Origin of the sequence: Pseudomonas sp. MYb327, from assembly GCF_040438925.1 — a bacterium.
Taxonomy (GTDB): domain Bacteria; phylum Pseudomonadota; class Gammaproteobacteria; order Pseudomonadales; family Pseudomonadaceae; genus Aquipseudomonas.
Map to the genome: position 1 here is coordinate 792,876 of NZ_CP159258.1, position 461,373 is coordinate 1,254,248.

The window sequence follows — 461,373 nt, forward strand, 5'->3', positions numbered from 1 at the left end:
CCGGGTGTGCCGAAGATAATCGACTTTTCCCTTGATTACCTGCGCGCCGGGCAGTATCGCGATACCTGGGCCCGATGCCAGGTGTGCCGCCAGGGACGCCGCGTCGCTAACGTGGCGATTACAGCCTGGCAAGGTACCGAAGCGGAACCCACCGCCACGGCTCGGGCGCATTTCAAACTCGATGAGCCCTTGAAATCCTGAACACAGCCCCCAACTCTGATCACAACCCGCCGCCGACCCTCAAGGTCGCGGCTTATGCCATCTGATTGGAGTTTGATGACCATGAGTGTGGAAACTCAAAAGGAAACCCTGGGCTTCCAGACCGAGGTGAAGCAACTGCTGCACCTCATGATCCATTCGCTGTATTCCAACAAGGAAATTTTCCTTCGCGAATTGATCTCGAACGCCTCTGACGCTGTAGACAAATTACGTTTCGAAGCGCTGTCTAAACCAGAATTGCTGGAAGGTGGCGCCGAACTGAAAATCCGCGTGAGCTTCGACAAAGACGCCAAAACCGTCACCCTCGAAGACAACGGTATCGGCATGAGCCGTGAAGATGCGATCACACACCTCGGCACCATCGCCAAGTCCGGCACCGCTGACTTCATGAAGCACCTGACCGGTGACCAGAAGAAGGACTCGCACCTGATCGGTCAGTTCGGTGTTGGTTTTTACTCCGCCTTCATCGTCGCCGACAAAGTCGACGTGTTCAGCCGTCGTGCCGGCAGTGCTGCCAGCGAAGGCGTGCACTGGTCGTCCAAGGGCGAAGGCGATTTCGAAGTAGCGACCATCGAAAAAGCCGAACGCGGTACCCGCATTGTTTTGCACCTGAAGTCCGGTGAAGACGAGTTCGCTGACGGCTGGCGCCTGCGCAACATCATCAAGAAGTACTCCGACCACATCGCTTTGCCGATCGAGTTGCCGAAAGAAGTGGCAGCCGCTGAAGGCGAAGAGAAGCCGGCCGTTGAATGGGAAACCGTTAACCGCGCCAGCGCCCTGTGGACCCGCCCGCGTACCGAAATCAAGGACGAGGAGTACCAGGAGTTCTACAAGCACATTGCTCACGACTTCGAAAACCCGCTGAGCTGGAGCCACAACAAGGTCGAAGGCAAGCTCGAATACAGCTCGCTGCTATACGTGCCGGCCCGTGCTCCGTTCGACCTGTACCAGCGTGAAGCGCCGAAAGGCCTGAAGCTGTACGTGCAGCGCGTGTTCGTCATGGATCAGGCCGAATCGTTCCTGCCGCTGTACCTGCGCTTCATTAAGGGCGTGGTCGATTCCAACGACCTGTCGCTGAACGTGTCGCGGGAAATCCTGCAGAAAGACCCGATCATCGACTCCATGAAGTCGGCGCTGACCAAGCGCGTTCTGGACATGCTGGAGAAACTGGCGAAGAACGATCCGGAGCAATACAAAGGCTTCTGGAAAAACTTCGGTCAGGTCATGAAAGAAGGCCCGGCAGAAGACTTCGCCAACAAAGAGAAAATCGCCGGCCTGCTGCGCTTCGCATCGACCAACGGTGATGACGGCGATCAGGTTGTCGGTTTGACCGAGTATCTGGCTCGTGCCAAGGAAGGTCAGGACAAGATTTACTACCTGACTGGCGAAACCTACGCACAAGTCAAAAACAGCCCGCACCTGGAAGTCTTCCGCAAGAAAGGCATCGAAGTGCTGCTGCTGACCGACCGCATCGACGAGTGGCTGATGAGCTACCTCAGCGACTTCGACGGCAAGAGCTTTGTCGACGTGGCGCGCGGTGACCTTGACCTTGGCAACCTGGATTCGGAAGAAGACAAGAAGGCTGCGGAAGAAGTCGCCAAGTCCAAAGAAGGTCTGGTTGAGCGTCTGAAAACTGCACTGGGCGAGTCCGTTGCTGAAGTTCGGGTTTCCCATCGCCTGACCGATTCTCCGGCGATCCTGGCCATCGGAGAGCAGGACCTGGGCCTGCAGATGCGTCAGATCCTCGAAGCCAGTGGTCAGAAGGTTCCGGATTCGAAGCCGATCTTCGAATTCAACCCGGCTCACCCGCTGATCGAGAAGCTCGACAACGAACAGAGCGACGAGCGCTTTGGCGACCTGTCGCACATCCTCTTCGATCAGGCAGCCCTGGCGGCCGGCGACAGCTTGAAGGATCCGGCGGCGTATGTGCGTCGTCTGAACAAGCTATTGGTTGAGCTGTCGGCTTAACTGCGTTGTATAAAAACCCGCTTCGGCGGGTTTTTTCATTCTGGTGTTTAAAAATCAGGAGTCAGAAATGAGCCAAATCACTGTACGTTCCGTGTCCTACCAGATTGACGGGCAGACCTACGAAAGCCGTCTGGCCTTTGATGCCGACCACAAAGGCCCGCGTCCGGGTTTGCTGATGGCGCCGAACTGGATGGGTGTCAGCGCCGGAGCCGAAGAAATCGCCAAGTCGGTGGCGGCCAAGGGCTACGTGGTGTTGATCGCGGATATCTACGGTCAATCGATTCGTCCACAGAACAATGACGAGGCGGGCGCGGCGATGATGCCGCTGAAGAATGATCGTCCATTGCTGCGCAAGCGCATGCAGGTGGCGTTCGAGCAGCTGCAAAGCCAGGGTGAAGTGGCTGTTGATACATCTAAGCTGGCGACCTTCGGTTTCTGCTTTGGCGGCTGCTGTGCGCTGGAGTTCGCCCGCACCGGTGCTCCGGTGAAGGCGGCAGTGTCATTCCATGGCACGCTTGATACACCAGACGTCAACGACGCGAAAAACATCAAGGGATCGGTACTGGTGCTGCACGGTGCTTCCGATCCATTGGTGCCGAAAGAGCAATTGCCAGCGTTCGAAGATGAAATGAATGCGGCGGGTGTGGATTGGCAGTTACTGAGCTACGGCGGTGCGTTCCACTCGTTCACCGATCCGCATGCGAATGTGCCGGGGATGATGATGTATGACGCCAAGGTGGCGGCCCGGGCGTTTACTTCGATGCATAATTTGCTGGATGAAGTGTTCAAGGGCTGAGAAAGCGCTGAACGCCGAAATCTGTAGGAGTCGGCTTGCTGGCGATAGCGTTCTCATGATCGCCATCGCTGGCAAGCCAGCTCCTACGGGGATGTGCTGTGCGCTATTTTGCGAACGAACCGGCCGACTGTGGGGGCTGGCTTGCCAGCGATGCGGCAATTTCAGGCGCTGCACACATCAAGGCAATTCGATCCGCTCAACTTCCCCAGGCACCGTCGGCCAATCCCCGGCCGCCCAGCGCCGACGTGCTTCATCGATAGCCGCAGGATCGCTCGCCACGAAATTCCAGTTGATCCGTCGCGGTCCATCCAGCGGCGCGCCGCCAAACAACACCGCATGACAGTCGCTCTCGGCGAACAGTGTCATCTCTTCCCCAGCCGGTAACACCACCAGTGAATGCGGTTCTATCGCCTCGCCATCCAGTTGCACGTTGCCGCTCAACACATACAGCGCGCGCTCTTCATGCTCGGTGGGAATCAGCAGCGTCGTCGCCGTCTGCAGGTTTACCTCCGCGTAGAGCGTAGGAGAAAGCACCGGCACTGGTGATTCAAGGCAGAAGCCCGAGCCGGCAATCATGCGGATTTTCACCCCGAGGTTCTCGCTGACCGGCAGCGTGGCAGCGGGATGGTGGCTGTAATGCCCCGGTCCTTGCTCTTGGTCTTTTGGGGAGGCAAGCCAGATCTGCAAGCCGTGCATCGTAAATCCGCGTCCCTTGAGCGCTTCGGGTGTTCGTTCGACATGGGCAATCGCGCTGCCGGCAGTCATCCAGCTGACATCGCCGGCGTTGACGACCTGATCCGAGCCGAGGCTGTCCTTGTGCTGCAACTGGCCTTCAAAGAGGTAGGTGAGTGTGGAGAGACCGATGTGCGGATGCTGACGAATGTTCATGCCTTCTCCCGCGGCGTAGCGGGTTTGCAGCATGTGGTCGAAAAACACGAAAGGCCCGATGTTTCGGCATTTGGCCGAAGGCAGTGGACGAAGAATTGGCTGGCCTTCGACATCTTCGGCGCGGGGGCGAATCACGAGCAGAGGGTTCATGGTGCGTTCCAGGCTGAGCGGGTGATGCGTTCGAGCATAACCCGCCTGCGCAACCTGTGCCGCTATTGGCTGAACGCACCTTCGGACAGGCGGGTTTCGATGCTGACTTCACTGGTGGTCATCAGCTTGTGAATCGGGCAACGGTCGGCCACACGGTGTAACTCATCGCGCTGGGCGTCGGTGAGCACTCCCTTGAGGGTCAGTTTCACCTGCAACAGGTACTTTCCTTTCTGCTCTTCACTGTTGTCGCGCTTGACCTCCACGCCAACGCCGGTCAGCGGAATGTCTTTTTTCTTCGCGTACATCTTCAAGGTCAGGGCCTTGCATGCGCCCAAGGCGGCATCGAAATAATCGTGGGGCTCTGGTGCTGAGCCTTCGCCGCCAGCGGACTGCGGGACATCGGCAAAGAGTTCGTGGTCATCGATCTGGACGGTATGGCGAAAGCCTTCGGCGGAAACGGTATTGACGGTGACGGTCATGGGAAACCTCGCGAGCGGCAGGAAAAGTCATTCGATCAAAAAAGACCTTGAAGGTATAGAGCATCGCACCTGCTGCGCGTTCCTTTTTAAGATCGCAGCCTTCGGCAGCTCCTACAGGAGAACGCACTTTCTTGTAGGAGCCGCCGAAGGCTGCGATCTATTGATGTTCAAAAAAAAAGGTTCTTCACGGATTACCGGGAAAGACGCTCTTGATCTTCATGAAAAAGAACTCGCTATCCCGGTAACCGTACGCCATCCGTTTAATGACTTTTATTCGATTGTTTATTCCTTCCAACTGACCGGTGTGCATCGGCCAGCGCACTCGGCTCACGATGCCCCGCCAGTAGCCCTTTAGCCGTTTGGCAAACTGGATCAGAGCTGGTATTTCGCTTTCATGAGCATGGCGCAGCCATTGCTTCCAGGCCGATCTCCAGGCCCAAGCAGCACTCGGCGTCCAGAGCGTTTTGAGCTCAGCTTTCATCAAATAAACCGTCATCAGCGATTGGTTGGCCGCCAACAAATCCTGCAAGTGAACCTGTTGTTCCGGCCTTTTCAGGTTCTCTGGATTGCGCAGCAACAGCCACCGCGCTTGCTTGATGACCTTGCGAGCCGGCTTGTCGTGGCGCAGTCGGTTAGCCTCGTCGACGCGGACCCGATCAATCACCTCTCGGCCATATTTGGCCACCACATGAAAGAGGTCGTAGACCACTCGCGCTTTCGGGCAGTGCTGACGAACCTCCAGGTCAAAAGCGGTGTTCATGTCCATCGCCACCGCTTCGATTCGAGCACACCCCTCTGGCCCCAGCTCCTCGAAAAAGGGCCGAACCGCCGCCCGGCTGCGGCCTTCACCGATCCATAGCACTCGTCGCGTATCGGCATCCAACACCACGCTGGCGTAGCGATGCCCTTTGAACAGCGCGAATTCATCCATCACCAGGCGTCGTGGTTGCGCCTTTGGCAGCGTGCTCAACGCCGCCTGTAAGGCTCGACGCTCCAGCAACCGAACGGTGTCCCAATGCAGCCCAAACATCTGGGCCACGTGCAGGGTGGGAAGGCGCTAGCAGGTCTGAATGACCGCATCGGCTAAGCGGCGCGTCATGCGGGCATAGCGATCCAGCCAACTGACGGCCTCCATGCGCTTGCCACAGTCGCGGCAGCCAACCCGCCTGAGCAAAACGCTGAGGCGTACCGCGCGACCGAGAATGGGAAGATCACGAACAGTTCGCTCGCAATACTCATGAGTGGTTGAACACGGTTTTTGGCAGCCGCCGCAGGAAGGGAATCGGGTGGCATGGGGAATCAGATCGATCTGTAGGGCGTCACCATCGGGCTTGATGGTGACGACAGAAAAGCCCTCCCAAAAAGGAAGGAAAGTATTAATATCACGCATAAGAACGCCGGTTTTTTAGATGTGTTTGCTCGCACGAACATCATCAATCAAATCGGCGTTCTTGTTTCTGTCTTTCCCGGGATTCCGTGAAGAACCAAAAAAAAGCCCCGCATTTGCGGGGCTTCTTCATATCCGTGCGGATCAACTGCCTTTGACAGTCTTGCCGTTGACCTTGCCGTCCAGGAGCATGATGTTGTACTCCTTGCCGTCGGTTTCGACCTGTTGCAGGCGGACCAGCAGGTAATCCCAGTCCTTGGCGAACCACAGCACAGTGATGCGCTTGCTTTGCGTCGGGTCGCGCACGCGCTCGACCTTGATCGCATCGATCTGGCCAGCCTTGGTGTCGACTTTTTCCGAGCCCAGCACGCGGAAGTCATAAGTATCGACTTCGCCATCATCCACGACCTGATAGCTCATGCTTTTCTTGCCAGCGGCCACGTCATGCTGCAGCGCCAGTTGATAGGTGGATTTGTCGAGCATGCCGCGGTTCAGCGGGATATTGACCGCGTCGCCACGATCGGTGCCGGTGACTTTTTTGGCGGTCCAGTCGAAGTCCAGATCGGCCTTCTTGGCTTTGCCCAGGCCACCGCGTTCAAAGTGGTAGGACTGTGGCAGCAGGGTGTCCTTATCGACGGTCAGGGTGCTTTCTTCGGCCAGGCTGGCGATCATCATCGACGCCTTGAAGTTGAGCTTCCAGACGCCGTTGGCTTCCTTGGTCAGGCTGCGTTCAGCGGTGCCGCTCATGGGCAACTGCTTCCAGTCGGCGGTGTAGCTGGCGGAGAAAGGTTGAAGGTCTGCAGCCTGCGCAAAGGGCAAGGCAAGCAGAGCGCAAGCGAAGAGCAGGGCGCGACGCATAAAATCTCCTAGGTTCGAATCAAGTGGCCGCTGGCCGCGAGTAGCTGTCCATCCAGTAAAGCACCTTGATCGTTGAGCGATAACCGCCCTTCGGCAAACCAGCGTACGGCCATCGGGTAGATCAGGTGTTCCTGAGCGTGGACCCGCTGCGCCAGGCTTTGCGGCGAGTCATGCAACTCTACCGGTATTACTGCCTGTACGACCAGTGGTCCGCCATCGAGTTCCTCGGTGACGAAGTGCACGGAGCAGCCGTGTTCGGTATCGCCGGCCTCCAGCGCGCGCTGATGAGTGTGTAACCCTTTGTATTTGGGCAGCAGCGAAGGATGGATATTGAGCAGGCGACCCTGGTAGTGACGGACGAAGTCGGCGCTGAGGATGCGCATGAAGCCGGCCAATACCACGAGTTTGGGGTTGAAGGCGTCGATCAGTTCGATCAGCGCGGCATCGAAGGCCTCGCGGCCATCGAAAGCCTTGTGATCCAGCGAGCGGGTGGCGATACCCGCATCACTGGCGCGCTGCAGGCCGTAGGCGTCAGCGCGGTTGGAAATCACCGCAGCGATGCGGACCGGGCTGTCGCCGGTCCGCGTGCTGTCGATCAAGGCCTGCAAGTTACTGCCGGTACCGGACAACAGCACCACCACATCACAGGCCTGGGACATCCGCTCTTGCATCAGTGTGCCTTGAGGTTCTTCAGTTCAACCGAAGCCGCGCCTTCGGCAGCGGTGGAGATCTGGCCAATGACCCAAGGCTGCTCGCCGGCTTCACGCAGAACGTTCAGCGCGGTTTCAACGTGCTCTTGAGCGACGCAGATCACCATGCCAACGCCGCAGTTCAGCACGCGGTGCATTTCGTTTTCGTCGACGTTGCCTTTCTCTTGCAGCCAGTCGAACACCGCCGGGCGGGTCCAGCTCGCCACGTCGACCACGGCTTGCGCGCCTTTTGGCAGGACGCGAGGGATGTTGTCCAGCAGGCCGCCACCGGTGATGTGGGCCATGGCTTTGACGGCGCCGGTTTCCTTGATCAGCTTGAGCAGCGGCTTCACGTAGATGCGGGTCGGGGCCATCAGCAGGTCGGTCAGCGGCTTGCCGTCGAGCTGGGTGTTTTCGATGTCGGCGCCGGACACTTCGATGATCTTGCGGATCAGCGAGTAGCCGTTGGAGTGCGGGCCGGAAGACGGCAGGGCGAGCAGGGCATCGCCGGCAGCGACTTTGGAACCGTCGATGATTTCGGATTTTTCCACAACGCCGACGCAGAAGCCGGCCAGGTCGTAGTCTTCGCCTTCGTACATGCCAGGCATTTCAGCGGTTTCGCCGCCGACCAGGGAGCAGCCGGACAGCTCGCAGCCTGCACCGATGCCGGTCACCACTTGGGCGGCGGTGTCGACGTTCAGTTTGCCGGTGGCGTAGTAGTCGAGAAAGAACAGTGGCTCGGCGCCACACACCACCAGGTCGTTGACGCACATGGCGACCAGGTCGATGCCGATGCTGTCGTGCTTGTTCAGGTTCAGTGCCAGGCGCAGCTTGGTGCCGACGCCGTCAGTACCGGAAACCAGCACAGGCTGCTTGTAGCCGGCCGGGATTTCGCAGAGGGCGCCAAAACCGCCCAGGCCGCCCATGACTTCCGGGCGCGCAGTGCGCTTGGCGACGCTCTTGATGCGTTCGACCAATGCTTCACCGGCGTCGATGTCTACACCGGCGTCCTTGTAGCTCAGGGAGGGTTGCTTGCTCATGATCCAGGCCTTTAGGGGGGATTCAGGGGTAACGACCGAGTTCAGCGGGGCCGCCGAAATCGACGAGGGCGATTGCCTCACGCGAATTTCGAGGGTGCCCGGCTGTTGCCGGTCTGCGAAGGCGCGCGATTTTATCAGGCTTGAGAGGCAGCGGCCATCCTCACGCCGACAGCAGGGGCATATCCGCCTAAAAAAAACGTAATTGCCCCCGTCTCAGTAGCATCCTGCTCGCTCGCGCAGGGTATCGTCATTAACCGTCTATCGTTATGGCAGTGCGAAAACTTACCCGGGACGTGTGAATGTTTTGCGTCGAGCGATGGTCACAGCCTTGCTCGATCGTCTTCATGCGGTCTGTTCCACCCGCCCTTGTCGTCAGGAATCTTCCATGCGTTTTTGTAAATTCTTGTTTGCAGGTTGTTTGTCATTGGTCAGCCTGGTCAGTCAGGCCGAAACGGTGAAAGGCCTTTATCTAGTGCGCGAGCCTGTCAGCAGCCAGACGCAGGAAGAGCGCGATCAAGCGACACAGCGTGCGTTGGATACGCTGGTGCTGCGCCTGACCGGCGATCCGAAGGCGGCGCAAAATCCGGGCTTGGCGGCGATTCGCAAAGATCCGCAACAAATTATCAGCCAATACGGTTTTGAGGCGGGGCCACCGGAAGTGCTGAAAGTCGATTTCGATCCGGCGACCACCGAACAGGCCTTGCGCCGCGCCGGACTGGCCATGTGGGGAGCGAATCGGCCATCGATCCTCGGTTGGTGGGTGAACGAGTCCACGGAGGGTGCGAGCCTGGTCGGCGATGGCCAGGCGAATGCCGCTCCACTGCGTCGGGCCGCGCAGCACCGAGGCTTGCCACTGCGTCTGCCGCTGGCGGATTTGGGTGAGCAGGGTGTTGCCACGGCACCGAATCTGGAAAGTGCTGACCCGGCACCGCTGCGCGCGGCATCGGAACGTTACAATGCCGACGCTGTGTTGGCGGTGCATGCCCGTGAAGAGGGTGGTCAGTGGCAAGCCAAGTGGCGTCTGTGGCTGGGTGACCAGAAAGAGGCGGGTAGCGTTCAGGGTGCAGATCAGGCCGCCGTGGCGGATGCGGTTATGTTGGCGGTCAACGAACGTCTGGCGCCGCGATTCGTCGCCAAGCCTGGGGCTTCGTCGCAACAGTTGCTGGAAGTGCAGGGCATGAACCTGGAGCGTTATGCGACGCTGGGGCGTTTGCTGGAGCCTTTTGGCGGGCGTCCGCAAAGTGTTGATGGCGATCGGATTCTTTATCGGGTCAATGGCAGTGCCGATCAATTGCGGGCGCAGTTGTCGCTGGCGAAGTTGCAAGAGGTTGCTTTGGAACCCGCACCGGCCCCCGCCCCCGTTACACCTGTTCAACCAGTCGCTGGTGGCGCTGCTCCTGCTGTTACGCCAACCCCGGCACCGACACCGCAGTTGCGTTTCCGCTGGTAGATTTTCTTTCTTTATATAGAAGCAATGGAGTGGTTCATGGCCGATACGCGGCGCTGGTTCTGGTTGGGTGCAGTCGTTCTGTTCTGCGCGTTTATCTGGTTGTTGCATCCGATTCTGACGCCGTTTCTGGTGGCGTTGTTGTTGGCCTATCTGTTTGACCCGTTGGTGGATCGGCTGGAAAACGCCGGGCTGTCGCGCACGTGGGGCGTGATCGCGGTGTTCGCGCTGTTCACCCTGATTTTCACCACGCTGCTGTTGGTGTTGGTGCCGATGCTCGCCAAACAGTTGTTTCGTTTATATGAGCTGGCGCCGCAGATGCTCGACTGGTTGCAGCACACTGCACTGCCGTGGGCGCAATCGAAGTTCGGTTTGTCGGAGGGGTTCTGGAAGTTCGACAAGCTCAAGGCTGCTATCAGCGAGCACATGGGGCAGACCACCGATATTGTCGGTGTCGTGCTGAGCCAGGCGACCGCGTCTGGCCTGGCGCTGATTGGCTGGCTGGCGAATCTGGTGTTAATTCCGGTGGTGAGTTTCTATCTGCTGCGGGATTGGGACCTGATGATGGCCAAGATCCGCGGCTTGCTGCCCCGTGATCGTGAAGAGCAGGCAGTGTCCCTGGCCGGTGAATGCCATGAAGTGCTGGGGGCGTTTGTCCGCGGGCAATTGCTGGTGATGGTGGCGTTGGGTGTGATCTACGCGGCGGGCCTCATGTTGGTAGGGTTGGAGTTGGGGTTGTTGATCGGCCTGATTGCAGGCCTCGCGGCGATTGTGCCGTACATGGGCTTCGTCATCGGTATTGGCGCAGCGTTGATTGCTGGTCTGTTTCAGTTCGGAGGCGATCTGTATCCCATGATCGGCATCGTGGCTGTGTTCATGGTCGGGCAGGCGCTGGAAGGCATGGTGCTGACGCCATTGCTGGTGGGTGACCGGATTGGTCTGCACCCGGTAGCGGTGATCTTTGCGATCCTGGCCGGTGGCGAGCTGTTTGGCTTTACTGGCGTTCTGCTGGCGTTGCCGGTGGCGGCGGTGATCATGGTGCTCGTGCGCCATATGCATGATTTGTATAAAGATTCGAATATGTACAGTGGCGTCGACGATCCTGAGCTTTAAAGCTTGAAATGAGCGAGACGCCGATGACCTGGTTAAGGCCAGGTCGGAACGATGGGTTCGTCTGGCGGTCGGATTGACCGCCAAAGAATCTGTCATAAAACCGGGGCACAAACGCAAACCTTTGATTTTGCTTGTGGTCTGTCGCATTGTGCGGTCGGCTTCACGGGTATAAACTTCGCAAACTTTACACAGAGGCCACTAACGGTTCCTTTGGAACTGTTCAGTCAGCATGAAACCGATTCAGCTGCCCCTAGGTGTGCGTCTGCGTGATGACGCCACTTTTATCAACTACTACCCAGGCGCCAATGCCGCTGCACTCGGCTATGTCGAGCGGCTGTGCGAAGCCGACGCCGGGTGGACCGAAAGCCTGATTTACCTCTGGGGCAAGCACGGGGTAGGGCGCACGCATCTGTTGCAGGCTGCCTGTTTGCGATTCGAGCAGATGGGCGAGCCGGCGGTTTACCTTCCGTTGGCTGAGTTGCTTGATCGCGGCATTGAAATCCTCGACAACCTCGAACAATACGAACTGGTTTGCCTGGATGATCTACAGGCGGTTGCCGGCAAGGCGGATTGGGAAGAGGCGCTGTTTCATCTGTTCAATCGTCTGCGTGACAGTGGTCGGCGTCTGTTGATTGCCGCTTCGACTTCCCCACGTGAGTTGCCGGTAAAGCTTGCAGACCTTAAATCCCGCCTGACCCTGGCACTGATTTTTCAGATGCGACCGCTTTCCGATGAAGACAAACTGCGCGCCTTGCAACTGCGCGCATCCCGTCGCGGATTGCACCTGACGGATGAAGTCGGGCACTTCATTTTGACTCGCGGTACTCGGAGCATGAGTGCGCTTTTCGAGCTGCTCGAGCGTCTTGACCAGGCTTCTCTTCAAGCCCAGCGCAAACTGACTATTCCCTTCTTGAAAGAAACGCTGGGCTGGTAAAAGCTCCGATTTCTCTCGGTTTTTGGCATATTTCAGGCGCCAGAAAACGCACTTTCCTACACGCGTAGGCAGCGCAAGCGTCTAAATGGGGCTTAAGCGCTTAGATGTTTACGAGAAACCGAGAAGTCACAAAAAGTTCGATTGAATTTGCAAATGAGGATGATAGCGGGCATAGTCTCGGCTTCTTTACAACTATCAGCCACGGTCGTGCCCATGCTAAATCGCTTTGCACCCCTCGTGCCTCTCGCACTCGTTACCCTGTTGTTCGGTTGCGCTGCTCACTCTCCAGTGTCCCAGCAAGAGCAACAACAGCAGGTTAAAAACTCTGTTACCGCCCAATCTTCCGCTCGTTATCAGGAAGATCTTTTTCAAGAAGAGGCGGCTACCGAAAAAGAACTCGCAGCTTTCGCCGATGGCAAGTCGTACAAACTTCCAGTCCTGGCTGACAGCATTCTCGAACGCGGCATGTCCCTGATCGGTACCCGTTACCGTTTTGGCGGCACCTCTGAAGCCGGTTTCGATTGCAGTGGTTTCATTGGCTATCTGTTCCGTGAAGAAGCCGGGATGAACCTGCCTCGCTCCACTCGTGAAATGATCAACGTTGACGCTCCGCTGGTCTCCCGCAGTAAGCTGGAGCCGGGCGATTTGCTGTTCTTCGCCACGAATGGTCGTCGCGGTCGCGTCAGTCACGCCGGGATCTACCTGGGCGACAACCAGTTCATTCATTCCAGCAGCCGCCGCAGCGGTGGTGTGCGAATCGATAGCCTGGGCGACAGCTACTGGAGCAAGACCTTCATCGAAGCCAAGCGCGCTCTCGCGATGGCACCCGGGGCGTCTCCAATCGTCACCGCTCGCAAGTAAGCGGACAATTTGTAAGGTGAACTTAAAGTCTTACTTGAAGTTTGCCGCGTAGCAGCTAGAATCTTGATCTATTAATGATGGCAAACCGCCTGCGTCACGCGCAGGCGGTTTTCTTTTCTGCGCTCCCCGCAGAAAAAGCCGCAGCCAGATCAGGATGTTCTGCTTATGACGATGTCGGCCCGCCTCACACTCATGCTCTTCGCCGCGCTGCTCAGCGCTTGCGCCAGTCGCACACCGCCTCCTGCGCCGGTGGTTCGCGCGCCTATCGTGTTCGGTCCTTCCCAAGCCTTTTCGCCTGAAGCGGAAGACGTACTTTTCCGTGCGTTGGGCCTGGTGGGTACGCCTTATCGCTGGGGTGGAAACACACCGGATTCCGGGTTCGATTGCAGTGGCCTGATCGGTTACGTCTACCGAGATGTCGCCGGTATTTCCTTGCCGCGCACCACGCGCGAGATGATCACCATGCAAGCCGCCAGCGTCGGCAAGGAAGGCCTGCAAACCGGCGACCTGATCTTCTTCGCCACCAATGGCGGCTCCCAGGTCAGTCATGCCGGCATCTACGTGGGTGAAGGGCGTTTCGTCCATGCTCCGGCCACCGGTGGCACGGTCAAGCTCGACAGCTTGTCCAAGGCGTATTGGCAGAAAGCCTACCTGAGCGCCAAGCGGGTCCTGCAACCGGAGCACCTGGCGCGTAATCCGTAAGAGCCAGAGGTTGTCGTCATGACCGCTCGCACGCTCAATCTCGACGATTCGCTCTATCACTACCTGCTTGATGTGTCCTTGCGCGAAACGCCGCTGCTCAAGCGATTGCGTGACGAAACCCAGGCGCTGCCCATGGCGCGTTGGCAAGTAGCGCCGGAGCAAGGGCAATTTCTCGAATTACTGGTAAAGCTCATTGGCGCCAGGCGTGTGCTGGAAATCGGCACCTTCACTGGCTACAGCGCCCTTTGTATGGCGGCGGCATTGCCTGAAAGTGGTTCACTGATCTGCTGTGACATCCCTGGTGACTACAACGCAACGGCGCTTCGTTATTGGCAGGAGGCCGGTCTGGCCGAGCGAATCGATCTGCGTCTGGCGCCCGCGCTGGAAACGCTCGCCGAGATTGAACAGCAAGGGCAGGGCGGACAATTCGACTTGGTGTTCATCGACGCGGATAAGGCTAATTACCCGACCTATCTTGAGCATGCGCTGCGCTTGTTGCGCGTGGGTGGCCTGGCGGTATTCGATAACACCCTGTGGAGTGGTCGGGTGCTTGAGGAAAATCCCGAGAGCGCCGATACCCGCGCGATCCAGGCACTCAATCGTGCCTTGAAGGATGATGTGCGGGTGGATCTGTCGCTGTTGCCGTTGGGGGATGGGTTAACACTTTGCCGCAAGCGCTAAAGATCGCATCCTTCGGCAGCTCCTACAGGGATTGCATGCATCCTGCAGGAGCGCCGAAGGCTGCGATCTTTTGACGTTTACTTAACCGCTGACACGCGCCACACCTTGTTCCCCACATCATCTGCCACCAACAAATCTCCCTGCTGATCAATTACCACGCCCACCGGCCGGCCCATGGCTTTTTCCTCGTCATTAAGGAAACCGGTAAGCACATCAACCGGCTGCCCGGTCGGTTTGCCGGCACTGAACGGTACGAAAATCACTTTGTAGCCACTGTGCGGTTTGCGATTCCAGGAACCGTGCTGGCCGATGAAGGCGCCTTCCTTGAATTGCGTCGGCAGTTTATTGCCTTCGGCAAACGTCAGCCCCAATGAGGCGGTGTGCGGGCCGACGGCATAGTCCGGGGCAATCGCCTTGGCCACCATCTCCGGTTGTTGCGGTTCGACACGAACGTCGACGTGCTGGCCGTAGTAACTGAAAGGCCAGCCGTAAAATCCGCCGTCCTTCACTGAGGTGATGTAGTCGGGCACCAGGTCACTGCCGATTTCGTCCCGCTCATTCACGGCTGTCCACAACGCGCCGCTGGAGGGCTCCCACGCCAAGCCGTTCGGATTGCGAATCCCGGAAGCGAAGATCCGGTGGTTGCCCGTGGCGCGATCCACTTCCCAGATCGCCGCGCGACCTTCTTCCTGGTCCAGGCCGTTTTCTCCGACGTTACTGTTGGAGCCTACCGTGACATAGAGCTTGCTACCGTCCTTGCTGGCAATAACGTTTTTGGTCCAGTGGTGATTCAGCGTTCCACCCGGCAAGTCGACCACTTTGATGGGCTGCGACTTGATCGCCGTGTCACCGTCTTCATAGTGGAAGCGCAACAGGCGATCGGTATCGGCAACGTACAGGTCATTGCCCACGAGGGTCATGCCGAAGGGCGAGTTGAGGTTTTCCAAGAACACCGTGCGAGTTTCCGCGATGCCGTCGTGATCCTTGTCTCGCAGCAGCGTAATGCGATTCGGGCTGGGAACAGCCGCGCCGGCGCGCCCCATGACTTTCTTCATGACCCAGCCCTTGATGCCTTTGCCGTCATCGGGTTTGGGCGGGGCGTTGGTTTCGGCCACCAGCACATCACCGTTGGGCAGTACATAGAGCCAGCGCGGGTGATCAAGGCCGTCGGCAAACGCTGCCACTTGCGTGCCGGCAGCGGCGACGGGTTTTGCGCCCTCCGGCCAGCCGATGGCCGCGGCGATGTTCACTGTCGGGACCAGTGTCTTGTTCGGTTCTGGCAACTTGGGCGACGGGCCGGTGCCGTCGGAGACTTGCAGGCTGGAGGTTTCACCGCAAGCGGCGAGCCCTCCGGCGAGCGCGATAACGAGAACGAGCTGGGGCTTGCGCATACTGATCTTCCCTATGAATGCTGTGACCTAATCAATAGAGAAGCGAGGATGCGCGATGGTTCAACCGTCAGCCGCGAGCTTCCTTGAACAGTACGGCAATGCCGGGGTGGTAGTTGCCACCTTCGTTGCGCAATTTGCGGTAGGCGTAGGGGAAATACCAGGCCACGGCGCAGGTGTGCTCCTTTTGCAGGTCATCGACCATGTCTTGAAGTTCTTCCGGGGTGGCGCCGTGCTGGGTTTTTTGCGGGGCAACGAACAGGCAGCCGAGTTTCAGGTCGCTGGCGTAGCTGATCTTCCTGGCGTCGCTGGTGACATCGAGCAACGCCTGGGTCAGGTTCAAGCTGTTGACCCGTGGCCAGCGTTGCGTGGTTTGAAGCCAGGCCTTGGCGTCGGGTGTGGCGATGAATAGATCGGCGCGGCCGTTGCGTTCGCCTTCTTCGATCTGTTTGCGGGTGGGCGATTGTTGCAGGGTGATCATCTCTGCCGCCCACGCGGCAGCGGAGAGCAGGCCGAGGTTGGCTTTTTCATCCATCCAGTAAGGCGTTTCATTGTCGCCGCGCACGGCGTTGTAGCGGTCGATACAGTCAAACCAGCGTTCCAGCGCAGGGCGCAGGAATTCCAGCTTCGGATTGCTGATGATCATGCCTTGCATGGGGCTTACTCTTGTTATTATGTTTAAGGTTATGGCTCTTTGATATCACTGCTTCGAGTGTGGCACAAGATTGCCGTCAGTTTGTTGATCAACGGCAGTTATTCGCTCTCGAGTCCCGTCTTCAATTGACGCTCCACCCCCAACCCTCTAACCTTCGCGGCTTGTTTCAGGTGCTCTGTGGCTTGGGTCGACAGAGTGAAACAGGGAAGCCGGTGAGTGAGCGTTTTCAATCGATGAAACTCATGATCCCGGCGCTGCCCCCGCAACGGTAAATGAGTGAAAGGCTGCGCCTTGAGCCACTGTGTCGACTGACATGGGAAGGCGCGCAGCCAGGCCAACGCCGCTCATGAGCCCGGAGACCGGCCTGATCCATCCAAGCGGCATCACGGTGGGCGATGCCAGGCTTCTTGCCGTCTTTTCTTGTGCCTGCCCGCCGTTATCCAGCCTCAACGGAGAGCTCCCCCATGACTGATACCCCTGATCGTGACGAACGTCACCTGGCGCGCATGCTGCGCAAAAAAGCCGTGATCGACGAACGCATCGCCAACTCTCCGAATGAATGCGGCCTGTTGTTGGTGCTGACCGGCAACGGCAAAGGCAAGAGCAGTTCGGCGTTCGGCATGCTCGCCCGCGCAATGGGCCATGGCATGCACTGCGGCGTGGTGCAGTTCATCAAGGGGCGCAACAGTACGGGCGAAGAGTTGTTCTTCCGACGTTTTCCAGAACAAGTGCGTTTTCATGTGATGGGCGAGGGCTTCACTTGGGAAACCCAGGATCGCCAGCGCGACATCGCCGCCGCCGAAGCGGCGTGGGCGGTATCACAGCAATTGCTGCGCGATCCGTCCATCGGCCTGGTGGTACTGGACGAATTGAACATCGCCCTCAAGCACGGCTATCTGGATCTGGACCAAGTGCTCAGCGATTTGCAGGCGCGACCGCCGATGCAGCACGTGGTGGTCACCGGTCGTGGCGCCAAGCCGGAAATGATCGAATTGGCCGACACCGTCACTGAAATGGGCATGATCAAGCACGCTTTTCAGGCCGGGATCAAAGCGCAAAAAGGCGTGGAGCTGTGAATCAACCTCGTCATTGCCCGGCGGTATTGATCGCCGCGCCGGCGTCTGGTCAGGGCAAGACTACGGTCACCGCCGCACTGGCCCGTTTGCATCGCAATCAGGGGCGCAAGGTTCGCGTGTTCAAGTGCGGCCCGGACTTTCTCGACCCGATGATTCTCGAGCGCGCCAGCGGAGCGCCGGTGTATCAACTGGACATGTGGATGGTCGGCGAGCAGGAAAGTCGCCGACTGTTGTGGGAAGCCGCCGCTGAAGCTGACTTGATTCTGATCGAAGGCGTCATGGGTCTGTTCGACGGCACGCCGTCCAGCGCTGACCTGGCGCGGCACTTTGGCGTGCCGGTGCTCGGTGTGATCGACGGCACCGCCATGGCACAGACCTTTGGTGCGCTGGCCCTGGGCCTGGCGCGCTATCAGTCCGACTTGCCGTTTGCCGGCGTGTTGGCCAACCGCGTGGGCACCGTGCGTCACGCGCAATTGCTCGAAGGCAGTCTGACCGAAGGACTGCGCTGGTACGGCGCGTTGTCCCGGGAAACCGGAATCGAATTGCCCAGCCGCCATCTCGGACTGGTTCAGGCCAGCGAGTTGAATGATCTCGACGTGCGTCTCGATGCAGCGGCCGAAGCGTTGGCCAGCAGTTGCGAGGTTGCGCTGCCGCCTGCGGTGGAATTCGGCGCGCCGGATGTGATCGACGTCGAACCTCTACTGAGCGGTGTGCGCATTGCCGTGGCCCGTGACGAAGCGTTTGCCTTCACCTATGGCGCCAGCCTGGATTTGCTGCGGGAGATGGGCGCCGAACTGTCGTTCTTCTCGCCGATCCGCGACGCTGGTTTGCCGGAGGCCGACAGCTTGTATCTGCCGGGCGGCTATCCGGAATTGCACCATGTCGCGCTGTCGCAAAACACGGCGATGCTTGAGGCGATCCGCGCGCACCATGCTGCCGGCAAGCCGTTGCTGGCCGAGTGTGGCGGCATGCTTTATTTGCTCGATTCGTTGACCGATGTTGAAGGTACGCGTGCGGAACTGGTCGGTTTGCTGGCCGGTGATGCGGTGATGCAGAAGCGTCTGGCTGCATTGGCGCTGCAAGCGGTGGAACTGCCGGAAGGTTCGTTGCGCGGGCACACCTATCATCATTCGCTGACTACGACCGAGCTCGTGCCGATTGCTCGGGGCTTGAGTCCTAACGGCGGGCGTGGGGCGGAGGCGGTTTATCGTGAGGGGCGGATGACGGCTTCGTACGTGCACTTCTATTTTCCGTCCAATCCGTCTGCGGTTGCCGCGCTTTTTGCACCTGATCTGGAAACCGCTATCGCTGGCAAGCCAGCTCCCGCAGTGGGCGGTGTAATACCTGAAGAAATGCAATCCCTTGTGGGAGCTGGCTTGCCAGCGAACGGGCCATGACCGACAACGCCTTTTCCGAAGCCGAGCGCGCAGCGGTTTATCGCGCCATCGGTGAACGCCGCGACATGCGCCACTTCAGCGGCGGCACGGTCGAGCCCGAACTGTTGCGCCGCCTGCTCGAAGCCGCGCATCAGGCCCCCAGCGTTGGCCTGATGCAGCCCTGGCGCTTCATCCGCATCAGCGACCGCACCCTGCGCGGCGAGATTCAGGCGCTGGTGGAAGAAGAGCGCATCCGCACCGCCGAAGCCCTCGGCGAGCGCACCGACGAATTCATGCAGCTCAAGGTCGAGGGCATCAATGACTGCGCCGAAGTGCTGGTCGCTGCGCTGATGGAGGATCGCGAACAGCATATTTTCGGCCGTCGAACCTTGCCCGAAATGGACTTGGCGTCGTTGTCCTGCGCGATCCAGAACCTCTGGCTGGCGTCCCGTGCCGAAGGGTTGGGGATGGGCTGGGTTTCGCTGTTCGAACCGCAAGCGCTGGCCGATTTGCTCGGGTTGCCCGCCGGCGCCAAACCGTTGGCCGTTCTGTGCCTGGGGCCAGTGACAGAGTTTTATCCAGCACCAATGTTGGTACTTGAAGGCTGGGCGCAGGCGCGTCCGCTTAGTGAGTTGTTGTATGAAAATTATTGGGGAGTGCGTCCATGAGTGTGGCGTTGTTGAGTGTCGCCGCCGTGGCGCTGGATGCGCTGCTGGGTGAACCCAAGCGCTGGCATCCGCTGGTGGCGTTCGGCCGATTTGCCGAGCGCATCGAGCAACGATTCAACGGGGGAGGGCGCGGCTGGCGCAGTCACGGGGTCACCGCGTGGGTGATGGCGGTGGTGCCGCTGACCTTGCTGGCCACGGCCTTTTCCTGGACGCCATACGTGGGCTGGGTCGTCGAAATTCTCGCGCTCTATTGCGCCCTCGGCATGCGCAGCCTCGGCGAGCACGTCGAACCCGTGGCCAAGGCCTTGCGCAGTGATGATCTGGACGAAGCGCGTACCCGCGTCGGTTACCTGGTCAGTCGCCAGACCAGCGAACTGGATAAAACCGAAGTCGCCCGGGCCGCCACTGAGTCGGTACTGGAAAACGGCAGCGACGCCGTGTTCGCCGCGCTGTTCTGGTTCGCCGTGGCTGGCGCGCCTGGCGTGGTGCTCTACCGTTTGAGCAACACCCTGGACGCGATGTGGGGTTATCGGAATGAACGCTTCGAGCGTTTCGGCTGGGCGGCGGCGAAGATCGACGACGTACTCAATTACATCCCTGCGCGGCTAGTGGCGTTGACTTACGCGCTACTGGGAAAAACCCGCCTGGCGCTCAAATGCTGGCGTAGTCAGGGACCGACCTGGGACAGCCCGAATGCGGGGCCGGTGATGGCGGCGGGGGCCGGTGCACTGGGCGTCGAGTTGGGTGGGCCGGCGATTTATCACGGTGAATTGCATGTACGTCCACAACTCGGTGAAGGCGTGCCAGCGGACGCCGATTCCATTGACCGTGGCTGGCAATTGGTCCAGCGCGGCGTATGGTTATGGCTGCTGATTCTCTGCGTGGGGGCTGAATTTTATGCTTGAGCACGGCGGACGGTTGCGCAAGGCCGCGCTCGAATACGGCATCGAGGAAGCCGATTGGCTTGACCTGTCCAGCGGCCTCGCGCCCTGGCCATTTCCGGTTCCGGATATTCCGTTGCGGGCCTGGGCGCGTTTGCCGGAAACCGATGACGGTCTGGAACAGGTCGCCTGCGATTACTACGGCACATTGCAGGCGCTGCCGGTGGCTGGTTCGCAAATGGCCATCCAGTTGCTGCCGCGTTTGCGTCGGGCGGGCAAGGTTGGGGTGCTGTCGCCCTGTTACGCCGAACATGCCGAAGCCTGGCGCCGCAATGGCTACATCGTGCGCGAAGTGCTGGAGCAGGAGGTCGACTTTTATATCGACAGCTTCGATGTGCTGGTGGTGGTCAACCCGAACAATCCCACCGGCCTGAATCTGCCCCCGGCGCGGTTGCTTGAATGGCATGCGCGGCTGGCCCAGCGCGGAGGCTGGCTGGTGGTCGACGAAGCCTTCATGGACAACACGCCGCAACTCAGCGTGGCGCCGTTTGCCCATCAGGTCGGATTGATCGTGCTGCGTTCGTTTGGCAAGTTCTTCGGCCTGGCCGGGGTTCGCCTCGGTTTTGTACTGGCTGAGCGCAAGTTGCTCAAGTTGCTCGCTGAGCAAGTAGGACCATGGGCGGTCAGCGGCCCGACCCGGGTTCTGGGGCAAGCTTGCCTGCGCGATACCGAAGGGCAGGCGCAGCAACGCGTGCGCACCGAAGAAGCCAGCGAGCGACTGGCGTCGTTGCTGGAACAATACGGTTTCAAACCCCAAGGCGGTTGCGCCTTGTTCCAGTGGCTGATCACCGAGCGCGCCGAGGCGTTGCACGAATTCATGGCCCGGCGCGGCATCCTGCTGCGGTTGTTCACGCAGAACAGCAGCCTGCGTTTCGGCTTGCCTGGCGATGAGGCTGATTGGACTCGCCTGACCGCCGCACTTGAAGCCTTCAGCAAGGAAAACCCATGACCACGTTGATGGTGCAGGGCACCACCTCCGACGCCGGTAAAAGTACGCTGGTGACGGCGCTGTGCCGTTGGGTCACGCGCCAGGGCGTCAGTGTGGTGCCGTTCAAACCGCAGAACATGGCGCTCAACAGTGCGGTGACGGCCGATGGCGGCGAGATCGGACGTGCGCAAGCCGTGCAGGCCCAGGCCGCTTTCCTTGAACCGCATACCGACATGAACCCGGTGCTGCTCAAACCCAACAGCGATACCGGCGCCCAGGTGATCATCCATGGCCGTGCCGTCACGACCATGAACGCCGTCGCTTATCACGACTACAAAACCATCGCCATGCAAGCGGTACTGGCCTCCCACGAACGGTTGAGTGCAGCGTATCCGGTGGTGATGGTGGAAGGGGCGGGCTCGCCCGCGGAGATCAATCTGCGCGCTGGCGACATCGCCAACATGGGCTTTGCCGAAGCGGTGGATTGCCCGGTGGTGCTAATCGCCGATATCAATCGCGGCGGGGTGTTCGCACATCTGGTGGGTACTTTGGAGCTGCTGTCGCCGAGCGAGCAGGCGCGGGTCAAGGGTTTCATCATCAACCGTTTTCGCGGCGATATCGCCTTGCTGCAACCCGGTCTCGATTGGTTGGAGGACCGCACCGGCAAACCGGTGATCGGCGTGTTGCCGTATGTGATGGATCTGCATCTGGAGGCTGAGGACGGCATTGATCAGCGCCAGACTGACAAGGCCGATCAAGTGCTTAAAGTGGTGGTGCCGGTGCTGCCGCGCATCAGCAACCACACCGATTTCGATCCGCTGCGTTTGCATCCACAAGTGGACCTGCAATTTGTCGGCCCCGGCCAGGCGATTCCACCGGCCGACCTGATCATTCTTCCCGGCTCGAAAAGCGTGCGCAGTGATCTCGCGTATCTGCGGGCCAACGGCTGGGATACCGCGATCTCCCGGCATTTGCGCTACGGCGGAAAAGTGCTCGGCATCTGCGGCGGCCTGCAAATGCTCGGCGAACACGTGCACGATCCGCTGGGGCTTGAAGGAGCGCCAGGTTCGAGCGCGGGGTTGGGGTTGTTGGCGTTTGCAACGCAACTGGAAGAAGAGAAGCAACTGCGCAACGTGCGCGGACGTCTGGCGCTGGAGAATGCTGAAGTCAGTGGCTATGAAATCCATGCCGGCGTCACCACCGGACCGGCATTGGAAAACGCTGCCGTGCAGCTGGATGACGGTCGCTGCGACGGTGCGCAGAGTGTTGATGGACAGATTTTCGGTACTTACCTGCATGGCCTATTTGAATCCCCGGCAGCATGCAGTGCGCTGTTGCGCTGGGCGGGTTTGCGGGATGTGCAGGACGTCGATTACCACGGGTTGCGCGAGCGCGATATCGAGCGGTTGGCGGATCTGGTGGAGACGCATCTGGATACCTCACTACTGCGTGAGCTCTGTGGGTTTTAGGCTGGTTTTGTTGGCCTCACCGCACATTTAAAGGAATGAACCATGCTCCAACTGATCCTCGGCGGCGCCCGCTCCGGCAAAAGTCGCCTGGCTGAAAAGCTGGCTTTGGACAGTCAACACCAAGTGATCTACATCGCCACCAGCCAGCCCCTGGACGGCGAAATGAACGACCGGGTCGCCCATCACCGCGCCCGCCGTCCCGCCGAATGGGCATTGATCGAAGAACCGCTTGAGCTGGCCCGGGTCCTGCGCGAGAACGCCAGCGCCGATCGCTGCCTGTTGGTGGATTGCCTGACCCTCTGGCTGACCAATCTGCTGATGCTCGACGATACAGAGCGCCTGGTCGCCGAACGCGAGGCGTTGCTGGAGTGCCTGGCGTCGTTGCCGGGTGAAATTATTTTTGTCAGCAACGAAACCGGAATGGGTGTCGTGCCGCTGGGCGAATTGACTCGCCGTTATGTCGATGAAGCCGGTTGGCTGCATCAAGCTCTTGCCGAGCGCTGTCAGCGAGTCGTCCTGACCGTCGCCGGCCTGCCTCTGACTTTGAAAGGAACTGCGTTATGAGCCAATCCTGGTGGCTGAACCCGTGCAAGCCGATCAATGCCCAAGCCGTCGAACAGGCCGAAGCCCGCCAACAGCAACTGACCAAACCGGCTGGCTCCCTCGGTCGTCTTGAATCGGTAGCGGTGCAGTTGGCGGGATTGCAGGGACGGGTCAAGCCGAGCCTTGATCAGGTGTGGATCGCGATTTTTGCCGGTGACCACGGTGTGGTCGCTGAAGGGGTGTCGGCGTTTCCCCAGGAAGTCACCGGGCAAATGCTGCTCAACTTCGTCAACGGCGGTGCGGCGATCAGTGTTCTGGCGCGGCAGTTGGGAGCCTCCCTTGAAGTGGTTGATCTCGGTACCGTTACGCCGTCGTTGAACCTGCCGGGCGTGCGGCATCTGAATGTCGGACCCGGCACGGCAAACTTTGTGAACGGTCCGGCCATGACGGCTGCTCAAGGTGAGAGGGCGCTACAGGCTGGCCGCGACAGCGCACAACGCGCAATCGTAGCGGGTGCGCAGTTGTTCATCGGTGGCGAAATGGGCATCGGCAACACCACGGCGGCCAGCGCTCTGGCCTGTGCTTTGCTGGATTGTCCGGTGATGCATTTGACCGGACCGGGCACCGGGCTGAATGCCGCGGGTGTCAGTCATAAGGCGCTGGTGATCGAACGTGGATTGGCTTTGCACGGCGCTCAGCGTGGCGATGCTTTGCAGACTTTGTTCAACCTTGGTGGTTTTGAAATCGCGGCGTTGGTCGGTGCTTACCTGGCCTGCGCCCAGGAAGGTGTCGCGGTATTGGTCGACGGCTTCATTTGCAGCGTCGCGGCGCTGGTGGCGGTGCGCTTGAATCCTGAGTGCCGGCAGTGGTTGCTGTTCGGCCATCGCGGTGCTGAACCCGGTCATCGTCATGTACTGGAAACCTTGAACGCCGAACCTTTGCTCGACCTCGGCTTGCGCCTGGGCGAGGGTAGCGGTGCTGCGTTGGCCGTGCCATTGCTGCGTCTGGCCTGTGATCTGCACGGGCAGATGGCGACGTTCGCCGAAGCGGCGGTGGCGGATCGTCCGGCATGACCTTGCGCCTGGATCTGCTGCGCCACGGCGAAACCGAGCTCGGGGGAGGTCTGCGCGGCAGCCTCGACGATGCATTGACCGACATCGGTTGGCAGCAGATGCGTGCGGCAGTGGCGGAGCAGGGGCCGTGGGATCGGCTGGTCAGCTCGCCATTGCAGCGCTGTGCAAGATTCGCTGAAGAACTTGCCGAGAAACTGGGCCTGCCGGTGGAGTTGAATAAAGACCTGCAAGAGCTGCATTTCGGCGCGTGGGAAGGGCAGAGTACGGCCAAGTTAATGGAAACGGATGCCGAAGCCTTGGGTTTATTTTGGGCTGATCCCTATTCATTTACGCCACCTCAGGGCGAGCCCGTCACTGCATTTTCCGCACGGGTATTGGCAGCGGTGACGCGTTTGCAGGCGGCCTATGCGGGCGAGCGGGTGCTGCTGATCAGCCATGGCGGGGTCATGCGTTTGTTGCTGGCACAAGCGCGCGGGTTGCCACGTGAGCAATTGCTCAACGTTGAGGTGCGGCATGGTGCGCTGTTCTCGTTGTCGGTCGAGCCCGGCGGTTTGCTTAAGGAAGCGTTCTGATCATGTTGCCGTTCTGGATCGCCCTGCAATTCCTGAGCAGCCTGCCGATTCGTCTGCCAGGCATGCCAGCGCCGAAGGAGTTGGGGCGGTCGCTGTTGTTTTATCCGCTGGTGGGTTTGTTGTTCGGCGGGATTTTGTGGGCGCTGAACTGGCTGCTGATGGGTACGCCATTGATGTTGCACGCGGCGCTGTTGTTGACGGTTTGGGTGTTGCTCAGCGGCGCGTTGCACCTGGATGGCCTGGCCGACAGCGCTGATGCGTGGCTGGGTGGATTCGGTGATCGTGAACGCACCTTGACCATCATGAAAGACCCTCGCAGCGGGCCGATCGCGGTGGTTACGCTGGTGCTGGTGTTGCTGCTCAAGTTCGCTGCATTGCTGGCCTTGATCGAACAGCAATACGCCGTGGCGCTGATCATCGTGCCATTGCTCGGTCGCAGTGCGTTGCTGGGGTTGTTCCTGACCACGCCCTATGTGCGTGCCGGTGGTTTGGGGCAGGCGCTGGCCGATCATTTGCCGCGATTGGCGGGCAAGCAGGTACTGGTCGGCAGTGCGGTGATTTGTGTGTTGATCGCCGGTTTTGGTGGCGTGTTGGCGCTGGTGCTGGCGACGGTAGTGTTTGTCTGGTTGCGCCAGGTCATGCTTCGGCGGCTGGGCGGGACGACAGGTGATACGGCGGGGGCGTTGCTGGAATTGCTGGAGATGGCGGTGCTGGTGGGTTTGGCGATCTTTTGATTTTTCTGCGATCCTGTAACTTGATTTAACACACTCGCGGGTATATACACGCACCATGCTCGATTCCCAATGTTTATGCATCAACCTGCGTCGCGCCGCTCGCGGCGTCAGCAGACATTACGACGGCGCTCTCGACGGCTTCGGGATCAACGTTGCGCAGTATTCTTTGCTGTGCAATTTACAGCGCCTGGATCAGCCGAGCATTTCCACCCTGGCCGAAGCGATGGGGCTGGATCGAAGCACTCTGGGACGCAATTTACGCGTACTGGAGGGCGAAGGTCTGGTGATGCTGGTCGAGGGCGAAGACATGCGCAATCGCATCGTGCGGCTGACGAATGCCGGTGCCGAGCGCCTGAAAGCAGCCTTGCCGGCATGGGAAGCGGCGCAGCAGCGATTGGTTGATCGCCTGGGCGCCGAAAAACGTGAAACGTTGTTGAAGTTGCTGGACGAACTGGCTTGATGCCGGTTTGTTCGATCTTAAGCGGGTATATACCCGCGCCGGGAGAATAAGAATGACATCGATGTGGCGTACGTGCGGCTGGGTTTTGTTGGGGAGTGCGCTGATCCTTGCGTTGTCTCTGGGTGTGCGGCATGGCTTCGGCCTGTTCCTGGCGCCGATGAGTGCCGAGTTTGGCTGGGGGCGGGAAGTGTTTGCCTTCGCCATCGCCTTGCAGAACCTGATCTGGGGTCTGGCGCAGCCGTTCACTGGAGCGCTGGCCGACCGCTTCGGCGCGGCGAAAGTGGTGCTGATCGGTGGCGTCCTATACGCCCTGGGCCTGGTGTTCATGGGCTTGTCCGATTCGGCGGTGACCCTGTCACTGAGCGCCGGGCTGTTGATCGGTATCGGCCTGTCCGGTACATCGTTTTCGGTGATCCTCGGCGTAGTCGGGCGCGCAGTGCCGCCGGAAAAACGCAGCATGGGCATGGGCATTGCCAGCGCTGCCGGTTCGTTCGGCCAGTTCGCCATGTTACCCGGTACGCTAGGGTTGATCGGCTGGCTCGGTTGGTCGGCGGCATTGCTCGCCCTGGGGCTGCTGGTGGCGCTGATCGTGCCGCTGGTAAGCATGCTCAAGGACAAGCCGCTGCCGGTGCTTGGTCATGAGCAAACGCTGTCCGAAGCACTGCGCGAGGCCTGCTCCCATTCGGGATTCTGGCTGTTGGCGTTCGGCTTTTTTGTCTGCGGTTTCCAGGTGGTGTTTATCGGCGTGCATTTGCCTGCGTACCTGGTGGATCAACATTTGCCGGCGACGGTGGGTACGACGGTGCTGGCGCTGATCGGCTTGTTCAATATCTTCGGGACCTACACCGCAGGCTGGCTCGGCGGACGCATGTCGAAGCCGCGGTTGCTCACCGGTTTATACCTGCTGCGGGCGGTGGTGATCGGCCTGTTTCTGTGGGCGCCGGTAACCACGACTACGGCGTACCTGTTCGGGATGGCCATGGGTTTCCTGTGGCTGTCGACAGTGCCCTTGACCAACGGCACGGTGGCAACCTTGTTCGGGGTGCGAAACCTGTCCATGCTCGGTGGAATTGTTTTCCTGTTCCACCAGCTCGGCTCGTTCCTTGGCGGCTGGTTGGGCGGGGTGGTGTACGACCGCACCGGGAGCTATGACTTGATTTGGCAGGTAGCGATTCTCTTGAGCCTGATGGCCGCCGCATTGAACTGGCCGGTGCGTGAAACGCCGGTGGCACGCCTGCAAAACCAAATGAGCGCGATATGAACAGTCTCTGGCCGCGAATCACCGTTTTGGCCGTCTGTGCCTTGCTCCTTGTGCTGGCCTGGTGGGGGTGGCACCAGGGCGGGTTGGCGCTGATGCAATTGGGCATGGGTGCTTGCTAGCAGGATGTTAGGGCGAGTAACGTGGATTTCACACGATGATCCAAGGAAGCACCGACATGCTGATACGCTGGCTGGCAGTTCCCGCGTTACTGGTAGCGTTGACCGGATTGGCTCAAGCGGCGGAATGCCCGGCGCTGTTACAAGGCTCGTTGCCCAAGTTGCGCGCCAATGAATCCATCGACTTGTGCCAGCGCTTCATCGGCAAGCCGTTGGTGGTGGTCAATACCGCCAGCTTCTGTGGCTTTGCACCGCAGTTCAAAAGCCTTGAGGCGCTGAATCAGCGTTACAAGGGGCAGGGGCTGGAGGTGATCGGTGTGCCGTCCAACGACTTCAAGCAGGAGTCCAGGGACGGTGCCGAGACAGCCAAGGTCTGTTACGTGAACTACGGCGTAACGTTCACCATGATCGAGCCGCAGAAAGTCCGTGGCGATGATGCGACCCATCTGTTCAAGGTGCTCGCCGAGCAAAGCGCCGCGCCGAAGTGGAATTTCTACAAGTACGTGGTCGACCGTCAAGGCAAGGTGATCGCCAGTTTTTCCAGCCTGACCAAGCCTGATGATCCGGACTTCATTGCGGCGGTGGAAAAGGCCCTAGCTTCACCACCATTGGCCGCAGCGCCCTGATCGAGGCCCACAAAGAAGCCCCGCCTCTGTGCAAGAGAGCGGGGCTTTTTTTTGATTCAGATGGCAAGTGGTTCAGGCTCGCCATGAATCATCAGAAGCGGTAGGTCGCACCGATACCGAAACCGTTCGCCCAGTTTTCATACTTGGCGCTGTAATTCTGACGGTCATTGTCGTCGTTGACCTTGACCGACTCTTCACGCAGGTACGAGTACGCCACGTCGATGGTCAGGTCGTCGGTCGGGCTCCAGCCGGCGCCCAGGCTGAAAATCTTGCGATCGCCAGTCGGGATGCGTGGGGAGCGGTTTTCGTTGTTGGTTGGCGACTGGTCAACCGACAGGCCTGTACGCAGCACCCACTGCTTGTTCAGTTGGTACGAAGCACCGATAGCGTGAGCCCAGGTGTCATGCCAGTTCTGCTCTTCAGTGATGGTGCCGAAGCCGCGTGCGGCCAGAAGGGCAGGAACGCCTTCGTTTTCGACGGAAATTTCTTTCAGGCGGCTCCAGCGAGTCCAGGTGCTGCCTGCATAGAGGGTCCACTGGTCGTCCAGCTGATGAGTAACCGAGAAATCCACGGACTCAGGGGTGGTAATGTCCAGCGAAGCGTCAAACTTCTGTTGACCCAGGGGGCCGAGCAGGCTGTAGTCGAGCTTGGTGTCACCGTCAAGCTTGTACTTCACTTTCGAGTGATAGGTCAGGCCGACGCGAGTGGAATCGGTGGTTTGAACCAGGATGCCGATGTTGTAGCCCAGCGCAGTGTCGTCACCCTTGATTTTGACTTCACCGTCCGGTGCGGCCGGGTTCGGGCTCAGCGACAGGTTCGATTCCAGCTTGCCGTCGATACGGTTAATGGTCGGGCCGAAACCGATCGACACCTTGTCGTTGAAGGCATAGCTGACGGTTGGCTGGAAGGTGATGATTTTGACTTCGCTCTTGCTGCCGAAGTAACGGCCAGCAAAGCCGTTTTCATAATCGGTTACCAGGCCGAACGGTGCATAGACGCCGAAACCGACCGCCCATTGGTCATCGATTGGCTTGACGTAATAGCCCATCGGCACGCCCATGAAAGGGACCATGTCACCTTTGTTGGTGCCGCCATTCCGGGCGCTGACATCGCTGATGTCGGTGTGTGCGTCGATAAATGCAACACCGCCGGTAACTTGTTCGCGCTTGAGGCGAGACATACCGGCAGGGTTGCCAGCAATAGTGGATGCGTCGTCGGCAGATGAAGATCGCCCGGCAAAACCTGTCCCCATCCCGCTGATGCTTTGTTCGTTGAGGGCAAAGCCACTTGCGAAGATCTGGGTGGATGCCATGGCAACGGCGAGGCTAATGGTGGTTTTGAGCATTACTTTTTTCATTATTAGAACTCCTGGTGATCACCGGGGCGAAAATTACCAACATTTTCGTCCCAGCGCCATAGGCTGTATCGCTTGGTTTAGAGCGGTTTTGTAGGACAATCCGACTAAATTCGCAGCCTATTGCGCGATGATTGGATCCGAGAAGTTCAGCAGGCGACCTGATTCAGCGGTGAAACACATGTTTGCCATGCACAGGCGAAGTCTCTCAAGCGCCCTTGGGGATGGAAGGTCTGGCGCCAGATGCGGGCCATCCCCAGTAAATCGTCTGATTCGGGGAGGGGCGTATTCTGTTCTTCGACCAGCAGCCAGGCGATGGCTGTGGCGTAACGCAGGTTGACGGTCAGTTCGAGGTGCGGGCCGCTGAGAAATGCATGCTGGCTGGCCAGGCCACGGACCAGGCTTGCGCGTTCGGGATCGAGAGCCAGGTAGTGGTCCCAGAGTGCCTGGTGGCGGGGTTCGGCGATTCGGTAAAGGCCGTGTCCACGTCGATCATGGAGGGCGGAGCCAAGGGCTGACTGGCTGGCGGCGATGCCCAGCAGCAGGGATTCGGCAGTTGCGCTATGGCGTCCCAGGTAAATCAACGTCGGACGGATCACATAACGACACAGTTCGCTGGCAGCGATACCCATAAAACCCTCGAAACCTGAAATGGTCGGCGAAACCTGAAAGGCTTTGGCAGCGGTGGATCGACTCAGGCTCGCCGGAAGCGGATCAAGCCGCTTGAGTTGAAGTGTAGTGTCATATTCGTACCGTAAAGGCCTGTTTTTAAAATATTTGTGGCGGGCAGTTATAACCGTTATATCGCTTTGTGCTTAGCCGCCCAGGCTGCGTAGGGAAACTTCAGGCAATAAAAAGCCCCGCTTTTTGAGCGGGGCTTTTGATGTTCAGCGTTGCTGGCGTCTCAGGCAACCAGTGCCTGACGGGTACGCTCGATCACAGCCTGCAGCGGTTCGGCGCTGGAGTATTGATCGGGATACAGGCGTTCGCTGTGACGAGCGATGCCGTGTTCGTTGACCAGGGTAAAGCTGAAGCAGCCTTTGCGAGCGGCCATGATCAAGCAGTTCATTGGAGCAAAAGCATTAGTAAGGGTGCGGATGGCATCCTGGGTGTGGATTTGAGTAGACATAGTCATTGGGTGTTCCTACAAGCGACACGGATAAGAACCGTGCAAAATTAAAACGTTCCAGTGACGACGACCACCGTTGGTCGAACGAAGAACCCGACTGGAACAAAGCAGCCAGTTGAAGCGCTATTAATTGGCGCGCTTGGGCTGGCAGGTAGGTACTTAGGAGGGCAGGCAACACATCAAGGGCAAAGGTTCTGGGCCCGGGGTGAAGATCCTGATCAATTTGCAGGCTGGTTCGGTCTGAGTAAGTGAGCCTGGCAACACCCTTTGCTTTTGATTCAAAGGTTGTGTTGACGCAAGATTTACCTGGAAACCATCGAGGTGGTCGATCCCGCTTGTTCGGTGAAGGCTTCCTTTGGGAAGGCTGTCCGGGGGGATTTGTTCGACCAGAATTGACTTTCAGCTTGGTACTAACGCCGCGGATACTAACGGATTGAAAGGTCAATGGGAAGTGTGTTAGCGAAAAAGAGCATTGGCGTGGCAGTCATTTGCCTTGGATGTGCGCTGATCGAAAGTCTTTCCCCTGTCAGATGCGCTCCTTAATCGCGCAGAATCCGACGGGTGGTCGCATCGATCTTCAGAGTCACGAGCCGCCTGGATCACGGGTTTGCCAAGGTTTATCCCCAGATCAGGTAGCAAAGTGCGCCGAAAAAGCGCACCGATATAACCGTCATGGAGGTACTTGTGCACATATGTTGCGAGGCCTGTCACCTCACTGTCATCTAGCTTTCAAGCGCAGTGGGTGCCTGTAACCAAAATTTAAGTCAATGAAAAACATCGCTTTTTTTTACTGGTGAAAAAATCGTCAGTTTGACTGCAGGCCCCATTACACAGGGCTTTGCGCGAGTTCAAAGGCGGTTGTCCACTGAGTTATCCACAGCTTCTGTGGATTGTCCCGAGCGCTTGCTCTAGCACGGGCGTGCCGCGTTTTTTTCGGCTTTACCTGTAAGAAAAAAAGAGTAGAGTGGCGCGCCTTCCGATCTGCCCCACAGTGCTTTATGAAGTTTCGTTCACCATCAGATTCCAACACTGCCAAACCTTCCGCCGTTACATCGCCCAAGCGTTTTTCGATGCGCGTGGCTGAGTGGCTGCTGGACAGTCCGCGCCTGGGCGAAAACCCGAACGTCAAACACATTGCTGGTCGTTTGCTCAAGCAACCGGCTCGTGAAGGCGTCGTGGCGGCGCAAAGTCGTCTCGGCCAGTTGATGTGCCGGGAATGCGGAAATGCCCGGGATCGTCGAATCGGCCAGGATCTTTTGCGTCAAGCCGCCCGCGCAGGGGATCGGCGCGCGCAACAAGAACTTGGCCTGCTCGAAGACTGAGCTGTCCAAGACCTGACGCCTTGGTTAACCTTCAAGCTTTATTTCAATGGCAGGAATGGCTATGGCTATGGACTTGACCAGCGCATTGCTCGGTCTGGCGGGCGCTGCTCTGCCGTTACTGGTATTGGCCTGGCAACTCCAGCGTCGGGCGAGCACCGCGCAGGCAGAGATCGCGCTAATGGAAGAGCGTTTGGCCACGGCAAATATGGCCCAGGGTGGGGTTAACGCCCAGCTCGAAGCCTGTCGCGATGAGATCGCCGATCTGGGCCAGGCCAACGCCGCCAAACAAGCCGATCTGGCTGCCCTTCGCCGTGAAGTCGAGTTGCTGCAAATCGAGCGTGACGATGCTCGGGACGCCGCCCACGCGTGGAATATCGAGCGCGCCGGCAAAGAGGCCGAGCTGCGTCGCCTGGACGCCCAGGCAGCCTCGCTCAACGCTGAGTTGCGTGAGCAACAGGAAAGCCATCAGCAGCGCCTCAATGATCTCCAGGGCTCGCGAGATGAACTGCGTGCGCAGTTTGCCGAGCTGGCTGGGAAGATCTTCGACGAGCGTGAGCAAAGATTTGCCGAAACCAGTCAGCAGCGCTTGGGACAACTGCTCGATCCGTTGAAGGAGCGCATCCAGTCTTTTGAAAAGCGGGTCGAGGAAAGCTATCAGGCCGAAGCCCGGGAACGCTTCTCGCTGGCCAAGGAATTGGAGCGTTTGCAACAACTCAATTTGCGCCTGAGCGACGAAGCCACCAACCTGACTCGCGCGTTGAAAGGGCAGAAAACCCAAGGTAACTGGGGCGAGTTGATCCTTGAGCGCGTGCTTGAACATGCCGGGCTGGAGAAGGGCCGCGAGTACCAGACTCAGGTCAACCTCAAAGGTCCGGATGGTGAGCGATTCCAGCCGGACGTGATCATTTATCTGCCCGGCGATAAACAGGTGGTGGTCGACTCCAAAGTCAGTCTGACGGCCTATCAGCAATACGTTGCGGCGGAAGACGAGGCCATCGGCCAGATCGCCATCAAGCAGCACGTGCTGTCCCTGCGCAATCACGTCAAAGGCTTGGCCGGCAAAGACTACAAGCGTCTCGACGGCTTGCACAGCCTGGATTTCGTCCTGCTTTTCGTACCGATTGAAGCGGCGTTTTCCGCCGCGCTGCAGGCTGAGCCGACGCTGTTTCAAGAGGCATTCGACCGCAACATCGTGATCGTCAGCCCGACGACGTTGCTGGCCACTCTGCGCGTCATCGACAGCCTGTGGAAACAGGAGCGCCAAAGTCAGAACGCCCGGGAAATCGCCGAACGGGCTGGATGGCTGTACGACAAGTTTGTGTTGTTCATTCAGGATCTGGATGAAGTCGGCAATCGCTTGCAGCAACTGGACAAGGCCTACAGCTCGGCGCGCAACAAGCTGACAGAAGGGCGCGGCAACCTTGTGAGTCGCAGCGAACAACTGAAGTTGTTGGGCGCGCGGGCGAGCAAAAGCCTGCCGGCGGATTTGCTGGAGAGGGCGATGACTGATGTGGATGGGTTGGTCGAGTTGCCAGAGTAATCGCTGGCGCTGATGATATTTGTGGCGAGGGAGCAAGCTCTCACGCCACAGGTTTGCTCTGGCTCAACGATGTCGCTACAACGGCAAATGACGACTCAACAACGCCCGCAACGCCGCCGGCTTCACTGGCTTGGCCAGATAATCCAGCCCTGCCGCATGCACCTGGGCCATTGTCTCCGGTCGTCCATCGGCGCTGATCACCACACCGGGAATCGGCTCGCCCAGACGGGTTCGCAACCAGGCCATCAGCTCGGTTCCGGTTTCGCCGTTATCGAGGTGGTAATCCACCAGCGCCAATTGCGGCCGCACCCCATCGCCCAGCAGCACCGCGCATTCATCGCGATTACGCGCGGTCCAGACCTGGCAACCCCAGCGGGTCAGCAAGCTGTTCATGCCAATCAGAATGCTGTCTTCATTGTCGATGCACAGCACCTGCGCGCCGCTGAGCAGTTTTCCATTGAGTTCGGTGGTCTTCGCGGGCAATGCGGATTGCGCGCGGGCCAGCGGTACGCTGACGCTAAAGACGCTGCCACGCCCCGGCCACGAGCGCACGCGCAACGTATGCCCCAGCACTCGGCACAAGCCGTCGGCAATCGCCAGGCCCAGCCCAAGTCCCTTCTCGGCACGGGTCTGATGACTGTCCAGGCGTTTGAATTCCTCGAAAATCACCTGCTGTTTATCCACTGGAATACCCGGCCCCCGGTCCCAGACCTCCAGGCACAATTCACCCTGACGTCTACGAACTCCGAGCAGCACCGGGCCTTTGGCGTAGCGAAACGCGTTGGTGAGGAAATTCTGCAAAATCCGGCGCAACAGTTTGATGTCACTGTCGACGCGCAGTTTGCTGCCCCTTACACGGAATTTCAGGCCCTGATCCCGCGCCAGAGCCTTGAATTCCGCGCCTAGCGTGTCGAACAACTCGTTGAGTGGGAACGGCTTGGGGGCCGGATTGATCTTGCCGTTTTCCAGGCGGGAGATGTCGAGCAAATCGCTGATCAGGTCTTCGGCCGAGCGCAGTGAACTGTCGAGGTGCTGGACCAGTTTTTGCGTCTCGGCGGACAACCCATCCTCCTGATGATTCAGCGCCGCAGAGAACAGTCGCGCAGCGTTCAACGGCTGCATCAAGTCGTGGCTGACGGCTGCCAGGAAACGGGTTTTCGACTGGTTCGCCGCCTCGGCAGTGCCCTTGGCTTCGGTCAGGGCCACGTTGAGTTGTGACAGTTCGTGGGTGCGCTCGGCAACCCGTTGCTCCAGGCCTTCATTGGCCTCGGTCAGTGCCTGCGCGGCTTCGCGAAACGGGGTGATGTCGGTGAAGCTCATGACAAAACCGCCGCCAGGCATCGGGTTGCCGATCAGTTCGATCACCCGGCCATTGGGGAACATCCGCTCAGAAGTGTGCGCACGCCCCTGACGCATCCAGTGCAGCCGGCGGGCGACATGCACTTCGGCTTCGCCGGGTCCACACAATCCGCGCTCGGCGTTGTAGCGAATGATGTCGGCAATTGGGCGGCCAATACTGATCAGGCCATCCGGGTAATTGAACAGCTCAAGATAGCGACGGTTCCACGCCACGAGTTTCAGCGACTGGTCGACCACACTGATGCCCTGGGTGATGTTTTCGATCGCGCCTTGCAGCAATGCTCGATTGAATTGCAGAACTTCCGAAGCTTCGTCGGCGATCCGAACGACGTCCTCCAGCTGCATCTCCCGACCTTCGATGGCGGCTTTTACCACCGCGCGTGTCGATGAAGCGCCGAGCACACCGGCCAGCAAGCGTTCGGTGTGGGCGATCCATTCCCCATCGGCATTCTGGTTCGGGTTGAAGCCTTTGCCCTGGCGGTAGGCAAATCGAATGAAGCTCTGGCGGGCGCGTTCCTCACCAACGAAGCGTGCTGCCAGTTGCAGCAGATCTTCGATCTGCACCGCCAGCATCGAGCGTGCGCTGGGTCGGGCGCTGATTTCCTGGCCAATGAAACGCCCGGCCTGCCAGTGTTCCGACACCCGCGTTCGCGACAGCACGGAGACCCAGGCGAACAGCGTGAAGTTGCCGGCCAGCGACAACACCACACCTTGGGTCAGCGGGGTGATCGGCAGGTTCAACGGATTGCTGTGCAGCCAGGCCAGGCCCGGGAAACTGTGCAAAGACATTCCCAGACTGTGGGCGGCAATCGGCAGAACCAGCGTGTAGAACCAGAGGAATGTCCCCGCAGCGAGTCCGGCGAAAACGCCTCGGCGGTTGGCCTGTTTCCAGTACAGCGCACCGAGCATGGCCGGTGCCAGTTGCGTGACGGCGGCGAAGGCGATTTGGCCGATGGTCGCCAGGCTCGCAGTCGAACCCAGCAGTCGATAGCTGACGTAGGCCAGCAACAAAATGACCACGATGGTCACGCGGCGCACCGACAACATCCACTGGCGGAACACTTCGAACGGGCGCTCGGCGTTGTTGCGGCGCAGCAGCCACGGCAGCAACATGTCGTTGGAAACCATGGTCGACAGTGCCACGCTGGCCACGATCACCATGCCGGTGGCGGCCGAAGCTCCGCCGATAAACGCCAGCAACGCCAATGCCGGGTGTGCCTGGGCCAATGGCAGGCTGATCACGAAAGAGTCGGGCAGCACTGAGCTCGGCAGCAGCATCTGGCCCGCCAGCGCAATCGGTACGACGAATAATGCCGCCAGGGCGAGGTAAGCCGGGAACACCCATTTGGCCAGGCGCAAATCTTGTGGGTCGATGTTCTCGACCACGGTCACGTGGAACTGTCGCGGCAGGCAAATGATCGCCATCATCGCCACCCCGGTCTGCACTACCATCGATGGCCAGTTGATGGTTTCCTTCCAGTATTCTTCGAGGCGCGGGGCGAGCATGGCTTGATCGAACAGGTCGTCGAAACCGTCGTAGAGCCCAAAAGTCACGTACGCGCCGACCGCCAGAAACGCGAACAGCTTGACGAGCGATTCGAACGCAATCGCCAGCACCATGCCGCGGTGGTGTTCGGTTGCATCAAGGTTACGAGTACCGAAGACGATGGTGAACAGCGCCAGCACCAGCGATACGATCAGCGCGGTGTCCTGCGCGCGAACGCCCATGGCATCGGCACCGGCGCCGATCAACAGGTTCACGCCAAGGACGATGCCCTTGAGTTGCAAGGCAATGTAGGGCAGCACGCCGACCAGACAGATCAGCGCCACCACCACCGCCAACGATTGGGATTTGCCGTAACGTGCGGCAATGAAGTCGGCAATCGAGGTGATGTTTTCCTGCTTGCTGATCATCACCATTTTTTGCAGTACCCACGGTGCCCCGATCAACAACAGGATCGGCCCGAGGTAAATCGGCAGGAACGACCAGAGCTGTTCGGCCGCCTGACCCACTGCGCCGAAGAACGTCCAACTGGTGCAGTAGACCGCTAGCGAAAGGCTGTACACCCAGGCGCGCACCCGGGGCGGCAATGGCGCGCTGCGGCGGTCACCGTAAAAGGCGATGGCGAACATGATGGCCATATAGGCCAGGGCGACGGCGGCGATCAGCCCGCTGGACAGCGACATGGGAACTCCCGGAAACAAAGACTCCCGGGCCTCCCGCCCGGACGCACAGTCTCGCACGATGGCCGGGGTTAGTCAGTGTCGACCAAGGTCGTGGGGTGGCGGGGTGTCGCAGAGGAGAGGGCTGTCAGATCGCCTGCGTTTTTGCGGGCCTCTTCGTGAGCAACTCGCTCCTACAAAAGATCGCGTTTTGTCTGAAGGAACGCGGCCCAATGTGTGCGAGCCTGCTCGCGATGGCGGTCTCACTGACTCAAGGCAATCTTGACCAACCGATGCAGTTCTTCAACCTCTAGCGGCGCCTCGGAAAACAGGATTCGAAACACGATAGGCGCCGCGACCATATTGATCAGCCGATCGACACTCGGCTTTTGCTCCTCCGGATAGCGATCCAGAATCGTCTGCAACTGCCCGCCAATGATCGTCGCGCAATAGCTCGGTTTGAGGCTCGACTGCACGTCGCGCAGCATGTTGCGACCGGGGGCGGAGCTCATCTCGTCCAGATACTGCTCCGCCCAGGCCCGCACATCGCCTTGCAGGCTACCGGTTTTGGCCGATTCAGTTTCCGGTTGCAGGCGGGCGAGGGCGACGTCCGCCAGCAGCGCCGACAAATCGCCCCAGCGTCGATAAATCGTCGAAGGCGTAACGCCCGCGCGCGCGGCGATTTGCGGCACGGTGATGGTGACGCGGTCTTGCTCTTCGAGGAGTTCGCGCACGGCCGAATGAATCGATTCTTGCACCCGGGCGCTGCGGCCACCGGGACGTAAAGTGGGAGCTGTCATCATGTGTTTCCTGTTTCGCGCCGGGGTTTGTACACGCACAGCCCCAGTCGTTAAAGCCACGCATCGGACCTTAACACAAAGAATTTGCTTTAAGCGCAAGTCAGTAGCACACTCCGCAAAAGCAAAAAATTAGCTTTTGCGGAGTGTGCCATGTCAAGTTCTCATCCAAACCGTGCCAGCCTGTGGTTTCTGGCGATCACCTTGCTCAGCTTCCTGGCGGCTTCCACCGCGCCAACGCCTTTGTATCACTTGTATCAGGAGCAGTTGCAGTTCTCGGCTGCCGTGCTGACAGTGATTTTCGGCGTTTACGCACTGAGTCTGCTGGCCGCGCTGCTGACGGTCGGATCACTCTCGGATTACCTGGGGCGTAAACCGGTGATCTTCACGTCGGTGGTGCTAAATATCCTGGCGATGCTGTTGTTCATCTACGCCGATAGTGTGGCCTGGCTGATCGCCGCGCGTGTGCTGCAAGGTTTTGCCACCGGCATGGCCACCGCTGTTTTGAGTGCCACGCTGCTGGACACTGACCGCCAGCAAGGGCCGCTGATCAACAGTGTTGCACCGTTGCTCGGCATGGCGCTGGGCGGGATGGGCTGCGGTTTGTTGGCTGAGTTTGCGCCGGCGCCGTTGCATTTGACCTATTGGCTGTTGCTGGCGCTATTCGGGGGGCAGGCCGTGTATGTGTGGCGTTTGCCGGAAAGCGTCACGCCACAGGCAGGCGCATGGGCGTCGTTGCGACCGACCCTGCATGTGCCGGTCCAGGCGCGCGCCACCTTGTGGCGGGTATTGCCGCTGAACACCGCGACCTGGGCGCTCGGCGGGTTCTTCGCGTCGTTGGCGCCGTCCTTGGTGCGCACGGCCACGGGATCGACGTCGAATCTGATCGGTGGGGCGACGGTAGCGGCATTGACGCTCACCGGTGCCTTGATGATTTTCACCCTTCGCAATCGGCCGGCCACCCGGGCACTGCAATTGGGGGCCAGTTTGCTGCCGACAGGCATCATCCTGTTTTTGCTGGGCGTGCACAGTGCCAGTCTGCCGCTGTTTTTCCTCGGCACGCTGGTCGCCGGGTGTGGTTTCGGCGCCGGTTTCCTCGGCGCGGTCCGCAGCCTGGTCCCGCTGGCCTTACCCCATGAACGGGCTGGGCTTATTTCGGCGTTTTATGTGCTCAGTTATCTGGCGTTTTGCCTGCCATCGTTGCTGGCCGGAAGTCTCACCCGCTCATTCGGTCTGGTTGCGACTACCGATGGTTACGGTGCGGCGTTGATCATCCTCGCGCTGAGTGCATTGTTCGCCTTGATGCGGCAGAGGGCGGTCACTGCTTGTAGCGCGATTCGGTAAATCTGTTTTTATTTATAAAACCGATAATAGTTAGAGATATTACCCGTTATATAGATATTCGATCGGGATCTATCATGGGTTCCTACCTCACCAGAGGACAGGAGTTCGCCATGACATGCCCTAACATCGCCAAGCCCGGTTTCAAGCCGTTCAGCCATTTGCAGCACCCGCGTGAGGTCATCCGCCAATTCACGCCCAACTGGTTCGCCGCCACCATGGGAACTGGAGTGCTGGCGTTGGCGCTGGCTCAATTGCCCGTCGCCAATCCCTTGCTGCACTGGATCGCCGAAGCGCTTTGGCTATTCAATATCTTTCTATTTCTGTTGTTCACGGTGCTGTACGCAGCGCGGTGGGCAATGTTTTTTGACGAGGCGCGGCGAATTTTCGGACACTCCACGGTTTCGATGTTCTTCGGCACGATCCCCATGGGCCTGGCGACCATCATCAACGGTTTTCTGCTGTTCGGACTGCCGCGTTGGGGCGAAGGCGTGATTCAACTAGTCGAGGTGTTGTGGTGGCTGGATGTGGCGATGTCGCTGGCGTGCGGGGTGCTGATTCCTTACATGATGTTCACCCGCCAGGAGCACAGCATCGACCAAATGACAGCGGTTTGGCTGTTGCCGGTGGTGGCGGCAGAAGTGGCGGCCGCCAGTGGTGGCCTGCTGGCGCCGCATCTCGGCGATGCTCATTCGCAACTGGTGGTGCTGGTGACCAGCTACGTGCTCTGGGCATTTTCCCTACCGGTAGCGTTCAGCATTCTGACGATCCTGCTGCTGCGCATGGCGCTGCATAAACTGCCTCACGAAAACATGGCTGCTTCGAGTTGGCTGGCACTTGGCCCGATTGGTACCGGCGCATTGGGCATGCTGCTGTTGGGCGCCGATGCGCCAGCGATTTTCGCTGCCAATGATTTGCCGGGTGTGGGTGAAATTGCTGCCGGGTTGGGATTGGTCGCGGGGATCACGTTATGGGGCTTTGGTTTGTGGTGGATGCTGATGGCCGTGCTGATCACGTTGCGTTATTTGCGCGCCGGCATTCCGTTCAATCTCGGCTGGTGGGGTTTCACCTTCCCGCTGGGTGTCTATTCTCTGGCAACGTTGAAGCTGGCCAGCACCTTGCACCTCACATTTTTCGATGTCTTTGGCTGTGTGCTGGTGAGTTTGCTGGCCATGATGTGGCTGATTGTCGGCAAGCGTACGGTGCGGGGCGCCTGGCGCGGTGAGCTGTTTGTCTCGCCGTGCATTGCAGGATTAAAGAAATAAGCGGTAAAGATTAGGTAAGGTGTGGCCTGGATCGACGTGCGACATTCCAATCGCTGTATCCACGCCACTCACTGCCTAAATCAGGAACATGGAAGATGAGTCACCCCTCACAGTTCACCTTGCTGCGCACCCGGCGCTTCTTGCCGTTCTTCGTGACACAGTCCCTCGGCGCGTTCAACGACAACATCTTCAAGCAGTCGTTGATCCTTGCCATCTTGTACAAGTTGACCCTCGACGGTGACCGTTCGATCTGGGTCAACCTCTGCGCTCTTCTGTTTATCCTGCCGTTTTTTCTGTTCTCGGCGCTTGCCGGGCAGTTCGGGGAGAAATTCGCCAAGGACGCGCTGATTCGTCTGATCAAGCTCGGGGAAATCGCCATCATGGCGGTCGGCGCGGTCGGTTTCATGTTTTATCACCTGTCGCTGATGCTGGTGGCGCTGTTCGCTATGGGCACGCACTCGGCGCTGTTCGGGCCGGTGAAATACTCGATCCTGCCCCAAGCCTTGCGCGAAGAGGAGTTGGTGGGTGGCAACGGATTGGTGGAGATGGGCACTTTCCTGGCGATTCTGGCCGGGACCATCGGCGCCGGGATCATGATGTCGTCCGGTCACTACGCGCCCATCGTTTCCACGGCGATTATCGGGATTGCGGTGCTCGGTTACCTCGCCAGCCGCAGCATCCCACGGGCGGCGGCGTCTTCGCCGGACATGCGCTTGAACTGGAACATTTTCAGCCAGTCCTGGGCCACCTTGAAGCTGGGCCTGGGGCAAACTCCGGCGGTGTCGCGCTCGATTGTCGGCAACTCATGGTTCTGGTTTGTCGGGGCGATTTATCTGACGCAGATCCCGGCTTACGCCAAGGAATGGATGCACGGTGACGAGACCGTTGTGACGCTGATTCTGACCGTGTTCTCGGTCGGCATCGCTGCAGGCTCGATGCTTTGCGAGAAGCTCTCCGGGCGCAAAGTCGAGATCGGCCTGGTGCCGTTCGGTTCATTCGGTCTGACCGTGTTTGGCTTGTTGCTATGGTGGCATTCCGGCGGAATTCCAGACAGCGTCGAGGGCCATGGCTGGATCGAAATCCTCGGTTTTGGCCACACCTGGATGGTGTTGATTGACATCCTTGGCCTGGGCGTTTTCGGTGGTTTCTACATCGTGCCGCTGTACGCGCTGATCCAGTCACGCACCGCCGAAAACGAACGCGCGCGGGTGATCGCCGCCAACAATATTCTCAATGCGCTGTTCATGGTGGTCTCGGCGATTGTCTCGATCATCCTGCTCAGCCTCGCCAAGCTGTCGATCCCGCAGTTGTTCCTGGTGGTGTCGCTGCTGAACATCGGTGTCAACGCTTACATCTTCAAGATCGTCCCCGAATTCACCATGCGTTTCATGATCTGGCTGCTCAGCCACTCCATGTACCGCGTGGAGCATCGCAACCTGGAATTGATCCCCGACGAAGGCGCGGCGTTGCTGGTGTGCAACCACGTGTCGTTCGTCGATGCCCTGCTGATTGGCGGCGCGGTGCGTAGGCCGATTCGCTTCGTGATGTACTACAAAATCTACAACCTGCCGGTGTTGAACTTTATCTTTCGCACGGCCGGGACGATTCCGATCGCGGGGCGCCATGAAGACATCCAGATCTACGAAAAAGCCTTCACGCGCATTGCCCGTTATCTGAAGGATGGCGAGTTGGTGTGCATCTTCCCCGAGGGAAAATTGACGGCTGACGGCGAGATCAACGAGTTCAAGGGCGGCCTGACGCGGATAATCGAAGAGACGCCGGTACCAGTGATTCCGCTGGCTTTGCAGGGATTGTGGGGGAGCTTCTTCAGCCGTGATCCGGGCAAGGGGCTGTTTCGCCGATTGTGGTCGCGGGTGACGTTGGTGGCGGGGCCGGCGGTGGCGGTTGAGGAGGCGGAGCCGGCGAAGTTACAGGAGATGGTTGGGGAGTTGCGTGGGACAGTCAGATAATAGTTGTCTGTGACGACTCATCGCTAGCAGGCTAGCCTGCTAGCGATGGCGTCGGAGGCCTAAGCGCTGATCTTTAGCCCAATCAAGCCGGCAATAATCAACGCTACACTGGCCAGCCGAAACAGCGCCATTGATTCACCAAACAGAATGATGCCGGCGATCACCGTGCCGACGGCACCCACGCCGGTCCAGATCGCATAGGCCGTGCCCAGCGGCAATTCCTTCATGGCAAGGCCCAACAAACCGAGGCTGATTGCCATGGCGGCGACCGTCAAAGCAGTCGGGAGAGGGCGGCTGAAACCGTCGGTGTACTTCAGGCCGACGGCCCAGCCCACTTCGAAAAGACCGGCGAAAAACAGAAGGATCCAGGACATCAAAGACCTCATCGATTGACGGGGTCGTCCCCAGATTAATGACTCGATCGAGTCGCGAGGTCGTCCTCGCGTTGCGCAATATAGTGCCCAGCATTAATCCGGGGATCAAGTTCGTGGATCAGTCCGCCGCTTGCTGAGCAGCGATTTTCCGGTCTTCTTTTTCGCTCATGCGACGGAAATAGGTCGACAGTAAGGCCCCGGAAATGTTGTGCCAAACGCTGAACAACGCACTCGGCACCGCCGCCAGTGGCGAGAAGTGCGCACTGGCCAGGGCCGCGCCTAATCCGGAGTTCTGCATGCCGACTTCCAGCGCCAGAGACTTGCGTTGGGCCAATGGCAGCTTGAACAGGCGCCCGGTGAAATAGCCCAGCAGATAACCAAAGCTGTTGTGCAGCATGACCACGGCCATGATCAGCAGGCCGGACTCGGCAATCTTCGCCTGGCTGGCGGCAACCACCGCCGTGACAATGATTACGATGCTCACCACTGACACCAGCGGTAATACATCCACCGCATGGCGCACCCGATCACCTAGCAGACGTTGCGCCACTACACCCAGCACGATTGGCAGCAGCACCACTTGCAGGATCGACCAGAACAACTCCATGAAGGACACAGGCAACCAGGCAGACGCCAATAGCCAGATCAGTGCTGGTGTCAGCAGCGGGGCGAGGAGGGTGGTGACGGCGGCGATGGCCACCGACAACGCCAGATCGCCGCGTGCCAGCCAGGTCATTACGTTTGACGAGGTGCCGCTTGGGCAGCAGCCGACGAGGATGACGCCGACAGCGATTTCCGGCGGCAAATGAAACGCCTGGCAGAGCAACCACGCCACGCCGGGCATGATCACGAAATGTGCAACCACACCGAGGGCCACGCGCCACGGATGGCGAGCGACTTCGGCGAAGTCTTCGAGCTTGAGGGTCAGACCCATGCCGAACATCACCAGTCCCAGCAGCGGCACGATCGCGCCTTTCAGGCCGATGAACCACGCCGGTTGCAGAAACGCCACGACGGCGAAAATCAGTACCCAGTAAGCGAAAGTGTTGCCGACGAAACGACTCAATGCAGCCAGTGCGCGCATGGCTTGATCCTTATTATTAAGTAGCATCACAAAATCAATGTGGGAGCGAGCCTACTCGCGAAGGCTTCGTTACAGGCAACATCTATGTCGACTGGCACACCGCTTTCGCGAGCAGGCTCGCTCCCACAATTTGAAATCACAAGGCGTTATATCCCTTGTGGCATCTCTTCTCCACCCAACGCTTCAACCAACGCCGGCAGGAAGTCGCCGAAAGTCAGCATCATCAGGGTGAAGCTGGCATCCAGTTGGCCCAGGGCTTCGTCGCCGCCATCCTGTTCCGCCTGGTCTTGCAGCAAGTCTTCGAACTTCAGGCGCTTGACCACCATTTTGTCGTCGAGGACGAACGACAGTTTGTCTTGCCATGCCAGAGACAGCTGCGTGACGACTTTGCCTGTGCTCAGATGCAGCTGGATTTCTTCGCTGGTCAGGTCCTGACGCTTGCAGCGCACGATGCCGCCATCTTCGTGGGTGTCGCGCAGTTCGCACTCGTCCAGTACGAAGAAATCGTCCGCCGCTTTCTGAGTGGTGACCCACTCGGTCATGGTTGCGGTCGGGGACATCTTCACGGTCAGCGGACGCACCGGCAGAGTGCCGATCACTTCACGCAGGGTCGACAGCAGGTCTTCGGCGCGTTTCGGACTGGCCGAGTTGACCAGGATCAGGCCCTGTTTCGGCGCGATGGCGGCGAAGGTCGACGAACGACGGATGAAGGCGCGGGGCAGGAACGCCTGGATGATTTCATCCTTGATCTGGTCGCGTTCCTTCTTATAGACCTTGCGCATTTGCTCGGTTTCGATCTCTTCGACCTTTTCCTTCACCGCATCACGCACGACGCTACCCGGCAGAATGCGTTCTTCCTTGCGCGCGCTGATCAACAGGAAGTCGCCGCTAACGTGCACCAGCGGCGCATCTTCGCCCTTGCCGAACGGCGCAACGAAACCGTAGGTGGTCAACTCCTGGCTTGCACATGGGCGCGCCAGTTTGGTGGCCAGTGCAGTTTCCAACGCCTCGGCATCAACAGGCAGATCTTGGGTCAGGCGATAGATAAGCAGGTTTTTGAACCACATGGGGTGAGTCTCTCCTTTATACAAAGGCGGGCATTATTGTCCTCCGTGTGCCATAGGCCAACCCTTCTCTAAGCCTTTGGAAGGCATGAAAAAATTAATTTAAAAAGTGCTTGCCAGAGGTAGGGTCGCTCCGTAGAATGCGCGCCACACCGAAGCGAAGGGTGATTAGCTCAGCTGGGAGAGCGTCTGCCTTACAAGCAGAATGTCGGCGGTTCGATCCCGTCATCACCCACCATTCGTTTCAAGTGTTACGCGCAGCGGTAGTTCAGTCGGTTAGAATACCGGCCTGTCACGCCGGGGGTCGCGGGTTCGAGTCCCGTCCGCTGCGCCATATTCGGTAACCTGGAACACTGAACGCCAGGTCGCCACGGAAAAACCCGCTAAAGCGGGTTTTTTTCTGTCTCAAGTTTGTACGTTGTACCCGCGGGATGTGTCGTTTCACCGGTTTTCGGATTTATTTGGAAAAAAACTTCAATTAAATCAACACATTACGAAAACTTGTGGCATAATGCGCCCCGTAACGAAGCGAAGGGTGATTAGCTCAGCTGGGAGAGCGTCTGCCTTACAAGCAGAATGTCGGCGGTTCGATCCCGTCATCACCCACCATTCGTTTCAAGCGTTTCGCGCAGCGGTAGTTCAGTCGGTTAGAATACCGGCCTGTCACGCCGGGGGTCGCGGGTTCGAGTCCCGTCCGCTGCGCCATATTCGGAAGCCTGGAACACTGAACGCCAGGTCCCACAAAAAGCCCGCTAAATGCGGGCTTTTTGCTGTCTGGGGATTGGCCAGGCCTCAAAAAGCGATCTTATGATCGCTTTTTTTGTTTCTGTCGATCGCGCTTGCATGAGAGTTGTGGGGCACATGACTGCCCCCATAAGAGTCAGATGACAGAAGTTTCATCGTCTACACTCCGAAAAGCGTTTAAACACCTGAACTTATCCAAAATCTCTGGCTCTCATGCCGGTAGCCATTGGTCGTGGCCGCCTGATAAGCTCGCGGCTTTACTCGATTGCCCTTTAGGCGCATGAACAAGGAAATAGCATGAAACAGCATCGGTTGGCGGCGGCGGTGGCCCTGGTAAGCCTGGTACTCGCGGGTTGCGACTCGCAAACCAGCGTAGAGCTGAAAACCCCGGCGCAAAAAGCTTCCTACGGCATTGGCCTGAACATGGGCAAGAGCCTGGCTCAGGAAGGCATGGATGACCTGGATTCCAAAGCTGTAGCTCAGGGCATCGAAGATGCCGTCGGCAAGAAAGAACAGAAGCTCAAAGACGAAGAGTTGGTTGAAGCCTTCGCAGCACTGCAAAAGCGTGCCGAAGAGCGCATGGCCAAGATGAGCGAAGAGTCGGCAGCCGCCGGCAAGAAATTCCTCGAAGAAAACGCCAAGAAAGCTGGCGTAGTCACCACCGCTTCGGGCTTGCAGTATGAAGTGGAAAAGAAAGCCGATGGTCCTCAGCCTAAGCCGACTGACGTAGTGACCGTTCACTACACCGGCAAACTGACCAATGGCACCGTATTCGACAGCTCCGTCGAGCGCGGGAGCCCGATCGATCTGCCGGTCAGTGGTGTAATCCCGGGTTGGGTCGAAGGCCTGCAACTGATGCACGTTGGCGAGAAGTACAAGCTCTACATTCCAAGCGAACTGGCTTACGGCGCACAAAGCCCAAGCCCGGCGATCCCGGCCAATTCGGTGCTGGTATTCGACCTGGAGCTGCTGGCAATCAAAGATCCAGCAAAAGAAGAAGCCGCCAAGTAATCGGCCTCTGTCCTAAAACAACGCCTCGCTTATGCGGGGCGTTGTTGCATCTGGCGTCCGACGCGGGTAAACAAAGCGAACCGATGCTGTAGCCCGGAGTCATAGCCAATGTAGGACCTGTGCTAACCGCGGGGGCGCGCCAAGTCAATGAAATATTGGGTTTTTTTAGATGAGTAAAAAACGCCCGATCTGAGCGCAGCCCTTGTGCGACGGGGCTTTCAGCTGTGAAAAGTAGCTCTGTTCACAAGGTTATCCACAATTTGTGTGGATAACATTTACGTGGGAGGAATTATGAAGGCACCCTGGAATTTTGCTCGTTTCCTACCCGTGGCCGGTCGTCTGCTCGCACGTGGACGCTTGCCGACCCTGCTCTTCGCCGTGGCCAGTAAAGGTGCCATGCAAGGCAACCGATTGGGTAAACTCAAGGATGATCTTCGTCTGTTGCAAGCACTTTGCCTGGCTTACTGGCGCGGCGAGTATCGGGCCATCAGCCCTAAAGCTCTGGTTTCGGTCGTTGCAGGTCTGATGTATTTCCTCAGTCCTCTGGATGCGATTCCGGATTTCCTGCCGATGTTCGGCATGCTCGATGACATCGCGGTGCTGGCCTGGCTGATGAAAGTACTCGACGACGAACTCAACGCTTTCCGAGCCTGGCGCAAACGTCAGCTGCCAGAGAAGCTCGCCGTAGTCGAACGCCTGCCAGATACCCTGGCGCAACTTCATCTTCAGGGACCAAAAAAGCGCTGAACCAAATCAGTCTCAATGATAGATAGATACCCCCCGCGACCTTGGCCGCTGTTAGGATTACACTTCTAGGGAAAAGTGCTGACTCGCTAAGTGTTGTTGTCCTACGGGGTAGTCATGGATATTCAGATAATTACACGCGAAGGCGAGCCCGAATATGCGGTTCTGCCATGGGCTCAGTATCAGGCTCTACTGAAAGCAGCAGGCATCAACGAATCACCGTCTCGCCCGGCCCCAGCGCCGCTCGCGGCAACCCAGGACCAGATTCTTCCAGGTCTTGATCAACTACGCAGTTTGCGCGAAGGGAAGGGCATCGCCATTGAGGCGCTAGCCCGCACGGTAGGCATCAGCCCGTCTTATCTGGCCATGATCGAAAGTGGCGAGCGTCAACCCGACGCTGCGATTCGCCGAAGCCTGGCCTGGGAATTGACGGTGCCAGGGTGGAGGGATGAATCGTGAGCGTACGCATCAGTCGGCAACATTGGGACGGATTGCTGGGCGAACTGGATCAGGCGCGTCGTCAGCGCCATCTCCTGACTTATCGAGCACTACTGGAGCGACTGCAACTTCCTACGCCCGCCATGCAAACGTTGACTGCCGCGCTTGAGCACTTAGCGGCGCTGGATGCCAAAGCGGAACAACCGCTGCGCAGTTCGCTAGTGATCAGCCAGGGGGCCAGTCGCCTGCCACGCACCGGTTTCTTTGAATGTGTCGAACGTCTCGGGCGATTCTCCGGGCCTTCCGATGGCGTCGCCGCCGCGTCCTGGCATGCCTCGGAAGTGGTACGCGTGTTTGAGTACGAGTACCCCGAGTCGGCGGAAGCCTGAATGTTTTTTCGACTCAAGGCGCAGGTCGGTTACTGGCTGGCGCGTAGGCTTTTTCACTGGCAATGGTTTGTGCGCCAACCTCGTGGCTGGAGCTGGCTCGAAGGTCAGTTCGCCCGTATGGCAAACCTGGGTGATGTCGGCGCCCAGAGTTTCTATGGCCACATCCTGACCTTTCGCGGGGTAGGTCTGGGGGCTCGCGAAGAAGGTGTTCGCTTGCTGCGCCTTGCGGCCTTGGCCGGTGATGGCAAAGCGGCCTATCAAATAGGCGTGATCAGCCTCGCGGGCACACCGAGCAAAGCGCCAGATCCGGCTGAAGCGGCGCGGTTCTGGAGCATTGCGGCGAAGGCCGGGCATCCATTGGCGCCAATAAAGCTGCAAGAGTTGGCATCCCGCAGTCCTGAATAAAACACTGATATTTCTTACAGACAGCGCGGCGTAGGGGCAACTCCTACGCCGCGTTTTGGTTTTAGCGAATTGCCCTACATCAACATCATCCTTCCCTGACTTCTTTCCTCGCTGATCCCCCGCAAAGTTCCTCGCGCCTAATTTTCTGTGCGAGGGATTGCTCATGTTCGACCCGGTTTTTCACGTGGCTGCTGATCTTTCGGTGGGCTGATGGATCACATCGCCCGCATCGAGCAGGAGCTCGACAGCTTTCCGGACACCCTGACGCTTTACCGCCAACAGCTCAAACACTGGTTCAGCCAGGCTGCCGACAAGGTCAGCCGCGCCACGGACATGCCTTCGCTGATGGACATGGAGCGGGTGATCAAACTGGGCTCCACCCGCACCATCGTCAGCGGCAGTGACGACGACTTCATCTCCACGGTGGCGCAGTGTCCGCAAGGCGGGATTCTGCAGATCGAGAGCAAGTTCGAGTCGGTGTATGACGTTCCGCTGGGCAACATTCAGGTTGATGTGATTGCGCTGGAGGGGGGCGACTCGACGCCGGTCACCCTCGATGAAAACGGCAAGGGAGAGTTCAAGGGCGAGGCGGGCAAGTTCTACCGCGTGCACGTGCAAAGCGAGGTGACGCCGAAGCAGATTGATGAGCTTTTTCAATCTTACAACGGCCTCGCCGCAGAGCTGGATAAGTGGCTGCGCAATGAGTGGGAAGGGTTCAAGCCGCAGTGGTCGCAGTCGACTTCGATCGCGGTGGGCAACGGCATGTTGGCCGGCAGTTGGGCGGCGATCGAGGGGGTGTGGGACGGGATCAACCTGCTCTCGGACATTCTGAAAAACCCCGGGGAGTTTGTTGAGCGACTGGGCAGCAGTGCGGATCAACTGGTCGAGCTGGCGAAAAAATCGCCGGAGGTGATGAGCAAGATCCAGCTGCTGGCCAGCGACGAGGCGGCGCTGTGCCTATTGTTGCGCACCGCCAGCCTCTGGCTGGAAATGCTTCCGCCCAGTCTGATGGCCGGCGAAACCGCCAAGGCGATATCGGCGTTGGTGGTGGAACTGCTGATCGACATTTTGATTGCCGTTGTCCTGACCTTCGCTACGGCAGGAGGCGGCGTTGCTTACCTGACGATGCGTCTGGCGCGACGCGGCGCGCAGTTGATCAATGCGGTTACGCGCCTCGTTGGCGCGCTGTTCACCATCATCAGTACCTTCATCGGCTACATCGACCGCTATAAAAAAGTCGCCGCACGCGGTGTCGCGGCCGGCCTGAAAAAAGGCCGCATGCAGTTGCGCTGGAAAGGGCGCAACAACACCTCGCTGAAAAAAGACGAACCCCACGACGACGCCCCGGTTCAGGCGAAAAACCCCAACGGCGACAGCGCCGATTGTGCCGCGCTGACGTGTACCAACGGCTGCCCGGTGTCGATGGTCACCGGCGAAGAGCTGCTGACCCTCAACGACGCTGTTCTCGACGGGGTTTTGCCCTTCGAATTTACCCGGCTCTATCGCACCAGTGCCGTAGAACTCGACAGCGGCCTGGGTTTTGGCTGGAGTCATTCGCTGGCCCATCGCCTGGAGCTTTCTGGCGACACGGTCACCTGGGTCGACCACGAGAATCGCCGTACGCCATTTCCGTTGCCGAGCCTGACCCGCCCGGTCATCCACAACAGCCTGTCGCGGGCGGCGATCTACCTCGGTGATCAGCCGGAAGAGCTGATCGTGGCGCTGGCCGGTGAGTCGGCGCGGTTTTTTCACTTTCTCGATGGGCGTCTGAGCGCGATCAGCGATGCCTATGGCAATCGTCTGACGCTGCAGCGCGATCTCTCCGACCGCGTGCTGCGCCTCGACAACGGCGCAGGTCGTTCCCTGTTGTTGCGTTATGAGCGGCAGCATTTGATCGCCGTCGACTACCAGCGCTTTCACCTCGCCGACGAGCAGGTGCCGGCCTGGCGCACCGAGCAGACGCTGGTCACCTATGGCTATGACGCGCGCGGACGGCTGATCGCCGCAACCAACGCTGCGAATGAAAGTGAGCGCTACGACTACGACGAACAGCACGTCATCTTGCAGCGGCAACTGGCCGGTGGCGCGAGTTTCTATTGGGAGTGGGAACGCTCCGGCAAGGCGGCGCGCTGCATCCGTCACTGGGCGTCGTTTGCGCAGATGGACACGCGCTACAGCTGGGACGACACCGGCGGCGTGCGACTCAAACACGCCGACGGCAGCGAAGAAGTCTACGTCCACGACCAACAGGCACGGTTGGTGCACCGGGTCGAGGCCGACGGGGGCGAACGGCGCAAGGCCTATGACGCCGAGGGGCGGCTGATCGCCGAGCAGGACCCGCTCGGCGCGGTGACCGAATACCGCTACGACGAAGTCGGACGGCTGATCGCGCTGATTCCGCCGGAAGATGAGCCGACGTCCTACGAGTACCGCAACGGTTTCCTGCATGCCCGCTATCGCGGCCAGGCCAAGTGGACCTACCGGCGCAATGCCCAGGGCGACGTCACCTGGCTGATCGACCCGGACGGCCAGAGCACCTACCACGACTACGACGCGCAAGGGCGGCTGCGGGCGATCCGCTATCCGGATCACAGTCAGCATCTGTTGAAGTGGAACAGTCTCGGGCAACTGCTTGAAGAAACCCTGCCCGACGGTGGGCGCCGGCAGTTTGCCTACGATGCGCTGGGGCGGCGAACTACGGCGCAGGACGAATTCGGCGATGTTACCCATTACCAGTGGGACGCGGTGGGTCGGCTGTTGCAAACCACGTTGCCGAACGGCGCCAGCCGCTGCTTCAGCTACAACGCCTATGGCCGGATCACCGCCGAGCGCGACGAACTGGACCGCGTCACCCGCTATGAATACGCCGACGACCTGCACCTGGTCAGTCGACGGATCAACCCCGACGGCAGCGAGCTGAAGTACCGCTACGAGCATGCGCAGTTGTTGCTCACCGAGATTGAAAACGAAGCCGGTGACACCTATCACCTGGACTACACGCCCGGTGGTTTGATCCGACAGGAAACCGGCTTCGACGGTCGCCGCACGGCGTATGCCTATGACCTCAACGGCCAGTTGTTGGATAAAACCGAGTTTGGCGATGACGGCTCGCAACTCGTCACCGGTTACCAACGCGACAGCGCCGGACGCCTGCTGGTCAAGACCTTGCCCGACGGCAGCCAGGTCGACTACCGCTACGACAGCCTCGGTCGTTTGGTCAGCGTCGACGACGGCCAGGACCATCCGCTGGAGTTCGAATACGACTTTCACGACCGCCTGATCAGCGAACATCAGGGCTGGGGCACGTTGCGCTACGGCTATGACGTCAGTGGTCAACTCCAGCACCTGCGCCTGCCGGACAACAGCCGCCTGCACTACCATCGCGCCGAGGGCGGGGCGCTGACCGCCATCGACCTCAACGGTTCGCGCCTGACCACGCACAGCTTCGTCGGTGGTCGCGAACAAACCCGTCAACAAGGTTTGTTGCTGAGCGACTACGCCTACGACGAACAGGGCCGTTTGCAGGCCCACGCCGTCAGCCAAAACCAGCGTCCGCTGTATCGCCGCGACTATGCCTACGGCGCCAACGGCAACCTCCTGCAAATCAGCGACACCCGCCACGGCCAACGCCGCTACCAGTACGACCCACTCGACCGCCTGACCGACGTGCGCCACGCCCGTGACCAGGACCCGGAGCACTTCAGCCACGACCCGGCCGGCAACCTGCTGATCCACGACCGCCCCGGCCCCTGGCACCTCAAGGGCAACCGCCTGCGACGCCACGGCGACCGCCATTACGACTACGACGCCTACGGCAACTTGCTCCGCGAACGCCGCGGCCAACACGTCACCGAGTACCGCTACGACAGCCAGCACCGCCTCATCGGCATCAACCTGCCGGACGGTCGCGAAACGTCCTACCGCTACGACGCCTTCGGCCGACGCATCGACAAGACCGTCGACGGCCAAACCACCAGCTTCTTCTGGCAAGGCGACCAGCTCGTCGCCGAAAGCAGCCCGACGCACTACCGCAGCTACCTCTACGAACCCGGCAGCTTCCGCCCGCTGGCCCTGCTCGACGGCAAAGGCCCGAAAAAAGCCTGCCCGTTCTACTACCAACTCGACCACCTCGGCACGCCGCAGGAACTCACCGACTACAGCGGCGAGATCGTCTGGTCAGCCAAATACACCGCCTACGGCAAGCTCAGCCACCTAAGCCATGGCGGCGGCGAAGAGTTAGAACAACCGCTGCGCTTTCAGGGCCAGTACTTCGATGCGGAAAGCGGCCTGCACTACAACCGGCATCGGTATTACCAACCGGACAGCGGACGTTATCTGACGCCGGATCCGGTGAAGCTGGCCGGCGGACTCAACCCGTATCGCTACACGCCAAATCCGACGGGGTGGGTGGATCCGTTGGGGTTGAGCGGGAATTGTCCGGGGGCGAATAAGCCGGGGTGTTCGGTACCGGATGGGGTTGATGGGGCTAAGGTTGATGAGGGGGACCCGACGCTGCCGAGAATGACTACCGCGCAGCGACGGGCGAGAATTGATGAGCTGGCGGAGGAGAATGCTTACCGGCGTTTGGACGAGATGGAGCGCGCCACTCCAGGGGGACATTTCTTAGAAAAACATGGAGCGCAGACTTCTTTGCAATCCCAACTTGAGCGGGTACAGACGGGGAAAAACCCCACAACAGGAGAAATAGAAATTTATGAAAAAGGAAAGAAAAAAGGTGAGCCTGTCATACCCTCCGCAGCAACACACTTTCTTAGCCACCGCGATCAACTGAGCGCTATACAGCGCGTACAATTGATTTTTAAGCAGAGCGGTCTAGATGCCTCACGACAACCAATTGGAATGGGTAAAAAAGTAGGAGAAGGATTCAGGCGAAAAGACTTGAAATTTGGTGAGCAGACAAGGGCTGTGGTCATACTTGATAAAAATGGCCTTCCTATAACCGCATTTACGGATTTTGACTGATGAAAGATTCCTACACGCTTTGGAGTATTCGTGGTTTGCTTTTTGTTTTTGATATAGAGAATGCTCGCGACTTAAATAGGGAAGAAGTTATAGTTTCAAAAAATGTAAATGACGCAGAAGAACTTTCTGAGTTATTTGACATTTTGATACGTCCTGAATTTTTTATTTACACTGAAATGGAACGGCAGCGTTTAATTGATACGCTGGTTTACTTTTTGGATCGCAGAGATACTTTTGATGAGATTTTTACTAAAATGGATACGTATTTCGAAGATGAGGTCTCAGATCGCCGCCAATTTATGATTGTGCTACTCGGTCGATTAAAGTCTTATCAATCTGAAGATGTAAATGGAGTGAATTAATGCCGGAAACTATTGATGAAAGGTGGTCTTTTGATGATTTCAGACGGTGGACGCGATGGAAATCAGACGCTGAGTTATTTTATGACGATTACGCTGAGGCTCCAGATTCCGTTGATTTGAACATTTTAGGTGGGTGCGGTGATGCAGGGATTTTAGAACTGATTTCAGATAGGGATGTAGAGAATGGACTTATTTTGCGGAGTTACTTGCTCTTGGTTTTTGTAATATTTTCGGACTGGAGGCGATTTGCCATTTCACTTCTCCCGATTTCTAGGGGTTATATCTTTTGAAGAATACAGGAAGGAAATTGTCGAGGAGACGGAGCGTGTTTATAAAAAAATGTTTGGTCATAGATAGTATGAAATATGTTGCCGATCCAGCTATTCAATGGCTATAAGCAAATTATGGATTTTAGGCATGATCGAGTATCTTGTGTGAGCGAGCTTTACCTCAGTTGTTGGAAAAGTACAGATTTAAGTTTGTTTCATGCAGAGATTAAATAGTAAATATGTCCTCTCACGAAAATCGTGATTTTTTCAGAATGTCTTGATAACTTTTATTTGATTTCTCTATCTTCATGACTGGTGTTTCGCTTGCTCCATCAATACACAGAATAAGCAGTGCAGGCTCTAAGAGCCGTTGAAACAGGAAGAGACGTTGATCTGATTTGCGGCTGGACGCTGGTTCGCAAGTGGACCCGGATCGTTATCTCTAATGGAAAATCAGTACCTAGTACGACGAAAGTGCATTTACATGCCTTACTACAGCGCGGCTCGCATTTGATCACCGCTGCCCCAACATCCACGCACCCTCCGGCTCCGGCACCGTCAAACTATCAATCAAATACACGCTGTACCCCTGCACATTCTTCGCGTGATGTTTAGCCTGCGAAGCCATTTCCGCCAACTGACTGGCATCAAGTTGTCCACAAACTTGTGGATGCAAATGCACTACACCAATGGAAAGTGACAACAACGGAAACTCCTGCCGCACACCCTGGCGATTCGGGGCGATGAAGCAGCCGGCTTCGAGGTGTTCGGTGCGGTAGAAGCGGCGGCATTGGCTCTGGAAGTCGTCTAGGAGTTGGTTCAGGCGTTTGCGCCAGTCTTCCGGGCCGATTACGAGCAGGAAGTCGTCGCCGCCGATATGGCCGACGAAGTCGCGGGACGGGTCGACGCGGTCGTTCAGACATTGCGCCAGGCACAGTAGGACTTCGTCTCCGCGGCCGTAGCCGTAGATGTCGTTGAAGGGTTTGAAGCTGTCGATGTCGACGTAGCAGATCACCGATTCTCGTTGCTGCTGTAGCAACCGTGTCAGGCATTGCTGGATCGGTACGTTTCCCGGTAGCAGGGTCAGCGGGTTGGCATAGCGGGCTTGCTGGATCTTCAACTCGGTAATCAGCTTCAGCACATCGATCACCCGGCCCAAGCCCAGGTAGCTGCCGTTGAGGGTGATAATGAAGTCTTCTTCGATGCGTTGCCGGGCGCGGCTGGTAATCAGGCGGCTGACCTGTTGCAGGGACTGGCTCATCTCAACGGCCAGGAAATCATCGTTCATCAGGCGGCTGATGGGTTTGCGGGCGAACAGGTCGGTGGCAAACGGCTTGAGCAGGACATCGGAGAGTGAATGCCGATGAACGATGCCGCACGGCTGGCCATGCTCATCCAGCACCGCCAGTGAGTTAAGGTTGGCCTGGCGGCGGAAGGCTTCGAGCACCGTGGCGGTCGGGGTGTGGCGGCCCACAGCGGGTTGGTCGTTGAGCAATGCGCTGAGGTCGCTGCCTTCGTCGTTCAGCGCCACCGCGGCGCTGTCGTGCCGTGGCATCAGGGTGCGAGCGTCGCGGGGCGGATGCTCTTGTGGCCGACAAAGCAAATAGCCCTGTACCAGATCCACTCCCATCTCGGTCAACACGGCGAGCTCTTCTGGCAGTTCGATGCCTTCGGCGATCACTTGCGCCCGGGATGCTTTGGCAATTTGCAGAATTGAGCCGACGAATTCGCGCTTCAGGGCATCCTGATGAATACCGTCGATAAAGTGCCGGTCGATCTTTACATAGTCCGGCCGCAGTTCGGACCACAGACGCAAACTCGAATAGCCTGCACCCAAGTCATCCAAGGCAATGGAAAAACCCATCGCCCGATAGTGATGCAGGGCGGTTTGCAGCAGTTCAAAGTCGTCGGTCGGAGTCTGTTCAGTGAGTTCGATAACAACCTGGCTCGGAGGAATGCCGAAGTCCTGCAGCAGCTGTAGAGTACGACCGGGTTGATGTGCAGCTTCGAGCAGGGATTCCGGCGAGACGTTGAGGAACAGCTTGCCGGGCAATTGTTGTTCGTTGAAACGTCGGCAAGCGTTCTGCCGGCAGGCGATTTCCAGTTCGCTCAAGCGGCCAGCCTGGAGGGCAACGGCGAACAGGGCGACAGGGGAGTGCAGCGGGCTGTTTGAGGGGCCGCGGCTGAGGGCTTCGTAGCCGAGAATCCGTCGTTCAGAGAGGCGAATGATCGGTTGGAACAGGCTGTGTAAACCGCTTTGAGTCAGGATTGAACTCAAGGCACTCAGCTGCTCGGTTGTGGTCATGGCGATCTCTGGCGATAAAAAAAGGACTGGGAGCCTAAGCTCCCAGCCCTCTATTTCACGACAGAATGATGACCATATGATGACGCTCCGGGGAGCGTCAGCATTAAATCGCCATCACTTGCCAGTAAAAGCTCAGTGCTTGGCCACTGCGGTGTTGAGTTTCAGGTAGTCCAACAGAATGCGCCCAGTCTCGCTCAGGTAGGCGTCGTCTTCCGGTTTGGTCTTGTCTGGCTCGGCCGCAATGGCGTCTTCGTCTTCTTTCTTCAGCTCTTTGAGCGGCTCTTCGCCCTTGGCCTTGCGACGGATATTTTCCATCGCCAGTTGCTTGGCTTCGATGTCGGCGTGTTGAGCGCGACGTTCGGCTTCATTGAGACTGACGGTTTTTTCATTCATCAACTTCTGCGCCAACGCCAGTTTGTCGCGGATGAACACGAACTCCGCATCCTTCGCTGTACGCACGTCATGCTCGGACTTGAGCTGAGTGATGTACGGCTTGAACGGGTCGACTGCAGGCTTGATCGCCGCCTTGATGGTGTCCCACGGCATGGCTTCCGGCAGGGCGCTTTCGCCGATTTCCTTGGTGTCGATGATCGACGGGTAATCGATGTCCGGCAGTACACCCTGATGCTGGGTGCTCTGACCGGAAACCCGGTAGAACTTGGCCAGGGTCAGTTTCAGCTCGCCATGGTTCAGCGGCTGAATGGTCTGCACGGTGCCTTTGCCGAAGGTCTGGCCACCGATGATCAGAGCGCGGTGGTAGTCCTGCATGGCGCCGGCGAAAATCTCCGAAGCCGAGGCGGACAAGCGGTTGACCAGCAACGCCATCGGGCCTTTGTAGAACGCGCCCGGGTTCTCATCTTCCAGGACATCGACGCGGCCATCGGCGTTACGCACGAGAACGGTCGGCCCTTTGTCGATGAACAGGCTGGTCAGCTCGGTGGCTTCCTGCAAGGAGCCGCCGCCATTGTTGCGCAGGTCGATGACAACGCCATCGACTTTGTCTTTCTGCAACTCGGTCAGCAGTTTCTTGACGTCTCGGGTGGTGCTCTTGTAATCCGGGTCGCCCGCACGAAAGGCCTTGAAGTCCAGGTAGAACGCCGGGATCTCAATGACGCCGAGTTTGTAGTCCTTGCCGTCCTGTTTCAGGTTCAGTACAGATTTTTTCACCGCCTGGTCTTCCAGCTTCACCGCTTCTCGGGTGATTGGCACGATCTTGCTGGTCTGGTCGTTCGGCGCATTGCTGGCCGGGATCACTTCCAGGCGCACCACGGTGCCTTTCGGGCCGCGGATCAGCTTGACCACTTCGTCCAGGCGCCAGCCGACCACGTCGACCATTTCCTTGTTGCCTTGGGCCACGCCGATGATCTTGTCGGCCGGTGCTACCAGCTTGGTCTTGTCGGCAGGGCCTGCCGGTACCAGACGCACAACTTTCACCTGGTCGTTGTCGCTCTGCAACACGGCGCCGATGCCCTCGAGGGACAGGCTCATGTTGATGTCGAAGTTTTCCGCGTTATCCGGCGACAGATAGTTGGTGTGCGGGTCGTAGGACATGGCGAAGGTGTTGATGTACGCCTGGAAGATGTCTTCTGCGCGGGTCTGGTCCAGACGCGCCAACTGGTTCTTGTAGCGCTTGGTCAGGGTTTCCTGGATCTGCTTGGAATCCTTGCCGGCGATCTTCTGGCGCAGGACCTCGTCCTTGACACGCTTGCGCCACAGGTCGTCGAGTTCTGCGTTGGACTTAAGCCACGGAGCGTCCTTACGATCGATCAGCAGGGTTTCTTTGGTATTGAAATCGATCTTGTCGACGCCTTTGTTCAACTCGGCAAGAGCGAAGTCCAGACGCGCCTTGACGCGGTCCAGGTAGCGCTTGTAGATGGTGAACCCGGCATTGAGGTCGCCGCTTTTGAGGAAGTCGTCGAACTGGGTCTTCCACTTGTCGAATTCGGCGATGTCGCTGGCCATGAAGTAGCTGCGCGACGGATCCAGCAGCTTGAGGTAGCTGTCGTAGATGATCACCGAGCGCGCATCGTCGAGCGGCGGCTTGCTGTAGTGGTGGCGCTTGAGCAACTCAACGACGTTCAGACTGGCGATGACTTCGTCACGATCGGGTTGGAGCTTGTCCCAGCTATTGGCTGCGAAAGAACTGCTCGACATCGGCAACAGGCCGATACCGATGATTAGGGCGAGGGCGGTGCTGGGGAACAAACGCTTCATGTTGATTCGACGCGGGGACAATTGATAACGCATATTAGGCCGTCTTTGAAGTCGCCGGTTCCACAAGGGCCGGTCGCATAATGCAAAAAGCCCGGCGCTATAGCTTCGGGCTCAGTCCAGACTCACTATGGAGGCACTGTGAAAGCATTGCAAGGCGTTGACGGTCAAGTGGAGTGGGTTGAAGAGCCCAGTCCTACATGTGATGTAGGGCAAGTTCGCATTCGTGTGGCGGCAGCGGGTCTCAATCGCGCCGATTTGTTACAGAAGGCAGGCCTATATCCGCCACCGCCGGGGGCCAGTCAGGTGCTGGGTCTTGAGTGTTCCGGGGTGATCAGCGAGGTCGGCGCGGGTTCGTCCTGGCAGGTGGGTGATCGGGTTTGCGCCTTACTGGCCGGGGGCGGGATGGCTGAAGAGGTGGTTGTCGACGGACGGCACGTGCTACCGGTTCCCGACGAAATGTCGTTGGCAGAAGCGGCAGCCTTGCCGGAAGTGTACGCAACCGTCTGGTTGAACTTGTTTCAACTTGCGGCGCTTAAACCGGGTGAGAAAGTTCTGCTGCACGCCGGAGCAAGTGGGATCGGTTCAGCTGCCATTCAGCTGTGCAAGGCGTTTGGCAACCCGTGCTGGGTCAGCGTCGGATCCGCCGAACGGTTGGCCTATTGCGAAAAGCTCGGCGCCCAGGGTGGTGTGGTGCGTACTGACGACCTGGATAGCCTGCGCGACCTTGGGCCGTTCGACGTCATCCTCGACCCGGTGGGCGGCAATTACGCGACGTTGAACCTGAAGCTGCTGGCCGGCGATGGCCGTTGGGTGCTGATCGGCCTGATGGGCGGCCGCGAGGCCAAGCTGGATCTGGCGCAAGTACTGGCCAAGCGTGTGCAGCTGCTGGGTTCGACCCTGCGTAGTCGTGACGATCAGTTCAAGGCAGATCTCTTCAGCGACTTGAGCCAGCATGTCTGGCCATTGTTTGCCGAAGGACGCTTGAGTCCGCAGTTGGCCAAGACCTTTCCGATCAAGGATGCCGAGGCGGCGTTTGCGGAGTTGGCGAGCAACACAGTGGCGGGGAAGTTGGTGTTGGTGATTGACGAAAGCCTCCTCTGACACCACCGAACCTGTGATTCCCTTTGTGGCGAGGGAGTTTGCTCCCTCACCACAGGGGATCCGGGTTACTTCCAGAGATGGATCGGCCAGCCGGCTTTTTCGGCATGCTCTAGTAGTACCGGGTCCGGATTCACCACATGCGGGAAATCGACCTTCAGCAACAACGGCAGGTCATTGCGTGAGTCGGAATAGAAACTCGCGCCTTCGAGGTTTTCCTCTTCAGCATCCAGCCATTCCAGCAACCGAGTGATCTTGCCCTCGCGGTAAGTCAGGGTGCCCACGGTGTTACCGGTATAAACTCCATGCGCCACCTCCAGCTCGATTCCGAGAATTTCGTCGATGCCCAGGCGCTCTGCAATCGGTCTGACCAGGTGTGTGCCTGAAGCGGAGATCACCAGGATTCGGTCGCCAGCCTTGCGGTGGGCGGCGATGGCTTGGGTGGCGTCGCTGAAGATGATCGGTTCGATGAAGTCTTCCACCCACGGGCCGACCAGATGATCGACCTCTTCCGGCGTGCGGCCGATCATCGGTTCCAGGCTGAAGTCCATATACTCTTCCATGCGCAATTTGCCATGGCTGTAGGCGTCCATCAGCTCGTTGTTCTTGCGCATGAACGACTCGGGGTCGACCCAGCCCAGGCGGCCCATTTGCTCGCTCCAGAGGGTGGCGCAATCGCCGTGGATCAGAGTTTCGTCCAGATCAAAAATTGCCAGGGCCATCAGTGCAGTTCTCTCTTCAACATCAGCAAAGGCATCAGGCTACCTCACACAGGGCGGTCGGATCGATGGAAAGCGCCAGGCGCTGACCATCGGGATGCAGGTCGGTCGCCGAGCGATTAAGCACATCCACCACCAATTCCACGCCCCGGGCTTCGACCCGGTAGCGGATCACGTTGCCCAACAGGCTGTGGCTGCGCACTTGCGCATCCAGTTCGCCGCTCAGGCTCAGTTCAATGGCCTCCGGGCGGATCGCGATACGGTGTGTGATAGGGCGTTGCAACAGTTTGGTCGCGCTGTCGGCGTCCAGCAGGTTGTAATTGCCGATGAAGCCCGCCGCGAACACATCCACAGGCGCGGTGTACAGGGTTTCTGCGTCGCCGCTTTGTACGATTTTTCCCTGATTCATCAGGAAAATCCGGTCAGACATGGTCAGGGCTTCTTCCTGATCGTGTGTGACGAAGATCGTGGTCAAGCCCAGTTCTCGCTGGATCTGCCGGATCTGTTCGCGCAAATGCTTGCGAATCCGTGCATCAAGGGCCGACAGCGGTTCATCCAGGAGCAACAAACGCGGCCGAGTCACCAAGGAGCGGGCGAGGGCGACGCGCTGACATTGGCCGCCGGACAGCTGATGCGGGTAACGGGCGGCAAATTCGTTGAGCTCGACCAGTTTCAGCACTTCGGCAACGCGCTTTTGGCTGTCGTCGGCGTTGACCTTCTGCATGCGCAAACCGAAAGCGACGTTCTGCTCCACGGTCATGTTGGGGAACAGTGCGTAACTCTGGAACACCATGCCGATCCCGCGTTTTTGCGGGCTCAGTGGCACGATATCAACACCATCGAGAAGGATCTTGCCACCATCCACTGAGGTCAGTCCGGCGATGCAGCGCAGCAGGGTGGATTTGCCGCACCCGGACGGGCCGAGCAGGGTGACGAATTCGCCTTTCTGGATTTCGCAATTGATGTCGCTGAACACCGTGGTGCCCGCGTAGTTTTTCTGAAGATGTTGGACGCTGACATAGCTCATTCGCTTTTGTCCCTGTTCAAGATGTTGGCAATCCAGGTCAAGACCAGCACAAAGAAGAAGTAGGAGATCACCAGCGCACTGGTGAAATGGCCGCTGCTGTTGCGCATGTTGTTGAGGTAGACCTGCAGGGTTTCGTAGCGGGTGCCAACGAGGATGTTGGCGAAGACAAACTCACCGAACAGGAACGAGAACGACAGCAGCAACGCCACCATCAAGCCCTTGCGCAGGTTCGGCAGGACCACCAGGAACGCAGCCTGAAAGGTGCTGGCGCCGAGTAGTTGCGCAGCGTCCATCAGGTCACGCAGGTTGATCGCTTGCAGGTTGTTGGTGATCGCCCGGTACATGAACGGCAGCGCCACGGTGAAGTAGCAACCGATCAGGATCCACGGCGTACCGACCATCGCGAACGGCCCGGAACCGTAGAGCTGCAACAGTCCCACCGACGACACCACGGGCGGTACGGCGAAGGGCAGCAGGATCAGGATGTTCATCAGCGCATCGAGTTTCGGAAAGTGGTAATGCACCACGAACAGCAGCGGCAGAATCAGCACCACCGACAGGATCAATGCGCCAACACACACCAACAACGATTGGCCGAAAGCGTTCAGGAAGCGCGGGTCGCTCCACAGCTGTGCGTACCATTTGATGCTGAAACCGCTGGGCAGAATGGTTGCCGACCAGCTGCTGGAAATCGAGTAGATAAAGGTGCCGAGCAGCGGCAGCAACATAATGGCAAACAGCAGGTAAACCACCACGCGATGGTAGATGCCGGCGGGCCCCAATTCAGCGCGAGACATGGTAGCTCCTCTTCAACAGCAGTTGATGGACGATGGTCACCAGGGTCATCAACGCCACCAGTACCACAGCCAGGGCACTGGCCAGATTCGGGTCCAGGGAAATGTCGCCCGAGACCATTGCTGCAATCCGGATCGTCAGCACGTTGAAGTTGCCGGTGGTCAGGGCGTACACCGTGGCGTAGGCACCGAGGGCGTTGGCCAGCAGGATCACGAAGGTGCCGAGCAGTGCCGGGGTCAGCACCGGCAGGCCGATGTGCCGCCAGTACTGCCAGCCGTTGGCGCCGAGCAGCGCGGCGGACTCGCGCCAGTCTTCGCGCAGGGCGTCGAAGGCCGGGTAGAGCAGCAGCACACCCAGGGGAATCTGGAAGTAGGTGTAGAGAATGATCAGCCCGGTTTTCGAGTACAGGTTGAAGTCCTGGATGATCCCGGCCTGCTTGAGCAGGATGGTGAAGCTGCCGTTGAAACCCAGCAAAATGATGAAGGCAAAGGCCAAAGGAACGCCGGAAAAGTTGCTGGTCATGTTGGCGAAAGCGTTGACGAAGTTACGCAGTTTCGAATCGACCCGGCGCAGGGAGTAGGCGCCGAGCACAGCAATGATGATCCCGAAAACGCTGGACCAGAAACTGATCTCGAGGCTGTACTGGATCGCTTGCAGGTAAAACTTCGAGCTGAAGATCTTGGTGAAGTTGGCCAGGCCCCAGCCGAACTCTTCCGATTCGAGACTGTTGATCATGACCCACACCAACGGGGCAATTTCAAACACGATAAAGAACAGTGCGAACGGCACCAGGCACAACGCCGCCAGCCATTTGCCACGGGTGATGGAACTCACTTGAGCAACTCCCGGCACACGGGTTTGTCGTGGGGCACGCCCAGCAGTTCACAAACGGTGCCGCAAATTTCCGTCTGCTTTGGTGCGGCATTGGTGTTGAAACTGAAGCCATCGCCGAGGACGTACAGCGGCACTTCGCGTTCTTCGGGCAGCAAGCCGTTGTGGGAGCGGTCGTTGTTCATTCCGTGGTCGGCGGTCACCAGCACTTGATAACCGGCATTGAGCCAACCTTGCAGATAGTCAGCGAGGAAGATGTCGGCGAAGCGGGCGCTGTTGCGGTATTGCGGGGTGTCGAGACCGTGTTTGTGGCCGGCGTCGTCGATGTTCATGGGGTGAACCAGCAGGAAATTCGGCGAATGGCGCAGGCGCAGGTTTTCGGCGTCGGCGAACAAGTGCGAGTCCGGGTAGTGATCGCTCCAGTAGAAATGCCCGTGCTGGATCGGCAGGTCGGGGTTGTCGGTATGACGATCCCGGGCCTCGACGAAGGGCGAACGGTTATACAACTCACTGACCCAGTGATACGCCGCCGCGGCGGTTTTCAGGCCGGCATCAGTGGCGTAGTGATAGATGCTGCGCTGATTGGACAGGCGCGAGACGTTGTTGTGGACGATGCCGCTGTCGATCGGCGTGACACCGGTCAGGATGCACTCGTAGAGAGGACGGGACAGGGCCGGCAATTCGCATTCCAGCTTATAAAGCGCTGCGCGTCCTGCGCCGACGTAAGCCTGCAAGTGCCCCATGGCGTGGCGGGCGACTTCGTAGTTGAGGCCGTCGAGAACGACAAGGATGACGTTGTGTTTCATGGTGGAGAAACTCCGTGGGTTCTCTCAAATCTGTAGGAGCCGGCTTGCTGGCGATTGATCACCAGGGTGCCCAGTGGGACCGAGGTGTCTGGGACCGCCAGCAAGCCGGCTCCTACAGATGAAGCATTACTTCATTTCGACAATAACTTCTTCGTTCCACTTCTGCGGCAGGGCCTTGGAAGTCTTCTCCCACGCATCCGCGTCCTTGATCGGCGTAACCTTTTTGTACTGCTCGTTCGGCAGCAGCTTGGCTTTCACGTCATCCGGCAGTGTGATGTGCTCGGCGCGGATCGGACGGGCGTTGCCTTTTGCCAAGTTGATCTGGCCGGCGTCGCTGAAGATGTACTCGCGGGTCAGCTTGGCGGCGTTCGGGTTCTTGGCGTATTTGTTGATGATGGTGGTGTAGCCGGAAATTACCGAACCGTCGGACGGGATCAGCACCACGTAATCATCCGGATTGGCCATCTTGGCCTTGTAGCTCAGGCCGTTGAAGTCCCAGACCACGCCGACTTCGATTTCGCCTTTCTCCATGGCACCAATGACCGGGTTGGACATCGACAGGCGACCCTGCTTGGCGATGTCGGCAAACAGCAACAGCGCAGGTTGCAGGTTTTTCTCGTCGCCACCGTTAGCCAGTGCCGCAGCCAGAACGCCGTTCGCCGCCTGGGCAGCGGTGCTTACGTCACCGATGGAAACCTTGTACTTGCCGGTCTTGAGGTCAGACCATTTGGTCGGCACTTCGGAACCGTGCAGCAGCTTTTTGTTGACGATGAAGGCGATGGTACCGGTGTAGGCCAGCGCCCAGTTGCCGTCTTTGTCCTTGGCCCAGTCTGGAATCTGATCCCAGGTGGAAGGTTTGTACGGTTGCACCACGCCTTGCTTGACCGCGATCGGGCCGAAGGCGGCACCGACGTCGCCGATGTCGGCGCTGGCGTTGTCTTTTTCAGCGGCGAACTTGGCGATTTCCTGCGCCGAGCTCATGTCGGTGTCGATGTGTTTCAGGCCGTATTTCTTGGCTAGGTCTTCCCAGGTGCCTTTCCAGTTGGCCCAGTCATCGGGCATGCCGACGCTGTTGACTGCGCCTTCCGCTTTCGCAGCGGCTTCCAGGGTTTTCAGATCATCAGCCGCCATGGCGGCGGTGCACATGGCAATGGTCGAGCCTAACAGTGATGCCAGGAAAAACTGTTTCATTCCGAAGCTCCTTGGGTCGTGTTCAACGCTGCGATTGCGGTTTGTGTTGGTCTAGGTCAGCAATACCTGAGCCAATTTAAGGGGGCTCGATGACACTTTAATGTCGCTCGGCGCCCGGCAGGACTGTTGTTTGCCCGGTATTGGCGTGCTCCCGGTAAGCGTAGACCATGGGCAATCGCCCGCTACACGCGGCTTCTGGCCGATGTATTGCAGGTTTTTAAATCAGGGCTGAAATGACCGTTCGGTGGTTTGTCATCTCTCAGTCATCTGCAATGCCTACGCTTGCAGGATGCTGAAAGAGCCGATTTGGAGTGCGGTTCTGCCCCGAAACAGTGCTGGTCTAGTCCAGATAGGTAACGTTGATGCGTGATGAGGCTACAAAAGCGGTGACAGCCATCGGCCAAGTGCTTCAGGAGCAACTGGATCACGGGTTGCTGGCGGCCGGCAGCAAGTTACCGGCCGAGCGCAAGCTCAGTGAGTTGTTCGGGACAACGCGGATCACTGTGCGTGAAGCGTTGTTGCAATTGGAGGCCCAAGGGCAGATTTATCGCGAAGAGCGTCGCGGCTGGTTCGTTTCGCCACCGCGCCTGGCGTACAACTTGATGCAACGCAGTCACTTCCACGCCATGGTCAGCGCCCAGGGGCGGGTGCCGTCCACCGAAGTGATTTCGGCGCGATTGCTGCCAGCGTCGGCGGCGGTTTGTGCCTGGTTGCAGCTGCCGGCGCTGTCGAGCGTGATTCAGATCTGTCGCTCGCGGCGTATTGACGGACGGTTGGTGCTGTACGTGGAGCACTACCTGAATCCGCAGTATTTTCCGGGGATTCTGGAGTTCGATTTGAATCAGTCGATCACCGAGTTGTACGCGCGGCATTACGATTTGCACTACGGCCGCGTGCGTTTCGAGATTGTGCCGACGGCGTTGTCGGTGGATGCAGCAGCGGCTTTGCGTGTGTCAGTGGGGAGCCCGGGATTACGCATTGCCCGGGTCAATTATGATCAGCATGAGCGGTTGATCGACTGTGATCTGGAGTTCTGGCGGCATGATGCGATTCATGTCGGGGTGGATGTAGTTTGATGCCTACTCCTTCTGCGGGCCGCCACCGGCGGTGATGACCTGCACACTCATCCGCGGCGTCGCCAGATCCATCCCGGCTTCATCCAGATGCCGTTTAAGCGAAAGGTTGAACGCCCGCGAAACTTCCCACTGCTTGATCGGCGCTGTCTTGAAACGGGCGCGAAGAATCGCATTGCCCGACTCGAAACTTTCTACCCCCTGAATCTCCAGTGGCGACCAGATATTGCGTCGTTGCAGCGGGTCGGTGCGCATTTTCTGGCCGACTTCGCGCATCAATTTGATCGCGTTGTCGATGTCCATGCTGGCCGGCACTGCGACCCGGAAAATCGCGTAGCCGAATTCCCGGGAGTAGTTCTTGATGCTTTTGATTTCACTGAACGGAATGGTGTGGACGATGCCGTCGATGTCCCGCAGGCGTACGGTGCGGATCGTCAGGCCTTCGACAGTCCCCAGGTGCCCGCCCACGTCCACGTAGTCGTCGATGGCCAGTGAGTCTTCGATGATGATGAACAGACCGGTGATCAGGTCGGCCACCAGCGATTGTGCGCCGAAACCGATCGCCAGGCCGATCACACCGGCACCGGCCAATAGTGGCGTGACGTTCATGCCCATATTCGCCAGGGCAACGATCAGCGCGACGATGAAAATGGCCACGAACAGCACGTTGCGGATCAACGGCATCATCGTCTGCGCGCGGGCGTTGGCCAGGCCTTTGCGCGAGCGGGTGAGAGCGTGGTGTACGGCGGTGTCGCTGAGGATCCAGATCAGCCACGCAAAGATCAGCGTGCCGGCAAGGCTGAACAGCTTGACGCTGACTTCATGGCCTTCACCCTCGGTAAACGTGATCAGCGACATACCCCAGACCCGCAGGCCGAGTTCGATGAATGCCAGCCACACCAATAGGTGGGCGAGGGTATAGAAGAAGTTTTTCAGGCGTTCTGAATACAGTGCGTGACGCTTCACGCCGCGTTGCGGTTTCAGGGCATGACGTCGTACCAGCCCGTTGATCACCATGCACAACACCAGCAAAACCGTGCAGATCAACGACTGGCGCAGCGCGGTGCTGGTATCGCCGGCGGAAACGAACGTGGCGAACAATGAAATCCCCACCAGTACCAGCGCTGGCACGTACCAGAAGGTGCCGAGAATATCGATGGTATCGCTGAGGGCGCGGCGGGTCAGGCGCCGGGACAGTGGCTGGTTGCGGATCAAGTGGGCAATCGGCCTGCGGAAACGCAGGATGAACAATCCGGTGGACAGCGCCGCCAATACGTTGGCCACTGTCGCGGCGGTATGCGCCAGATGGACGCCAAGGCTGTCGACCAAACGTGGATCGTTCAGGGCTTCGCCGAACGCGGCGAAACTGCCGATCAGCCACAGCGGTCGGAAGGCCTGATGCCGCAGGATGTACAAGGCGCGATGGCGGTGCGGACCGTCGAGCAAGGAAAAAGCGATCACGCAGATTGCGGAAAAACAGGTGCCAACCACCAGCGCATAAGCCAGAACCATCGCCAGGCTTTTGCCCAGGGAAGAAGGCAGCACATAGCTCAGGTAAACAGTGATGACCAAGGCAATCAGCCACGGCCCCAGTTTGCGCAGGGCGAAGCGCAACATGTCCAGGGCTCTGGGGTGTTGCGGCAGTTCTTCGGTCAGGCCGAAGCGCATGCGCACCCGATGGCTGACCCAAATCAGCGCCGCCGCCAACAGGCTCCAGACCATCAGGATCATGGCGAAAGCGAAGATGATCGGCAGCCATTCGTTGGCCGGCAACACCAGCGCCGCCAGTTCAGCTTTGGCCAGGTCGAACTCGCTGGACCAGCGAGTGAGCGGACTGTCAGCTCCGGTAAATTGCTTTTCGAAACTGGCCAGTGTCCCGCCAATCAAACCCAACACGCCCTCTTCGGTGGCCGGTTGGGCTTTTTTCGTGGCGTCGCGCAGCTTCTTCAAATCCGCGAGCAGTTTGGTGCGCTGCTGATCGTTCTCCAGCGACTTGATCACTTCGTCCAGGGATTGCCCGAGCGGTTCCTGCGCCTCGGGCTGGGCCTTCGCCGAGCTGTTGAGCAAGCCTGGCAAACCGACCGCCTGGGCAGGCGCCATCGGCAGCAGCGTCATGAGGCAGACAAGGAAAAAACACGGCAAGGCGAAAAGACGAGCGAGCACTAGGCGGTCAACCTCGGAGTGAGCGGGTCGCCCGAGTGTACGAGCCCGTCAAAATCAATGCGAGTCAGCGTGAGGATTTATTCGTTGAGTTTGGTGAGGATCTTGATCACGACAGTGGCAAAGATCGTCAGCATGCCGATCCACATAGAGAACACGCCAAGGTTCTTGTCGCGAAAATTGAAGCCGATTGCCAGCAGGAGCATCCCGGCAAGAATCGGGACCAGCATGGCGTGGAAGGTGGACATCGAGATCATGGCGACTGCCTTGTCGGAAGGGATGATTGAAGTTTAGTGCGCTTTTAGTGCGACCGGTGGCGAGGTGCGTAACCCTTGTAGGAGCCGGCTTGCTGGCGATTGCATTACCGCGGTGCTCAGTAAGGCCGCGGTGCATGGATCGCCAGCAAGCCGGCTCCTACAGGTTTTATGGTAATTCGCGGCAGGCGTAAAAGGCGCTCAACACTTTCACCAGATGTGCCAGGTCATGGTTCCCGCACAACTCTCGGATCGAGTGCATGGCGAACGTCGGCAGGCCGATATCCACGGTGCGCACGCCCAGGTGGCTGGCGGTGATCGGGCCGATGGTCGAGCCGCAACCCATGTCGCTGCGTACCACGAAGCTTTGCACCGGCACTTCTTCGGCCATGCACAAGTGGCGGAAGAACCCGGCGGTTTCGCTGTTGGTGGCGTAGCGCTGGTTGCTGTTGACCTTGATCACCGGGCCGGCGTTGAGCTTAGGGCCATGGTTGGCGTCGTGCTTGTCGGCGTAGTTCGGGTGTACGCCGTGGGCATTGTCGGCTGAGACCAGCAGGGATTTCTGAATGGTGCGTACGAATTCATCACCTTCAGGCAGCAGGCGTCGCAAGGTTTGCTCAAGCATCGGGCCATCAGCCCCGCAAGCCGAGCAGGAGCCGACTTCTTCATGGTCGTTGCAGACCAGCACGCAGGTTTCGTCGGTGTCGGCGGTGAGCAGTGCTTGCAGGCCGGCGTAGCACGACAGCAGGTTATCCAGGCGCGCGCCGGCGATGAAGTCGCCATGCAGGCCGATGACGGCAGCGCTTTGGGTGTCGTAGAAACTCAGTTCGTAATCCAGCACGACGTCGGCGTTCAGTCCGTGTTCGCGAGCGAGTTGGTCAGTAAGCACCGCGCGGAAATCCACGCGCTCGTCACCGGCAAATTGCGCCAGCACCGGAGGCAATTCGGTCTGGGCGTTGATCGCCCAGCCCATGTTGGCTTCACGATTAAGGTGAATGGCCAGGTTCGGGATGATCGCGATCGGTGCCTTGAAGTCGATCAACTGGCTCTCGACCTTACCGTCGCGGCGGAAGGTCACGCGGCCGGCCAGGGACAGGTCGCGGTCAAACCACGGTGCCAGCAGTGCACCGCCGTAGACTTCGACGCCCAGTTGCCAGAAACCCTGGCGTTGCAGTTCCGGCTGCGGCTTGACGCGCAGGCACGGACTGTCAGTGTGGGCACCAACCAGGCGAATACCGCCGTGCAGTGGCGAATGGCGGCCCATTTTGACGGCGACGATCGAAGAATCGTTACGGGTGACGTAGTAACGGCCGTTGGCTTCGGTGTGCCATGGCTCGCGCTCGTCGAGGCGTTGGTAGCCCGCCGCTTCCAGGCGCTGAACGAGGCTGGCGGTGGCATGGAACGGGGTAGGGGAGGCCTTGAGAAAGTCGATCAGGCCTTGGTTCAACTCTTCGCGCATAAGAAACTCCAGACAGCAATGGCGCCAGTTTAACGTATTGGCCCGGCGCATTGGGCAAGTGCTTTCATCGCCGGGCAACGAGCTGCTGATCGGCCGTCAATGCGCCATCCGTTCGCCCAGGTATTTGATGAAGGTCTGTCCGTCGGCGGACTTTGCAGGCTTGGGCTGATGTTTTGGCCAGCTCGGGCGTTGCGGGCGCACTGCTGTACGGTGTTCTTTTGCACCTGTGAATGGCGTATTGCTTTAGCCAGTAATCAACTTGCCGCTGAGGAATACTTCGCGCCGCTGCTTGCGACCGACATATTCATGTTTGCTCGCGTGGTACACCTCATCGAATTTTTCCCGCGATATGCCAGGAACTAATCGGACGTAGTCATCAACCAGGCGATCGTAGTCAGCTTCGGTGATCAGTTTGTAGATGTCGCGGCGGTAGAAGAATCCAAGCTGGAAACCCAGGGTTTCGCTCAGGTGAGCGGTCTGGGTGGCGAAGCAGTTTTCAAAGTCGATGGCTTTAAGCGGTTTACCCGTCGTTTCGGGAATCATGATGTTGCCCAGCCAGAAATCCATGTGGGTGATGTTCTTGCGGGACAGGGAACCAAGCAACTCGAAAGCGTCAAGAATGAAGGTTTTGACCTTTTCTGGGTTGCGTTTAAGCCATTGCACACCGTCAATATGATCATCGAGCAGGCGCGTGAGAATGAAATACTCCTGGGTCAGGCCCAAGCGGTCCTTGGTATAGCCAAAGCCTTGCAGCGGCGGCATTTGGACACCGCGACGCTGTGCTTCGAGGGTGTTCGCCAGCTCTTCCAATGGCCAGTCGAAACGGCCATTGCGCTGTGGTTTGCCCAGGGTCACCCGGACTTTCGCCTTGAGCGTATCCAGCGGTTGAACCTTGGCAAACAGAGGTGTTTCCCCAGAAGCCAATGGCGCGCTGGCACGGGTGAGTTTTTTGGCGCTGCGTTTCTTTATGAGTTTCTCGAGAGCCTGTCGCGCTTCGCCGCTAGGCTGTTCATTCAGATGCAGAGTGGTGTTGCCGAAGGTAAAGGTGACGGGGTAATCGTATTGAAGCTTTTTACTACTGAGCACGGGTAGGGCTTCCTGCCTGCTATCGAATTGCCACAATTTTACGTTTCTTTACAAAATTATGACAATCTTTTAACGCCATTTTCACGTCGTTCAATTTGTAACTACAAATGAAAACGCCCTTCACTGGAAGGGCGTTTTCTGGTTAGGCCGTGAGTTGCTCAAAACGGCGCGGGACACTCGAAGCGCAAGCGATCGCCAGTTTCGGGATGGGTGAAGCTGAGCATGCTGGCGTGCAGGCAAAGGCGCGGCCAGGCGGCGAGCGCCTGCTCATGGGCATAGAGCCCGTCGCCCAGCAGCGGATGACCAATCGATAGCATGTGCACGCGCAACTGGTGCGAGCGCCCCGTGATGGGTGTCAGCTCCACACGACACCAGTCGCCGCAACGTTCCAGTACGCGCCAGAAGGTCAATGCATGTTTGCCGAATTCATGGTCGACCACATGGCGCGGCTTGGTAGGCGGATCGTAGCGCAGCGGTAAATCGATGCTGCCGCTGTCGAGTTCAGGCTGACCCCAGCACAGTGCTGTGTAGGCTTTTTCGGTTTCGCGGTCGTGAAATTGCCGAGACAGTTCACGGTGCGTATCGGGATCGCGGGCCAACAGGATGATGCCGGAGGTTTCCCAATCCAGTCGGTGGACGATTCGCGCTTCCGGATAGCCGTTTTCTTGCAGGCGGGTAATCAGGCAATCCTTGTTGTCATCGGCCCGGCCAGGGACGGAGAGCAACAAAGTCGGTTTGTTCACCACCAGTACGGCGGCATCCTGATGGATGATGTGGACGTTGGACAACGGCATTAAAACAGCCTCGTAACAAACGCCAACGGCGGTTCAGCCCCCCCGCAGCCGCGCGTGGGACCTGAACCGCCGTGGCTCCCGCCGAATCGACTAGCGATCTGGCAGGGTGATATTGAGTTCCAGAATCGAGCAGCTGCCCTGGCTTTCCAGTGCGACGTGCACGTCATCGGACCCGATATTGACGTACTTGCGAATCACCTCAACCAGTTCCTTCTGCAAGGCTGGCAGGTAGTCCGGGGTGCTGCGTTGGCCGCGTTCGTGCGCCACGATGATCTGTAGACGCTCTTTCGCTACCGACGCGGTGCTTTGCTTTTTGTTGGCACGAAAGAAGTCAAAAAGGTTCATTGCTTAGTTGCCTCCAAACAGGCGCTCGAAGAATCCCTTCTTCTGTACATCGAGGAAACGATGTTCCACGGTTTTGCCCAACAGGCGGTCTACGGTATCGCTGTAGGCCTGGCCGGCATCGCTCTGGTCGTCAAGAATCACCGGAACGCCCTGGTTGGATGCCTTGAGCACCGCCTGGGATTCAGGGATCACACCGAGCAGGGCCACCGAGAGGATTTCCTTAACGTCTTCCACGCCGAGCATTTCGCCTTTGCTCACACGTTCAGGGTGGTAGCGGGTAATCAGCAAATGTTCCTTGATCGGATCTTCGCCGCGTTCGGCGCGACGGGACTTGCTGGCCAGCAGGCCGAGCATGCGGTCCGAGTCACGCACCGAGGAGACTTCCGGGTTGGTCACGACGATCGCTTCATCGGCGAAGTACATGGCCAGGTGGGCGCCTTTCTCGATGCCGGCCGGGGAGTCGCAGACCACGAACTCGAAGTCTTCCTTGAGTTGCATCATGACTTTTTCCACGCCTTCGACGGTCAGCGCGTCTTTGTCGCGGGTCTGGCTCGCAGCCAGTACGTAGAGGTTTTCCAGGCGTTTGTCTTTGATCAGGGCCTGTTGCAGGTTGGCTTCGCCGTTCACCACGTTGACGAAGTCATACACCACGCGACGCTCGCAACCCATGATCAGGTCGAGGTTACGCAAACCGACGTCGAAGTCGACGATCACTGTTTTGTGGCCGCGCAGAGCGAGGCCGGTACCGATAGCGGCGCTGGTGGTGGTCTTACCCACACCACCCTTGCCGGATGTAACCACGAGAATCTTGGCCAAGGTGTTTCACCCCTAAGGAAAAAGGACTTTTAGCCCCTGAAAAACATCTCTTGAAAACTACTGCAGTCGGACAGCCTTGGCTGGAAACCGGTCCTGAGCGGCGCTTACCTCCGGTAAACACTGCTAATGGCCTTTTTCCTACTTCGTTTGAGCCGTTTTCGCTACGTTTTAGAGATGTTTGGAAAATGCGGCAGTATCCGTTAAAGCCGAATGATGTTCAACACGTCGCCTGACAGGCTGACCTGCACGCCCGAACCCCATAAAGGATCGCGGCGCAGATCTTCGGAAACCTTGTAATGCCCGGCGATAGAGATCAGTTCAGCGCTCATTTGCTGACAGAAAATCCTGGCTTTCGTGTCGCCTTTGACCCCGGCCAACACACGACCACGCATCGGGCCGTATACATGGATGTTGCCATCGGCGAGAAGTTCCGCCCCCGGGCTGACCGAGGAAATCACCACCAGATCGCTTCCTTGTGCATAAATCTGCTGGCCACCACGTACTGGCGACGTGATGATTTTGGTCGGTTTGATCGTCGGCTCCGGTGGTTTTTCCGGTTTTTTCGCCACGACGCCTTCGTTCAGGTCCAGCGGGCGCTCACGGGCGCCGGACGGCGGCAGCACCGGCAGATCGACCGCGATGGCGGCGGCGATGTCTTCGATGCGGCTGGCTCGGATCGCCAGAGTGCGCAGGCCATGTTGGCGGCACACACGCATCAGGCCCGGCAGGTCGACGGCACCTTCATTGGCAGGGAGTTTGTCCAGGGCGAGGACCAGCGGCGCATTGCTGAAAAAACCAGGCGCCTGGGCGACTTTGGCGGCCAGTTGCCGGTCGAGGCTTTCGAGGTCGTTACGGGCCAGTTCCAGCACCGTAATGGCGAGCATGCTGCCCTTCAGCTGGAACACGGGATCTTGGTCTAGCGGTTCGGTTTGGCTCATGGTCGGCATACAACGACTTGTCACTAAAAGTGCCGAGACTTATAACGAGAACGCCCGCAGGCCGCAAGCCGGGTCGAACGATGTAGAATGCGCGGCCATTGTCTTTACGGAACTGTTAATGGATCGCCCGCGTTTTCGAACAGCATTTCTCTCTCCACGTTTCTGGCCGCTGTGGTGTGGCTTGGGGCTGTTGTGGCTGATCGTGCAGTTGCCGTACCCGGCATTGCTGTGGATCGGCCGTGCTCTGGGCGCCTTGATGTATCGAGCGGCCGGCGACCGACGGCGCATTGCCAAGCGCAATCTGGAACTGTGTTTCCCAGAAAAGTCCGCTGCCGAGCGCAAGCGCCTGCTCAAGGAAAACTTCGCCTCTACCGGCATCGCCTTCTTCGAAATGGCGATGAGCTGGTGGTGGTCCCGTGAGCGCCTGGCGAAGCTGGCCCATATCGAAGGGCTGGAGTATTTGCAGCAGGCGCAGCGCGAAGGCAAGGGTGTGATCCTGATGGCCGTGCATTTCACCACGCTGGAAATCGGCGCGGCCTTGCTCGGCCAACAACACACCATCGACGGTATGTACCGCGAGCACAAGAATCCGTTGTTTGACTACGTCCAGCGTCGCGGCCGCGAGCGCCACAACCTCGATTCGCTGGCGGTGGAGCGTGAAGACGTGCGCGGCATGCTCAAGTTGCTGCGGGCGGGCCGGGCGATCTGGTACGCACCGGACCAGGACTACGGCGCCAAGCAAAGCATCTTCGTGCCGCTGTTCGGTATTCAGGCCGCGACCGTCACCGCCACCAGCAAGTTTGCACGGCTGGGCAAGGCACTGGTGGTGCCGTTCACCCAGGAACGACTGGCCGACGGCAGTGGCTATCGCCTGGTGATCCACGCGCCGCTCGAAGGTTTCCCCGGCGAAACCGAAGAAGCCGACTGCCTGCGCATCAACCAATGGATCGAAGGTGTCTTGCGCGACTGTCCGGAGCAATACCTTTGGGCACATCGGCGCTTCAAGAGCCGTCCACCCGGCGAGCCGAAGTTATACGCAAAACGCGGTTGATCGATCGAAGCCCAATAAGCACCACGGAGTGTTGCGATGAGTCCTGCTGAACCGGTTACAGGGTTGATTCTTTCCGGCGGCGGGGCTCGGGCGGCTTATCAAGTCGGCGTACTGGCGGCAATCGCTGAGCTGCTGCCGCTGGGCGCTGACAATCCTTTTCCGGTAATAGTCGGCACCTCCGCCGGGGCGATCAATGCAGTCAGCCTGGCCAGCGGCGCCACGGACTTTCGCGCGGCGATCGAGCGACTGACAGCGTTCTGGCAGGGCTTTCGCAGTCATCTGGTGCTGCGCAGCGACTGGCCGGGCGTGATCAGCCAAGCTACGCGGTTTGTCAGTCATAGCCTGTTGGGCCTTGGCACGCAGGTTCCGGTGGCGCTGCTTAACAGCTCACCCTTGCGCGACTTGCTCGACGACAAGTTACAGATGAACGGCATCGCCGAAGCCATCGCGCAAAAGCAGCTGCACGCGGTTGCCGTCACGGCCTTCGGCTATGAGTCCGGCCAGGCCGTCACCTTCTATCAGGGTGGCGGCACCATCGACGCCTGGTTGCGCCATCGCCGCATTGGCATACCTACTCAATTGTCCGTCGACCATTTGCTCGCCAGTTCGGCCATTCCGTTGTTGTTCGCGCCGGTGAAAATCGGCGAAGAGTATTTTGGCGACGGCGCGGTGCGCCAGTCGGCACCGATCAGCCCGGCGTTGCACCTGGGCGCCAGTCGAGTGCTGGTGGTGGGCGTCAGCGGCAACCCGCGCGGCGTCGACCCCGAGCAGCCGCTGCAACGCGCTTACACCGGACAGCAACCGACACTGGCGCAGATCGGCGGGCACATGCTCAACAGTACGTTCATTGACAGCCTGGAAAGTGACATCGAGCTGTTGCAGCGCCTGAACCAGTTCAGTCACCTGATGCCCGATGGCACGCCAACCCGCGCGCTCGGCGTGGCGCCGGTAGAGGTGCTGGTGATTTCTCCGAGTCAACCGATCGACGAGATTGCCGCGCGTCATCGACAGGAATTACCGGCGGCGCTGCGTCTGTTTTTGCGTGGGCCGGGGGCGACCAAGACCAGTGGGGCAGGGGTGTTGAGTTATTTACTGTTCGAGGCGGGATATTGCAGCGAATTGATTGATCTGGGGCGGCGCGATGCGTTGGCCAAGCGGGGGGAGTTATGCCGTTTCCTGGGGCTCCCGGTGGCTGAAAGGGTTTGAACTGTCAGTTGTGACAGTAGACGCTTCGTTGCCTCTCCGATCAGATTGAAGCCCTCAAGCAGAGGGTTGGAAAATGGCGGATCCGCGATGGATTGATGCTCGCACGCCGACGCTAACGGTGGTGGATTCGCGCGGCTTGGCTGTGCGAAATGTCGCCTATTATCGTCATCCATTGAACGCGGCTTCTCAGACCCGTATCACTCGCAACCACTTCGATACGGCCGGAAGGCACATCGCGTCCTGGGACCCGCGATTGTGGGGGACTGCGCCTAAACCGAACATCGCGACCACGTATGACCTTCAGGCTCAGCTTCTATTGGTGGACAGCGCTGATGCCGGTTGGCAGCTGAGTTTGCTGGATCAGTCCGACTTGGCGTGTTCGTTTTGGGACGGTCGTGGGAGTCAGCGTCACACTGAGTTCGATGAGCTTCAGCGTCCGACGACCGTGACAGAGCAGATGAAGGATGCGTCGCCCCGCGTCGCCGAGAGATTTGCTTATGGTTGGGGCACTGATGAGTTTGCAATTCATAACCAGTGTGGCCAACTGATCCGTCATGACCATCCGGCTGGCTCGCGCAGGTTTTGCGAATACGGTGTCAGTGGTTTGCTGCTCTCGGAGCAGACCCGTTTTTTGCGTGATCTGGAGCCAGCGGATTGGTCGTCCGAATTCGCCGATGCCTGGCTGGAGGACGAAGTTTTCCAGACGACGCAGCAGTGCGGTCCTTTGGGGGAGATGCGCGGTCAGACTGACGCCATGGATAACGTCAGATCATTCGCTCACGACCGGGCTGGCCAGCTATGTGAAAGCCGCTTGAAACTGGCGGATTCTTCAGGTGAGCCCCGGTTGTTGGTCAGTGAGATTGTCTACGACGCGTTCGGCAGAATCGTGAGCGAACGGTCTGGAAACGGGGTCACTACCACTGTCCTGTACGCACCTGAAGATGGGCGTCTGATGCAATTGCTTTCCTGCAATGGCTCGCCACTTCAGAACCTCAGGTATTCCTACGATCCGGTGGGGAATATCTGCAGCATCGAAGACAAGGCCGAGGGGACGCGCTATTTCAATAGCCAGCGCATCGATCCCATCAATCACTATTTCTACGACAGCCTTTATCAACTGGTGAGGGCCACCGGCCGGGAAGTAAGCCAGCCAAGTTACGGCCCCGCTTTACCTCCTTGGCAAACCATACCGCTGGACCCCAATCGGTTGCGCAATTACACCCAGACGTTCAACTACGACGCTGCCGGTAATTTGCTAACCCGCTTCCACAGCGGTGCAGCGAATTTCGAAATGTTCACTTCCCCCTATTGCAATCGCAGTGTCGTGGACAGGGAAAGTCTGGCCGACGGATTTGATGCCAATGGCAACCAGCAGGAGTTGCAGCGCGGTCAGCGGATGAGCTGGGACAGTCGAAATCAGTTAAGCAGAGTCACGTTGGTCAGGCGCGAAGACGGGCCTGACGATACTGAGTGTTATTTCTACGACAGCCCCGGGCATCGGTTGCGGAAGGTTCGACTGACCGAGACTGCTCGTCGCACGCTGCACACGGACGTTCGCTACTTGCCAGGGTTGGAAGTCCACCGGAATGACGCCATCGGTGAAGAGCGACATGTCATCACTGTCGAGGCAGGGCACAGCCATGTACGCGGTTTGCACTGGGTTACAAAAATGCCGGCGGGTGTACATAACGATCAACTGCGCTATTGCCTGACTGACCATTTGAACTCCTGCACGCTGGAACTGGATGAACTTGGCGCTTTGCTAAATCGAGAAGTGTATTACCCGTTTGGTGGGACGGCTTTGTGGGCGGGCTCCAGTGAGACGGAAGTGAAATACAAGACAATTCGTTATTCCGGAAAAGAGCGGGATGCGACGGGGCTTTATTATTATGGGTATCGGTACTATGCGCCGTGGTTGCAGCGTTGGGTGAGTCCGGATCCGGCTGGGGATATTGATGGCGTTAATTTATTTATTTTTGTTGGGAATGAGCCGTGTGGCCATATAGATCTAGAAGGCTTAGTGCGCGGTGGCATAAATGAATTTCTTACAAGGGATGGAGACTGGAATAGCATGAAGCTTGATGCGGGGCGTCAAGCTATGTTGCGTCAAGAGTCTGTTTATAAGGGTTTTGATGTTAAACCCAGTAGGATGCGCAGAAATTATCTTATGGCCTTTACCAATGATTCAAATGTATTGGTGAATGATTACTTAAGGCACGGCAGAAAACACGGAGTGCTTTCCGGACGATTTTATTCTGTGGTTTTTGTTGCGTCAGAAGATTCCGATCGAGTCAGTGCTTTGACTAAAGTTGTTAGTGAACTCCCTCATACCGGTAATATCCCTCTTTATCGTGGTGGTTCCGGGGAGAGGGGGACGTCGGGGGAGTTCTTCAGGGATGGACGACTTGGCCCTGGTTCAATATTGGTCAATTCAGACTTTACTTCGTTTACTGAAAATCCATATGTGGCGGCGGAATTCGCAGCGCTTAATCAGCGTACACTTGCATTTGACAATTCCTCGGTGATTTTCGAGGTGGTTGATCATTTCAGTCCAAAACCAATTGCCCCGGACTCATTGCGTTTTGAAAACCGTGTCGATGAGGTCGAGTCACTGGTAATGCCCGCAGCGGCGTTTGAAGTTCTCTCTGTGGATTTAGTGGATATCGTACTCAAAGGTGTGGATCAAAATTATGTGCATGTGTCGATAAAGGAACTGGAGCCCCCCAAAGTAACCTCGGACTCATCTTCAGTTAGCACATTGCCGGGCAACGTTCATGATTTACGTACTGGCGAACTTTTAAATTTTGATCAGCTAAAAAAGAGATTGGGAAACTCAGCGAATCAACTATTGAAAGGTTATTACTCTTAAGCAAGTGATGGTCTACCACTTGGCGTTTTTACTCCGCCAAGTGGCAGACAGCCCCTGGTTTGCTGTCAGAAATGAACCTTAACCAGGAAACTCGTCACACTTTGATCCGTCTTGAAGCCCTGGCTGTCTTCAATCCCGTACTTGTTTTTCCAGTAGTCGTACTCGACACCGACGTACAACTGCTTGGCGCCCAGGTTCAGCGCCTTGCCCAGGTCGTATTTGACCTGTGGGTTGAAGTGCAGGTTGGCGTGGTATTCGCCTTTGTTGTTCACGTCATTGTCGACTACCCAGTCCATGAAGCCGTCGATCAGCACGTCCGAATCGCCCACCGGAATGGTGTAGGACCAAACCGGTGAGACCTGCCAGATGTTGTCACCTGGGCGGTCGCCTTCGGTGTGGCGGTTGTAGAAGTTCAGCTGGAAGTAGTCGAAACCTGGAATGGCCAGGTCGAAACCCGGACCGATCAGGTAGGACTCGGTATCGTCTTCGCCGAACTCGTACGTCATGGCCAGCAGCACGTCCTTGATCGGGCCGAATTCCAGCTTCTGATCGAAGATCTTGTTGAACGACAGACGCGGGCTGACTTCACCGTAGTAGGTGTTTTCGCCCGCGAAAGAGTCTTCCTTGCCGTTGTAGAAGATCTTGTCGATGAAGAAGAAGTTGTCGCCGTATTTCCAGCCATCTGCGTGTTCGAAGGTCACCGTCTGCTGAATGCGCGGGTTCACCTGGAAGTCCTTGCCGTAGAGGTAGGTCAGGCTGTTGTTTTGCCATTGCAGCAAGTCACCGGCCATGGCCTGACCCCCCGCCAGCATTGATCCCGCCAGCATCAGGCTAGTGCACGTACGTTTCATTCGGTTGCTCCCAAAAAGTAGTGGTTTCACGTTATTTTTTTAAGGTCGGCGCTCTGGTGTGGCGCCTTTTTCTGTAGCTGTAAAAATTCATCCATTCGGTCAGCTTTCATGCTGTTAGCAAGAGCTGCGCCAAGGCATGCGAAAAACAAAAAACTCCCACTCGGCTGCTCAAAAACAGTCGATTGAGAGTGGTTTGGGGATGCCTTGGTACCGTCCAGAGCCGGGATAAGTTGGCTTTCTGGTCAGGAATTAAATCCGGGCTTTTTTTTAAAGCGGATTCAGGCGGCCGCGGAGAATACTGACTCCTTGGCCAGGTCTCAAGTGCCCCGCAACAGCGCACCGACGACAGGTTTGGGGCACGGTTGCGGGTCATCTTAGAAATGCACCTTCACCAGCAGGCTGGTGGTATTTTCATTGGTGTCGAGGTTGCCGTTGTTTTCGATGCCGTATTTGTCTTTCCAGTAGCTGTACTCGGCGCCGACATACACTTGTTTTTCGCGCCAGCCGAGGGCTTTGCCCAGGTCGTACTTGATCTGCGGGTTGAAGTGCAGGTTGGCGTGATAGGTGCCGTGGGAGTTCTGGTCGTTGTCCACGACCCAGTCGATGTAGCCGTCGATCAACAGGCTCGAATTGCCCAATGGCACGGTGTAGGACCAGGCCGGCGTGATCTGCCAGACGTCGTCGCCGGGGCGCGAGCCTTCGGTCTGGCGGTTATAGAAATTCAAGGTGAAATAGTTGAAGCCCGGTACTGCGAGGTCGAAACCGGGGCCGATCAGGTAGGCCTCGGTGTCGTCTTCGCCGTTCTCATAGGTCATGGCCAGCAACACGTCCTTGATCGGACCGAATTCGAAGCGGCGGTCGAGGATCTTGCCCAAGGAGAGGCGCGGGCTGAACTCGCCGTAATAGGCATGCACGCCTTTGTTGCGGTCTTTCTCGCCGTTGTAGTAAGTGCTGTCGATGAACATGAAGTTGTCACCGTACTTCCAGCGATCGGCGTGTTCGAAAGTCACCGTCTGCTGAATCGACGGGTTGACCGCGAAATCCTTGCCGTACAGATAGCTCAGGCTGTTGGTTTGCCACAGCAGTAGATCGCCGGCCATGGCTTGAGTGGCGGTCAGGAGACCGCCCGCCAACAACAGGTTTGTCTGGGTACGAATCATCTGTTGCTCCCTCTTGTTTTTATTTTCAAGGCACAGGAAACCCATGCCCTGTGGGAGCTGGCTTGCCAGCGAAGAGGCCAGATGATCCAACATCAATCGAGTCTGACACTCCGCTTCGCCAGCAAGCCGGCTCCTACAGGGGGCGTGTGTTTCCGGGTTAATGGGTGTGGGCTTGGCAGTCGTTGATGGCCGCGCGTTCGGCGCCACCGAGGATGTTGAACAGCAGGTTCAAGGTCAGCGCACTGAGCGTGGCCATGGCGATGCCGCTGTGGGTAATCGGGCTCATCCACACAGGCAGGTGGGCGAAAAATTCCGGGCGTACCACTGGAATCAGGCCCATGCCGATGCTCACCGCCACCAGCAACTGGTTGCGACGGTCACCGATGTCGGCTTCCTGGAGAATTTTGATCCCGGTGGCGGCGACCATGCCGAACATCGCAATCGCCGCGCCGCCCAAGACCGCCGGTGGAATCGACGCCACCAAAAACGCGGCTTTCGGCAGCAGGCTCAGGACGATCAGCAAACCACCGGCGACGATGGTTACCGAGCGGCAGCGCACACCCGTCATCTGTACCAGGCCGATGTTCTGGGCGAAGGAGGAGTGGGTGAAGGTGTTGAAGAAGCCGGCGAAGAACGACGCGCCGGCATCACACAGCAAGCCGCGACGCAGCATGCGCGGGCAGACTTCCTGTCCGGTGATCTTGCCCAGCGCCAGGAACATCCCGGTGGATTCGACGAAGATTATCACCACCACCAGGCACATCGACAGGATCGGTGCGAGTTCGAATTTCGGCATGCCGAAGTGCAGCGGCGTGACGAATTGCAGCCATGGCGCCTGGGCCATGCCGCTGAGATCAACCATGCCCAGCACGCCGCACAGCATGTAGCCCAGGCACATGCCAATCAGCACGGAAATGTTGACCCAGAAACCACGCATGAATCGATGCACCAACAGGATGGTGCCCAGCACTAATGCGGCAATCGTCAGGTAAATCGGTGAGCCGAACTGAGCAGCTTGAGCGCCGCCACCCGCCCAGTTCACGGCAACGGGGAACAGCGATAAACCGATCGAGGTGATGACCGTGCCGGTCACCAGAGGTGGGAAGAAGCGAACAACTTTGGACATGAACGGGGCGATGATCATGCCGAAGAACCCGGCGGCGATGGTCGCGCCGAAGATCCCTTGCAGACCGATGCCGGGCATTCCGGCCATGGCGACCATGCTGCCGACGGCGGCGAAACTGGCACCCATCATCACTGGCATGCGGATGCCCATGGGGCCGATACCGAGGGACTGAACGATGGTGGCGATGCCGGCGACCAACAGGTCGGCGTTGATCAAAAAGGCGATTTCTTCACGACTCAGGCCAGCGGCCTGTCCGATGATCAGCGGCACCGCGATGGCTCCGCCGTACATCAGCAGAACGTGTTGCAGGCCAACCAGGATCAGTTGCAAGAGGGGCAAACGCTGAATGGCGGGTGCGTCGGGGATGCGCGCTTTGGAGAGCTCGGACATGCAACACCTCGGATCTTTTTTATTCTTGTGATTTTGTGCATCAGGCAACCGCTGTGCGGTTGATCGCCAGCAAGCCGGCTCCTACAGGTTTTGGGTCGGTCGCAGCACGTGTGGACGACATAAATCCGTAGGAGCCGGCTTGCTGGCGATGCTTTTCAAACGATCAGTTGGTCTGGGCTCCCTGCACAATCCAGGCGCCGATCAGGTCACGTTCCTGCTGGGTCATCTGAGTGATGTTGCCCAGTGGCATGATCTGGCTGGCGACGGCTTGAGCCTGGATCCGCGCAGCGTTCTGGCGGATTTGCTCGGGAGTGTCGAACATCACACCGGCAGGGGCCGCACTGAACAGCGGGCTGGTCGGTTTGGCCGAGTGGCAAACCGCGCATCGTTCCTGAATCACACTGTGCACCTTGTCGAAGCCTGGGCCGGCGTTGGACGCTTGCGCCGGTGCAGCGGCAGGGGCTTCTGCAGGTTTGGCTTCAGCCGGTTTCAAACCACCACCCTGTGCCGTTTCCGGCAGTGGCTGGTATTCGATCGCTGCCGGTGTCTTGGCCACTTCTGGAGCGCTGGACATCGGTTTCGGACCGGAAACGTAGGCCAGGCAAATCATGCCCACCGCTGCCACCGGCAGGGTCCAGGCAAACTTGTGGCTGTCGTGACGGGTGTTGAAGTAGTGACGCACCAACACCGCCAGTACCGCGATCCCGGCCAGGATCAACCAGTTGTACTGGCTGCCGTAGGTGCTCGGGAAGTGGTTGCTGATCATGATGAACAGCACCGGCAAGGTGAAGTAGTTGTTGTGACGCGAACGAAGCAAGCCTTTGGCTGGCAGCGCCGGATCCGGTGTGCGGTTCTCGGCAATCGCCGCCACCAGTGCACGTTGCGCCGGCATGATGATGCGGAACACGTTACCGACCATGATCGTGCCGATGATCGCGCCGACGTGCAGGTACGCACCACGACCGCTGAACACTTTGCTGAAGCCGTAGGCCGCGCCGATGATCAGGACGAACAGGATGAAACCGAGCAGGGCAGGGCGTTTGCCCAAGGCCGAGTCACAGAGGAAGGAGTAGACGAACCAGCCGATGAACAGCGAGCCGATACCGATGGCCACGCCTTCAGGGCCGCTCAGGGTGCTGCCCGGAGCCAGCAGGTAGAGCGTCGGGTTGGAGTAGAACACCACGCACAGCAGCGCAATACCCGACATCCAGGTGAAGTAGGCTTCCCATTTGAACCAGTGCAGGTTGTCCGGCATGGTCGGTGGAGCCAGTTTGTATTTTTCCAGGTGGTAGATACCGCCGCCGTGGATCGCCCACAAATCACCGGCCAGACCACTTTTCGGGTTGACCCGATTGAGGTTGTTTTCCAGCCAGACGAAGTAGAACGATGCGCCGATCCAGGCCACGCCAGTAATCATGTGAACCCAGCGCACGCTCAGGTTCAGCCATTCCAACAGATGTGCTTCCACAGTCTTTACCTCTCGCCTGTCACTCTGTTGTCGAGTGATCAGACCTTCTCTTATTGGTGGGGGGCGAGGATCAAACGCTCATCCTCTTTGAAAAAATGCTCATCGCAGTTATTGCCTGTACCACTGCGATCAACCACCAGGAAGTCATCCCGCTTTTCGATCGTCAGCACCGGGTGGTGCCAGACGCCGCGATGGTAATTAATGCCCTGCCTGCCGTTGGTGACGAAGGCGCGGACCAAGCCTGATACAGGTTCATCGCCAAGTGGCGCGACCACGATCAGAAAGGGGTTGCCGAGCAGCGGAATGAAAGCCTGGCTGCCCAGCGGATGACGCTCCAGCATGCTCACGGTCAGCGGCATGTCCTGCGCGTCGGCGCGGAAGATGCTGATGATCGCGTTGTCCTCCGGCGTAGCGGTTTCGACCGTCGCCAGTTTATGGAAGCGCATGGTCGAACCGTTGTTGATCATGAAGTGATCGCTGCCGTCGGTTTCGATCACGTCACCGAAAGGGGCAAAGGCTTCTTTGGTCAGCGGTTCAATCGTCAGTGTGCGCATGCTGTTCTTATCCGAATTCTGTGTTGTTAGAACTATCGCCATCGCGGGCAAGCCCGCTCCCACAGTGAACTGTGGCGTTCACAAAACCTGTGGGAGCTGGCTTGCCAGCGATTGGGTTCAACCTTATTTAGCGACCTTGCCCAAAACGCGCAGGCGGCTTACGCCACCGTCCGGGAACACGTTCAGGCGAATGTGGGTGATTGGGCCCAGGGCTTTGATCTGCTCGGCGAACGTGTGTTCGGCGTGCATTTCCAGCTTCTGGCTCGGCAGCAGTTCGCGCCAGAACAGCGACTGGGTTTCGATCTGGCTGTCGGTGCCGCCCTTCACGAACGCGCCCTGGATCGAGCAGCTGTCCGGGTAGTTGCCTTTGAAGTGCAGGGTGTCGACGATGATTTTCTCGATCTCGCCCGGGTGGCCCAGTGCGACGATCACCCAGTCATTGCCCGGCGTGCGACGACGCGCGGTTTCCCAGCCGTCGCCCATGTTGATGCCACGGCCCGGGTTGAGGATGTTGCTCATGCGACCGAAGTGTTCGTCGGAGCAGGCGAGGGCGCGGCCACCGTTGAGGGCTGCAGCCAGGTCGACTTGCTCGTTGTCGCCAACAGCCGACCAGTCGCGGTGCGGCACGCCGTACACGCGCAGACGGGCAACACCGCCGTCCGGGTAGATGTTGAAGCGCAGGTGGCTGAACGCCTGGTCGTTGCTGATTTCGTGGTAGTGGTGGCTGTTGCCTTGCAGCTCGACGGCCGACAGCACTTCAGTCCACTGGGTGTTTTCATTCGGTTCGCCTTCGGCCAGGAAGCAGGCTTCCAGGGAGGCCGACGGCGGGAAGTTGCCGGTGAAGAATGAAGTGTCGATGTCGACGCCTTTGATCGAACCCGGTACGCCCAGGCGGATCACTGCGCTGTCATAGCCTTCGAAGCGCTTGCGGCGCGATTCCCAGCCGTCCATCCACTTGCCGTTGTCATCGAACACGCCTTCTTTCCACACAGCCGGGGTGGGCTGGAACAGGCGGTTGGCATCAGCGAACCAGTCATCGGTGACCGAGATGATTTTGGTGCCCAGGCGGGCGTCGGCCAGGTTGACGAACTTCTCGAAAGGTACGGCGTAAGCTTTCATTCTTCTTGTCTGCCTTTAATAAGTTGGCTTGGGATGCTTGCAGGGCCCTGGGAAACGCAAGCGTTCATGAGGTTTCTCGGGCCAGGCTCGCTATAGGGTCAGTAAACGGAACAGGGCGATCTTGTTGATCTCTGCCAGCGCGCATTTGAATTCGGTGTCTGCCGAGTTGTGGATGCGCGTTTCGAACGCTGCGAGGATCTGATGCCGGTTGCTGCCTTTTACCGCCATGATGAAGGGAAACTTGAACTTGGCTTTGTAGGCGTCGTTCAGCTCGGTGAAGCGCTGGAACTCTTCGGCCGTGCATTGGTGAATTCCCGCGCCAGACTGTTCTTCAGTACTGGCCGCGGTAAGCTGGCCCTGGACGGCGGCTTTGCCGGCCAGGTCCGGGTGAGCGTTGATCAAGGCCAGTTGGCTTTCATGATCGGCGCTCAACAGGATGTCGCTCATGCGCTGGTGCAAGGTTTCGATCTGGTCGATCGAAGCGTCCTGGCCCAAGTCGAAGGCCTTCTCGGCCACCCATGGCGAATGTTCGTAGATGTCGGCGAACGCAGCGACGAATGCATCGCGGTTCAGGCTCGACGGTTTCAGGGTTTGAAAGGTGCTCATTTGGCAGCCCCTTGGTACGGGTGGGTTTCGTGCCAGTGGCGAGCGATGTCGACGCGACGGCTGAACCACACCTGTTCATGGCTTTTAGCGTATTCGATAAAGCGCTTGAGCGACGCCAGACGCGCCGGACGGCCGATCAGGCGGCAGTGCAGGCCGATCGACAGCATCTTCGGTGCTTCGGCACCTTCGGCGTACAGCACATCGAACGCATCTTTCAGGTATTCGAAGAAATCGTCGCCCTTGTTGAAACCCTGGACCTGGGTGAAGCGCATATCGTTGGTGTCTAGCGTGTACGGGATCACCAGGTGCGGCTTGCCGGTCGGGTTGTTCGGTTCCCAGTAGGGCAGGTCGTCGTCGTAGGTGTCGCTGTCATAGAGGAAACCACCTTCTTCCATCACCAGCTTGCGAGTGTTCGGGCCGGTGCGGCCGGTGTACCAGCCCAGCGGGCGTTCACCGGTGATTTCGGTGAGGATGCGGATCGCTTCGAGCATGTGCTCGCGCTCCTGGGCTTCGTCCATGTACTGATAGTCGATCCAGCGGTAGCCGTGGCTGCAAATCTCGTGACCGGCATCGACCATCGCGCGAATCACATCCGGGTGGCGTTGGGCGGCCATGGCCACGGCGAAGATGGTCAGCGGAATGTCGAATTCCTTGAACAGTTTCAAAATCCGCCAGACGCCGGTACGGCTGCCATACTCGTAAAGGGATTCCATGCTCATGTTGCGCGCGCCTTGCAGCGGCTGCGCCGAGACCATTTCGGACAGGAAGGCTTCGGATTCTTTATCGCCATGCAGGATGTTGCGCTCGCCACCTTCTTCGTAATTGAGTACGAAGGACAAGGCGATGCGGGCATTGCCCGGCCAGTGTGGGTGCGGAGGGTTACTGCCGTAACCGATCAGGTCGCGAGGGTAGTCAGCGCTCACTGCAGTCTTCCTTCTTATTCGTGATGACAGATTGTGTGATTCGCCTGGTCTGGCGTCACAGCGATGGGCTGATTGTATACAACTTTATGTTCTATTTGTAAGCCTGATTTTTTGCATTTTTCATCAACGGTCATCTTCAACTGCTATTTTCACAACCTTGCAAGAATTCTGCCTGACTGGTCAGCTAATGAAACTGAGCTTCAGCCGGTGTGGGCTTCAGCGGTAAATCGTCGAGAAATACCCGGATGGCGGGGATGGCGGGAAAAATGTCGTTTTTATTGTGTACAATTTTTTTGAAAAGTGTCTTAATCAATCACTCGCCGCAGCTTTTCGTGCTCCGAATCGGTGCGGTCTCCTTTTCACCTGACTTCGGGAGGCGCGAAGTCTGACTGCTCCACGCAGGCAGGCGCGCAGAATCAATGGGACGTTTGACTACACACGTTTTGGACGCTGCACACGGTTGCCCGGGCAGCTCGATCAAGGTCGAGTTGTACCGCGTTGAAGGTTCGCAGCTGGAATTGGTCGCCACTGCGCTCACCAACAGCGATGGCCGGGTCGATGCGCCGCTGCTGCAAGGCGATGACTACCGGTCCGGGGTCTATCAGGTTCAGTTTCATGCGGGCGATTACTACCGCGCCCGTGGTGTTCAGCTGCCGGAACCGGCGTTCCTGGATGTGGTGGTGCTGCGCTTTGGCATCTCTGCGGAGCAGGATCACTACCACGTTCCCTTGCTGATTTCGCCTTATAGCTACTCCACGTATCGCGGCAGCTGATCCCCCAAGCAGTTGCCGCACCCTGGAAGCGACTGCGCATATAGCTTCTTTGGTCTTTCGCCCGCTCACACTGCGGGCTTTTTTTCGCCTGGATTAAAGTGGCGTCTGGTCTGGCGCCATCGCTGGCAAGCCAACTCCTAAAGGTTGTGCACTTCCTTGTAGGATCTGGCTTGCCAGCGATGGTTTTAGCGGCTCAACAATGAAGCCGCACCCGCACCACTGAACAACCCCGCGCTGATCCGGTTAAACCAACTCTGCCCCTTGCCACTGCGCAGATACCGCGCCGCACCATGGGCACCCAGCCCGTAGGCCAATTTGCACAACAAATCCAGCACCGTCCAGGTTGCGATCATCACCAGCAGTTGCGGCAGGAACGGCTGTTCGGCGCTCAAGAACTGTGGCAGAAACGCGGCGAAAAACAGGATGTCTTTCGGGTTGCTGGCGCCCAGCATGAACGCGCGCCCGAACAGTGCGCGGAAACGTGGCACCGGCGCAGCTTGAGGCACTTCGGCGCCGTGGGAAGGCTGGCGCGATTGCTGCCAGCTCTGCCAGGCGAGGTAGAACAGATACAGCGCACCAACGATTTTCAACGTGCTGAACAACTGTTCCGATGCCAGTAGCAGGGCGCCCAGACCCAGCGCCGAAGCACTCAGCAGACAGATCGAAGCAATCACGCCGCCGAGAAACGCCGGGTAGGAACGGACCAAACCGTAATTCAGACTGTTGCTGATCATCAGCAAAGACAGTGGCCCCGGGATCAGGATTACCACTAGCGCAGCGCCGCTGAACAGCAGCCAGGTTTCCAGACTCATCACTTTCCTCCATTTGCACAAAAGCCCCACCCGACGGGGTGAGGCTGGTTTCGAGCGCGTTTCGCGTAAGACTTACAAGAAGATGAACTTGGCGATGAAGATCGCGCAGAGCACCCACAGGCTGACGGAAATTTCCTTGTACTTGCCGGTACCGGCCTTCAGCGCCACATAGGTGATGAAGCCTAGCGCGATACCGTCGGCAACCGAAAAGGTCAACGGCATCATGATCGCGGTGACGATCGCCGGAATGCTGTCGGTCGCTTCGTCCCATTCGATGTGCGCCATGCCGCCCATCATCAACATCGCTACATAAATCAATGCACCAGCGGTGGCATAGGCGGGAATCATGCCGGCCAGAGGTGCGAAGAACATGGCTGCAATAAATAGCACACCTACGGTCACTGCGGTAAGACCAGTCCGACCACCAGCGGCGACGCCCGCGGCACTTTCCACATAACTGGTGACCGGCGGAACACCGACCACAGCACCAAATACACTCGAAGCGCTGTCGGCCTTCATGGCGCGGGAAAGGTTTTCGATACGGCCGTCAGCGCCCACCAGGTTGGCGCGCTGGGCAACGCCCATCAAAGTGCCGGCGGTGTCGAACATGTGCACGAAGAGGAACGCCAGGACCACGCTGATCATGCTGACGTTGAACACACCGGCGACGTTCATGGCCATCCAGGTCGGGGCCAGGCTGGGCGGTGCCGACATGATCCCTTCGTAATGCACCAGGCCCAGTCCCCAACCGGCGAGGGTCACGGTGATGATGCTGATGAGGATCGCGCCGAACACTCTGTGGTAGCTGAGGATGGCGATCATCAGGAAGCAAACGGCGGCCAGCAATGGGCCAGGTTCGCGCAGGGAGCCCAGCTTGATCAGGGTGGCCGGGCTATCGACCACAATGCCCGCGGTTTTCAAGCCGATCAGCCCCAGGAACAGTCCCACGCCGGCACCCATGGCGAAGCGCAAGCTGACCGGAATGCTATTGAGCAACCATTCGCGGATGCGCGAGAAGGTCAGGATCATGAACAACACACCGGAGACGAACACTGCGCCAAGGGCGGTTTCCCAGTTGTAGCCCATGGTGCCGACCACGGTGTAAGTGAAGAAGGCGTTCAGGCCCATGCCGGGTGCCAGGCCGACCGGCCAGTTGGCGTACAGACCCATCAACAGGCAACCCAGCGCGGCGGCGATGCAGGTGGCGACGAACGCGGCACCATGATCGATCCCGGCGTCGGCCATGATGTTGGGGTTAACGAAAATGATGTAGGCCATGGTGATGAAGGTTGTCAGACCGGCAATCAGCTCGGTCTTCACCGTGGTGCCATGCAAGCTGAGTTTGAAAATGCGCTCCAGCCAGCCATTGCGTAGAGGCGGCGAGAGATCCAGCGTCGATGCTTCGGATTTGCGGCTTTCCACAGCGAGTACTCCTCAAGAGTTTTATTGTTATTTCCAGGGCCGGACCTGAGAGGGTGGCAGCGGCCCTTTGAGGCACTTGCGAATTTGTTGACCGCATGGTCAGGAACTCGCATGAAGTGGATTATGCTTTTGTGTACAAATAAAGCAAATATTGTTTTTGATTTTGTTTACGAAAGGTCAGGCGATAGTGATATATCGCCTTCGAGGGCCTCATCGCCAGCGGGCTGGATCCCCCAGTTTTTCTGTGCACTGCAAATCATTGTGGGAGCCACGCCTGCTGGCGATGGGGACCGAACAGTCAATCAATACTTGTCTGACTTTTCCCAAGAGCCAGATTTACCGCCAACCACCCATTCACCGCCGCCTCCCCAGCCTCGGCAAACACCCGTTCCAGCAATTTCACCTGCTCACGGCGCAATGACTGCTCAAACCGAGCACCGTCGTCAGTCAGCTCCAGCAGCCGTTTACGCTTGTCGGTTTGGGACGCAACGCTGTTCACCAAATGCATTTCCATCAACTGACGCAGGGGAATGTTCAGCGCCTGCTTGCTCACATCGAGCAATGCCAGCAACTCCTTCACGCTCAGACTCGGATAACGGGCGATGAAAAACACGATGCGTTGATGCACCCGGCTCAAGCCGCGACGCTCAAGCATTTCATCGGCCTTGGCGGTGAAAGCCTGGTAACCAAAGAAAAACGCCTCCATGGCTTGTTGCTGTGAAATCGGGTTTTTAAGGTCAATCATGTTGACGTATCCGTTCGTGCTGTCGTAATTTCGGTCAACAAGTTTGACTCATTTTCCTCTGGCCTCGCTACCGGTGATCTCCATGGCTTTTTCCGAACGTGTCTCGCGCCTTAAAAGTTCTCTGATCCGTGAAATCCTCGCCGCCGCCCAGCGCCCGCAAGTGATGTCGTTCGCCGGGGGCTTGCCGGCAGAAGCCATGTTGCCGAAAGTCGAATGGGCCGACATGCCGGTGTCCATGGGCCAATACGGCATGAGCGAAGGTGAGCCGGCCTTGCGTGAGGTGCTGGCGGCAGAGGCCCGGGCGCTGGGTGTGCCATGTGAGGCGAGCCAGGTGCTGGTGGTCAGCGGTTCTCAACAAACCCTCGATCTGGCTGCCAAGCTGTACATCGACAAAGGCACCGAGATCCTGCTTGAGGCGCCGACTTATCTGGCGGCCCTGCAAATCTTCCAGTTGTTCGGCGCAGACTGCATCACTGTTCCGCTGGAGGCCGATGGCCCGGACTTGGCGCAACTGCGGGCGCGCCTGGAAAAGCATCGTCCGGCGTTCATCTACCTGATCCCGACGTTCCAGAACCCCTCCGCCGTGCGTTACAGCGAAGCCAAGCGTGACGCGGTGGCGGCCCTGCTCGATGAATTCGGCGTAACCCTGATTGAAGACGAGCCATACCGCGAACTGACTTTCGATAGCGGCAGTGCCACACCGATTGTCAGCCGCCTGAAAAAGGCCAGTTGGATCTACACCAGTACGGTGTCGAAAACCCTGCTGCCGGGATTGCGTGTTGGCTATTTGATCGCAAGTCCGGACCTGTTTCCGCACCTGCTGAAGCTCAAGCAGTCCGCGGACTTGCACACCAATCGGGTCGGCCAATGGCAGGCGCTGCAATGGATGGGCACTGAAAAATTCCAGCAGCATCTGAGTGAATTGCGCGACTTCTACCGAGTGCGTCGGGATGCGTTTCAGTCGGCGCTGGACACCCACTTTTCGGATTTGGCGGACTGGAATGTGCCGCAGGGCGGGCTGTTTTTCTGGTTGAGGCTCAAGCAGCCGCTGGATACTCGAACGCTGCTCAACACGGCGTTGGCCAACGATGTGGCGTTCATGCCGGGGGAACCGTTCTTTCCTGAGCCGGACAACAACCACGGATATTTGCGGTTGAATTTCAGCCATATCGATCCGGCGCGATTGGATGAAGGTTTGAAGCGATTGGCGGCGGTGGTGCGGCAGGCGCAGGCAGCGCAAGCGGCCTGAAAACAAATAAACCGGCGCGAGGGCCGGTTTATTTTTGTCTGGAATTTTTGGCGCTTGTACCGGCCCTATCGCAAGCCTGCTGGCGATAGGGCCATCAATCACACCACAAATACATCAGGCTGCAGCAAAGCGCTTATCCAGGTAATCAATAATCACCTTGGACTCATACATCCACGTGGTTTGACCATTCTCTTCGATGCGCAGGCACGGCACCTTGATTTTGCCGCCATGCTCCAACAGGGTCTGGCGATCCTGTTCGTTATTCTTGGCATCACGCAACGCCACCGGCACGTTCAGGCGACGCAGGGTACGGCGGGTTTTAACGCAGAACGGGCAGGCGTGAAATTGATACAGGGTCAGGTCCTTGGCAGCGGCTTCGACCTGGGCCTGGGCAGCGGCGGGGCGCTTTTTCTTGCCTGGGCGGGTGAGGAAGTCGATGAAGATGATCAGTTGGCCAAGGCCGACACGAAGCGCTTTTACGAACACGTTGAAAGCCTCACGGTGCTAATAGAGAAAGGCGCGCAGCTTACCTGATTTTTTGCGGACGAAAAAAAACCGGCGATGAATGCCGGTTTTCTTCGCGACAGGAATTACTTGATGAGGCTGAGGAATTCGCTGCGGGTTGCGGCGTTCTCACGGAACTCACCGAGCATCACCGAGGTGATCATCGACGAATTCTGCTTTTCCACACCGCGCATCATCATGCACATATGCTTGGCCTCGATCACCACTGCAACGCCCAGGGCGCCGGTGACTTGCTGGACCGCATCGGCGATCTGGCGGCTGAGGTTTTCCTGGATCTGCAGGCGGCGAGCGTACATATCGACAATCCGCGCGACTTTCGACAGGCCTAAAACCTTGCCGCTCGGGATGTAGGCGACGTGGGCCTTGCCGATGAACGGCAGCAAATGGTGTTCGCACAACGAGTAAAGCTCGATGTCCTTGACCAGCACCATTTCGCTGTTGTCGGAGCTGAACAAGGCACCGTTGGTGACTTCTTCCAGTGTTTGTTCATAGCCGCGGCAAAGGTACTGCATGGCTTTGGCGGCACGTTTTGGCGTGTCGAGCAGGCCCTCGCGGGAGACGTCCTCGCCCAATTGGCCGAGAATCGCGGTGTAATTCTGTTCCAGGGACATGAAACTACCTGTGGGATTTTTACGCAAAGGGCAAGGGTACGGTGGCTAACACGACGCTGCAAGCTTGACGCGTCAGCTTTACTCGTCGCGGCCTTCCATCATGGTTCGTTTGAGCATCACATAAACAGCGCCGGCGCCGCCGTGTCTGGCCTGACACGAGGTGAAGCCGAGGACCTGCGAATGCTGGCGTAACCACGTGTTGACGTGGCTTTTGATCATCGGTCGCTTGCCGTCAAGACGCACGGCTTTTCCGTGGGTGACGCGTACGCAACGGATTTCGAATTTGGTCGCTTCAGCGAGAAAAGCCCAGAGAGTTTCCCTGGCCTTTTCCACGCTCATGCCATGCAGGTCGAGGCTGCCCTCGAACGGAATCTGTCCGATCTTGAGCTTGCGCATCTGGCTTTCCTGCACACCGTCGCGTGCCCACATCAACTCGTCTTCCGGGCCGACGTCGATCACGAACTGATCAGACAGCCCGTCAACGGTCGTGGCATCGGTGCGAATGGTGGCGGCTTGACGCAGCTTGGCGATCTGCGCGCGGTCAGCCTTGGGTTTGCCGGTTTCGGCGCGATCGTGCTTGATCGGCTTGACGCCTTGGATCGCGCTTTTGAACAGGGAAAAATCGTCGTCTTGCATGTCAGCCTCCGCGAAGGGCGGCCAGTTTACCCAACTCGACGCGAATGGGCGCGCGACAAAACGCGCGGTGTCCGGATCAGTCGTGTTTTTTCATCAAATGCGGGGACATGTTCAACTCCCGCGATTGCCGCGAACGGCGCCGGCAACGACGCCATAGCCAGACGCCGATGTACAGCACGAACAGGCCAATCACCAGAATCACCGCTGCACCGCCCCGGTTGGTATTCAACTCTCCCAGGGCCGGCATGTGACCGAACAGGGCGGCGGCACCGGCCATGGCGAGCAACACACCGGACATCGCCAGCAGCGCCGCAATGGCTGCGCCGATTCGAAAACGCCAATTGCTTTGGCCTTTGGGCCGCAAGCGGCGAGCGTCAAATCCATCGGATAACTTCATTCCGACCTTCCTCTATGGGTATCGGCCCTTCGACCGGGAGTTGACCGGGATGTTCCTGAGGCTAAGACAATTACGGCTGTTGAGCGGCTTTTGCGGATGAGCGGTGGTTTGGACCGCTCATGGAGGTGTTTTCAAACCAGTTCGTTGGTCATTGCGAGGGCGGCAAAGTTGTCGGCCATGATCGCCATTTCGGTCTGCTGCACATGCTCGGCGCTCAGGACGACGCCTTTGTACGGCAGATCGCGGGTGGCGCAGGCGTCTTCAACGAGGGTGCAACGGAAGCCGAGGTTTTTCGCCGCACGCACGGTGGTGCTGACACTGGAATGGCTCATGAAGCCGCATACCACCAGATCCACCGAGCCCAGTTCTTCCAGGCGTTTTTTCAGATCCGTGCCGTGGAAAGCACTCGGCAGGATTTTTTCGATCTTGATTTCGCCGTCCAGCGGCTCCAGCCCGGGAATGAATTGCCCGCGTTCGCCGCGTGGGTCGAAGAGCCCGCCAACGGTGCCGAGATGACTGACATGAACAATCGGTCGGCCGGCGGCGCGGGCAGCAGTGACCAATTGTTTGATGTTCGCGACGGCAGCATCCATGCCGCTCAGGGCCAGCGGACCACTGAGATATTCTTTCTGGGCATCGATGATGATGAGGGTCGCGTGGCTCAGTTTGGCTGCTGCGTAACCGCGGCCGCTGAGTTGAAACATCGTTTGTGGAACGGACATTCTGGGGCTCCTCGGAGTGGGGCTTTTGCGCCATTGTCCTCTGGCTGAGCGCTTCTGTGAATCGCTACCATCGTAGGCACCGTCGTTACTGGCGTGCAGCGTTGTCAAGTGATCCGTTTTGTTCAATACCCGGCTGAAAAAAGAGAATAGTCCTACATTTGCTCCGGTGTTTTTCCTGCGTCGTCGTGACGTCGTTTGGCTGATAGAATCGCCCGTCGATTTTTCTGGAGTTTGCCGTCGTGATCACTTCCCGCCTTCGCACCCTGCGTGACCATATCCGTTGGGCCGTCAGCCGCTTCCATGGGGAGGATCTGTTTTTCGGCCATGGCACCGACAACGCCTGGGACGAAGCCCGTCAACTGGTGTTGGGTGCGCTGCACCTGCCGTGGGAAATCGCCGACAGCTACCTCGACTGCAATCTGGAAGAAGACGAACTCGTCCACCTGCAGCATTTGCTCAAGCGTCGTATCGAAAAACGTGTGCCGACGGCTTATCTGTTGGGTGAAGCCTGGTTCTGTGGCATGTCGTTCATCGTCGACGAGCGCGTGTTGATCCCGCGTTCGCCGATTGGCGAATTGATCGAAAACCGTTTTACACCGTGGCTGGGCACCGAACCTGCAAGGATTCTCGACCTGTGCACCGGCTCCGGTTGCATCGGTATTGCCTGCGCTTACGAGTTCCAGAGCGCCGAAGTGGTGTTGGCCGATCTGTCGTTCGAAGCGCTGGAAGTGGCCAACCAGAACATCGAGCGCCACGGCGTCGATGAGCGGGTCTACACCGTGCAGGGCGATGGTTTCGATGGTTTGCCGGGGCAGCGTTTCGACCTGATCGTGTCGAACCCGCCTTACGTCGATGCCGAAGATTTCGCCGACATGCCGGACGAATACCAGCACGAACCGGAACTGGGCCTGGCGTGCGGCGATGATGGCTTGAACCTGGTGCGGCGCATGCTCGCCGAAGCGGCGGATCACCTGACCGAGAAGGGCTTGTTGATTGTCGAGGTGGGTAACAGCCAGGTTCACGTCGAGGCGTTGTACCCCGAAGTCGACTTCGCCTGGCTAGAGTTCGAGCGCGGTGGGCATGGGGTGTTCATGTTGACCGCCGAACAGTGCCGCGATCATCAGGCGTTGTTCGCTTCCCGTGTATGACTTCAATGATTGTGGCGAGGGAGCTTGCTCCCGCTCGGCTGCGTAGCAGCCGCACGGCGCCGGTCGTTGAAACCCTATCGCTGGCAAGCAAGCTCCTGCAGGTCGTGCCCAAGTCAGTGGCAAACACCAAACTTGTGGGAGCTGGCTTGCCAGCGATGGCACGCCGCCGGTTACCGGTGCGTCGCAATCCAGATCAACAACCCCGCCTGAAACACCGCAAACGACACCAGGCAAGTAATGGTGAAACGCAACCCGGCGTCTTCGCGCTTGTACTTGCTGACCTTCTCTTCGTGTTTCTTCAGTTTGACTTCCTGCTCCGCCAGATTCTGTTCGGCCTGCTGAAGCATCTGCGCTGCCTCGATAATTTCCACGATCTGCAGTTTTTCAGTGTTCCAGTCGCCGGTCAGGTCGCCGACCTGCACCGCTTTGACGCTGCCCTTCAAATGCTGGGCGTCAGCGTAAACAACATCGAAACCATGCACCCGCAGAAAGTGATCGCGACGCAGGCGGGTGTCTTCGTTTAGCGCGTCCTTGTTGTTCAGGTCGGTGCCGTCGACCGTGTAACCGGGCCATCTCTTCTTCGCCCAAGTAATGCCTTGCGCCGCCATGAAGCGGCCGATGCCGCGGTTCAGCGGTTCGATCTGCAGGCCGCTGTCCGGCCCGAAATGCACGCGTTTGTCGGCATGATCGACCCACACGTCCAGGTGATTCTGTTCCTTGCGCACGCGTTGGCCGGGCAGGGTGATTCTCATGCGCATCAGGCTGCGCTGTTTGTCATTGCGTTCGGCGTAACCGAATTCGACAAAGCGCAGGGGCCGCCCACCGGTGTGGCGGTCGGTCTGCAACGGCGCCAGACGGAGCATCTTGTGGTGCTCGACGTGGACGTCCGCCCAGGGTAGCTCGACCGCTGGCGGTGCGTCTTTTTCCGCGGTGGTATCAGGTGAAGTCTGGGTATCAGTCATAACGGCGAGATCCTGTCCAAGCTCTGCTTGCCGCCAGCCAGTGCGCTGGCGACAAAGGCTTATCGGCCGTTTTTTTCAGGACTGGAGGGCAAACAGCGCTTAACTGGTGCGAAGTCCGTCAATAAACCCAAGGATTCGCGCACCCAGCTCGGCCGCCAGGGGCAATTGCGGATCTTTATAGGAAGCCAATTGCCGTTTTACGTCGTTGGGCACGATGCGCATGACGTGGTTCATGCCTTCAATCAGTGCCAGTTCGGCGTCAGGTTTGGCGGCTTTGAGCAGTTTGGCGTCGTTGATGCCGACCTGAATGTCGTTGCTGCCCTGGATGATCAGCGCCGGCATTTTCAGTTTGGCGAACGCCGCCGCCGGGTCCTGGCGGAACAGCGAAATCAGGTACGGCTGCACACTTGGGCGGAAAATCACCTGCAATTGCGGCGGTACGTTGTTGTCGGTTTTTCCGGCCTTGAGGCTGTCGAGCAATTCATTGCTGCGCAGCATTAGCGGTGGTGGCAGGCGATTGCCCAGTTGCTCGCGCAAGACTTGATCGATCGGCCGGGCGCTGCCGGACATGGAAATCACCGCCGCCGCATCGACGCTCGGCGCCGCGAGGCTGGCGATCAACGCACCTTCACTGTGGCCCAACAGAATCAGCTGGCTGAAGCGCGGATCGGTTTTAAGTTTTCGGCTCCAGGCTTCGGCGTCGGCGACATAGGCCTCTACCGTCAGATTACGCTCGTCCGGTGTGGCCGCCAGGCTCGCGGCCACGCCGCGCTTGTCGTAGCGCACGCTGGCGATGTTGTGTTTGGCCAGCACCCAGGCCAGTCGTTTCAGGCTGTCGTTACGCCCGCCCTCGGGGTTGTTTCCGTCGCGATCCGTAGGACCGGAGCCGGAAATAATCAGGACAACCGGCACCGGTGTGTCGGATTTTGGCAACAGCAATGAGCCGAAAAGCTCACCGGTGCCGGTGTCCAACGTGATCGGCCTTTGCAGGACAGTGGCCTGGGCGAAGCCGGAAATCAGGGTAAGGCTCAAGGCTAGAACTCGCAGCATCATCACGCCATCATTAACAAGATGCCGGTTGGACTCACCGGCACCCATAAGGTTCGAGGATGAACTACTTGGGTAGCCTGCGTATACTGGCGCGCATTACGTATTCAGGTTCGATTTCACGGAGCGTCCCGCATGTCCGGCAATACCTACGGCAAGCTGTTCACTGTCACCACCGCTGGCGAAAGCCATGGTCCGGCGTTGGTCGCCATTGTCGATGGCTGCCCGCCGGGCCTGGAGATTTCCCTTGAGGATCTGCAGCGCGACCTGGACCGCCGCAAGCCTGGCACCAGCCGCCACACCACCCAACGCCAGGAAGCCGACGAAGTCGAAATCCTCTCCGGCGTGTTCGAAGGTCGTACCACCGGTTGTGCCATTGGCCTGTTGATTCGCAACACCGACCAGAAGTCCAAGGACTACTCGGCGATCAAGGATCTGTTCCGCCCGGCCCACGCCGACTACACCTATCACCACAAATACGGCGAGCGCGATTACCGTGGCGGCGGCCGCAGTTCGGCCCGCGAAACCGCGATGCGTGTGGCCGCTGGTGCGATTGCTAAAAAGTACCTGGCCAGTCAGGGCATCGTCATTCGCGGCTATATGAGCCAACTCGGCCCGATCGAAATTCCTTTCAAGACCTGGGAATCGGTCGAACAAAACGCCTTCTTCAGTCCTGATCCGGACAAAGTGCCGGAACTGGAAGCCTATATGGACCAGTTGCGTCGCGACCAGGATTCGGTCGGCGCGAAGATCACCGTGGTGGCTGAAGGCGTAATGCCGGGTCTGGGCGAACCGATTTTCGACCGCCTCGACGCCGAACTGGCCCACGCGCTGATGAGCATCAACGCAGTGAAGGGCGTGGAAATCGGCGCCGGTTTTGCCAGTGTCGCCCAGCGCGGCACCGAGCACCGCGATGAAATGACCCCGGAAGGTTTCCTCAGCAACAACGCTGGCGGCATCCTCGGCGGCATTTCTTCCGGTCAGCCGATCGTCGCGCACCTGGCGCTGAAACCGACGTCCAGCATCACCACGCCAGGCCGTTCCATCGACATCAACGGCAATCCGGTGGACGTGATCACTAAGGGGCGCCACGACCCGTGCGTCGGCATCCGCGCCACGCCGATTGCCGAAGCAATGATGGCCATCGTGCTGATGGATCACCTGCTGCGTCACCGCGGGCAGAACGCCGATGTGCGCGTGAGCACGCCGGTGCTGGGTCAGCTTTAATGGCCGACCTCACGGCCGCCAGGGTCTGACGACGTTGGCGGCGCTCCCGTACTGGCGGCTTTCCAGTTTCTATCTGTTTTATTTCGCCTTGCTCGGTTCGACAGCGCCGTTCCTGGCGCTGTACTTCGATCATCTCGGATTTTCCGCGGCGCGCATCGGCGAGTTGGTGGCGATCCCGATGTTGATGCGCTGCGTTGCACCGAACATCTGGGGCTGGCTCGGTGACTACACTGGCCGGCGCCTGGCCATCGTGCGCTTCGGCGCGGTCTGCACGCTGCTGACGTTTTCGCTGATTTTCGTCAGCAAGACTTACGCCTGGCTGGCGATGGTCATGGCCTTGCACGCGTTCTTCTGGCACGCGGTATTGCCGCAATTCGAAGTCATCACCCTGGCGCACCTGAACGGGCAGACCTCGCGCTACAGCCAGATTCGCCTGTGGGGCTCCATTGGTTTCATCATCACCGTGGTCGCGCTCGGGCGCTTGTTCGAATGGCTTAGCCTCGACATTTACCCAGCGGCGCTGGTGCTGATCATGGCCGGTATCGTGCTCAGCAGTCTGTGGGTGCCGAACGCTCAACCGATCCAGGGTGAACGCTTGACGGGGGACGGGTTCCTCGCCCAATTGCGCAGCCCCGGCGTCTTGGCGTTCTATGGTTGCGTGGCGCTGATGCAGATGAGCCACGGGCCGTATTACACGTTTTTGACCTTGCACCTTGAACGTCTGGGTTACAGCCGTGGCGTGATCGGCATGCTCTGGGCCGTCGGCGTCGTGGCCGAGGTTTTGATGTTTATGTTCATGAGCAAGATTCTTGCGCGCTTCTCAATCCGCCGGGTGCTGCTGGCGAGTTTTCTATTGGCGGCGTTGCGCTGGATATTGCTCGGGTCATTGGCCGAGTTTCTCTGGGTATTGTTGTTTGCCCAAGTGCTGCACGCGGCGACGTTCGGCAGCTTTCACGCCGCTGCCATTTCATTCGTGCAACGTAGCTTCGGCGCGCGCCAGCAAGGGCAGGGCCAGGCGTTGTACGCCGCATTGGCCGGCACCGGCGGCGCACTGGGCGCGTTGTATTCCGGTTATAGCTGGAACGCACTCGGCGCGGCATGGACCTTTAGTATTGCCAGTCTCGCAGCCCTCGCGGCTGCCGTTATCATTGCCACACGTATGCAAGAGGACAGGCCATGAGCCTTACCCGTGAACACCTCGCCCAGGAAATCATCGACGCCGGGCGTTTTCTTTATGGCCGTGGCTGGTCTCCGGCCACCAGCAGCAATTATTCAAACCGTTTGTCGGCGACCGAAGCCTTGCTGACGGTGTCCGGCAAACATAAAGGCCAGTTGGGCCTCGACGATGTGCTGGCCACCGACCTGTCGGGCAACAGCCTGGAACCGGGGAAGAAACCGTCCGCCGAAACGTTGCTGCACACGCAACTTTACAACTGGCGCGCGGAAATCGGCGCGGTGCTGCACACCCATTCGGTGAATGCGACGGTGCTGTCGCGGCTGACGCGAGAGGATTTCATCGAGTTCGAAGACTACGAGCTGCAAAAAGCCTTCAGCGGTGTTTCGACCCACGAATCCCGTGTGCGGGTGCCGATTTTCGACAACGATCAGGACATTGCGCGCCTCGCCGCCAAGGTTCAGCCTTGGCTCGAAGCCCACCCCGATTGCGTGGGTTATCTGATTCGCGGCCATGGCCTCTACACCTGGGGCGCGCGCATGAGCGACGCCCTGCGGCAGATCGAGGCCTTTGAATTTTTGTTCGAGTGCGAGTTGAAGATGCTCTCGCTCTCTAACCGTAAAGCATGAACCGTTAAGGAGTTGCCCTGATGAGCAGCCTGTCCGTTTACCACGTCTCCAGCCCTGAAATTCCCAACAAGGTGCTGACCCATCTCGAAGATATTCAGTCGACCCTGGCTGAGCAAGGCGTGCGTTTCGACCGTTGGCAAGCCGCGGCGAAGATCCAGCCCGGCGCCGGCCAGGAGGAAGTGATCGCCGCCTATCAGGAGCAGATCGACAAGTTGATGACCGAGCGCGGTTACATCACCGTCGATGTCATCAGCCTCAACAGCGATCACCCGCAAAAAGCCGAGCTGCGCGCCAAGTTCCTCGACGAACATCGTCATGGCGAAGACGAAGTACGCTTTTTCGTCGCCGGTCGTGGGCTGTTTACCTTGCACATCGACGACTACGTCTACGCCGTACTTTGCGAGAAAAATGACCTGATCTCGGTGCCGGCCGGCACCCCGCACTGGTTCGACATGGGCGAGCATCCGCATTTTGTCGCGATCCGCCTGTTCAACAACCCGGAAGGCTGGGTGGCCAATTTCACCGGCGAAGACATCGCCAGCCGTTTCCCGCGTCTTGAGGACTGAGTCGATGCCGATCAAAGCGATTCTTACCGACATCGAAGGCACCACCAGCGCGGTGAGTTTTGTGTTCGACGTGCTGTTTCCTTACGCCGCCAAACACCTGCCGGAATTCGTCCGCCAGAACGCCGAGCGCTCAGATGTGGCCGAACAATTGGCCGCCGTACGCCTCGACAGCAACGAGCCGAATGCCGACGTCGAGCGGGTCATCGAGATATTGCTGGGCTGGATTGCCGAAGACCGTAAGGCCACGCCGCTCAAGGCTTTGCAAGGGATGGTCTGGGAGCAGGGCTATCAGGCCGGACACTTGAAAGGTCACGTGTATCCGGATGCGGTCGAAGCGCTCAAGCGCTGGCATCAGGCAGGCTATCAACTGTTCGTTTATTCCTCGGGCTCGATCCAGGCACAGCGCCTGGTCTTCGGCTGCTCGGAGGCGGGGGATTTGACGCCGTTGTTCAGCGGCTATTTCGACACCACGTCGGGGCCCAAGCGAGAACCGCAGTCCTACGCCAACATCACGAAGGCTATTGGCCTGGAAGCGGCGCAGATTTTGTTCCTGTCGGACATCGTCGAAGAGCTCGATGCGGCGCGTGCAGCGGGGATGGCGACTTGCGGACTGGCCCGCGAGGGCGGTGAGCTGGCAGGGCACGTGACTGTGGACAGTTTTGCGCGAATCGATCCTTTGGTGTTTTAAAGTAAAAACCCAACTCAAAAGATCGCAGCCTTCGGCAGCTCCTACACGGCTTTATGTAGGAGTAGCCGAAGGCTGCGATCTTTTAATCTTTCCCGCTTGAACATTTACAGCGAGTGATAAGTCGGCAGGGCAAACCGTTGCTGACTCTGCAGCATGGAGATTTGCGGCAGTTCACTCGCTTGTTCAGCCAGATCACGGCGAATCGCACTGATGACCCACGACAATTGGTCGCCGTTGTGCAATTGCTGATAGGAAATCGAGCGTTTGAACACTCTGTCTTCTGCGCCGCCGCGCAGCGTCAGCAGAATCCCGCCGTCAGGTCGTGCCTGGGTGGAGACTTCGAAGTTGGAGAACAAGGATGCAAATTTTTCCTGGATCAGGCTCATGTCTTTCAGCTCCGTAAGTACTTGAATGGCAAGCATGCGGAGAGAGCTGCAGCGATTGTGCCAGTATTTGAAATTGATAAAAATCGTTATAAAACAATAACTTATATTTTTTGTGGATTTTTTGTTTCGTGCAATCTGCATGAAGGGCCATCGTGCATCCTGCATTTTGCGAGATCGTCGGCGATTGAATGGAACCATTCGGCATCCCGGTGCTCACCATTTTTCGCATCGCTTCGCGGATACAAAACATTTCAAAAACTGCGTGTACAGCGCCAGAACCGTTGACGTATTTTCGGACTCAATCTACGCCGCCCGATAATAAGAAGATCGAACGGGAGCAACCATGAGCCGCACGCCAAGCGCCAAGATTACCTGGAGCATGATGCTCCGCAAGCTGCCTTCGATTGCCAAAGCCATTCCTCGGGTGGTCAAGGGAATGAAGGTTGCCAACGTCAAGGATCCGACCCAATCGTGTGGCCTGGGCTGGAGTTTCGAGCAAGCGACCTTGCGAAATCCCGATGGCCCGGCCTTGTTGCATGGCGAAGTGACGCTGAGTTATGCACAGGTCAACGAGTGGGCCAATCGCATCGCCCATCACCTGACTACCCAGGGCATCGGCAAGGGCGATGTGGTCGCAGTCTTCATCGAGAATCGTCCGGAACTGCTGGTAACGATTCTGGCGGTGGCCAAAGTCGGTGCCATCAGTGCCTTGCTCAATACCTCACAGACCCGGGATGCCCTCGCGCACAGCCTGATCCTGGTAGCGCCGGTGGCGATCGTGGTTGGCGAAGAATTGCTTCCGGCATTTCAGGCGGTGCGCGAACGGGTGCCGATCGCGGCGGTGCGTACCTGGTTTGTCGCCGATCAGGACACTTACAGCCATCCAGGCATTGCGCCCGAGGGCTTCATCAACCTGATGACAGCCAGCATCGACACCTGCGGCGATAACCCGGCGAGCAGCCAGCAGATTTTTTTCGACGATCCTTGCTTCTACATCTACACCTCGGGCACCACGGGATTGCCCAAGGCTGGGGTGTTCAAGCATGGCCGCTGGATGCGCAGCTCGGCGAGCTTCGGCATGATCGCCCTGGATATGCGCCCGGACGACATCGTCTATTGCACCTTGCCGCTCTATCACGCCACCGGGCTTTGTGTGTGCTGGGGCTCGGCTATCAGCGGGGCCTCGGGTTTTGCCATTCGCCGCAAATTCAGCGCCAGTCAGTTTTGGAGTGACGTGCGCAAGTACCGGGCGACCACCCTCGGTTACGTCGGCGAGTTGTGCCGGTATCTGATTGATCAGCCGCCCAGCGCAGAAGACAACCAGCACCACGTGAACAAGATGATCGGCAATGGCTTGCGCCCTGGCGCCTGGAGCGAGTTCAAGACGCGTTTTGGCGTCAATCACATCTGCGAACTGTATGCGGCTAGCGACGGCAACATCGGTTTCACCAACATTCTGAATTTTGACAACACCGTCGGTTTTTCCCTGATGTCCTGGGAGTTGGCCGCGTACGATCACGACAGCGGCGCGCCTCTTCGCCAGGCCAATGGCTTCATGCGCAAGGTCGGCAAAGGCGAGCAAGGGTTACTGTTAGCGAAAATCGACGACAAGGCGCCACTGGACGGCTACACCGATCCAGAGAAAACCGCGAAAGTCGTCCTGCATGACGTATTCGTCAACGGCGATCGTTACTTCAATACCGGCGACCTGTTGCGCAACATCGGTTTTGGTCACGCGCAGTTCGTCGATCGCTTAGGTGACACCTATCGCTGGAAGGGCGAAAACGTCTCGACCACCGAAGTCGAAAACATCCTCCTGCAACACCCGCACATTTCCGAAGCCGTGGCTTATGGCGTGGAAATCCGCAACACCAACGGCCGCGCGGGAATGGCCGCGATTACCCCGGCCGAATCCCTGGCGACCCTGGATTTCAGCGAACTACTGGCCTTCGCCCGGCAACACATGCCGGCCTACGCGGTGCCATTGTTCTTGCGGGTGAAAGTGAAAATGGAGACCACCGGCACCTTCAAATACCAGAAAACCCGGCTCAAGGACGAAGGCTTCGACCCGGACAGAACCGGCGATGATCCGATCTACGCGTGGTTGCCAGGAAGCGAAACCTACGTGCAAGTCACCGATCAAGTGTTGATCGACATTCGCAGTGGGAAATACCGCTATTGAATGTGGCTATGAGCCCGCACCACAAAAAAGAAGTGACAGTGTCCAGGCTGCTCGGGAAACTGTCGGTTTTCCGAATGACAGAAAGTGGAGTGTCCAATGTCAGACCAAAGCCGCCAAATGACCCCCGAAGAAGCTGCGGAGTTTGCCGAACAGGTATTCAACAAGGCACGCGAGGGCGATGCGGCCATGATGGCTGCGCTGCTGACCAAGGGCCTGCCGCCGAACCTGCGCAACCACAAGGGCGACACCTTGCTGATGCTGGCCGCTTACCATGGCCATGTGGAAACCGTAAAAGTCCTGCTCGAACACAAGGCCGACCCGGAGATCCGCAACGACAACGGTCAAAGCCCGATCGCCGGTGCGGCCTTCAAGGGTGACCTGGCCGTGGTCACGGCGCTGGTCGAAGGTGGCGCGCAGGTTGAAGGTTCGTCCTTCGACGGCCGTACCGCGTTGATGATGGCTGCGATGTTCAACCGCGTGGCGATCGTTGACTACCTGATCAGCAAAGGCGCCGATCCCAAAGCCAAGGACGCCAATGGCGTCACCGCACTGGACGCCGCCAAGACGCTGGGCGCTACCGATACCATCGCGCAGCTGGAAAAATTGCTGGGCTGATACTGCGCAATACCTCTGTGGCGAGGGAGCTTGCTCCCCGCTCGGCTGCGAAGTAGTCGCAAATGGTCAATTTGGGGGCGCTCCTCACCCCAGCGGGAGCAAGCTCCCTCGCCACAATGTCATTGAGAATGCGGTATCCTTCGCGCCCTCAAAATTCCCTCGCTACAGGATCCACCCCATGAAAGTCGCACTCGTCGAACTCATCAGCAAAATCAGCTCCGGGTGCATGGGCGATGACGAAATCCTCAAGGTCGCTGACGAAGCGGCCCAGGCCTATGCTGATGCAGAGGGTTTTCTGACGGCCAATCCGGATATCAACTACGACGACACTTTCCCGATTCCGCTGGGCGAATGGGTGGTCGTCGGCAGCTTGCCGGAAACAGTGCTGTTCCAGGCCGATACCTACATGGATCTGTTCGCCCAAATCGTTGACTCGTTTGGCCCGGGTGTCGATTTCAATATCAAACCCAAGCAACTGGCCAAGACCGAGGCCTTGACCGCGCTCAACCGCATTCAGGTGCAGATGAGCAGCCTGAACAAGGAAAATGGCGGTTACGTGCTGATGAATTTCAGCCAGTTGCTCGACGACGAGCTGCAAGTCGTACTGGTTTTCGGCAACGACGTGCCACGGGTTCTGGAATTGTGTGCCGAAGTCGGCATCGCGGCCGCGCCTTCCCTGGAAGCCTTGAAAGTCGCTATCCACGTCTGAAACGTCAAAGCTGTCAATAAAAACGGAACCCTCGCAATGCCCGGCTATCCTAAGAGGGCAAATCACTCTTCGGGAGCGTTACCATGGGTTCCACGTTCAATAGCCTGGTAGGCCTGATCATTCTTGCCTTGGACATCTGGGCAATTATCAACGTACTGAAAAGTGGCGCCGACACTGGGATGAAAGTCCTCTGGGTGCTGTTGATCCTGTTGCTGCCGGTTTTGGGCCTGATCATCTGGGCCATTGCCGGGCCGCGGGGGAATGTCAGAATCTGAACGCTCAAAACTGTAGAAGCTGGCTTGCCGGCGATGCAGGCGACGCGGTCGTTAAAGTGCACTGCGCAGATCTTATCGCTGGCAAGCCAGCTCCCACAGGGATTGTGTGAATCAGAAGGTTCGACCTGTCATGTTCCGCGACGTAGAATGCGCGCCTTTCCCGGGCAATCGAGCCGATCGATTGGCCATCATGGGCGGGTAACCGTCCGTTGCCACCGCATTCATCGGAGCACTTCCCATGAGCAACATCCCAGCCAGCGACTACCTGGAAACCCTCTACGAAGGCTACGGCCAGCGTTTTCGCATGGAAAAACTGCTGCACGAAGTGCGCACCGAGCACCAGCACCTGGTTATCTTCGAAAACCCGCGCATGGGCCGGGTGATGGCGCTGGATGGCGTGATCCAGACCACCGAAGCCGACGAATTCATCTACCACGAAATGCTCACCCATGTGCCGATCCTGGCCCACGGCGATGCCAAGCGCGTGCTGATCATCGGCGGCGGCGACGGCGGCATGCTGCGTGAAGTCGCCAAGCACGGCAACGTTGAACACATCACCATGGTCGAGATCGACGGCACCGTGGTCGACATGTGCAAGGAGTTCCTGCCGAACCACTCCAACGGTGCGTTCGATGATCCACGCCTGAACCTGGTGATCGACGACGGCATGCGATTCGTCGCCACCACCACTGAAAAGTTCGACGTGATCATTTCCGACTCCACCGACCCGATCGGTCCGGGCGAAGTGCTGTTTTCGGAAAATTTCTACCAGGCCTGCCACCGTTGCCTGAACGAAGGCGGCATCCTCGTGACCCAGAACGGCACGCCTTTCATGCAGATCGAAGAAGTCAAAACCACCGCCGGTCGCCTGCGCAGCCTGTTCCCCGACTGGCATTTCTATCAAGCCGCGGTGCCGACTTACATCGGCGGCTCGATGACCTTCGCCTGGGGTGCGACCAATACCGCTTATCGAAAATTGTCCCGCGAAACCCTGCAACAGCGTTTCGCCGACAGCGGTATTAACACCCGCTACTACAATCCGGAAATCCACATCGGTGCGTTCGCGTTGCCGCAATACGTGCTGCAAGCAGTGAACAAGCCAAGCAACGACTGAAGAAATACTTGATGCCCTTGTAGAAGCTGGCTTGCCAGCGATGAATACGCTGCGGTCCGTCAAACACGCCGCAGTGAACCAATCGCGGGCAAGCCAGCTACCACAGGTTGTATGTTTTTATTCCAGACGCATGATCCATTTGAACGATCAGAAAGAGCAAAAGTCCAGATAGATGTAAGCCCAATTGCGGGTTTTATCGAGGAGGCACTGATGCAAAAGTGGAAAATCACTTTCGTGGATGATCACGGTGAAACTGTCGACGAAGTCTTTGAGTGCGACGAGTGCCCGGATAACGAACACGCCGCCAAACTCATCAAGGCCCGGCTCCTTCCCGTCGCTGCCGAACTGGATCTGAACGATCTGGAAGGGCGAACCACTGACGCGACTGTCAAAAGTCTCAAGTCCCAGAACAGCATTCAAATCCTCGGCATCACGCCAATCTGAACCGCACCTGTCACATTCTCAACCAGGCCTTGGCAGAGGCTCTATCTTGGGGCTAATCTGCAAGCAAGATCAGCGAATGAATCGCTAAGGTCTGGTCTTGTCAGCTACATGCTTGTTTCCCGTTGGCGCATTGGTTGCCGTCGCTCGCACAGATTGGTGGCGAGCGCTGGGAGTACGGAAAGTCTATCCATCAGTTGAGGAGGACGTTTCATGAGCACAGCCTATCAAGAAGACATCAGCAGCAGCGTGCTGCGCCGCATGAAAGAAGGCGGTTTCGACTTTTCACGGTTCCATCCCATCGAGTTTTACGCCATTTTCCCGGACGAGGAGCGGGCACGCAGGGCGGCGGGTCATTACCGTGGTGAATCCTTGAATGCGCAGATCAGTGTGCGTGACGACGGCGCCTGGGCGTTGGAGTTGAGCAAGGTCATGTACGCCACTTACGATGACATTGGCGACTTCGAGCAGGGGTTCGAAGCGGTGGTCGAGCCACTGGGCGGCATCATTGAAGGCTGGGGTGTCAAACAGGAGGTACGAGGGCGACTCGCATAACTTTATGAACAGTGACACTCGGCAACAGCGGCTAACCCATGGGTTAGCCGTTTTCGTTTCTGTATCTTCGATCACCCGAATCGATAAATGTCCATGCCCAACGCACCCATGGTGAATCCTTGATGGGCAATGCTGAAATCTCCACCGGCACTGCGGGCAAAGTACAGCGGCAGCAAATGTTCATCGCTGGGATGGTTACGCACGGCATTCGGTGCTTGCCGGCGATAATCGTGAAGGGCAGCCTCGTCGTTGGCCGCGAGTTTTTCGATCATCCAGTCACGGAACGCTTGCGCCCATGGCTCGACGCTCTCTGGGCCGGCATGCCAGTCCAGCTCGCGCAAGTTGTGGGTGATGCTGCCGGAGCCGATCAGTAGCACACCCTGTTCACGCAGGCTGGCCAGGGCATGACCGACCCGGGTTTGCAGCGCGGGGCTGCCACGAGTCGGGAGCGAAACCTGGACAATCGGGATATCCGCCTGCGGGTACATCAAAGACAAGGGCACCCAAACGCCGTGGTCGAACGGCCGTTTGCTGTCGATACGAGCGGGGAGATCACCGGCCTTCAGCAGTTCGATAACCTCTACTGCCAGTTGCGGATCACCGGGTGCGGGGTATTGCACTTCGAACAATGCCCTGGGAAATCCACCGAAGTCATGCCAGGTGTCCGGCCGGGGATTTCCGCTGACCAACAGTTCATCGCTTTCCCAGTGCGCGGAAACAATTACGATGGCGCGGGGCTTTGGCATCTCTGCCGCCAGGCGCGCCAAGGCCGGTCCGCTGGCGCCGGGTTCCAGGGCCAGCATGGGGGAACCATGGGATATGTAGAGACTGGGGAACATGAATGAGCTCCTGAGCGTAAGATGGTGCCATCTTCAGTCAGATCATTGATCTAAATCTAATATAAGTTTTAGGGTGTTTTGATCGAATTTTGGGGTTACTTATGCAGCCGGAGTTTTGGCACAAGAAGTGGGCGTCGAATCAGATCGGCTTTCACTTGCCGCAAGTGAATCCTTTTCTGCAAAGGTTTTGGCCGCAATTAGGCGTGGACGATGGCGCACGTGTGCTGGTGCCGTTGTGTGGGAAGAGTCTGGATTTGTTGTGGCTCGCACGCGAAGGCCACGAGGTGTTGGGAATCGAGCTATCGGAAAAGGCCATTCAAGATTTTTTCAATGAGCATCAGTTCGACCCCGACGTCACTGAGCAGGGGCCTTTCAAGGTCTATCGGGCCGGTTCGATCGAGCTTTGGTGCGGTGATTTTTTCGCGCTGACGGCTGGAGATGTCGCCGATTGCGCCGCACTTTACGACCGCGCCGCGCTGATTGCGCTGCCACCGTCAATGCGTGAGCAATACGCGGCTCATCTGATACGGATTCTGCCGAAGGATGCGCTTGGGTTGTTGATTACGCTGGATTACGACCAGGCCCAAATGCCCGGTCCGCCGTTTGCCGTGCTGGATGAAGAAGTTCAGCGGTTGTTAGGGGCCTCGTGGGCGCTGAAGATCCTGGAAGATCAGGATGTGCTGAGCGAGAGCGGGAAGTTTCTGGAAGCGGGCATCACGCGGCTGGAGGAACGGGTTTATCGGCTGACGGGCCGTTAAAAGCAAAAGATCGCAGCCTGCAGCAGCTCCAGTAGGAGACGCTGCAGGCTGCGATCTTTCTTCAGGGAAAAAAAACGGGGCGATCTGATCGCCCCGTTTTTTGTCACCGTGGGATTATCAGCCCCGACGACGAGCCAGCGCATCGATACGCTCTTCCAGCGGCGGGTGGCTCATAAACATGCGGGCGAACCCTTGTTTGATGCCACCATTGATGCCAAAGGCATTCAGCGTGTCAGGCATGTGCACCGGCAGGCCTTGTTCGGCACGCAGGCGTTGCAGCGCACCAATCATCGCGGCAGTACCGGCCAGGTTTGCACCGGCTTCGTCGGCACGGAATTCGCGTTTGCGCGAGAACCACATGACGATGGCGCTTGCCAGGATACCCAGGACCAGTTCGGCGAAGATGGTCGCAATGTAGTAGGCAATGCCTTGTCCTTCTTCGTTTTTGAAGATCACCTTGTCGACAAAGTTGCCGATGATCCGTGCAAAGAACATTACGAAGGTGTTCACCACGCCCTGAATCAGCGCCAGGGTAACCATGTCGCCATTGGCTACGTGGCCGATTTCGTGGGCCAGAACGGCTTTCACTTCATCTGGCGAGAAACGCTCGAGCAAACCCTGGCTAACCGCGACCAATGCGTCGTTCTTGTTCCAGCCGGTGGCGAAGGCGTTTGCCTCGTAGGCCGGGAAAATCCCGACTTCCGGCATCTTGATCCCGGCTTCACGGGACAGTTGCTCGACAGTTTGCAACAGCCATTGCTCGTGACGCGTGCGTGGCTGGGTGATGATCTGGGTGCTGGTGCTCATCTTCGCCATCCACTTGGAGATGAACAGCGAGAACAGAGAACCGGCAAAACCAAAGACCGCACAGAAAATCAGCAGCTGATTGAGGTTGAGATCAACCCCGTTGGCCGCCATGAACCCGTTGAAGCCGAAAAGGCTCAGGGTGATGCTGGCAATCAGCACGACCGCCAGGTTAGTGGCCAAAAACAGCAGGATGCGCATCATGGTTGTAGAAATCTCCTTATGCTAAAGATGTAGCGTACTGCGGGGTATATAAGGTGCTGCTTCTGGGTATTCAACCGGGTGACTATTTCAAACTGTGTCCTACAGCAAGAGCTTAGCTGCTTGAAGGGCATTTCCGATGTTGAATAAGGAAGCTTTTGTAGGCCAATTGACGTCCAGGCCCCCGAGATTGTTATACGCAACCAGGTGGGGAGTTGCCCGTCAGGGATTCAGGTGTCAGTGATTGGTAGGGCGCAAACATGTGTTGCTGAATGAATCACCGTGCGACGGGTTCCGGCATCGCACGGTGAACGACCACTTACTGGCGATAGGACTTGAGGAAGTTGCCGATGCGGCCGATCGCCATGTCCAGGTCATCGACACGCGGCAGGGTCACGACGCGGAAGTGATCCGGCCATGGCCAGTTGAAAGCCGTGCCTTGCACGACCAGCAACTTCTCGGAGAGCAGCAGGTCGAGGACGAATTTTTCGTCGTTGTGGATCGGGCAGACTTTCGGGTCGATGCGCGGGAACGCGTACAGTGCGCCCATAGGCTTGACGCAGCTCACGCCCGGAATGTCGTTGAGCAATTCCCAGGTGCGATTGCGCTGTTCCAGCAGGCGCCCTGGCGGCAGCACCAGGTCGTTGATGCTCTGGTAGCCACCCAATGCGGTCTGGATCGCGTGCTGGCTCGGCACGTTGGCACACAGGCGCATGTTGGCCAGCATGTCGATGCCTTCGATGTAGCTCTGGGCGTGGTGTTTCGGGCCGGAGATGGCGATCCAGCCGGAGCGGAAACCCGCCACGCGATAGGACTTGGACAGGCCGTTGAACGTCAGGCACAGCAAATCTGGCGCCAGGGAAGCGGTGCAGATGTGCACAGCGTCGTCGTACAGGATCTTGTCGTAGATCTCGTCGGAGAACACCACCAGATTGTGCTGGCGCGCCAGTTCCAGCATGCCCAGCAGCACTTCCTTCGAATACACCGCGCCGGTCGGGTTGTTCGGGTTGATGATCACCAGGGCCTTGGTGTTAGGCGTGATTTTGGCCTTAATGTCGGCTAGGTCCGGCCACCAGTTGGCCTGCTCGTCGCACAGATAGTGCACCGGGTTGCCGCCCGACAGGCTCACCGCAGCGGTCCACAGTGGGTAGTCAGGGGCCGGCACCAACACTTCGTCGCCGTTGTTGAGCAGGGCCTGCATCGACATCACGATCAGCTCGGAAACGCCGTTGCCCAGGTAGATGTCTTCAATGCCGACACCTTCCACCTGCTTTTGCTGGTAATACTGCATGACGGCCTTGCGCGCGCTGAACAGGCCTTTGGAGTCGCTGTAGCCCTGGGCGGTCGGCAGGTTACGGATCACATCCTGGAGGATTTCGTCCGGCGCTTCGAAACCAAAGGGCGCCGGGTTGCCGATGTTCAGCTTGAGGATGCGATGGCCTTCCTCTTCCAGTCGTTTGGCGTGCTTGAGCACCGGGCCGCGAATGTCGTAGCAGACGTTGGCGAGCTTGTTCGATTTGCTGACCTGCATGGCGATGTGTTCCCGAAAATGAACGATCCAGGCGGCGTATGAACAACCGTACTGGGAATCCTGCGTAGTTACACAGGCCTGACGCCCTGAAATGCAGCACCCATAAATCCGTTTGAATGCGCGTGGTCTGGCTGCCAGACTGGCGTTTGACGAGGCGCAATCATACGTGCCGCCCGATCCGTGGAAAAGGTACAGATCGGGCTTTTTCAGCCGCTGAGGTGTGACGATGGAAAAGTTGGAAAAAACCCTGGAAGAATGGAAAGCCATGCTCGATCCGGAGCAGTACAACGTTTGTCGGCTCAAGGGCACTGAGCGCCCGTTCTCCGGCAAGTACAACGGCACCAAGACTGACGGTATTTACCACTGCATCTGCTGCAATGAGCCGTTGTTCGATTCCAAGACCAAGTTCGATTCCGGCTGCGGGTGGCCGAGCTTCTATGCGCCGATCGGCGATAGCGCCATGACCGAGATTCGTGATGTCAGCCACGGCATGATCCGCACCGAAGTGGTCTGCGCCAAGTGCGATGCGCACCTTGGGCATGTGTTTCCCGACGGTCCGCCGCCAACCGGTTTGCGTTATTGCATCAATTCGGTGTGCCTGGATCTTGTTCCCCGCGAGTAATCGGACAGGGTGATCCCACGGGAATGACCGGCATCTGGTGTTCCCTGTAGAGGCTGGCTCGCCATCGATAGCCCCTCAAGTGCAACACAGGTTTCGAGGGCCTCATCGCTGGCAAGCCAGCTCCCACACACAAGTTCGGTGTTACATCGCAAAAGTGGGCTCGATCAATTAATTAAATTGCACACAATTCAATTGCTCGCTATTTTTAGCCTTTCTTCCTCAATTCGGAAACCGCGCCATGAGCGAAAATCTGCTGAGCATCCCTTGCACCACCATCAAGGGCGAGCAAAAGACCCTGGCGGATTTCGCCGGTAAAGCGGTGCTGGTGGTCAACACCGCCAGCAAATGCGGTTTCACCCCGCAATACAAAGGCCTCGAAGAACTATGGCAGACCTACAAGGATCAAGGACTCGTGGTGCTGGGTTTTCCCTGCAATCAGTTCGGCAAGCAGGAGCCGGGCAACGAAGGGGCGATCAGTGAGTTTTGCGAGCTGAACTACGGGGTCAGTTTTCCGCTGTTCAAAAAGATCGAAGTCAACGGCGCCGACGCCCATCCGTTGTTCGTCCAGCTGAAAAAGCGTGCACCGGGTGTGCTCGGTTCCCAGGGCATCAAATGGAACTTTACCAAGTTCCTGATCGGCAAGGACGGTCAATTGGTCAAGCGCTTCGCGCCGGCGACCAAGCCCCAGGACTTGAGCCGCGAGATTGAAGCTCTGCTCAAATGAACACGTTGTCCGTCGATTCCCTGAACCTCGACAGCCAGCTCTGCTTCAAGCTCTACGCCGCCTCCCGGGCGGTGATCCGGGCCTATAAGCCGATGCTTGATCAGTTGGGCCTGACCTACCCGCAATACCTGGCGATGCTGGTGTTGTGGGAATGGCAGGAGAGCGCTCCCGAGCAACCGACCGTCAAGGCTTTGGGCGAACGTCTGGCGCTGGATTCCGGCACGCTGACGCCGTTGCTCAAGCGTCTTGAGCAACTGCAACTGGTTCAGCGCCAGCGCTCGGCACGGGATGAGCGGGAGGTGCACTTGAGCTTGTCGCCAGCCGGCCAGGCCTTGCGCGATCAGGTCGCGCCGTTGAAAGCTCGACTGTTATGTGACAGCGGCGTGGATCTGAATCACCTGAATGACCTGCGCGATGGCCTCGACCAACTGTTGGGGCAAATCAAGGCATTGTCGTAACGGGAATCCACACATCCAGTAGCGCGGCCAGTTCTTCCCGGCGAAAGGGTTTCGCCAGATAGTCGCTCATGCCTGCGGCACGGCAGCGTTCGCGTTCTTCGGACATGGCGTTGGCGGTCAGAGCCACGATCGGCAGCTGCGGCCAGCGCCCGCTGCGACGGATTTGCCGACTGGCTTCATAGCCATCCATCACCGGCATATTGCAGTCCATCAACACCAGATCGAATTCGCGGTTTTCCAGCTGATCCAGTGCCTCGGCGCCGTGCGCAGCAACAATCACGTCGCAACCAAGTTTGCCGAGCATGCCTTTGGCCACCAGTTGATTGACCGGATTGTCCTCAACCAACAGCACGCGGCCGCGTCGTTGTGGGGAGTGGCTGTCGATCTGGATGCTGTCGATGGCGTTGGTTTCCGGCATCAGGATTCGCCGCAAGGTCTGGTATAGCGCATTGCGTGCCAACGGACGGGCCTGTTGCTGCAAAGGTGCAAGGGCATTGATCTCCTCGCTGGGCATGAAGCTGCCGTAAGCGGTTACCAGCAGTATTGGCGCAGTGATCGTCGGGCGCAGGTTAAACAGGCATTCAGGGCAATCGGTAATCAGCACGTTGGGCGTGAGGCCGATCATCGGATCATCGATGGAGCGCTGCTCATAATCCAGCCCCCAACCCGGTAACAGGCTGCTCAGCAGTTCCGACAGACCGCTACTGGCAGCAGTTATGGCGATGACTTTGCCTTGCAAGGGAGAAGGGGAAAGCGCCCGAGTGTGGCGGGGCAGCGGCAGTTGCGCGCAGAACTGGCTGCCGAAACCCGCTTCCGAGCTGATGGTGAGGCGCCCTTGCATGGCTTCGCAGAGGTTGTAGGTCAGGGCCAGTCCCAACCCGGTGCCGCCAAATTGCCGGGTAATGCCGGCGCCGGCCTGAGTGAAGGGTTGGAAGATTTTGACTTGGGCATCCTGTGGGATGCCGATGCCGGTGTCACAGACCTCGATTCTGACGCTGTCGCCGAATGTCGACAGGCGCACATCGACACGACCGAAACGGGTGAATTTAAGGGCATTGGACAGCAGGTTGCTGACGATCTGCCGGACCCGGGTCGGATCGCCTAGTACCAACGCCGGAAAGTCCGGAGCAATCAGGCAGGTCAGTTCGACACTCGGTGCGGCGTTTTGTGACAGCAGGTTGGCGGTGTCTTCCACCAGCGAGCCGAGGTCGAACGGGATGTGTTCGAGTTCGAGTTGGCCGGCATCGAATTTCGACAAATCGAGAATATCGTTGAGCAACTCCACCAGTACCTTGCCCGAGTCATGGGCGATGGACAACTGTTGCTGCTGCTCGGCAGTCATGGGGCCGTCCAGGGACAAGGCAATCATCCCCAGCAAGCCGTTAAGGGGGGTACGAATTTCGTGGCTCATGTTGGCGAGGAACGTCGAGCGTGCTTCGGCCATGTCCAGCGCGGTGCTGCGCGCAACTTCCAGTTCCTGGTTGGATTGGCTGAGCCGCGCGTTGATCGCCTTGAGTTCCGCGGTGCGTGCCGAGACGATGTTTTCCAGTTGGCTGAGGTAATCGGTCAGACGGTTTTCGGCATTGCGGCGCTGTTGGATTTCAGTCGCGACATTCTCGAATTGCTGGTTAGCCACTTTCACCAGCACGCCGATTTCATCGTTGGCGTGTCCCGCCGGGCACTCCAGTGACGTCGGCTCCATGCTGCGCGAGTCGCGGCTGCTGAGTTCGCGGATGAGGCGCACCAAGGGTTTGGTCAACATCACATAAAACAGTGCGAGCAAAATCCCGGTCAGGATCAGGCTGCGGGCAAAGCCATTGAGCAGGGTCACTTCGGCCCGACGCAGGAACCGGTAGCCGAAAGAGTAAGTGTCAACGTCGAGTTGCAACGTGCCGAGGGATTCGTTGGGCGAGTGGTTCAGATAGAGGCGATCTTCGAACTGCCGGTGGGCGCCGAACAGGAAGTCGCTGAGCACCCGATAGCCGCTTTGCAGACCCGGACGCTTGACGTTAGCCAGCACGTTATCGTTGTTGTCGGTAAGTTTTGCACCGATGATCGCCGGTGAGCGCAGCAGGCCGAGGGTCAGCTCCTGGGCCAGTTCGGCATCGATGTTGTAGGCGATCCGTGAGGCGGGGTTGTGACTGATTTCCAGCAAAGACTGTATTTCGCGGTTGATGGAGGCGTCTTCACTGGCATAATCGATGCCTATTTGCAGCAAGCTGAGAAGCAGGCCCAGAACGAAACCGACCAGCACGGTAAGCCGCGCTTGTTTGTAGGACAGCCGGTTGGTGAACTTGATGTCCATGGGGTGTTGAACCACTTCCTTTTCCCTTCGCTGCTCAAGCATAGTCGATCATGCATCGAACCCGATGTTCTCGCGAGCCCCGCTGTCAGGGGTTAACCGTTCATCGAACGGTGTTTTTCATCACTGTAGCGCCATCATTACTGTGGACGTGTCCGAGGAGAAGACGTGGATTCCCGATTGAATGCTTTTCTTGAACGCGCCGATGCGGTCCTGGCCCGTATCGAACCGCTGTTGCCCACCCCTCGGCAAGCCATCGACTGGACCCACAGCCTGGCTGCGCGCTGGCAGCGCGAGGGCCGCAGTGGTTTTCTGCTGCCGCTGGAAGTCAGCCTCGACATGCGTCTGTCCGACCTGATCGGCGTTGATCGGCAAGTGGAGCAACTGGGGCGCAATACGCAACAGTTCCTAGACGGCATGCCGGCCAACCACGCCTTGCTCTGGGGGTCGCGCGGCACCGGCAAGTCATCGTTGGTCCGTGCCTTGCTGGCCGAGCATGCGGATGCCGGGTTGCGTCTGATTGAGATCGAGCGTGACCATTTGGCAGACCTGCCTCGGGTGGTCGAACAGATTGCCAAGCTGCCCCAGCGATTCGTGTTGTTCTGCGATGACCTGTCGTTCGAATCGGGCGAGGGCGACTATCGCGTGCTCAAGAGCGTACTCGACGGTTCGCTGGAGCAGGCGCCGGACAACGTTTTGCTGTACGCCACTTCCAACCGTCGCCATCTGGTGCCGGAAAAGGAAAGCGATAACGAAAACTGGAAACGCGTCGACGGCGAACTGCACCCCAGCGAAGCGGTGGAAGACAAGATCGCCCTGTCGGACCGTTTCGGCCTGTGGCTATCGTTCTACCCGTTTACCCAGGAACACTTTCTCAATGTCGTCGAGCACTGGATCGGTCAACTGGCCGACAAGGCTGGCCTCAAGTGGCAGCGCGACGAGGAGCTGGACATCCTGGCAGTGCGCTGGGCCACGGGCCGGGGCAATCGCAACGGGCGTTGCGCGTATCAATTTGCCCGCTATTGGGTGGGGCTGAAACTGTTGGAGCACAAGGCATGATTGATTTACAAAAGAGCGGCCAGGGCCTCGAAGGCTACGGCATGCTGCACGCGCAGCTGGAATCTTTACTGGCGGACGAGCGCGATTTCATCGCCAACGCCGCGCAATTTTCCGCCTTCCTGTTCAATCAGCTCGATGATCTGAACTGGGCCGGTTTTTACCTCAATCGCAATGAAGAACTGGTGCTTGGCCCGTTCCAGGGGCAGATCGCTTGCGTGCGGATTCCGTTCGGTCGGGGCGTGTGCGGTGCGGCGGCGGCGAGCTTACAGACTCAACGGGTCGAAGACGTGCACGCGTTCCCTGGCCATATTGCCTGTGACAGTGCGTCCAATAGCGAACTGGTCGTGCCGTTGGTCAAGGATGGCCGGTTGATCGGCGTGCTCGACCTCGACAGCCCGAAACTGGCGCGTTTCACCGCACAGGATCAGGCCGGTATCGAGCAACTGGCGGCGATTTTCCTGCGCCTTACCGATTGCTGATCAAACTTTCAGGCCAGCCTTGATCAGCAGGCCTGAATGATCCACCGCATCGATCTGCTGCGGGTCGAGGAAACGTTCGGCGTACTTCAGATAGATGTGCGCGTTGATGAACAGCCCGAACAGCTCGGGGTCAATGTGGGCGTCCCGGCACATGAAGGCCATGATGCCCAGCGCTTCGCTCAACGACTTGGCTTTCTTGTAAGGTCGATCAGCGGCGGTCAGCGCTTCGAAAATATCGGCAATCGCCATCATCCGCGCCGGCAGGCTCATCTCTTCGCGCTTCAAGCGTTTGGGGTAACCGCTGCCGTCCATTTTTTCGTGATGGCCGCCGGCGATTTCCGGGACGTTGCGCAGGTGGCCGGGAAAGGGCAGGTGGCTGAGCATCAGGATCGTCTGCACCATGTGGTGATTGATGATGTAACGCTCTTCGCTCGTTAAAGTGCCCCGGGTAATGCTCAGGTTGTAGAGTTCGCCGCGGTTGTACTTGTAACGCGGTACATCGAGCTTGAAGCCCCAAGGATTGTCCGGCGCAATCAGTTCGGCGTCCGGCCGTTCGAACAAATGCTCGGGTTTGTCCGCCAACAGCGTCTCAGTGACCGGCAGAGTCGGTGCTGGGGTGCGGGCCTGACGCCGGTTCTCTTCCCAGGAAACCCCCAGCCGATCATCCAGGGTTCGCGCCCAGGTGCGCTGGCCGATGCTGCGCAGGCGGTGCAGGTCGGCTTCGGCCATGGCCTCGCCGCCGAGGTTGCAGCGTGCAATAAAGGCAAATTCATCGTCGAGTTCCGCCAGCGTGGCGTCGCGTAGTGGCGTCAGGTGCTGCTCGTCGCCACCGAGCGCCATGGCCTGCCAGTAACTGATCCAGGCGTCGCGCTTGAGCACTTCGAAGCGGGTGCGGATTTCGTGGATGCGGTCGTTCAGGGTTTCCAGCTTCGTGGCTTTATCGACGACGTATTCCGGTGTGGTGACCTTGCCGCAATCGTGCAGCCAGGCCGCGATGTGCAACGCCTCCCATTCATCTTCGGTGGGTTGATAACCGCGGAAGGCTGGCTCCTGGCTGGCCGCGGCAGCTTGAGCCAGCATCAACGTCAGCTCAGGAACGCGCTGACAGTGTCCGCCGGTGTAAGGGCTTTTGGCGTCAATCGCGCCCGCCAGCAGTTTGATGAAGGCGTCCAACAGTTGTTTTTGCCGGGATTGCAGGCGTTGGCTCTCGATACTCACCGCGGCCGCGCCGGACACGGCCTGGAGAAATGCAATGCGGTCCGGTCGGAGTTTTTCCTGGTCGCTCTGGTTGCCGCTATCGGCCAACAGAAACACCAGCAGGCCAACGGTTTCGTTGTGCCGATTGTGCAAGCGAATGCCAATCAGATGAGCGCGAGGGAAGGTCAGTTCGAGCAATACTTTCTGCAAATCCCCCGCCTGCTCGAAACCCAGATGAGTGACCACATTGTCGGCGGACGCTAATTGGCGAAGCCAGTCAGGGCTTTGCGGATCGTGCAGCGCGTGCCCGTGGACGCCGAATGACGACAAGGGTTGAGCCGTGTCGTTGATCACCAGTCCTTGGGGCTCCATGCGGTCGCCGTCACCTTCGCGAAGGTAGAGAAGACCAGCCTGGGCCTGGCCGATCTTTACCGTTTCAAACAGCACCCGTTCAAGCAAAGGCGCAAATCGGGTCTCGGCGCTCAAGCTTTCGGTGATTTGGAAGAAACTCGCAAGCGTATCCTTCATGCGCGTCATCGACAGGCTAAGTTGGTCGATTTCGAGTACCGGCGAACGACGGGAGACCGGAAAATTGAAGTCGAAACTGCGAATCGCATCGGCTTCCTGCACCAGAGCACGCAAGGGTTTGACCAGGATGCGCGATGTCAGCCAGCCCAGTGGTACACACAACAGCAGAATGGCCAGGGTGATCAGGGCACCTCGCCAGCGCATGCGGTAGGCGTCGGCGAGCAGTTCATCTTCGGGTACCGACAGCGCCAGTTGAAGTCCCTGGGGGCCGCCTTCCTGCATGCTGCTGCGGGCCACGATCCATTGACGCCCGGCAGCTTCAAGGCGATTACCTACCGGCGGGGTGTTGAGCAAGACACCCAGGCTAGGGCTCAAGTCGGCGGCTTTGATCAGACGAGCCGACTGGTCGTCGATGATCAGTCGGCTGCTGTCGGGATAGGCAATGGCATTACCCTGGGCGTCGAACAATACGATCTCGGTAGCGGGCGTCACTACATGCTTGGCCAGGGTGGCGCTGAGTTCTTCCAGGGTGAGGTCGGCACCCATGACGGCGCCATCGCCACTGCGCCGTGCCAGAGTGGTACCGACATTGTGGGTGGAGAAAAAGACGTAGGGTTCGGTAGTGATCTGATCGTTGTCGCGCTTGGCGCTGGAAAACCACGCGCGGTTTCGTGGATCGTAGCTGTCGTCCGGGTTGTCCTGGCGACTGATGAGCGCCAGGTCCTGATCGAAAAACAGGGATTGGGAATGAGTCTGGCCGCTATCGTTGCGCTCGATACTCCACACCTGATAAGCCGCTGAGTCAGGGGCTTTGAGCAGTGTTTTCAGATTGGCAGTTCGCAGCGGGCGAACCATGAAAAAATCACCGGTGGCGTAGCCAATGTACAGCGATGCCAGGTCGGGGTTGTCTTTGAGCGATTGGGTGAAGGGTTTGAGCAGTGCCAGACGTTGCTCCAGGTCCGGACCCTGGGCTGCGGGGTTATGCACCAGGAGGCTGAGCAGGTGACGAATCGGTTCGTAGGTAGCCTGCAGGTCCAGGCGGACATCCTGCTCGATGCGGTTAAACAGCTTTTCACTGCTGGACAGAATGATCTGCGTGGTTTGCCGATAGTTGAAAATGCCCAGCACCACACCGGTCAGCAACAGCAGCATGGTGAACATGGCACTGATGTGCACGTGCAGGGGAAACCGCCGTTGTTCCAGGCGCAGTGGGTTGGGCATGCAGGTCACTCCATGATGGTTAACGCACTGCTCAGCGTCCAAGCATAGTTAAGGCTCTATCATTCTGCTTTCGTCGTTTTCTGTGATTTTCTGCAGCAATGCCTGATCCAGTTCAAGCAGCGCGCGCTCCAGGTTCTTGCAGCATTCAAGCACTGTGTCGGGTTGGAGTTTGTTGTTGCAGGCGGCTTCGAGCGCCTCGCAGGAATCGATCAGCCGCGAAGCCTGGACGATTCGGGCGGCACCTTTGATCTTGTGGGCAATGTCGAGAAATGATTGCCGATCCGGGGAACCGGACAGCGCCAACAAATCTTGCCGGTCCAGACGGTTGCTGTTCAGCAATTCAGTCAACAATCGTCGATTCAATAGCGGATTGCCCCCCGTCATCAACTCAAATCCTTCCAGGCTGAAGGCGGGGGTCCGAGTGGAGACCTCTATGCCCGCAACCCACTGGCTCAAAGCGGTCAGGGTCAGGGGTTTGAACAAACAGTCGTCCATTCCGGCTTGCTTGCACCGTTGAACCTCCTCCGGCTGCGCGTTAGCGGTAAAGCCCAGTACGGTGCAAGGGGGTTGTTGTGTCTCTTTTTCCTCTCGGCGAATGGCTTGGGCAAGTTCGTAGCCGTTCATGACCGGCATGTTGCAATCGGCGATCACCAGATCGTAAACGCCGGTTTTCCACGCCTCGAATCCTGCCTGACCATCGGCCGCCGTGCTGAAGCGATGGCCCAGAAACTCCAGTTGTTGACACATCAGCAGGCGATTGGCAGCGTGATCATCGACCACTAATACGTTCAACGACGCTGTTGTAGCAGGGATTAATGTTTCAGCTATTTCCGCTGCGGGTTCAGGTGCAAGTTTGGCCAGTTGCAGTGACATTTCGACTTGCGTACCGACCCCCGGCTTGCTGCTCAACTGCAAGCTGCCACCCATTCCCTCGCACAAACTTCGGCTGATCACCAGGCCAAGCCCGGTACCGCGTCTGGCTGACGGCCCGGCGCTATCGGCCTGAGCAAAAGGCTCGAACAGGCGCTGCTGATCCTGTTCACTGATGCCTATGCCGCTGTCCTGAACCTGCAACTGCATGTGCACCTGCTCGGGCTCGGTGCCAGGGCTCAGGGTGACGATAATCCTGATCTGGCCCTGCTCGGTAAACTTGATGGCGTTGCTGACCAGATTGGACAGCACTTGCTTGAAGCGCAGCGGATCCAGCAAGACGTCGTATGCCTGCTCGTCCGGAGTGAATTCCAGCAGCAGGTCGAGCTTTTTCTGCCGGGCCAGTCCGTCGAAGATTCGCACTACAGAGGCGACGATTTCACCCAGGTTGGTGCGTTGCGGGCTCAGGCTCAAGTGGCCGGATTCGATGCGTGCAATGTCGAGAATATCCCCGATCAGTTCCAGCAAATCCTTGGCCGAGTGGTACGCCACATCGATGGCGGGACGATCCGGGTGATCCTGTTCGATACGCTTGAGCGTCAGTTCAAGCATGCCGATGACCGCATTCATCGGGGTGCGGATCTCATGACTCATGGTTGCCAGGAACGTGCTTTTGGCACGATTGGCTTCATCGGCTCGTTCCTTGGCGCAACGCAGGTCATCCAACAGTTGCCGCCGTTCGCTGATGTCAACCCAGCCACCGATGATGCCTTGCACTTCACCGCTTGAGTCACGGTAGGGAAGGATCCAGTGATAGATCGTCAATTGGCGGCCGCCAATGTGCAGCGGGCGGTCAACTATCAGCGGCTTTCCCTCGGCGACGACGCGTTGATAGTCAGCGTGATACTCATGCGCTTCAAACGCGTTGCTCAGGACGCCCTGAATGCAGTTTTTGCCGATGACGTCTTCGCGCTTGGTGCCAAAGGCCAGCAGATAACTGTCATTGCAGCTTTGCAACAAACCCTGACGATCCCGCACGTAAATCGGGTGCGGGGTGCCATTGACCAGTGAGCGCATGAACTCAAATTGATCGTTGAGCGCGCGCTCGGCCGTTTTGCGCTGGTTGATCTGGCGCCGCATGTAAGCGTTCCAGGCCACGGAAATAAGCAACAACACGCTGGCGCCGATGACGATCTGATAGAACAGCCGCTGGTAGTTACGCCACGTGTTTTGCGTGGATGCCGAATAACCACGCCAGCGACTGTTGATGATGCCCAGTTCTTCCGGCGCGATGCTCAGCAGCGCCTTGTTGAGAATGTCGTTGAGTTCCTTCGCGTCCCGACCCGTCGCCAGGGAGAAAGCGGCCTGTTCCGTACCGATAGTGGTGCTGATCTGGAGGGTGTGCTCGAAGAGTCGCGATGAAATGAAATAGTTGGCGATCACCAGTGAATTGACCGTGCCTTCTGCCCGGCCTTCGGCCAGCATTTCGACGGCGCTGAACGTGTCCGGGGTCTCGATGAGCTTTATTTGCGGGAACTCGCTACGCAGGTAATCCATCAGCGGATTGCCTTGGGCGATTGCCAGGCGCTTGCCCTGAAGCTGCGCAAGATTGATCGGGCTGTCGGTTCCCTTGCGTGTCAGCAGGACATAGGAATTTTGCAAGTAAGGTCGGCTGAAGTTCAGCAGCATATCTCGATGCGCGCTGGGGAGCAGTGCGGCAATCAGGTCAGCCTGGTGGTCGTTGATGCGCTGGATCATTTCGCTGTCGCTTCGGCTGCGCTGGATCTCGAAGCGCAAACCGGTGCGTAACCTGATCAGCTCAAGCAAATCCGCGGCAACACCACGAAAGTTGCCATCATTGTCAAAAAAAGTCAGCGGGGCGAGCGCCTCATTGACCACCACGCGGACCACCGGATGCTGTGCCAGCCAGCGCTCTTCGCTGTAACTGAGCTCCAGTTTGTGATCGGTGAGCAGGATGTCACTGCCGGCACTCCAGCGTTTGGCGATGCTTTCTCTTTCGCTGGAGGGAACGGTCCTGAGCATTGTGTTGATGATATCGAGCAGTTCGGGATTGTTCTTGTGTACGGCAAAGCTGAAACCATGTGCTTCGTGTTTGCCAAAGTTGGCCATGCGGATGTTGTTCAGGTAGCCCTTGTTGATCATGTAATGAGTAGAGATGGTATCGCCGAGAAACACGTCAGCCTGGTCAAAGGCCACGGCGTTGATCGCATTCTGATAAGAAGGATAGGACGTGATGATCGCCTTCGGGTACATGGCCTTCACCTCTTCCAGCGGCAGATAGTGATAGACCATGCTCAGACGCAGGCCGGCGAGACCTTCGGTCAGCGACCGGGTTTCTCCTTCACGGGTGACAAGGACCGGTTGATCCACGGCATAGGGTGTGGAAAGCACGATTTCGCTATTGTGCGCCTCGAAACCATTGGCGGTGCCGAGCAGATCGACTTCACCTTTTTCGAGCGCTTCGATTGCCGCTCCCCGGGATGCAAAGCGTTGTACCTTGATGGGTAAGCCGGTGATCTTGCCGAGGATGCCCGCGTAGTCGGCAGTGAAGCCTTCATAGTCACGACCGCTGAGGGTCATGTCGAAGGGCGGATAATCTGGTGCCGATGTGCCAAGCAACAGTGCATGTTTGTTATTGACCCACTGTCGTTGTGATTGATCGAGCTGGACTTCCAGGTGCCCGGCCGTAGAGCGACTGAGCAACGTGTATTCACTGCTCTGGGCTGCAAGCAATGAGGTGCTCAGGCATAAGCCCGCGGTCATCAGTATCAGGTAATCCTTGAAACGACTGGGCATCCTGTTTCTCACACTAACGCGTTACGTTTTGCCATTTCGATGAGTTCAACCAGGGATTTGGCTTTGAGTTTCTGCATGAGCCGCTTTTTATAAGTACTGACTGTTTTGTTGCTCAGGAACATGCCTTTGGCAATTTCCTTGTTTGTGCGACCTTGTGCAAAAAGTTGCAATACCATCAACTCTCGATCATTGACGGACTTGAACAATTCCAACTCTGCCCAGCGTGCGTCATCGCAGCGAACAGGGTTGAGGGCCTCACTTGGGAAGTAGTTGTAACCTGACAGTACTGCCTTTATGGCGCTGACCAGTTCGCTCAGGTCTTCTTGTTTGCATACATAGCCCGACGCGCCTGATTGCATGGAGCGAATACCAAAAAGTGTCGGCGATTGTGCAGTTAATACCAATGTTTTAAGGGGCGTATTCATGGCGTTGAAACGGGCAAGCACTTCCAGTCCATCCAGTTTGGGAATGCTGATGTCGAGAATCACCAGGTCGGGCATGCATTCGCGAACCATCTGCATTGCGTCGACCCCATTATCAGTTTCACCGACGACCTTGTAGCCTTCGTGTTCAAGCAACATTCGAACGGCAAGCCGGATGACAGGGTGATCGTCGACAATAAAAACGGAGTTCATAATAAAATCCCATGCGAGCTCAAATAAAGCGCGCACCTTAGCTCAGATAGTTGATGTGACGTATGAACTGACCTACCTGTAGCAGCAATATAGGAATGTTCCTACATGAGAAAAAGAATGGGCTTACGCGTTAATTGGATTTGTTATCAGGATGTATGAAGGGGCTCATGTTTGTTTTCTATGTTTAACGATTCATTTTTACTACCGAATCAAGGTCAATAGTTTTCTGAATTCGGATTGTTTCAAGGGCTTGCTCAAATAACCCAGCAGCGGTAGCCCATTGATGTTGGCGGTGTTTTCAAGCCTGTCCAGCTCTGCGGAGGTCAGGCTACTTAGTAGTATCGCTTGTTTGATCATCCCTCGATGACTGGCAAATTTAACCAGTTCCAGCCCGCAGAGATCGGGTAAACATTGGTCGCATAGAAGAATATCGAAGGGTTGTACCGAAGTGAGCATTTGATGCAATGCCCCTTCGGCACTGTCAGTCGTGGTGAGTTGGGTGAAGCCGTAGCTTTCAAGCAGACATTGAGTAGCCATGAGCTGAAACGGATGATCTTCCACCAGCAAGATACGCAGATTGTCTTTGATCATGTTGTTTACGCTTCTTATGTCGAACAAAGTAAGCGTGATTGTTTCGCGTGGATACCGGGCAAGCGATCAGTTCGCTCGGCATGAGTTGTAGGGGAATTCAGCGTGAGTTGAATGCATTTCGCTTTTATGTGGCTCATCGGCCATTCCGGGCGACGAAATGGCTGATCAGAAAATACTTGTCAGTGACGAGAGCGACCGGTCATCTCCAGTGCCATGTCGCTCGCATAGCTATCGGTCATGCCGGCGATGAAGTCGATCATCCGCAGGAATGAAGTGTGCAGAGGTCCGTGGGGATCCGGCGCGTTGTTGCCCAGCAGGTCGAGAACCCGACGGCTCTTGAAGGAAGGCGTTCGACCGTTATGTTGTTCCAGCGCCGCGCCGCAGAAAGCGTTGAGCAGGATTTCCAGCGTCGTGTACGCGCCGATTTCGTGCAACGTCTTGCGCTTGTCCTGGAAGATTTTTTTGCGCGCCATGTCCTTGGCATTCAGGACGCACCGTTTGGCGGGGCCGTGCATATGCTCCACCAGGTCGCCGGGCAGCGTACCGGCCAGCAACATTTCTTGCTGCTCAACGAAGGCGCGGGCGGCGGCGTTTGTCAGGTGCTCGATGGCTTTTCCGCGCAGGATGGCCAATTTGCGCCGACGCGAATCTTCAGGACCGAGTAGACGATAGGTTTCCGGCAGATCGTCGCCCACCAGGTCAAGAAGCAGCGACTCGACCTCGCCGTATTCAAGCAACGCCATTTCCAGGCCGTCTTCCAGGTCGATCAACGCGTAGCAAATGTCGTCGGCGGCCTCCATCAGGTACACCAATGGATGACGCGCCCAGCGCTGGTCCTCAAGTTGAGGCAAGCCCAATTTATGGGCGATCTGCTCCAGCAGCGGCAACTCGCTCTGATAGCAGCCGAATTTGTGTTTCTTGTAACCCAGGGAGTCGGCGTGTTTTGCCGTCCATGGATACTTCAAATAGGTACCGAGGGTGGCATAAGTCAGACGTGTGCCACCGTCGAACTGGTGATACTCGAGTTGAGTCAGTACCCGAAAGCCCTGAGCGTTGCCTTCGAAATTAAGAAAGTCATTGCGCTCGGCTTCGCTCATTGCATCCAGCCAGCCACGGCCGGCAGCCTGCTGAAACCAGTGTCGAATCGCGTCTTCGCCAGAGTGACCGAAGGGGGGATTGCCGATGTCATGGGCCAGGCAGGCTGATTGCACCACCATTCCCAGGTCGCTGGGATCGCACCAATCGGGCAGGGCGCCGCGGATGGTTTCACCCACACGCATGCCCAGGGAGCGGCCGACGCAACTGACTTCCAGCGAGTGGGTCAGGCGCGTGTGGATATGGTCGTTGCTGGAGACCGGATGAACCTGGGTCTTGCGCCCCAGGCGGCGAAACGCCCCCGAGAAAATGATGCGGTCATGGTCTTTGTGAAAAGGGCTGCGACCGAGCTCTTCCGGACTGTGCAGCGGTTTTCCAAGGCGTTCGCGGGTAAGCAGGGTTTGCCAATCCAAGGCTGGTTATCTCCGTCAGGTGACTGAGCCCTTAGCTTCCCGGTTCGCCTCACGCGCTGCAAGGGGAACTACAGCCCGACGGCATCTATGTCGATGAGCAGCAGGCGTTCGCCATTATCAAAAAACTGTCCGGCGGTGAGGCAATACTGATTGCTGGTGGCGTCGCGGTAGGTGCTGGAGAGGGTCAGCCGTCGCTCATCGCCGCCCTCTGCCAGCAGTTGATAGAAGTAGGGGCGCCAAGACCAGTTATGGCCCAGGTAACGGTTGTCGGCAAACCAGCCGCTGTTGCGCCATTCGAGGTTCGGCGTCAGCTGTGTTCCGTGGCGATCGCATTGATAGAAGCGCAACAGCCAGGGGAATGCATCCAGTCGTGGCAGGGCACTTAGCGGCGCACGGGCCTGAGCCCAGGCTTGCAGGATCGCCATCAGTTCGCTGAGTTGCTGACGCATGGTCATCAGGCGACTGCGTTCGGCCAGTTTTTGCTGAACATAGCGCTGACGCAGTTGCGCAAAGCGCTCGACAAAAGCGTCGCTGGCAAAGAAATTCTCTTGTGCCCCGGCGAACAGAAAACCCTGCACGTAGCGTGAGCCGCATTCCAGGGCAAAATTGAGTTGTGATTCGGTTTCGACGCCTTCGGCGATGATCCAGCAACCGGTTTTCTCGGCCATTTGAGCCAGGGCCATGACTACCTCGCTGCTCGGTCCACCCAACGCCGCGGCCTGGAAAAGGCGCATGTCCAGCTTGAGAATGTCAGGCTGCAGCGCCAGCACGCGATCAAGTTGCGAGTAGCCTGCACCGAAATCGTCGATGGCGATACGCGCGCCAGCCTGGCGATACCGTTCCACCACGTGGGCGAGTCGTTGGATATCGCCGCCCAGTTCGGTGATCTCGAAAACGATTCGCTGTGGGTCGACGCCATGCCGGCACAATTGCTTGAGGCTCGGCAGCGGCTGGTCCGGACGCAAGCGGCTGATCCAGCGTGGGGAAATGTTCAGGCTGAGAAACCAGTCGGGGGGCGCCTCCGGCAAACGGCTCAAGGCGTTATCGCGCAGTTGGCGATCCAGGCGACGTAGGGCGACGGCATTCGTCCTCGGGTCAGCGAACAACGGTCCAACTGACGTCAGTTGACCATCGGCCTGACGCAGTCGACCCAATGCCTCGACACCCGCGATACGGCCAGTGGCGGTATCGATGAACGGCTGAAAGCAGGCGAGCGGTTGCCCGTCGATCACAAGGCCTCCTTAGTAGATCTTGTTTTTTGAAGGAACCTGCTTTCCGGGTAGGCACACAGGATTGAACCTCTCGATAAAGAGGTTCATCCCGCAGGTATTGCAAGAATGCAGCCAGCTTGTGATGGCTTAGTGTTTGCTCGAAGAACCCTGCATGACCAGTTTGATCAGCGGCCCCAGCGTGGTGCCCAGGCGGACTAGTCGGGTGAGGCTACTCACCCCACCGCCGGTTTTTGCACCCTTGCCCGTAAGAAAACCCAGTAAGGTGACGGCGGCCATGCCCCATAGCGGGGCATGCTTGATGCCGAAGCCGTCCTGCAGGTTTTGTGACATCCCGCGAACACGCTGCAAGGGCCGCAGCAATTGCGCGGATTCGTGGCGGATTTCCTGGCGGTGCATTTCCATGCGCAAGCGAATCAACGCCTTGCGCATTTCCGTGCGGGAGCTGTTGCGAGGCAGTTCAGGCAGGTTCATGGCAGCAGGCGCTCCCGATCATTGGCCAATTCTTCCAAAGTGCCATGGAAGGGCGACGATTCATCGAAGATTGCCGCTCTCAGGCGCATCCCGCAGAACACGCATGCGAGGGTGTAGAACACGCAGAGTGCGATGATGGCGGGCAGGCGATAGGTGTCCCAGAACACGATCAACACCAGCGTCGACAATCCAACCAACAGCAACAACGCGAACACCAGGGCCAAACCTGCAAATAGTAAGAGGCTGACGGTGCGAGCCTTTTGCTCCTGCAATTCGATCCCGAACAGTTCGACGTGGCTGTGCAGCAAACCTAGAAAGGCGGCGCCCAGACGTCGCGATGTGGAACTTGCGCCCGTCTCGGACGAGCCGATTTCATCGATCGCCATAATCAGCGCCGCGTTGCCAGCAAGCCAATGAGAAAGCCCACGCCGGCGGCGATGCCCACCGATTGCCATGGGTTGGCCTGTACATAGTCTTCGGTGGCGGTGACGGCAGCCTTGCCACGCTCGCGCAGAGAGTCTTCGGTCAATTTTAAGGTTTCGCGTGCACGCAGCAGACTGTCGTGAATCTGTTCGCGCAGTTCATCGGCTTGATCACCAGCCAGGGAAGCGGTGTGCTCCAGCAATCGTTCAGTGTCGCTGACCAATGTTTGAAAATCGGTCATCAGGATTTCTTGAGCAGTCTTTGCCTTGATGCTGGCCATTGGTGATCTCCGTAAGTGGCTTCTGTTGCGTTCGAGTATGAGCCTTGCGCGAAGGTTCAGTACAAATGACTGGTACAACTTTTGCTGTGTCGTGGTGCGTCAGCCCGCGCCCATGCGCTGTTGCTGGGCAAGATTTCAGTAAAACCTTAACTCAAACAATCAAAACCCGCGCAAATGTCCTGGTGATGATTGGCCTTGATGAACCCTGTGCTCCAAAGCGGTTCATCGGGAGGGACTTTCTCGATTTGACAAGTCTCAACTTGGTGCATGGATTGCCCGTATGAACTGCTTTGGTGCTTTTTTCAGCCTTAAGGTCTGCCAAATCCATGGAAAATCTGCAAAGCGCTGTGGACAGTCTGGTCCATAGCTCCAATACGTTGTTCATCCTCATTGGCGCGGTAATGGTGCTGGCCATGCACGCCGGCTTCGCCTTTCTTGAAGTCGGGACCGTCCGGCAAAAAAACCAGGTAAATGCATTATCGAAGATTCTCAGTGACTTCGCCGTTTCGACCCTGGCTTATTTCTTTATAGGCTATTGGATTTCCTACGGGGTCACTTTCATGCAACCGGCAGCTGTGATCAATGCCGATCACGGTTACGGGCTGGTGAAGTTTTTCTTTCTGCTGACTTTTGCTGCGGCGATTCCGGCGATCATTTCCGGTGGCATTGCCGAGCGCGCCCGGTTCGTCCCGCAACTGTGTGCGACAGCATTGATTGTGGCGTTCATTTATCCGTTCTTCGAGGGCATGATCTGGAATGGCAACCTGGGCCTGCAAGCCTGGTTACTGGCGCATTTTGGCGCCAGCTTTCATGATTTTGCCGGTTCTGTAGTGGTCCACGCCATGGGCGGCTGGCTGGCGCTGGCGGCGGTGTTGCTGCTGGGGCCACGCAACGGTCGTTATCGCGAAGGGCGTCTGGTGGCGTTCGCGCCGTCGAGTATTCCTTTTCTGGCGTTGGGTTCGTGGATCCTGATCGTCGGCTGGTTCGGTTTCAACGTGATGAGCGCGCAAACCCTGCAAGGAGTCAGCGGCTTGGTGGCGGTGAACTCGTTGATGGCGATGGTCGGCGGCACCATGTCGGCATTGATTGTCGGGCGCAACGACCCGGGCTTTTTGCACAACGGACCACTCGCTGGGCTGGTAGCGATCTGCGCTGGTTCCGATCTGATGCACCCCGTGGGCGCACTGGCCACCGGTGCCATCGCGGGGGCGCTGTTTGTATGGTGCTTTACTGCCGCGCAGGGCAAATGGCATATCGACGATGTGCTGGGTGTCTGGCCGCTGCATGGTCTGTGTGGCGCGTGGGGCGGAATTGCCTGTGGCATTTTCGGTCAGAGCGCATTGGGTGGATTGGGCGGAGTGAGTCTGATCAGTCAGTTGATTGGCACTGCACTGGGTGTAGTTGTGGCGCTGACTGGTGGCTTCGCAGTCTATGGCGTGATCAAGGCGTTGCATGGTCTGCGCCTGAGCCAGGAAGAGGAGTATTACGGGGCCGACTTGTCGGTGCACAAGATCGGTGCCGTCAGCCAGGATTAGCAGTGAGTCTCATTGGCTCGACGGCATTTCAGGGCAGGCCTAGAATAGGCACTTAATTTTTTGGTAGAGCGCTCATGCTTCCTGAATGTCAGCTGTTCGGCACTCTTGGGTGCCATCTCTGCGAAGTGGCCGAAGCCATGTTGATGGAGTTTGTCGAGCGCGGCTTGCTGGTGGAGCTGGTGGACATCGCTGACGACGAATCATGGTTCGAAGCCTATAGCCTGCGGATTCCGGTCCTGCGCCGAGTCGATACCGGCGCGGAACTGGGTTGGCCCTTCAGTGCCGACGAAGTGGTTGCCTTCCTGCGTTAAACGATTTTGGCTGTGGATGTGTTCCGCCCGTCGAACTTCGCGATTGATCCCCTTGGCTTAACCGATGCGATTGGATACTGTATGCGCATACAGTTATCCGGGTTGCTGCCTGGCCGCCGCTGGTTTCGGGTTGGAGCAGCGCAATTCCGGGCGTCAGAGGGATGAATCGTGGTCAATGTCGAACAATTGAAAAGCAGCGTGAACCGGATGTCCGTGGACGTGGTTCGCGAGGCTGTCGCCGAATTGCGCCTTGACGGCTTGGTGACGGAGGGAAAAACGCCCTTCAACAAACTGCATTTCAATACCTGCTTTGCTGAAATTGAAGCCTTGTTCCAGCGCGCAGGCTATCACCGGCAGCTGGATGTCGTGGGTTATCAGGGTTTGTTGTATGCGCTTTATGACCCGGGTCGCTGGGAGGCGGTCGATGTGTTGCGCTGGCTCAAGGAATACACCGAGGCGGCGGCGCGCACACAAATACCCGCGTGAGGATTCTCCGCTAGGTTCGTTCTCGCCGCTGTTGGATAATGCCGCTCTGCATTCGGGTAAGAGCTTTTGTATGTCCACTTCATCGTTTTCTGCCGCGCATAGCCAGGCCAGCACGCTCTACTTGCCACCTGGTACGTGGCAGACCGTTTTCGATTGCCTGTGCGATCACTTCAGTACCGTCGGTCGTGAACAATGGCTGGACAGAATCGCTCGCGGCCGGGTGCTCGATGGACAAGGTGTCCCAATTGCCCTTGATCTACCCTACAAGGAAGGTCTGCGGATTCATTATTTTCGTGAAGTGCCAGACGAAAAGCCGATCCCGGTGATCGAGTCGATTCTGTATGCAGACGAACATCTGGTCGTGGCGGACAAGCCACATTTTTTACCCGTGACCCCGGCGGGTGAATACGTCGAGCAGACCTTGCTGCGCCGTCTCATCCGCCGACTGGACAACCCGCACCTGGTGCCGTTGCATCGTATTGACCGGCATACGGCGGGGCTCGTGTTGTTTTCTGCCAACCCTCAAAGCCGTTCGGCCTATCAGTCGTTGTTTCCTACGCGGCAAATCGAAAAGCGCTACGAGGCTATTGCCCTGGCATTGCCTGAACTGGATTTTCCACTGGTTCATAAGAGTCGGCTAATCGATGGCGAGCCATTCTTCCGCATGCAGGAGGGGCCGGGCATCAGTAACACCGAGACGGCTGTCGAGGTCAGGGAGAAGAACGGTCATCTCTGGCGATACGGGCTTTATCCGGTGACGGGCAAGAAGCATCAGTTGCGTGTGCACATGACAGCCTTGGGCGCCAGCATCTGCAACGACCCTTTTTATCCGCATGCGCTCAAGGATGTAGAGGATGACTACGCCAATCCTTTGAAACTGCTGGCGCAAGGCTTGAAGTTTGTTGATCCGGTTACGGGACAGGAAAGAGAGTTTGAGAGTGCGATCACCCTGCAGTGGTGACGATCAAACGGCGCGATGATGAGTTGGTCTGGTAAAAAAGTTCGAATTTATGGGCTGTTTTATAGTCACTTGAACAGGCCTTGCGAACTTGGCTGTCAACCTCGGCATAGCTGTCAGATCACTTGGCAGCACCGAGACTTTCCGTTCAAGGAGACACCCATGAAACGTACTGCTTTTGCTGGAATGTGCATTTGCGCTGCAATGTTGGCTTCTCCCGTGTTCGCCTCGCAACAACACGATCTCTGCACCATCAAGCTCCAGGAGCTCAAGGATAAAGTCACCAGCCTGCCAGCTACCTCCGCAGACGCCAGCTCAGAAATCAAACGATTACAGGCCAGCGCTGAAGCATCTCGTGCGAACAATGACGATGAAAAATGCATCACTGAAGCTACGCAAGGGCTGACTCGCGTAGATAAATTAGCCAAAGAGCCAAACCCATAAGGTTAACGTTTTCGAGTTTCAGATAAAAAATGCCCCGACATGTCGGGGCATTTTTATGTGTCCGTTTTAAGCCGCGAAGATTACAACTCTTTGACGGTACGAACCTGATCCTTGTTGATGCGAGTCTGCTTGCCATCCAGTTGTTCGAATTCGTAGAAACCCGAATCCTGATCGTAGCTTGGCGTGTCGACGGCCTGGATTTCGCGACCGTCATTCAAGGTGATCACCGTCGGCGATGCGCAACCGGCGAGGGTGGCGAGGCCCAGTGCGAGCATGAAAGTGGCCAGGGTCCGTTGAGTCATGGGTGTGTCTCCGAGATTAATTCTTTTGGTTACGGAGCTTGAGACGTAAACAGCGCGTGCAAGTTCCTTCGGTTCTAGCAGTCTTACGTAGTGTAGTGCGTGCCCAACAATTGCGGAGTATTAAGGTTCGCCAGACGTGGGTCATTATCGGGACACTGCAACGCAATCGCACCGAGCTTGCGCATGATTCGACCCGGGCTGCGCTCGCCATCGTTCCAGGCAGTTTCGAATTCAGCACGAAGTGCCACGGGGATCACGCAGAGCAAGGGTTCCCAATGATCATCATGGCGCAGCATCAATGGTTTGTCGGGGTGTTGGCTGGCGCCTTCGCGCATGCTGGCAAGCAGGGCGGCATCAATGCGCGGTACGTCGCAAGGCAAGACCAGCAGGTGCGGGTGGCGAGCCGCTTTCAGGCCTGCACGAATGCCGGCCAGTGGTCCCGGAAAGTCGCCCTCGTCGTCATGAACCAATTGGTCGGCGTACGGCGCGTATTTTTCCGGGTTCCGATTACACGAGATGATGAGGTCGTCGCTTAACGGGCGTGTTTTGTGATGCAAATGTGCAATCAACGGCTTGCCGTGCCATTCCAACAAACCTTTGTCCTGACCACCCATTCGTTGGCCGCGCCCGCCTGCCAGGAGCAGAATGGAGCAGGGTGGCAAGTCTGTATTTGAGGTCATGGCAAGTCTCCATGGGGGCGGCGAAAAAACGGGGCGCTGTGATATAACACCGGGCTGTTTCTCATACAACTGGACGAGCCTATGAAAGCCAAGGCTGATGTACCTTTTGCACCGCTCAACATTGCGGTGTTGACGGTTAGCGACACCCGCACTCTGGAAACCGATACCTCAGGCCAGGTCTTCGTCGACCGCTTGACCGCGGCCGGCCATAACCTGGCTGCCCGGGTGTTGCTTAAAGATGATCTCTACAAAATCCGCGCGCAAGTCGCCAACTGGATTGCCGACGAGGTCGTTCAGGTGGTGCTGATCACGGGTGGTACCGGTTTTACCGGGCGCGATAGCACTCCGGAAGCGGTGAGCTGCCTGCTCGACAAGCAAGTCGATGGTTTTGGTGAGCTGTTCCGGCAAATCTCTGTGGCGGACATCGGCACCTCGACGGTTCAGTCCCGCGCACTGGCCGGTCTGGCCAACGGCACGTTGGTCTGTTGCTTGCCGGGTTCGACCAATGCTGTACGTACCGGTTGGGATGGCATTCTTTCCGAACAACTGGATTCGCGCCATCGGCCATGCAATTTCGTAACACACCTGAAACAGGCGGCACCCTGTGAATCCCGCGGGTAAGCCGGGCAAGACCGCCAGTCTGATGCCGGTCGAGGTGGCGCTGGCGCGTCTGCTGGAAATGGCAGGCACCTCACGAATTCTTGAGCGCGAGCGCTTGTCGTTGGCGCAGGTTCAGGGACGTGTGTTGGCTGATGACCTGATCTCGACGCTGGATCTGCCGCCGTGGCCCAACAGCGCCATGGACGGGTATGCCTTGCGTTTGGCTGACTGGGCCGGCGAGCCCTTGGTCGTCAGTCAGAAGGTCTTTGCCGGCCAGGCGCCCGAGCCCTTGCAGGCGGGCACTTGCGCACGAATCTTTACCGGGGCGCCTGTGCCTGCCGGTGCCGATTGCGTCGAGATGCAGGAAAACGCCGAAGTCCAGCCGGATGAGCGAGTGCGTTTCACTGAAACCATGGTCGTTGGTCAAAACATCCGCCCACAAGGCCAGGAAACCACTGTCGGTGAAACGATTTTGCCTGCGGGTACGCGCCTTGGGCCGATCGAACAGGGGCTAGCGGCCTCACTGGGTTGCGCCGAGCTGGACGTGATCCGAAAGGTTCGCGTTGCGGTTCTGTCGACCGGGGATGAATTGATTGAGCCTGGGCAAATCCTTGGGCCAGGGCAAATCTACAACAGCAATCGTGTTTTGCTTTGCAGTTGGCTGCAGCGTTTGGGTTGTGAGGTGGTCGACGCCGGTATTCTTCCGGATGACCTGATCACTACGCGCACGCGCCTCGGCGAGCTGAAGGATGTCGACCTGATCCTTTCAACCGGCGGCGTTTCGGTCGGAGAGGCTGACTTTTTGGGCGTTGCCTTGCGGGAAGAGGGTGAGCTTGCGTTGTGGAAACTCGCCATCAAACCCGGAAAGCCGCTGACATTCGGACACTTTCGCGGTGTGCCGGTGATTGGCTTGCCGGGTAACCCGGCATCGACTCTGGTGACGTTTGCCCTGTTGACTCGGCCTTATCTCTTGCGTCGACAAGGTGTCAAAGAGGTGGAGCCGCTGAAGGTTCAAGTACCGGCAGGGTTCGACTGGCCGAAAGCCGGAAATCGACGCGAGTACTTGCGTGGTCGTCTGGAAAATGGCCGGGCCATCATCTACAAAAATCAAAGTTCAGGTGTGCTGCGTAGCGCTGCCTGGGCTGATGGACTGGTTGAAGTGTTGGAGGATCGCACGCTGGTTGAGGGTGACAGCGTGTACTTCATACCGTTGAGCGAAGTCCTGGGCTGATTCTTCTAGTCGTCATGTCACGCAAGCCCGGTGTGAACCGGGCTTTTGCGTGGTAACTGATCAGTGAGCCAGGAGCAGTGTCACGAGCTGGTCGAAACGACTATTGGCGATCCAGCCCAGCAGCCCCAGAACGACGGCTGTTCCTCCGGCGGAATAGGCCAGTCGGTGTTTGATGGTCTTGACGTCGCTGCGAACTTCTTCCATGTCTCTGCGGATGTACTTGAGGTGTGTTTCCAACTCAACAACGCGAGGTTCCATATCAATTTCTCCATTGGGTTTTGCACTGTTTTTGAGTTCGGCCTGATCATTGGCCCGTTTCTCTGCGAGCGGTACGACCGGAAATATCGGTAGCCTGAGGTCATGGCTTTGCATGGCACGTCCTTGTGTTTGTCCTGCTGATGACTGAAAACCGTGGGCACCAAAGTGTACCAATCACACTTTTTGGTCAATTGAGCCGATTCCTCACGTTTTGTAAGAAAAATCCTGACGTGTAGGACGCAACACCGTCCAGCTCGAAATAATTCAATTTCCTGCGGCTTTTATTGGGTGCGCTGAGGTCAACATCTCCCATAGGTCATTCGAATTCGGGAGCGACAACGATGAGCGAACGCAAGGCACTGTTGATTTTGCATGGCAAGCAGGCGCTTAACGAGGAAGTCCGCACTGCTGTCGAAAGCAAACGCGAGCAAGGTTGGGAGTTGGCTGTTCGAGTGACCTGGGAGGCGGGGGACGCACAGCGGCTGGTGGATGAGGCGTTGGCGGCAGGATACAGTCGGATCATTGCTGGTGGCGGCGATGGCACTGTGCGTGACATCGCCGAAGCCATGGCTGCGAAGTCGACGCAGGCCAGTTTGGTGCTGATGCCGCTGGGAACTGCTAACGATTTTGCGCGCGCTGCCGGTGTTCCGCTGGAGCCTGCCCAGGCACTGGATCTACTGGATGTTGCGCCCAGCACCATTGATCTGGGAGAGGTTGGCGGACAGATATTTCTGAACATGGCCACCGGCGGGTTTGGCAGTCAAGTCACTGCTAACACGTCCGAGGACTTGAAAAAGGTGCTCGGCGGCGCGGCTTATCTGTTTACCGGACTGTCACGTTTCAGTGAGTTGCACGCGGCGTATGGCGAGTTGCATGGGCCGGATTTTCAGTGGAGTGGTGAGTTGCTGGCCCTGGGCATCGGCAATGGCCGACAGGCTGGCGGCGGTCATGTGTTGTGTCCACAGGCACTGGCTGACGACGGTTTGCTTGATGTCAGTATTTTACCGGCTCCGCAGGAGCTGGTTGGCACTTTGAAAAACCTGCTGGCTGACGGCTTTGGCATCGACAATATGTTCGTGCGGGCGCGGTTGCCCTGGGTCGAGATCAAGGTTTCCGAAGGACTTTACATCAATCTCGATGGCGAACCGCTGGAGGGTGACAGCCTGCGGTTCTCGGCGAGGCCGGCAGCGCTGCTGGTGCATTTGCCTGAGCGCTCGCCGTTGTTGAGTGCAACTGAGCTCGTCAGTCGTCCAGACTGATGATCTGCTCGCGAACTGCGAACAACACCAGGCCAGCCACATCGAAAATCTGCAAGCGTTTCATGATTTGCGAGCGGTGGGTTTCGACAGTCTTGACGCTCAGGCCAAGGCCGTTGGCGATTTCCCGGGTGGATTTGCCGCGAACGATCAACCGGAGAATTTCCAGCTGACGAGCCGTGAGGTTGTGTGAGTCGGCGGATTCAGACTGGTTTTTTTGCCGGGTGAGCGCTTGGGTAATGACGGTGTGGGCGATGGCCGGGCTCAGGTAGCGTTCGTTGTTGCGCAAGGCTTCCAGCGCATGTTCCAGTTCGGTGGCCGTGGTGTCCTTTAGCAGATAGCCATGAGCGCCGGATTCCAGCGCCTGCATGATAAGCGCCGGATCGGTGTGCATCGACAGGATCAGCACTTTGCTCTGCGGGCGGATTCGCTTGAGTTGCGTTAAAGCCTCAAGACCACCGGTTTGCTTCATGGAAATATCCAGCAGCACGATATCCGGAGACAGATGCTCGACCATCGCGAGCAATTGCGAGCCGTCATTGGCCTCGCCAATAACCGCGTAGCCAGGAAGGTCCATCACCAGGGCGCGCACGCCAGCCCTGATCAGCGAGTGGTCATCCACCAGAAGTAAGTTACAAGTCAATGCATAACCTTATTCGTACTGGCCCGTTCGAACGCACGGGGCGCCCAAGGGAAGAGAGCTTCGATTTGAGTGCCTTTGCCCGGTTCGCTGGTAACGGTCAGGGTGCCGCCCAGTTGCTGGATGCGTTCAGACATCCCGGCCATTCCGCGCTGACCCTCGCGACCGGGGTCAGTGACGGGCGCAAATCCCTGGCCGTCGTCACTGATCATCAGCGACAGGCCTTTTGGTAAACGCTGCAGGCAGACCAACAGGTTCTTCGCCTCGGCGTGCCGCAATATGTTGGTGACTGCTTCCTGGGTAATTCGAAAGGCCGCCACTGCCATTTCTTCGGGAATGCCGGTCAGGCGCTGATGGCATTCCAGGCTCCAGTGCACGGGCGTGTTGCACAACGTTTTGAGCAAGTGCGCACGCAAACTCGCCTCAAGTCCAAGACTGGCCAGTTGCCGGGGATTGAGAATTGCCGATACATCACGCACTTTTGCGAGGGTTTCTTCGAGGGTGTCGCACAGCACCGAGCATTGTTCCTGGAGTTCTTCCGGCATACGTCGCTTGAGCCAGTCACTTTGCAGTTTGGCTGCGGTCAGCAATTGACCGATGTCGTCATGCAGTTCCCGGCTGAGCCGATGGCGTTCGTTTTCCTGAACTTCCAGCAAGCGGTCGGCCAGTTCTTGGGGCTGAAATTTTATTGATTTGCGTGACAGACGATACTGCACCCAAACGCAGCTCAAAGCCGCAATGTCGAGTATCAACAGGCTTAGAGGCAGGGCAGTGGACAGGCTGTAGACCAACAAGCTGCCAAGCGTCGCACAGACACACAGCAAAAGCGTGAACCGACGGGCGTTTTCTCGGGAGGGTGGCCACGTGGCGATGGACTTGAGGCTGGCGTACATAGCGGATGGAGCCAATGGATGTGCGCTGCGGGCAGACCGGTCTTTCTGGCTGACAGGCCTATGTTTTGTAGTGTTTTGCATCGACTTCAACGGGTCGCACTTCTGTATGAGACATCCAGCCTGGATCTTGATCGGGTTGCAGCCCTGACAATCACATTGCCATTAATTGACGTCAACTAATGGGCGGCATGATAACACCTAAGATACCGTTGGTCGCGCTTGTGATAGATGTCCGTGGAGTCAGTAAATACATGTTTGGACGAAGGTTCCACATTTGCAAAGTGTGGTTTCAGTCGCTGTAAATGGGGTTTTTGGCCAGGTTAAACCCTAGGCAAGACAGGGAGTCCAACTCCCGAAAGGAATAGTTATTTGTGTAGCGTTGTCGTGGTTGGATATGAGTTATTCAATTGCGACATGCGCTTGACCAAGTTTGGGTGCAAATATCGCAATAAAAAATGCACTACGACTCAGATCTGTATTTTTAAGCCTGCCGTTCGGCATAAGTCACAAGCGTGAAAGGTTTGGAATGAACCGGTGGCTGAAACTGATTTTGTCCCACTTGAAAGGCAAAGGCTTCGATCAGCGTGGTCTGTTCGCTTTCGTCTAGGCTGAGCTGGCCGGTTTTCTGATCAATGAGCTCAAGTTGCCAGGCAATCAATGTAAGGCAATCCTTCAACGCATTCAGGGCTTCGTCGTGCAGATCCATGTGATTCTGCGCATGGTTCAGCAGGCCATGAATGTGCAATGAAAACTCTGAAACAGCCGCCAGTGCGAGAGCGTCTGCTTTATTGGCGAGTTTGAGGAGGGTGCTGAGCATGCAGTCGATGGCATCCTTGTCATTGCTGATCAATTGCAAATGACTCAGGCATTCCTCGGTTTTGGCCAGGAGTGTTTCGGCCTCGACGAGAAATTCGGGGACCCGCTTTGCCCATTCGTTACGATTGTTCGGCATGCTTATCTCCACAACGTCATGACTAATGAGGGAATGTCGTGTGTGTCGACGAGGACGGTCTGCGTCCCGACGTAACTGTTTCGTCGTGAGACCGCGCTCCGGCCGGCAAGAAAGCAGGCGGGGGAGTTTGAGAGGGTGGGTGGCCACTTACCTGCGATCGCACACAAAAGCCTGACTCCATTCATGCAATGAGAATGGCGTCACATTAATGGCTATTGGATATTGCGAATATCAGGTTGCGCCTGATTGTTGGTAAGGGATTCCCTTACGCAGCGGAACCTAACGCGAACGTTGTGGTCGCGCCAGAGAGAATGTAGCAGATGAAATCACAGCGCCAGTAAAGCATGATGTTAATGTGACATCAATGCTGAGGCGTTGCATTTTGCTCGGGGTCAAGCTCCGGCAAAAACTGCCGATAACCCCCTATCAGCGAATTCAACAGAACAAGAGCAGGAGTCATTAATGGCCGGCATTCTCGATACGGTAGACCAACGTACGCAACTTGTGGGTGAGAATCGCCTGGAAATTCTCATGTTCAGGCTGGCCGGACGGCAATTGTTCGCAATCAACGTGTTTAAAGTTCAGGAAGTTCTGCAACTGCCGAAGTTGACCCTGATGCCTCAACGCCATCCGTTCGTGTGCGGGGTGGTCAACCTGCGTGGGCAGACGTTGCCGGTAATCGATCTGTCCCAGGCCATCGGCATGCGTCCGCTGGTACCCGGTCCCAACAGTACGATCATCGTCACCGAGTACAACCGCTCGGTGCAGGCATTCCTGGTCGGTGGCGTCGACCGCATCGTCAACATGAACTGGGAAGCGATTCTGCCGCCGCCCGCCAGTGCCGGTCGCCAGCATTACCTGACGGCCATCAGCAAGGTCGACGATCAGTTGGTGGAAATCATCGACGTCGAAAAAGTCCTCGCTGAAATCGTCCCGTATAACGCCAAGGTTTCCCGCGAAAAACTCGACGATCCGGTACTGGAGCGCGCCCGTGGCCGAGAGGTGCTGCTGGTCGATGACTCCAACGTGGCCCTCGCGCAATTGCGCGACACGCTCGGTCAATTGGGTGTGAAGATGCACATCGCCAGCGATGGCTTGAAGGCACTGAACATGCTCAAGGCCTGGGCCGATACCGGCGTGAACATGACCGACAAGCTGCTGATGGTGTTCACCGATGCCGAAATGCCGGAAATGGACGGCTACCGCCTGACCACCGAAATCCGTAACGATCCGCGTCTGCGCGGCCTGTATGTGGTGCTGCACACTTCTCTGTCCGGCAGCTTCAACGACTCGATGGTCAAGAAGGTCGGCTGCGACAATTTCCTCTCCAAGTTCCAACCGGACAAACTCGTCGACGTGGTGCGCCAGCGCCTGATGCTCGACGCCGTGCCCGCCTGATCATGACCAGGAACAACCTGTAGAAGCCAGCTTGCCGGCGATGGCGTCCGTAAGATCGCTATCGCCAGTAAGCCTGCGCCAACAGGAACGCAAGCGCTTCTGTCTTCAGCCTTTGATTCAGCAATCAAGCTCGTATAGGGTGGCGTTTTGGGTCCACCCGGGAGCTGGCCATGCTGCGTCTGAGCGCGCTTTATCGTTATCCGTTGAAATCCGGCAAGGGTGAGAACCTTCAGCAGGTCAGCCTCGACAAGCTCGGGCTGGACGGGGATCGACGCTGGATGCTGGTAGACGAAACCAGCGGGCGTTTCCTGACCCAGCGTGCGGTGGCAGAAATGAGTCAGCTGTCGGCGTTGTGGAATGCCACGGGCGGCTTGACCCTCAGTGCCCCTGGTCTCGCACCGATCGACGTGGCTTTGCCCGCAAGGGACGCTGAACTGCGTGGAGTGACCATTTGGCGCGATACGTTGCGCGTGCCCGATGCTGGTGACGAGGCGGGGGCCTGGGTCAGCGAGTTCATTGGCAAACCGACGCGCCTGGTGCAAGTGCCACTCGATCGTGCACGGACCACGCAGGCCGGTTATGGCAAGGACGATGATCAGGTCGCGTTTGCGGATGGTTTTCCGTTGTTGCTGATCGGCCAGGCTTCCCTGGAAGATCTGTCGGAAAAAGTCGGGCGACCCTTGGAAATGCTGCGCTTCCGGCCGAACCTGGTGATCGACGGCAGCGAAGCCTTTGCCGAGGATGGCTGGAAGCGCATTCGCATCGGCGATGTCGAGTTCCGTGTGGTCAAACCGTGCTCACGTTGCATCTTGACCACCATTGACCCGCAGACCGGCGAACGCAGCGCAGACCGTGAACCGTTTGCCACTTTGCAGAAATACCGTTCTGAAGCCGACGGTGCGATGTTTGGGCAGAACCTGGTCAATGACGGTAACGGCCGGCTGGAAGTCGGCATGCCGGTCACCATCCTTGAGTAAAACCGCCGAATAAAAAAATGCCCGTGTTTTTGCACACGGGCATTTTTTTTGGTTCTTCACGGAATCCCGGGAAAGACAGAAACAAGAACGCCGATTTGATTGATGATGTTCGTGCGAGCAAACACATCTAAAAAACCGGCGTTCTTATGCGTGATATTAATACTTTCCTTCCTTTTTGGGAGGGCTTTTCTGTCGTCACCATCAAGCCCGATGGTGACGCCCTACAGATCGATCTGATTCCCCATGCCACCCGATTCCCTTCCTGCGGCGGCTGCCAAAAACCGTGTTCAACCACTCATGAGTATTGCGAGCGAACTGTTCGTGATCTTCCCATTCTCGGTCGCGCGGTACGCCTCAGCGTTTTGCTCAGGCGGGTTGGCTGCCGCGACTGTGGCAAGCGCATGGAGGCCGTCAGTTGGCTGGATCGCTATGCCCGCATGACGCGCCGCTTAGCCGATGCGGTCATCCAGACCTGCGAGCGCCTTCCCACCCTGCACGTGGCCCAGATGTTTGGGCTGCATTGGGACACCGTTCGGTTGCTGGAGCGTCGAGCCTTACAGGCGGCGTTGAGCACGCTGCCAAAGGCGCAACCACGACGCCTGGTGATGGATGAATTCGCGCTGTTCAAAGGGCATCGCTACGCCAGCGTGGTGTTGGATGCCGATACGCGACGAGTGCTATGGATCGGTGAAGGCCGCAGCCGGGCGGCGGTTCGGCCCTTTTTCGAGGAGCTGGGGCCAGAGGGGTGTGCTCGAATCGAAGCGGTGGCGATGGACATGAACACCGCTTTTGACCTGGAGGTTCGTCAGCACTGCCCGAAAGCGCGAGTGGTCTACGACCTCTTTCATGTGGTGGCCAAATATGGCCGAGAGGTGATTGATCGGGTCCGCGTCGACGAGGCTAACCGACTGCGCCACGACAAGCCGGCTCGCAAGGTCATCAAGCAAGCGCGGTGGCTGTTGCTGCGCAATCCAGAGAACCTGAAAAGGCCGGAACAACAGGTTCACTTGCAGGATTTGTTGGCGGCCAACCAATCGCTGATGACGGTTTATTTGATGAAAGCTGAGCTCAAAACGCTCTGGACGCCGAGTGCTGCTTGGGCCTGGAGATCGGCCTGGAAGCAATGGCTGCGCCATGCTCATGAAAGCGAAATACCAACTCTGATCCAGTTTGCCAAACGGCTAAAGGGCTACTGGCGGGGCATCGTGAGCCGAGTGCGCTGGCCGATGCACACCGGTCAGTTGGAAGGAATAAACAATCGAATAAAAGTCATTAAACGGATGGCGTACGGTTACCGGGATAGCGAGTTCTTTTTCATGAAGATCAAGAGCGTCTTTCCCGGTAATCCGTGAAGAACCTTTTTTTCGCTGTGAAACCCGGGGTTTTAGCCGCGGTATTCGCACAGGTAAGCGGTTTCGACGGCCACTTTCAGCTGGAACTTGCTGTTGGCTGGCACATTGAACTGGCTGCCCGCGGCGAAGGTTTCCCAGTCATTGCCGTCCGGCAGCTTGACGGTCAGGGCGCCGGACACCACGTGCATGATTTCACGCTGGCTGGTGCCGAATTCGTATTCGCCCGGAGCCATGACGCCGATGGTCGCAGGACCTTCAGCGGTGCCAAAGGCGATCGACTTGACGGTGCCGTCGAAGTACTCGTTGACTTTAAACATGGGCGATTCCTCGAAAAGGGCTAAAAAGGGCCGGCCAGTATGCACAAGGCCTCCCGCGTCGTCACCTGTCTAAAGCGGAAGAACCAAAGGCAGCAGCCGTGCGGTATTGCGCGCATCTTCGAGCGCTCGATGTTGCTGGCCGGTGAACTGCAAGCCGGCCAGTTGCAGGGCGCCGTTGAGCCCCAGCGGGCGCTCCAGCCGACGGGCCTTGGCAAAGCGCTGCTTGAGATTCATGTGCGGCACATGGCTCAACACGCTGTCGAGTTGCAGGCGTTGCCATTCCTGAAGCAATTGTTTGCGATCGTAATCGCCCCAACTGACCCAGCCTTCAAGGCGTGTGTGATGTTGGCCCAGCCAACGTTCGAACGACGCCCATACCTCGACCAATGGCTGTGCAGCATCGATATTGGCCTGGGTGATGTGCGTCAATTCCCGGCAAAACGGCGTCAGCAAGGGCCGACGCAGCGGTCGGACGAAGCGTTGGAAATGATCCGCTTCACGCCCTTTTCGATCCACCAGGGTGGCGCCGATTTCGATGATTTCCATTTCAGTTACTGGCCAGCCACCCTCATCGGTGGTGGCTTCCAGATCTATGACCAGCCAGTGAGGCATCGCCGGGTTCCTGGTATCCGCGTGCTGATAGGGGTTGAGCGTAGTCAAACCCGACGGTTACGCCTAGCGGCTCATTCAACCTCCAGCAAAATTTGACGGTTTTTCACCTGATCGCCGACTTGCACCTGCAAACGCTTGAGCACGCCGTCGATGCCCGACTTGAGCGGATGTTCCATTTTCATCGCCTCCAGCACCACCAGCAGTTGGCCTTTGCTGACTTGACTGCCGACGCTGACCAACACATCGACAATCGCCCCGTCCATCGGCGCCTTGAGCGTGCCGGAACTGACGCTGGCCTGGCTGCTTACCAAAGCCTGTGTACGATCCGTCAGTCGCAGGCTACCCGGCTGTGTGAACAGCCAGAGTTGCCCAGCCTCCAGGCGGTAGGCATGGCGCTGCCGAATGCCGTCGATTTCGATTGTGGCCGAGCGCCCGTCGCATTCGATGATCTTCAGGTCAAGGCTTCGGTCGGCGACTTGAATCCGGTACGCCTCGCTCGGCACAACGTTCAATTCCACCGGCCACTCCTGATCTTCCAGGCCAAGGCGATAGTGCAGCGGCACACTGGCGTTGTTGCGCCAACCGCCGAGCGGACCTGGGTGATCCTGTGCCGAGAGCTGATAGAACAGTGCGGCGGCAGTCGCCAGTTCCTCGGCGCTGGGCATATGCGGGTGCAGGCAAGGATGGTCGGCGAAATACTGCGGGATGAAGCCGGTGCTGAATTCGCCACTGATGAACTGTGGATGTTGCAGCAGGCCGACGAGCAGGCGTTGATTGCTCTGGACCCCCAGCAGTACGCTGTCTTGCACCGCACGCAGCAACTTGCGCCGGGCTTCTTCGCGGGTGGCGCCATGGGCAATGATCTTGCCCAGCATCGGGTCATAGAAAGGGCTGACCTGCCAGCCTTCGCTCAGGCCATGGTCAATCCGTACGCTGTTCTGGATGGCCGGTTCCCAGGCAGCGATGCGTCCGGTTTGTGGCAGAAAGCCCTGGGTCGGGTCTTCGGCATACAACCGTACTTCGATGGCATGGCCGTTGAATTGCACCTGATCCTGACGCAACGGCAGAGGTTGTCCTTCGGCAATGTTCAATTGCCAGGCCACCAGATCCTGCCCGGTGATGAGTTCGGTCACCGGGTGTTCGACTTGCAGGCGCGTGTTCATTTCCAGAAAGTAAAACTGCCCGCGCGCATCCAGCAGAAATTCCACGGTCCCCGCGCCGACGTAATTCACCGCACGCCCGGCCTTGAGCGCCGCCTCGCCCATGGCTTGGCGCAATTCGGTGGTCATCACCGGGCATGGCGCTTCCTCGATGACTTTCTGGTGGCGGCGCTGGATCGAACAATCGCGCTCGCCGAGGTAGATCAGGTTGCCATGGTGGTCCCCGAACAATTGAACCTCGACATGCCGGGGTTCGATCAACGCCTGTTCGAGGATCAGCTCACCGTTGCCGAAACCGTGCAGGGCTTCGGAACGAGCGGTGCAAATCTGTTCCAGCAAATCACTGGCGCTGTGCACCAGCCGCATGCCGCGCCCGCCACCACCGGCACTGGCCTTGATCATCAGCGGGTAGCCGATGCGCTCGGCTTCACGGCTCAGGGTCACGTCATCCTGTTCGGCGCCTTGGTAGCCTTTGATGCACGGTACACCAGCGTCGAGCATGGCAATTTTCGACAGGCGTTTACTGCCCATCAATTCGATGGCTTCGGGGCTGGGGCCGATGAAGGTGATGCTTGCGTGTTGGCAGGCGAGGGCGAACTCGGCGTTTTCCGAGAGGAAGCCGTAGCCGGGATGGATCGCGTCCGCTCCGGTGCGGCGGGCGGCTTCGATGATTGCCGGGATGTTCAGGTAAGACTGTTGCACCGGGGCCGGGCCGATGTTCACGGCTTCGTCGGCCATTTGCACGTGCAGGGCGTCGGCGTCGGCATCGCTGAACACCGCTACCGTGCGATAGCCCAGAAACTGGGCGGTGCGCTGGATGCGGCAGGCGATTTCACCGCGGTTGGCGATCAGGATCTTGCTGAATCCGGGCATGTTCTATTCCCTGGTTATTGCGGTGAGTGTGATGGCCTCATCGCTGGCAAGCCAGCTCCTACAGTGGGCGGTGTCGTTCACAAACCTTGTAGAGCTGGCTTGCCAGCGATGCTTTCAAGAGGCCCACCCCGGCTTACGCTTTTGCACAAATGCCATGGTCCCTTCGACACCTTCGGTCCCGGTCACCGCGTGGCCAAACCACTCGGCAGCTTGATCCAGCAGATCGCCACTTGGTTGCGCAGCACTCGCCAGCAACAGTTTTTTTGTCGCCGCATTGGCCTCAGGTGCGCAACACAGCACATGAGCCAACACTTCATCCAGACGTTCGGCCAATGCTTGCGCATCGTGTTCGACGAAATGCACCAACCCCATCCGCCGCGCCTGTGTGCCGTCGAACCGGGCGGCGGTCAGGGCCAGTCGCCGGGCCTGGGTCAAACCGATGCGTTGCACCACGAACGGCGCGATTTGCGCCGGCAGCAGGCCGAGACTGGTTTCCGGCATGCCGAATTGCGCTTGATGATCGGCCATGGCGATATCGCTGACGCACGCCAAGCCAAACCCACCACCGAGCACCGCGCCTTGTAGCACGGTGATCACCACTTGCGGTGCGTGTTGGGTTTCTTCCAGCAAGGCACCGAAAGCGCGGTTCAAATCGCGGTACGCAGTCGGGCCTTGGGCGCGGGCGTTGGCCATGTCCTTGATGTCGCCGCCGGCACAGAAATGCCCACCGGCACCACCGATCACCAAGGCACGAATCGCTCGATCATCACGCACAGCCGCCAGCACCGAACGCAGTTCGGCGACCATCTGCAAGCTCATGGCGTTGCGGCTTTCCGGGCGATTGAGAGTGATGTGCAGCACGCCGTTGTGTGGTTCGAGCAACAAGGTCTGGCAAGTGGGCAGGGTGCTCATTTCTTTTTCCCCGGCAGGATGCCCATGAGTTTGCAGATGATCCCCAGCATGATTTCATCGGCGCCGCCGCCGATCGACACCAGCCGCACGTCGCGGTAGGCGCGGGCCACCGGGTTGTCCCACATGAAGCCCATGCCGCCCCAGTATTGCAGGCAACTGTCACTGACTTCGCGGCCCAGCCGGCCGGCCTTGAGTTTGGCCATGGAGGCGAGGCGGGTAACATCCTGGCCTTTGACGTATTGCTCGGTCGCCTGGTAGACCAGCGCCCGCAGGCATTCGATTTCGGTTTGCAATTCAGCCAGGCGGAAGTGAATGACCTGATTGTCGATCAGTGCGGCGCCAAAGGTTTTGCGTTCCTTGCAGTATTCGATGGTGCTGTCGACGCAGTATTCCAGCCCTTTGATCATATTGGCCGCGCCGAATAGGCGTTCCTCCTGAAACTGCAGCATCTGCATCATGAACCCCGCGCCTTCATGGCCGATGCGATTGCGCTGCGGAACGCGCACGTTGTCGAAAAAGACCTGGGCAGTTTCCGAGCTGCGCATGCCGAGTTTGTCCAGGTGCGAGCTGAGGCTGATGCCCGGCGTGTTCATCGGCACCATGATCAGCGACTTGTTGATGTGCGGCTTGTCGTCCGAAGTGTTGGCCAGCAGGCAGATGAAGTCGGCGCTCGGCGAGTTGGTGATCCACATCTTGCTGCCGTTGATCACGTAGTCGTCGCCGTCCTTGCGCGCGGTGGTTTTCAAACCAGCGACGTCGGAACCGGCGCCGACTTCGGAGACGCCGATGCAGCCGACTTGCTCACCCGTGATCGCCGGACGCAGGAATTCTTCACGCAACTCATCGGAGCCGAAACGCGCCAGGGCCGGGGTGCACATGTCGGTCTGCACACCGATAGACATCGGAATGCCGCCACAATGAATGGTGCCGAACTCTTCGGCGGCGACGATCGAATAGCTGTAGTCCAATCCCATGCCGCCGAATTTTTCCGGTTTGGAAATCCCCAGCAAGCCAAGTTCGCCAGCCTTGCGGAAGATCTCGTGAATGGGAAAACGCCCGGCCTTTTCCCATTCCTCGACATGAGGATTGATCTCGTGATCGACAAATTGGCGGACGGTGCGGCGCAGTGCTTCGTGTTCCTGGGTGAAGATCATTCTTATTGTTCTCCTCTGATCGCCCTTAGAAACGGGCTACACCAAAACTGTTGGCTTGCAGTGGCCGCACCTCGGCCTCAAAGCAGATATCCAGCAAATAACCGAGCAAGGTCCGGGTATCGCGCGGATCGATCAAGCCGTCGTCCCACAGATTGGCACTGCCATAAAGTGCCGTGGACTGGCTGTCGAGTTTCTGCGCGGTGACCTGCTCCAGCATGTCGAGCATTTTCGGATCGGGCACCAGGCCGTCCTTGGCGTGCTTTGCTTCGGTGACAATGCGCAGCACTTTGCCCGCCTGCGCGCCGCCCATGACGGCGGTGCGGCTGTTGGGCCAGGCGAAGATGAAACGCGGGTCGAGGCCGCGGCCGCACATCGCGTAGTTGCCGGCGCCATAGGAGCCGCCGACGACGATGGTCAGTTTTGGCACACGGGCGTTGGCCACGGCCTGAATCATCTTGGCGCCGTGCTTGATAACGCCTTGCTGCTCCGACTCAGTGCCGACCATGAATCCGGTGGTGTTGTGGAAAAACAGCAGCGGCGTCTGGCTTTGGTCGCAGAGCTGTATGAACTGCGCCGCCTTGCTCGCACCTTTAGGGGTGATCGGGCCATTGTTGCCAATGAAGCCACAAGCGCGCCCCTGGATTTTCAGTTGGCCACAGACGGTCTGCTGATCGAACTCACCTTTGAATTCGAGGAAGTTCGAGCCGTCGGCTATGCGAGCAATGATTTCGCGCACGTCATAAGGTTTTTTCGGATCGTCCGGGATCAGCCCCAGCAACTCATCGATGGGGTAGAGCGGCTCTTCATATTGACGTTCGGGCAGCCACTGCAACTGGTCGTTCCACGGCAGCATGCTGACGATCTCGCGCGCCTGGCGCACTCCGTCAGCGTCGTTCTCGGCCAGGTACTCGGCAGTACCGGCGGTTTGCGCGTGCATCTCGGCGCCGCCCAGTTCTTCGTCGGTGGCGATTTCACCGGTAGCCGCTTTCAGCAGAGGCGGGCCGGCGAGGAACAGCTTGGCCTTGCCGCGTACCACCACCACGTAATCCGACAATCCCGGCTGATAAGCGCCGCCCGCCGTTGCAGACCCATGGACCACAGTGATCTGCGGCAATCCCATGGCTGACATCCGTGCCTGATTGGCAAAGCTGCGCGCGCCTTCGACGAAAATCTCCGCCGCGTAATTGAGATTGGCACCACCGCTTTCGGCAAGGGTGATCACCGGCAGTTTGTTTTCCATGGCGATCTGTTGCAGACGCAGGGATTTTTTCAAGCCACTGGGGGAAATGGTCCCGCCCTTGATCGCGCTGTTGTTCGCCACCACCAGCAAACGCACGCCGGACACATAACCGATCCCGGCGATCAGGCCGCCACCGGCCGAGCTGCCGTCCTTGTCGTCATGCAATTTGTAGCCGGCCAGGCTAGCCAGTTCGAGGAACGGAGCGCCCGGGTCCAACAGCAGGTTGAGGCGATCACGGGGCAGCAATTGCCCGCGTTTGTCGAATTTCGGTTTGGCTTCGGCGGCCTTGTTCAGCAGGTTCTGTTCGAGTGCTCGGACGTGCTCGATGCCCATCAACATCGCCGCGCGATTGCGGGCGAACTGTTCGCTGTGGGGATCGAGTTGCGACTGAATCACCGGCATGGGTTATTCCTCGTCCTTGAGCACGTCAGGAAGGTACGCGCGGTGAAAGCCGTTGTACGACTCGCTGTTTTTCGCCTTGTGAATGGGCCAGGCGCGCCCGCCGAGACTGGCGGCACCATCGATGCGCAGGGTGCTGCCGCTGATAAACGCGGCGGCCGGGCTCAACAGAAAGACAATCGCCGCACTGACTTCCGATTCGGTGCCGATGCGCTTGAGCGGCACGTGTTCGCGCAAGGTCGGGATCACCGCTTTGAACGCACCTTCGTAGGTGTCCATGCCGCTGGAGGCGACCCAACCCGGCGCCACGGCGTTGACCCGCACACCGGCATGTCCCCACTCGAAGGCCGCGGTCTTGGTCAGGTTATCCATGCCCGAACGCGCCGCGCCGGAGTGGCCCATGCCGGGCATGCCGCCCCACATGTCGGCCAGCATGTTGACGATGGCCCCGCCGTGTTTGCTCATGGACTGGTTGAACACTTCCCGGGCCATCAGGAAACCGCCGACCAGATTGGTGCGCATCACGGTTTCGAAACCCTTCTGATTGATCGAGGCCAGAGGCGAGGGGTACTGCCCGCCAGCGTTATTGACCAGGCCGTGGATCGGACCGTGCTTGCGGATCAGTTCACTGACCAGATGGGTTACCGCTTCTTCGTCACGGATATCGCAGGTGCTCCAGTCGGCCTGGCCGCCATCTTCGGTGATCTCGGCAGCAACAGTTTTCAGCTTGTCGGCCTTGCGCCCGACCAGCAACACATGAGCGCCGAGGGCCGCCAGTTCGTGCGCGGTGCAACGGCCTATGCCGCTGCCGCCGCCGGTGACGATGATGTTTTGGCCGGCAAACAGATCGGCTTTGAAAATCGAATCGTAGGCCATGGCGGCAGTCCTCTAGTTGACCTGGTCGGCGATGCGCTGCGGCACCGGAATCTGAATCTCCAGCAACTGCTGGGCGAAAGCCTTGCCTTGCGGATCGATGCGCAAGCTGGCGACACCGCCGCCGCCGAGGGCGTTTTCCAGCAGGAAATTCAGGCTGTGGGTAGCGGGCAAATACCAGCGCTCGACACGCCCGTGGATCGGGTCGAGGACATGGCTCATCCAGTCGACGATCACTTCGGGGGTCAAGGCTTCGGCAATCCACGGCAGGTATTCGGGATCGCGGGCCATGACGCCGATGTTGCTGTGGTTGCCCTTGTCGCCCGAGCGCGCCACCGCCAGTTTCACCAGTGCCACGCTGGCGTCGGCCAGGCCTGCGGGTTTGGGTGGCTCGAACGGCACCGGCAGGTTGGCGCTGTCGAGCACATCGACGGCGGGCAGGGCGCACGGGTGGCGCTGGCCCATGAGGTCAATTTCCAGCGTGCAGGCACTTTTGTCGATCAGGAACGAGAACAAGCGGATCAGCGGATACACCGTCGGCCGGCCACCGACAATCCCGGTCAGCCCCGGCGCCATGCCGGTGGCGGCCTGGGCGATTTCCCGGGAGAACACGATCAGCGCCTGTTTGCTCGGGTGACGCACCGCGAGTTTGATCACCACTTCGCGGCTGTCCCGGCGTTGGCCGTGGGGGCCATAGGTGGCTTCGCTGCCGAGCAGTTCGATGCTGACGTCGCTATAGGGCGCCCAGCCGCGTTGGGTGAATATCTCCGAGGTCTTGTTGATGATTGCTTCGCTGACTCGGTGGGCCTTGTCGACCGCATCAATGCCGGCGATCAGGCAACTGGCGGTACAACGGAAACCGTCCGGGTAGGTCGCGCTGACCTTGTACTGATCCGTCGGCGGCAAACCTCTTGCGCCGTGTACCTGAACCGCGTTCTTGCCTTGTTGCACGAGTTTGACCAGGGTGAAATCGCAGACCACGTCGGGCAACAGATAGGCCCGTGGATCGCCGATTTCATAGAGCATCTGTTCTCCCACCGTCAGCGGTGTCACGAGGCCGCCGAAATCTTCGGGTTTGCTGACGACAAACTGGCTGTCGGCACTGACTTCAACGATGGGAAAACCGATGTGTTCGTAATCGGGCACATCACGCCAGTCGGTGAAGTTGCCGCCGGTGCATTGGGCTCCACATTCGATGATGTGCCCGGCCAGCGCAGCCTGGGCCAGTTTGTCGTAGTCGTGCCACGACCAGTCGAACTCGTGCACCAGCGCGGCGCTGACCACGGCGCTGTCGACCACGCGCCCGGTGATAACGATGTCCGCGCCTAGACGCAGGGCTTCGACGATGCCCGGTGCACCGAGGTAGGCGTTGGTTGAAACGCACATGGGCGGCAGAGGGGCGGCGCTGAACATTTCGCGAAGACCGCGAGCGCTCAATTGTTTGAACTGCGGTTGCAGGTCATCGCCCAGCAACACAGCGATTTTCAGTGCAACGCCAGCCTTGTCACACGCCGCCTGCAGCGCAGCAGCGCAGGCTTGGGGATTGACCCCGCCGGCATTGCTGATGACACGGATTTTTTGTTCGGAAAGTTGGTTGAGCAGGGGACTCAGGACTTCAATGAAGTCGCTGGCGTAGCCGGCCTGGGGATCTTTCATCCGTGCGCCAGCCATGATCGACAGGGTGATTTCAGCCAGGTAATCGAAGACCAGGTAGTCCAGGCGTCCGCCATCCACCAGTTGCGCGGCAGCAGTGGAAGTATCGCCCCAGAAGGCGCTGGCGCATCCAATGCGAATTGTTTTTGGCGCAGTCAGTTCCATAACCACCTCCGACAGATGTGCGTCGAGACTACCAAGCAAGCGCTTGGTTTGTAAACGGCTGAAATATCTTCTGCCCGAGCGCTTGCTTGGTTGCCAATGCCAGCTTAAATTGCCCGCGAAACCCCGCTGTTTTAGCGGTGATCGGCGTACTGGATTGATCGACTGTAGGAGAGAACGGGTGGACGAGCAAAAAGCCCTGAGGGTCATGCGCGAATTGGTCGACGACGGCCAGTTGACCGACCCGGACAGCGCCCGTGGCAAGCTGCTGCAAGTGGCGGCTCACCTGTTCCGCAATAAAGGCTTCGAACGCACCACCGTGCGCGATCTGGCGGGTGCCGTGGGCATTCAGTCGGGAAGTATTTTCCATCACTTCAAAAGCAAGGACGAAATCCTGCGCGCGGTGATGGAGGAGACCATTCGCTACAACACTGCGTTGATGCGCGCGGCCATCGCCGATGCAAGCAACGTGCGTGAGCGGGTGCTGGCGCTGATCCGCTGTGAATTGCAGTCGATCATGGGCGGCAGTGGCGAAGCCATGGCGGTGCTGGTCTACGAATGGCGTTCGCTGTCCGAAGACGGTCAGGCCAAGGTCTTGGCGCTGCGGGACATCTATGAAGACATCTGGCTGCAGGTGTTGGGCGAAGCTAAAAGCGCCGGTTTCATCCGTGGTGATGTGTTCGTCACCCGGCGTTTTCTCACCGGTGCGCTGTCCTGGACCACCACCTGGTTTCGCGCCGGAGGCAGCATGAGCCTCGATCAATTGGCCGATGAGGCGCTGATCCTGGTGCTGGAGGAAAAATAATTAGATTGTGTTGGCCGGCAGGAAACTGGCTAACTGGGCGAAACCGCCTAGCTTGATTGCATTGATGCAGTATTTTTGGGGAGTGGGTTGTTTTGATGTCTTCGCCAATTCGGACGGCTTCACGGCTTTTGCTGGCGATGCTTGCGGCGTCGTGGATAGTGCCTTCACCGGCGGCCCAACAAGTGCGCATCGGTGCCGCGCATTTTCCGCCATACACCGTGCGCCCGGAAACCGGTGCCGATACGGGCTTGCTGCCGCAACTGGTGGAAGCGCTCAACGCCCTGCAGAAGGACTATCAGTTCGTGTTGGTGCCCACCTCCATTCCCCGGCGCTTTGGTGATTTCAAGCAGGGCCGGATCGACATGGCGATCTTCGAGAATCCCGCCTGGGGTTGGGAGGCCATTCCCCACACCGATGTCGACATGGGGCTCGAAGATGCCGAGATTTTTGTCGCACAACGTCTGCCCGAACGAAACCAGAACTACTTCTCCGAACTCGCGGGCAAGCGCCTCGCGCTGTTTAGTGGTTACCACTACGAATTCGCCAACTTCAATGCCGAGCCCAAATACCTCGCGCAAAACTACAACGCCACGCTGACTTACTCCCATGACAGCAACCTGCTGATGGTCCTGCGCGGCCGCGCCGACATCGCGCTGGTCACTCGCTCTTACCTGAGCGATTACTTTTTGCGTAACGAAAAAGTCGCCAGCGAGTTGCTGGTGTCCGAGCGCATCGATCAGGTTTATCACCACTTCGCGATCCTGCGCCCGGCCGCGCCGATCAGCGGCGAGTCGTTCGGCAAGTTGCTGCAAGGACTGCGGGACAACGGCCAGATGCTGAAGATTTTCGATCCGTACAAGATTGCGATAGTGCCGATTCCGCACAATGAACTGGCGCCACAGGTCGCGAATTGACCAACACCGCTTAAATTTTCCGCTTCGACTCACGTCACATCGTTGAACTGTCGACGATTATCGTGAGCCCGACCCATGCCCAATCCGAATGACCTGACTGCCCTGGCGTTGCCGACAGGCAACAGTCTTACCGCTGATGAAACCGAGGGCTGGCTGAGCCTCAACCTGGAGGGCAAGCCGCTGATCCAGCTGCGGCTAACCCACGAGCCCGAGTTGCAGGTGCAACTGTCGGATCGCTTCGGTTGCCCTGACAGCAAAGCAGTCTGGGCTGCTTGTTATTGGCTATTCGTCCGTAATCCGTCTTGCCAGCGCCTGAGCTGGATACTCGACGAAGCGCCGAGTGAATCCTTGCTCAGCGGGTTGCTGATCCCCACGCCAACCGTTGGCGAATACCGTTGCGAGCGCAGCCTGTTCTGGCAATTGCCGCAGCCGTGGCTGGGTCAGGCGCTAGCTGGCAGTTATCCACAGCAAATGATCATCAGCGGCGGCAAGCGTCATCCGTTGCGACCGATCAAGCCACAGGGCGAGGTGTATCGGCGTTTCGATGCGCAGCTGGGCGCCTGGATTTCCCTGCGCACTGTAGATGTCGAGCTTGACCTGGCACGTTTCAATCGCTGGCAAAACAGCCCGCGGGTTGCCAGTTTCTGGCAGGAAAAGGGCAGTCTCGAACAGCATCGCGAGTACCTGATCAAGCTCGAAGCCGACCCGCACACCCTGACGCTGATTGGTTGTTTCGACGACCAGCCGTTTGCCTATTTCGAAGCCTACTGGGCCAAGGAAGACCGCATCGCACCTTTCTATGAGGCGGGTGATTACGATCGTGGCATTCATATGCTGGTGGGCGAAGAAAATCACCGTGGCCCGCACAAGGTGGCGAGTTGGTTATCGGCGCTGGTGCATTACCTGTTTCTTGATGACCCGCGCACCCAGCGAGTGGTCGCCGAACCCCGCGCCGACAACGGCAAGATGATCGGGTACATGCAGAGTCAGCGATTCCATTGCGAGAAGGAATTCGATTTCCCGCACAAGCGCGCCGCGTTGATGGTGCTGGGGCGTGAGCGGTTTTTTGATCGGTGTGGGGTGGTTTGATCTCAGGGCTGAAGATTTTTATCGTTCTTGAGTCTGCCATCGCGGGCAACCCGCTCCTACGGGGTTAGCGAACAACCTGTGGGAGCTAGCCTGCCAGCGATTGAGGCGATGCGATTTCAGATCTTAGCGATTGGCAAAAGTGTCCGCGCGACTGCCCGACACCTTGCGGCAGTGCACCAGCGCATCACGAATCATGAAATTCACCAGGGTCGGCGAGACGCCGAGTTCCTTGGCGATGTCCTTTTGCGGCACGCCGTGCAGGCGGTACATCTCGAAGGCGTAGCGGGTGCGGCTCGGCAACTCCGTCAGCGCGTCGGCGATGTTTTCCAGGGTGGAAAAATTGATGTGTGACGTTTCCGGCGAGGCACCCTGGATCACCACGTTCAGACCTTCCTCTTCAGGCCCGGAATATTTCTGCTCCAGTGCCTGTTTGCGGTAGTGATCGATCGCCAGGTTGCGCACGATCTGGAACAGATAGCTGAGCTGAGCCTTGATCGAAGACGTGATCTGCGGCGCCGATTGCAGTCGGAAGAATGCGTCCTGCACCACGTCTTCAGCACGCGAGCGGCAGCCGGTGATGCGGGCTGCAATCTTGACCAGTATCAGTCGATTGTCGACGAATGCCTGAAGTAGCGGCGAATCGCACCTGCTTGTGGAAACTTGTTCCGTCATGGAATCACCCTGCTGCCAAAAGGTTAGTGGGGCGGCAAGAGATCGAGGCTGCCCTACACATCGAGCGACAAATTAGGTTGAATGATAATGATTGTCAAATGAGAAATAGAACTAATGCGCCGTAAAGGTGCAGAGTGAGAACTGCGACACGCTGTCGCGGCCCGGCCCGGTTGGCGCTTATGGCTGGCGACTAATTATTTGCAGACGTCATCCGTTCTCATTGGTGAATGGCTCCGGGCTCAAGCCCCGGACACAAGCGCATTGCCAATGCCTCGCGCGGTCGGTGAAGACCGCGACCTGCGCGCCCTTGAATGGGGCGCGACGTAAGAAAACCGATTCCAATTGCAAGCCGAATTCAGGCAGGAAACCTCATGACCGACGCGTTCGAACTCCCCAGCACACTGGTCCAAGCCCTTCAGCGCCGCGCGGCGCTGACGCCGGATCGGGTGGCCTTGCGTTTTCTCGCCGAAACCCGGGACCAGGCTGTGGTGCTCAGTTATCGCGAGTTGGATCAGCGAGCGCGAACGATTGCCGGCGCGTTGCAGGCCGAAGCTGATTTTGGCGACCGCGCGGTGCTGTTGTTTCCCAGCGGTCCGGATTACGTCGCGGCGTTCTTTGGTTGCCTGTATGCCGGCGTAATCGCGGTGCCGGCCTATCCGCCGGAGTCGACGCGCCGTCATCACCAGGAGCGTCTGCTGTCGATCATCAGCGATGCCGAACCGCGCCTGTTGTTGACCAGCGCCGATCTGCGCGACGCATTGCTGCAAATCGAAGGCGCGCCGCCGCTGCTGTGTGTCGATACCCTCGACAACACGCTGGCCGAGCGTTGGGTTGCACCGGACCTGCAGTACGATCACATCGCCTTCCTGCAATACACCTCCGGATCCACCGCGTTGCCCAAAGGCGTGCAAGTCAGTCACGGTAACCTGGTGGCCAATGAGTTGCTGATCCGCCACGGTTTCGGCATCGATGTGAACCCCGACGACGTGATCGTCAGCTGGCTGCCGCTGTACCACGACATGGGTTTGATTGGTGGCCTGTTGCAGCCGATCTTCAGCGGCGTGCCCTGCGTATTGATGTCGCCCGCGTACTTTCTCGGCCGGCCGTTGCGCTGGCTGGAAGCGATCAGCGAGTACGGCGGTACGATCAGCGGCGGGCCGGATTTCGCCTACCGTTTGTGCAGCGAGCGGGTCAGCGAATCAGCGCTGGAGCGCCTCGACCTGAGCGGCTGGCGCGTGGCGTATTCCGGTTCAGAACCGATTCGCCTCGACACTCTTGAGCGCTTCGCCGAGAAGTTCGCCAGTTGTGGTTTCCGCGAAGACAGTTTCATGGCCTCTTACGGTCTGGCCGAAGCCACGCTGTTTGTGGCCGGCACACCGCGCGGTCAAGGCATCGGCAACCTGCGCGTCGACGATCAAGCCTTGGCGCAAAACCGCGCCGAGACGGGCGAGGGCAGCACGATCATGAGCTGCGGCGTCAGCCAGCCGGATCACGCGGTGCTGATTTTCGACCCGCTCTCGCTCATCGAACTCAATGACAACGCGATCGGCGAAGTCTGGGCCGCCGGCCCAAGCATCGCCCACGGCTACTGGCGTAACCCCGAAGCTACCGCCAAGACCTTCGTCCAGCACGCCGGCCAAACCTGGCTGCGTACCGGTGACCTTGGGTTCATGCGCGACGGCGAGCTGTTCATCACTGGACGCCTGAAAGACATGCTGATCGTGCGCGGTCACAACCTTTATCCACAGGACATCGAGCAGACCGTCGAACGCGAAGTGGAGGTGGTGCGCAAAGGTCGCGTCGCGGCGTTCGCAGTCAATACCGACGGCCAGGAAGGCATTGGTATCGCCGCGGAAATCAGCCGCAGCGTGCAAAAAATCCTCCCGCCTGAAATGTTGATCAAAGCCATTCGCCAAGCCGTGGCCGAGGCCTGTCAGGAAGCGCCGAGTGTCGTGGTGCTGCTCAATCCGGGCGCGTTGCCCAAGACCTCCAGCGGTAAATTGCAGCGCTCGGCATGCCGCAATCGGCTGGCGGATGGCAGCCTCGACAGCTACGCGGTGTTCCCTTCAACGGTTACTGAAAGCACTGCCAACACAGGATCGGGCACCGAGCTGCAAACCTTGATCGGCCAGATATGGTGCGAGCAATTGCAGGTCAGACAGGTGAACGCCGACGATCACTTTTTCTTGCTCGGCGGTAACTCCATCGCGGCGACGCAGGTGGTGGCGCGATTGCGTGAAGCACTCGGTCTGGAGCTGAACTTGCGCCTGTTGTTCGAAGCACCGACCCTCGGTGCATTCGCCGACGTTGTGGCCCGACAACAGGACGGCGGGCTGGCGCAAGGCTCAATCACCACGCTGTCGCGAACAGAAGCCATGCCGCAATCCCTAGCGCAAAACCGTCTGTGGATCACCTGGCAACTGGATCCACAAAGCAGCGCCTACAACATTCCCGGCGCCTTGCGCCTGCGGGGCGAGCTGGACGAAAACGCGTTGCGCGGCAGTTTCCAGCAATTGATCGAGCGGCATGAATCCCTGCGCACGCGGTTCTTCGAGCGTGACGGCGTGGCGTTGCAACAGGTCGACGCGGCCGCTGAATTCAACCTGCAACGCATCGACATCAGCGACCTGCCAGTGACCGAACGCGAAGCCCGCGCGCAGCAAATCCGCGAAGACGAAGCGCGCACCCAGTTCGATCTGGAAAAAGGCCCGCTGCTGTGGGTGACGCTGGTGCGCCTCGATGACGAAGACCATCAACTGTTGGTGACAATGCACCACATCATCGCTGACGGCTGGTCGCTGAACGTCTTGATCGACGAGTTTTCGCGACTGTACGCGGCGGCTGCTCAAGGGCAACCGGCGACGCTCGCGCCACTGCCCACGCAGTACGCCGACTACAGCAGCTGGCAGCGGCAATGGCTGGCGCAAGGGGAGGGCGAGCGTCAACTGGCTTACTGGAAAACGCGGTTGGGCGATGAGCATCCAACCCTGAGCCTGGCCACCGACCATCCGCGTTCGGCGCAACGACTGCACAGCGCCGCCCGCCACACCGTGCGCCTGGACGCGCGTCTGAGCGATGCCATTCGCCAGACCGCCCAGGCCCATGAATCGACGTCTTTCATGCTGCTGCTGGCCGCGTTCCAGGCTTTGTTGCACCGCTACAGCGGTCAGCGTGACATCCGCATCGGCGTGCCGAACGCCAACCGTCCGCGTCTGGAAACCCAAGGCCTGATTGGTTTCTTCATCAACACCCAGGTGCTGCGCGCCGAATTGGATTCACGGCTGCCTTTCGCCGAGTTGTTGGGGCAAATCCGTCAGGCTGCGTTGGGTGCGCAAGCGCATCAGGATCTCCCCTTCGAACAGCTGCTCGAAGCCTTCCCCCAAGCGCGTGAACAGGGGCTGTTCCAGGTCATGTTCAACCACCAGCAACGCGACCTCAGCGCCTTGAAACGCCTCCCGGGGCTGCTGGCCGAAGAGTTGCCGTGGCACAGCCGCGAAGCCAAGTTTGATCTGCAATTGCACAGCGAAGAAGACCGCAACGGTCGCTTGAACCTGTCCTTCGACTACGCCAGCGAATTATTCGACACGGCGACCATCGAGCGTCTGGCCGGGCATTACTGCAACCTGTTGCGCGAAGCCTGCGAGCGCCCGCAAACGGCCCTTGGCGATCTGCAATTGCTGACCGGAGCGGAGTTCCGCCAGCAAGCTGATTGGGCTGTTGCACCGTGCACCCCCGCCGGCCAATGGCTGCCCGAACTGCTCAATGAACAGGCACGCCAGACCCCGGAACGCGTTGCGCTGATGTGGGACGGCGGCAGCCTCGATTTCGCCGAGCTGCACACCCAGGCCAATCGCCTGGCTCATTACCTGCGCGACAAAGGTGTGGGGCCGGACGTTTGCGTGGCCATCGCCGCCGAGCGTTCACCGCAACTGCTCATCGGCTTATTGGCGATTATCAAGGCCGGAGGCGCTTATGTACCGCTCGATCCGGACTACCCGGCCGAGCGCCTCGCCTACATGCTCAAGGACAGCGGCGTTGATTTGTTGCTGACGCAAACCCAGTTGCTCGATCGCCTGCCGGCCACCGCTGGCGTGAGCGTGATCGCCATGGATGCCCTGCATCTGGAGCGCTGGCCGAGTCAAACGCCGGGCCTGCATCTGCACGGCGATAACCTGGCGTACGTGATCTACACGTCCGGCTCCACCGGTCAGCCAAAGGGTGTCGGCAATACCCATGCGGCCCTCGCCGAGCGCCTGCTATGGATGCAAAACACCTACCGCTTGAATGAAACCGATGTGCTGATGCAAAAGGCGCCGATCAGTTTCGACGTGTCGGTGTGGGAATGCTTCTGGCCGCTGATCACGGGTGCTCGCTTGTTGATCGCCGGCCCCGGTGAACACCGCGATCCGCACCGCATCGCGCAGCTTGTTCAGCAGTACGACGTAACCACGCTGCACTTCGTGCCGCCGCTGCTTTCGTTGTTCATCGACGAACCGCTCAGCGCCGAATGCACCAGCCTGCGCCGCGTGTTTTCCGGCGGCGAAGCCTTGCCGGCCGAACTGCGCAACCGCGTGCTGGATCAACTGCCTGCGGTGCAACTGCACAACCGCTACGGCCCGACCGAAACCGCGATCAACGTCACCCATTGGCACTGCACCCGCGCCGATGGCGAACGCTCGCCAATTGGCCGTCCGCTAAGCAACGTGCTTTGCCGCGTACTCGACAGTGATCTCAACCCGGTGCCGGCCGGTGTGCCGGGAGAACTGTGTATCAGCGGCATTGGCCTGGCTCGTGGTTATCTGGGCCGTCCGGGTTTGACCGCCGAACGTTTCGTGGTCGATCCACTGGGCGAGCAGGGCGCGCGTCTGTACCGCACCGGCGACCGTGCTCGCTGGACCGCCGATGGCGTGATCGAATACCTCGGTCGTCTCGATCAGCAGGTCAAACTGCGCGGCTTCCGCGTCGAACCGGAAGAAATCGAGGCGCGACTGCTGGCGCAGGACGGCGTTGCGCAAGCGGTGGTGCTGGTTCGTGAAACCTCGGCCGGTGCTCAGTTGATCGGTTACTACACCGCCGATGCCACTGAGGCCGAAGAAGCCCTGTCCACGCGCCTGAAAACCGCATTGGCGGCGCAACTGCCGGAATACATGGTCCCGGCGCAACTGATGCGCCTCGACGAAATGCCCCTCAGCCCGAGCGGCAAACTCGACCGCCGCGCCTTGCCGGAACCGCAGTGGCAAGTGCGTGAACACGTCGAGCCGGTGACCGGACTGGAACAACAAATCGCCGGTATCTGGCGTGAAGTGTTGGGCCTTCAGCAAGTCGGCTTGCGTGACGATTTCTTCGCCCTCGGCGGCCACTCGTTGCTGGCCACGCAAATCATCTCCCGCACCCGCCAGGCCTGCGACGTCGAGTTGCCGTTGCGCGCACTGTTCGAGAACAGCGAACTGGGCGCCTTCGCCGAGCAGGTGCGCCTGATACAGGCCAGCGGCAGCACCAACCAACAACCGACGATTGAAAAAGTCGACCGCAGCCAGCCGGTGCCGCTGTCCTATTCCCAGCAGCGCATGTGGTTCCTCTGGCAGATGGAACCGGACAGCCCGGCCTACAATGTTGGCGGCATGGCGCGCCTGCGCGGGGTGCTGGATGTCGGGCGTTTCGACGCGGCGCTGCAAGCGCTGATCCTGCGTCACGAAACCCTGCGCACCACGTTCCCGAGTGTCAACGGCGTGGCCCGTCAGCAGGTGCATGCAGAGACCGGCGTGCGCATGGACTGCAAGGATTTCTCGGCGCTGGACGCCGCCGCCCGCGAACAACGGGTGCAGCAACTGGCCGACGATGAAGCGCACCAGCCGTTCGATCTGGAAACCGGGCCATTGCTGCGCGCCTGTCTGGTCAAGACCGCCGCGCACGAACATTACCTGGTGCTGACCCTGCACCACATCGTCACCGAAGGCTGGGCAATGGACATTTTTGCCCGGGAACTCAGCGCGCTTTACGAAGCGTTTGTCGATGACCGCGAATCGCCCTTGCAACCGCTGCCGGTGCAATACCTCGATTACAGCGTCTGGCAGCGGCTTTGGCTGGAGTCCGGCGAACGTCAGCGCCAACTCGACTACTGGATCAATCAACTGGGCCGCGAACATCCATTGCTGGAACTGCCCGGCGACCGTCCGCGCCCGCCAGTGCAAAGTCATCGGGGCGAATTGTTCCGTTTCGACCTCAGCGATGACCTCGCGGCACGGGTCCGCGCCTTCAATGCGCAAAACGGCCTGACCCTGTTCATGACCATGACCGCCGCGCTCGCCGTGCTGCTTTACCGTTATAGCGGCCAGACCGACTTGCGCATCGGCGCGCCGGTGGCCAACCGCATTCGCCCGGAAAGCGAAGGGCTGATCGGCGCGTTCCTCAACACCCACGTGCTGCGTTGCCAGCTCGACGGCCAGATGAGCGTCGGTGAGTTGCTGGAGCAGGTGCGCCACACGGTCATCGAAGGTCAGTCCCACCAGGACCTGCCGTTCGATCATCTGGTGGAAGCCTTGCAGCCACCGCGCAGTGCCGCGTACAACCCGCTGTTCCAGGTGATGTGCAACGTGCAGCGCTGGGAATTCCAGCAGAGCCGCAAGCTCGCCGGCATGACCGTCGAATACCTGGCCAACGATGCCCGCGCGACCAAGTTCGACCTCAACCTGGAAGTCACTGACCTCGATCATCGCTTGGGTTGCTGCCTGACCTACAGCACCGATCTGTTTGACGAACCGCGCATCGCACGCATGGCCGCACACTGGCGCAACCTGCTGGAAGCGTTACTGGCCGATCCGCGACAACGCCTCAGTGAACTGCCGTTGCTCGAAGCCACGGAGCAGCAAAAACTGCTCGACAGCCTCGGTGTCGAGCCGGGTGAACATCGCCTCGACCAGTGCATCCATCACCTGTTCAGCGAACAGGCGTTGGCGTGTCCCGATGCGCTGGCACTGACCTTCGCCGGGCAAACCCTGAGCTATGCCGAACTCGACAGTCGAGCCAATCGCCTGGCGTGGATGCTGCGCGAGCGTGGCGTTGGTCCGCAGGTTCGCGTTGGCCTGGCGCTGGAGCGTTCGCTGGAGATGGTCGTCGGCCTGCTGGCGATCCTCAAGGCTGGCGGCGCTTACGTGCCGCTGGACCCGGAGTACCCGCTCGAGCGCCTGCATTACATGATCGAAGACAGCGGCATCGGTTTGCTGCTCAGCGATGCGGCGATGTTCGAAGCCCTCGGCGAATTACCGTCATCGGTGGCTCGCTGGTGTCTTGAAGAGGACGCCGCCGCACTGGCCGATTACCCGACCAGCGAACTGCCGTTTATCAGCCTGCCGCAGCATCAGGCGTACCTGATCTACACCTCGGGTTCCACTGGAAAACCGAAAGGCGTGGTGGTGTCCCACGGCGAAATCGCCATGCATTGCCGCGCGGTGATCAAGCGTTTCGGCATGCGCCCCGACGACTGCGAACTGCACTTCTATTCGATCAACTTCGACGCCGCCACTGAGCGTCTGTTGGTGCCGCTGTTGAGCGGAGCCCAGGTGGTTTTGCGTGCCCAGGGGCAGTGGGACGCCGAAGAAATCTGCGCACTGATTCGTCGTCACCACATCAACATTCTCGGCTTCACACCAAGCTACGGCAGCCAGTTGGCGCAGTGGTTGGCCACGCAAAATGAAACCTTGCCGGTGCGCATGATCATTACCGGCGGCGAGGCATTGACCGGCGAACACTTGCAGCGGATTCGCGCAGCGTTCACACCGAACCTGTTCTTCAACGCCTACGGGCCGACCGAAACCGTGGTCATGCCATTGGCCAGCCTGGCGCCTGAAGTGTTGGAAGAAGGCGCTGGCAGTGTGCCGATCGGCAGCGTCATCGGCGATCGCGTGGCGTACATTCTTGATGCCGATCTGGCCTTGGTACCGCAAGGCGCGACGGGTGAGTTGTACGTCGGCGGCGCGGGTCTGGCCCAGGGTTATCACCAGCGTCCGGGCATGACGGCTGAACGCTTTGTTGCCGACCCGTTCACCCGCAGCGGTGGGCGTCTGTATCGCACCGGCGACCTGGTACGCCAGCGTGCCGATGGCCTGGTGGAATATCTCGGGCGTATCGACCATCAAGTGAAAATTCGTGGTTTCCGCATCGAGTTAGGCGAGGTTGAAACCCGTCTGCTGGAACATGAATCAGTGCGCGAAGCTGTGGTGCTGGCGCTCGATGCACCGAGCGGCAAGCAATTGGTTGGCTATCTGGTCTCCGAAATCGCCGAACAGGACGAGTCGCAACAAGCCGCATTGCGCGAGTCCCTCAAGTCGCACCTCAAGTCCCAGTTGCCGGATTACATGGTGCCGACTCACCTGATATTGCTGGCCAGCATGCCGCTGACCGCCAACGGCAAACTCGACCGTCGCGCACTACCGGCGCCGGATCCGGAGCTGAACCGTCAGCACTATGTGGCGCCAAGCAACGAACTGGAGCTGACGTTGGCGCAGATCTGGTGTGAGGTGCTGAACGTCGAACAGGTCGGTCTCAACGACAACTTCTTCGAACTCGGCGGCGACTCGATCCTGTCGATTCAAGTGGTCAGCCGTGCGCGGCAGCAGGGCATTCACTTCAGCCCCCGCGACTTGTTCCAGCACCAGACCGTGCAAACCCTCGCCGCCGTGGCAACCCGCACCGAGCAGGTTACGGCCGAGCAAGGTTTGCTCAGCGGCGAATCGCGCCTGACACCGATCCAGCACTGGTTCTTCGACACCGACATCCCGCAGCGCCAGCACTGGAACCAGGCTTTGCTGCTGGAGCCGACCGTTGCGCTGGAACCCCATCGCCTTGAGCAAGCGCTGCTGGCGGTGCTTGAACAGCACGATGCCTTGCGCCTGCGCTTCAGCGAAGTGGGTGGCCAATGGCGCGCCGAGCATCAGGCGATTTCCGACGCGGCGGCGCTGTGGCAAGTACGGGTTCCGGGCATGGATAAATGCGTGGCAATTTTCGCCGATGCCCAACGCAGCCTCGACCTCGCAGAAGGGCCGCTGATGCGTGCGTTGCTGGTTGATGGCCCAGAAGGGCAGCAACGGTTGTTCATCGCCATTCACCACCTGGTCGTGGACGGGGTTTCCTGGCGCGTGCTGCTGGACGATCTGCAAACGGTGTATCGCCAACTCGACACGCAGCAGCCGGTGCAACTGCCAGCGAAAACCAGCGCGTTTAAGGATTGGGCCGCACGCTTGCAGGCGTATGCCGGCAGCGAGTCCCTGCGCGAAGAATTGAACTGGTGGCAGATGCAACTGGCCGGGCCGAACGCCGGGTTGCCGTGTGATCGCCCCGAGGGCGGTCGGCAGAATCGCCATGCGCAAACCGTTAGCGTGCGTCTCGACAGCGAGCGTACCCGCCAACTGCTGCAACAGGCGCCGAGTGCCTATCGCACCCAGGTCAACGACCTGCTGCTGACCGCATTGGCCCGTGTGCTGTGCCGCTGGAGCGGACATGAATCGGCGCTGATTCAACTGGAAGGCCATGGCCGCGAGGCGCTGTTCGACGAGATCGACCTGACCCGCACCGTCGGCTGGTTCACCAGTGCCTATCCACTGCGGTTGACGCCAGAGAACGAGCAGGGTGCTTCGATCAAGGCAATCAAGGAACAGCTGCGCGCCGTGCCGCACAAAGGGCTCGGTCATGGCGTGCTGAGTTATCTCGCCGACAATCAGTGCCGCCAGTCCATGGCCGCGTTGCCGCTGGCGCCCATCACGTTCAACTACCTCGGTCAGTTCGACCAGAGCTTCGGCAGTGAGGCGCTGTTCCGTCCACTGGATGAGCCGGTCGGTGTCGCGCACGATCCGAAAGCACCGTTGCCTAACGAGCTGAGCGTCGACAGTCAGGTCTATGGCGGTGAACTGCTGCTGCGCTGGACCTTCAGCGCCGAACGCTACGACCCGCAGACCATCAATGAGTTGGCCGAATCTTACTTGGGCGAGCTGACCAGCCTGATTGAGCATTGCTTGGGCGACGATGCCGGTGGCCTGACGCCGTCAGACTTCCCGCTGGCCAAACTGAACCAGGCGCAACTGGATGCACTGCCGGTTCCCGCCAGCGTCATCGAAGACGTCTACCCGCTGACGCCGATGCAGGAAGGCATGTTGCTGCATACGCTGCTGGAACCGGGCACCGGCTTGTATTACATGCAGGACCGCTACCGCATCAACAGCGAACTCGACCCGCAGCGTTTCGCCCAGGCCTGGCAAGCGGTGATCGCCCGCCACGAAGCCTTGCGCGCCTCGTTCTGCTGGAACGTTGGCGAAGACATGTTGCAGGTTATCCACAAGCCGGGCAGCACGCCGATCGAATACCTCGACTGGAGCGATATCGCCGAGGCCGAGCAGGAACCGAAGCTGCAAGCACTTCTGAAAAGCGAGCGCGAGGCCGGGTTCGATCTGCTCAAGCAGGCACCGTTCCACCTGCGTTTGATCCGGGTCGGCGCGGCGCGTTACTGGTTCATGATGAGCAATCACCATATCCTCATCGATGCCTGGTGCCGTTCGCTGCTGATGAACGATTTCTTTGAAATCTACACCGCCCTTGGTGAAGGCCGGGAAGCGCAACTGCCGATGCCGCCGCGTTATCGCGACTACATCGGCTGGCTGCAGCACCAGAGCCTGGCCGAAGCGCGGCAGTGGTGGAAAACCAACCTTCAAGGCTTTGAACGCACGACGCCGATCCCGAGCGACCGGCCCTTCCTGCGCGAGCACGCAGGCGACAGCGGCGGCATGATCGTCGGCGACAGCTATACCCGACTGGATGCCCGTGACGGCGCGCAACTGCGTGAACTCGCACAGGCTCATCAACTGACCATCAACACCTTCGCCCAGGCTGCGTGGGCCTTGGTACTGCGGCGCTTGAGCGGTGATCGAGACGTGCTCTTCGGCGTCACGGTGGCGGGCCGTCCGGTGGACATGCCGGAAATGCAACGCACCGTCGGCCTGTTTATCAACAGCATCGCGCTGCGGGTGAAAATGCCGGAAGACCATCAGCGTTGCAGTGTTCGCCAATGGCTGGCGGCACTGCTCGACAGCAACATGCAGCTGCGCGAGTACGAGTACCTGCCGCTGGTGAGCATTCAGGAACACAGCGAATTGCCGAAAGGCCAGCCGCTGTTCGACAGTTTGTTTGTGTTCGAAAATGCCCCGGTGGAAGTGTCGGTGATGGACCGCGCGCAGAGCCTCAACGCGACGTCGGATTCGGGCCGCACCCACACCAACTTCCCGCTGACGGCGGTGTGCTATCCGGGCGATGACCTGGGTTTGCATCTGTCCTACGATCAGCGTTACTTCGACCAATCCACGGTCGAGCGCATGCTCGCTGAGTTCAAGCGCCTGTTGCTGGCGCTGGTCGAAGGCTTCCATGGCGACATGGCGGACTTGCCGTTGCTAGGCGACGAGGAACGGGAGTTCCTCGTCCACGGCTGCAACCAGAGCGAGCACCAATACCCGCTGGAGCAAAGCTACGTTTCACTGTTTGAAGCGCAGGTGGCCGAGCATCCACAGCGGATCGCCGCCAGTTGCCTGGATCAGCACTACAGCTACCTTGAACTGAACCAGCGCAGTAATCGTCTCGGCCATGCGCTGATTGCGGCGGGTGTCGGACTGGATCAACCGGTGGCGCTGCTGGCCGAACGCAGTCTCGATTTGCTCGGCATGATCATTGGTAGCTTCAAGGCGGGCGCAGGTTATCTGCCGCTGGATCCGGGTCTTCCAAGCCAGCGCCTGAGCCGCATCATCGACCTGAGCCGCACGCCGTTGCTAGTTTGCACTCAAGCTTGTCACGAGCAGGCGCTGGCGTTGCTGGAGGAGTTCGGTTGCGCAAATCGACCTCGGTTGCTGGTCTGGGAAGAGGTGCAGGCGAGCGATGTCTCGCTGGCCAATCCGGGCATCTACAGCGCTCCGGATAACCTGGCCTACGTGATCTACACCTCGGGCTCCACCGGTTTGCCGAAAGGCGTGATGGTCGAACAGCGCGGCATGCTCAACAACCAGTTGAGCAAGGTACCGTATCTGAACCTGAGCGCTGCCGACGTGATCGCCCAGACCGCTTCGCAAAGCTTCGATATTTCCGTCTGGCAGTTCCTCGCCGCGCCGTTGTTCGGTGCGCGGGTCGACATCGTGCCGAACACCATCGCCCACGATCCGCAGGGTTTGCTCGCCCATGTGCAGAGCCAGGGCATCACCGTGCTGGAAAGCGTGCCTTCGCTGATCCAGGGCATGCTCGCCCAGGAACGCATGAGCCTCGATGGCCTGCGCTGGATGCTGCCGACCGGAGAAGCGATGCCGCCGGAACTCGCGCATCAGTGGTTGCTGCGTTATCCGGACATCGGTTTGGTGAACGCCTACGGACCTGCGGAATGCTCGGATGACGTGGCGTTCTTCCGTGTCGATGTGGCTTCGACTCGCGGCAGCTATTTGCCGATTGGCACGCCGACCGACAACAACCGTTTGTACCTGCTCGACGGGGCGCTGGACTTGGTGCCGCTGGGCGCGGTGGGTGAGTTGTGTGTTGCCGGCACCGGCGTCGGGCGTGGTTATGTCAGCGATCCGCTGCGCACGGCCCAGGTGTTTGTGCCCAATCCGTTCGGCGCGCCGGGGGATCGTCTGTATCGCACCGGCGACCTGGCCCGCCGCCGCAGTGATGGCGTGCTGGAATACGTCGGGCGCATCGACCATCAGGTAAAGATTCGCGGCTACCGCATCGAGCTGGGCGAAATCGAAGCACGCCTGCATGAACAACCGGAAGTCCGCGAAGCAGCGGTCGGTGTGCAGGAGGGCGTCAACGGCAAGCATCTGGTGGGCTATCTGGTGGCGGCGGATTCCGCGCTCAATCCTGCTGAACGGCTGGAGCGGATCAAGCAACGCCTGCGCGCCGAACTGCCGGAATACATGGTGCCGCTGCACTGGCTATGGCTCGATAAGCTGCCGCTCAACGCCAACGGCAAACTGGACCGAAAGGCCCTGCCGGCGCTGGAAATCGGGCAATTGCAAAGCCAGGACTATCAGGCACCGCGCAATGAGCTGGAGCAGACGTTGGCTTCGATCTGGGCCGAGGTGCTGAAGGTGGAAAAGGTTGGTGTTCGCGACAACTTCTTCGAACTGGGCGGGCATTCTCTGCTGGCCACGCAGATTGCCTCGCGGGTGCAGAAAACCCTGCAACGGGATGTGCCGCTGCGGGCGATGTTCGAGTGCAGCACGGTGGAGGAACTGGCCGAGTACATCGATGGGTTGGCGGCGAGTGATATGACTGAGGAGAAGGTCGATCGGCTGAATGATTTGATGGCGGAGCTGGAGGGGCTTTGACTCTCTAGTGTTTGTACTGGCCTCATCGCTGGCAAGCCAGCGCCTACAGGTTGGTGGCGTGTTCGCAATTCTGTAGGAGCTGGCTTGCCAGCGATGGCGTCAGTCCAGGCACCACAATGCCCACTGAACATACCTATACAATCGTGTAGTTGACTGTGGTCGAGCAGCGGCTCAGCCTTGCGGCTCCACTTTTTCCCGCGGAGCCATCCGATGCCCTTCGTAACGATAGACGGCCAACCCCTCCACTACATCGACCATGGCGCCGGTCCGGCGGTGCTGCTGGCCGGCAGTTATCTGTGGGACCAGTCCATGTGGGCGCCGCAGATTGCCGCGTTGTCCCAGCAGTATCGGGTGATCGCACTGGACTTGTGGGGCCACGGTGAATCCGGGCCGCTGCCCGAAGGTACAACGTCGCTGGATGACATCGCACGCCAAGCCTTGGGGCTGCTCGATCATCTGGATATCGATCGCGTGACGCTGGTCGGCCTGTCGGTCGGAGGAATGTGGGGCGTGCGTCTGGCGCTGTCGGCACCGCAACGGCTCAATGGCTTGGTGTTGATGGACACCTATGTGGGTGTCGAGCCGGAACCGACTCGCCAGTATTATTTTTCGCTGTTCAAGATGATCGAAGAAACCGGTGTGATTGCACCGCAATTGCTGGACATCGTGGTGCCGATTTTCTTCCGTCCGGGTATCGATCCGCAGTCGGCGTTGTACCAGGACTTCCGCGCCAGACTCGCCGCGCTGCCGACTGAGCGGTTGCGCGAAAGCATCGTGCCGACGGGGCGGATTACTTTTGGCCGGGATGATTTGTTGCCGCGTCTGGGCGAATTGAACGCCGCGACGACGTTGGTGATCTGTGGCGATCAGGACAAGCCACGGCCGCCTTCGGAGGCACGTGAAATGGCGGAGTTGATTGGTTGTCCATGTGTGCTGGTGCCGGAGGCGGGGCATATCTCAAATCTGGAGAATCCAGAGTTCGTCACCGAGGCTTTGCTCGAGTTTCTGGCCCGAAGAAATTAGTCGGTTGCAATGGCCCCATCGCGAGCAGGCTCGCGATGGGGCCGATGAGGTCACTTCGGCCCAAGAATCTTCGCCAACTTGTCCGGCGACGGCGCCCCTTGCTGTTGCTGTAACTCACCCTTGTCATCCATATAGAAAATCGCTGGCGTGGCTTGCAGCTCCAGGTCTTCCATCAACTGCATATTGGCTGCGAGTTTTGCCTGAACGGCCGGTGGCACTTCCTTCAAGGCCTTGAGTGAACTGGCTTTGCCGGCCGCTTCGTGGTCCGCCAGGGCTTTTTGTGGGTCCTTTGCAGCCAGCAGTGCCGCAGATTTTCCCGGGCTGTCTTCACGAATGATACCGACCATGATGTGCCGCAATTGCACCTTCCCAGACTTGACCCAGGGCCGCGCCTGTTCCCAGAACATGTTGCAGTAAGGGCAATTCGGGTCACTGAACATGTACACGACGCGTGGCGCATCCTTCTTGCCGTCGGCAATCCAGTTGCTCGCTTCCATCTTGCCCCAGACTTCCTTGGACATTGGCGCGTACACCAGTTTCTGCAAGGGCGCGCTGCTCAGGTCGTTACCGTCGGCATCGTATAGATTGCCCAGCAGCACGTGCTTGCCATCGGGCGTCAGGTACAGCGCCATGCCGCGGTTCTGGTACTGCGCCGCATAGCCGCGCAAACCATCGGGGGCGTCGAACTGGCCGACGATTTTTGCACCCTTGGCTTCGATCTTCTTGATCGCCTCGGGCAGCTCTTCGGCCTGAACCGACGGTAGGTGCAGCAGGGCGGCACCCAGGGTCAGGGTCAGCAGGTGGCGGAGGCGGGGCATGGCGGTTTCCTTGAAGAAGTGACGGGTGCGGTGTCGAAGTTTTCCAGTGCGCGAGCCAGGCTGGCTTGCGACAGTTCACCCAAATGGCTGCCCAGCAGGCGACCGTCGGGGCTATAGAACAGCGTAGTCGGCAAGGCCATGGAGCCGACGGCCTGGCCCAGGCGGCCGCTGCCGTCGAACAGCACGTTGGACAGACTCAGGCCCTGGGTTTCCAGGAAGGTGCTGACGCTTTGCATGGTTTCGGCCTGATTGACGAACAGGAAGGTCAGGTCCGGGCGCTGCAGTTGGGCGTTTTCCAGCACCGGCATTTCCCGGCGACACGGCGGACACCAGGTGGCCCACAGATTGATCACCAACGGGCCGCCCTTGTAATCAGCCAGTTGCACGGTTTGCCCGGCGGCATTGCGCAGGGTGATTTCCGGCAGGCGCGTGCCTTGTTCATAAATCGTCAGGGAGAAGGTCGCCAGCAACCAGAACGCCAGGCCGCTGGCCACGCCAAAGCCCAACGGGCGGCGCAATCCCGGACGACGCCAGCCCCGATACAACGTCGCGAGCAACAGCGCGATCACCCCCGGCCAGGCGAGGAAACCGCCATCGCGCAGGTCGATGATCTGCCACGGATCGTTGCGATAGTGCATCCAGTACACCGCGACGAAACTGATTCGCGCGGCGAGCATGCCGATCAGGAACAGGCTGAACAACGCCGACTCGGGATTCTCGCCTCCGCGCTTGGCCACCCGCCAACCCACGAACGTCGCCAGCGCCAATGCGCTGATCAGCAGCAGATGGTTAAGCGCGATGGCAAAGGTGCCGAGGGTGAAGGTCAGCATTAACGGGCGTCTCGGGTGGTGGTCCAGCGTTGCAGGAAAGTATCGGCATCAACCTCACCGATGATGCGCTGGCTACGGCGCTCGTTGCCGTCGGCACCGATCCACAGCAGGCTCGGCGGCCCCGGCACTTTGTAACGGTCGAGCAGTTCGCGGCTGGCGGCATTGTCGGCGGTGACGTCAAGTCGGAGCAAGCGCACATCGCTGAGGGCTTCGAGCACCTTGGCTTTGCCGAACACCTGTTTTTCCATGACCTTGCACGACACACACCAGTCCGCATAGTAATCCAGCAGCACCCACTGACCCTGAGCTTGCGCCACGTCGAGTTCCCGTTGCAGCACGGCGGGGTCGTTGATGGTGGTGAAGGCGTCGTGGCCCGTTGGTTCGGCAGCGACAGCCGAGTTGGAAGCGCGGAAGACCTGCAACGGTTTGAAAGGATCATCACTGCCACCCGCCGCGCCGATCATCAACAGGCTGCCCCACAACCCCAGCAGCAGCGAGGTGGCGCCGAAAAGATGAGCGATGCGTCCGAAACCTTCTGACTGTTTCCAGGCGCTGTAGGCCGCGATCAACAGTAAGGCGCCACTCAGGCCGACCCACAACGATTCGTCCAGTACCGGACGCAACATCAGCAACGCCGTGGCGAGAAACAGGAAGCCGAAAATGCCTTTGACCAGGTTCATCCAGGCGCCAGGCTTGGGCATGAAGCGATTGCCGACGGTCACCAGCAACAGCAACGGCACACCGATGCCGATGCCCATGGCGAACAGAATCAACCCACCGTGCAATGCGTTGCCGCTCTGTGCAATGTAGAGCAGCGCGCCGGCCAGTGGCGCGGTCATGCACGGACCGACCAGCAAACCGGACAACGCGCCCAGCACACCGGCGCCGATCAGGCTGCCACCGCGCTGATTGCGCGAGACGTTTTCCAGGCGATCACGCACCGCCACCGGCAGTTGCAGTTCGAAGAAGCCAAACATCGGCAACGCCAGCAAAACGAAAATCGCCGCAAAACTGCCGAGCAACCAAGGATTTTGCAACCAGGCTTGCAGGTTCGCCCCGAGAGAGGCGGCCAACACACCCATCGCCGCATACACCAGCGCCATGCTCACCACATAGCTGCTGGCCAGGGCAAAACCGCGCTTGGGCTTAGCGCCACTGCCGACGATCAGTCCGGCCAGAATCGGCAGCATGGGTAACGAGCACGGGGTAAATGCCAGCAGCAGGCCGAGGCCGAAGAACACTAGCAGACTCCAGCCAAGAGCCCGTTGTTGCAGGCTGCTGGCCAAGGCTTGGTCCGGTGCTTCGTTGGGCGTCGTACTGGCGATTTTTCCGCCCAGATCTACAACCTGCGTCTGCGGTGGATAACACAATCCCGCATCGGCGCAACCCTGGAAGCTGACCTTGATCTGACCGCTGGCACCGGCCGGGATTTTCAATTCAAGGCCCTGACGATAGACCTGCTGTTCACCGAAAAACTCGTCGCTATGGGCTTCGCCCTCCGGCAGCACGGGATGCTGGTCGGCAGGCAAACCATCGAACTTCAGGCGTTTTTGATAAAGGTAATAACCGTCAGTGATTTGCCAATAGAGCTGTGTTTCACCCGAATCGAGGCGCTCGGAGGTGAAAACGAAGGCTTTTTCCACCGGCAAAAATTCAGGTTTGGTTTCGAACGGATTCGTTCCCGCCTGGGCCACCCCAGAGATCAAGAAAATAAAAAACAAAAACAGTCGACGCATGGGTAGGCCTTATCCCTTTGCAAGTGAGGTGCACAATGGCGGGCGGCGATTAACCAATGATTAACCGCGCCTGACCTCGTTGCGTCTTCAACTCCTCAGAAGTCCGGGCCAGCTTTCATCATCGATTTTTATGGGGCCAGACTCTGCTTTGTAGTTCTTGAGGTTGTATCTGATGTATTCGTTGTTGGTAAGAAATATGTAGTTTTTCCGTTGAAGTTAAGCGTTTGCCCTCTTCCATCGTTCAGGAGGAACTTGAAGATATACCTTCTTGTATGAGTGATAATTCCTGGTCCTTGCCACCAAGTTCCCGCGATGATTTTATCGAAGTAAGGGAGTAGTGGTTCCCAAATTGATCTGTAAACTTTATGGATGCCCTAGCTGTAGTCACCATCCTGATCGTACTCGCAGAACATTGGTGTACTTCCCTCGTAGAAAAATAGCCAAAGTATGTCTACGTCAAGCTCAATCCCTTTTCCTGAAATGATATTGGATGTGTGAAAGCCGAATCGAAAATTGTTCAGGTGTTTGTTCTATGTTTCTTTTTTAAAAAATTCGGGAGTGGCTATTTCAAAGTAAATAGTTGTCTGGCGATCGGCGCTTCAGCCTGGAAACGAGTGCTTTGCGGCTACCCGTCGACTTGCCATAATTAAGCCTTAATCCTGGATTGTTTGACTGACGCTTTCCTGCTGCGGAGCTCGCTATGCATGTACTCGTTTGCGAAGACGATGAGCTGATCGCCAGCGGCATTGTCGCCGGCCTGACCGCCCAAGGGCTGACCGTGGAGCACGTCGCCACGGCGTCCGCTGCCCGGGCGATGCTCAAGGTCGCGGAGTTCGACGTGATGGTGCTCGACCTCGGCCTGCCCGATGAAGACGGTCTCAAGCTGTTGCAGCAATTGCGCCACAACGGCCTGGAGCTGCCGGTGCTGATCCTCACGGCCCGGGATTCGGTCACTGACCGCGTTAACGGATTGCAGGCCGGCGCTGACGACTACCTGCTCAAGCCCTTCGATCTGCGTGAACTGGCCGCACGCTTGCACACCCTGTTGCGCCGAGTGGCGGGGCGCAGCGTCAACCTGATCGAACACGGCGCGCTGACTTACGACCCAAGCAGCCGCGAAACCACCCTGTCCGGGCAACCGGTTGACCTGTCGCGTCGCGAACAATCGCTGTTGCAGGCCTTGCTGCATAACCGTGGCCGTGTGCTGTCCACCGAGCAACTCAAGGACAGCGTCTACGGGTTCAACGACGAGTTGGAAAGCAACGCCCTTAACGTTCACATCCATCACCTGCGACGCAAACTCGGTAACGGCATTGTCGAGACCGTGCGCGGTCTGGGCTATCGCCTGGGCCCGGCCGATGGCGGAGATCAATCGAAGTGATGAGTTTGCGTTTGCGCCTGAGCCTGACGCTCGGCACCGCGTTTGCGCTGATCTGGGCGCTGGCGGCGGCCTGGATGCTCAGTGACCTGCGCAATCAAATGATGTTTTCCCTCGACCAGCGTCTGGTGGCGTCGGCGCGGATGGTCGCCGGGTTGATGGAGCAATTGCCGCCGTTACCGAGCAAGGGCGAGGGCACTCATTTCAGCGCCGAACAACTGAACATCCCCGGCGGCATGGCCTGTCAGGTCAGTTCGTTGCGCGGGGAAATCCTCGCCCGTAGCCACAGCGATCCGGGGCAACCCCTGGAGGCTGAGAAAATGGGCTTCCACGATCAGATGATCGACGGCGCACCGTGGCGCAGTTTCACCTTGACCAGGGGCGACTTGCGGATTACCACTGCCGACCGGCAGATTGAGCGTGAGGCCTTGAACATGTCGATCCTGCTCGCGGCCTCGGTGCCGGTCGGCGTCGCGTTGCTCGGTTGCCTGTGCCTGCTCTGGCTAGGCATCGGCCAGGGATTGGCACCGCTCAACCGGATGCGCGATGCCTTGATGCGCCGCAGCCCCGACTCGCTGGAACCCTTGCAGGTCCAGCCGTTGCCCAGTGAATTGCAACCGTTGCTGGAGACGCAGAACCAGCTGTTCCAGCGCATTGGCAAGACCATTGAACGCGAACGCCGCCTGACCGGTGACGCGGCCCATGAGTTGCGCAGCCCGCTGACCGCGATCAAAACCCACCTGCAAGTGGCGCGCATGACGGACGGTGTCGCTCGCGATCAATCCCTGGCTCGGGCCGAGGAGGGCGCCGACCGGTTGCATCGCACCCTTGAGCAATTGCTGCTGCTGGCGCGGGTCGAGGGCAGTCTGTCGTTCGATGACGGCGTGCAATGCAGCGCCGAGCAGGTGGCCAGACTGGCGATCCAGGACACCGCCGGCGGTGATCGCCAGCGCATCAAGTTCGAAGTGCAGGACAAGTTCTCTCACGCGCCGGTGAAAATGCCCGCGGTGCTATCGATCGCCGCGCTGCGCAATTTGCTCGATAACGCCCTGCGCCATACCCCCGGCGACGGAACAGTGGAGCTGAGCCTGCAAACCGCCGGCAATCGTGCGCGCTTCGTGGTGCGCGACCATGGTCCGGGCATTGCCGAGGACGACTTGCAACACCTGACCCAACGTTTCTGGCGCAACGGCCAGAGCACCGGCTGCGGCCTGGGCCTGGCGATTGTCCAGGCCATCGTCCAGCGTTGCGGTTGCACGCTGCATTTCGACAGCCGGCCGGATGGCTTGCGGGTTGAATTGACCATGCCGCTGCAACCGGCCTGACAAACACCACAAACCTTGTAGGAGCGGGCTTGCCCGGGATGAGGCCACGACATTCAATATCCATGTTGACTGTTACGCCGCCATTGCGGGTAAGACCGCTCCCACAGAATTCGTGTTGCACATCAAATGTAACTTCTCGCCATTGGCTGACCGGACTTCCCACGACTATCGTTCCTCATACTCAAAGGATTGAGGTGACCGCGCCATGGAAGCATCCGTACACACCTGCAAGGGAACCCCGGCGGACGCCGGAATCATCAGTCGAATTATCGAACGCTCGATCCGCGTCGGCTGCGCGCTCGACCATCGCAACGATCCGAATATCGTTGCCACCTGGACACATAACAAAACCATCGAGCACATCCAGCCTTGGCTGACCGACCCGCGGTTGTACCTGAACATCGCCCTGCTGCAGGACAAACCGGTTGGCGTTGCAATGGCCGCGACCAACGGCACGCTGGCGTTCTGTTACGTCCAGCCGGAATGGTTTCGTCGAGGGGCCGGGCAGGCGCTGGTGCAAGACCTCGAAGGCTGGTTGATTGCTCAAGGCCTGCGCCAGGTACGACTCAACAGCACCAAAACCAGCGAAGCGTTTTATCGACATCTGGGTTACGAGCCATGCGCCCGAACCTTTATGGTCGCGGGGCTGCATGCCATTCCCATGCACAAGGGCCTGGTGCCACCGTCATAGAAAGCCGATCGCGGGTCTAAATCCCCGGCGCCCTGATGCGTTTCCACAACAGGAAAACCTTATTGAGGGGTCGAGAGATGTCAGTCGCTACCAGCCTTGTGGAAGTTCAGTCGGTCCGGAACACTCCGGTACCGGCCGAGACGCTTTATCAGTTCAACGAATCGCCGTTGCTCGCCCGTCAGAACCAGCAGGAGTCCAATGCCCGCAGCTATCCGCGACGCATTCCCCTGGCGCTCAAGCGTGCCAAGGGGCTGTATGTTGAAGACGTCGAAGGCCGCACGTTCATTGACTGTCTGGCCGGTGCCGGGACCCTGGCCCTGGGGCACAACCATCCGGTGGTGATCGAAGCGATCCAGCAAGTGCTGAGCGATGAACTGCCGCTGCATACCCTGGACCTGACCACGCCGGTCAAGGACCAATTCGTGCAGGACCTGTTCGGCCTGCTGCCCCCGGCACTGGCCGCTGAAGCGAAAATCCAGTTTTGCGGCCCCACCGGCACCGATGCCGTGGAAGCCGCGCTGAAACTGGTGCGCACCGCCACTGGCCGCAGCACCGTGCTGTCATTCCAGGGCGGCTACCATGGCATGAGCCAGGGCGCGCTGAGCCTGATGGGTAGCCTCGGGCCGAAAAAGCCTTTGGGTGCCTTGCTCAGCAGCGGCGTGCAGTTCATGCCGTACCCTTACGACTATCGTTGCCCGTTCGGACTGGGCGGTGCGCAAGGGGTGAAGGCCAATCTGAATTACCTGGAAAACCTGCTCAACGACCCGGAGGCTGGCGTGCAATTGCCGGCGGCGGTGATCGTTGAAGTGGTGCAGGGCGAGGGCGGGGTGGTCCCGGCCGATCTGGACTGGCTACGCGGTTTGCGCCGGATCACAGAAAAGGCTGGCGTGGCGCTGATCGTCGACGAAATCCAGAGCGGTTTTGCCCGCACCGGCAAGATGTTTGCCTTTGAGCATGCCGGGATCATTCCGGACGTGGTGGTGATGTCCAAAGCCATCGGTGGCAGCCTGCCCTTGGCTGTGGTGGTGTATCGCGACTGGCTCGACACCTGGTTGCCGGGCGCTCACGCCGGGACTTTCCGTGGCAACCAGATGGCCATGGCTGCCGGTTCCGCGGTGATGCGCTACCTGATCGAACACAAGGTTTGCGAACACGCCGCCGCGATGGGTGAACGTCTGAGTGAGCACCTGCGCCTCCTGCAACGGGACTTCCCGCAACTGGGGGACATTCGCGGTCGAGGGCTGATGCTCGGTGTCGAATTGGTTGATCCAGACGGCGCACTGGATGTCCTGAATCATCCGCCCGTTTTTGCACGACTGGCGCCGCTGGTACAACGCGAATGCCTCAAGCGCGGCTTGATCCTCGAACTGGGCGGCCGGCATGGCGCCGTGGTGCGTTTCCTGCCGCCGCTGGTGATCACCGCCGGGGAAATCGACCAGGTCGCGGAGATTTTCGGCCGCGCCATGGCCGCAGCCACTGCCAATCTTTAAATTTTCCGGCCCTCGAAACGTTCCTTTTACATAGCGGCTGCACGCAGCGTGCAGCCCACCCTACAACGATGGAGAGACAACATGACGTCAGTATTCGACCGCGAGGACATCCTCTTTCAGGTCGTGGTCAACCACGAAGAGCAATACTCGATCTGGCCCGACTATAAAGCCGTACCGCAAGGCTGGCGCACCGTGGGCAAGAGCGGGCTGAAGAAAGAGTGCCTGGCTTTTATCGAAGAAACCTGGACGGATATGCGGCCGTTGAGTCTGCGGCAGAAGATGGATGGGCAGGCGATAGCCCGCTAAGTATTTTGCAAAAAGAAGCCCGCTGGACTGGAGACAGTCAGCGGGCTTTTTCATTTCTGAAGGTTGAGTGCAATACAGAATTTGTAGGTGGAATTCGGTGATCAGCCGCTCAAGCCTTTGATCACCAAATCCACATTCCTTTCAAGCTCGGCCACCGGATCCTCGGCATCGGTACTCAACACCACCAACCGACTGCCGGCTTCGGTAATCGCGGCTTTCACCGCATCAGACGGCTGGCGATGATGCAGCACCACTGCCACGTCATTGTCCTTGAGCGTTGCCCCCAATGACTTCAGTGCCTCAGGCGTCCACTCGGCATCCGGCCGCGCATCCAGCCCTGCCAGCTCCAGATTGAGCCCACCGATCAGGTAACCGAAGTGATCGCTCAGGCTCATCACACTGAGATTATCTGCCGCCGCCAGACGCGCCTCGCTGTCAGCACTGAGCTTGAGTAACCGCTGTTTCAACGCCGCCAGGTTGGCTTCTATGACAGGCTTGGCCGCAGGCGCCAAACGCACCAGGTCCGCTGCCATCACATCGGCCATGCGGCCCATGTTGTTGCTGGACAGCCACGGCTGACTGTTCAAACCATCGACCTTGTTGCCCGGTTGAACCGCAATGCCGGGCAGCGCGCCGTCCACCGGACGGGCGGCATCGACTTCGACGATGCGGATGTTGCTGCGTCGGGAGATCGGGTACAGTGGGTCATCTGCCCATAGCGAGCGCAGGCCAATCGCGGCGTCGGCGTCGGTCGCCAGTTTCGCCAGCGCCGGCGCACCACGACCAGTGAAGTAAGCGGTCTGGCGACTGCCGGGCAGGTTCGCCGGCGCCGCGCGTTCGAGGCTGATATCGGTGCCCTTGAGCAGCACTTCGCCCAGTCCGTAGGTGATCGGCAAGGAGGCTAATACGCGCAACGGTTTGGCGCCGTCCGCCGCAAACGAGGCATTGGCCAGAACACACAAGGCCACGGCGAGAGTCAGTTGTCGCAGAGAAAATGACATTTATCCAAGGTTCCCTTTCAGGCTGGGGACGACGCCGCGCGCGATGGCGGCCAGGGCGAAGGCGATACCGGCCACCAGAATGATCGCGGCACCGGACGGAATCGGCAGGTCGAAGACGATGGGTGCGAGAATCCCGCACAGCGTGCTCACCGTGGCGATCAGCACCGAACACCAGAAAAAGCCTTTCAGCGATTGACTGAGCAAACGCGCGGCCGCTGCCGGGATCACCAGCAGAGCGCCGACCAGAATCGCACCGATGACTTTCACGGCGGCGACGGTGATGAGCGTCACCAGAATCACGAACAAATAATCCAGCGTCTTCACCGCCACCCCGCGCACCGCCGCCAGTTGCGGGTTGAAGCTGGCGAGCATGATGCGGTTGTACAACGGCAGGGCCAGCGCCATCACCAGCGAGCCGACGATCGCCAGCACCAACAGGTCATTGCCGTTGACCGTCAACACCGAACCGAACAACACGTTTTCCAGAATATGCACGTTGATCTTGCCCGCCAGAATCAGCAGCAGGCTCGCGCCCAGCGCCAGGGACACCGAGAGAAACACTCCAATCAGCGTATCCGGAGCAAGACCGGTACGGTTGCGCAGGTAATTGAGCAAGATGCCGAACAGCAGGCAGTAGCCGAACAGGCTGCCGTAAGGCCCGGTATACGGTTCACCCAGCAGAATGCCAATGGCCACGCCGGTCAGCGCCGCGTGCCCCACCGCTTCGGAGAAAAATGCGAAGCGCTTGACCACCACCAGCGTGCCCAAACCGCCTAGCACCGGGCCGATCAGCAGTCCGGCGAGTAACGCATTGACGACGAATCCATAGGCCAACGCCTCGGGCAGGTAGCCCGACGAGGCCCAGCCCTGAACCATCAAACGAAAGGCTTCGTAACTCATCAGGCAAGGCTCCGTGGATGGGTCGAAAACAGCGTCAGCAGACGATCCGGGGTCAGCGCCTGTTGTGGCGAGGCGTCGAACAGCACCCGGCGATTGAGCCCGGTGACGTGATCGGCCAACCGACCGACCGCTTCCAGATCGTGTTCGATCCACAGCACGGTGATGCCCGCCGCGCGCCAATCGCCGAGCAAACGTTCAAACACCTGGATGCCGGCCTCATCGAGGGCTGACATTGGTTCGTCCAGCACCAGCAATTGCGGCGCCGGGATCAACCCTTGCGCCAGTAGCACGCGCTGCCGTTCACCGCCAGACAACGCGCCCATGCGCCGTTTGCGCTTGTCATGCATGCCGACGCGTTCCAGCGCTTCGCCAATCGCTGCCGCGTAGTGCTTGCTCAGACCGAGAAACGCCGGACGCCGTTGGCACATCGCAGCCATGAAATCGTCGACGGTCATCGGCAGGCCACGGTCGAATTCCAGCGCTTGCGGTACATAGCCGATCGTGCCGGGTTCGCCAGGCCATTGCAGGCTCAAGCGTCCCTGATGCGGCATTTGCCCGAGCAAAGTCTTGATCAGCGAACTCTTGCCGCCACCGTTGGGGCCGACCAGTGCATGCACGCTGCCGGGCTGAACTTGGAAAGTGACTTTGTCGAGGATCGTCGTGCGACCCAACGTCAGACTGACCTCCGAAAAATCCAGCGTCGGCCCCACTCCTTGTAGGAGCGAGCCTGCTCGCGATTGCGGTGTTTCAGTTGACGATGATGCTGACTGACCGGACGCCTTCGCGAGCAAGCTTGCTCCTACAGCGGATTCGGTGTCAGCCAGGAGGGTTTCTTTGGATGTCATGCCCCTGACTCCTGAATCGCCCGCACCACGGTGTTGAGGTTGCCGGTCATTTCCTTTTCGTACTTGTCGGCGGTGTATTCGCCGTAGGAAATGTGCGACAGCGGATACAGCTTTACCCCGGATTCACGCTGGATGGTGTCGACGTAGGTGGACGGGAAATCCATCTCCGAGAAGATCACTTTCACGTCCAGTTCACGCAGTTGATCGATGGTCTTTTTCAGCTGGCTCGGACTCGGCTCGATGCCGTGGGCCGGTTCGACCACGGCGGTGACTTCCAGGCCGAATTCGCGCAGCAGGTAGTCATAGGCAGCATGCACCGTGGCGACGCGCAGTTCGGCATTCGGCGCCTGGGTCAGTTTGGCCAGGGCGTCGGCGCGCATCTTGCGCAGGCGTTTGCCGTAGGCGCGGGCGTTTTCGGTGTAGGTCTTGGCGTTGGCCGGGTCGAGCTTGCCCAGCTCCCGGGCGATGTTATTGACCTGGGCAATCGAGGCGCTGATCGACAGGAAGGTGTGCGGGTTCACCACTTTGCCGGCACCGCGCGCGGCCACCCCCGTGGCGGCCAGCAGCGGTACGTTTTCGTTGGCTTCGATCACCGGCACGTTTGGCGTTTCGCTGGCAGCGATCATGCGGTCTGCAAAGTCGTCATGGCCGACGCCGTTGAGCACCACCACGTCCAGTCCGCTGATGCGCTTGATGTCTTCGGCGCGCGGCTCGTAGGCGTGGGGGTTGAAACCGGCCGGAATCAGCGGCACCACCTCGGCCTTGTCGCCGACGATGTTCGCCACGTAGCTGTAATAAGGGTGCAGGGTGATGCCGATGCGCAGGCGCTTGGCCTCGTCGGCGCTGGCCAGGGGAGTCAGCAGGCAGGCCAGCAGGCCGACCAGTGTCAGGCGCATAACAGAACGTAGAGATGAAATGGGCATGGGAAAGCGGTCTTCTCTCGGGTGAAGGCGAGGGTTCAGTGCCGGTGCTGGCGGGTCACGCCGGCATCGAACTGCGCGACGATCTGCTGCCAGCCAGCGCTTTCGAGCGCGGCGTCAGTGAGGTCGGCCGGGGCTTTGATGTCGGCGGTGCGATTGAGCCAGACGTCCGGCGCATCGTCGCCGGCGGTCAAACGCATCAGAAAAGAACCGGCGACGGCTGGCGTCTGGCTCTGGCCGAAATACGCCTTGGCGTCGAGCAACTGCCAGGCATGACCGCCGCGGCTGACCGAACTGGCGTCCTGAGCGAACGGTGCAAAGCCTTCCTCGGCGAGTGCTTCGGGTGTCGGCAGGGTTTGCTGTTCCTGGCGCAGTAAGTGAATCTCGTCCAGCGTCACCCGCAGGTCGGCGTAGATGCCTTGCTCGGAAGCGCTGAGGTCGCGGCGCGCATCCAGTTGGTGGCTGTTGACGCTGCTCACCTCCTGAGATTCGCCGCGCCAGGCGACCACCGAACCGGCCACCGCCAGGATGATCAGGCACAACAACAGCACGTAGAGGGTTTCATGACCGGCTCCGGCCGGGCGTACGACTTGTGTGGTTGGCGTACTCATGGCGCTTCGATGTCCGCTTGGTCGATCTCGACCACGTGGCCGGGACCGGCGTCGAACAACACATAGAATTCAGCGCCGGGCTTCTTGAAGGTCAGGGTCGAATCGCTGCCGAGCTTGCCCGGGACCAGAATGGTTTCGTCGTAGCCGATCACATCGAGGGTCACGCCCGGTGCGCCGCTGCCGTCGGAGAACCCGCCGGTGCATTTGATCTGCTCGGCGTCGATGGCTTTGCATTCGCACATCGGGTTGTGGGCCAGGACGCTGGCGCTGAAACCGGCGCAAAAAACCAGCAATGCGGCGCTCAGCTGGCGAGTAGTGTTGATCATGGTTTACCTCCTTGCGTGCTCAGCCAGGCGAGGGTGGCGGGGGAGGCCTGGCCCAGAGGAATGGATGCCTGATGCATGGAACCGTCCCAGCCTTCCATGGTTATCCACAGTTCGGCGTCGGCTTTGGTTTTTTCCGGGATCGGCACCATGGCGCCCATGCGGTACGGCGTGCCGAAGAAAATTACCCCGGCGGCGCGCAGGCTGCGTGGCTTGCCAATGCGCAGGTAAGTCGCCTTGACCTGATCGCGGCAGCTGTCGCACAGCGCGGCGTTGAAGTTTTTCATGTAGCCGGCGGGACCATCGAGCCGTGGTGCTTCGTTGCGCAATTCGGCCAGGCGAACGCTCCACGGCCCGACCTGCACTTCACCGATTTCCCGTTCACCCAACCCGGTGTCACCACGGAACAGCGCGGCGTCGGCGAAGTATTTGGGCATGAAGCCCAGCGGCACCAGCAACAACAGGACATTGATGTGGAAGCGCCATTTGTGCCAGAAGCGGCTCAGTTTCGAGGCCGGCTTTTCTGCAGCGAACAGGCTCATTGGCTGACCTCCGTGGTTTCAGCGCCAGTGGCCGGAACCGTCTCGTTGCGTGGGCGTTTGTTGCTGCGCTTGAGGGCGTTGGCCGTAGCGAGGGCGGTGCGCTTGGTCCAGATCAACAGGCCGCTGAGGACCATCATGCTCAGCAGCAGACCGAAGAAGAACCAGATCAACTTGATCCACAGGCCACCGAAATCACCAGTGTGCAGCGGACGCATGGATTCGGTGACGAACTCCAGGCCCGAGCGATCCGACAACAGGCGAGTGACAGCGATGTCGCCGGTGTAGGGGTTGATGTCGGCGGTCTGGTAAATCAACGGATACCAACTGCGCCCGCCCACCGACAGGTAGCTGTAGGCGTTGGCGGGCAGGCTGACAAAACTCTCGTCGAGACCGGGAATGCGTTCCTTGGCCTGTTGGATCGCAGCTTCCAGGCTGATCATCGGCGCTGGCGAACCGTCGGCGGTGAGCGGCACGCTTTCACGCGGGACCACGGCGGCGACCGGTGCGGTGGAGATCGAAATCTGGTTGTCGAACATAAACGCTTCGATCAGGAACCAGGTGCTGGTGACGGAAATTACCGCAATGAACCAGATCGACCAGATGCCGCTGAGACGGTGGAAATCGCCCCAGAAAATCCGTGCGCCATGGCGAATCCGCAGGGTCGGGCGCAAGAAACCTTTCCAGAATCGCTTGTAAACCACCAGCCCGGTCACCAGCGATGCCAGCATTGGCAAACTGAGGAACGACACCAGGTACCAGCCCCAGCTGTAACCGTTGGTGAACGGCACCAGCCACCAACCGTGCAGGGCGCGGGTGAAGGCCTGGAAGTTGAATTGTGGGGCCGGGCCTTGAATCACGCCGGTGTACGGGTTGACGTAGACCGTCGTCGAACGACCGTCGGGGTAGCTGACCCGCACGTCCAGCGCGAAGTGCGACTCATCGGGGCGGTTGATGTCTTCGACCAGAATCCGGGGTTCGGCCTTTTTTATTGCGGCAACGAGCTGGTCGTAGTTGAGCCGCGGCGCGTCATCCGACGGCTGGCTGGCGCGCATTTGCGGGTTGGCCAGCCAGACGATTTCCTGACTGACCACCGCCAGCGTGCCGGTCACACAGACAATCAGCACGAAAAACCAGATCGGCAGCGCCAGCCAGCTATGAACCAGAAACCAGAGTTTTGAACGGGATTTCTTCGACATGATTAAGGTCTTGTTTCGATGAGAAGGCCTCTGCTACGGGCTTCGCAGCGATGAGGTCGACGAAAGTCCGGCCGTGGCTTTTGCCTACGCGACAGGACTGCATCTAGATAAGACGGATGAGCACGTGAAATCCCGAAGGGGGATATGAAAGAAAATGTTTCGTGTTCAGCTGAGTTCGGACTTTCTTCATGTATTCACTTGAGAAAGTCTGGAGACAGATGGGACCTGTGGCGAGGGACGTAGGTCGACCAGAGAAAAATGGGCTCAGCGCAAAAAATCCAGGACGGCATCGCGGGCAAGCCCGCTCTTACAGGGATTTTTTGTTCCTGTGGGAGCGGGCCCGCGATGACGGCAGATCAAGCACCAAAGGACTCATCCCTGCTGAAACATTTCCTTGGCCCGCTGTTCGATCTGTTCCTGAGTCAGATCCTCCTTGCGTGTGGCCAAAAACCACAGATGGCCGTAGGGATCCTTCAAGGTCCCCGAACGATCGCCGTAAAACTGGTCCTTGACCTCGGACACTACGGTGCCACCGGCGTCGATCGCCTGTTTATAAGACTTGTCGACATCGGTCACATACAGATGCAGGCCCACGGACGGCGAGTTGTCCGGGTTGCTCAACGGTCCTTGATCGCACGGCGTGCCGAGCATGATCGGGCAATCGCCGATGCGCAGTTCAGCGTGACCGATACCGCCGTCGGGCATGGACAGGCGCATGACTTCGATGGCGCCAAAGGCCTTCTTGTAGAAGTCGATGGCGTCGGCGGCTTTCTTGATGCCCAGGTACGGGGTGATGCTGTGATAACCCTCTGGAATGGGATTGACGCTCATGATCGTTCTCCCTGATTTATTGTGGATTGAAGATCGCTCTCCAGCCGGACAATTGTAGGAGCTGCCGAAGGCAGCGATCTTTTGATTTGATCTTCAGGATGTTCCAAGTTCACCAACAGATCGCAGCCTGCGGCGGCGGTTGCTGGGCTAATCACTGCTGTTCAGCCATCAACAGTGAAGCAACAGATTGCTGGGCTCTATCATCAAAAGGTCTGCGAAAACGCCGTGAAACCCCCGATAACACAGGCTCTCGCAGTCAGGCACAGAAGCTGCAATGACCCTCGATAAACACTGTTATCGAGAGTCTTGTATGTCCCAATCTGCCGTTTATCCGATAAACCCGCCGGCCGCCCACCGCATCGCCGATGAAGCCGAAGCGCTGCGCGTCGCCGAGCAGGTTGCCGCAATCCTGCTGGAGCAAGATGCCGAACGCGACCGCACGCGTCAGGTGCCTGCCGAGATCGTCGATCTGTATTCCAACAGTGGCTTGTGGGGTATTAGCGTGCCCAGGGAATTCGGTGGCGCGCAGGTGTCCTACGCGGTGCTGGCGCAGGTCATCGCCATCATTTCGGCAGCCGACCCGTCCCTGGGGCAGATCCCGCAAAACCACTACTGCCTGCTGGAAGACATCCGCCTGCAAGGCACCCCGGAGCAGCAGGCGCATTTCTTCGCGCTGGCGCTGCAAGGTCACCGCTTTGCCAATGCATTGTCGGAAACCGGCGGCAAAAATGTGCAAGACATTCAAGCGACCATCCGCCGTTACGGCGACGGCCATGTCATCAACGGGCGCAAGGGTTACTGCACCGGTTCGCTCTATGCCCATTGGCTCGCGGTGCTGGCGCTGGATGACGAACAAAAGGGCCAACTGGCGTTCGTCGAACGCGGTACCAAAGGCCTGGTGATCGTCGACGACTGGGACAGCATCGGTCAGCGCACCACGTCCAGCGGCACGGTGCTGGCTGAAGACCTGCACGTCTCGGCGTTCAACCTGTTCCCGACTTATCGCTCCTATGAAAGTCCGACCCTGGCCGGCCCGTTCGCCCAGTTGACCACCGCCGCCATCGACGCCGGCATCGCCCGCGCCGCCCTGCGCGACACCGTCGCCTTCGTCCAGCAATTCGCCCGGCCATGGATCGATGCGGGCGTGGACAAGGCCAGCGAAGATCCGCTGACCATCATTCAGGTCGGTGGCCTGGACATTCGCCTGGACGCCGCCGAAGCCTTATTGGAACGAGCCGGTCGGGCGCTGGATGCGGCACGTCCGGCACCCGATGAAGACAATGTCGCCCGCGCGTCCCTGGCCGTCGCCAAGGCCAAGGTGCTGACCACCGAAATCGCCATCGAAGCGACCAACAAACTGTTCGAACTCGGCGGTACCCGCTCGACCCTGAAGAAGCACAACTTCGACCGCCACTGGCGCAACGCCCGGGTTCACACCCTGCACGACCCGGTGCGCTGGAAGTACCACGTGGTCGGCAACTGGCTGCTCAACGGCGTTAAACCGCCGCGTCACGACTGGTCGTGATCATGGCCGAATTATTCAAGAACATTTATTGGGCTGACATCGGCCAGGCCTGCCTCGATACCCTGAGCATGCTCGGCGCGGCGCTCGGTTTTACCGTGCTGCTGGGTTTGCCACTGGGTGTGCTGTTGTTCCTCACGGGCAAGCGCCAATTGCACGAAGCCGTCGGCGTTTATCGGGTGCTGTCGGTCATCGTCAACATGCTGCGTTCGCTGCCGTTCATCATTTTGCTGATCGTGCTGATTCCCCTGACCACGTTGCTGGTGGGCACGTCATTGGGTGTGCCGGGGACCATTCCGCCGCTGGTGGTCGGCTGCACGCCGTTCTTCGCACGACTGGTGGAAACCGCGTTGCGCGAAGTCGATCGCGGTGTCGTTGAAGCGACCCAGGCCATGGGCGCCAACACCTGGCAAATCATCCGTTTCACCTTGCTGCCCGAGGCTCGTGGAGGGCTGCTGGCCGCGGTGACGGTGACCGCCATTGTGCTGGTGGATTACACGGCGATGGCCGGAGTGATTGGCGGCGGTGGTCTGGGTGACCTGGCGATCCGCTACGGCTACCAGCGTTTCCAGACGGATGTGATGGTGGTCACGGTGGTGTTGCTGTTGATTCTGGTCCAGGCCCTGCAAATGAGCGGCGACCGATTGGTGGCGCGCTACAGCCATCGATAAACAAATCTTTTTAAAACCAAAATAACGGCCCCACGTCCGCCCCACGACGGCCACTTGATCTGCCTAGGAGCACAACATGAAAAAGACCCTGGCCATTCTGGCTGCCCTGGTTTCGCTGAGCGTTCACGCCAACGAAAAACTCACCGTCGGCGCCACGCCGGTGCCGCACGCGGAAATCCTCGAATTCGTCAAACCGACCCTGGCCAAGGAGGGCGTGGACCTGGACATCAAGGTCTTCACCGACTTCATCCAGCCCAACCAGCAACTGGCGCTGAAAAACCTCGACGCCAACTACTACCAATACCGACCGTTTCTCGATGACTACAACAAAACCCGCCACACCGACCTGGTGCCGGTGGTCGGTGTGCACATCGAACCGTTCGGCGCCTACTCGACCAAAATCAAAAACATCTCCGCGCTGAAGGACGGCGCCACTGTGTCGATTCCTAACGATCCGGTTAACACCGGTCGCGCGTTGGTGCTGCTGCACGAGGCTGGGTTGATCAAACTCAAGGACCCGAGCAATACCCTGGCGACGCAACGGGACATCGCCGAAAACCCCAAGCACCTGAAAATCCGTGAACTGGAAGGTGCCTTGCTGGCGCGCTCGGTGAGTCAGGTGGACTTGGCGTTCGTGTTTGCCAACTACGCGCTGGAAGCGGGGATCGACACCAACAGTGCGTTGATCGTCGAGAAGGGCAAGAGCTTGTACATCGAGTTCCTGGTGGCCCGCCCGGACAACATCAACGACCCGGGCCTGCAAAAACTGGCCAAGGCGTTGAACTCCGATGACGTGCGCCAGTTCATCCTGACCCGCTACAAAGGGCAGATTGCGCCGGGGTTCTGATGTTGCGCTGACCTTGAAAATGCCATCGCTGGCAAGCCAGGCTCCTACAGGGTTGTGTGTGTTCGAAATCCACGCAAAACCTGTAGGAGCTGGCTTGCCAGCGATGGCCGCACCACCTGTTTCGAGTCAGGCTCGGTGGCTTAGATCGACAGCTGCATCAAGCGGTCGCCCTGGACATTTTCCGTGGGTCGGCGCTTGTTCACCGCCAGTTCGCCGATCTTGATCAATCGCGTGCGGGTCACGTTGCGGCTCAACCCCAGCAGCGCGGCGGTGTGCACCTGGTTGTAATGGCTGAAGCGATAGGCCGCGCGCAGCAGGGCGTCTTCTACTTTTTCGTGTAGCGCGCCGGCTTGTTCTTCGAAGAGCTTCTGAAAAGCACGATCGAGCAACGCCTCGGCAGAATCGTCGACTTGGGCGTGGTAGTCGTCTTGACGCTCGATGCGCATGTTCGACAGGCGCAGGTCGTCGCGTTCGATCACGCCGTTGCGGCAAATCAGCAGGGTGTGGTGAATGACGTTTTCCAGTTCGCGGATGTTGCCCGGCCAACTGTAACTGCGCAATTTCAGCTCGGCCTCTTTGCTGATGGTAATGGTGCCGTAGCCCAGGCGCTGACTGTAGGCGTCGATGAAGTGACGGGTCAGCGGCAGGATATCGCCGGGCCGGTCGCGCAATGGGCTCAGTTCAAGGCTGACCACGTCCAGGCGATAATAAAGGTCCTCGCGGAAATGCCCGGCGTTGATGGCTTTTTCCAGTTGCACGTTGGTCGCTGCCAGTACTCGGACATCGATGGGGATGCTCTTGCGAGAACCCAGACGCACTACTTCGCGCTCCTGCAACACCCGCAGCAATTTGACCTGAATCGCCATCGGCAAGTCCCCGATCTCATCGAGGAACAGGGTGCCACCGTCGGCCTCTTCGAACCAGCCGGCCTTGGCGCTCAGGGCGCCGGTGAAGGCGCCTTTTTCATGACCGAACAACTCGGCTTCGACCAGGGATTCGGAAAATGCGCCGCAGTTCACTGCCACGAAAGGCCGGTTTCGCCGGGCGCTGAGGTTGTGGATATGTCGCGCCACCAGCTCTTTGCCGGTGCCGGTCTCGCCAATGATCAGCACACTGGCTTCGCTGGGGGCCACCTGTTGCAGATGCGCGAGCAAGGCCTGGGATTTCGGGTCTTCGAACACTTGGGCCGTGGCGCGGATCGACGTGGCCAGAGCGGGCGAGGGCGGTAAGGTCAGCAGTTGCATGGGGCACGCTCCTTGTAGAGAAAACTATGAATAGAAAGTCGGAATCGGCAGCGCCAGGTTCAGCGCCCAGTCGCCCAGCTCATGGATTTTGTAATCCACCGGATCGTGCAGGGTTTGTGTGCGCAAGTTGCGCCAGTGGCGGTCCAGCCGCAGCGAGGCGTGAGTCGAGCGCGCGCCGGTCACTTCGAACAAGCGACTGCACAATTCCAGGCCATTGCGCGTGGCCGCCGCCTTCGCCGTGGCGATGGCGATGGCCAGGTGTCCACGCTCTTCAGCGCTGAGGTTCGGACCTTTCGCCCAAGCCTTGTCGAGCAAATCAGCCGCACGTTCCACCAGCAGCCGGACACCTTCGAGGGCCACCCAGAATTCGCCGTAGTGGCCGAGTACATAAGGGTCCTGCCGCACATCTTGAGCAGTGGATTTGTGCCACGGGCGGGTCTCGGTCAGCGTGTATTGCCGCGCTTCTTCGAACGCGCCTTCGGCGATGCCAAGGAACATGTGGGTGAACGTGAGCTGGGCGATCAACGGCCGTAGACAGGCGAACGGTGTGCTCAGCGGGCCTGGATCAAGCAGCAACTCCGATTCTTCGACCCGCACCCGTTCGAACGTGGCGCTGCCACTGTCGGTCTGCCGCTGACCCATGTTGTTCCAGTCGTTGTGCAGGGTGATGCCGCTGCGGCCGCTGGGGATCGCGGCGATCAATAACTTGCCGCCAGCGCTTTCGTCCACCGCCGAAGCAATCAACATCTCCGAATCGCTGGCGCCGGAGCAGAAGCTTTTCTTCCCGGAAAACTCGCGCCAGCCGCCAAGGTTTTTCACCACGGTGCGGGTGTCCAACGGGTTGAGGGCATTGCCCCAGAACCAGTTCTTGCGCGCGGTTTGCTCGAACCATGGCTGCCATTGCTCAGGTCGCGCAAACAGACGCACGGTGGCGAGCATCAGATGATGGAAGCCGAAAACATGGGCAATCGAACTGTCGACCTTGGCGAATTCGCGCACGATGCTCAGGGTTTCACTCCAGTGCGCGCCGAGGCCGCCGAACTGGGTGGGAATGCTTAACGCGAGCAGGCCGCTGTGGCGCAGGGCATCACGCTCGGCCTTGGGCGTACCGCCGCGCTCGTCGCGCTCGACGGCGGTCAAGGCAAACTCGGCGGCCAATTGGCGTGCGGTCTGCAACGGGGATATCAGGGCGCTTTGCGGCTTGGCAGTCACGCGGGTTTCCTTTTAAAAAGTTGCCATTGCCTGTAGGAGCAAGCTTGCTCGCGATGAACGATGACGCGCTCGATTTGATAAACCGCGGTGATTGCATCGCGAGCAAGCTTGCTCTTACAAGGGCAGGTAAATCAGGCTTTGGCGTGAGCGGGTAGCACATCATTGGCAATCATTTCGCCAAACGGCCCGGTCAGGTTGGTCACGCCGCGCCCGGCAAGGCTGGCGTACGGCTCGGGCAGCAGCGGGAACACCAGCTCGGCAAAGCGGTACGCTTCTTCAAGGTGTGGGTAGCCGGAGAAGATGAAGCTTTCGATCCCCAAGTCCGCGTATTCCTTGATCCGCGCCGCGACTTGTTGCGGATCGCCGACCAATGCCGTCCCGGCACCGCCCCGTACCAGGCCGACGCCGGCCCACAGGTTTGGCGAAATCTCCAGGTTGTCGCGACGCCCGTCGTGCAGTGCGGCCATGCGCCGCTGACCTTCGGAGTCGAAGCGCGAGAACGATTTCTGCGCGGCGGCGATGGTTTCGTCGCTGATGTGCTCGATCAATTTGTCAGCGGCTTTCCACGCCTCTTCGGCGGTTTCACGAACGATCACATGCAAGCGAATCCCGAACTTCACCGTGCGCCCGTGTCGCGCGGCGCGCTCCCGAACATCGGCCAATTTTTGCGCCACGGCGGCCGGTGGCTCGCCCCAGGTCAGGTAAACATCGACCTGCTCGGCTGCCAGGTCATGGGCGGCATCGGACGAACCGCCGAAATATAGTGGCGGATAGGGTTTCTGCACCGGCGGATACAGCGCCTTGGCGTTCTGCACTCGCAGGTGTTTGCCTTCGAAATCCACTGATTCGCCTTGCAACACCCGGCGCCAGATCTTCAGGAATTCGTCGGTGACTTCGTAGCGTTCGCTGTGATCGAGAAAGCTGCCGTCACCACGGTTTTCATCCGGGTCGCCGCCGGTTACGACATTGATCAACAAGCGGCCACCGGACAATCGATCCAGGGTCGCTGCCATGCGCGCCGACACGGTCGGCGAAATAATCCCCGGACGGATCGCCACCAGATAACGCAAGCGCTCAGTCAGCGGCACCAGCGCCGAAGCGATCACCCATGAGTCTTCACAAGAGCGCCCGGTCGGGATCAACACACCGTGGTAACCGAGGCTGTCCGCCGCCTGGGCCACTTGTTTCAGATAATTGAGTGTGACCGGCCGTGCGCCTTGCGTGGTGCCCAGGTAGTGACCATCGCCGTGGGTCGGCAGGAACCAGAAAACATCCATGAAAAGATCCTTAAGCGATTTTCAGCAGATTGTGGGGGTGCACGCCGAACAACGGCGCGGCGCGTTCCGCAGCAAGACGAATGCGGGCCTTCAAGGGCTCACTGGTTATTTGGTAATTGGAAAAATCGGCTTCTGTGGCATACACGCCAATCGGCAAGGTCAAGGCCTGGAAGAAACTGAACAGCGGCCGCAACTGATGATCGAGCACCAGCGCGTGACGTTCGCTGCCACCTGTAGCAGCCAGCAGTACCGGCGTGTTGATCAGCGCATTCAGGTCGATCAGGTCGAACAGATGCTTGAGCAGGCCAGGATAGGAACCGCGATAGACCGGCGCGGCGACGATCAGCAGGTCGGCGTTTTCGATGGCTTGCAGTTCGGCTTCGATGTCCGCACCCAGTTCCTGACGGGACAGCGCCGCACCCAATGGTCGGGCGATGTCGCCCAATTCGATCAGCTTGCTCTCGATCGGCAGTTGTTCGGCCAGCTGCGACAACAGCGCTTGGGTCAGCACCAGGGTGCGGGATGGACGCCAGGTGCCGCCGGAGACGGCAACGACTTTCAATGGACGCGACATGATCAGTTCCTTTTTAAACAGTTGCTGGGGGAGCAGTGAGTCATCACTGGGCTTACCCCTGTTGAGCAAGAGCTGTACCAATCCCTCCAAGCCTTTGTTTACGGGGCTTGCAGCGCGTTGAACAGTCGGCACTGTTGGTTTTCAAGGGCTGTTTGTTGAATGACTGTTGCCTGGCAGACAGTTGCGTGAGCAACAGTGCGTCAAGCCATGTCGTCGTTATAAAGGCTGTTTGTTATTCCTCAAAAGATCATTGATTGATATTTATAGATCGTTTAGAGATATATATGGTTTTGTAGGAGCTGGCTTGCCAGCGATGACGGTCGCTTGGACAGCGCAACTTACAAGTCCGGCAACCACCTGATTCAGCAACATTAGGAAAACCTGATAGCGACTATCGAAAGCGATGATTTCTACCGGTCCAAAGGCGCGAGTAGCCTGTGTTCATTGCCCCGAACCCAGTTGCCAGGACGCCGAACATGAAAACTCTACTCACCACTTTTATGCTGCTCGCGGTCTCCGTTCTCGCCGGATGTGCCAGCCATGTTTCCCCGGAACTGCGGCCCTACACCGCTGAAGAAACCCGAGAACTGGCGCTCGAAGCGTTGAACCGCCGTGGTTTGTCATTCGACGAATACCACGCGAAAAAAGCCGAATTGCTCGGTCAGCCACAGAAAGCTTTCGGTTTCGACAAGCAGGGTGAGATGAACGCCGAGCGAGCTGTACAGCTGCACGGTCGTCCAAGCTAAGCGAAAACTGTACTGGCATAAGTTTTACCCAACTGTCCGTGGGTTTCTTCAAGGGTGTGCGATAGGGTCAATACCTGACCGACCCTGATGGACTGCCACCATGACGCTCTCGCTGGATCTGCTGCTGGGCTTCGCCCTGTTTGCTCTCGTTACCTCGATTACGCCCGGCCCGAACAACACGATGTTGCTGGCATCCGGCGTGAACTTCGGTTTTAACCGCACCATCCCTCACATGCTCGGCATAACCTGCGGCTTCTTCGTGCTCGTCGTAGCAGTTGGATTTGGCTTGGGCGCGGTGTTCCAGACTTATCCGCTGCTCTATACCGTCCTGAGATACGTCGGCGCCGCGTATTTACTGTACCTGGCGTGGAAAATCGCCCATTCCGGGCCAGTCTCGGACAGTGAAAAGGCTGAGGCCAAACCGATCAGCTACCTCGGCGCAGCCGCATTCCAATGGGTCAACCCCAAGGCATGGATCATGGCGATCGGCGCGATCAGCACCTACACGCCGATGCAGGGTTACTTCACCAATGTCATCGTGATTGCTGCGGTGTTCGCCTTGATCAACTTGCCGAGCGTCAGTGTCTGGGCTGCATGTGGCACGTTGTTGCGCAATGTGTTGAAGGATCGCCGCTGGTTGCGCCTGTTCAACTGGGGCATGGCGGCGTTGCTGGTGGCTTCGCTGTATCCGATCCTGCTCGAAAGCTTTAACTGACGCATTGCTTCAACCGGTCGGCCGATGCCTGTTAAGCTCGCTTTTCAGGAGCGTTCCTACGCACTCTTAAATGAAATGGTACTTCTTTAACGGCATCCGATCAGGTATTGGTAACGTTCTGAAAACCGGGCGCGGCTCACAAGGCTGCGTCGTGCCGTTTGCAGTAACGAGCCTCCTGATCCCGGAACACGCTCTGCGAGTCTTTTATGAATAAACGTCCGTTGTATTTCGACTACGCCGCCACCACGCCGGTGGATGAGCGGGTCATCAAGGTCATGGTCGAGTGTCTGGGTTTCAGCGGTAATTTCGGCAACCCGGCGTCCAGCTCCCACGTGTTTGGCCAACAGGCCCGGCAATCGGTCGAGCAGGCGCGGCGCCAAGTCGCTGAACTGGTGGGCGCGCAACCCGGGCAAATCGTCTGGACCTCTGGCGCCACCGAATCCAACAACCTCGCCCTCAAGGGCGTATCCCAGGCGCGGGGCGTTGCCGGCGGCCACATCATCACCAGCCAGATCGAACACAAGGCCATTCTTGACACCGCCAAGCAGTTGCAGGATGCGGGTGTGGCGGTGACATATCTGGCACCGGACGCCGAGGGCCTGATCACCGCGCAAGCAGTCAACGAAGCCATGCGCGAAGACACCTTCCTGGTGTCGCTGATGCTAGTCAACAACGAACTCGGAACGGTTAACGACATCCTGGCCATCGGCCAGGTTGTGCGTGAGCGCAATGCGATGCTGCATGTTGACGCAGCGCAAGGCGCAGGCAAGGTGCCGATTGATTTGGCGCAGTGGCCGGTGGATCTGATGTCATTCTCGGCGCACAAACTCTACGGACCCAAAGGCATCGGCGCGTTGTATGTCGGCCCGCGCGCGCAGCAGCGATTGCTGGCGCAAATCCACGGTGGTGGTCACGAGGGTGGTTTGCGCTCCGGCACGCTGGCGACGCACCAGATCGCAGCGATGGGCGCGGCCTTCGCCTTGGCGGCGGCCTCGTTTGATGAAGAAAAATCCGTGATCGTGCGTCTGCGTGAACGCTTTCTCGATCAACTGCTGAACATTCCCGGGGTTCGGCTCAACGGCAGCCCGAGCCAACGCATCCCGCATACCCTGAGCCTGACCTTCAACGAAGGCGAGTTCAATTCGGCGGCGTTACTCGCGTCGATCGCCTTTTCCGCCACCTCGGCGTGCAATTCCGCGAGCAATGCACCGTCCCACGTGTTGTTGGCCTTGGGGCATGACGCGCGTTCGGCGAGTCGCACCATTCGTTTGAGCCTGGGACGTTTCACCACCGAGCAGGACATCGACCAAGCGGTAGAACTGATTAAAGCGGCCTGCGCCAGCGCTCCGGCATTCTGGCAGTAGGGCTATAAAGCGCCGACGTTGATCGGCACTGAACAATAATGATGAGTGGTTAGCAGGAGTCATGATGAATACGCAGTTTTCGATCACCGGATCGGTGCCCCAGCGCCTGGCACAAACCCGCGAGCTGATGAGCCGGGAGGGGATCTACGCCCTGCTGGTGCCGTCGGCCGACCCGCACCTGTCTGAATACCTGCCGGGCTACTGGCAAGGGCGGCAGTGGTTGTCGGGCTTCCATGGTTCGGTCGGCACGCTGATCGTCACGCCGGATTTCGCCGGCGTCTGGGCCGACAGCCGTTATTGGGAACAAGCGACCAAGGAACTCAAGGGCAGCGGCATTGAACTGGTCAAGCTGCAACCGGGTCAACCGGGGCCGCTGGACTGGCTGGCCGAGCAAACCCCCGAGGGCGGCGTGGTCGCGGTCGACGGTGCGGTGATGGCTGTGGCCTCGGCGCGCACCCTGGGCAACAAACTCGAAGAGCGCGGCGCACGCCTGCGCACTGATATCGATCTGTTGAACGAAGTCTGGAGCGATCGCCCGACACTGCCGAACGAACCGATCTATCAGCACTTGCCACCGCAGGCGACCGTCAGTCGCGGCGAGAAACTCGCCAAGCTGCGGGAAACCTTGCAGGCGAAAGGTGCCGACTGGCATTTCATCGCCACCCTTGATGACATCGCCTGGCTGTTCAACCTGCGCGGCGGCGATGTGTCGTTCAACCCCGTGTTTGTTTCCTTCGCCTTGATCAGCCAGCAGCAGGCGACCCTGTTCGTGGCGTTTAGCAAGGTCGATGCCGAGTTGCGTGCAGTCCTTGAACAGGACGGCGTGACTCTGCGCGATTACAGCGAAGTGTCCGATGCCCTGTGTGAGGTGCCGAGCGGCGCAAGTCTGCTGGTCGATCCTGCGCGGGTTACGGCGGGTTTGCTGGATAACCTCGACAGCGGCGTCAACTTGATCGAAGGACTGAACCCGACCACCTTGGCCAAGTCGCAAAAAAGCCTGGCCGATGCCGAGCATATCCGTCAGGCCATGGAGCAGGACGGCGCGGCCCTGTGCGAATTCTTCACTTGGCTGGACTCGGCACTGGGTCGCGAGCGCATCACCGAACTGACAATCGACGAGAAGCTGACCGCCGCCCGTGAACGCCGCCCAGGCTATGTGTCGCTGAGCTTCAACACCATTGCCGCGTTCAACGCCAACGGTGCCATGCCGCATTACCACGCCACCGAAGAAGAGCACGCGGTGATCGAAGGTGATGGTCTGTTGCTGATCGATTCTGGCGGGCAATACTTGGGTGGCACAACCGACATCACGCGGATGGTGCCGGTCGGTACGCCGACGGCCGAACAGAAGCGTGATTGCACCCGCGTGCTCAAAGGCGTCATCGCCCTGTCTCGCGCGCAATTTCCGAAAGGCATCCTGTCACCGCTGCTGGACGCCATCGCCCGTGCGCCGATTTGGGCAGAAAGCGTCGATTACGGTCACGGCACCGGTCACGGCGTCGGCTACTTCCTTAATGTTCACGAAGGTCCGCAGGTCATCGCCTATCAAGCCGCACCGGCACCGCAAACCGCGATGCAACCGGGCATGATCACCTCCATCGAGCCGGGTACTTACCGTCCGGGGCGCTGGGGTGTGCGAATCGAGAACCTGGCGATGAACCGCGAAGCAGGCTCCAGCGAATTCGGCGAGTTCCTCAAGTTCGAAACCCTGACCTTGTGCCCGATCGACACCCGCTGCCTGGAGACGTCGCTGCTGACTGAAGAAGAAAAGCAGTGGTTCAACGCTTACCACGCCGAAGTGCGCGAGCGTTTGAGTCCATTGCTCGACGGTGCTGCCCTTGAGTGGTTGAACACTCGCACAGCAGCTATTTGATCGGTCTTAACTCAGGCGCTTGTTCGAGCGCCTGGGCCATGTAGTCGACAAAGGCTTTGACCCTGGCGGATTGACGACGATTCGCCGGGGACACGGCATGTATCGGCAGCGACTGCGCGGCGTAATCCTGCAAAATCGCCACCACTCTTCCAGCTTTCAGATCTTCGCTGAACAGCCAAACCGGCGATAGCGAAATCCCCAATCCTCCCAGGACCATCTCGCGAATCGCTTCGGAGTTGTTGCTTTGGGCGTTGCCCTTGATTCGTACTTCGTGACGTTGTCCTTCTCGTTCGAAAACCCACAGGTTTTGGCTGCTTAGCAGGTTGAACAGCAGGCAGTTGTGCTCGCTGAGTTCCTGCGGCGTTTGCGGTTGGCCATGTTGCTTGAGGTAGGCGGGCGTTGCGACGGTCACTCGATGGGTGTTGCCAATGTGACGGGCTAGCAGGCCGCTGTCGTTAAGCACACCGATCCTGAACGTCACATCCAGGCCTTCGCTGACCAAGTCCTGATTCTGATCATTCAGTTGCAGATCGATTTCCAATGCGGGATGACGTTTGAGAAATTCCGCCAGGCGCGGGGCAATCTGCAAACGCCCGAAACTGACTGAAGAGCCGATGCGCAGATGTCCGGCGATGTTTTCCCGACCGGACTTGAAGCTGTGTTCGGCAGCGTCTACTGCTTCGAGAATTTTTCGGCATTCGTTGTAGTACCTCTGACCTTCGTCGGTCAGGGACAGCTTGCGGGTGCTACGGGTGATCAGCTTCCCTCCCAGCCCGGCTTCCAGCGTCCGCAGCACTTTGCTGATGGTTGGCTGGCTGGTGTGCATCTCCCGGGCGACGGCGGAAAAGCTGCCCCGTTCGACCACCCGGACGAAAACGGTCATTGCATTGAGTTTGTCCACAGCGCTCTCATTGATGCCATATGGGCATGATCACTATAGCTATTTGAAGCCTTATCGGCATGAGTGAGGCAAGGGAAGATCAGTCCTACAAACACCTCTCACAGGAATAGACGAAATGACTGACTCACTGCACATGCGCGCGCTGATTGTTGACTCGGTTAATGCACCGCTACGCTTGGCTTCCATTCAACGACCGGTACCTGAAGCCGGTCAGGTATTGGTGCGGATCTCGGCCAGCGGTGTGAACCCTTTGGATGGAAAAATTCGTTCGGGTCAGGCAGCCCATGCCCTCCAGCCTCTGCCAGCGGTGTTGGGGATGGATTTGGCGGGGACAGTTGAGGCGCTGGGGGAAGGTGTCAGCGGATGGCAACTGGGCGATGAGGTCTACGCGATGGCGACCGGAATCGGTGGCGTGCAAGGCTCTCTTGCGGAGTTTGCGGCGGTAGACGCTGGGCTGCTGGCTCACAAACCGACAAACCTGAGCATGCGCGAATCGGCGGGATTGCCGTTAATACTGATTACGGCGTGGGAAGGATTGGTTGATCGGGCTCGGGTGCGGGCGGGGCAGAAGGTGCTGATTCACGGTGGGGCGGGAGGTGTTGGGCACGTTGCCGTGCAGATTGCCCGCGCATTTGGCGCTGATGTGTTTGCCACGGGGTCGGCTGCCCAGCGGCAAATCATCGAAGGTCTGGGGGCAACGTTTATTGATCGTAAGGCATCAGTGGAGGCCTATGTAGCCGAGCATACGGGCGGAGAGGGTTTCGATATTGTTTATGACACCGTGGGCGGTGACGTTCTGGATGCGTCATTCAAGGCTGTGCGGGTTTATCACGGTCATGTGGTGAGTTGCCTTGGTTGGGGACAGCATAGCCTGGCACCGCTTTCGTTTCGCGGGGCGACTTATTCCGGTGTATTCACCTTGCTGCCTTTGGTGTCGGGCAAAGGGCGTGAGCATCATGGGGAGATTCTTCGCGAAGCGGCACGGTTGATCGAGGCGGGCAGTGTGAAGCCGATTATCGAACCGCGCCGGTTCAGTCTGGAAAATGCCGAGGCCGCCCATGAGCTGCTCCTGTCGGGAGCAGCGCAGGGACGGCTGGTGATCGAGATTTAACGCAGGGCTTCTAGGACGAAGTCCAGACGATCCTGGCCGAAGAAAAGCTGATTGCCGACGAACATACTCGGTGCACCGAATACGCCGCGTTGCACCGCTTTCTCGGTGTTGTCCTTGAGCAAGGCCTTGACCTCTTCATCGGCGGTCAGGGCCAGCACTTCGTTGGGGTCGAAACCGTTCTGTGCCAGCACCGCCGCTACGGTTGCCGGGTCATCGAGGCTGCGGCCTTCAATCCACAGGGCCTTGAACAGGCAGTCGATGAAGGCGGCAAAGCGCTCGGGATGGCGCAACTGCATGCCGGTGATGGCGCGCATCAGCATCAAGGTATTAATCGGAAAGTGCGGGTTGAATTTGAGAGGCACGCCGTAACGTTTGGCATAACGGTCGAGGTCTTGAAACATGTAGCGGCCCTTGGCCGGAATGGTTGCCGGGGACGCGTTGCCTGTCGCTTTGAACACGCCGCCGAGCAGGATTGGAATGTAGACCAGATGGCTGTCGGTCTGCTCACAGATCTTCGGCAGCTGGGTATACGCCAGATAGGTGGCGGGACTGCCAAGGTCGAAGTAGAACTCCACGGTTTTACTCATGATCGATACGCTCTGCTTATTGTTATGGGGAGGGCTTACCAGCGTTCACTCCAGGGGCGCAGGTCCAGTTCGAAGGTCCAGGCGTCGCGCGGCTGACTGTGCAGGTACCAATAGTTCTCGGCAATGTGCTCGGGATTGAGAATGCCATCCTGGTCCTTGGTCGCGTACTTTTCGGGGAAACTGTCGCGGATGAAATCTGTATCGATGGCACCGTCGACGATGACGTGGGCGACGTGGATGTTCATCGGCCCAAGTTCGCGGGCCATGCTCTGCGCCAGCGCACGAACTCCGTGTTTGGCACCGGCGAACGCAGCAAAGCCCGCGGCGCCGCGCATGCCGGCGGTGGCACCGGTAAACAGGATCGTGCCTCGCTGACGCTTGGCCATGCGCTTGGCCACCTCACGGGCGTTGAGAAAACCTGAGAAACAGGCCATTTCCCAAATCTTGAAATATTTACGGGCGGTTTCCTCGAGAATGCTGCAGGGCACGTTGGCGCCAATGTTGAACACGAACGCTTCGATGGGGCCAATCTCGCTTTCGATTTGTTCGACCAGTGCTATCACGTCTTCTTCCTTGCGCGCATCGCAGGCAAAACCGTGGGCTTCGCCTCCGGTGGCCTTGATGGCATCTACAAGCGGCTGAAGCTTATCCGCGCTGCGGCGGGTGACGCAGGCTACGAATCCTTCCTGGGCAAAACGCTTGGCAATAGCGCCTCCCGTGGCATCTCCAGCGCCGACAACCAGTACGACCTTCTTATTATTCATGGGTAGACCCTTTGGTAAACGATCGTTAACTAAACGAACGTTATGCTACGATTGGATCAGCGTCAAGGCGATCAACTCAGAGGGAAGGCAATGCGTTACTCGGCCAATCACAAGCTGGAAACCAAAGAAAGACTGCTGCAAAGCAGTTCGGTCTCGGCCAAGAAATCCGGTTTTTCTACCGTTGGCGTCGACGGCTTGATGAAGGCGATCGGCTTGAGTGGCGGTGCTTTTTACAGCCACTTTTCATCGAAGGACGAGCTGTTCGCGTCCATCGTCGAACGTGAGTTGAGCCAGAGCCTGGAGCGCCTGGGGGCTGAACAGGATCGCGATAAACTCGAGCGCTGCTTGAAGCAATACTTGAGCATGTCCCACGTCGATCATCCGGAAACCGGTTGCGCATTACCGGTATTGGGCGCAGAGATTGCCCGTTCCGATGTAATGATTCGGCAGCAGGCGGAACACTGGATTTGTCAGCTTCAGGAAAGCTGGGCGCAGGTGCTGGAAAGCGACAGCCTGGCCTGGGCCATTCTGTCGCAATGCATCGGGGCGTTGGTGGTAGCGCGAATGCTCGCTACTCCGGAGTTGCAACGCACGGTGCTGAAATCCAGTTACGATGAAATCGGTCGCCAAATCGCGGGGCCAGTCTGACCAGGCGCATCAATCTATTTGCAGATAACAATCATGCTGCGGCTGGTATAACCGGCAGGATTGAGGCCAAAAGGATAATCCCCCGGTTCTTCCACGGCATCCCCGGACTTGGCGATGACCTTATATCCCTTGGGAGCGCACGAGTTGGCCGCGCTGGCGTAGCACTTGTCCCAAGAGGACGACAGCCCTGAACAGTTGATATGTAATCCTTTCCTGCCGTGTTTGATCTGGGTCTCGGATGTCGCCGCACAGCCCGCAACTGCAAGTACGGCGATCAATAGCAAAATTCGTTTCATTGCTTTCCTTGTAGCGTTCCCGGATCTGGCGTCCGAGTCTGACTGTATTCGCTTTCGTTTGAAGCGTTCTGATATCCCTGTCTTCGAAAATCCATTCTGATATAGGGGTGCGGGCCTAAACATGGCCTAAATGAGCCGTGAATACCAGAGTCTCGTCAAACCCGGTATCAATCTGCCGCGATGGCAGGCTTGGCATTGCTGCCCATCGTCATGGTGGCTCCGACGGATGCCAGAATGATGCACAGGATAGCCATCCACTGTGACAGCGAAAGGTATTCATGGAGGAATAGCAAACCAGACAACGCCCCGATTGCTGGTTCAATGCTCATCAAGGTACCGAAGGTCCTGGCAGGCATGCGCGTGAGGGCAACCATTTCCAGAGTGTAGGGAAGGGCAGTGGACAAGAGCGCCACACCGATTGCTATTGGAATCAATGAGGGTGTCAGCAATGCAGCGCCGGCATGCACAATGCCAATAGGGGCGACGAACAGCGCGGCAATCATTACGCCTAGCGCGGCGGTCTGCACGCCGTTGTCCGCGCCGGCCTTTTGGCCGAAAAGAATATACAGCGCCCAGCAGACACCTGCGCCCAGTGCGTAACCGGCACCTGTTAGATCGATTCCTGCCGTGGTTGCTCCTGTAGGTATCAATAGCAGCAGGCCAACAGCTGCCAGGGCTATCCATAAAAAGTCGATCGCACGGCGTGAGGAATAAATGGCAACTGCCAAGGGGCCGGTGAACTCCAGCGCTACCGCAATTCCCAGCGGAACCGTGCGCAGGGACATATAGAAGAGGAAGTTCATGCCTCCCAATGCCATGCCGTAGACGATTACGGTGCGCAGGGACTTTGCGGTGAGTTTCGCCCGCCAAGGGCGTAGAAGCAGCAGCATGATCACGCTGGCAAAGACCAGGCGCAGGGTTGTCGTTCCTTGGGCGCCAACGATGGGGAACATACTTTTGGCCAGAGAGGCTCCGGACTGAATCGATGCCATGGCTATTATTAGCAGGCCCACCGAGAACAGGGTCGAGGCAAGGCTGCGAGGCTGATCATTCATTGAGTGGCATTATCCGAAGTGAAGGGTTTGGGCTTTGTACTTGGCATTGGGCAATATACTGCGCAATCGCTGTTGGCGCGTCTATATATATGAGCAGCGATTTTGTACTTGCTGATAGAAAATCTAAATCAGTGCTTGACGGCAGATTTCAGGTGTCTATAATTCGCCCCACTTCCGGCGCAGTCGAAACGGAAAACTCCTTGGTAAACAATGAGTTACGCAGTTTTCGGCAGCAGGTTGCTTCAGGTCATCGAAGCCAGAAGGAAGTTGAAAAAGAGGTGTTGACAGCAGCGTGTAACGCTGTAGAATTCGCCTCCCGCTGACGAGAGATTGACAGCGCAAGTGGTTGAAGTTGTTAAGGATTCCTTGAAAACTTCTGAAAATAATCACTTGACAGCAAATGAGGCTGCTGTAGAATGCGCGCCTCGGTTGAGACGAAAGCTCTTAACCAACCGCTCTTTAACAACTGAATCAAGCAATTCGTGTGGGTGCTTGTGGAGTCAGACTGCTAGTCAACAGATTATCAGCATCACAAGTTACTCCGCGAGAAATCAAAGATGTAACCAACGATTGCTGAGCCAAGTTTAGGGTTTTCTCAAAACCCAAAGATGTTTGAACTGAAGAGTTTGATCATGGCTCAGATTGAACGCTGGCGGCAGGCCTAACACATGCAAGTCGAGCGGATGAAGAGAGCTTGCTCTCTGATTCAGCGGCGGACGGGTGAGTAATGCCTAGGAATCTGCCTGGTAGTGGGGGACAACGTTTCGAAAGGAACGCTAATACCGCATACGTCCTACGGGAGAAAGCAGGGGACCTTCGGGCCTTGCGCTATCAGATGAGCCTAGGTCGGATTAGCTAGTTGGTGAGGTAATGGCTCACCAAGGCGACGATCCGTAACTGGTCTGAGAGGATGATCAGTCACACTGGAACTGAGACACGGTCCAGACTCCTACGGGAGGCAGCAGTGGGGAATATTGGACAATGGGCGAAAGCCTGATCCAGCCATGCCGCGTGTGTGAAGAAGGTCTTCGGATTGTAAAGCACTTTAAGTTGGGAGGAAGGGCAGTAAATTAATACTTTGCTGTTTTGACGTTACCGACAGAATAAGCACCGGCTAACTCTGTGCCAGCAGCCGCGGTAATACAGAGGGTGCAAGCGTTAATCGGAATTACTGGGCGTAAAGCGCGCGTAGGTGGTTCGTTAAGTTGGATGTGAAAGCCCCGGGCTCAACCTGGGAACTGCATTCAAAACTGACGAGCTAGAGTATGGTAGAGGGTGGTGGAATTTCCTGTGTAGCGGTGAAATGCGTAGATATAGGAAGGAACACCAGTGGCGAAGGCGACCACCTGGACTGATACTGACACTGAGGTGCGAAAGCGTGGGGAGCAAACAGGATTAGATACCCTGGTAGTCCACGCCGTAAACGATGTCAACTAGCCGTTGGGAGCCTTGAGCTCTTAGTGGCGCAGCTAACGCATTAAGTTGACCGCCTGGGGAGTACGGCCGCAAGGTTAAAACTCAAATGAATTGACGGGGGCCCGCACAAGCGGTGGAGCATGTGGTTTAATTCGAAGCAACGCGAAGAACCTTACCAGGCCTTGACATCCAATGAACTTTCCAGAGATGGATTGGTGCCTTCGGGAACATTGAGACAGGTGCTGCATGGCTGTCGTCAGCTCGTGTCGTGAGATGTTGGGTTAAGTCCCGTAACGAGCGCAACCCTTGTCCTTAGTTACCAGCACGTTATGGTGGGCACTCTAAGGAGACTGCCGGTGACAAACCGGAGGAAGGTGGGGATGACGTCAAGTCATCATGGCCCTTACGGCCTGGGCTACACACGTGCTACAATGGTCGGTACAGAGGGTTGCCAAGCCGCGAGGTGGAGCTAATCCCATAAAACCGATCGTAGTCCGGATCGCAGTCTGCAACTCGACTGCGTGAAGTCGGAATCGCTAGTAATCGCGAATCAGAATGTCGCGGTGAATACGTTCCCGGGCCTTGTACACACCGCCCGTCACACCATGGGAGTGGGTTGCACCAGAAGTAGCTAGTCTAACCTTCGGGAGGACGGTTACCACGGTGTGATTCATGACTGGGGTGAAGTCGTAACAAGGTAGCCGTAGGGGAACCTGCGGCTGGATCACCTCCTTAATCGACGACTCAGCTGCTCCATGAGCTCCCACACGAATTGCTTGATTCATTGAAGAAGACGAAAGAAGCAGCCCGAAATTGGGTCTGTAGCTCAGTTGGTTAGAGCGCACCCCTGATAAGGGTGAGGTCGGCAGTTCGAATCTGCCCAGACCCACCAATTTTGTGTGGGAAACGCCTGTAGAAATACGGGGCCATAGCTCAGCTGGGAGAGCGCCTGCCTTGCACGCAGGAGGTCAACGGTTCGATCCCGTTTGGCTCCACCACTACTGCTTCTGTTAGTAAGAAAGCTTAGAAATGAGCATTCCATCGCTGTGATGATGAATGTTGATTTCTAGTCTTTGACTAGTTCGTTCTTTAAAAATTTGGGTATGTGATAGAAAGATAGACTGGACGTTACTTTCACTGGTAACGGATCAGGCTAAGGTAAAATTTGTGAGTTCTCTTAGTTGAGAAATTCGAATTTTCGGCGAATGTCGTCTTCACAGTATAACCAGATTGCTTGGGGTTATATGGTCAAGTGAAGAAGCGCATACGGTGGATGCCTTGGCAGTCAGAGGCGATGAAAGACGTGGTAGCCTGCGAAAAGCTTCGGGGAGTCGGCAAACAGACTTTGATCCGGAGATGTCTGAATGGGGGAACCCAGCCATCATAAGATGGTTATCTTGTACTGAATACATAGGTGCAAGAGGCGAACCAGGGGAACTGAAACATCTAAGTACCCTGAGGAAAAGAAATCAACCGAGATTCCCTTAGTAGTGGCGAGCGAACGGGGACTAGCCCTTAAGTGGCTTTGAGATTAGCGGAACGCTCTGGAAAGTGCGGCCATAGTGGGTGATAGCCCTGTACGCGAAAATCTCTTAGTCATGAAATCGAGTAGGACGGAGCACGAGAAACTTTGTCTGAATATGGGGGGACCATCCTCCAAGGCTAAATACTACTGACTGACCGATAGTGAACTAGTACCGTGAGGGAAAGGCGAAAAGAACCCCGGAGAGGGGAGTGAAATAGATCCTGAAACCGTATGCGTACAAGCAGTGGGAGCCCACTTTGTTGGGTGACTGCGTACCTTTTGTATAATGGGTCAGCGACTTATTTTCAGTGGCGAGCTTAACCGAATAGGGGAGGCGTAGCGAAAGCGAGTCTTAATAGGGCGTCTAGTCGCTGGGAATAGACCCGAAACCGGGCGATCTATCCATGGGCAGGTTGAAGGTTAGGTAACACTGACTGGAGGACCGAACCGACTACCGTTGAAAAGTTAGCGGATGACCTGTGGATCGGAGTGAAAGGCTAATCAAGCTCGGAGATAGCTGGTTCTCCTCGAAAGCTATTTAGGTAGCGCCTCATGTATCACTGTAGGGGGTAGAGCACTGTTTCGGCTAGGGGGTCATCCCGACTTACCAAACCGATGCAAACTCCGAATACCTACAAGTGCCGAGCATGGGAGACACACGGCGGGTGCTAACGTCCGTCGTGAAAAGGGAAACAACCCAGACCGTCAGCTAAGGTCCCAAAGTTATGGTTAAGTGGGAAACGATGTGGGAAGGCTTAGACAGCTAGGAGGTTGGCTTAGAAGCAGCCACCCTTTAAAGAAAGCGTAATAGCTCACTAGTCGAGTCGGCCTGCGCGGAAGATGTAACGGGGCTCAAACCATACACCGAAGCTACGGGTATCACTTAGGTGATGCGGTAGAGGAGCGTTCTGTAAGCCTGTGAAGGTGAGTTGAGAAGCTTGCTGGAGGTATCAGAAGTGCGAATGCTGACATGAGTAACGACAATGGGTGTGAAAAACACCCACGCCGAAAGACCAAGGTTTCCTGCGCAACGTTAATCGACGCAGGGTTAGTCGGTCCCTAAGGCGAGGCTGAAAAGCGTAGTCGATGGAAAACAGGTTAATATTCCTGTACTTCTGGTTATTGCGATGGAGGGACGGAGAAGGCTAGGCCAGCTTGGCGTTGGTTGTCCAAGTTTAAGGTGGTAGGCTGGAATCTTAGGTAAATCCGGGATTCTAAGGCCGAGAGCTGATGACGAGTTACCCTTTGGGTGACGAAGTGGTTGATGCCATGCTTCCAAGAAAAGCTTCTAAGCTTCAGGTAACCAGGAACCGTACCCCAAACCGACACAGGTGGTTGGGTAGAGAATACCAAGGCGCTTGAGAGAACTCGGGTGAAGGAACTAGGCAAAATGGCACCGTAACTTCGGGAGAAGGTGCGCCGGTGAGGGTGAAGCATTTACTGCGTAAGCCCACGCCGGTCGAAGATACCAGGCCGCTGCGACTGTTTATTAAAAACACAGCACTCTGCAAACACGAAAGTGGACGTATAGGGTGTGACGCCTGCCCGGTGCCGGAAGGTTAATTGATGGGGTTAGCTAACGCGAAGCTCTTGATCGAAGCCCCGGTAAACGGCGGCCGTAACTATAACGGTCCTAAGGTAGCGAAATTCCTTGTCGGGTAAGTTCCGACCTGCACGAATGGCGTAACGATGGCGGCGCTGTCTCCACCCGAGACTCAGTGAAATTGAAATCGCTGTGAAGATGCAGTGTATCCGCGGCTAGACGGAAAGACCCCGTGAACCTTTACTATAGCTTTGCACTGGACTTTGAATTTGCTTGTGTAGGATAGGTGGGAGGCTTTGAAGCGTGGACGCCAGTTCGCGTGGAGCCATCCTTGAAATACCACCCTGGCAACTTTGAGGTTCTAACTCAGGTCCGTTATCCGGATCGAGGACAGTGTATGGTGGGTAGTTTGACTGGGGCGGTCTCCTCCTAAAGAGTAACGGAGGAGTACGAAGGTGCGCTCAGACCGGTCGGAAATCGGTCGTAGAGTATAAAGGCAAAAGCGCGCTTGACTGCGAGACAGACACGTCGAGCAGGTACGAAAGTAGGTCTTAGTGATCCGGTGGTTCTGTATGGAAGGGCCATCGCTCAACGGATAAAAGGTACTCCGGGGATAACAGGCTGATACCGCCCAAGAGTTCATATCGACGGCGGTGTTTGGCACCTCGATGTCGGCTCATCACATCCTGGGGCTGAAGCCGGTCCCAAGGGTATGGCTGTTCGCCATTTAAAGTGGTACGCGAGCTGGGTTTAGAACGTCGTGAGACAGTTCGGTCCCTATCTGCCGTGGACGTTTGAGATTTGAGAGGGGCTGCTCCTAGTACGAGAGGACCGGAGTGGACGAACCTCTGGTGTTCCGGTTGTCACGCCAGTGGCATTGCCGGGTAGCTATGTTCGGAATAGATAACCGCTGAAAGCATCTAAGCGGGAAACTAGCCTCAAGATGAGATCTCACTGGGACCTTGAGTCCCCTGAAGGGCCGTCGAAGACTACGACGTTGATAGGTTGGGTGTGTAAGCGCTGTGAGGCGTTGAGCTAACCAATACTAATTGCCCGTGAGGCTTGACCATATAACACCCAAGCAATTTGATCCTCCTCGTTGAAAAGACGAACGAGACCAGATTGCGGTGTGTGAAGACGAAACGAACCGAAAGTTCGACGCTTACAAAACACCGAAAGCTGTCACATACCCAATTTGCTGAAGCGAGGCCATCTGGTCACGACTCAGTACCCGAATTTCTTGACGACCATAGAGCATTGGAACCACCTGATCCCATCCCGAACTCAGCAGTGAAACGATGCATCGCCGATGGTAGTGTGGGGTTTCCCCATGTGAGAGTAGGTCATCGTCAAGATTAAATTCCGAAACCCCAATTGCGAAAGCAGTTGGGGTTTTGTTTTTTAGGTCAAAAATAGACGTAACCCACTCAAGGCCAATTGTAAAAAAAATCACACAAACCTCAGTCTACGGTTTTGGTAAGGTGCAGCTCATTTTTAACGGACTGAGTTTGCGACCACGGATCGGCATATTTTCAATGAGTTGCTGTTCAAGTGCCTGAACCAATACCAATCAAAGACCATGAAAAAGAGACGCGCCTGGTTAATAAAAGACTGATGGCCTGCGCCTTGTTCGTCATCGCCATTACCTGCGCGCTGGTGGTGCGCATGTATGTCTTGCAGGTGGTCGAATTCGACTATCACTCCACGATCTCCGAGAACAACCGCGTACACGTCCTGCCAATTACGCCCACTCGCGGCCTGATCTATGACCGTAATGGCGTGGTTCTGGCGGATAACCGGCCCAGCTACAACCTGACCATCACCCGCGAACGTGCGTCCGATGTAAAAGAAGAACTGGACGAGGTGGTCAACCTGCTGCACCTGCCAGCCGAAGACCGCACGCTGTTCGACAAGGCGATGAAGCAGGCTCGCCATCCCTTCGTGCCGGTGACGCTGTTCTATGAGCTCACTGAAGAACAGATTGCCGTACTCGCGGTTAACGAGTTCCGTTTGCCAGGCATCGATGTCGAACCGCAGTTCGTGCGCCACTATCCGTTGGCCGAGCACTTTGCGCATTCAATCGGCTACGTCGGTCGCATCAACGAGAAGGAGTCCAAGGTCCTGGATTCGGTCGAGTACCGGGGCAGTCAATCCATCGGCAAGACCGGGATTGAAAAGTTCTACGAGTCAGAACTGCACGGCCATGTCGGTTACGAGGAAGTCGAAACCAATGCCCAGGGCCGTGTTCTGCGTGTGCTCAAGCACACTGATCCGATACCCGGCAAAAACATCGTCCTGAGCCTCGACGTCAAGCTTCAGGAAGCCGCCGAAGAGGCCTTGGGCGATCGCCGTGGCTCGGTGGTTGCGTTGGATCCGTCGACCGGCGAAGTACTGGCCATGGTCAGCAAGCCGAGCTTTGACCCTAATCTGTTTGTCACCGGCATCAGTTTCAAGGAATACGCGGCGCTGCATGACTCAATCGACCGGCCGCTGTTCAACCGCGTGCTGCGCGGCCTTTACGCGCCGGGTTCGACTATCAAGCCGGAAGTCGCTATTGCCGGTCTCGATACCGGCGTCGTCACGCCGCAGACCCGAGTGTTCGATCCGGGTTATTACCAACTTCCGGACTTCGATCACAAGTACCGTAATTGGAACCACAGCGGCGACGGCTGGGTAGACATGGACGCGGCGATCATGCGTTCCAACGACACCTACTTCTATGACCTTGCACACAAACTGGGCATTGATCGACTGCACGACTACATGGCAATGTTCGGCCTCGGCGAAAAGGTCTCGCTGGACATGTATGAAGAGTCCGCCGGTCTGATGCCGTCCCAAGCCTGGAAGCGCGCCACGCGCCGTCAGCCGTGGTTCCCGGGTGAGACGGTGATCCTCGGCATCGGCCAGGGCTACATGCAGGTTACGCCGCTGCAACTGGCACAAGCCACGGCATTGATCGCCAACAAAGGCGTGTGGAATCGTCCGCACCTGGCCAAAACCGTGGATGGCGTGGCGCCGGTGGACGAGCATCCGATGCCGAACATCCTGCTCAAGGATCCTCGTGACTGGGAGCAGGTCAACCATGGCATGCAAATGGTCATGCACGATGCCCGGGGGATTGCCCGGGCGGCAGCGGCGGGGGCGCAATATCGCATCGCCGGCAAGAGCGGCACCGCGCAGGTGGTGGCAATCAAGCAGGGTGAACGCTACAACCGCGAGAAGACCCGCGAGCGAAATCGTGACAATGCCTTGTTCGTCGGCTTCGCTCCAGCTGAGCGTCCGAAAATTGTCATTTCGGTGATGATCGAAAACGGCGAGGCCGGTGGCCGCGTCGCCGGTCCTGTGGTTCGGCAAATCATGGACGCCTGGTTGCTCGATCAGGAAGGCCATTTGAAACCTCAATACGCCGCGCCGAGCAAAGCATCGGGTGATCCTCATGTTTAAAGGAGAAGGGCTTCTCGGCGTGCAGATGTGGCAGCTCTGGTTTTTCGGTAATGGCGAGTACGCCATTGCGGGCAAGCCTCGCTCCAGGGACCGTGTTTTCTGTAGGAGCTGCCGCAAGCTGCAATTTTTTCGCTTTAAGGGGCCGATGGCACCGGACACCCCAAATCCCCCTCCTGACATTTCAGGTAAGTCTCGAACGTCTCAATCCGCGCCTTGGTCAGTTCCGTCACGCAATTGCTGTAGATCAACGGATGAACACTCCCGCCTTCCACCCCGGACGCCGAAAACTTGCACTCGGCATCACGAAACGCAATCCACGAACGCTGCGCACCCACCAGCAGTTTCTTGCGGTCGGGATTGCCCTTCAAGCGGCTGGTGATCTGCTGGTAGAGCGCATTCAACTCCTTGTCTGCCGCCGCATGTTGCTGCGCCGCGCACTGATTCATCGTCGCTTGATCGGTGGCGTTGTCGCAGTCCACGGCTTGGGCGGCAAAGGAAATAAACAGCAAAGGTGTCAGCGCCAGGTAAGAGCGTGGGTACATGGAAAAAGGCTCGCAGTGACCGGAAAAAGTGAGGTGCAGTGTAGCGAAGACAAGTGAACAAACTGCAGCCTGGCGCAAAACCTGTGGCGAGGGAGCTTGCTCCTTTGCCACGGGTGCGAGTTTTCAGCGAGTAAGAGTGCCGCCATCCAGCAAGGCGTCAGCCATGGCCTCAATGCCTTCGCGAAGGTGCAGCTTGTCCAGCCAGTCTTTGGGGATTGCCTGTACGCCGTAATGAGCCCCGGCCAACTGGCCGACAATGGCAGCGGTAGTGTCTGCATCGTCACCCAGATTGGCGGCTTTGAGGGTGGCGGCGGCGAAGCTGTCTGTGTGGTGAAAGCACCACAGGGCCGCTTCGAGTGAGGCAATGCAGTATCCGCTGCCCCGGATACAGCTTTCAGGTTTTGCCAAGTAATCGCCTCGGGCGATGGCTGCGACTTTTGGCTCAAGGAATGTATGCGATGCGCTGAGCAACTCTCGTTTGGGCTTTCCTTGCAAGGCATTACAGATCAGTTCCGCGAACAAGAGACAGCATTCGACCGCTTCCGGCGCGGCGTGCGTCGTCCGTGAACTCTTCGCGGCAAATGTCCTCGCCCGCTCGCGATCCGGAAAGCAGTACAACACCACGGGCACCAGGCGCATCAGTGAACCATTTCCGGCCGTATAGGGATCGCTGGAGCCGGCGAAGGGTTTACCGGTTTCCTGGAATCGGGCGAGGGCGTCGCTGACGGTCATGCCAATGTCGAAGCATTCTCCGGTCGAGCTCAGATGGCCATGCTGCCACCAGTCGAGGTATCGATTCATCTGGTCCGTAGCGTCGAAACCGTTTTTGGTTAGCAGGCTTTCCGCCAGGCACAGCGCCATCGATGTGTCATCGGTCCATTGCCCGGGCTTGAGATTGAAAGGACCGCCGCCCACCATATCCGTCACGGGCGGGAAGGAACCGCGTGACTGGAACTCGACGCTGGTGCCAATGGCATCGCCGCAGGCCAGGACCAGGAAAGCCCCTCGGTATCGCTCCGTGAGTGAAAGCTGCATGAGTATTCCTTTTTCGGAGTCGGTCTGGATGCGCACGTTAGCAGTTCCGGTTCGTTGGCTCTGCTCTCCAGCCCAGAACTTATCGCCAGAAATGCAGCCGAATATTTCATGCAGAGTTAAACATCGCACAACTTTAGGGTTGGACATGTGGTCTTACAGGCCTACTGTTGTTCATTACAGGAGGTGATGTATGAAACCAGTACCCAATAGTTTTGAGCGCAAAATCACGCTCAAGTCACCGCGTTCCCATGTATGGCGTGCTTTGGTCGATGCCGAGGCGTTTGGTCAATGGTTCGGTGTTGCGCTCGAAGGCAGGCGTTTCATTGCCGGCGAGTGGACGCAGGGGCAGGTCACGTATCCCGGTTATGAACATGTGTTGTGGAACGTGCTGGTCGAGCGGGTCGAGCCGCAGCAGTTGTTTTCCTTTCGCTGGCATCCCTACGCGGTGAACCCGAAGATCGACTACTCCCAGGAGCCCACCACACTGGTCAAGTTCGAACTGGTGGACTTCGAAAACGGCACGTTGCTCAAGGTTTCCGAATCAGGTTTCGCTCACATTCCCGACATACGCCAGAAGGAGGCGTATTACATGGACAGCCGAGGCTGGGAAGAACAATTGAGCAGACTCGAACAGTTTCTTGTCGATAGCGCCAAGGCCCGTGAGCGCGGAGGAGTCTGACAGCAGAACCCGGCCTGAGGCGTCTAAGGGTTTTCGGAAGGACACTTATAGCGAATGTCTTACACGCGTTACTGGATATGTCGACTATTGCAGATTGGATCCGATGCGTATTCTGGCCCCATCCACTGAAGCACAGGGAGTGCCTCAGGATCATGGATGATCGGCCATTTGCATGGAATGCTGACGACAGGGAGTTGTAATGGTCTTGGAAGAACCCGCTTCGGCGGGTTTTTTTATGGGCGTATAAAAAGTAATGGCCGCGAGGATTTGATCCTCGCGGCCATTTTTTTTCACCTCCGATCGAGTTTCGCTGCGGCGCGTTCGGTGATTTGCGCACGCAGTTTTAGCGACGCTGCGGCGCGGTTCCGAGCCTCCTTCAGCACGCCGGTCGGCGCTGTTTCCGGGCTGCCGGCATTAAACGGCGGGGCCGGGGCGTATTCCAGCTGCAATTGCACCAACTCGGCGGTTTCCTGATCGAACAGCTCCGTGGTCAGGGTCAGGGCGAAATCGATTCCCGCAGTGATCCCGCCACCGGTCAGCAAATTGCCGTCGCGTACCACCCGATCCTTCACCGCAACCGCACCCAGCGGGGCCAGCAATTCGTGATAGGCCCAGTGGGTGGTGGCGCGTTTGCCCTTGAGTAATCCCGCCGCACCGAGCACGAGTGCACCGGTGCAAACCGACGTCACATAACGCGCGTTGATGGCCTGCGCCCTGATGAAGTCGAGGGTCTGTTCGTCTTCCATCAAAGGCCCGACGCCGCTGCCACCGGGAATGCAGATCACGTCCAGTGCCGGGCAATCATCAAAAGTGACGGTCGGTTTCAACATCAGTCCGGTGCTGGCGGTGACGGGCATCAGGTCCTTCCAGATCAGATGCACCTTCACGTCCGGCAGCGAGGCCAGCACGTCGTAAGGGCCGGTCAGGTCAAGTTGCTGAACCTGCGGAAACAACAGAAAACCGATCTGCAAGGTCATGGGTTTTTTCTCCGAAAGTGGGTGGACGGCTTCACTGTAGGCGTCTAGGGTTTGGCGCATACGCCAATAACCCCACGAATTAAGCCAAATGCCAAAATCCATACACGTTCTCGCCTTCGCCAACGTGCAATTGCTTGATGTCACCGGGCCGTTGCAGGTATTTGCTTCGGCCAATGACATCGCGCGCCAGCAAGGGTTGCCGACGCCCTATGCGCCCTCGGTGATTGCCAGCGGCGGCGGGGCGGTGATGTCGTCGGCGGGGTTGGCGTTGTTGGCCGAGCCGTTGCCGGAGCAGGCCAGCGATACTTTGATCATTGCCGGAGGCTGGGGCGTTTACGCGGCGGCTGAAGATGCGCCGCTGGTGGACTGGGTGCGCGAGCATGCAGCAGGTTGCCGGCGGGTTTCATCGGTGTGCACCGGGGCGTTTCTGCTGGCGGCCAGTGGCTGGCTCGATGGCCGGCGCGTGGTGACCCACTGGACGCGCTGCGAACAGTTAGCGCAGCAACACCCGAAATTGCAGGTCGAGCCCAATCCGATCTTCATCAACGACGGCCCGGTCTGGACTTCGGCGGGAGTGACCGCCGGCATCGACCTGGCGCTGGCCATGGTCGAGCAAGACCTCGGTCGAAGCATGGCCCTGGAGGTCGCCCGGCAACTGGTGGTGTTTCTCAAGCGCCCCGGCGGTCAGTCGCAGTTCAGCGTGACGTTGTCTTTGCAAAAAGAAGGTAATCGTTTCGACGAACTTCACGCCTGGATCAGTGAAAATCTCACCAAAGACCTCGGCATTCCGACGCTCGCCCTGCAGGCCGGCATGAGCGAACGCAGCTTCGTGCGCCACTACCGCGCCGACACGGGCCAGACACCGGCCAGGGCTATCGAACTGATCCGGGTCGAGACCGCGCGGCGATTGCTCAGCGACACGGGTGTGCCGATCAAACGGGTCGCCGTGCAATGCGGATTCGGCAGCGAAGAAACCCTGCGCCGCAGTTTTCTGCGGGCCATGGGGGTGACCCCGCAAGCCTATCGGGAACGGTTTTCGGTCAGTGCTGCAGCGGATTCTTTAGCGTCGTAAGTAGGGTGGACTTTGTGGCGAGGGAGCTTGCTCCCGTTGGGTTGTGAAGCAGCCCTGAAATCTGACTGCACGGTAAGTCAGGTGTACCGGTTGCAAAGCTTTTGGCGACTGCTGCGCAGCCGAGCGGGAGCAAGCTCCCTCGCCACAGAAGGTACAGAGTGCCAAAAAAGTCATGTTTACGGTTGCCAGACACTCTTTTCCCCACTCAATTTGCGATCGAGAAAACACGCCGCGCTGATCAATGCCAGGTGCGTCAGCGCTTGCGGCGTGTTGCCCATGTGCCGGGCGTGGCTGTCGAATTCTTCGGCGTAAAGCCCCAGCGGATTGGCGTAGCGCAGCAGTTGTTCGAACTCCAGATGCGCCTTGTTCACCTGACCGGCGCGGGCCAGGCATTCGATGTACCAGAAGGAGCATGCGGCGAACGCGCCTTCGGTGCCGGGCAGGCCGTCGATGTGGTTGTCGTCATTGTGGTAGCGGTAGACCATGCCATCACGCACCAGGTTTTTTTCGATCGCGTCGAGGGTCGCCAGCCAGCGTGGGTCCTTGGCGCTGACGAAGCGCACCAGCGGCATCAGCAGCATCGAGCCGTCGAGTGCTGTGCCGCCGATGTGTTGGACGAAGTGTCCGCGTTCCTCGTTCCAGAAATTTTCCCAGATGTCTGAGTAAATGGCCTGACGCGTCTGGTCCCAGCGGGCGAATGGCGCGGGCAGGGAGCGTTTCGAGGCGAGTCGGATCGCCCGGTCCAGCGCCACCCAGCACATCAGTCGCGAATGCAGGAAGTGATGCTGCTCACCGCGCATTTCCCAGATGCCGACGTCTTCCTGTTCCCAGGTTTCGCAGACTTGATCGACTACTTCCACCGTGTGTTTCCAGCCTTCGTGGGAAATCGCTTCGCCGTACTTGTTGACCAGATAAATCGCGTCCATCAGCTCGCCGAAAATGTCGAGTTGCACCTGCGCGTAGGCCAGATTGCCGATGCGCACCGGTGTCGCGCCGCCATGGCCGGAGAGGTGCGTGAGTTCGATTTCCGGCAGTTCCTGGCGGCCGTCGATGCCATACAGAATATTGAGTTTCATCGATTGGCCGTGGCAGTCGCTGACCCGTCCGCGCAACCAGCGCATGTAAGCGTTGGCTTCTTCGACAAAGCCCAGGCGCATGAAGGCGTAAACCGTGAATGAGGCATCGCGAATCCACGTGTAGCGGTAATCCCAGTTGCGTTCGCCGCCGGTGACTTCCGGCAGGCCGAAGGTCGCCGCCGCGAGAATCGCGCCGTGTTTGCGCGAGGTCAGCAACTTCATCGCCAGCGCCGAGCGATTGACCATTTCCCGCCAGCGACCGCGATAGTTGGATTGGCCGATCCAGTCGCGCCAGAACTTCAGCGTGCGTTCGAGACAGAGCGCGGCGGCGCCTTCCTTGAAGCGCGGATCGTCAATGGCGCCTAGCAGGAACTCGGCGCTCTGATCTTGTTTGAGGGTGAATTCGGCAATCGCTGCCCGGTCTTCAATCCGCAGAGGCTGATCCGCCGCCAAGCGCAGTGACGGTTGATCGGCGGCCTCGAAAACCACGTCATTTTTATCGAGACGGGCGAGGGTGCTGGCGCGAGCGTAGTCATGACGTACGGCACAGCGCAGGTGAAACGTTGCCTGGCCGCTGACGACGCGAACCCGCCGCATCAACAGCGGCAAGGTATCTTCGCTGTCACCGATGGGCAGAAGATCGGTAATTTCCACCACAGCGCGATCACTGAGCCAGCGCGTTTGCAGAACGTTGGTGTCCGGCAGGTAGATTTGTTCGCGGCGCGCATCGGGCAGGTCAGGGAACAGCTGGAAAATGCCGGCCTCGGGGGTGTCCAGCAGCGAACAGAAAATCGACGGGCTATCGAATTCCGGCCAGCAGAAAAAATCCACGCTGCCCTTGTCATTGATCAGCGCGGCACTGCGCATGTCGCCGATGATGCCGTGCGCGTCGATGGGGCTTTGGCGTTCGGGTTGATGATCGGGCATTACCGTCAGGCTCCGGGAATTGAGGACCTATGTAGCTGACTGGTTCGACCCGTTGAGAGTTCATTTGGCGGGGGAGTGCGGTGTCTGTAACAGCCCCATCGCTCGCACATTGGGGTCTTCGACTAATTCGAGATCTGCCTCATCCGTTCTCTTAGCAGACAACTTTTGAGGGAAGCCCGGTGACCCAGCTGACATTGCTGTGCCTGCCGTATTCCGGCGCGAGTGCCATGGTCTATAGCCGCTGGCGGCGCAAGCTGCCGGAGTGGATCAAGCTGCAACCCGTGGAGCTGCCGGGGCGCGGTGCCCGTTTCGGTGAACCATTGCACACCGACATGCGCCGCTTGGCATTGCAACTGGCGCAGGAGCAAAACGCCACGCTCAAGGCGCCGTACGCCTTGTTCGGTCATAGCCTCGGCGCGTTGCTCGCCTGTGAAATGGCCTATGCCTTTCGCGCCATAGGCAGTCCGGAACCGGTGGCGTTGTTTGCCTCCGGGACGGCTGCCCCGACGATGCGCGCGGACTACGACCGCGGTTTTGCCGAGCCCAAATCCGATGCCGAACTGATCGAACAATTGCGCAGCCTCAATGGCACCAGTGAAGAAGTCCTGGCCAACGCAGAACTGATGAGCCTGACCCTGCCAATCCTGCGTGCCGACTTCCAGTTGTGCGGTCGCTTCGAGCCCCTGCAGCGTCCCTTGCTCAAGTGTCCGGTGCATGTGCTCGGCGGCAAGGCGGACCGGGCAACCACTGAGCAGCTGATCGGCTGGAGCAAGGAAACCCTCGGCAGTTTTTCGGTGGACATGCTGGCGGGCGGGCACTTTTTTATCCATGAACACGAGGCCAAGGTGTTGAAGGTGATCAAGGATCAGCTAGAAGTTCATCATCGCCGGCACGCCATCGCCACCACTGCCTGACCCATCTCCTGTAGGAGCTGGCTTGCCAGCGATGAGGCCATGACAGGCAATATGATGCGCCTGACCCAACGCCATCGCTGGCAAGCCAGTTCCCACAAAAGTGTGTTCTTTCCTCTCTGATAATTATTCTCATTCGCTAATTTTTCCGGTCTGCATTCGTTTTATAGGGACGACGTGCCTTTGTGCTTCCCGCCACTGATCCGGATACCCAGAAATGAATGCTGAAGACTCCTTGAAACTAGCTCGCCGGTTTATCGGGTTGCCCCTGGAAAAGCGCCAGATGTTCCTTGCGGCCTTGCAAAAGGAGGGCGTTGATTTTGCCCGGTTTCCGATTCCTGCCGGCGTCGACGCGGAGGATCGCCAGGCGCTGTCGTACGCCCAGCAACGTATGTGGTTTCTCTGGCAACTGGACCCGCAAAGCGGCGCCTATAACCTGCCGGGCGCTGTGCGGTTGACCGGTCGTTTGAACCTGCCAGCGCTGGAACAGGCGTTTGCCAGCCTGGCGGCGCGCCATGAAACCTTGCGCACCGTTTTCCAGCGTCAGGCCGATGACAGCTTGCTGCAAATGCCGACCACTGAACCGCTGGTGATCGCCCATGCGGATCTCGGCACCTTGCCGGCCACCGAGCGCGAGCAGGCCGTGGCTCGGGCCGCCGAGCAGCAATCGGTGATACCGTTCGATCTGGGCACCGGCCCTTTGCTGCGGGTCAACTTGCTCAAACTCGCCGATCAGGAACACGTGCTGCTGCTAACCCTGCACCACATCGTGTCCGATGGCTGGTCGATGAACGTGCTGATCGACGAATTCATCCGCTGCTACGACGCCTTTGATGTCGGCGCTCAACCGCAACTCTCACCATTGCCGATCGAGTACAGCGACTACGCCTTGTGGCAGCGCCGCTGGCTGGAGGCCGGCGAACAGGCGCGGCAACTGAATTACTGGCAGGCGCAACTGGGCGATGAGCATCCGGTACTGGAACTGCCTACCGATCATCCGCGCCCGGCGATGCCGAGCAATCGCGGCACCCGTTACGAGTTTGCTGTCGACCCACAACTGGCCGAGCAACTGCGCGTCACCGCACAGAAGCACAACGTCACCCTGTTCATGCTGTTGCTTGGCGCATTCAACGTGCTGCTGCATCGCTACACCGGGCAGACCGATATCCGCGTTGGCGTGCCGATTGCCAACCGCAACCGCGCCGAGATCGAAGGCTTGATCGGCTTCTTCGTCAACACTCAGGTGTTGCGCACGCAACTGGACGGCCAGACTCGCGTCGACGATCTCCTGCGCTCCATCAAAGAGACTGCTCTCGGCGCCCAGGCCCATCAGGACCTGCCATTCGAGCGTCTGGTCGAAGCCTTGAAACTGGAGCGCAGCCTCAGCCATACGCCATTGTTCCAGGTGATGTACAACCACCAGCCGCAAGTCGCGGACATCTCCATGGTGACGACAAAGTCTGGCCTGGCGCTGGGCTTAATCGAGTGGCAAGGACGCACCACCCAGTTCGACCTGACCCTCGATACGTATGAAAAGGGCGGCAAGCTGCACGCCGCGCTGACCTACGCCAACGACCTGTTCGACGCCGCGACCATCACGCGCATGGCACGACACTGGACGCACCTGCTGCAAGGCATGGTCGGCGATTCGCAGCAGCGCATCAGCGATTTGCCATTGCTGGAGCAGGCTGAGTATCAGCGCATCGTCCATGAGTGGAATCTGGCTGACGACAGCTTCGCGCAGGAGTTGTGCATTCATGAGTTGATCGCCCAACAGGTCGCCGCAACCCCGAATGCACGGGCAGTGAGCTTCGCCAACAGGCAGTTGACCTACGGCGAACTCGACACTCAGGCCAATCGCCTGGCGCACAAACTGATCGAACTCGGTGTGGGTCCGGAAGTCCGGGTCGGAGTCGCGATGCTGCGTTCCGAACATCTGCTGATCGCATTGCTGGCGGTGCTCAAGGCCGGTGGCGCCTACGTCCCGCTGGACCCGGATTACCCTGCTGAACGCGTCGCCTACATGCTCGAAGACAGCCGCGCGTTGGTGCTGCTGACCGAACACGGTGTCGCCGCGACACTGAACGTGACCGCCGACACCCAAGTGTTGCTGATGGACGATGCCGAATGGCTGGCCGCTTACCCATCCAGCGCCCCGGTCACCCGCGTCAAGCCGGATAACCTGGCCTACGTCATCTACACCTCGGGCTCCACCGGCAAGCCCAAAGGCGTAGCCATCGCCCACCGCAACGTGTTGGCGCTGATCGACTGGTCGAAATCGGTCTACAGCCGCGACGACATCCAGGGCGTACTGGCCTCGACCTCGGTGTGCTTCGACCTGTCGGTGTGGGAGCTGTTCGTCACCCTGGCCAACGGCGGCTCGGTGATCATCGCCCGTAATGCCCTGGAGTTGCCGCAATTGCCGGCCCGGGATCAGGTGCGCCTGATCAACACCGTGCCCTCGGCGATTAACGCCTTGCAGCGCGACGGGCAGATTCCGCCGAGCGTGCGCATCATTAACCTCGCCGGTGAGCCGCTGAAGCAAAGTCTGGTCGACGCGCTGTACCAGCAGCCGACCGTCGAGCACGTCTACGACCTCTACGGCCCATCGGAAGACACCACCTATTCGACCTGGACCCGTCGCGAAGCCGGGGGCCGCGCCAACATCGGTCGTCCGCTCAAGCACACCGCCAGTTATCTGCTCGATGCCGACCTGCAACCGGTGCCGCAAGGCGTGTCCGCCGAGCTGTACCTGAGCGGCGCCGGCATCACTCGCGGCTACCTGTCGCGCCCGAGCCTGACCGCCGAAAAATACGTGCCGAACCCATTCGCCAGTAACGGCGAACGCCTGTACCGCACCGGTGACCTGACCCGTTATCAGGCCGACGGCAGTTTGCAATACGTCGGTCGTATCGATCATCAGGTCAAGGTGCGCGGCTTGCGCATCGAACTGGGCGAAATCGAAGCGCAGTTGTTGCAGCAGGACGCCGTGCGCGAACTGGCAGTACTCGCGCAGGAGGGCGCCAACGGTCAGCAATTGGTGGCCTACATCGTGCCGAGCGAACCGGAATTGTTGGGCGACACCGATGCTCAAGCGGCCCTGCGCGAATCCCTGAAAGCCGCGCTGCGCCAGCACCTGCCGGATTACATGGTCCCGGCGTTCCTGCTGTTCCTCGCAGCACTGCCGCTGACGCCCAACGGCAAGCTCGATCGCAAGGCCTTGCCAGCGGTGGATGGCAGCCAGCAACAGCGCGAACACATCGCCCCGCGCAGCGGTCTGGAAAAGTCCCTCGCGGCAATCTGGCAGGACGTGCTGGCCATCGACAACATCGGCCTGGAAGACAATTTCTTCGAACTGGGCGGCGATTCCATCGTGTCGATGCAAGTGGTCAGCCGCGCCCGCCAGGCCGGCATTGTGTTGAGCCCCAAGGACCTGTTCCAGCACCAGACCATTCGCAGTCTTGCCCAAGCGGCGCGCAGCGGTCAGCAGCAATTGATCGACCAAGGCCCAGCGGTGGGTGCGGTGGCGCTGGCGCCGGTGCAGCAGTGGTTCTTCGAACAAGACATCCCGCAGCGTCAACACTGGAACCAGTCGCTATTGCTGGTACCGCGCGAGCCGTTGAACGTCGTGGCGCTGGATCGCGCCCTGGAGCAACTGCTGACTCATCACGACAGTTTGCGCCTGCGTTACCAGCAGACCGCCAACGGTTGGCAGCAAGCCTACGCGGCGCCGACCACCGACTCAGTGCTGTGGCAACGGCAGGCGCAGTCGGTCGAAGAACTCAACACCTTGTGCAACGAAGCCCAGCGCAGTCTCGGCTTGCAGAGCGGGCCGTTGATTCGCGCGCTGTTTATCGCCATGGCCGACGGCAGCGAGCGTTTGCTGCTGGTCATCCACCATTTGGCCGTGGACGGGGTGTCTTGGCGCGTGCTGCTGGAAGACCTTCAACAGTTCTACAACGGCGGCGTTGCGCCGGCGAAAACCAGCAGCTATCAGCGCTGGGTTGCCCGTTTGCAGGACCACCTACCAACGTTTGAAAACAGCCTCGGTCATTGGAAGGCCCAATTGCAGGGTGCACCGAATAATCTGCCCTGCGAACGTCCGAGCGGCGCGCTGGAAAACCGTTTCGAGGAAAAACTCGAACTCAAGCTCGACACCGAACAAACCCGCAAGCTGCTACAACAAGCCCCGGCGGCCTATCGCACCCAGGTCAACGACCTGCTGTTGACCGCACTGGCGCGCGCGGTTTGCCGCTGGAGCGGGCAGGGCAGTTCGCTGATCCAGCTCGAAGGCCATGGCCGTGAAGACCTGTTCGATGACATTGACCTGACCCGCACCGTGGGTTGGTTTACCAGTCTGTTCCCGGTCAACCTGACACCGGCAGTTGACCTCGGCGATTCGATCAAAAGCATCAAGGAGCAACTGCGCAGCGTGCCGGACAAAGGTCTGGGCTACGGCGCGTTGCGTTACCTCGGCACTGCGCAGGTTTGCGCCGAACTGGCCGCGTTGCCGCAACCGCGCATCACCTTCAACTATCTGGGGCAGTTCGACCGGCAGTTCGACGACGGCGCGTTGTTCACCCCGTCCACCGAAGGCAACGGCGTGGCGCAGGATCCATCGGCCCCGCTGGGCAACTGGCTGGTGGTCGAAGGCCAGGTCTATGGCGGCGAGTTGTCCCTGAGCTGGGGCTTCAGCCGCGAGATGTTTGACACCGCGACTATCCAGCGTCTGGCCGACGATTACGCGCAGGAACTCAACGCGCTGATCGAGCATTGCTGCACGCTGCCAGAGCCCCAAGCCACGCCGTCGGATTTCCCACTGGCGCGCATCAACCAAGTGCAACTCGACGCATTGCCGATTGCCGTTACGAACCTCGAAGACCTCTATCCGCTGTCGCCGATGCAGCAGGGCATGTTGTTCCACACCCTGTACGAGCCGCAGGTCGGCGCCTACATCAGCCAGTTGCGCCTGGACATTCAGGGCCTCGACCCGGAACGTTTCGCCAACGCCTGGCAAGCCGCGCTGGAACGACACGACATCCTGCGCAGCAGCTTCCACTGGCAGGGCCTCGACACCGCGCATCAAGCGATTGCCCGTCAGGTGACGCTGCCGCTGCAAGTGCTTGAAGCGACCGACACCGACGCATTGGCCGACGCCGAACGTGCAGAAGAATTTGCCTTGGGCCGCGCGCCGCTGTTCCGCTTGAAACTGGTTCGCAAAGGCTCCCAGGACTGGCACCTGATCTACACCAGCCATCACATTTTGATGGACGGCTGGAGCAACGCGCAGTTGCTCGCCGAAGTGATCCAGCATTACGCCGCCGGCCAGCCGCTGCCGGCGCCGACCGGGCAATATCGAGATTACCTGGGCTGGTTGCAGCGGCAATCGGCGCCTGCTGGCGAGCAGTTCTGGAAAGCCGCATTGGCTCCGTTGGAAGCTCCGACGCTGCTGGCCGAAGCCTTGCGTCCACCGGTCGGCGCAGAGGGTATCGAGGAACATCACGTCGCCCTCGATAGTCGCGCAACCGGGCATCTGGCCGACTTCGCCCGTCAGCAGAAAGTCACCCTCAACACCGTTCTGCAAGCGGCGTGGAGCCTGTTGCTGCAACGCTACACTGACCAGGATTGCGTGGTGTTCGGCGCTACCGTCGCCGGGCGTTCGGCACCGTTGCCGGGGATTGAGGAACAGCTCGGCTTGTTCATCAATACCCTGCCTCTGGTCTGCGCGATGAAGCCGGACCAGACCGTCAGTCAATGGCTCGGCGAGTTGCAAGGCCTGAACCTGGCCATGCGCGAGTTCGAGCACGTGCCGCTGTACGACATTCAGGGTTGGGCGGGCCAGCAGGCATTTGAAAAGAGGAGTTCGGCGCTGTTCGACAGCCTGATGGTGTTCGAAAACTTCCCGGTGGCCGAAGCGTTGAAGCAGGGTGCGCCGGCCGGGTTGTGGTTCGGCAACCTGCACAACCACGAACGCACGCACTATCCGCTGACCCTCGGCGTTGAATTGGGCGAAGGACTGGGACTGGATTTCAGCTACGACGCGGCGAGGTTCAGTGCGGCGCAGGTCGTGCAGTTGTCGGCCAATTTGCAGCACTTGTTGGCGCAATTGGTGGCGTCGCCGGATGCGGTACTCGGTTCCCTGGAATTACTCGATCTCGAAGGCAAAAGCGCGGTACTCGCGATCAGCCAGCCAGCGGCGGTTGAGTTATCCACAACAGGTTTGGTACACGAGCAAATCGCGGCTCAGGCTGCGGCAACGCCGCATGCGCTGGCGTTGCAGGTCGATGGGCATTCCTTGAGCTACGGTCAGTTGAACGCTCAGGCCAACCGTCTCGCCCATCGTTTGATTGAAAACGCTGCCGGTCCCGGTAAGCGCGTGGGTCTTGCATTGCGTCGCGGCCCGCAACTGATCGTCAGCCTGCTCGCCGTGCTGAAAAGCGGCGCGGCCTATGTGCCACTGGACCCGAATTACCCGACCGAACGCCTGGCCTACATGATCGAGGACAGCCGTCTCGATGTGCTGCTATGCGAGTCCGGTTTGCTTGACCACATGCCTTTGCCCGCAGGACTTACGCGTCTGCGCCTCGACGATAGCGTTGGTTATGCGGAAAGCGATCCGCACAACCAGGCGCTTGCCGAAGACCTCGCCTACATCATCTACACCTCCGGATCCACCGGCCAACCCAAAGGCGTGGCTATCGCCCATGGTGCGCTGCGCGAGTTCTGCCAGAGTGCCGCCGATTACTCGACGTTGTCAGCCGCCGACCGCGTGCTGCAATTCGCAACCTTCAGCTTCGACGGCTTCGTCGAGCAATGCTTCCCGGCGTTGTGCGTCGGCGCGGCGTTGGTCATGCGTGACAATGAGCTGTGGGATGCCGGTCGACTGGCCGCGGAAATCGTCGATCAGGGCGTCACCGTCGCAGACTTGCCCGCCGCTTACTGGTTCCTGTTGGCCGGTGAATGTGCCAGTGGCGCGGTGCCAAACCTCGGTGATTTGCGCCAGGTTCACGTCGGTGGCGAAGCGATGTCGGTGGAAGGCCTGCGCCTGTGGCATCAGGCAGGCTTGAGCCACGTACGATTGCTCAACACCTACGGCCCGACCGAGGCGACCGTAGTGTCCAGCGTGCATGAATGCCGGCTGCAAGATGCCAGCGACGCGTTCGGCATTCCTATCGGTCGCGCCATCCCTGGCCGTGCGTTGTATGTGCTGGATTCGGCCGGGCAATTGCTGCCGGCCGATGGCGTCGGCGAATTGTGCATCGGCGCACCGGCCTGCCTGGCGCAAAGCTATTTCGACCGTCCGGCCCTGACCGCCGAACGCTTCCTGCCGGACCCGTTTGCCCGCGAGCCGGGTGCGCGGCTGTATCGCAGCGGCGACCTGGCGCGCTACAACGCCAAGGGTGATCTGGAATACGTCGGGCGGATTGACCATCAGGTGAAGATTCGTGGTTTCCGCATCGAGATGGGCGAGATCGAAGCCTGCCTGCAAGCGCGCGAGGATGTGCGTGAAGCGGCGGTCATCGCCCAGGACGGCACGCAACTGGTGGCGTACGTCGTGCCCAGCGGCGCGGTGGTTTCTCAAGCTGACTATCTGGAACAGCTCAAGACTGTTTTGCGTGAGTCGCTACCGGAATACATGGTGCCAAGCCACCTGATCCTGCTGGACAAGCTGCCGCTCAACAACAACGGCAAACTCGACCGCAGGACTTTGCCCCGTGCTGAAACCGTCGATGCACAACGTGAATTCGTGGCCCCGGCTCAAGGACTGGAAACGCAACTGGCGCTGATCTGGCAGGACGTGTTGCAGGTCGAACGCGTGGGCCGTGACGACAACTTCTTCGAATTGGGCGGTCATTCGTTGCTGGTGCTGCAAGTGATCTCCCGTGTGCGTCAGCAATTGCAACTTGAGCTGTCCGTGAGCAGCCTGTTCTCTGCCGCGAACCTGGCGCAATTCGCCCAACGCGCAGCGCGGGCCGAAACCAGCGGCCAACCGGCGCTGGAACGTGCGGCAGCGGATCAACCGCGAATCCTGTCCTACGCCCAGCAACGCCAGTGGATTCTCTGGCAACTGGACCCACAGAGTTCGGCCTACAACATCCCGGCGGCGCTGCGTCTCAAGGGTTCGCTGAACCGCCAAGCCATGCGCGTAGCCTTCACACAATTGCAGACGCGCCACGAAACCCTGCGCACGACCTTCGAACAGGACGGTCAGCAGGCGCGTCCGTTGGTGCACGTCGAAATGGCGTTGCAACTGAACGAGCGGTCAGTCGCCGATTCGCTGATCAACGACGCCGTGGCCGAAGAGATCGCCCGTCCGTTCGAGCTGCGCAACGGCCCGCTGTGGCGCGTGTTGCTGCTGCAAATCGGCGCCGAAGATCACGTGCTGGTGCTCACCGTGCACCACATCGCCGCCGATGGCTGGTCGATGCAGGTCATGGTCGATGAATTCAGCGCGTTGTATCAGGCTGCCGTCGCAGGTAGCGCTGCAAACCTGAATAGCTTGCCGGTGGATTACAGCGACTACGCACGCTGGCAGCGCGACTGGCTGGAAGCGGGCGAGGGCGCGCGGCAACTGGCGTGGTGGCGCGAGCAACTGGATGGCAGTCAGGCACCCCTCGAATTGCCGAGTGACCTGACCCGTCCGGCGCGCCGCAGTGGGCGCGGAGCGACACTGGCGTTGAACATCGACGGCGAACTGCTGGCCGGTCTGCGCCAACGCGCTCAGGACGAGCAAGTGACGCTGTTCATGTTGTTGCTGGCGAGTTTCCAGACCTTGCTGCATCGCCAGAGCGGGCAGTCGAGCATCAGCGTCGGCGTGCCTGGTGCCGGGCGTTCGCGCCTCGAAACAGAAGGTCTGATCGGCTTCTTCATCAACACCCAAGTGCTGCGTGCCGAGATCGACGGGCAACTGTCCTTCAGCACGTTGCTGCAACAGGTCAAGCAAGTGGCATTGGGTGCGCAGGCCCATCAGGATTTGCCGTTCGAGCAATTGGTCGATGCCTTGCAGCCGGACCGCAGCCTCAATCACAGCCCGTTGTTCCAGGTGCTCTACAACCATCAGCAGCAGTTGGGTGACAGCGTCGAGCGTGCCGTCGCCGACTTGCAGGTTGAACGCCTGCACTGGCAGCAACACACCGCGCAATTCGATCTGGTACTCGACACCCAGGAGCAGGGCGATGGACTCGACGCCAGCCTCAGCTACGCCACCGATCTGTACGACGAAGCATCAATGCAGCGTTTCGCCGAGCAGTGGCTGAACCTGCTGCGCGCCGTGGTCGTCGATCCACAGCAGCGCGTCGCCGAACTGCCGCTGCTGCAAGCGCAGGAATACGACGGCTTGATTCAGCACTGGAACCCGACGTTCGAAGCGCAACCGCCATCGCCAACGCTGCATCAGCTCTTCGAAGCACAAGCCGCGCAACGCCCGGACGCCATCGCCCTGTCCTGTGAAGGCGAGCACCTGAGCTACGCCGCGCTCAATGCCCAGGCCAACCGACTGGCGCACAAACTGCGCGAGCAGGGTGTGGGGCCGGAAGTGCGGGTCGGCATTGCCACCGAGCGGGCGATGCCGTTGGTGGTTGGCCTGTTGGCGATTCTCAAGGCCGGTGGTGCCTACGTGCCGCTTGACCCGCAGTACCCGGCCGAACGTTTGAGTTACATGATCGAAGACAGCGGCATCGCATTGCTGTTGACCCAACAACATCTGATCGACGGCTTGCCGGCTCGCGACGACGTACAGGTGTTGAGTCTGGAATCGTTGCAACTGGACACCTACGGCAGCGAAAACCCGCCGACCCTGGCGTCTGCGGACAACCTCGCCTACGTCATCTACACCTCTGGTTCCACCGGTCGGCCGAAAGGCGCATTGCTCAGCCATGGCAACGTCGGGCGTCTGCTGACTGCCACGGCCGCCGAGTTCAACTTCGGCGCGGACGATGTCTGGACCCTGTTCCATTCCTACGCCTTCGATTTTTCGGTGTGGGAGTTGTTTGGTTCGCTGTGCACTGGCGGGCGTCTGGTGATCGTGCCTTATGACATCAGCCGCGAGCCCCAGGCGTTTCACCGCTTGCTCTGCGATGAAGGCGTGACGGTGCTGAGCCAGACCCCGACGGCGTTCCGCCAACTGTTGCCGATTGCCTGCGCCAGTCCGCGCAATCTGGCGCTGCGGCAGGTGATTTTCGGCGGTGAAGCGCTGGAAGTTGCGAGCCTGCGTCCGTGGTTCGAACGCTTCGGCGACCAGCAACCGACCCTGGTCAACATGTACGGCATCACCGAAACCACCGTGCACGTGACTTATCGTGCGATCCGGTTGGCCGATCTCGACGGCAAGGCCCTGAGCCCGATCGGTTTGCCGATCCGCGACTTGCGCTGGTACTTGCTCGACAGCCAGTTGCAACCGGTGCCGGTCGGCGTGGCGGGCGAGTTGTACATCGCCGGTGCCGGTCTGTCGCGGGGTTATCACGGGCGCTTCGGCCTGACCGCCGAACGTTTTGTGCCGAGTCCGTTCGATGCCGGGCAACGCCTTTATCGCAGCGGCGACCTGGCGCGCCAGCGCGTCGATGGCAGCATCGACTACCTCGGGCGCATCGACCAGCAAGTGAAAATTCGCGGCTTCCGCATCGAACTCGGTGAAATCGAAGCCGCGCTGCTGGCGCAACCGGGCGTGCGTCAAGCGGTGCTGAGCGTGCATGCCGGCGACGGTGGGCCGCAGCTGTGTGCCTACCTCGTCGCCGAGCAAACCCCGTTCGATCCGATCAACTGGCGCGACAACCTGCGCGCTGCGCTCAAGGTCGACCTGCCGGAGTACATGGTGCCGAGCCACTGGCTGTTGCTCGACGAATTGCCACTGACCGGCAACGGCAAGCTCGACCGTAAAGCCTTGCCGCTGCCCGATGCGCAGGAATGGCAACGTCCGTTCGAAGCCCCCGAAGGCGACCGCGAACAGCAACTGGCGGCGATCTGGGCCGACGTGCTGGGCGTGGCGCAGATCGGCCGGCGCGACAACTTCTTTGAATTGGGCGGGCACTCGCTGCTTGCCGCCCAGGCCAGTGCCCGCGTGGAACTGGAACTGGGCATCGAGCTGCCGCTGCGCGCGCTGTTCGAGTCCACCGACCTTCAGGCTTATGCCGCCATGGCCGGGCAACACGCCCCGACTGACAACGATGCACGTCTGGATGCGCTTGAGTCGCTTCTCGACGAGATGGAGATCAATTGATGGAACACACCACCGCCATGCGTATCGCCACCCGCTTCGCCGGCCTGCCTGCCGACAAGCGCCGCGAGTTTCTGACAAAAATGCAGGAGCAGGGTGTGAGCTTCGGCCAACTGCCGATCCCGCCCGCCGCCGAGCCGCAAGCGACCTTCGAGCTGTCTTACGCGCAGCAACGTCAATGGTTTCTCTGGCAGCTTGATCCGCAGAGCAGCGCCTACAACATTCCGGCCGTGCTGCGTTTGCACGGGCCGCTGAATGTCGCGGCGTTGCAGCAGAGTTTCGATGTGTTGTTGGAGCGGCATCAGAGTTTGCGCAGCCGATTCATCGAGGATGACGGTCAGGTCATGCAGGCCTTGGCGACGTTCACCACGCTGCCTATCGAACAGCATGATTTGCGCGCCGAACCCGTGGCGCAGCGCCTCGAGCTGGCGATGAAAAAAGTCGAGCAGGAAATCGTCCGGCCGTTCGATCTGCAACACGGCCCACTACTGCGCGTCAGCCTGTTGCAACTGGACGCCGAGGACCATGTGTTGGTGCTGACCCTGCACCACATCGTGACCGACGGCTGGTCGATGGGTGTGTTGGTGGAGGAGTTTTCCCGACTCTATGCCGCTCATTGCCAAGGGCAGAGCGCGAAGCTGGAAACGCTGCCGATTCAGTATTCGGACTACGCCGCGTGGCAACGTCGCTGGATGGACGCGGGGGAGCTGGAGCGTCAACTCGATTGGTGGCGCGAAAAACTCGGCAGCGAACAGCCGCTGCTGGAACTGCCGACGGATCGACCGCGTCCGGCGCAACCGAGCCAGCGTGGTGCGCGTCTGGATTTCGTGCTCGATGCAGACGTGGCTACTGGTTTGATGGCCTTGGCCAGACAACGCGGCGTCACGCCGTTCATGCTGTTGCTGGCGAGTTTCCAGGCCTTGCTATACCGCTACAGCGGCCAATCCGACCTGCGCATCGGCGTGCCCATCGGCAACCGTAATCGCGCGGAAACCCGTGGTCTGATCGGTTTTTTCGTTAACACTCAGGTGATGCGCGCCGAACTCGACGGACGTCTGCCGTTCAGTCAGTTGCTTGAGCAAACCCGTGCTACCTCGCTCGACGCCCAGGATTATCAGGACTTGCCGTTCGAGCGCCTGGTGCAGGCGTTGCAAGGCGAACGCAGCCTTAGCCACAGCCCGTTGTTCCAAGTGATGTTCAACCATCAGCAGGCCAAACCGGCCGCGGTCAACGGTTTGCTGGCGGGCCTGCGTGTCGAAGCACTGAACGCCACGGCGCATACCACTCAGTTCGACCTGCAACTGGACACCCAGGAGGAGGGCGACAAACTCTTCGCCAGCCTGACCTACGCCACTGATTTGTTCGACGCCGAACGCATCGAAAACCTGGCTCGCCACTGGCGCAACCTGTTGACCGCAGTGCTGGCAAATCCGCAAACCCCGCTGGCCGAATTGCCGTTGCTGGACGCCGACGAGCGCTTGCGCATCCTTAATGATCTCAACGACACCGCCACAAGCTATCCGGGCGAAGTCTGCGTGCAGCAGCATTTCGAAGCGCGGGTGCTTGATAATCCTGCGGCCACGGCACTGGTGTTCCAAGGCCAGCGCCTGAGCTACGCCGAGCTGAACCTGCGGGCCAACCGCCTGGCGCATCATTTGCGCGCCCAGGGTGTCGGGCCGGAAGTGATCGTCGGCATTGCCTGCGACCGTTCGTTTGAAATGGTCGTCGGCCTGTTGGCAATCCTCAAGGCTGGTGGCGCCTACGTGCCGCTGGACCCGGAATACCCGCTCGATCGCCTGAGCTACATGATCGAAGACAGCGGCATTTCGCTGCTGCTGACCCAAGAACAACTGCTCGCCCAACTGCCGACCCCGGACCACGTGCGCACCTTGTGCCTGCGCGATGAAGCCAATTGGTTGAGCAACTTGCCGGGCACCGATCCCGTCAATCTGGCGCAGGCGGAAAACCTCGCCTACGTGATCTACACCTCCGGTTCCACCGGTAAACCCAAGGGCGCGGGCAACCGCCATGTGGCACTGCATAACCGCCTGGAGTGGATGCAGCAAGCCTACAACCTGCTGCCGAGTGACCGTGTGCTGCAAAAGACGCCTTTCAGTTTCGACGTGTCGGTGTGGGAGTTTTTCTGGCCGTTGATGAAGGGCGCCACACTGGTCATCGCCGCGCCGGGTGAGCACCGCGATCCGCAACGCCTCGCTGCGCTGATCGTCGAGCAGGCAATCACCACGCTGCACTTCGTGCCGTCGATGCTGTCGGCGTTCATCGTTGCCGACGAGGCGCTGGCCTGCACGTCGCTGACCCGGATCATTTGCAGTGGCGAAGCGCTGCCGATGGAGCTGCAACGCCAAACCCTGCGCATCTTGCCGCAAGCCAATCTGTACAACCTCTACGGCCCGACCGAAGCGGCCATCGACGTAACCCATTGGAGCTGCGTGGAAGAGGGCCGCGACAGCGTGCCGATCGGTCGTCCCATCGCCAACCTGCGCACCTGCATCCTCGACAGCGAACTGCAGCCGTTGCCGCTGGGCGCGGTGGGCGAGTTGTACCTTGGCGGCGTTGGCCTGGCCCGTGGTTATCACCGTCGCGGCGCGCTGACCGCCGAGCGGTTCGTGGTCGACCCGTTCGGCAGCGGCGAGCGTCTGTACCGTACTGGTGACCTGGCGCGCTATCGCGCCGACGGCGCCATCGACTACTGCGGACGCATCGACCATCAAGTGAAGATTCGCGGCTTGCGCATCGAACTGGGCGAAATCGAGGCGCGTTTGCAAGAACATGCCGAGGTGCAGGAGGCCGTGGTGCTGGCCCTCGACGGCCCGGGCGGCAAGCAACTGGTGGCCTACATCGTGCCGCAGGATCGCGCACTGATCGGCGCCGATACCGAGCAGCAAGGCGCCTGGCGCGAGACCCTGAAAAGCCATTTGCTCGGCAGCCTGCCGGATTACATGGTGCCGGCGCATTCCGTGCTGATCGAGCAAATGCCCCTGAGCCCCAACGGCAAACTCGAGCGCAAACGCCTGCCGGCGCCGACCGCGCAAGTCAGCCAGCGGGCTTTTGAAGCGCCGCGCAGCGCACACGAACAGCTGCTGGCGCAGATCTGGCAAGACGTGTTGGGTGTGGAACAGGTGGGTCGTCAGGACAACTTCTTCGAACTGGGCGGCGATTCGATCATTTCGATCCAGGTGGTCAGCCGCGCCCGTCGCGCCGGTTTGAGCCTGCAACCTCGCGACCTGTTCCAGCAGCAGACCTTGCAAGCGCTGGCTGCGGTGGTCAAAGAACAGGCAGCACCGCTGGCGCAACAGGGGCCGGTGGAGGGTGGGCAGACACTCACTCCGATCCAGCGCTGGTTCTTCAACGAGTCGATTCCCCAGCGTGCCCACTGGAACCAGGCCGTTTTGCTGACGCCACGGGAAACCCTCGATTTGCCGCGTCTGCAAGGCGCGCTGCAACGCGTGCTCAAACAGCACGACGCGTTGCGCCTGCGCTTCAGTCAGGTTGATGGGCAATGGTCGGCGCGTTACGTCGGGGCCGACAGCGCCGATGTCATCGACATGCTCTGGACCGCCCGCGTGGCCAACGATGCGTCGCTGGAATCGGTGTGTGATGAAGCGCAACGCAGCCTCAGTCTGCAAGACGGGCCATTGCTGCGGGTGGCGCTGATTGCCCAGGCCGATGGCTCTCAACGTTTGCTGTTGGTCATCCACCACTTGGCGGTGGACGGTGTGTCGTGGCGGGTGTTGCTTGAAGATTTGCAGGCGGCTTACCAAGGGCAGGAACTGCCACCGAAGACCAGCGCGTTCCAGGCCTGGGCCGACAAGCTTGATGCCCATGCACACTCCGACGCCGCCGCCAGCGAATTGAACTGGTGGCAACGTCAACTGGCCGGTGCCAGTGATTCACTGCCAGCGGCCAATGTTGAAGCGAGTCAGGCCGGGCATCTGCGCCAGGGCGTCAGCATCGGCCTGGACCGCGAGCAGACTCGCCAATTGCTGCAACAAGCGCCGGCAATCTACCGCACGCAAGTCAACGACCTGCTGCTGACCGCACTGGCCCGCACCCTCAGCCGCTGGACCGGTGTCGAATCGGCGCTGATCCAGCTCGAAGGCCACGGTCGTGAAGAACTGTTCGACGACATCGACCTGACCCGCACCGTCGGCTGGTTCTCCAGCCTGTTCCCGGTGCGCCTGACGCCGACCGCCGACCTCGCCGGTTCGATCAAGGCCATCAAGCAGCAACTGCGCGAAATCCCCGGCAAAGGCCTGGGCTATGGCCTGTTGCGCTATATGGGCGACGCCCGGACCCAAGCGGCGTTGGCCGCGCTGCCGCAGGCGCGAGTGACGTTCAACTATCTGGGCCAGTTTGACCAGAGCTTTGCCGAAGACGCCTTGTTCACGCCCGCGAAGGAATCCAGCGGTGCCGCGCAATCGGCGGATGCACCGTTGCCGAACTGGCTGTCGGTGGACGGTCAGGTGTATGGCGGCGAACTGAAACTCGACTGGACCTTCAGCCGCGAATGCTTCGACCGTCGCGAAATCGAAACCCTGGCCGCTGACTTCCGCGCCGAATTGCTGGCGCTGATCGAGCACTGCCTGAGCGACGGTGCGGGCGGCGTGACTCCGGCGGACTTCCAGCTGGCCCGACTGACTCAGGCGCAACTCGACGGTCTGCCAGTGCCACCGGCGCAAATCGAGGATGTGTATCCGCTGTCGCCGATGCAGGCCGGTCTGTTGTTCCACAGCTTGTACGAGTCGGATTCCGGCGCCTACGTCAACCAGCTCAGCGTCGAGGCTCGCGGTCTCGATGCCGAACGTCTGGGCCGCGCCTGGCAAGCGGTACTCGACAGCCACGCGATCCTGCGCAGCAGTTTCCACTTCCCGCAAGGCTTCGAAGCGCCGGTGCAATTGGTGCATCGTCACCTGCAATTGCCGATGACCTGTCTCGACTGGCGCAATCGTGATGATCAGGCCGAGGCGCTGGCGCAACTGATCGATAGCGAACGCCTGCAACTGGATTCCACCCGGGCGCCGCTGATGCGCCTGACCCTGGTGCGACTGGATGACGAGCGTCAACACCTGATCTACACCCACCATCACCTGTTGCTCGATGGCTGGAGTAATTCGCTGCTGCTGAGTGAAGTCTTGCAGCGTTATGCCGGGCAAGAGATTCAGGCGCCGACCGGGCGTTTCGCTGACTACATTGGCTGGCTGCAACGTCAGGATGCGCAAGCCGACGAACTGTTCTGGCGCGAACAACTGGCAGCCCTCGACAACCCGACACTGTTGGCCCAGAGCCTCGCCCATGGCGACAGCAAAAATCGCTCAGGCGCAGACTTTGCTGACTACCGCCAGACCTTCGACGTCGCCACCAGCAAAGGCTTCAGCGACTTTGTCCGTCAGCAAAAAGTGACGCTTAACACCTTGGTGCAGGGTGCATGGGCGCTCTTGTTGCAACGCTACAGCGGTCAACGCAGCGTAGCGTTCGGCGCGACAGTGGCGGGGCGTCCGGTAGATTTGCCGGGGGCCGAGAGCCAGCTTGGTCTATTCATTAATACCTTGCCGGTGATCAGCAGCCCCGACGCTGTAGAAAGCGTCGAGCAATGGCTGAGCCGCTTGCAGGCGCAGAACCTCGAACTGCGTGAGCATGAGTTCACTGCGTTGGGTGACATTCAGCGCTGGGCCGGGCGTGCCGGTGAGCCGCTGTTCGACAGCCTGCTGGTGTTCGAAAACTTCCCGGTGGCTGAAGCGCTGCAACAGGGAGCACCGGCGGGGTTGAGTTTCTCTGTCCCGCAGAACCACGAACGCACCAACTTCCCGCTGACCCTGGCGGCCACCGCTGAAAGCCAGCTCAGTATCCACTGGAGCTACCAGTGCGAGCATTTCAGCGGCGAAGCCATTGTGCGCATGAGCGAGCATCTGGCGGCGTTGCTAGCGGCAATGGTCGCCGCGCCACGGGCTGCCCTGAGCGAACTCGACCTGCTGACCGCAGCGGAACGTGCGCAGCAATTACTGGAATGGAACCCACCGTTCAGCGCGTCGCAAAACCCGTTGTGCGTGCATCAGTTGATTGAGGCCCAGGCCGTCATTCGACCGGACGCCACGGCGCTGATTTTCAACGACCTGGACCTGAGCTTCGACCAACTCAACCGTCGCGCTAATCAACTAGCCCATCGCCTGCGCGCACTCGGCATCGGCCCGGAAGTGCGGGTCGGCCTGGCGATGCAGCGTTCGCCGGAAATGATCATCGGCTTGCTGGCGATCCTCAAGGCCGGCGGTGCCTACGTGCCGCTGGATCCGGCGTATCCAGCCGAACGCTTGCGCTACCTGATGGAGGACAGCGGCATTTCACTGCTGATCAGCCAATCGTGGTTGCGCGAAAAACTGCCGTTGCCGGAAGGTTTGGCGGTGCTGGACATCGACCGCGAACCGCTGGCGTCCATGGCGGACAGCAACCCGGTCAACCTGACCTGCGGGGAAAATCTGGCTTATCTGATCTACACCTCGGGCTCCACCGGGCGGCCGAAAGGCGTCAGCGTGGCTCACGGTCCGCTGGCCATGCATTGCCTGTCGATTGGCGAGTTGTACGGCATGACCCCGGATGACCGCGAGTTGCAGTTCGCCTCGATCAGCTTCGACGGCGCCCACGAGCGCTGGTTGACGCCGCTGGTGTTCGGTTCGGCGGTGATGCCCCGCGACGACGAGTTGTGGAGCGTGGAGCGCACCTGCCTTGAGATCGAAAAGCACGGCATCACCATCGCTTGTTTTACCCCGAGCTATCTGGCGCAGATCGCCGATTTCATGGGCGAAGCGGGGCGTGATCTGCCGATCCGCTCTTACACCCCATGCGGCGAAGGCATGGCCAAGCATGCGTTCGATGAGGTGCAGCAAGTCCTGCAACCCAAGCGCCTCATCAACGGCTATGGCCCGACCGAAACCGTGATCACGCCGCTGATCTGGCTAGCGTATCCGGACACAGAATTCGACTCGGCGTTCATGCCGATTGGCCGTCCCGTCGGCAATCGCAGCGCCTACATTCTGGATGGCGGCTTGCAGCCGTTGCCGGTCGGCGTGGCAGGCGAGTTGTACCTGGGCGGCGAGGGCGTCGCCCGTGGTTATCACCAACGTCCGGACCTGACCGCCGAGCGTTTTGTACCGGATCCGTTCGTGCCCGGTGCGCGCTTGTATCGCAGTGGCGACCTCGCAAGGTTCCGAGCCGATGGCGTCGTCGAGTACCTCGGGCGCATCGACCAGCAAGTGAAAATTCGCGGCTTCCGCATTGAACTTGGCGAAATCGAAGCCTGCCTGCTGGAACACGAAGGCGTGCGTGAAGCCTTTGTGATCGATCGCGAAGGCCCGGTGAGCCGGCAACTGGTCGGTTACGTGGTGCCGCGCGATCCGCTGGCCGATGAGCAGGATTTGCGTGACGCGTTGACGGCGCACCTGCGCAGCCGTCTGCCGGTGCACATGCTGCCGGCGCACCTGATGTGCCTGGCCGCGTTGCCGCTGACGCCGAACGGCAAGCTGGATCGTCAGGGCCTGCCCGCGCCTGAGGCGACTCGGCAGAATCACGATCAGGTGGCCGCCGCGTCGCCGGCCGAAGCGTTGTTGGTGGAGATCTGGAAGGAACTGCTGGGGCTGGATGCGGTGGGTGTCACCGAGAACTTCTTCGAATTGGGCGGTGACTCGATTATTTCGCTGCAAGCGGTGAGTCGCGCCGGGCAGCGCGGGTTAGTCTTCAGTCCGAAGCAACTGTTCGAACAGCAGACCATTCGTGCCTTGGCCGCCGTGGCGAGCACCCGTGAAGCTGCGCTGATTGAAGCGCATAAAGTCGAAGCGTTTGCGCTGGTGCCGCACATCGACGTCGCCGCCCATGACGGGCTGCAAGACCTCTATCCGCTGTCACCGATGCAGCACGGCATGTTGTTCCATTGCCTCGATTCACCGGAGCTGAACCCCTACGTCAACCAGTTGAGCGTGGCCGTGGACGGCTTGCAGGTACCGCGTTTCCGCGCGGCGTGGCAAGCGTTGATCGAGCGTCATGAAGTGCTGCGTGCGGCGTTCCGCTGGCGTGATGGTCTGGCTGATCCGCTGCAGGCGGTGTTCGCCGAGGTCGAATTGCCCATCGAGGAATTCGACTGGCGCGACCGTAGCGATGCCGAGCAAGCGTTGAGTGAGTTGGCTGCTGCGGAACAGGCCAAAGGTTTCGACCTGAGTTGTCCGCCGCTGATGCGCTTTGTGCTGGTGCGTCTGGGTGAAGATCGCTACCAGATGATCTGGATTTACCATCACCTGCTGTTGGACGGCTGGAGTGCGTCGCGCTTGCTGGGCGAAATGCTGCGCCTGTATCACCACGACAGCCTGCCGGCGCTGACCGGTCGCTACGCCGATTACATCGGCTGGCTGCAACGTCAGGACGATGCCCAGGCCGAAGGTTTCTGGCGTGAGCGCCTGGCATTGCTGGAAGCACCGACCATTCTGGCCAAGGCCTCCGGCGCCGCAGGCTCCGGCCATGGCGTGATGTACAGCGACCTCAACGCCGAGGCAACGCGCAAGTTACACAGCTTCGCCAAGCGTCAGCGCGTGACCCTCAACACCTTGGTGCAAGGCGCGTGGTTGTTGCTGTTGCAGCGCCATAGCGGTCAGCGCAGTGTCGCGTTTGGTGCCACGGTGGCGGGGCGCCCGACCGGTTTGGCCGGTGCCCAGGAAATGCTCGGCCTGTTCATCAACACCTTGCCGGTGATCCAGACCCTCGACCCGCAACAGCCGCTGGGCGAGTGGCTGCGCGAGTTGCAGGATTACAACCTGATGGTCCGTGACTACGAGCACACGCCACTGTCGGACATCCAGCGCTGGGCCGGGCAGGGTGGCCAGGGCTTGTTCGACAGCATCATCGTGTTCGAAAACCATCCGGTGGACCGCGCCTTGCGCGGTGGCCAGGAAGGCGAGTTGCGCTTTGCCGAAGTCGGCAGCGGCGGGGTCACCAACTTCCCGATGGACTTGATGGTCAGCGCCAACGACGAAGGGCTGGAGGTCGAGTACCTGTACTTGCGTGATCGCTTCAGCGAACAGGAAGTCGAGCGCATTCGCGCTCAGCTGGAAGGTCTGCTGCGGGCCTTGCCTGAAGACGCGAACTGCTTGCTCGGCAACATCGGCTTGCCCGAAGCGCGTTTGAGTTTGCCGCAAGCGGCTAACGACAACGCTGATCTGCTGCACGGGTTCAACCAGCATGTGCGCAATCAGCCGCAGAAAGCCGCCTTGTTTTGCGAGAATCGAGAGGTCAGCTATGCCGATCTCGATGCACAGGCCAACGGTCTGGCGCAGCAACTGATCGCGCGCGGCATCGGTGCCGAAAGCATGGTGGCAGTGGCGTTGCCGCGTTCCGAGCGCACCATTGTTGCGTTCCTCGCGGTGCTCAAGGCCGGCGCGGCGTACTTGCCGCTGGACCTCGCGTACCCGGCTGAGCGTCTGGTCTACATGCTCAGCGATTCGGCTGCCAGCCTGTTGATCTGCGACAGCGATCTGGGTGAACGCTTGACGTTGGCCGACAGCCCGCCGCGCTTGTTGCTCGATCAATCGAACGTTGCCGGCAGCAGCGAATGCCCGGTTATTAATCCATTGCCGGGACACTTGGCGTACCTGATCTACACCTCCGGTTCCACCGGCCAGCCGAAAGGCGTGGCCGTGGCGCGCGGTCCGATTGCCCGGCATTGCCGCGGCATCGTTGAGCTTTATGAACTGGCGCCACATAGCCGCGAACTGCACTTCATGTCGTTTGCTTTCGACGGTGCGCAGGAGCGTTGGCTGAGTGTGATGCTCGCTGGTGGCAGCCTGGTGATTCGTGAGGACAGTTTGTGGACGCCAGAACAAACCCTGGAAGTGCTGCATCGTCACCACGTCACCGTCGCCTGCTTCCCGCCAGCGTACTTGCAACAGATGGCCGAAGTGGCTGAGCGTCTGGGCAATCCGCCGGCGGTCGAGGTGTATTGCTTTGGGGGTGACGCGGTGCCAGAGGCCAGTTTCGAGCAGGTCAAGCGTGCCCTGCGTCCGCAGCGCCTGGTCAACGGCTACGGCCCGACCGAGACCGTGGTCACGCCGCTGCTATGGCGTGCCGAAGCCAGCGAAACCTGTGACGCCGCTTATGCGCCGATTGGTCGCGGCGTAGCGGGGCGTGGCTTGTACGTGCTGGATGCTGATCTCAATCCGTTACCGGTCGGCGTTAGCGGCGAGTTGTATCTGGGCGGCGAATGCCTGGCCCGGGGTTATCACCAGCGTCCGGGCATGAGTGCCGAGCGGTTCATCCCCGACCCGTTCGAGGCCGGTGGCCGCATGTACCGCACCGGTGATTTGGTGCGCCAGCGCGAATGCGGCTTGATCGACTACCTGGGGCGTCTTGATCAGCAAGTGAAGATCCGTGGTTTCCGCATCGAACTCGGCGAGATCGAAGCGCGTTTGCGTGACTGTGCCGGGGTGCAGGATGCCGCCGTGGTGGTGCATGACACGCCGACTGGCAAGCAATTGGTCGGGTACGTGGTGGCTGACAGTGCTGTCGGACTTGATCGCCGCTTGAAAGCTGAACTGCAAGCGCAACTGCCGGATTACATGGTGCCGGCGCGGATCATGGTGCTGGAACGCTTCCCGCTGTCGGCCAACGGCAAGCTGGATCGTCGTGCACTGCCGGAGCCGGAATGGGCGCTTGGCGGTTATCGCGCGCCGCGCAATGCACTGGAAACCGCGTTGAGCGCGATCTGGCAAGAAGTGCTCGGCGTGCCGCAAGTGGGCATTGACGACAATTTCTTCGAACTGGGTGGCGACTCGTTGCAAGTACTCAAAGTCATCTCACGGGTGCGCAGCCAGCCGCAGCTTGGCTTCGAATTGAAACTGCGCGATTTGATGCAGAAGCCGTGCATTGCCGAACTCAGTGGCTATCAGGCGGCGGAACCGGCGGAAGCGCCAGACCCATTGCTGGCGCTGAATGGCCGTGTCGCGAACATGCCGGCGCTGTTCTGCCTGCACGCCGGTTTCGGCACCGTGTTCGACTACGAACCGCTGGCCCGGCGTCTGGAAGGACGGCGCACGGTTTATGGTTTGCAATGCCGGATGCTGCTCGATCCGCAGTGGCAGGATCAATCGCTGCAAGCCATGGCTCAGGCCTATGCGCAGCGGATTCGCGCTCAACAGCCTGAAGGACCGTATTACCTGCTCGGCTGGTCGTTGGGTGGCGCGTTGACGCAACTGGTCGCCCATGAATTGGAAAGCCAGGGTGAGTCGGTCGCATTCGCCGGACTGGTCGATAGCTATGTGGCTGGTACGGCAGAAGCGGGGGACTGGCGCGAAGATCTGGCGGACTTCCTGAAGTTTGTCCTCGGCCAACCGTCTGAAGAGGCGCAGGCGCTGATTGACTCGAAAGCCACAGGTCTGAACGAACTCGATGGTGACGCGGCGGTGATCGAGGCGGCCATGCACGGTGCCAACGGTCATGCGGCGCTGGGGGCAAGTGAACTGACGCAGATCTTCGCCACCGGTTCTTCGCTCAAACAGCTTGCCCTGGCGCAGCGGCAACTGCCGACGATTCAGGTCGCGGCGCATCGCTGGTGGGTGGTCGGGCGCGACGATGAACGTCGGGTGTTCGAGGCTCAGGTCGGTCATCACGGTGTTGATCGCCTGTTGGCGGGCGGGCACTACACGTTGCTGCGCGGTGATGAGTTGCTGGATGAGCTGGAAGACTTGTTGGAACGTAAGCCGGTTATAGCCTGAAAACTCGGCCCACGGTAGGAGCTGGCTTGCCAGCGATGGTCGCTAATGATGACGCGTATTTATCTGGATAAACGCGGCGCGCTCGACTCCATCGCTGGCAAGCCAGCTCCTACAGGATTTTTTATGCCCTCTTTGTGTAAAAGGACTCGTCCCATGGCTGTGTTGCCAGAACTTGAAGCTTTTCTCGAACTCGCCGAGTTCGGCCGCCTGACCGGTAAAAGTCGCCCGATGCACGAACAGACGCCGCAACAGGCGCGGATCGATTTTGAAGCGGCCTCGGGGTTTCTCGATGTGCCGCTGGAGCACATTGCGGGCGAGGATTTCACCATCGCCGCGCGAGATGGTCACAGCCTTCGCGCACGGCTGTATCGCGACGGGCAATCAGCGGCCGGGCTGCAACCGGTGATGCTGTATTTCCATGGCGGCGGCTACGTGGTCGGCAGCCTTGAGTCCCACGATGCGCTGTGCCGACGGCTCGCGGCGCAGGGTGGTTTTGCCTTGTTGACGGTGGATTATCGCCTGGCGCCGGAGTGGCGTTTTCCTACGCCGGTGCAGGATGCCTGCGATGCGGGAAACTGGCTGGTTCGCGAGGGCGCAGCCCATGGTCTGGATGCCACGCGGGTGGCATTGGCCGGTGACAGCGTTGGCGCGACCCTGGCCACGGTGCTGTCGATCATCGCTGTGCGTGAACCTCAGGAATTGTCGCTGAAACCCAAGGCGCAATTGCTGGTGTATCCGGTCACCGACGCCACCACCCACCGTGCTTCGCACCGGGATTTTGCCGAGGGTTATTTGCTGGAAAGCCCGACGCTGGACTGGTTCTACGCTCACTACGGGCGCACACCGCAGGACCTCGCGGACTGGCGCTGCTCGCCGCTGCTGGCCGGCGACTTGTCAGGCCTGGCGCCGGCACTGGTGTACCTGGCCGGACATGATCCGTTGCATGACGAAGGCCTGGCCTACGCCGAGCGCCTACAAGCAGCAGGGAATGAAGTGACGTTGCTGGAACAGCCAGGCATGACCCATGACTTTTTGCGCATGGCGGGGTTGTTGGGCGAGGTGGAAGGGATTCATGCGCAAGTGGCGGGGTGGGTGCGTTCGCGGTTGTGATTTGAATTTTTTGTGGCTGGTCCGAGGGTGTGTGGTGAGATAACTATCGCCATCGCTCGCAAGCCAGCTCCCACAGTTATTGCGTCGTGCTCAAATAATGCGATCCACATCAATCCTGTGGGAGCTGGCTTGCCAGCGATGGCGGCATCACTTTCACCAAAACCCTTCAGCCATAAAAAATGCCCGCATCTCACAATGCGGGCATTTTTTGTTTCAGCTCAGACTCAGAAGTCGTACTTCGCGGTCAGTTGCAGGTTACGCGGCTCGCCGTAGAAGGTGGTGCCGAAGTTACCCAGGCCGGTCAGGTACTTCTTGTCGAAGACGTTGTTGGCGTTGGCGGTGAAGCTCAGGTGCTCGTCGTATTGGAAACGGGTCATCAGGTCGACAAGGGTGTAGCCGCCTTGCTTGAGATTGACGGTGGAGCCCACGCCGCTGCCATCGACGCTCGGGTTGAAGCTCTGGCCGTAGAACGAACTCTGCCAGCTGACGCCGCCACCGACGGTGAACTGGTCAAGCGCGCCGGGCAGGCGGTAGGTGGTGAAAGTACGCACCACATGCTCGGGTTTGGTGGTGGCCAGCGGGAAGCCGAAGATGCGCTGCTCGTCTTCGTCGCGGGTGCGGGCGTAGGTGTAGCCGGCCGACAGATTCCAGCCTTCGGCCAGTTCGCCGGCCATCTCCAGTTCCAGGCCTTGGGTGGTCGCGCCGGAGATTGGTTTGTAGACATCCTGCCCGGTGGTGGTGTCGGTGGCGACGTACTGGGCGACGTTGTCCTGTTCGATGCGGAAGAAGGCCAGGCTGGCGTTCAACTTGCCTTCGAAGTAGGCCGCTTTCAGACCGGTCTCGTAGCTGTTGCCTTCAACCGGCTCGAGGGTCTTGCCGCTAGCGTCCTTGTAGATTTGTGGCTGGTAGATGCTGGTATAGCTGGCGTAGACCGAGTAGGTATCGTCCAGGTCGTAGACCACACCGGCGTAAGGCGTGACGACGCCGTGTTCCTTATAGCTGGCGTGAGTATCGGCCAGGCCGGCACCCGGGTAGTAGCTGTAGTCTTCGTTGTACTTGAAGGTGCTGACACGGCCACCGAGGATGAACGACAGGTCGTCGGTCGGGCGCAGGCGCGTGGCCAGGTAAGCGCCGTTCTGGCTCTGGGTCCGCTCGTATTTGCCGTTTTTCGGGAACTCCTGTTTGGCGATGTGACCTTCCCAGTCAAAGATGTTACCCGGCACCAGTTCGAAGGCGCTGGTGTCGTAAGTCGCACCGGTTTGACGGGAGTGAGAGGTCATGAAACCTGCCACCAATTCATGCTCGCGACCACCCAGGGTGAACGGGCCGGAGACATTGACGTCAGCCGTGTTTTGTACGCGATGGCCTTCCCAGCGCCCCCAGTAAAAGAATGTGCCTTCGCCGGTGGTGCGATCCGGGTTGCCGCCGCTGGCCGAGGCCAGTTGGGTATCGTGATCGGTGGTTTTCTGGTCGAGGCTGACTTTGAGCTTCCAGTCATTGGCCAGCGCTTGTTCCAGAGACGCGAAGTAGGTGGTGCTGTCGAAGTCACGACGGCTCCAGTCGGCGCCCGGGTTGAAACTGCGGGAGAACTCGGTCCGGCCGCCATCGGTGTAGAACGGCGAGTTACCGGTCCAGGAACTGCCGCGCGGAGTGGCGCTGGACTGGTCGACGCCCAGGGTCAGCAGGGTGTCGTCGGTCAGGTCGGCTTCGAGGACGCCGTAGTACAGGTCTTTCTTCTGGCTGTAGTGGTCGATGTACGAATCTTTGTCTTGCAGGGCGCCGACGAAGCGGCCGCGCACGCTGCCGGTATCGTTGAGCGAGCCGGAGACGTCGCCTTCGGTGCGGTAGTTGTCCCACGAACCGGCGGTGGCGCTGACCGAGGCCTTGAAGTCCTTGGTCGGTTTTTTACGCACCAGGTTGACGGTGGCGGCTGGATCACCGGCGCCGGTCATCAGGCCGGTCGAGCCCTTGATGATTTCGATGCGGTCGAGGCTGGCCGAGTCGTCGCTGTTGTTCGGGTTTTCACCGTACACGCCGTCGTAGGGAATGTTGACGCCATCGTATTGAAAGTTGGTGATGGCAAAGCCCCGGGCGGAAAACTCGGTGCGGTCACTGTCGTACTTCTGCATGGTGACGCCGGGGGTGTTGCGCAAGGCGTCGCTGACACTGGTGACGCCACGGTCGTCCATTTGCTGGCGAGTGACCACGGTCACCGATTGCGGCGTTTCACGGATGGTCAGCGGCAGCTTGGTGGCGGTGGTGGTCGCGCCGGTGGTGTAGGAACCGGTGTCTTCGGTGGTCAGGCCCAATGCCTGGCCGGAAATGGTGGTCGCGCCCAGTTGCAGGCTCGAGCCGCCGCCGGATACCAGGGTCACGCTGTTGCCGTTGATCTGGAACGAAATGCCGGTGCCTTTGAGCATCTCGGCCAGTGCCGCGGAAGGTTCAAGCGACCCGGAAACTGCGCGGGACTTGATGCCGGCAACCTGATCCGGGCTGTAGAGGATTTGCAGGTTGGTCTGCATGCCCAGTTCGGTCAGTGCGCTGGACAGTGGTTGTACGGCAATACTCACTTTCACAGGTGCAGCATTGGCCATCGAGCTCCCCAGCAAGGTGGCGGTCAGCAGAACGCTGGTCAACAGGTTTCTGTGCAGAGTCGGGCGCTGTACGGCCAGCGCGAGAGGTGTGCGGCGTGGAAGAGATCGCATTACTTGCCTGTGCTCCTGAAAAGTGTCGTGCAGAGTTTTTGTTAATAGGAATGATTATTAAGACGAGGCGCGAATGCGAAACCGGAAAAGAAATTTCAAAACGATGAATGACCGGGTTTTTGCCGGATAAAAAACCTGTAGGAGCCGGCTTGCTGGCGATAGCAGTGTGTCAGGCACCACCAATGTTGATTGATAGGCCGCTATCGACAGCAAGCCGGCTCCTACAGGGTTAGTGATATGTGGGTTCAGGCAGTCATCAGTTCGGTAACAACGCGGCCACTCTCCATGCGCACCAATTGGTCGGCGACGTCGAAATAACGGTCATCGTGGGAGATCACGATGATGGTCTTGCCCAGGCGTTTCAGGTCCGGCAGCAGCTCGGTGTAGAAGATTCGGCGGAAGGTCGGGTCCTGGTCGGCGGCCCATTCGTCGAACACCAGCACCGGGCGTTCTTCCAGCCACGCGTTGACCAGCGCCAGGCGTTTGCGTTGCCCTGTGGAGAGGTCGGTGGTGGTGAAGTTGCCGTCCTTGACGCTGACCTTGTGCGCAATCTCCAGGCGTTGCAGGTATTTATTCGCGTCGTCCGGGATCTGCCTGTCGCCCTGGACCACATCGTCGAACAGGTAGTAGTCGGCGAAGATGGTGGTGAACAATTGGCGATAATCGTCGCGGTTCCGGGCGTCGATGGTTTCGCCATTGACGCGGATTTCGCCCTGCTGCGGCGTGTACAGGCCCAGTAGCAACTTGATCAGCGTGGTCTTGCCGCAACCGTTTTCGCCGACGATGAAGGTGATGTCGCCCTGTTTGATCGACAGGTTGACCGGCCCCAGTTGAAACGGCGCGGCGCCGTCTACCGACGGGAAGGCATAGCGCACGTCTGCCAGTTGCAGATCGTGCACGGCAGGTTTGACGTTGCCTTGATCGCTCAGCAGCAAGTGCGGTTCTGGTGTGGAAAACTGCTCCGACAATTCGGCGATGCGGCGGAAGGCAATCTGTGCGCGGCTGACGATGGGCAGGGTACTAATCAGGTGCTCCAGCGGACCTTTCATGTACAGCAGCACCAGCACGAAGCCGCTCATCACGGTTTTGTCGGCGCTTGGCCAAAAGGTTTGCAGGGCCAGGGCCAGGCCGATAACCACGAAGAACAGCATCGAGCCGAAGGTCTTGGCGATGACGAAGGTGTTGATCGAACGCACCTGGGTATTGCAGATGAACTCGGCGGTGGCCTCGATGCCCGAGGTGAACATGCGTTGACGGCGTGGCCGGTGGATGCGCAGTTCCTTGGCGCCTTCGGCAATTGCGTTGTAGTGCTTTTGCAATTCGTCTTCAGCGTCACGGGCGGCCATGAAACCCTGCACGCCTTTGCTCTGGGCATAAGCCTGGATCGCCGTGCCGATCAGGATCGCGGCAACCATGATGAGGAACATCGGCCACGACAGAATCGCCAGGTAGCCCATGCAACCGAGGGTGACCGTGACGGAAATCGCCAGGGGTGCGAAGGCGAAGGCGAAGTCGCTGATGGTGTCGACGTCGTGCGTCAGCACCGGGATCAGGCGATGGCTGCGGTAGCGCTCGATCTGTTCGATCGGTGCCGACAGGACCTTTTCACCCAGCTGTTTGCGCAGCTTGGCGATGATGTGCTGGCCGACGTAGTTGGTGCCGATGTCGGAACAGATCGAACTGGCCAGTGCCAACAGGCACAGTCCGGCGAACAGCGCTACAACGCCTTGGGTCAGGCCGCTTTCCGAATGCAGGGCGTTGTTGATGGTCGCCAATAGCACCGTGACGCTCAGGCCGCCGACCATGCCCAGGAAAATGGAGGCGGCGACGATGAGTCGAAAGGGTTTCAACAGGGCGAACAACTCGCCGATGGCGCCACGGGTTGGCTGGGTCATGGAAGACTGTTCCTTGGGTCGTAAGGCAGATACCCAATAGAACGTGTGGTCGAAGGCTTAATTTAGATAGTTGTCGACTGGCGGATCGGCTGCGCGTAGGAATCTGTAGGCGCTGGCTTGCCAGCGATGGCGGTGGGTCAGTCCACATCGATGTCGCCTGATGCACCGCCATCGCCAGCAAGCCGGCTCCTACGGATTTGTGTCGTGCCAAACCATCACGCCGCATCGCAAACCTGTAGGCGATGGCTTGCCAGCGATGGCGATGGGTATGTGAATTTACAGATCACGTACAACGCGAAAGCCCATCCAGTCGCCACGCTCGTGCGGGTACTGGCTGTTGCGGTTGCCGGAGCGGGAGAACACCGGCGCTTCGCCCCAGTCATTGCCGCGAATGCGCACGGCTTCGCAATTGGGTTCCAGCCAGGCGCTGCCATCGGTGGGGGCGCCAACGTAGTTCGGGTGTTCGCAGTCTTCGACCCATTCGTAAACGTTGCCGTGCATGTCATACATGCCGAAGGCGTTGGGCGGATAGCTGCCCACCGGCGAACTGAAGCTGTAGCCGTCCGTTGGGCCGTAGGTGTTGGCATGTTTGGCGATGCTGTATTCCTTGCCGTCATCGAACGGAAAGGGGAACGGGCCTTTGCTGCCGCCACGGGCAGCGTATTCGCGCTGGGCTTCGCTGACCATGTGGTACTTCTGCCCGGTCTTTTTCGACAGCCAGGCGACGTAGTTCTTCACGTCATCGAAGTTCATGCACACCGCCGGCTGGCGCGGACTCTGCGGATAACGCGGCTTGCTGGCGATGCACTCGCGACCGGGCCGGCTATCGCCATTGGCAATGGTCACGCCGCTCTCGCGCACGTAGTTGTCCCACTCTCCGGCGGTCACCTGGAACCGGCTCATGGCGAATGGCTTGGCGAAGGTCACCTCATGCATCGGCCCTTCATCGGGCTCGCGGCCGACTTCGTCTTCCGGGGTGCCCATGGTGAAGCTTCCGGCGGGCAGTACGACCATTTCCGGGCAGTTTTTGCAGTCTTTGAAGACCTTGCCCGGTGGCGGGGCCGTGGCGGCGCTGGCGGCAATGGGGAGCAGGCCGGCCATGAGGGCGGACAAGGCGATGGCCTTGAGCGGCAGGGTCAGCAGATCAGTGTTCATGAGTCGTCTCGATCAAAGAAAAAACCGTTGAAAACCGGACCTGTAGGAGCCGGCTTGCTGGCGATAGCGGTAGATCAGTCAGCATCGATGTTGGATGTGGCGGCCCCATCGCGAGCAGGCTCGCTCCCACAGGGTTCAGCGTCATACTGTTTTATTCAGCAGCCCCATGAAGCGGTCGATTTCGTGTTCGCTGTTGAGCAGGCCGGGGGCGATGCGGATCACCGGGCCGACGTCGCGGTCGACCGAGTCGCAGACCACGCGGTTCTGCATCAGCCCTGCGGCGACTTTTTCGCAGTTCATATCCTTGATCCGGAAGAACGTGAAACCGGCCGACAGCTGCGGACTTTGCGGCGTGACCAGTTCGATCTGCGGCAGTTCCAGCAGGCGATTCTTGGCATAGGTGTTGAGCGCGTGAATCCGTGTCTGAACCTCTGCCTTGCCCAAATCCAGGTGCAACTTGAACGCTTCGTCCGTCGCCCAGCGGTGTTCGAAGCTGTGATAACCGCCGGGGGTCATGATGGTCGAGAAAGTGGTGGCTTCGGAGAAGGTTGGAATGATCGGCGTGACGTCCTTGAGTTCGGCCGAACGGGCGCAGATGATCCCGGTGCCACGTGGGCCGAACATCCATTTGTGGGTGCCGGCGATGAAGAAGTCGCAGTGCATGTCGGGAAACTCGAGGTCCTCGACACCAAAGCCGTGAACACCGTCGACCACATAAAGGATACGGTCCTTTTCGTCGCGCTTTTGGTTGTGCTCTTCGACCAGTTTGCCAATTTCGCCGATCGGCAGTTTTACGCCACTGCCCGATTGCACCCAGGTCATGCCCAAAACGCGGGTTTCGGGGCGGATGCCTTTGGCGATCGAGTCCAACACTTCGTCCACCGACATATCGCGACTGTTTTCGAACAGCTTGAGTTTGCGCACCTTGGTGCCTTGGCGTTGCTGGCGAAATTCCAGGGTGTAGTGGGTGGAATAGTGTTCGTGTTCGCTCACCAGAATTTCCTGATCCGGGCGCACATGAATGCCGCCATAAACCATTGCCAGGCCTTCGGTGGTGCTGCCGGTGAGGGCAATCTGCTCAGGCTTGGCATTCAGGTAACGGCCGGCCCAGACCCGCACGTTATGCTCGCGTTTCTCGGTTTCCTGCAGGTCCCAGTCCATGGCTCGACCGGGGTTGCGGTCGATATTGGTGCGGTGCATGTCGATGGCGTTGCGCACCGGCGTCGGGTGCGAGGTCACCAGGAAATTGGCGAAGTGCAGGTAGTCCGGGTCCTGATTGAACAACTGCCGCAGTTGCGCCCATTTGCCCTTGGGCAATGGCGGCGGATTACCGGCCAGCGCCGGCAGGTTCACGCCAGCGGTCAGGGGCAGGCCGGCGGCGAGAATGCCGGCCTGCTTGAGGAAAGAACGACGGTTGGTCATGGGCTCGGTTCGCTTATGCAAAAGAGGAAATCAGTTTTTCGCCACAGGCCTGGAGGACTTCTGCACCTGGTCCCAGACCCGCAGGAAATTGCCGCCCCAGAGCTTGGCGATATCGGCCTCGCTGTAACCACGACTGATCAACTCGGCGGTGACGTTGCGTGCTTCGCTGACATCCTTCCAGCCATCGAGGCCGCCGCCGTCGTTGAAGTCGGAGCTGATGCCGACGTGATCGATGCCGATTTTCCTCACCGCGTAGTCAATGGCGTCGCCGTAATCCTTGAGGGTGGCCTTGGGTTCTTCGTCGACAATCGCGTAGAGCTCGCTGGCGTATTCGCCGAAACGCTGTTCGGACCAGACGGTGATAATCGGATCGCCGGGCATCAACGCCATCTCCAGGCCCTGCAACGGTTGCAGGTCGAAGCGCGCGCGCAGGGCGTTGAGTTTGTTCTGGGTGGCCTGGCTCAGCGGGCGGATGTATGTCGGGAAGCCGACGATCTGCACCACGCCGCCGCTGTCCTTGATCAACTGCATTTCGTGATCGCTGAGGTTGCGCGGGATGTCCACCAACGCGCGCGGCGCGGAGTGGGAGGCCACCATCGGCGTGCGACTCAAACGGGCAACTTGCTCCAGGGCCTTGGTCGACATCTGCGACACATCGATGATCACGCCGAGGTCATTGAGACGATGCACCGCTTGTTTGCCGATGTCCGAAAGCCCGCCGAGGGCATCGCGGGAATCGTTGAAAAACGGCAGCGGCCGCGACGAGTCGGCCCAGGCGTTGTTGCCCACATAGCTGAAGCCGAACATGCGCATACCCCGGGCGGCCCACTGGTCAAGGGCATTGAGGTCGTTACCCAGCGGATAGGCGTTGAGCATGCTGAGGAAAATCGCAAACTTGCCTTCGCCATGAAGTCGGCGGAAATCGTCGGGGGTGTAGGCGATGGCGACTTGATTGGGGAAGTCGCGCACCATCGTCGAGATGATTTTGTAGCGGGTTTCCTGCTCGAAACGTGCTTCTTCGATGAAGCCGGCGGTGGGGCGATGCGGCGCGTTTTCACCGTTCCAGATTTCCGGCCAGCCGAAGATCGTCAGGGCCGCGCCGGATAAGCGTCCGCGTCCGGTCTTGATCAAGTCGAACTGGCCGCTGCCGTCCTTGTCGGCCTCATTGCCGGCGGTGCCGAAATCCATGGGCACGGTGATGTGGCTGTCGAACGAGAGCAGGCGTTCCTGCAGCTCATCGGCCTGTTTCATGACGTTGGCAGGGTAGCCGGGATTGTCCTTGAACCAGAAACCCCAGGCCGCAAAGCCCGCTCCCGCGCTGATCGCCAGCGCCAGCGGCAGGCCGATGAAAAGAGCCTTTTTCGAACGTGGTTTTGTCATTGCCGTTCCAGTCAGGTTTGCCGCCCCGGTATGAGCGCAGGGGGCTTTGCTATCTGGGAAGAACGTATGGCTGGCGAAGGAATTTAGTGTGTGCGGGCCTGATCGCTGGCAAGCCAGCTCCCACCGTGAACACCACTGTCAACTGTGTGTGGCTTGCCAGCGATGCTTTTAAATTTGTGCGCGCAACAAACGTTCTAGCTTGGATAAAGCCTGCTTCAGGGCTGACACAGGTAGGGCAATGACGATTTCTCGACGATGGTTCATGGCAGGCCTGGCGCTGACCGGCGCCGCCGTGCCTGCAGCTTTTTATGGGCATCGCGAATGGACGAAACCAGACCCGACAATCACCCCCGGCGAAGCGACGTTCGATGTCGCGGATGCCGCCGGTCAACGCTTGGCCGACGCACTGCGCGGTGTCTGGCAGATTCGCTTCGAAGGTCGTGATGCGGGGCTTGAAGGCTTGCCTCGGGACGGCCTGGAGGTGTTTCTCGACATCGGCCACAAGGGGCGCGGCCTGACCGGGTTTCTCGACACCGCCGAGCGTTTGCGCTCGAACGAACAACCGCGTTACCGGGTGCTCGGCGATCTGGCCGGGATCAAACCGGCGCAGTTGAGCTGGCGCTTGCTCGGCACCCAGGGCACTTGCGATTACGAATTCAGCATGGCGCTGGACGAAGTCTGGGCCGGGTTCGGCAATGCCGGCAGCGGTTCGCTCAGTGGTCGCGTGGTGGATCTGGATCGGCCGCTGATGATGACCGCCCAGGACAATCGCTTCATCGCCGTCAAACGCGTATTCCCCGAGGCCCGCGAGCGCACGGGGCTTGAACCGCCGCTGTTGGCCTGGCTGGTATCCCCCGAACATCGCCTTTTTCATCAGCTCTGGCACGCGTCCCGGGACAAATGGCACACCTTGCCCGAAGACAAGCGCAACGCTTTGCGCGGCATCGGCTGGCAGCCTGGCCCGCGAGATAAGGAGCGCGATGCCCGGGGCAAGCGCAAGGATCGCAACGGCTCGGGCGTGGATTTTTTCTTCATGCACCGGCACATGCTCGGCACGGCGCGTTCCCTGCAAGACTTGCCGTCCTGGCAGCAGTTCCCGCTGCCGCAACCGGAACTGGCGCGGGATCGCATCGGTTTCGCCCATTACTTCGACAATCATGACGGCACGGCGCTGCCACCGACATGGCTGGCGGATGACGATGCCGAATATTCGCAATGGGTCGCCGACATCAAAACTGCCGAGACTTATCACAGCAATTTCCAGGTCTGGGAATCGCAGTATCGCGATCCTCGTTATCTGTCGAAGTTGACGTTGGGGCAGTTTGGATCGGAGGTGGAGCTGGGGCTGCACGACTGGCTGCACATGCGCTGGGCCTCGGTGCCGCGCGATCCGTCCAACGGCCAGCCCGTGCCGTTCGCCCGCGATCCGTCGGACTTCTCCGCGCGCTGGTTTGCGCCGGAAAACGACTTCCTCGGCGACCCGTTTTCGTCCCATGTGAACCCGGTGTTCTGGCATTTCCACGGCTGGATCGACGATCGCCTGGAAGACTGGTTCCGCGCTCATGAGCGGTTCCATCCGGGGGAAGTCAGTCGGCTTGAGGTCAACGGCGTGCAGTGGTTCGCGCCGGGTCGTTGGGTTGAAATTGACGATCCATGGCTCGGCCCGAGCACACATGGTTGCAACACCACGCCGGGGTTGCAGGCGGGCAAGTCAGTAGAGATGGACCCGGAGACCATGAAACTGGCGTTGCGGATTACCTTTGGCGAAGATGAAAAGAAACTCGCGGATTTGTTCAGGAAGGTGCCGCAGCGGCCGTGGTATGCGCGCAATCTGAAGGCGAGGCAAAATCAGGTTTGAGGACCGCGATATCGTTCGATCGCTGGCAAGCCGGCTCCTACAGGTATCGCGTCATGCCCAAATTTTGCGAAACATACACATCCCTGTAGGAGCTGGCTTGCCAGCGATGGCGGCCTGCAGGCGCCACATTTACAAAGCCTGCCACCCACCCCCCAGCGCCTTGTACAACGCAATACTCGCCTGCATCCGCGACAACCGCAGCTGCACATTCAAATCCTGCGCGGCATACAGCGTGCGCTGGGTCTCCAGCACGGTCAGCAAATCCTCGGCCCCGGCCTCATAGCGACTTTGCGCAATGTTGAACGCGGTCTGCGCCTGGCTCAGTTCCTCGCTTTGCCATCGCCGCTGTTCGTCCAGGCCGCGAATGCTGTTCAGGGCTTTTTCCACATCGGCGAAACCGTTGATGATCGCGCCGCGATAGGTTTCCAGCAGTTCTTCCTGTCGAGCCGTGGCTTTGTCGCGCTCTGCGCCCAGGCGACCGTTGTTGAACACCGGCGCAAGCAACCCGGCGGTCAGGTTGTAAAAGGGGCTGCGCAGGACGTCGCCGGCGTTGTCGGCGCCGGAGCCGATTTCTGCGCTCAGGGTCACGGTCGGCAACATCGCGGCGCGGGCGACGGTGACGTCAGCCTCGGCGGCGGCCAGTTGCGCTTCAGCTCGGGCAATGTCCGGGCGACGGCTGAGCAACTGGCTGGGTACACCGGCGTCGATGGCCGGCCAGGACAATTGATCGAAGTGTTCCTGGCCCAGCGTCAGTTCCTGCACCGGGCGGCCGAGCAGGGTGGCGAGGCTGATTTGCGCGTCCCTGGCCTGTTGCTGCACCAGCGGCAATTGCCGTTGTTGCGCCGCCACCAGGCTTTTTTGCTGGGCCAGTTCGAGGGCTGTCGCCGAGCCTGAATCGAAGCGGGTCTGCACCAGTTTCAGAACGTTCTGCGCATTGGTCAGATTCAACTCGGCAATGCGGCTCTGCTCCTGCAACGACAAGGTCTGCGCGTAGCCGTTGGCCACACCGCTGAGTAGCGTCAGCTCCACGGTCGCCTGATCGAACTCGCTGGCCTGCAAGGCAAATTGCGCGCTGTCGCGGGAGGCGCGCTGGCCACCCCAGAAGTCGATTTCGTAACTGGCACTGAGGCTGGCGTTGAAGTAGTCGACGGCGCTGTTGTCGCTGTCCGCGTCCAGTTGGCTGTAGCCATCGCCGCGCAGCAGTTTCTGCCGATTGGCATTAAGTGCGGCTTTGACCTCCGGCAGCTGCGAGCCGCCAGCGATCACGGTTTGGGCTTGTGCCTGGCGCACCCGGGCGATGGCGGCGGCCAGATCGTAACTGCCGACTCGGGCCTGTTCGATGAGCCGTCCCAACTGTGGACTGCCGAACCGGTTCCACCATTGCCGGTTGTCATGAATGGCGCCTTGGTTGTGTGGCGATTGCCAGTTGGCGGGTGGCTGGATGCCGCTGTCCGGGCGCTGGGCAGGACTGCCGCAAGCACCGAGCAACAGGCAGAGGGTCAACAGACTCAATGGCGGCTTCATGGAGAAATCATTCACTGGTAAGGGCCGTGACCGGGTCGAGCCGGGCAGCTTTGCGGGCCGGCATGAAGCCGAAGACAACACCGGTGACAAGGGCGCAGCCGAAGGCGCCAAGCACGGCTATCAAGGAGAACGCTACGGCGACTTCGCTGAGGATCAGCACACCACCGACGAACAGCGCCAGAGCGATCCCGGCCAATCCGCCGACCACCGAGAGCATCACCGCTTCGGTGAGGAACTGACGCAGGATGTCCCGTTGCCGGGCGCCGGTGGCCATGCGAATACCGATCTCGCGGGTGCGCTCGCGCACGGTCATGAGCATGATGTTCATCACACCGATGCCGCCCACCAACAACGAAATCGCCGCGATTGAACCGAGCATCAGCGACAGGGTGTTTTGCGTGCGCGCCTCGGCCTGGATCATCGCCGCGTTGTTGGTCAGCTCGAAATCCTTTTTGCCGTTGTGCAGGCGCAGCATCAGTTGCTCGATGGCGTGCTCGGTTTCCTTGACCTTGCGCGCATCGGCGGCGGCAATCGCGATGTACTCCGGATTGTGGGTGCCGAACAAGCGCACGCTGGCGGCGGAGTAGGGAATGGCGATGCGGTCGTCGCTGTCGGAGTCGCCGGAACTGGCGCCTTTTTCCGCCAGCACGCCAACCACCTGGAACGGCACGTTTTCGATCAGGATGTACTGGCCGATGGGATTGGCGACGTCCTTGAGCAGTTTAGTCCGCACCTTGTGGCCGATCACAGCCACGGCGGCGGCATTCTGTTCATCGGCTTCGGTGAAGTAGCTGCCTTCGACCACGGGCCAGTTGAAGATCGCCGGGAAGTTGGTGTCATTGCCGCCGACGTAGCTCAAGTGGTCGAGGTTGCCGAAGCGCACCCCGGCCTCCTGGCCGTTGACTGGCATGATCCGCATCACTTGCGGCAGGCTGGCCACGGCTTTGACTTCGTCCAGGGTGATGATGCCCAGCGGCGTTCGCGGGTTTGGCGCCGAGCCGCTGAGGTAAATGATGTTGGAGCCGAATGCGCCCATTTGCGCCATGACCTGGCGCTTGCTGCCTTCACCGACTGCGAGCATCACCACCACCGAGGCGACGCCGATGATGATGCCGAGCAGCGTCAGCGCGGTGCGGAACTTGTTGATCCACATCACCCGCCACGCCGCTTGCACCGCATCGAGCAGTTCGCCTTTCCAGGCACCGGTGGCTTCGGCGCCTTCGCTCAGGCGTTTGCGCAAATCGACGGCTTGAAGGGCTCCGGGGTTGGCCGAATGTTGCGCGCCTGGATTGTCACGGGCGCTGTCGCTGATGATCAGGCCGTCGCGAATCTCGATGATGCGCTTGGCCCGCGCCGCCACTTCCCGGTCGTGGGTGATGAGGATGACGACGTGGCCTTGGCTCGCCAGTTCGTCGAGCAGCGCCATGACTTCTTTGCCGCTGTGGCTGTCGAGGGCGCCGGTGGGCTCGTCGGCGAGGATGATGTGTCCGCCGTTCATCAAGGCGCGGGCGATGGACACCCGTTGCTGCTGGCCACCGGAGAGCTGATGCGGGCGATTGCCGGTGCGCGTGGCCAGGCCGAGACGGTCGAGCAGGGCGGCGGCGCGGGCGTGGCGTTCGGCGGCCGGTAAACCTGCGTAGATCGCCGGCATCTCGACGTTTTCCTGGGCCGAGCCGGACGGGATCAGGTGATAACCCTGGAACACGAAACCGAAAGCTTCGCGCCGCAGCCAGGCCAGTGCATCGCTGTCGAGAGCGGCGACGTTTTCCCCGGCGAAGCGATATTCGCCCGAGGTCGGGCGGTCGAGGCAGCCGAGAATGTTCATCAGCGTCGACTTGCCGGAACCGGACGCGCCGACAATCGCCACGAACTCACCGGCATGGATCGACAGGTCAATGCCGCGCAACACGTGAACTTCAGGGGCGTCGCCACCGCCGTAGGCTTTGCGGATGCCTTGCAGTTCAATCAGAGGCGTCTGCATTCAGCCGCCACTCCCGTCGGCCGGGCCGATCAACAGATGATCGCCTTCCTGCAAGCCGTCGAGGATCTGCACCCGCAGGCGATCGCTGATGCCGGTGCGTACGTTGCGTTGCTCGATGCTGCCGTTTTTGGCGACCACTTGTGCGGTTTGCTGATCTGCTTGCGCGCCCGCTTGAAGCGCGGCAATCGGCGCGGTCAGCACGTTTTGCGCCTGGTCGGCGACGAAAAATACCTGGGTGGTCATTTCCGCCATCAAGGCGTTATCGGCGTTATCGACGTCGAGTAACACGGTGTACAGAACCACGCGCGCGCTGCCGCTTTTGCTCGAACTGGCCGGGCTGCCACCGCCCTGACTCGTTTGATCCAGGGGTTTGGGCGGCACCGGCAGAATCTGCCGCACAGTGCTTTTCCAGCGTCTTGTGCCGCCGCTGAGGGTGGTGAACCAGGCATTCATGCCAGGTTTGACGTGGCCGATATCGGCTTCGGAGACCTCGGCCCACACGGTCATCGGCGACAGTTTGGCAATGCGCAGAATCAGTGGCGTTTGTTGCTGGGCGTTGAGGGTCTGGCCCTCACGGGCGTCGAGTGCGACCACGGTGCCGGACATCGGCGCGTAAATCCGCGTGTAACCGAGTTCGGCCTGATCGCTGCGCAGGCTGGCCTGGGCCTGGCGGATCTGCGCCTGGAACATGTCGATGCGCGCCTGGGTGGCGCGCAGTTCGGCCTGGGCGGTCTGCACGTCTTCTTCGCGGGTGGCGTTGCCGGCCTTGAGATTTTGCTGGCGCTGGAATTTCTGTTTGGCCAAGTCGTGTTGCGCCCGTTGCTCCTGGAGCTGTGCCTTGAGGTTTTCGATGGAGAAACGCCCGGCGTCGAGTTTGGCCTGTTGCGTCGACGGATCGATTTCCACCAGTAACTGGCCTTCCTTGACCACATCGCCGACTTCCACGTGGATCTTTTGAATCTGCCCGGACGCCTGGGCGCCGACGTCGACGTAGCGCCTCGGTTGCAGGGTGCCCAACGCCGTGACGCTGCTTTCGATGTCGGCGCGGGTGACCTGCACGGTCGCGAACTGGTCCCGGCCGGGCGGGATAATTTGCCAGGCGGCCACGGCGATTACGGGGATCAGGCTGAGTGCGACAAGCAGGGCGCGTCGGGTCTGACGGGGACGTTTCATGCAGGGTTCCAAAGCAGTTGAACACTGCCGTGGAGCCGGCAGGGACATGGAGCTGTTCTTGTAGACGACGACAGGGACAGAGAATTTAGCCCCGGACATATGGGGATACACCTGTAGACCATGACTATTTGTCGGGCAAGACAAAGCAATACTTTAAATCTATATGAGAATTACTATAAATTACGCACCTCAAGCTGCCACTATCGTGCCACTGCCTGTTTTTGGGGGCCGATAGCCTGGTTCAAGGACAGAAACCGCCCCCGTGCCGGAGTCATGTTGGAAAACTACTATCGCGAGCTGGTGTGTTTCCTGAACGCCAAGCTCGGCAACCGTCAGGTCGCCGAAGATGTGGTGCATGACGCTTATCTGCGGGTCCTGGAACGCTCCAGCGCCACGCCGATCGAGCAACCCCGGGCCTTTCTTTATCGCACCGCGCTGAACCTGGTGATCGACGATCATCGGCGCAACGCCTTGCGCCAGGTCGAGTCGCTGGACGTGCTCGACAATGAAGAACGCTACTTCAGTCCATCCCCCCTCAGCAGCCTCGATCACGGTCAGCGCCTCGACATGCTCCAGCGTGCATTGGCAGAACTGCCTCGGTTGTGCCGCGAAAGTTTCCTGCTGCGCAAGATCGAAGGTTTATCGCATCCGGAGATCGCCGAACAACTGGGCATTTCCAAGGCATTAGTAGAAAAGCACATCGTCAATGCGATGAAGCACTGCCGGATGCGGATGCTGCATTGGGACGCCCATTGATCTTCGCGATCATCTGTTCTTGTTAAATTTTATTTCACTGTCCTCGTTCCTAATCAACAGACGACCTGCTGTCCTGCTCAAGGCTGGTCAGGTCACTTAGGCTTATCTCCCCGCCGCTCGGGGGTTTCTCCAGAGGACACTGGAAATGACACAGGCAATTGCATCGCCCATCGTTCACGACCTGATCGGCGTCGGTTTCGGCCCTTCGAACCTGGCGCTGGCCATCGCTCTGCAAGAGCGCGGGCCGAGCCAGGGCGAACTGGATGTGCTGTTTCTCGACAAGCAGGCCAACTACAGCTGGCATGGCAACACCCTGTCGACCCAGAGCGAGTTGCAGATTTCCTTCCTCAAGGACCTGGTGACCCTGCGCAACCCCACCAGCCCTTACTCGTTCGTCAATTACCTCAAGGCCCACGGTCGCCTGGTGGACTTCATCAACCTCGGCACCTTCTATCCGTGCCGCATGGAGTACAACGACTACCTGCGCTGGGTTGCTGCGCAGTTCGATAGGCAGAGCCGTTACGGCGAAGAAGTGCTGACCATCGAACCGGTGCTGCACAACCAGCAAGTCGAAGCGCTGCGGGTGATTTCTCGCGACGCCACCGGGCATCAACAGGTGCGCACCACCCGTTCGGTGGTAGTCAGCGCCGGCGGCACCCCGCGCATTCCCGAGGCGTTCAAGGCGCTGAAGGATGACAGTCGCGTGTTTCATCACTCGCAGTACCTGGCGCAAATGGCCAGGCAACCGTGCGTGAACAACCAGCCGATGAGCATCGCGATCATCGGCGGCGGTCAGAGTGCGGCGGAAGCCTTCATCGATTTGAACGACAGCTTCCCGTCGGTGCAGGTGGACATGATCCTGCGCGGTTCGGCCTTGAAACCGGCGGACGACAGCCCGTTCGTCAACGAAGTGTTCTCGCCGGAATTCACCGACCTGGTGTTCCAGCAGGCCAGCAGTGAGCGTGAACGTCTGGTCAACGAGTACCACAACACCAACTATTCGGTGGTGGACATCGACCTGATCGAGCGCATCTACGGCATCTTCTACCGGCAGAAAGTCTCGGGCATTGCCCGCCATGCGTTTCGTACCCTGACCACGATCGAAAAGGCCACCGCCACTGAGCGCGGCATTGAACTGGTGGTGCGTAACGGCGCCAACGGCGAAGTCACGGTGCGTCATTACGACGCCGTGGTACTGGCCACCGGTTATGAGCGCCAGATGCACCGCAAACTACTGGCGCCGCTGGAGCAGTACCTGGGTGACTTCGAGGTCGACCGCCATTACAAACTGATCACCGACGAGCGCTGCAAGGCCGGCATTTATATGCAGGGCTTCTGCCAGGCCAGTCATGGTTTGAGCGATACGCTGCTGTCGATCCTGCCGATTCGTGCCGACGAAATTGCCGGGTCACTGTATGACCATGGCAAGCATCGTGGGCACCGTTCGGTAGTGGATTTGTTGTTGGCTACCGCGAGTTAATATCTTCAGCGACTGGCAGGCCCTCATCGCGAGCAAGCTCCCACATTTGATCTGTGTCCGCAGATCAAACTGTGTGCGAGCTTGCTCGCGATGAGGCCATTGAATGCAGCGCAAATATCCAATCCTGAACCCTCCCTGAAGAACCCCGCGATTCCCCCTGCAATCTCCTGCAACAGGTTTACTCTCCAAATACCGGGGCGTAAGCTTCGCGCGTTTTCAATCAATAGCGGAGACCCACAGTGGGTACTTGTTCGAGTGACAGTAGTCGGCCGGTTTCGATAACCGGCATATCCTCGGCCAGATAACGCGCAGCCTTTTTGTGCCGTTGTCTCGCCGTAACAAGCGAGCAGCGGCATCCCGATAACGGCCGGTTCCGGTCCGTGTCCCGACGTCCTCTCATCGACGCTGAACCGTGCGTGATGTTCGACCCTGTGTCGTCATCGCGGCGCACCGACACGCCTGCTCGAAGGTTTCCCGGCTGACCCTGGGGGAACTGCCATGAACCTGACCCTGCTCAAGGAATTCTTCGCCGGATTCTTGCGTACCCGCCACATCGTCCGACACTTCCGTCGCCTTGCATTGCTGGAAAACTTCACCGACACCACAGTCAGCCGCGAAGTGCCGCCAACCCTGGCGCAAACCCTGGTCACCGCCGCCAGCAGTGACACCGGCCATCTGCTGAGCACACTCGGCAGCCACACCGACGGCCTGAGCGAACTTGAAGCCCAGACCCTGCGCGAGCAATTGGGTCTCAACGAAGTCGAGCACGAACAGCCGCTGCCGTGGTGGACCCATCTCTGGCACTGCTACAAAAACCCGTTCAACCTGCTGCTGACCTTGCTGACAGTCATCTCCTGGCTGACCGAAGACATGAAAGCTGCCATCGTGATTTTTTCCATGGTGGTGCTTTCGACTCTGCTGCGCTTCTGGCAGGAAACCAAATCCAACCAGGCTGCCGATGCGCTCAAGGCGATGGTCAGCAACACGGCCACAGTCCTGCGTCGGAATGCATCGCGCATCGAACTGCCCATCAAATTGCTGGTGCCGGGTGATCTGGTCGTGTTGTCAGCCGGCGACATGATTCCCGCCGATTGCCGGGTACTCAGCGCCAAGGACTTGTTCGTCAGCCAGGCCGCGATGACGGGCGAATCGATGCCGGTGGAGAAATTCCCCCGCCAGCACGACAGCGACACCCGTAACCCGCTGGAGCTGGACAACATTCTGTTCATGGGCACCAACGTGGTGTCCGGCACCGCCATGGCGCTAATCCTCACCACGGGCAACGGCACTTACTTCGGCGCACTGGCTCAGCGGGTAGGCGCTACCGACCGTGTACCGACGTCGTTCCAGAACGGGGTTAATAAAGTCAGCTGGTTGCTGATCCGCTTCATGTTCGTGATGGCGCCGCTGGTGCTGTTCATCAATGGTTTCACCAAGGGCGACTGGACTGAAGCGCTGTTGTTCGCGCTGTCGATTGCCGTGGGCCTGACCCCGGAAATGCTGCCCATGATCGTCACCTCGACCCTGGCCAAGGGTGCCGTGTTCCTGTCGCGCAAAAAAGTCATCGTCAAACGCCTCGACGCCATCCAGAACTTCGGTGCCATGGACGTGCTGTGCACTGACAAGACCGGCACCCTGACTCAAGACAAAATCTTCCTGGCGCGCAACGTCGATGTCTGGGGCAATGACTCCGATGACGTGCTGGAAATGGCCTACCTCAACAGTTACTACCAGACCGGCCTGAAAAACCTGCTGGATGTGGCGGTGCTTGAGCACGTGGAAATCCACCGTGACCTGAAAGTCGGCACGGCGTTTCGCAAGGTTGACGAAATTCCGTTCGACTTCACCCGGCGGCGCATGTCAGTGGTGGTTGCCGAGCGTGATCACTCCCACCTGTTGATCTGCAAAGGCGCGGTGGAGGAGGTGCTGGCGGTCTGCACGCGGGTGCGTCACGGCGTTATGGATGAAGCGCTGACCGATGAGCTGCTGGCGCGAATCCGTCAGGTGACCACCACTTTCAATGCAGAAGGCCTTCGTGTCGTTGCCGTAGCTGCACGGCCGATGATTGAAGGGCGCGATACCTACAGCCTGGCGGACGAACAGGAACTGACACTGATCGGCTACGTGGCTTTCCTCGACCCGCCAAAGGAAAGCACCGCACCGGCCCTCAAGGCACTGGCTGCGCACGGCGTGGCGGTGAAAGTGCTCACCGGCGACAATGAACTGGTGACGGCAAAGATCTGTCGCGAAGTCGGTCTGGAGCAACAAGGCCTGCTGATGGGTAACGACGTAGAGCGCATGACTGATGCCGAACTGGCGGTGGCGGTCGAGACCACTAACGTCTTCGCCAAGCTCACGCCCTCGCACAAAGAACGCATCGTCCGCCTGCTCAAGGGCAACGGTCATGTGGTCGGTTTTATGGGCGACGGCATCAACGACGCGCCGGCCCTGCGTACCGCCGACATCGGCATTTCGGTGGACAGCGCCGTGGACATTGCCAAGGAAGCGGCGGACATCATCCTGCTGGAGAAGAGCTTGATGGTGCTGGAGGAGGGCGTGCTGGAAGGGCGCAGGACCTTCGCCAGCATGCTCAAGTACATCAAGATGACCGCCAGTTCGAACTTCGGCAACGTGTTCTCGGTGCTGGTGGCGAGTGCGTTCATTCCGTTCCTGCCAATGCTGCCGATGCATCTGTTGGTGCAGAACCTGCTTTATGACATTTCGCAGATCGCCATTCCGTTCGATAACGTCGATGACGAGATGCTCAAGCAACCGCAACGCTGGCAGCCGGCGGATGTCGGGCGTTTCATGCTGTTTTTCGGACCGATCAGCTCGATCTTCGACATCACCACGTTTGCCTTGATGTGGTACGTGTTCGACGCCAATACACCGGACCATCAAACCCTGTTCCAGTCCGGCTGGTTCGTGGTCGGGCTGCTGACCCAGACCCTGATCGTGCACATGATTCGTACGCCGAAGATCCCTTTCCTGCAAAGCCGCGCAGCAATGCCGCTGATGGTGATGACCGCAATCATCATGGCCGTGGGCATCTTTCTACCGATGGGACCACTGGCGCATTATTTCAAATTGCAGGCATTGCCATCGCTGTACTTCGTGTTCCTGCCACTGATTCTGCTGGCGTATATGGGCCTGACTCAGGCGGTGAAGGGGTTTTACATCCGGCGGTTCGGGTGGCAGTAACGCTGCCAAAGAGAACGTGTAGCCAACGAGCCTCGGGATTTAGGAAAAGTCCTACAGAAAGGTCCATGGGTCTTCCGTAGCCTTGCGCCCTCATTAATCTGACTCGCTTCGGGGGCCACGTTGTCGAACAAGTCCTTACGTATCCTGATTGCTGACGAACAACACTTTAACCGTCTCAGAATCGAGCGCTGCTTCAACCAGCTCGGTTACTTTCGGGTGGCGCCGGTGCTCTGCGTCGAAGAGCTGCTGACGTTGGTGGAGTTTGCGAGCGAGCCGTTCGATCTGCTGGTCATCAATGCGGCGATGGGGGAAGGGAAGCTGGATCTGCTCGATTACTGCCTCGATAACCGGCAGCTGGACCGGGTCTTGATCTACGACGGCCGGGCGGCGCGGCTACCGAGTCTGCCGGCCGGCAAGCAGCAAAAAATCCAGATTAGCCACGCATTGCTGCCTGATCTGTCGGCGCTTCAGCGCTTGATGGGAAGCGTGGATCCATGTCTACCGTTCGTCGGCACTGTCATTTCTGTCAGGTAGATTCCCCCGGTATTCCATGCAAAAGTCCATGCGCAGCCGCTGCGTCTAATCCGGGCTTTTTCGCCCAATCGTCGTGTTTTTGCCCAGGGAGTTGCCATGAAGTCAGTGCTGATTGTGGACGATCACCCGGTGATTCGCGGCGCCGTCAAAATCGTTCTCAAGCAGGAAGGGTACAAGCGCATTTACGAAGCCGACAGCGGTAACGAAGTCTTGCCGATGATTCGCGAGCACAAGCCTGATCTGGTGGTGCTGGACCTGAATATCCCGTCTCTCGATGGCCTGGATGTGCTGGCGCGGATCAAGGCCGGCGAAGTGCCCTGTCGCGTGGTGATCTTTACTTCCCAGGAGCCCATGTTCTACCAGGAACGCTGCATGCGTGCCGGTGCCTCTGCCTATGTGGCCAAGACCAACGATTTGCACCATTTGCACAAAGCCGTGCATGCGGTGATGTCGGGTTACACCTATTTCACTCGACTGCCCTCGAGTTCGGTGTCACTGAACGCAATGCAACGCAGCGAAAAAGAGTTGATCGACAAGCTCTCGGATCGCGAGCTGACGATCTTCCAGCACTTGGCCAGGGGCATCAGTAACAAGGCAATCGCCGAAATCATGCATCTGAGTCACAAGACCGTCAGCACCTACAAGACGCGGTTGACGGAAAAGCTCAACGTAGAGTCGTCGGTGCATTTGCGCGATCTTGCCCGACGCAATCATTTGATCTGAATGAACGCCTTTCGACGCCTGTTCGGCCTGATGAACCTTCTATTGCCGGTGCTTTGCCTATGGGCATCGAGTGCCGGTGCGCAGCTACAACCCCTGACGTTGCTGGGACGCTCCAGCGTCGAAGGCTTTAGCGCCGAACTGTCGAACGCTGATGCCCGCTGGCTGCAGCAAAAGGGTCGACTGGTGCTGGCCGTGTCCACGCCGGACTATCCGCCCTTCGAGTTCAACGTGGCGGGCAAGCTGTTCGAGGGCGTGACGGCAGATTACGCCGGACTGATCCAACAACTATTGAAGGTCGAGATCCAGGTTCAACGTTATCCGTCGCGAGCTGACGCGGTGCGGGCGATCAAGCAAGGCGAGGCGGACTTGCTGGGTACGGCTAATCGATTCGAGGCCGAAGATCCGCAGTTGCGGATGTCCCGCGCCTATGCGGTGGATCAGCCCGTCTTGGTAACCCGCAGCGATTCACCTTCAGTGTCGGACCCGACATTGGCCGGCAAGCGGCTGGCGATGCTGTATCACTACTTGCCTGAACAAAGCGTGCAGCGGTTTTATCCACAAGCGGATGTCCGGCTGTTCCCCTCGACACTGGCGGCGGTGGGGGCCGTGGCGTTCGGTCAGGCGGATTTCTATCTGGGCGACGCGATCAGCGCCCATTATTTGATCAATAAAAACTACCTCAACAACGTTCAACTGGCGGATTTCTCGCGGATGGAATCCGGGCGTTTCGCCTTTGCGATGGCCCGGGATAACGTTCAGCTGTTGCGCATCGTCAACCAGGCGCTGGAAGCCGTCACACCCAGTGAACAGATGACTATCCTGCGGCGTTGGGGCGCTTACGGGTTGTCCATGCCGGGCACCCAAACACTGCAATTGAGCGTGGCGGAACAACGCTGGCTGAACGCGCATCCGCGTGTGCGGGTGGCGATCAACGAAAATGTCCCACCGATCTCGTTCATTGACAGTGAAGGCAAACTACGCGGGATCAGTGTGCAAGTGCTGGCGAAAATCAGCCAGCGTACCGGCCTGCAATTCGATATCCAGGCGATGCAGTCGGTGGCCGCGATGCTGACGGGCATCAAAAACGGCCAGGTCGATGTGCTGGCCGGGATCGGTCTCAGTTCACAGCGTGAAGAAGCATTGCTGTTTACCCGGGCGTTTCTGAGCAGTCCCTCGGTGCTGGTAACCCGCTTGGCGCCGGACAGTCCAAGAACCCTGGATGAGATGGCCGGGAAAACCCTGGCGCTGACCCAGGGCAACATCGTCAGCGAGTTCATTCGCCAACATTTTCCGCGGATACGCTGTGTGGATGCGCCACTGTCGGCAGACGCCATGGAAATGGTCGCCCAGGGCAAGGCCGATGGGGGCATCAATTCGTTGATCAGCGCGCGTTACCTGATTTCCCGGCAATACCGCGATCGCCTGCAAGTGACCAGTACCGTGGGCACCGACCCGGCCCGCAGCACCTTGGCGACCAGTCATGAAGCCATCGAGTTGCATTCGATTCTGGACAAGGCCCTGCTCAGTATTCCCCCCGAGGAAATCGACGAGCTGGTTCAACCCTGGCGCAATGATTTGCAGGTGGAGCAAAGCTACTGGCTGCGGCATCGGCAGGCGATTTTCCAGGCGTTCGCCGCCGCTGGCGTTTTGCTCTTGATCGCCTTGGGCGGGATTGTCTGGCAGCGTCGGCAGATCCGCCAGCGTCAGCAATTGTTGGGGCAATTGCAGGACGCCAAGGACGCAGCCGACGATGCCAACCGCGCCAAGACCACTTTTCTGGCGACCATGAGCCACGAAATCCGCACCCCGATGAATGCCCTGATTGGCATGCTGGAGCTGGCGCTGAAGCGGGCGGATGAAGGCGTCACCGACCGTGCTGCCATCGAAGTGGCGTCGAATGCCGGCCAACAATTGCTGGGGTTGATCGGCGATATTCTCGACATTGCCCGCATCGAGTCGGGGCATCTGTCGTTGATGCCGGAACGGGCCAATTTGCAGACGCTGGTGCTGTCGGTGTGCCGGGTTTTTGAAGGACTGGCACGGGAAAAAAACCTGCTGTGGCGAGTTGAATTCGACGCGCACAGCGACTGCGACGTGATGATTGATCCCACGCGCTTCAAGCAGGTGTTGTCCAATCTGTTGAGCAATGCCATCAAGTTCACCCGTGAAGGTGAGGTGAGTCTGCGGCTGCGAGTGGTCCCGGCGTCATCGGCGCGTATGGCGGTGAGTGTGCACGTTGAAGACAGCGGCATTGGAATCAGTGAACACGACCAGCAGCGCTTGTTCAGCCCGTTCGTGCAGGCCGGGAACAGTCAGCAATCCGCTCGCCAGGGTTCCGGGCTGGGACTGGTGATCAGCCGTACCTTGTGCGAAATGATGGGTGGTCGATTACAGCTCGACAGCGTTCTCGGGCGTGGCACGCGGGTAGAAGTCAGCCTTGAACTGGTCGTGTTGCAGGCGCTACCGGTCAATGCGCAAAGGCAAGGCGATGCACTGGTGCAGGCCAAGCCACTGACGGTCCTGGTGGTCGACGACTATCCGTCCAATCGCCTGCTGCTATCGCGACAGCTGCGCTATCTGGGGCACCAGGTTCTGGAGGCGGAAGATGGCCAGCAAGGTATTGAGCAGTGGCGTGAGCACGCATTCCATCTGGTTATCACCGACTGCAATATGCCGCTTGTCAGTGGATATGAGTTGGCGGGTGCGATACGCGATGAAGAGCGGTTCAGCGGTCTGCCACCCACCTTGATTCTGGGGTTCACCGCTAATGCGCAACCCGAGGACAGGATTCGCTGTATCGAGGCGGGCATGGACGATTGCCTGTTTAAACCGATTCGATTGGTGGACTTGAGCGACTGGCTGGCCAGCCGGTTTCCCAGCGATTCGGCCGTGATAGACGATGACGCGCCCAACGCCGAGATTGATTTGACCGGATTGGAGCGCTACGTGGGTGCGGACCATGAGTTGATCAGCCAATTGCTGCAAGACCTGGCCGCGACCAACCGCGATGATCGCGAGCATCTGCTGCAAGTGCACGCCAGCGGCAATCACGATGGTTTGCAGGTGTTGGCGCACCGTATCAAGGGCGGGGCGCTGATGGTCCGGGCGCTGGGTCTGGTCGAGTGTTGCGACCAGTTGGAGCGTGCGTGCAGCGCGGGCGAAACCTCATTGATCGACGCGGCCGTCGATCAGTTGCAGCACGCCATGCAGCGCCTGGACCAGAGCCTGGGGCAGGCTTGATACGCAAACCCGTGGCGAGGGAGCTTGCTCCCTTGCCACAGATACAGCCGCCTTTTTCGCAGGCCTGAGGCTTAATCCCAGTTCGGCGCGATGCCTTTCGGGCTGGTCAAGCGCTGACCGCGATCAAGGCTTGCGATCAACGCCATGTCGGCGTCGCTCAGGGTCAGCTCGCAGGCTTTCAGGTTGCTGGCGAGATTGGCGCGTTTGGTGGACGAAGGGATCACCGCGTAACCCAATTGCATCGCCCAGGCCAGGGTGACTTGAGCCGGTGTTGCTTGCAGGCGATCGGCAATTTGGCGGATGAGCGGGTCCTTCAACACTTCGCCATAGGCCAGGGTCATGTACGACGTGATCTGGATGCCGTGGCTGTGGGCGAACTCGACCACTTTGCGGTTTTGCAGATACGGGTGCAGTTCGATCTGGTTGGTAGCGATGTGCTCGGCACCGACGGCGGCGATGGCTTGTTTCATCAGGTCGACGGTGAAGTTCGACACGCCGATTTGCCGGGTCAGGCCCAGGCGTTTGGCTTCGAGCAGGGCACCCATGAATTCTTCCACCGGGACCTGGTCTTCGGGGGACGGCCAGTGGATGAGGGTCAGGTCCAGGTAGTCGGTCTGCAGTTTTTGCAGGCTCTGCTTGAGGCTGTCGATCAGTCGATCCCCGGCGAAGTTGGCGACCCAAATCTTGCTGGTGATGAAAAGTTCTTCACGGGCAATACCGCTGGCGGCAATGGCTTCGCCGACTTCGGCTTCATTCTCGTAGATTTGTGCGGTGTCGAAGGCCCGGTAACCCAGTTCCAGGCCGTTGCTGACTGAATCAATGACCACCTGGCCTTGCAAGCGAAAGGTGCCCAGGCCGAATGCGGGAATAGACATGAATGACTCCAGAGGTTGCAGTGGGGAATGGACGTGAGTATCCGCGCCTGCATCCGTGAGAAAAACCGCTGGAGCGGCAAAGCAATGTTGACTGGAAATCAAATATCAAAAGATCGCAGCCTTCGGCAGTTCCTAAATGGGATTGCCTGTAACAGCTAGCGAAGGCTGCGATCTTTTGATTTCCTCTTTACCCCCGAGCCTCAAGAATCATGCAAGTCGTCGATCCCGTCGCATACAAACGCCCATCTACATCATAAATCCGCCCCTCGGCCAACGCCGTCGAACGCCCCAGATGCACGATCTTGCCCTCGGCCCGCACCGGTCCGCTGGCGTTGTTCAAGGCCCGCACATAGCTGATGCGCAGGTCCAGCGTCGTATAACCCTGGCCTTTTTTCAGTTGGGTATGGATCGCGCAGCCCATGCACGAATCCAGCAAGGTCGCGGCATAACCGCCATGCACGGTGCCTAGCGGGTTGTAATGTCTGGAATCCGGCGTGCCCTGGAAGACGAACAGCCCGGCCGACCATTCGATGGGGATGAAATCCATCAGTGTGCCAATGGGCGGCGAGGGCAGTTCACCGTTGCCGATGCCGTCGAAAAACTCGGTGGGGGACAGCGCGCTGACCTCGGCCAGAGACAAACTGCCAGGCCCGGCAAGGCGTGCTCGCATGGCCTGTTCCTGAGCGATCCATTGAGCGAGTGTGGCGTCGCGGTTTGGGCTTTGCATGATCATGACCTCGGACGATTTGGATATTATGGCTGTAATCCAGGTCGATATTATGTCTGAAATAAAATCCCTGCCAGCCCCATTCGGCTTGCCGGGCCCTTAGGCAATATCGGCATGACTAAACTCCTCGCCTAAAAAGTCGATCAGCGCGCGCACCGACGGCAGCAACCCCCGGCGCGAGGGGAAGATCGCATGGACGATTCCGCATTTCGGCGCCCAGCCTGGCACCAGTTCCACCAAATGTCCGGCCGCAATGTCATCGCGCACGACCACGGCAGGCAGGTGGGCGATGCCGACCCCGGCTACTACTGCGTGGCGGAGCGCCAACAGGTCATCGGTGACCATTCTCGGTGAGTGCCGAATCATCGCACTGGCGCCGTCGGCGCCGAGCAACTCCCATTGATATTCACGCTGTGCGCCGCCCCAGTGCAGGCTGGGCAAGCCGCTCAGGTCGGCGGGCGAGGGCGGTGAGGACAGGCGTTCGGCGAATGCCGGACTGCCGACAATGCACTGGGTGCTATTGCCCAGCACCTTCATCACCATGTCGGTGTTTTCCAATGGCGGAAAACGTACCCGCAACGCAATGTCGAAACCCTCGTGGATCAAATCGACCCGGCGGTTGGTGCTCTCGATGAACAACTCCACCAGCGGGTACTTGAGCATGTAGCGGGTGAGCATCGGCCCGACCCAGGAATTCAGCAACGCCGTTGGGCAACTGATGCGCACCAGTCCCTGGGGTTCCGAGCGGTTGCGTTCGATCAGTTCGGCGGCGCTTTCCGCTTCGACCCGCATGGCCAGGCAACGCTGGTAGTAGGCCTGGCCGATTTCTGTCAGCGAACAATGGCGGCTGGTGCGATTGAGCAACCGCACGCCCAGGCGCTCTTCGAGTTCGGCAATGCGTCGGCTGAGCTTGGACTTGGGCATGTCGAGCGCCCGCCCGGCCGCGGCAAAGCCGTGATGTTCCACCACTTGGGTGAAGTAGTAGAGGGTGTTGAGGTCTTCCACTATCGTTCTCCAAATAGAACGCTAAGGCTGATTTTTGCAGTCTAGCGCAGCAAAGGCCTCGGTTTTAAGCTTTGTCCATGGCTTCAACCACCTGATTCGGAGGCACCATGAAAAACATCATCGGTATCTACACCAGCCCACGGTCCCATTGGGTCGGCGACGGTTTCCCGGTTCGTACACTGTTTTCCTACGACAACCTGGGCAAACACATCAGCCCGTTCCTGCTGCTGGATCACGCCGGTCCTGCTGAATTCACCCCGACCACCGAGCGTCGTGGCGTTGGTCAGCATCCGCACCGTGGCTTCGAAACCGTGACTATCGTTTACAAGGGCGAACTGGAACACCGTGACTCCACCGGCAGCGGTGGCAAGATCGGCCCCGGCGACGTGCAATGGATGACCGCCGCCTCTGGAATTCTCCATGAGGAGTTCCACTCCGAAGCCTTCGCCAAAAGCGGTGGCACCCTGGAAATGGTGCAGTTGTGGGTCAACCTGCCGGCCAAGGACAAAATGGCCGACGCCGGTTACCAGACGATTCTGGATGGCGACATCCCGAACATTGCCTTGAAGAACAACGCAGGCAGCCTGCGCTTGATTGCCGGTGAATTCGAAGGCCACAAAGGGCCGTCGCGCACCTTTACCCCGATCGACGTCTGGGACCTGCGCCTGAATGCTGGCAAGTTGCTCACGCTGGATCTGCATGAAGGACGCAACACCGCGCTGGTGGTTTTGCGCGGCTCGATTCAGGTCAACGGCCTGGAGTCAGTGCGCGAAGGCCAGTTGGCCCTGTTCGAGCGCAATGGCAATCAGTTGAGTCTGGAGGCCAGCAATGACGCGGTGGTGCTGTTGCTCAGCGGCGAGCCAATTGACGAGCCGATCGTTGGTCACGGTCCGTTCGTGATGAACACCGAGCAAGAAATTCACCAGGCATTCACCGATTTCCAGTCCGGTCGCTTTGGCCAGATGCACGGCTGACTGCTTGACTGCATGTTGATCAAAACCCAGGTTTTACCCACGCCGGCCCGTTCGGCATCGATACCCCGAGAGGACTACTGCAATGACTACTTCTTACAAGCGTCTCGACAAGGATAACGCCGCCGTTCTGTTGGTGGATCATCAGGCAGGTCTGTTGTCGCTGGTGCGCGATATCGAACCGGATCGTTTCAAGAACAACGTGCTGGCCCTGGCCGACCTGGCGAAGTACTTCAAATTGCCGACGATTCTGACCACCAGTTTCGAAACCGGCCCCAACGGCCCGCTGGTGCCCGAGCTCAAGGCGCTGTTCCCGGACGCACCGTACATTGCTCGCCCTGGCCAGATCAACGCGTGGGACAACGAAGATTTCGTCAAGGCGATCAAGGCCACCGGCAAGAAACAACTGATCATCGCTGGCGTAGTGACTGAAGTGTGCGTGGCGTTCCCGGCGCTGTCGGCCCTGGCCGAAGGTTTTGACGTGTTCGTGGTGACCGATGCTTCCGGCACGTTCAACGAACTGACCCGTCAGTCGGCCTGGGATCGCATGTCGGCCTCTGGCGCGCAACTGATGACCTGGTTTGGCCTGGCCTGTGAACTGCATCGCGACTGGCGCAACGACGTGGAAGGCCTGGCGACCTTGTTCTCCAACCACATCCCGGACTACCGCAACCTGATGACCAGCTACAACACCCTGACCAACAGCAAATAATACGGGCATCACCCAGACCCTGTGGGAGCGAGCCTGTTCGCGATAGCGGCCTGACAGTCACTGCAATGGTGCCTGTTGAGCCGTCATCTCGAGCGGGCTCGCTCCCACTTTGTTTTGTGTTGTTCTGGTGTCATCAATTGCTCCTACACTGTGGCGAATGTGTGCGATCTTTTGCTGATCGTCTCGTGCTGGAGTTGCTTGATGCTGTCGTTGCTCACTGAACATCCACTGATTTGCGCATTGGTTCTGCTCCTGACCGATCTGGTGTTATGGCGCTTGATTGGCACCCGTGGCCACAACGTGAAACTGCTCGTGCGGCTGGTGATTTTTTCGCTGTACAGCCTGGTGCTGTTCAACGAAGGCATGAACCCGCTGGAACCGGCGCCCTTTGTCGAGAACGTGCCGTTGCATCTGGCGGCCACGGGGTTACAGATCGGCTGGTGGCTGTTCGCTGCGCGCACCCTGACCGTGCTGATCGGCGCGGGATTGATGCAACGGGTGGGGCATACCGGGCGGTTGCTCCAGGATCTGCTGGGTGCGGTGATTTTCCTGGTAGCGGTCATCGCCGCCCTGGCCTACGTGCTCAATCTACCGGTCAGAGGTGTGCTGGCCACGTCCGGCGCGTTGGCGATCATCGTCGGCCTGGCGTTGCAAAGTACCCTCAGCGACGTGTTTTCCGGGATCGTCCTCAACACCACCAAACCCTATCAACTGGATGACTGGATCGCGATCGACGGCACAGAGGGCCGGGTCATCGACATCGACTGGCGCGCCACGCGGCTGCAAACCTCCCAGGGCAGCATGATCGTGATTCCCAACTCGCTGGCGGCCAAGGCCAAGATCACCAACTTCAGCCGGCCCAGCGATATGTTCGGCGTTGCTATCAGTCTGCAGATCAGCCCCCATGTCCGTCCCGGCACGGTGATCGAAGCCCTCGAGCGGGCGAAGCAGGGCTGCCGCATTCTGCTCAGCAAGCCTTCGCCAAAAGTCGCGCTGAAAAGCTCCACCGCCGCCGGCGTGGAATATGAAATCAGCGGCTTTGTCGCTTCGATGAGCGAAAAGCGCGAGGTGCGCAATCAACTCTATGATCTGGCGTACCGGCACTTGCGCGCATCCGGGGTCAATTTGCTGTCGAGCGTGGAGCCCGTTCCGACCACCGACCTCTCACGGCCACGGGCGTTGATCGACAGTTCGCCGATTTTCTCGACCTTGCGTGAGGAGGAGAAAGAAACCTTCAGCCAGAACATGACCCTGCAAAACTTTAATGCCGGGGAGACGATTCTGGCGGCCGAGGAAGTCAGCGATCATTTGTTCATCATTGAGTCCGGGGTGGTATCGGTGACGCTGAACCGCAACGGGACGCTCATGGAAACCGGGCGCATGGGGCCGGGGGAAGTGATCGGCGAAGCCGGCATCCTGACCGATAGCGCGCTGCCCGCGGAGTTCTCCGCGAAAACCGCGTGTGTGCTTTACCGCATCGAAAAAGGCTACCTCAGACCCTGCCTGGAGGCTCGTAACGACATCAACGATGCGATGAAAAACCTGCTGGATTTCCGCTTGCACAAGGTCAAGGCGCTGACTCAGGAAGTGCCGGCGGTGGTGCAGAAGAAGGGGTTTTTGAAATGGCTGCTCAATCGGGCGTAAGCCGTTGCCGTTTGTGGGGGATGGGGTCGCTGGCGTCGATCACACATCCCCTGTGGGAGCGAGCCTGCTCGCGATAGCAATACCAGCAACGCTAAAAATCCTGAAACAAGATTTCAAACCCTCGGCTCGACCGACAGCCAACTCCGCGTCAAACGGCTGATGTTCAGCAGCAAGGTGTCGCTGAGCAAACGCAAGCTGGCATCGATATCCCTCAGTGGCCTCCTCGACTTCTGGAATATTGGCTATTTGTCCAAGTGGCCTGGAGGACTAACGTATCCACACACCCACTTGCCCTGGAGCATTCCATGCAACCGCGTACCGATTTCTACACCGCCTCGCCTGACGCTCTCAAAGCGATGATCGCCCTGGAAACCGCGGTCTCCAAACTGCCGCTGGAAAAGAACCTGATCGAACTGGTGAAGCTGCGCGCTTCGCAAATCAACGGTTGCGCCTTCTGCATCGACATGCACACCGCTGATGCGATCAAGGGTGGCGAGACCCCGCGTCGATTGTTCGCCGTGACGGCCTGGCGTGAAGCGCCGTTCTTTACCGATCGCGAACGCGCCGCGCTGCTTTGGACCGAATCCCTGACCCAGCTCAGCCTGACCCATGCCCCGGACGAAGACTACGAAGTGGTCAGCGCTCAGTTCACGCCGAAGGAAATGGTCGACCTGACCGTGGCCATCAGCACCATCAACAGCTGGAACCGTCTGGCGGTAGGCTTCCGCAAAACGCCTCAGGCCTGATTTTCAGAAAGCTGCCGACGCCTCAATGAGCATCGGCACTCGGCGCGGCGGGTGGTTGCACCTTGCGCATCAAGGGCACCATCGCCGTGGCGATGATGAAGCAGACCATGATCATCAAAAACGCGTCGCCGTAGGTCTGTGTCTGCGCTTCGCGATAGGTCAACAGCCAAAGCTGATGCAGGCTGGCAGTCACCCCGACATCGCCGCTCTGGCCCAGGGCGGCGAAGTTGTTTCCAACCTGGGACAACCACTGGTTCAGCGCTTCGTTGGTGCTGTTGAGGTTTTCCGCCAACCTTGTGAAGTGCAGATTGGTGCGGTCATTGAGAATGGTCGCGCACGCCGCGATGCCAATGGCGCCGCCCAGGTTGCGCATCAGGTTGAACAATCCCGAAGCATGTTTGAGTCGTGCCGGCGCCAGCCCACCAAGGGTTAACGTCACTGCTGGCGGCACCGCCAGTTGCTGGGCGATGCCGCGCAAGGCTTGCGGCAACATCAATTCCTTGGCGCCCCAATCATGGGTAATCGGGCTGAAATCCCACATCGACAAGGCGAACAGCCCGAGGCCGGTCATCATGATCCAGCGCAAGTCGACGCGGTTGGCCAGAAAGGCATACAGCGGAATCGCCATGATCTGGAACACGCCGGTGGAGAAAACCGCCAGACCAATGTCCAGCGCGCCGTAGCCACGCACTCGACCTAGGAACAGTGGCGTCAGGTAGATAGTGGCAAACAGGCCAATCCCGGTGACGAAGGAAAAGAAACAGCCGAGGGCAAAGTTGCGGTCCTTCAGGGCGCGCAGATCGACAATCGGATTGGCCACGTGCAAGGTCCGGCCGATGAACGCCAGGCCGGCCAGGCCGCTGATCCACGCAGTCGTCAGAATCGTATGGTCGCTGAACCAGTTCCAGCGCGGGCCTTCTTCGAGGGTGTATTCCAGGCAACCAAGGAAAAGCGCCAGGAACACCATGCTCAGATAGTCAGCGCCCTTGAGCAGCGAGAGTTCCGGTTGGTCGATCTTCACCAGCATCGGCACCGCCACGGCAACGAAAATCCCCGGCACCAGGTTGATGTAGAACAGCCAATGCCAGGAGGAAATGTCAGTAATCCAGCCACCGATCACCGGGCCCAGGGTCGGCGCCAGCGAAGCCACCGCGCCGATGGTGGCGGCGGCGATCACCCGTTGCTTGCCGGTGAAGAAAACAAACGCGGTGGTGAACACCATCGGGATCATCGAGCCGCCGAGAAAACCCTGCAGGGCGCGGAAGGCGATCATGCTTTGAATGTTCCACGCCGCGCCGCAGAGCAGGCTGGTCAGGGTAAAACCGACCGCTGACGCGCAGAACAACCAACGTGTGGAAAACACCCGCGACAACCAGCCGGACAGCGGAATCACGATGATTTCAGCGATCAGGTAGCTGGTTTGCACCCAGGCTGTTTCGTCGGTGCCGGCGGAGAGACCACCGCCAATGTCACGCAACGACGCCGAGACGATCTGAATATCCAGCAGCGCAATGAACATGCCGATGCACATGCTGGCGAAGGCAAAAACCTTGGTCGCCGTTGCCATATTTGCGGCATTGAATGGTTGCGCCGGGGCGGCGAGGGCGCGGCTCATGGTGCGCTGACCACGGCTGTGGTTTCAGGCTCCTTGCGGGTATCAACCTCAGCGGTGACCGACAAGCCGGGGCGCAGATGACCGAGCACGCTGTCGGCCGGATCAAGGTGAATCCGCACCGGCACCCGCTGCACGATCTTGGTGAAGTTGCCGGTGGCGTTTTCTGGCGGCAACACGCTGAACTGCGAACCGCTGGCGGGTGCAAGGCTGTCCAGATGACCGTGGAACTCCTGCCCCGACAGCACGTCGGCATGTATCACTACCCGTTGCCCCGGCAGCATGCGCGCCAGCTGATCCTCCTTGAAATTGGCATCGACCCACAAGCCGCTGGACGGCACCACCGACAGCAGTTGCGAACCGGCCTGGGCATAAGCGCCAATCCGCGCCCGACGATTGCCGATCACGCCATCCACAGGGGCCCGAAGTTCGGTGTAGCCGACGTTCAACTGCGCCAGATCACGTTCGGCTTTCGCTTGAATTAACGCGGCGCGGGCTTGTTGTTTTTGAGTAGCGATCACATTCAACTGCCGTTGTGCAGCCAACAGCTCAGCCTGTGCGCGATTGCTTTGGGCTTGTGCGGTCTTGAAGGTGGCGTTGGCCCGTTGCGCGCTTTCCACCGAGACCGCGTTGGTTGTGACGAGTTTTTTGTAGCGCGCATCGTCATCGCGCGAGCGGGAGGTTTCGGCATCGGCAGCATCAATGCCGGCGCGGGCCTGGCCGATCACGGCCTGTTGCAGTTGTTCAGTGGCATCAAGGTTGGCGAGCAAGGCTTCTTCCGCTGCCACCGCGCCTTCAGCCTTGGCCAGGTTGGCGCGGTAGTCGCGGGCGTCGAGACGGATCAAGACATCGCCGGCCTTGACCTTCTGGTTATCGGTCACCAGCACTTCATCGATGTAACCCGCGACTTTCGACCCGATCACCGTCACGTCACCACCGATATAAGCATCGTCGGTTTCTTCGATGAACCGGCCGGCCGTCCACCAATGCGCGGCGTACACACCGGCCAGCACCAGCGCAGCGATGACTGTTGTCGCCAGTAACAGGCGTTTTAGCAGGGGAGGCTTCGGGGTGTTCACCGGCACAGCAAGGTCGGGTTCAACGGTGGGCATGCTGGTCATGGAGAATTACCTGTCGGAAGCGGCGATAAATTACGTACGTAATATGACGCATGTCATATTTTGTGGCAATTGGTATTTACTGCCGGTCGTCAGGTGCGCAGTGATCAAAGGGGCAGAACGAGATGCTGGTGAATAGCGACCTGTAGGAGCCGGCTTGCTGGCGATGGCGGCGTATCATTCAACGGCGCTGTTGCCTGATATTCCGTCATCGCCAGCAAGCCGGCTCCTACAGGGTGCACATGGTTACCAACCCTAACTAGCCGTCATTTCGACGTGTGTAAATACAGCAAACTCTCAAGCGCGTTCAAAAATCGCCGCAATCCCCTGACCACCACCAATGCACATGGTCACCAGCGCATAACGGCCGTTGATGCGGTGCAGTTCGTGGATGGCTTTGGTGGCGATGATGGCGCCGGTGGCGCCGACCGGGTGGCCGAGGGCGATGCCCGAGCCGTTCGGGTTGACTTTGGCCGGGTCGAGGTCGAGTTCCTGGCTGACGGCACAGGCTTGTGCGGCGAAGGCGATGTTGGCTTCGACCACGTCCATGTCGGCGACGGTCAGGCCGGCGCGTTTGAGCGCCAGGCGCGTGGCCGGGATTGGGCCCAGGCCCATCAGTTCCGGTTCGACGCCGGCGTGGGCGTAGCTGACCAGGCGGGCGAGTGGGCGCAGGTTGTTGACCTGTACTGCAGCGCCGGTGGCCATGACCAGTGCGGCGGCACCGTCGTTCAGACCGGAGGCGTTGCCGGCGGTGACCGAGCCGTCCTTCTTGAACGCTGGCTTCATTGCAGCCAACTGTTCCAGGGATGTGGCGCGTGGGTGTTCGTCGACGCTGAACAGCTTGGTGCCTTTGCGATCCTGGATTTCCACGGTCGCGATCTGTTCGTTGAAGTAGCCGTTGGCAATCGCATGGGCCGCGCGTTTCTGGTCTTCCAGCGCCAGGGCATCCTGCATTTCGCGGGTGATGCCGTTGCGCGCGGCGACGTTTTCGGCGGTGATGCCCATGTGAATGCCGTGGAACGGGTCGTGCAGGATGCCGAGCATGTAGTCGATGGCCTGAACGTTGCCCATGCGCGCGCCCCAACGGGCGGACGGCAGCAGGTACGGGCCGCGGCTCATGGATTCGGCACCGGCGCCGATGGCGATGTCGGCATCGCCCAACATCAAGGTCTGGGCGGCGTTGATGATGGCTTGCAGGCCGGAACCGCAGAGGCGGTTGACGTTATAGGCCGGGGTTTCTTTCGGGATGCCGGCGTTGATTGCCGCAACACGGGAGATGTAGGCATCGCGGGTGTCGGTCGGGATCACGTTACCCATCACCAGGTGACCGACGAGCGCCGGGTCCACGGCGGCGCGTTCCAGGGCGGCTTTCACTGCGGTGGTCGCGAGGTCGGCCGGTGGCACGTCCTTGAGCGAGCCGCCGAAGGTGCCGATGGCGGTACGGGCGGCGCTGACAACGTAGATTTCCGGGGTGTTCATGGCTGTTTTCCTTTCGGTGGATTCTTATCTGTACTGCGATTGAGCAGGGCGTTCAAGGCCGCTTTTGCTTCATCGCTGTTGAGGCGCTGGATGAACAGCTGGTTCTCTTCGCGCAGAGTGGCTTGCAGTTCGGCCATGCCAGCCTGTTTCATCAATTGACGCGACTGGCGCAGGGATTCTTGCGGCATTGCCAGCAGTCGCTGAGCGAGGCGGGTGGCCGCCGCCAGGCATTGCGCGCCGTCGTCGAACATTTCGTTGGCCAGGCCCCACGCCACCGCTTCGCTGCCATCGAAGCTGTCGCCCAGCAACAGCAGACGCGCGGCACGGGCCTGACCGAGCAGGCGCGGCAGCAACAGGCTGGCGCCGAATTCCGGGCACAGGCCCAGGTTGACGAACGGCATGCGCAGCTTGGCGTTGCGGGTGACCAGGACCTGATCGCAATGCAGCAGCAGCGTGGTGCCAATGCCGATGGCCGCCCCGCAAACCGCGGCGATCAGCGGTTTTTGCAGATGAGTCACGGCGCGCATCAAACGAAATGCCGGGTTGTCCAGATGCGTGGGCGGGTCCTGAAGGAAGTCCACCAAGTCGTTGCCGCTGGTGAAGCAGGTCGGGCCGCCGGTCACGATGATCACCCCGACCGAGTCGTCCTCGTCCGCCGCAAACAGCAGGTCGGCCAACCGCGTGTACATGCTGTTGGTCAACGCGTTGAGCTTGTCGGGACGATCGATCGTCAGCGTCAGCACGCCATCGCGATGGTCTTGTTTGATCAGGTCGGTCATTGCTGGCTCTTGCGGAGTCGGTTCGACGGCCACTTTAAGCGCCGGGCTTACCCCGGTGCTATGACAAAACGGGTCAACCGACCTGATGCTTTTTGCCATATCGCGTCGCGAAAACGACCACACACCCATTCGGGGTATGGTGCCGTCAGGCGAATCCACCAATAGTAGGTTCATCCGCTCATCCAGAGCCGAACTCGCTTGATAAGGTGCATTTGCTATGGGCAAGACACTGCTTAAGGTGATTTCCAGTCTGTTTGTTGTACCGCTGACTTTGAATGCCTACGCCGCCGAGGTGAACGACAGCAATACGCTGCGGTTGTACAACTGGACGGATTACATCGGCGAGAACACCCTGGCTGACTTTGAAAAAGCCACTGGCATTAAAGTCATTTATGACACTTTCGATGCCTATGAAACGGTGCAAGCCAAGTTGCTCACCGGCCACTCCGGTTATGACCTGGTCGTGCTCAACGCCTCCCTGGTACCGCCGCTGATCCAGGCCAAAGTGTTCCAGCCGCTGGATAAAAAATTGCTGCCGGGCTGGAGCAATCTCGATCCGAAAGTGCTGCACGACTTGCAAGGGTTCGATCCAGGCACTGCCTACTCGGCGCCATACACCTGGGGCAGCAACGGCGTGACTTACAACGTCGACAAGATCAAGGAACGCATGCCGGATGCGCCTATCGGTTCGCTGGCAATGATCTTCGATCCGAAGATCGTCTCGCGCTTTGCCGACTGCGGCGTGACGCTGCTCGATGCCCCAACCGAAGTTATTCCGATGGCCCTGACGTATCTGGGGCGTGACCCGAGAAGCGCCGCGCCGGAGGATCTGAAAGCGGCCCAGGATTTACTGCTGTCCGTACGGCCTTACATCCGCAAATTCGATTCGGTCAATTACCTCACCAGCCTGCCCAATGGCGATGTGTGCATGGCGATGACCTGGTCCGGCGACTACGCGACGGCCATGGCCCGAGCCGAAGAAGCCAAGAAGCAGATCAACCTGGCGTACTTCATTCCCAAGGAAGGCTCGCTGATCTGGTTCGACAACATGTACATCCCGACTGATGCGCCCCACGTCGCCAATGCCCACAAGTTTCTGGAATACCTGATGCAGCCGCAGGTGATGGCGGATGTGAGCGATTACATCAATTACGCCAACAGTAATGCGGCGGCTACGCCCTTGTTGAATGCCAGTGTGCGCGACAACCCGGCGATCTACCCCGATGCGCAAACCCGCGAGCGGCTGTTCCCGCAGAAAACCCAAAACGCCAAAGACATGCGCGCCATGACACGCGTCTGGAGCACCGTGAAAAGCGGAATTTGATCGTTCAATCGTTTTGTTTGAGGTTTTTGTATGACTAACCCGACTAATAAAGTGTTCTCGACCGTCGAAGCGGCTGAACTGGTCAAGGCCGACAAGGCCCATCACATGCACGGTTACCACGTGTTCGACGAGCATGCCGAGCAAGGCTCGCTGAACATCGTGGCTGGCGAAGGCGCCTACATTTACGACACCGAGGGCAATCGTTTCCTCGACGCGGTCGGCGGCATGTGGTGCACCAACATTGGCCTGGGCCGCGAGGAAATGGCCCAGGCCATCGCCGATCAAGTGCGGCGATTGGCTTACTCGAATCCGTTTTCCGACATGTCCAATAATGTCGCGATTCAGCTGTGCGAGAAACTCGCCAGCCTCGCGCCCGGTGACCTGGATCACGTGTTCCTCACCACTGGCGGCTCCACGGCGGTGGACACCGCATACCGGCTGATCCAGTACTACCAGAACTGCCGTGGCAAGCCCGAGAAGAAGCACATCATCGCCCGCTTCAACGCCTATCACGGTTCGACCACGCTGACGATGTCGATCGGCAATAAGGCCGCCGACCGGGTGCCGGAGTTCGATTACGCCAGCCCGCTGATCCACCACGTTTCCAACCCCAACCCGTACCGCGCGCCGGACGGCATGGACGAGGCACAGTTCCTTGAGTTCCTGGTCAAGGAGTTCGAGGACAAGATCCTGTCGATTGGTGTCGACAAGGTCGCGGCCTTCTTCGCGGAACCGGTCATGGGCTCGGGCGGGGTGATCATTCCGCCGAAGGGTTATCTCAAGCGCATGTGGGACGTCTGCCAGCGCTATGACATCCTGTTCGTCGCCGACGAAGTGGTCACTTCATTCGGGCGCCTTGGCAAGTTTTTCGCTTCCAAGGACGTGTTCGACGTCCAGCCCGACATCATCACCACCGCCAAGGGCCTGACCTCGGCTTATCTGCCGCTGGGTGCGTGCATTTTTTCCGACCGCATCTGGAAGGTCATCGCCGAGCCGGGCAAGGGCCGCTGCTTTACCCACGGATTCACCTACAGCGGCCATCCGGTGTGCTGCACGGCGGCGCTGAAGAACATTGAAATCATCGAGCGGGAAAACTTGCTGGCCCACGTCGACGATGTTGGCGGCTACCTGGAACAGCGTCTGGCCACACTCAGGGATTTGCCGCTGGTGGGCGACGTGCGTTGCCTGAAATTGATGGCGTGCGTGGAGTTCGTCGCCGACAAACGCAGCAAGGCGTTGTTCGCCGACGAGATCAATATCGGCGAGAAAATCCATTCGCGAGCCCAGGCCAAAGGCTTGCTGGTGCGGCCGATCATGCACCTCAATGTCATGTCGCCGCCGCTGATTCTCACTTATGCCCAAGTGGATGAAATCGTCGAGATCCTGCGCGAGTGCATCCTGGAAGTGGCGGCCGAGCTTGAGCAGAGCGGCCAGTATTCCGGCCAATGAGTGCTTCAGTCAGGCTTTTACCAAAGGCCTGCTCACCCGCTAGACTGCGGGGCATGAGCAAACCGAACGACGATACGCTAATCGCAATGCCCTTTGGGGCGTTGCACAAATGGCATGGGGGGATGCGCGAGGCATTCGCCCATATCGACGATCCTGACGCCCTGCAATATCTGGCGTCGGCATTGGTGCAACTGGTGTCCATCGAGTCGATGATGATCAGCCTGGAACGCAAGAACCGCGCGCCGCAGTTGCTGCATCAGCGCGGGATTGCCCAGGAGTATCAGGTCTCGATTCTCGAGCGCTATTTTTCCGGGGGGTATTTGCTCGACCCGTTCTGCCTAGCGGTGGAGCAGGGCTTGACGCAAGGGTTCTATCACCTGGAGGAAATTGCGCCGGACAACTTCTTCGACAGTGACTATTACAAGACTTACTACCTGAACGCGGGTTGCTCGGAAGACAGCTACTACATTGTCGATACGGGCAATGACACGAAGATTTCCGTCAGCCTCTTTCAAGGTTTCGGTGGTGAGTGCCTGCGGGTCGAACAGTTGAATTTGTTGCGCGCCGTCGAGCCGCTGGTGCGCGAGTTTGTCAGCGAGTTCAGTCAGCGGGGCTTGCAGCGCAGTAGCGAAATCCAGAGCAGTAACGATCAAGGCCTGCGCGATGATCTCAAGCACCGGGTGCAGTCGGCCTTCGAGCAATTCGGTTGCGATGTGCTGACCGAACGCGAGCGGGAAGTGGCGCACATGGTCCTCAGGGGCCATTCGGTGAAGTCCACGGCGAGCCAGATGAGCATCTCACCGGAAACCGTGCGCATGCACCGCAAAAATCTGTATATGAAACTAGAAGTGGGGTCGCAGTCGGAGTTGTTTGCGTTGTTTATCGAGTGGTTGCGCAGGCATTAACAAAATCCCCGGCCCACCGAAATCCCTGTAGGAGCTGGCTTGCCAGCGATGGCGGCGTGTCAGTCGACATCATCGTGGCCGATTGATCGCCATCGCCAGCAAGCCGGCTCCTACAGAGATAGAGCCTGTCACAAAACCTGTGGTCAACCCGAAAACCTTGTAGGCGCTGGCTTGCCAGCGATGGCGGTAGATCAGCCGGCATCATCGCGGCCGAGAGATCGCCATCGCCAGCAAGCCGGCTCCTACAGAGATAGAGCCTGTCACAAAACCTGTGGTCAACCCGAAAGCTTTGTAGGAGCTGGCTTGCCAGCGATGGCGGCGTGTCAGTCGACATCATCGTGACCGATTGATCGCCATCGCCAGCAAGCCGGCTCCTACAGAGATAGAGCCTGTCACAAAACCTGTGGTCAACCCGAAAACCTTGTAGGAGCTGGCTTGCCAGCGATGGCGGCGTGTCAGTCGACATCATCGCGGCCGAGAGATCGCCATCGCCAGCAAGCCGGCTCCTACAGAGATAGAGCCTGTCACAAAACCTGTGGTCAACCCGAAAACCTTGTAGGCGCTGGCTTGCCAGCGATGGCGGCGTGTCAGTCGACATCATCGTGGCCGATTGACCGCCATCGCCAGCAAGCCGGCTCCTACAGAGATAGAGCCTGTCACAAAACCTGTGGTCAACCCGAAAACCTTGTAGGAGCTGGCTTGCCAGCGATGGCGGCGTGTCAGTCGACATCATCGTGACCGATTGATCGCCATCGCCAGCAAGCCGGCTCCTACAGAGATAGAGCCTGTCACAAAACCTGTGGTCAACCCGAAAGCCTTGTAGGAGCTGGCTTGCCAGCGATGGCGGCGTGTCAGTCGACACCATCGTGACCGATTGATCGCCATCGCCAGCAAGCCGGCTCCTGCGGGAGACGGGTCAGTCTTCGCGTTTTACGACGAGGGTGAGAATGTCATAGCTCGCCACCAGTTCGCCGAGCTGGTTGGTCACTTCCACATCCCACGCCACCACCCCTTGCGGGATGCCTTGTGGGCTCTTCTTGCCCTGGTCGATTTTGCGTTTGCAGGTCAGGCGTGCCTGGATGGTGTCGCCGATGCCCACCGGGTTGATGAAGCGCAAAGTGTCGAGGCCGTAGTTGGCCAATACCGGGCCGACGCCGGGTGATACGAACAGACCGGCGGCTGCCGACAGCACGAAGTAACCGTGGGCGATACGCTTGCCGAACTGCGATTCCTTGGCCGCGATGTCGTCGAAGTGCATGTAGAAGTGATCGCCCGACAGGCAGCCGAAGTTCACTAGGTCCGCCTCGGTGACTGTGCGACGGTGGGTCAGCAACGACTCGCCGATTTGCAGGTCCTGGAAGTAACGGCGGAACGGATGCACCTCGGTTTCAATAACCTTGGCACCACGCACGAATTCGCCGGTCACCGCTGCCAACATGGTTGGCGAACCTTGCACCGCCGCGCGTTGCAGGTAGTGTTTCACCGCACGCAAACCACCGAGTTCTTCACCGCCGCCGGCCCGACCCGGGCCACCGTGTTTCAGCTGCGGCAGAGGCGAGCCGTGCCCCGTGGATTCACCCGCGCAGTTGCGATCCAGCACCAGCAAACGGCCGTGCAGTGCCGCCGCCACCGGAATCGCTTTGGCGGCGATCTGCGGATCCTTGGTCACCAGGCTGGCCACCAGGCTGCCTTTACCGCGCGCGGCCAGCGCCAGTGCTTCATCCAGATCGTCGTAGGCCATCAGCGTGCTGACCGGACCGAACGCCTCGATATCGTGAGCGCCACCCTCGGCGTGCGGATCACGCGCCTGCAACAGGGTTGGGGCGAAGAACGCGCCTTTATCCACGTTCTCGCCGCGCGGTTCGAAACCGTCGCGAGCACCGAACAACATGTCGCTGGTCTGCAGCAGGGCCTCCAGACGCTCGGCCACGTCTTTCTGCTGATCGTGGGACGCCAGTGCACCCATGCGCACGCCTTCCACCGACGGGTCGCCGACCACAACCTTGGCCAGACGATCACGCAGGCGCGTAGCGACTGCATCGATGTGTTTGGCCGGCACGATAGCGCGGCGAATGGCGGTGCATTTCTGCCCGGCCTTGGTGGTCATTTCCCGGGCGACTTCCTTGATGAACAACTCGAACTCTTCATCGTCCGGCGTTACGTCCGGGGCGAGGATTGCGCAGTTCAACGAGTCGGCCTCGGCGGTGAACGGCACCGAATTACGGATCAGGTTCGGGTTGACCCGCAGCTTGGCCGCGGTATCGGCGGAACCGGTGAAGGTCACCACGTCCTGGCCTTGCAGACGGTCAAGCAGGTCGCCGGTGCCACCAATGATCAATTGCAGGCTGCCCGCTGGCAGCAGGCCGGACTCGTCCATCAGGCGCACCACGGCTTCGGTCAGGTAGCTGGTGGCGCTGGCTGGTTTGACGATGCACGGCATGCCCGCGAGGAAGCTCGGGGCGAACTTTTCCAACATGCCCCAGATCGGGAAGTTGAACGCGTTGATGTGCACCGCCACGCCGCCACGGGGCACCAGAATGTGGGTGCCGGCAAAGGTGCCCATTTTGCTCAGTTGCAGCGCCGGGCCTTCGTGCACGACGTTGCCCGACGGCAACTCACGGGCGCCGAGGCTGGCGTAGGTGAACAGCGTGCTGTTGCCGCCTTCGATGTCGATCCAGCTGTCGGCACGGGTCGCGCCGCTGTGGTGGGAGATCGCGTAGAGCTGTTCCTTGCGCACGCTCAGGTACAGGGCCAGGGCCTTGAGACGCTGGGCGCGTTGCTGGAAGTCCAGCGCCATCAGGCCGCTGACGCCTTGACGGCGGCCGTGTTCGATGGCTTCGGCGAAGTCCGGGCGTTCTTCGTGGGTGCGGAAGATTTCATGGCCGTCGAGGGCGCTGCGCAAAACTTGTGCGCCGTGCTGGCCGATCCAGCGACCGGCGATGAAGCTTTGCAGGGTAGGGGCTTGGGACATGGCATTGACTCTCAAAAATGTTGAAAACACCGCACAACCACTGTGGGAGCGAGCCTGCTCGCGAAGGGGGCATCACAGTCAGCATGGCGGGTGGCGAACCCACTGCTTTCGAGCAGGGTTCGGTTTGTTCCGGTGAAAGAGGCTTAGTCCCCTGTAGGAGCTGGCTTGCCAGCGATGGCGTCAGTGAAAACACCGCCGCTCTTGAGGTCGCCTTCGCTGGCAAGCCAGCTCCTACAGGTTGTGTGTTCGCTTTATCAGAGCTGGTCGAAGTCCAGCACCACTTTGTCGCTGATCGGGAAGGCCTGGCACGACAGCACATAGCCGGCGGCCACTTCGTAGTCTTCCAGAGCGTGGTTGCTGTCCATTTCCACTTCGCCTTCGATGACCTTGCACTTGCACGTCGAGCACACGCCGGCCTTGCACGAGTAGGGCAGTTCGGCACCCTGGGCGTTGCCGGCGTCGAGGATGCTCTGGCTGTTGCGCGGCAGGTCGAAGGCGAGGGCGCGGCCATCGCTGATCACGGTGATCTGGCTGACTGCCGCGTCCACCTGGCGCGCCGCTTCGCGGGCTTCACGTTTTTGCTGGCTGCCGGCGGCGGCGAACAGTTCGAAGTGAATGCGTTCCGGTGCCATACCTTTGGCCTTGAGACTGTCGCGCACGGTTTCGGTCATTTCCTGCGGGCCGCAGATGAACGCGGCGTCGAGGGCTTTGACATCGAGCCAGCGGCTGAACAGTTGCTCGCATTTCTCGGCGTTGATCCGGCCGTTGTACAGGTCGACGTCCTGCTGCTCGCGGCTGAACACGAAGATCAGGTTCAGGCGCTGCAAGTAGCGATTCTTCAGATCTTCCAGTTGCTCGCGGAACAGTGCGCCGGAGCTGGAACGGTTGCCGTACAGCAACGTGACGCGGCTGTGGGGCTCGGTTTCCAGGGTGGTCTTGATGATCGACAGGATCGGCGTGATGCCGCTGCCGGCCGCGACAGCGAGGTAGTGGCCGTGGCGAGTCGGGTCGAGTTCGACGCTGAAATGCCCGGCGGGCGGCATGACTTCCAGGCTGTGCCCGGCTTTCAGCTGTTCGTTGGCAAACGCGGAAAAACGCCCACCGGCCACACGCTTGATGGCAACGCGCAGTTCACCGTCATTGACCCCGGTGCAGATCGAATAGGAACGGCGCACTTCTTCGCCGTCCAGTTGGGTGCGCATCACCAGGTGCTGGCCCTGAGTGTAATGAAAACTGTCTTGCAGCTCCTGCGGAATCTCGAAGGCGATGGACACCGCGTCGCGGGTCTCGGTGCGCACATCCTTGATGGTCAGGCTGTGAAATTTACTCATTATTGTTCTCCAACTGGGTCGGCCGATCGCCGCTCAGATGCACTTGAAATAGTCGAACGGTTCCCGGCAATCGACGCAGCGGTACAAGGCCTTGCACGCGGTGGAACCGAACTCGCTGAGCACCTCGGTGTGGGCGCTGCCGCATTGCGGGCAGATAATCACCGGGCTTTCGCCGAGCAGGCTGCGTTTGCTGGTGCTGCCCTCGGGCGGTGCGATGCCGTAGGCGCGCAGGCGTTCGCGGCCGCTGTCGGTGATCCAGTCGGTGGTCCAGGCCGGGGTCAACCGACGTTCCAGGTTGGGCGCCTGGAAACCCGCCAGCTCCAGCGCCTGGCGGATATCACCTTCGATCACTTCGGTGGCCGGGCAACCGGAGTAGGTCGGTGTGACCACCACGTGCAAATGCCCAGCCTGCCAGTCCAGATCGCGGACGATGCCGAGGTCGACCACGCTGACCACCGGCACTTCCGGGTCCATGACCTCGGACAGGATCGCCCACGCAGCGGTCAGGTCGGTCGGTTGTGCCGGCCGGGCGCCGAGGTCGCTGGCGATCAACTCACCAGGTTGCATCGGGGTACGCTCGTGGCAGGAACTGCATCTCGGCCAGCAGGATGCCCAAGTGTTCGGTGTGCAGGCCCTTGCGTGCGTTCAGGTAGAAATAGCTCGGCGCCGCCGGGACGGGCAGGGTGGCGCTGGCAAAAATCTCGTTGACCTTGGCTTGCCAGGCAGCGGCGACTTGCGCGGTGTCCGGGGTGATACCGGCGGCGTGCAGGCGCTGTTCGCTGTCGTCGGCGCTTGTCAGTTCCACAGTGAAACGCCAGACCTCGGGAATCGCCGCGAGCATGCGCTGGTGGCTTTCTTCGGTGCCGTCACCCAGACGCTCGACCCATTCGCCGGAGCGGCGCAGGTGATAGGTGACTTCCTTCACGGCTTTGGCGGCGATGCCGGCGATACGCTCATCGCTGGACTGGCTCAGGCCGGTGAGCACGTGCAGGTGCCAGGCGTCATACAGGAACTGCTTGAGGATGGTCACCGCGTAGTCGCCGTTGGGCTGTTCGACCAGCAGCAGGTTGCGATAGGCACGCTCGTCACGGCGGAACGCCAGGTCATCGGCGTCGCGGTCGTCATCCAGCAGTTCAGCGGCGTAATCCAGCCAGTTGCGCGCCTGACCCACCAGGTCGAGGCCGACGTTCATCAGCGCCAGTTCTTCTTCCAGTGCCGGCGCCTTGCCGCACCATTGACACAGGCGCTGGCCCTGGATCAGGGCGCTGTCGCCGAGGCGCAGCAGGTATTCGATCAGATCGGTCTTGTTATTCATGGTCGACCTCACATGTGCCCGACTTCGGCCGGCAGCTCGTAGAAGCTGGCGTGGCGGTAGACCTTGTCGTCCGATGGATCGAACAGCGGGTCTTTTTCATCCGGCGACGAAGCGGTGATCAGCGCCGAAGGCACGACCCACAGGCTCACGCCTTCGCTGCGACGGGTGTAGAGCTCGCGCGCGTTCTCGATGGCCATGGTGGTATCGGCGGCATGCACGCTGCCGACGTGTTTGTGGTTGAGGCCGTGCTTGCTGCGCACGAAAACTTCGAAGAGGGTCCACTCGGACATTTCAGTTACTCCACATCAGGTGGCCGAATCAGGCGGCGTTCTTGTTTTGTTTTTTGCGTGCATGGGCGACGGCGGCTTCACGAACCCAGGCACCGTCTTCAATCGCCTTGCGGCGGGTAGCGACGCGTTCCTGGTTGCACGGGCCGTTGCCCTTGAGCACTTCGTAGAATTCGCTCCACTGGATTTCGCCGAAATCGTAGTGACCGGTTTCGGCGTTCCACTTCAGGTCCGGGTCAGGACAGGTGCAGCCCAGCAGTTCCAGTTGCGGGATGGTCTGGTCGATGAAGCGCTGGCGCAGTTCGTCGTTGCTCTGGCGCTTGATCTTCCAGCCCATGGATTGCGCGCTGTTTGGCGAGTGTTCGTCGCTTGGGCCGAACATCATCAGCGACGGCCACCACAGACGGTTGATCGCGTCCTGGACCATGTCTTTTTGCGCCTGAGTGCCGTGACGCATCATGGTCAGGAGAATTTCGTAGCCCTGGCGCTGGTGGAAGCTCTCTTCCTTGCAGATGCGCACCATGGCCCGGGAGTAGGGACCGTAGGAGGTGCGCTGCAACACCACCTGGTTAACGATGGCCGCGCCATCCACCAGCCAGCCCACCGCGCCCATGTCGGCCCAGTTCAGCGTCGGGTAATTGAAGATGCTCGAATACTTGGCCTTGCCGCTGTGCAGCTTGGCGATTTCTTCATCGCGGTCGGCGCCGAGGGTTTCCATGGCGCTGTACAGGTACAGACCGTGACCGGCTTCGTCCTGGATTTTCGCCATCAGCTGCAGTTTGCGTTTGAGCGTCGGCGCGCGGGTGACCCAGTTGCCTTCGGGCAGCATGCCGACGATTTCGGAGTGGGCGTGCTGGGAAATCTGCCGGATCAGGGTTTGCCGGTAGGCATCTGGCATCCAATTCTTGGCTTCGATCTTGATTTCTGAATCGATTTTTTCCTGGAAGGCGCGTTCCTGTTCGGACATCTCCGAAAGGTCTTTGATGCGCTTTACGCCTGTTTCTACGAGCTGTGCGTACATTGGGGGTCTCCCGCCGTGAATCTGTTCGAGGGCATGGAGAACTTTATAAGCGATACAGAAATTAATATCAAACAGAAAATGACGTGTCGTATTTGTTTTTTGTATCGTTTTGGAGGACTAGATCAATTTGTGGCTGTTTCTGTCCCCTGTAGGAGCCGGCTTGCCAGCGATGGCGTCCGTTCAGGCGATCAATGTATTCACGGACACACCGCCATCGCTGGCAAGCCAGCTCCTACAGAGACCTTGCATGTGTGGAAAGTGGCGTGGGACGCAAAAAAAAGCCCCGCAAGAGCGGGGCCATAAGGGGTGCAGCAGTCATGCTTTAGGCGGTCATGCCTTTGGGCGTTTATCCAACACGTGGCAGGCCTTGCCCTCCGACCGCTTGATCGAATGGAATGGCTGCAAAACAATCCGCGAACTGATGCCGATATACGTCTTGATGTGCTTGCTCAATTCGCCGCAAACAGCCTTTTGCTGCTCATCGCTCAAATGCTGATGTTCAGCTTTCAATTCGACATGCACATCAACGCTGTCCAGGTTGCCGTTGCGATACAGATGAATCTCGTAACACTCGGCCAGCTGTTTGACTTTCAGCACCTGCTCTTCGATCTGCGTCGGGAACACGTTGACCCCGCGGATGATCAACATGTCGTCGCTGCGGCCGGTGATCTTGTCGATACGGCGCATCGGCCGCGCAGTGCCCGGCAGCAGGCGCGTCAGGTCGCGGGTGCGATAGCGGATCATCGGCAGGGCTTCTTTGCTCAGCGATGTGAACACCAGCTCGCCCATCTGCCCGTCCGGCAGCACTTCGCCGGTGACCGGGTCGATGATTTCCGGGTAGAAGTGGTCTTCCCAGATGGTCGGGCCGTCCTTGGTTTCGGCGCATTCCATGGCGACGCCCGGGCCCATGATTTCCGAGAGGCCGTAGATGTCCAGGGCAGTGATGCCCAGGCGTTGTTCGATGGCGCTGCGCAGTTCGGCAGTCCATGGCTCGGCGCCGAAGATGCCCAGGCGCAAGGCCAGTTTGTGCGGGTCGATGCCCTGGCGCTCGATCTCATCGGCGATGTTGAGCATGTAGGACGGCGTGACCATGATGATGTCCGGCTGGAAATCCTTAATCAGTTGCACTTGTTTTTCGGTCTGGCCGCCGGACATCGGGATCACCGTGCAACCCAGGCGTTCGGCACCGTAATGCGCGCCTAGGCCGCCGGTGAACAGGCCGTAACCGTAGGAAATATGCACTTTGTCGCCACGACGGCCACCGGCGGCGCGGATCGAACGGGCCACGACGTTGGCCCAGGTGTCGATGTCGTTCTGGGTGTAGCCGACGACAGTCGGTTTGCCCGTGGTGCCGCTGGAGGCATGCAGGCGCACGATGTCGTGCATCGGCACGGCAAACATGCCGTACGGGTAGTTGTCGCGCAGGTCGGACTTGGTGGTGAACGGAAATTTCGCCAGGTCGTCGAGGGACTTGATGTCGTCCGGGTGCACGCCCAGGGCATCGAAACGCTGACGGTAAAGCGGCACATTGTTGTAGGCGTGGTTCAGGCTCCAGCGCAGGCGTTCCAGCTGGTGCTGACGGAGTTCGTCGACGCTGGCGGTTTCCAGCGGGTCCAGCACAGGATCTAGCACGGATTGGGCAATTGGCATGTTCATGACTTCACTCGAATTGTTTTTGTGTTCCGGCCCTTTTGCACAAGGGCTTTGAGTGCATGCCCCAAGGATACCTCTCGGCTCCTCGGGAATCGCGGTTCTTTAGTGGGATAGACGCTCGATGATCAGCGCGATCCCTTGGCCAACGCCGATGCACATGGTGCACAGGGCGTAACGGCCTTGACGTTCTTCCAGCTCATGCAGGGCGGTGGTCACCAGTCGCGCGCCGCTCATGCCCAGCGGATGACCCAGGGCGATGGCGCCGCCGTTGGGGTTGACCCGCGGATCGGTGTCGCTCAGACCCAGCTCGCGCAACACTGCCAGGCCTTGTGCGGCGAAGGCTTCGTTGAGTTCGATCACGTCCATGTCCGCCAGGCTGAGGTTGGCCAGTTCCAGCACCTTGCGCGTGGCCGGGACCGGGCCGATGCCCATGATTCGCGGTTCTACGCCAGCGGTGGCCATCGCCACCACCCGGCCGCGTGCGATCAGGCCGTGACGCTTGGCGACTTCCGGGCTGGCCAGCAGCAATGCGCAGGCACCGTCGTTGACTCCGGAAGCGTTGCCAGCGGTGATGCTGCCGCCTTCGCGGAACGGCGTGCCCAGTTTGGCCAGTTGTTCAAGGGTGGTGTCGCCGCGAGGGTGTTCGTCGTGCTCGACCACTTTGGCCGGGCCTTTGCGCTGCGGGATTTCTACCGCAACGATTTCTTTCGCCAGACGCCCGTTGGCTTGGGCTGCAGCAGCGCGTTGCTGGCTGCGCAGGGCGAAGGCGTCCTGGTCAGCGCGGGAGATGTTGAACTGTTCGGCGACGTTCTCAGCGGTTTCCGGCATGGAATCAATGCCGAAAGCCTTCTTCATCAGCGGATTGACGAAGCGCCAGCCGATGGTGGTGTCGAAGATTTCGGCGGCACGGGAAAACGCTTGCTCGGCCTTGCCCATCACCAGCGGTGCGCGGGACATCGATTCGACGCCGCCCACCAGCATCAACCCGGCCTCGCCGCTGCGAATGGCGCGGGCTGCCGTGCCGACCGCGTCCAGCCCCGAACCGCACAGGCGATTAAGAGTGGTGCCAGGCACGCTGACCGGCAACCCGGCCAGCAGCGCCGACATGCGTGCGACGTTGCGGTTGTCTTCGCCGGCCTGGTTGGCGCAGCCGTAGATCACATCGTCGACGCTGCTCCAGTCGACCTGCGGGTGACGGCGCAGCAGTTCACGCATCGGCACTGCTCCGAGGTCGTCGGCGCGCACGCTGCTCAAGACGCCGGCGTAGCGGCCGATCGGGGTGCGTACCGCGTCGATGATCAGGGCATCATTCATTGGGGGTCTCCTGCGCCAGCACCGAGCCGCGCACTTTGTAGGATTTGCCATGGAACAGGGCGATCAACTGGCCCTGCTGGTTTTCAATGCGAACGTCGTAGTTGCCGGTACGCCCGGAGCGGCTTTGCTCGGTGCAATCGGCAGTCAGTGTGTCGCCCAGGCGCGCCGGGGCGATGTAGTCGATGCTGCAACCGATGGCCACCGTGGCTTCGTTGTAGCTGTTGCAGGCAAAGGCGAACGCCGAGTCGGCGAGGGCGAACAGGTAGCCGCCGTGGCAGGTGCCGTGGCCCTGAACCATGTCGGCACGCACGGTCATGCCGACGCGGGCGCAACCGGGGGCGGCGGAGAGTAAACGTATGCCCATCGCCTGACTGGCGGCGTCACGCTCCAGCAGTGTTTGTGCACAGGTGACGGCCAGGTTCATTGCTTCATGGTTAGTCATGGAATGTCCTTCCTTCGGCAACGCGACGGCGCAGCAGCAGCGATGGCCGGTAGCGTTCTTCGCCATAACTGGCTTGCAGGTTTTCCAGCGTTGCAAGAATGTGCGACAGGCCGATGGCATCGGCCCAGGCCAGCGGCCCCTGTGGATAATTGACTCCGGCGCGCATCGCCAGATCGATGTCGGCGGCTGACGCTACGCCTTGCAGCAAGGCATCGGCCGCTTCGTTGGCGAGCATGGCCACGGTGCGCAGCACGGCGAGGGCGGGGCTGTCGCTGAGCAGGCTGACCTTCAGCCCGGCCCGTTGCAGCAGGGCGATGCCTTGTTGCAGAGCCAGTGGATCAATACCCGCCGCATGGCTGATGGCGACGCGTTTGGCATTGGCGTAGTCGGACGCCAGATCCAGCAGGATCAGGTTGCGCAACCCGTCTTCGCGCGCCCGTTGACACGCCATGCGGCCGTCGCTCAAGGCCAGCACAGTGTCACCGACGCGCAGCAAACCCTGACCGTCGCGCTGGATGATCTCGACGCCATGTTCACGCAAACGCACGAGCAAACCTTGAGCGATGCCGAGGTCGCCTTCGACAGAGCAAACCTCGACCTGCGCGTCGCTGCTGATTTCCGTGGCTTGCGGGCGCTCCGCGCCTTGAGCGTAGCTGTAGAACCCCTGACCGCTTTTACGCCCCAGACGTCCGCCGTCCACCAGTTCTTTCTGGATCAGCGAAGGCAGGAAGCGGGTGTCCTGGTAATAGGCATCGAACACCGAGCAGGTCACGGCATAGTTGACGTCGTGGCCGATCAAATCCGTCAGTTCGAAGGCACCCATGGCAAACCCACCGGCGTCGCGCATCAGTGCATCGAGAGTCGGGCAGTCGGCGACGCCTTCCTGCAACAGGCGCAGGCTCTCGGCATAAAACGGCCGTGCCACGCGGTTGACGATAAAGCCCGGCGTGGAGCGGGTGTGGACCGGTTTTTTGCCCCAGGCCTTGGCGGTGTCATACAGGCACTCGGCCAATGCCGGGTCGCTGGCCAGGCCGGAAACGATTTCCACAAGCGCCATGACCGGCGCCGGATTGAAGAAGTGCAGGCCGAGCAGGCGATTTGGGTGTTCAAGCTGCGCGGCAATGCTGGTGATCGACAGCGACGAAGTGTTGCTGGCCAGGATGCAGTGTTCGCCGCAGATGCTTTCCAGTTGGCGGAACAGCGCGCGCTTGACCTCAAGGTTCTCGACGATGGCTTCGATGATCAGTTTGCAATCGGCCAGGGCTTCGATGGCTTCCACGGCTTGCAGGCGGGCGATAGTGGCGCTGCGGGATTCGGCCGAGAGTTTGCCGTTCTCGACCCGTTTGCCCAGTTGCCGGTCAATCCCTTCGATGGCTTGGGCGGCGGCGCCTGGGCGATTGTCCAGCAGCAACACTGGATGGCCGGCCTGCGCCGCGACCTGGGCAATGCCGGCACCCATGGCGCCGGCGCCGATCACGGCGATGCGTGCGTTGGTATTTAGGGCGGTCATGACTCAGCGTCCCTTGAAACTTGGGGTGCGTTTTTCCATGAAGGCACCGACGCCTTCGCGGTAATCCTCGCTGCGCCCGGCCAGGCGTTGCAGGTCGCGTTCGAGTTCGAGCTGTTCGTCGAAGCTATTGCTCATGCTGGCGTTGAGGCTGCGTTTGATCAGCGCCAGACCATAGGTTGGTTGCGTGGCCAGATGGCGGGCCAGTTTCAGGGCCTCGTCGCGCAAATCGGCATCGTCCACGCACTGGTAAATCAAGCCCCATTGCTCGGCTTGTTCGGCGGTCAGGCGATTGCCCAGCAGGGCCAACGCCTTGGCACGGGCCATGCCCACCAGGCGCGGCAAGGTCCAGGTGCCGCCCGAGTCGGGAATCAGGCCGATCTTGCAGAACGCTTGAATGAAACTGGCCGAACGCGCCGCCAACACCAGGTCGCAGGCCAGCGGAATGTTCGCGCCGGCGCCCGCCGCCACGCCGTTGACGGCGCAGATCACCGGCATCGGCAGGTCACGCAACTGGCGGATCAGCGGGTTGTAGAACTTCTCGATGGATTCGCCCAGGTCCGGCACGGCGCTGCCCGGCGCGACATTGCGGTCGCTCAGATCCTGGCCGGCGCAGAAGCCACGACCTTCACCGGTCAGCAGCAGCACGCGCACGTCGGGGTTCTGCCGCACTTGCTTGAGCGCTTCCTTCACTTCGCCATGCATCTGGGTGTTGAAGCTGTTGAGCTGGTCCGGGCGATTGAGGCTGAGCAGGGCGACGCCGGCCTCGATGGAAAACAGGATGTGTTCGAAGTTCATGGTCTTGGCGCTCTCTTGGCGATCTCGAATTCGGTGATTACTGGCCGGTGAAGGTCGGCGTGCGTTTTTGCTGGAAGGCCGCGATGCCTTCGTCGCGGTCGCGGGTGCCGGCCAGTAGGGTGAACGCGTGGCGCTCGAAACGCAGGCCGCTGGCGAGGTCGGTGTCCATGGCCTTGAGCAGCGATTCCTTGGCCAGGCGCACCGCCAGTGGGGCCTTGCCGGCGATGTTGCGGGCGATCTGCAGGGCGCGGTCGACGGTGAATTCCGGTTGCGTCACTTCGCTGACCAGGCCGGCACGCTGGGCCTGACGGGCGTCAATCGGCTCGCCGGTCAGGACCATTTGCATCGCCATGGATTTACCGACCGCGCGCAGCAGGCGTTGGGTTCCACCAGCGCCGGGCATGATCCCGAGGTTGATTTCCGGCTGGCCGAAGCGGGCGTCAACGCCTGCAATGATGATGTCAGCGTGCATCGCCAGTTCGCAGCCACCGCCGAGGGCGAAGCCGTTGACCGCAGCGATCAGCGGTTTGCTGAAACGGGTGATGGCCTGCCACGAAGCCTGGCGCGGGTCGTCGAGGATGCCGACCAGATCGCGCTCGGCCATTTCATTGATGTCGGCACCGGCGGCGAAGGCTTTGCGGCTGCCGGTGATGACCACGGCGCGGGTCGCGGGATCGGCTTGCGCGGCGCTCAGTTCATCCGCCAGTTCGCCCAGCAATTGGGTGTTCAGGGCATTCAGGGCTTGCGGGCGCTGCAGGGTAATCAGGCGGACGCCGGGCTCGATCATCTCGACGGCAAGGGTTAGAGGCATGGCGGATGCCCTCACGGTGCGCGCTCGGCGGTGATGCCGGCTTGTTATTGGATCGGCCGCAGGGGCCGGTTTTGTCCGAGTATACCTGCAACGTGATACGCAAAAGCAATACTGAAATTGATTTAATGTGTCCTTTCATCGTTTTTTTGGTTTTAGTATGTCGAGCGAAACTAGCCGGTTGTGAGGCTGTGATGGCCGTTTTTATTGGCTTTTATTGGGGTTTTTGCCGGTCGGTAACAACACCAGTGAGCGCCCTTTTCAAGTGATACGGTTTTTTGTCTTTGTGGTAGTAAAAGCGATGTGATACAAAATAAGTCATTATCGGCATCGCTTTGTGAAGGAACCCGTCATGACCTGCTACAGCCTCAATGGCCTGACCCCGGTGGTCGATCCCAGTGCTTACGTTCACCCTTCAGCGGTATTGATCGGTGACGTGATTATTGGGCCGCATTGCTACGTCGGCCCGCTGGCCAGCCTGCGCGGTGACTTCGGGCGGATCGTGCTGGAGGAGGGTGCCAATGTGCAGGACACCTGCGTGATGCACGGTTTCCCCGACAGCGACACCGTGGTCGAGCGCAACGGCCATATTGGCCATGGCGCGGTGTTGCACGGATGCCGCATCGGCGCCGACGCGTTGGTGGGCATGAATGCGGTGGTGATGGATAACGCGCGCATCGGCCCGCGTTCATTCGTCTCGGCGGCGGCGTTCGTCAAGGCCGGTTTCGAATGTCCCGGGCAGTCACTGGTCATGGGCGCCCCCGCCAGCATCAAGCGCAGCCTCAGTGACGATGAAGTGGCGTGGAAACAGGCGGGGACTCGTGAGTATCAGCAACTGGCGCAGCGTTGCCTTACCCAGATGCAAGTGTGTGAACCGCTGAGCGAGCCGGAGCCGGATCGCCCGCGAATCAGCGACAGTAGTTTTCGGCCGAAGGGTAGCAACGCGTGAACACGGAACCGGGAATTGGGCTTAACCCCATGGCTTTCGGTATATTCCTTTTCTTTTTTTGCTCGGTACGCCCATGTCGTCCCTGACACCCTTGAACCATCTCATCACGCGCTTCCAGGAGCAGACGCCAATCCGCGCCAGCTCCCTGATCATTACGTTGTACGGTGATGCCATCGAGCCCCATGGCGGTACTGTGTGGCTGGGCAGCCTGATTCAATTGCTCGAACCGATCGGCATCAACGAACGACTGATCCGCACTTCGATTTTCCGTCTTACCAAAGAGGGCTGGCTGACCGCCGAAAAAGTCGGTCGACGCAGTTACTACAGTCTGACCGGCACCGGTCGCCGGCGTTTCGACAAGGCGTTCAAGCGGGTCTACAGCACCAGCATGCCGGCATGGGATGGTTCCTGGTGCCTGGTGATGCTCTCGCAGTTGACCCAGGACAAGCGCAAACAAGTGCGCGAAGAACTGGAGTGGCAAGGTTTTGGTGCGATTTCCCCAGCGGTGCTGGCGTGTCCACGCAGCGACCGCACCGATGTCAACGCGACCCTGATCGACCTCGGCGCCCAGGAAGAAACCATCGTCTTCGAGACCACCGCCCAGGACGTATTGGCCTCCAAAGCCCTGCGCCTGCAAGTGCGCGAGAGCTGGAACATTGAGGAACTGGCGACTCATTACAGTGAGTTCATCCAACTGTTCCGACCGCTCTGGCAAGCGCTTCGCGAGCAGGAAAACCTGCAACCGGCCGACTGCTTCCTGGCACGGATTCTGCTGATTCATGAATACCGCAAATTGCTGCTGCGTGACCCGCAACTGCCGGACGAGTTGTTACCCAGCGATTGGGAAGGGCGTGCGGCCCGCCAGTTGTGCCGCAACATTTACCGCTTGATCTACGCCAAAGCCGAAGAGTGGCTGAACAGTGCACTGGAAACCGCCGACGGCCCGTTGCCGGACGTGGGCGAGAGTTTTTATCGACGCTTTGGCGGGTTGAAATAACCCGCCGTTGTTCAGGGAGAGTCGCTGTTCAGGAGAACCTGTGTTTTGACGTAGACAATAAAAATAAGCCTGCGTGAGGCCTGCCATGATTTCTACAACCGCACAGCGCCAGGATGGGTTCGATCAGTGGATCCATCAGATCAACCAGATCTGTGGCGCCTTTAACGCTCAACCCCTGGGTACGGAATTTTCCGGCCAGATCCGCGAGTACCGCAGCGACGCCTTGAAGCTGAGCTTTGTCGATGCCTGTCAAGCGCGACTGTACCGCACACCGCAGGAAGTCGCGGCGGGCGAGGGTGGCAAATATTTCGCGGTGTTCCAGCTCGAAGGCACGGCGGGCATGGCCCAGGGCGACGACAAGGTTCTGCTGTCCGCCGGCGACATCACACTGATCGACGCGGCGCGACCCAGTGACTTCACCTACAGCGAAAATTCCCGGCAGCTGTCGCTGATTCTGCCGTATCAACTGGTCGAGCAAACCCTGCGCTTCAATCAGGTCAAGTGCGGCCACCGCATCGCCGCAGCATCGCCTATTGCGATGCTGTCGCACCGTTTGATCCTCGATGCCACGCAGCAGCAGAACCTCAGCCGTCAGGAAAGCGAAGCGACCCTGGAGGCGATTGTCAGCCTGCTGCGTCCGGCAATCAGCCAGACCGACGATTGCATCGATCTGCACGAACGCACCTTCCGCAAGACCCTGAGTTTTATCGATCAGCACATCCGCTCGGAAGAGCTGTGCCCGGAATGGCTGGCGCGGGAAGTCGGCATGTCCACTCGCGGGTTGTACCGGATGTTTGCCAAGAAAGGCCTGGTGGTGGCGCGTTACATCAAGAATCGTCGCCTGGACCTCTGCGCCGAATCCCTGCGCCAATCGGGCAAAGAGCAGAAGCTGTCGGTGTTGGGATACTCGTGGGGGTTTTCCGATTCGAGCTACTTTTCCACGGCTTTCAAATCGCGCTTCGGCATTGCGCCGGGGGAGTATCGAAAGCAGCATGCCTGATCTTTATCTGAACATCGATCAGCGCTGATTGTATTTGTAGGAGCCCGGCTTGCCGGCGATGGCGATTTTGAGATCGCCATCGCCAGCAAGCCGGGCTCCTACAGTTTTGCGTTTCAACCGATTACTTCGGTGAATTGAGGTTCAGCGTCGGCGTTTCATCGAAGAAATTCCACGGCTTGAGCAGCACGTGCACCCACTCGGTCGGCATGATCGGCCACTCTTCAGTCCGGGCGATGTGGGTGGTGCCGGTGGTCAGCCAGACCACGTCGTCGGTGTTCTCGATGGACTGGTTATCCTGGGTGAATTGTCCCAGGCCCGAGTCTTTGTCCGAGCGGTTCGGGTACTTGCCTTCCGGGTACTTTTCTTCCGGATTGTATTGCGTCACCCACAGTTGCTTGTCCATGAAGCTCAGGCGGTGATACAGCCATTCGTCCTTGCCGAAGTTGGCGCCCTTGGCCACCGGGTGCGTACCGCCGGCATACGGAATCAGCTGATAGGAAACCGGGTTGCCGACTTTGTTTTCCTTGCTGAAGTTGGTCAGCAGGCGCACGGTCGACGGGTCGAATTTCTGCGCGCCTTGCTGCTCGGTGCTGACCACTTGGGTTTCGGTCTGCATGGTGCTGGTGCGTGGCCCGCCACGGTCGTTGGGCAGCACTACCGGGTTGACTTCCACCAGTGAGTTCTGCTCGCCGTCCACGTCCATATCGAGGCGGAAGTTGTAGATGTGCTGGTGCGTGGTGCCGACGATATTGTGGTCGAGCAGAGTGCCGTAGCGCGTGTCTTCCTTGGCGGTGTCCTCGTGCATGGTCTTGGACTTTACGCCCTTGACCGCTTCGATACCGGTGGCGCCAGCGTCGATGCCGATGGTGCCGTTTTGCTGGAAGACCCAGTCGAAGATGTAATCGTAGTTGCCGACGGTGCTGATCCAGCGCACCACCAGTTCACGCCGTTCGGCGCTGAGATTCGGCTGGCCCATTTCCTGGTGTTTGTACTCCGGCCCGGCGTAGCGCTCGAACACGGCGATGGCGCGCGGGATCGCGGTCGGTGCGCCGGTGTAATCGGCGATGGTCGCGTCCAGCAGAACGGCGTTTTCCGGGGCGTCTTTGCCGCGCGCGATTGGCGAGGTCAGGGTGCCCATGCCGTAGTCGCCGGAATCGAGGTACGCCTTGAAGTACCAACCGACATCCGGGTCGCCGTAAGGCACGATCATGCCGCCCAACGAGCCCTCGTACATGATTTTGCGTTTCTTGCCCTTGTCGTCGTAAGTGACGGTGGACAGGATCGGGCCAACCCGCGAGTCGAGGCGAACGTGGAAGTCCCAGTTCTGCCAGTGAATGCTGTTGCCGGTGATGGTGTAGTTCTTGCCTTCGGGCTCGGTGATTTCCAGCGGTTTGACCGCTACGCCCTTGCGGCCGCGCCCGTCATACGGCGTCGGTTTCATCGGCACCGGGATGAGCGCTTCGTCCTCGATCTTGATCAGCTTCTTCTGTTCCAGATCGACGATGGCCACCAGGCCCTCGATCGGATGCGACCAGTAGTTGCCGTCATCGGTGTTGAGGTAGCTGACGATCTTCAGCAAACGCTTGTCCTGCGCCAGACCATCCTTGCCATCGAAGTAACCCACGGTCAGCGGTGTTGCCACGACCTTCTTCACATCATTGATGCCACGCTTGGCCAGTGCCTGTGCGTATTCCGGGCTGCCCTCGACAGCCGCTTGCACCGTAGCGAAGTCGTCCAGCAGGACCATGCCGTGAGCGCCTTCAACCGGTTTCCATGACTTGAGTTCTTTAGTGTCGAGATCGACCAGCGCCTCGATCACATGCTTGCCGTCCAGCACCACGATATTGGCCTGGCGTGGCTGAGTGACGTTTTGCCCTGTGTAGACGAAGTTCCACACCTGGTCCTTCGGTGGCGCCTTGATCGAGACTTCGGTGAAGCGGAAACCAGGTTGGTAGTGCTCGGACTTCTTGATGATGTCCACCGCCGCCGTGATCTCTTGCGCGCTCAGAGGGTTGAGCGGGTTAGGGCGGGTTTCCACGACGAAGGTGGTGTCCAGGCCGGACTGGAAGACCTGGTTGATGAAGTCCTTGGACATGAACGCGGTTTTGCCCTTGAACACCACCGGCACTGTCAGCTCCATGCGTTTGCCGTTGAGCATGGCCACTTTGCTGTTCGGCTTGACCTTGAGGTAGACCCCGTCCTTGGCAATGGTGAACAGGTTGGAATAGTCGTCCCATTTGACCGTCGCGCCAAACTCCTCAAGGCCCGCTTGCAGCGGCACCATTTCGGCGTGACCGCCGTGGGCCTGCGCGGTGCCCGTCCAATAAGGCAGGCCGAGCGTACCCAAAGTGATAGCTAGCGCAAGCCGGGCTAGCGGTTTTCTGTTTCGCAACGCAAGGGAGGTGAACATTCTGAATACCTTAGGAAAGCCAATGACAGGCATGCCCACACTTTGCTACAGCCAGTGAATGGCTGCATTGGGAATCCTGCCAGATTAGTTTGGATCTGTGCCTGATTCAGCGTAGCGGAGAGAGTAGTGATCAGTCTCATCTCAGTTGTCGTACAACGTCGAAGGTGCAACCGCCATTTTCAGAACTGACAATGGCTCGAGAGGGACACCGCTTAAACAGGAACCAAAGGGTTGTATTGCAACGTTATTCGATTATGTGCAGCATTTTTAGGGCGGTCAGGCCGTTCAGATCTAAGGTTTTTTTGTGTTGACAGTGCACGAGGCTCTGGCTATAAATCTCGCAAGTCATACGACGACATATGACATACACGTGTAAATTTAAAAATAAAAAAGAGTGTCGACATCAACATGAAGCCCATCGCCTCCCTCTCGTCCAGAAAATCCCGCGTTCCGTCGCTCACACAATTGCGCCCGTTACCTGTGACAACCAGCACTGACTCCTGAGAAATGCCGGCTGAGCAATCAGTCCTGGTTCCGCAGCGGTTTGTCTGTTGAGTAGTCCGAAATGCCCAATTGATCTCGATTTGCACCGAGAGATCATCACCAAAAATCTACAATAAAGTGATGCCATGAATCTGAACGAGACCTTTACTGCGCAGCGTGTCAGCCAGTCTGTCGGTAAATACCGGTGGACCATTTGTGCGTTGTTGTTCTTTGCAACCACCGTCAACTACCTCGACCGCCAGGTGCTCAGCTTGCTGGCGCCGGATCTGTCGAGGCAGTTTGGCTGGAGCAACACTGATTACGCCAACATCGCCGCCGTGTTCCAGTTCACTTATGCGATCTCCATGCTGTTCGCGGGTCGTGTAGTCGACAAGATCGGCACCAAGGCCGCCTTTGTGGTGGCGATTTGCATTTGGTCGACCGGCGCGGTCATGCACGCGTTTGCCGAACCGATGGGCGAGGGCATTGCCTCCATCTGTGCGTCGCTTGGAATCGCGGTCATCCCGGTCTCGATCGCCGGCTTCATGCTGTCGCGCGCCGTGCTGGCGATAGGTGAGTCGGCCAACTTCCCGACCGCCATCAAGGTCACCGCCGAGTATTTCCCGAAGAAGGAACGATCCTTCGCTACCGGGATTTTCAACTCCGGGGCCAACGTCGGCGCGATCCTGGCACCTATTTCGGTACCGCTGATTGCCGGTCTGTGGGGCTGGCAAGCGGCGTTCATCGTGATCGGCATGCTGGGCTTCATCTGGATGGGCGTATGGCTTGCGCTGTACGACAAACCGGAAAACCAGAAGCGTCTGTCGGCTTCGGAACTGGCGCACATCCGCAGTGATTCGCCCGCCAATGCCGCAGTGCAGACTGGCGCAGACAAAAAGGTTTCGTGGTTCAAATTGCTGAAATACCGTCAGACCTGGGCATTCGCTTTCGGCAAGTTCATGACCGATGGCGTGTGGTGGTTCTTTCTGTTCTGGCTTCCAACCTACCTGTCGGAACAGTACGGCCTGAAGGGCGCAGCGATCATCGTGCCATTGGCCGTGCTGTACAGCATGACCATGGTCGGCAGTATCGGCGGCGGCTGGTTCCCCAGCTATTTCATGGCGCGCGGTGACAAACCGTATGACGGCCGCATGAAAGCCATGCTGGTGATCGCCATGTTCCCGTTGGTCGTATTGTTGGCGCAGCCGCTCGGCCACTTCAGTGTCTGGGTACCGGTGCTGCTGATTGGTATCGGCGCCTCGGCGCATCAGGCCTGGTCGGCCAACATCTTCACCACCGTGTCCGACATGTTCCCGCAAAAGACCGTTGCTTCCGTGGTCGGCATTGGCGGTATGGCGGGCGGCTTGGGCGGCGTGTTGCTGACCAAGATCGGTGGCTGGGTGTTTGACTACTACAAATCGGTCGGCGAAATCCGTACCGGCTACATGATCATGTTCGCTATCTGCGCAGTGGCCTACCTGGTGGCGTGGAGTGTGATGAAGACGCTGGTGCCTCGTCACAAGGAAATCACCGATTTGTAAGTGACCGTTTGAACCCGCGTTGAACAAGGCCGCTGAGCAATCAGCGGCCTTTTTTTTGGTGCTTAAACCGATAGCGCGATACCTGTAGGAGCCGGCTTGCTGGCGATGGTGCCCCGCGGTTAACCAGGCCACACGCGTCATCGTTCACGACCATCGCCAGCAAGCCGGCTCCTACAAGGGACCGGAGCTGAGGCGAAATAAAGGACATCCAAAACCACAGGGCGGCAAACGATTGCTTCACTTTAATAAGAAGCATTACTATTCACGCCCCGTTTACACAGCGCACCGCAATGACCCCCAAGCTGCCTCGCAGACACGGCTTTTTCGACCATTACGAAGAGTTGGTTGGCACCTGGACCCGTCGCCTGAGAAATCGTCAGCAGGCCGAGGATCTGGCCCACGATACCTTTGTGCGGGTGCTTGAGTCCGATTCGGCGGTGGTCCAGCAACCGCGGGCGTATCTGCACCAGACCGCGCGCAATATCGCGGTGGATGGTTATCGGCGTGAGGATCGGCGGGGCGCCATGGAATCAGAGGCGATCGATCAGAGTGTGTCGTCATCCGGCGACCCGGAGCATTTCATGCATGCGATCCAGTTGGCTGATTCCATTGAGCGGGCGCTCACCGAGCTGCCGGTCAACTGCCGCAAGGTATTTGTCTGGCAGAAAATCGAAGGCCTGACCCAGGCCGAAATCGCCGAACGCCTTGGACTGTCCAAGAACATGGTGGAAAAGTATATGATCCGCACGCTGCGGCATCTGCGCGACCGCCTGGAAGGCCTGTACCCATGATCGGCCGCGCCTTCTCATCCCCAGCCAAACAGGAACTTCCATGATGGATACTCGTGATTGTGCGTGCGGGCAAACAACGGTTCGCGATGACGCGGCGCGGTGGTTTGTGCGTTTGCAGGAACCTGCGGTCGATGTCGTCGAGTACCGCCAGTTCGAAGCCTGGATGAACGAACACCCCCAACACCGTAACGAATTCGAACTGCTCCAGGGCCTGTGGAAAGCCGCCGATCTGGTGCCGGCGGCGCGTTTGCAGGCCCTGTGTGAAGACGTGCCGAAGCGTGGTCAGCGTCGACCGATGCTGCGTTATGCAATGGCTGCCAGTGTGCTGGCAGTCGCGGCGGGATTGGGGCTGTTCAGCGGCTTGAATCACCCGACGCCGTACACCGCCGAGTTTTCCACAGCGACGGGCGAGCGTCGACACGTGGCTTTGCCGGATGGCTCGGTAGTCGACCTGGACAGCCGCAGCCGGATTCAAGTGCGGTTTGAAAAGGATCGTCGCGCCATCGAGTTGACCGAAGGCGAGGCGATGTTCAGCGTCGAGCACGACACCCGCCGGCCGTTTGTAGTTGAAGCGGGCAGCGGCAAGGTCACGGTCACCGGCACCCGTTTCGATGTGCGCCGGGGCAGCGCCGACACGCGGGTCGTGGTAGAGCAGGGCACGGTCAAGGTTCAGGGGCGCTCGTCGACCGAGAATGATTTCATCAGCCTCACCGCCGGTCTCGGCACTCATGTCGATGCCCAAGGCAAAGTCGCGACGGCTTACCCAGTGAATCCGGCCGAGATGACTGCCTGGCGCAACGGCAAACTGGTGTTCAACAACGCCAGCCTTGCCGATGTCGCCGAACAGGTCTCGCGCTACCGCGAGAAGCCGCTCAAGGTCGGTAACGCGGTGGTGGGCAATCTGCGCCTGACCAGCGTATTCAAATCCGACAATACCGACGCGCTGCTCAAGGCCTTGCCGAACATTCTTCCAGTGGCCGTCCGAACGCTTGATGACGGCAGTCAGGAAATAATTTCAAAATAAAATTCAGGTTTTTTTCGAGTTCATCGTCTTCCTGTTCAACTGCAACTGGTTTGCATTAACAAGCGCACACTCTTGCGATCCACAGGACTACGTTCGACGTGAAAAAATCCACCGCTAAAAACAACAAATTCCCTTGGTTGCCGTTGGCGCTTGCGCTGGCGGTCAATGTGGCGATGCCTCAGGCATTTGCCGCCGATGCCATCCACATCAAGGCGCAGCCATTGGGTCAGGCCTTGAGTGAGCTCGGCCAGCAAACGTCGCTGCAGGTTTTTTTCAGTCCTGAATTGGTCTCCGGCAAACAAGCCCCGGCGGTGGACGGCAACATCTCGCCGGAAGAGGCGCTGCGTCAGTTGCTGCAAGGCAGCGGCCTGCAATACCAGATCGATGAAGGTTCGGTGACGCTGATGCCGGCACAGACGGCGGCGGCAAATGGCCCGCTGGAACTGGGTGTGACCGACATCAAGGTGGTCGGCGACTGGCTCGGCGACGCCGATGCCGCCGTGGTGCAAAACCACCCTGGCGCGCGCACCGTGATTCGCCGCGAAGCCATGGTCGAGCAAGGCGCGATGAACGTCGGCGACGTGCTCAAGCGCGTACCCGGCGTGCAAGTGCAGGACGCCAACGGTACGGGCGGCAGCGATATTTCCCTGAACGTCGGCGTGCGTGGCCTGACCTCGCGCCTGTCGCCGCGCTCCACCGTGTTGATCGACGGCGTGCCCGCCGCGTTTGCGCCTTACGGCCAGCCTCAGTTGTCCATGGCGCCGATTTCCTCTGGGAACCTCGACAGCATCGACGTGGTGCGCGGCGCCGGTTCCGTGCGCTACGGACCACAGAACGTGGGCGGTGTGATCAACTTCGTAACTCGGGCAATCCCGGAGCAAGCCTCGGCAGAAATCGGCTCTACCCTGGAAACGTCCCAGCATGGCGGCTGGAAGCACATCGACACGCTGTTTGCCGGCGGCACCGCCGATAACGGCATGGGCGTGGCGCTGTTGTACTCCGGCGTGAACGGCAACGGCTACCGTGAAAGCAACAACGGCAATGACATCGACGACGTGATCCTCAAGACCCACTGGGCCCCTACCGATGTCGACGATTTCAGCCTCAATTTTCACTACTACGACGCCAAGGCCGATATGCCCGGCGGCCTGACCCAGGCGCAGTACGACGCGGACCCGTTCCAGTCCGACCGCGACCACGACAACTTCAGCGGCCGCCGCAAGGATGTGTCGTTCAAATGGGCGCGGCTCATCGGTGAGCGCACCCAGGCCGAAGTGCTGACTTACTATTCCGACAGTTTTCGTGGCAGCAACATCGCCGCCCGCGATCAGAAAACCCTTGGCTCGTTTCCGCGCACCTACTACACCTTCGGTATCGAGCCGCGGGTGTCCCATGTGTTTGACCTCGGCCAGACCACCCAGGAAGTCAGCGTCGGTTATCGCTACCTGAAAGAAGGCATGCACGAAGAGGCCAGCCGCCTGGCGCTGGTCAACAACGAGCCGGTGGTGCGCCCGGGTTCGGACGGGCATGTCTACCAGGACCGCACCGGTGGTACTGAAGCGAACTCGGTGTATGTCGACAACAAAATCGACGTCGGCAACTGGACCATCACCCCGGGCATCCGTTTTGAACACATCAGCACCGACTGGCATGACCGTCCGGTGCTCGATACCGCTGGCCGGCCGGTGCCCGAAAAGAACCGAAGCATTGAAAGCAACGAACCGCTGCCGGCCTTGAGCGTCATGTATCACATGTCCGACGCCTGGAAACTGTTCGCCAACTACGAAACGTCCTTCGGCGCCCTGCAATATTTCCAGCTCGGTCAGGGTGGTGCAGGCGACGAGCCGGCCAATGGCCTTGAGCCGGAAAAGGCCAAGACCTACGAGATCGGAACCCGCTACAACGATGATGTGTGGGGCGGCGAAGTGACGCTGTTCTACATCGACTTCGACAAGGAGTTGCAATACATCAGCAACGACGCAGGCTGGACCAACCTCGGCGCGACCACCCACCGAGGCATTGAAACGTCGGTGCACTACAACATGGCGGCGCTCGACCCACGCCTCGAAGGCTTGACCGCCAACGCCGGCTTCACTTACACCCGCGCCGTTTATGAAGGTGAAATTCCCGGCTTCAAGGGCCGCGACCTGCCGTTCTACTCGCGACAGGTGGCAACCGCCGGCCTGCGCTATGACATCAACCGCTGGACTTACAACATCGATGCCTTCGCTCAGTCCAAACAGCGCTCACCGGGTGTTGCCGTGAACGCCGATGGCAGCTTCACCAACAACTACATCACCGAAGGCACCGCCGATGGCCAGTACGGCGACATTCCGGGTTACGTCACCTGGAACGTGCGCAGCGGCTATGACTTCGGCCCGTCGGTGTCGAACCTGAAAGTCGGGGTCGGGGTGAAGAACGTTTTCGACAAGCAGTACTTCACTCGCTCCAGCGATAACAACTCGGGCATGTATGTCGGCGCACCGCGCACGTTCTTTGTGCAGGCCAGCGTCGGTTTCTGACAGACCGGGTTGATCCTATCGCTGGCAGGCCAGCTCCTCCAGGATTGCGTCGGACATGTGTACGACACCGATCCCTGTAGGGCTGGCTGCCAGCGATGCTTTTCAGACCCTCAACACCTTACCGCCAATCGCCACCGCCACCAGCAACAGCGCCATCAGGCCAAAGGCAAAACTCAAACTGGCGGCATGGGCGACGAAGCCGATCACCGCAGGCCCCGCAAGAATCCCCGCATAACCCAAGGTGGTAATGGCCGGTACGGCGACGCTTTCCGGCATGACGGTCTGTTTACCGACTGCGGTGTACAGCACCGGCACAATGTTCGAACAGCCGGCACCCAGCAACGCATAACCCACCAGCGCCGCTTCCCAGTTCGGGGCAAAGGTCGCCAGAAACAGACCAGCCGCCGCCGTCAGCCCACCGAACACAATCACCCGCGTCGCGCCCAGGCGTCGCACGATCGAATCACCGGTCAGCCGTCCGGCGGTCATGGTCAGGGCAAACGCTGCGTAACCCAATCCGGCGTACGCCGTGTCGATCCCGCGTTCCTGCGCCAGGAACACCGCGCTCCAGTCCAGCGCCGCGCCTTCGGCGAGGAACACGATGAAGCACATGCCGCCGATAAACAGCACGATGCCGTGGGGAACGGCGAACGCCGGCCCCGAACTTTCGCTGCCGTAAGGCAACAGATGCGGCGCTGCCTTGGCCAGCGCAATCAGCAGCAAGACGATCACCACCAATGTCGCGCCCAGCGGTGAAATCCCCAGGCCGAGCAAGCCACTGACGCCCGCCGCCCCGACAATCCCGCCGAGGCTGAACAACCCGTGAAAGCCCGACATCATGTTCTTGCCACTGGCCCGTTCGACGATCACCGCTTGCAGGTTGACCGTTGAGTCCACCGTGCCGAGGCCGGCACCGAAGATAAACAACGCCGCGATCAACGCCGGAATCGAAGACACGGTCGCCAATAGCGGCAGGGCCAGACAGATCAACAAGGTGCCGCCGGTCGCCACTTTGCGACAGCCAAATCGCGTGGCCAGAAGCCCAGCCATGGGCATGGCCAGAATCGAGCCCACCCCCAGGCACAGCAACAACAAACCGAGCGTGCCTTCATCCAGCCCGGCCCGGGCCTTGGCATACGGCACCAGGGGCGCCCACGCGGCGATGCCGAAACCGGCGATGAAAAAGGCGATGCGCGTGGACATTTGCTCCAGGCGCCCCGGCACGAAAGAGCTCTGGCTGTTGAGGTTGGTCATATCAATCCTTGGCAAAAAACGTCGCGTCTCCAAGGGACAGTGATTGCCCGACGAGGGTTCGATCAGCGTCCACCGGGTTTGCGGTGAAACAGGCTGACATCGTTGCACAGCACGACCATGTTTCGCGATATGTTGAGCGCGACCAATGATTCCGGCACGGAGGGCGCCATGGCGCGGATGTACGATGCACGAGGCAATATCTACATGGTGGCGGCGCCCGAGGACTTGCGCCGCCAGGGCATCGACTTGCCCGAGCAGGCCAGTCACGCCGCGCAAACCCGGGGGGGCTGGACACTGGCGGCCATCCAGGCTTGCTGTGGCTGGGCCGCCGGCACCCAACCGCCCGGCAGCAAAGACCATTGCAGCGATGGGCTGCTGGTCGGCCCCTTTCAGTCGTCCCCGCCATTTGATTTGTTGATCGTCAACACCGACGGCACGCTGGCCGAACGCAGTGGCAATGGGCTGACGATTTTTTCCCAGGCGCTCAGCGATCTGGGCTTGTGGCCAAAAGACGAGGCGTGCCGACTCCGGGTTCATCACGACAAGGGCGATGTGCAATCGCCCGGGGAAATCTCGGTGAAACCGGCAGTGGTCGAAGAAGTGCAGGGATTTTGGCTGGACCTGGGCAAACCTGGATTCGGTCCTGAGGCGGTCAGCGCTCACGGGGTTGAAATGGTGAGCATGAATGGGCGCGAACTCAGTCACGTCGAACCGTTGTCGTCACTTGAGCCGGCATGGTCGCGCAGTCAGTTCGCGCGGGTCGGCAATCCGCATTGCGTGACCCTGGTGCAAAGCGCGGACGCCTTGCCGAGCAATGAGCAGATGCGTGAGCCGCCATTGGCTGAAGGGCTGTTGCGTATCGCCTACGCCATGCCGACCGGAGCAGGGCGACCGTGTCCGGCAGGGATCAACCTGCAATGGGCGATGCATGAGTCCGGGCAGCGAGTGAGCGCGCGGGTGTTCGAGCGCGGCGAAGGGCCAACGGCGTCATCGGGCACCAGCGCCACGGCGGTGGCTTGCGCGGCGTGGCGAGTGGGTTGGGTGAAGGCGGGGGAAGTGAAAGTGGTGATGCCCGGTGGCACGGCGCCGATTTTGTTGGAGGAAGAGCAGGGGGAGTTGAGTCGGGTGAGTCTGTTTGGGACGGCTCGGTTGATTGGTTGAACTTTAAATCGCCTTCGCGAGCAGGCTCGTTCTCACACAGTTCACCAGGACTTTGTGGAAGCTGGCCTGAACCGCGAAGGCATCAATTGCCAGTTTTTTGTTTTAGCGAATTGCCCTACATCAACATCATCCTTCCCTGACTTCTTTCCTCGCTGATCCCCCGCAAAGTTCCTCGCGCCTAATTTTCTGTGCGAGGGATTGCTCATGTTCGACCCGGTTTTTCACGTGGCTGCTGATCTTTCGGTGGGCTGATGGATCACATCGCCCGCATCGAGCAGGAGCTCGACAGCTTTCCCGACACCCTGACGCTTTACCGCCAACAGCTCAAACACTGGTTCAGCCAGGCTGCCGACAAGGTCAGCCGCGCCACGGACATGCCTTCGCTGATGGACATGGAGCGGGTGATCAAACTGGGCTCCACCCGCACCATCGTCAGCCGCAGTGACGACGACTTCATCTCCACGGTGGCGCAGTGTCCGCAAGGTGGCGTCCTGCAGATCGAGAGCAAGTTCGAGTCGGTGTATGACGTTCCGCTGGGCAACATTCAGGTTGATGTGATTGCGCTGGAGGGGGGCGACTCGATTTCCGTCACCCTCGATGAAAACGGCAAGGGAGAGTTCAAGGGCGAGGCGGGCAAGTTCTACCGCGTGCACGTGCAAAGCGAGGTGACGCCGAAGCAGATTGATGAGCTTTTTCAATCTTACAACGGCCTCGCCGCAGAGCTGGATAAGTGGCTGCGCAATGAGTGGGAAGGGTTCAAGCCGCAGTGGTCGCAGTCGACTTCGATCGCGGTGGGCAACGGCATGTTGGCCGGCAGTTGGGCGGCGATCGAGGGGGTGTGGGACGGGATCAACCTGCTCTCGGACATTCTGAAAAACCCCGGTGAGTTTGTTGAGCGACTGGGCAGCAGTGCGGATCAACTGGTCGAGCTGGCGAAAAAATCGCCGGAGGTGATGAGCAAGATCCAACTGTTGGCCAGTGATGAGGCGGCGCTGTGCCTGCTGTTGCGTACAGCCAGCCTTTGGCTGGAAATGCTCCCGCCCAGTCTGATGGCCGGCGAAACCGCCAAGGCGATATCGGCGTTGGTGGTGGAACTGCTGATCGACATTTTGATTGCCATCGTCCTGACCTTCGCCACGGCAGGAGGCGGCGTTGCTTACCTGACGATGCGTCTGGCGCGACGCGGCGCGCAGTTGATCAATGCGGTTACGCGCCTCGTTGGCGCGCTGTTCACCATCATCAGTACCTTCATCGGCTACATCGACCGCTATAAAAAAGTCGCCGCACGCGGTGTCGCGGCCGGCCTGAAAAAAGGCCGGATGCAGTTGCGCTGGAAAGGGCGCAACAACACCTCGCTGAAAAAAGACGAACCCCACGACGACGCCCCGGTTCAGGCGAAAAACCCCAACGGCGACAGCGCCGATTGTGCCGCGCTGACGTGTACCAACGGCTGCCCGGTGTCGATGGTCACCGGCGAAGAGCTGCTGACCCTCAACGACGCTGTTCTCGATGGGATTTGGCCGTTCGAATTCACCCGGCTCTATCGCACCAGCGCCGTAGAAATCGACAGCGGCCTGGGCTTTGGCTGGAGCCATTCGCTGGCCCATCACCTGGAGCTTTCTGGCGACACGGTCACCTGGGTCGACCACGAGAATCGCCGTACGCCATTTCCGTTGCCGAGCCTAACCCGCCCGGTCATCCACAACAGCCTGTCGCGGGCAGCGATCTACCTCGGTGATCAGCCCGAAGAGTTGATCGTGGCGCTGGCCGGTGAGTCGGCGCGGTTCTTTCACTTTCTCGATGGGCGTCTGAGCGCGATCAGCGATGCCTATGGCAATCGTCTGACGCTGCAGCGCGATTTCTCCGACCGCGTGCTGCGCCTCGACAACGGCGCCGGGCGCTGTTTGCTGCTGCGTTATGAGCGGCAGCATTTGATCGCCGTCGACTACCAGCGTTTTCACCTCGTCGACGAGCAGGTGCCGGCCTGGCGCACCGAGCAGACGCTGGTCACCTATGGCTATGACGCGCGGGGACGGCTGATCGCCGCAACCAACGCTGCGAATGAAAGTGAGCGCTACGACTATGACGAACAGCACGTCATCTTGCAGCGGCAACTGGCCGGTGGCGCGAGTTTCTATTGGGAGTGGGAACGCTCCGGCAAGGCGGCGCGCTGCATCCGCCATTGGGCCTCGTTTGCGCAGATGGACACGCGCTACAGCTGGGACGACACCGGCGGCGTGCGACTCAAACACGCCGACGGCAGCGAAGAAGTCTACGTCCACGATGAGCACGCTCGGCTGGTGCACCGGGTCGAGGCCGACGGGGGCGAACGGCGCAAGGCCTATGACGCCGAGGGACGGCTGATCGCCGAGCAGGACCCGCTCGGCGCGGTGACCGAATACCGCTACGACGAAGTCGGACGGCTGATCGCGCTGATTCCGCCGGAAGACGAGCCGACGTCCTACGAGTACCGCAACGGTTTCCTGCATGCCCGCTATCGCGGCCAGGCCAAGTGGACCTACCGGCGCAATGCCCAGGGCGACGTCACCTGGCTGATCGACCCGGACGGCCAGAGCACCTACCACGACTACGACGCGCAAGGGCGGCTGCGGGCGATCCGCTATCCGGATCACAGTCAGCATCTGTTGAAGTGGAACAGTCTCGGGCAACTGCTTGAAGAAACCCTGCCCGACGGTGGGCGCCGGCAGTTTGCCTACGATGCGCTGGGGCGGCGAACTACGGCGCAGGACGAATTCGGCGATGTTACCCATTACCAGTGGGACGCGGTGGGTCGGCTGTTGCAAACCACGTTGCCGAACGGCGCCAGCCGCTGCTTCAGCTACAACGCCTATGGCCGGATCACCGCCGAGCGCGACGAACTGGACCGCGTCACCCGCTATGAATACGCCGACGACCTGCACCTGGTCAGTCGACGGATCAACCCCGACGGCAGCGAGCTGAAGTACCGCTACGAGCATGCGCAGTTGTTGCTCACCGAGATTGAAAACGAAGCCGGTGACACCTATCACCTGGACTACACGCCCGGTGGTTTGATCCGACAGGAAACCGGCTTCGACGGTCGCCGCACGGCGTATGCCTATGACCTCAACGGCCAGTTGTTGGATAAAACCGAGTTTGGCGATGACGGCTCGCAACTCGTCACCGGTTACCAACGCGACAGCGCCGGACGCCTGCTGGTCAAGACCTTGCCCGACGGCAGCCAGGTCGACTACCGCTACGACAGCCTCGGTCGTTTGGTCAGCGTCGACGACGGCCAGGACCATCCGCTGGAGTTCGAATACGACTTTCACGACCGCCTGATCAGCGAACATCAGGGCTGGGGCACGTTGCGCTACGGCTATGACGTCAGTGGTCAACTCCAGCACCTGCGCCTGCCGGACAACAGCCGCCTGCACTACCATCGCGCCGAGGGCGGGGCGCTGACCGCCATCGACCTCAACGGTTCGCGCCTGACCACGCACAGCTTCGTCGGTGGTCGCGAACAAACCCGTCAACAAGGTTTGTTGCTGAGCGACTACGCCTACGACGAACAGGGCCGTTTGCAGGCCCACGCCGTCAGCCAAAACCAGCGTCCGCTGTATCGCCGCGACTATGCCTACGGCGCCAACGGCAACCTCCTGCAAATCAGCGACACCCGCCACGGCCAACGCCGCTACCAGTACGACCCACTCGACCGCCTGACCGACGTGCGCCACGCCCGTGACCAGGACCCGGAGCACTTCAGCCACGACCCGGCCGGCAACCTGCTGATCCACGACCGCCCCGGCCCCTGGCACCTCAAGGGCAACCGCCTGCGACGCCACGGCGACCGCCATTACGACTACGACGCCTACGGCAACTTGCTCCGCGAACGCCGCGGCCAACACGTCACCGAGTACCGCTACGACAGCCAGCACCGCCTCATCGGCATCAACCTGCCGGACGGTCGCGAAACGTCCTACCGCTACGACGCCTTCGGCCGACGCATCGACAAGACCGTCGACGGCCAAACCACCAGCTTCTTCTGGCAAGGCGACCAGCTCGTCGCCGAAAGCAGCCCGACGCACTACCGCAGCTACCTCTACGAACCCGGCAGCTTCCGCCCGCTGGCCCTGCTCGACGGCAAAGGCCCGAAAAAAGCCTGCCCGTTCTACTACCAACTCGACCACCTCGGCACGCCGCAGGAACTCACCGACTACAGCGGCGAGATCGTCTGGTCAGCCAAATACACCGCCTACGGCAAGCTCAGCCACCTAAGCCATGGCGGCGGCGAAGAGTTAGAACAACCGCTGCGCTTTCAGGGCCAGTACTTCGATGCGGAAAGCGGCCTGCACTACAACCGGCATCGGTATTACCAACCGGACAGCGGACGTTATCTGACGCCGGATCCGGTGAAGCTGGCCGGCGGACTCAACCCGTATCGCTACACGCCAAATCCGACGGGGTGGGTGGATCCGTTGGGGTTGAGCGGGAATTGTCCGGGGGCGAATAAGCCGGGGTGTTCGGTGCCGGATGGTGGTGTTGGGGTTAAGGTTGATGAGGGTGAACCATCAGTTCCGGATGTATCACGACGAGGAGCATTTAGGCAGGCTAAAGCCGATGCGGGAATTCCAAATAGTCAACAACCGGATACTCAACTGGATTCTGTGAGTGGTAGGGCTAAACAGGTTGGATATGTAAATATGACTGACATGGCCGGTAAAAGCATATTGAATAGTTTCGGTGTGCCAATTAGAACCAGGCAATATCAATTTACTCGGGACGACGGATTTGTCCTTGTGTTGCAAGATCATGCCGCAGGCCATAAGTTTAACGAAAAAAATAATGTGGGTGATCAAGGTCCACACTTTAATGTTCGGCCGACTGATGATGTTAGGCACGGAAAGGTCAGGGGTACAAAAGAACACTACCCCTTTAGGAGGTGACAGGTGAAATACTGGAATGATTTTGAGGGTAGTGTTTTTTTTAATATGGTATTTAGTCGGCTGGTGGAGATTGATGAGGTAAAACTGTTTTCATTGAGTGTAGATAATAATGCCTCAGTATTGACGTTAGCGTTCAATATAAAAGAGCTGCCCGACAGACCTCCACTAAAATGGAAGGAGTTTAACTCTTGTCGCATTGGTGTTAGCTGTAGCGAGGTGAGTGATTTGTCGGTAAAAAATATTCCAACAACCTCCCTGTTGAAAGTGAAAATTGAACCGCATGGGTCTCGGTTTCGAATATCGGTAGGAGCGGCTGACTCAATCATAGAGTTCACCGCCGCGTATTTGAGACTGCATGATCCATCTGTTTACGTAGCTTTAGATGATATTGAAGATTAAGGTGTTACAATTTTTATGTACAAAGTGTTAGGGAGCATAAAATTCATAAAGGACTATGACTGGAATGACCCAGTTATTCTTCAAGAGCCACCACAATTTTATTGCTTATTGGGGCACGAGTCGAAGCGCAAAAAAAATCAACAGTGTTTTGAAGCAGGATGCGGTCGTGACATAACTAGAAAGCTTTCATTTAAAACCTAGCCATGCGTGAGTCGATCGGGTGCGGGTCTTTCATCCTCGACGGCTTCTCTTCGCTATGCTGGTCTCATCTACGGATTAAGGTATCCCCTATGGGGCTCGCGCAATGGTTATCAAAATAAGCACTATTGTCACGTAGGGAATTGGGTGCTTGAGCTGAAAGGAAATGTAATGAACGTAGAGAACACAGTTGTACGTATTCCATTGCCGAATCAAAAAGAATGAAAGTGACTATAGAGAGTGTGACTCACCTCCACGCAGAAACTCATGTGTGTTTTTCAACTGATTTCGGGGGTGCAATTGCAAGTTGGAAGGGGTCGCCGCCGAAAATAGGTGCGCGTTATGATGTCGAACTGGATATCGACGAGATTTTCGTTTGGGGGCGGAACGCGAACCCTGCATCCGGTGATGTTTGCTCGATTGGGTTAGTAGAAGGCTCTATAATTTTGACGGGAAATGTCATTTCGGTCGGCACCGACGGGGTTGCAGCTATTAACGTGGGTGGATCAGTAATTTTGCTTGAAATCATTCAGTTTTCTGGAGCTGTGCCAGTATTCGTTGATTTAAAAGCCGAGAAAATAAGTTTGTTTCCGACAGGTATGTGAATGAAGGCTTTCTGATGGGTTCGGCGAAATCTCTGGGCAAGGTTTGCGAAAGTTGCATTCAGAGCGTTGCGTTTTTCATGAATCGGTAGCTAGGACTTAGAGGGATAGTCACTCGCTGTCACTTCGATCGCGTGGCAGGGCTTAGGAACCCTTGGAGATCAATTGCGCATCCGCAAAATGGTTTGTTTGTGACAGTAGTACGTGTCCAGTTCCGATAATATAAATCTCAACTCAGATCACTGAACTCCACCACCGGCATCGTCCGTTTCATCAATACCTTGCCCCCACGAACCGAATACAGCGGCAACCCCTGGCTGCGGATTACTTCGTAATCGCTATCCGCCGACAAAATCAACAAATTCGCCGGTCGTCCCGGTTCCAGTCCATAGCGCTGACCCAAAGCCATGGCCTTGGCGCTGTTGTCGGTGACCAGGTCCAGGGCACTTTGCAGGTTGCGGTAACCGAGCATGTGGCAGATGTGCAGGCCGGCTTCGAGTACCCGCAAAATGTTGCCGTTGCCCAGCGGATACCACGGGTCGACGATCGAGTCCTGGCCAAAGCATACATTCATGCCCGCTTCCAGCAACTCGTTGACCCGAGTCACGCCGCGGCGTTTCGGGAAGTTATCGAAGCGTCCTTGCAGGTGGATGCTTTCGGTGGGGCAGGAGACAAAACTGATCCCCGAATGCCCAAGCAGGCGAAACAGCTTGGCGCAGTAAGCGTTGTCGTAAGAGCCCATGGCCGTGGTGTGGCTGGCGGTGACCCGCGAACCCATGCAGCGGCTGCGAGCCTCCTCGGCCAGCACTTCGAGAAAGCGTGAATGCGGGTCGTCGGTTTCATCGCAATGCACATCGACGAGGCATCCGGTGCGCTCGGCCAGGTCCATCAGGAACTTCACCGAACTCACGCCCTGTTCGCGGGTGTACTCGAAGTGCGGAATGCCGCCGACTACGTCCGCGCCCATGTGGATCGCTTCTTCGATCAAATCGCGACCGTTGTGATAGGACTCGATGCCTTCCTGGGGAAACGCGACGATTTGCATGTCGATCAGGTGACGACTTTCCTCGCGCACTTCAAGCATCGCCTTCAGTGCGGTCAGTTGCGGGTCGGTGACGTCGACATGGGTGCGTACGTGCTGAATGCCGTGGGCGGCGAGGTTCTGGATGGTTTTCTTCGCCCGGGTCTTGGTGTCTTCCAGGGTGATGGTCGCCTTGCGCTCGCCCCAGCATTCGATGCCTTCGAACAGCGTGCCGCTCATGTTCCAGCGGGGCTCGCCGGCGGTCAGGGTGGCGTCGAGGTGGATGTGCGGTTCGACGAAGGGCGGTACCACCAGGTTGCCGCCAGCATCCAGATCCTCCGGCCCCAGGGTCGGGGCTTCGGTCTGTCGGGCGATGTTGCTGATCAGGCCGTTTTCCAGGTGTAACTCATGCAGGCCTTCTTGGTTGCGCAGACGGGCGTTGATGATGTGCATGAGGTGAATCCTTTTGAAGAATATTCTCGGCTGTCTCTCTACGTTAGCTCGGCAATGGCAATCCTCGCCAGCGGCGTTGGTCGTCGCCGTCCAAAAATATTCGAGCGGGCCTGCTCGCGAATGCGGTAGATCAGAGAGGCCAAAAATCTCAGGCATAAAAAAACAGCCATTGATGGCTGTTCATTACATCCCTGACGAAACGCAGTCCCCCTGTAGGAGCTGAAGCAGCCTACGGCTGCTCCTTCAGGGGATTCGCTTTATTCGCCGCGGTAGATGCAACCGCTGGTGCAGGTTTCGTGGATACGAATCGCACTGAGTTCCGGCAGCAGAGGCTTCAGTTCTTGCCAGATAAACTTGGCCAGCACTTCACTGGTCGGGTTTTCCAGGCCAGGAATGTCATTCAGGTAGTTGTGGTCCAGACGCTCATACAGCGGCTTGAAGATCGCCTTGATTTCCGAGAAATCGCGAATCCAGCCAGTATGCGGATCCAGATCGCCGCTCAGGTGAATCGCCACCTTGAACGAGTGCCCGTGCAGGCGGCCGCACTTGTGGCCGTCCGGGACGTGGGGCAGGCGGTGGGCGGATTCGAAAGTAAACTCTTTGAAGATTTCCACAGTGTTTTCAGCTCTGTTCAGGTGGCGATCGCCGCGGCGATTTGGGCAGGCGGCGAGTTTAACAGCTTGCCTTGACTAAAGGGTCAGCAAGCGCTCGCCGAGGCGACCGTTGGCGGCCAGTTCGAGGAACTCGTCGCCCAGCCGACGGCTTTCATCCATCGCCGCGCGCCAGTATTTCTGCCGACTCGGCGCGTCACCCATGAAACGCTTGAAGTCATTTCGGTCCGGCAATTTGCCGTAGGGCAGGCGTGACAGGTATTCCTTCGACGGCGCCAGCAGCAACACGTTCTGCAAGCGCGCCGGGCAGGCGCGGCGCCACGGCAGGGTCTTGTCGAACCAGCCGGGAATCACCCGGTCAGTGAAGTGCGGATAGAGCACGATGTCGTCGCCGCTGTAGGGCAAGTCGAGGTGATAGTCCAGCAGACCACCATCGCGGAACGTTCCCGCGCCAGCGCCCGGAAGGTCGCGCACGCCTTCCATCACCATCGGGATCGAGCCCGATGCCAGCAAAGCCTGGCGCAGGTTGCCGGCGTTCAGCGCGACGAATCGAGACGGGAAATCGTGCAGCGCATTGACCGGCGGCGCCAGGCGCGGGTCGTGGATGATCAGGCGCTCGAAGTGCCGCGACAACCGCGTCCGCCCGCGCAAGTTGTCGGCGATTACCGACGACAGCCCCAGCCCCAATCGGCCGCGATGATCGTCCGCGAGCAGGCCGTGGCTTTTGACCACCATGATGTTCAAGCGATAGTGAGCGTTGTCCAGGAGGGCGGCGTCGCGGCCGTCAAGCAAGTCATCGAGCATGCGCCGCGAACTCTGGCTGATCTGCGCCATGGTCACGCCTTTGGCGAAGTTCTGCTCGGTGTAGAGGTGACCGAGGCGGCGGATGCCCTCGGCGGCATCCGGCAGGCAGGCACTGGCGAAGCGCCAGGAACCCACCGACGCACCGATCAGCGAACGCTCCCGAGGTGCCGCCGGCAGCCATTCGCCGAACAACGCCAGGTCCAGACCCTGAATGCCCAACGCCTTCGGCCCCCCGGCCGCGCCCGGCAACGTGCCGACATCGGCGGCGCTCAAGCCGTTTTCACGGATGTGCGCGAAGGCGCGGGGGCCGGCCTTGAGGGTCAGGGAGGGGAACTTGATGTGGATGGCGGTCATACCGGTCTCGATGTTTGGCAAGCGGAGAATTATAAACAGGTGTTGCATTGCGGTGTGCTTGACCATCGCGGACCTGTAGGAGCCCGGCTTGCCGGCGATGGCGATCTGTCGGCCACGATCGCCGGCAAGCCGGGCTCCTACAGGTTTGGCATCACTCCACCCAATGATGGCCATTCAGTTTCAATTAAGTTCATATCGCTAAGGTGGCCCCCGTAGGCAACACATAAAAGAATACGGAGACACCCATGAAAACCCTGACTGCCCTGTTCACCGCGTCCCTCATCGGCCTGACCGCCAGCCTCGCCCACGCCCGCGATCTGGGCCCGGACGAAGCACTGAGGCTGCGCGACGCTGGTACCATTGTGTCTTTTGAAAAGCTCAATGCCACCGCATTGGCCAAGCATCCCGGTTCCACCGTCACCGAAACCGAGCTGGAAGAAGAGTACGGCAAGTACATCTACCAGATTGAACTGCGCGACCCGCAGGGCATCGACTGGGACCTGGAATTAGACGCGGTCAGTGGGCAGGTACTCAAGGATCATCAGGATTCGTAATGACGCTGCTTTCTGTTACACATCGGCGCGCCGCTAGCCTGGCGTTGCTGTTTCTGGCTTTTTGCTCAGTGGTCATGGCCCGCGACCTGGATCAGGATGAAGCCCTGCGCTTACGCCAACAAGGTGTGATCCTGCCGCTCGAGCAACTGTTGCAGCAGGCGCTGGACCGCTATCCGGGGGCCAAACTGCTGGAAGCCGAGCTCGAAGAGAAGCACGACGTCTACATTTATGAAGTTGAGTTGCTGACCACTGAAGGCGTGGTCCGCGAACTCGACCTCGACGCCGCCACTGGCCGTTTACTGAAAGACAAGGAAGATTGACCGATGCGTTTGCTCCTGGTGGAAGACCACGTGCCCCTGGCTGACGAACTGATGGCCGGCCTCAATCGCCAGGGGTATGCCGTGGACTGGCTGGCCGACGGTCGCGATGCGGTGTATCAGGGCAGCAGCGAACCCTACGACCTGATCATCCTCGACCTCGGCCTGCCGGGGTTGCCGGGGCTTGAGGTGTTGGCCCAGTGGCGCGCCGGCGGACTCGCGACGCCGGTGCTGATCCTCACTGCCCGCGGTTCCTGGGCCGAGCGCATCGAAGGGCTCAAGGCGGGTGCCGACGATTACCTGACCAAACCCTTTCATCCGGAAGAACTGCATCTGCGGATTCAGGCGCTGTTGCGTCGCTCCCACGGCCAGGTCAATCAGCCGACGCTCAAGTCAGCGGGTTTGCATCTGGATGAAGGGCGTCAGTGCGTGACCCGCGACGGCGCGGACATTCAGCTCACGGCGGCCGAATTCCGCTTGCTGCGTTACTTCATGCTGCACCCGGAACAGATCCTTTCGAAAAGCCATCTCGCCGAGCACCTCTATGACGGTGAAACCGAGCGCGATTCCAACGTGCTGGAAGTCCACGTCAATCACCTGCGGCGCAAGCTCGGGCGCGACGTCATTGAAACCCGTCGCGGCCAGGGTTACCTGTTCGGCGGGCAAGCCCAGTGAGGTCGATCCAACGCCGCTTGAGTCTGGGCCTGATCAGCGTGATGGTGATCGTCGGCCTTGTGCTGGCGCAAACCAGCCTGTGGTTGTTCGAAATGGGTTTGCAGCGCTACCTCCAAGCCGGGCTGCGCAATGACAGTGAGAACTTGTTGGTGGCGCTGGTGCGCGGCCCGCAGGGTTTGCAACTGGATGAACGACATTTGTCGCCGGCCTATCAGCGACCCTTTTCCGGACACTACTTCCGCATTGATTTTGCCGACAGCCATTGGCGTTCTCGTTCGCTGTGGGACCAAGAGTTGCCACGCCTCGAACAACCCGGCCTGCACAGCAACTTGCAGTTGGGCCCGGAGGGTCAGCAGTTGCTGGTGCTGCGCTCGGACTATCGCCGTTTGGGGCAGTCGATTTCCATCAGCGTGGCGCAGGATTACACCCCGGTTCGCGAAAGTTTTCAGCGCATGCAACAGGTCGGTCTCGGCCTGGGGCTGGCGGGATTGTTGCTGATTCTGCTGCTGCAAAGGATTACCGTGCGCCGCGCCTTGCGGCCACTGGAAAAGGCCCGCGAGCAGATCGCGCAGTTACAGCAGGGGCAACGCTCGCAACTTGATGATCAAGTGCCGGTGGAGCTGGAACCGCTGGTGGCGCAGATCAACCATTTGCTGGCCCACACCGAAGACAGCCTCAAGCGCTCGCGCAATGCCCTGGGCAACCTCGGCCATGCCTTGAAAACCCCGCTGGCGGTGATGTTGAGCCTGGCCTCAAGTGAGCAACTCGACGCTCATCCGCAACTGCGCAAGATCCTCAAGGAGCAACTGCAGCAGGTTCAGCAACGGCTTAATCGCGAACTCAATCGCGCGCGGTTGTCCGGTGATGTACTGCCGGGTGCGTTGTTTGATTGCGATGCCGAGCTGCCGGGTTTGCTATCGACCCTGAACATGATTCACGGCGAACACCTGGCGCTGAGTTATCGCGCCCCGGCCGGCCTGCAATTGCCGTGGGATCGCGAAGACCTGCTGGAGCTGTTGGGCAACCTGTTGGACAACGCCTGCAAATGGGCGGATGCCGAGGTGCGGTTGACTGTGTCCGAGGGCGTAGACGGGTTTGAATTGAGCGTGGAAGACGACGGGCCGGGCATTCCCCAAGACCGGCGCGATCAGGTATTCAGTCGCGGCACACGGCTGGATGAACAGACCGATGGGCACGGGTTGGGCCTGGGGATTGTGCGCGACATCGTCGAAACCTGGGGTGGGGTTTTGCGCTTGCAGGAGAGCGAGTGGGGTGGGTTGAAAGTGGTGATCGAGTTGCCCAAGCGCAGCTAAAGCCACACCACAAAAACCTGTAGGAGTGAGCTTGCTCGCGATAGCGTCGGCACGTCCTGAATCAATGTGACTGACAGACCGCCATCGCGAGCAAGCTTGCTCCTACAGAGGGGATGCCCGATTCAGGTGTGATGAATCTCCCGATCCTTGGTTTCCGGCATGAAGAAAATGCCCAGCACCGCTGTCATCACCGCGATCACGATCGGGTACCACAGCCCGTAATAAATATCCCCAGTGGCCGCGACCATGGCGAAGGCTACCGTCGGCAGGAAGCCACCGAACCAGCCGTTGCCGATGTGGTAGGGCAGTGACATCGAGGTGTAGCGGATGCGCGCCGGGAACAGTTCCACCAGCCAGGCGGCGATCGGGCCGTAGACCATGGTCACGTAGATCACCAGGATAGTCAGGAGCAGCAGCACCATCGGATAGTTGGTCTTGGCCGGGTCAGCCTTCTCGGGGTAACCGGCGTCCTTGAGCGCGGTAACGAGTGTGGCGGTGAACGCGTCGTTCTTGGCCTTGAAGTCGGCGGCGGGCATGCCGGTGCCTTCGAAACTCTGGATCACCTTGTCGCCGATGCGCACTTGCGCGACAGCGCCCGGCTCGGCCTTCTCGTTCTTGTAGGGGATGGCGCGCTTGGCCAACACGGTCTTGGCCAGGTCACAGGAACTGGTGAATTTGGCCTTGCCGACCGGGTCGAACTGGAACGAACACTGGTCGGGATTGGCGATGACCGTGACCGGGTTTTTCTCCTGGGCGATGAACACGTCGGGGTTACCGTACTGCGTCAACGCGTGGAAAATCGGGAAGTAGGTCAGCGCTGCAAGGATGCAGCCGGCCATGATGATGCCCTTGCGGCCGATGCGGTCGGACAGGCTGCCGAAGATGACGAAGAACGGCGTGCCGATCAGCAGCGAGCCGGCAATCAGCAGGTTGGCGGTCTGCGGGTCGATCTTCAGCGTCTGCAGCAGGAAGAACAGCGCATAGAACTGCCCGGTGTACCAGACCACCGCCTGGCCGGCGGTGCCGCCGAGCAGGGCCATGATCACGATCTTGAGGTTGTCCCAGCGGGCGAAGGATTCCGTCAGCGGCGCTTTCGAGGCTTTGCCTTCGGCCTTCATTTTCAGGAACACCGGCGACTCACTGAGTTGCAAGCGGATGTACACCGAGACAATCAGCAACAGGATCGACAGCAGGAACGGAATCCGCCAGCCCCAGGCTTCGAAGGCTTCAGTGCCCAGCACGGTGCGACAGGCCAGGATCACCAGCAAAGAGAGAAACAGACCAAGGGTCGCGGTGGTCTGGATCCACGAAGTGAAGTAGCCGCGCTTGCCTTTCGGTGCATGCTCGGCCACGTAGGTCGCCGCGCCACCGTACTCACCGCCTAGTGCAAGGCCTTGCAACAGGCGCAGGGTGATCAGGATGATCGGCGCCGCCACGCCAATCGTCGCGTAGCCGGGGAGGAAACCCACAATAGCCGTTGAAATACCCATGATCACAATGGTGATCAGGAAGGTGTGTTTGCGCCCGATCATGTCGCCCAGTCGCCCGAACACAATCGCCCCGAAGGGCCGAACGGCAAAACCCGCGGCAAACGCGAGCAGGGCAAAGATGAAGGATGTAGTCTCGTTGACGCCGGCGAAGAAGTGCTTGGCGATGATCGCGGCGAGCGAGCCATAGAGGTAAAAGTCGTACCACTCGAACACGGTGCCCAGGGACGAGGCAAAAATGACTTTGCGCTCTTCCTTGGTGATCCCGTGGTGAGGCGCGCTGCCTGTGGTTGTGTTGTCGATTGCCGCCATGAGTTTTCTCCGTTGTTCTTGTTTTAGGCCGGAGCACCTCTCATTTGTTGCCGTACCCGGGCCATGGGACACAGACTGACGGCCTCGCATCGCTGCAAGGTTTCATGAAGCATAATCGGCTTTGGGTAGATATCCACTCGCCATCATTCTGAGGGCGTGGGAGCAGGCGATTGTCGGTTAGACGGCGCAAGCCTGGGGGATATAAACCTTGTGGGAGCAAGCTTGCTCGCGATAGCGGTGTATCAGACACATTGTTACTGAATGTATCGCCGCTATCGCGAGCAGGCTCGCTCCCACAAAGGACTTAAACGCGGAACTGATCCATCAAACCCTGCTGATGATTGGCCAGACAATTAAGCGATTGGCTCACCCGCGCCGATTCATTGGCTTGCCCCGACAATGACTCGGTCACGTCACGAATGGTCGCGACGTTGTTGTTGATCTCCTCGGCGACCGCGCTTTGCTCTTCCGCGGCACTGGCGATTTGCAGGTTCATGTCACTGATGACGGTCACCGCCTCGCCGATCTGCCGTAGCGCCGTCACGGCTTGTCCGACTTGTTCGACGCTGCCCTGGGCCTGGCGATGGCTGTTGCCCATCGAACCGACCACATCCTGTGTGCCGCTTTGCAATTGCTCAATCACCAGGCGGGTCTCTTCAACCGATTCCTGGGTACGTCGCGCCAAGTTGCGCACTTCATCGGCCACCACGGCAAAACCGCGGCCGGCTTCACCGGCCCGGGCCGCTTCGATGGCAGCGTTGAGCGCCAACAGGTTGGTCTGCTCGGCGATGGCGCGGATTACTTCGAGCACCGAACCGATCTTCTCGCTGTTGGCCGCCAGGCCTTCGACTTGCACCATCGCCGCGCTCATGTCGGCCGCGAGGTTGTCGATGCTGGTGGTGGTGCGATCAATCACGGTTAGGCCCTGACGCGTCGCCTGATCGGCATCGCGAGCCGCCTGCGCAGCTTGTGCAGCGCTGCGGGCGACGTCCTGGGCGGTGGCACTCATTTCGTGGGAGGCGGTCGCCACCTGATCCACCTGGCGGTATTGCTGCTCCATGCCGGCGCTGGTCTGGGTGGCGATCGCTGAAGATTGGTCGGCGGTGCTGCGGGCGTCCTGCACCGAGCGTTTCACTTCGGCGATGATCGGTTGCAGCTTGTCGAGGAAACGGTTGAACCACCCGGCCAACTGGCCCAGTTCATCCTGTTTGTCGTAGGCCAGGCGTCGCGTCAGGTCACCTTCGCCGCTGGCGATGTCTTCGAGCATGTGCGCCACGCCGAGGATCGGCTTGGTCACGCTGCGCGCCATCAGCCACACCAGCAGCAGACCGATCAATGCGGCCAGCACGCCGAGGCCGAGTTCGGTCAGCGTGCCGGCGTTGTTGCTTTCATCCAGTTGCTTTTTCAGTGCTTCGGCAGGGCCGATCAGGACTTTTTCCGGCACGTCGAGCAACACGCCCCAGGATTTGCCGCCGGGAATCGGCTGGAACGGCGACAGCACTTTCAGCTGCTGATGGCTGTGCAGGCTGCTGGTTTTGCTGCTGCCGGCGAGCATGCGCATCAGCTCGGCACCGGTGGTTGGGTCCACCGCTTCCAGACGCTGGCTGAGCTTGCTGGCGTCCGGGCTGTAACCGGCGAGCAGGCCGGCCGGGCTGACGATGCTGACGCTGGTCTGGCCGTCATAAAGCTTTTTGCTCGCGGCCTGGCTGACCGTTTGCAGGCTGTTGAGGTTGATGTCCACCGACAGCGAAGCGATGACTTTACCGTTGACCATCAGCGGGAAAACGATGCTGGTCATCAGCACATTCTGGCCGTCGATCATATAGAAGTAGGGTTCGATCACGCACGGCTTGAGGCTGGTGCGCGGGCAGGTGAACCAGGCGTTGGCCGGTTCGCCGCTGGGGCCGGTACTGGTGTCGGCCATGTCGCTTTCGGGCAGCGCCATCGAGGTCACCTTGCCCGGTGTCGGTTGCGACCAGTACAGGGCGAATCGGCCCTTGTCGTTACTGCCCAATTCCGCCTGACCGGCGAACAGCTCATCCTTGCCGTCCAGCCCGTTGGGTTCGAACACCAGCGACAGGCCGAGCAGTTCCGGGTTGGCTTGCAGGGCCGACTTGACCTGGCGAGTCAGGTCTTCACGCAGGTCGAAGGCATCGAGAAAACGCTTCTCTGCCTGATCACGCAGAAACAGCACCTGACGGGAAAAACCATGGCCATATTGATAGGCGTCCATGAACTGCTGGCGAATGCCCAGCGCCTGATTTTCACCCTGGGATTCGATCCGCGCCTGGGCCGCTTCCGTCAGCATCTCCATGCTCGAGGCTTTCACCAGCGCGGAGCTGTGCTCCATGCGATACAGCGAAAGACCCACCAGCAGGGTCACGATGCCCGCCAGGCACAGCCCGGCCAGCAGGGTGATTTTCCATTGAATGGAAAGTTGTCTGAGCGACATGGAGACGTCCTTTATTCGATAAATATCTGAGACTTTGCACTGTAACGGCCGGGGTTTGGCTTTCTTTACGCCGCCCTGGAAATATCGAATCACCTGTAGGCGCTGGCTTGCCAGCGATAGCGATCTCAATAATACCGCCATGTTCCATGGCCTCATCGCCAGCAAGCCGGCTCCTGCAAAGGATGCGTCCGGCTTTGACAAGGCGGCATCGGTCCGGCACAGTGCGCGCCCTCTAATAAAACCCATATTTCAATCTGCTGGCCGCTCATGCGAACTGCCGGCCGGACTCTTTCCGTTTGTCTCGAGGTAATGAAATGAATGCAGTCATCGCCGCGGTGGGCGTCATGCTGATTCTCAGCCTGTCCCGCGTGCATGTGGTCATCGCGCTCATCGTGGGTGCGCTGGTGGGTGGCTTGACCGGTGGCCTGGGCATCGACGCGACGCTCAAGGCTTTCAACAGCGGGCTCGGCGGCGGGGCGACGGTGGCGTTGTCCTACGCGTTGCTCGGCGCTTTCGCGGTGGCGATTGCCAAGTCCGGCCTGGCCCATGCACTGGCGGACAAGGCGCTGGCCATGGTCGATCGTCAGCACGCGACCGGTGGCGGTCAGGTCAAGTGGTTGCTGATCGGCCTGTTGTGGGTGGTGGCCATCGCCTCGCAGAACATCCTGCCGATTCACATCGCGTTTATCCCGTTGCTGGTGCCGCCACTTTTATATGTGCTGACCAAGTTGCAGCTGGACCGTCGGTTGATCGCCTGCGTTATCACCTTCGGTTTGATCACCCCGTACATGTTCCTGCCCGTGGGTTTCGGCAATATCTTCCTCAATGAAATCCTGCTGGCCAACGTCGCCCGCAGCGGTGTGGATATCAGCGGCATCAACGTCACCCATGCCATGGGCATTCCGGCGTTGGGCATGCTGGTCGGGCTTGGGGTGGCGTTTATCAGTTACCGCAAGAAGCGCGTTTACGACCTGGCAAAGATCGAGCAAGTCGAACAGGTCGCGGTGCAATACAACCCGCTGAGCCTGATGGTCGCCGGTTTGGCGATTGCCGCGGCGTTCGTCGTGCAGTTGCTGCTGGACTCGATGATTATCGGCGCGCTGGTGGGCTTTCTGATTTTCTCGGTGTCGGGCATCGTCAAATGGCGTGACACCGATGACCTGTTCACCGAAGGCATGAAGATGATGGCAATGATCGGCTTCATCATGATCGCCGCGTCCGGGTTTGGCGAAGTGATCAAGGCCACCGGCGAAGTGCAAACCCTGGTTGAAGCGTCGGCCGCGTGGATCGGCCACAGTAAGGCGATTGGCGCTTTGCTGATGCTGCTGGTCGGTCTGCTGGTGACCATGGGTATCGGTTCGTCGTTTTCCACCGTGCCGATCCTGGCGGTGATTTTCGTGCCGTTGTGCGTGCAACTGGGTTTCAGCCCGATTGCCATCGTGAGCATCGTTGGCACCGCCGGCGCGCTGGGTGACGCCGGCTCCCCGGCCTCGGACTCGACCCTCGGCCCGACCTCCGGCTTGAACATCGACGGCCAGCATCACCACATCTGGGACACCGTGGTCCCGACGTTCCTGCATTACAACCTGCCGTTGCTGGCGTTCGGCTGGATTGCTGCGATGGTGCTGTGATTTACCTGCAGGAGCCGGCTTGCTGGCGATGGCGATTTCAACGGCGCCATCGCCAGCAAGCCGGCTCCTACAGTTTTGGTTTTTGTTGCCGTTAAAGCTTTTAACCACGCCAACAAAATCAAAAGAGTGAACGTCATGCGCATGAGCCTTAAGGCCAAAGTCCTGTCCCTTGCCGTCCTCCCGGTGTTGCTCTTCTCGCTGGTCATCAGCCTGACCACGTTGTTCATCCTGCAGGAACAGGCGCGCAAGGAAGTCGAGGAAACCCGCCAGCGCCTGCTCAGCGACGCCAAGGCTACACTGCAAAGTTACGTCGCAGTGGCCATGACCACGATCAAACCGTTGTACGACGCCGCCGCTCAAGGCGATGACGCGGCGCGGGCCCAGGCGATCAAGTTGCTGTCGAATATCACCTACGGCAAGGACGGCTATTTCTTCGGCTACGACTCCAACACCGTGCGCCTGTTCAAGGCAAAAGACCCGGAAGGCGTGGGCAAAAGCTTCAAGGACAATCGCGATCCGAACGGGGTTTACGTCAATCGCGATCTGGTTAAAGTCGCCCAGGACGGCACGCACTACCTGCAATACAGCTCGCCGCTGCCGGGTAACACCCAGGTGCTGGTGCCCAAGCTCGGTTACACCGAATTCCTGCCGAAGTGGGACATGGCGGTGGGTACCTCGGTCAACCTCGACGGCATCGAAGCACAAGTCGCCGTAGTCGAGGCCAAGGTCCAGGAACGCATGCAAGGCGTGGTGCTAAGCATTGTCGGGGTGGCGTTGGTGGTGCTGCTGGTGATCGCGGCAGCCGGGATGTTGTTGGCCAACACCATTTTGCGTCCGCTGAACCAGATGAAAGCCAACCTCGACGACATCGCGGCGGGCGAGGGCGACCTGACCCGGCGTCTGACCATCACCAGCCAGGATGAGCTGGGTGCACTGGCCGGTTCGTTCAACCGCTTTGTCGACAAGATTCACGGCCTGGTGCGCCAGATCACCGAAATGACCTCGCAACTGACCGGGCTGGTGAATCAGGTTTCCGAGCAGGCCAATCGCTCGGATCAGGCGATGGAGCGTCAGCGTCACGAGACGGACCAGGTCGCCACCGCGATCAATGAGATGTCGGCCGCCGCCCAGGAAGTGGCCAAGAGCGCGCAAAACGCCGCGGTTGCCGCCCAGCAGACCGACGAAGAAGGCCAGGCTGCCAAGCGTGTGGTGGCCGGCAGTATCGTGAAAATTCATGCGTTGGTGGATGACATTCGCAGCAGCGGTGTGTCCCTCGACAGCTTGCAAAAAGACGTGTCGTCGATTGTCAGCGTGCTGGGAGTGATCCGCTCGATCGCCGAACAGACCAACCTGCTGGCACTCAACGCGGCGATCGAAGCGGCTCGTGCCGGTGAGGCCGGGCGCGGTTTTGCGGTGGTGGCCGATGAGGTGCGGGCGTTGGCCAGCCGCACGCAAATCAGCACCCAGGAAATCCAGGGCATGATCGACCGCTTGCAGGCCGGCACCCAGTCCGCCGTTGACGCCATGCGCCGCTCCAGCGAAGCGGGCGATGGCACGTCGGCCCAGGCAAATGAAGCGGGTGCATCGCTCGACACCATGGCTCAGTTGATTGCCACCATCAATTCGATGAACGCGCAGATCGCCAGCGCCGCTGAGGAGCAGACCGCCGTCGCGGAAGAGATCAACCGCAGCGTGCATCAGATTGCCGTGGCGGTGGACAGCGTTGCCGATGAAACCCAACAGGGTGCGCAAACGTCTCGCAGCTTGGCGGACCTCGGTCAACGCCTGGGTAGCCTGGTCGGGCAGTTCCGTATCTGACTGACGAACACTTCGCTGTAGGAGCCGGCTTGCTGGCGATGGCGCCCGCAAGAACGCTATCGCCAGCAAGCCGGCTCCTACAGGTCGGGATGTCAGTTACGGTCTATCCCAATACGGCACCTCGCCAAAACACTCGACAAAGAAATCAATCACCGTCCGCACCTTCACCGACAAACGCCTGCTCCCCGGCCAGAGCACGGCGATCTGCTGCGGCTCAAGGCTGTTGGACACCTGATAGTCCCGCAGCACCGGCACCAACGTGCCGTTGCGCACCGCTTCACCAATCAACCACGATGGAAACATCACCAGCCCCAGACCTTGTTCGGCGGCCTGGGTCAATGTGTCGGCGTGATTGCCGGTGATCGGCCCCCTCACCGAGTAAGGCGTCCAGTCCTGCTGACCGTTGCGGAAAAACCAGCGCTGCTGACCGGTCACGCCCTTATAGGCCAGGCATTGGTGGGCAGCGAGATCGGCAGGATGTTGCGGCGCGCCGTGACGTTGCAGATACGCCGGGCTCGCCGCCACTTGAAAGCGATGGGGCGCCAGAATCCGCGCCTGCATGCTTGAGTCGTGCAGCGGACCGATGCGAAACAACAGGTCGGCGCCTTCCTGCAACGGGTCGACGTAATGGTCGGTCTGCTGGATATCCAGTTGCAGTCTAGGGTAGCGCTCGCACAATTGCCCCAGCCACGGCGTCAAGTGCCGTTGGCCAAACACCACTGGCGCGTTGATGCGCACCAGTCCGGTGGGCTCGCTTTGTTGTTCCTGCAAGGCTTGTTCGGCCTCTTCCAGTTGCACCAGCATCAGCCGCGCATGATGACCGAGCATGCGCCCGGCTTCAGTGGGCGTTACGGCGCGAGTGTGGCGGTAGAGCAATTGCTGGCTCAGGGCCTGTTCCATCAACTGGATCTGCCGGGAAATCGAAGAGGGCGCCAGGCCTTCGCGGCGGGCAACTTCGGAGAAGCTTCCATGGTCGAGTACCGCGACGAATTGCCGAAGCGCCTTGAACCCCAGTTCGTTGAGACCGTGCATGAGAAGTCCTGCTGTGCGATTTACGCAAAAGTGTTGTCAGGATGCTCCCATTTATCGCACAGCAACACCAATCGATAATGCCCGCCTGCGACGCAACCCTGTAGGGACGGGCTTGCCAGCGATGGCGATCTCACAAACGCTATCGCCGGCAAGCCGGGCTCCTACAGGTTGAGCGTTTAGATCAATGACTCAGGGGCTCTCCATGCAAACTTCTTCAATCAATTCCGCGGACGTTGCCGCAACGCCTGCAACCAGACCGGGGCTGCGGCTGCTGCTGTTGCCGCTAGTGATCCTGGCCGGCATGGGTCTTTCCGTAGAGGCCGGGCTGCTTGGGCCGCTGAGCGTGCAGGTCGGGCACCTATGGGCGACCTTGAGCATCTTCGGCGTTGGCTCGGCGATACTGTTTTTGCTGCTGTTGTTCAGCGGCCCGCAACAGGGCCCGGCCCTGAGCGAACTGCCGCGCTGGCAATTGATCGGCGGATTTCTCGGGCCGATCTACGTGGTGGTCCTGACGCTGGCCACGCCGCATATCGGGATTGCCATGACCATGATCGCGATCCTGTCCGGGCAGGTGGGCAAGAGTGTGTTGATCGACCACTTCGGCTGGTTCGGCGCCACCCGCAAAAAGGTCAACGGTGAGCGTTGGCTGGCCTTGTTGCTGATCGTGGCGGCACTTGTCTTGATTGCGCGGGGTTGATGATGAATCTGATTATTTTGTTGGCGGTAGTCGTAGCTGCCGGCGCGGTGTTGAGTGTGCAAGCCGCGATCAATGGCCGGCTCGGCGAAACCGTCGGTGTGTTGCGCAGCAGTTTGCTGACGTTCGTGGTGGGAGCGGTGGTGACCGGGTTGCTGATTGTGTTTTTCGAACCGGCCCACGCGATGAGTTTGCTGGACGTGCCGAAATGGCAGCTCAGCGGCGCCTTGTTCGGTGTCGTCTACATGATGGTGATGGTGGGCGCGGTGCCGCGAGTGGGAACGGCGGTGGCGACGGTGGCCGTGATCGTCGGGCAGTTGGGCATGGGCATGCTGATCGATAATTTTGGTTGGCTGGGCAATCCGGCGATCGAATTATCCGGCAGCCGGATCTTGGCAATGGTGTGCCTGGCGTTGGCGCTGGTGTTCATGTACCGCAGCAGCACCCGCCAGGCTTAACTCCTACACTGTTACGACGGGCTGCATTTGCAAGACCCGGACGACCACACCCATGGAGTCAGGCTCATGATCGACAGTGAAAGTATCTGCGACTGCCCCAAATGCTCATGCAAACTGGGCGAACATCCGATTGCACGCCACGGTAAGCACTATTGCTGCGAAGCCTGCGCCAAGCACCACGAGCAAGGCGAGGAGTGTGTCCACAAAGGCTGCAAGTGCGCCCACGGGAAATAGTCGTTCACGATGAAAGTGGAGCCTAGTCGGGCTCCACTTCCAGTTTCAGACTGTCATCGTCCAACCGTTCAGTGTGACGAACGGTTCCCGCGAGTGTGCGTCCTTCGACTCGCTGAACCACGGTTTTCGCCTGCTCCAGGTCTTCCGGCAACGGTGCCGGAATGCGCACCGCAAAACGGCTGAGGTCGTGCTCGACCTGTTCCAGGCCGACCCGGCATTCAGTGCTCTTGACGATGCGGCCGAACAGCGTATCCAGTCCGTAGTCCAGATGCGCCGGGCTGCTGATGAGTGTCGATGTCATGCTGCTTTCCCCAATGCTGATCCTCAACAGAGGTTAGTTCGCTGGCCGCCACTTGACGTTCTCCACGCCGAACTTCTCTGCCATCGGCTTGCTGGTCTTCTGCACCTTTTCCCGGCCAAAGCGCGGAATCCGGCCCACCCCGGCATCGCAGCTCGCCCAATGCCAGGCTTCTGCGTTGTCCATTTTATCCAGACGGATAATGAACGATTTGGGGGCGCCATGAAGGGTGTATTCAATGACGAAGAGTTTTGCGTTGTTCATATAGCCCGTAATCCTCCCTGTGGTACATAAACGGATCGCGGCCCACACGGAAAATTCAGTCGGATTGTCAGACGGTGGCAGAAGCTGGCGACAAGTCGGGCGCGTGGTTACCATGGGGCGATCCCAAACCCCAATGATTGCTGCCCATGGCCCTTGCCGCACCGCCTGATCTGACTGATACCGATGTGCCCGTGCAACCGCTGGCACGCACCTATCCGCGCGGTTTTTTCATCGAGCCCCATGAGCATGTCTGGGGGCAGTTGCTGTACGCAATGAGCGGAGTGATGTGGGTCGAGACGCCCCATGAAGCGCTGGTGGTGCCGCCGCAACGGGCGGTGTGGTTGCCGCCGGGCGTGCCCCACGGGATTCGGGTGGTGTCGGACCTGCAAATGCGCAATATCTATCTGCGACCGTCCTTGGCCGCAACCCTCGATGACCGTGTGCAGGTAATCGAAGTCGGCGGATTGCTGCGTGAGTTGATTGTCGGCCTGGTGGAGCAGGGCGACGACGGTGCTCCGGAGTATTACGAAGCGCTGGTAGGGCTGGCGTTGCTGGAGCTCAAACGGGCCAAGCGCTCGCTGCTGAAAATCCCGCTGCCGGATGATTCCGACCGGCGTTTGATGAACCTGTGCCAAGCGGTGATGGCCGCACCATCGCTGGACATTCCCTTCGAGCAACACGCCGAAAACGCCGGTGCCAGCGTCCGTACACTGGCTCGGTTGTTCAAGGACGGCTTGGGCATGGGCTTCGCTGAATGGCGGCGACAGGTGCAACTGGCGACGGCGGTGGCTGAGTTGATTCAGGGGGTGCCCGTCAGCGCGATCGCCCGGGAGTTGGGCTATTCGCCGAGCAGTTTCAGCGACATGTTCCGCCGTGAGCTGGGTGTCGCGCCTTCGCAATTTTCCCTGGCGCAACCCGAACCCCTGTAAACGCCCGGCTAGCCGGTGAAGACGATTTCAAGGACGCCATCGCCGGCAAGCCGGGCTCCTACAGGGCATCCCCCCTTCATTGGCCGAAATTCAGAAGCGCTTGGCCGATACACCCGGTCACCTCTCCCTAGACTGGCGGCATCCTCAATTGCCCACGGAGTCTGCCATGAGCTACGTCATTTCACTGGTTATCGGTCTGAGTGTCGGCCTGCTTTACGGCGCCCTGGATTTTCGTTCCCCCGCGCCACCGGCCATCGCGCTGATCGGTCTGCTTGGCATGCTCGCCGGGGAAAAAATCTGGCCGATGGGCCGGCAACTGGTGGCCGGCTGGATCTCCTGAAACCCTTTCGCTCATTCGATGGAAACGCACATGAAAGCATTGCAGTTCGACAAAACTGGCGACCTCTCCGCCCTGCGCTACGTGGAAGTCCCGACCCCCGTTGTCGGCGCTGATGAAGTGCTGGTCGAGATCAAGGCTGCCGGTCTCAACCCCAGCGACGTGAAAAACGTCCTGGGACGTTTTCCCTACACCACCTTGCCGCGGATTCCCGGTCGCGATTTCGCCGGTATCGTGGTCGAAGGCCCGCAGGCGCTGATCGGGCAGCAGGTCTGGGGTACCGGTCGGGAGCTGGGTTTCTTCGCCGATGGCTCCCATGCGCAATTCGTCAAGCTGCCGGCCAATGGCGTCGCTCTCAAACCCACCCATTTGAGTTTCGCTCAAGCCGCGAGTCTCGGCGTGCCCTACACCACGGCGTGGGATGCGTTGGAGCGCAGCCTGGTGACCGCCGAAACCCGTTTGCTGGTGATCGGTGGCGGCGCGGTCGGCAGTGCCGCGCTGGCATTGGCCAAGGTACGCGGTGCCCAGGTACTGGCGGCTGCGCGGCGCCCGGAACAGGTCAAGGATCTGCAGGCCCAGGGTTATCAAACACTGCAACTGGACAAACCCGAAGATCTGGGCGCGCAGGTGAATGCCGTGTTCACCGGTGGCGCTGACGTGATTTTCGACACCACCGGTTTCTGGCTGCCGGCGTCCGTCGCCGCTCTGGCCACCTTTGGTCGCATCGCCATTATCGCCGCGCCGGTGGACGGCATGGTGCAGTTGCCGGCCCTGGCGTTGTATCGCAAGGGCGGTTCGGTGGTGGGGATCAACTCGTTGCTCTACGGCGTGCAGGCCTGCGCGGCGATGCTCGATAAGTTCGGGCAGTTCTTTGATCAGGACTTGTTGCCTTTGCCCCAAGGCTTGTTCGAGTCACCACTGGCCGAAGGGCTGGCGCGTTATGCCGAGGTCAATCAAGGCAGTGGCGATAAAGTAATCCTGTTGCCATAACTGACTCCTGTAGGAGCTGCCGCAGGCTGCAATCTTTTGATCCTGAAAAAATCAACATCAAAAGATCGCAGCCTGCTGCAGCTCCTACACTTAACGGCACTTATTCTTCGAGGTGCCCCCATGAGCGAGCCGATCCGTCTGACCCAGTACAGCCACGGTGCTGGTTGCGGTTGCAAGATTTCCCCCCAGGTACTGGAAGTGATTCTGGCCGGCAGCGGGGCGCAGAACCTGGACCCCAAACTGTGGGTCGGCAATGCCTCGCGCGATGACGCGGCGGTGTATGCCATCGACGAAGAGCGCGGCGTGGTCTCGACCACCGACTTTTTCATGCCGATCGTCGACGATCCGTTTGATTTCGGCCGCATCGCCGCCACCAACGCCATCAGTGATATCTACGCCATGGGTGGCGATCCGTTGATGGCGATCGCGATCCTCGGTTGGCCAGTGAATGTGCTGGCGCCGGAAATTGCCCGTGAGGTGATTCGCGGCGGCCGTGCGGTGTGTGACGAGGCGGGCATTCCTTTAGCTGGCGGGCATTCCATCGACGCACCGGAGCCGATTTTCGGCCTCGCCGTCACCGGGCTGGTGCAAAAGCGTCACATGAAGCGCAACGACACCGCCACCGCCGGTTGCCTGCTGTACCTGACCAAACCCTTGGGCATCGGCATCCTCACCACCGCCGAGAAGAAGGGCAAGTTGCGCAATGCCGACATCGGCCTGGCACGCGACTGGATGTGCACCCTGAACAAACCCGGCAGCCGTTTCGGCAAACTCGACGGCGTGACGGCGATGACCGACGTCACCGGTTTCGGTCTGCTCGGGCATCTGGTGGAAATGGCTGACGGCAGCCACCTCACCGCACGAGTCGAATACGACCGCGTGCCGCGTCTGCCGGGCGTCGAGTATTACCTCGAACAGGGCTGCATTCCCGGCGGGACCTTGCGCAACTTCGACAGCTACGCCAGCAAACTCGGGCGCCTGCAGGAGTTGCACAAGCGCGTGCTGTGCGATCCTCAGACCAGCGGCGGCCTGCTGGTTGCCGTGACGCCGGAGGGCAATGATGCGTTTCTGACGGTGGCCGCCGAACTGAGCTTGAGCCTGGCGCCCATCGGTGAACTGGTCGAGCGACAGGGCAACGCGGTCGAGGTGTCTTGATGTCTGACGACTGCGCCGATTACCGCGACATCTTCCTCAACGAGCGGCCGATGATGGATGCCCGCGCGCCGGTCGAGTTTTCCAAGGGATCGTTCCCAGGTGTGATCAACCTGCCGCTGATGAACGATCACGAACGGCAGCGGGTCGGCACTTGCTACAAACAGCACGGTCAGCAAGCGGCCATCGAGCTGGGTCATCAATTGGTCTGCGGCGAGATCAAGGCCCATCGCATCCAGGCCTGGGCAGACTTCGCCCGGGCGCATCCCGATGGGTTTATCTATTGTTTTCGCGGCGGCTTGCGCTCGCAGATTGTCCAGCAATGGCTCAAGACCGAGGCGGGCATCGACTATCCACGGGTCGCTGGCGGTTACAAGGCCATGCGTACCTTTCTACTGGAGACCGTCGATCAAGCCGTCGGCCAATGTGATTTCGTCTTGCTGGGCGGCATGACCGGCACCGGTAAAACCGAAGTGCTAACGCAGTTGAGCAATGGGCTGGACCTTGAAGGTCATGCCAATCATCGCGGCTCCAGTTTCGGCAAACGCGCCACCGGCCAACCGTCCAACATCGACTTTGAAAACCGCCTGGCGGTGGACCTGCTGAAGAAGCGTGCTCGCGGAATCGACCAGTTCGTGCTGGAAGACGAGAGCCGCGCAATTGGCAGTTGTGCGCTGCCACTGCCGCTGTATCAGGGCATGCAGCAATTTCCGATGGTCTGGCTCGAAGACAGCCTGCAAGGGCGGGTCGAGCGGATCCTGCATGATTATGTGGTGGACTTGTGTGCCGAGTTCATCGCCGTGCATGGCGACGAAGGTTTTGTGCTGTTTTCCGAGCGTCTGCTGGCGAGCCTGGACAATGTGCAGAAACGCCTGGGCGGTGAGCGTCATCGACGGATGCTGGTGCTGATGGAAGACGCGTTGGCGGAGCAGGGACACAGCGGCGCAGTGGATTTGCACCGGGGCTGGATCGAAGGGTTGCTGACGGAATATTACGATCCGATGTATGCCTTTCAACGGGAGAAAAAAGGCGCACGGATCGAGTTTTCCGGGGAGCGGGAGGCGGTATTGGAGTATTTGCGAGAGCGGAGCAGTCAGTGAAATTGAGGGTGGTTTTGCTGGCCCATCGCGAGCAGGCTCACTCCTGCATTTGAAATCATTCAGTGTGGGAGCGAGCCTGCTCGCGATGGGGCCAGCTTAGTCACTGCATCACTCAAGTCGGGCAAGTCTCCTGCCCATTATCCAGCCCTTGCTTATAGCTATGACTGACCAGGCTGGCCTTGCCGTTATGCCAGGTCAGGGTCAGGACGAACAACGAATCGTAATCGCTGGATTCCCAGTCTTCGGTGATCTTCTGTTTCTTGCCGACCGCTTCCCCGGCGACCTTGTTGATCAGCTCCGGTAGGTAGCCATGAGACCAGGCAGTGTAGATGACCGAGTTGTGATATTTGTCGTGCAGCAGTTCATCGGCCAGGTCGCTGGTGTCGTTGGCCGAGAAGTTGATATTGACCGGCAAGCCGAGCTTGATCGCGCTCGGGCTGATGGTCATCAACGGGCGAATGTAGCTGTAGGAATTGTCCAGTTCGCCTTCCTCGACGTTACGTGTCGGGTTGGCGGCAAACACATAGTTGGCCTTGCCGAATTTTTCCGGCAGCAGGGTAGCCAGATTGATGGCGCGGTTCAGGCCTTGGCAGTTGAGTTGACCGAGGCCGCCGTCGGGTTTTTCCGCGTGGCGCAGGAACACCAGCGTTTGGGTACCGTCCACCGGCTGAGCGCGGCTTTCGCGGGACTCCAGCATCAAAAACAAAGCACTGGCCGCCAGCACAGCGGGCAAGAATATATAGGCACGATGTTTGAAGCGATTGGCTAATGTCAGAAATTTCATCATGGAATAAGGTTCTTCAGCGCATTCTGGTTAAGGCTGACAAACCTTTACACCGCGATTTTCCTGCGTCGGGTGTTTTCCATGTCGTTGAACCGGTCCGTTTCAAAGGGGCAGTGTTCAGAGTCCTCTGATGCCCATTTGGTTCGATACCGGCCGGGAGCGCAGCAATGTACCGGTAACCTTGAACGGCTTGGAGCAAAGGTTATCGACAACATGTTGCGGAATTGTGGACACCCTACACCTGTTGGCTCGAAACACCCGTGATCTCCTTTAATTGCGACCATCAGCGATATTGATGGACCAAACGCTCCCAGCCCTGACTATCTCCATTATGATCGTCGCTCTTATTTCCCCGTGGATCCTTTCCCATGACCGATTTGTCCGCGTTCCCCATCACCGAAAAATGGCCGGCCCAATACCCTGAGTGGATTCAGCTCTACTCCTTGCCGACGCCCAACGGCGTCAAGGTCTCGATCATGCTTGAGGAGATCGGCCTGCCGTACGAGCCTCATCGCGTCGGGTTCGAGACCAACGATCAGATGTCCCCGGAGTTCCTGTCGTTGAATCCCAACAACAAGATCCCGGCCATCCTCGATCCCCACGGCCCTGATGGCCAACCATTGCCGTTGTTCGAGTCCGGGGCGATTCTGATCTACCTCGCCGACAAGACCGGGCAATTGCTGGCCCAGGAATCGGCGGCGCGCTATGAAACCATTCAGTGGCTGATGTTCCAGATGGGCGGCATCGGGCCGATGTTTGGCCAGCTCGGTTTCTTCAATATATTTGCCGGCAAGGATTACGAGGACAAGCGCCCCCGTGACCGCTATGTCGAAGAGAGCAAACGCCTGCTCGGCGTCCTCGACAAGCGCCTTGAAGGGCGTGACTGGATCATGGGCGAGCGCTACACCATTGCCGACATCGCGACCTTTCCGTGGATTCGCAACCTGATCAGCCGATATGAGGCTGGTGATTTGGTGGGCATCCAGAACTTCCCCAACGTCACACGGGTACTGGAGAAATTCCTGGCGCGCCCGGCGGTGAAGCGCGGGCTGGAAATTCCGAAACCAATCACTGGTTAATTCACACATACCTGTAGGAGCTGTGTTGGATGCGATGGCGGTGGCACATTCAACATGGATGCTGGGTGTCCGGGCCTCATCGCTGGCAAGCCAGCTCCTACAAGATTTTGCGTTGGCCCGGATGATTGTTGCCGTTCCGGTAACGCTGTCTTGAGCGTTCGACATTTGTACCCTGCGCCTTGCAGGGCATAAGCTTCACCCCCTCTACGACTTTCGTCTCGTCCTCCGATTTTCAGGAATGCCCATGTCCAGCCAGTTCCCCGAAGCACGTCCACGCCGTCTGCGCCGCAATGCGAGCCTGCGCAGTCTGTTCCAGGAAACCGAGTTCAGCTTGAACGACCTGGTGCTGCCGATTTTCGTCGAAGAAGAAATCGACGATTTCGTACCGATCAAAAGCATGCCCGGCGTGATGCGAATTCCCGAGTCGAAACTGGCCGGCGAAATCGAGCGCTATGCCCGGGCCGGGATCAAGTCGGTGATGACCTTCGGTGTATCTCATCACCTGGACGGCAACGGCAGCGACACCTGGAACGACAATGGCCTGGTGTCGCGCATGTCGCGCATCGCCAAGGATGCCGTGCCGGAAATGATAGTCATGTCCGACACTTGCTTCTGCGAGTACACCGACCACGGCCATTGCGGTGTGCTGCATAACCACGAAGTCGACAACGACCAGACCCTGATCAATCTCGGCAAACAAGCGGTGGCGGCGGCCCGTGCCGGTGCCGATGTGATTGCCCCGTCCGCCGCCATGGACGGGCAAGTCCAGGCCATTCGCCGGGCACTGGATGAAAACGGTTTTACCCAGACAGCGATCATGGCCTATTCGACCAAATTCGCCTCGGCGCTCTATGGCCCGTTCCGCGAGGCCGGCGGCAGCGCGCTCAAGGGCGACCGCAAAAGCTATCAGATGAACCCGATGAATCGCCGCGAAGCGGTGCGCGAATCGCTGCTGGACGAACAGGAAGGCGCCGATGCGCTGATGGTCAAACCGGCCGGCGCGTACCTGGACATCATCCGCGACATTCGCGAAGTGTCGCGCCTGCCGCTGTCGGCGTATCAGGTGAGCGGTGAGTACGCGATGATCAAGTTTGCCGCGCAGGCCGGGGCGATCGATGAAGATCGCGTGGTGCGAGAAAGCCTGGGGGCGATCAAGCGGGCGGGGGCGGATTTGATTTTCACCTACTTCGCGATGGACCTGGCCCTGGCCGGGATCTAAAGCCATTCTGAGCCCTGAGCCCTGAGCCCTGAACTTTGTAGGAGCTGGCTTGCCAGCGATGACGGCAGCCCAGCCAACATAGATAGATGCTGGATCCAGCGGCCTCATCGCTGGCAAGCCAGCTCCTACAGAGGGAAATGGTGTTTTTTGAATCAAGTAAAAAACGGCCGAATCCCCTGAGACTGAAAATACCGTTCGATCACCTTCGGGTCCGAGCATGTCTCGGCAATCGCCACATAGGTATCCGGCCGCAACAGGTAAAACCCGTTACGCCCCAGGCCTGCCGTTTCAAATGCCGGCCGCCAGTCGAACACATGCAATGGCAGATGATGCTCGATGCACCAGGCGATCATCTCGTCGCTGGTGTCGCCATACACATGCACTTGCCAGGTCGGGCATTTGAGCGATTCGAAATTATCCCCTTCACCATCATGGGCCCAGGGCAGGCGATCGCCACCGTGGACGTGCCCGGCCACGCCGGTACTCAACGGCATCCCGCGATAGTTCAGGGTGATTTGCGACACCGTGCGAAACAGGAATTCGCGGGACGTCTCAAACGAGGCCATTTTCGGAATCACGAAGGGCGCCAGACGCGTGCGCAACAGGTCGGCCATGCGGCCTTCGGCGGTGGCGAAACTGAAAACCCGGTCGGTGGTGGACACCAATTTGCGGGCAAATGCGATGCGTTCAGTTTCGTAGGTGTTGAGCAATTTGGCCTCGGCGGCGCCGCTCAAGACGGCCGCGAGTTTCCAGGCCAGATTGATCGCATCGCCAATCCCGGTGTTCATGCCCTGGCCCCCGGCGGGACTGTGCACATGGGCAGCGTCGCCCAGTAAAAATGCACGTCCGGTGCGAAAGTGATCCGCGACCCGATGATGCACGCGGTAGGTCGAGAACCAGTTCACTTGTTCGATCTGCACCTTCAGGTTTTCAATGGCCCGGCTGCTGACGTCGGCGAATTGCAGGGTGTCGGCATGCTCGACACGCTCATCACGGACGGTGCCGATCAAGCGTGCGCGCCCCGTCGCGGCCAACGGGAATACGGCGAGAAAATCCGCTTCATCGAGGTCCACGTGCAGCTCGCCGTTGAACGTCGGCCCGCTGGCCTGCACATCGGCGACATAGAAAATCTGCTGATAGGTGCCGCCGGGAAATCCGGTATCCATGGACTTGCGCACAATTGACCGCGCACCGTCGCACCCGGCCAGATAGCAGGCCTGGCAGATTTCATGCTGGCCGTCAGGCAGGCGCAACGTCGCGGTGATGCCGTCGCCGGTTTCTTCGAAACCCAGCAGCTCGGTGCTGCGTTCGACGGTGATGCCGAAGGTTTCGAGGCGTTCAATCAGCAGGCGCTCATGTTCGTCCTGGGGGAATATTTCGAGGAACGCGTAGGGCGTCAGGCCTTCACCGACGTGGCTCAGGGGCAAGCGCGCGACGGCTTCGCCCTTGACCCAGAAATTGGCGGCCGCCACGCGATGGCCCTTTTGCACGACAGCCTCGCTGAGACCGAGCTGGCGATATAACTCCAGCGTCCGCGCCTGCACGGCCAATGCCCGCGACGTGGTGCCGGGGGCTGAAGTCTTGTCGATAATCCGTACGCTGACCCCGAGTTTGCTCAGCCACAGTGCCAGTACCAGTCCGGTCGGGCCGGCGCCGATGATCAATACATCGCTGCGGTGCATGTGCCGTTCCTCCTGGCGGTGTGGTTCAAGTATGGTCCACGCGCGCCAGGCAGTGAGGCTAGCCGCTCAACGGAAAAAGGCCCGGCAGCGGTAAAGCTGCGGGGCCTTTTTCTGTTCAGTGCGGGCAATCAGAAGTCGATGGTGCCCGACAGCTTCGCTACCCGTGGCTCGCCCTGGGTCAGGTAGCCGCCCTGGGCCGATTCCCAGTATTTCTTGTTGGCCACGTTTTCGACACCGAAACGCAAGGTCACGTCCTTTTCCTGGACCTTGAAGGCATAACGGGCGCCGGCGTCGAAGCGGTTCCAGGTCGGCAGGCTGAGGTTGTTCGCCGCGTCTGCGTATTGGCCGCCGGTGCGCAACATCCGCCCATTCAGTGCTACGCCTTGCAGGCCCGGCACGTCCCAATCCACGTTGGCGTTGAACTGGAAGGTCGGCACGCCGATGGCCTGGTTTCCGTCATTGAGACCACCCTGGGTTTTCTTCAGTTCGGTGTCCATGACCGTCACGCCGCTGAGCAGGCGCAGGCCATCGATCGGCTCGCCGAAGACGTTGAGTTCCACGCCTTTGTTGACCTGTTCACCGTCGTGGATGAAAACCGCGGTGGTGGCATCGAGGGCTTGGGTGTAGCCATCGGCCGGTTGCTCGATGCGATACACACCGAGCGTGGCGCCATAGGTGCCCATGTCGACTTTCACACCGGCTTCGATCTGCTTGGAGCGGGCCGGGGCAAAGACTTCGTTGCCGTTGACCACCACGCGGGAACCCGCCGTGGTCGGTGCCGTCGGGCCTTCAGCCAGGCCTTCGATGCGGTTGGCGTAGAACGACACGTGATCCCATGGCTTGAACACGATGCCGTACACCGGCGTGGTGATCGACTCGTCGTAGTTGGACGTCCGGGTTCCGGTGCCGTATGCGTAGCCCTGGACCACCAGTTGCTGGCGACGCGCACCGACGGTGACCAACAGTCGATCATCGAAGAAGCCCAGGGTGTCGGACACCGCGCCGCTGCGCACGAAGGTTTTGCCGGTGATGCCCGGATCGTGCAGGTCGCCGCCGGAGAAACCGCCCTGTGGGGCCGGCACGTCGACCGGGTGGTAGATGTTGTTTGGGTATTGGGTCAGGTCGAAATCGAAGGCGTTGCGCTGTTGGGTCCAGATACCAGCCAGGCCGAAGTTGAGCTGATGGCTGACCGGGCCGGTGTCGAAGCGACCATTGAGGCCGGCCATGGCGCTGGTGTTGTCCTCGTCGTGGGGAATGAACGAGCCGGTGGTGATGGAACTACCGTCGTTGCCCACCAGGGTAGTGCTGTTGTAATTACCGACTTCACGGGTGTGCTTGTGGCCCGCGGCGGCATAGGCGGTCCAGCTTTCGTTCAGGTCGTACTCGGCGCGCAGCATGCCGAAGGTGTCTTCGATCTGGGTGAAGCCCCACTTCTGTGCGTAGTTGGTGTCAGCCGACGGCGCATCCGGGATGTGCGTGGTGGTGGCGCCCAGGTTCACCGAGCTGCGGCCACCGTTGACGCGTTCTTTGGAGTAGATGAAATCGCCGGAAATGCGCAGGGCGTCGCCCCGGTAATCCAGGCCGATGGCAAACAGCTTGGAGCGCTGGTTTTCATCGTCGATGGCGGTGTCGCCCTCGCGCTGGGACAGGTTGACGCGTGCGCCGAAACGATTGTCTTCGCCAAAGCGCTGGCCGACGTCGAGGTGTTCACCGATTCGCCCGTCGTCGCTGATGTCGGTGCTGAAGCGGCGCAACGGCACGTCACCGGCGCGCTTGGGTTGCAGGTTGACGCCGCCACCGATGCCGGAGCCGCTCGGCGTCACGCCGTTAATGAAAGCGTTCGGGCCTTTGAAGACTTCCACGCGCTCCAGAGCGTCGGTGGAAATAATCTGCCGCGGCAGGATGCCGTACAGGCCATTGAAGGAAATATCGTCACCGTTGAGCGGCAGGCCACGGATCATGAAGGTCTGGGCCTGATTGGAAAAACCGGAAGCCTGACGCACCGACGAGTCGTTGAGCAGCACATCGCCGACAGTTTCGGCTTGCTGATCGCGGATCAATTCTTCGGTGTAGGCGGTCATGCTGAACGGCACGTCCATGATGTCCTGGTTGCCCAGCACGCCCAGTTGACCACCACGCGCGACTTGTCCGCCGGCGTACACCGGAGGGAGATCGGACTGAGTAGGGGCTTCGGCGTTGACGTTGACGTTGTCCAGCACCAGCGCTTTACCGTCGTTTTGTGCAGGTGTGGCGGGCGTTGTTGCGTGGGCAGTGACGGACAGCGAGCAAAGCAGGGCAATGAGCGTTGGGCGAAAAGGCACGCGGGTTCGGGCTGGAGTGGTCATGATTCGTTCCGGGCGGCGCGCCGCCTTTGAGAAAAATTGTGACGGCGCGGGAACTCCTTGCGCAAATACGACTCCAGGGGCGAATGATAGGAGTTCTCAGTCACGTTGCGCAATCGGTTTGTGATTACGGTGTGTAGATAAAGATTGAGGGCAGGTTTGCCTGTGTCTTGAAGGAACAGTGGCCTTGCGCCGAAGTCATAGCCAGCACCACGCCATCGATCGTATGGTTAACCCGGCTTAACGGACACCTGGAGCAACATGCAAGCCCATCGATTGATCATGAGCGTCGCCGCGTTGCTGGTGCTGGCCGGTTGCGGCAGTCACCGGACCCAGGAACCCCCTGCGCGCAAGCCCGCCGAGGTCAAGGCTGAAATCGTGCGATTGCTGCCGGCAAAAACAGTCGACCGCCAAGGCTGGGCTACGGACATCTACGCCGCATTTGCCACGCAGAACATTGCGCCAACCACACAAAATCTATGCGCGGTGCTGGCCGTTACCGAGCAAGAGTCGACGTTCCAGGTCGACCCACCCGTGCCGGGACTCGGTAAGATCGCTCGCGAGGAAATCGACCGTCGCGCGGCCAAGGCGCACATTCCCGGCCTGTTGGTCAGTGGCGCGCTGCAAGTGCGTTCGCCCAACGGCAAAACCTACAGCGACCGTCTGAACGCGGCGCGTAGCGAGAAGGAGCTGAGCGCGATTTTCGACGACTTCATCGGCATGGTCCCCATGGGCAAGACCCTTTTCGCAGGCTTCAACCCGGTGCACACCGGCGGCCCGATGCAGGTCAGCATCGACTTTGCCGAAAAGCAGGCAAAGGATTATCCCTACACCGTAGACGGCTCTATCCGTCGCGAAGTCTTTAGCCGACGTGGCGGCATGTACTTTGGCATCGCGCATTTGCTCGGTTACCCGGTGAGCTACGAGCAACCGCTGTACCGCTTCGCCGATTTCAATGCCGGTTGGTACGCCAGTCGCAATGCCGCGTTTCAAAATGCGCTAAGCCGGGCCTCGGGCATCCCGCTGGCGCTGGATGGCGACCTGGTCGACTATGGTTCGATCATGCCGGGCACCACTGAACGGGCGGCACGCACCCTTGGCAAGCAGCTGGACCTGCGCAATACGACGATCAGGAATCAATTGGAGGAGGGCAACAGCCTCGCCTTCGAGAATAGCGAGCTCTATCAGCGGGTTTTCGCCCTGGCAGAACAGGCTGAAGGACGCTCATTGCCACGAGCGGTGTTGCCGGGAATTGTGCTGCAAAGCCCAAAAATCACCCGCAAGCTCACCACGGCCTGGTTTGCCAAGCGGGTTGATGAGCGTTACCAGCGCTGCATGAAACGCTGAGCGGACGATAAAAACACATAAAAAAACCCGGCGGGTCAGGCCGGGTTTTTTGTCGAGTACCGCGGAAAAGCCATTCATTCAAGCGACATGGTTGCTGTTGAGGCGATCAGAACCATCGGCGGCTACGGTGTTGCCGTGCAGGCGATCAGAACCATCGGCGGCTACGGTGTTGCCGTGCAGGCGATCAGAACCATCGGCGGCTACGGTGTTGCCGTGCAGGCGATCAGAACCATCGGCGGCTACGGTGTTGCCGTGCAGGCGATCAGAACCATCGGCGGCTACGGTGTTGCCGTGCAGGCGATCAGAACCATCGGCGGCTACGGTGTTGCCGTGCAGGCGGTCGGAACCATCGGCGGCGACAGTGTTGCCGTGCAGGCGGTCGGAACCATCGGCGGCGACAGTGTTGCCATGCAGGCGATCAGAACCATCCGCAGCTACGCGGCTTTCAATCAGACGATCGGAGCCACCTTCAGCGACAACTGGCTGAGTAGCGGTAGCGGCAAAAGCGTTAACTGCAAAAACCGAGAAAGCGATGCTGAGAAGGGTTTGGCGTTTCATGATTGTGTGCTCCGGGGTGTTGTTGGTTGGCTTGGAGCTGATGTTACGCCGCAGGATTTTTAAGAGAACTTCATTGAGGTGATTGTGAACATCGACGGTATTGATAGGGCGGGCGACATACCCTCTGTGGGCGTGATGATGCAGTCGTCGGATGGCGACGGCGTGGGCGATGGCGGCTTCTACACTGGTTAGCGTCGCAAGGAGGTGTGTATGTATCAGCTCTACGGTCATCAAAACTCAGGTGCGGCGGCGATAGAAGCCGCATTGGAACTCTGCGAGATTCCTTATCGCTTCATTGACGTCGAGTCGTCGCCGGAGGCTGCTCAGGCGCTGGAGAAACTCAACCCGCTCAAGCAGATTCCGACATTGCAACTGCCTGACGGCAGCATCCTGACTGAAAGTGCGGCGATCCTGATCCATCTCGGGATGTCGTTTCCGCGCTCGAAACTGTTGCCCTATGAAGCTGCCGAACGCGATCAGGCCATTCGCGGCATGGTTTACATCGTCAGCAATTGCTACGCAGCCATCGGCATCATCGATTACCCCGAACGCTGGCTGACCTCGGCGGATCAGGCATCCAGGGAAAATCTCATGGCCGGGGCCCGCGAGCGGCTGCATTGGAGTTGGGAGGTGTTCGCCGATCAATTCTCGGGCGAGTTGTACCTGGGTGATGAGCCGCCGGGCGCCCTTGATGTACTGGCTGCGGTGGTTACACGATGGGCAGGCAGCCGCGAGCATCTGCGCAGTGCCCGCCCCGGATTTTTCGCCTGGCTGGAACGCATCGACCGCCATCCGACATTGGCGCCGGTGTTCGCCCGGCATTGGCCAAAATGAACATCACACATTCTCCTGTGGGAGCGAGCAGGCTCGTTCCCACAGGGAGAACTACAAATGTCGGAATCACTCACCCCGAATGTACTGCTCCAACTGACGAATCAGTTCAGCCTGTTCGGCAATGGCTTCCTTGACCAGGTCACCAATCGACAACAGACCGATCAACTTGCCGTTTTCCACCACCGGCAAGTGGCGCAGGCGCCGGTCCGACATGATGCCCAGGCAGGTATCGACGGTTTGATGAGTGTCCACGGTAATCACCGGCGACACCATGATGTCGCGCACCGGCGTACCCACCGAAGAACGCCCATGCAGCACCAGTTTGCGCGCGTAATCCCGTTCACTGATGATGCCCAGCACCTCATCGTTCTCCACCACCAGCAGTGCGCCGACGTTTTTCTCGGCCATCTTCATCAGCGCTTCGAGCACCATATGATCAGGCTTGATCTGGTGCACTTCCTGATTCTTCTGATCTTTCAACTTGAGCAGTTGCGCGACGGTTTTCATGGCGGTTTCCCGGGTGTTGTCGTTGTTCTAGAAGAATCGTAGACGCAAGCGCGCAGGGCAAGAGAGAAAGCGGCAGATACCACTCAAAAAACGTCATTCGGCGAAGTTTCTTCGGTAAATCGAAAAAGATCGCAGCCTGCGGCAGCTCCTACGGGATGTACATATTCCATTGTAGGAGCTGCCGAACGCGTAGAATCGCCACCTTGAATCAATATTGAGGTTGGCAGTGGTGGATTTACCGCAGGGCTTCGTCCTGACCCGGCATTGGCGCGATACCCCGGCCGGTACGGAAGTCGAGTTCTGGCTGGCGACCGATAGCGGTCCCCAGCGTATCCGCCTGCCTCATCAGCCATCTGTGGCGTTTATCCCAGCTGATCAGCGAGAGCAGGCCGAGGGGCTGTTGCGCGATGAGAAGAACGTCGAGCTCAAACCCCTGGCCTTGACGGATTTCGAACATCGATCGGTGCTGGGCTTGTATTGCCAGCAGCACGGGCAATTGATGCGCCTGGAAACCGCGCTGCGCCGGGCTGGTGTCGACGTGTTCGAAGCCGATGTACGGCCGCCGGAACGCTACATGATGGAGCGATTCATCACCGCGCCGGTGCGTTTTGGTGGCACGCCAAATGGCGAGGGCTTGCTGTGCGATGCGCAGATGAAACCCGATCCCGATTACCGGCCGAACCTCAAACTGGTGTCCCTTGATATCGAAACCACCGCCCAGGGCGACTTGTACTCCATTGCCCTGGAAGGCTGCGGCGAACGTCAGGTGTACATGCTCGGGCCACCCAATGGCGACGACAGCCAGGTTGATTTCCAGTTCGAATACTGCGACTCGCGAACCTTGCTGCTGAAAAAACTCAATGAATGGTTCGCTCTTCACGACCCCGACGCGATCATCGGCTGGAATGTCGTGCAGTTCGACCTGCGAGTGCTGCACGAACACGCCCGGCGCCTGGCCGTGCCGCTGAAACTGGGGCGCGGCGGCGAGGAGATGCAGTGGCGCGAGCACGGTAACGGCAACCACTATTTCGCGTCCGCTGCTGGCCGGTTGATCATCGACGGTATTGAATCCCTGCGTTCGGCGACCTGGAGTTTCCCCTCGTTCAGCCTGGAAAACGTCGCGCAAACCCTGCTCGGCGAAGGCAAGTCGATCGACAATCCCTACCAGCGCATGGACGAAATCAACCGCATGTTCGCCGAGGACAAACCGGCGCTGGCCAAGTACAACCTCAAGGATTGCGAGCTGGTCACGCGAATTTTCGCCAAGACCGAGTTGCTGAAATTTTTGCTGGAGCGGGCCAGTGTCACTGGTTTGCCGGTGGATCGCATGGGCGGTTCAGTGGCCGCGTTCACCCACCTCTACATGCCGCTGATGCATCGCCAGGGCTTCGTCGCGCCAAACCTCGGCGGGCGACCGCCGCAAGCCAGCCCCGGCGGCTTTGTCATGGACTCGCAACCGGGGCTGTACGAGTCGGTGCTGGTGTTCGACTACAAAAGCCTTTATCCGTCGATCATCCGCACCTTCCTGATCGACCCGGTGGGCTTGATCGAAGGGCTCAAGCATCCCGACGACGCAGACTCGGTGCCGGGGTTTCGCGGAGCGCGATTTTCCCGCACCCGGCATTGCCTGCCGTCCATCGTCGCGCGGGTCGCCGAAGGTCGCGAAACCGCCAAGCGTGAACACAACGCGCCGTTGTCCCAGGCGTTGAAGATCATCATGAATGCCTTCTATGGCGTGCTCGGCTCAAGTGGTTGCCGTTTCTTCGATACGCGCCTGGCGTCGTCGATTACCTTGCGCGGCCACGAAATCATGCTGCGCACCCGCCAGTTGATCGAGGCCCAGGGCCACACTGTGATTTACGGCGACACCGACTCGACCTTCGTCTGGCTGCGCCGCGCCCATGGTCAGCAGGAGGCCGCGCAAATCGGCAAGGCGTTGGTGGATCACGTCAATCAGTGGTGGCGCGAGCATGTGCGGCAGGAATACGGGCTGGAAAGTGCGCTGGAGTTGCAGTTCGAGACCCACTACAAGCGTTTCCTGATGCCGACCATTCGTGGTGCGGAGGAGGGCAGCAAGAAACGTTACGCGGGGTTGGTGACGCGCGCCGATGGCACTGAAGAGATGGTCTACAAAGGCCTGGAAACCGTGCGTACCGATTGGTCACCGCTGGCCCGGCAATTTCAGCAGGAGCTGTACCTGCGGATCTTCCAGCGCAAGCCTTATCAGGATTACGTGCGCGATTACGTGCGCAAAACCCTGGCCGGTGAATTCGACGAGCGCCTGATTTACCGCAAGCGCCTGCGCCGCACCCTCGATGATTATCAGCGCAACGTTCCGCCCCATGTGCGGGCGGCGCGCATCGCCGACGAATATAACGACCAGCAGGGCCGTCCGCGGCAATACCAGAAAGGCGGCTGGATCAGTTATGTGATCACGGTCGCCGGCCCCGAGCCGCTGGAGATTCGCAGCGCGCCCATCGATTACGACCATTACGTCACCCGGCAATTGCAGCCGGTGGCGGATGCGATCCTGCCGTTTGTCGACGACGATTTCTCAACTCTGATTGGTGGGCAACTGGGCCTGTTTTGAGTCCATCAGCAACAAGGTCCAGTCATCGGGAATGCCGTTGAAGTATTGTCGCAGTGCCTGATGGAACAGGCTGTCGTCAGCAGCGACCTGGGTGAACAATGTCATTGAAGAGCGGAATTTCAAGTCGTCAGGATGGCCGAAAATTTCTGTGATCGAGCGCTGCCGAATGTTCAGCACTTCTTGCGTGCACGCACGTAACCGCGGGCCCAGCACCGGGTGCTCAAGATAAGCCTGGGCTTCATCGCGGGAACAGATCGCGAAGCGTTTGGACATGTCGCTGCCGCCCAATCCCGCAAATTGCGGAAAGATGAACCACATCCAGTGGCTGCGTTTTTTTCCTTCATTCAGTTCTTTCTGGACCTTGTTGAACACCGGGTCTTGCGCCTGAACAAAACGTTGCAGGTTATAGGCGTCCATCTGATCGGTGCTTCTCATGCAGAAGCCCTCTGCCAAAACTGCGATGGCTCAGACCATGGCCAACCGCTGTTTGCGTTGTGGCGCGCGAAACGCTTGGTCCAGCGCCTCCAGATCCCCTGCTCCAAGCTTCAATTGCGCCGCTTGCGCATTAAGTTGCACATGCTCCTTTTTGACCGCTTTGGGGATGGCGATCACCCCGTCCTGCCGCAAAAGCCATGCCAGTGATACCTGTGAGGGTGTCGCGCCGTGACGGGCGGCTACTTGCTTGAGCGTGGCATCCGCCAGCATTTTCCCGCCCTGACCAATAGGACAGTAGGCCATTACCGGCATCTTGTGCTGTTGGCACCACGGCAGCAAATCAAATTCGATGCCGCGCTCTTCCAGGTTGTAGAGCACCTGGTTGACGGCGCAGGCCGGTGCGGACAGTTCCTGCAAATCGTCGACGTCAAAATTGGACACGCCCCAGCGGCCGATCTTGCCTGCTTCGCGCAGGCGTTCGAAGGCTTCGACGGTTTCTTCCAGCGGATACTGGCCGCGCCAGTGCAGTAGATACAGATCGATGTAATCGGTACTTAGCCGCCGCAGACTGCGTTCGCAGGCCTGCGCAATGCCTTTGCGGCTGGCGTTGTGCGGGTAAACCTTGCTGACCAGGAAAACCTTGTCGCGTCGGCCGGCGATGGCTTCACCGACCACTTCTTCGGCACCGCCTTCTGCATACATCTCGGCGGTATCGATCAGGGTCATGCCCAGGTCGATGCCCAGGCGCAGTGCCGCGACTTCCTCGGCTCGCCGGGCGCGATCCTCGCCCATTTGCCAGGTGCCTTGGCCGATGACCGGCACGTTGACGCCGGCCAACTCGACAGAACGCATGCAAACCTCCTTTCAGGACTCAATCAGTATCGTTTGGCATAAGCTTTGGCATAAGCATAGCTTCCGGGTTCCGCTACTTTCATGGCCGATGATCGATTGATCACTTCCAGCACTGCACTTTTTCGTAACGAACGGCTCTACCTTTTGCCAGCCTGCGGCGATCCCCACCGCCGGCCCATGCCCAAGTCCAAGAACCCATGGCTCAAGCGTTACTCTTCAGCATCACCCCAATCCGCCGTCGTTGCCTGCTATTGGCCGGCCTGTCGATGTTCCTCGTCTCGGGGTGCAGCCATCAGGAAGGCAACGATCTCTTCACTCAAATTCGTGAAGGCAAGCCACAGGAATTTCTGCAAACCAGCGTTGACCGCATGGCGACCCTGGCCATGCGCGACAACCTCGACAGCCTTTACTTGCTGATGAGCAAACTCTACCTGCGCAACCCCGACGAGTTGAAAAAGTCCGGTTTCCTCGATGCCCGCACCGCTGGCAAGCAAGTGCGCATGGCCATCGAACAGCAGCAGCCGTTGCCCACCCTCGGCGGCAAGAAAGACCTGGCGGCGCTGCGGTTCGCCATGAGCCCGGAGTTCCTCGGCGATCGGGTGGGTGCGTTCATCTACGCCATCGGCAGTATGCTGGTGACCGCCCACGGCAATCGCCTGGAGTTCTACATGACGGACGCGATCAATCCGACGTTCGTCAGCAATGCCGCGCGCAACATCGAGATCGCCACCTGGATCCTGAGCCAAAGACAGAACAAGGACGGCCAGCCGATGCTGTTTTCCAACGAAATCTCGGAAGAGGGCAGCAACCTGAGTTTTGCCGTGGAGTTCGGCAAAATCGTCGCCCGTCTGGACCTGTTGACCCAGATGCTCGACGAGCGCTACCGGCGGATCGGCCTCAACTACGCCCAGAGTTTGCTGTTCCTGAATTTCTTGCCCGTTCAGTAAATTCCACCATTCCAGTAGGAGCTGGCTTGCCAGCGATAGCGGACGACCGATCGCCCCTTTGATTGCCTGAACGGACGCCATTGCTGGCAATCGCTCCTACATAGGCGATTTGGGGAAGCTGGAATAAAGATAGATCGCATCGATATAAGTGGTTATAAGAAAAATCGCTATGCTGCGGGCCAGATTTTCCTTGCAGTCTTTGTGGACGTATCAATGGATTTGTTGAACTTCGGGTTGGTCGTAGCCGGGTTGGTGGTGGGTTTCATCGTGGGCATGACGGGCGTAGGCGGTGGGTCGTTGATGACGCCTATCCTGCTGTGGTTCGGCATCAACCCGGCGACGGCCGTCGGCACCGATCTGCTGTATGCCGCCATCACCAAATCCAGCGGCGTACTCGTCCATAAGAAGAACAACAATATCGACTGGGCGATCACCGGTTGGCTGACCCTCGGCAGTGTGCCGGCGGTGGTGCTGACGTTGTGGTTCCTGAGTAGCTTGCACAGCTCGCCCGATGCAATGAACGCGATCATCAAGCAAGCCCTGGGTTTCGTCCTGTTCGCCACCGCCCTGGCCATTCTATTCAAGAAGCGCCTGCTCGATTTCGCCCACAAACGTGCTGGCGGCAACTACAACCCGAGCGGCAGACGCCTGAATGTGCTGACGGTCATCACAGGTCTGGTTCTCGGCACGATGGTTGCTCTGACGTCCATTGGCGCCGGCGCGTTGGGCACTGTGGCGCTGTTCATCCTCTACCCGTTGTTACCGACACGCCGTTTGGTCGGCACCGAAATCGCTCACGCCGTGCCGCTGACCCTGGTCGCCGGTCTGGGTCATGCGAGCATGGGCAACATGGATTGGCACGTGCTGGGTTACTTGTTGATGGGTTCGCTGCCGGGGATCTACCTGGGCAGTCACCTGACCGGACGTATCTCTGATGAACTGCTGCGTCCTTGCCTGGCGACGATGCTGATATTGATCGGTTACAAGCTGGCGTTCTGATCCAACGCGGCAAGTCAGCTTCATTCGGGTGAATATTTCCAATCTGCTCGTCGCGGCACCAGACGATGGTGTTGTTCAGCTGAGCGCTCATGCGGGAGTCCTCACGGCGGTCCAGGTAGCTCTTTGTAATGCTTTCAGATTAGCCCTGCCTGTTGCGCAATGACCGCCCTGACCTAAGCTTGGGGCAAGGCGAAACACATTTGCGAAGCGTCACAGGAACGAACGTCGCAATGCGCAATCATTAGAGCGTGGATATCAAAAGGAGATGCGCATGCTCATCAGGTCACTGACCCTGGCTACCTTGCTGGCTGTCGTTAGCCCCCTGTTCGCCGCCGATGGCGATTCCCCGCTGGACATGGACAAGGGCAGGGCGCGGCCACTGATTATCATCGCTCCCAGTACAGTCGACCCGACGTGGGTCAGCCTCAAAAAGTCGCTGGAAGAGCCGGACAACAAAAAGGCTTTCACCGAGCGAAACATGGTCCTGTACACCGTGCTCAACCTGATGGGGCAGCGCGAGGGTAAAGATCTCGGGCCACAGGACACAGCGGCGTTGATCCGCTCGCTGAAGTTGGGGGCGGGGGCAAAGAGCAAGGTGATTCTGGTGGGCAAGGACGGCGAAAAGAAGCTTGAGCAGTCGGGGCCTATCGAGCTGAAAGAAGTGTTCGCAACGGTTGACCAGTTGCCGGCGGCCGAGAAAGAAGCGCCGCCGCCAACGGTAGTACCCACCGCGACGGCTGAACCGGCTGCCAAGGGGGCGAAAGGTACAAAACCCGCCAAACCGGGCAAGCCCGTCAAGCCGCCGGAAATGCCGGATGATTGATTGAACGCAGAATCTCTCTAGTGCAGTCTTTAGTGGCGAGGGAGCAAGCTCCCTCGCCACAGGTTGGTACCAGCATTTTTTACCAGCTGTAGCGATACCCTACCGTCACCGCCCAAGGCTGTTCAATATCGCTGCCCTTGGTGTATCCGCCTTCAATGAACAGGTTGTGTTTCTCAGCCGCTGTCATCATCACACCACCACCGATCTCACCCCGTGAACCGGGCAGTCGGCTGTCCAGTTTTACACCGTTGACCTTCACATGGCTGTCGCCGGCATGTTCGGTGATCCAGGTGGCTTTGGCGTAAGGCTTCACCGTGATGCCTCCCGCCCATTCCAGATCGCGCCCCAGCAATCCGCCGACGCGACTTTGCACCGAGTTCATTGCATCCTGTTCGACGCTCAAGCCATTGCTGGCGGTGTAGCGACCATCGCTGATGCGGGCCAGTTGCAGTCCGGCCTGAGGCTCGACGAACCAGCCCTGACCCAGGTCGATGTGTTTGCCAACTTGTACATCAGCGCTCAGCGCGTGGTTCGTGTAGTGCGCCTTGACTTTGTGGCCGAGGTTGCTGGTGATGTTGATTTCGTTGTCCAGGTGGCTGTACTTCAGCACGCCATCAACATACAGGCCGCCGGGGTCCTGGAAGCTGGCATAACCGCCGACGGAGGTGCTGTCGATCGTACCCTCGCTGGCCTCGCCGAAGTCCTGCCGGCCCTTTCCCCGGCCGATCAGACCACCCACATAGAGCGTGCCATCAAGAACAGACAGGGCTTTGTCGGCGCCGATTTCCACCCCGTTTATTTGTTGCTGGAAAGCGCGGCTGGCACCACTGTCGAGCCGCTGTTGGGAGCCATAGCCGCGCGTCCAGAGGCCACCTTTATCCTTACCCGTGCGCAATACGTCGAAATGCCCGATGGTGGCGTTCATCTGCGCGCCGATCAGGGCGGCGCTGGCGATATGACTGGCCACGGCGACGTTGGCGCCCTTGCTCAGGGTTTGTGCCTGAGGTTGGCGCGTTGGCTGCGCCGGCATTGAGGGCGGTATGGGGTCAGCAGGATCCGCAGGAGAGACCGGTTTGGCTGGCGGGTCGATTGGGGTGATCGGGTCGGTTGGTTTATCTGGATCGACTGGATCAACAGGATCGACGGGGTTTATCGGGCTTATAGGATCAACCGGATCAACCGGATCCACGTCGGCCAGATTCGCCAGGTACCAGTCCTCGCCTTGTTTCTGCAATTGATAGCGATAAGCGCCAGCGTCGACGGTCTGGCCATAAAGTGTGAAGTTGCCGGCGCCACCGTTGCCATCTACCAGCATCAATTTCTGTTGTGCGCGACCGGGTTCGTTGCCCGAATCGGCGACCACCAGCGTATGGCTGCCGCTGATCGGACCGAGGACATTGAGCAAGTCGCTTTGCAGGGACGCCAGGTCGGTGTTCATCAAGAATTGGCCATTGCCGCTCAACGGGCCTTTGATCGTCAGGGTATGGAAGCCGTTGATCGCCGGATCAGCGAATCTCACCTGGCCGTCGACATGGCTGGTGAATCCGAGAATCGCGTCGCCCTTGAGTTGTAGCAAACCACCCGCATTGATCGTCGTGTCACTGGCTTCAGCCTGATCGCCGAGAACCATGACACCGTACCGATTTACGATTGTGTTCTGCAGCACGGTTCCTGCAACGCTTTGCAGCAGGCCGCCCTCGTTGACCACGGTTTCGCTGATCGAGGCGCGGTCGAAGACAGACAAGACGCCACCGCGATTGACGGTCGTCAACTCGGCATCGGCGTCCTGGTAGACGTTCATCTGGCTACTATCGACGCTGGTGCCTTTCGCCAGGGCGTTCATGTACACAAACATGCTGCCCCCATTGAGGCGGGTGCCGCTGACAGTCGCGTTATGTGCAACGTCGAGATAGCCGCCGTTAACAGTGGTACTGAAGGCTGTGGCCGAGTCCAGGACCACCATCTGACCGTTCTCCATAACGGTGTCATACGCCGCCGCGGTGTCACGGATTTGCAGCCAGCCGTCTCCGGAGATCGTGGTGGCGAGCGACTGCCCCGCGTCCCAGAGGTTGATGGTGCCGTTGCTCACGGTACTGTCGATGATGGTGCCGCCAGTCCCCACGTCGATTGAGCTCCCATCGTTTACCAGAAGATTGCTTTGTGAGGAGGTCAGGCAATTGAACGTGTCGCAGCTGTCCGCGAACGTATTGACCGGCACCAGCCCCAACAGCAACAAGGCGCTCGAAACCGAAACCCGGGAAAACCGCACACTGGAATCAAACATGGAGATCCGCCGACTGCATGGAAGAGAGCCGCAGATTCTCCGGATGCATGGGCGACGGGTAACGCCGGTGATTCCTAACTTTTTGTGGGAAACGTCCTACAGGTTCAGCTGTTGATACTGGCGCGAATGCTGTCCTGGAGACGCGTCATTTGCAGGACAAAGGCTTCCAGTAATCGAGCCAGTTCGTCGTGTGGTGCCTTCACTGCGCAGGCGAGTTCGAGCTGTTCGCAAGCGCCGATCAAGGGCGCCGCATGGATGATCCGCGCACTGCCGAGGATCTTGTGGCATCGACTGTTCACTGCCGTCAGGTCGCCCGCAGCGTAAAGCTGTTGCAGTTCGTCGAAGTCTTCCTGATTGGTACGCAGCACGGTGCTGAGCAACTGTCGGGTCATCGCCGCATCGCCTGCCGTGATGTCACGGACCCTGGAAATGTCGAAGCAGGCTGCCGACGCCTCCGGTGCCTGCTCGGCCTCGCGCAGGTAGCGGTCGAGAGTGGAACGGGTCACCGGTTTGAACAAGCAGTCATTCATGCCCGCCTCAAGACAACGCTGGACTTCCTGAGGCTGCGCGTTGGCCGTCAACCCGACTATGTGAGTGGCGCTCCGTCCTTCTTGGGCTTCAATGTCCCGTAATTGACGGGTCATCTGCTCGCCACTCATCTGTGGCATGTTGCAGTCGGTGATGACGTAGTCGAAGCATTCCTCATTCCACAGGCGCAATCCTTCCACGCCATTCTCAGCGCAGGTCACTCGCATGCCCAACGCCTCCAGTTGCCGATGCAGCACCACGCGATTGAACTCGTGATCCTCGACGATCAGGATGCTCCGGGATGGCAGGGGCGCGGCATCTTCAGCGTCGATTAATGGCGTTGCCTCGTCGTCTGCCACCAAGGCCGCGTCCAGTTCCAGGGTGAAACACGAACCTTGTCCGCGCTCGCTGACGCAGGTCAGGCGGCCGCCCATCAACTGCGTCAGTTGCTGACAGATCGCCAGGCCCAGGCCTGTGCCGATCTGCAACTCGGTGTCACTGCAATCGAACTGCGTGTAGGGCTCAAACAAGCGCTGGCGCTGTTGTTCGTCCATGCCGATGCCGGTGTCTCGTACGCGCAGGCGCAGGTGAGCGAGATCGTCCTCGGGCTCAAGGATCAACTCGACGCTGACCAAACCTTGAGGGGTGAATTTCACCGCGTTGCTGATCAGGTTGGACACAATCTGGCGCAATCGCAGAGAGTCCAGTTGCACGGCGCAGTCCGGGCCGTGCGGGACGAACTCCAGGGCCAGGTTTTTCTGCCGGGCGAGGCTGGCGAAACTCTGGACCACAGTGTTGATCAGGCGCTGGGGATGACAGGTGCCGTTGCGCAATTCGAACTTGCCGGACTCGATCTTCGACAAGTCGAGAATCTCGCCGATCAACTCCATCATGCCTCTAGCGGATTTCTGGGCAATCTCGATCAGTTCACCCTCGGGAGCTTTATCGCGCAGCAATTCCAGCACGCCGATCAAGGCGCTCATGGGCGTACGAATCTCGTGGCTCATCACCGCCAGGAAATGACTCTTGCCGCGGTTGGCTGCTTCGGCCAGGTCCTTGGCCTGATGCAAGGCGTGTTGCAGGTGCTGCTGTTCGGTGAGGTCGATCCAGCCACCGATGACACCCGTCATGGTGCCGTCGGAATCGCGATAGGGCAGGGCCCAATGGTAGATGTGATAGGTCTTGCCGCTGACCGTCATGGTGAAGTTGTCGAACGACGGCTCTGCGCTGGCAAGGGTCGCCTGATGAATGCGCTTGTAGCTCCACGCGTCTTCGGGGGCGAGGATGTTCGCTTCGATCAAACCTTTGCCGATCACTTGATCACGCTCGATTTCCATCACTTGCAGGTACGCGCGATTGCAGGTGAGCAACAGGCCCTGGCGGTCACGCACGTAGATCGGGTGCGGCGTCCCGTCCACCAGCACCTGCATGAAAACCAGTTGGTCGTTCAAGGCTTTCTGCGCTTTTTGCCGTTCGGCGATCTGCCGGCGCAAGCCCAGATTCCAGGCCAGGATCGCCAGTAACACAATCAGCGCTGCGGTCGCGGCCTTGTAGAACCAACTCTTGTACAGGTTCCAGCCGCCCTCGCTTTCTTGCGGGTTTTGCCAACGATTAGCGAGGTCACTGAACTCATCGGGCGGGATATCGAGCAGTGCCTTGTTGAGGATCGAGATCAGTTCAGTGTTCGGGTGTGCAGTGGCGAAACCGATCAGCGCAGGCTGAGAGCCGATCACCGAATCTATTTGCAGGCGCCCGCGGAAAAACCTGTCGATCAGATAGGCGGCCCCCAACTGCGGCTGAATGACTCCGTCGACCCGCCCTTCAGCGAGCAATTCGTAGGTCTCGATGGGGGCGTCGACTTCCTCGCGCTGAATGTCCGGCCATTCGCGCTCCAGCCAATTGGCGGCGGCCGAGCCCTTGATGATCGCCACGCGTTTGCCTTTCAGGCCGGTCAGGCCGGCGTGTTCGGGTTGCGTGCGGGTGACGAGGACGAAGGGGTTGACCACAAAAGGACGGGAGAATGCGACGCTGGCCTCACGCCGTTGGCTGTACGTCAAGGCCCCGATAATGCTGACCGGGTCCCGTTGCGCGCGGCTGATCATGGCGTCGACGGAGGTCATCCTGGCGGGGCGGAACACCAGCCCCGTGCGGTCGTTGATCAGCTCCAGCAAATCGGCGGCCATGCCTCGCAGTTGTCCGTCGGCGTTAAAAAAACTGAAGGGCGAGTACAGCTCGCTGGCCAGTACCTGGATCTGCGGATGATCCTTGATCCATTGCTGCTCCGCGGCCGTCAGTTGCAAACGGCTGTAGCCCAGTTTTGGATTGGCGCCAACGCCCCAGCGCCGGGCCATCACGGTACTTTCCTGCGGTGAAATGTTCGACAGGGCGTTGTTCAGCAGGGTACGCAACTGGCTGTCGCTGCGTTGCACTGCGAAGCTGAAACCCAATCCTTCGGAGTCGCGCTGAATGGTCTGTTTCAGGCTCTGCTGATAACTGCGTTCGACCAGGTACTGGGCGGAAATCGCATCGGTCAGCAGCACCATGCCTTCGCCATATGCCACCAACCCGAGCCCTTGTTCGGTGGAGTGCACCGACTCCACCGGCAGACCGGAAAACATCGCGGCTACCCGTGCCTGTTGAATCCAGTCGGGGTCGAACAGCACCGTGATGCCGGGCGGTGGTTGATCATTAGGCCAATGCGTCCCGAACTTGCTGAGCAATACCGCCTGATCGTAGGCATAGGGTGCAGTTAACAGCAGATCGGCGTACGTCGGTTCCAGGTGATTGATACGCGGAACCAGATCGACCTCATTCTGTTGCAAGGCGGCCAGGGCCTGTTGCTGGCTGGCATAGCGATTGACCTGCACGCGCACGCCCAAGGCACGGGTCAAGACATCGAGGTAGTCGGCGGACAGGCCTTCGTAATCCTGTTGATTGGCGGTCATGTCCAGCGGCGGTCGATCGGGCAAATACACGCCGACCCGCAACACAGCCTTGTGCGCCAGCCATTGCCGCTGCGCAATATTGAGGGTCAGGCTGACATGGCTGTCGGCCGCTCGGCTGAGCAGCGCAAGCGGTTCGGCGGACGCGTGCGATGATAGGAGTAGTAGCACGCCCAGCAATAGTCGACAGAGGGCCGTCATGATTCAGACCAGATCGTTACGCTTGGCGAATTCGATCAGCTCCAGCAGTGTCGAGACGTTGAGCTTTTGCATCAACCGAGTTTTGTAGGTGCTGACGGTCTTGTTGCTCAGCAACATGTCGTCGGCGATTTCCTTGTTGCTTTTGCCCAGTGCCAGACCGTGCAGAACCTTGAGCTCACGCCGTGAAATACCACTTAAAAGCTGCGCTTCGTTCTGGGCGAAATCACTTTTGCGCACCGAGCTGAAGGCGCCAATGGGAAACCAGGTCTTGCCGCTGGCGACGGCGTTGAGGGCGGTGGCGATCTCCACCGGGTCATCGATTTTCGACAGAAACGCGGACGCACCGGCCCGCAGGCATTGCGCGGCGTAGGCCTGGCTTTTCAGTCCGGTGTGTACCAGCACATGGGCGAGATTGCCGCCGATACGCAAGCGATCAATCACCGCCATGCCATCGAGTTGCGGGATGTCGAGGTCCAGCACAATCGCGTCAGGCTTGAGCTCGAACGCTTTGCTGAGGGCATCCACGCCGTTGTCGCATTCGCCGACGATCTCATGGCCTTCACGGGCCAGGATCATCCCGATCGCCATGCGCACCACTGCGTGATCATCGACCAAAAGAACTTTCATCGATCAGCCCTCATACCCTGTTTCAGCATAGTCCCGCAGCGATGTAGGGCGTCGGGGGCCTGATGCGTGGTGGGGTGGAATAAAAAAGAGGCGCGATCCTAAGCGGTTTGCGTGGTTGAGCGATAGGGGCCACGGCAATGGCGTGGCCTGCATTTCTGTGGCAATCGCACAGAAGCGATCTCCGCAGGCCTGTCGCTCCGACGGGGGTGTTATTGATTCAGGGCACTCAATATCTGATGAGCAATCCTGACCCGATCTGGAATGGGGAAGTTTTTGTTGGCGAGGATCACGACACCGATGTCTCGCGACGGCACGTATGCCACATAGGCACCGAAACCGCCCGTTGAGCCGGTTTTATTGACCAGCACGTTTTCCGTTTGAGGTGTTGGCGGGCTCAGCCACTGAACTTTATGAGCCTCCATGGCCATCTGCGACGAGTTGCCGGCAAGCAATTGATCGAGGGTGACCGGGTAGTGGTAGAACTCCCATCCCAGGCCCTGGGTCATGTTGCCTACGGTGTAATAACCCGTGTGTGTGATGGCGATGGCTTGTTGCAAAGGTTTTTCCAGCCTCGCCGGTTTCATGTTCGCCTCGACGTAGCGAATCATGTCCGAGGCGCTGGTTTTCACCCCGTAGACCTCTGAATCCAGCGCTCCCGGTCCGACCCGTACAGGCTTGTCGTCCTTGTTGTAGCCCTGGGCATACAGCGCCATTTGATCCTGCGGCACCCTCAGGAACGTGTGTTTCAGCCCAAGTTTCGGCAGCAGGATTTTTTCCATCGTGTTATCGAACGGCTGGCCCATGCTGTGCGCAGCGAGATAGCCGAACAGGCCGAGGCTGGGGTTCGAGTACAGTCGGTGGCTGCCAGGCGCGTAAGCCGGTTTCCACTGTTGGTAATAGCCGAGCATTTTGTCGGCTGAATCGAATTCAGCAGGGAATTGCAGCGGCAGGCCGCCGGCGCTGTACGTGCCCAGTTGCAGCACGCTGATGTGGTCGAACGCGCTGCCATGCAGTTCCGGCAGCACGCTGCTGGTTTTATCCGACAGAGACAATTTGCCGCTGGCCACGGTGTAGCCGACGAGGGTGGCGGTGAAGGTTTTGCTCAGTGAGCCGATTTCGAACAGGGTGTTTTCGGTGACCAGTTGTGCGGATTCCTTCGATGCCACGCCGTAATTGTAGTAGTGCTGCTTGCCATGGATGGTCACGGCCACGGCCAGGCCGGAAATGCCTTGGGTTTGCATGACAGGCCGCACGGCGTCGTTGACTAGCGTCTCAATGGGCTCCTGCGCAACGCACTGGCCTGCGATGAGTATCGTTCCGCACACCGCTAGAAGTTTCAGGCGGGTGAGTTTGATTTTGTCGGTCACTTGCGTTGCTCCTGCATTCTTGGAGGAGCCCAATTTAGACAATCCAATGATGATCGACAAACAACGAGTACCTTTGTGGGGGTGAGCCTGCTCGCGATGCGGTATGTCAGCAACCGTTATTGCTGGATGTGCCGCCGTCATCGCGAGCAGGCTCGCTTCCACAGGGATTGCGGTGTTTCCGGATTTTTAGCGCACCAGGCACGGCCGCTTGTTATCGAACTTCCATCCCGGAATCAAAAACTGCATCGCCACGCTGTCATCCCGCGCACCCAGGCCCATGCCTTTGTACAGTTCATGGGCCTTGGCCACTTGATCCATGTCCAGTTCGATACCCAACCCGGGTTTCTGTGGCACCTGCACGCAGCCGTCGACAATTTGCAGCGGTGCCTTGGTCAGCCGCTGGCCGTCCTGCCAGATCCAGTGGGTGTCGATCGCGGTGATTTCACCCGGTGCGGCCGCTGCAACGTGGGTAAACATCGCCAGGGAGATATCGAAGTGGTTGTTGGAATGCGAGCCCCAGGTCAGCCCCCATTCGTGGCACATCTGCGCCACTCGCACCGAGCCCTGCATGGTCCAGAAGTGCGGGTCGGCCAGGGGAATGTCGACCGATTGCAACTGAATGGCGTGGCCCATCTCGCGCCAATCGGTGGCGATCATGTTGGTCGCGGTTTTCAAGCCCGTGGCGCGACGAAATTCGGCCATGACTTCGCGGCCCGAGTAACCGTTTTCCGCACCGCAGGGGTCTTCGGCATAGGCCAATACATTGTGCTGGTCGCGGCACAAGCGAATGGCTTCCTTGAGTGACCAGGCGCCATTCGGATCGAGGGTGATGCGCGCGTCAGGGAAGCGTTCGGCCAGCGCAGTAACCGCTTCGATTTCGGCATCGCCGCTGAGCACGCCGCCCTTGAGTTTGAAATCCTTGAAGCCGTACTTCGAATGAGCCGATTCGGCCAGGCGTATCACGGCGTCGGTAGTCATGGCTTTTTCGTGACGCACGCGGAACCAGTCGTTGTCGGCCTCCGGCTCGCTGCGGTAGGCGAGGTCGGTTTCATTGCGATCGCCAACGTAAAACAGATAACCGAGCATCTTCACTTCATCGCGCTGCTGGCCTTCGCCGAGCAGGGCGGCGACGGGCACGTCCAGATGCTGGCCGAGCAGATCGAGCAACGCCGCTTCCAGGCCGGTGACGGCATGGATGGTGATGCGCAGGTCGAAGGTCTGCAGGCCACGGCCCCCAGCATCGCGATCAGCGAAGGTCTGGCGCACCTGATTGAGGATCTTCTGATAAGTGCCGATCGGGCTGCCGATCACCAGGCTGCGTGCGTCTTCGAGGGTCTGTCGAATGCGCTCGCCCCCCGGCACTTCACCGACGCCGGTGTGGCCGGCGTTGTCCTTGAGGATCACGATGTTGCGGGTGAAGAACGGGCCGTGGGCGCCGCTGAGGTTAAGCAGCATGCCATCGTGGCCGGCCACCGGAACGACTTGCATGCTGGTGATGATCGGGGCTTTGGCGGTTTCGACAGTATTCAAGGGTTTTCTCCCACTGGTTATTGTTATACGAGGGTGAAGCTGGGTCGTGCCATGTTGATAGACATCATATAACTGCATTTTTTGGCGCTGCAATAGTGTTTGTTCAGCTACTGGCGATTTTGATGGGCAGATATTGCATTTGCGCTACCCTTGAGGTTGCTGGAAGGGATCGATAGCAGCCGTTTATCGAGTGTTGTCATACAAGTTGGTGAGGTTTTCTGAAGAATACTGACGGGCCCGGTGCTACGATGGCGCCAGCCCTGATTCGGAAGATTCCCATGCAAGAAGACCTCGATGCGCCTGCCCGCAAGCGCAGCCACAATCTGGCCCATGAACTGGTGACCAGATTGACCCAGCGCATCCTGCTCGGTCAGCTGTTGCCCGGTGACAAGTTGCCGTCGGAAAACACGATTGTTCAGGAGCACGGGGTCAGTCGCACGGTGGTCCGTGAGGCTATCTCGAAGTTGCAGGCATCCGGTCTGGTGGAAACCCGTCACGGCATCGGCACGTTCGTCATTGAGCGTGCGCCGGAGCAGGGCTTGCGACTGAACGTCGATACCGCGCTCGGGGTGCGCAGCATTCTGGAGTTGCGCATGGGCCTGGAAACCCAGGCCGCGGCGCTGGCTGCCGTGCGCCGCAGCGATCAACAATTGGCGCAGATGCGCCAGGCACTCGACGACTATCAAGACCTGCTGGCCAACAATGACAGTTGCGTCGAGGCCGACCGGCGCTTTCATCTGCTGATCGCCGAAGCCACGGGCAATGTGTGTTTCAGCGAAATCATGCAGCACCTGGGCAGCTCCATGATTCCGCGAACCCGCGTCAATGCCGCCGAGCGCGGCGCGGTGGATTTGAGCAAGCTGGGACAACTGGCCAATCTTGAGCACGAGGCGATCCTCAATGCCATCAAGCGCCAGGACCCGGACGCGGCACGCGCGGCGATGTGGCTGCATTTGACCAACAGCCGCGACCGCTTTTCGGCAGGTTGATATTCAGCAGTACTGCAACCCCTGTGGGAGCGAGCCAACTCGCGATAGCGGTTTAACATCCAACAATGATGTCGACTGGCAATCCGTCATCGCGAGCAGGTTCGCGCCCACAGAGATCTGGGCTGATCAAATCCGCGCCACCTGGACCACCGCTCTGCGCTCCAGATTCAATGCCAGCACACTGATCAACACCACCAATCCACCAAACCCTACCATCAGCGTCGGCCGCTCGCCCAAGCCAACGGACGCTATCGCCATCGCCATTGGTGGCACCAGATACAGGGTCATCGTCGCCCGGCTCAAGTCCACGTGAGCCAGTACATACGCCCAGGCGAGATACGCCAGTGCGCTGGGGAAAACCCCCAGGGCAATCACCGCAAACTGAACGTTCAATGGCGTAGTGACCACCTGATCCGCCAGGCCCGGCAGAAAGATCAACAGCAACAGCGTTCCCGACCAGACCGTGTAACACACCAGCGTCAACCCGTCATAACGTCCGGTGTGATGCTTTTGCAACGCGAAATACAGACTCCAGGAAAGCGCCGCCAACAGGATCAGCAAGCCGTGGGCATCAATGCTGCCGAGGCCGTGATCGCCTGCGACCACAGTCACCACGCCGAGCAATCCCAGGATCACGCAACCCCAGCGCCAAGCGCTCACCCGGTCTTTGAACACGAATCGCGCGAGCAAGGTGCTAAACAGGGGCGTGGTCTGTGCCAGCACGCTGGAGGCGCCGGCGCTGACACCTTGCTGGCCAAAGTTGATTGCGACGTGATGCAGGCTCACCGCAAAGAAGCCCAGCCCGAACAGCAACGGAACATCGCGCAGTCTGGGAAGGCTAATACCTTTGAACAGCGCAACCACGGCCATGAACACCGAGGCCAGCAAGAAACGCAAAAGGGCCAGATGCACCGGATCATAGGCTTGCAAGCCGATATGGATGCCGGTCGGGGAATACCCCCAACAGGCCACGACGAACGCCATGGCCAGAGTGATTTTCAGGGGGGAAGCGAAGGAGGGCGGTGGGGCGTTCATGGCGGTGCACCGATGGGCAGATACACCGATTATCTGAATTGGGATCGTTCGCCACAACTGACTTATACTGCGGTTAACGTTCACTTTGGGTGATGTATGGAGCTGTCGCAGATTCGCATGTTCAAGACCGTTGCCGAGGTCGGCAGCATCACCCGCGCTGCTGAAGTGCTCAATTGCGTGCCGTCGAATATCACGGCGCGGATCAAGTCGCTCGAAGCGGAACTGGGTGTCGCGCTGTTTCTGCGCGAGGGCCGTGGGTTGCGCATCAGTGCGTCAGGGCAAACCTTCCTCGCCTACGCCTCGAAAATTCTGGCCCTGACCGCGGAAGCCAAACGCGCAGTCGACCCGGCAGCTGATCCTTCCGGGCCATTGCGCATCGGCGCCATCGAGTCTTCAGCTACCGGACGCTTGCCGCGATTGTTGGCAAAATTTCACAAGCGTTACCCCGCGGTGGCGCTGGAACTGACCACTGGCACCTGGGGGCAGTTGCTGGATGACACGCTGAGTCATCGGCTCGACGGCGCGATCGTCGCGGTCGATGTCGAGCGCTCCCACCTCAAGCGCACACCGATGTACCGCGAAGACTTGCTGCTGATTGCCTCGACGTCGTTGGGGCCGGTGCAAGACATGGCGGATTTGCACGACAAGACTGTATTTATGTGGCCCCAAGGCTGTCCATACCGTGCGGCGCTTGAACATTGGTTGCTGCGTCACGGCCAGGCGCTGCCGATAGTGAGCCTGGCCAGTTATGGCGCGATTGTCGGTTGTGTCAGCGCCGGGGCGGGAGTGGCGCTGGTGCCCAAAGGCGTGTTCGATCAATACGCCAAGGGCGCCGGTTGCGTGGGCTACGAATTCCCTGAACTGACGGCCATCGAAAACCTGTTCTACTGGCATGAAAACGCCGGGGTGCACCCGGCGCGAGAGGCGTTTGTGGCGATGTTGCGCGAAGAGTTCGCCTGACAAAACCGCGATACGGTGTCGATCGCGCAAACCGCCAATCGTCCGCCCCTGTAGAAGCTGCCGCAGGGGGTTACCGAATGTTGATGTTTCGCGCGACTTCGATCGATTCGCAAAGCTGGCGAGGGGTAAATGCCTTGCCCCGAGAATTTATTGATCTGGATCTATGCTTGTTGAATAAACGGATGGCACTCGCGCGAGCCGTGGCGGCCTAAGCATCAGGACGCAACATTGCGTTCCGGCGGACTGACATGGATCGAACATGAACGAAGAGACACTACACGACAAATCGCTGACGATTTTACTGGGCCTGGTGAGCATCGCCTTTATCTGGATTCTGCTGCCGTTTTACGGTGCGGTGTTCTGGGCAGTGATCCTCGGCATCCTCTTTGCGCCGCTGCAGCGCCGGATGCAATTGAAGTTCGGCTGGCAGCGCAACATCACCTCGCTACTGACCCTGACTATCTGTCTGGTGATCGCGATCCTGCCGGTGATCATCCTCAGCTTTTTGCTGGTTCAGGAAGGGGCGGCGCTTTACAAAAGCATTGAAAACGGCGAGCTGGACATTGCCGGTTACGTGTCACATTTCAAGCACAGCCTGCCACCGTACTTTCAGCACTTGCTGGATCGGTTCGGGGTCGGCGAGCTGGATGGGCTGCGGGAGAAAATCATCAAGAGTGCGGTTACGGGCAATGAGTTTGTCGCCACCCAAGTCTTCACTGTAGGCCAGGGCACGTTTGATTTTGTGGTGAGCTTTTTCATCATGCTTTACCTGCTGTTCTTTTTTCTGCGAGACGGCGCCGAACTGGCCCGCAAGGTTCGCTCCGCCGTACCGCTGCAGGAACATCAGAAACGCCGCTTGCAACTCAAATTCAATCGCGTAGTGCGGGCCACTGTGAAGGGCAACCTGCTGGTGGCGATCACACAAGGCGCGCTGGGCGGTTTGATTTTCTGGTTTCTGGATATCCCGAGCTCGTTGCTCTGGGCCGTGTTGATGGCGTTTCTATCGCTGCTGCCAGCGGTGGGGGCGGGGATTGTCTGGGCGCCGGTGGCGGCGTTTTTCCTGTTCACCGGGGCGATCTGGCAGGGCGTGGTGCTGGGGTTGTTCGGGATTTTCGTAATCGGCCTGGTGGACAATGTGCTGCGACCAATCCTTGTGGGCAAGGACACAAAGATGCCGGACTACCTGATCCTCATCTCGACCTTGGGTGGCCTGGCGATTTTTGGCCTCAACGGCTTTGTGATCGGCCCGCTGATCGCCGCGTTGTTCATGTCGAGCTGGGCGATTTTCATCGAAACCAAACCGCGGGTTCAGTTGCCTTAGGCGCTGAACTTGGCTGTCTGGTCTGTGCCGATACGCTGCGACAAGGCTTGTGCCGCCGGCAGTGAAGTGAGCGGGCCGCTGATTGCCTCGCCGTCCTGTACCAGGTACCAACAGGCGAGCAGTCCAAGCTCTCTGAGCGATGCGGGAACGGCGCTGCCGATAACGGACATGATCTGAATCTGGGACATCATGAGGGACCTCCATCAATCTATGGAGCTACCTTACGGGCGGGGCGCTTTTACGGACAATCACGCTTTTCGATAGTGGTCATTGACGCCGTTGAGGCCAAGTGACCGTCTGTCGCTCAGTCGACTACCTGATCGAGCATGTGGACCACTTCCTGCTCATTGAGCAGGCCTTTGCGCACCAGGTTCTGCGTCAGCAGCGAGAGAAACTTGGCGCAGCGATGACCTTCCAGGTGCTTGAGCTCGGTCAGGGCGTTGTACACCTTGCTTGACGTGCACAGGCCGACAATGCGGTGCGGGTTTTGTGTGGGCATAAGGTTCGTCCTTGTTGTTATCGACCTGTTACTGGCGGACAGGTCCAAGCTTGCGGACCTGACATGACATAAATATGACCGTTGTCCCCGAGGTGACGGGCGAATCAATCTTGCCAACTTCAACTGCAGGGACTGTCCCGATAGCGACATTGGCGAGATTTATTCAGACCTGCAGCGACGAACGGGCATGAAAAAGCCCCGCTCGAAAGGCGGGGCTTGTTAGTCAACCCTTGTAGGGCTCCTACAGACTATTAATAGTGGCCATATCCGTGTGGAGGGCCATAGTACCCGCGAGGCGGGCCGTAATAGCCGCGGGGTGGTCCGTAGTAAACCGGCGCCGGACGATAATAGGTCGGCTGCTGCACATACACCGGCGCTGGCTGGTAGTAAACCGGCGGCGGTGCAACATAGACCGGCGCGGGTTGGGCGTAGACCGGTTGTGCATAAACCGGCTGTGGCGCGACATACACCGGCCGGTTGGCGTTGATCAGGGCCGAGCCGACGATGGCCGTACCGACGATCGCGCCAAATACCGCCGCGTCATTACCACCACCGCCATGGGCCTGGGCCTGTCCTGCGACAGCGAGAGCGCCGATCAGCAAGGCTACTGTGGGGATTTTACGGATCATGATAATTCCTCGGTTCTTCGACCCGGCGCTTGTGTCTGCAATAGACCCAAGGATTGTCGCGGGGATACTTCTAAGACAGCGTTTTTTGCAAAATCAGCACAGCCGCTGGGTAAATTTTGTGTAAGGTCTGTACCCGCTTGCTTACAGTCATTTGATGGTGCGAACCGGTACCGGAATACTATCGATCAGAACAGGGTGGACTGGCTAATCCCGTCCATCCGAAAGTGCATTGGAAGGAGCTTCAGATGCAGATGAACCCCAACAAAGACACGCAACTGTGCATGTCCCTCTCCGGACGTCCGGGCAACTTTGGCCTGCGATTTCACAATCATCTGTATGAACAGTTGGGGCTGAATTTCTACTACAAGGCCTTCAGTAGCCAGGACCTGCCGGGTGCTGTCGGCGGCATTCGAGCTCTGGGCATTCGCGGCTGTGGCGTGTCGATGCCATTCAAGGAAGCGTGTATTGCGCTGGTTGATGAGCTGGACACCTCTGCCGCCGCCATTCAATCGATCAATACCATCGTCAATACCCAGGGCCATCTCAAGGCCTACAACACCGATTACATTGCCATTGCGCAACTACTGCAAACCCACGAAGTGCCCAAGGACACCACGTTTGCCCTGCGCGGCAGCGGTGGCATGGCCAAGGCTGTGGCCAGTGCCCTGCGTGATGGTGGTTACAAAAACGGTCTGATCGTGGCCCGTAACGAGGGCGCTGGCCGGGCGCTGGCTGATTCGCTGGATTATGAATGGCAGGCAGTGTTGGGCGCCCGACGCCCGCAAATGCTGATCAACGTCACGCCGGTTGGCATGGATGGCGGGCCGGAAGCCGGTCAGTTGGCATTTGATGCCGAAGTCATTGTGGCGGCGGAGATTGTCTTTGATGTGGTGGCGATTCCCTCGGAAACACCGCTGATCGTGCGTGGTCGTGCCGAAGGCAAGAAAGTGATCACGGGGCTGGAAGTGATCGCGATCCAGGCGCTGGAGCAGTTTGTGCTTTACACCGGCGTTCGGCCGACGGAAGAGCAGTTTCAGAAAGCGGTGGCGTTTGCCCGGAGCTGAAGCTGGTTGCCTGACAACAAGATCAACGAGGTTTCCCCATCGGATTTCAAGGTCGATGCCGAGGGCAATGCTTCGGGATTTGTCGCGGTGGCTCGGCCGGGGGATGGTGTGGATTACTGGGATGGGGAGTAATTGAGCCGAAAGCGCTCGAACTTGTGGCGAGGGAGAAAGCTCCCTCGCCACGGGGTTATTTGAGTCAGTTGAAAACGGTTACTCGAGCCGCGCCAACCGCTCTTCCAGCGCCGCGATCCGCGCCTCGAGTTCTTCGATCCGCTCAACGGAAACGCCGCTGCCACCGCCGCGCTCGACCGGGTTTTGCCGCGCCGCAAGAATTGCGTCGATATCCGCCGGATCACCCAGCGCATGCATATACCGGTCTTCACGCTGACCGGCCTGGCGCGGAATCAGCAGCGCCAGACCACGGGCAATCAGGCGCTCGAGCTGATGTACCACCTGTTCGGCATCTTCAAAATCATGCATGCGGCCGCTGCGGGTCAGCAGTTCATTGACCGTCTGCGGACCACGCAGGAACAGCAATCCCGCCAGAACTACTTGAGCTGGCACCAGCTCCAGTGCCTTATCGACCTTGTGCTCCCAGCGATCCGCGCGGCTGCCCATCACCAATTTAGTGAAACCGCGACCTTCAAGGGCGCGCAGGCTTTGGCCGACCTGACCCTGGGTCAGGTTCATGACTGGTTCGCGGCTGGTTTTCTGATTGCAGGCTATTACCAGGGCATTGAGGGTCAGCGGATAGGTTTCCGGGCTGGTGGCCTGTTTTTCGATCAACGACCCCAGAATGCGGATTTCTGTGCTGTTGAGGCGCGGTTCGTCGAAAGGCTGTTCTTGTTCAGTGCTCATCGCGCTTTTCCCTATGCAGTCGAAGCATGTCGTCGAAGCCGCCTAGCCTAATACTTGCCAGATAAAAGACAAGCCGCAGGAGGGGCCGGCATGGCTATAATCGGCCCACGTTTCCCTCCTGTCATCACATGAGACTGCCATGACCATTTCCCTGTACGACGCTTCCGTCCCTGTTTTCAAACAAATGCTCAACGCCCTGAGCGATGTATTGAACAAGGCCGAAGCCCACGCCACCGCGAAAAACATCGACCCGAACGCATTCCTGCAGGCTCGCCTGTACCCGGACATGTTCCCGCTGGTGCGTCAGGTGCAGATCGCCGTTGACTTCGCCAAAGGCGTTTCTTCGCGTCTGGCCGAAGTTGAAGTGCCGAAGTACGAAGACACCGAAACCACCTTCGCCGAGCTGCAAGCGCTGATCGCCAAGGTCCTGGCCTATATCGGCGAGTTCACGCCTGAGCAGATCAACGGCAAGGAAGGCATCGAAATCGTCACCCGTCCGGGTACGCCGAAAGAGAAGCGCTTCAGTGGCCAGGCTTACCTGCTGAGCTACGGCCTGCCGCAATTCTTCTTCCACGTCACCACCACCTACGCACTGCTGCGTCACAACGGTGTGGAAGTGGGCAAGCGCGATTACATGGGCGCGTTCTAAACCGCCCAGGTACAAAAAACCCGCCAAGGTGTTTGCCTTGGCGGGTTTTTTGCCTCTGTGGGAACCGGCTTGCTGGCGATTGCGCACTTGAGATCGCCATCGCCAGCAAGCCGGGCTCCTACAGAAAGGGGTTAAGCCAATCGTTGGGCTTTGTCTTCTTCACCCAGGCAAGCCGCCGCGGTGAACAGCACATCGGTAGACGAGTTCAGCGCCGTCTCCGCCGAATCCTGCAATACCCCAATAATGAAACCAACGGCCACCACCTGCATGGCGATTTCGCTCGGGATGCCGAACAAACTGCACGCCAGAGGAATCAGCAGCAACGAACCGCCCGCCACACCCGAAGCGCCACAGGCGCAGATCGCCGCAACAACGCTGAGCAGGATTGCCGTCGGAATGTCCACGGCAATGCCCAGGGTGTGCACCGCCGCCAGGGTCAGCACGGTAATGGTGATCGCCGCGCCGGCCATGTTGATCGTGGCGCCCAGCGGGATAGAGACTGAGTAGGTGTCTTCATGCAGACCCAGGCGCTTGCTCAATTCCAGGTTGACCGGAATGTTCGCCGCCGAACTGCGAGTGAAGAACGCGGTAATTCCGCTCTCACGCAGGCAGGTCAGCACCAGCGGATATGGATTGCGGCGCAGTTTCCAGAACACGATAAGCGGGTTCATCACCAGCGCCACGAACAGCATGCAGCCCAGCAACACGGCCAGCAGATGCGCGTAGCCAATCAATGCACCGAAACCGGAAGTGGCCAGGGTCGAGGCCACCAGGCCGAAGATCCCCAGCGGTGCGAAGCTTATCACCAGACGCACGATCACGGTCACGCCATTGGACAAATCGCCCAGCACTTCACGGGTGGTATCGCCGGCATGTCGAATGGCAATGCCCATGCCGATAGCCCACGCCAGAATGCCGATGAAGTTGGCGTTCATCAGCGCGCTCACCGGGTTATCGACCACGCTCAGCAATAGGCTCTGCAAGACTTCGCCAATACCGCCCGGCGCGGTTACCGCGACGTCATGGGTCGACAGCACCAAGCTCGATGGAAACATCATGCTGGCAACCACCGCGACCACCGCCGCGGCGAATGTGCCAAGCAAATACAGAAACAGAATCGGCCGGATATGGGTTTCCTGACCGTGCTTGTGGTTGGCGATGGAAGCCATGACCAGCACGAACACCAGAATCGGCGCGACCGCTTTCAACGCGCTGACGAACACTTTGCCGATAAACGCGGTGGACTTCGCCGTTTCAGGCGCGAACAGGGCCAAGGCAATCCCCGCGACCAGGCCGATCACGATTTGCGTGACCAGGCTCAAGCGTTTGAGGCGTTGCAACAGCGAGGGTGAAGTGGTCATAAAACGGCATCTCTGATTTTTTATAAATGCATGGTTTCACAGGCTTGCGGCAACAAACAGGGCAGGCCGCTGGCGGAAACCGGGAGGGGAACAATGTCAGCACCGATTACCCTGTGGCGAGGGAGCAAGCTCCGTCGCCACAGGTTCAGTGATTGCCCGCAGGGTGTACGTTTTTCAGGGCGCGGACTTTATCACAGCGTGGGCTCAATCCTTCAGACCTGTGACGATCTGCCACCCATGTGTTCAACGCGATTTGCAGGTTCGTGCAACCGCACCCGGAAACACTCTGTTAAGCTTCGCCATCCTCATTTTCAAGTTTGCCAGTGAGCCCTCGGGCTATCGCTGGTGTCGTCGTTTTCTGGAGTTTTGCATGCGGTTGTTGCCCATTCTTCTGTTGTCCGCTGCCGGTTTCACGGTGCTGACCACGGAATTCATCATCGTCGGCCTGTTGCCGGCCATTGCTCGCGACCTTAATGTCAGCATCCCGCAAGCGGGTCTGCTGGTGACCCTGTTTGCCTTCACCGTCGCCGCGTTCGGGCCGTTTCTCACTGCGTTTTTCGCCCGCTTCGAACGGCGCAAGTTGTTCATCTCGGTGCTGATCATGTTCGGTCTGGCCAACACCCTTGCGGCGCTCGCACCGAACATCTGGGTGATGGCATTCGCCCGGTTGATTCCGGCGCTGGGACTACCAGTGTTCTGGGCGCTGGCCAGCGAAACGGCGGTAGACATCGTCGGGCCGGACTACGCTGGACGCGCGATTGCCAAGATCGGCTTCGGCATCGTTTGCGCTACGGTCTTCGGCATTCCGGTGGGTACGCTGATTTCCGATGCGTTCGGTTGGCGAAGTGCCTTCGGCATTCTGGCGGTGATCGCGTTTGCCAAGGCGCTGTTGCTGTTTATCTATCTGCCGAAAACCAGTCTGCATCAGCATCAAGTGAGCTTTCGTTCACAGTTCAAGATCTTGCGCAGCCCGTTGATGATCGGTCACGTGTTGCTGTCGGTGATCGTGTTCAGCGGCATGTTCACCGCCTACACCTATCTGGCGGACATCCTTGAACGGCTGGCCGGTTTCAACGGCACCGTGGTTGGCTGGTGTTTGATGGGCTTCGGCGCGGTCGGACTGATCGGTAACTCGCTGGGTGGTCGCGCAGTGGACCGTCATCCACTGATGGCTTCGATGATGTTCTGCGCCTTCATGATCGCCGGCCTGGTGGCGCTGGTGCCGAACATTCATTCGCCGATGGGGCTGGCGGCCGCAATGGGCATTTGGGGCGTGACTCAGGCCGCGTTATTCCTGGTCAGCCATGTGCGCTTGATGAAAGCGGCGCCGGAAGCGCCGGCGTTCGCAGCGTCGCTGAACATTGCCGGGGCCAACCTCGGGATTGGTCTGGGCGCCATGATTGGCGGGCGGGTCATCGACAGCGTTGGCCTGCAAGGCCTCGGTTTCGCGGCGGCGGCGTTTATCCTGGCTTCGATCCTGTTGGCCATCGCGCTGATGACTTTCAAGCCCCGCGAAGTCTGCGCCTGAGGCTTCACAGTTCGGTAAACAGCTCGCGTCGGGCACCTTCGGTAATAGCGACAATGCCGGGGTGCTTGACCTTGCGTTCAACCGAAATGGCGTAGAACGACTCGCTCACCGCGTCGGTCTGGCCAATCACTTCCACGCCATACTGGCGTTTCACTTCATCGGCGATCACGCTCGGTCCAATGAAAATCCCGCTGCCGGATTGACCGAAGGCCTGCATCAAGGCGCTGTCGTCGAACTCACCGACAATCTTCGGCTGGATTTGTTGCTCGGCGAACCAGCGCTGCAAGCGGCTGCGTACCACGGTTTCCGGGCCGGGAATCAGCAGCGGAGCGCCGTGCAGGCTGCGCGGAAAATCCTGACCGTATCGCGCCGCCAGCGCGGTGGTGGCGAAGAAGGTGATTCCACATTCACCAAGTTTCTGACTGTAGCCCTTGATGTCCAGATGCGAGGGCATGGGGCTGTCGGAAATCACCAGGTCCAGGCGCTGGATCGCCAGGTCGGCGAGCAGGCGCTCCAGTTTGTCTTCGCGACAGGTGATGCGCAGCGGCTCGTGCAACTCCATGGTTGGCGCGATCAGGCGATAGACGATTGACTTCGGCACCACATCAGCCACGCCGACGCGAAACAGAATTTGCTGCTCGTTCGGCTGCGCCCGCAGCATCAACTCCAGTTCACCGCCCAATTGAAACATTTGTTCGGCGTAGGGCAGCGTCTGCCGTCCGGCCTCGGTGAGTTCCAATTGCCGGCCGACACGGCGGAACAACTCGATGCCATAGGTCTGTTCGAGCAGCGAGATCTGTCCACTGATGGTCTGGGGCGTCAGGTTCAGTTGCTCGCAGGCGCGCACGATGCTGCCGGTCTTGGCAACCACCCAGAAGTAATGCAGTTGTCGATAATTCAGCATGGTCGTCTACAGTTCGTAAAAAGCGAAGTATAAGCGGTAAAAATACGAATTTTACTGAAGTGTTCGCCTCCTTAGAATGCGTCGCTATCAACGGACCATCGTTTCGGGCCGTTTGTTATCGAGGGAAGCATCATGAAATTTAAAGCCACGGCGCTGGTGATCACATCTTTACTGGTATTGGCCGGTTGCGACCAGGCGGAGAAAAGTGCCCAGCAATTGATGGGCAAGGCTGCTGAAAGCGCCAAACAGGCCATCGACGATACCCACAAAGCTGCCGAGCAAGCACTCAGCGATGCCACTGGCGGGCTGATCAGTAAAAAAGAATCAACGGAAAAAGATGCGGAAAAAACCGAATCTTCCTCCCAGGAAATCTAAACCGTCTTACAGCGAGTCAGGACTGACCCATGGAATACCTCTTACAACTTGCCGCGAGCCCCACCGCATGGGTCGCCCTGGCCACCCTGGTAGTGATGGAAATCGTGCTTGGCATCGATAACCTGATCTTCATCTCGATCCTGACCAACAAACTGCCCGAGCAGCATCGGCAGAAGGCACGACGCATCGGTATCGGCATGGCGCTGATCCTGCGACTGGGCCTGTTGAGTACCATCGCGTTCATCGTCCAGTTGACGGCGCCAGTGATCGAGATTCTCGGCCACGCGTTCTCTTGGAAGGACATGATTCTGATCGCCGGTGGCTTGTTCCTGTTGTGGAAGGCCACCACCGAGATCCACCACAGCATGGACCCGGCTCCAGAAGATCCAAAATCGGCGACGTCGACCGTGACCCTGGGCTTCGCCGCGGCAATCGGTCAGATTCTGATGCTGGATATGGTGTTCTCCATCGACAGCATTATTACAGCGGTCGGCATGACCGAGCATTTGCCGATCATGATCATCGCGGTGGTGGTGTCGGTGCTGGTGATGTTGCTTGCGGCTGACCCGCTGGCCAAGTTCATCAACGACAACCCGACCGTGGTGATGCTGGCCTTGGGCTTCTTGATCATGATTGGCATGACGTTGATCGCCGAAGGCTTCGGCGCCCACGTACCGAAAGGCTACGTCTACGCTGCCATGGCCTTCTCGGCTGCGATCGAAGTGTTGAACATGATGTCCCGCCGGGCCCGGCAGAAGCGTGTGGCGGCTGAGGCTTAGTTTGAGTTTGTAGGCGCCGGCTTGATGGCGATTGCGATTTTGGTGACGACATCGCCAGCAAGCCGAAGTCTACAAAAAAACGAATCACACTGAACCCTGTGGAAGCTCCTACAGGGTGTAAATCGGGCATGGACCTCAGTGGGCACTGGCGTGACGGCGAGGGGGCTTGGCGGGTTTCGCTGGTTCAACCGAGTGATGGTGCCGACGGGTAATGCGCAGAACTCCCCACAACATGGCGGCGGCAACGGCCAGCCAGCCGGAAATTAACATCACGATTGTCATTGTCAGGCTCATCGTTGCCTCCTCTTTGCCCTGCAGCGGGCACACTCACCTTGCAAGTGACAGTCTAGTCGCTGGCGTGTTTCAAGCTATTGACCGAAGGTCGCGTTTGACCAATCAGTTCGCTCTATCCAATGCCATCAACTGCCGGTTAAGGCTATACCGCTGGCGCGTGGCGTCCTATGATCGACGGCCAAGCCGGGAATGCGATTGCCTGGCGCTTGAACATGAGAGTGATGATGGTGCAGCTAATATCTCGATTTCTATCGGCGGCGTTGATTGTGGGATGTGCTGCCAGTCTGGCAGGATGCGCCGGGAGCGTTTCTCCGGAGATCAAGCGTTTGCCGGAGCGTGTCGAACTCAGCGGCAGATTCTATAAGGGCGTGGCTAATCAAAGTGGTCCGCAGGTGCTGGCGAGCATGCTGTCCCAGCAGGGCATCGTGATCACCCCGGGCTTGCTCGACAAACCATTGCATCTGCCGGGCGGCGAAGCGCAATTGCAACAGAACATGCAGAACCTCGCCCGTGAGTACGGAATGATGGTCTATCCCCTCGACAGCAACCTGCCTGCCTTGTTGACCCAGGTCGCGGCCGGTTTTCCGGTGATGGTGCGTTTCAGTGAGGGTTCGGCGCTTTGGGCCGAACCACGCTACGCGATTTTGAGTGGATACAACCGCCAGAAACAGACCGTCCTGCTGCGCGCTGGCATGGATCAGCGATTGCTGATGAGTTTCGGCTCTTTCGAATCGGCATTCAAAGACGCGGGGGGATGGGCGGTGTTGATTCAGTCACCCACGCAAATCCCGGCCAACGTCGATCAGCAACGCTGGCTCAAGGCGGCCAGCGATCTCGCTCAGGCCGGACAGGAACAAGCAGCCGCCCGGGCGAAAAAAGCGTTGATCGCGCATTAAGCCCGTTCGTCACTCGCAGGGCACCACCGCATCGTGTCAGCCTCTGATGAATAAGGCCCGGTTTTCATCGGGCCACCAGGAGGTGTCCATGGCACGTTCCAATACTCCCGCTGGCCCACACTCGTCTGAGCATTCATCTGGCGACGAGCTGGATTTCGATCCCGATTCCCCGGACCTTGCAGACCCCCAAGTCGATCCCATCGGACCGGCCAAGGCGCCCAGGGATGTCAAGCCGGGCGACGATTCCAAGGCTCCAGCCAAACCCTACGATCCACTCGGTGATCTGAAGCCCTAGGTCCCATGGAGGTGCGTATGTCTACCGATTCGAGCTTCAACGACAAACGTCCGGAAACCGTGCCAACCACGCCCGAGCAGGATACGGACCCAGTAATGGACCCCGACAGTCCGATGCGCGATCCGTTGGCACGGCCCACTGTAGTGCCAACCGAACATCCTCAGGGGTGGCGAGACCCGAGCAAAGGCGATGGCATTCCGGATGACGATCAGATGCCGCTGCCCAACGATTAATCGCTGACGAAAAAAAGCCCCGAATGTTCGGGGCTTTTGCTTGCGGCAGTTGCCTGCTTACTTGGACGCTTCAATCACGCCACTCTGGCGTTGTTTGAGATTCTTGTCGGATTTGTACTGCAAGGCTGCCGAAGCCACGGCGGCGCTCTTGCCGGTTTCAACCCAATTGCGGATACGCGCGGCGTCGGCAAAGTGGGTGTATTTGCCGTAAGCGTCAAGCAGTACCAGGGCAACCGGGCGGTTACTCATCCGGGTTACCAGCACCAGGCAGTGACCTGCTGCGTTGGTGAAACCGGTTTTGGTTATCTGGATATCCCAGTCGTCCTTACGGACCAAGTGGTCAGTGTTGCGAAAACCGAGGCTGTATACCGGTTTGCGGAAGGTGACGGTTTTTTCCTTGGTCGTGGTCAAGTCCGTCAACAGCGGGTATTTATGCGCGGCGATCAACAGTTTGCTCAGGTCGCGAGCGGTCGATACGTTGCGCGGGGAAAGACCGGTCGGCTCGACGAAATGGGTATTGGTCATGCCCAGCGTCCGGGCCTTGGCGTTCATCGCTGCAATGAATGCGGCATAGCCGCCCGGATAGTGGTGCGCCAGGCTTGCTGCGGCGCGGTTCTCAGAGGACATGAGGGCAATCAACAGCATTTCCCGACGCGGCAGTTCGCTCCTCAGTTTAACCCGCGAGTACACCCCTTTCATTTCCGGTGTGTCGCTGATGTTGATGTCGATGTATTCGTCCATGTTCTGCCGGGCTTCCACCACAACGAGGCCGGTCATCAGCTTGCTGACGGATGCAATAGGCACAACCACGTCGGGATTGCTGGCGTAGATGACTTTGTTGGTCTCCATATCCAACAGCAAGGAGCTGCCGGAAGCGAGCTTGAGTTGCGTGGTATCTCGAGGCGCTGCGGTGGTTTCGCCAGCGCTGGCGATTGGCGTGATGAATGTCCCTGTAACAGCAAAAAATAGGCTCAGGATGGAAAGACGGATTTTCACGCTGGCAGACTCATAAAGTGTTGATAAGCCGTTTTGTAACGGGCTATTTCTTAAAAAGCGCGACATTCTGGAGTATGGCTGAATAACTGTCGATGGTTGTTCGAACGCTTGGTGAAAGTCCTTTGAAACATGAAAAAAATGTAATTTTCCGGCGGATGGTCGATTTTTTTCGGGCAAAAAGAACCCCGCGATGAGCGGGGTTCTTCGAGTCATTTTCTACGTCTGTATCTTGACTCAGCTGTGCAGGGTTTCGGCTGCATATAGTGTGTTTTCCAGCAGGCAGGCGCGCGTCATCGGGCCAACACCGCCCGGTACCGGAGTGATCCAGCCGGCGCGGGGCAGGGCGGTTTCGTAAATCACGTCACCGACCAGTTTGCCGTCATCCTGACGGTTGATGCCGACGTCGATCACGATCGCGCCTTCCTTGATCCATTCACCCTTGACCAGTCCCGGCTTGCCGGCGGCCACCACCACCAGGTCTGCACGGCCGATGTGGCCAGCCAGATCCTTGGTGAAGCGGTGGGTAACGGTGACCGTGCAACCGGCCAGCAACAACTCCATCGCCATCGGACGACCGACAATGTTGGAAGCACCAACCACCACGGCGTTCATCCCGTACAAGTCGGCACCGGTGCTTTCCAGCAAGGTCATGATGCCTTTGGGAGTGCATGGGCGCAGCAGGGGAATGCGCTGAGCCAGGCGGCCGACGTTGTAAGGATGGAAGCCATCGACGTCTTTATCCGGACGAATGCGCTCCAGCAATTTGGAAGCATCCAGGTGTTCAGGAAGAGGAAGCTGAAGCAGAACGCCGTCAATCGCCGGATCGTCGTTAAGGCGATCGATCAGCTCGGTCAGCGCTTCTTGAGTGGTTTCGGAAGGCAGGTCATAAGCTTGGGAAAGGAAGCCGACCTCTTCACAGTCTTTACGCTTGTGCGAGACATAAACCTGAGAGGCAGGATCGCTGCCGACCAGGATCACCGCGAGGCCGGGCGTGCGCAGGCCTTGCTGGCGACGCTCGTTGACGCGTTGGGCGATCTGCTGGCGCAGGCTCGCGGCGATCGATTTGCCGTCGATTAGTTGTGCAGTCATTGCGCGTGATTAACCATCGAGAGGGGAAAAAAAGAGAACGCATTCTCGCATGTCATGCGGTGAGGGCAAAGGCGCTTGGTCTGCAAATTCCCCTAACCCCTTTAATTAAATGAATTTTTTTTAAAAAGGATTTGACGACCTTCGGGGCGCTCTATACTATTCGTCGCACTTGTCGGGCACAGCCTAGCACTGGTTAAGAAGGTCGAGCGGAATTACGATTCTGCAAAACTCGAAAGCATTTAGTTTGTAGTCCTTCAAGGGTACAGATTAATAAGGCGCCCGTAGCTCAGCTGGATAGAGCATCCGCCTTCTAAGCGGATGGTCGCAGGTTCGAGTCCTGCCGGGTGCGCCATTAGGCAGCATTGGCACAAGTAGCGCGATATGGTGGGCGTAGCTCAGTTGGTAGAGCACGGGATTGTGACTCCCGTTGTCGTGGGTTCGATCCCCATCGTCCACCCCATATTTCGAAAGGCGCCAGATTAACAGTCTGGCGCCTTTGCTTTAAAAGCTTCACTCGCGGATGTGGTGGAATTGGTAGACACACTGGATTTAGGTTCCAGCGCCGCGAGGCGTAAGAGTTCGAGTCTCTTCATCCGCACCAAATAAAGCTTCATTCATGCCGATTGGCTTGGTTGGGGTCAGCAAAGAAGTTATTTGGCTTCTTTGTAAAAGTAATATGGTGGGCGTAGCTCAGTTGGTAGAGCACGGGATTGTGACTCCCGTTGTCGTGGGTTCGATCCCCATCGTCCACCCCATATTTCGAAAGGCGCCAGATTTAACAGTCTGGCGCCTTTTTTGTTTCAGTGGTTTGAGTGGCTGGCGGCTGCAGGTACTGGGTCGAAGGGGTTGGGGCGTTTCGTCGTATTTATGTTTCTCGATGATGCCGCGCTGCCCGCCGGCCTTGCTCGCAAGATCGGTTGTCAGGGAGATGATTGGCAGCCTCTTCTATATATAGAAGGGTTGGCGCAGAGCCCTGGCGTGATTGGCTGTATTTGCCACCGGGGCGAGGTGCATTCGTGCATTCGCACCTATAAATTGCCTGCTGCGTTTTTACCCGTTTTCAGTAGGGTGACTTCTTGAGTTTGACCCACTAGAATGCATGCCCTTGATTCTGGGGTCGGAAACGGCCGGCTAACGTCTGTGCAACGAGGAATATCCATGCAAGTTTCTGTTGAAAATACTTCTGCTCTTGAGCGCCGCATGAGCATCACCGTGCCGGCTGAGCGCATCGAGACTCAGGTCAACAAGCGTCTGCAGCAGACTGCCCAAAAGGCCAAGATTGCTGGCTTCCGTCCAGGCAAAGTGCCAATGAGCGAAATCAAGCGCCGTTTCGGTGCTGAAGCTCGCCAGGAAGCTGTAGGCGATGTGATCCAGTCTTCTTTCTACGAAGCTGTGGTTGAGCAGAAGCTGAACCCGGCTGGTTCGCCTTCGATTGAGCCTAAGTCGCTCGAAGCTGGCAAGGACCTGGAATACGTTGCTGTTTTCGAAGTGTTCCCTGAGTTCACCGTTGCCGGTTTCGAAGGTATCACTGTCGAGCGCCTGAGCGCTGAAGTGGCTGATGCCGATCTGGACAAGATGCTGGACATCCTGCGCAAGCAGAATACCCGCTTCGAAGTGGCTGATCGCGCCGCGCAAAACGAAGACCAACTGAACATCGATTTCGTTGGCAAGGTTGATGGTGAAGTGTTCGCTGGCGGTTCCGCCAAAGGTACTCAGTTGGTCCTGGGTTCCGGCCGCATGATCCCTGGCTTTGAAGACGGTCTGGTTGGTGCAAAAGCCGGCGAAGAGCGTGTTCTGAACCTGACTTTCCCAGAGGATTATCAGAACCTCGACCTGGCCGGCAAAACTGCCGAGTTCACCGTTACCGTGAACACTGTTTCCGAGCCTAAACTGCCAGAGCTGACCGAAGAGTTCTTCGCTCAATTCGGCATCAAGGAAACTGGCCTGGAAGGCTTCCGCACCGAAGTTCGCAAGAACATGGAGCGCGAGCTGCGTCAGGCGATCAAGTCCAAGGTCAAGAATCAGGTAATGGACGGTCTGCTGACCACCAACCCGATCGAAGTGCCAAAGGCTCTGCTGTCGAACGAAGTTGACCGTCTGCGCGTGCAGGCTGTTCAGCAGTTCGGTGGCAACATCAAGCCTGACCAACTGCCGGCCGAGCTGTTCGAAGAGCAAGCCAAGCGTCGTGTTGTGCTGGGCCTGATCGTGGCTGAAGTGGTCAAGCAATTCGACCTGAAGCCTGACGAAGCCCGCGTTCGCGAGATGATTCAGGAAATGGCTTCGGCCTACCAAGAGCCTGAGCAAGTGGTGTCCTGGTACTACAAGAACGACCAGCAACTGAGCGAAGTTCGTTCGGTTGTGCTGGAAGAGCAAGTTGTGGATACTGTTCTGCAGAAAGCTAGCGTGACCGACAAATCGGTCTCTTACGAAGAAGCGGTCAAGCCGGTAGAAGCTCCACAAGCCGACTGATCAGTTTTGCGGTAAGAAGCACACACCATAAGCCAGCCTTCGAGCTGGCTTATGCGTATTCAAGACATAACTATTTGGGAGTGACTGCAGAGCATGTTCCGTAATTCGTATATTCAGCAGAACTCTGATATCCAGGCCGCAGGCGGCCTGGTCCCGATGGTTGTCGAGCAGTCTGCTCGTGGCGAGCGCGCCTATGACATCTACTCGCGCCTTCTCAAGGAGCGAGTGATCTTTCTGGTTGGTCCGGTAGAAGACTACATGGCCAATCTGATTTGCGCGCAGTTGCTGTTCCTTGAAGCGGAAAACCCGGACAAGGACATCCATCTCTACATCAACTCCCCGGGCGGTTCGGTGACAGCAGGCATGTCGATCTATGACACCATGCAGTTCATCAAACCTAATGTTTCGACCACCTGTATCGGTCAGGCGTGCAGCATGGGTGCGTTCTTGCTGACGGCCGGCGCCCCGGGCAAGCGTTACTGCCTGCCAAACTCACGTGTGATGATTCACCAGCCATTGGGCGGTTTCCAGGGCCAGGCCTCGGATATCGAAATCCATGCCAAGGAAATCCTCTTCATCCGTGAGCGTCTCAACTCGCTGATGGCCAAGCATAGCGGTCGCACTCTTGAAGAAATCGAGCGCGACACCAACCGCGACAATTTCATGAGTGCAGAAGCAGCGCGTGAATATGGCTTGATCGATGAAGTGATCAGCCAGCGCCCCGCTTAAATAAGCAACTCAAATAGGGGTGGTCAGCGCGTCTGATCACCGGCGGGCTTGAAAAAGCCCGCAATAGCCTTCATCTTGTGTTGCAAGCCTATCGGATTTGGATCGAACGAATGACTGACACCCGCAACGGCGAGGACAACGGCAAGCTGCTCTATTGCTCCTTCTGTGGCAAAAGCCAGCATGAAGTACGCAAATTGATTGCCGGCCCCTCGGTCTTTATCTGCGACGAGTGCGTCGACCTGTGCAATGACATCATCCGTGAGGAGGTGCAGGAAGCCCAGGCCGAAAGCAGCGCGCATAAATTGCCTTCGCCTAAAGAAATCAGCGGCATCCTCGATCAGTACGTGATTGGTCAGGAGCGTGCGAAAAAGGTTCTGGCCGTAGCGGTGTACAACCACTACAAACGTCTGAACCAGCGTGACAAAAAGAATGACGACGTCGAACTCGGCAAGAGCAACATCTTGCTGATCGGCCCGACAGGCTCGGGTAAAACCCTGCTTGCCGAAACACTGGCTCGTTTACTGAACGTTCCGTTCACCATCGCCGACGCAACCACCCTCACCGAGGCGGGTTATGTGGGGGAAGATGTCGAGAACATCATTCAGAAGCTGCTGCAGAAGTGCGACTACGACGTGGAAAAAGCCCAGATGGGCATTGTCTACATCGATGAGATCGACAAGATTTCGCGCAAGTCTGACAACCCGTCGATCACCCGGGACGTTTCCGGTGAAGGCGTGCAGCAGGCCCTGCTCAAGTTGATCGAAGGTACGGTCGCTTCCGTTCCACCTCAAGGTGGTCGCAAGCATCCGCAGCAGGAATTCCTTCAGGTTGACACCCGTAACATCCTGTTCATCTGCGGTGGTGCGTTCTCCGGTCTGGAAAAGGTTATTCAAAACCGTTCCACCAAGGGCGGCATCGGTTTCAACGCAGAAGTGCGCAGCAAGGAAGAAGGCAAGAAAGTCGGTGAGTCCCTGCGTGAAGTTGAGCCTGACGATTTGGTCAAGTTCGGTCTGATTCCGGAATTCGTCGGTCGTCTGCCAGTTCTTGCAACGCTGGACGAGCTTGATGAAGCTGCTTTGATGCAGATCCTCACCGAGCCAAAAAATGCTCTGACCAAGCAGTATGCCAAGTTGTTCGAGATGGAAGGCGTGGACCTGGAATTCCGGGCCGACGCGCTGAAATCGGTCGCTAAACGTGCCCTGGAGCGTAAAACCGGTGCCCGTGGTCTGCGGTCGATTCTCGAAGGTGTATTGCTCGACACTATGTATGAAATCCCCTCGCAATCCGAGGTGAGTAAAGTAGTGATCGATGAAAGCGTGATAGAAGGCAAGTCCAAGCCACTGTATATCTATGAAAACAGTGAGCCTGCTGCCAAGGCCGCGCCAGACGCTTAAGCGTCACGCAGCCGGTACAAAGAAGGGGCCTTCGGGCCCCTTTGCTTTTTGCGCGTTTTTACTCAGTCTTTGTGCTTGTTTTTTTTAAAGGCTGCCCCCATCTTGGTTTCAAGCTTACTTCCATCTGTTTACGGCCTTATGGCCGCCGTAGAGGCGAAATCATGAAGACAACCATCGAATTGCCTCTCCTGCCATTGCGTGATGTAGTGGTTTATCCGCACATGGTTATCCCGCTGTTCGTGGGGCGCGAGAAATCCATCGAAGCCCTTGAGGCTGCGATGACGGGTGACAAGCAGATCCTTCTGCTGGCTCAGAGAAACCCTGCTGACGATGATCCCGGAGAAGACGCGCTTTATCGCGTGGGTACGATTGCTACCGTGTTGCAGCTGCTCAAACTGCCTGATGGCACGGTCAAGGTTCTGGTCGAAGGCGAACAGCGCGGCACCGTAGAGCGTTTCAGCGAAGTGGACGGCCATTGCCGTGCCGAAGTGTCGCTGATCGACGAAGTCGACGCGCCCGAGCGTGAGTCGGAAGTATTCGTTCGCAGCCTGCTCTCCCAGTTCGAACAATATGTGCAGTTGGGCAAGAAAGTCCCTGCTGAAGTCCTGTCGTCGCTCAACAGCATTGACGAGCCAGGGCGTCTGGTCGATACCATGGCCGCGCACATGGCGCTGAAAATCGAGCAGAAGCAGGAAATTCTCGAAATCATAGATTTGTCGGCCCGGGTCGAGCATGTACTGGCTCTGCTGGACGCCGAAATCGACCTGCTGCAAGTCGAAAAACGCATTCGTGGTCGCGTTAAAAAGCAAATGGAGCGCAGTCAGCGCGAGTACTACCTGAATGAGCAAATGAAGGCCATTCAGAAAGAGCTCGGCGACAGCGACGAAGGCCACAACGAAGTCGAAGACCTGAAAAAGCGTATCGATGCCGCTGGACTGCCAAAAGATGCGCTCGCCAAAGCGACCGCAGAGCTGAACAAGCTCAAGCAAATGTCGCCAATGTCCGCGGAAGCGACCGTGGTACGTTCGTACATCGACTGGCTGGTTCAGGTGCCGTGGAAGGCTCAAAGCAAGGTACGCCTCGATCTGGCGCGTGCAGAAGACATTCTCGACGCCGATCACTACGGTCTGGAAGAAGTTAAGGAACGCATCCTCGAATACCTCGCCGTGCAGAAGCGCGTGAAGAAAATTCGTGGTCCGGTGTTGTGCCTCGTAGGTCCTCCAGGGGTAGGTAAGACCTCTCTTGCGGAGTCGATTGCTCACGCCACTAACCGTAAATTCGTCCGCATGGCCCTCGGTGGCGTACGCGATGAGGCGGAGATTCGTGGCCATCGCCGTACTTACATCGGTTCGATGCCAGGAAGATTGATTCAAAAGATGACGAAGGTGGGCGTCCGCAACCCGCTGTTCCTGCTCGATGAAATCGACAAGATGGGCAGCGACATGCGTGGCGATCCGGCGTCGGCATTGCTGGAAGTGCTCGATCCAGAGCAGAACCACAATTTTAACGATCACTATCTGGAGGTCGATTACGACCTGTCCGATGTGATGTTCCTCTGCACCTCGAACTCCATGAACATCCCACCGGCTCTCTTGGACCGGATGGAAGTGATTCGTCTGCCCGGCTACACCGAAGACGAGAAAATCAACATCGCCGTCAAATACCTCTCGCCGAAGCAGATTACTGCCAATGGCTTGAAGAAAGGCGAGCTCGAATTCGAAGCCGAAGCGATCCGTGACATCATCCGCTACTACACCCGGGAAGCCGGCGTGCGGGGGCTGGAGCGCCAGATTGCCAAGGTTTGCCGCAAGGCTGTCAAAGAGCATGCACTGGAAAAACGCTTCTCGGTGAAGGTCACCGCAGACATGCTGGAGCACTTCCTGGGGGTGCGGAAATTCCGTTACGGCCTGGCAGAACAGCAGGATCAGATTGGCCAGGTTACCGGGTTGGCGTGGACTCAAGTGGGCGGTGAATTGCTGACCATCGAAGCCGCCGTCGTGCCGGGTAAAGGTCAATTGATCAAGACCGGTTCTCTGGGTGACGTGATGGTCGAATCGATCACTGCAGCCTTGACCGTTGTTCGCAGCCGCGCGAAGAGCCTGGGCATCCCCCTGGACTTCCACGAGAAGCGTGACACGCACATCCACATGCCGGAAGGGGCGACTCCGAAGGACGGTCCTAGTGCCGGTGTGGGCATGTGCACGGCACTGGTCTCGGCATTAACCGGCATTCCCGTACGTGCGGATGTTGCCATGACCGGTGAAATCACCTTGCGTGGTCAGGTATTGGCGATCGGTGGTTTGAAAGAAAAACTGCTGGCCGCTCACCGGGGCGGAATCAAGACCGTGATCATTCCTGAAGAGAATGTTCGCGATCTGAAGGAAATTCCTGACAATATCAAGCAAGATCTACAGATTAAACCGGTTAAATGGATTGACGAGGTCCTGCAAATTGCGCTGCAATACGCGCCGGAGCCCTTGCCGGATGTGGCTCCGGAGATAGTCGCAAAGGATGAAAAGCGCGAGTCGGATTCTAAGGAAAGAATTAGCACGCATTAGTACGTATTTGCCTGGGGGGCTTCCTTGACAGCTTTTTAGAGCCCTTGTTATAAAGCGGCTCTTAAGTGTCTGTAGGCCATTCAGCACTCGTTTTTGCTTTCACCAAAAAAACTTAGAATCATACTCAAATAGATATAAGGGGACTTAGAGTGAACAAGTCGGAACTGATTGATGCTATCGCTGCATCCGCTGATATCCCGAAAGCTGCTGCTGGCCGTGCGCTGGACGCTGTAATCGAATCCGTCACTGGCGCTCTCAAGGCTGGCGACTCCGTTGTTCTGGTTGGTTTCGGTACTTTCTCCGTAACTGATCGTCCAGCTCGCATCGGTCGTAACCCACAGACTGGTAAGACACTGGAAATCGCGGCAGCCAAAAAACCAGGTTTCAAAGCCGGTAAAGCACTGAAAGAAGCTGTCAACTAAGTTCGATTCAGGTTTTTGCCTATCCGGGTCGGGGTCAAGCCTGACCTGGCAGCGGAGCGGTAGTCCAGTCGGCAGGTCGCCGGTCCGAGACACCGAGGCTCGCAAGTTCGAGTCATCGGTCCGCTCCGTCAGTTACGAGAAGGCGCATCCTCGGATGCGCCTTTCTTCTATCCGGATTCTACCCACGCTCCACGGTTGCCTAATTTTGAAGTTCAACCGTTTATGGGGGACGCATGCTGCAGAACATCAGGGACAATTCACAAGGCTGGATTGCCAAGACCATCATCGGCGTCATCGTTGCATTGATGGCTTTGACTGGTTTCGACGCCATTTTCCAGGCCACGACGCACAAGAATGAAGCGGCGAAGGTCAATGGCGATGACATCAGCCAGAACGAGCTGAGCCAGGCGGTCGATATGCAACGCCGTCAACTCATGCAACAGCTGGGCAAGGATTTCGATGCCTCCTTGCTCGATGAGAAAATGCTGCGCGAATCGGCCCTTAAAGGCCTGATCGATCGCAAACTGCTGCTGCAAGGCGCAGAGAACTCGAAGTTCGCTTTTTCCGAAGCGGCTTTGGATCAGGTCATCCTGCAAACACCTGAATTCCAGGTGGATGGCAAGTTCAGTCCTGAGCGTTTCGATCAGGTCATTCGACAACTCGGTTACAGCCGTATGCAATTCCGCCAGATGTTGGCTCAGGAAATGCTGATTGGCCAACTGCGCGCCGGTCTGGCGGGTAGCGGTTTCGTCACCGATGCACAGGTTCTGGCCTTTGCCCGTCTGGAAAAACAGACTCGCGATTTCGCTTCCCTGAACATCAAGGCTGATCCGGCGGCAGTGAAACTGACCGACGATGAAGTCAAAGCCTACTACGACGAACACGCCAAGGAATTCATGACGCCGGATCAGGTGGTCATCGATTACCTGGAGTTGAAGAAGGCTTCCTTCTTTGATCAGGTCAGCGTCAAGGACGAAGACCTGCAAGCGGCGTATCAGAAAGAAACCGCCAACCTGTCCGAACAACGCCGGGCTGCGCACATTCTGATCGAAGTGAACGACAAGACCACTGAAGCCCAGGCCAAAGCCAAGATCGACGAGGTCAAGGCACGTCTGGCCAAAGGCGAGAAATTCGAGGCCCTGGCCAAGGAGTTCTCCCAGGATCCGGGTTCGGCGAACAACGGCGGTGATCTCGGTTACGCGGGTCCTGGCGTTTACGATCCAGCGTTCGAAAAAGCGCTGTACTCGTTGGCCAAGGATCAGGTTTCCGAACCGGTTCGCACCGACTACGGTTTCCACTTGATCAAACTGTTGGGTGTGGAAGCGCCTGAAGTGCCGACATTCGCCAGCCTGAAAGACAAGCTGACCCGCGAACTGAAGGCCCAGCAGGTCGAGCAGCGTTTTGTCGAGGCGACCAAGCAACTGGAGGACGCCTCGTTCGAAGCATCCGACCTGGCCCAGCCGGCGCAAGACCTGAAACTCACCGTTCACACTTCCAAGCCATTTGGTCGTGAAGGCGGCGAGGGTGTTGCAGCCAACCGTGCCGTGGTCACTGCAGCGTTCAGTCCGGAAGTCCTGGATGAAGGTGCCAATAGCACCGCCATCGAGCTCGATCCGGAAACTGTGGTCGTGGTGCGTGCAAAGGAGCACCTCAAGCCTGCGCAACTGCCTCTGGAAAGCGTGAACGTTGCCATTCGTGAGCAATTGACCAAGGAGCACGCGAGCGCTGCTGCCAAAACCAAGGCTGATGGTCTGATTGCGAGCCTGCGCGACGGCAAGACGCCGCTGGATAAACCAATCGACGGTCAGAACTGGAAAGTCATCGAAGCCGCGACTCGCGCTCAGGAAGGGGTTGATCCAGCCGTGCTGCAAGCGCTGTTCCGCATGCCCAAGCCTGCGGGCAAGGACAAGCCGACCTTCAGCAGTGTGACTCTGCCTGATGGCAGCCTGATGATCGTGCGTCTAAACGGCGTGAACGAAGCCGCAACGCCGACCGAAGAAGAGAAGGCTCAATACCGTCGCTTCCTCGCGTCGCGCATTGGTCAGCAGGACTTTGCGGCCTACCGCAAGCAGCTGGAAAGCCAAGCCGACATCAAGCGTTTCTGATGCTTGACTGAGTTTTGCGCTTCACAATGACCCCGGCCGAAAGGCTGGGGTTTTTTTTGCATTTTGCGACAGCCGGTCTGACATTCCCATAATCGCGGGGTCAACACACCTGTAACTGTTTTAAGACACAATCGTTGCTCCGCTAAGCATCGATCTGTTGCACAATACGCCCCGGACCGTTTTCCTCAGGATGTTCAATGTTTAAATCATTTCCCATGCGTATCGCCGGGCTGGCGCTGGTGCTTGTCACCGCAGCCGGGTGCTCGTCGAAGAAAGCCGCTATTTATGAGCATGAGAACTTCGACGATTCCGGAACGTTTTCCCGTAATTACCCGGTGACTGATGCGCAGTCCTGCGAAGCTGCACGCCGTGCGTTGCTCAGCCAGGGCTACATCATCACCAGCAGCGACCCTAAACTGGTCAGCGGCCACAAGAGTTTCCAGCAGACTGGCGAGACTCACATGGAGATCAGCTTCAGTGTGGTCTGTGCCGATGACGGCAGCGAAGGGCACCATGCAACCATGTTCGCCAACGCATTGCAGGATCGCTATGCACTGAAGAAGACCAATAACTCTGCCAGCCTCGGCGTCGGTGTATTGGGCTCGGTTTCGATGCCGATTGGCTCGTCCGATGACTCGATGGTCAAGGTCGCCAGCGAAACCGTATCTTCGGCCAAGTTCTATGAGCGCTTCTTCGCCCTGGTTGAGCTGTTCCTGCCGCCGGAAGCGAAGAAAGCTGCCCACATCACTGAAAAGCCGAAAACCGATCTGGGCGTGCCTGAAGCAAAGGCTGCGCCGGCGCCGTCGGTAGCCACCCCGGCTCCTGCGGCAGAACCAGCGCCGACCCCGGAACCGGCACCTGCACCCGCACCTGCCGAGGCCACCCCAGCAGCCTCCGAGCCGGTTGCGCCGCCGCCTGAAGCTGCGCCGATTGCTCCGACACAAAGTTCCGAGCCTGCGTCATCTGCTGAAACGATTACACCGCCGTCCAATCCAGACAACATGGCTCCGCCGAGCGAGCCGATTCAGTCGATGCCGGTCTCCGGCCAGTGAAGGGTTGATGTGGCAACGGGATTGCGTGAGTCCGCACCGATCCCGTAGCTGCAAAGATTGATCCTCGTCAAACCAGCCCGCGATCCTGCGGGATGCACCAAAAAAAACCAGTGATAAATTCCAGAACGCCTGCTACGTTTTATTCAGTAGCGACGTACCGTCGTGTCCGCGTCATGGTTCTTTCACACGGGCACTTTATGCTCAAGGCGTTGGTCATTTATTCAGGCTTTTTCATGAGCGGTGGGGGATACAAAAATGGACGATTATCAAGAAGAGCTGCTGGAATATCAGGCGTTTGAGCTCGACCCGCTGGAACCAGCCGAAGACGCTACTGAGCTGTAAGCTTCAGGCAGTTTGGCGATGGCTACGGCGAAATTCGCCCGGCGTCTGGCCATTCCAGCGTTTGAAGGCGCGTTGGAACGCTTCGGCTGAGGCAAAGCCCAGCAGGTAGGCGATTTCCCCGAATGCCAGTTCGGTATCGCGAATGTAGGTCATGGCCAGGTCACGACGCGTGTCATTGAGAATGGCGCGAAATTGCGTGCCTTCCTCGGCGAGTTTGCGGCGCAATGTCCAGGTCGGCAGCTTCAGGCGTGCCGCCACTTCTTCCAGGTCGGGTTCCCGGCCACCATTGAGCAACGGCCCCAGTAACTGAGTGATGCGTTCACGCAGGCTGCGGGTGCGTGTCAGTTGCTCCAGTTCCCGTTCGCACAGTTGCAGCAAATGGCGCCATGTACTTGGGCAATGCTCGGGGTTGCGCTGGGCGAGGCTGGCCAGGCTCAGGCGCAGTTGATTGTGCTCGGCAGCAAACTGAATCGGGCAGTCGCCCAGCACTTCATAGGCCGCGCGGTAGTCGGGCTCTTCGAACTCGATGTCGATGCGATCGGCCCGAAGCGGGGCAGGGCTCACGCTGGACAATTGGTGTAACCAGCCAGCAATGATCGAGTCCACCACGAAGCGGTTGTAGCTGTTGTAAGGGCTGATGGAATAGAACCTCAGCCAGGCACCCCGGGCATCTTCGTGAAAGCTTGACTGACCGCGATAGTTGGAGCCGTACAAGGCTTCAAAACGAATCAGGCAACGTGCCGCCTCGCGTACCGTGGGCGCCTGAGCGGCGGTGACCCCCGCCAGACCCGCCTGACTCAAACGGCTGAGCAGGCCCATGTGCAAGCCGAGCGCCGGGTTGCCAGTCAGTGCAATGGCGCTATGGCCCAGGCGCATGTAGCGCGGTATCGATAATCGTGCGCCCGCTTCACTCAGGCGAGCGACGTCGAGGCCGTATTGTTCCAGCAGTGGCTGAGGGTCTGCACCGTGGCTGCGCACGGCGTCCGCCAGGCTATGGACAAAGCCCACCGACAAATCACCGAGACGCATCGGCACCGGTTTCATGGTTTACAACCAGAGGTTCAGCAAGCGCGCACCATGAGCATTGACGTCTGCGAAATGCTGACCGTTGCTGCTGAGAAAACTTTGCCCGGCGCTGCCCTGATCCCAGAATTGACCGCGCAGGAACACGCTCATGCCGGCCACTGCCTGGCTCCCTGGTGCCTGGGTGCTTAGCGTCAGGCGATGCCAGGCCTGGCCTTCACTGAGCTCACCGGTTTTGAGACTGACGGAACCTGGCGTCGACAAACTGCGGAAGCCGCGCCACGGTTGATCCCAGGACCCGCGTCCAACTACAAACGCCGGAACCGCGACGAGTTGCGCACCCTGATCGTCGAGCTGGCGGTAGATGTCCGGGTACCAGCTGTCATTGCCGATCAATACGCCCAGGCGCCCGGCCGGGGTGTCGACGACATTGAGTGCGGGCTCTCCATTGGCCTTGATCGCGTCCTGCTGTTCAAAAAACGGATGCAACTGGCGCTGCGGCTGGCCGATCGGCAAGCCGTCGCGATCGAATACCACGCTGCTGTTGTACAGGGCGCCACGGCCGATTTTCAGTGTGCCGTCGATGATGGTGGGCTCGGGCAATACGATAGACCCTGCTACGAGAGTCACATGAAATTCTTTCGCCAATCCGCCGAACAGCGCCTGGTAATCCTTGGCCATGCCCTTGGCTTTCATGCGCAGGTGAGCGTCGTCCAGTCGGTTACCGCCCTCAGCGCTGATCAGCGCGCGGACGAACTTCAAGGGATTGCTCACGGCCAGCCAGTTCATGGCCTCCTTGAGGGTCGCCGCCTGATACAGCTCATCTTTCTCGCCGCTCACCATCAGCCAGGTGCCTACGTGCTCCGGCAGCACGACGACGGTTTTTTCATTCAGCAGGCCCTGGTCCCGGGCCTTTTGCAGGTAGGCCGCCAGTTTGCGGTGCAGACGTTCGGGGCTTTGGTAATCGGTGGGAAACAGTTCGGGCTGGATGCCCAGCAGATTGCCACGATCACCGGGTGTACCCTGATCGACGGCGAGGTTGATCCGCAAATCCGAGAGGTAATGGCCCACCGGGCGGTCGGCGGCCCACATGGCGTAGGTCGCAAGTGCGGCGAGCAGCGCCATGGAGAAAGTCAGGTACAGAAGTTTGCGCATGGGGAAACAGTCAACAGCCGTATTCAGGGTGCATGGCTTTTCATCAGGCTCAAGGATAAAGCGATTCAGGAGTTAGTGGGTAAATTTGTGCTCTGCGACTTTTTGTATCCCCAGTGTGATTATTTGAATCGCCCCTGGTTTTGCAGAGGCCTCAAAGGCTTCAAATCAGGCCTTCCTGCTATGTGCAATGATGCACGTAACAACGTTTGTGAGCGCCTCTGTGAGTTGTGCTTCGGTTGTCTCGACGCTGTACCACTGAGACTGTCCAAATAGCATCACAATGACTGCACTGGTGGTCGCGCACGTGTCTGCATCAGGCTTTCCATCCTTGCCATACTCACTGGTGATAATTGTATTCAGGAGAGACGAGTATTTATTTTTCAGCCGGATTATCTGCTGCTGTTGTTCTTCATTGAGATTGGCAAACTCACGAGTAATCAGGGCCAATTTGTGCTTTTCATTAAAATGAAAGGCGACGAAGGCTTGAATAAACAGCTGTAGACGTTTGCCTGGGCTGCGTGCGCCTTTGACTCGACGCTGGGTGTCGAGCAATAAGTCGGTTAAGGCAGACTCAATAAGCTCGAATAACAAGGATTGTTTATTTTCGATGTGATGGTAGAGCGATCCGGCATGCATCCCCAGGTAGCTCGCCAGATCTCTCAAGCCGATTGCCTGAAAGCCGCGTGTGGCAAAGAGCTCGAGGGCAGCGTCAAGCAGTCGATCCCGGGCGCTGTGTACAGGATTGGCGGAGGCAGTGGTAGCTGGCATGTGGGTTCGTCAACTGCAAAGGGATTGGCGAAATATCATTTTCTGCGACAAAAGTACCGGCGCTCGTGGCGGGAGAATTATCCGTCGTGGCGATAATCGGTACTGGAAGCATGGTGAGCCGTGCGGATCAGCAACAGCACCGCGCAAATCACCGGCAGGTTCACCAGCAACAGTGCATAGCGCAGTGACTCTTGACCAAACAGCGGTAGCAACATATCGCTGAACAAGCCGGTTATCAGTGGTCCGACGCCAACCCCGAGCAGTGTGCTGACGATGGTTTGCAGCGCCATGGCGGTACCACGTCGAGCGGGTGGCACCAGTTGGGTAACGAGGTTGTAGGACGGGGCGACCCACCATACGGAAAAGAACGAATACAGCGCGCACCAGAGCATGGCGCGTGGAATTGGCACATCACCCAGGCGCACCAGCAGGACATCGGACCAAAGCAGATAAGGGACTAACGCGCTGATGGCTGCCAAGTGGCCCATTACCGGAATCGAAACCTGCCAGTGTGGATGGCGCCGACACAGGCGGTCACTCAACCAGCCACTGAACAGGCCACCGATCCCGGCCGAGGTACCGCATATCACCCCCGCGAGCAACCCGGCATGTTGCAGTGACAGGCCGTGGGAGCGCACCAGGAAGCTGGTGTTCCACATGCCGATGGCATAGGCGCTGAGCGTGGTCAAACCACCTGCGAGGATCAGGCAACGGTAGGCAGGCAAGGCCCAGAGCTTGCGTGCTTCGGCGCGCATGCCCAACAGCGCAGGTTGCGTGTGAGGGTGTGGCGTGAGGTCCCAGCGGCCACGTTGCGGATCTCGCACGACAAACGCCAGGATGGCACTGAACACCAGGGCCGGCATGCCGAGGGCAATGAATGCACTGCGCCAGCCATAGTGCTCCACCACCCAGGCGCCGATGCTCAATCCGATGATCGAGGAAAACGTCGGTGCGGCGGTAAAACAGCTGATGGCAAATGAGCGTCGTTGGGGTGGATACAGGTCAGCGATCAACGACAGCGAAGCTGACGTCGTCGGCGATTCGCTGACGGCCACCAGCATTCGCGCAAAGGCCAGCGCCAGGAAGCTGCCAGCCAACCCGCAAGCCATGGTCGCTACGGCCCACAGCAGGCAAGACATGGCCAGCAGACGGATACGAGGCATGCGGTCTACCAGCCGCCCGGCTGGAAGACCCAGCAGTGCATAGACAGCGGCGAATGCCAGGCCCGAGATCAAGCCGATGGAGGTGTCGCTGACCGCGAATTCGGCTTTGATCGGCTCGACCATGACCGCGAGTATTTGTCGCCCGACGAAATTGTCGGCAAACACCATCGCCAGCAGCAATAGCAAGCCATGGCTGCCCCACCCGACACTGACGGGTGACAACAACCCTGCGCGGGCTGTCACCGCGGTGCCCACAGGTCAGGCAAGCCAGGGTCACTGACGACGATCAGGCGCTTGAGCAAAACCTTCAAGGCTTGTGCGTCGGCGGCACCGAGTTTGACTGAGAGATCTTCTTCCACGGCTTTGGCCAATGCCAGTTGATGCACTGAAACCTCACGGCCCTGGGCCGTGAGCACAAAGCGTAGTGAATCTGCCGCGCCCTCGAACGCGACCAGGCGCTGGCGTTCGAGAAAACGCATGCTCGCCAGGGTGACTTCGCGGCCGGTGTAGTTAACGAAGGTATTGATTTCTTCGAGGGTCAGGTTGTCGCGGATACACAAAATCGAAAGGACAAAAAACGTCTGTTCGTCCAGCTGCTGGCTGTTGAGCAACTGGCGCAAGGCGTTCAGTACCTGGTAATGGCCGCGCCCCAACAGATAGCCGAGCAAGTCTTCGGTATAGCTGCATTCCGGTGGTGGTGGCGTGGTCGCCAGGCGCAGCTCGCTGCGTGGCTTGCGCGTCGCCAAGGCATATTGGCCACTCTGGAAAGCCAGCGGCGCCCGGTCGCTGTGATCGAAGGCGAGGACTTCACCGACGAAGATCACATGGTCGCCGCCTTCGTACTGGAACGCCGTGCGGCACTGGAAGCGCGCCGTGCAATCCTGCAGCAGCGGTGCCTCGCTGACGCCATGATCAAGTTCGATCTCGGCGAACTTGTCCTCGCCCTGGGTGGCGAAACGTCCGGACAGCGTCTCTTGCTCCGTGGACAGCACGTGCACGTTCCAATGCTTGCCGCTGCTGAATACCGGCAGGCTGCGCGCTTGCTTGGACAGGCTCCAGAGCACCAGCGGAGGGTTGAGTGAAACCGAGTTGAAGCTGTTGGCGGTGATGCCCACGGGCGAGCCGTCTTCGGTCTGGGTGGTGATGATCGTAACCCCGGTGGTGAACGTGCCGAGCGCGGCACGAAATGCCTGGGGATCGAAGCTGATGTTTTGCATTGCCATGACTGGCCTCATGGAGTGGGGTTTTCGTATGGCCAGTATTGGGCGTTTGCGGGTGCTGAACATCGTCTCAACGGACTAACGCTAATGTACGAATCTCGTCCGATTGGACGAGGCGACGCAGCTTTGCGAGAGGCTAGGGTGGCGCCAGGCGCATCGGGCGCTCAACGGCCATCGAGCCAACCTGCAAGGGAATAACAATGAGTACAGCCGCATCTTGCGTCCAAGACCTTTCCAGCCTGCTGGCACAACAGAAAAAAGCCTTTGCCAGCAGCGGCAATGTCAGCGCCGACACGCGTCGCCAGCGACTCCAACAAGTGATCGACCTGCTGGTCCATAACCACCAGGCCTTGACCACGGCAATCGACCAGGATTTTGGCGGGCGGCCTGCCGGGTTTTCATTGATGAATGACGTGCTGGGCGCACTGGCCTCGCTCAAACATGCCCGTGACCACCTGCAGGACTGGATGCAGGACGAGCCGCGCGAGATGTTCGCTCCTTATGACCAGCTCGGAGCCAAAGCCTGGGTCATGCATCAGCCAAAAGGCACGGTGGGCATCCTGGGTACCTGGAACGCACCGCTGTATACCTTGTTCAGTCCACTGGCCTCGGCGCTGGCGGCCGGCAACCGGGCCATCCTCAAGCCTTCGGAAGTGGTGCCTCGCACCGCCGAACTGGTGGCGCGTTTGTGCGCCGAGCATCTCGACCCACTCGTAGTGGCGGTGGTCAACGGCGGGCCGGAACTGGGCGAGGCCTTTAGCAGCCAGCCCTTCGACCACCTGGTGTTCACCGGTAGCACGGCGATTGGCCGGCTAGTGATGGGCAATGCCGCAAAAAACCTGGTGCCGGTGACCCTGGAGCTCGGCGGCAAGTCGCCGGTGATCGTTTCAACCACTGCTGATTTGAACAAAACCGCCTTCAGCATCGCGGCGGGCAAGATTTGCAATGGTGGGCAGGTCTGCATCAATCCGGATCTTGTCTACGTGCCCAAGGCTCAACTGGAATCGTTTCTCGATGCGCTGCGCAGTGCCTATTGCGATCTCAACCCGACAGTGGCCGGCAATCCGGATGTGGTGGCGGTGGTCAACCAACGTCATCTGGACCGGGTCGAAGGTCTGGTACAGGACGCCGAGTCCAGCGGTGCGCGCGTCGAATGCCTGCCAGAATCGTTGGCCGTGGAGGCTGGCGGGGACCGTCGGCGTCCGCTGCGCGTGGTGATTGATCCGGTTCCGGACAGCCTGATCATGCACGAAGAAATCTTTGGCCCGGCGATGGTTGTGCTTGGTTATGACGACCTCGAACAGGTCATTGCGCAGATCAACGGCAGACCACGTCCGCTGGCGTTGTACTACTTCGGCGAGAATGCACACGAGCAACGTTACGTGCTGGAGCACACGCTGTCAGGCGGGGTCACTCTCAACGATGTGATGATGCATCCCGCGCTGCACGATGCGCCGTTCGGTGGCGTCGGCGCTTCGGGCATGGGCCATTACCATGGCCGCGAAGGCTTTCTCGAATTCAGTCACTTGCGCACGGTGTTCCAGGCGTCGGCCCATGACCCGCGCCGCGAATGGGGCCTGTTGCCGCCTTATGGCGAGCACTATCTGGCGGCCATGCTGGCCGGGGTAACCTCCGACTGATTTCAGCGCGGGGGCCTTGCGCCCCCATCCGCTGCATGGGACAGGCCACTGTTTATGTACAAGGCAATTACTATCGCCCAGCGCTTCAAGCGCGCCTTTGGTGGCGCAGATTCGCAGTGGCGCCGATGATGTGATCCGCAGCGTGGACACCATCGCCGCCGTGATTACCGAACAGGTGCGCGTCACGCGGGAAATGGTCAGCCGGGTCGAGAGTGTCTCGACCGGCACCGGAGCGTTGTCGGCCAACGCCGGGCGTAGCGCGGTGGCCGCCGCGACCTGGAGCAACTGGCGCGGGCATTGGATCAATTGTCGGCGCGCTTCAATGTCGCTTGAACCCGGCCTTGTTCCATCTGAATACCGCTCCCCCCTGTAGGAGCGAGCCTGCTCGCGATGAGGTCAGCAAATTCAACATCAACGTTGGCTGATCTAGCGCTTTCGCGAGCAGGCTCGCTCCCACAAGGAGTCGGACCTCTATCCTTAACAACCCACAATCAGGGCGCGATCATCACCATGGATAACCACGAAAACGCACCACTCAATTCCACCACCGGCTGGCCGCGCCGCAGCGTACTCAAGGCCGGTGCCGTGGCTGTCGGCGTCGGGATTCTGGGGCGGTTTGCCGATGCCCGCGCGGCGGGGCTGTCGGCCAGCGACTATCAGGCGATGGATGCCTGGGCCATGAGCCAGGCGATCCGCAGTGGCGAACTGAGCGCCGAGGACCTCTTGGCGGCGGCGCTGTTGCGCTACAACGAGGTCAACCCCAAGGTCAATGCAGTGAACATGCTGCATGAAACCTACGCGCGGACTTTGCTCGCCCAGCGCCGCGTCGCCGGCACCTACAACCAGGGCGCCCTGGCTGGTGTGCCGCTGCTGTTCAAAGACCTGAACACCACGCTGCAAGGCACGATCACCAGTAACGGTAGCCGGATGTTCAAGGATTCACCGCCCGCCGCGCGTACCAGCACGCTAATCACCCGTTATGAACAGGCCGGTGCGGTGCCGTTCGGCAAGACCACATCGCCCGAATTCGGCTTAACCACCACCACCGAATCCTTGGCCTGGGGCCAGACTCATAACCCGTGGAACCTGGCCATGAGCGCCGGCGGTTCTTCCGGCGGCTCGGCTGCGGCGGTGGCGGCGGGGATCGTTCCCGTGGCTCATGCCACTGATGGCGGCGGTTCGATCCGCATTCCCGCTTCGTACTGCGGCGTGGTCGGGCTCAAGCCGACCCGCTATCGCACCCCCAGCGGGCCACTGCATTTCGAAGGTTCGTTTGGCGCCAGCGCTGCCAATGTGGTGTCGCGCACGGTGCGTGATACCGCGCTGTTCCTCGATGCCGGTCAGGGGCATGAGGCGGGCAGTGCTTATTGGTGCCCACCGTTGATTCGACCTTATGTGGAAGAATTGCAGCGTGATCCGGGCAAGTTGCGCGTGGCCGTGGTGCGCCAGTCACTGACCGGCGCCCCTTTGGACCCGGCGATTGCCGCCACGCTGGAGCAGACCATCAAGCAACTGTTGGCGCTTGGGCATCAACTCGACGAATTGACGCTGAACATCGATCCGCGCCAGTTGTTCGGTGCCCATGGCACTGCGCTCGGCACAGCCTTGCGTGTGCAGATTCATGACCGGGAGCAGGTACTCGGGCGGGCTGCCACGGCTCAGGATCTGGAGAAGATCACCTTGGTCAACCTCGAGCGCTCGAAAGCGACCAGTGGCGAAGACCTGTACCGCGCGCGGCAAGCGTTCGAGCGTATTGGTGCGACGATGGAGCAGCACTTTGAACTCTATGACGTGATCCTGTCGCCGGTCACGGGCAGCCTGACCCCGAAGCTGGGTCTGTTGTCGCTTGACCAGCCTTGGGACAGCTACGCCCATCAGGCCATGGGCAGCGCCGGTTTCACCGTGATAGCCAATGTCAGCGGCCAGCCGGCTATCTCCCTGCCACTGGGCCAGAGCGATGACGGCTTGCCGGTGGGCATGATGTTCACCGCTCGCCTGGGTGGCGAAGACGTGCTGTTGCGTCTGGCCAGCCAGTTGGAACAGGCACATCCATGGGCCGCCAGGCGCGCCATGCTGTAACCCGACACCTCCATCCTGTAGGCGCTGGCTTGCCAGCGAAAGCGATGTCACGGACGCCATCGCCGGCAAGCCAGCGCCTACAGGGAGCCGTTATATCCCCCTAGTCCACTTTGACGATGAGCCCATCCCCCCGCAGCCCCGATCATGGGCTGCACTCCGCCAGCGCACCCTGCGTGGTCGGCGGTTTCTTTCTGACCTCAGCTAATGGCATAACAACAATGACGGCTCAAGTTCAGTCTCAGACCCACTACGACGTGATCGTCGTCGGTTCGGGCGCAGGTGCGATGACTTCGGCGGTGTTCCTCGCCGATCAGGGTTTGCGCGTGCTGGTGGTGGAGAAAAGCGACCAGTACGGCGGCACCTCGGCGATCTCCGGCGGCGGTATCTGGATTCCGAACAACCATTACTTCGCTCGCATGAGTGGCAACGACAGCTACGCCACGGCGCTGACCTACCTGAAGGCGGCGGCGGGCGAGCATGTCGATGAAGTGCGCCTGCGTGCCTACCTGGACAATGCGCCGAAGATGATCGAACAGCTCACCCGCAAAAGCAGGGTGCGTTATGCAGTAGCGGCCAAATACCCTGATTACTATCCGCATCTTCCGGGAGCCCTTGCCGGTGGGCGGACCCTGGACCCTGAATTTTTTGACACCAGTCTGCTGGGTGATGAGCTGGCAAACCTGCGCAAGCCATCGCCTTCAACGCTGCTGATGGGTTGCATCGCCTGGACTGCGCGTGATGCTCACAAGGTCATGGCCCGCAGTTTCGGCTGGCGCCTGCTGATCTTGAAACTGATGATGCGCTACAAGCTGGACTTCAAGTGGCGGCGCAAAAGCAAAATTGATCGTCGCGCGTCCCTGGGCAGTTCGTTGGTGGCTTCGTTGCGTCGCTCGCTGATGGACCGCGACGTACCGTTGTGGCTCAACACCGATTTCTGCGGGTTGATCACCGACAATGAACGGATCAGCGGCATCACCGTGCGACGTGACGGCGCCGAGCTGCAACTGCATGCGCGGTTGGGAGTGATCCTGGCCTCGGGTGGCTTCGAACAAAATCAGGTCCTGCGCGACCAGTACCTGCCCAAGCCGACCCGCAAATCCTGGAGCGCGACGCCACCGGGTAACAACACGGGTGCGGCGCTGGAAGCCGGCATGGCTCAGGGCGCGGCCACCGCGTTGATGGACTGGGCGTGGTGGGCGCCGACCATTGCCGTACCCGGAGAAGACAAGCCCCGGGGAATTTTCGCCGAGCGCGCATTCCCGGGCGCCATCGTGGTCAACGGTGAGGGGCAGCGGTTTGTCAACGAGGCGGCGCCTTACCTGGAGTTCGTCGATGCCATGCATCAGGACAACCAGAAAACCGGCGGAAAAACAGTGCCAGCCTGGGTGATCTTCGACGCGCATTTCCGCTTCAACTACGCCATGGGCCCGTTGATGCCCGGCCAGATCATGCCTGACAGCCGCCTGCGCAAGGAGTGGCTCAACACGCTGTACTGGAAGGCTGACACGTTGGCCGGGCTGGCCCGGCAGATCGGCATCGACAGTGCCGGCCTGGAAGCCACCGTCACTAAAGTCAACGACTATGCCCAAAGTGGTGTCGACCTCGACTTCGCCCGTGGCGGCAATGTCTTCGATCGTTACTACGGCGATTGCAACGTCAAGCCCAACCCTTGCCTGGCGCCGCTACAAAAAGGTCCGTATTACGCCATGCGCCTGGATGCCGGCGACATCGGCACCAAGGGCGGCCTGTTGACCAACGAGCACGCACAGGTGGTGCGCGATGACGGTACGGCCATCGCCGGGCTGTACGCCATCGGCAACTGTTCGGCATCGGTGATGGGCACCAGCTATCCGGGTGCCGGCGGTACGCTGGGGCCGGCGATGACCTTCGCTTATGTCGCTGCCAACCATTTGGCTCGCACGGTATAGGAGGCAGAGATGTCCATGTCCAATAACCTCCCCAGCACCGAAATACTGCCACCCTTGCGAGTGGCCGACAGCGAAAGCGTGCACTGGGATGAACAATGCGATGTGCTGGTCATCGGCTGGGGAGCGGCGGGTGCGTGTGCCGCGCTGGAAGCTCGCGCCAGGGGCGCCGATGTGTTGATCGCCGACCGGTTCACCGGTGGTGGTGCCAGCGCCAAGAGCGGCGGAGTTGTGTATGCCGGCGGCGGTACTCGCCATCAGCAGGCGGCGGGCTTCAACGATAGCCCTGAAGCCATGTTCGATTACCTCAAGCACGAAACGCAAAACGTGGTCAGCGACGACACCCTGCGGCGCTTCTGCGCCGACAGCGTGAGCAATCTCCAATGGCTGGAAAGCCATGGCGCGCCCTACGCCCACCAGATGCCACCGGGGGGCAAGACCTCGTATCCGCCCGATGGATACTTTCTCTATTACTCGGGTAACGAGTTGGTGCCTGATCATCGCGGTCCCTTGCCAGCGGCGCCGCGCGGTCATCGCACCGTCGGCAAAGGCCAGGGCGGCGCGGTGCTTTATGCCCACCTCAAGGCTGCGTGCCTCAAGGCCGGGGCTCGCCCGCTGTTGCAAGCGGCAGCGCGGCGATTGGTGGTTGATCCTCAGAAACGCGTGCTGGGTGCCGAATTCTGGTGCATGCCCGAAGGCAGTAAAGAGACCGAGCTGCATGCACGACTGGCGGCCCGCGCCGAACGATTGCAGAACTTCGCACCGGGTTATTGCAACAAACTGCGCGTAAAGATCTGCCAGCTTGAACGTGATTTCGCCCGTCCACGGCGGGTGCGAGCACGCAACGGCGTGATCCTCAGCACGGGCGGCTTCATCTTCAATCGCCAGTTGCTTGGGCAGCATGCGCCGAAGTTTCGCCGCAACTTCAAAGTGGGCGCCACTGGCTGCGATGGCAGCGGTTTGCGCCTGGGCGCCAGCGTCGGCGGTCAGGCGCGAGGGCTGGAGCGAGTGTCGGCGTGGCGCTTCCTCAACCCGCCGTACAGTTGGCACAAAGGCATCGTGGTCAATCGCGAGGGTCAGCGTTTCTGCAATGAAGAAGTGTATGGCGCCACCCTTGGCCAGCCGTTGATGGAAGAGCAGGGTGGCAAGGCCTGGCTGGTGCTGGATGCGCCGTTGCGCAAGAAGGCAATTGGCGAGGCACTGTTTGGAGGCTACTGGTGGTTCCAGAGTTTCCCGGCCTTGGCGCTGATGCTGTTCAAAGTGCGAAAGGGCAAGAGCCTGAGCGAGTTGGCCAATGCGACCTCCATGGACCCGGCGGTGCTGCGTGCCTCGGTGCTGGCGGCCAATGCCGCTGCCCGTGGCGAGGCACCGGAGCCGTTCGGCAAATCCGAGGGCGGCCGCCAGGTACTCGATCAGGGACCGTTTTATGCCTGCGACATTTCCGTGACCAACCCGGTATTTCCGCTGGGAGCGTTGACCCTCGGCGGGCTGCGGGTGGATGAACTCAGCGGCGCCGTACTGGACGAGCAGGGTCAGGCAATCGCTGGCTTGTACGCCGCCGGACGCACTGCCCTGGGGATTCCTTCGCATTTGTACATCAGCGGCCTGTCCCTGGCTGACTGCGTGTTCTCCGGCCGGCGCGCCGGTGCCGCCGTCGCCCGCGCCCAAGGTCAACCCTCACCAACGCCCCACGCACATGAGATGACATGATGACGCTCAATCAAAACAACCAGAACGGACGGGTTCACGGCAAGGTGGCGCTGGTTACCGGTGGTGCCAAGGGCATCGGCGCCGCCAGCGTGCGGCTGCTCGCGGCCGAAGGTGCCCAAGTGCTGATCAGCGACCTCGATGTCGAGGCAGGGCAAGCGCTGGCGCAGGAAATCGGCCCGACCGCCGCCTTTATCCGCCAGGACGTCAGCAGTGAAGAGCAATGGCGCGACGTCGTGGGTCATGTGCGCGAGCGCTATGGTCGACTGGATATTCTGGTCAACAACGCCGGCATCCTGATCCACGGCTCGATTGAAGAAACCAGCCTGGCCGATTGGCGCAAAGTGATGCAGGTGAATGCCGATGGCGTGTTTCTGGGCTGTCGCGAAGGCATTGCGTTGATGAAGGACAGCGGTGGTTCGATAATCAATCTGTCTTCCGTCGCAGCCCTGGCGGGGCGTGACGATTACCTGGCCTACAGCGCCTCGAAAGGGGCGGTCGCGGCGTTGTCGCGCTCGGTGGCGGTGCTTTGCCGCCGACGCAAATACCGCATCCGTTGCAATACCCTGCATCCGGATGGCGTGCTCACCGACATGACCCGTGGCGGATTTCCTGAGGGCGTCGATGCAGACCGCCTGACCATCGACAGCGACCCGATGAATCGCATGTGCCGGCCAGAGGACGTGGCGGCCAGTGTGTTGTTTCTGGCCAGCGATGAGTCCCGGGCAATCAATGGCGTCGAGTTGCGGGTGGACAGCGGGCAGATGGTGATGAGTATCTAAACCGGATCTGCCTTTTGTAGAAGCCGGCTTGCAGGACGCTCTCGCCAGCGAGCCGGCTACGCAGGTTGTGTGCGTTTGGATGATGAGCGTTCAGTACCCTTCGAATTGCGCCGGGCGTTTTTCGATGAACGCCTGCATGCCTTCCTTCTGGTCGCGCGAAGCGAACAACAGTGCATTGGCCTTGCGCTCCAGCGCCAGGCCCGCCTCCAGTGGCGCGTCCATCCCCGCCAGAATCACTTCCTTGATCTGCTCGGCAGCCAGCGCCGGCATCGCCGCGATCACCCGCGCCAGCTCCAACGCGTGGGCCTGCACTTGGTCATCGTCAACCAGGTCGCTGACCAACCCGGCCACCCAGGCCTCCTCGGCGCTGATCGGTTGGCCAGTGAGTGCCATGCGCATCGCCTTGACCTTGCCGACCGCGCGCACCAGACGTTGAGTGCCGCCGATGCCAGGCATGATGCCGATACGGATTTCCGGTTGGCAGAAGCGCGCGCTGCGTCCGGCGACGATCAGGTCGGCGTGCATCGCCAACTCGCAGCCACCGCCGTAGGCGTAACCGCAGACCGCCGCGATCACCGGTTTCGGGCAATGCTGGATCGGCCCCCAGACTCGCTCGGTGTGGCGCTTGTAGATATCGATGGCGCCAACCCCGGCCATGCTGTTGATGTCGCCACCGGCCGCGAACACTTTGTCTCCACCCGTCAGCACGATGCAGCGCACTTGGGGATCAATCGCCAATTCGGCGAAATACCGCGACAGCAGCGCCTGTAATTCCAGGCTCAAGGCGTTGGTCGCCTGCGGACGGTTGAGCCGCAGCAGGGCCACGCCGGGCAGTGGGCGTTCGAGCAGAACCGGTGCAGCGGATGGGTCGGACATGGGCAGCCTCAAAGAGCAGACAAGGTGTGAATGGCCGCCAGTGTCCTGTTCGCGAGGATGAATTTTCATCGTCCGTTCAGACGTAGTTTGGCCTGCGGTTCGTCCCTAGAGTGATCCTTGTCAGTAGAGAAAGGAGCACATGATGGAGCTGCATTCGGGTCTTGATTACAGCGGCAAAGTGGTGCTGGTGACCGGTGGCACCAAGGGCATCGGCGCCGGCATTGCACGGGGGTTCCTGGCTGCCAACGCGCGGGTGATTGTCTGTGCCCGGCGCGAACCTGAGCAGGTGCCGGCAGAGGGCGGCAAGCGTGCGAGCTTCATTGCCGCCGATGTGCGCGAGCACGATTCCCTGCAACGCCTGTTCGCCACCATCGAGCGCGACTTCGGGCGCCTCGACGTGGTGATCAACAACGCCGGTGGCAGCCCGTCCGCCGACGCGGCCACGGCCTCGCCAAGGTTTCACGAAAGCATCATCGGTCTGAATCTGATCGCGCCGCTCAACGTCGCCCAGCATGCCAACCGGCTGATGCAGGCCCAGGCGCTGGGCGGTTGCATCGTCTTTATCGGCAGCATCAGCGCGTTGCGTTCCTCGCCAGGCACCGCCGCTTACGGCGCCGCCAAGGCCGGGGTGCTGGCGTTGGTGCAATCGCTGGCGGTGGAGTGGGGACCCAAGGTGCGCGTGGTCACGGTCAGTCCAGGGCTGGTGCTGACCGAACAGGCGCATCTGCATTACGGCTCCGAAGCCGGTATCGCCGCCGTCGCTGCCGGCATTCCGGCCGCCCGAATGGCAGTGGCCGAAGACATCGCCAACGCCTGCCTCTACATCGCATCACCGCTGGCCAGTTACGCCAGCGGTTGCAACCTGTTGCTGCATGGCGGTGGTGAACGACCGGCATTTCTCGGTGCTGCGCAGGTTCTGCCCACCTGATCGACCTATTGCGGCGACCGGGTTCGGTGGCCGCCTTCAATCTGAAGGAGACGACTTTGGCTGATCCACAATTGCTATCCAATGTGCGCGCCCTGGTGGGGCGCCAATACGGCCGCGTGTATGCCTGGGACGAGGTCAACGCACCGATGATTCGCCAGTGGTGCGAAGTCATGGGCGTGGACAACCCGCTGTACATCGACCCGGCTTTTGCCCTGGGCACTCAACATGAGGGCTTGATCGCGCCGCCGGCGATGTTGCAGGTGTGGACCATGGAGGGCCTGCACGCCAACAACTATCCGCCTGGCTCCACCGACGAGAACCCATACGAGGTGCTCAAGGAAATGGAAGCCTACGGCTATGCCTCGACTGTGGCGGTGAACTCCGAGCTGAGCTTTACCCGCCCGGTGCGCCTGGGGGAAAAGCTCTACTACACCACGCGCCTGGATGCGGTGGGCGATGAGAAAACCACCGCCCTGGGCACCGGTTTTTTCGTCACCCTGGTGATGAGCCATTTCGTCGAAAAGGCAGGCGGCGACGAGCCAGTGGGCGAATTGCTGTTTCGCGTCTTCAAGTTTCGCGCGGCCAATGCCCAGGCGCCGGCCAAGGTTGAGCCAGCACCGATCAAGGCCAAGCGCCCGCTGCCGGGCATCAGCGACGACACCCGGTTTTTCTGGGAGGGCTGCGACAAGGGCCAGTTGCTGATCCAGCGCTGCACCGCCTGCCAGACCCTGCGCCATCCACCGGCCCCGGTGTGCATCGAATGCCATAGCTTCGACTGGGACTCCGTGCCATCCAGCGGCCGCGCGACCTTGTATTCGTTCGTGGTGATGCACTACCCCGAAGTACCGCCGTTCGATTACCCCAACCCGATCGGCCTGATCGAACTGGAAGAGGGCGTGCGCCTGATCGCCGGCCTGGTCGGTATCGAGCGTGAGCAATTGCAGATCGGCCAGCGTTTGCAGGTCGAGTTCCAGACCTTCGATGACCAGCTGACCCTGCCGCTGTTCCGGCCGGTAGAGGCATAGGAGCCACTATGGATTTCGAATTGAGCGAAGACCAGCGCGCCATTGCGCAGATGGCCGACGGCTTGTTTGTCGACCATTGCCATGACGACTACATGCGCCAGTGGGACGCCAGCGGCGAACCGATGATGGCGCCGCTGTGGGCGCTGTGTATCGAGACCGGCCTGCATGCCCTGGCGATTCCCGAAGAGCACGGCGGCAGCGGTCTGGGCATGACCGAACTGATGCTGGTGCTGCAAGCCCAGGGCAAGGCCTTGGCCCAAGTGCCGTTATGGCGTCATCAATTGTCGGCTGCGACCCTGGCCCGTTTCGATGCTGGCGACACTGCCGGATGGATCGGCAAAGCGGCGTCCGGCGAGGCGCTGCTGAGCCTGTCCCTCGATGGCTTGAGCAGTGCCCGGGGCATTGAGTTGCAAGCACAGGCGAATGCCGGAGGCTGGTCGATCAATGGCCGGGTCGCGGCCTTGTCCCTGGGTGACCAGGCCAATGCCGCACTGGTGTTGGTGCAGGTGGAGGGGCAGCCGCGGTTGCTGCTGCTCGACCTGTCGGCGCCTGAAATTCGACGGGTTTCGGCGGTGTTGACCCACGGCGAAGCGGTGGCGGACCTGCACATCGAAGATTTGACCGTGAACGCTGCGGCGCTATTGCCGGCCGAGGCCGTCGCCTGGCTGGAGCTGCGCTGCACTGCGGCATTGGCCGCCTTGCAACTGGGGGTCAGCGAAGAGCAGATCCGCCGCACCGTGGCCTACGTCAGCGAGCGCCGGCAGTTCGAACGCAGCATCGGCAGCTTCCAGGCGGTGCAGATGAGCATGGCCGACAACCACATCGCCGTCGAAGCGTTGCGCACCGCGCTGTGGCAACTGGCTTACCGCATCGATGCCGGGTTGCCGGCGCCTTCCGAAGCGTTGGCCACTGCCTGGCTGGCCTGCGAAGCGGGGCACCGCATTGGCCATGCCGCACAGCACGTGCATGGCGGCATCGGCGTCGACCTGACGTACCCGATCCACCGTTTTCTCTACTGGAGCCGCGGCCTGTGCCTTGCCCTGGGTGGTTCGGCGGCAAGCCTGGAACGCCTCGGCGACTGGCTCAACGATAACGACAAGCTGGGATGGAAATATGACCTCGAAGAACACCAAGCGCTTTGAAGACGTGCGCCCCGGCGAAGCACTGCCGGAGCTTGCCGTACCGATCACGGTGACCCTGATCAACGGCGGCGCGATTGCCACCCGTGACTACTTCCCCGGTCACCACGACGCGGAAGCGGCCCGTGCGCTGGGTTCGCCCCATGTGTTCATGAACATCCTCACCACCAATGGGTTGGTGCAGCGGTTCGTCGAGCAATGGGCCGGGCCGCTGGCGCAATTCACCGCGCTGAAAATCAAGCTCGGCGCGCCGAACTATCCCGGTGACTGCATGACCTTCAATGGCAGCGTCACCGGCGTAGATGCGGACACCCGTTCGGTGGAAATCACCTTGAGCGGCAAAAATTCCATGGGCAACCACGTGACCGGGACGGTCGCGCTGGTCCTGCCCTGACAGCCGGAGAGACACAGATGACTGATTCATCGATTTCCGGGCGCGCTGCGATCGTTGGTCTGGGCGCTACCGAATTTTCCAAGAACTCCGGACGCACTGAATTGCGCCTGGCCCTGGAGGCCACCTTAAGTGCGCTCAAGGACGCCGGCATCGATCCGTCCGAGGTCGAGGGCTTCAGCTCCTACTCGGTGGACAAGGTCCCGGAGTACGAAATAGCCCGTTTGCTCGGTTGCAAAGATGTGAAGTTTTTCTCGCAAGTGCCCCACGGCGGCGGCGCGGCCTGCGGGCCGGTGATGCACGCGGCCATGGCTGTTGCCACCGGGATGGCGAAAGTGGTGGTGGTCTATCGCGCCATGAACGAGCGTTCCTGGTATCGCTTCGGGACGGGCGCCTACGGCTTCGCTTCGACGCCGACCTTCGACAACGTCAACTACGGCTGGTACATGCCCCACGGCTTTCATACACCGGCGGCCTGGGTCGGGATGTTCGCCCAGCGCTACATGCACACCTATGGCGCCACCAGTGAAGACTTCGGCCGGGTGGCGGTGGCGGCGCGGGATTTTGCCGCGACCAACCCCCAGGCATTTTTCCACGGCAAGCCGATCACCCTGGAAGAACACCAGGCCTCGCGCTGGATCTGCGAACCGCTGCACTTGCTCGACTGCTGTCAGGAATCCGATGGCGCGGTGGCGATGGTCATCACCTCGGCCGAACGCGCCCGTGACTTGCGCCAGAAACCGGTGACCATCAAGGCCGGTTCCCAGGGCATCAGCCACGGTCAGCAGAGCATGACCTCGTTCTACCGCGAGGACATTACCGGGCTGCCGGAAATGGGAGTGGTCGCCCGCGAGCTGTATCGCCAATCCGGCCTCGGTCCCGAGTCTTTCCAGACCGCCGTGATTTATGACCACTTCACCCCGTTCGTGCTGCCACAGCTGGAAGAATTCGGCTTTGCCAAACGCGGCGAAGCCAAGGAATTCATCCGCGCCGGGCACCACGCCCGTGGCGGCAAATTGCCGATCAACACCCACGGCGGGCAACTGGGCGAAGCGTATATCCATGGCATGAACGGCATCGCCGAAGCAGTGCGCCAAGTGCGTGGCACGGCGGTCAACCAGGTGGCGGATGTGCAAAACGTGCTGGTCACCGCCGGAACCGGCGTACCCACCAGCGGCCTGATTCTCGGCGCAGCCTAAGGAGCAGCAGATGTTCGTCGACCTCACTCCCGAACAACATGCCCTGCGCCACAAGGTGCGGGACTATTTCCAGGCCCTGATGACCCCGGACATGCGCAACCAATTGCGCGGCAAGGAAGGCGGTGAGTTGTATCGCCAGACCATCCGCCAGATGGGCAGCGACGGCTGGCTCGCGGTCGGCTGGCCCAAGGCCCATGGTGGCCAGGGTTACGCCGCCACCGAGCAGTTGATCTTCTTCGAAGAAGCCAACATCGCCGGGGCGCCGTTGCCGTTCGTGACCATCAGTACCGTAGGCCCGGCATTGATGGCCCACGGCAGCGAGCTGCAAAAAGAACGCTTCCTGCCCGGCATCGCCGCCGGCGAAATCATGTTTGCCATCGGTTACTCGGAACCCGAAGCGGGCAGTGACCTGGCGGTGCTGAAAACCAGTGCCCGCCAGGACGACGAAGGCTTTGTCGTCAATGGCAACAAGCTGTGGACCTCGGGTGCCGAATCGGCCGACTTCGTCTGGCTGGCGGCCCGTACTGACCCGACCCAGGCCCGGCACAAAGGCATTTCACTGCTGATCGTCGACACCACGACCCCGGGCTTCTCCCACACCTTGATTCGCACCGTCGGCAACCCGACAGCGGCCACTTACTACGACAACGTGCGGGTGCCCAACGAGATGCTGGTGGGTGAGTTGCACGGTGGCTGGAAACTCATCACCTCGCAGTTAAACCACGAGCGCCTCGGCCTGGGCACCTGGTCAGACAAAGTCGTGGCGCTGTTTCGCAGGGTGTATCTGTGGGCGCGGGCCCGCGATGAACAGGGCCGCCGGGCGATGGACAAAGCCTGGGTGCGCAGCTCGCTGGCCGAATGTTATGCGCGCCTGGAGGCGATGCGCCTGATCAATATGCGCATTGCCGCCGATCTCGAACTCGACCGCATGAGCGTCGCGCTGAGTTCGACCACCAAGGTTTACGGTTCGGAGTCGGCCATTGAAATCCTGCGCAGGCTGGCGGCGATCGTCGGTGCCAATGGTTCGCTGCGCAGCGGTTCGGCCGCGACGCTGTTGGAGGGGGATCTGGAATATGAATTGCGTTCTGCAACGACCCTGACCTTTGGCGGTGGCACCAATGAAATCCAGCGCGAGCTGATTGCCCAGTTTGGCCTCGGCATGCCGCGTACTCAACGCTGACGCGGGTCCATCAACAACAAAAACCGTACTCGCCCCGGATCCGGGGCGGGTCGAAGGGGACTTTCATGAGCACTATCGAGCAATTCAGGCACGACACCCGTGCCTGGCTGGAAGCCAACTGCCCGCCGTCGATGCGTACCGGCATGGCTGAAGGCGATGTGGTGTGGGGCAGCCAGAACCCGCAGTTTCCCTGTGAGGACGCGCGCCTGTGGTTCGAGCGCATGCGCGACAAGCGCTGGTTCTGCCCCGAGTGGCCCGAGGAATACGGCGGCGCCGGTCTGAGCGACGAGCAACTGGCGGTGCTGGAAAGCGAGATGCGTCGCCTCAAGTGCCGGCCGCCGCAGATCAACCTCGGTATCTGGATGCTCGGGCCGGTGTTGCTGGCCTTCGGCAGCGAACAACAGAAACGCGATCTATTGCCGCCGATTGCCCGCGGTGAGGTGCGCTGGTGCCAGGGCTTCTCCGAGCCGAACGCCGGTTCCGACCTGGCCAGCCTGAAAATGGCTGCGCGCGACGCGGGCGATCACTTCGTGGTTGACGGCAGCAAGATCTGGACCTCCTACGGCGACAAATCCGACTGGATGTATGCCCTGGTGCGCACTGACTTAAGCGCGCCGAAACACGAAGGCATCAGCTTGATCGTGCTGGACATGCGCAGCCCCGGCGTCAAGCCGCAGCCAATCGATTTGATCAGCGGCAAATCGGCGTTCTGCCAGGTGTTCTTCGACAGCGTGAAAGTGCCCAAGAGCCAATTGATCGGACCGTTGAACGGCGGCTGGAACCTGGCCAAATACCTGCTGCAACACGAACGCAAGGCGATGTCGAAATTCGGCGAGTTCAGCCTGCCGTCGCACTTCGACCTGCTGGCGCTGATGCGCGAGTACGTGCCGGCGCCCCGGACCCAGAGTGAACACGCTCTGCAGGCGCGGGCCACGGCTTGTGCGATGAACGAGCATGCCTACAACTTGACCGTGCAGCGCATGGGAGAGGAGGCGCGGGCCGGCGACGACATTAGCGGCCTGATGTCGATCATGAAACTGGTGCACACCGAACAGGAACGCGACAAGTTCGAAGTGCTGCTCGATGCCATGGCCGGGCATGCCTTCGGCTGGGAGAGCTCAGCATTCAGCGAGCAGCAACTGGCGGTGACCCGCTCCTGGTTGAACAGCTATGCGCTGACCATTTCCGGCGGGTCGTCGGAGGTCCAGTTGAACGTCATCGCCAAGCGCGTGCTGGGTTTGCCCGACGCTAAAAAAGGAGTCACCCCATGAGCCTGCGTTATAGCGATGAACAGCGTTTGCTGGCCGACAGCGCCCGGGATTTTCTCGCGGCCCGCAGCCCGGTCAGTGCCCAGCGTCGACTACGCGATGACGCGGTCGCGACGGGTTTCGATGCGCAGTTGTGGCAGGGCGCGGTCGATCTTGGCTGGAGTGCGATTCCGTTTCCGGAAGACTTCGGCGGCCTGGATTTCGGTTGCAAGGGCCTTGGGCCGATCTTCGAATCCATGGGCCGCAACCTGTCCGCCACACCGTTATTGTCCAGCGTGGTACTCGGAGGTTCGCTGGTGCTTCTGGCGGGCAATCCGACGCAACAGACGCGCTGGTTGCAAGCCGTCATCGGTGGTGAACAGCGCCTGGCCCTTGCTGTTGATGAACAGTCGCGCCACGACCCGAGCCGGATTGCCCTTGCCGCGAAAGTCGAAGGGCAGGGCTATCGCTTGCATGGCGACAAGTTCTGGGTGGTCGATGGCCTGGGTGCCGATGCCTATGTGATCGCGGCGCGCACGTCCGGGCAGGCGGGTGAGACGCAAGGTATCAGCTTGTTCCTGGTGCCGGCCGATACGCCGGGTTTGACCGTCAGCGCCTTGTCGCTGATCGATTCGCGTAACAGCGCTCGCTTGCAACTGGACCAGGTGCAACTGGCCAGCGATGCGCTGCTGGGCACGTTGGGCGAGGGCTGGACCGCGCTGGAAACCGCGCTGGACCGTGGCCGCACCTGCCTCGCGGCGGAGCTGTTGGGGATGGCCGAGCAACTGTTCGAAACCACGCTGGAGTACCTCAAGACCCGTGTGCAGTTCGACACACCGATTGGCACCTTCCAGGTCCTGCAACATCGTGCCGCGCAAATGCACATCGACCTGGCGCTGAGCCGCAGCGCCCTGATGGCCGCGCTGGCGACGCTGGATGACACCAGCCTCGACGCCGCTGCACGGGCGCGACTGGTCAGCCTGGCGAAGTGGAAAGCTGGCGACACGGCGATCAAGGTCGCCAACGAAGCCGTGCAAATGCACGGCGGCATCGGCGTCACCGACGAACTGGATGTCGGCCTGTATCTCAAGCGCGTCCGCGTGGCGCAGAGCTGCCTGGGCGATCGGGATTTCCATTGCGAGCGCTATTTGACCCACGCGTAGCACCTGCAGGCAGTCAACGCCTGTGGGAGCGAGCCTGCTCGCGATAGCGGTGTAACAGGCGGCATTGATATCGACTGACACGCCCTCAACGCGAGCAGGCTCGCTCCCACAGGGATGTTCGCTGACCGACTGACATTGGCCCGATTGCACGCCAGTAGGTGTGCAATCCGGCTGTCCTGGAGAAAATAAAAATGAGCATTGAACGCTGGCAAACCGCGTGGCGGCAATTGATCGCCCCCGGTGCGCCGTTTGAGGTGGTGACGCCCGATGACGGCGCGCCACGCTACTTTCGTCACGCCGCGCACGACCTGCTGCAGGTCATTGACGCCGGTCGAGTGCACGGCGACCGTGAGTTCCTGGTTTGGCAGTCGCAACGCCTGACCTTCAACCAGTTCTACGAACAAGTCGACCGCCTCGCGGGGCAGATGGTCACGCGTTTTGAGCTGCAACCGGGCGAGCGGGTGGCGATTGCCATGCGCAACCAACCGGCGTGGCTGGTGGCGTTTGCCGCTATCCAACGCTGCGGCGGTGTGTGTGTGCCGCTGAACAGTTGGGGGCTGCGCGATGAGTTGCAGTACGCGCTGCAGGACAGTGGTTCGCGCGTGTTGCTGTGCGACGAAGCGCGGCTCGATACCCTGCGCGAAGACCTGGCCCGTGAACAGCGGGCGACGATTGTCGTCGGGGCCCGGGAAGGAACGTTACCCGAGTACTGCCTGCGTTTCGAAGACCTGATCAGCGCCCCGGTATCTCCGCTGCCTGCGCTGGACATCGACCCCGATGCGCCGGCGCTGATCCTTTACACCTCCGGTACCACCAGCCGTGCCAAAGGCGTGGTTTCCAGTCACCGAGCAATCTCCCAGGCGCTGTTTGCCCTGGACTTTCAAAGCGCATTTTGCGCCATGAGCTCACCCGAACGTATCGGCGTCGTGATCAACAGCGGCTACCCGCCCACCACGCTGGCGGCGGTTCCGCTGTTCCATGTCAGCGGCTTGCATGCGCAGTTCCTGTCGGCACTGCGGGGCGGTCGGCGCTTGATGCTGATGTACAAATGGGATGTCGAACGCGCCATCGACCTCATTCGCGATGAACGCTGCACCCAGTTCAACGGGGCGCCGGTGATGATGCAGCAACTGCTCGCCTCACCACGCTTTGGCAGCGAGCACACCGCCAGCCTGTTCGGCCTCGGGCTGGGCGGTGGCGCTTCGTCCGCCGGTGTGCTCGACGACATGCTCAAGCTCAAGCCTGACGCCATTGGCGGAGCTGGCTATGGCCTGACGGAAAGCAACGGTATCGGCGCGGCGATTGGTGGCGATCAGTTTGTGTACAAGCCGGCGACGACGGGTTGGGCCTTGCCGATTGTCGATATTCGCATTGGTGACGATCCGCAACAGCCTGAGCCTGCGGGCACTCGCGGGGTGATCTGGCTGCGCTCGCCAACCCTGATGAGCGCCTACTGGAACCTGCCCGAAGCTACGGCGCAAAGCCTGCGCGACGGTTGGCTCGACACCGGCGATATCGGTTACCTCGACGAAGAGGGATTCCTCAATATCACAGGCCGGGTCAAGGAGTTGATCAACCGTGGCGGCGAAAAAATTTCCGCTGCGGAAGTCGAGACTTGCGTGCTCGATATGCCCGGTGTCCTGGAAGCGGCGGCGTTCGCCATCGCCGATCCGCTGCTGGGTGAGACGGTGGGGCTGGCCGTGCATGGCCAGGCATCGACGCTGCCCCAGCCAGCGCAAATCTGCGCCTTCATCGCCGAACGCCTGGCCGCCTACAAAGTGCCGACGCAGGTCTTTCGGGTACTCGAACCCTTGCCACGCAACGCCACCGGCAAGGTGCTCAAGGCACAGCTGCAAGAAAAACTGGACGCATAACGCGGCCTTAGTCTTTCCGGACGATGTCGGGGCCGGCAGAACACGAACAATGGGTCCATCCACACAGCCTTATCAGCGAAGGAGGCATCACATGAAAATAACAAGATCAGGTCTCATGCTCGCGGTCGCAGTCACAGCCAATAGCGGGCTGATGGGTTATGCGCACGCCGCGGTGTCACCGCAGGAAGCAGCCAAACTGGGCAAGGAGTTGACCTGCGTCGGCGCCGAACAAGCCGGCAATGCCGAGGGCACCATTCCGCCGTACACCGGTAAATACCTGGGCGAAGTCCCGGGCTGGAATCATGTGAAGTTCTCCGGCGACCAGCCGGTGGACCCCTATGCGGCGGAGAAACCGATCCTGGTGATCACTGCGCAAAACATGAGCCAGTACGAGGCGCATCTGACCGAAGGCCAGAAGGCGCTGCTGAAGAAGTACCCCACCACTTACAAGATGAACATTTACCCGGGTCATCGGGATTTCCGCTATCCGGATTATGTGTGCCGGCGTGCGATGGAAAACGCTTTGCAGGCCAAACTGGTCAACGACGGCGCAGGTTTTACCGGGATTGGCCAAGTGCCGTTCCCGATCCCCAAGAACGGCATGGAATTGCTGTGGAACCACCAACAGCCGGCGCGAGCCTACACCGAGGAAAAAACCACCGACCTGGCTTCGGTCCTGCCCAATGGCAGCATCGGCTGGGGGCGTGCATACGCGCGTAACCTGGCATTGGCCAACTCACCAGCGGCCGACTCCAGGACCGAAGACAAGATTTCGGCCATGAGCAACAACATGACCCTCAAGCCGGCCCGTGACAATGGCACGCTGAGCATTTCCCACGAACCCTACAACTTCGGTACGGACTCACGCCAGGCCTGGTCCTACAGCCCATCCACCCGCCGCGTACGGCAACTACCGGGCTACGGCTTCGATCAACCAATGATCGGCACCAACGGCACCATGACTGTCGACGAGGACCGTTTGTTCAACGGCACTCCAGAGCGCTTCAACTGGAAGCTCATCGGCAAGCGTGAAATCTACAGCCCGGCCAACGCCTTCAAACCCAACACCGCGTCGATCAAATATGCCGACATGCTGACGCCCAACCATCCCAACCCGGAGTTCATGCGTTATGAGTTGCGTCGCGTGTGGGTGCTGGAAGCCGATCTGAAGGAAGGCTATCGTCATGTCTATGGCAAGCGTGTGCTGTTCATCGACGAAGACACCTGGAACGCGGTCATGGCCGACAACTACGATGCCCGTGGGCAGCTGTGGAAGCACGCCTTGGTCAACTATTACTACCACCCTGACATGAGCGGCTGGCAGGCCGGCTCCCAGTTCTTCATGGACTTGAACTCTGGCCAGTACACCGGCTACGGCATGACCAACGAATCGAAGAAAGGGCCGATCCTCAACGAAGGCAAATTCACTCCGGACCAATACACCGCTGACGCGGCGCGCGCGATCGGGCGTTAAGTCCTGGTTCGTTGCAATGACCAAAGCCCTATCGGATTGCGATAGGGCTTTTTTGTTTCTGGACGGAACCAAGGCGTTCATCAATCGCAAAGGCGAGTTCACCGTCAATATTGCCCTGATCGATAACGCCGAACCGGTGCTTGGAGTGGTTCTCGCCCCTGCGCTGGATCGACTGTTTGCCGGTGCCCGTGGTTGTGGCGCCTTTATTGAAAAGGCCGGGCGGCGTCAGCCCATCCACTGCCGCGCAGTGACGCAGGAGGGCCTGGACGTGGTCGCCAGTCGCTCCCATGGTGATGCCGAGGCGCTGGATAAATTCCTCGACGGGCGTCAGGTGCGCTCACTGAAAAGTGCCGGTTCGTCGTTGAAAATTTGTCTGGTGGCTGCAGGGGAGGCAGACCTTTATCCGCGCCTGGGGCGCACCATGGAGTGGGATATCGCCGCGGGGTATGCGGTGCTTGTCGCTGCCGGTGGACAGATCCGTAACCTTCCCGGTGATGTGTTGCGTTATGGCAAGCCTGGCCTGGACAACCCGCACTTCTACGCTTACGGGCTGTAGGTCTCACCGACTTTCGCCGGCAAGCCGGCTTCTACAGGTTCTGCGGTTCTCTCGAATAAAAAAAACCGCTGTAACCCGGCAGGGTTGCAGCGGCGCAAAGGTGGGGCAAGCAGGTCAGGCCGTGACGGCGCTGGCCGGTGCTGCAAGCGGAGCGGGGTTTTTCATGTGTTGCCGGTAACGTGGCAGCGCCAGGGTCAGGAATACACTGGCGAGCACCAGCATCGACACGGATGAAGCAAGGGCATAACGCAGGGATTCAGTCCCCAGGGTCGACACAAAAAAGTCGCTGAGCATGCCCACGAACAAGGGTCCGACGCCGACGCCCAGAAGCGTCATCGACATCACGAAGATCGCTGTCGCCTGAGCCAATCGCGTAGCCGGAAACAAGTGGGTAATGGCGCTCAGGCACGGCGTTGCCCACCACACGCCAAAGAACGCGAAGGCGCTGTAGAACAGGAAGGCTTGCGGCACGGCGATGCTGCCGATATGGAACGCCAGGCCTTGAGGCCAGAGAAAATAGGCGAGGGCGAACGGGATGCTGACCAGCGTACCCAGCAGCGGTACGCCGATTTGCCAGCCCACATCACGCCGTGCCATGCGGTCAGTGAGCATGCCGCAGATCAGGGTGCCGATGGTCGATCCGCCGCCGCCCACCACACCCACCAGGAAACCGGCTTCTTGCATGTTGAGGCCGTGGGAGCGGATCAGAAAACTCGGGCTCCAGGTACCGATGGCGTAGCCGGCAATCGCAGCTGCGCCCCCGGTGCAGACCAGCCACGGGAACGAGGGCATGCGAAACAGCTCGACGAGCGTCTTGAGCCAGCCATCCTGTAGCAGTGCAACGCTGCTCAGTGGCACCACCCGCTTGGGTGTGCGCACGGTCAGCAGCAACACCAGGCCAAGCAGGATTCCAGGGGCACCGACCAGCACAAATGCGTAGCGCCAGCCATGGTGCTGGGCGATCCAGCCGCCCAGGCCGAGGCCGACCATCGCGCCCAGGCTGGAACCGAGCATCAGCACTGACAGGGCCGTGGAGCGGCGGTTTGCCGGGTACAGGTCCGACACCATGGCGACCGACGGCGCCGTGCCGCCAGCCTCGCCGACGGCGACACCAACCCGCGCCAGCACCAGGGACAGGAAGTTACCGGCCACGCCGCACAGCATGGTCATCACGCTCCAGGCAATGCAGCTGAAGGCGATCACCGGCTTGCGCCCGATGCGGTCCGACAGGCGCCCCAGCGGAAAACCAAAGACGGTATAGAACACCGCGAAGGTGACCCCCGACAGCAGGCCGATCTGCGTGTCTGTAATGCCGAATTCGAGCTTCACCGGCTCGATCAGAATCGCCATCAACTGACGGTCGACGTAATTGAACACATAGATGATGGCGAGCACGAAAAGCGCGTAGTGCGTTCGCCATGTTACGGGTGTGGATTGGTTCACTGCGGGTGCTCCCGGTTTTGTTCTAGTTGACGCGATGCTCGGCTGGTCGCGGATTTTCTTCATCGTCCATTCAGACCATTTCCGTTCGCCGTCAGGCCGAAACGCACGATAGCCGACCTAGTCTTGTCGGACGATGTTTCGCTCGCGCTCAAGGTCAATCATTCAGCCCATATTCGCTGGCTCGCCGGCACTTGCCAATGCTTTGGCGAGTCCGCCGACAGCCTGAAAACAATAAGAAGCTGAGGAACTGAAATGAGCGTCTTGTTCGAGCCGGTCACCCTGGGCGAGCTGCAATTGGCCAACCGCATTGTCATGGCGCCCATGACCCGCAGCCGTGCTCTCGTCGATGCCATACCCGGCAGCGATATGGTCGAGTACTACCGTCAGCGGGCGGGCGCCGGATTGATCGTCGCCGAAGGCACTGCACCGTCGGCCAGCGGCCTGGGCTACTGCCGCACGCCTGCGATCTACAGCGCAGAACAAATGGCGGGCTGGCAGCGGGTCACCGAAGCGGTGCATGCCGAGGGCGGGCGCATTGTCCTGCAGTTGATGCATGTCGGCCGCGCCGCCAGCCAGCACAACAAACCGTCGGGCGCGGCAACGGTGGCACCTTCGCCGTTGCGCGCTCGCACACAAGTATTCAGCGACAGCCATGGGCTGGTGGACACCGATGAACCACAAGCGCTGACCTTGCGAGGTATCAGCGAGGCCATCGAAGACTATCGCCGGGCCGCATTGAATGCGCGCCAGGCGGGTTTCGACGGTGTCGAGCTGCATTGCACCAGCGGTTATCTGCCGATGCAGTTCATGGCCTCGGGCAGCAACCAGCGCAGCGATGCCTACGGTGGCGATGTGGCCGGACGCGTACGGTTTGCCAAGGAAGTGATCGAGGCCATGGCCAGTGCGATCGGTGCGGGTCGAGTGGGTTTTCGCCAGTGCCCCGGTAACCCCTACAACGATATCGAAGACCACGATCCGTCGGCCACGGCCGCAGCGTTGTGTGAGGCCGTGGCGCCGTTGTCACTCGCTTACCTGCACATTATGCGCTCGCCGCTGGAAGGTCTCGATGCCTTCGCCCTGGCACGCCGGCACAGCCCTCATGCATTGATTCTCAACGATGGTTTCGACGGCCCTACGGCCAGCGCCGCACTCGCGTCGGGCGAGGGGGCTGCCGTGTCGTTTGGTCGTCACTTTATTGCCAACCCGGACCTGGTGGAGCGCCTCAAGCGTGGCCTGCCACTGAATCGCTTCGATCGCAAGACGCTCTATACGCCCGGTCCGGCCGGTTACTCGGATTACCCCGCCTATCAAACCAGTGCCCAGGAGGTGGCGCAATGAACCTTAACGACTTGCCCAACGTCCTGCCCACCCAGCCGGTCCCTCGAGAGCAGACTCAGGCAATACTTGATTTACGCTCGGCCGCCGTCGGCAAGATCAAGCCGCGTGATCTCTACACCATGGCCGACCGCCTGGAGCATCAGGCGCGTGAGCAAGGCGAGCGGCCGTTCCTGATCTACGGCGAGCAGACCCTGAGTTACGCCGAGGTCGATGCCCGGGCCAATCAGATGGCCCACACGTTTTACGCCAATGGTTTGCGTGCAGGCGATGTCTGCGCCCTGGCCATGGAAAACCGCCCCGAGTTCTTCTGTACGTGGTTTGGCCTGGCCAAACTTGGGGTGGTGGTGGCGTTCATCAACACGCAAGTCAGCGGTCGACCGTTGCTTCACGCGTTGCAAACCACCGATGCCAAGGCACTGGTCATCGGCGAGGAATGCCTGGGCAACGTGCAGGCGACCGAAGGCTTCCCCGAACTGGCGTGCTGGCTGATTCGTGACGCGGAAAATCCCTGGGCCGGGCCTCTGCCCAAAGGCGTCGACGGGCATTTCGATGCGCGCCTGGAAAAAGCCCCGCGGACGCCGTTCCCCCGGGATATCCGTGCGCAGATCGAGGCTCAGGCAACCACCCTGTTGATCTTTACCTCGGGCACCACAGGCTTGCCCAAAGCTGCGCGCTACAGCCACATGCGCTGGATGTCCTCGGGTGATGCGATGGAAGTCACCCTGCCTGCCACTTGTCAGGATGTGTTCTATTGCTGCCTGCCGCTGTACCACGGTGCAGCGGCTACGTCGGTAACCTCTACCGCGCTGAAGGCCGGTGCCGCCATCGTGGTACGGCGCAAGTTCAGCGTTCGCGAGTTCTGGAACGACGTTGCACGTCACCAGATCAGCATCTTCCAGTACATCGGTGAGATCTGCCGTTACCTGCTTAACCAGCCGGTGCGCGAGGGTGAGCGTCAACACAGTTTGCGCTGCATGCTCGGCGCCGGGTTGACCGCGGATACCTGGCATCGTTGGCTCGAACGGTTCGGCCCGATCCAGGTATTCGAGGGCTGGGGAGCCACCGAAGCCAACGCCGCAATCATCAACGTCGACAACCATTTCGGTTCCTGTGGCCGCGTGCCGGACTGGAACAAAACCAACGTGCGACTGGTGCGTTACGACGTCGAAAACGACTGTCATCCACGGGACGAAAACGGTTTCTACCAAGTCTGCAAAGTGGGCGAGGTTGGCGAGGCCATGGGCTTTATCGTCGATCACCCCGAGATCGGTGGCGGGCGTTTCGAGGGTTACACCTCGGCCGAGGCGACCGAGAGCAAAATCCGCCGCAATGTGTTTCGCGAGGGCGATGCCTACTGGAGTTCCGGCGATTTGCTGCGCGAGGACGCCGACGGTTACTGCTATTTCCTCGATCGCATCGGCGATACCTATCGCTGGAAGAGCGAGAACGTGTCGACCCTGGAAGTGGCGAACGCCCTGGGCGATCTGGCGGGCCTGGAATTGATCAATATCTACGGCGTCCAGGTGCCGGGCCATGAAGGCCGCGCCGGCATGGCCGCTGTGCTGATGCAGGCAGACCGGGTGTTCGATCCAGCCGCCCTGTACGCCCTGACCGAAGCGCGCCTGCCGCGCTATGCGGCCCCCGTATTCGTGCGGGTCACCCAGTTGGCCGACCTGACCGCCAGCTTCAAGCTGCGCAAGGTCGATCTGCAGCGCCAGGGTTACTGCCCGACGCGTTGCAGTGATCCATTGTTCATCCGCGATGAGCATGCCCGCACCTACGTGCCCTACTCGGCAGAGGTTCTGGCACGTGTCGGCCTCACGCCTTTCGCGGTGACCCAGCATGACTGATCTCGACGTCAACGGTCATGAACTGCGCAGCGGCCTGCGTTATCCGTGGCCGCAGGCGCCCGATTCCGGACAGGTGCTTGAAGTGGCACCCGGCGTGTGGTGGTTGCGCATGCCGCTGCCGTTTCGCCTGGACCACATCAACCTCTATCTGCTGCGCCACACCGACGGCTGGGTCGTGGTGGACACCGGCATGAACACCGATCAGACCCGCGAAGTCTGGGACCGGGTGCTCAGTGAAGTGTGTGGCGGGTTGCCGCTGCTGGCGGTGGTCTGCACTCACTTTCACTCCGACCATGCCGGTGTGGCTGCGTGGCTTTCGCAGCGTTTCCAGTGCCCGGTGTACATGACCGCCAGCGAGTTCCAGTCGCTGCACGTCAGGTTTCCCGCCGATCAGCCACCGGGATGGGACTTTCTCGATTTCTACCGCAAGGCCGGCGTCAGCGATGAACAAAGTGCCGAGATGTTCGCGGTGATGAGCAACGCGCATTTCCTGCCGGCACCCCTGAACCATTTCCGCCGTTTGCACGAAGGCAGCCTGCTGAATATCGGTGGCCGTACCTGGCAGGTGATCATCGGTCGCGGTCACTCACCCGAGCATGCCTGTCTGTACGCCGCCGATGACGGCTTACTGATTTCCGGCGACCAGGTGCTGCCGCGCATCACCTCCACCGTCGGCGTGCATGCCACGGAGCCGTTGGCCAACCCGTTGCGCGACTGGCTCGACTCCATCGAGCACTTGCGCAGTTTGCCCGACAGCGTGCTGGTGCTGCCGGCACACGAGCGGCCGTTCTTCAATTTGCATCAGCGCCTGGATCAGCTTGAGGCCCATCACCGCGGGCATCTGGCGTTGATGCTGGCCGACTGTGACGAGCCGCGCACCGTGCTCGAACTGATGGCTTTGTTGTTTCCCAAGTTGTCGGGTCGTTTCGACGAACTGATGGCGCTGGGCGAAACGTTGGCCCATGCCAACTACCTGGTGGCCGAAGGGTCGCTGGTGCGGGAAGAGGACCGGGGGCGATATCGCTACCGGCGTGCTGTAAGGGGAGCGTGCGCGGTTACCTCGCTCAGGGTGTTTTGAGCGGGTGGCACGGCAGCTGTGTTGAACAGTCCAGGCAGCCAGGCGGTTGTCATTCAGGAGAGTCAGTGTGATCAACAAGAACAACAATAATTCTACGGTCATCGGTTCGTGCGCATTTCAGGTCAGTAGCCTGGCGGCAGCCATTGCGCTGGTGTCTACACCGGTGTGGGCTGGCGATACGATCGAGTTCGAAAACGGCGCGACCATGGATTGGTCGGTGACCACCAGCTACGGCATCGGTGTGCGCACGGGCAGTCAGAGCTCGCGCTTGCTGACGATCAACGCCGACGATGCCAACCGCAACTTCGACAGTGGCAGCCTGACCACCAACCGCGTGGGCGCGCTGGCGGAAATGATCCTGCGCAAGGACAACTACGGCGCCGTGGTGCGCGGCAGTACCTTCTACGACGACGTCTACCACCGCAAGAACGATAACGACTCGCCCGCCACCGTGAACAAAGACGGCAGCAACGACGAGTTCACCAGCGACACCCGCTACTACAGCGGTGGTCGCAGCAAACTGCTCGACGCCTATGTGTTCAGCGGCTGGCGCTTTGACAACGACACGATGCTTGACGTCAAGGCCGGGCGGCATATCGAATCCTGGGGCGAGAGTCTGTTTTACCCGGGTGTGAACGGCGTACAAAACCCGTCCGACGCGGTAAAAGCGTCCCAGCCGGGTGTCGAGGTCAAGGAAATACTTTTGCCGGTGGGCCAGTTCTCCGGTTCATTCCGATTGAACCCCCAGCTGACCTTCGGTGCCTACGTGCAATACGAATGGAAGGGCACTGAACTGCCGCCGGTGGGCAGCTACCTGTCGGGTAGCGACGTGGTGGGGCCAGGTCGCGAGTTCATCTACGCCAACGGCCAGAAGATTCCCTACCGCGGCACTGACGAACCGCGTGATGGAGGCCAGTGGGGGGTGCAGATGCGCTACCGCCCGGTGCCGGCCCTGGAGTTGTCGCTGTTCCACGTCAACTACCACGACAAGAACCCGGCCACCGCGCTGGTCGGCTACGACCCGCTGCCAGTGGGCGGTGGACGCAACGCCTTCGTCAGCAATGGCTACGAGATCAAGTACTTCGAAGACATCAAGCTGACCGGTATCAGTGCCTCGACCAAAATCGGCGACACCCAGGTCGGCGCCGAATGGTCGTACCGCGACGGTGCGCCGGTGATGGTCAATACCGGCCTCGGCGCTGTGCCGGCCAAGGGCAAGGGCCAGCAAATGCAGTTGTCGGCGATCCGTATCCTGGGGGATCGTCCCTGGGCCAGCCAGACCAGCCTGACTGCCGAAATCATCCGCGTGCAGGTCGACAGCGTCGAATCCACTTCGGCGGCGCCCAACCTGCAAGGTGTAAACCTGCTGCCTACCCTGGCACCTCTAGTGGCCTCTTCCGATGACTATACCTACAGCACCGCCGCGGGATACCGAACCAAGTCTTCCAGCGCCTACACCGTGGGCGCATCGTTCAGTTATCCGGGAGTTTTCCAAGGCTGGGATCTGGAAGTCCCCTTTAGCTTCTCCAACGTCTTCAGCGGATCCACGCCCATGGCCGGAAGCATCTCCGGCGTCGCCGGTGACCGACGCCTGAGCGCGGGCACGACCTTCAAGTACCTAGGCAATCTGGAACTGGGGTTGAAATACATCGCCTACCTGGGTGAAGCCGACGCGATCGATCGTCCGTTCGCCGACCGCGACTACGCCACATTCTCGATGAAATACACCTTCTGATCGACCACTCAAGATCCGGGTCGCCTTGCTGCGCCCGGGCCTGACCACAACCTGGAACTGGCCGCAGCGTAACGCTTCGGCATGGAGGCACTATGGGACTCAAAGGGCATGCGGCCATTGTTGGCACCGCACAGTACAAACCGGAGAAGTATTCGACCGCGCCCAAGATGTTTCACCTTGAGCAAGTCGCCGACCTGGCGGCCCAGGCCCTGCGCGATGCAGGGCTCAAGGCCTCGGACCTCGACGGGCTGGTGATCAACGGCCCGCATTTTCATGAAGCCTCGGTGTTCGTACCGGCGATGGCCGCCGAATACCTGGGCCTGCGCCTGAACTTCGCCGAAGTGGTGGACCTGGGTGGCTGCACCTCGGTCGGCATGGTCTGGCGCGCCGCCGCGGCGATCGAACTGGGCCTGTGCCAGGCCGTTCTGTGCGTTATCCCCGCGCGCATGGCGCCATTGGGGCCTGGCGAAGACGCCGGCTGGATGGCCCGCTCCATGCGTTTCGGTGGACACAGTACGGCATTTGGCGCGCCCGAGGCCGAGTTCGACCTGCCTTACGGGCACATGGGCCAGAACACCGGCTACGCGATGATTGCCCAGCGTTATGCCGCGCAGTACGACTACGACCAGCGGGCGATGGCCAAGATCGCCGTCGACCAGCGCACCAACGCCCTGGCCAATCCGCAAGCGATGTTCTATGGCCAACCGTTGACCATCGAACAGGTGCTGGCGAGCAAAATGGTTGCCGACCCGCTGCACGTTCTGGAAATCGTCATGCCGGTGGCCGGTGGCGCGGCGATGATCATTACCAACAAGCAAGTCGCGGCGCGGGCTCGCAAACGTCCGTCCTTCATTACCGGGTTTGGCGAACACCTGGCATTCAAGTCGCCGTCCTACGCCGAGGACATGCTGCGCACGCCGATTGGTCCGGCCTCCGAGCGAGCGTTTGCCATGGCGGGGCTCAAGCCTAAGGACGTCGATGCCGCGCAAATCTACGACTGCTACACCATCACCACCTTGCTGACCCTGGAGGATGCCGGTTTCTGCGGCAAGGGCGAGGGCATGGCGTTCGTGCGCGAACACGACCTGACCTGGCGTGGCGACTTCCCGATGAACACCCATGGCGGGCAACTGAGTTTCGGCCAGTCGGCCTCGGCCGGTGGCATGAGCCAGGTGATCGAGGCGGTGACGCAGATCGCCGGCACCGCCGGTGAACGCCAATTGGGCCGCTGCGACAGCGTCTATGTCTCCGGTACCGGCGGCGTGATGAGTGAGCAGGGCGCATTGATTCTTCAGGGAGCATAAGCACATGTCCAACAACAAACCGATGCCGGTCGCGACGCAAATCTCCGCGCCGTTCTGGGAAGGCCTGAAGGCTCGCCGCCTGTTGATCCAGCAATGCAATGCCTGCGCGCACTGGAACTTCTACCCGCGCCGGCATTGCCCGGTGTGCCTGGAACATGACTTGGCCTGGCGCGAAGTCGACGGCGCCGCGACGCTCTACAGCTACACCGTGACGCGCATTGCAACCTTGCCTGACTTCATCGACGAGATGCCGCAGAAACTGGCGGTGGTCCAGTTGGCTGAAGGGGTGCGCATCAACACCAACCTGGTCGGCCTCGAGGAAAACGAAATCGAGATCGGCATGCCCTTGCAGCCGGTGTTCGCCGAAGTCGACGCCAAGGGCAACCGCCTGCTGCGTTTCACCGGGGTGGACAAGAATGCGGCGGTGCTTGAGCCGTTGCCCGCGCAGGACAGTGAACCGGCACCTGTGGCGTCGGATCAACCGCCCGCGCGGCAGATCGACCTCAACGATGGTCCGGCCTTGCAGGCGCTGGTGAGTGAGCAGTACAGCGACTGGAGCAACGTGGTGGTGGTCGACCAGGCCCTGATCGACGACTTTGCCCGGTTGTCGGGTGACGATTACTGGATCCATACCGATCCGGAGAGAGCGCGCCTGCAAAGTCCGTTCGGCGGCACCATTGCCCATGGCGCACTGGTGCAAGTGTTGCAGTCGCGGATGAAACTGGCGCTGGGCTTCGAAATCAGCGGTTTCACCACCCAGATCAACTACGGCTCCGATCGCCTGCGCTTCCCGGCGCCGGTACCGGCCGGCTCGCGCATCCATTCGCGGGCCCGGGTGAAAAAAGTCGAAATCCTCGCCCGTGGTACTCAGTTGACCCTTGAACTCAACATTCATGTGGTGGGCCAGGATCGGCCATCGGTGATCAACGACCTGGTGATCCTGTACATGGCTTGATCCCCGCCGAAGATCCTCTTTAGGAGCCGGCTTGCTGGCGATGGCGTCAGGTCAGACAACCCATTCGTCGACCGAATGGACGCCATCGCTGGCAAGCCAGCGCCTACAAGATGCGATGGCAATCAGTTCGGTTTGCACATAAATCCCACCATTCCCGCCCCACGTCATTCACGCCATTACATAAGCCATTTGGACGATGTGTCCCCCATCCCTTGCGCCGACTATTCCCACCAGAGGCAACGCCCATCTCGATTGCCTCGCATGCCTGGTGCGTGACAAAAACAAGAGGATCGGCCCTATGACTTGCCCTATCCACGCCAACCCCGAACAGGAGCGTTGCTCATGCGCTCGGTGATCGGCTACGCGGTTTGCCTGGTGGTCGCCTTGACCATTGGCTACACCTTTTCCCCCAAATCCCCACCGCAGGCCGAACTGTTGGCCATGCGCCCGGACCGGGTGCAGATCAACGGCCTGTTCAATCTTGGCGCGCGGGTGGTCGCTGTGGGCGAGCGTGGCAGCATCCTGCTCAGCGATGACCAGGGCGTCAGCTGGCAGCCAGCCCATGTCGCCACGCAACGCAATGCCACCCTCACAGCCGTGGTGGCGCTGGACAACAAGCGCTTGCTGGCCGTCGGGCACGACGGCTGGATCCTGCGTTCCGAGGACGCTGGCAACAGCTGGCAGGAAATACGTTACGACAGCGATCTGGGCGAACCGCTGCTGGGCATCTGGACCGGTGGTGGCGACAGCGTCATCGCGTTCGGCAGCTTCGGCAAGTTCTATCAATCTCAGGATGGCGGGCAAACCTGGGCCCCGCAGTCCCTGGAGATCGACAACGCGCACCTCAACAGCATGGCCGGTGGCAACGATGGACGGCGCATGCTGGTGGGCGAGCAAGGGCTGGTGTTGCGGACCACCGACAGTGGCCAGCACTGGCAGACGCTGCCGGCGTTCTACAGCGGCTCGCTGTTCGGCATCGTGCGCCTGAGCGCGAAGGACTGGGTGACCTACGGCATGCGCGGGCATGTGTTCGTCAGTCATGACTTCGGCGACAGCTGGACCCAGATCAAAGTCGGCAACCAACTGCCGCTGTACGGCCATGTGCTGCTGCCCGATCACTCCGGGCTGGTGATCGTCGGTGCCGGTAGTTCGGTGGTGCGTCTGGATGCACAGGGCGCGCTGGTCGGCGTCGGCCGCCTGGCCGGGCTTGGCACGTTGACCTCGGCGACCGTCGTTGGCTCACGCCTGCTGGTCGGTGGCGAGCGCGGGGTATTGCAAGGTTCTGGTGGCAGCGTCGCTGCCTTAATGACCACACAGGCCATCCAGTGAATGAGAGGCGGGCAATGAATCAAAGTAAACACTGGGTGACGCGCTGCGTCGAAACGTGCGCGGACCATCTGATGGCCTGGCGCAAGGGACTGCTGGCGCTGTTTATTCTGGTGACGCTGGGCCTGGGCTACAGCGCCACCCACACGCAGCTGGATCCGGGTTTCAACAAGCAGATCCCGGTGCGTCACGAATACATGATCAACTTTCTCAAATTCAGTCGTTACTTCACCGGCGCCAACCGCTTCCTGGTCAGCGTGCGCTGGAAAGGCGAGGGCGACATCTATAACGCCGAGTACCTGGAGACCCTGCGCAAAGTTACCGACGACGTGTTCTTCATCTCCGGGGTCAGTCGTCCCAGCGTGACGTCGCTGTTCACCGCCAACGTGCGCTACATCGAAATCACCGAGGAGGGTTTCTTTGGCGACGTGGTGGTGCCGCCGCGCTTCAGCGGAACCACCGAGGACCTTGCGCAAGTGCGCAGCAACACGGCGGCCTCCGGGCAGGTCGGTCGTCTGGTGGCCAATGACCTGAAGTCGGCCATGGTCCGTGCAGATCTGCAGGATACCGACCCCAAGACCGGTCAGCCGGTGTCGTATGTCGAGATCGCCAAGCGTCTGGAAGAGATCCGCGGCAAGTACAACAGCCCCAATATCGAAATCAACATTGTCGGATTCGCCAAACTGGTGGGCGATGTGGTTGAAGGGTTGAACACCGTGATCGGTTTCTTTGTGGTGGCCTTCGTCATCACCGGGCTGCTGCTGTGGCTGTATTCCCGTTCCCTGCGCCTGACAGTGGTGGCACTGGTGGTCGCGTTGCTGCCGGTGGTCTGGTTGTTGGGCCTGTTGCCGCTGCTGGGTCTGGGTATCGATCCGATGTCGATCCTCGTGCCGTTCCTGATTTTCTCTATCGGCGTGTCCCATGCAGTGCAGATGACCAACGCCTGGAAGCAGGACGTGCTGGCCGGTAGCAATTCGAAGGAAGCGGCGCGTTCGGCGTTCTGCAAGATCTTCATCCCCGGTTCCCTGGCCTTGCTGATGAATGCCCTGGGGTTTGCGGTGATCATGCTGATCGACATTCCCATCGTTCACGAACTGGGAGTGACGGCCTGCATCGGCGTGATGTTGATGATCATCACCAACAAACTGATGTTGCCGGTGATCATTTCCTACCTGCGCCTGGAGCCTGCGCTATTGCGTCGGGCGCAATCGCGGCCGACGGGCAAGCACCGCCTGTGGTGGCGCCTGTCGGCGCTGGCCGAACCGGGGCCAGCCCTCGGTGTGTTTGTTGTCAGTCTGTTGCTGCTGGCGGGCGGGGCCTACAAGGCGCGTGACCTGGCGGTGGGCGATATCGGCGCCGGCGCGCCGGAGCTGCGGACCGATTCGCGCTACAACCAGGACAACAGCAAGATCATCGGCAGCTATTCCATCGGGCTCGATGTGATGTCGGTGTTCGTCCAGGTCAAGGGTGTCGAAGAAGGTTGCCTGTCGCCTGCGGTGATGCGTGCGGTGGAAGCCTTCGATTTCCGCATGCGTACGGTCACCGGCGTGCAGTCGATCCAGAGCGTGGCGGACATGGGCAAGCGGGTGATTGCCGGCAATAACGAAGGCAACCCGCGTTGGGCAGCGATTCCGGGATCGCCCCGTGGCTTGAGTCAGGGCGCGCGGGCCTATGTTCCGGATGACGGCCTGGTCACGGACGGCTGCCAGCAGATGCAGATTCTGGTGTTCCTGGCTGACCACGAAGGCAGCACCGTCAGCCATGCGATCGCCGAAGCCCGGCGAATCATCGCTGAAGTCAGCTCGCCGCAAGTCGAGTTCCTCCTGGCTGGCGGCAACGTCGGGGTGATGGCGGCCTCCAACGAGGCGGTCAAGCGCGCCGAAGTGATCATGCTCGGGGCACTATTCGGATCGGTGGCATTGTTTTGCTGGCTGACATTCTTGTCGATCCGCGCGGTGCTGTGCATTCTGGTGCCGCTGGCGATTGTCGCGATCCTCTGCAACGCACTGATGACCATGCTCGGGATCGGCCTGAAGGTTGCGACCTTGCCGGTGATGGCGCTGGGGGTGGGCGTGGGCGTCGATTACGGGATTTATTTGTACGAGCGTATTCAGCACGAAATGCTGCGCGGCACCAACCTGCGCGAGGCGTTCTATCAGGCCATGTGCCAACGCGGTACGGCGGCAGTATTCACCGCCGTGACCATGTCCATTGGCGTCTGCACCTGGGCTTTCGCACCGTTGAAGTTCCAGGCCGACATGGGTGTGCTGCTGTCGTTTATGTTTCTGGTCAACGTGCTGGGGGCGATTTTCCTCCTGCCGGCGCTGGCGGCCTGGTTCAATCGCGGGCGGCCACTGGTCACCGGACGTGTACGCACGCCGGCACCGGCTCAAGGGCAGTTCCGCTTGAAAAACAGCCCTGCTGCACGTGATACCGGGAGCGAAAAATAAACCTGCCGGGCCTATTGTGGAGCCCGCGGGCGCTAGGGAAACTGGCAGGCAAGTATCAGTCGAAAAGGGGGGAGCCCTGGGTTCCCCCAGCCGAAATTATAAAAATAACAAGGGAAGGGCACAGTCCTTACCCGAGCGAGATAAGACTATGCAAAACGGTGACTTGACCCATGAAGCCCTGGCCAGCCTTGGCCTCGACCTCACGCGCTACAACCAGTTGGTGGGCGAAATCTACGAAGGCGCCCTCGATCCGAAATTGATGGCTACTGCCCTCAGAAGCTTTCTCAAACTCTACGACGCCAACTTCGTCACCTTGATTCTGCGCGTGCCGGATCAACCCGATACGGGCGTGATGATTATCGTCGGCGACATCGAGGGTGCCGGTGATGTCTGCTACATGACCTACCCGCAGACCAATTCGCCGTTCTCCAATCAGCCACTGGACAGTGTATTTACGGTCGATGACATCATGAGCTCCACGGAGTGGGAACACAGCGCCTACTTCAAGGCGTTCTGCGGCCCCAATGATGTGTATCACGTGATGTGCGCGGACATTTCCACACCGGACGGCGGCAAGCTGCGCTTTCGCGTCACCCGCCCCAAGCGGACCGCCAATTTCTCTGCCCACGACCGGGCGGTGTGCACCAGTTTCCTGCCACACCTGCGGCGTGCCTCGCAGTTGCATAACCTGCTGGACCGTAGCGAATCGCTGAGTGAGTTGTACTCCCAGGCCATCAGCCGGTTGTCGGTGGCAACGCTGGTGCTCGACGAAAGCGGCAGCGTGTTGCAGATCAATCCGGTGGCCCAGGAAATCCTCGCCCGTTCCGATGGCCTGAAGCTGGTGGGCGGGCGCCTGGAAGCGACGTATCCCAGTGACAACCGTGAACTGCAGCGCCTGATTCGTGGTGCGTTCTGCCCGGATGCGCCTAAAAGCGCCGAGGCCATGTCGGTGACGCGGCCCTCGGGGCTGGTCAACCTCGGGGTGGTGGTCGAATCGATTCCGTCCCTGGACTGGGCGGAGGAGAAGGGCCAGCCGGCGGCACTGGTTTACATCCGCGATGCGTCGAGCAAATCCCTGGCCAGTGAAGTGGTGACCAAGCAGCTGTTCAACCTGACCAAGGCCGAAACCGCCCTGGCGATGGAACTGGCCAACGGCTTGTCCCTCGAGGAAGCTGCCGAGGTCTTGAATATCCGCCGCAACACCGCGCGGGCGCACTTGCGTTCGATCTTCTCCAAGACCGGCGTGCGGCGCCAGACCGAGTTGGTGCGCATCATGCTCAACAGCGTGGTGGCCTTGGGCAAGCCGCAGCTGGCATTGAAATTGACCGAGAAAATCAAGGTGCCGCCATTGCAACTGGCCGTGCCGATCTATCGCCAGGCCTGATCCTGCAAAACCGCCGCCGGGCCATCCGCTGCCCGGCGTCGTGGCCATTGACGCCGCGTATTTTTAGTCCGCACGGACGATGCCGTCCCGTGATCGCCCTGTCGATACTGGGCGGACCAATCACGGAGAACCACCATGCCAATTACAGCCATCACCGGCAGTGCCTCGGGAATCGGGGCCGCCGTATCCGCCGCCATGCGCGCTGCCGGGCATCAGGTTATCGGTATCGATCGCAGCAACGCCGAAGTGATCGCCGACCTGTCCACCCCTCAGGGGCGTGACACCGCCATCGGCCAAGTGCTTGAACTCAGCGGTGGAGTCCTCGACGGCCTGATCTGCTGCGCCGGGGCCGGTGTCACCGCGCCCAACTGCGGCCTGATCCTAGCGGTCAATTACTTCGGTGTCAGTCAGTTGCTCGATGGCCTGCAGGACGCGTTGGCCAAGGGTCAACAACCGGCGGCGCTGGTGATCGGCTCTGTGGCGGCGACTCATTCGGGGCCCGAGGGCCAGTCGTTGATCGAAGCAATGATCGCCGGCGATGAGGTCCGGGCACTGGAATTGGCCAACAGACTCGGCCAGCCGCACGTCGCCTATGCCGCTTCCAAATACGCCATCAGCCAGCACGTCCGCAGCTTGGCCGTGGGCTGGGGCAAGCAAGGTATGCGGGTCAATGTGGTGGCGCCGGGCGCGGTGGAAACTCCGTTGCACCAGGCATCGCTGGAGGATGCGCGTTTTGGCCAGGCGACCCGCGATTTCGTCGCGCCGCTGGGCCGCGCCGGGCGCCCTGATGAGATCGCCGCAATGGTCGCTTTCTTGCAATCGCCACAAGCGTCGTTTATCCATGGCACCGTGGTGTTCGTCGATGGCGGAATGGACGCCATGGTCCGCACGTCGCGCTTCTAAAAAAGGAATCGGCATGAACAAAGTGGCATTCATCACCGGCGCCAGCCGGGGTATCGGTCGCGAGGCGGCGCTGGCGTTCGCCCGCGCCGGTTTCGACCTGGCGATCAGCGCCCGTACGCTCAACGAAGGTGAGCAACACGAGCACGCCCTGCGCGACGCCAACGGAGCGCCGCTGGCCGGCAGCCTCAACGGCACTGCGCAGGCGTTACGCGAACTGGGTTGCCGGGTGCTCGTGGTGCCGATGGACCTGCTCGACAGCGACTCGGCCCTGACCGCCTGCCAGGCAGTGTTGGCCGAGTACGGACGCATCGACGTGCTGATCAACAACGCGATCTATCAAGGCAGCGACCTCAACGCCGGGTTCATGGACCTGCAAGCGCAGACCCTGGAGCGGATGTTCCAGGGCTACATCCTGACCCCGTTCCTGTTGACCCGTGCAGTGGCTGAACACATGGTGACGCGCGGCGGCGGGGTGGTGATCAACGTCACTTCCGGCGCTGGCGAAAGCGATCCACCGGTGGCGGCAGGCAAGGGCGGTTGGGGGTATGCCTACGGCGCGGGCAAGGCGGCGGTGTCGCGACTGTCCGGGGTGCTGACCACGGAATTGGGCGAGGCGGGCGTGCGCGCTTACACGCTCAATCCGGGCGTCGTCACCACTGAAGCGCTCAAGGCCACCATCGGCGACAAAGGCCTGATCGCCCTGCGCGCCGGCAGTGCGCCACCCCATGTACCGGCAGCCGTGATGCTGTGGCTGGCCACCGCCGAACAGGCGCCTGCTTTTCAACGCCGGACCATTGCTGCACAACCGTTTGCGTTGGAGCACGGCATCGTCGCCGATTGGCGTTAAAACCTATCCACCGACCCCATTAGGAGCGAGCTTGCTCGCGATTGCGGTAGGCCAGTCGTCAACAATGTTGACTGGACTATCGCCATCGCGAGCAGGCTCGCTCTCACATGGGGTTATGTATCTTTACGCCTGACGCCGCTGGCGGGCGAGGGTCATGGCGGTGTCTTCGATCATGTCTTCCTGACCGCCGACCATGCCGCGACGACCCATTTCCACGAGGATTTTCCGCGCCGACACGCCGTATTTCTTCTCGGCGCGTTTGGCGAACAGCAGGAACGAACCGTAGACCCCGGCATAGCCCATGGTCAGGGCATCGCGGTCGCTGCGGATCGGGAAGTCCATGATTGGCACCACCAGATCTTCGGCCACGTCCTGGATACCGAACACGCTGACACCGGTGTCGATGCCCATGCGGTCGCACACCGCCACCAGCACTTCCATCGGTGTGTTGCCGGCTCCGGCACCGAGGCCCGCGCAGGCGGCGTCGATCCGGTTGGCCCCCGCGGCAATCGCGGCGATGGAGTTGGAGACGCCCATCGACAGGTTGTGGTGGCCATGAAAACCGATTTCGGTTTCCGGCTTGAGCGCCGCGCGCATTGCCGCCACGCGGGCGCTGACGTCATGGGGCAACAGGTAGCCCGCCGAGTCGGTCAGGTAAATGCAGTTGGCGCCATAGCTTTCCATCAGCAAGCCTTGCTTGACCAGGCCTTCGGGGCTGTTCATGTGGGCCATCATCAGGAAGCCGACGGTGTCCATGCCCAGGCCTCGGGCGTGGGAGATGTGCTGTTCGCTGACATCGGCCTCGGTGCAATGGGTGGCGACGCGAATGGTGTTGACCCCCAGTTCATGGGCCATCTTCAGGTGATCGACGGTGCCGATACCCGGCAGCAGCAGGGCCGAAACCTTGGCCTTTTTCATCAACGGGATCACCGCCGACAGGTACTCCTCGTCGGTGTGGGCCGGGAAGCCATAGTTCACCGAGCTGCCGCCCAGGCCGTCCCCGTGGGTGACTTCGATCAGCGGCACACCGGCCGCGTCAAGGCCGCAGGCGATGTCTTTCATCTGTTGCAAGCTGATCTGGTGACGCTTGGGGTGCATGCCGTCGCGCAGGCACATGTCGTGAACGGTGATGCTTTTGCCGCGAAGATCCATGGTCGGCTCCTTATGCGTGGGCGGGGTGGGCGGTGGCGTGCAGCACAAGTTCGCCCTTGAGGATTTCCTCGGCGAACATCTCGGCGGTGCGCGCCGCGGCGGCGGTCATGATGTCGAGGTTGCCGGCGTATTTGGGCAAGTAGTCACCCAGGCCTTCGACCTCCATGAAGATCGACACCCGATTGCCGTCGAACACCGGGCCGTTGACCAGCTTGTAGCCGGGCACGTAGCGCTGCACTTGCTTGATCATCGCCTCGATGGCGGCGGTGATGGCCGGCTGGTCAGGTTCGCTGGCGGTCAGGCAATGCACGGTGTCGCGCATGATCAGCGGCGGCTCGGCCGGGTTGATGATGATGATCGCCTTGCCTTTCTTCGCACCGCCGACCTTTTCCACCGCGCTGGACGTGGTGCGGGTGAACTCGTCGATGTTTTTCCGGGTGCCGGGGCCAACCGATTTCGACGCGGCGGTGGCGATGATTTCGGCATAGTCCACCGGCTGCACACTGGACACGGCGGCCACCAGTGGAATGGTCGCCTGGCCACCGCAGGTCACCATGTTGACGTTCATCACGCCCAGGCCCAGTTGCGCCTTGAGGTTGACTGGCGGTACGCAATACGGGCCTATGGCCGCCGGGGTCAAGTCGATCATTAACACGCCCAGGGCATTGAGCTTGCGCGAGTTCTGCGCATGTACATACGCCGAGGTGGCGTCGAAGGCGATCTGGATCTGGTCTTCGAGGACATGGGGCAGCAAGCCGTCGACGCCATCGGCGGTGGTCTTCAGGCCCAGCTCGCGAGCCCGCGACAGGCCTTCGGAGGTGGCGTCGATACCGACCATCCACACGGGTTCCAGCACCTCGCTGCGCATCAATTTGTACAGCAGGTCGGTGCCGATGTTGCCCGGCCCGATCAGCGCGCATCTAATCTTTTTGCTCATGTTTTTTTGGCTCCTGAAGAGGGAAGGGCGATCAAGGGACAAAGCGCAGGCTGGTGTCGCCCAGCCCGCTCATGGACAGGCTGATGCTGTCACCGGCTACCACCGGCACCAGTGGCGCCAGGGCACCGGAGAGAATGATTTCGCCACGGCGGAACGGGATGCCCAGCTCGCCCAGGGTATTGGCCAGCCAGGCCACTGCGGCGCAGGGATGGCCTTGCACCGCCGAGCCCAGGCCGGAGCCTGCCGGCTGACCGTTTTTGTGCATTTGCATGTGCACGGCGGCCAGGTCCAGCGAGCGCGGATCGACCCGCTGGCTGCCGAGGGCGAACACGCCGCAGGAGGCGTTGTCGGCCACGGTGTCCTGGATGCGAATCTGCCAGTCGTCGATCCGCGAATCGACAATCTCGAAGCACGGTACGACCCATTGGCTGGCGGCCAGGACGTCCTCGGCGCTGATGCCCGGACCTTGCAAGTCTTCGCCGAGGATAAAGGCGATTTCACCTTCGGCCCGTGGCTGGATCAGGTTGTAGCGGGCCAGGCTGACATCGCTGCCATCTTCGACTTGCATCGCATGGGTGAGGAAGCCGAAGTCCGGTTGGTGGACATCGAGCATTTCCTGCACGGCGCGGCTGGTGACCCCGATTTTCTTGCCGACCACCCGCTCGCCGAGGGCTTCGCGGCGTTGCAGGAAGTGCAGGGAAATCCGGTAGGCCTGCTCCAGGGTGATCTGCGGATAGCGCCGGGTCAGGGGCGCCAGGGTCTGGCGGCTGCGCAAGGCGTTGAACAGTTCGTCACCGAGGGCGTTGATCAAATGGGCGTCCATGGCGAAGGCTCCTGAGGGTTGGGAGAAAGAAAAGGCCCGCCCCAACGTCAACAGGGGCGAGCCCAAAGGAGTCGGTCAGCCGGGCCAAACCGACGAGTCGGCGCCGCCGTCGACATCGATGATTTTGCCGGTTACCCAGGCTGAAGCGGGGCTGGCCAGGTAGAGTGCGGCAGCGGCGATGTCTTGCGGGGTGCCAAGGCATTTGAGAGGCGTATTGTTTTCCATCACCTCGCGCATGGCGGCGGGCATCACGCCGTTCAACGCCTCGGTCAGCGTCGGTCCGGGCGCAACGGCGTTGACGCGGATCTGCGGCGCAAAGTCCTGGGCCAGCAGGCGGGTCAAATGGCTGAGGGCAGCCTTGGCGGCGCCATAGGCGCTGAAATGGCGCTGGGCATAACGCGCCGCCACCGAACTGATATTGATGATGTTGCCGCCACCGGCCTCGCGCATCAGCGGTACGCACAATTGGCAGAAGGCGTAGCTGGTGGCGACGTTGAAGTTCAGCACCTGGGCGAACGCTTCGGGCGTCATCGCCAACGGATCGTTGGGCCCGCCACCACCGACGTTGTTCACCAGGTGAGTGATCCGACCCATTTGTTCCACGCTTTGACGCACCAGAGCCTGACGTTGCCCGGCATCGTTGACGTCACAGGCGATGGCCAAGGCGCGTCGGCCCAGGCCACGCACTTCTTCGGCCACTGCTTCTACCTCGTCCAGCGAACGCGCCGAACACACCACGTCGGCACCGGCTTCGGCAAACGCCAGGGCAATCGCCCGACCAATACCCCGGCCGCTGCCGGTGACAATGGCGACGCTGCCGTGCATTTCGAAACGCTGCAAAATACTCATGGCCCTTGCTCCGTGGGGTCGATTTTGGATGCGTTTACTATCGCTGCGGTGATCTGGTTGGGCATCGTCTCAATGGACTAGCGGGGGGCTGTGTGCATATCCGTTCCTGCGGTAACGGACTAGCGGGGGCCGTGTACATATCCGTTCCTGCGGTAACGGACTAGCGGGGGCCATGTACATATCCGTTCCTGCGGTAACGGCCACCTAGGGTTTCGCCCTTACGGCGAGTCACTTTTGGAAGAGCCCAAAAGTAACCAAAAGGCTCTTGCCCCACCACTTGGTGCCTCGCCTAGGCTCGGCATGCCCTCACTCCGGCATTGCTCCGTGGGTCGCCGCGATGGGCCATCCCTGGCCCAGCGCGGCTAAACCGGCGTCCTGCCGGTTTACCCACGGAGCAATGCCTGCGTTCGGCCATCGTGGTTTAACGGGGCGCCACGATCAAAATCAAAGCGAGGCGGCCTGACAGCCGACCTGATTTCAAGTGATCACGTTTCCCTGTAGGAGCGATGGACGTCAACGATATCGCGCCCTGTCTGGAGGATCGCGTTGTCTTGACGTTCATCGCGAGCAGGGCTCGCACCCACAGTTGGATCGTAGACAGGGCCAGTCATCAGGTCGGCTGTCAGGCCGCCTCGCTTTGCTTTCGCTTGTGATCTTCTTGCCCCCTCGAGAGGCCGAGTGGAGGTTCTGCGCAGTGGGCAACCCGGCATGGATGCCGGGTTAGCCGCCCCCGGCCATGGATGGCCGATGGCGGCGGGCCCACGGAGCAGGACCGGAGCGAGGGCACCCTGAGCCTAGGCGAAGGGCCGAACGAAAGGGGCAAGAGCCTTTGGTTACTTGGGGCTTTTCCAAGTGACCCGCTGTAAGAGCGGAACCATAAGTGGCCGTTACCGCAGGAATGGATATGTACCCGCTCAACCTAATACCCCACCCACACCACCCCTAGTCCGCTTTGACGATGAATGATTGTTCGCTCGATCCGATGATCCCTCTCAACTCGCGCAGTGGCGCAGTGAGATCGGGAGAATTGAGTGATGCACAGCATGCGTGAAAAGACCCAGGACGAACGTGATCTGCTGGAACGTGCACGGCGCCTGGTGCCCGCACTCAGGGCGCGCACGGCGCAGGCCGACAAGGACTTGAAGGTGCCGGTGGAGAGCGTCGTCGAGTTACAGGACGCCGGCTTGTTGCGGGCCTTGCAGCCTCGGGCGTTCGGTGGTTACGAAGTGGACCCGCGGACCTTTTTCGAAATCCAGACCATCCTCGCCGAGGGCTGTATGTCCACGGCCTGGATCTACGGCGTGATGGGGGTTCACCCCTGGCAATTGGCGCGTTACCCGATCGAAGCGCAGCGCGAAGTCTGGGCCGACGACCATGACGCGCTGATCTGTTCGACCTATATGCCGGCGGCGAAAGTCACGGTGGTCGAAGGTGGCTACCGGATTAGCGGGCGCTGGGGTTTCTCCAGTGGCAGTGAACATTGCCAATGGGTGTTCCTGGGCGGCATCCTGCCACCCGACGGCGAACTGGCCGCCGAGCACGGCACTTTCCTGCTGCCGCGCCGCGACTACCAGATCGAGCGCAACTGGGACGTGCTGGGCCTGCGCGGTACCGGTAGCCATGACATCGTGGTCGAGGATGTTTTCGTCCCGGCCCATCGCGTGCAACGCACCAACAACTGGACCCTCGAAGCGACGCCCGGGCGCCTGGTCAACACCAACCCGATCTACGCCATCCCCTTCGCCCAAGTGTTCTCCCGCGCCGTATCGACTTCGGCCATCGGCGCGTTGCAGGGTGCGATCAACGAGTTTCGCGACAACGCCGCCAACCACATCGGCAAGCATGGCGCGCGTACCGCGGATGATCCGGTGGCGCAAACCGCGGTTGCCGAAGCGATGATCACGGTCGACAGCTTGCGCCTGGTTCTGGAGCGCAACTACGAGCATCTGATGAGTCTGGCGCGTGCCGGGGAATACCCGGATACCGAGACTCGTCTGTTGTACCGCTACCAATCGGCCTACGTCACCAACATCTGTGCCGAGCGGGCCAACGACCTGCTGCGCAGCATGGCTGCCTCGGGTCTGTACAACACCAACCCGGTGGCGCGGCTGTTCCGCGATCTGCATCAGGCACGCGGACACATCGCCAACAACTACATGGCCTACGGGCGCAGCTACGGTGCGGTGATGCTCGGCCTGCCCAACCCGGACCCTTACGTCTGAGGCCATGGCGGCCGTTTCAAAACCCCTGGGTTTACACCTGTCCGTGATGCGCGGGCAGGTGGTCATGAGTACCTGAGCTATGAACAATTATCTGGCCCTGCGCGTGGCGCGAGTGATCGAGGAAACCGCTGATGCGCGATCCCTGGTCTTCGACGTGCCGGAGCATCTGTGCGAACGCTTCCACTATCAACCCGGGCAGTTCCTGACCCTGCGCGTGCCGTTCGAGGACGGCTGGCTGCCCCGTTGTTATTCATTGTCCAGCACGCCGATGCTGGATGAGCCGTTACGGGTCACGATCAAGCGCGTGCACGAGGGGCGCGCCTCGAACTGGCTGTGCAGCGAGTTGCAGGCCGGCCAGACCCTGGAGGTGCTGCCGCCGGCGGGCGTGTTTGTGCCGCGCAGCCTCGACGGCGACTTGCTGTTATTTGGCGGCGGCAGTGGCGTGACCCCGGTGCTGTCGATCCTGCGTTCGGCATTGCTCGCCGGCACCGGCCGTATCCTGCTGATCTACGCCAACCGTGATGAGCAGTCGGTGATTTTCAAGGATCAGCTCAAGGCCCTGGCCGGTGCTCACCCGCAACGCCTGCAAATCATCCATTGGCTTGATTCGGTGCAGGGCATCCCCAGCGTTGGACAACTGGCTGAAATGGCGCGGCCATTCATCGATGCCCAGGCGTTCATTTGTGGTCCTGGCCCCTTCATGGACGCGAGCGTGAGCGCGCTCAAGAGTCTGGGCATGCCGGATCGCCGGGTGCATGTCGAGCGTTTCGTCTCGCTGCCCGGCGAAGGCGAATTGCCGTTGGTGACCAGCAGCGAGGCGGCGGTGGCCGCGCAGTTGTCAGTGCGCCTGGACGGCGAAGACTTCCAATTGTCCTGCGACAGCGGCGAAACCGTACTGGCCGCCATGGAGCGTGCCGGCCTCAACCCGCCCAGCGCCTGTCGTGTCGGTGGCTGCGCTTCGTGCATGTGCACGCTGGAAAGCGGTGACGTCGAGTTGTTGCACAACGACGCACTGGACGCAGGCGAACTGGCCGAAGGCTGGATCCTGGCCTGTCAGGCAGTCCCCACCAGCGCGCAACTGCGTATCCGCTTCCCCGAATGATGCCTTCAACAATGCCAAGCGCGAGCCCACGATGAATCAGAGCCTGAACCTTGCCGCGCCCCTGAGCGCGGCCCCTGTCACCCTGGCCCAGTTGGTCTTCAGCAGTGCCGAGCGTTTTGCCGGGCGCACGGCCATCGAGGACAACGGCCAGTGCATCGACTTCGCACAGCTGCCCGAGCGCGTCATGGGCTTTACCCGCGGCCTGATGGCCCTGGGGATCCAGGCCGGTGACCGGGTTGGCATCTGGGCGCCGAACAGTGCCGAGTGGATACTTGCCGCGCTGGGCATCCAGTGTGCCGGTGCGGTGCTGGTGCCGATCAACACGCGAATGAAAGGCCTTGAAGCCGCCGATGTGCTGGAACGTAGCGGCTGCCGGTTGTTGTTTGTCCCGCAGCGTTTTCTCGATGTCGACTACCCGGCATTGCTCGCGCCTCATCGGCCGGCCAGCCTCGAACACCTGGTCATGCTCGATGGCGACACGTCCGGGCTGGCTTCGGATTTGACCCTTGCACAGTTCCTGCGCGGCGCGGCGACCATCGAGGCCGACAGCGCCAGGCACCGTGCCTTGGCGGTCGGCCCCGAAGCGATGTGCGACCTGCTGTTCACCTCCGGCACCACCGGCAAACCCAAGGGCGTGATGAGCGGCCATGGGCAAAACCTGCGAGCCTTCACCGAGTACGTCAGGGTCATTGGCCTAGTGCCGGGCGACCGTTACCTCATCGTCAACCCGTTTTTTCATGCCTTCGGTTACAAGGCTGGCTGGCTGACCTGCCTGATCGGCGGGGCGACCATCCTGCCCCACGCAGTATTTGACGCCGAACAAGTGTTCCAGCGTATCGCCCGCGAGCGCATCAGTGTCCTGCCCGGTGCGCCGACCCTGTACCTGTCGCTGCTGGCCCATCCACGGCTTCAGCAGACCGACCTGTCGAGCCTGCGCATCGCGGTGACCGGTTCGGCGAGCATTCCACCCAGCCTGATCGAGCGCATGCGCAACGAGTTGGGGTTTGCCGTGGTGACTACCGCCTACGGCCTGACCGAGTGCGGCGGACTCGCGACGATCTGCGATCCGCAAGACTCGGCGCAAGTGATCGCCGGCACCAGCGGGCAGCCGATCGCCGGCACCGAAGTAAGCATCCGCGATCCGCAAAACCAAGTGCTGGACGCAGGGCAGACGGGTGAAATCTGTCTGCGTGGGTTTCACATCATGCAGGGCTATTTCCAGAACCCCGAAGCGACCCGCGAGGCCATCGACGCCGAAGGCTGGCTGCACACCGGCGATGTCGGGCGGCTGGACGCGGCGGGCAACCTGATCATCACCGACCGGCTGAAAGACATGTTCATCGTCGGTGGATTCAACTGCTACCCGGCGGAAATCGAAGCGGCGCTGATCCGCCATCCGGCGATTGCCCAGGTGGCGGTGATCGGCATCGCCGATGAGCGCATGGGCGAGGTCGGCTGTGCCTGTGTGGTGCTGCGCGAAGGCAGTGAACTCGACGAGGCGCAACTGATCGCCTGGAGCCGCGAGCAGATGGCCAATTACAAGGTGCCGCGCCGAGTGCGATTTTTCAGCGCGTTGCCACTCAACCCGTCGAGCAAGGTGGCGAAGAACGAACTGCGCGCGGTGGTTGCCAACCACGCTCCGGCATGAGCAGCGCGCATCTCGCCAAACGGACGATGTGCACCACAGCGGTTTTTTTCATGCTGTGGCGGCATAAACAAAAACAACAAAAAAGGAGAGGAGCATGTTTACTCGAAACCTGATTGCGCGCCGTCCGGGGAACCCGATCGAGGGTCGCTGCCTGTTGGCAACGGCCGTCACTTTCGTCAGTGTCGCGGCCAGCGCTGCGCCGACAATCGAATTGGGGGAAGACACCTCCCTGGAATCGTCGCTGACGGTCAACTACACCGCCTCCATGCGTACCGCCAAGCAGGCCAGTCAATACCTCAACGACCCGAACAACGACGATGGCACGCGCAACTTCAAGCGCGGTTCGTTGATCAACAATCGCCTGAGCCTGTTCGGCGAATTACGACTCAGGCACGACAACCTCGGCGCGGTGTTGCGCGGCAGTCAGTTCTACGACGATGTCTACAACCAGAAAAACGCCAACGACTCGCCGCAGACGGTGAACAAGACCGGCCACAACGACGGTTTCAGCGACGAAACCCGGCGCCTCAGTGGCAGCACCGCGCGACTGCTCGATGCGTACGTGTATGGCAACTTTGAACTTGGCGAAACCCAATACCTGTCGCTCAAGGCCGGACGGCATCTGGTGGCCTGGGGCGAGAGCCTGTTCTGGGCCAACATCAGCCAGGGCCAGGCCCCGGTGGATGCCACCAAGTTCAACGTCCCGGGCACCGAGGCCAAGGACTCGTACCTGCCGGTGGGGCAGGTGTCCGGGTCGTGGTCGCTCAATGAAGACCTGGCGCTGGTGGGCTACTACCAATACGAGTGGGAAAAAACCCAGCTCAACCCGGTGGGCGACTACTTTGGCAGCGATACCTTCGGTCCCGGTGCCGAGTTTTTCCGACTGGGTGCCGGTCAGGTCGACCGTTTGCCCAACGGCCTGGCGGTCGGTTATGCCGGTGAAAAAGACGCCAGCGACAGCGGCCAATGGGGCCTGGGCGTGCGTTACCGGATCACCGAGAACACCGAAGTGGGGCTGTTCCATTACCGCTATAACGAGCGCGTCGGTTCGTTGTTCTTCGACTTCACCGGAACCACGCAATACTCGTCGCTCAAGGGCATCGGTCATGACGGCACTGCACCGTCCTATCGTCTGGGCTACTTCGAAGACGTCAAGTTGACCGGGATCAGCTTCAGCTCCAAGGTCGGCGACTCGGTGCAGTACGCCGGTGACCTGAGCTATCGCGATGGTGCCTCGGTGTACCTGAACAACGGCGCGCCGACTACCGGCCAGATCTGGCAAGGCAACCTCAACGCTTCGTACATCCTTGGCCCGAGCCTGCTCGCCCAGCAGACCACCTTCATGGGCGAAGTCGTGCATCAGCACATCGACGGTGTGGACAGCCTGACCATCACCGGCGGCGGCGCTGGCGTGGATGGCACGTTCGACCAGTTCGAGTCGAAAACCCAGACCCGAGGGTCGAGCCTGCTCGGCGTTGGTGTCTACATGGATTACCCGTCCATCGCCAACGGCCTGGATCTGAGCACCAAGTTGGTCTGGACGCAGAACATCGACGGCAGCGCCTACCAGGGCCTGGGCCGCGACGAGAAACGCGTGACCGTGGGTGGAGACTTCAAGTACCTGGGCAACTTCCAGGTCGGCATGACCTATATCGCCTACCTGAGCTCGCCGGATGTCGCTCAGGGCCGCTTGCTGGCCGACCGCGATTACCTGTCGCTCAACGCCAAATACACCTTTTGATGATCAACGCTGCGTCGCGATGTGGCGACGCCGCCCTTCATTTGTAGCCTGATAACAATAAAGAGAGGCCTGTCATGAATCCTCGTCCAACCCCGTCAGCGTTCAGCGCTATTGCGATTGGCCCACTGACCCTGAAAAACCGTTTTATCAAGGCCGCGACCAACGAGGGCATGAGTGCCGGGGGAGTGCCTTCCAAACAGCTGGTCAAGCTGCACTCGGCCCTGGTCGCGGGCGGTACTGCGCTGACCACCGTGGCCTATTGCGCGGTGAGCAGCGATGGCCGCACTTTGCCCAATCAATTGATCCTCGCGCCATCCAGCGTGCCGCATTTTAAGGCGCTGACCGACGCCGTGCACGCGTCTGGTGGCCTGGCCAGCGCGCAAATCACTCACGGTGGCTGCTTTACTTTTATTCGCGAGCGTTCGACCAAGCGTCCGCTGTCGGCCAGTGGCGGCTTTAACAAGATCGGATTGATGAGCGGCATGTTCCTCAAGCAGGCGATGAACGAAGCCGACATGCAACAAGTAGTGCGCGATTTCGCCCAAGGCGCGCGCCTGGCACGCCAGGCGGGTTTCGATGCGGTGGAAATCCACATGGGCCACGGCTACTTGCTGAGCCAGTTCATTTCGCCGATGTACAACAAGCGCCGCGACCAGTACGGCGGCAGCCTGGAAAACCGCCTGCGCTTTCCGCGCCGGGTGCTGCGCGCGGTACTCGATGCAGTCGGCACGGAAATGGCGGTGATCTGCAAGTACAGCATCACCGAAGGCGTGCGCGCCGGTAACAGCGCCGAAGACGGCGCACAGATCGCCCGCATGCTGGAAGAAGAGGGCGCACACCTGCTGGTACTCAGCGCCGGGATGAACGCCGAATCGATCACCACCATGTTCGGTTCTTCGTTCCCCAAGGAAAACCGCGTGCAGCAGAAGAACAAGATCATTGCCCTGGCGATGGCTATCCAGCGTCGCAAAGAGCCGACCGTGGAGTTTCGTGAGCTGTATTTGCTGGAGCATGCGCGCAAGGTGCGGGCGGCAGTGACGATGCCGCTGGCATATTTGGGCGGTGCCAAGAGCCTGGCGAGTATCGAAAAGATCATGGCCGAGGGCTTTGACCTGGTCGCCATGGGTCGGGTGTTGCTGGCCGAAAACGACTACGTCAATAAACTCGCCAGCGGCGCCAGTCGCGATTCGATCTGCACCGCCTGCAACCGCTGTGTGGCGATGATGTACACCCCCGGCGGCACCTCCTGCGTATTGGGCCAGCCCGGCGATGCCGTGTTGAACAGCCAGAAGGCGGCAGATCGCTAACCCCCCTCAAAACACACCGCTCCCACAGGAGGAGCGGTGTTTGGAGGTCAGCCGTGCTGCAGGAACTCGATGCAGCTGCGGTTGAACAGTTCGCGGTGTTCCACCTGGACCCAATGGCCGCAGCGGTTGAGGACGATAAAGCGGGCATTCGGCGCGCCGTCGATGATGCGCTGGGCGCCGCTGATCGGGTTGAAGTGATCGTTGTTTCCCCAGAAACCGAGGATCGGGCACTGGATCTCACCCAGGCGTGCTTCCATGTTCTGCACCATCATCGTGCTGAACAGATTTTTCGGCTGGGTGACGGCCACCGCCACGCGCTCTTGCAGCAGGCTTTCCGGCAGGATCGACGCATCGAACAACTGCAGGCTCATCATGCTGCGCATCTCCTCCATACCGATGGGCCCGGCGCTGAACAGGCTAACCATGCGCACGATGCCTTCCATCTTGAAGTAGGTTTCCCGCTCCTCGACACCGCCCGGTGCCAGCAGGATCAGGCTCTGCGGCAGTTGCGGCAAGCGCAAGGCCAGACCGAGGGCAATCGCGCCGCCCAGCGAGTTGCCCAGCAGCGTGCAACGCCGCACACCGATAGCCTCGAGGAATGCTGCCACGCAGTCGACGAAGAAATCCAGGTTGTACTGCACGTCCTCGGGTTTGTCCGAGCGGCCGAAACCCGGCAGGTCGAGCACGATGTTGCGATAGCCCGCGGCGACCAGTTGTGGGTAGTTGCCCTTGAAATTGCTGAAACCACTGGCGCCCGGCCCGCTGCCGTGCAGCCACAGCACCACGGGGCCTGCGCCCTCATCCAGATAGTGCAGGCGCAGGCCGTTTGGCAGGCTTGCGTAATGGCCGACGGGCAGGGGCAGATCTACGGGTTGATTCATGGGGTTCTCCATTGACGGCGGATTCATGAAGCACAGCCACGCCAGGCGCTGCAGCAGATTGAAGGGGACTCAGCACCTGGCGTGGTGCGCGCCTTGCGAATGCTGGGCTCTGATCGGGTTATTCACATCGTCCGTTCAGACCACGCGGCGATAGTCCCATCGGACGATGTGTAGCCAAGTGCTTGCCGCTAATCATGCAGGGGATGGCGCCACTGCAAGGGCAGCGGGCCGCAGCGTATGTGCACATTTGGAGATTGCTATGAAGTTACTCAACAAAGTGGCCTTTGTGACTGGCGCCGGGCAGGGCATGGGCCAGGCCATCGTGCGTGGTTTTGTCGCCGAAGGCGCCAAGGTGGTGGCGGTCGACCTGAATCAGACGACCCTGGCCGAGAGCCTGGCAGACCTGGGCGACAAGGTCCTGGCCCTGGCCTGCAATGTCGGTGACGGTGCTTCCGTGGCCGATGCCATGGGCCAGGCCGAGCAACACTTCGGTGGCCTCGACATCCTGGTCAACAACGCTGGCGTGGGCGGGCTGGACAGTTTCCTCGACACCCCGGACGAGAGCTGGGCGCGTGTGATCGGCGTGAACCTGGGCGGCACCTTCCTGTGCTGCCGTGAGGGCGCAAAACTGATGGTCAAGGGTGGCCGCAAAGGCGCGATCATCAACCTCTCCAGCACCGCCGCGCTGACCGGTGAAGGCCCCAGCCACTACTGCGCCTCGAAAGCCGGGGTGATGGGCCTGACCCGTTCGATCGCCCGAGAACTGGCAGCCAGCGGTATCCGCGTCAACACCCTGGTGCCTGGGCCGACCAACACGCCGATGATGGCCGGTATCCCTGATGAATACATGCAGGCACTGCTGAAAAACGTGCCCCTGGGTCGCATGTGCGAGACCGACGAAATCGCCAAGGTTGCGGTGTTCCTCGCCAGCGAAGACGCCAGTTTCATGACCGGGCAGAACATCGCCGTCAACGGCGGCATGGCTTTTATCTGATCAGGGAGTCACCCATGAGCAAGCGTTTACAAGGAAAAATCGCCTTCGTCACTGGCGCCGGTTCAGGCATCGGTGAAGCCACCGCACTGCGCTTCGCCGAGGAAGGCGCCACGGTGGTGCTGTGCGGGCGCCGCATAGAACCGCTGCAAGGCGTGCAGGAAAAAATCCATGCCCAGGGCGGGCAAGCCGAAATCGCCGTGGCCGATGTCAGCGACGAACAGGCTTACGTCGGCGCGCTTCAAGCCACTGCGCAACGCCACGGTCGCCTGGATATTCTGGTCAACAACGCGATGGCCTACACCTGGGGCGGCATCGACACCATGACCACCGCCGACTGGCACGCCAACTTCGCCACCACCGTCGACGGCACCTTCTGGGGCACCCGCACCGCGATGCAGTTGATGAAAGCGCAAGGCGGCGGTTCGATCGTCAACATCGCTTCGATCTGTGGCTTGTTCGGCACGTCATGGATGGCCGGTTACTCGGCGGCGAAGGCGGCGGTGATCAACTTCAGCCGTGCGGCAGCCAGCGAAGGCGCCCCCGACAATATTCGTTGCAACGTGATCATCCCGGGCGTGGTCGACACCCCGGCCACAGCCGGCATGCTGGGGGACGCCAAGACCCGCAGCAACACTGAAAAAGTGATTCCGATGAAACGCGTAGGCCTGCCGGTGGAACTGGCCAACGCCATCCTGTTCCTGGCCAGCGACGAGGCTTCCTATGTTACCGGTGCCAGCCTGGCGGTGGACGGTGGGCGAGGTTCGGACCTGTATACGGTGCTCGACTGATGGGCCTGGAATCCGTCGCGCTGCTTGAGCGCATCGACCGCCTCGAGTCGCTGGACGCGATCCGTCAACTGGCCGGCAAGTATGCCTTGGCGCTGGACATGCGTGACATGGATGCCATGGCCAATTGCTTTGCCCCGGACGTGCGCGTGGGCCGCGACAAGAGCGGTCGCGCGCACCTCAAGGCGTGGCTGGACGAAACCATGCGCAAGCAGTTCCACGGCACGTCGCATCATCTGGGGCAACACATCATCGAGTTCAGCGATGCCGATCACGCTACCGGCGTGGTCTATTCGAAGAATGAACATGAGACGGGTCCCGAGTGGGTGATCATGCAGATGCTGTATTGGGACGACTACGAGCGGATCGACGGGCGCTGGTGCTTCCGTCGTCGCTTGCCGTGCTACTGGTACGCGACCGACCTGAACAAACCACCGATCGGCGGCTTGAAAATGCGCTGGCCAGGGCGAGAGCCCTACGCTGGCACCTTCCACGAACTGTTTCCGTCCTGGGATGCCTTCTGGGCGCAACGTCCGGACAAGGACGCCTTGCCGCAGATCGCTGAACCGGCACCACTGGAAGGTTTCCTAAAAAACCTGCGCCGAGGGGCGGACGACCCGAAGATTCGCGTGCGCTGAACATGGCCGTGCGCGGCTAACCTGCGAGCTCATAATATGGAGTCGACCCTGATCCCTGTAGGAGCTGGCTTGCCAGCGATGGCGTCCGTTCAGCCGATAAATATGTTGACTGATCGGCCGCTATCGCTGGCAAGCCAGCTCCTACAGGTGATCGGTGCATGGCGTTGGCTTTTCACCTGGCGCCAGGCCGCGCTCCTTAATTCGTGACTCGCGGCTCGCGCGGCATGCCCAGCGCCCGTTCGGCAATCACGTTGCGCTGGATTTCATTGCTGCCGCCGTAAATGGTGTCCGAGCGGGTGAACAAAAACAGCGACTGCAATCGACTGAGCTGGTAGGGCGCGGCGTCGAGAATTTCCCCGGCGTCGCCCAGCACGTCCATGGCCAGTTTGCCCAGATCGCTGTGCCACGTGGACCAGGCCAGTTTGTAAATCATGGCTTCACGGCCCAGATTGCCGTCTTGCGGACCTGAAAGCATACGCAGCGAGTTGTAACGCAACACCTTGAGACCGGCCCAGGCCTGGGCAATGCGCTGGCGCAGCATTGGATCGCGCGCGGCGCCGTTGGAGCGGGCGATGCGGATGATTTCGTCGAGTTCGTTGTGGAACTGCATCTGCTGCCCCAGCGTGGAGACGCCACGCTCAAATCCCAGCAGCGCCATCGCGATCTTCCAGCCATCGCCCGGTTGACCGATCAGGTTGCCGGCATGGGTAGCTGCCTGGTCGAAGAACACCTCATTGAATTCACTGGTGCCGGTCAATTGCTGGATCGGCTGCACGCGAATGCTGTCCTGAGCCATCGGCACCAGGAGGAACGACAAACCGTGATGTCCCTGGCTGCCGGGTTCAGTGCGCGCCAGCACGAAACACCAGTCGGCCTCGTGGGCCAGGGAGGTCCAGACCTTCTGCCCGCTGATCAACCAGTGTTCGCCCGTGGCATCCAGTTTCGCCCGGGTCTGCACGTTGGCCAGGTCCGAACCGGCGCCCGGCTCCGAATAGCCCTGGCACCAGAACTGGCTGCCGTCGAGGATGCCGGGCAACAGGCGTTGCTGTTGGGCCGAAGTGCCGAAGGCGGCGAGTGTCGGGCCGACCAGGCCTTCGCCAATATGGCCCATGCGTCCCGGGCCACCGGCGCGAGCATATTCCTCATGGAAGATCACTTGCTGGCTGATCGAGAGTCCGCGTCCGCCGTGTTCCTTCGACCAGCCAACGCCGATCCAGCCACCGGCGGCAAGCCGGCGTTCCCAGGCTTTACGCTCTTCAGGAAAACAGTGCTCATCCCCCGGACCGCCGCGAAAGCGCAACGGCGCAAACTCGCCGCTCAGGTGCTCGGCCAGCCATTGGGCGACTTCTTTGCGAAACACTTCGTCTGCACCACTGAAACCGATTTTCATGCTTGCTCTCCCAAAAGATGCGCGGCCAGACGCTCGCGATGCAGCGTCGGGCTGCCCAACAGATGCTCGCCGGCGCGGGCACGTTTGAAGTACAGGTGTGGATCGTATTCCCAGGTAAAACCGACGCCGCCATGCAGTTGAATCGATTCGGCCGCACAGTGGAAAAACGCCTCGCTGGCATGGATCTTCGCGGTGGCGGCGGCCTGTTCCAGCTCCTGGATCACGGCGGTATCGCCGCCCGGGTCGAGGCGTTCCTGAGCCACGCACGCTGCGTAGTAGGCGGCTGAGCGGGCGCATTCGACTTGCAGCATCATGTCGGCGCAGCGGTGTTTGATCGCCTGGAAACTGGCAATGGTGCGTTTGAATTGTCGGCGTTCGGCGATGTACGCGAGGGTCAGGTCCAGGGCTTGTTGCGCGCCGCCAGTTTGCTCGGCGGCAAGGCCTATGGCGCCAATCAGCAGCGTGTCGCGCAGCACCGACCAGCCTTGTTCGTGGCTGCACAGTCGCTGTGCCTCGTTGACCTGTACCTGATGCATTTCAATGCGAGCCAGGCGCCGGGTCTGGTCGAGGGTGGCCAGGGGCGCGCGGATCACGCCCGGTGTATCGCCCGGCAAGACGAACAGGCCGATGCCCTGTTCGCCCTGGGTGCCGGGAGCGCGGGCGGCAACGATCAGCAGGTCGGCCGAGGCACCATCAATGACTTGTGCGTACTGGCCCTCAAGGGTCCAGCCTCCCGGACATGGCTTGGCGACGGCTTGCACACTGCAAGCTTGCAGCCCCGGAACACTGGCGAAGGCCAGCGTGGCGCGGGTTTCGCCGGCGGCAATCGCGCTCAGCCAAAGCGCCTGCACGCTCTCGTTGTGCCCCAGTAACAAGGCCGGGGTGGCCAGGCACGCCGTGGCGAACAGCGGCGAACCCAGCAGATAGCGACCGCTTTGTTCCAGCAGGATTGCCAGCTCGACAAACCCCAGGCCCATGCCGCCAAAGCGCTCGGGCACCATTAATGCCGGCCAGTACAGCTCCTGGCCAATCCGCCGCCAGACCTCGGGGTCATGCGCGTCCGGGCGATTCATTGCAGCGCGCACGGCGTGCGAGTCGCTGGCCTGAGCGAGAAAACGCTCGGCGCTGTCGCGAATCATCAGGTGCTCTTCGGTAAAAGCGAACTCCATGGGGGCGGTCTCTGCAAGGCGGATGGATGCGTGAGTCTGGGGCGGCGGCGGCGGTGTTCGAATCACTAAAACGGACTAGGGCATTTCTGCTGTGCGCCAAACCCCTGTGGGAGCGAGCAGGTGCTTAGTCTCAACGGACGATGAAGCGTGCGACGGCGCTTTGCACAATGCCAGCCACGTAAGCCATTCAGCCAACGAGGACCCAGGCATGATCGACATTCGCGGTTTGAGCTATTTCGTCTCGCAGATCGAAAACCTCAGCCATTGGCAGCGTTACGCCGAGGACGTGCTGGGCATGCAGGTTCAGCCAGCGCCGGGCGGTGGCTTGTACGTGAAAATGGACGAGCGTCCGTTTCGCATGCTGATCGTCGAAGGCAGCGAGGCGCGTTATCTGGCGTCCGGTTGGGAGCTGGCCAACGAGCCGGCATTCCAGGCCGCGATTGAGCACTTGAGCGCTGCCGGCATCGAATGGCAGCCGGGCTCTGCCGCCGAGGTTGAGCAGCGTGGTGTACAGGCGCTGATCAAGGTCAGCGACCCGTCGGGCAACTGCCATGAACTGAGCTGGGGCCATCGCTCCGACTGCCTGCCGTTTGTCTCGCCGCAGGGCGTGCCGCGCTTTATCACCGGCGACATGGGCCTTGGCCACACCGTGCTGCCGGCACCAAACTTCGACGCCACGTTGGCATTTGCCAAGGATGTGCTGGGCTTCAAGCTGTCGGACATTTTCAACTTCCGGCCCGACCCGTCGGCGCCGCCAATCCGCATTCACTTCCTGCATTGCCAGAACGTCCGCCACCACAGCCTGGCACTGGCTGAATACCCGGTGCCATCAGGTTGCGTGCACGTCATGGTCGAGGTCGATTCGATGACCGAAGTCGGCCGTGCCCATGACCGTCTGCTCGCCCATGACGTGAGCCTGTCCGCCACCCTCGGCCAGCACCTCAATGACCGCATGACCAGTTTCTACATGAAGACGCCGTCCGGTTTCGATCTGGAGTACGGCTTTGGCGGATTGCAGGTCGACTGGGCCGAGCATTCGGCATTCGAATTCACCCGCGTGAGCATTTGGGGGCACGACTTTTCGGTCGGCCAACGCTAAGGAATGATCAACATGAACAAACAACTGACAGCGGCCGATGCGGTCGCTCAATTGCGCGATGGCATGACCATCGGTTTCGGTGGCTGGGGCCCACGGCGCAAGCCGATGGCCATCGTGCGCGAGATCCTGCGTTCACCGGTCAAGGACCTCACCGTGGTTGCCTATGGCGGCCCCGAAGTGGGCATGCTGTGCGCTGCCGGCAAGGTCAAGAAACTGGTGTTCGGCTTCGCTACCCTCGATGCGATTCCGCTGGAACCCTACTACCGCAAGGCGCGAGAAGCCGGCGAACTGGAACTGATGGAACTGGACGAAGGCATGTTTCAGTGGGGCCTGCGCGCCGCCGGCATGCGCTTGCCGTTCCTGCCAACCCGATGCGGCCTGGCCACTGATGTGACGCGCCTGAATCCGCAACTCAAGACCATCCAGTCGCCCTACGCCGATGGCGAAGTGCTGCTGGCAATGCCGGCGCTCAATCTCGACGTGGCGTTCCTGCATGCCAACGTCGCCGACCGACTGGGCAATTGCCTGGTGACCGGACCGGACCCGTATTTCGATCACCTGTTCGCCCGTGCTGCCCAACAGTGCTTCGTCTCGTGCGAACGCCTTGAAGAGCGTCTGGAACTGAGCGCCGATCAAGCCCGCTTCAATACCTTCGAGCGCTATCTGGTGACCGGCGTGGTGCATGCACCCCTCGGTGCACACCCGACGCTCTGCGCGCCCGACTACGGCTGGGACATGAAGCATCTCAAGGGCTATGTCGCCAGCAGCCAGGCGGAAAACGGCTGGCAAGACTATGTGCAGACCTACGTCGCCGGTGGCGAGCAGGCCTATCAGGCACAGAACGGCGGTGCCGAATCCATGGGCGCCTTGCCCCTTCCCGTGTTCTGAGGATTAGCGACTATGTCTGCAACCTGTGATTTCACCCTCGCTGAACTGATGATCGTCGCCGCCTCCGAGGCCTGGCGCGGTAATGGAGAACTGATCGCCTCGGGCCTGGGCGTGATCCCGCGCCTGGGCGCCAGTCTGGCCAAGTTGACCCACAGCCCGGAACTGCTGATGACCGACAGCGAGGCGTTTCTGGTCGAAGAGCCGATCCCGCTGGGTCCGCGTGGCAACTACGTCCCGCGCTACTCAGGCTACATGTCGTTCGAGCGGGTTTTCGAATGCGTGTGGGGCGGACGCCGTCACGCGATGATCGGCCCCACCCAGATCGACCGCTGGGGCCAGACCAACCTGTCCTGCGTCGGTGATTATCAAAAGCCCAAGACCGCGATCCTTGGCGTGCGCGGCTTGCCCGGCAACAGCATCAACCACCTCAACTCGTTCTTTGTTCCCAGCCATAACACTCGGGTGTTCGTCAGCGGTGAAGTGGACATGGTCTCCGGTGTCGGATTCAAGGCTGAGCGTTGGCCCGAAGGTACGCGCCGCGACTTGATGGACATCCACTGTGTGGTCAGCGACCTGTGCGTCATGGATTTCAATGGCCCGGACCGTGCGGTGCAGGTGCGTTCGCTGCACCCCGGGGTGAGTTTCGAGCAGGTCCAGGAGAACACCGGTTTCCCGTTGCTCAAGTCCGCGCAGTTGCACGAGACCGTGCATCCCACCCCTGAGCAGTTGGCCCTGATTCGCCGACTCGATCCCCACGATTACCGCGCCACCGCGATCAAGGGCAACCCGCCCGGCATCCGTACGGCCTGAGACAAGGAGGCGAGCATGCACAGCAGCGACAGTGAATTCATCGTCCGCCAGGACAACGCCGTCTACGAGACGGACACCCCGGTGCTGTACAGCGTGGCCGAGGGTATCGCCACGCTGACGCTGAACCGGCCGACCTTCAACAACGCGCAAAACTCGCAGATGACCTACGCCCTGGATGCCTGTTTTCGCCAGGCGGTGAACGATGACAGCGTCAAGGTCATTGTCCTGCGGGGCAACGGCAAGCACTTTTCGGCGGGCCACGATATCGGCACCCCCGGGCGCGATATCGACAAGCCGTTCGAGCGTGCGCACCTGTGGTGGGATCACACCAACAAACCCGGTGGCGAACAACTGTATGCGCGCGAGCAGGAGGTGTACCTGGGCATGTGCCGGCGTTGGCGCGAACTGCCCAAGCCGACCATCGCCATGGTCCATGGCGCGTGTATCGCAGGGGGGCTGATGCTGGCTTGGGTCTGCGATCTGATCGTCGCCAGCGACGATGCGTTCTTCCAGGATCCGGTGGTGCGCATGGGCATTCCGGGGGTGGAGTATTTTGCCCATCCCTATGAAATGAACCCGCGCATCGCCAAGGAGTTTCTCTTCACCGGCGACCGCATGAGCGCCAACCGGGCCTGGCAAGTGGGCATGGTCAACCGCCTGGTGTCGCGTGAAGAACTGGAGTCGGCCACCTACGCGCTGGCTGCCGGCATTGCTCGCCAGCCGCGCATGGGCCTGGCACTGACCAAGCAGGCGATCAACCACGTCGAGGACCTGCAAGGCAAGCGTACGGCGATGGATGCCGTGTTCGCCTGGCACCACTTTGCCCATGCCCACAACGAGCTGTTGTCCGGCGACAAACTGGGCGGCTTCGATGCCAAGGGCATGGCCCGGGCCAACAAGCAGGCCGAGGACAAAAGCCAATGAACCGCTGGCTGGATACGCCGCTGACCGAAGCCCTCGGATGCCGTTACCCGATTGTGCAAACCGCCATGGGCTGGGTCGCCGACGCCAACCTGGTGATCGCCACGACCCAGGCCGGGGGCTTCGGTTTCCTGGCCGGGGCAACCATCGCCGCCGATGAATTGGAAGGCGAAATCTGCAAGGTGCTCGACGCTACCGGTGGTAGCAACTTCGGGCTCAATTTCCATATGTTCCAGGACAACGCCGCGCAGTGCGTCGACCTGGCGATCAAGTACCGCTTGCGCGCCGTGAGCTACGGACGCGGCCCGGACAAACAGACCATCGCCCGCTTCAAGGCGGCGAACGTGCTGTGTATTCCCACCGTCGGCGCCTTGAAGCATGCACTGAAGGCAGTTGAGCTGGGCGCCGACCTGATCACCATCCAGGGCGGTGAGGGCGGCGGCCATACCGGCGGCGTGCCCAGTTCGATCCTATTGCCCCAGGTGCTGGCGGCCGTCAAGGTGCCGGTGATCGCAGCCGGGGGATATTCCACTGGCCGTGGTCTCGCCTCAGTGCTGGCTGCCGGTGGAGTCGGCATCGCCATGGGCACGCGGTTTCTCATGACTCGCGATTCGCCGACGCCGGCCGCGACCTTGGAACATTATTTGAAGGTCAGCGATCCGCAGCAGGTTCGCGTGACTACGGCGGTGGATGGCATGCGCCACCGCATGATCGAAAACCGCTTCATCAATCACCTGGAGCAGGCCGGCCCCTTCGGTCGACTGCGCATTGCCCTGGGTAGCGCCTGGCAATGGAAGCAGCAGACTGGCATGAGCCTGGGGCACATGGCCTCGGTCTTTATCCGTGCATTGCGTGAAGACCCGTCGCAGCTGTCGCAAGTGGTGATGGCCGCCAACCAGCCGGTGCTGTTGCAACGCTCGATGGTCGATGGCGCCCCGGACGAGGGCATCTTGTCCAGCGGCCAGGTGGCGGCGGCCATCGGTGAATTGCTCAGTTGTCGTGAAGTCATCGAAGGCATCGCCAGCGAGGCCCAGCAATGCCTCGACGCTCTGCTGACGCGCAGCCAGACCCGCCCCTCGAACCATCCAGCCAGCATTGGAGAACCGCTATGAACCCGGCATTCACCACACAACTCAATCAGGGCATCGCAGAGCTGGTGATCGCCAAACCACCGGTCAACGCCCTCGACAGCCAGGAATGGCATGCACTGGCGCGTCAGATCGAAGCGTTCGGGGCCAATCCCGAGGTGCGGGTGATCGTGATCCGCGCCGAGGGCCGTGGCTTTTGCGCCGGGGTCGACATCAAGGAACTGGACAAGCACCCGGAGCGGATCGTCGAGGTCAATTCAGGTAACTACGCCACCTTCAAGGCCGTGCACCGCAACCCGGTGCCGGTGATTGTCGCGGTGCACGGTTTTGTCCTGGGCGGCGGCATCGGCATCACCGGGGCGGCGGATATCGTCGTCGCCTCCGAATGCGCGACCTTCGCCCTGCCCGAAGTCGACCGCGGCGCCATGGGCGGCGGTGCGCATCTGCAGCGCCTGTTCCCGGTGCAAAAAGTCCGCTACCTGTTTTTTACCGGCGACAGCATCAGTGCCCCGGATGCCCTGCAATACGGCTTCATCGAGCGCATCGTGCCCAAGGACCAACTGCGCGAAACCGCGTTGGGCATCGCGGCGAAAATCGCCGAAAAAAGCCCGGGCATGATCCGCATCGCCAAGGAAGCCTTGAACGGCATCGAAGACGGCAACCTGGAAGACAAGTACCGCTGGGAACAGGGCTTCACCATGCAGGCCTACAGCAGCCCGGATTCCGCGGAAACGCGCCGGGCCTTCGTCGAAAAACGCGACGCCAAGTTCTGAGATATCGCCATGGACCTGACTTATACCCCCAAGCAAAACGCCTTCCGCGCCGAAGTTCGCGCCTGGCTGGCGGCCAATCTGCCAAGCGAGCCCTTTGCCAGTTACGACAGTCGAGAAGGTTTTGAACAGCATCGCGCGTGGGAGGCCAAGCTGTTCGAAAGCCGTTGGTCGATGGTGATGTGGCCGGCCGAACTGGGCGGTCGCGGCAGCGACTTGATCGAGTGGCTGATCTTCGAGGAAGAGTATTACGGCGCCGGGGCACCGATGCGCATCAACCAGAACGGCCAGCTGTTGCTGGGGCCGACCCTGATGGAGTTTGGCACCCAGGAGCAAAAGCAGCGCTTCTTGCCACGCATGGCCGAAAGCCTGGACATGTGGGCACAAGGCTGGTCGGAGCCCAACGCCGGTTCCGACATGGCGGCGATCACCAGCAAGGCGGTACTCGACGGCGACCATTACGTGATTAACGGGCAGAAGACCTGGTCGAGCCGGGCGAACTTCGCCGACTGGCTGTTCGGCCTGTTTCGCAGCGAGCCGGGATCGACTCGTCATCACGGTCTGTCGTTCATCATGGTGCCGCTGAATACGCCGGGGGTGAGCATTCGCCCGATCAAGGCGCTCAATGGCAAGGATGCCTTCGCCGAGGTGTTTTTCGATGACGTTCGGGTCCCCGTGAACAACCTCATCGGTGCCCAAGGGCAGGGCTGGCACGTGGCGATGGCCACCGCCGGCTTCGAGCGTGGTCTGCTGCTGCGTTCACCGGCGCGCTTCCAGTCCACGGCACGCAAACTGGTTGAACTGTACAAGGCCCATCGCGTCAGTGCCGACCGTGACCCTGGCCTGCGCGATGCCGTGCTGGACACCTGGATGTGCGCCGAGGCCTATGCGATGTCGGCTT

383 protein-coding genes, 11 tRNA genes, 3 rRNA genes, 3 pseudogenes and 1 riboswitch (2 of these 401 running past the window's edge) are annotated in these 461,373 nt (G+C 59.6%); of the genes and pseudogenes, 223 read left to right on the top strand and 177 right to left on the bottom strand.

The features are described from left to right. From ABVN21_RS03605 to ABVN21_RS03615, 3 genes are all read left to right on the top strand, one after another. Nucleotides 1-201, top strand: the end of a protein-coding gene (locus ABVN21_RS03605) for a PaaI family thioesterase (RefSeq protein ID WP_339556857.1). The gene continues 252 nt to the left of window position 1, outside the view; 201 of the gene's 453 nt are visible here — the last part of the coding sequence; its start codon lies beyond the left edge, outside the window; its stop codon occupies nucleotides 199-201. Nucleotides 202-282: 81 nt separating this feature from the next. After that, on the top strand, nucleotides 283-2,187 hold the full coding sequence (gene htpG / locus ABVN21_RS03610; protein ID WP_339556856.1) for a molecular chaperone HtpG: 1,905 nt from the start codon (nucleotides 283-285) through the stop codon (nucleotides 2,185-2,187). 67 nt (nucleotides 2,188-2,254) lie between these two features. After that, on the top strand, nucleotides 2,255-2,983 hold the full coding sequence (locus ABVN21_RS03615) for a dienelactone hydrolase family protein (protein WP_339556855.1): 729 nt from the start codon (nucleotides 2,255-2,257) through the stop codon (nucleotides 2,981-2,983). A gap of 177 nt (nucleotides 2,984-3,160) precedes the next feature. Here ABVN21_RS03615 and ABVN21_RS03620 read toward each other — a convergent pair whose 3' ends face one another. From ABVN21_RS03620 to purM, 6 genes and pseudogenes are all read right to left on the bottom strand, one after another. Continuing rightward, complete coding sequence (locus ABVN21_RS03620; protein WP_339556854.1) at nucleotides 3,161-4,021, bottom strand: pirin family protein; 861 nt, start codon at nucleotides 4,019-4,021, stop codon at nucleotides 3,161-3,163. A 62-nt stretch (nucleotides 4,022-4,083) separates the two neighbouring features. Next, nucleotides 4,084-4,500 carry an OsmC family protein gene (locus ABVN21_RS03625; protein WP_339556853.1) on the bottom strand — a complete coding sequence of 139 codons (417 nt, stop codon included), beginning with the start codon at nucleotides 4,498-4,500 and terminating at the stop codon, nucleotides 4,084-4,086. 184 nt (nucleotides 4,501-4,684) lie between these two features. Continuing rightward, nucleotides 4,685-5,890, bottom strand: a pseudogene (locus tag ABVN21_RS03630) (ISL3 family transposase). Nucleotides 5,891-6,031: 141 nt separating this feature from the next. Continuing rightward, on the bottom strand, nucleotides 6,032-6,745 hold the full coding sequence (locus ABVN21_RS03635; RefSeq protein WP_339556528.1) for a DUF3108 domain-containing protein: 714 nt from the start codon (nucleotides 6,743-6,745) through the stop codon (nucleotides 6,032-6,034). Nucleotides 6,746-6,753: 8 nt separating this feature from the next. Beyond that, a complete protein-coding gene (gene purN, locus ABVN21_RS03640; RefSeq protein WP_339556527.1) occupies nucleotides 6,754-7,404 on the bottom strand; it encodes a phosphoribosylglycinamide formyltransferase in 651 nt (216 codons plus the stop codon). 11 nt (nucleotides 7,405-7,415) lie between these two features. Continuing rightward, on the bottom strand, nucleotides 7,416-8,474 hold the full coding sequence (gene purM, locus ABVN21_RS03645) for a phosphoribosylformylglycinamidine cyclo-ligase (RefSeq protein WP_339556526.1): 1,059 nt from the start codon (nucleotides 8,472-8,474) through the stop codon (nucleotides 7,416-7,418). A 385-nt stretch (nucleotides 8,475-8,859) separates the two neighbouring features. Here purM and ABVN21_RS03650 point away from each other — a divergent pair, with 385 nt between their 5' ends. The 6 genes from ABVN21_RS03650 (at nucleotide 8,860) to ABVN21_RS03675 (ending at nucleotide 14,212) form a co-directional block, all read left to right on the top strand. Then, nucleotides 8,860-9,924 carry a DUF2066 domain-containing protein gene (locus ABVN21_RS03650; RefSeq protein ID WP_339556525.1) on the top strand — a complete coding sequence of 355 codons (1,065 nt, stop codon included), beginning with the start codon at nucleotides 8,860-8,862 and terminating at the stop codon, nucleotides 9,922-9,924. Nucleotides 9,925-9,960: 36 nt separating this feature from the next. After that, on the top strand, nucleotides 9,961-11,034 hold the full coding sequence (locus ABVN21_RS03655; RefSeq protein ID WP_339556524.1) for an AI-2E family transporter: 1,074 nt from the start codon (nucleotides 9,961-9,963) through the stop codon (nucleotides 11,032-11,034). Nucleotides 11,035-11,263: 229 nt separating this feature from the next. After that, nucleotides 11,264-11,968 (top strand): DnaA regulatory inactivator Hda, encoded by a 705-nt coding sequence (hda, locus tag ABVN21_RS03660; protein WP_034146365.1) that lies wholly within the window; start codon nucleotides 11,264-11,266, stop codon nucleotides 11,966-11,968. Nucleotides 11,969-12,181: 213 nt separating this feature from the next. Beyond that, a complete protein-coding gene (locus ABVN21_RS03665; RefSeq protein WP_339556523.1) occupies nucleotides 12,182-12,829 on the top strand; it encodes an NlpC/P60 family protein in 648 nt (215 codons plus the stop codon). A 165-nt stretch (nucleotides 12,830-12,994) separates the two neighbouring features. Further along, complete coding sequence (locus tag ABVN21_RS03670; RefSeq protein ID WP_339556522.1) at nucleotides 12,995-13,531, top strand: C40 family peptidase; 537 nt, start codon at nucleotides 12,995-12,997, stop codon at nucleotides 13,529-13,531. Between the two features lie 18 nt (nucleotides 13,532-13,549). Beyond that, on the top strand, nucleotides 13,550-14,212 hold the full coding sequence (locus tag ABVN21_RS03675) for a class I SAM-dependent methyltransferase (RefSeq protein ID WP_339556521.1): 663 nt from the start codon (nucleotides 13,550-13,552) through the stop codon (nucleotides 14,210-14,212). Between the two features lie 77 nt (nucleotides 14,213-14,289). Here ABVN21_RS03675 and ABVN21_RS03680 read toward each other — a convergent pair whose 3' ends face one another. Next, a complete protein-coding gene (locus ABVN21_RS03680) occupies nucleotides 14,290-15,603 on the bottom strand; it encodes a sorbosone dehydrogenase family protein (RefSeq protein WP_339556520.1) in 1,314 nt (437 codons plus the stop codon). Between the two features lie 67 nt (nucleotides 15,604-15,670). Next, nucleotides 15,671-16,255, bottom strand: coding sequence for a hypothetical protein (locus tag ABVN21_RS03685; protein ID WP_339556519.1), 585 nt, complete (start codon nucleotides 16,253-16,255; stop codon nucleotides 15,671-15,673). A 151-nt stretch (nucleotides 16,256-16,406) separates the two neighbouring features. After that, a riboswitch (cobalamin riboswitch) is annotated at nucleotides 16,407-16,638 on the top strand. Nucleotides 16,639-16,719: 81 nt separating this feature from the next. Here ABVN21_RS03685 and cobO point away from each other — a divergent pair. The 14 genes from cobO to ABVN21_RS03755 are packed head-to-tail and all read left to right on the top strand — an operon-like array spanning nucleotide 16,720 to nucleotide 28,098. Continuing rightward, nucleotides 16,720-17,331 (top strand): cob(I)yrinic acid a,c-diamide adenosyltransferase, encoded by a 612-nt coding sequence (gene cobO / locus ABVN21_RS03690; protein WP_339556518.1) that lies wholly within the window; start codon nucleotides 16,720-16,722, stop codon nucleotides 17,329-17,331. After that, the gene (locus ABVN21_RS03695) at nucleotides 17,328-18,728 is read left to right on the top strand and encodes a cobyrinate a,c-diamide synthase (protein WP_339556517.1); all 1,401 of its coding nucleotides are present in this window, start codon (nucleotides 17,328-17,330) and stop codon (nucleotides 18,726-18,728) included. Before cobO ends, ABVN21_RS03695 begins: the two co-directional genes overlap by 4 nt. Beyond that, the gene (bluB, locus tag ABVN21_RS03700; protein ID WP_339556516.1) at nucleotides 18,725-19,375 is read left to right on the top strand and encodes a 5,6-dimethylbenzimidazole synthase; all 651 of its coding nucleotides are present in this window, start codon (nucleotides 18,725-18,727) and stop codon (nucleotides 19,373-19,375) included. The genes ABVN21_RS03695 and bluB overlap by 4 nt, the downstream gene beginning before the upstream one ends. Beyond that, entirely contained in the window at nucleotides 19,372-20,280 is a 909-nt protein-coding gene (gene cbiB / locus ABVN21_RS03705; protein WP_339556515.1) for an adenosylcobinamide-phosphate synthase CbiB, read from the top strand. The genes bluB and cbiB overlap by 4 nt, the downstream gene beginning before the upstream one ends. Continuing rightward, on the top strand, nucleotides 20,273-21,265 hold the full coding sequence (gene cobD / locus ABVN21_RS03710; RefSeq protein WP_339556514.1) for a threonine-phosphate decarboxylase CobD: 993 nt from the start codon (nucleotides 20,273-20,275) through the stop codon (nucleotides 21,263-21,265). The genes cbiB and cobD overlap by 8 nt, the downstream gene beginning before the upstream one ends. Beyond that, entirely contained in the window at nucleotides 21,262-22,713 is a 1,452-nt protein-coding gene (locus ABVN21_RS03715; protein WP_339556513.1) for a cobyric acid synthase, read from the top strand. Before cobD ends, ABVN21_RS03715 begins: the two co-directional genes overlap by 4 nt. A gap of 42 nt (nucleotides 22,714-22,755) precedes the next feature. Beyond that, on the top strand, nucleotides 22,756-23,277 hold the full coding sequence (cobU, locus tag ABVN21_RS03720; RefSeq protein ID WP_339556512.1) for a bifunctional adenosylcobinamide kinase/adenosylcobinamide-phosphate guanylyltransferase: 522 nt from the start codon (nucleotides 22,756-22,758) through the stop codon (nucleotides 23,275-23,277). Then, nucleotides 23,274-24,329 carry a nicotinate-nucleotide--dimethylbenzimidazole phosphoribosyltransferase gene (cobT, locus tag ABVN21_RS03725; protein WP_339556511.1) on the top strand — a complete coding sequence of 352 codons (1,056 nt, stop codon included), beginning with the start codon at nucleotides 23,274-23,276 and terminating at the stop codon, nucleotides 24,327-24,329. Before cobU ends, cobT begins: the two co-directional genes overlap by 4 nt. Further along, complete coding sequence (gene cobC / locus ABVN21_RS03730; protein ID WP_339556510.1) at nucleotides 24,326-24,901, top strand: alpha-ribazole phosphatase family protein; 576 nt, start codon at nucleotides 24,326-24,328, stop codon at nucleotides 24,899-24,901. The genes cobT and cobC overlap by 4 nt, the downstream gene beginning before the upstream one ends. A 2-nt stretch (nucleotides 24,902-24,903) precedes the next feature. After that, nucleotides 24,904-25,635, top strand: a complete 732-nt coding sequence (locus ABVN21_RS03735) for an adenosylcobinamide-GDP ribazoletransferase (RefSeq protein ID WP_339556509.1) — start codon at nucleotides 24,904-24,906, stop codon at nucleotides 25,633-25,635. Nucleotides 25,636-25,690: 55 nt separating this feature from the next. Beyond that, nucleotides 25,691-26,095: a MarR family transcriptional regulator gene (locus tag ABVN21_RS03740; protein WP_339556508.1), complete on the top strand. Its 405-nt coding sequence runs from the start codon at nucleotides 25,691-25,693 to the stop codon at nucleotides 26,093-26,095. 52 nt (nucleotides 26,096-26,147) lie between these two features. Beyond that, the gene (locus tag ABVN21_RS03745; RefSeq protein ID WP_339556507.1) at nucleotides 26,148-27,356 is read left to right on the top strand and encodes an MFS transporter; all 1,209 of its coding nucleotides are present in this window, start codon (nucleotides 26,148-26,150) and stop codon (nucleotides 27,354-27,356) included. Then, nucleotides 27,353-27,475 (top strand): hypothetical protein, encoded by a 123-nt coding sequence (locus ABVN21_RS03750; RefSeq protein ID WP_339556506.1) that lies wholly within the window; start codon nucleotides 27,353-27,355, stop codon nucleotides 27,473-27,475. Before ABVN21_RS03745 ends, ABVN21_RS03750 begins: the two co-directional genes overlap by 4 nt. A 56-nt stretch (nucleotides 27,476-27,531) precedes the next feature. Next, nucleotides 27,532-28,098: a glutathione peroxidase gene (locus ABVN21_RS03755; protein WP_339556505.1), complete on the top strand. Its 567-nt coding sequence runs from the start codon at nucleotides 27,532-27,534 to the stop codon at nucleotides 28,096-28,098. A gap of 91 nt (nucleotides 28,099-28,189) precedes the next feature. Here ABVN21_RS03755 and ABVN21_RS03760 read toward each other — a convergent pair whose 3' ends face one another. From ABVN21_RS03760 to ABVN21_RS03770, 3 genes are all read right to left on the bottom strand, one after another. Further along, entirely contained in the window at nucleotides 28,190-29,455 is a 1,266-nt protein-coding gene (locus ABVN21_RS03760) for an outer membrane protein transport protein (protein WP_339556504.1), read from the bottom strand. A 146-nt stretch (nucleotides 29,456-29,601) separates the two neighbouring features. Then, nucleotides 29,602-30,084, bottom strand: a complete 483-nt coding sequence (locus tag ABVN21_RS03765) for a hypothetical protein (RefSeq protein ID WP_339556503.1) — start codon at nucleotides 30,082-30,084, stop codon at nucleotides 29,602-29,604. A gap of 272 nt (nucleotides 30,085-30,356) precedes the next feature. Then, the gene (locus tag ABVN21_RS03770) at nucleotides 30,357-30,581 is read right to left on the bottom strand and encodes a hypothetical protein (RefSeq protein ID WP_007898912.1); all 225 of its coding nucleotides are present in this window, start codon (nucleotides 30,579-30,581) and stop codon (nucleotides 30,357-30,359) included. A gap of 998 nt (nucleotides 30,582-31,579) precedes the next feature. On the opposite strand from ABVN21_RS03770, the gene ABVN21_RS03775 reads away from it, so the two are divergent. Both ABVN21_RS03775 and rmuC read left to right on the top strand, forming a co-directional pair. Continuing rightward, on the top strand, nucleotides 31,580-31,903 hold the full coding sequence (locus ABVN21_RS03775) for a sel1 repeat family protein (protein ID WP_339556502.1): 324 nt from the start codon (nucleotides 31,580-31,582) through the stop codon (nucleotides 31,901-31,903). A 178-nt stretch (nucleotides 31,904-32,081) separates the two neighbouring features. Continuing rightward, the gene (gene rmuC / locus ABVN21_RS03780) at nucleotides 32,082-33,443 is read left to right on the top strand and encodes a DNA recombination protein RmuC (protein WP_339556529.1); all 1,362 of its coding nucleotides are present in this window, start codon (nucleotides 32,082-32,084) and stop codon (nucleotides 33,441-33,443) included. A gap of 75 nt (nucleotides 33,444-33,518) precedes the next feature. Here rmuC and ABVN21_RS03785 read toward each other — a convergent pair whose 3' ends face one another. Then, nucleotides 33,519-36,989, bottom strand: a complete 3,471-nt coding sequence (locus tag ABVN21_RS03785) for a hybrid sensor histidine kinase/response regulator (protein ID WP_339556501.1) — start codon at nucleotides 36,987-36,989, stop codon at nucleotides 33,519-33,521. Nucleotides 36,990-37,228: 239 nt separating this feature from the next. Further along, nucleotides 37,229-37,765 (bottom strand): TetR/AcrR family transcriptional regulator, encoded by a 537-nt coding sequence (locus ABVN21_RS03790; protein ID WP_339556500.1) that lies wholly within the window; start codon nucleotides 37,763-37,765, stop codon nucleotides 37,229-37,231. 150 nt (nucleotides 37,766-37,915) lie between these two features. Here ABVN21_RS03790 and ABVN21_RS03795 point away from each other — a divergent pair, with 150 nt between their 5' ends. The 3 genes from ABVN21_RS03795 to ABVN21_RS03805 all read left to right on the top strand — a co-directional run bounded on the left by ABVN21_RS03795 (nucleotide 37,916) and on the right by ABVN21_RS03805 (nucleotide 42,338). Further along, nucleotides 37,916-39,106, top strand: coding sequence for an MFS transporter (locus tag ABVN21_RS03795; RefSeq protein WP_339556499.1), 1,191 nt, complete (start codon nucleotides 37,916-37,918; stop codon nucleotides 39,104-39,106). A 110-nt stretch (nucleotides 39,107-39,216) separates the two neighbouring features. Next, complete coding sequence (locus tag ABVN21_RS03800) at nucleotides 39,217-40,368, top strand: TDT family transporter (protein ID WP_339556498.1); 1,152 nt, start codon at nucleotides 39,217-39,219, stop codon at nucleotides 40,366-40,368. 95 nt (nucleotides 40,369-40,463) lie between these two features. Further along, entirely contained in the window at nucleotides 40,464-42,338 is a 1,875-nt protein-coding gene (locus ABVN21_RS03805; RefSeq protein ID WP_339556497.1) for an MFS transporter, read from the top strand. Nucleotides 42,339-42,397: 59 nt separating this feature from the next. On the opposite strand, the gene sugE is transcribed toward ABVN21_RS03805, so the two are convergent. The 3 genes from sugE to rdgC form a co-directional block, all read right to left on the bottom strand. Then, on the bottom strand, nucleotides 42,398-42,712 hold the full coding sequence (gene sugE / locus ABVN21_RS03810; RefSeq protein WP_339556496.1) for a quaternary ammonium compound efflux SMR transporter SugE: 315 nt from the start codon (nucleotides 42,710-42,712) through the stop codon (nucleotides 42,398-42,400). 118 nt (nucleotides 42,713-42,830) lie between these two features. Then, a complete protein-coding gene (locus ABVN21_RS03815) occupies nucleotides 42,831-43,796 on the bottom strand; it encodes a bile acid:sodium symporter family protein (protein ID WP_339556495.1) in 966 nt (321 codons plus the stop codon). 146 nt (nucleotides 43,797-43,942) lie between these two features. Further along, nucleotides 43,943-44,863, bottom strand: a complete 921-nt coding sequence (rdgC, locus tag ABVN21_RS03820; RefSeq protein WP_339556494.1) for a recombination-associated protein RdgC — start codon at nucleotides 44,861-44,863, stop codon at nucleotides 43,943-43,945. 159 nt (nucleotides 44,864-45,022) lie between these two features. Here rdgC and ABVN21_RS03825 point away from each other — a divergent pair. The 12 genes from ABVN21_RS03825 to ABVN21_RS03880 all read left to right on the top strand — a co-directional run bounded on the left by ABVN21_RS03825 (nucleotide 45,023) and on the right by ABVN21_RS03880 (nucleotide 54,226). Beyond that, nucleotides 45,023-45,098, top strand: a tRNA-Val gene (locus ABVN21_RS03825). 19 nt (nucleotides 45,099-45,117) lie between these two features. Beyond that, nucleotides 45,118-45,194 (top strand) — tRNA-Asp (locus ABVN21_RS03830). A 199-nt stretch (nucleotides 45,195-45,393) separates the two neighbouring features. After that, nucleotides 45,394-45,469: transfer RNA gene (locus ABVN21_RS03835), tRNA-Val, on the top strand. A 19-nt stretch (nucleotides 45,470-45,488) separates the two neighbouring features. Continuing rightward, nucleotides 45,489-45,565, top strand: a tRNA-Asp gene (locus tag ABVN21_RS03840). 336 nt (nucleotides 45,566-45,901) lie between these two features. Then, a complete protein-coding gene (locus tag ABVN21_RS03845) occupies nucleotides 45,902-46,615 on the top strand; it encodes an FKBP-type peptidyl-prolyl cis-trans isomerase (protein WP_339556493.1) in 714 nt (237 codons plus the stop codon). Nucleotides 46,616-46,906: 291 nt separating this feature from the next. Continuing rightward, the gene (locus tag ABVN21_RS03850; protein ID WP_339556492.1) at nucleotides 46,907-47,362 is read left to right on the top strand and encodes a YkvA family protein; all 456 of its coding nucleotides are present in this window, start codon (nucleotides 46,907-46,909) and stop codon (nucleotides 47,360-47,362) included. A gap of 114 nt (nucleotides 47,363-47,476) precedes the next feature. Then, nucleotides 47,477-47,818, top strand: a complete 342-nt coding sequence (locus ABVN21_RS03855; protein WP_339556491.1) for a helix-turn-helix transcriptional regulator — start codon at nucleotides 47,477-47,479, stop codon at nucleotides 47,816-47,818. Then, complete coding sequence (locus ABVN21_RS03860; protein WP_003223109.1) at nucleotides 47,815-48,186, top strand: hypothetical protein; 372 nt, start codon at nucleotides 47,815-47,817, stop codon at nucleotides 48,184-48,186. The genes ABVN21_RS03855 and ABVN21_RS03860 overlap by 4 nt, the downstream gene beginning before the upstream one ends. After that, nucleotides 48,187-48,591, top strand: coding sequence for a sel1 repeat family protein (locus ABVN21_RS03865; protein ID WP_339556490.1), 405 nt, complete (start codon nucleotides 48,187-48,189; stop codon nucleotides 48,589-48,591). Between the two features lie 210 nt (nucleotides 48,592-48,801). Beyond that, complete coding sequence (locus tag ABVN21_RS03870; protein ID WP_353637223.1) at nucleotides 48,802-53,574, top strand: RHS repeat-associated core domain-containing protein; 4,773 nt, start codon at nucleotides 48,802-48,804, stop codon at nucleotides 53,572-53,574. Then, a complete protein-coding gene (locus ABVN21_RS03875) occupies nucleotides 53,574-53,936 on the top strand; it encodes a hypothetical protein (RefSeq protein ID WP_339556623.1) in 363 nt (120 codons plus the stop codon). Before ABVN21_RS03870 ends, ABVN21_RS03875 begins: the two co-directional genes overlap by 1 nt. Beyond that, the gene (locus ABVN21_RS03880) at nucleotides 53,936-54,226 is read left to right on the top strand and encodes a hypothetical protein (RefSeq protein WP_339556624.1); all 291 of its coding nucleotides are present in this window, start codon (nucleotides 53,936-53,938) and stop codon (nucleotides 54,224-54,226) included. Before ABVN21_RS03875 ends, ABVN21_RS03880 begins: the two co-directional genes overlap by 1 nt. A 493-nt stretch (nucleotides 54,227-54,719) precedes the next feature. On the opposite strand, the gene ABVN21_RS03885 is transcribed toward ABVN21_RS03880, so the two are convergent. Together ABVN21_RS03885 and ABVN21_RS03890 are read right to left on the bottom strand one after the other, a co-directional pair. Continuing rightward, nucleotides 54,720-56,510, bottom strand: coding sequence for a bifunctional diguanylate cyclase/phosphodiesterase (locus tag ABVN21_RS03885; protein WP_339556625.1), 1,791 nt, complete (start codon nucleotides 56,508-56,510; stop codon nucleotides 54,720-54,722). Between the two features lie 132 nt (nucleotides 56,511-56,642). Beyond that, on the bottom strand, nucleotides 56,643-58,724 hold the full coding sequence (locus ABVN21_RS03890) for a carboxy terminal-processing peptidase (protein WP_339556626.1): 2,082 nt from the start codon (nucleotides 58,722-58,724) through the stop codon (nucleotides 56,643-56,645). A gap of 138 nt (nucleotides 58,725-58,862) precedes the next feature. On the opposite strand from ABVN21_RS03890, the gene ABVN21_RS03895 reads away from it, so the two are divergent. Further along, nucleotides 58,863-59,825, top strand: coding sequence for a zinc-binding dehydrogenase (locus ABVN21_RS03895; protein ID WP_339556627.1), 963 nt, complete (start codon nucleotides 58,863-58,865; stop codon nucleotides 59,823-59,825). Between the two features lie 65 nt (nucleotides 59,826-59,890). Here ABVN21_RS03895 and ABVN21_RS03900 read toward each other — a convergent pair whose 3' ends face one another. The 6 genes from ABVN21_RS03900 to ABVN21_RS03925 all read right to left on the bottom strand — a co-directional run bounded on the left by ABVN21_RS03900 (nucleotide 59,891) and on the right by ABVN21_RS03925 (nucleotide 65,191). Beyond that, on the bottom strand, nucleotides 59,891-60,544 hold the full coding sequence (locus ABVN21_RS03900; protein ID WP_339556628.1) for an HAD family hydrolase: 654 nt from the start codon (nucleotides 60,542-60,544) through the stop codon (nucleotides 59,891-59,893). Nucleotides 60,545-60,578: 34 nt separating this feature from the next. Next, nucleotides 60,579-61,568, bottom strand: coding sequence for an ABC transporter ATP-binding protein (locus ABVN21_RS03905; protein ID WP_339556629.1), 990 nt, complete (start codon nucleotides 61,566-61,568; stop codon nucleotides 60,579-60,581). Continuing rightward, nucleotides 61,565-62,365: an ABC transporter permease gene (locus ABVN21_RS03910; RefSeq protein ID WP_150705481.1), complete on the bottom strand. Its 801-nt coding sequence runs from the start codon at nucleotides 62,363-62,365 to the stop codon at nucleotides 61,565-61,567. Before ABVN21_RS03910 ends, ABVN21_RS03905 begins: the two co-directional genes overlap by 4 nt. Beyond that, nucleotides 62,352-63,197 carry an ABC transporter permease subunit gene (locus tag ABVN21_RS03915; protein WP_339556630.1) on the bottom strand — a complete coding sequence of 282 codons (846 nt, stop codon included), beginning with the start codon at nucleotides 63,195-63,197 and terminating at the stop codon, nucleotides 62,352-62,354. The genes ABVN21_RS03910 and ABVN21_RS03915 overlap by 14 nt, the downstream gene beginning before the upstream one ends. Continuing rightward, nucleotides 63,194-64,000: an alkaline phosphatase family protein gene (locus ABVN21_RS03920; RefSeq protein WP_339556631.1), complete on the bottom strand. Its 807-nt coding sequence runs from the start codon at nucleotides 63,998-64,000 to the stop codon at nucleotides 63,194-63,196. The genes ABVN21_RS03915 and ABVN21_RS03920 overlap by 4 nt, the downstream gene beginning before the upstream one ends. Nucleotides 64,001-64,126: 126 nt before the next feature. Further along, complete coding sequence (locus ABVN21_RS03925) at nucleotides 64,127-65,191, bottom strand: ABC transporter substrate-binding protein (RefSeq protein WP_217871447.1); 1,065 nt, start codon at nucleotides 65,189-65,191, stop codon at nucleotides 64,127-64,129. A gap of 362 nt (nucleotides 65,192-65,553) precedes the next feature. Between ABVN21_RS03925 and ABVN21_RS03930 the strand changes: the two genes are divergently transcribed. Continuing rightward, a complete protein-coding gene (locus ABVN21_RS03930; RefSeq protein WP_339556632.1) occupies nucleotides 65,554-66,267 on the top strand; it encodes a UTRA domain-containing protein in 714 nt (237 codons plus the stop codon). A gap of 3 nt (nucleotides 66,268-66,270) precedes the next feature. On the opposite strand, the gene ABVN21_RS03935 is transcribed toward ABVN21_RS03930, so the two are convergent. The 8 genes from ABVN21_RS03935 to minC form a co-directional block, all read right to left on the bottom strand. Beyond that, nucleotides 66,271-68,427, bottom strand: coding sequence for a mechanosensitive ion channel domain-containing protein (locus ABVN21_RS03935; protein ID WP_339556633.1), 2,157 nt, complete (start codon nucleotides 68,425-68,427; stop codon nucleotides 66,271-66,273). Nucleotides 68,428-68,504: 77 nt separating this feature from the next. Further along, nucleotides 68,505-68,681, bottom strand: a complete 177-nt coding sequence (locus ABVN21_RS03940) for a hypothetical protein (RefSeq protein WP_339556634.1) — start codon at nucleotides 68,679-68,681, stop codon at nucleotides 68,505-68,507. Between the two features lie 166 nt (nucleotides 68,682-68,847). Beyond that, nucleotides 68,848-70,137 carry a M18 family aminopeptidase gene (locus ABVN21_RS03945; protein ID WP_339556030.1) on the bottom strand — a complete coding sequence of 430 codons (1,290 nt, stop codon included), beginning with the start codon at nucleotides 70,135-70,137 and terminating at the stop codon, nucleotides 68,848-68,850. 243 nt (nucleotides 70,138-70,380) lie between these two features. Further along, nucleotides 70,381-71,223 (bottom strand): hypothetical protein, encoded by an 843-nt coding sequence (locus ABVN21_RS03950; RefSeq protein WP_339556029.1) that lies wholly within the window; start codon nucleotides 71,221-71,223, stop codon nucleotides 70,381-70,383. A gap of 158 nt (nucleotides 71,224-71,381) precedes the next feature. Continuing rightward, a complete protein-coding gene (locus ABVN21_RS03955; protein ID WP_339556028.1) occupies nucleotides 71,382-72,017 on the bottom strand; it encodes an RluA family pseudouridine synthase in 636 nt (211 codons plus the stop codon). 90 nt (nucleotides 72,018-72,107) lie between these two features. After that, on the bottom strand, nucleotides 72,108-72,362 hold the full coding sequence (gene minE, locus ABVN21_RS03960; protein ID WP_007974947.1) for a cell division topological specificity factor MinE: 255 nt from the start codon (nucleotides 72,360-72,362) through the stop codon (nucleotides 72,108-72,110). 3 nt (nucleotides 72,363-72,365) lie between these two features. Further along, on the bottom strand, nucleotides 72,366-73,178 hold the full coding sequence (gene minD, locus ABVN21_RS03965; protein WP_339556027.1) for a septum site-determining protein MinD: 813 nt from the start codon (nucleotides 73,176-73,178) through the stop codon (nucleotides 72,366-72,368). Between the two features lie 200 nt (nucleotides 73,179-73,378). Then, nucleotides 73,379-74,116, bottom strand: coding sequence for a septum site-determining protein MinC (minC, locus tag ABVN21_RS03970; protein ID WP_339556026.1), 738 nt, complete (start codon nucleotides 74,114-74,116; stop codon nucleotides 73,379-73,381). Nucleotides 74,117-74,234: 118 nt separating this feature from the next. Between minC and ABVN21_RS03975 the strand changes: the two genes are divergently transcribed. From ABVN21_RS03975 to ABVN21_RS03985, 3 genes are all read left to right on the top strand, one after another. Further along, nucleotides 74,235-75,167 carry a lipid A biosynthesis lauroyl acyltransferase gene (locus tag ABVN21_RS03975; protein WP_339556025.1) on the top strand — a complete coding sequence of 311 codons (933 nt, stop codon included), beginning with the start codon at nucleotides 74,235-74,237 and terminating at the stop codon, nucleotides 75,165-75,167. 36 nt (nucleotides 75,168-75,203) lie between these two features. Further along, nucleotides 75,204-76,373 carry a patatin-like phospholipase family protein gene (locus ABVN21_RS03980; protein ID WP_339556024.1) on the top strand — a complete coding sequence of 390 codons (1,170 nt, stop codon included), beginning with the start codon at nucleotides 75,204-75,206 and terminating at the stop codon, nucleotides 76,371-76,373. A 73-nt stretch (nucleotides 76,374-76,446) separates the two neighbouring features. Further along, a complete protein-coding gene (locus ABVN21_RS03985) occupies nucleotides 76,447-79,242 on the top strand; it encodes an RHS repeat-associated core domain-containing protein (RefSeq protein ID WP_339556023.1) in 2,796 nt (931 codons plus the stop codon). 65 nt (nucleotides 79,243-79,307) lie between these two features. Here the strand turns inward: ABVN21_RS03985 and ABVN21_RS03990 are convergent, their stop codons facing one another. The 8 genes from ABVN21_RS03990 to puuE form a co-directional block, all read right to left on the bottom strand. Then, nucleotides 79,308-80,093 carry an outer membrane protein OmpK gene (locus tag ABVN21_RS03990; protein ID WP_339556022.1) on the bottom strand — a complete coding sequence of 262 codons (786 nt, stop codon included), beginning with the start codon at nucleotides 80,091-80,093 and terminating at the stop codon, nucleotides 79,308-79,310. A 374-nt stretch (nucleotides 80,094-80,467) separates the two neighbouring features. After that, nucleotides 80,468-81,253: an outer membrane protein OmpK gene (locus ABVN21_RS03995; RefSeq protein ID WP_339556021.1), complete on the bottom strand. Its 786-nt coding sequence runs from the start codon at nucleotides 81,251-81,253 to the stop codon at nucleotides 80,468-80,470. A 157-nt stretch (nucleotides 81,254-81,410) separates the two neighbouring features. Next, nucleotides 81,411-82,769: a nucleobase:cation symporter-2 family protein gene (locus tag ABVN21_RS04000; protein ID WP_339556020.1), complete on the bottom strand. Its 1,359-nt coding sequence runs from the start codon at nucleotides 82,767-82,769 to the stop codon at nucleotides 81,411-81,413. Nucleotides 82,770-82,932: 163 nt separating this feature from the next. Next, nucleotides 82,933-84,237, bottom strand: a complete 1,305-nt coding sequence (locus ABVN21_RS04005) for a urate hydroxylase PuuD (RefSeq protein ID WP_339556019.1) — start codon at nucleotides 84,235-84,237, stop codon at nucleotides 82,933-82,935. A 50-nt stretch (nucleotides 84,238-84,287) separates the two neighbouring features. Then, nucleotides 84,288-84,791 (bottom strand): ureidoglycolate lyase, encoded by a 504-nt coding sequence (locus ABVN21_RS04010; protein ID WP_007960046.1) that lies wholly within the window; start codon nucleotides 84,789-84,791, stop codon nucleotides 84,288-84,290. 123 nt (nucleotides 84,792-84,914) lie between these two features. After that, nucleotides 84,915-85,910: an allantoicase gene (alc, locus tag ABVN21_RS04015; RefSeq protein WP_339556018.1), complete on the bottom strand. Its 996-nt coding sequence runs from the start codon at nucleotides 85,908-85,910 to the stop codon at nucleotides 84,915-84,917. Nucleotides 85,911-86,000: 90 nt separating this feature from the next. Beyond that, nucleotides 86,001-86,516 (bottom strand): 2-oxo-4-hydroxy-4-carboxy-5-ureidoimidazoline decarboxylase, encoded by a 516-nt coding sequence (gene uraD / locus ABVN21_RS04020; protein ID WP_339556017.1) that lies wholly within the window; start codon nucleotides 86,514-86,516, stop codon nucleotides 86,001-86,003. Beyond that, complete coding sequence (gene puuE, locus ABVN21_RS04025; protein ID WP_339556016.1) at nucleotides 86,513-87,439, bottom strand: allantoinase PuuE; 927 nt, start codon at nucleotides 87,437-87,439, stop codon at nucleotides 86,513-86,515. Before puuE ends, uraD begins: the two co-directional genes overlap by 4 nt. Nucleotides 87,440-87,858: 419 nt before the next feature. On the opposite strand from puuE, the gene uraH reads away from it, so the two are divergent. Further along, the gene (gene uraH / locus ABVN21_RS04030; protein WP_339556015.1) at nucleotides 87,859-88,212 is read left to right on the top strand and encodes a hydroxyisourate hydrolase; all 354 of its coding nucleotides are present in this window, start codon (nucleotides 87,859-87,861) and stop codon (nucleotides 88,210-88,212) included. Nucleotides 88,213-88,397: 185 nt separating this feature from the next. Here uraH and ABVN21_RS04035 read toward each other — a convergent pair whose 3' ends face one another. The 3 genes from ABVN21_RS04035 to ABVN21_RS04045 form a co-directional block, all read right to left on the bottom strand. Further along, a complete protein-coding gene (locus tag ABVN21_RS04035; RefSeq protein WP_339556014.1) occupies nucleotides 88,398-89,024 on the bottom strand; it encodes a LysE family translocator in 627 nt (208 codons plus the stop codon). Nucleotides 89,025-89,096: 72 nt separating this feature from the next. Next, complete coding sequence (locus ABVN21_RS04040; protein ID WP_339556031.1) at nucleotides 89,097-90,416, bottom strand: NCS2 family permease; 1,320 nt, start codon at nucleotides 90,414-90,416, stop codon at nucleotides 89,097-89,099. Nucleotides 90,417-90,744: 328 nt separating this feature from the next. Next, nucleotides 90,745-91,191, bottom strand: coding sequence for a MarR family transcriptional regulator (locus ABVN21_RS04045; RefSeq protein ID WP_339556013.1), 447 nt, complete (start codon nucleotides 91,189-91,191; stop codon nucleotides 90,745-90,747). Between the two features lie 82 nt (nucleotides 91,192-91,273). On the opposite strand from ABVN21_RS04045, the gene ABVN21_RS04050 reads away from it, so the two are divergent. Continuing rightward, nucleotides 91,274-92,440 (top strand): PLP-dependent aminotransferase family protein, encoded by a 1,167-nt coding sequence (locus ABVN21_RS04050; protein WP_339556012.1) that lies wholly within the window; start codon nucleotides 91,274-91,276, stop codon nucleotides 92,438-92,440. 114 nt (nucleotides 92,441-92,554) lie between these two features. On the opposite strand, the gene ABVN21_RS04055 is transcribed toward ABVN21_RS04050, so the two are convergent. The 5 genes from ABVN21_RS04055 to ABVN21_RS04075 all read right to left on the bottom strand — a co-directional run bounded on the left by ABVN21_RS04055 (nucleotide 92,555) and on the right by ABVN21_RS04075 (nucleotide 95,331). Then, on the bottom strand, nucleotides 92,555-92,926 hold the full coding sequence (locus ABVN21_RS04055; protein ID WP_339556011.1) for a glutathione S-transferase N-terminal domain-containing protein: 372 nt from the start codon (nucleotides 92,924-92,926) through the stop codon (nucleotides 92,555-92,557). 104 nt (nucleotides 92,927-93,030) lie between these two features. Further along, nucleotides 93,031-93,576, bottom strand: coding sequence for a GTP cyclohydrolase I FolE (gene folE / locus ABVN21_RS04060; protein WP_003204506.1), 546 nt, complete (start codon nucleotides 93,574-93,576; stop codon nucleotides 93,031-93,033). A 78-nt stretch (nucleotides 93,577-93,654) separates the two neighbouring features. Next, on the bottom strand, nucleotides 93,655-94,212 hold the full coding sequence (locus tag ABVN21_RS04065; RefSeq protein ID WP_140667195.1) for a Smr/MutS family protein: 558 nt from the start codon (nucleotides 94,210-94,212) through the stop codon (nucleotides 93,655-93,657). A 76-nt stretch (nucleotides 94,213-94,288) separates the two neighbouring features. Beyond that, nucleotides 94,289-94,609 carry a hypothetical protein gene (locus ABVN21_RS04070; protein WP_339556010.1) on the bottom strand — a complete coding sequence of 107 codons (321 nt, stop codon included), beginning with the start codon at nucleotides 94,607-94,609 and terminating at the stop codon, nucleotides 94,289-94,291. 131 nt (nucleotides 94,610-94,740) lie between these two features. Continuing rightward, nucleotides 94,741-95,331: a cysteine hydrolase family protein gene (locus tag ABVN21_RS04075; protein WP_339556009.1), complete on the bottom strand. Its 591-nt coding sequence runs from the start codon at nucleotides 95,329-95,331 to the stop codon at nucleotides 94,741-94,743. A gap of 239 nt (nucleotides 95,332-95,570) precedes the next feature. Here ABVN21_RS04075 and prmB point away from each other — a divergent pair, with 239 nt between their 5' ends. Continuing rightward, on the top strand, nucleotides 95,571-96,479 hold the full coding sequence (prmB, locus tag ABVN21_RS04080) for a 50S ribosomal protein L3 N(5)-glutamine methyltransferase (protein ID WP_339556008.1): 909 nt from the start codon (nucleotides 95,571-95,573) through the stop codon (nucleotides 96,477-96,479). A gap of 170 nt (nucleotides 96,480-96,649) precedes the next feature. Here prmB and ABVN21_RS04085 read toward each other — a convergent pair whose 3' ends face one another. Next, a complete protein-coding gene (locus ABVN21_RS04085; protein ID WP_339556007.1) occupies nucleotides 96,650-97,441 on the bottom strand; it encodes a hypothetical protein in 792 nt (263 codons plus the stop codon). Between the two features lie 99 nt (nucleotides 97,442-97,540). Next, nucleotides 97,541-98,539, bottom strand: a complete 999-nt coding sequence (locus tag ABVN21_RS04090) for an alpha/beta fold hydrolase (RefSeq protein WP_339556006.1) — start codon at nucleotides 98,537-98,539, stop codon at nucleotides 97,541-97,543. A gap of 84 nt (nucleotides 98,540-98,623) precedes the next feature. Between ABVN21_RS04090 and aroC the strand changes: the two genes are divergently transcribed. The 5 genes from aroC to mtnC are packed head-to-tail and all read left to right on the top strand — an operon-like array spanning nucleotide 98,624 to nucleotide 102,772. Continuing rightward, complete coding sequence (gene aroC / locus ABVN21_RS04095; protein ID WP_339556005.1) at nucleotides 98,624-99,715, top strand: chorismate synthase; 1,092 nt, start codon at nucleotides 98,624-98,626, stop codon at nucleotides 99,713-99,715. Between the two features lie 34 nt (nucleotides 99,716-99,749). Next, a complete protein-coding gene (locus ABVN21_RS04100) occupies nucleotides 99,750-100,895 on the top strand; it encodes an MFS transporter (protein WP_339556004.1) in 1,146 nt (381 codons plus the stop codon). Further along, nucleotides 100,892-101,518 carry a methylthioribulose 1-phosphate dehydratase gene (locus ABVN21_RS04105; protein WP_339556003.1) on the top strand — a complete coding sequence of 209 codons (627 nt, stop codon included), beginning with the start codon at nucleotides 100,892-100,894 and terminating at the stop codon, nucleotides 101,516-101,518. Before ABVN21_RS04100 ends, ABVN21_RS04105 begins: the two co-directional genes overlap by 4 nt. Before the next feature lie 20 nt (nucleotides 101,519-101,538). Then, nucleotides 101,539-102,084: an acireductone dioxygenase gene (locus ABVN21_RS04110; RefSeq protein WP_339556002.1), complete on the top strand. Its 546-nt coding sequence runs from the start codon at nucleotides 101,539-101,541 to the stop codon at nucleotides 102,082-102,084. Nucleotides 102,085-102,088: 4 nt separating this feature from the next. Continuing rightward, on the top strand, nucleotides 102,089-102,772 hold the full coding sequence (gene mtnC / locus ABVN21_RS04115) for an acireductone synthase (protein WP_339556001.1): 684 nt from the start codon (nucleotides 102,089-102,091) through the stop codon (nucleotides 102,770-102,772). A 104-nt stretch (nucleotides 102,773-102,876) separates the two neighbouring features. Here mtnC and ABVN21_RS04120 read toward each other — a convergent pair whose 3' ends face one another. Next, complete coding sequence (locus tag ABVN21_RS04120) at nucleotides 102,877-103,158, bottom strand: DUF3509 domain-containing protein (RefSeq protein WP_339556000.1); 282 nt, start codon at nucleotides 103,156-103,158, stop codon at nucleotides 102,877-102,879. A gap of 343 nt (nucleotides 103,159-103,501) precedes the next feature. On the opposite strand from ABVN21_RS04120, the gene ABVN21_RS04125 reads away from it, so the two are divergent. The 7 genes from ABVN21_RS04125 (at nucleotide 103,502) to ABVN21_RS04155 (ending at nucleotide 109,049) form a co-directional block, all read left to right on the top strand. Continuing rightward, a complete protein-coding gene (locus ABVN21_RS04125; protein WP_339555998.1) occupies nucleotides 103,502-105,340 on the top strand; it encodes a long-chain-acyl-CoA synthetase in 1,839 nt (612 codons plus the stop codon). Between the two features lie 96 nt (nucleotides 105,341-105,436). Further along, nucleotides 105,437-105,955 (top strand): ankyrin repeat domain-containing protein, encoded by a 519-nt coding sequence (locus ABVN21_RS04130; RefSeq protein ID WP_034151300.1) that lies wholly within the window; start codon nucleotides 105,437-105,439, stop codon nucleotides 105,953-105,955. Nucleotides 105,956-106,133: 178 nt separating this feature from the next. After that, the gene (locus ABVN21_RS04135) at nucleotides 106,134-106,664 is read left to right on the top strand and encodes a hypothetical protein (protein WP_339555997.1); all 531 of its coding nucleotides are present in this window, start codon (nucleotides 106,134-106,136) and stop codon (nucleotides 106,662-106,664) included. Nucleotides 106,665-106,747: 83 nt separating this feature from the next. Beyond that, nucleotides 106,748-106,939 (top strand): PLDc N-terminal domain-containing protein, encoded by a 192-nt coding sequence (locus tag ABVN21_RS04140; protein WP_339555996.1) that lies wholly within the window; start codon nucleotides 106,748-106,750, stop codon nucleotides 106,937-106,939. 238 nt (nucleotides 106,940-107,177) lie between these two features. Continuing rightward, complete coding sequence (gene speE / locus ABVN21_RS04145; RefSeq protein ID WP_339555995.1) at nucleotides 107,178-108,053, top strand: polyamine aminopropyltransferase; 876 nt, start codon at nucleotides 107,178-107,180, stop codon at nucleotides 108,051-108,053. Nucleotides 108,054-108,263: 210 nt separating this feature from the next. Then, the gene (locus ABVN21_RS04150; RefSeq protein WP_339555994.1) at nucleotides 108,264-108,497 is read left to right on the top strand and encodes a hypothetical protein; all 234 of its coding nucleotides are present in this window, start codon (nucleotides 108,264-108,266) and stop codon (nucleotides 108,495-108,497) included. Nucleotides 108,498-108,707: 210 nt separating this feature from the next. Further along, nucleotides 108,708-109,049, top strand: a complete 342-nt coding sequence (locus ABVN21_RS04155) for a ribonuclease E inhibitor RraB (protein WP_060541568.1) — start codon at nucleotides 108,708-108,710, stop codon at nucleotides 109,047-109,049. Nucleotides 109,050-109,120: 71 nt separating this feature from the next. Here the strand turns inward: ABVN21_RS04155 and ABVN21_RS04160 are convergent, their stop codons facing one another. Beyond that, nucleotides 109,121-109,888 (bottom strand): class III extradiol ring-cleavage dioxygenase, encoded by a 768-nt coding sequence (locus ABVN21_RS04160; protein ID WP_339555993.1) that lies wholly within the window; start codon nucleotides 109,886-109,888, stop codon nucleotides 109,121-109,123. Between the two features lie 101 nt (nucleotides 109,889-109,989). Here ABVN21_RS04160 and ABVN21_RS04165 point away from each other — a divergent pair, with 101 nt between their 5' ends. After that, nucleotides 109,990-110,646 carry a thiopurine S-methyltransferase gene (locus tag ABVN21_RS04165; protein WP_339555992.1) on the top strand — a complete coding sequence of 219 codons (657 nt, stop codon included), beginning with the start codon at nucleotides 109,990-109,992 and terminating at the stop codon, nucleotides 110,644-110,646. 117 nt (nucleotides 110,647-110,763) lie between these two features. Here ABVN21_RS04165 and htpX read toward each other — a convergent pair whose 3' ends face one another. Both htpX and ABVN21_RS04175 read right to left on the bottom strand, forming a co-directional pair. Next, nucleotides 110,764-111,654 carry a protease HtpX gene (gene htpX, locus ABVN21_RS04170; RefSeq protein WP_034151308.1) on the bottom strand — a complete coding sequence of 297 codons (891 nt, stop codon included), beginning with the start codon at nucleotides 111,652-111,654 and terminating at the stop codon, nucleotides 110,764-110,766. Nucleotides 111,655-111,970: 316 nt separating this feature from the next. Further along, entirely contained in the window at nucleotides 111,971-113,182 is a 1,212-nt protein-coding gene (locus ABVN21_RS04175; RefSeq protein WP_007983502.1) for a pyridoxal phosphate-dependent aminotransferase, read from the bottom strand. A 226-nt stretch (nucleotides 113,183-113,408) separates the two neighbouring features. On the opposite strand from ABVN21_RS04175, the gene msrB reads away from it, so the two are divergent. From msrB to ABVN21_RS04190, 3 genes are all read left to right on the top strand, one after another. Beyond that, the gene (gene msrB / locus ABVN21_RS04180; RefSeq protein WP_223505415.1) at nucleotides 113,409-113,804 is read left to right on the top strand and encodes a peptide-methionine (R)-S-oxide reductase MsrB; all 396 of its coding nucleotides are present in this window, start codon (nucleotides 113,409-113,411) and stop codon (nucleotides 113,802-113,804) included. 238 nt (nucleotides 113,805-114,042) lie between these two features. Beyond that, nucleotides 114,043-114,528: a glutathione peroxidase gene (locus tag ABVN21_RS04185; protein WP_339555990.1), complete on the top strand. Its 486-nt coding sequence runs from the start codon at nucleotides 114,043-114,045 to the stop codon at nucleotides 114,526-114,528. Next, nucleotides 114,525-114,986: a MarR family transcriptional regulator gene (locus tag ABVN21_RS04190; RefSeq protein ID WP_339555989.1), complete on the top strand. Its 462-nt coding sequence runs from the start codon at nucleotides 114,525-114,527 to the stop codon at nucleotides 114,984-114,986. Before ABVN21_RS04185 ends, ABVN21_RS04190 begins: the two co-directional genes overlap by 4 nt. Here the strand turns inward: ABVN21_RS04190 and ABVN21_RS04195 are convergent. Further along, nucleotides 114,970-117,333: a response regulator gene (locus ABVN21_RS04195; protein WP_339555988.1), complete on the bottom strand. Its 2,364-nt coding sequence runs from the start codon at nucleotides 117,331-117,333 to the stop codon at nucleotides 114,970-114,972. The two genes, ABVN21_RS04190 and ABVN21_RS04195, sit on opposite strands and share 17 nt — an antisense overlap. A 123-nt stretch (nucleotides 117,334-117,456) precedes the next feature. Between ABVN21_RS04195 and ABVN21_RS04200 the strand changes: the two genes are divergently transcribed. Both ABVN21_RS04200 and ABVN21_RS04205 read left to right on the top strand, forming a co-directional pair. Further along, on the top strand, nucleotides 117,457-118,347 hold the full coding sequence (locus ABVN21_RS04200; protein ID WP_339555986.1) for an ATP-binding protein: 891 nt from the start codon (nucleotides 117,457-117,459) through the stop codon (nucleotides 118,345-118,347). Then, a complete protein-coding gene (locus ABVN21_RS04205) occupies nucleotides 118,344-118,826 on the top strand; it encodes a GAF domain-containing protein (protein WP_339555985.1) in 483 nt (160 codons plus the stop codon). The genes ABVN21_RS04200 and ABVN21_RS04205 overlap by 4 nt, the downstream gene beginning before the upstream one ends. Here the strand turns inward: ABVN21_RS04205 and ABVN21_RS04210 are convergent, their stop codons facing one another. From ABVN21_RS04210 to ABVN21_RS04250, 9 genes are all read right to left on the bottom strand, one after another. Further along, on the bottom strand, nucleotides 118,827-121,772 hold the full coding sequence (locus ABVN21_RS04210) for an HD domain-containing phosphohydrolase (protein WP_339555984.1): 2,946 nt from the start codon (nucleotides 121,770-121,772) through the stop codon (nucleotides 118,827-118,829). It lies immediately after the preceding gene. A 48-nt stretch (nucleotides 121,773-121,820) separates the two neighbouring features. Next, nucleotides 121,821-125,459, bottom strand: coding sequence for a transporter substrate-binding domain-containing protein (locus ABVN21_RS04215; protein WP_339555983.1), 3,639 nt, complete (start codon nucleotides 125,457-125,459; stop codon nucleotides 121,821-121,823). Between the two features lie 8 nt (nucleotides 125,460-125,467). Next, the gene (locus ABVN21_RS04220) at nucleotides 125,468-126,094 is read right to left on the bottom strand and encodes a response regulator transcription factor (RefSeq protein ID WP_223505418.1); all 627 of its coding nucleotides are present in this window, start codon (nucleotides 126,092-126,094) and stop codon (nucleotides 125,468-125,470) included. A gap of 201 nt (nucleotides 126,095-126,295) precedes the next feature. Beyond that, a complete protein-coding gene (locus ABVN21_RS04225; RefSeq protein ID WP_339555982.1) occupies nucleotides 126,296-126,685 on the bottom strand; it encodes a response regulator in 390 nt (129 codons plus the stop codon). 179 nt (nucleotides 126,686-126,864) lie between these two features. Then, nucleotides 126,865-128,193, bottom strand: coding sequence for a deoxyguanosinetriphosphate triphosphohydrolase (locus tag ABVN21_RS04230; RefSeq protein ID WP_339555981.1), 1,329 nt, complete (start codon nucleotides 128,191-128,193; stop codon nucleotides 126,865-126,867). A gap of 68 nt (nucleotides 128,194-128,261) precedes the next feature. Then, entirely contained in the window at nucleotides 128,262-129,425 is a 1,164-nt protein-coding gene (locus ABVN21_RS04235; protein WP_339555980.1) for an EAL domain-containing protein, read from the bottom strand. A gap of 126 nt (nucleotides 129,426-129,551) precedes the next feature. Then, entirely contained in the window at nucleotides 129,552-129,896 is a 345-nt protein-coding gene (locus ABVN21_RS04240; protein WP_339555979.1) for a hypothetical protein, read from the bottom strand. Continuing rightward, complete coding sequence (locus ABVN21_RS04245) at nucleotides 129,893-130,282, bottom strand: phage holin family protein (RefSeq protein WP_339555978.1); 390 nt, start codon at nucleotides 130,280-130,282, stop codon at nucleotides 129,893-129,895. Before ABVN21_RS04245 ends, ABVN21_RS04240 begins: the two co-directional genes overlap by 4 nt. A gap of 2 nt (nucleotides 130,283-130,284) precedes the next feature. Then, nucleotides 130,285-130,599 carry a YqjD family protein gene (locus ABVN21_RS04250; RefSeq protein ID WP_339555977.1) on the bottom strand — a complete coding sequence of 105 codons (315 nt, stop codon included), beginning with the start codon at nucleotides 130,597-130,599 and terminating at the stop codon, nucleotides 130,285-130,287. Between the two features lie 326 nt (nucleotides 130,600-130,925). On the opposite strand from ABVN21_RS04250, the gene ABVN21_RS04255 reads away from it, so the two are divergent. From ABVN21_RS04255 to ABVN21_RS04275, 5 genes are all read left to right on the top strand, one after another. Further along, complete coding sequence (locus ABVN21_RS04255; RefSeq protein ID WP_339555976.1) at nucleotides 130,926-132,134, top strand: ammonium transporter; 1,209 nt, start codon at nucleotides 130,926-130,928, stop codon at nucleotides 132,132-132,134. 74 nt (nucleotides 132,135-132,208) lie between these two features. Continuing rightward, nucleotides 132,209-132,445: a glutaredoxin family protein gene (locus tag ABVN21_RS04260; RefSeq protein ID WP_339555975.1), complete on the top strand. Its 237-nt coding sequence runs from the start codon at nucleotides 132,209-132,211 to the stop codon at nucleotides 132,443-132,445. A gap of 168 nt (nucleotides 132,446-132,613) precedes the next feature. Next, the gene (locus tag ABVN21_RS04265; RefSeq protein WP_339555974.1) at nucleotides 132,614-132,931 is read left to right on the top strand and encodes a transcriptional regulator; all 318 of its coding nucleotides are present in this window, start codon (nucleotides 132,614-132,616) and stop codon (nucleotides 132,929-132,931) included. A gap of 70 nt (nucleotides 132,932-133,001) precedes the next feature. Continuing rightward, nucleotides 133,002-133,892 carry a pseudouridine synthase gene (locus tag ABVN21_RS04270; RefSeq protein WP_339555973.1) on the top strand — a complete coding sequence of 297 codons (891 nt, stop codon included), beginning with the start codon at nucleotides 133,002-133,004 and terminating at the stop codon, nucleotides 133,890-133,892. Nucleotides 133,893-134,051: 159 nt separating this feature from the next. Further along, the gene (locus ABVN21_RS04275; RefSeq protein ID WP_339555972.1) at nucleotides 134,052-134,333 is read left to right on the top strand and encodes a hypothetical protein; all 282 of its coding nucleotides are present in this window, start codon (nucleotides 134,052-134,054) and stop codon (nucleotides 134,331-134,333) included. An 80-nt stretch (nucleotides 134,334-134,413) separates the two neighbouring features. Here the strand turns inward: ABVN21_RS04275 and ABVN21_RS04280 are convergent, their stop codons facing one another. Further along, nucleotides 134,414-134,635, bottom strand: a complete 222-nt coding sequence (locus ABVN21_RS04280) for a YgdI/YgdR family lipoprotein (protein WP_034151329.1) — start codon at nucleotides 134,633-134,635, stop codon at nucleotides 134,414-134,416. Nucleotides 134,636-134,718: 83 nt separating this feature from the next. Further along, nucleotides 134,719-135,315, bottom strand: coding sequence for a molybdenum cofactor guanylyltransferase MobA (mobA, locus tag ABVN21_RS04285; RefSeq protein ID WP_339555971.1), 597 nt, complete (start codon nucleotides 135,313-135,315; stop codon nucleotides 134,719-134,721). Between the two features lie 81 nt (nucleotides 135,316-135,396). Here mobA and moaB point away from each other — a divergent pair, with 81 nt between their 5' ends. Continuing rightward, the gene (gene moaB / locus ABVN21_RS04290; protein WP_339555970.1) at nucleotides 135,397-135,936 is read left to right on the top strand and encodes a molybdenum cofactor biosynthesis protein B; all 540 of its coding nucleotides are present in this window, start codon (nucleotides 135,397-135,399) and stop codon (nucleotides 135,934-135,936) included. Beyond that, a complete protein-coding gene (gene glp / locus ABVN21_RS04295; protein ID WP_339555969.1) occupies nucleotides 135,920-137,146 on the top strand; it encodes a gephyrin-like molybdotransferase Glp in 1,227 nt (408 codons plus the stop codon). Before moaB ends, glp begins: the two co-directional genes overlap by 17 nt. Before the next feature lie 60 nt (nucleotides 137,147-137,206). On the opposite strand, the gene ABVN21_RS04300 is transcribed toward glp, so the two are convergent. Further along, entirely contained in the window at nucleotides 137,207-137,518 is a 312-nt protein-coding gene (locus ABVN21_RS04300; protein WP_339555968.1) for a hypothetical protein, read from the bottom strand. A 227-nt stretch (nucleotides 137,519-137,745) separates the two neighbouring features. On the opposite strand from ABVN21_RS04300, the gene yegS reads away from it, so the two are divergent. After that, nucleotides 137,746-138,663 (top strand): lipid kinase YegS, encoded by a 918-nt coding sequence (yegS, locus tag ABVN21_RS04305; RefSeq protein WP_339555967.1) that lies wholly within the window; start codon nucleotides 137,746-137,748, stop codon nucleotides 138,661-138,663. On the opposite strand, the gene ABVN21_RS04310 is transcribed toward yegS, so the two are convergent. The 3 genes from ABVN21_RS04310 to ABVN21_RS04320 form a co-directional block, all read right to left on the bottom strand. After that, nucleotides 138,647-139,303 (bottom strand): response regulator transcription factor, encoded by a 657-nt coding sequence (locus tag ABVN21_RS04310; RefSeq protein ID WP_339555966.1) that lies wholly within the window; start codon nucleotides 139,301-139,303, stop codon nucleotides 138,647-138,649. The genes yegS and ABVN21_RS04310 overlap by 17 nt on opposite strands. Further along, nucleotides 139,300-140,193 carry a sensor histidine kinase gene (locus ABVN21_RS04315; protein ID WP_339555965.1) on the bottom strand — a complete coding sequence of 298 codons (894 nt, stop codon included), beginning with the start codon at nucleotides 140,191-140,193 and terminating at the stop codon, nucleotides 139,300-139,302. Before ABVN21_RS04315 ends, ABVN21_RS04310 begins: the two co-directional genes overlap by 4 nt. A gap of 481 nt (nucleotides 140,194-140,674) precedes the next feature. Beyond that, a complete protein-coding gene (locus tag ABVN21_RS04320) occupies nucleotides 140,675-141,145 on the bottom strand; it encodes a hypothetical protein (RefSeq protein ID WP_339555964.1) in 471 nt (156 codons plus the stop codon). A gap of 462 nt (nucleotides 141,146-141,607) precedes the next feature. On the opposite strand from ABVN21_RS04320, the gene ABVN21_RS04325 reads away from it, so the two are divergent. The 3 genes from ABVN21_RS04325 to ABVN21_RS04335 all read left to right on the top strand — a co-directional run bounded on the left by ABVN21_RS04325 (nucleotide 141,608) and on the right by ABVN21_RS04335 (nucleotide 144,872). Further along, nucleotides 141,608-142,543: a chemotaxis protein CheV gene (locus ABVN21_RS04325; protein WP_339555963.1), complete on the top strand. Its 936-nt coding sequence runs from the start codon at nucleotides 141,608-141,610 to the stop codon at nucleotides 142,541-142,543. Nucleotides 142,544-142,713: 170 nt separating this feature from the next. Next, nucleotides 142,714-143,520, top strand: a complete 807-nt coding sequence (locus ABVN21_RS04330; protein ID WP_339555962.1) for an MOSC domain-containing protein — start codon at nucleotides 142,714-142,716, stop codon at nucleotides 143,518-143,520. A gap of 146 nt (nucleotides 143,521-143,666) precedes the next feature. Next, nucleotides 143,667-144,872: an ISL3 family transposase gene (locus tag ABVN21_RS04335; RefSeq protein WP_353637224.1), complete on the top strand. Its 1,206-nt coding sequence runs from the start codon at nucleotides 143,667-143,669 to the stop codon at nucleotides 144,870-144,872. 32 nt (nucleotides 144,873-144,904) lie between these two features. Here ABVN21_RS04335 and ABVN21_RS04340 read toward each other — a convergent pair whose 3' ends face one another. From ABVN21_RS04340 to ABVN21_RS04375, 8 genes are all read right to left on the bottom strand, one after another. After that, entirely contained in the window at nucleotides 144,905-145,189 is a 285-nt protein-coding gene (locus tag ABVN21_RS04340; protein WP_339556182.1) for a pyrimidine/purine nucleoside phosphorylase, read from the bottom strand. 69 nt (nucleotides 145,190-145,258) lie between these two features. Then, nucleotides 145,259-145,801, bottom strand: coding sequence for an exonuclease domain-containing protein (locus ABVN21_RS04345; RefSeq protein WP_339556183.1), 543 nt, complete (start codon nucleotides 145,799-145,801; stop codon nucleotides 145,259-145,261). Between the two features lie 71 nt (nucleotides 145,802-145,872). Next, nucleotides 145,873-147,834, bottom strand: a complete 1,962-nt coding sequence (locus ABVN21_RS04350) for an acetyl/propionyl/methylcrotonyl-CoA carboxylase subunit alpha (protein WP_339556184.1) — start codon at nucleotides 147,832-147,834, stop codon at nucleotides 145,873-145,875. A gap of 114 nt (nucleotides 147,835-147,948) precedes the next feature. Beyond that, complete coding sequence (locus ABVN21_RS04355) at nucleotides 147,949-148,746, bottom strand: enoyl-CoA hydratase-related protein (RefSeq protein WP_339556185.1); 798 nt, start codon at nucleotides 148,744-148,746, stop codon at nucleotides 147,949-147,951. Next, the gene (atuD, locus tag ABVN21_RS04360) at nucleotides 148,743-149,900 is read right to left on the bottom strand and encodes a citronellyl-CoA dehydrogenase (RefSeq protein ID WP_339556186.1); all 1,158 of its coding nucleotides are present in this window, start codon (nucleotides 149,898-149,900) and stop codon (nucleotides 148,743-148,745) included. The genes ABVN21_RS04355 and atuD overlap by 4 nt, the downstream gene beginning before the upstream one ends. A gap of 25 nt (nucleotides 149,901-149,925) precedes the next feature. After that, nucleotides 149,926-151,542: a geranyl-CoA carboxylase subunit beta gene (atuC, locus tag ABVN21_RS04365; protein ID WP_339556187.1), complete on the bottom strand. Its 1,617-nt coding sequence runs from the start codon at nucleotides 151,540-151,542 to the stop codon at nucleotides 149,926-149,928. 3 nt (nucleotides 151,543-151,545) lie between these two features. Continuing rightward, the gene (locus ABVN21_RS04370) at nucleotides 151,546-152,415 is read right to left on the bottom strand and encodes an SDR family oxidoreductase (protein ID WP_339556188.1); all 870 of its coding nucleotides are present in this window, start codon (nucleotides 152,413-152,415) and stop codon (nucleotides 151,546-151,548) included. A gap of 12 nt (nucleotides 152,416-152,427) precedes the next feature. Continuing rightward, nucleotides 152,428-154,230, bottom strand: a complete 1,803-nt coding sequence (locus tag ABVN21_RS04375) for an acyclic terpene utilization AtuA family protein (RefSeq protein ID WP_339556189.1) — start codon at nucleotides 154,228-154,230, stop codon at nucleotides 152,428-152,430. 178 nt (nucleotides 154,231-154,408) lie between these two features. Here ABVN21_RS04375 and ABVN21_RS04380 point away from each other — a divergent pair, with 178 nt between their 5' ends. The 3 genes from ABVN21_RS04380 to ABVN21_RS04390 all read left to right on the top strand — a co-directional run bounded on the left by ABVN21_RS04380 (nucleotide 154,409) and on the right by ABVN21_RS04390 (nucleotide 157,035). After that, a complete protein-coding gene (locus tag ABVN21_RS04380; protein ID WP_339556190.1) occupies nucleotides 154,409-155,032 on the top strand; it encodes a TetR/AcrR family transcriptional regulator in 624 nt (207 codons plus the stop codon). A gap of 95 nt (nucleotides 155,033-155,127) precedes the next feature. Then, nucleotides 155,128-155,946, top strand: a complete 819-nt coding sequence (locus tag ABVN21_RS04385) for an amino acid ABC transporter substrate-binding protein (protein WP_339556191.1) — start codon at nucleotides 155,128-155,130, stop codon at nucleotides 155,944-155,946. 75 nt (nucleotides 155,947-156,021) lie between these two features. Beyond that, nucleotides 156,022-157,035 (top strand): GNAT family N-acetyltransferase, encoded by a 1,014-nt coding sequence (locus tag ABVN21_RS04390; protein WP_339556192.1) that lies wholly within the window; start codon nucleotides 156,022-156,024, stop codon nucleotides 157,033-157,035. 123 nt (nucleotides 157,036-157,158) lie between these two features. On the opposite strand, the gene ABVN21_RS04395 is transcribed toward ABVN21_RS04390, so the two are convergent. Beyond that, nucleotides 157,159-157,707, bottom strand: a complete 549-nt coding sequence (locus ABVN21_RS04395; protein ID WP_339556193.1) for an RNA polymerase factor sigma-70 — start codon at nucleotides 157,705-157,707, stop codon at nucleotides 157,159-157,161. A gap of 371 nt (nucleotides 157,708-158,078) precedes the next feature. Here ABVN21_RS04395 and ABVN21_RS04400 point away from each other — a divergent pair, with 371 nt between their 5' ends. Further along, complete coding sequence (locus ABVN21_RS04400) at nucleotides 158,079-171,056, top strand: non-ribosomal peptide synthetase (protein ID WP_339556194.1); 12,978 nt, start codon at nucleotides 158,079-158,081, stop codon at nucleotides 171,054-171,056. 210 nt (nucleotides 171,057-171,266) lie between these two features. Next, nucleotides 171,267-172,079 (top strand): alpha/beta fold hydrolase, encoded by an 813-nt coding sequence (locus ABVN21_RS04405; protein WP_339556195.1) that lies wholly within the window; start codon nucleotides 171,267-171,269, stop codon nucleotides 172,077-172,079. Nucleotides 172,080-172,129: 50 nt separating this feature from the next. Here the strand turns inward: ABVN21_RS04405 and dsbG are convergent, their stop codons facing one another. From dsbG to dsbD, 3 genes are read right to left on the bottom strand one after another with little or no spacing between them, the layout of a single operon-like run. Beyond that, a complete protein-coding gene (gene dsbG / locus ABVN21_RS04410; protein WP_339556196.1) occupies nucleotides 172,130-172,897 on the bottom strand; it encodes a thiol:disulfide interchange protein DsbG in 768 nt (255 codons plus the stop codon). Beyond that, nucleotides 172,873-173,727, bottom strand: coding sequence for a TlpA disulfide reductase family protein (locus ABVN21_RS04415; RefSeq protein ID WP_339556197.1), 855 nt, complete (start codon nucleotides 173,725-173,727; stop codon nucleotides 172,873-172,875). The genes dsbG and ABVN21_RS04415 overlap by 25 nt, the downstream gene beginning before the upstream one ends. Next, nucleotides 173,727-175,463 (bottom strand): protein-disulfide reductase DsbD, encoded by a 1,737-nt coding sequence (dsbD, locus tag ABVN21_RS04420; protein WP_339556198.1) that lies wholly within the window; start codon nucleotides 175,461-175,463, stop codon nucleotides 173,727-173,729. Before dsbD ends, ABVN21_RS04415 begins: the two co-directional genes overlap by 1 nt. Before the next feature lie 700 nt (nucleotides 175,464-176,163). On the opposite strand from dsbD, the gene ABVN21_RS04425 reads away from it, so the two are divergent. The 5 genes from ABVN21_RS04425 to ABVN21_RS04445 all read left to right on the top strand — a co-directional run bounded on the left by ABVN21_RS04425 (nucleotide 176,164) and on the right by ABVN21_RS04445 (nucleotide 180,653). After that, nucleotides 176,164-176,844, top strand: a complete 681-nt coding sequence (locus tag ABVN21_RS04425) for a response regulator (RefSeq protein ID WP_339556199.1) — start codon at nucleotides 176,164-176,166, stop codon at nucleotides 176,842-176,844. Beyond that, complete coding sequence (locus tag ABVN21_RS04430; RefSeq protein WP_339556200.1) at nucleotides 176,841-178,166, top strand: ATP-binding protein; 1,326 nt, start codon at nucleotides 176,841-176,843, stop codon at nucleotides 178,164-178,166. Before ABVN21_RS04425 ends, ABVN21_RS04430 begins: the two co-directional genes overlap by 4 nt. Nucleotides 178,167-178,371: 205 nt before the next feature. Next, nucleotides 178,372-178,857, top strand: a complete 486-nt coding sequence (locus tag ABVN21_RS04435) for a GNAT family N-acetyltransferase (protein ID WP_339556201.1) — start codon at nucleotides 178,372-178,374, stop codon at nucleotides 178,855-178,857. A 77-nt stretch (nucleotides 178,858-178,934) separates the two neighbouring features. Then, a complete protein-coding gene (locus ABVN21_RS04440) occupies nucleotides 178,935-180,347 on the top strand; it encodes an aspartate aminotransferase family protein (RefSeq protein ID WP_339556202.1) in 1,413 nt (470 codons plus the stop codon). An 81-nt stretch (nucleotides 180,348-180,428) separates the two neighbouring features. Next, nucleotides 180,429-180,653 carry an MbtH family protein gene (locus ABVN21_RS04445; RefSeq protein WP_339556203.1) on the top strand — a complete coding sequence of 75 codons (225 nt, stop codon included), beginning with the start codon at nucleotides 180,429-180,431 and terminating at the stop codon, nucleotides 180,651-180,653. Between the two features lie 101 nt (nucleotides 180,654-180,754). Here ABVN21_RS04445 and ABVN21_RS04450 read toward each other — a convergent pair whose 3' ends face one another. The 9 genes from ABVN21_RS04450 to ABVN21_RS04490 all read right to left on the bottom strand — a co-directional run bounded on the left by ABVN21_RS04450 (nucleotide 180,755) and on the right by ABVN21_RS04490 (nucleotide 187,822). Beyond that, nucleotides 180,755-181,654: a zinc ABC transporter substrate-binding protein gene (locus tag ABVN21_RS04450; protein ID WP_339556204.1), complete on the bottom strand. Its 900-nt coding sequence runs from the start codon at nucleotides 181,652-181,654 to the stop codon at nucleotides 180,755-180,757. Continuing rightward, the gene (locus ABVN21_RS04455; protein ID WP_003226663.1) at nucleotides 181,655-182,554 is read right to left on the bottom strand and encodes a metal ABC transporter permease; all 900 of its coding nucleotides are present in this window, start codon (nucleotides 182,552-182,554) and stop codon (nucleotides 181,655-181,657) included. Then, complete coding sequence (locus ABVN21_RS04460) at nucleotides 182,554-183,399, bottom strand: metal ABC transporter ATP-binding protein (protein ID WP_339556205.1); 846 nt, start codon at nucleotides 183,397-183,399, stop codon at nucleotides 182,554-182,556. Before ABVN21_RS04460 ends, ABVN21_RS04455 begins: the two co-directional genes overlap by 1 nt. Then, entirely contained in the window at nucleotides 183,396-184,322 is a 927-nt protein-coding gene (locus tag ABVN21_RS04465) for a metal ABC transporter substrate-binding protein (protein WP_339556206.1), read from the bottom strand. Before ABVN21_RS04465 ends, ABVN21_RS04460 begins: the two co-directional genes overlap by 4 nt. A 35-nt stretch (nucleotides 184,323-184,357) precedes the next feature. Next, on the bottom strand, nucleotides 184,358-184,930 hold the full coding sequence (locus tag ABVN21_RS04470) for a DUF6162 family protein (RefSeq protein ID WP_339556207.1): 573 nt from the start codon (nucleotides 184,928-184,930) through the stop codon (nucleotides 184,358-184,360). Continuing rightward, nucleotides 184,927-185,256 carry a hypothetical protein gene (locus tag ABVN21_RS04475; protein ID WP_339556208.1) on the bottom strand — a complete coding sequence of 110 codons (330 nt, stop codon included), beginning with the start codon at nucleotides 185,254-185,256 and terminating at the stop codon, nucleotides 184,927-184,929. The genes ABVN21_RS04470 and ABVN21_RS04475 overlap by 4 nt, the downstream gene beginning before the upstream one ends. Continuing rightward, nucleotides 185,253-185,795 carry a thiamine pyrophosphate-binding protein gene (locus ABVN21_RS04480; protein ID WP_339556209.1) on the bottom strand — a complete coding sequence of 181 codons (543 nt, stop codon included), beginning with the start codon at nucleotides 185,793-185,795 and terminating at the stop codon, nucleotides 185,253-185,255. The genes ABVN21_RS04475 and ABVN21_RS04480 overlap by 4 nt, the downstream gene beginning before the upstream one ends. Further along, nucleotides 185,792-186,991 carry a PepSY domain-containing protein gene (locus ABVN21_RS04485; RefSeq protein WP_339556210.1) on the bottom strand — a complete coding sequence of 400 codons (1,200 nt, stop codon included), beginning with the start codon at nucleotides 186,989-186,991 and terminating at the stop codon, nucleotides 185,792-185,794. The genes ABVN21_RS04480 and ABVN21_RS04485 overlap by 4 nt, the downstream gene beginning before the upstream one ends. Nucleotides 186,992-187,363: 372 nt before the next feature. After that, nucleotides 187,364-187,822 (bottom strand): VOC family protein, encoded by a 459-nt coding sequence (locus ABVN21_RS04490; RefSeq protein WP_339556211.1) that lies wholly within the window; start codon nucleotides 187,820-187,822, stop codon nucleotides 187,364-187,366. 310 nt (nucleotides 187,823-188,132) lie between these two features. Between ABVN21_RS04490 and ABVN21_RS04495 the strand changes: the two genes are divergently transcribed. The 3 genes from ABVN21_RS04495 to ABVN21_RS04505 all read left to right on the top strand — a co-directional run bounded on the left by ABVN21_RS04495 (nucleotide 188,133) and on the right by ABVN21_RS04505 (nucleotide 190,862). Then, nucleotides 188,133-189,347, top strand: coding sequence for an SfnB family sulfur acquisition oxidoreductase (locus tag ABVN21_RS04495; RefSeq protein WP_339556212.1), 1,215 nt, complete (start codon nucleotides 188,133-188,135; stop codon nucleotides 189,345-189,347). 2 nt (nucleotides 189,348-189,349) lie between these two features. Further along, nucleotides 189,350-190,015 carry a methionine ABC transporter permease gene (locus ABVN21_RS04500; RefSeq protein ID WP_047527298.1) on the top strand — a complete coding sequence of 222 codons (666 nt, stop codon included), beginning with the start codon at nucleotides 189,350-189,352 and terminating at the stop codon, nucleotides 190,013-190,015. 76 nt (nucleotides 190,016-190,091) lie between these two features. Then, the gene (locus ABVN21_RS04505) at nucleotides 190,092-190,862 is read left to right on the top strand and encodes a MetQ/NlpA family ABC transporter substrate-binding protein (RefSeq protein WP_339556213.1); all 771 of its coding nucleotides are present in this window, start codon (nucleotides 190,092-190,094) and stop codon (nucleotides 190,860-190,862) included. A 140-nt stretch (nucleotides 190,863-191,002) separates the two neighbouring features. On the opposite strand, the gene ABVN21_RS04510 is transcribed toward ABVN21_RS04505, so the two are convergent. From ABVN21_RS04510 to msuE, 4 genes are all read right to left on the bottom strand, one after another. Continuing rightward, the gene (locus ABVN21_RS04510) at nucleotides 191,003-192,106 is read right to left on the bottom strand and encodes a sigma-54 dependent transcriptional regulator (protein ID WP_339556214.1); all 1,104 of its coding nucleotides are present in this window, start codon (nucleotides 192,104-192,106) and stop codon (nucleotides 191,003-191,005) included. Nucleotides 192,107-192,130: 24 nt separating this feature from the next. After that, complete coding sequence (locus tag ABVN21_RS04515; RefSeq protein ID WP_339556215.1) at nucleotides 192,131-193,318, bottom strand: acyl-CoA dehydrogenase family protein; 1,188 nt, start codon at nucleotides 193,316-193,318, stop codon at nucleotides 192,131-192,133. A 131-nt stretch (nucleotides 193,319-193,449) separates the two neighbouring features. Then, entirely contained in the window at nucleotides 193,450-194,595 is a 1,146-nt protein-coding gene (ssuD, locus tag ABVN21_RS04520; RefSeq protein ID WP_339556216.1) for an FMNH2-dependent alkanesulfonate monooxygenase, read from the bottom strand. Nucleotides 194,596-194,605: 10 nt separating this feature from the next. Continuing rightward, nucleotides 194,606-195,169: an FMN reductase gene (gene msuE, locus ABVN21_RS04525; RefSeq protein ID WP_339556217.1), complete on the bottom strand. Its 564-nt coding sequence runs from the start codon at nucleotides 195,167-195,169 to the stop codon at nucleotides 194,606-194,608. Between the two features lie 476 nt (nucleotides 195,170-195,645). Between msuE and ABVN21_RS04530 the strand changes: the two genes are divergently transcribed. The 4 genes from ABVN21_RS04530 to ABVN21_RS04545 all read left to right on the top strand — a co-directional run bounded on the left by ABVN21_RS04530 (nucleotide 195,646) and on the right by ABVN21_RS04545 (nucleotide 199,867). Continuing rightward, nucleotides 195,646-195,915: a hypothetical protein gene (locus ABVN21_RS04530; RefSeq protein WP_339556218.1), complete on the top strand. Its 270-nt coding sequence runs from the start codon at nucleotides 195,646-195,648 to the stop codon at nucleotides 195,913-195,915. A 100-nt stretch (nucleotides 195,916-196,015) separates the two neighbouring features. After that, nucleotides 196,016-196,630, top strand: coding sequence for a LysE family translocator (locus ABVN21_RS04535; RefSeq protein WP_339556219.1), 615 nt, complete (start codon nucleotides 196,016-196,018; stop codon nucleotides 196,628-196,630). A 206-nt stretch (nucleotides 196,631-196,836) separates the two neighbouring features. After that, nucleotides 196,837-197,994 carry an aminotransferase class V-fold PLP-dependent enzyme gene (locus ABVN21_RS04540; RefSeq protein ID WP_339556220.1) on the top strand — a complete coding sequence of 386 codons (1,158 nt, stop codon included), beginning with the start codon at nucleotides 196,837-196,839 and terminating at the stop codon, nucleotides 197,992-197,994. 64 nt (nucleotides 197,995-198,058) lie between these two features. Then, the gene (locus ABVN21_RS04545) at nucleotides 198,059-199,867 is read left to right on the top strand and encodes an aminopeptidase P family protein (protein WP_339556221.1); all 1,809 of its coding nucleotides are present in this window, start codon (nucleotides 198,059-198,061) and stop codon (nucleotides 199,865-199,867) included. Here the strand turns inward: ABVN21_RS04545 and ABVN21_RS04550 are convergent. Next, complete coding sequence (locus ABVN21_RS04550) at nucleotides 199,860-200,768, bottom strand: LysR family transcriptional regulator (protein WP_339556222.1); 909 nt, start codon at nucleotides 200,766-200,768, stop codon at nucleotides 199,860-199,862. The genes ABVN21_RS04545 and ABVN21_RS04550 overlap by 8 nt on opposite strands. Nucleotides 200,769-200,883: 115 nt before the next feature. Between ABVN21_RS04550 and ABVN21_RS04555 the strand changes: the two genes are divergently transcribed. Beyond that, a complete protein-coding gene (locus tag ABVN21_RS04555) occupies nucleotides 200,884-201,879 on the top strand; it encodes a zinc-dependent alcohol dehydrogenase family protein (RefSeq protein ID WP_339556223.1) in 996 nt (331 codons plus the stop codon). Here the strand turns inward: ABVN21_RS04555 and ABVN21_RS04560 are convergent. Both ABVN21_RS04560 and ABVN21_RS04565 read right to left on the bottom strand, forming a co-directional pair. Beyond that, nucleotides 201,876-202,466 carry a 2-hydroxychromene-2-carboxylate isomerase gene (locus ABVN21_RS04560; protein ID WP_339556224.1) on the bottom strand — a complete coding sequence of 197 codons (591 nt, stop codon included), beginning with the start codon at nucleotides 202,464-202,466 and terminating at the stop codon, nucleotides 201,876-201,878. The genes ABVN21_RS04555 and ABVN21_RS04560 overlap by 4 nt on opposite strands. Nucleotides 202,467-202,501: 35 nt before the next feature. Next, on the bottom strand, nucleotides 202,502-203,230 hold the full coding sequence (locus tag ABVN21_RS04565; RefSeq protein ID WP_339556225.1) for an SDR family oxidoreductase: 729 nt from the start codon (nucleotides 203,228-203,230) through the stop codon (nucleotides 202,502-202,504). A gap of 90 nt (nucleotides 203,231-203,320) precedes the next feature. Here ABVN21_RS04565 and ABVN21_RS04570 point away from each other — a divergent pair, with 90 nt between their 5' ends. Beyond that, a complete protein-coding gene (locus ABVN21_RS04570) occupies nucleotides 203,321-203,878 on the top strand; it encodes a TetR/AcrR family transcriptional regulator (RefSeq protein WP_339556226.1) in 558 nt (185 codons plus the stop codon). A gap of 14 nt (nucleotides 203,879-203,892) precedes the next feature. Here ABVN21_RS04570 and ABVN21_RS04575 read toward each other — a convergent pair whose 3' ends face one another. Both ABVN21_RS04575 and rhtA read right to left on the bottom strand, forming a co-directional pair. After that, nucleotides 203,893-204,174 (bottom strand): hypothetical protein, encoded by a 282-nt coding sequence (locus ABVN21_RS04575; RefSeq protein WP_339556227.1) that lies wholly within the window; start codon nucleotides 204,172-204,174, stop codon nucleotides 203,893-203,895. Nucleotides 204,175-204,341: 167 nt separating this feature from the next. Then, entirely contained in the window at nucleotides 204,342-205,229 is an 888-nt protein-coding gene (gene rhtA, locus ABVN21_RS04580) for a threonine/homoserine exporter RhtA (RefSeq protein ID WP_339556228.1), read from the bottom strand. A 614-nt stretch (nucleotides 205,230-205,843) separates the two neighbouring features. On the opposite strand from rhtA, the gene ABVN21_RS04585 reads away from it, so the two are divergent. The 6 genes from ABVN21_RS04585 (at nucleotide 205,844) to mrdA (ending at nucleotide 213,157) form a co-directional block, all read left to right on the top strand. Further along, nucleotides 205,844-207,380, top strand: a 16S ribosomal RNA gene (locus tag ABVN21_RS04585). A gap of 80 nt (nucleotides 207,381-207,460) precedes the next feature. After that, a tRNA-Ile gene (locus ABVN21_RS04590) sits at nucleotides 207,461-207,537 on the top strand. Nucleotides 207,538-207,567: 30 nt separating this feature from the next. Continuing rightward, nucleotides 207,568-207,643: transfer RNA gene (locus tag ABVN21_RS04595), tRNA-Ala, on the top strand. 248 nt (nucleotides 207,644-207,891) lie between these two features. Then, nucleotides 207,892-210,783 (top strand): 23S ribosomal RNA (locus ABVN21_RS04600). Nucleotides 210,784-210,952: 169 nt separating this feature from the next. Further along, nucleotides 210,953-211,068, top strand: a 5S ribosomal RNA gene (gene rrf / locus ABVN21_RS04605). The 16S, 23S and 5S rRNA genes sit together here with 2 tRNA genes alongside, the layout of an rRNA operon. A gap of 196 nt (nucleotides 211,069-211,264) precedes the next feature. Further along, on the top strand, nucleotides 211,265-213,157 hold the full coding sequence (mrdA, locus tag ABVN21_RS04610) for a penicillin-binding protein 2 (protein WP_339556066.1): 1,893 nt from the start codon (nucleotides 211,265-211,267) through the stop codon (nucleotides 213,155-213,157). 134 nt (nucleotides 213,158-213,291) lie between these two features. Here mrdA and ABVN21_RS04615 read toward each other — a convergent pair whose 3' ends face one another. Continuing rightward, complete coding sequence (locus tag ABVN21_RS04615; RefSeq protein ID WP_339556065.1) at nucleotides 213,292-213,699, bottom strand: lysozyme inhibitor LprI family protein; 408 nt, start codon at nucleotides 213,697-213,699, stop codon at nucleotides 213,292-213,294. A 123-nt stretch (nucleotides 213,700-213,822) separates the two neighbouring features. Further along, nucleotides 213,823-214,734: an ADP-ribosylglycohydrolase family protein gene (locus ABVN21_RS04620; protein ID WP_339556070.1), complete on the bottom strand. Its 912-nt coding sequence runs from the start codon at nucleotides 214,732-214,734 to the stop codon at nucleotides 213,823-213,825. 190 nt (nucleotides 214,735-214,924) lie between these two features. Between ABVN21_RS04620 and ABVN21_RS04625 the strand changes: the two genes are divergently transcribed. Then, nucleotides 214,925-215,413, top strand: coding sequence for an SRPBCC family protein (locus ABVN21_RS04625; protein ID WP_339556064.1), 489 nt, complete (start codon nucleotides 214,925-214,927; stop codon nucleotides 215,411-215,413). Nucleotides 215,414-215,703: 290 nt separating this feature from the next. Here ABVN21_RS04625 and inhA read toward each other — a convergent pair whose 3' ends face one another. Further along, nucleotides 215,704-216,390 (bottom strand): isonitrile hydratase, encoded by a 687-nt coding sequence (gene inhA / locus ABVN21_RS04630; RefSeq protein WP_339556069.1) that lies wholly within the window; start codon nucleotides 216,388-216,390, stop codon nucleotides 215,704-215,706. An 88-nt stretch (nucleotides 216,391-216,478) separates the two neighbouring features. On the opposite strand from inhA, the gene ABVN21_RS04635 reads away from it, so the two are divergent. Then, nucleotides 216,479-217,462, top strand: a complete 984-nt coding sequence (locus ABVN21_RS04635; RefSeq protein WP_339556063.1) for a GlxA family transcriptional regulator — start codon at nucleotides 216,479-216,481, stop codon at nucleotides 217,460-217,462. 176 nt (nucleotides 217,463-217,638) lie between these two features. On the opposite strand, the gene ABVN21_RS04640 is transcribed toward ABVN21_RS04635, so the two are convergent. Then, a complete protein-coding gene (locus ABVN21_RS04640; protein ID WP_339556062.1) occupies nucleotides 217,639-219,465 on the bottom strand; it encodes a glycoside hydrolase family 15 protein in 1,827 nt (608 codons plus the stop codon). A 179-nt stretch (nucleotides 219,466-219,644) separates the two neighbouring features. Here ABVN21_RS04640 and ABVN21_RS04645 point away from each other — a divergent pair, with 179 nt between their 5' ends. The 4 genes from ABVN21_RS04645 (at nucleotide 219,645) to ABVN21_RS04660 (ending at nucleotide 244,463) form a co-directional block, all read left to right on the top strand. Then, the gene (locus tag ABVN21_RS04645; RefSeq protein ID WP_339556061.1) at nucleotides 219,645-220,379 is read left to right on the top strand and encodes an alpha/beta fold hydrolase; all 735 of its coding nucleotides are present in this window, start codon (nucleotides 219,645-219,647) and stop codon (nucleotides 220,377-220,379) included. A 214-nt stretch (nucleotides 220,380-220,593) separates the two neighbouring features. Further along, entirely contained in the window at nucleotides 220,594-231,591 is a 10,998-nt protein-coding gene (locus tag ABVN21_RS04650; RefSeq protein ID WP_339556060.1) for an amino acid adenylation domain-containing protein, read from the top strand. Beyond that, nucleotides 231,591-243,353, top strand: coding sequence for a non-ribosomal peptide synthase/polyketide synthase (locus ABVN21_RS04655; protein ID WP_339556059.1), 11,763 nt, complete (start codon nucleotides 231,591-231,593; stop codon nucleotides 243,351-243,353). The genes ABVN21_RS04650 and ABVN21_RS04655 overlap by 1 nt, the downstream gene beginning before the upstream one ends. A gap of 153 nt (nucleotides 243,354-243,506) precedes the next feature. Further along, the gene (locus ABVN21_RS04660) at nucleotides 243,507-244,463 is read left to right on the top strand and encodes an alpha/beta hydrolase (protein WP_339556058.1); all 957 of its coding nucleotides are present in this window, start codon (nucleotides 243,507-243,509) and stop codon (nucleotides 244,461-244,463) included. 224 nt (nucleotides 244,464-244,687) lie between these two features. Here ABVN21_RS04660 and ABVN21_RS04665 read toward each other — a convergent pair whose 3' ends face one another. From ABVN21_RS04665 to pvdM, 5 genes are all read right to left on the bottom strand, one after another. Next, nucleotides 244,688-247,168, bottom strand: a complete 2,481-nt coding sequence (locus tag ABVN21_RS04665; RefSeq protein ID WP_339556057.1) for a TonB-dependent siderophore receptor — start codon at nucleotides 247,166-247,168, stop codon at nucleotides 244,688-244,690. A 245-nt stretch (nucleotides 247,169-247,413) separates the two neighbouring features. Further along, nucleotides 247,414-249,063, bottom strand: a complete 1,650-nt coding sequence (locus tag ABVN21_RS04670) for a cyclic peptide export ABC transporter (RefSeq protein WP_339556056.1) — start codon at nucleotides 249,061-249,063, stop codon at nucleotides 247,414-247,416. Between the two features lie 276 nt (nucleotides 249,064-249,339). Further along, nucleotides 249,340-250,218 carry a formylglycine-generating enzyme family protein gene (locus ABVN21_RS04675; protein WP_339556055.1) on the bottom strand — a complete coding sequence of 293 codons (879 nt, stop codon included), beginning with the start codon at nucleotides 250,216-250,218 and terminating at the stop codon, nucleotides 249,340-249,342. Between the two features lie 141 nt (nucleotides 250,219-250,359). After that, complete coding sequence (locus tag ABVN21_RS04680) at nucleotides 250,360-251,640, bottom strand: aminotransferase class V-fold PLP-dependent enzyme (RefSeq protein ID WP_339556054.1); 1,281 nt, start codon at nucleotides 251,638-251,640, stop codon at nucleotides 250,360-250,362. A gap of 30 nt (nucleotides 251,641-251,670) precedes the next feature. Further along, nucleotides 251,671-253,020: a pyoverdine-tailoring dipeptidase-like protein PvdM gene (pvdM, locus tag ABVN21_RS04685; RefSeq protein ID WP_339556053.1), complete on the bottom strand. Its 1,350-nt coding sequence runs from the start codon at nucleotides 253,018-253,020 to the stop codon at nucleotides 251,671-251,673. Between the two features lie 238 nt (nucleotides 253,021-253,258). On the opposite strand from pvdM, the gene ABVN21_RS04690 reads away from it, so the two are divergent. Next, entirely contained in the window at nucleotides 253,259-254,878 is a 1,620-nt protein-coding gene (locus tag ABVN21_RS04690) for a PvdJ/PvdD/PvdP-like protein (RefSeq protein WP_339556052.1), read from the top strand. Between the two features lie 129 nt (nucleotides 254,879-255,007). On the opposite strand, the gene ABVN21_RS04695 is transcribed toward ABVN21_RS04690, so the two are convergent. The 3 genes from ABVN21_RS04695 to ABVN21_RS04705 are packed head-to-tail and all read right to left on the bottom strand — an operon-like array spanning nucleotide 255,008 to nucleotide 259,556. After that, nucleotides 255,008-256,402 carry an efflux transporter outer membrane subunit gene (locus ABVN21_RS04695; protein WP_339556051.1) on the bottom strand — a complete coding sequence of 465 codons (1,395 nt, stop codon included), beginning with the start codon at nucleotides 256,400-256,402 and terminating at the stop codon, nucleotides 255,008-255,010. A 7-nt stretch (nucleotides 256,403-256,409) separates the two neighbouring features. Further along, nucleotides 256,410-258,383 carry a MacB family efflux pump subunit gene (locus tag ABVN21_RS04700; protein ID WP_339556050.1) on the bottom strand — a complete coding sequence of 658 codons (1,974 nt, stop codon included), beginning with the start codon at nucleotides 258,381-258,383 and terminating at the stop codon, nucleotides 256,410-256,412. Beyond that, nucleotides 258,384-259,556 carry an efflux RND transporter periplasmic adaptor subunit gene (locus ABVN21_RS04705; protein WP_339556049.1) on the bottom strand — a complete coding sequence of 391 codons (1,173 nt, stop codon included), beginning with the start codon at nucleotides 259,554-259,556 and terminating at the stop codon, nucleotides 258,384-258,386. A 273-nt stretch (nucleotides 259,557-259,829) separates the two neighbouring features. Here ABVN21_RS04705 and ABVN21_RS04710 point away from each other — a divergent pair, with 273 nt between their 5' ends. The 6 genes from ABVN21_RS04710 (at nucleotide 259,830) to ABVN21_RS04735 (ending at nucleotide 269,490) form a co-directional block, all read left to right on the top strand. After that, nucleotides 259,830-260,312, top strand: coding sequence for a sigma-70 family RNA polymerase sigma factor (locus ABVN21_RS04710; RefSeq protein ID WP_353637225.1), 483 nt, complete (start codon nucleotides 259,830-259,832; stop codon nucleotides 260,310-260,312). A gap of 145 nt (nucleotides 260,313-260,457) precedes the next feature. Then, nucleotides 260,458-261,792 carry a SidA/IucD/PvdA family monooxygenase gene (locus ABVN21_RS04715; protein ID WP_339556048.1) on the top strand — a complete coding sequence of 445 codons (1,335 nt, stop codon included), beginning with the start codon at nucleotides 260,458-260,460 and terminating at the stop codon, nucleotides 261,790-261,792. A gap of 498 nt (nucleotides 261,793-262,290) precedes the next feature. Next, nucleotides 262,291-264,993, top strand: a complete 2,703-nt coding sequence (mgtA, locus tag ABVN21_RS04720; protein WP_339556047.1) for a magnesium-translocating P-type ATPase — start codon at nucleotides 262,291-262,293, stop codon at nucleotides 264,991-264,993. Nucleotides 264,994-265,113: 120 nt separating this feature from the next. Continuing rightward, on the top strand, nucleotides 265,114-265,527 hold the full coding sequence (locus ABVN21_RS04725; protein WP_339556046.1) for a response regulator: 414 nt from the start codon (nucleotides 265,114-265,116) through the stop codon (nucleotides 265,525-265,527). Between the two features lie 96 nt (nucleotides 265,528-265,623). Beyond that, on the top strand, nucleotides 265,624-266,250 hold the full coding sequence (locus ABVN21_RS04730) for a response regulator transcription factor (RefSeq protein WP_339556045.1): 627 nt from the start codon (nucleotides 265,624-265,626) through the stop codon (nucleotides 266,248-266,250). After that, entirely contained in the window at nucleotides 266,251-269,490 is a 3,240-nt protein-coding gene (locus tag ABVN21_RS04735) for a transporter substrate-binding domain-containing protein (RefSeq protein ID WP_339556044.1), read from the top strand. A 71-nt stretch (nucleotides 269,491-269,561) separates the two neighbouring features. On the opposite strand, the gene dkgB is transcribed toward ABVN21_RS04735, so the two are convergent. The 3 genes from dkgB to ABVN21_RS04750 form a co-directional block, all read right to left on the bottom strand. Continuing rightward, nucleotides 269,562-270,365 carry a 2,5-didehydrogluconate reductase DkgB gene (dkgB, locus tag ABVN21_RS04740; RefSeq protein ID WP_339556043.1) on the bottom strand — a complete coding sequence of 268 codons (804 nt, stop codon included), beginning with the start codon at nucleotides 270,363-270,365 and terminating at the stop codon, nucleotides 269,562-269,564. A gap of 187 nt (nucleotides 270,366-270,552) precedes the next feature. After that, nucleotides 270,553-271,092: a PaaI family thioesterase gene (locus tag ABVN21_RS04745; protein ID WP_339556042.1), complete on the bottom strand. Its 540-nt coding sequence runs from the start codon at nucleotides 271,090-271,092 to the stop codon at nucleotides 270,553-270,555. Nucleotides 271,093-271,191: 99 nt separating this feature from the next. Further along, nucleotides 271,192-272,100 carry a LysR substrate-binding domain-containing protein gene (locus ABVN21_RS04750; protein WP_339556067.1) on the bottom strand — a complete coding sequence of 303 codons (909 nt, stop codon included), beginning with the start codon at nucleotides 272,098-272,100 and terminating at the stop codon, nucleotides 271,192-271,194. Nucleotides 272,101-272,204: 104 nt separating this feature from the next. Here ABVN21_RS04750 and ABVN21_RS04755 point away from each other — a divergent pair, with 104 nt between their 5' ends. The 3 genes from ABVN21_RS04755 to ABVN21_RS04765 all read left to right on the top strand — a co-directional run bounded on the left by ABVN21_RS04755 (nucleotide 272,205) and on the right by ABVN21_RS04765 (nucleotide 275,424). Then, entirely contained in the window at nucleotides 272,205-273,071 is an 867-nt protein-coding gene (locus tag ABVN21_RS04755; protein ID WP_339556041.1) for a pirin family protein, read from the top strand. An 82-nt stretch (nucleotides 273,072-273,153) separates the two neighbouring features. After that, complete coding sequence (ycaC, locus tag ABVN21_RS04760) at nucleotides 273,154-273,780, top strand: isochorismate family cysteine hydrolase YcaC (protein WP_339556040.1); 627 nt, start codon at nucleotides 273,154-273,156, stop codon at nucleotides 273,778-273,780. A 201-nt stretch (nucleotides 273,781-273,981) separates the two neighbouring features. Further along, nucleotides 273,982-275,424 carry a mechanosensitive ion channel family protein gene (locus ABVN21_RS04765; RefSeq protein WP_339556039.1) on the top strand — a complete coding sequence of 481 codons (1,443 nt, stop codon included), beginning with the start codon at nucleotides 273,982-273,984 and terminating at the stop codon, nucleotides 275,422-275,424. A gap of 113 nt (nucleotides 275,425-275,537) precedes the next feature. Here ABVN21_RS04765 and ABVN21_RS04770 read toward each other — a convergent pair. Further along, nucleotides 275,538-275,639, bottom strand: a pseudogene (locus ABVN21_RS04770) (iron dicitrate transport regulator FecR); the annotation flags it as partial. Between the two features lie 90 nt (nucleotides 275,640-275,729). Here ABVN21_RS04770 and ABVN21_RS04775 point away from each other — a divergent pair. Further along, nucleotides 275,730-276,170, top strand: coding sequence for a carboxymuconolactone decarboxylase family protein (locus ABVN21_RS04775; protein WP_339556038.1), 441 nt, complete (start codon nucleotides 275,730-275,732; stop codon nucleotides 276,168-276,170). 22 nt (nucleotides 276,171-276,192) lie between these two features. Here ABVN21_RS04775 and ABVN21_RS04780 read toward each other — a convergent pair whose 3' ends face one another. The 4 genes from ABVN21_RS04780 to ABVN21_RS04795 all read right to left on the bottom strand — a co-directional run bounded on the left by ABVN21_RS04780 (nucleotide 276,193) and on the right by ABVN21_RS04795 (nucleotide 281,158). Continuing rightward, nucleotides 276,193-277,785, bottom strand: coding sequence for a DHA2 family efflux MFS transporter permease subunit (locus ABVN21_RS04780; RefSeq protein ID WP_339556037.1), 1,593 nt, complete (start codon nucleotides 277,783-277,785; stop codon nucleotides 276,193-276,195). Continuing rightward, complete coding sequence (locus tag ABVN21_RS04785) at nucleotides 277,782-278,903, bottom strand: HlyD family secretion protein (protein WP_339556036.1); 1,122 nt, start codon at nucleotides 278,901-278,903, stop codon at nucleotides 277,782-277,784. The genes ABVN21_RS04780 and ABVN21_RS04785 overlap by 4 nt, the downstream gene beginning before the upstream one ends. Before the next feature lie 294 nt (nucleotides 278,904-279,197). Continuing rightward, nucleotides 279,198-280,379, bottom strand: coding sequence for an acetyl-CoA C-acyltransferase family protein (locus ABVN21_RS04790; RefSeq protein ID WP_223506362.1), 1,182 nt, complete (start codon nucleotides 280,377-280,379; stop codon nucleotides 279,198-279,200). Continuing rightward, nucleotides 280,376-281,158 carry an enoyl-CoA hydratase gene (locus ABVN21_RS04795; protein ID WP_339556035.1) on the bottom strand — a complete coding sequence of 261 codons (783 nt, stop codon included), beginning with the start codon at nucleotides 281,156-281,158 and terminating at the stop codon, nucleotides 280,376-280,378. Before ABVN21_RS04795 ends, ABVN21_RS04790 begins: the two co-directional genes overlap by 4 nt. Nucleotides 281,159-281,375: 217 nt before the next feature. Here ABVN21_RS04795 and ABVN21_RS04800 point away from each other — a divergent pair, with 217 nt between their 5' ends. The 3 genes from ABVN21_RS04800 to ABVN21_RS04810 are packed head-to-tail and all read left to right on the top strand — an operon-like array spanning nucleotide 281,376 to nucleotide 284,836. Further along, on the top strand, nucleotides 281,376-282,482 hold the full coding sequence (locus tag ABVN21_RS04800; RefSeq protein ID WP_339556034.1) for a polyamine ABC transporter substrate-binding protein: 1,107 nt from the start codon (nucleotides 281,376-281,378) through the stop codon (nucleotides 282,480-282,482). A 30-nt stretch (nucleotides 282,483-282,512) separates the two neighbouring features. Further along, a complete protein-coding gene (locus ABVN21_RS04805; protein ID WP_339556033.1) occupies nucleotides 282,513-283,931 on the top strand; it encodes an aminotransferase in 1,419 nt (472 codons plus the stop codon). Beyond that, nucleotides 283,928-284,836 carry a LuxR C-terminal-related transcriptional regulator gene (locus tag ABVN21_RS04810; protein ID WP_339556032.1) on the top strand — a complete coding sequence of 303 codons (909 nt, stop codon included), beginning with the start codon at nucleotides 283,928-283,930 and terminating at the stop codon, nucleotides 284,834-284,836. The genes ABVN21_RS04805 and ABVN21_RS04810 overlap by 4 nt, the downstream gene beginning before the upstream one ends. A 916-nt stretch (nucleotides 284,837-285,752) precedes the next feature. Here ABVN21_RS04810 and paaZ read toward each other — a convergent pair. The 12 genes from paaZ to paaF form a co-directional block, all read right to left on the bottom strand. Further along, nucleotides 285,753-287,807, bottom strand: coding sequence for a phenylacetic acid degradation bifunctional protein PaaZ (paaZ, locus tag ABVN21_RS04815; protein ID WP_339556819.1), 2,055 nt, complete (start codon nucleotides 287,805-287,807; stop codon nucleotides 285,753-285,755). A 254-nt stretch (nucleotides 287,808-288,061) separates the two neighbouring features. Further along, nucleotides 288,062-289,138 (bottom strand): 1,2-phenylacetyl-CoA epoxidase subunit PaaE, encoded by a 1,077-nt coding sequence (paaE, locus tag ABVN21_RS04820; protein ID WP_339556818.1) that lies wholly within the window; start codon nucleotides 289,136-289,138, stop codon nucleotides 288,062-288,064. Between the two features lie 33 nt (nucleotides 289,139-289,171). After that, nucleotides 289,172-289,705, bottom strand: coding sequence for a 1,2-phenylacetyl-CoA epoxidase subunit PaaD (gene paaD, locus ABVN21_RS04825; RefSeq protein WP_339556817.1), 534 nt, complete (start codon nucleotides 289,703-289,705; stop codon nucleotides 289,172-289,174). Continuing rightward, nucleotides 289,692-290,453, bottom strand: a complete 762-nt coding sequence (gene paaC, locus ABVN21_RS04830) for a 1,2-phenylacetyl-CoA epoxidase subunit PaaC (protein ID WP_339556816.1) — start codon at nucleotides 290,451-290,453, stop codon at nucleotides 289,692-289,694. The genes paaD and paaC overlap by 14 nt, the downstream gene beginning before the upstream one ends. A gap of 8 nt (nucleotides 290,454-290,461) precedes the next feature. Then, a complete protein-coding gene (paaB, locus tag ABVN21_RS04835; RefSeq protein ID WP_007943393.1) occupies nucleotides 290,462-290,743 on the bottom strand; it encodes a 1,2-phenylacetyl-CoA epoxidase subunit PaaB in 282 nt (93 codons plus the stop codon). A gap of 28 nt (nucleotides 290,744-290,771) precedes the next feature. Then, complete coding sequence (gene paaA / locus ABVN21_RS04840; protein WP_339556815.1) at nucleotides 290,772-291,761, bottom strand: 1,2-phenylacetyl-CoA epoxidase subunit PaaA; 990 nt, start codon at nucleotides 291,759-291,761, stop codon at nucleotides 290,772-290,774. Nucleotides 291,762-292,091: 330 nt separating this feature from the next. Continuing rightward, nucleotides 292,092-293,417 carry a phenylacetate--CoA ligase PaaK gene (gene paaK, locus ABVN21_RS04845; protein ID WP_339556814.1) on the bottom strand — a complete coding sequence of 442 codons (1,326 nt, stop codon included), beginning with the start codon at nucleotides 293,415-293,417 and terminating at the stop codon, nucleotides 292,092-292,094. A gap of 99 nt (nucleotides 293,418-293,516) precedes the next feature. Further along, complete coding sequence (pcaF, locus tag ABVN21_RS04850; RefSeq protein WP_339556813.1) at nucleotides 293,517-294,728, bottom strand: 3-oxoadipyl-CoA thiolase; 1,212 nt, start codon at nucleotides 294,726-294,728, stop codon at nucleotides 293,517-293,519. Continuing rightward, the gene (paaI, locus tag ABVN21_RS04855; protein ID WP_339556812.1) at nucleotides 294,721-295,170 is read right to left on the bottom strand and encodes a hydroxyphenylacetyl-CoA thioesterase PaaI; all 450 of its coding nucleotides are present in this window, start codon (nucleotides 295,168-295,170) and stop codon (nucleotides 294,721-294,723) included. Before paaI ends, pcaF begins: the two co-directional genes overlap by 8 nt. Then, the gene (paaH, locus tag ABVN21_RS04860; RefSeq protein WP_339556811.1) at nucleotides 295,163-296,680 is read right to left on the bottom strand and encodes a 3-hydroxyacyl-CoA dehydrogenase PaaH; all 1,518 of its coding nucleotides are present in this window, start codon (nucleotides 296,678-296,680) and stop codon (nucleotides 295,163-295,165) included. The genes paaI and paaH overlap by 8 nt, the downstream gene beginning before the upstream one ends. A 3-nt stretch (nucleotides 296,681-296,683) precedes the next feature. Continuing rightward, complete coding sequence (gene paaG, locus ABVN21_RS04865) at nucleotides 296,684-297,475, bottom strand: 2-(1,2-epoxy-1,2-dihydrophenyl)acetyl-CoA isomerase PaaG (RefSeq protein WP_339556810.1); 792 nt, start codon at nucleotides 297,473-297,475, stop codon at nucleotides 296,684-296,686. Nucleotides 297,476-297,512: 37 nt separating this feature from the next. Further along, nucleotides 297,513-298,286, bottom strand: a complete 774-nt coding sequence (paaF, locus tag ABVN21_RS04870; RefSeq protein WP_339556809.1) for a 2,3-dehydroadipyl-CoA hydratase PaaF — start codon at nucleotides 298,284-298,286, stop codon at nucleotides 297,513-297,515. A 349-nt stretch (nucleotides 298,287-298,635) separates the two neighbouring features. Between paaF and paaY the strand changes: the two genes are divergently transcribed. The 3 genes from paaY (at nucleotide 298,636) to feaR (ending at nucleotide 301,229) form a co-directional block, all read left to right on the top strand. Continuing rightward, nucleotides 298,636-299,232, top strand: a complete 597-nt coding sequence (gene paaY, locus ABVN21_RS04875; RefSeq protein ID WP_339556808.1) for a phenylacetic acid degradation protein PaaY — start codon at nucleotides 298,636-298,638, stop codon at nucleotides 299,230-299,232. Nucleotides 299,233-299,305: 73 nt separating this feature from the next. Next, nucleotides 299,306-300,229: a phenylacetic acid degradation operon negative regulatory protein PaaX gene (gene paaX, locus ABVN21_RS04880; RefSeq protein WP_339556807.1), complete on the top strand. Its 924-nt coding sequence runs from the start codon at nucleotides 299,306-299,308 to the stop codon at nucleotides 300,227-300,229. 85 nt (nucleotides 300,230-300,314) lie between these two features. Continuing rightward, a complete protein-coding gene (feaR, locus tag ABVN21_RS04885) occupies nucleotides 300,315-301,229 on the top strand; it encodes a transcriptional regulator FeaR (RefSeq protein ID WP_339556806.1) in 915 nt (304 codons plus the stop codon). Between the two features lie 121 nt (nucleotides 301,230-301,350). Here the strand turns inward: feaR and tynA are convergent, their stop codons facing one another. Beyond that, nucleotides 301,351-303,639, bottom strand: coding sequence for a primary-amine oxidase (gene tynA, locus ABVN21_RS04890; RefSeq protein ID WP_339556616.1), 2,289 nt, complete (start codon nucleotides 303,637-303,639; stop codon nucleotides 301,351-301,353). A 629-nt stretch (nucleotides 303,640-304,268) separates the two neighbouring features. Here tynA and ABVN21_RS04895 point away from each other — a divergent pair. The 4 genes from ABVN21_RS04895 (at nucleotide 304,269) to ABVN21_RS04910 (ending at nucleotide 310,000) form a co-directional block, all read left to right on the top strand. Next, nucleotides 304,269-305,663 (top strand): MFS transporter, encoded by a 1,395-nt coding sequence (locus ABVN21_RS04895; protein ID WP_339556617.1) that lies wholly within the window; start codon nucleotides 304,269-304,271, stop codon nucleotides 305,661-305,663. A gap of 290 nt (nucleotides 305,664-305,953) precedes the next feature. Continuing rightward, nucleotides 305,954-306,454, top strand: a complete 501-nt coding sequence (locus tag ABVN21_RS04900; protein ID WP_339556618.1) for a sigma-70 family RNA polymerase sigma factor — start codon at nucleotides 305,954-305,956, stop codon at nucleotides 306,452-306,454. Nucleotides 306,455-306,494: 40 nt separating this feature from the next. Beyond that, a complete protein-coding gene (locus ABVN21_RS04905; protein WP_339556619.1) occupies nucleotides 306,495-307,478 on the top strand; it encodes a FecR family protein in 984 nt (327 codons plus the stop codon). 98 nt (nucleotides 307,479-307,576) lie between these two features. Next, nucleotides 307,577-310,000 carry a TonB-dependent siderophore receptor gene (locus tag ABVN21_RS04910; RefSeq protein ID WP_339556620.1) on the top strand — a complete coding sequence of 808 codons (2,424 nt, stop codon included), beginning with the start codon at nucleotides 307,577-307,579 and terminating at the stop codon, nucleotides 309,998-310,000. Between the two features lie 102 nt (nucleotides 310,001-310,102). Here ABVN21_RS04910 and ABVN21_RS04915 read toward each other — a convergent pair whose 3' ends face one another. Next, on the bottom strand, nucleotides 310,103-311,254 hold the full coding sequence (locus tag ABVN21_RS04915) for an MFS transporter (RefSeq protein WP_339556621.1): 1,152 nt from the start codon (nucleotides 311,252-311,254) through the stop codon (nucleotides 310,103-310,105). A gap of 168 nt (nucleotides 311,255-311,422) precedes the next feature. On the opposite strand from ABVN21_RS04915, the gene ABVN21_RS04920 reads away from it, so the two are divergent. From ABVN21_RS04920 to ABVN21_RS04935, 4 genes are all read left to right on the top strand, one after another. Further along, on the top strand, nucleotides 311,423-312,415 hold the full coding sequence (locus ABVN21_RS04920; RefSeq protein WP_339556635.1) for a diaminopimelate epimerase: 993 nt from the start codon (nucleotides 311,423-311,425) through the stop codon (nucleotides 312,413-312,415). A gap of 251 nt (nucleotides 312,416-312,666) precedes the next feature. Further along, nucleotides 312,667-317,340 (top strand): RHS repeat-associated core domain-containing protein, encoded by a 4,674-nt coding sequence (locus tag ABVN21_RS04925; RefSeq protein WP_353637226.1) that lies wholly within the window; start codon nucleotides 312,667-312,669, stop codon nucleotides 317,338-317,340. 3 nt (nucleotides 317,341-317,343) lie between these two features. Further along, complete coding sequence (locus ABVN21_RS04930) at nucleotides 317,344-317,739, top strand: Imm50 family immunity protein (RefSeq protein WP_339556863.1); 396 nt, start codon at nucleotides 317,344-317,346, stop codon at nucleotides 317,737-317,739. Between the two features lie 419 nt (nucleotides 317,740-318,158). Beyond that, nucleotides 318,159-318,542: a hypothetical protein gene (locus ABVN21_RS04935; RefSeq protein WP_339556862.1), complete on the top strand. Its 384-nt coding sequence runs from the start codon at nucleotides 318,159-318,161 to the stop codon at nucleotides 318,540-318,542. Nucleotides 318,543-318,768: 226 nt separating this feature from the next. On the opposite strand, the gene codA is transcribed toward ABVN21_RS04935, so the two are convergent. The 3 genes from codA to ABVN21_RS04950 form a co-directional block, all read right to left on the bottom strand. Then, nucleotides 318,769-320,013 carry a cytosine deaminase gene (codA, locus tag ABVN21_RS04940; RefSeq protein ID WP_339556861.1) on the bottom strand — a complete coding sequence of 415 codons (1,245 nt, stop codon included), beginning with the start codon at nucleotides 320,011-320,013 and terminating at the stop codon, nucleotides 318,769-318,771. Nucleotides 320,014-320,270: 257 nt separating this feature from the next. Beyond that, complete coding sequence (gene queD, locus ABVN21_RS04945; protein WP_046042818.1) at nucleotides 320,271-320,627, bottom strand: 6-carboxytetrahydropterin synthase QueD; 357 nt, start codon at nucleotides 320,625-320,627, stop codon at nucleotides 320,271-320,273. A 75-nt stretch (nucleotides 320,628-320,702) separates the two neighbouring features. Next, nucleotides 320,703-321,782: a patatin-like phospholipase family protein gene (locus tag ABVN21_RS04950; RefSeq protein ID WP_339556865.1), complete on the bottom strand. Its 1,080-nt coding sequence runs from the start codon at nucleotides 321,780-321,782 to the stop codon at nucleotides 320,703-320,705. A 245-nt stretch (nucleotides 321,783-322,027) separates the two neighbouring features. On the opposite strand from ABVN21_RS04950, the gene ABVN21_RS04955 reads away from it, so the two are divergent. Genes ABVN21_RS04955 through ABVN21_RS04970 form a run of 4 tightly spaced genes read left to right on the top strand, consistent with a single transcriptional unit; the run spans nucleotide 322,028 to nucleotide 324,641 of the window. After that, on the top strand, nucleotides 322,028-322,336 hold the full coding sequence (locus tag ABVN21_RS04955) for a PepSY domain-containing protein (RefSeq protein ID WP_339556845.1): 309 nt from the start codon (nucleotides 322,028-322,030) through the stop codon (nucleotides 322,334-322,336). Next, nucleotides 322,336-322,656 (top strand): PepSY domain-containing protein, encoded by a 321-nt coding sequence (locus ABVN21_RS04960; RefSeq protein WP_339556844.1) that lies wholly within the window; start codon nucleotides 322,336-322,338, stop codon nucleotides 322,654-322,656. The genes ABVN21_RS04955 and ABVN21_RS04960 overlap by 1 nt, the downstream gene beginning before the upstream one ends. 3 nt (nucleotides 322,657-322,659) lie before the next feature. Next, nucleotides 322,660-323,328, top strand: coding sequence for a response regulator transcription factor (locus ABVN21_RS04965; protein ID WP_339556843.1), 669 nt, complete (start codon nucleotides 322,660-322,662; stop codon nucleotides 323,326-323,328). Then, on the top strand, nucleotides 323,325-324,641 hold the full coding sequence (locus tag ABVN21_RS04970) for a sensor histidine kinase (protein WP_339556842.1): 1,317 nt from the start codon (nucleotides 323,325-323,327) through the stop codon (nucleotides 324,639-324,641). Before ABVN21_RS04965 ends, ABVN21_RS04970 begins: the two co-directional genes overlap by 4 nt. 122 nt (nucleotides 324,642-324,763) lie before the next feature. Here the strand turns inward: ABVN21_RS04970 and ABVN21_RS04975 are convergent, their stop codons facing one another. After that, nucleotides 324,764-326,440: an MFS transporter gene (locus ABVN21_RS04975; RefSeq protein WP_339556841.1), complete on the bottom strand. Its 1,677-nt coding sequence runs from the start codon at nucleotides 326,438-326,440 to the stop codon at nucleotides 324,764-324,766. A 304-nt stretch (nucleotides 326,441-326,744) separates the two neighbouring features. After that, nucleotides 326,745-328,892 (bottom strand): methyl-accepting chemotaxis protein, encoded by a 2,148-nt coding sequence (locus tag ABVN21_RS04980; RefSeq protein ID WP_339556840.1) that lies wholly within the window; start codon nucleotides 328,890-328,892, stop codon nucleotides 326,745-326,747. 314 nt (nucleotides 328,893-329,206) lie between these two features. Here ABVN21_RS04980 and ABVN21_RS04985 point away from each other — a divergent pair, with 314 nt between their 5' ends. Both ABVN21_RS04985 and ABVN21_RS04990 read left to right on the top strand, forming a co-directional pair. Next, on the top strand, nucleotides 329,207-330,523 hold the full coding sequence (locus ABVN21_RS04985) for a Na+/H+ antiporter NhaC family protein (RefSeq protein WP_339556839.1): 1,317 nt from the start codon (nucleotides 329,207-329,209) through the stop codon (nucleotides 330,521-330,523). Between the two features lie 135 nt (nucleotides 330,524-330,658). After that, nucleotides 330,659-332,341 (top strand): methyl-accepting chemotaxis protein, encoded by a 1,683-nt coding sequence (locus ABVN21_RS04990; RefSeq protein WP_339556872.1) that lies wholly within the window; start codon nucleotides 330,659-330,661, stop codon nucleotides 332,339-332,341. Between the two features lie 96 nt (nucleotides 332,342-332,437). On the opposite strand, the gene ABVN21_RS04995 is transcribed toward ABVN21_RS04990, so the two are convergent. After that, nucleotides 332,438-333,373, bottom strand: coding sequence for a LysR family transcriptional regulator (locus tag ABVN21_RS04995; RefSeq protein ID WP_339552915.1), 936 nt, complete (start codon nucleotides 333,371-333,373; stop codon nucleotides 332,438-332,440). Between the two features lie 202 nt (nucleotides 333,374-333,575). Between ABVN21_RS04995 and ABVN21_RS05000 the strand changes: the two genes are divergently transcribed. The 3 genes from ABVN21_RS05000 (at nucleotide 333,576) to ABVN21_RS05010 (ending at nucleotide 334,759) form a co-directional block, all read left to right on the top strand. Next, the gene (locus ABVN21_RS05000; RefSeq protein ID WP_339552916.1) at nucleotides 333,576-334,070 is read left to right on the top strand and encodes a DMT family transporter; all 495 of its coding nucleotides are present in this window, start codon (nucleotides 333,576-333,578) and stop codon (nucleotides 334,068-334,070) included. After that, entirely contained in the window at nucleotides 334,070-334,525 is a 456-nt protein-coding gene (locus ABVN21_RS05005; protein WP_339552917.1) for a DMT family transporter, read from the top strand. Before ABVN21_RS05000 ends, ABVN21_RS05005 begins: the two co-directional genes overlap by 1 nt. A 66-nt stretch (nucleotides 334,526-334,591) precedes the next feature. Beyond that, nucleotides 334,592-334,759, top strand: a complete 168-nt coding sequence (locus ABVN21_RS05010) for a metallothionein (protein WP_339552918.1) — start codon at nucleotides 334,592-334,594, stop codon at nucleotides 334,757-334,759. A 22-nt stretch (nucleotides 334,760-334,781) separates the two neighbouring features. Here the strand turns inward: ABVN21_RS05010 and ABVN21_RS05015 are convergent, their stop codons facing one another. Both ABVN21_RS05015 and ABVN21_RS05020 read right to left on the bottom strand, forming a co-directional pair. After that, entirely contained in the window at nucleotides 334,782-335,060 is a 279-nt protein-coding gene (locus tag ABVN21_RS05015) for a hypothetical protein (protein WP_339552919.1), read from the bottom strand. Nucleotides 335,061-335,093: 33 nt separating this feature from the next. Continuing rightward, nucleotides 335,094-335,321, bottom strand: coding sequence for a DUF6555 family protein (locus ABVN21_RS05020; RefSeq protein WP_008152143.1), 228 nt, complete (start codon nucleotides 335,319-335,321; stop codon nucleotides 335,094-335,096). A gap of 146 nt (nucleotides 335,322-335,467) precedes the next feature. On the opposite strand from ABVN21_RS05020, the gene ABVN21_RS05025 reads away from it, so the two are divergent. The 5 genes from ABVN21_RS05025 (at nucleotide 335,468) to mnmH (ending at nucleotide 339,829) form a co-directional block, all read left to right on the top strand. Continuing rightward, nucleotides 335,468-336,250, top strand: coding sequence for a helix-turn-helix transcriptional regulator (locus ABVN21_RS05025; RefSeq protein ID WP_339552920.1), 783 nt, complete (start codon nucleotides 335,468-335,470; stop codon nucleotides 336,248-336,250). Between the two features lie 166 nt (nucleotides 336,251-336,416). Then, nucleotides 336,417-336,590 (top strand): DUF1427 family protein, encoded by a 174-nt coding sequence (locus ABVN21_RS05030; RefSeq protein WP_339552921.1) that lies wholly within the window; start codon nucleotides 336,417-336,419, stop codon nucleotides 336,588-336,590. A gap of 30 nt (nucleotides 336,591-336,620) precedes the next feature. After that, a complete protein-coding gene (locus tag ABVN21_RS05035) occupies nucleotides 336,621-337,577 on the top strand; it encodes a zinc-binding alcohol dehydrogenase family protein (protein ID WP_339552922.1) in 957 nt (318 codons plus the stop codon). Between the two features lie 120 nt (nucleotides 337,578-337,697). After that, entirely contained in the window at nucleotides 337,698-338,732 is a 1,035-nt protein-coding gene (gene selD, locus ABVN21_RS05040) for a selenide, water dikinase SelD (RefSeq protein WP_339552924.1), read from the top strand. Continuing rightward, nucleotides 338,732-339,829: a tRNA 2-selenouridine(34) synthase MnmH gene (gene mnmH / locus ABVN21_RS05045; protein WP_339552925.1), complete on the top strand. Its 1,098-nt coding sequence runs from the start codon at nucleotides 338,732-338,734 to the stop codon at nucleotides 339,827-339,829. The genes selD and mnmH overlap by 1 nt, the downstream gene beginning before the upstream one ends. 112 nt (nucleotides 339,830-339,941) lie before the next feature. Here mnmH and ABVN21_RS05050 read toward each other — a convergent pair whose 3' ends face one another. Next, nucleotides 339,942-340,616, bottom strand: coding sequence for a histidine phosphatase family protein (locus ABVN21_RS05050; RefSeq protein WP_339552926.1), 675 nt, complete (start codon nucleotides 340,614-340,616; stop codon nucleotides 339,942-339,944). A 365-nt stretch (nucleotides 340,617-340,981) separates the two neighbouring features. Between ABVN21_RS05050 and ABVN21_RS05055 the strand changes: the two genes are divergently transcribed. Both ABVN21_RS05055 and hemB read left to right on the top strand, forming a co-directional pair. Beyond that, nucleotides 340,982-341,692: a glutathione binding-like protein gene (locus tag ABVN21_RS05055; protein WP_339552927.1), complete on the top strand. Its 711-nt coding sequence runs from the start codon at nucleotides 340,982-340,984 to the stop codon at nucleotides 341,690-341,692. Between the two features lie 244 nt (nucleotides 341,693-341,936). After that, the gene (hemB, locus tag ABVN21_RS05060) at nucleotides 341,937-342,911 is read left to right on the top strand and encodes a porphobilinogen synthase (RefSeq protein ID WP_339552928.1); all 975 of its coding nucleotides are present in this window, start codon (nucleotides 341,937-341,939) and stop codon (nucleotides 342,909-342,911) included. 152 nt (nucleotides 342,912-343,063) lie between these two features. On the opposite strand, the gene ABVN21_RS05065 is transcribed toward hemB, so the two are convergent. Together ABVN21_RS05065 and ABVN21_RS05070 are read right to left on the bottom strand one after the other, a co-directional pair. Continuing rightward, entirely contained in the window at nucleotides 343,064-344,593 is a 1,530-nt protein-coding gene (locus ABVN21_RS05065) for an FAD-dependent oxidoreductase (RefSeq protein ID WP_339552929.1), read from the bottom strand. Between the two features lie 128 nt (nucleotides 344,594-344,721). Continuing rightward, the gene (locus ABVN21_RS05070) at nucleotides 344,722-346,938 is read right to left on the bottom strand and encodes a TonB-dependent siderophore receptor (RefSeq protein ID WP_339552930.1); all 2,217 of its coding nucleotides are present in this window, start codon (nucleotides 346,936-346,938) and stop codon (nucleotides 344,722-344,724) included. A 258-nt stretch (nucleotides 346,939-347,196) separates the two neighbouring features. On the opposite strand from ABVN21_RS05070, the gene ABVN21_RS05075 reads away from it, so the two are divergent. The 3 genes from ABVN21_RS05075 (at nucleotide 347,197) to ABVN21_RS05085 (ending at nucleotide 349,674) form a co-directional block, all read left to right on the top strand. Continuing rightward, entirely contained in the window at nucleotides 347,197-348,282 is a 1,086-nt protein-coding gene (locus tag ABVN21_RS05075) for a DUF1615 domain-containing protein (RefSeq protein ID WP_339552931.1), read from the top strand. An 87-nt stretch (nucleotides 348,283-348,369) separates the two neighbouring features. Further along, nucleotides 348,370-348,903, top strand: coding sequence for a hypothetical protein (locus ABVN21_RS05080; protein ID WP_353637227.1), 534 nt, complete (start codon nucleotides 348,370-348,372; stop codon nucleotides 348,901-348,903). A gap of 147 nt (nucleotides 348,904-349,050) precedes the next feature. Further along, nucleotides 349,051-349,674: a glutathione S-transferase N-terminal domain-containing protein gene (locus tag ABVN21_RS05085; protein WP_339552932.1), complete on the top strand. Its 624-nt coding sequence runs from the start codon at nucleotides 349,051-349,053 to the stop codon at nucleotides 349,672-349,674. A gap of 66 nt (nucleotides 349,675-349,740) precedes the next feature. On the opposite strand, the gene ABVN21_RS05090 is transcribed toward ABVN21_RS05085, so the two are convergent. Beyond that, nucleotides 349,741-350,181, bottom strand: coding sequence for a CBS domain-containing protein (locus tag ABVN21_RS05090; protein ID WP_007944798.1), 441 nt, complete (start codon nucleotides 350,179-350,181; stop codon nucleotides 349,741-349,743). A gap of 229 nt (nucleotides 350,182-350,410) precedes the next feature. Here ABVN21_RS05090 and ABVN21_RS05095 point away from each other — a divergent pair, with 229 nt between their 5' ends. Beyond that, nucleotides 350,411-352,771 carry a DNA polymerase II gene (locus ABVN21_RS05095; RefSeq protein ID WP_339552933.1) on the top strand — a complete coding sequence of 787 codons (2,361 nt, stop codon included), beginning with the start codon at nucleotides 350,411-350,413 and terminating at the stop codon, nucleotides 352,769-352,771. Here ABVN21_RS05095 and ABVN21_RS05100 read toward each other — a convergent pair. Both ABVN21_RS05100 and ABVN21_RS05105 read right to left on the bottom strand, forming a co-directional pair. Further along, on the bottom strand, nucleotides 352,736-353,206 hold the full coding sequence (locus tag ABVN21_RS05100; protein WP_339552934.1) for a DUF1810 domain-containing protein: 471 nt from the start codon (nucleotides 353,204-353,206) through the stop codon (nucleotides 352,736-352,738). The genes ABVN21_RS05095 and ABVN21_RS05100 overlap by 36 nt on opposite strands. Before the next feature lie 30 nt (nucleotides 353,207-353,236). Next, nucleotides 353,237-354,058 (bottom strand): aldo/keto reductase, encoded by an 822-nt coding sequence (locus ABVN21_RS05105; RefSeq protein WP_339552935.1) that lies wholly within the window; start codon nucleotides 354,056-354,058, stop codon nucleotides 353,237-353,239. A 266-nt stretch (nucleotides 354,059-354,324) separates the two neighbouring features. Between ABVN21_RS05105 and ABVN21_RS05110 the strand changes: the two genes are divergently transcribed. The 3 genes from ABVN21_RS05110 to ABVN21_RS05120 all read left to right on the top strand — a co-directional run bounded on the left by ABVN21_RS05110 (nucleotide 354,325) and on the right by ABVN21_RS05120 (nucleotide 356,827). Beyond that, the gene (locus ABVN21_RS05110) at nucleotides 354,325-355,005 is read left to right on the top strand and encodes a hypothetical protein (RefSeq protein WP_339553119.1); all 681 of its coding nucleotides are present in this window, start codon (nucleotides 354,325-354,327) and stop codon (nucleotides 355,003-355,005) included. A gap of 213 nt (nucleotides 355,006-355,218) precedes the next feature. Further along, nucleotides 355,219-356,004, top strand: coding sequence for a sulfite exporter TauE/SafE family protein (locus tag ABVN21_RS05115; RefSeq protein ID WP_339552936.1), 786 nt, complete (start codon nucleotides 355,219-355,221; stop codon nucleotides 356,002-356,004). A gap of 271 nt (nucleotides 356,005-356,275) precedes the next feature. Beyond that, nucleotides 356,276-356,827 (top strand): DUF4174 domain-containing protein, encoded by a 552-nt coding sequence (locus ABVN21_RS05120; RefSeq protein ID WP_339552937.1) that lies wholly within the window; start codon nucleotides 356,276-356,278, stop codon nucleotides 356,825-356,827. 79 nt (nucleotides 356,828-356,906) lie between these two features. Here ABVN21_RS05120 and ABVN21_RS05125 read toward each other — a convergent pair whose 3' ends face one another. The 5 genes from ABVN21_RS05125 to gudD form a co-directional block, all read right to left on the bottom strand. After that, nucleotides 356,907-359,111: an autotransporter outer membrane beta-barrel domain-containing protein gene (locus ABVN21_RS05125; protein ID WP_339552938.1), complete on the bottom strand. Its 2,205-nt coding sequence runs from the start codon at nucleotides 359,109-359,111 to the stop codon at nucleotides 356,907-356,909. Nucleotides 359,112-359,215: 104 nt separating this feature from the next. Further along, nucleotides 359,216-362,782 (bottom strand): transporter substrate-binding domain-containing protein, encoded by a 3,567-nt coding sequence (locus ABVN21_RS05130; RefSeq protein WP_339552939.1) that lies wholly within the window; start codon nucleotides 362,780-362,782, stop codon nucleotides 359,216-359,218. Between the two features lie 3 nt (nucleotides 362,783-362,785). Then, on the bottom strand, nucleotides 362,786-363,409 hold the full coding sequence (locus tag ABVN21_RS05135; RefSeq protein ID WP_339552940.1) for a response regulator transcription factor: 624 nt from the start codon (nucleotides 363,407-363,409) through the stop codon (nucleotides 362,786-362,788). Between the two features lie 209 nt (nucleotides 363,410-363,618). Next, nucleotides 363,619-364,776, bottom strand: a complete 1,158-nt coding sequence (ampC, locus tag ABVN21_RS05140) for a class C beta-lactamase (protein WP_339552941.1) — start codon at nucleotides 364,774-364,776, stop codon at nucleotides 363,619-363,621. Between the two features lie 186 nt (nucleotides 364,777-364,962). Beyond that, nucleotides 364,963-366,306 (bottom strand): glucarate dehydratase, encoded by a 1,344-nt coding sequence (gene gudD / locus ABVN21_RS05145; RefSeq protein ID WP_339552942.1) that lies wholly within the window; start codon nucleotides 366,304-366,306, stop codon nucleotides 364,963-364,965. A 278-nt stretch (nucleotides 366,307-366,584) separates the two neighbouring features. Here gudD and ABVN21_RS05150 point away from each other — a divergent pair, with 278 nt between their 5' ends. Then, complete coding sequence (locus ABVN21_RS05150; protein ID WP_339552943.1) at nucleotides 366,585-367,295, top strand: FadR/GntR family transcriptional regulator; 711 nt, start codon at nucleotides 366,585-366,587, stop codon at nucleotides 367,293-367,295. A 126-nt stretch (nucleotides 367,296-367,421) separates the two neighbouring features. Here ABVN21_RS05150 and ABVN21_RS05155 read toward each other — a convergent pair whose 3' ends face one another. Further along, entirely contained in the window at nucleotides 367,422-368,330 is a 909-nt protein-coding gene (locus tag ABVN21_RS05155; RefSeq protein ID WP_339552944.1) for a DMT family transporter, read from the bottom strand. A gap of 96 nt (nucleotides 368,331-368,426) precedes the next feature. On the opposite strand from ABVN21_RS05155, the gene ABVN21_RS05160 reads away from it, so the two are divergent. Both ABVN21_RS05160 and ABVN21_RS05165 read left to right on the top strand, forming a co-directional pair. Continuing rightward, nucleotides 368,427-369,290 carry a LysR substrate-binding domain-containing protein gene (locus tag ABVN21_RS05160; protein ID WP_339552945.1) on the top strand — a complete coding sequence of 288 codons (864 nt, stop codon included), beginning with the start codon at nucleotides 368,427-368,429 and terminating at the stop codon, nucleotides 369,288-369,290. Nucleotides 369,291-369,549: 259 nt separating this feature from the next. Then, nucleotides 369,550-370,611, top strand: a complete 1,062-nt coding sequence (locus ABVN21_RS05165) for an AI-2E family transporter (RefSeq protein WP_339552946.1) — start codon at nucleotides 369,550-369,552, stop codon at nucleotides 370,609-370,611. Here the strand turns inward: ABVN21_RS05165 and ABVN21_RS05170 are convergent. The 3 genes from ABVN21_RS05170 to ABVN21_RS05180 form a co-directional block, all read right to left on the bottom strand. Then, nucleotides 370,608-370,799, bottom strand: a complete 192-nt coding sequence (locus tag ABVN21_RS05170; RefSeq protein ID WP_339553120.1) for a hypothetical protein — start codon at nucleotides 370,797-370,799, stop codon at nucleotides 370,608-370,610. The genes ABVN21_RS05165 and ABVN21_RS05170 overlap by 4 nt on opposite strands. A 116-nt stretch (nucleotides 370,800-370,915) precedes the next feature. Beyond that, on the bottom strand, nucleotides 370,916-371,110 hold the full coding sequence (locus ABVN21_RS05175; protein WP_339552947.1) for a hypothetical protein: 195 nt from the start codon (nucleotides 371,108-371,110) through the stop codon (nucleotides 370,916-370,918). Nucleotides 371,111-371,361: 251 nt separating this feature from the next. Further along, nucleotides 371,362-371,739 carry a hypothetical protein gene (locus ABVN21_RS05180; RefSeq protein WP_339552948.1) on the bottom strand — a complete coding sequence of 126 codons (378 nt, stop codon included), beginning with the start codon at nucleotides 371,737-371,739 and terminating at the stop codon, nucleotides 371,362-371,364. Nucleotides 371,740-371,984: 245 nt separating this feature from the next. Between ABVN21_RS05180 and ABVN21_RS05185 the strand changes: the two genes are divergently transcribed. Then, on the top strand, nucleotides 371,985-372,803 hold the full coding sequence (locus ABVN21_RS05185) for a shikimate 5-dehydrogenase (RefSeq protein WP_339552949.1): 819 nt from the start codon (nucleotides 371,985-371,987) through the stop codon (nucleotides 372,801-372,803). A 42-nt stretch (nucleotides 372,804-372,845) separates the two neighbouring features. Beyond that, nucleotides 372,846-372,935: pseudogene (locus tag ABVN21_RS05190) on the top strand (cupin); the annotation flags it as partial. 78 nt (nucleotides 372,936-373,013) lie between these two features. On the opposite strand, the gene ABVN21_RS05195 reads toward ABVN21_RS05190, so the two are convergent. Next, nucleotides 373,014-373,661 (bottom strand): DUF480 domain-containing protein, encoded by a 648-nt coding sequence (locus ABVN21_RS05195; RefSeq protein WP_339552950.1) that lies wholly within the window; start codon nucleotides 373,659-373,661, stop codon nucleotides 373,014-373,016. A 139-nt stretch (nucleotides 373,662-373,800) separates the two neighbouring features. Here ABVN21_RS05195 and ABVN21_RS05200 point away from each other — a divergent pair, with 139 nt between their 5' ends. After that, nucleotides 373,801-374,310 carry a DUF1993 domain-containing protein gene (locus ABVN21_RS05200; protein WP_339552951.1) on the top strand — a complete coding sequence of 170 codons (510 nt, stop codon included), beginning with the start codon at nucleotides 373,801-373,803 and terminating at the stop codon, nucleotides 374,308-374,310. Between the two features lie 131 nt (nucleotides 374,311-374,441). Here the strand turns inward: ABVN21_RS05200 and sstT are convergent, their stop codons facing one another. Further along, nucleotides 374,442-375,671 (bottom strand): serine/threonine transporter SstT, encoded by a 1,230-nt coding sequence (sstT, locus tag ABVN21_RS05205; protein ID WP_339552952.1) that lies wholly within the window; start codon nucleotides 375,669-375,671, stop codon nucleotides 374,442-374,444. 370 nt (nucleotides 375,672-376,041) lie between these two features. Here sstT and ABVN21_RS05210 point away from each other — a divergent pair, with 370 nt between their 5' ends. Next, nucleotides 376,042-377,199 (top strand): MFS transporter, encoded by a 1,158-nt coding sequence (locus ABVN21_RS05210; RefSeq protein ID WP_339552953.1) that lies wholly within the window; start codon nucleotides 376,042-376,044, stop codon nucleotides 377,197-377,199. Between the two features lie 4 nt (nucleotides 377,200-377,203). On the opposite strand, the gene nhaR is transcribed toward ABVN21_RS05210, so the two are convergent. Then, nucleotides 377,204-378,103: a transcriptional activator NhaR gene (gene nhaR / locus ABVN21_RS05215; protein WP_339552954.1), complete on the bottom strand. Its 900-nt coding sequence runs from the start codon at nucleotides 378,101-378,103 to the stop codon at nucleotides 377,204-377,206. A gap of 132 nt (nucleotides 378,104-378,235) precedes the next feature. Here nhaR and ABVN21_RS05220 point away from each other — a divergent pair, with 132 nt between their 5' ends. Beyond that, complete coding sequence (locus ABVN21_RS05220) at nucleotides 378,236-378,478, top strand: hypothetical protein (protein ID WP_339552955.1); 243 nt, start codon at nucleotides 378,236-378,238, stop codon at nucleotides 378,476-378,478. A 29-nt stretch (nucleotides 378,479-378,507) separates the two neighbouring features. Beyond that, nucleotides 378,508-379,257 carry a TerC family protein gene (locus ABVN21_RS05225; protein ID WP_056854746.1) on the top strand — a complete coding sequence of 250 codons (750 nt, stop codon included), beginning with the start codon at nucleotides 378,508-378,510 and terminating at the stop codon, nucleotides 379,255-379,257. Nucleotides 379,258-379,392: 135 nt separating this feature from the next. On the opposite strand, the gene ABVN21_RS05230 is transcribed toward ABVN21_RS05225, so the two are convergent. Continuing rightward, nucleotides 379,393-379,551 carry a hypothetical protein gene (locus ABVN21_RS05230; protein ID WP_339552956.1) on the bottom strand — a complete coding sequence of 53 codons (159 nt, stop codon included), beginning with the start codon at nucleotides 379,549-379,551 and terminating at the stop codon, nucleotides 379,393-379,395. Nucleotides 379,552-379,718: 167 nt separating this feature from the next. Between ABVN21_RS05230 and ABVN21_RS05235 the strand changes: the two genes are divergently transcribed. The 3 genes from ABVN21_RS05235 (at nucleotide 379,719) to ABVN21_RS05245 (ending at nucleotide 380,975) form a co-directional block, all read left to right on the top strand. Beyond that, nucleotides 379,719-380,447, top strand: coding sequence for a peptidase C39 family protein (locus ABVN21_RS05235; RefSeq protein WP_339552957.1), 729 nt, complete (start codon nucleotides 379,719-379,721; stop codon nucleotides 380,445-380,447). 88 nt (nucleotides 380,448-380,535) lie between these two features. Beyond that, nucleotides 380,536-380,742: a DUF6021 family protein gene (locus ABVN21_RS05240; RefSeq protein ID WP_339552958.1), complete on the top strand. Its 207-nt coding sequence runs from the start codon at nucleotides 380,536-380,538 to the stop codon at nucleotides 380,740-380,742. A gap of 17 nt (nucleotides 380,743-380,759) precedes the next feature. After that, a complete protein-coding gene (locus tag ABVN21_RS05245) occupies nucleotides 380,760-380,975 on the top strand; it encodes a hypothetical protein (protein ID WP_339552959.1) in 216 nt (71 codons plus the stop codon). A gap of 57 nt (nucleotides 380,976-381,032) precedes the next feature. Here ABVN21_RS05245 and pbpG read toward each other — a convergent pair whose 3' ends face one another. Both pbpG and folD read right to left on the bottom strand, forming a co-directional pair. Next, nucleotides 381,033-381,971, bottom strand: coding sequence for a D-alanyl-D-alanine endopeptidase (pbpG, locus tag ABVN21_RS05250; protein ID WP_339553121.1), 939 nt, complete (start codon nucleotides 381,969-381,971; stop codon nucleotides 381,033-381,035). A 234-nt stretch (nucleotides 381,972-382,205) separates the two neighbouring features. Beyond that, complete coding sequence (gene folD, locus ABVN21_RS05255; protein WP_339552960.1) at nucleotides 382,206-383,060, bottom strand: bifunctional methylenetetrahydrofolate dehydrogenase/methenyltetrahydrofolate cyclohydrolase FolD; 855 nt, start codon at nucleotides 383,058-383,060, stop codon at nucleotides 382,206-382,208. Between the two features lie 275 nt (nucleotides 383,061-383,335). Here folD and ABVN21_RS05260 point away from each other — a divergent pair. From ABVN21_RS05260 to ABVN21_RS05315, 12 genes are all read left to right on the top strand, one after another. After that, nucleotides 383,336-383,412: transfer RNA gene (locus ABVN21_RS05260), tRNA-Arg, on the top strand. 32 nt (nucleotides 383,413-383,444) lie between these two features. Then, a tRNA-His gene (locus tag ABVN21_RS05265) sits at nucleotides 383,445-383,520 on the top strand. A gap of 56 nt (nucleotides 383,521-383,576) precedes the next feature. Next, nucleotides 383,577-383,661, top strand: a tRNA-Leu gene (locus ABVN21_RS05270). A gap of 78 nt (nucleotides 383,662-383,739) precedes the next feature. Then, nucleotides 383,740-383,815, top strand: a tRNA-His gene (locus tag ABVN21_RS05275). A 403-nt stretch (nucleotides 383,816-384,218) separates the two neighbouring features. Then, nucleotides 384,219-385,529, top strand: a complete 1,311-nt coding sequence (tig, locus tag ABVN21_RS05280) for a trigger factor (RefSeq protein ID WP_339552961.1) — start codon at nucleotides 384,219-384,221, stop codon at nucleotides 385,527-385,529. 93 nt (nucleotides 385,530-385,622) lie between these two features. After that, nucleotides 385,623-386,258, top strand: a complete 636-nt coding sequence (clpP, locus tag ABVN21_RS05285; RefSeq protein WP_339552962.1) for an ATP-dependent Clp endopeptidase proteolytic subunit ClpP — start codon at nucleotides 385,623-385,625, stop codon at nucleotides 386,256-386,258. Between the two features lie 110 nt (nucleotides 386,259-386,368). Further along, on the top strand, nucleotides 386,369-387,652 hold the full coding sequence (clpX, locus tag ABVN21_RS05290) for an ATP-dependent Clp protease ATP-binding subunit ClpX (RefSeq protein ID WP_007946893.1): 1,284 nt from the start codon (nucleotides 386,369-386,371) through the stop codon (nucleotides 387,650-387,652). A 161-nt stretch (nucleotides 387,653-387,813) separates the two neighbouring features. Then, nucleotides 387,814-390,210, top strand: a complete 2,397-nt coding sequence (lon, locus tag ABVN21_RS05295) for an endopeptidase La (protein WP_339552963.1) — start codon at nucleotides 387,814-387,816, stop codon at nucleotides 390,208-390,210. 149 nt (nucleotides 390,211-390,359) lie between these two features. Continuing rightward, on the top strand, nucleotides 390,360-390,632 hold the full coding sequence (locus ABVN21_RS05300) for an HU family DNA-binding protein (protein ID WP_002552737.1): 273 nt from the start codon (nucleotides 390,360-390,362) through the stop codon (nucleotides 390,630-390,632). Nucleotides 390,633-390,685: 53 nt separating this feature from the next. Next, a tRNA-Leu gene (locus ABVN21_RS05305) sits at nucleotides 390,686-390,760 on the top strand. A gap of 105 nt (nucleotides 390,761-390,865) precedes the next feature. Beyond that, on the top strand, nucleotides 390,866-392,737 hold the full coding sequence (locus ABVN21_RS05310) for a SurA N-terminal domain-containing protein (protein ID WP_339552964.1): 1,872 nt from the start codon (nucleotides 390,866-390,868) through the stop codon (nucleotides 392,735-392,737). Nucleotides 392,738-392,934: 197 nt separating this feature from the next. Next, on the top strand, nucleotides 392,935-393,789 hold the full coding sequence (locus tag ABVN21_RS05315; RefSeq protein WP_339552965.1) for a DUF2242 domain-containing protein: 855 nt from the start codon (nucleotides 392,935-392,937) through the stop codon (nucleotides 393,787-393,789). A gap of 345 nt (nucleotides 393,790-394,134) precedes the next feature. Here the strand turns inward: ABVN21_RS05315 and ABVN21_RS05320 are convergent, their stop codons facing one another. From ABVN21_RS05320 to ABVN21_RS05340, 5 genes are all read right to left on the bottom strand, one after another. Beyond that, nucleotides 394,135-395,175, bottom strand: coding sequence for an AraC family transcriptional regulator (locus tag ABVN21_RS05320; RefSeq protein ID WP_339552966.1), 1,041 nt, complete (start codon nucleotides 395,173-395,175; stop codon nucleotides 394,135-394,137). Nucleotides 395,176-395,178: 3 nt separating this feature from the next. Continuing rightward, complete coding sequence (locus ABVN21_RS05325; protein ID WP_339552967.1) at nucleotides 395,179-396,309, bottom strand: carbon-nitrogen hydrolase family protein; 1,131 nt, start codon at nucleotides 396,307-396,309, stop codon at nucleotides 395,179-395,181. A gap of 165 nt (nucleotides 396,310-396,474) precedes the next feature. Beyond that, nucleotides 396,475-397,077: a TetR/AcrR family transcriptional regulator gene (locus ABVN21_RS05330; RefSeq protein WP_339552968.1), complete on the bottom strand. Its 603-nt coding sequence runs from the start codon at nucleotides 397,075-397,077 to the stop codon at nucleotides 396,475-396,477. A 77-nt stretch (nucleotides 397,078-397,154) separates the two neighbouring features. Beyond that, entirely contained in the window at nucleotides 397,155-398,462 is a 1,308-nt protein-coding gene (locus ABVN21_RS05335) for an MFS transporter (protein WP_339553122.1), read from the bottom strand. A gap of 17 nt (nucleotides 398,463-398,479) precedes the next feature. After that, nucleotides 398,480-399,463, bottom strand: a complete 984-nt coding sequence (locus ABVN21_RS05340) for a flavin reductase family protein (RefSeq protein WP_339552969.1) — start codon at nucleotides 399,461-399,463, stop codon at nucleotides 398,480-398,482. Between the two features lie 197 nt (nucleotides 399,464-399,660). On the opposite strand from ABVN21_RS05340, the gene ABVN21_RS05345 reads away from it, so the two are divergent. The 6 genes from ABVN21_RS05345 (at nucleotide 399,661) to ABVN21_RS05370 (ending at nucleotide 407,593) form a co-directional block, all read left to right on the top strand. After that, nucleotides 399,661-401,100: a coniferyl aldehyde dehydrogenase gene (locus ABVN21_RS05345; RefSeq protein ID WP_353637228.1), complete on the top strand. Its 1,440-nt coding sequence runs from the start codon at nucleotides 399,661-399,663 to the stop codon at nucleotides 401,098-401,100. A 100-nt stretch (nucleotides 401,101-401,200) separates the two neighbouring features. Further along, nucleotides 401,201-401,473, top strand: coding sequence for a hypothetical protein (locus ABVN21_RS05350; RefSeq protein WP_339552970.1), 273 nt, complete (start codon nucleotides 401,201-401,203; stop codon nucleotides 401,471-401,473). A gap of 137 nt (nucleotides 401,474-401,610) precedes the next feature. After that, nucleotides 401,611-403,179, top strand: coding sequence for an amidase (locus tag ABVN21_RS05355; protein ID WP_339552971.1), 1,569 nt, complete (start codon nucleotides 401,611-401,613; stop codon nucleotides 403,177-403,179). Between the two features lie 218 nt (nucleotides 403,180-403,397). Next, nucleotides 403,398-405,107, top strand: a complete 1,710-nt coding sequence (locus ABVN21_RS05360; protein ID WP_339552972.1) for an FAD-dependent oxidoreductase — start codon at nucleotides 403,398-403,400, stop codon at nucleotides 405,105-405,107. Between the two features lie 9 nt (nucleotides 405,108-405,116). Further along, the gene (locus tag ABVN21_RS05365) at nucleotides 405,117-406,814 is read left to right on the top strand and encodes an FAD-binding protein (RefSeq protein ID WP_339552973.1); all 1,698 of its coding nucleotides are present in this window, start codon (nucleotides 405,117-405,119) and stop codon (nucleotides 406,812-406,814) included. Continuing rightward, complete coding sequence (locus tag ABVN21_RS05370; protein WP_339552974.1) at nucleotides 406,811-407,593, top strand: SDR family oxidoreductase; 783 nt, start codon at nucleotides 406,811-406,813, stop codon at nucleotides 407,591-407,593. Before ABVN21_RS05365 ends, ABVN21_RS05370 begins: the two co-directional genes overlap by 4 nt. A 90-nt stretch (nucleotides 407,594-407,683) precedes the next feature. On the opposite strand, the gene ABVN21_RS05375 is transcribed toward ABVN21_RS05370, so the two are convergent. After that, entirely contained in the window at nucleotides 407,684-408,469 is a 786-nt protein-coding gene (locus tag ABVN21_RS05375) for an enoyl-CoA hydratase (protein WP_339552975.1), read from the bottom strand. Between the two features lie 142 nt (nucleotides 408,470-408,611). Here ABVN21_RS05375 and ABVN21_RS05380 point away from each other — a divergent pair, with 142 nt between their 5' ends. From ABVN21_RS05380 to ABVN21_RS05430, 11 genes are all read left to right on the top strand, one after another. Next, nucleotides 408,612-409,397 carry an SDR family oxidoreductase gene (locus ABVN21_RS05380; RefSeq protein ID WP_339552976.1) on the top strand — a complete coding sequence of 262 codons (786 nt, stop codon included), beginning with the start codon at nucleotides 408,612-408,614 and terminating at the stop codon, nucleotides 409,395-409,397. Nucleotides 409,398-409,453: 56 nt separating this feature from the next. Continuing rightward, on the top strand, nucleotides 409,454-410,422 hold the full coding sequence (locus ABVN21_RS05385) for an OB-fold domain-containing protein (protein WP_339552977.1): 969 nt from the start codon (nucleotides 409,454-409,456) through the stop codon (nucleotides 410,420-410,422). Nucleotides 410,423-410,430: 8 nt separating this feature from the next. Beyond that, complete coding sequence (locus ABVN21_RS05390) at nucleotides 410,431-411,564, top strand: acyl-CoA dehydrogenase family protein (protein WP_339552978.1); 1,134 nt, start codon at nucleotides 410,431-410,433, stop codon at nucleotides 411,562-411,564. After that, a complete protein-coding gene (locus ABVN21_RS05395) occupies nucleotides 411,536-411,955 on the top strand; it encodes a MaoC family dehydratase (protein WP_339552979.1) in 420 nt (139 codons plus the stop codon). Before ABVN21_RS05390 ends, ABVN21_RS05395 begins: the two co-directional genes overlap by 29 nt. A gap of 17 nt (nucleotides 411,956-411,972) precedes the next feature. Beyond that, nucleotides 411,973-413,151, top strand: coding sequence for a lipid-transfer protein (locus tag ABVN21_RS05400; RefSeq protein WP_339552980.1), 1,179 nt, complete (start codon nucleotides 411,973-411,975; stop codon nucleotides 413,149-413,151). Nucleotides 413,152-413,161: 10 nt separating this feature from the next. Next, nucleotides 413,162-414,331, top strand: a complete 1,170-nt coding sequence (locus ABVN21_RS05405) for an acyl-CoA dehydrogenase family protein (RefSeq protein WP_339552981.1) — start codon at nucleotides 413,162-413,164, stop codon at nucleotides 414,329-414,331. Nucleotides 414,332-414,396: 65 nt separating this feature from the next. Then, nucleotides 414,397-415,602, top strand: coding sequence for an acyl-CoA dehydrogenase family protein (locus tag ABVN21_RS05410; RefSeq protein ID WP_339552982.1), 1,206 nt, complete (start codon nucleotides 414,397-414,399; stop codon nucleotides 415,600-415,602). After that, complete coding sequence (locus ABVN21_RS05415) at nucleotides 415,599-416,741, top strand: acyl-CoA dehydrogenase family protein (protein WP_339552983.1); 1,143 nt, start codon at nucleotides 415,599-415,601, stop codon at nucleotides 416,739-416,741. Before ABVN21_RS05410 ends, ABVN21_RS05415 begins: the two co-directional genes overlap by 4 nt. Before the next feature lie 191 nt (nucleotides 416,742-416,932). After that, the gene (locus tag ABVN21_RS05420) at nucleotides 416,933-418,615 is read left to right on the top strand and encodes a class I adenylate-forming enzyme family protein (protein WP_339552984.1); all 1,683 of its coding nucleotides are present in this window, start codon (nucleotides 416,933-416,935) and stop codon (nucleotides 418,613-418,615) included. A 91-nt stretch (nucleotides 418,616-418,706) separates the two neighbouring features. After that, the gene (locus tag ABVN21_RS05425; RefSeq protein ID WP_339552985.1) at nucleotides 418,707-420,089 is read left to right on the top strand and encodes a DUF1329 domain-containing protein; all 1,383 of its coding nucleotides are present in this window, start codon (nucleotides 418,707-418,709) and stop codon (nucleotides 420,087-420,089) included. Between the two features lie 16 nt (nucleotides 420,090-420,105). Then, nucleotides 420,106-420,645, top strand: coding sequence for a 3'(2'),5'-bisphosphate nucleotidase CysQ (locus ABVN21_RS05430; RefSeq protein ID WP_339552986.1), 540 nt, complete (start codon nucleotides 420,106-420,108; stop codon nucleotides 420,643-420,645). Between the two features lie 114 nt (nucleotides 420,646-420,759). Here the strand turns inward: ABVN21_RS05430 and ABVN21_RS05435 are convergent, their stop codons facing one another. Continuing rightward, complete coding sequence (locus ABVN21_RS05435; RefSeq protein ID WP_339552987.1) at nucleotides 420,760-422,088, bottom strand: MFS transporter; 1,329 nt, start codon at nucleotides 422,086-422,088, stop codon at nucleotides 420,760-420,762. Between the two features lie 252 nt (nucleotides 422,089-422,340). Between ABVN21_RS05435 and ABVN21_RS05440 the strand changes: the two genes are divergently transcribed. The 11 genes from ABVN21_RS05440 (at nucleotide 422,341) to ABVN21_RS05490 (ending at nucleotide 437,258) form a co-directional block, all read left to right on the top strand. Continuing rightward, entirely contained in the window at nucleotides 422,341-423,426 is a 1,086-nt protein-coding gene (locus ABVN21_RS05440; RefSeq protein WP_339552988.1) for an alkene reductase, read from the top strand. Further along, a complete protein-coding gene (locus ABVN21_RS05445; protein ID WP_339552989.1) occupies nucleotides 423,423-425,276 on the top strand; it encodes a long-chain-acyl-CoA synthetase in 1,854 nt (617 codons plus the stop codon). Before ABVN21_RS05440 ends, ABVN21_RS05445 begins: the two co-directional genes overlap by 4 nt. Beyond that, nucleotides 425,269-426,354, top strand: a complete 1,086-nt coding sequence (locus tag ABVN21_RS05450) for an MBL fold metallo-hydrolase (RefSeq protein WP_339552990.1) — start codon at nucleotides 425,269-425,271, stop codon at nucleotides 426,352-426,354. The genes ABVN21_RS05445 and ABVN21_RS05450 overlap by 8 nt, the downstream gene beginning before the upstream one ends. A gap of 67 nt (nucleotides 426,355-426,421) precedes the next feature. Beyond that, nucleotides 426,422-428,089 (top strand): DUF1302 family protein, encoded by a 1,668-nt coding sequence (locus ABVN21_RS05455; protein ID WP_339552991.1) that lies wholly within the window; start codon nucleotides 426,422-426,424, stop codon nucleotides 428,087-428,089. A gap of 92 nt (nucleotides 428,090-428,181) precedes the next feature. Continuing rightward, a complete protein-coding gene (locus tag ABVN21_RS05460) occupies nucleotides 428,182-429,393 on the top strand; it encodes a thiolase family protein (protein ID WP_339552992.1) in 1,212 nt (403 codons plus the stop codon). Between the two features lie 4 nt (nucleotides 429,394-429,397). Beyond that, nucleotides 429,398-430,348, top strand: coding sequence for an OB-fold domain-containing protein (locus tag ABVN21_RS05465; RefSeq protein ID WP_339552993.1), 951 nt, complete (start codon nucleotides 429,398-429,400; stop codon nucleotides 430,346-430,348). 342 nt (nucleotides 430,349-430,690) lie between these two features. After that, nucleotides 430,691-431,677, top strand: coding sequence for a YCF48-related protein (locus ABVN21_RS05470; protein ID WP_339552994.1), 987 nt, complete (start codon nucleotides 430,691-430,693; stop codon nucleotides 431,675-431,677). 14 nt (nucleotides 431,678-431,691) lie between these two features. Next, nucleotides 431,692-434,124 (top strand): efflux RND transporter permease subunit, encoded by a 2,433-nt coding sequence (locus tag ABVN21_RS05475; RefSeq protein WP_339552995.1) that lies wholly within the window; start codon nucleotides 431,692-431,694, stop codon nucleotides 434,122-434,124. 148 nt (nucleotides 434,125-434,272) lie between these two features. Further along, nucleotides 434,273-435,508 (top strand): helix-turn-helix transcriptional regulator, encoded by a 1,236-nt coding sequence (locus tag ABVN21_RS05480; RefSeq protein WP_339552996.1) that lies wholly within the window; start codon nucleotides 434,273-434,275, stop codon nucleotides 435,506-435,508. A 135-nt stretch (nucleotides 435,509-435,643) separates the two neighbouring features. Continuing rightward, nucleotides 435,644-436,411: an SDR family oxidoreductase gene (locus tag ABVN21_RS05485; protein WP_339552997.1), complete on the top strand. Its 768-nt coding sequence runs from the start codon at nucleotides 435,644-435,646 to the stop codon at nucleotides 436,409-436,411. Between the two features lie 13 nt (nucleotides 436,412-436,424). Beyond that, entirely contained in the window at nucleotides 436,425-437,258 is an 834-nt protein-coding gene (locus tag ABVN21_RS05490) for an SDR family oxidoreductase (protein ID WP_339552998.1), read from the top strand. A 123-nt stretch (nucleotides 437,259-437,381) separates the two neighbouring features. Here ABVN21_RS05490 and dmpG read toward each other — a convergent pair whose 3' ends face one another. The 4 genes from dmpG to ABVN21_RS05510 form a co-directional block, all read right to left on the bottom strand. Next, on the bottom strand, nucleotides 437,382-438,410 hold the full coding sequence (dmpG, locus tag ABVN21_RS05495; protein ID WP_339552999.1) for a 4-hydroxy-2-oxovalerate aldolase: 1,029 nt from the start codon (nucleotides 438,408-438,410) through the stop codon (nucleotides 437,382-437,384). A gap of 10 nt (nucleotides 438,411-438,420) precedes the next feature. Next, on the bottom strand, nucleotides 438,421-439,347 hold the full coding sequence (locus ABVN21_RS05500) for an acetaldehyde dehydrogenase (acetylating) (protein WP_339553000.1): 927 nt from the start codon (nucleotides 439,345-439,347) through the stop codon (nucleotides 438,421-438,423). Between the two features lie 31 nt (nucleotides 439,348-439,378). Continuing rightward, nucleotides 439,379-440,170, bottom strand: coding sequence for a fumarylacetoacetate hydrolase family protein (locus ABVN21_RS05505; RefSeq protein ID WP_339553001.1), 792 nt, complete (start codon nucleotides 440,168-440,170; stop codon nucleotides 439,379-439,381). A gap of 75 nt (nucleotides 440,171-440,245) precedes the next feature. Then, complete coding sequence (locus tag ABVN21_RS05510; RefSeq protein WP_339553002.1) at nucleotides 440,246-441,019, bottom strand: glucose 1-dehydrogenase; 774 nt, start codon at nucleotides 441,017-441,019, stop codon at nucleotides 440,246-440,248. Nucleotides 441,020-442,053: 1,034 nt separating this feature from the next. On the opposite strand from ABVN21_RS05510, the gene ABVN21_RS05515 reads away from it, so the two are divergent. The 5 genes from ABVN21_RS05515 (at nucleotide 442,054) to ABVN21_RS05535 (ending at nucleotide 449,039) form a co-directional block, all read left to right on the top strand. Further along, complete coding sequence (locus tag ABVN21_RS05515) at nucleotides 442,054-443,241, top strand: acyl-CoA dehydrogenase family protein (protein ID WP_339553003.1); 1,188 nt, start codon at nucleotides 442,054-442,056, stop codon at nucleotides 443,239-443,241. A 79-nt stretch (nucleotides 443,242-443,320) separates the two neighbouring features. Next, on the top strand, nucleotides 443,321-444,343 hold the full coding sequence (locus ABVN21_RS05520; RefSeq protein ID WP_339553004.1) for a ferredoxin--NADP reductase: 1,023 nt from the start codon (nucleotides 443,321-443,323) through the stop codon (nucleotides 444,341-444,343). A gap of 31 nt (nucleotides 444,344-444,374) precedes the next feature. Next, entirely contained in the window at nucleotides 444,375-445,991 is a 1,617-nt protein-coding gene (locus ABVN21_RS05525) for a FadD3 family acyl-CoA ligase (protein WP_339553005.1), read from the top strand. A gap of 94 nt (nucleotides 445,992-446,085) precedes the next feature. Continuing rightward, nucleotides 446,086-447,732 (top strand): DUF1302 family protein, encoded by a 1,647-nt coding sequence (locus ABVN21_RS05530; protein WP_339553006.1) that lies wholly within the window; start codon nucleotides 446,086-446,088, stop codon nucleotides 447,730-447,732. 74 nt (nucleotides 447,733-447,806) lie between these two features. Beyond that, nucleotides 447,807-449,039, top strand: coding sequence for an NADH:flavin oxidoreductase (locus tag ABVN21_RS05535; protein WP_339553007.1), 1,233 nt, complete (start codon nucleotides 447,807-447,809; stop codon nucleotides 449,037-449,039). 47 nt (nucleotides 449,040-449,086) lie between these two features. Here the strand turns inward: ABVN21_RS05535 and ABVN21_RS05540 are convergent, their stop codons facing one another. Continuing rightward, nucleotides 449,087-449,920 (bottom strand): alpha/beta hydrolase, encoded by an 834-nt coding sequence (locus tag ABVN21_RS05540; protein ID WP_339553008.1) that lies wholly within the window; start codon nucleotides 449,918-449,920, stop codon nucleotides 449,087-449,089. 259 nt (nucleotides 449,921-450,179) lie between these two features. On the opposite strand from ABVN21_RS05540, the gene ABVN21_RS05545 reads away from it, so the two are divergent. From ABVN21_RS05545 to ABVN21_RS05555, 3 genes are read left to right on the top strand one after another with little or no spacing between them, the layout of a single operon-like run. Further along, the gene (locus ABVN21_RS05545) at nucleotides 450,180-450,914 is read left to right on the top strand and encodes a 3-oxoacyl-ACP reductase family protein (protein WP_339553009.1); all 735 of its coding nucleotides are present in this window, start codon (nucleotides 450,180-450,182) and stop codon (nucleotides 450,912-450,914) included. A gap of 14 nt (nucleotides 450,915-450,928) precedes the next feature. Beyond that, nucleotides 450,929-451,702 carry an SDR family NAD(P)-dependent oxidoreductase gene (locus ABVN21_RS05550; protein WP_339553010.1) on the top strand — a complete coding sequence of 258 codons (774 nt, stop codon included), beginning with the start codon at nucleotides 450,929-450,931 and terminating at the stop codon, nucleotides 451,700-451,702. 5 nt (nucleotides 451,703-451,707) lie between these two features. After that, entirely contained in the window at nucleotides 451,708-452,337 is a 630-nt protein-coding gene (locus ABVN21_RS05555; protein ID WP_339553124.1) for a nuclear transport factor 2 family protein, read from the top strand. A 196-nt stretch (nucleotides 452,338-452,533) separates the two neighbouring features. Here ABVN21_RS05555 and ABVN21_RS05560 read toward each other — a convergent pair whose 3' ends face one another. Continuing rightward, nucleotides 452,534-453,727 (bottom strand): acyl-CoA dehydrogenase family protein, encoded by a 1,194-nt coding sequence (locus ABVN21_RS05560; RefSeq protein WP_339553011.1) that lies wholly within the window; start codon nucleotides 453,725-453,727, stop codon nucleotides 452,534-452,536. Beyond that, entirely contained in the window at nucleotides 453,724-454,896 is a 1,173-nt protein-coding gene (locus ABVN21_RS05565) for an acyl-CoA dehydrogenase family protein (RefSeq protein ID WP_339553012.1), read from the bottom strand. Before ABVN21_RS05565 ends, ABVN21_RS05560 begins: the two co-directional genes overlap by 4 nt. Before the next feature lie 208 nt (nucleotides 454,897-455,104). Here ABVN21_RS05565 and ABVN21_RS05570 point away from each other — a divergent pair, with 208 nt between their 5' ends. The 7 genes in view from ABVN21_RS05570 to ABVN21_RS05600 are tightly spaced (at most 15 nt apart) and all read left to right on the top strand, a layout consistent with a single transcriptional unit that may run on beyond the window. Next, nucleotides 455,105-455,995, top strand: coding sequence for a VOC family protein (locus tag ABVN21_RS05570; RefSeq protein ID WP_339553013.1), 891 nt, complete (start codon nucleotides 455,105-455,107; stop codon nucleotides 455,993-455,995). Nucleotides 455,996-456,007: 12 nt separating this feature from the next. Next, complete coding sequence (locus ABVN21_RS05575; protein WP_339553014.1) at nucleotides 456,008-456,883, top strand: CoA-transferase; 876 nt, start codon at nucleotides 456,008-456,010, stop codon at nucleotides 456,881-456,883. A 12-nt stretch (nucleotides 456,884-456,895) separates the two neighbouring features. Further along, nucleotides 456,896-457,693 carry a ketoacid CoA transferase gene (locus tag ABVN21_RS05580; RefSeq protein ID WP_339553015.1) on the top strand — a complete coding sequence of 266 codons (798 nt, stop codon included), beginning with the start codon at nucleotides 456,896-456,898 and terminating at the stop codon, nucleotides 457,691-457,693. 15 nt (nucleotides 457,694-457,708) lie between these two features. Then, nucleotides 457,709-458,617 (top strand): enoyl-CoA hydratase, encoded by a 909-nt coding sequence (locus tag ABVN21_RS05585; protein WP_339553016.1) that lies wholly within the window; start codon nucleotides 457,709-457,711, stop codon nucleotides 458,615-458,617. Next, on the top strand, nucleotides 458,614-459,726 hold the full coding sequence (locus ABVN21_RS05590) for a nitronate monooxygenase (RefSeq protein ID WP_339553017.1): 1,113 nt from the start codon (nucleotides 458,614-458,616) through the stop codon (nucleotides 459,724-459,726). Before ABVN21_RS05585 ends, ABVN21_RS05590 begins: the two co-directional genes overlap by 4 nt. Then, nucleotides 459,723-460,475, top strand: a complete 753-nt coding sequence (locus ABVN21_RS05595) for an enoyl-CoA hydratase family protein (protein WP_339553018.1) — start codon at nucleotides 459,723-459,725, stop codon at nucleotides 460,473-460,475. Before ABVN21_RS05590 ends, ABVN21_RS05595 begins: the two co-directional genes overlap by 4 nt. A 9-nt stretch (nucleotides 460,476-460,484) precedes the next feature. Continuing rightward, nucleotides 460,485-461,373 carry the 5' portion of an acyl-CoA dehydrogenase family protein gene (locus ABVN21_RS05600; RefSeq protein WP_339553019.1) on the top strand. Its footprint extends 275 nt past the window's final position, so only the first 889 of its 1,164 coding nucleotides appear in the window; it begins with the start codon at nucleotides 460,485-460,487; its stop codon lies off the right edge, out of view.

Coding starts and splice junctions, on each gene's coding strand:
- ABVN21_RS04730 (WP_339556045.1), top strand. CDS start 265,624: ATGAAGTCAGTGCTGATTGTGGACGATCACCCGGTGATTCGCGGCGCC.
- uraH (WP_339556015.1), top strand. CDS start 87,859: ATGGGACGTTTGACTACACACGTTTTGGACGCTGCACACGGTTGCCCG.
- codA (WP_339556861.1), bottom strand. CDS start 320,013: ATGCACATCATCAACGCCCGTCTGCGCAACCAAGAAGGCCTGCATGAG.
- ABVN21_RS05100 (WP_339552934.1), bottom strand. CDS start 353,206: ATGAGAAGCACCGATCAGATGGACGCCTATAACCTGCAACGTTTTGTT.
- ABVN21_RS05320 (WP_339552966.1), bottom strand. CDS start 395,175: ATGAAACCGGTGCCGATGCGTCTCGGTGATTTGTCGGTGGGCTTTGTC.
- ssuD (WP_339556216.1), bottom strand. CDS start 194,595: ATGGATGTTTTCTGGTTCCTGCCGACCCACGGCGATGGTCACTACCTG.
- hemB (WP_339552928.1), top strand. CDS start 341,937: ATGTCCAGCCAGTTCCCCGAAGCACGTCCACGCCGTCTGCGCCGCAAT.
- lon (WP_339552963.1), top strand. CDS start 387,814: ATGAAGACAACCATCGAATTGCCTCTCCTGCCATTGCGTGATGTAGTG.
- ABVN21_RS03980 (WP_339556024.1), top strand. CDS start 75,204: ATGAGTCCTGCTGAACCGGTTACAGGGTTGATTCTTTCCGGCGGCGGG.
- ABVN21_RS04370 (WP_339556188.1), bottom strand. CDS start 152,415: ATGGCCTACGATTCGATTTTCAAAGCCGATCTGTTTGCCGGCCAAAAC.
- ABVN21_RS04185 (WP_339555990.1), top strand. CDS start 114,043: ATGAGCGAAAATCTGCTGAGCATCCCTTGCACCACCATCAAGGGCGAG.
- ABVN21_RS04390 (WP_339556192.1), top strand. CDS start 156,022: ATGCCCAATCCGAATGACCTGACTGCCCTGGCGTTGCCGACAGGCAAC.
- ABVN21_RS05425 (WP_339552985.1), top strand. CDS start 418,707: ATGAAAATAACAAGATCAGGTCTCATGCTCGCGGTCGCAGTCACAGCC.
- ABVN21_RS04530 (WP_339556218.1), top strand. CDS start 195,646: ATGAAAACTCTACTCACCACTTTTATGCTGCTCGCGGTCTCCGTTCTC.
- ABVN21_RS03665 (WP_339556523.1), top strand. CDS start 12,182: ATGCTAAATCGCTTTGCACCCCTCGTGCCTCTCGCACTCGTTACCCTG.
- ABVN21_RS05400 (WP_339552980.1), top strand. CDS start 411,973: ATGACTGATTCATCGATTTCCGGGCGCGCTGCGATCGTTGGTCTGGGC.
- ABVN21_RS03675 (WP_339556521.1), top strand. CDS start 13,550: ATGACCGCTCGCACGCTCAATCTCGACGATTCGCTCTATCACTACCTG.
- ABVN21_RS03615 (WP_339556855.1), top strand. CDS start 2,255: ATGAGCCAAATCACTGTACGTTCCGTGTCCTACCAGATTGACGGGCAG.
- ABVN21_RS04210 (WP_339555984.1), bottom strand. CDS start 121,772: ATGCCCAACCCACTGCGCCTGGAACAACGGCGGTTTCCCCTGCACGTG.
- ABVN21_RS03890 (WP_339556626.1), bottom strand. CDS start 58,724: ATGAAGCGTTTGTTCCCCAGCACCGCCCTCGCCCTAATCATCGGTATC.
- ABVN21_RS04150 (WP_339555994.1), top strand. CDS start 108,264: ATGCAAAAGTGGAAAATCACTTTCGTGGATGATCACGGTGAAACTGTC.
- ABVN21_RS05355 (WP_339552971.1), top strand. CDS start 401,611: ATGGATAACCACGAAAACGCACCACTCAATTCCACCACCGGCTGGCCG.
- ABVN21_RS04625 (WP_339556064.1), top strand. CDS start 214,925: ATGAAACCAGTACCCAATAGTTTTGAGCGCAAAATCACGCTCAAGTCA.
- ABVN21_RS04470 (WP_339556207.1), bottom strand. CDS start 184,930: ATGAGTACGCCAACCACACAAGTCGTACGCCCGGCCGGAGCCGGTCAT.
- ABVN21_RS05005 (WP_339552917.1), top strand. CDS start 334,070: ATGATGAATCTGATTATTTTGTTGGCGGTAGTCGTAGCTGCCGGCGCG.
- selD (WP_339552924.1), top strand. CDS start 337,698: ATGAGCGAGCCGATCCGTCTGACCCAGTACAGCCACGGTGCTGGTTGC.
- ycaC (WP_339556040.1), top strand. CDS start 273,154: ATGACTACTTCTTACAAGCGTCTCGACAAGGATAACGCCGCCGTTCTG.
- clpX (WP_007946893.1), top strand. CDS start 386,369: ATGACTGACACCCGCAACGGCGAGGACAACGGCAAGCTGCTCTATTGC.
- ABVN21_RS03900 (WP_339556628.1), bottom strand. CDS start 60,544: ATGGCCCTGGCAATTTTTGATCTGGACGAAACTCTGATCCACGGCGAT.
- ABVN21_RS05560 (WP_339553011.1), bottom strand. CDS start 453,727: ATGAAAATCGGTTTCAGTGGTGCAGACGAAGTGTTTCGCAAAGAAGTC.
- ABVN21_RS04340 (WP_339556182.1), bottom strand. CDS start 145,189: ATGTTTAAAGTCAACGAGTACTTCGACGGCACCGTCAAGTCGATCGCC.
- ABVN21_RS03755 (WP_339556505.1), top strand. CDS start 27,532: ATGCTGATACGCTGGCTGGCAGTTCCCGCGTTACTGGTAGCGTTGACC.
- ABVN21_RS04125 (WP_339555998.1), top strand. CDS start 103,502: ATGAGCCGCACGCCAAGCGCCAAGATTACCTGGAGCATGATGCTCCGC.
- ABVN21_RS04070 (WP_339556010.1), bottom strand. CDS start 94,609: ATGAAGTTATCCGATGGATTTGACGCTCGCCGCTTGCGGCCCAAAGGC.
- ABVN21_RS04510 (WP_339556214.1), bottom strand. CDS start 192,106: ATGCAACTGCTGACCTTACCGCCCTCGCCCGCTCTGGCCACGTCGATC.
- ABVN21_RS04205 (WP_339555985.1), top strand. CDS start 118,344: ATGATTGATTTACAAAAGAGCGGCCAGGGCCTCGAAGGCTACGGCATG.
- ABVN21_RS03790 (WP_339556500.1), bottom strand. CDS start 37,765: ATGACAGCTCCCACTTTACGTCCCGGTGGCCGCAGCGCCCGGGTGCAA.
- ABVN21_RS05165 (WP_339552946.1), top strand. CDS start 369,550: ATGAACGAAGAGACACTACACGACAAATCGCTGACGATTTTACTGGGC.
- purN (WP_339556527.1), bottom strand. CDS start 7,404: ATGTCCCAGGCCTGTGATGTGGTGGTGCTGTTGTCCGGTACCGGCAGT.
- ABVN21_RS05155 (WP_339552944.1), bottom strand. CDS start 368,330: ATGAACGCCCCACCGCCCTCCTTCGCTTCCCCCCTGAAAATCACTCTG.
- ABVN21_RS04915 (WP_339556621.1), bottom strand. CDS start 311,254: ATGACCAACCTCAACAGCCAGAGCTCTTTCGTGCCGGGGCGCCTGGAG.
- cobO (WP_339556518.1), top strand. CDS start 16,720: ATGACTGATACCCCTGATCGTGACGAACGTCACCTGGCGCGCATGCTG.
- ABVN21_RS04375 (WP_339556189.1), bottom strand. CDS start 154,230: ATGGAACTGACTGCGCCAAAAACAATTCGCATTGGATGCGCCAGCGCC.
- paaY (WP_339556808.1), top strand. CDS start 298,636: ATGACCTGCTACAGCCTCAATGGCCTGACCCCGGTGGTCGATCCCAGT.
- ABVN21_RS04660 (WP_339556058.1), top strand. CDS start 243,507: ATGGCTGTGTTGCCAGAACTTGAAGCTTTTCTCGAACTCGCCGAGTTC.
- ABVN21_RS04650 (WP_339556060.1), top strand. CDS start 220,594: ATGAATGCTGAAGACTCCTTGAAACTAGCTCGCCGGTTTATCGGGTTG.
- yegS (WP_339555967.1), top strand. CDS start 137,746: ATGAGCGAACGCAAGGCACTGTTGATTTTGCATGGCAAGCAGGCGCTT.
- ABVN21_RS03655 (WP_339556524.1), top strand. CDS start 9,961: ATGGCCGATACGCGGCGCTGGTTCTGGTTGGGTGCAGTCGTTCTGTTC.
- ABVN21_RS03795 (WP_339556499.1), top strand. CDS start 37,916: ATGTCAAGTTCTCATCCAAACCGTGCCAGCCTGTGGTTTCTGGCGATC.
- ABVN21_RS04255 (WP_339555976.1), top strand. CDS start 130,926: ATGGAAAATCTGCAAAGCGCTGTGGACAGTCTGGTCCATAGCTCCAAT.
- ABVN21_RS03925 (WP_217871447.1), bottom strand. CDS start 65,191: ATGAAACAGTTTTTCCTGGCATCACTGTTAGGCTCGACCATTGCCATG.
- ABVN21_RS04655 (WP_339556059.1), top strand. CDS start 231,591: ATGGAACACACCACCGCCATGCGTATCGCCACCCGCTTCGCCGGCCTG.
- ABVN21_RS04195 (WP_339555988.1), bottom strand. CDS start 117,333: ATGCTTGAGCAGCGAAGGGAAAAGGAAGTGGTTCAACACCCCATGGAC.
- ABVN21_RS04455 (WP_003226663.1), bottom strand. CDS start 182,554: ATGAGTTACGAAGCCTTTCGTTTGATGGTTCAGGGCTGGGCCTCGTCG.
- ABVN21_RS03760 (WP_339556504.1), bottom strand. CDS start 29,455: ATGAAAAAAGTAATGCTCAAAACCACCATTAGCCTCGCCGTTGCCATG.
- feaR (WP_339556806.1), top strand. CDS start 300,315: ATGATTTCTACAACCGCACAGCGCCAGGATGGGTTCGATCAGTGGATC.
- ABVN21_RS05410 (WP_339552982.1), top strand. CDS start 414,397: ATGAGCACTATCGAGCAATTCAGGCACGACACCCGTGCCTGGCTGGAA.
- paaX (WP_339556807.1), top strand. CDS start 299,306: ATGTCGTCCCTGACACCCTTGAACCATCTCATCACGCGCTTCCAGGAG.
- ABVN21_RS05420 (WP_339552984.1), top strand. CDS start 416,933: ATGAGCATTGAACGCTGGCAAACCGCGTGGCGGCAATTGATCGCCCCC.
- ABVN21_RS05460 (WP_339552992.1), top strand. CDS start 428,182: ATGGGACTCAAAGGGCATGCGGCCATTGTTGGCACCGCACAGTACAAA.
- htpG (WP_339556856.1), top strand. CDS start 283: ATGAGTGTGGAAACTCAAAAGGAAACCCTGGGCTTCCAGACCGAGGTG.
- ABVN21_RS05465 (WP_339552993.1), top strand. CDS start 429,398: ATGTCCAACAACAAACCGATGCCGGTCGCGACGCAAATCTCCGCGCCG.
- ABVN21_RS03885 (WP_339556625.1), bottom strand. CDS start 56,510: ATGACCACAACCGAGCAGCTGAGTGCCTTGAGTTCAATCCTGACTCAA.
- ABVN21_RS04385 (WP_339556191.1), top strand. CDS start 155,128: ATGTCTTCGCCAATTCGGACGGCTTCACGGCTTTTGCTGGCGATGCTT.
- ABVN21_RS05510 (WP_339553002.1), bottom strand. CDS start 441,019: ATGAGTATTTTGCAGCGTTTCGAAATGCACGGCAGCGTCGCCATTGTC.
- ABVN21_RS05085 (WP_339552932.1), top strand. CDS start 349,051: ATGTATCAGCTCTACGGTCATCAAAACTCAGGTGCGGCGGCGATAGAA.
- ABVN21_RS05175 (WP_339552947.1), bottom strand. CDS start 371,110: ATGCCCACACAAAACCCGCACCGCATTGTCGGCCTGTGCACGTCAAGC.
- ABVN21_RS04475 (WP_339556208.1), bottom strand. CDS start 185,256: ATGATCAACACTACTCGCCAGCTGAGCGCCGCATTGCTGGTTTTTTGC.
- ABVN21_RS03635 (WP_339556528.1), bottom strand. CDS start 6,745: ATGCGTCGCGCCCTGCTCTTCGCTTGCGCTCTGCTTGCCTTGCCCTTT.
- ABVN21_RS04795 (WP_339556035.1), bottom strand. CDS start 281,158: ATGACCGACCTGATCAAACAAGACCATCGCGATGGCGTGCTGACGCTG.
- ABVN21_RS05500 (WP_339553000.1), bottom strand. CDS start 439,347: ATGAGCAAAAAGATTAGATGCGCGCTGATCGGGCCGGGCAACATCGGC.
- ABVN21_RS05515 (WP_339553003.1), top strand. CDS start 442,054: ATGCACAGCATGCGTGAAAAGACCCAGGACGAACGTGATCTGCTGGAA.
- ABVN21_RS04315 (WP_339555965.1), bottom strand. CDS start 140,193: ATGTACGCCAGCCTCAAGTCCATCGCCACGTGGCCACCCTCCCGAGAA.
- paaA (WP_339556815.1), bottom strand. CDS start 291,761: ATGTACGCACAGCTCGTAGAAACAGGCGTAAAGCGCATCAAAGACCTT.
- ABVN21_RS05055 (WP_339552927.1), top strand. CDS start 340,982: ATGACCGATTTGTCCGCGTTCCCCATCACCGAAAAATGGCCGGCCCAA.
- ABVN21_RS04440 (WP_339556202.1), top strand. CDS start 178,935: ATGTCAGTCGCTACCAGCCTTGTGGAAGTTCAGTCGGTCCGGAACACT.
- rmuC (WP_339556529.1), top strand. CDS start 32,082: ATGGAAGAGCGTTTGGCCACGGCAAATATGGCCCAGGGTGGGGTTAAC.
- ABVN21_RS05070 (WP_339552930.1), bottom strand. CDS start 346,938: ATGACCACTCCAGCCCGAACCCGCGTGCCTTTTCGCCCAACGCTCATT.
- ABVN21_RS05110 (WP_339553119.1), top strand. CDS start 354,325: ATGTTCCTCGTCTCGGGGTGCAGCCATCAGGAAGGCAACGATCTCTTC.
- ABVN21_RS04675 (WP_339556055.1), bottom strand. CDS start 250,218: ATGAACACTGATCTGCTGACCCTGCCGCTCAAGGCCATCGCCTTGTCC.
- ABVN21_RS04045 (WP_339556013.1), bottom strand. CDS start 91,191: ATGATTGACCTTAAAAACCCGATTTCACAGCAACAAGCCATGGAGGCG.
- paaH (WP_339556811.1), bottom strand. CDS start 296,680: ATGACCGCCCTAAATACCAACGCACGCATCGCCGTGATCGGCGCCGGC.
- hda (WP_034146365.1), top strand. CDS start 11,264: ATGAAACCGATTCAGCTGCCCCTAGGTGTGCGTCTGCGTGATGACGCC.
- ABVN21_RS05415 (WP_339552983.1), top strand. CDS start 415,599: ATGAGCCTGCGTTATAGCGATGAACAGCGTTTGCTGGCCGACAGCGCC.
- ABVN21_RS05570 (WP_339553013.1), top strand. CDS start 455,105: ATGATCGACATTCGCGGTTTGAGCTATTTCGTCTCGCAGATCGAAAAC.
- nhaR (WP_339552954.1), bottom strand. CDS start 378,103: ATGCTGAATTATCGACAACTGCATTACTTCTGGGTGGTTGCCAAGACC.
- paaI (WP_339556812.1), bottom strand. CDS start 295,170: ATGACTAACCATGAAGCAATGAACCTGGCCGTCACCTGTGCACAAACA.
- ABVN21_RS03940 (WP_339556634.1), bottom strand. CDS start 68,681: ATGATCTCGATGTCCACCTTCCACGCCATGCTGGTCCCGATTCTTGCC.
- ABVN21_RS03745 (WP_339556507.1), top strand. CDS start 26,148: ATGACATCGATGTGGCGTACGTGCGGCTGGGTTTTGTTGGGGAGTGCG.
- ABVN21_RS04215 (WP_339555983.1), bottom strand. CDS start 125,459: ATGCCCAGTCGTTTCAAGGATTACCTGATACTGATGACCGCGGGCTTA.
- purM (WP_339556526.1), bottom strand. CDS start 8,474: ATGAGCAAGCAACCCTCCCTGAGCTACAAGGACGCCGGTGTAGACATC.
- ABVN21_RS05450 (WP_339552990.1), top strand. CDS start 425,269: ATGACTGATCTCGACGTCAACGGTCATGAACTGCGCAGCGGCCTGCGT.
- ABVN21_RS04245 (WP_339555978.1), bottom strand. CDS start 130,282: ATGGCGATCGATGAAATCGGCTCGTCCGAGACGGGCGCAAGTTCCACA.
- ABVN21_RS03905 (WP_339556629.1), bottom strand. CDS start 61,568: ATGAGCTATGTCAGCGTCCAACATCTTCAGAAAAACTACGCGGGCACC.
- ABVN21_RS04090 (WP_339556006.1), bottom strand. CDS start 98,539: ATGGGTGCCGGTGAGTCCAACCGGCATCTTGTTAATGATGGCGTGATG.
- ABVN21_RS05575 (WP_339553014.1), top strand. CDS start 456,008: ATGAACAAACAACTGACAGCGGCCGATGCGGTCGCTCAATTGCGCGAT.
- ABVN21_RS04570 (WP_339556226.1), top strand. CDS start 203,321: ATGCGTTACTCGGCCAATCACAAGCTGGAAACCAAAGAAAGACTGCTG.
- ABVN21_RS04500 (WP_047527298.1), top strand. CDS start 189,350: ATGGCCGAATTATTCAAGAACATTTATTGGGCTGACATCGGCCAGGCC.
- ABVN21_RS03650 (WP_339556525.1), top strand. CDS start 8,860: ATGCGTTTTTGTAAATTCTTGTTTGCAGGTTGTTTGTCATTGGTCAGC.
- ABVN21_RS04465 (WP_339556206.1), bottom strand. CDS start 184,322: ATGCCCATTTCATCTCTACGTTCTGTTATGCGCCTGACACTGGTCGGC.
- ABVN21_RS05485 (WP_339552997.1), top strand. CDS start 435,644: ATGCCAATTACAGCCATCACCGGCAGTGCCTCGGGAATCGGGGCCGCC.
- ABVN21_RS04300 (WP_339555968.1), bottom strand. CDS start 137,518: ATGCAAAGCCATGACCTCAGGCTACCGATATTTCCGGTCGTACCGCTC.
- sstT (WP_339552952.1), bottom strand. CDS start 375,671: ATGACCACTTCACCCTCGCTGTTGCAACGCCTCAAACGCTTGAGCCTG.
- ABVN21_RS05090 (WP_007944798.1), bottom strand. CDS start 350,181: ATGAAAACCGTCGCGCAACTGCTCAAGTTGAAAGATCAGAAGAATCAG.
- ABVN21_RS05375 (WP_339552975.1), bottom strand. CDS start 408,469: ATGTCCGACCCATCCGCTGCACCGGTTCTGCTCGAACGCCCACTGCCC.
- ABVN21_RS03955 (WP_339556028.1), bottom strand. CDS start 72,017: ATGCCGTTGTCCAACGTCCACATCATCCATCAGGATGCCGCCGTACTG.
- ABVN21_RS04560 (WP_339556224.1), bottom strand. CDS start 202,466: ATGAGTAAAACCGTGGAGTTCTACTTCGACCTTGGCAGTCCCGCCACC.
- ABVN21_RS05245 (WP_339552959.1), top strand. CDS start 380,760: ATGTCTACCGATTCGAGCTTCAACGACAAACGTCCGGAAACCGTGCCA.
- ABVN21_RS05340 (WP_339552969.1), bottom strand. CDS start 399,463: ATGGCAATGCAAAACATCAGCTTCGATCCCCAGGCATTTCGTGCCGCG.
- cobC (WP_339556510.1), top strand. CDS start 24,326: ATGACCTTGCGCCTGGATCTGCTGCGCCACGGCGAAACCGAGCTCGGG.
- ABVN21_RS04785 (WP_339556036.1), bottom strand. CDS start 278,903: ATGACCAGCATGCCCACCGTTGAACCCGACCTTGCTGTGCCGGTGAAC.
- ABVN21_RS04905 (WP_339556619.1), top strand. CDS start 306,495: ATGATGGATACTCGTGATTGTGCGTGCGGGCAAACAACGGTTCGCGAT.
- ABVN21_RS04175 (WP_007983502.1), bottom strand. CDS start 113,182: ATGCAGGTCAGCAAATCGAACAAGCTCGCCAACGTCTGCTACGACATT.
- ABVN21_RS05530 (WP_339553006.1), top strand. CDS start 446,086: ATGTTTACTCGAAACCTGATTGCGCGCCGTCCGGGGAACCCGATCGAG.
- ABVN21_RS04435 (WP_339556201.1), top strand. CDS start 178,372: ATGGAAGCATCCGTACACACCTGCAAGGGAACCCCGGCGGACGCCGGA.
- atuC (WP_339556187.1), bottom strand. CDS start 151,542: ATGCCGGTGATTCAGTCGCAACTCGATCCCCACAGCGAACAGTTCGCC.
- tynA (WP_339556616.1), bottom strand. CDS start 303,639: ATGTTCACCTCCCTTGCGTTGCGAAACAGAAAACCGCTAGCCCGGCTT.
- ABVN21_RS04335 (WP_353637224.1), top strand. CDS start 143,667: ATGCGTGATATTAATACTTTCCTTCCTTTTTGGGAGGGCTTTTCTGTC.
- ABVN21_RS04775 (WP_339556038.1), top strand. CDS start 275,730: ATGCAACCGCGTACCGATTTCTACACCGCCTCGCCTGACGCTCTCAAA.
- paaD (WP_339556817.1), bottom strand. CDS start 289,705: ATGCAACCTGGTGAGTTGATCGCCAGCGACCTCGGCGCCCGGCCGGCA.
- pcaF (WP_339556813.1), bottom strand. CDS start 294,728: ATGAATGATGCCCTGATCATCGACGCGGTACGCACCCCGATCGGCCGC.
- ABVN21_RS04000 (WP_339556020.1), bottom strand. CDS start 82,769: ATGTCCGAGCTCTCCAAAGCGCGCATCCCCGACGCACCCGCCATTCAG.
- ABVN21_RS04995 (WP_339552915.1), bottom strand. CDS start 333,373: ATGCACGGTCTCAACGAACTGGGGTTCAAGGCGCTTCGGCAATTCGTC.
- ABVN21_RS03775 (WP_339556502.1), top strand. CDS start 31,580: ATGAAGTTTCGTTCACCATCAGATTCCAACACTGCCAAACCTTCCGCC.
- ABVN21_RS04445 (WP_339556203.1), top strand. CDS start 180,429: ATGACGTCAGTATTCGACCGCGAGGACATCCTCTTTCAGGTCGTGGTC.
- ABVN21_RS04240 (WP_339555979.1), bottom strand. CDS start 129,896: ATGAACCTGCCTGAACTGCCTCGCAACAGCTCCCGCACGGAAATGCGC.
- paaZ (WP_339556819.1), bottom strand. CDS start 287,807: ATGTCCCAAGCCCCTACCCTGCAAAGCTTCATCGCCGGTCGCTGGATC.
- ABVN21_RS05370 (WP_339552974.1), top strand. CDS start 406,811: ATGATGACGCTCAATCAAAACAACCAGAACGGACGGGTTCACGGCAAG.
- ABVN21_RS03875 (WP_339556623.1), top strand. CDS start 53,574: ATGAAAGATTCCTACACGCTTTGGAGTATTCGTGGTTTGCTTTTTGTT.
- ABVN21_RS04755 (WP_339556041.1), top strand. CDS start 272,205: ATGAAAAACATCATCGGTATCTACACCAGCCCACGGTCCCATTGGGTC.
- ABVN21_RS04155 (WP_060541568.1), top strand. CDS start 108,708: ATGAGCACAGCCTATCAAGAAGACATCAGCAGCAGCGTGCTGCGCCGC.
- ABVN21_RS05325 (WP_339552967.1), bottom strand. CDS start 396,309: ATGCGCAAACTTCTGTACCTGACTTTCTCCATGGCGCTGCTCGCCGCA.
- cobU (WP_339556512.1), top strand. CDS start 22,756: ATGCTCCAACTGATCCTCGGCGGCGCCCGCTCCGGCAAAAGTCGCCTG.
- ABVN21_RS05135 (WP_339552940.1), bottom strand. CDS start 363,409: ATGAAAGTTCTTTTGGTCGATGATCACGCAGTGGTGCGCATGGCGATC.
- minC (WP_339556026.1), bottom strand. CDS start 74,116: ATGAGCCAAACCGAACCGCTAGACCAAGATCCCGTGTTCCAGCTGAAG.
- ABVN21_RS03805 (WP_339556497.1), top strand. CDS start 40,464: ATGAGTCACCCCTCACAGTTCACCTTGCTGCGCACCCGGCGCTTCTTG.
- ABVN21_RS03850 (WP_339556492.1), top strand. CDS start 46,907: ATGAAGGCACCCTGGAATTTTGCTCGTTTCCTACCCGTGGCCGGTCGT.
- ABVN21_RS05430 (WP_339552986.1), top strand. CDS start 420,106: ATGACCAAAGCCCTATCGGATTGCGATAGGGCTTTTTTGTTTCTGGAC.
- ABVN21_RS04085 (WP_339556007.1), bottom strand. CDS start 97,441: ATGACTGATACCCAGACTTCACCTGATACCACCGCGGAAAAAGACGCA.
- ABVN21_RS05445 (WP_339552989.1), top strand. CDS start 423,423: ATGAACCTTAACGACTTGCCCAACGTCCTGCCCACCCAGCCGGTCCCT.
- ABVN21_RS05195 (WP_339552950.1), bottom strand. CDS start 373,661: ATGAGCACTGAACAAGAACAGCCTTTCGACGAACCGCGCCTCAACAGC.
- ABVN21_RS04535 (WP_339556219.1), top strand. CDS start 196,016: ATGACGCTCTCGCTGGATCTGCTGCTGGGCTTCGCCCTGTTTGCTCTC.
- ABVN21_RS04575 (WP_339556227.1), bottom strand. CDS start 204,174: ATGAAACGAATTTTGCTATTGATCGCCGTACTTGCAGTTGCGGGCTGT.
- ABVN21_RS05345 (WP_353637228.1), top strand. CDS start 399,661: ATGAGTACAGCCGCATCTTGCGTCCAAGACCTTTCCAGCCTGCTGGCA.
- ABVN21_RS04480 (WP_339556209.1), bottom strand. CDS start 185,795: ATGAGCCTGTTCGCTGCAGAAAAGCCGGCCTCGAAACTGAGCCGCTTC.
- ABVN21_RS05490 (WP_339552998.1), top strand. CDS start 436,425: ATGAACAAAGTGGCATTCATCACCGGCGCCAGCCGGGGTATCGGTCGC.
- ABVN21_RS03920 (WP_339556631.1), bottom strand. CDS start 64,000: ATGAAACACAACGTCATCCTTGTCGTTCTCGACGGCCTCAACTACGAA.
- ABVN21_RS05180 (WP_339552948.1), bottom strand. CDS start 371,739: ATGATCCGTAAAATCCCCACAGTAGCCTTGCTGATCGGCGCTCTCGCT.
- htpX (WP_034151308.1), bottom strand. CDS start 111,654: ATGATGCGCATCCTGCTGTTTTTGGCCACTAACCTGGCGGTCGTGCTG.
- ABVN21_RS05310 (WP_339552964.1), top strand. CDS start 390,866: ATGCTGCAGAACATCAGGGACAATTCACAAGGCTGGATTGCCAAGACC.
- mnmH (WP_339552925.1), top strand. CDS start 338,732: ATGTCTGACGACTGCGCCGATTACCGCGACATCTTCCTCAACGAGCGG.
- paaE (WP_339556818.1), bottom strand. CDS start 289,138: ATGAGTAAATTTCACAGCCTGACCATCAAGGATGTGCGCACCGAGACC.
- ABVN21_RS04485 (WP_339556210.1), bottom strand. CDS start 186,991: ATGTCGAAGAAATCCCGTTCAAAACTCTGGTTTCTGGTTCATAGCTGG.
- ABVN21_RS05080 (WP_353637227.1), top strand. CDS start 348,370: ATGGTTGCTGTTGAGGCGATCAGAACCATCGGCGGCTACGGTGTTGCC.
- ABVN21_RS03750 (WP_339556506.1), top strand. CDS start 27,353: ATGAACAGTCTCTGGCCGCGAATCACCGTTTTGGCCGTCTGTGCCTTG.
- ABVN21_RS04990 (WP_339556872.1), top strand. CDS start 330,659: ATGCGCATGAGCCTTAAGGCCAAAGTCCTGTCCCTTGCCGTCCTCCCG.
- ABVN21_RS04275 (WP_339555972.1), top strand. CDS start 134,052: ATGAAACGTACTGCTTTTGCTGGAATGTGCATTTGCGCTGCAATGTTG.
- rhtA (WP_339556228.1), bottom strand. CDS start 205,229: ATGAATGATCAGCCTCGCAGCCTTGCCTCGACCCTGTTCTCGGTGGGC.
- ABVN21_RS05120 (WP_339552937.1), top strand. CDS start 356,276: ATGCTCATCAGGTCACTGACCCTGGCTACCTTGCTGGCTGTCGTTAGC.
- ABVN21_RS04980 (WP_339556840.1), bottom strand. CDS start 328,892: ATGTCGCTCAGACAACTTTCCATTCAATGGAAAATCACCCTGCTGGCC.
- ABVN21_RS04450 (WP_339556204.1), bottom strand. CDS start 181,654: ATGTCATTTTCTCTGCGACAACTGACTCTCGCCGTGGCCTTGTGTGTT.
- ABVN21_RS05220 (WP_339552955.1), top strand. CDS start 378,236: ATGAAATTTAAAGCCACGGCGCTGGTGATCACATCTTTACTGGTATTG.
- ABVN21_RS04190 (WP_339555989.1), top strand. CDS start 114,525: ATGAACACGTTGTCCGTCGATTCCCTGAACCTCGACAGCCAGCTCTGC.
- dsbG (WP_339556196.1), bottom strand. CDS start 172,897: ATGCCCCGCCTCCGCCACCTGCTGACCCTGACCCTGGGTGCCGCCCTG.
- ABVN21_RS05125 (WP_339552938.1), bottom strand. CDS start 359,111: ATGTTTGATTCCAGTGTGCGGTTTTCCCGGGTTTCGGTTTCGAGCGCC.
- ABVN21_RS05395 (WP_339552979.1), top strand. CDS start 411,536: ATGACCTCGAAGAACACCAAGCGCTTTGAAGACGTGCGCCCCGGCGAA.
- ABVN21_RS03715 (WP_339556513.1), top strand. CDS start 21,262: ATGACCACGTTGATGGTGCAGGGCACCACCTCCGACGCCGGTAAAAGT.
- ABVN21_RS04415 (WP_339556197.1), bottom strand. CDS start 173,727: ATGCTGACCTTCACCCTCGGCACCTTTGCCATCGCGCTTAACCATCTG.
- ABVN21_RS04780 (WP_339556037.1), bottom strand. CDS start 277,785: ATGAGCCGCGCCCTCGCCGCCCCGGCGCAACCATTCAATGCCGCAAAT.
- alc (WP_339556018.1), bottom strand. CDS start 85,910: ATGAAAGCTTACGCCGTACCTTTCGAGAAGTTCGTCAACCTGGCCGAC.
- paaF (WP_339556809.1), bottom strand. CDS start 298,286: ATGCCTCTAACCCTTGCCGTCGAGATGATCGAGCCCGGCGTCCGCCTG.
- ABVN21_RS04965 (WP_339556843.1), top strand. CDS start 322,660: ATGCGTTTGCTCCTGGTGGAAGACCACGTGCCCCTGGCTGACGAACTG.
- ABVN21_RS05240 (WP_339552958.1), top strand. CDS start 380,536: ATGGCACGTTCCAATACTCCCGCTGGCCCACACTCGTCTGAGCATTCA.
- ABVN21_RS05230 (WP_339552956.1), bottom strand. CDS start 379,551: ATGAGCCTGACAATGACAATCGTGATGTTAATTTCCGGCTGGCTGGCC.
- ABVN21_RS04695 (WP_339556051.1), bottom strand. CDS start 256,402: ATGAAGCCGCCATTGAGTCTGTTGACCCTCTGCCTGTTGCTCGGTGCT.
- ABVN21_RS04460 (WP_339556205.1), bottom strand. CDS start 183,399: ATGACATCCAAAGAAACCCTCCTGGCTGACACCGAATCCGCTGTAGGA.
- ABVN21_RS04490 (WP_339556211.1), bottom strand. CDS start 187,822: ATGAGCGTCAATCCCATTCCAGAGGGTTATCACAGCATCACCCCGTAC.
- ABVN21_RS04270 (WP_339555973.1), top strand. CDS start 133,002: ATGTCCACTTCATCGTTTTCTGCCGCGCATAGCCAGGCCAGCACGCTC.
- ABVN21_RS03770 (WP_007898912.1), bottom strand. CDS start 30,581: ATGTCTACTCAAATCCACACCCAGGATGCCATCCGCACCCTTACTAAT.
- ABVN21_RS03995 (WP_339556021.1), bottom strand. CDS start 81,253: ATGATTCGTACCCAGACAAACCTGTTGTTGGCGGGCGGTCTCCTGACC.
- ABVN21_RS03685 (WP_339556519.1), bottom strand. CDS start 16,255: ATGCAAGGCATGATCATCAGCAATCCGAAGCTGGAATTCCTGCGCCCT.
- pvdM (WP_339556053.1), bottom strand. CDS start 253,020: ATGACAAAACCACGTTCGAAAAAGGCTCTTTTCATCGGCCTGCCGCTG.
- ABVN21_RS04280 (WP_034151329.1), bottom strand. CDS start 134,635: ATGACTCAACGGACCCTGGCCACTTTCATGCTCGCACTGGGCCTCGCC.
- ABVN21_RS05225 (WP_056854746.1), top strand. CDS start 378,508: ATGGAATACCTCTTACAACTTGCCGCGAGCCCCACCGCATGGGTCGCC.
- ABVN21_RS03800 (WP_339556498.1), top strand. CDS start 39,217: ATGACATGCCCTAACATCGCCAAGCCCGGTTTCAAGCCGTTCAGCCAT.
- ABVN21_RS05405 (WP_339552981.1), top strand. CDS start 413,162: ATGTTCGTCGACCTCACTCCCGAACAACATGCCCTGCGCCACAAGGTG.
- dkgB (WP_339556043.1), bottom strand. CDS start 270,365: ATGTCTATTCCCGCATTCGGCCTGGGCACCTTTCGCTTGCAAGGCCAG.
- tig (WP_339552961.1), top strand. CDS start 384,219: ATGCAAGTTTCTGTTGAAAATACTTCTGCTCTTGAGCGCCGCATGAGC.
- ABVN21_RS05015 (WP_339552919.1), bottom strand. CDS start 335,060: ATGACATCGACACTCATCAGCAGCCCGGCGCATCTGGACTACGGACTG.
- ABVN21_RS04350 (WP_339556184.1), bottom strand. CDS start 147,834: ATGCCCGGATTCAGCAAGATCCTGATCGCCAACCGCGGTGAAATCGCC.
- ABVN21_RS04800 (WP_339556034.1), top strand. CDS start 281,376: ATGGGCAAGACACTGCTTAAGGTGATTTCCAGTCTGTTTGTTGTACCG.
- ABVN21_RS04665 (WP_339556057.1), bottom strand. CDS start 247,168: ATGCGATCTCTTCCACGCCGCACACCTCTCGCGCTGGCCGTACAGCGC.
- folD (WP_339552960.1), bottom strand. CDS start 383,060: ATGACTGCACAACTAATCGACGGCAAATCGATCGCCGCGAGCCTGCGC.
- ABVN21_RS05185 (WP_339552949.1), top strand. CDS start 371,985: ATGCAGATGAACCCCAACAAAGACACGCAACTGTGCATGTCCCTCTCC.
- ABVN21_RS05580 (WP_339553015.1), top strand. CDS start 456,896: ATGTCTGCAACCTGTGATTTCACCCTCGCTGAACTGATGATCGTCGCC.
- ABVN21_RS04960 (WP_339556844.1), top strand. CDS start 322,336: ATGACGCTGCTTTCTGTTACACATCGGCGCGCCGCTAGCCTGGCGTTG.
- ABVN21_RS04895 (WP_339556617.1), top strand. CDS start 304,269: ATGAATCTGAACGAGACCTTTACTGCGCAGCGTGTCAGCCAGTCTGTC.
- ABVN21_RS04495 (WP_339556212.1), top strand. CDS start 188,133: ATGTCCCAATCTGCCGTTTATCCGATAAACCCGCCGGCCGCCCACCGC.
- ABVN21_RS04680 (WP_339556054.1), bottom strand. CDS start 251,640: ATGACCAACCGTCGTTCTTTCCTCAAGCAGGCCGGCATTCTCGCCGCC.
- ABVN21_RS05525 (WP_339553005.1), top strand. CDS start 444,375: ATGAATCAGAGCCTGAACCTTGCCGCGCCCCTGAGCGCGGCCCCTGTC.
- cbiB (WP_339556515.1), top strand. CDS start 19,372: ATGAGTGTGGCGTTGTTGAGTGTCGCCGCCGTGGCGCTGGATGCGCTG.
- ABVN21_RS04110 (WP_339556002.1), top strand. CDS start 101,539: ATGAGCAGCCTGTCCGTTTACCACGTCTCCAGCCCTGAAATTCCCAAC.
- minE (WP_007974947.1), bottom strand. CDS start 72,362: ATGAACCTTTTTGACTTCTTTCGTGCCAACAAAAAGCAAAGCACCGCG.
- ABVN21_RS05585 (WP_339553016.1), top strand. CDS start 457,709: ATGCACAGCAGCGACAGTGAATTCATCGTCCGCCAGGACAACGCCGTC.
- mgtA (WP_339556047.1), top strand. CDS start 262,291: ATGAACCTGACCCTGCTCAAGGAATTCTTCGCCGGATTCTTGCGTACC.
- ABVN21_RS04140 (WP_339555996.1), top strand. CDS start 106,748: ATGGGTTCCACGTTCAATAGCCTGGTAGGCCTGATCATTCTTGCCTTG.
- aroC (WP_339556005.1), top strand. CDS start 98,624: ATGTCCGGCAATACCTACGGCAAGCTGTTCACTGTCACCACCGCTGGC.
- ABVN21_RS04715 (WP_339556048.1), top strand. CDS start 260,458: ATGACACAGGCAATTGCATCGCCCATCGTTCACGACCTGATCGGCGTC.
- ABVN21_RS05380 (WP_339552976.1), top strand. CDS start 408,612: ATGGAGCTGCATTCGGGTCTTGATTACAGCGGCAAAGTGGTGCTGGTG.
- ABVN21_RS04425 (WP_339556199.1), top strand. CDS start 176,164: ATGCATGTACTCGTTTGCGAAGACGATGAGCTGATCGCCAGCGGCATT.
- mobA (WP_339555971.1), bottom strand. CDS start 135,315: ATGACCTCAAATACAGACTTGCCACCCTGCTCCATTCTGCTCCTGGCA.
- ABVN21_RS05160 (WP_339552945.1), top strand. CDS start 368,427: ATGGAGCTGTCGCAGATTCGCATGTTCAAGACCGTTGCCGAGGTCGGC.
- ABVN21_RS05210 (WP_339552953.1), top strand. CDS start 376,042: ATGCGGTTGTTGCCCATTCTTCTGTTGTCCGCTGCCGGTTTCACGGTG.
- ABVN21_RS04105 (WP_339556003.1), top strand. CDS start 100,892: ATGAGCCTTACCCGTGAACACCTCGCCCAGGAAATCATCGACGCCGGG.
- moaB (WP_339555970.1), top strand. CDS start 135,397: ATGAAAGCCAAGGCTGATGTACCTTTTGCACCGCTCAACATTGCGGTG.
- ABVN21_RS04325 (WP_339555963.1), top strand. CDS start 141,608: ATGGCCGGCATTCTCGATACGGTAGACCAACGTACGCAACTTGTGGGT.
- ABVN21_RS04355 (WP_339556185.1), bottom strand. CDS start 148,746: ATGAGCACCCTGCCCACTTGCCAGACCTTGTTGCTCGAACCACACAAC.
- ABVN21_RS04810 (WP_339556032.1), top strand. CDS start 283,928: ATGAGTGCTTCAGTCAGGCTTTTACCAAAGGCCTGCTCACCCGCTAGA.
- ABVN21_RS05235 (WP_339552957.1), top strand. CDS start 379,719: ATGATCGACGGCCAAGCCGGGAATGCGATTGCCTGGCGCTTGAACATG.
- ABVN21_RS04765 (WP_339556039.1), top strand. CDS start 273,982: ATGCTGTCGTTGCTCACTGAACATCCACTGATTTGCGCATTGGTTCTG.
- ABVN21_RS04545 (WP_339556221.1), top strand. CDS start 198,059: ATGAATACGCAGTTTTCGATCACCGGATCGGTGCCCCAGCGCCTGGCA.
- ABVN21_RS03985 (WP_339556023.1), top strand. CDS start 76,447: ATGGCGGATCCGCGATGGATTGATGCTCGCACGCCGACGCTAACGGTG.
- ABVN21_RS03845 (WP_339556493.1), top strand. CDS start 45,902: ATGAAACAGCATCGGTTGGCGGCGGCGGTGGCCCTGGTAAGCCTGGTA.
- ABVN21_RS05475 (WP_339552995.1), top strand. CDS start 431,692: ATGAATCAAAGTAAACACTGGGTGACGCGCTGCGTCGAAACGTGCGCG.
- ABVN21_RS04505 (WP_339556213.1), top strand. CDS start 190,092: ATGAAAAAGACCCTGGCCATTCTGGCTGCCCTGGTTTCGCTGAGCGTT.
- ABVN21_RS03815 (WP_339556495.1), bottom strand. CDS start 43,796: ATGCGCGCACTGGCTGCATTGAGTCGTTTCGTCGGCAACACTTTCGCT.
- ABVN21_RS04620 (WP_339556070.1), bottom strand. CDS start 214,734: ATGCAGCTTTCACTCACGGAGCGATACCGAGGGGCTTTCCTGGTCCTG.
- ABVN21_RS04065 (WP_140667195.1), bottom strand. CDS start 94,212: ATGCAAGACGACGATTTTTCCCTGTTCAAAAGCGCGATCCAAGGCGTC.
- msuE (WP_339556217.1), bottom strand. CDS start 195,169: ATGTCGCGTCCATTGAAAGTCGTTGCCGTCTCCGGCGGCACCTGGCGT.
- ABVN21_RS05105 (WP_339552935.1), bottom strand. CDS start 354,058: ATGCGTTCTGTCGAGTTGGCCGGCGTCAACGTGCCGGTCATCGGCCAA.
- ABVN21_RS05470 (WP_339552994.1), top strand. CDS start 430,691: ATGCGCTCGGTGATCGGCTACGCGGTTTGCCTGGTGGTCGCCTTGACC.
- ABVN21_RS03620 (WP_339556854.1), bottom strand. CDS start 4,021: ATGAACCCTCTGCTCGTGATTCGCCCCCGCGCCGAAGATGTCGAAGGC.
- ABVN21_RS03855 (WP_339556491.1), top strand. CDS start 47,477: ATGGATATTCAGATAATTACACGCGAAGGCGAGCCCGAATATGCGGTT.
- ABVN21_RS04130 (WP_034151300.1), top strand. CDS start 105,437: ATGTCAGACCAAAGCCGCCAAATGACCCCCGAAGAAGCTGCGGAGTTT.
- ABVN21_RS04565 (WP_339556225.1), bottom strand. CDS start 203,230: ATGAATAATAAGAAGGTCGTACTGGTTGTCGGCGCTGGAGATGCCACG.
- ABVN21_RS05535 (WP_339553007.1), top strand. CDS start 447,807: ATGAATCCTCGTCCAACCCCGTCAGCGTTCAGCGCTATTGCGATTGGC.
- ABVN21_RS05330 (WP_339552968.1), bottom strand. CDS start 397,077: ATGCCAGCTACCACTGCCTCCGCCAATCCTGTACACAGCGCCCGGGAT.
- cobD (WP_339556514.1), top strand. CDS start 20,273: ATGCTTGAGCACGGCGGACGGTTGCGCAAGGCCGCGCTCGAATACGGC.
- ABVN21_RS04615 (WP_339556065.1), bottom strand. CDS start 213,699: ATGTACCCACGCTCTTACCTGGCGCTGACACCTTTGCTGTTTATTTCC.
- ABVN21_RS05360 (WP_339552972.1), top strand. CDS start 403,398: ATGACGGCTCAAGTTCAGTCTCAGACCCACTACGACGTGATCGTCGTC.
- ABVN21_RS04950 (WP_339556865.1), bottom strand. CDS start 321,782: ATGACCGCCATCCACATCAAGTTCCCCTCCCTGACCCTCAAGGCCGGC.
- ABVN21_RS03785 (WP_339556501.1), bottom strand. CDS start 36,989: ATGTCGCTGTCCAGCGGGCTGATCGCCGCCGTCGCCCTGGCCTATATG.
- ABVN21_RS04135 (WP_339555997.1), top strand. CDS start 106,134: ATGAAAGTCGCACTCGTCGAACTCATCAGCAAAATCAGCTCCGGGTGC.
- ABVN21_RS03880 (WP_339556624.1), top strand. CDS start 53,936: ATGCCGGAAACTATTGATGAAAGGTGGTCTTTTGATGATTTCAGACGG.
- ABVN21_RS05035 (WP_339552922.1), top strand. CDS start 336,621: ATGAAAGCATTGCAGTTCGACAAAACTGGCGACCTCTCCGCCCTGCGC.
- clpP (WP_339552962.1), top strand. CDS start 385,623: ATGTTCCGTAATTCGTATATTCAGCAGAACTCTGATATCCAGGCCGCA.
- ABVN21_RS03765 (WP_339556503.1), bottom strand. CDS start 30,084: ATGGGTATCGCTGCCAGCGAACTGTGTCGTTATGTGATCCGTCCGACG.
- ABVN21_RS04635 (WP_339556063.1), top strand. CDS start 216,479: ATGCCAAAATCCATACACGTTCTCGCCTTCGCCAACGTGCAATTGCTT.
- uraD (WP_339556017.1), bottom strand. CDS start 86,516: ATGAGCACCTTTCAAACCCTGAAACCGTCGAGCCTGAACCGCGATGCA.
- ABVN21_RS04075 (WP_339556009.1), bottom strand. CDS start 95,331: ATGTCCGTTCCACAAACGATGTTTCAACTCAGCGGCCGCGGTTACGCA.
- ABVN21_RS05075 (WP_339552931.1), top strand. CDS start 347,197: ATGCAAGCCCATCGATTGATCATGAGCGTCGCCGCGTTGCTGGTGCTG.
- ABVN21_RS05520 (WP_339553004.1), top strand. CDS start 443,321: ATGAACAATTATCTGGCCCTGCGCGTGGCGCGAGTGATCGAGGAAACC.
- paaB (WP_007943393.1), bottom strand. CDS start 290,743: ATGTCCGAGTGGACCCTCTTCGAAGTTTTCGTGCGCAGCAAGCACGGC.
- paaK (WP_339556814.1), bottom strand. CDS start 293,417: ATGAACATGCCAATTGCCCAATCCGTGCTAGATCCTGTGCTGGACCCG.
- ABVN21_RS04330 (WP_339555962.1), top strand. CDS start 142,714: ATGCTGCGTCTGAGCGCGCTTTATCGTTATCCGTTGAAATCCGGCAAG.
- ABVN21_RS04260 (WP_339555975.1), top strand. CDS start 132,209: ATGCTTCCTGAATGTCAGCTGTTCGGCACTCTTGGGTGCCATCTCTGC.
- rdgC (WP_339556494.1), bottom strand. CDS start 44,863: ATGTGGTTCAAAAACCTGCTTATCTATCGCCTGACCCAAGATCTGCCT.
- paaC (WP_339556816.1), bottom strand. CDS start 290,453: ATGAATAACAAGACCGATCTGATCGAATACCTGCTGCGCCTCGGCGAC.
- ABVN21_RS04035 (WP_339556014.1), bottom strand. CDS start 89,024: ATGAGTCTGGAAACCTGGCTGCTGTTCAGCGGCGCTGCGCTAGTGGTA.
- mtnC (WP_339556001.1), top strand. CDS start 102,089: ATGCCGATCAAAGCGATTCTTACCGACATCGAAGGCACCACCAGCGCG.
- ABVN21_RS04690 (WP_339556052.1), top strand. CDS start 253,259: ATGACGATTTCTCGACGATGGTTCATGGCAGGCCTGGCGCTGACCGGC.
- ABVN21_RS04010 (WP_007960046.1), bottom strand. CDS start 84,791: ATGCGCACACTGACGATTGAACCGCTGACCAAAGAAGCCTTTGCCCCT.
- msrB (WP_223505415.1), top strand. CDS start 113,409: ATGGAAAAGTTGGAAAAAACCCTGGAAGAATGGAAAGCCATGCTCGAT.
- ABVN21_RS05480 (WP_339552996.1), top strand. CDS start 434,273: ATGCAAAACGGTGACTTGACCCATGAAGCCCTGGCCAGCCTTGGCCTC.
- ABVN21_RS03670 (WP_339556522.1), top strand. CDS start 12,995: ATGACGATGTCGGCCCGCCTCACACTCATGCTCTTCGCCGCGCTGCTC.
- ABVN21_RS04745 (WP_339556042.1), bottom strand. CDS start 271,092: ATGCAAAGCCCAAACCGCGACGCCACACTCGCTCAATGGATCGCTCAG.
- ABVN21_RS04540 (WP_339556220.1), top strand. CDS start 196,837: ATGAATAAACGTCCGTTGTATTTCGACTACGCCGCCACCACGCCGGTG.
- dsbD (WP_339556198.1), bottom strand. CDS start 175,463: ATGCGTCGACTGTTTTTGTTTTTTATTTTCTTGATCTCTGGGGTGGCC.
- inhA (WP_339556069.1), bottom strand. CDS start 216,390: ATGACCTTGCAGATCGGTTTTCTGTTGTTTCCGCAGGTTCAGCAACTT.
- ABVN21_RS05390 (WP_339552978.1), top strand. CDS start 410,431: ATGGATTTCGAATTGAGCGAAGACCAGCGCGCCATTGCGCAGATGGCC.
- ABVN21_RS05130 (WP_339552939.1), bottom strand. CDS start 362,782: ATGACGGCCCTCTGTCGACTATTGCTGGGCGTGCTACTACTCCTATCA.
- ABVN21_RS04405 (WP_339556195.1), top strand. CDS start 171,267: ATGCCCTTCGTAACGATAGACGGCCAACCCCTCCACTACATCGACCAT.
- ABVN21_RS04735 (WP_339556044.1), top strand. CDS start 266,251: ATGAACGCCTTTCGACGCCTGTTCGGCCTGATGAACCTTCTATTGCCG.
- ABVN21_RS05440 (WP_339552988.1), top strand. CDS start 422,341: ATGAGCGTCTTGTTCGAGCCGGTCACCCTGGGCGAGCTGCAATTGGCC.
- ABVN21_RS05505 (WP_339553001.1), bottom strand. CDS start 440,170: ATGGACGCCCATTTGATCAACGCCCTCGGTGACGAACTGTTCAACGCC.
- ABVN21_RS04710 (WP_353637225.1), top strand. CDS start 259,830: ATGTTGGAAAACTACTATCGCGAGCTGGTGTGTTTCCTGAACGCCAAG.
- bluB (WP_339556516.1), top strand. CDS start 18,725: ATGACCGACAACGCCTTTTCCGAAGCCGAGCGCGCAGCGGTTTATCGC.
- ABVN21_RS03990 (WP_339556022.1), bottom strand. CDS start 80,093: ATGAAACGTACGTGCACTAGCCTGATGCTGGCGGGATCAATGCTGGCG.
- ABVN21_RS04225 (WP_339555982.1), bottom strand. CDS start 126,685: ATGATCAAAGACAATCTGCGTATCTTGCTGGTGGAAGATCATCCGTTT.
- ABVN21_RS04705 (WP_339556049.1), bottom strand. CDS start 259,556: ATGAAACGTCCCCGTCAGACCCGACGCGCCCTGCTTGTCGCACTCAGC.
- ABVN21_RS04805 (WP_339556033.1), top strand. CDS start 282,513: ATGACTAACCCGACTAATAAAGTGTTCTCGACCGTCGAAGCGGCTGAA.
- ABVN21_RS04640 (WP_339556062.1), bottom strand. CDS start 219,465: ATGCCCGATCATCAACCCGAACGCCAAAGCCCCATCGACGCGCACGGC.
- ABVN21_RS03740 (WP_339556508.1), top strand. CDS start 25,691: ATGCTCGATTCCCAATGTTTATGCATCAACCTGCGTCGCGCCGCTCGC.
- ABVN21_RS04160 (WP_339555993.1), bottom strand. CDS start 109,888: ATGTTCCCCAGTCTCTACATATCCCATGGTTCCCCCATGCTGGCCCTG.
- ABVN21_RS04955 (WP_339556845.1), top strand. CDS start 322,028: ATGAAAACCCTGACTGCCCTGTTCACCGCGTCCCTCATCGGCCTGACC.
- ABVN21_RS05000 (WP_339552916.1), top strand. CDS start 333,576: ATGCAAACTTCTTCAATCAATTCCGCGGACGTTGCCGCAACGCCTGCA.
- ABVN21_RS05315 (WP_339552965.1), top strand. CDS start 392,935: ATGTTTAAATCATTTCCCATGCGTATCGCCGGGCTGGCGCTGGTGCTT.
- ABVN21_RS03865 (WP_339556490.1), top strand. CDS start 48,187: ATGTTTTTTCGACTCAAGGCGCAGGTCGGTTACTGGCTGGCGCGTAGG.
- ABVN21_RS05590 (WP_339553017.1), top strand. CDS start 458,614: ATGAACCGCTGGCTGGATACGCCGCTGACCGAAGCCCTCGGATGCCGT.
- ABVN21_RS03870 (WP_353637223.1), top strand. CDS start 48,802: ATGGATCACATCGCCCGCATCGAGCAGGAGCTCGACAGCTTTCCGGAC.
- folE (WP_003204506.1), bottom strand. CDS start 93,576: ATGTCCCTGGAACAGAATTACACCGCGATTCTCGGCCAATTGGGCGAG.
- ABVN21_RS05020 (WP_008152143.1), bottom strand. CDS start 335,321: ATGAACAACGCAAAACTCTTCGTCATTGAATACACCCTTCATGGCGCC.
- ABVN21_RS04050 (WP_339556012.1), top strand. CDS start 91,274: ATGGCTTTTTCCGAACGTGTCTCGCGCCTTAAAAGTTCTCTGATCCGT.
- ABVN21_RS04700 (WP_339556050.1), bottom strand. CDS start 258,383: ATGCAGACGCCTCTGATTGAACTGCAAGGCATCCGCAAAGCCTACGGC.
- ABVN21_RS05365 (WP_339552973.1), top strand. CDS start 405,117: ATGTCCATGTCCAATAACCTCCCCAGCACCGAAATACTGCCACCCTTG.
- ABVN21_RS05545 (WP_339553009.1), top strand. CDS start 450,180: ATGAAGTTACTCAACAAAGTGGCCTTTGTGACTGGCGCCGGGCAGGGC.
- ABVN21_RS04985 (WP_339556839.1), top strand. CDS start 329,207: ATGAATGCAGTCATCGCCGCGGTGGGCGTCATGCTGATTCTCAGCCTG.
- ABVN21_RS04670 (WP_339556056.1), bottom strand. CDS start 249,063: ATGACCCAGCCAACCCGTGGCGCCATCGGCGAGTTGTTCGCCCTGTTG.
- ABVN21_RS04920 (WP_339556635.1), top strand. CDS start 311,423: ATGGCGCGGATGTACGATGCACGAGGCAATATCTACATGGTGGCGGCG.
- ABVN21_RS04165 (WP_339555992.1), top strand. CDS start 109,990: ATGCAGCCGGAGTTTTGGCACAAGAAGTGGGCGTCGAATCAGATCGGC.
- speE (WP_339555995.1), top strand. CDS start 107,178: ATGAGCAACATCCCAGCCAGCGACTACCTGGAAACCCTCTACGAAGGC.
- ABVN21_RS04935 (WP_339556862.1), top strand. CDS start 318,159: ATGAAAGTGACTATAGAGAGTGTGACTCACCTCCACGCAGAAACTCAT.
- ABVN21_RS05150 (WP_339552943.1), top strand. CDS start 366,585: ATGCAAGAAGACCTCGATGCGCCTGCCCGCAAGCGCAGCCACAATCTG.
- ABVN21_RS04555 (WP_339556223.1), top strand. CDS start 200,884: ATGACTGACTCACTGCACATGCGCGCGCTGATTGTTGACTCGGTTAAT.
- ABVN21_RS03735 (WP_339556509.1), top strand. CDS start 24,904: ATGTTGCCGTTCTGGATCGCCCTGCAATTCCTGAGCAGCCTGCCGATT.
- ABVN21_RS05115 (WP_339552936.1), top strand. CDS start 355,219: ATGGATTTGTTGAACTTCGGGTTGGTCGTAGCCGGGTTGGTGGTGGGT.
- ABVN21_RS04320 (WP_339555964.1), bottom strand. CDS start 141,145: ATGCCGAACAATCGTAACGAATGGGCAAAGCGGGTCCCCGAATTTCTC.
- paaG (WP_339556810.1), bottom strand. CDS start 297,475: ATGAACTTCGAACACATCCTGTTTTCCATCGAGGCCGGCGTCGCCCTG.
- ABVN21_RS04900 (WP_339556618.1), top strand. CDS start 305,954: ATGACCCCCAAGCTGCCTCGCAGACACGGCTTTTTCGACCATTACGAA.
- ABVN21_RS03625 (WP_339556853.1), bottom strand. CDS start 4,500: ATGACCGTCACCGTCAATACCGTTTCCGCCGAAGGCTTTCGCCATACC.
- ABVN21_RS04220 (WP_223505418.1), bottom strand. CDS start 126,094: ATGAACTCCGTTTTTATTGTCGACGATCACCCTGTCATCCGGCTTGCC.
- ABVN21_RS04975 (WP_339556841.1), bottom strand. CDS start 326,440: ATGGCGGCAATCGACAACACAACCACAGGCAGCGCGCCTCACCACGGG.
- ABVN21_RS04925 (WP_353637226.1), top strand. CDS start 312,667: ATGGATCACATCGCCCGCATCGAGCAGGAGCTCGACAGCTTTCCCGAC.
- ABVN21_RS05025 (WP_339552920.1), top strand. CDS start 335,468: ATGGCCCTTGCCGCACCGCCTGATCTGACTGATACCGATGTGCCCGTG.
- ABVN21_RS05010 (WP_339552918.1), top strand. CDS start 334,592: ATGATCGACAGTGAAAGTATCTGCGACTGCCCCAAATGCTCATGCAAA.
- ABVN21_RS04250 (WP_339555977.1), bottom strand. CDS start 130,599: ATGGCCAGCATCAAGGCAAAGACTGCTCAAGAAATCCTGATGACCGAT.
- ABVN21_RS05030 (WP_339552921.1), top strand. CDS start 336,417: ATGAGCTACGTCATTTCACTGGTTATCGGTCTGAGTGTCGGCCTGCTT.
- ABVN21_RS05170 (WP_339553120.1), bottom strand. CDS start 370,799: ATGTCCCAGATTCAGATCATGTCCGTTATCGGCAGCGCCGTTCCCGCA.
- dmpG (WP_339552999.1), bottom strand. CDS start 438,410: ATGGATCTTCGCGGCAAAAGCATCACCGTTCACGACATGTGCCTGCGC.
- ABVN21_RS05540 (WP_339553008.1), bottom strand. CDS start 449,920: ATGAATCAACCCGTAGATCTGCCCCTGCCCGTCGGCCATTACGCAAGC.
- cobT (WP_339556511.1), top strand. CDS start 23,274: ATGAGCCAATCCTGGTGGCTGAACCCGTGCAAGCCGATCAATGCCCAA.
- ABVN21_RS04790 (WP_223506362.1), bottom strand. CDS start 280,379: ATGAACACCCCGGAAATCTACGTTGTCAGCGCCGCCCGTACCGCCATC.
- ABVN21_RS05550 (WP_339553010.1), top strand. CDS start 450,929: ATGAGCAAGCGTTTACAAGGAAAAATCGCCTTCGTCACTGGCGCCGGT.
- ABVN21_RS05565 (WP_339553012.1), bottom strand. CDS start 454,896: ATGGAGTTCGCTTTTACCGAAGAGCACCTGATGATTCGCGACAGCGCC.
- atuD (WP_339556186.1), bottom strand. CDS start 149,900: ATGATCTTCACCCAGGAACACGAAGCACTGCGCCGCACCGTCCGCCAA.
- ABVN21_RS03975 (WP_339556025.1), top strand. CDS start 74,235: ATGGATCGCCCGCGTTTTCGAACAGCATTTCTCTCTCCACGTTTCTGG.
- ABVN21_RS04345 (WP_339556183.1), bottom strand. CDS start 145,801: ATGCCTCACTGGCTGGTCATAGATCTGGAAGCCACCACCGATGAGGGT.
- ABVN21_RS05595 (WP_339553018.1), top strand. CDS start 459,723: ATGAACCCGGCATTCACCACACAACTCAATCAGGGCATCGCAGAGCTG.
- ABVN21_RS05050 (WP_339552926.1), bottom strand. CDS start 340,616: ATGATGAAATTTCTGACATTAGCCAATCGCTTCAAACATCGTGCCTAT.
- ABVN21_RS05200 (WP_339552951.1), top strand. CDS start 373,801: ATGACCATTTCCCTGTACGACGCTTCCGTCCCTGTTTTCAAACAAATG.
- ABVN21_RS03930 (WP_339556632.1), top strand. CDS start 65,554: ATGCGTGATGAGGCTACAAAAGCGGTGACAGCCATCGGCCAAGTGCTT.
- ABVN21_RS04395 (WP_339556193.1), bottom strand. CDS start 157,707: ATGACGGAACAAGTTTCCACAAGCAGGTGCGATTCGCCGCTACTTCAG.
- ABVN21_RS05065 (WP_339552929.1), bottom strand. CDS start 344,593: ATGCACCGCAGCGATGTATTGATCATCGGCGCCGGCCCGACCGGACTG.
- ABVN21_RS04400 (WP_339556194.1), top strand. CDS start 158,079: ATGACCGACGCGTTCGAACTCCCCAGCACACTGGTCCAAGCCCTTCAG.
- ABVN21_RS03680 (WP_339556520.1), bottom strand. CDS start 15,603: ATGCGCAAGCCCCAGCTCGTTCTCGTTATCGCGCTCGCCGGAGGGCTC.
- ABVN21_RS03945 (WP_339556030.1), bottom strand. CDS start 70,137: ATGCGCGAAGAGTTGAACCAAGGCCTGATCGACTTTCTCAAGGCCTCC.
- ABVN21_RS03910 (WP_150705481.1), bottom strand. CDS start 62,365: ATGTCTCGCGCTGAATTGGGGCCCGCCGGCATCTACCATCGCGTGGTG.
- ABVN21_RS04120 (WP_339556000.1), bottom strand. CDS start 103,158: ATGAGCCTGATCCAGGAAAAATTTGCATCCTTGTTCTCCAACTTCGAA.
- sugE (WP_339556496.1), bottom strand. CDS start 42,712: ATGTCCTGGATCCTTCTGTTTTTCGCCGGTCTTTTCGAAGTGGGCTGG.